The following is a 461,373-nucleotide window of genomic DNA, read 5'->3' on the forward strand; positions in this document are numbered from 1 at the left end:
ACCCCAAGATGCTCGGCCAGGCTCGTGCGGAGTGTCTCCAGCATTTTTGGATAGGCGTGTTCGGCCTTGTTCAGGGCGGCCACCACGGTGACCCCCGGATCGGGCTCTCCCTCAAGGGCCGACGCGAGGTCCGAAAACAGCAGCGCTTCAGGGTCGCTGGCTTTCAACACAATGTCCCTAACCTTACGAACTTTTTCGGCCAGCGTCTGAGTGCGCTGCGCCCAAAGCGGAAGAGCATGAAAGCGCTGATAGAGCGCCGATGCGACCGGAAGGGCCTTCGCTTCAACGGGGCTTGCCCCGGTCGAAAGAAGTGCGGCGAGCTGCTGGACGAACGCGTCATCCCGCTTGGAGCGCGAAATTCGGCGGAACTCGATGGCTGCAGGGTCCTGCAGAATCCGGTCGGCTACGATATCGTCGATGGCGGGCTGGAAAACGCCGTCGACATAGACCGCGACCGCATTTCTGTGCGCCAGCAGATAGGACAATACCAGCACCGGCATAACGCCGCGCTTTATGCCATATGGTCGAGCGGCCCAGGTGTCGAAGAGTTCGGCCAGGTTGACCCGCTTCTCACCCAGCACCGTCCAGGCAGGCCTCAGTGTCTTGCCCGCCCCGCCATCGGCGGGATCGGCGAAGCGCCACACGCCCTTATCGTCCTGCCGATGCAGCCCCAACGGCCGAACAATCGTCAGATAGAGCCCGCGCTCGACCGGGAAGTTCTCGATCCCGAGGTCTGCAACATCCGACTTCGAAACCATGGCATGCATCAAGGTCCTCAGGCCTGCCATTGCAGCAGTCGAGGGCTTATCACGATAGAGCAGTTCCGATTGGATGACGGGTGCGCTGCTGAAAGCAGCCGTTGCCAGGGCCGACGCCAAGACGGTCAGTTCCCTACCATCGAGTTTCTTGCCGGCTGCATCCTTTGCGCTGTCACCGAATGCCCACCAGCGGGCCGAAGTGAAGGCCTTCAGCAAGTCGCTGCGAACGACTTCAGCGATCAACGATTTGCGGGCCGACAATTCTCGGCGGGCAATCCGATCACCCTCGAGCTGCGGATGCGTCTCTTCGATGCGATCCAAGGCATAGAGGTCGCTCGCATGATCCCTTAGCAGATAGACCTGCTCGCTGGCGGCCACGCCGGCCAAGACGCCCAGGTTTTCCAATTCGATGCTGAGCTGTTTGGCAGCGACCTTGACCGGCGCTTCAAAGCTTCGCGCATCGGGCAACAGCATAACAAGAAGACCAGCCGACCGCCGCTTCGTCTTGGCCAACGAGGCGGCGGTCCTTTTAGCCCACGCAGCGGGACTTTGTGGGCTCTCGTCGGCAAACTGAATGACGACATCGAATGTGCGCAATGCACCGGTCGCGAAGTAGTGGCTCTTCGCCGCGATCGGTCCCACGCCGAGCCGTGACGGCAAATCTGCCAGGACATCGGCGTCGAGTTTCAGCGCGACCTTGGAGATGGCCTCGTCGAGATCGAAATCGCTGCCGGCAAAAAGGGCATATCCACCAAGCCGCGGCTGCCGAATGAGGATCGCCCGGTTGACCAGTTCGTCTATGGCCGCCGTTACGTCGGCCTTTGTTGCTTCTGGTGCGCAAAGAGAGAGGATGTCGTCGGCAACAGCCAGTCCAGAGCCGTTCCTGAACAGCTCGATGACTGCTGCAGCCTTGGCAAGCTTGGCAACTAGCGGGCCGTACAGTGCAGCTTTCTCCACGGCCTCCATGGCCAGCGTCATCCGATTGCTTTCAGGACCAACGGAAAGGGCGCTGCCGAAATTGGCGACCAGGTAGTCCCAAAGCTGATCCGGTCCATACCAGGCGTTTCCGTCGACATCGTTCCGCGCCAAGTGGGCCTGAAATCCGTTCGGTTCCGAGGATGACAGAAAACCGAAAACGCTCCGCTCATTTTGTGCGAACCGCTGCCGAGATACCGGCCCCAGCAACAGCGCCGAGACCGGGTGCAATGGCCATGTTTGGGTGAGGATTTCCGTCAACGCCGCGACATCGACCGGCCGACGATGCGAAATCGCTGCCGCGGTGAGGCCAGCGATCGCTTTGGCGCTTGCCGGAGCTTGGTCGCCGCCAATGGCGCGAGCGATGAGCGCCGCGACCTCGTCGGCCTGCGCGACGAAGGGCACGTTCTGGTACCGACCCTGAACTTTTGCCCATTCGTTCCGACCAGTCCGGCTCAGCCGGTTGGCATACTGCTCAAACGACTGATGCAGGATGCCGACAACCACCAGCCGACCGTCAGAGCGTGCTGCTCGCTCGGCGAGATCCTGCAAAATATGCACGTCGCCGGCAGAACTCGTCGCATGCTCGAGGAACTTGCCGAGCTCGTCGATGACGATCAGCAATCCTCCCTTTTGACGAGCACGCACTTCCAATTGGTCGATAAGTGCTCGTTCGTCGCCCGCTGCATCCCGCGTCGCCTGAGCCCATTCAAATTGCTCTGCGGCCGCGTCCGCCAAGGCGCCCGCCAGGCTCGTGCGCCGGCCGGTCAGTGCAAGCACATCCCACGAGCGGCCTCGCCCAGGAAACGCGGAGGAAAACTGCTCCGCCAAATCTTGCCCAACTATCCCTTCGGCGAGAGCGCGCTGCTTCTTGTTGCCGGCGACCAGATTGGCAACAAGCAGCGCCGCACAAGATTTACCGCCGCCGTACGGGCCGGTCCAAGTGAACGCGAACTGCGACCCTTCGGCGATCCCCGCCAGCATGGCCACCAGCGACTTGCGGACGCTCGCCTGCAACACGTACCCGGTGAGCGGCGGCGTTCCGTTGAGATCGGTGTCGATCCGAGCGGACAGCGCGAACCGGCGTTCGACCTTTACGATGTCGGCGAGCTTGGTCATGCCGCTCTCCGCCCACGGTAACCGGCTTTGACGAGGTCGATCTCGTCGATTTCCTCGAGACGGCCAGCCAGAGCGACCTGACGGAGGCCCGCCGTATCGGTCCACACCATTTTCCCGCCGGTGGCGTCCCCGATGCTCATCAGGCGTGCGACCAGGCTATCCTCGTCCAGCTTGAAGACACGCCCGGGGGAGCCGGGGTCATACTGCACCTGCTCCACCGAGAGGGTGGGGGACAGCGAGTGATGACGCTCCCAGAACTGCTTCAGCACGAGCGCAAATATGCTGTCTTCCAGGGAGGGCTTCTGCCCGCGGACGAATTCGAGCTGCCCGGTCGAGCGCTGCTCGCGCAGCAGGCCGAGTTCGACGAGCAGCGGTTCTGCCGCGTCTTCCCCTGCGTCTGAGTGACGGGGCGCGTAGCTGCGCACGAACACTTCCACGTCGCGCTTGAGGGTCTCGGCGGTTGCTCTCGCGGTTGCGCGCGCTTCAACGATGGCCGCCATGGCTTTCACGAGATCGTCTCGGGTAAAGGCAATCTGATTGAGCAGGTTGAAGGCGTAATAGAACGTCGTTGCCGCGTGCGGCTCACTCACGAGGTGGGCATGCATCAACCACAGGGTGGATGGATGCTCGAGATAGGGGTCGAGCCCGGTGCCGTCCGCGAAGATCAGCCGCCCGAGGGGGGTGGCATGAAGATGGGTGGGTCCGTCGGCCAGGATCTTCGTTGCCAACGCCCAATGACGCATCGAGAGCGCCATATTCTTGCCGACGCCGAAGGTAGCGATTGCACTCTGTTCCTGAAATGTTCTACGATCGACTCCGTCCGGGCCGGATGCATGGTCGAACGCCTTCTTCAGCCAGAGAAGCCGGAGCGAGAAGGTCTCGTGGCCCGAAACGCGAATCGCGGTGGCCGGATCGTAAAGGTCGTTCAACATGGGAGCGGATGCTACTGGAGACCTCCGCCAGCAGCAATCCCTAGCGGCTCACTATTTCCGAAAGCACGACTGCCGCGTCCGTGGCTTCCGTTTCCGTATTGTAGCGGGAGAAGTACAGTCGGACAGTTTCCGAAGCCTCCTGATGAGTAAATCCCATCCCAAGAAGGACGTGCGATGCAGTGATCTGCCCGCTCGTGCAAGCTGATCCTTCGGAAATCGAGATACGATCGCCGGCCTTCGCTATCATTGACATTGCTTCATTGCCCGGAAATCTCAGACTCAGGCTCCCGGGTACCCGTTGCAGCGCGGAAACATTTTCGATGAATTGTACCTGCCTCCCGCGCAACTCTTCGAGGAAGAGAGCCGATAGCCGCCCTGAATGGGCGGCGTCCGGTGCGAGCCGCGTCCTGGAGACCTTGGCGGCCGCGCCAAACCCGACCACGAGCGGCGTCGGTACGGTTCCAGGGCGAACGCCAGCCTCCTGACCGCCACCGAACAACACCGGCAACGGCCGGATTGGAGCGGCAGATGATATGAACAGCGCACCGATGCCCATTGGACCGTACATTTTGTGCGACGATAGGCTCGCTAAATCGAACTCCGCAAAGTCCAAAGGCAGCTTGCCGGCCCCCTGTGCAGCATCGACATGCACGAGCGCCCCCGCCGCACGGGCAATACGAACGACATCGGCGAGCGGTTGGATGGATCCCACCTCGTTGTTGACCGCCATCACAGACACCAAGAGCGTCTCGGTGCCGACCAACCGTTCGAGAGCTGAAATATCGACGATGCCGTTCACATCAACCGGCGCTTCGATGATGCGGAAGCCGGCACTCCGCAGCGAACTCGCGGACGACAGCACACTCTTGTGCTCGATGGCCGATACGACAATGTCACGCCGCCCGATGCCACGTTCAAGCGCGGCGAGAGCAATGCCCCTTATCGCGATGTTGTTTGCCTCGGTCGCCCCGGACGTGAAGACGAGTTCCTGTGGATCAGAGCCGATGAGGGACGCGAGTTCCGAGCGCGCAGTCTCAACGGCCTGTGACGCCAACATACCGCTCAGGTGAGGTGAGTGCGGATTTCCGACCTGAGCATGCCACCAAGGTGCCATCGCTTCCATCGCCTCTGGCGCCAATGGTGTTGTCGAGTGACCGTCAAGATATATCGGCATGGGCGCGTGTGACTCTGTCTTCGGATCAAGCTCAACCTTATCCGGGACGGGAAAAACTCGAAATCGGCCCCACGGTCGAGGCCCAGGCAATTTGCTGATAGAGTACTGGCGGAACAGGAGATACGCATCCCCATGCCCGACGGCAACGATGTCAGTGTCAAGGAAATCTACAAAGAGCAATACGCGCACTTCAGAGCGATGAACGACATTCTCTACAAGATTCCCCCGCTGTTCTCGGTGGCGATCGGCGGGTTGTGGTACTTCGCGGCGTCCCAGCTCAAGACCGATCGGCTCATCGCCGTCGCAATCTTCTTGTTCGCGGCCGTCGTGAGTATCGCAAGCGTTTTCATCATGGGTCGCTTCAGCCGGGCCTTCAGCCTCTACATTACCAATTTGAACAAGCTCGACGGCGAGTATGCGGTCTCGCTCAAGAACAAGGACAGGAAATGGCCGCCCTCGACGGTGAAGATCATTCAGTTCCTGTTGTGGGTCGCGGCGGCTATTTCGTGCGCCGGGGTCATTTACGCCCTCGCCCCCCTGTTTTGTCCTCCCGCGCCTCCGGTTTTGCCAGCTCAACCGTCCTGAGCCGCGATCGCCGACACCACGTCTTCTATGTCCTCGTCAGACAGGAACGGCGCCTGTGCGAAGACGGTCGAGGCCTCGCCGCTCAGCCGCGCGGCCAGGTGCCCGAGGCCGAGCAGGTTCTCGGCGCCCTTCGTCCCGAGTGCGATCTCTGAGGTTCCGACACTCGCGACCTTGAGGATCAGCCGATTACCGAGATTGTCACGCAGCTGAACAGGCATCACCCCGGCATCGGGCCGTTGTGCCGCAAAGACCAGATGGATGCCGGCGGCTCGCGCCTTCACCCCGAGTCTGGAAACAATCGAGGTGACGGCACCCTTGTAATCCTCGGTCAGCATCCATTCGGCGAACTCATCGTGTATGAGAAACTTCATCGGCAGCCGTGCTTCTGGCGCGGCCTTGATGTTGAACGATCGGATGTCGCGAGCCCCGCTCTGCCTGAACAGCTCGTACCGCCGGTCCATCTCGATGACGAGACCTTCCATCATTTCGATCGCAGCCGCTTGGTCAATGATGATCCCACCCTTCACATGCGGCAACCGCTCGATTGCGGAGTAGTCGACGCCCATTTTTGGATCGATCAGATGGATGTGGACTAGGGCGCTAGGATTGGTCGCGGCGATGTCGAGGATCAGCGCCTGGATTAGCACCGATTTACCGCTGCCCGTCGCGCCGGCGATGAGCGTATGCGGGTCGTGTTGTGACACGCCAGCGAATGGCAAGTTGAGATAGAGAATTTCGCCGTCCAGCTCGCGCAGACCAAGAAGGAAGCTCGTGTTGAGACCGGCGGCATTGCGGTTCAGGGTGCGGCGCTCCCAGAGATCCCACATCGAGACAATCTGCCGCTTTGCTCTCGCCACGCCGACCACGATCTCGCCGGGCAGCGGTGAGATCGAGATCACTCGCAGGCCATGCGTGGTCAGAAGCGCGGATTGTTTAGCCTCGATGTCTTCGACTCGCAGGCGGTCGCTGCCGACAAATCGCACCAAGGCGGCGTTTGGCGTCAATCGCATCCCCGCGATCTTGGCCTGTAGATTGTAACCCATAAGGGCCGTTCGCAGCCGGCCGGCTGTCGCCTCGAGCCATTGTTCGTCCTCACCAGCCGCCTCCTGCACCTGCCCCGCTCTCCGGGACACCAGGCCGGCAAAGCTCTCGTTGCCCCCTGGGATCGGTCCGGCCGCCTCCTGCTCCTCCCGATCGGGCGCTGTGGAGCGGGCAGTGGCATGAGGCTGAGCCTCGCCGCTATCAGCAACCGCCGCTGTTCCGGTGCTCACGTTGGGCTCGGGCGGAAGGGGCGTGGGTGTCGTTGGCGGAGGGCTCGGCGGAGGTGCGTCCGGCTCGGGGCCGCTGCCACTGGCTAGGCCACTCCTGGTCGTCCACCGAACGCGCGGTGCCGGCGCGCGAAACTCAGATGTCTCCCACGGCCTGCGATCGCCCAGCGCGCTTCTGATCGGCATCAACGGTTCAGAGGCCTCATAGGCCTTGATCAGTTGCCGCAGACCTTCGCGCGTGTAGATCTCCTGCAATCCCCGAACCTCGGTCACTTCGTCCTGATCGCCGGACGAGCCATCCGCGTCTGCGGGTCCCGATACGAAAATATGGGAATAGCCCTTCAGATCGATCTCCACCGTTCCATTGCGGATCCCGTTCCTCACCTCCTCGAGCGAAAAGTTCGCGGTCAGAGCCGACGGTTCATCGAGCAGGATGTCGGCAAGACGCGAAAGCCACAGGTCACGGTCAAGCCGCCCTGGATCGCCGAAAAGCGCGTCCTCGATCCGGCGCATTGTCTGTCGCAACTGCTGGCTGGAATGACGTTTGGCTTCCGCCAGACCACTGGTCTCGACATACTTCGCTTCGGTTACAACAGCGCGAAGCCTTGGGCGCCCATCAGGCCCCGGGTCCACGCTGAGCGCAAGGATGTCGGCAATTCCTTCCTCACGCTGGCCCAGCCATTGCGCGTAGTCGTCGAGGAGGAACCACGATGCCGGACGCTTCAAAAGCTCCTCAGCAACAAGTGCACGACTGAGAACCAGGCCTATCAACTCCCCCGCTGATACGCCGCGCTTGGCCGCACGCAATATGACATCGCCAGAGATGGCCGTCGCATCGGCAATCATTCTCTCGGCGAGCGCCGATAGACGGTCGTCGCTAAGCCCGAGGCTGAGTTGATCTAGGCGTCGACGGACAAGCACCGGCAGGACGCGCAAGTCCGACGTCGAAGACACCACCATGTTTCGGCCGTGTGTGCGTTCGCGCCGATACCGGATGACCTTGATGCCCTGCGCCATGAGCTGCCGCTTGTCGAGGAGGTCGTCATAAGTGGCGACCCACTCCGCCAGGCCGTGAACATCCTTGAACATGGCCTCCAGGCCATGGTCCTGCAGCGAAATCTGACGCGCGGGCAGGTAATGCTCGTTGTCGCGATGGGACTGTTTGCGGATCACAGCCGCCAGAGCGTCAAGATAGGACCAGCCGACCCGAGGTTGGCGGGGCGAAACCAGATAGCTTGTGGCGGTGAGTTGTTCTTCTCCAACCACCCGGCGATACGACCAGCGAGGCGGCACGTGGTCGGCGATCGAGGGGTCCGTGTCGTCGTTGCGGGGGACAGAAAACCAGGCCTCTCTAGCCTGGCGCGATACGACATCATGCAGGAACGCCACGTCTACGCTGCGCTCGTCCGGTGCCCGACGCCCAGTGCTTCCTTCAAGCATCACCCCAATTCTGAGCTTCGACATGAAGTTGAGCGAGGTTTCACTGACGACGATGGCGTCGGGGTCGTTGCCGGACTGATCCAGCAGATCGGTATAGACCTTGTTGAGCTTGGAGCGGTCTCGATGGCGGACGAGGACGTTGCAGTGGACCTCTTCCTCGTGGACTGACCCCAACGCGTTGACCGTGGCCAATGGCAGGCCAGCAGCATCGCAGTTGTAGAGCATGATGCTCAGATTGGCGCGCTCATGCGGCTGCAAGTCGAGATAACGGCCGATCAGCCCGCGGATCTCACGCGCGGCCTCGGCCGGATCCACATCCGTGGACGCTTCCGAGGGATCGCGAACCGGCCGCTCCATGAAGCTGTAGTCGTTGAGCGTGCTTGTCTCCGTCAGCAGAACCGCTTCGCCACCGGTGAAACCCGGGACTGCCTCCGGGTAGTAAGGGTGAGCGAGTTCGGACCGGAGATCGGCAAAAAAGAGCCGCTGGTCGCCGAAATTGACTTCCTCGGCCTTGAGCAGGTGATCAATCAGGCCGCAGAGCGATCGCATCTTGACCGCCGTTGCGGCCATTCGCATCGGGTGCCACGGCGCTACGATCGCAGCCGGCGTCGAACCGGCAATCCGAACCGTGCCGATCCTCAGGATCGGTTCCCACAGGTCCCGCCGGTTTAGGTCACCTGGCGCCGAGCTACGAAGTTGCTCAAGCAGCCTGGCGTACAACTCGGCCTGTTCCAGCTGAAGTGTTCCCCCCATGCCGTTCGTCCGGCAATCTTCGATGGCAGCCGAGTAGCCCGCGACGAAGGCAGTCCATGTCTCTCCAAGGTCCGCGCCGGCAGGCGGCGTCATGCGACCGCCCGCGACGGCTGCCTTGATGGCCCTGGGCAGGGCCTTGCTTAAGTCTTCGACATTGGTTGATCGTGGAACCAACGATCCCGCATCCTGGCGGAACGAGGGTTGCAAAGTGCCTACGTCGGCGAGCGACACCGACTGCATCGCTCCCTTCTTGCTGACCAGCATGCGTGACACTTCGGCAATGCCGAATGGGTTCTTTTCGAGCCGGGCCAAGTCATCGGGCAACGCCAGTCCGATCGCGTTTGGCTCGGCCCGCCAGATCAACTGGACCGTGTTTTTCTCCGCACCTGGGCCGCTTCCCACCGTCAGAGTGAGGTCGAACTTGATCTGAATGTTTGCGCGCGACGTCGCGACGTTCTCGCGGAATTTGCGGCTCCTGCTTGCGGCTTCGAGCAGCGCCTCAAACTCGAAAATGTGCGGCGTTTCCCAGCTAACCGCCGGTGGGAGAACCTGACGCAGGGCCTTGTATTTGAGGCTGAAGGCGCGGGCCACGTCCGCATTCATGTCCAGCCATTGCGTCTTGGTCCGGCGTGAAGATCGGATCTCGATCCGCCGAGGCATCTTGAGCGTGCCGAGCTGGGCAAAGAGACGCTCGATACTGCGGACCAAGCCATCGAGGAAATCCGTGCACTCAATTGGGCGTCCGTAGACGAACTTCTCCCATTTGGCGCGCAACTGCCTGTTGGCCGCCAGATCCTCCCGATGAGCTTCGAAGAACTCGCGGTCGTCCTCTCGGGCTTCCTTGAGGGATCGATCCTTGAGATCGCCGAGATACGCCTTGTCGGGGTCGCTGAGGCGATCGGGACGCTCGTAGTCGAAGAACTGAGCGGTCTCTTCCGGAAGCTTCAGCTTCTTGAGCTTGAGTCCCGAAAAGATGAGAAGAATATTGTCCTGTTCCCACTCGAGCTCGGCGAGCCTTTCCGTCGCCTCGCGCCACCCGGTCGGCGAATCGACGAATGCCTCGATCGTCGGGTGCAGCTCGGCGGCGATCTCGTCTCGAACCGTCTCGAACTGATCCCGCAGCTCGTCGGCTTCGATCGGCTGGCGATTGGGCCGCTGCTTGGAAAGCAGCGGTCTACGGTCAGCGATGAGTTTGTCGTAAAGGCGTCGCCATCGGCTTTGCTGCTGCAGATCCTTTGGCCGCTGCGATCGGAAGTATCCTGTGTCGCGCGGCAATTGCAGTGCCGGCAACGCCCAGCCAAGTGCGTCCGCTACGGGTAGTGACATGGTGTCAATCGCCGCGCGTGTCATGGCAACATAGTTGCTGAGCTGCGCGAGGGGCCAGTCATCGACACTGGACAGAGCCTTGAGGGCTATGTGCCATGCCTCGATGTGCTCTTCCGGAAGCCCAAGTCCATCGGATGCAGGGAGCACCCAATAGGCGGGTCCCTCTTTGAGTTCCTTGGCACCGATCAACGCCACATCGTGCAACGATGCGCCCTGATCATCGTCGGTGTTCGCGATAAGGAGCGCGGGACGGTCGCACTCGGCATGACGCCACGCGACGGTCCTTTCATCGGTGATCACGGAATCGGGCAGACCCTGGCCATCGACCAGTGCGCGGGGAACAGCAATCTTGACTTGCGACTGGATCGAAGCGTCAGAAACCAGCTGCGTGACGATCGCCGCAACCTGCGGTCCGGTGAGGCGATCGAGCATGAAGCGAGCGGTGCCGCTGTCGGCCCCGAGGCCCTGCAGGCGCTCCTGGAGCGCCGCAGCGCCTGCTGTGCCGATTAGATCGAGGGCGTTCATGCTCGCACCTCGCGGCGAAACGGATTTTCCACATAGGCGGCCGAGTCCGAGAGCCGGTTGAGCAGGCCGAGGCTAATCAACCTTTCCTCCAGCCGCCGCGCATTGTCTGAAAAGTCTTCCTGATCGGCTTTCCCGGCGCCGATGATGCTCGCGGCCTGTTGATCTCCGATCACGAGGCCGTAGCGATCGTGGAGGGCGGCAAGGAAGTCCTTGAACTCCATCCGCTCGCTCACGCAGCACACAACAAGTGTCTTGAGTAGGCGGTCGGTCGGTGCGTAGCGCACGCGCCGGCTTGATCGACGCGAGCTCAGTCCGATCTGCCGCGCCCAGGTCGAATGAACCTTGCCCACATGCTGCGCGTGCCTCGTTTTTGCCCTGCCGACCAGCTCGTCAATCAGGTCGCCAGGATTGCTCATCCCGGTCGGGAGGTCGTCAGGGTCGGGCCAGTCAAATTGGCGGCCGAGGACCTCCGCGGCGCTGAGAACGGCATCGTCCGATGCAACGGCGAGCTGCCACTCATGAGAGGTTTCGGCACTGCGGACGTAATGCTCAATGGCAAGACCGGGCAGCGCATTGTTCGCTTGGAAAGAGTCCGCCGCAAGGTCACGGATTACGGTCTTTTTTGGCGACACGATCTCGCAGATCATCGTAATGGGCACCGAGTCGAGCAGCTCACGCGCCCGGTCAAGCTGGTATCGAACAAGATTGAGCCCGGTGATGGTTACGATGTGCGGCAGAGCGTCGAACACCGAAATCGGGCTATCGAGAATGGCGATCCAATCCTCGGCGAGCTGATCGAAGATCGGGTGGGTTGAGCAGGGTAGGTAGGCGCCCGGCCGATCACGCTCGGCAAGTTGTGGCTCGCCTTGCAGCGCAGCGACCAGCCGATCGTAGACGGTCGGTTGGTCGAAGATTTTTCCGACCAGTCGCTCTTTGAGCTCGGTGGCCCGCTTGGACCGGCATAGCATCAAATAGAGAACTTCGCCGGTTCGGGCAAAAAATCGCCTGTCGGTTGAGACACCAGACGCCGTCACCGCAGCATCCTCGTACAGCGCGCTGGGACCGAAGGGGAAAACGAACTTCGAACTCCAGCGTTTGTTGCTGGCGCCTTCGATGGCGGACGACTGCAAGAATCCCACCACAGAGGCAAAATCATCGAAGGAGTCGAAGCGGCCGCGGAGATAACTGAAGTCCCGGCTCTCGAGGCCGCCGGCGTTCTGTTCCATTAACTCCAGCCATTTGGTCCAGGCTGCATCGTCGGAGAGCCTCTCTGCCCCGATGGTCAAAAGGTAGGGATTATTGAAGATGAGATTGCGCAGTCGCAATTGTGTCTGCGGACGATAGGAAAGTGCGTTGAACTCCCCTTCCGCAAAAGCGCGCCCGGCGACTTGTTCGGATCGGAGCACGCCAAGGAATTCGAGAAGTATCAGCCAGGGCGTCTGTTCGTCATGCAGGCGGTGCCCCCAAATCGCTTCGTCGACCCAGAACGCTGGTCCTGTGCGATCCTCATGGGAAATAGGGCGTTTCAGGATCTCCATCATCAGAGCCTCACCGTGACGCTACGCGATGATGCACGGCCGTCAGAATTAAGGTCGATGAACTTGAGGACGATCCCGTCACTACGATCGTCTCCATCAAGGAATCGCCGCCGTTCGACGGCGCTCAGCAGTCGTGCCTTGAACGCTAGAAGGTCCTCGTGGCACTCGAGCGAAAAACTCGTAGGCAGTGCGCCCTCGGCCACACGTCCCAAGAATTCAAAACGGGTCGTGGACAGCTGCAGCGTGACTTCAGGCGGATCGTCACGTGCGAGTCGAACCACCAGTTTCATGCCTCCATCCCCGTCACCGAGCAGCGCCACCTCCTCGCCGGCCCTGCGGGCGACGGACACGAATTCCTCGAGCAGAGGGCTGGTTCTCGACTGCGATTGGCTTCCCGAACTTGCAAGAACCAGTTCGTCCTGGTTCTGGATCAGCATGCCAGTGAACACCCGGTTTAGCCCGCGTATGAGCATGGGCATCACCTGCCGTGGTAACGCTCGTTTCTCGGCCAATGCGCGACTGGTCTCGAGATAGAGCCCAGCGTACCGAAAGACGGTCAGGTCCCAGAGGTCCAACGTGTCTGCCAGCTCGTCTGAGATTGTAAAGAACAACCGCTGACGCTGCCCGCGTAGGAGCCCGAGAAAACGGGAGACGGCGCTCGGATCGTCGCCCTCGAGGTAGGACTGTTGCGCCCGTTTATAGGCTAGCGTTTCGCCGTAGACCTGATCGGTTTGCACGAGGGTCCGGTACGTTTCCACCAGTGCCGGATCGTCGGCGCCGTAGACCAGTATATTGTCGACTTTGTTGCTCGTTTCCGATCCTATGCCGAACAGGTTGAGCTTGCGAAAGGGTTCGGTTCGTTCCGCTCGGCTTGGTTTCAAATTGCCGCCGAACACATTACGGTAGGGACTGGCTCGCTCCGCGGTTCCCGCAGCTGCCAGTTCGGCGACATCAGTGCACGCCATAAGTCCGTCGCGTGCATCGGGATGGCCAAGAATGATGTTCGTGACGAGGGATAAAACCTGCCGGATGGTAAAGTGACCACCATTCTGTTCGCTGGCTTCGACCAGATTGCCGAGCCGTCGCCAAAAGAGACTACTGTCGTGGTTTCCGACCAGCCGTTCGCGGTTCTCACGGATCGGACAGGTTGCTCCATTTAGCGCAGGGCAATCCGCGCACCCGTCCCAACCCGGGTGCAGCGTCACCGCATCGATTACCTGATCGATCATCGCGGCGGCGGCAGACCGGCTGAGGTCTCTCAAATCGAGCTTAATCGCAGCGTTCCCACTCCGGCCAACGACCAGGAGATTCTCAACCGCCTCAACAAGAGCGCTTGTCGTCTTATCGCTTCCGGCAGTCTTCATCTTTTCGAGAAGCTGGCCATGATTGGCCGCCATCAGATAGACCCTGGGGGAATTAGTGTCTGCGACATCCCACGCCATCTGCTCGATCAGCGGTTTACTCTCATCGGAGCGGAGCTCGCTCAGGTCCTTCACGACAATGAGCTGGCGAGACCCCAAGCTGAGGCGCTGGATCTTCTCCCCACCGTTCCAATCTTCGATCGTGCCTCCGAGCTCAAGCCACACGCGTCGGCAGTGATACGTCTTTCCGTCGCCGGCGGTGCCCGTGAGGATGATGGACTGGCACTCGTCTGACCTGAAATTGCCGACCAACCATGCCAGATGTTGAGCCGGCAGCTCGATAGGCTGCATCTTCAAACGAGCCAACGCCCGCTGAATGGTCTCGTCGTACATATTATCGTTGGTCGGAATGGGTCCGTAGTTCCGAAGAAATCGGATCCAGTTATTGGCCGGCATGCGCTATTCCCCCCCGACTGCCGCCTTGCGCTGACGACAGTCCTGGAATTCCAGCGCAGCCCCATGAAAATCAGTCAGTTGCAGACTACTGTAGAACTCGTGAAACGCAACAATACAACACCGAGGGATCGGTGAACGCCATCTCCTCACCCCTTCGCGGCAGGGTTCCAAAGATTGGGGTCCCGTTAAACGCAAGGGATAAGACGTCCTTATTCATCTGTGCGACCATGAAACCGCAAGCGAAGAACGCACCGAGTCTCTCAGACCTAAAAGCTAAAACTTGCGATCAACGGGCAATGGTCTGCGATGCCGAGCAGCGGCTCGGGATTGTCTTTGTTGGGATGACGACTCCCCCCGAGTCTTCCAATCGAGGTATGCGTCGCATCACCTCGAGGGACAAGGCCCCGTCCCAGCAAGATGTGGTCGAGCCCGATGGGATTTCGGCACCCAAGATAGGCGTGAAACCTCAAGACATCGACTTCTGGCGTATCAAGTGCTCGTGTCTCACCCATCCCGCACAGAAGCTTCCCAACCTCATTGAGAGGACACAGCTCCTTGAGCATCGTGAAGGCGCTCGATGCAGGCTTGCCGTCGATGACTTCCTCAAACAGGGAGCTCACGCGCACGCCGGCGGGGAGTGGGGTTGTAGGGTCGCTGCCATCACTTCGCACCGCTCGGGAGTCCTCAAGCTCGTGCCAGAGGTTGCGATTGAAGTCGCCCAGCAGGATGGTCTTGTCGGTGACCGCCGTCTCTCGGTCGATCCAGGTCTCTAGGGGGACGATCTGATCGTGCAGGATCTGGCAAGCGGACGCATCTCCAGCCAGTGGGTTTCCACCGATGGGGGAGACGCAGCTCGATTTCAGATGCACATTGAGGACCTGCAGACGCGTTCCGCCGATATCGATGGCCAAGGACAGCCCTGGCCGGGGCTGATCCTTGGGTGGCCTGACATCTTTGAGCGTCAGAGGGTCTTCGGTCGCGCAAGCTATCTGACTGCCCAGAGACCTCTTCCATGCGATGGCAAGACGTTGGACCTTGAAGGTCGTGAAGGAGCAGACCTCCCAATCGGCAGCGCCGTTTGGCAAAACCTCAAGAACAGCTTCTTTGCCGCTTACTTCCTGAAATGCGATGATATCGGCCGGAACGCTGTTCGCGATGAAATTTTGTATTTGGGTGCGCCGTTGCTCGTACGCGGCGCGTGTGACGCGGACGGTGGCAAATCCGAATCCCTGCTTATTGGCTCCGTAGACATCGCAAACAGGGAAGCGGGCGGCATCCCAACCCTCTATATCGAATGCGTTGATGTCCCATCCGAACTGCGCACCGATCTGTGTCGATGGGCGGTATCTTTTTGTGGCCAGGTCCAACTCGTAAGTTGCGGTGCAGGCTTCAATCCAGTCCGTGACTGCCGCGCGATCCATGTGCCAACCCAGATTCCAGGTGGCAATGCTGATATCACGCGCGGCAGCCGCGCCCGCCAGACTTGAAAACAACAGGCTCAGAAGCACAAATAGGCGACGCATCAATGACCCCCTGAATTGGAATGGGCTAGTACCTACGCACAAGTCGGAACGTCTTGCGGCAAAGCGGCGGCAAGCATAGCTTGCGCAACCACAGTCCGTTGGCTTCAATCTTATGCAGTTTCCCTGACAAATTAACTAGGGGCCACAATGTATCGCGCGCTACCTGGCGGTTGAGCGGCTGATGCTGGCCGATGCCTTTGGTGGCTACGGCAATCTCTATGCGACGGGCCGTCAGCCGGCGCCTATTCTGGAAGCCAGCTGCTGGGCCCACAGTCGGCGCAAAGTGTTCGAGCTGGCCGATATCGAAGCGGCGGCGCGCAAGAAGGCGCGCAGCGAGAAGCCCAACCTGGTCTATCCGCTGGCGGTCGAAGCCGTGAAGCGCATCGATGCCCTGTTCGATATCGAACGCGAGATCAACGGCCTGTCGCCAGCCCAACGCCACGCCGTGCGCCAGGAGCGGAGCGCGCGCTTAGTCACCGAGCTCGAGCGCTGGATGATCGAGACGCGCGACAAGATTTCGCGCGGACACGACCTGAGCAAGGCCTTCAACTACATGCTGCGCCGGTGGTCATCCTTCACCCGGTTCCTCGACGATGGGCGGATCTGCCTATCGAACAATGCAGCCGAGCGAGCCCTGCGCGGCATCGCAATCTCGGGGTCATTCTGCCCATGTTGGGCAGGAGGTCGAAGTCCATTATCGCTGGCATCCGTATTTCGGACGCCGGCTTCGCTGCGAGAACAGCGAAGAACGCGCCAACGGCCGGATCATTCATCTCGTCATCGTGCCGGGCATGTCATTACCGCTCCGGCCTGGATGATAGATCCCGTGGCGTGCGCAGCAATGGATCTGGGCTCCCCGCGCGCGTCGCTTGCTGCACTGCTTGAACTGAACAAGCTCTTGATCCAGCGCCGTTTCCGGCGAGGCTCTCCGGATGGTTTCATCATCGGGGAGACTCAAAATGAGAACCTTGCCGCCACCGACACGATCTCTCGTGATCGTTCGCCAGCTCAGCATGCCGCTCGACTCGCACAAGCTAGTCGGGCTGAGCGCAGCGCAACGAACGATCGTGATCGCCCGGCTCGCCAATGTGCTGATGGCCGCCGCCGGTATCGTGACGGAGGAGAGCCGCGATGACGAGCCGTAATCTGATTCCGGCCACCATCCTCAAGCGCAGGGCCGTTGTCTATGTACGTCAGTCCACGCAGGCGCAAGTGCAGCTCAATCTTGAGAGCCAGCGTCGGCAATATGAGCTGGTCGACGGCGGCGCTGGGGATTCCGCAAGGTTGAGGTGATCGACGAGGACTTGGGACGCACCGCAAGTGGAGCTGTGGAACGTCCCGGTTTCGAACGCCTGGTCGACGATCTGTGCACCGGTCATGTGGGCGCTGTGCTTTGCCTGGAGGCGTCCCGCCTGTCTCGCAACGGACCGGACTGGCATCGGCTGCTCGAGTTGTGCGGCGAAGCCGATGCACGGGTGATCGATCTGGACGGAGTCTACGATCCGGGACTGCCGAACGATCGCCTGCTGCTCGGCATGAAGGGGAGCATAAGCGAGTTCGAACTCGGGGTGCTGCGTGCTCGCATGTACGAAGCTGCCCGCGCCAAGGCACAGCGCGGCGAACAGCGCATCTCTGTGCCCTTCGGCTACGTCTGGCACCGGGATTACGGTCTCGGGTTCGATCCCGATATACGCCTGCAGGAGACCATTCGCCTGATATTCGCGCGTTTCCGCGAACTCGGCAGTGCGCGCCAGGTCCTGATCTCGATGATCGACGATGGCGTGCATTTCCCCAGACCCTCCGACGGCAAGAAGATGGTGTCCTTCGCCTGGGTTCCGGTCCGCTACCGCAACGTGATCTCCGTCCTGAAGAACCCGTTCTACGCCGGCGCTTATGTCTATGGTAAGAGCGAGAAGCGCACCGAGATCGTGGATGGCCGCGTCCGCAAGAGCTATGGTCATTACAAGCCGGCCAGCGATTGGGCGGTGGTGCTCAAGGAGCATCACGAAGGCTATATCGGATGGAGCGAGTACGAACGGAACCAGGAACTTCTCGCCGCCAACGCCTATGGCAAAGCCGGCGGCGTCAAGTCGGGCCGCGGCGGTCGCGCGTTGCTCCCGGGTCTTCTCTCCTGTGGTCGATGCGGGCGAAGACTGGTTGTCACGTATGCCGGACGTGGCCAAGGTTACCCGGTCTATCGTTGCGAGAACACCATGATGGCGCAGGCGCGATGCATGTCGTTCAACGGCTTTCGCACCGATGCGGCGGTGGCCCGCGAAGCCTTGGAGGCGGTTGCGCCGATGGCGATCGAGGCGGCGTTGGAGGCTGAACAGATGCAGCTGGAGAGCGAAGCCAGGCGGCGGCAGATGATCGAGATGGACCTGCAGCAGGCACGCTATGAGGCATCGCTCGCCGAGCGCCGCTACGCCGCCTGCGACCCGGAGAACCGGCTTATAGCGGCCCAGCTCGAGAGGAACTGGGAAGCTACGCTCAGGCGCGTGGAGACCTGCGAGGCCCGGCTCAGTGAAGTCCAGCGTATGGAGCCTGTCGACGCGATCCCTGACTTCACCGGCCTCGCCCAGGATCTCGAAGCCGCCTGGAATGCGCCGGGTGTCGATATGCGCTGCCGTCAGCAACTGCTGCGCGCGCTCATCAAGGACATTGTGGCGGACGTCGATGACGACGCGCGCGATGTGATCCTGACCATCCATTGGCATGGGGGCCAGCATTCCCAGGTAAGGGTTCGCAAGCCCAAATCCGGAGAGCATGGCCAGAGTACGCCTGAGGAGGCTCTGGCGGTCATGCGATCCATGGCAACGCGATGGTCGGATGCCGAAATCGCCGCCACACTCAACCGCATGGGCATGAAGACGGGTCAGGGAAAGACCTGGACGGCGCGACGCGTCCAATCCCTGCGCACGTGCACAAGATCAGCGGCTATCGGTCTTCCGACAAGAACGGCGAGTGGCTTACCATGTCGGACGCGGCCGCGAAGCTTGCGTGTCGCACGTCAAAATCCGCCGGTTCGTCAGGGACGGCATATTGCCAGCCGAGCAGGTCATGCCCCGGCGCGCCCTACCAGATCCGCGCCAGCGACCTTGAAGATGAACGGATCAAGGCCGATTTGGCGCGCAAATCTCCGCGTATCATCAACGACGATAATCAGAAATCGCTGTTTCCCGCCATTTGAAGAGGGGGTGCATAATGAATCAGTCTTCGCTCTCGGCAGAAAGTCCTGGCTGTTCTGCGGTTCCGATCGCGGCGGACAGCGCGCTGCCATTCTCTACAGCCTGATCGTCGGCGCCAAGATGAACGATATCGACCCGCAGGCCTGGCTCGCCGACGCCCTCGCCCGACTGCCCGCCTATCCGGCCGATGATCTGCTGCTGTGGAATTGGAGGTCCGCAAAACTGCGGACCCAACCAGCTGCCGCCTGATCATGCAGCGCAATAAGGTGCATCACGTCTACACCGTCGGCCGTGTCGCCAGCGACCTCGGCGTCAGCGAAGCGCTCATCCACGAACTGACCCTCGGTCTCGAGCCGGAGGACGGCGTCATCTGGGTGTACGGCACCCAACGAGACGACGGGATCTTGGCCTTCACCGATGAAGGCATCGAGGAGCTCAAACTCCTCCTCGAAGAATATTATCGCGTCTCCCCATCAAAAACTTGACGCCAGCACTCCGGTGCTCAGTCCTCATGGCCGCCGGATACGCACGTCTGCGGTCTTCACCGGATGCGTACGCCGCAGGCAGGTGGTCACCAAGTGTTGCGGTTCGTGGAGAGTAAGCTCCGTGAGCTCTGAACTCCGTAACATATCCAGGCGTATCAACGTAGACGGACTGGCCCGCGGGACTTAGGAAGCATGGGTTCACTTCGCTGCGGAAGGCTGGCCGAGCTTTTGGTCGAGGGACTGCCTGAATTCTCGCTTCTGTATATTGGAGCCAGTCGGCCTACGCTTCGCGAGATCCTTGGCTATCTTGGTTACGGAACCATCGAGCACTCGATGCAGCGTTGACAGTAATGTCACTTCGTCGTTATCGAAATCGCCGTGGTGCCTTGCTTTAGAGGCTGGACCCGGAGCTAAATTCCACTGCTTGGTTGTTCCGTCGAATAGCGTCCCCAGCGCATCTTTGGCAAATCTTTCCATGCCGAGGATAGGAACTCCGTCCTTTAGAGCAGGGATGTGAGGTGTTTTTTCAAACGCGTTGCTGACAAGATAAAGCAGCGACTTATGATAGATGCCGGCGCAATCGTCGTCCTGCTCCGTTGGGTCGTCAAGCGTATAAAGATCGAATTTCTCGATCATTCCCTTCTTGAGCGCTGGCAAATAGGTCTCATTGAAGAGCGCGACTGTGCACGCAGGCGCCCAAAGACTGACAGTTTTTAAGGGGACTTTGGCCTTGGCGAATTTTGAAACGACCGGGGCATGAAATATCGATCCTGCGCTATGTCCGACGAGATGGACCTCATCAATCTCACCGTCCTTGTGGAGCTTGATGAGATGGTCGGTTACTAAGTTCGCCGAGCCAAGTTTCTCTTCCGTCGCCATCCGCGCGTTTTCTTTCATCTCGTCCCACAGCGCTTTACCTCCGAGGTTTCGCGCGCCGACCTCCAGAGTGTCGTCTAGCCTGTCGAGCATGAAATCTTTGGCTTTGTCCAGGAGGCCTTCGTCCCGCCGGCGCCCAATTGCGTCCCTCAATATGTTTGATAAAGTCGTCCAAACGTCCGAGCGCCAGATGAATGAGAGAGGATAGACCTGCGATTGAAGCAACGGCGCGAGATTGCTTGAAACCGTTTGCACCGCACCGTCCTGACCGACCAGACCGCCGTGAGCATAGAGCAGCACACGCCTAGTTTGCCATGAAGACATGGCGCGCGGCATCCGCTCAGTTATCAGAGTTTTCAACCCGGCAGGGGTTAAGCCATAGGTGCCCTTGTCGTCCAAGACACCATTGTTCTTCGACGTGATGATGTATGGACGAAGGTCTGCATAAACCTGGCTTTGGTAGCTGCGCGGAGCGTCCGCTCTCATGTTTGCGGTAGCAAGCGACGAGGTCAGGTCGACGGGTGCGCCGAGTGACGCGACCCATACGTCTGTGCCGTTCGCGAGCCAGTCCGTGTAGGACAGGTTTGCCAGCCCTTTTGCGCCCCACTTTTCCCCCCAGCTGTTTTGAACCCAGAAGCCTCGGCGATTGTAACCTACGATCGCAAAGGCGTGCCCGCCAATCTGCCCGGGACGATATTCAATATTCTCCTGTTCCGGCTTGACCGACTGCCATCCGTCGTGAACGCGCGCCGTGGCATACAAAATGCCGGTTTCGTTAATCGCCGCGTGCATGCCGACGAGGTCTTTGTGATTCACGCGAAAATAAGCGCCGAGCGGACGAGCAAGCGCGTCCGCAGACCGCTTTTCCTCAACAGTGGGATCGGGATCGCGTTCTTTCCAGAGCGCATAAGCGCAAAGACCGTGCTTGAACCATCCCTTCATGGCTCCCCTCGCACTGGATCCCTCGTAATTTTGCCCGGGCCACTCATCATAACGCTTGGCCATCGCGTAAAGCATCCAGGCACTTACTTCGTCGGCCGCCGGATTCCTTTCTCGGACCCTCAGGAGATAGTTTGCGACCGTCGCCAAACCGAAGCCGGTGCATGCACCTTCTCGGCCCTGATCCAGGACGGGTATGCCAAGGCCATAATAGGCGCTGATATCACTTTCGGGCGCGACACGGATAAGTGTCGGCGTAAAGATTGCATCTCGGAAGTCAATCGTGTCAGGCAGTGCGTCGAAGGTTCTCTTTGTAGCTGCAGCCCTTGCCATTTCCCCACCCATGATCCCGGAACGTAAGTGTGCGTCAGTCGCCGGTCACGGCTGCGCAATATTCGGTGAATGCATTTTCCATATAGATCTGCGCCCGAGAGCCACTCCCGTTGTAGGGGGTAGAACTTTGGAGGCAGATATCAAAGTCGCACCACTGGCGCTCCCGAAAGAACTGCTCGTCTGTCTTCGCTCCTCGCAAGTCCTACTTAAACCTTCTGTAGCCGTTGTAGACTCTGCGAACGATCCGAATGACGCTGAAGCCTACGCGTTTTATTCGCTATCTTCGATAGGCATCGCAGTGAAATCAGGTCCGAATGCTTAGGTGTTTTTTGGGAAAGCGGTCCGCGGCGCGCCGCAGTAATCGCCGCCTGCTTGAAAAAAACATTAACGTTAGACGATCTCGTGGACCGACATCTCGTCTATCCAGCTAAGCATCTCCTGGCATACGATCGCGCATAAATGCTCGAGCCCCGTAAGCCTTGCGGTCCGCCATAATACTCACGCCAAACGCAAGGTCTGAACGCAGTTTATTCTGCAGAAAACGTATTAGCCCTCGAACATACTAAAGAACGAGTCCCAGTGAAAATCAAGACCCAAGTCATCTATGACAACATGAAGACGGTGGTATGGACGGTCGTCGTCGGCAAGGACCGCAACACAACAGCCGCTTCCGAATCCGAGACGGCCTCCACCCGCCTGAGCGTTTGCAGACACGGCGGCTCCAGCTGTTCTCGCGCTACTCCCGGACGTTTGGAGCTCGCTCTTCATACATGTCGATTTCAGAGAAAACCCTCGATGACGCTTATTCGCAAAATTCATATGGGGTCTTAACTGAATCTAGTGCGCTGATTTGTTCAAGGTGCACCCGCCACACTTCGACATTACGACAAATAGGAGTCGACTCGCCAAGCTTTATTGCTAATATAAGGAAGCGGAAATGAAGGGGTGGGGGCGTCGATGGGTATCAATCTAGATATCCCTGGCATCTGGACGTACCGTAGCTTTCTAAATGTCGCGGGGAATGTTGGCGATTTTGGCAAACTGACAGTTTGGGAAGCCGAACTATCCCTCGAAGTTAGCGAGGACGGGCGCATCTATGGTTTATTGGGGGAGCGCCCAGATCTTTGTGTAGGTAGCGAACCCTACTTACTCGTTGAAGGCACCGTTATACCTGGCAACCCTGCGGTGATTAGCTGGCGTGCTAAGGGCAAGCCTCAATCCGAGTATGAGGGCTGGATCTACGACTACCGGGGCTACCTATCCCCCGAGTGGCCGGACGCGCCGCGCAATCGCCCAACGATCGTAGGAACCGTGACGCGCACCGTGGCCCATAATGGAGCGCCGGCGGGTTCAGTGTTCTCTTTTGTCGCGGTCAAGTCGGATTTCCTTGAACCACGCAAAACGATACCCCTAGCGAAAAGCATCATCGACATGATGAGCTCGGCAGAGCATCGCTACCATCATGCGCTTTGGCACGCCTCGCGCGACACATGGGACAACCTGAGCGACCCCAAGAAGGAGGCTCTGCGCGCAACCGGTTGGCAGCCTGGCCCAAAAACCAAAGAGCGAGCAAGTCTGTCGGCCGATCGACTCGCCAACGGTTCGGGCGAAGATTTTTTCTACATGCACCGGCGCATGGTGAAGGAGGTTCGAGCTATGGATCCCTCTGTCGGGACCTGGCGACGTCTGCCGCAGCAGCAGTTCCCCTCGTCGTTTGCGCCCGAAACGAAGGCGTCGCAGATTGGCAATCTCGATGGATACTCCCTGCCGCCAGCGTGGGTCGTGCCGGGTGACCCTGACACGACGAATTGGCTGTTCGAATTGAGGAAAACCTCAACGCTTTATGGCCGATTCCAGGCATGGGAGGCGCTTTATACCTCCGCGGACTACCTCGCCTCCCTGTCGCTCGGCGAGCTTGGTTCACGGATTGAGTTCACCATCCACAATTGGATGCATATGCGGTGGACCTCGGTGACCCGCGACCCTATCGGTGATGTGGCCAAGCGCGGTTTGCCGCTTCCCAACGGCCGCGACGCACTGGACTTCGATGAAAAATGGCTGGATCCCGAGTACGACTATCTAGGCGAGACTTTTTCGTCGCACATTAATCCGATTTTTTGGCGGCTGCACGGGTGGGTCGATGACCGCATCGACGACTGGTACCGCGCCCACGAAGCCCTGCGACCTGGAGTGGTCAAGCCAATGACCCTTGACGGCGTGGAATGGTTCGCGGTCGACGGGACTTGGGTGAAGAACGACGAGCCATGGGAGGGGGCGCGTGCGTCATCATCCCCAACCCATCACGCTGGGCACAATCATCCTGGTCACTCGGGACGGGTCTTGGATGTGCCGACGATGCAAGCGGCCTTAAGGATTATTTACGGCCCCGAACCGGACGCTGCGCCTTCAGCAATGGAAGACCACGTGCAGGCTTTGCCCGGGACGCGGGCAAGCTGGTTTAAGAATGTCCCAGCTTAAAAAGGGTTTAGCGGGGCGCTGCAAGTCGGGAACCCGGCAGACCAAGATCGCCGAATGCGTTTCATCACGGATGGGGGAGAACTTTCATATGGCACGGACAAAAGAAACGACACTATCGCCCGCGAAGTCCACCAAAGCCAGCGTTTCGCCGGAACTCCGGGACGATAAAGCCGCCGAGCGCAATACCAAGCCCCTTGTCCACGTTATCCGGGAGGGTGTCCGCTGCGACACCGAAGAGCGCGGGCACAAGACCCCAAAGGGCAAATCCCCGTTAGAAATCGTCGTCGACGCCTCAGAAGGCTTTATTCCTTTGTGGGCAAAAGGAACAACGCTGCGCTGGAAGTTCCGTGAGAGCTCCGTGCAATCGTTTGCAGATCCCGCCAAAGTCAAGGCTCAAGTTGAGGATTTGTTCGCGAAGGCCATTCTTGCTTGGGGCGATGCAGTGCCAATCAAGTTCGCGCAGCGAGACGACGCCTGGGATTTCGAGATTGTGGTGAAACACAGCGACGACTGCGACGTCAACGGTTGCGTACTGGCCAGCGCGTTCTTCCCCGACGGCGGTCGGCACGTCGTGACTATCTATCCCAAGATATTCGAACAAGACCCGACAGAGCAGGTTGAGACCTTAGTTCACGAAATCGGTCACATTTTTGGCCTTAGGCATTTTTTCGCGCAGGTCAGTGAGACCGCTTGGCCCTCCATCATTTTTGGGACGCATAAGAAATTCAGCATCATGAACTACGGCGCGGACAGTAAGTTGACCGCAGACGACACTGCCGACCTAAAGAAGCTCTATTCACTGGCTTGGAGCGGCCAATTAACAGAAATCAACGGAACCCCGATCAAATTTATGACGCCGTTCCACACGAGTGGCGAGCCGACAGAAATCATCTCGGCCATGGAACCTGCGCAAACCTTAGCCAGGGTACAGTAGCTTTTGTCGCCCTAAGATTGATACGGCCAACTTCTATCATTTCGAGAACCTGCGGCCTTAGGTGGATAGGAGCAGTAATATGATTTCGCTCGTCGTCTTTGTCGCATCGGGCCAACCGCGACGCTGCCAACAGTTGTGACCAGAATTAGAACAATAACTCCCGGCAACGACAATCGCTGCGGAGCTATATTGCCAATATCACACACTTGAGTGATGATGGCCTAGAAGAGGCTAGGGAGCTTCATAAACTTTTCCGTCATCTAGTGCCGTTCAGGCACAAGGATTTCATTGGAATCGCATTTACCTTCTTTATCTTCGAAGCGGCATTTAGTTTTATCATTAGAAGGCTGCGGCTGAGCATAGGGGGTAAGTCGAGGAGGGAATTATGTCCCTTCCCGAAAAGCTTATACATTTTTAAGTCTGAGCATTGGGGTGGTATCTATGTGCTTCTGGCGCTGCGTGCTGACGTCTGTCTTCTGCCTTGCCCTTGCCGACTGCGGAACGTACGTTCCGAGCACTCGCGAATGGCCCAACGCAAACACGCTTAAAGAAAGCGACATGATCAGCACGATCATCAGAAGCGTTGGCTGCGAGCTTAGTTACACCGTAACGCAAGTGATAGAGAATGACAGAAGAGACGCAACATATCGAAAGACACAACAGACCTATACCGATTTCCTCAACAACTGGGGCGTTGAGGTCGCCATCAACCTCACGGTTGTCGAAAAGACATCGGTGAACCCGACGGTCCTTCTTACCCCACCTTCGGGCCCTTCATCGATATTCACTGCGGCTGCCGGACTAGCAGGTTCCGCTGAAGCGACCCGTCTGCAAAAGACGAACGTCTTTTTCACTGTGGCGGATTTGTACAGGCCCCAGTTATTCTCCGTCGATTCCACTAAAAGAGGGTGCCGCGACCCCCGTGGAAACAAGGAAGGCTCCCTCCTTGTCGACAGTGACTTGAAGCTGTCCTCACTTCTTGAAGGCCGCATCGGCGCCACGATACTCAATGTCGCTGACAGCCCGGGATCCAGCGTGCCGATCACCGGACAGAAAAACGTGCTTTCGCAAACCGTGTCCTTCAAGATCGTCACTTCCGGTTCGATCACGCCGACCTGGAAGCTCGTTCGGGCGAGTGTGAACCCCTCCGGAACATTCTTCAGCACAAATCGCGACCGGACCCACGAACTCGTGTTCACTTTCGGCCCGCTTGATAAATCGGTCAAGGGAAGGCCAACGGGCCTTACGCCTTTGGCCGAGGCTACGCATCTCAATACTCAGCTTCAGACCGGGATCAGAGGCTTGGTCAGTCCCCTCCAGTGAAGGTGTTGTTCGATGGGAAAATCAAGGAAAACAGTTCCCGAAGCGCAGAAAGCTGACAAAGCCAAGCGATCGAGTAAGTCGCGTACCAAAAACGACAAGAAGACAAAGAGTCAGGAACGCCTACATTTTCAAGCGTTGGTCAGTGTCGGTGCAGAGGACATAGGCACCCCTGACCAGATTTCCAGGATCAAGGAGGCTCTGAGTTCCAATCAGCTTGATGATCACATGATAACGGAGCTCATGCTTCATTGCGCTTCGGTGTTGGCTTTCAGGCGCTCTCAGGCAACTGGGTTGAAAGAGAAGACTTCGCCGGTCGACGGCAGCTGCTACAAGGGGGTAGGCGGAAGTGACCAAGTTACCATCTGGTCGAACGGGTTTGCTGTCGAAACCTGTTCCCGACAAGAGGCAAGAGATCGGGGAATCCCCGCCTGCGGATAGTCCTTAGGTGGTGTTCGGACTGGTGTTAGAGAAGATCTGCGGCCCGAATTAAGGGAGCGTCTTTGCAGAAGAATAAGCCTTTCGGCGGGCAAATGACCAATGATGTTTAACCGCAACACTAATTGTGGGAGTGGGGTCCGCCGGCCCGGTCGCTTTCAACTAGGCAAGGACCTGCTCGCCATCATCTTAGGTGTCTTGCGGACCATTCTGGGCTTCTATTACGGCTCCGCGGGATTTGGGACGGCGGCGCCGCAGGCCTTGACGATCTCGGAACTCGCTTGGAATCAGGAATCCCTGCCAAGCGGCAGTAAGGCATCAATTGCTGGAAAGCTGCCCGGTGGAACGCCGCCCTACCGCCTCTTCCATGCGCTTCCTGACGCGCTGGCTGACGGCATAGCCGCCGTGCCGCGTCGTGCGCCCGTTCCCTTGCGCGGTGCTCCCCCCGCCGGTTCCCGCATGCCGGGTCAAGGCGTGACCCACCCCCCTGTGGCCTCCTAATGTTTTGGAAAAGGACCGCAGTATGATAATGTTATGCAGGAATACTCGAAACAATAGGCTTCGACTATGCCCCGCAAATTATCCGCTCTACTGCTTTGCCTCCCCATCGTGGTCTTCTCATCAGTCAGGGCTGACGCCGACTGGTTTACTGATCCTTTCAAGGATCTAAAGGGGATAAAAGAAATAGGTCAGGTATTAACCAATGCGGTGCAAGATGCAGGTAATACACTGTCCAAAGGAGTTAAGGCAAGTCGGATGTTCAGCGGACCGGGAGAATACCCTCCTGAAAATTTCGGGGCATATGGTATTTTAGCATTTCCTGCTAAAGCTTCTGAGTTTGACAAAGATAGACATCTTAAGGTGTGCCAGGCATATCTAAATAGTTTTGTCTCTGCCTTCAACTTAGATCTGCCGCCAGCCGAGCAGATGGTTACAGTTTGGCCGATAAATGATGATAATATGTCCGACAAACTCAACGCGGGATCAAAGAAGGAAGACTGCGAGGTAGTTGTTTCGAATTTTGGTCTGTCCATGTCAACGGTCGCAATCGATTCCGCTAGGCGCGCTGGGTGGTCGCCTGACGGGAAAGGACCATTTTTGATTGCTTGGGCGCCAGGGAAAAGCATACGAGACGAGAAGCCAATAATCTTGTATGAGGACATGTCAAAGTTCGAAGAATACGGTGATTTCGTCGCCGCGATGAACGCCTGGAAGGGCGAGATACAGGGTGACAACGATTTATTTAAACCGGGATGGAACTTGGATAATTTCAAGAAAAAGATACGAGACGTATCAAATAAATACGGCAAAGAGATTGCGTCTGCTTTCGGCACCAAGGGCGGGTAGATGAACTTCTTACAATACGGTTCGGCCGGAGCTATTGGGTTCTTGATCGGCTTGGCTGCTGTCGTTTGGATTGAAGATCTAAACGCTGGGGGAATTTTTTTGATCATTGCTTTTTGCGTTGCTGTAGCCACTATTATTTTTGCTTTGGCCAAGTTACTGTTGGGAACTGGCGGCGCGAAGTAGGACGATGACCAGCAGACTGTTGAAAAAGTGGCTCGTGTTGATCTCGAGACTCGGGTGCGGCGCGATCATCCGTTGCGCCGCATTCAGGCGATTGTGAACGAGGCACTGGCGGCGTTGGAGCGGGACTAGGCGGCGCTGTATTCGCCGATGAGGCGGCCTTCGGTCCCGCCGGAAAATCTGCTGCGAGCGATGCTCTACTCGATCCGCTCGCACGGCTTTTGATGGAACGGCTGGAATACGCAAGGGCAGAGGAAAGGAGGCCAAGCTGTGCTTTATGGGACATGGCTTGATGGAGAACCGCCACGGCCTGCTGGTCGACGTCTGCCTGACACTGGCCGACCGACATGCTGAGCGGGTGGCCGCACTGCACATGATCGAACCTCGACCGGAGCGGCCACAGGCGATCAAGGCCTACAACGCGGAAGACTTCGTCAATGAGCTGCGCTCGATAACGGTGACGCCGCACGTGGCGCAGAATATGGGCGTCCGCAGTTCCGCGATCGACGGGCGCACGACGCGGCATGGCGACTATGCCGACAGCCAGCGCATCAGGAAGCGTTGGATCAAGGTCGTGGCCGACCAGCACCAGACCAGTTCCGCGGTCGCGACCGTGTCGGATGGACCCTCACCTTCGTAGCCGCTGCCTAACAATCTGGTGCGACTGCCAAAGCTCATGGCGGAGACCGGCTGATGGCCAAGGTTCGCAGCTTCGCCAAGGCCTTTGCCGGCCGCTGGTACATCGTCGAGACGGATGTTTGGGATAACGACTTCCTCGATTTCGTCGAGGAAGCGCATCTGACATTCGACGCCGAGCCCGGTACTTAAATCTCCCGTCGGCATTGGATTCGTGGTCCGGAGTGCCCAGCCGACTTCTGCGTCAGGTGCTGATCTCCCTGGCAGTCATTCGTCGAAAAGCCGGCGCGGGTCTGGGTTTACTTCTCCCGCGCCAAGCCTCTGGACCGCAGCTGAATGATCCCTTCTGGCGCGAAGTTCAAGGCGGTGAGAAACCAGACTTCTATGCGTCAATGTTCACGCTTCGTGCCTCAAAAGCCGCATAAATAGGCAGACTGGTATAATGGCCGAAATTATCTGTCGTCAGTTGAGCCTACGAGTCCAGAATTATCTGTCGTCGGCCTGACTGTTAAGTGGCTCATATCCCACCGCTTTTCGCCCGAAGGGGTTCCCGATGCCCTTCGGTCAACAGGTTACCAATGTGCCCGAACGACAATTAATTCCGAACTGGCGCTAAGGAGCTGTCTTCATTAGCTTATTGCGGCCCTGATCGGTAACCTAAGGCCACCCACACGCGGATTGGTAACCCACAGGAATAGGTTTGGTAACCCTTATCGAGTGAGGGCCGCTCGTACCTTTCGGCGGGTTCGTTTCAGTTCTAAGCCCGGGTTAATTCCGGACAACGACAGATAATTCTGGACGGCACAGTGGAACTCAACGCGTTGTAAGGATGGCATAGAGAGGCCCCTTCTCTAGTCTCGCTACGGGAAAAATTCTGGAAAATGGGTCTGCTTGGCTGGACGCAGAACGTTGTGATTATTCAGCCGGCATTTCTGAAGCTTCTCGAACACAAACAGCTTGCCTTCGCGCACGCTATCTTCGAGCGAGTTCGCCTTCGCCAGATGCGCCCCAATCGCGCTGGCCAGCATGCAACCTGTTCCGCGCATCGATATAGCAAGGCGCGGCGTGTCGAAGTGGATGGGTTCATGATCGGAGCGTAACAGAATATCGGTCGATCGAGCCCCCGATGCGTGGCCGCCCTTGATCAGCAAGGCGTGAAACCCGACCGCCAGCAATTCTTGGCCTTGCAGCACCGCGCCGTCCTCATCCATCGCCAATTCTGAGCCAACAAGGAGCGCCAACTCGATGAGATTGGGAGTGACCAGACGGCAAAGCGGCATCAGATTCCGCCTCATGGCGGCGATGGCGCCCGCTTCCAGCAGCGCCCGGCCTGAGGTCGAGGCCAGCACCGGGTCGAGTACTGCCGGCACTTGCGGATTTTCGCGCAGCACGCAGGCAACTGCAGCAACGATCTCTGCCGTCGCGAGCATGCCGATCTTAACGGCAGCCACCTCGTTGGCCTGCAGCGCCGCGCGCATCTGATCGGCCACCAGGCTTGGTGACGAATGTTGGATTTCCATCACAGCATCATGCGTCTGCACCGTTAGCGCCGTGACAGCGAGGCAGGTGCGAACACCAACGGAAGAGATCGTCTCGATGTCGCGCACGATTCCGGCGCCCCCGCTGGAGTCGGATCCGCCGACGACAAGCACATGCGGTTCTCGCCTCAGCGCCATCGATCTGTCTTTTCGATCCATTCTCGCGTGCGCGCTTGGGGATCGGCATTCAATGTGATGTCGGTGACCACCGCCGCGCTGTCCGCACCGGCCGCAAAGACACCGTCGAGCCGGTCAGGGTTGAGGCCACCAATGGCGACCAAAGGAACCGGTGCGACCCGGCGCTTCCACTCGTTAATCCGCCCGAGCCCTTGCGGTGCCCATTTCATCTTCTTCAGGATGGTTGGATAGATGGGGCCAAGCGCGATATAGTCGGGTCCCGCGGCCATAGCCATTTCCAGTTCGATATCGTCATGGGTACTGAGTCCGAGCCTTACACCGGCTGCCTTTATCGCCAAGAGGTCGGCGGTCTGCAAATCCTCTTGGCCGAGATGAACGAAGTCGCAGCCTTCCTCGATCGCCAGCCGCCAATGGTCGTTGACGATGAGCTTGCATTGGTGCTCGGCGCACAAGGCCTTGGCCTTCCGGATTTCGGCGCGCAACCCGGCTTCGTCCATGATCTTGATACGAAGCTGCACCAGCTCGACGCCGAGCGGCACCAGCCGTTCGATCAAGGCAGCGCTGTCGACGATCAGATAAAAGGGATCGAGCTTCATGAAAAAACGGCCCTGCCGACCATCGGTGTCGATGGCACGGCGACGTCGCGCGGTTCGAGCATTCCCGAACTGAACGCCTCACGACCGGCGTCGACCGCCTTACCGAACGCACGCCCCATGCCGACCGGATCTGCCGCCTTGGCGACCGCTGTGTTCAGGAGCACGGCGTCAAAGCCGAGTTCCATGACGGTGGCCGCGTGCGACGGCCGTCCCAGCCCCGCATCCACAATCAGCGGGACGCCAGGGAAATGTCCGCGCATCGAGCGCAGCGCCGTCATGTTGACCGGTCCCAAGGCGGAACCGATCGGTGCGCACCACGGCATCAGGACCTTGCAGCCCGCTTCCAGCAGCCGCTCGGCGACAACGAGATCGTCGGTGGTATAGGGGAATACCGCGAAGCCGTCCTCGCACAGGATGCGGGCGGCTTCAACCAGACCGAACACATCCGGCTGTAGCGTGTCGTGATTGCCGATCACTTCGAGCTTGATCCAGTTGGTGCCGAAGACCTCGCGCGCCATTTTCGCGGTGGTGACGGCCTCCTTGACGGAGAGGCAGCCGGCGGTATTGGGCAGGATTCTGGCGCCCAGCGAGCGGATCAACGACCAGAATTGTTCGCCGGCCCTACCGCCCGCCATCTCACGCCGCAACGAGACGGTCACCACCGACGTGCCCGATGCCTTGACTGCATCGGCAAGGATGGCCGGCGAAGGATACTGAGCCGTGCCGAGAAGCAGGCGCGACGAAAGCTCGGTTCCATAAAGCTCCAACATGCTAGCCGCCCTGCATGGGCGAGAGGATTTCGATCCGGTCGCCGTCGCTCAACTGGAACTCCGCGCGGTTGGCTTTGTGCACGAGGTCGCTGTTGACGGCGGTGGCGAGCCAATCGCCCTCATAATCGAGCGCGGCAAGCAACTCGGCCAGCGTGGTGGCGGCAATCTCACGCGCCTCGCCGTTGACCATCAGTTTCATGAGCATGCTCCTTGGTTCTGTCTTGACTGAAAACCAGGTCGGCAGCCTGGCGCGCCATGGCGGGGGCGAGGAGAAAACCGTGACGATAAAGACCGTTGATCGCGATGATCTCACCGTCTGTTTCGACGCGTGGCAAATTGTCGGGAAATGCCGGACGGACACCCACACCGGTTTCAACGATCTCGGCCTCACCAAAGGCCGAATGGAGGGCATGGGCGGCGCCCAGCAGCTCCATCATGGAACGCGCCGTCACCGGTCCGGCGCTCTGGCTTTCAATCATCGTCGCTCCGATCATGAAACAGTGATCGGTGCGCGGCACGGCATAAAGCGGAAAGCGTGGATGAAGCAAACGGACCGGCCGCGACAGCGAGACATCAGGCGTGCGAAGGATCAGCATTTCGCCGCGAACACCGCGCAGCCTGTCATCGGCCGCTGCCATTCCCATGCAGTCTATCTGACGGGCGAATCCCGAAACAGGCCGGGCGTCGCAGCCGAAGTGGAATTTGACACCCATGGTCGCAAGCTTGTCATGAAGTGCCGCCATCGCCGGGCGTGGGTCGAGGTGAGCCTCGTCGGGGAAGAGCAATCCACGCCGGAAGCGGCCGGCGAGGTCGGGTTCCAGGAGCGCAATTTCGTTTTCATCGACGCGCCGATGCCCTGACGTGCGACTGGCGAACCGGTCAAGCTCACCGGCATCACGCGGCGCGGCCACGACCAATGTCCCGGCCCGTGTCACCTGACCCGACAGCACCGCATCCCACCAGTCGGCAGCATCGCGTCCGAGATCCAGCACCGGCTGCTCCGCGCTTTCGCGCTCGCACCATGGCGCCAGCATGCCGCCGGCGAACCACGACGCGTTGCCACCAAGGCCATGCCGCATCTCGGCGACGGTGACCGTCGCGCCGCGGGCGGCGAGTTCGAAAGCGACGGTGAGGCCGGCAACGCCGGCCCCTTTGACGAGCACCCTCATGATGGTTTGGGAGCCTCTGGCACGACCGGTACGCCAGTCTCGTCCGCCTGCATGTAGAGATCGCCGCCCTCCCGGTATTTTGCCGCCATTGCCGCCATGCCTTCCTTCTGGGCCTCGGCACGGATGTCGTGGGAAATGCGCATGGAGCAGAATTTCGGCCCGCACATCGAACAAAAATGTGCCAGCTTGTGCGCCTCCTTGGGCAAGGTCTGGTCGTGGAAGGACCGTGCGGTTTCGGGGTCGAGCGACAGGTTGAACTGGTCCTCCCAGCGGAACTCGAAGCGCGCGCGCGAAAGGGCATCATCCCTGGTTTTCGCTGCCGGATGGCCCTTCGCCAGATCGGCTGCATGGGCGGCTATCTTGTAGGTGATCACGCCAATCTTGACGTCGTTGCGGTCGGGAAGGCCGAGATGCTCTTTCGGCGTGACGTAGCAAAGCATTGCGGTCCCGAACCAGCCTATCATGGCGGCACCTATCCCTGAGGTGATGTGGTCATAGCCCGGCGCGATGTCGGTCGTCAGCGGCCCCAACGTGTAGAACGGCGCCTCACCGCACACTGCGAGCTGCTTGTCCATGTTCTGCTTGATCTTGTGCATGGGGACATGGCCCGGGCCTTCGATCATCACCTGGCAGTCCTTTGCCCAGGCAATCTTGGTGAGTTCTCCAAGTGTTTCCAGTTCGGCGAATTGCGCCGCGTCGTTCGCATCGGCGATTGAACCGGGACGAAGGCCGTCGCCGAGCGAGAAGGAGACGTCATAGGCTCTGGCGATGTCGCAGATCTCCTCGAAATGCTCGTAGAGGAAGCTCTCCCGGTGATGGTGCAGGCACCATTTGGCCATGATCGAGCCGCCGCGCGAGACGATGCCCGTGACCCGGTCGACGGTCAGCGGGATGTAGTGCAGCCGCACGCCGGCGTGGATGGTGAAATAGTCGACGCCTTGCTCGGCCTGCTCGATCAGCGTGTCGCGGTAGACCTCCCAGTTCAGATCCTCGGCGATGCCGTTGACCTTTTCCAGCGCCTGATAGAGCGGCACCGTACCGATCGGCACCGGCGCATTGCGCACGATCCAGTCGCGGATGTTGTGGATGTTGCGGCCGGTCGACAGGTCCATCACCGTGTCCGCGCCCCAGCGGATCGCCCAGACCATTTTTTCGACCTCTTCGGCCATCGACGATGTGACAGCCGAGTTACCGATGTTGGCGTTGATCTTGACCAGAAAATTGCGACCGATGATCATCGGCTCGCTCTCGGGATGATTGATGTTGGCGGGAATGATTGCGCGTCCGCGCGCCACCTCGTCGCGCACGAATTCGGGTGTGACGAAATCTGGGATCGCCGCGCCGAAGGCTTCGCCGTCGCGTTGCAGCTTGCCGCGCATCACCTCGCGGCCGAGATTCTCGCGGATGGCTACGAACTCCATTTCTGGCGTGATGATGCCGGCGCGCGCATAGGCAAGTTGGGTCACCGCCTTGCCCTGCTTGGCCTTGAGCGGCCGATTGCGTATCGGAAATTCCGGTGTCAGGCGCTCGCCGGTGGCGAATCCATTGTCTTCCGGCCGGACGTGGCGGCCGTCATAGGCTTCGACATCGCCACGCGCCGTGACCCATTCGTGGCGAAGCCGGGCAAGGCCTTTTTCGATGCTGGTTTCGACTGATGGATCGGTGTAGGGGCCGGACGGATCGTAGACGGTGACGGGCGGTTCGCCGGCCGTCGGATGGACGGAAATCTCGCGCATCGGCACCCTGATCTGTGGGTAGAGGACGCCGGGCTTGTGGATTTTCCGCGAGGCGGGCAGTGGTCCCGTCGATACGGCGGGGGTGAGGGCATTCATCGTGAGGCTCCTTTGCTCATGCATTGGAGACCCAGTTCTGTGCCGGAAGGATGAAAAGACGCTTCTGTAGACCTGCTGCAGCAGGACCTCGGGCGTAAACTCCCGCAAAGCGCTTGCACCGTCCCTACGCCAGTATGAACTGGATCAGGTTCAACGGGTCACTGCGCCGCGAAAGCCAGCAGTATCTCAGCCCCTTGCCGGGACTCCCCTGGTGAATGCCTTAGGTTGAACGGGCTGACGCTATCTTGTCAAGCGCATTCGGGCGCCTTCGGCCGGTGGCGACGACCGGCGGCCAGCCGGGCGGAGAGCTCGCGCATGCATCGGGGACAAGTCACGCCCCGTAGACCGGGGCTGAATGGCCAAAGCCTCATTCGCTTCGTGAAGGATGGAGAAACTGTATTGGCCATGTGCGCGTATCGACCAAGTAGCTCAGGCGGTCACGGATGTGGTTATTCTGGTCGAAGGTGACGAACGGCCTTGGGGGTCACCTCCTTTAGGATTCAGAGGTTGGAAGACGGCTTCTCGCGATCACGGCCATCAGGAAATACCTGTCTTCGGCTCAACCTCGACATGGCGTCCGATCGACCGCAGATATACAGCTATCTCGTTCATGAGATGATCGCGTTCGCCGTAGATTTCAGCAATCCTACGCAGCTGTGGCTCGACGGCCCTCCGTTGCGCTGGCGTGAAATCAGCATCGCCAAAGACGTATCCCAAGTTGCCAATCGCGCAAATTTTGCAGCCGGCGTCCACAACTGCTTGTACGAATGCCGGAATGTCTTTTTCTTGCATGGTCTTCATGTCGAACCTCTCGTGAATGGCGTGCTTGCGCCCCAATCTGCCTTTTCAGCGTGTCCTCTGGGCGGCGCAAGCCCTGAGCGTGACTGTGCACGGGCAACCTCGACTATCCCATCTGCCACGCTCTTTAGAATCGGTGGGGTCTGGTGATCGCAGGCTGGGCCACTCAAAAGCCTGCAAGAAGAAAGTCATGGCGACCATTGCTCAAGATCGCAAGGGTGCGTGCAAGACCTTCCGTTGGCAGTCATGCACGCTCGCTCAGAGATAGTCCGGCCGCGGAAATTCTCCCTTATTCGTAAGAAAGCTCATTGAGCAACTGGGCATTGAGCAACTGGGCATTGAGCAACTGGGTCTCACGTCACGGGTCTCGTGTGCTTCACAGCCGAAAAATAGCCGCCGTGGCAATTCTCGAAAAGTGCAGGCTACCTCGTTAAGGACACTGCGGATGATCGTTCGCGCTTGGCAAAAGCGAACGGATTAGTCTATGGCTCTCGGCAGGGGGGCGAGTTATGCGGCGGGTGCGAATCCTTCAAGTAGGCGATATTCACTATCCGGACTGGCATCCTTCCTCTAGCAACATCGATGCCAAGGATAGCAAGTTCGCTCCGAAAATAACGCAGAAGCTACGCGCGTCTTCGCTGCGTGCCGTCTTGACGAAACTTCGGCGGCTGACGACTTCGAAGCCCTTGGATTCGATCGCCTTCATGGGGGATTTCACGAGCCGTGGCGACAAGACCTTCATTGCTTCGGCATTCCAGCATTTCACGTTGCTCTGCCGCGCACAGGGACGCAGTTCAAAGGCGCTTCCGTTGATATTCGTACCGGGAAATCACGATGTGAACCGTGATGACGCGCGCGAACTTGGACCGACTGAGAAATTCAGCGAAATGGCGAGTTTAGCCGCCCGCTTGGGTTGGCAGACCGTTCCCGTGGACCAACCCGTGCACTTCAGACTTCCGACAGGATCCGCAGGCGCAAACTTCATCCTCGTCAACACAGCGATAGGCAGTTGGGAGCTTCAAAACCTTCCCGCGTTCCTTCGTGATCGTCTCGAGGCACTCAGTCCTTCTACAGAGCCTGTAGATCTCGGCTCGCCGGACATCTCGGGACATTCGCCCGCGACACCTCCCAGCGATCCAGACAAGGAGGCGTCCGACGACGAGTATTACGGTCAGATGGACACGCCATACATCTCGCGTGAGATGCTTGCAGGCCTACAGGAATTGCTCCAGCAGCCCGACATGCGTTACGGCATCATGATCGGCCATCACAATCTGCTGCCACAAAAGACTCCGCGCATTACGCCATACGCGGAGATGCTCAACAGCGGATTTGTCAGAACTCAGCTGCTGCAGGGCAACAAGCCTATCGTCTACCTGCATGGACACATACATGCTGATCCGGTCGAGATCGTCAACGATCCAAGGTTTCCGGACGGCAAATTGATCTGCATCTCAGCACCAGAGATACAGTCAGGTTTCAATGAGCTCGTCTTCTTCACGACCGATCAGGGAGAGCTCGTCGGCATCCGACTTATACCCTACCGCACCAATGTCGCCGACGGGACGGTCATGGAAGGCGAACATTGCTTTATTTCCACCATGTCCAACGGCAAGGCCTTTCTGAACAACGACACGTTTGACCTGCTGCGCCGACTGCGCGACCATGCCACCAGGCGCGGGAATGGGTTACTCTTCTGGGACGAGATCACTGAGATTGCTGCCTCCGCCGAGCTCGGGCTAGATCTGGAAGACTCTCTTCTGATGCTCCAAGCGGCGCGCTTCATCGAGATAGACGGCCTCACCAAGGCAAACTCGGCTTGGCGCATTAAGGTAAGGGACGAATAGCGATGGAGAATCCGTTCGGCCCCAACAGGATCGAGTACGAAAGCCGCCCGATACTGTGGTTCAGTCAGAAGTCGGCGTTGATTTCTGCCGCCGCCAAGCCGGTCTTCGTCGCAGGGACGAGAGGCAGCGGCAAGACCAGCATTCTTCGCTCGCTTTCCACAGTCCATATTCTTGAAGACAAAAGTCTCGCGGACCAAGTCGGCAAGCTCGCCTGGTATGGCGTCTTCTTCCAGCTCAATGAGACATTCTCGCCCCTAATCGACAACGCCGTTCTGAACCTCATTCCGGAGCGGATACGCTTCGACACGGCCGCCGTGATCCCGCGGCAATTCGTAATCTTCTCTCACTATCTGGAGCTGAAGATAGTCGAACGCCTGCTCGAGAGCATCGGCCAGCTCAGACGCGACGGCCACTTGAAATACCGGGCCTCCGAAGATAGGGACGTCGCCCTGGCACTGCATCGCGAAGTGCTGCACTTCATACCCCAACCTGCCCGTCTCGACTTCTTCAGCATCGATGAGCTGCGGGGTGGGATAACCCGGTACGTCGACGAATGCTTCAACGCGTTCTTCTTTGCCGCCGATGCCGGAGCGACCGGCTTCAGAGCAACAGACCCTGGCGCGATCATTAACAAGGTCGCGACCGCGATCACTCCACTTTTAAATGGCCCATCTTTCGCCGGTGACAGGGCGCCCTTCTTCAAGATACTGATTGACGACTGTGAAGCACTGACACCGCTCCAACAGCAGTTCCTGAACACCTTGGTGAGAAAGACGCGCGGCAACGTGAAATGGGTCCTCGCCTACATCGGCGGCCTCTACGACACGATCCGGACGATCATACCCGGCCAGTCGCTCTCGAATGCTGACCGGGACGTCGAGAATCTTGATTCAGTCGATCCGAGGGAGTTCGCCACGCTGTGCGAGAACGTGTCGTCGCTTCGGCTGTACTATGCGCTTCCTGACCATCTGCGGAGTGATCTCGAGCGCAACGATGCGCTCAGCGCGTTTTCGCTCAAAAACCGGCTGGGGCGGCTTTCCGTCAATGACATCATCGAGCGGGTTATCATATCGGGTCATTCCGAGGGCAGAGAAGAGCTTGTGGCACTTGCTGATGCAGCACGTGAATTCCTCTCCGTGAATTTGAGGACGGCGGATCAGCAGCAATTCCTTCTTGATCGAAAAGCGCGCCCTTATGCCGAAGGGCTGGCGCTCGCGCTCATGAACCCGGAAATTAAGCGCCGGCCCATGAGCAAGGCGGATGCTTCAAATCTGAAGAGGTCGATCGCCCGGAAACAGGGATGGGCTTTTCTGAAAGCGTGCCAGATGCTGCGTCTGCATGACTACCCGTACGTAGGGCACCAGATCATCACATCATTGAGCGACGTCTGTATACGCGATTTCCTTGATATAATGGGAGAGATCTTCCGCCGCAGTGTTCCGAGTTCCAGTGATCCACGAAAACTGGTGGAATTCATCAACTCGGATTTACAGATTCATCTCGAACAGCAGAGACAGGCTGTGAACGCCGCCTCTCAACGGAAGCTTGATGGACTTCAGGCGCTTTCACATCCGTACGAAGAAGAGAGCGTGCGCATGGTGCGGGCGTTGGGTTACCTGACCGCTCGCCTCCAGACAGAGTTTGCCGAAGAAAATGCTCTAGGAACGACAGAGAGAGGCATTTTCAGGGTCGATCTAAAGGAAATGCGCTCGCTGGTGAACCGACTGGAGCAACCCAGCGGAAAACTGGACGAGGTCCTGCGTCGGGCGGAAAGGGATGGGTTTATCCGGGAGGTCTCCGCCGCCGGCAACTTTGAGGTGGACCGCGCCGACCCCGCATCGAAGGAGATGATGATCAGATTGCATCGGCGATTTGCACCTTACTTCGGGTTCTCCTATCGCGGCCCGTACGAAATCAACACAATCCCTGCGGCGCGGATGGTCGACCTGCTTTTTACCAGGCATCGGCTCCCAGAAGACTGGGCCGACTCGGTGTTTAAGGAGCTCGTCGCGCGGCCCGCACTCAAGACCGAATTCCAGCACTCGCTTTTCGAGAGCGATCTCGAATGACCGCTTCAACTGTCGAGTATCGAGTCTTCGGCCATCTGGCCGTCACCGAGAAGGCGAGAGATGCAGGTACCTGCGAAACGATGAAGGCAGATATCGCGATCGTCGCGCTTGGATGGGAAACGCGTTTCGCCGCGTTCGAAAACCATCTTGACCTGAAGGTCGGCAAGATCGTGGTTCTGGACTTTGCTCTGAAGGAAGCGAACGTCCCAGCCGTCGAAGAAAACCGGCGAAAGCTCATCGCTATGGGTACCCGATGGGGCGTCGAAGTGACTGTGATCACCCTCGAGCCTTCCATCGAGTATCAGAAGAACATCAATCTCCTCGATCACCTGCTCACTCAGATGGCCGCTTCATGTGGCTCATACGAAGGAAGCCTGCGGAAGGTTTTCGTCGAGTGCTCGACGATGCCGCGAATCTACATCCAATGGCTGATTGCGGTGGCATTCAAGAAAATGTCGATTCAGTCTCTCGAATTCGGGTACGCCGAAGGTATCTACGGGAACGCGATCGGCAAAGAGGATTTTTCCAGCGGCTTGGACCGATACGTCACCGTCCCTCATCTTCAAGGCAGCGGAGGAATGGGCGAAGAGAAAGTCCTGCTCGTGGGGATCGGAGGAGATGCAGACGTATTCTACGGATTGATCGATATCGTCAGTCCGGAACGGATCTCGCTCCTCGTCCCAAGAAGCGAGAAGAATGCGCATATCGATGCTTTGCTCGATCAACAGGTGGCCAAGGTACGTGAAACCCACCGGCTCGAAGATGGCGAAGTTCGCGACATCCAGGCTTTCGGGCTGATGGCCCACCTCGATGCTTTCGAGACGTATCTCGACGGGTTCGGCTCGCGTGCGGTGGTGAACGTTTTTGTCAGCGGCCCGAAGGTTCAGGCCATCGCTGCTGCCGTGCTCGCCTGCTCCGACAGCCGCGTCCATCTCAAGGCACGAATTCCCACCTCCTATGCCCATCGTGAAGTCTCAGCGAATGGGCGGTATCATATCTATAGGCTGATTGACCTGACATCCCCTGCCTGCAGCCTTCCCGGGACGTTCTGACACTATCTTGCATTCGAGTAGCATCATGGTCCCAGTAGCCGTTCCGCCAAGCCTTCAGCGCATGTTCGTGTCGCCCGATCCGGTCGATGGGGGACTAATTCCCACTTGGAAGCTGCTCTACATCAGATCAGGGGGAAATGCAGACTGGCAGAATTCCATAATTAGCGACTAGCTAAAACATATACTCAGGCGAGACTGTTCAGCATAGAAATAGTGAGCGCTCTCCAATATGTTAGGCTGCTGTCGCAGTAGCGCAACAAGCTCAGTCCTTGGATGGGTGGTATGAGGATGAGACGACTCAATGTGTACAGGCTCAGTCTTTTTATCGAGGCTCTCGTTTTTGTCGTAAGCGCGTTCGGTGCGACGTGGCTTACCAGCTTTGTGAACGCGCCATGGTGGGCATATGTGATTATAGCGGCCATCGCTATGGGCATGTTCGTAGCCGTGCGTCGGGTCCTTTCTGAGCCGCAACGTATGGGACTCTTGGCACACAACTCGGCAGCGACCTCTGCGTGAACCCAGGCGCCTTGAAAATGTGCCCGATGCGTCCGGATTTTTGGCGGTGATCTTCATCAAATGCGATGAGCTGCAATTTCTGGCGACGGCCACGCTAAGGGCGGGCCTCCAGCACCATGTTGAACGGTGTCTCCGCGGCGCGACGCAATCGCTTGAAGCCGCCGCCGGTCACAACCTTGCGCAGCCTCGCCTCACCGGCCTGGGCTCCAAGCGCGAGCCCGACTTCCTGCGACACGGATGCGGGCGTGCACACAAAAGTGGAAGCGGCATAGTAAACGCGGCCGACGGGATTGAGGTTCGCCGCCAGATGATCATGCGCGAACGGCTCGACGATCATCCACGTGCCGTCCGGCTTGAGCGATCCGTGGACATGGGTGGCGGCGCCCGTCGGGTCGCCCATGTCGTGAAGGCAATCGAAGAATGTGACGAGGTCATAGGTTCCGGGATAGCTCTTGGCGGCCGCCACGTCGAACCGCGTGTTAACGCCGACGCCGGCTACCTCGGCCGCCTTGCGGGCGCGCTCAATCGAAGGGGCATGATAGTCGAAGCCGACGAAGCGCGAATTGGGGAAGGCCTGTGCCATGAGCACGGTCGATGCACCATGACCGCATCCAACATCCGCGACGTCCACGCCGCGTTCGAGCTTCTCGACGACGCCCTCCAAGGCCGGCAGCCAGGAGTCGATCAGATTGGCATTGTAGCCTGGACGGAAGAACCGTTCCGTACCGCGAAACAGACACGCGCTATGATCGTGCCACCCGACGCCCTTGCCGGACTGGAATGCCTGCCTCACCTTTTCTTCATCGAGCCACAGCGCGGACAGGAACTCGAATGCGCCTGCCATGAAGGCCGGGCTGTCTTCATCAGCGAACACCAGCTCTTGCTCGGCGTTGAGATAGAATTTGTCGCTCGCTTCATCGTAGTCGACGTAACCCGCCGCCGCCTGCCCGGAAAGCCATTCCCTTACGAGGCGTTCCTGGGTGCCGGTGCGTGTCGAAAGTTCGGCGGCCGTCATCTTGCCGCCTTCGCGCAATGCCTTGAACAGGCCGAGTCTGTCCCCCAGCAGGACTCCCGCGCCCGTTGCGATCGCACCGAGATCGCCGACCATTTTCCCCAAGAATGCGTCCAACTTTTCCTGATTCGCTTCAGACATCTGAATCTCCCTTTGGGTTCAATCTCTCCAGGCGACGGAGCCGTGCTCGTCACGAGGCGCCTTGAGCATCAGATGCTCGAAGACATGCAGATATCCCCGGCAGCTCATCCGCGCTGCCGATCCTGCACCAGACCATATGGGTGACGACCGGCGCGGTGGTCGGGAATGACAGCCACCTCCATGCCGTTGAAAAGCAGGAAATCCGTCACTTTGCCCTCGTCGGTAACCGGCGGAGCCGGAGTGGTCGTCACCAGGGCAAGCCCTGTTGCAGCAGGTATCCTTGGGCAGCCTGTCAGAACATCGATGACTCCGGTTGTGGTGCCGGGGCGGGCGATCAGGGGCCAAGTGATTGTTCCGCGGCGGCTGTATGTTGTGGTAAGGTGATCATGCGAAATCTTGTTGGTCGGTCACGTGTTTTGCGGATGACCCGCATGTACTGTGCCAAATGAGAAAACCATTCAAACGCAATCCAGTAGATCTGACTGTATCCGACATTGTCGGAATTTGGACATCGCCGAACGCGAAGCGCTCGGGGCTTGTGACGATACTTGAGCGTGCTGCTTCGGAGGAGGGATGCGCCTCGAACCGGCCGCGAGGCCTTTTTCTGGCAACGGATATTCCGGCCGGGTTAGGCCGCGAGGAAAGCGACGGTGAATAAGAGGTAGAGGACCAACCGTTTTGAGCGGGTAGTTGCCGTGTTGCGCCCCCAGGCAAAGGCCAGCACCACGGAGCAGTATTTCTGGTGGCGATACTACATCGCCTTTAAGTGCCGGTTACCCGTTTTTACCCAGTTGGCCTGGTGCATTCAGAGCGAGGTCGTTGGAAACCGCTTATTGTGGCTATGAGCAAACTCGGGATGGAGGAGTGGACCCAAAAATTGGCAAAATGCCCCAGGGAGGATTACATGGGTCGCTCATTCCCCGTACTCGTTACAGGTGCGCGTCGCTACGCAAACAGCTTGCTTTTGACTTGGCGTTTCTTGCCGTTTCGGCATCGCTCACTAATTCGGCCGCTGCCGACACCGTGAACTGGCGTCAATTCGAAGGGACCAGCATAACTTGGGCCTACGACATCCACCCCTATGCGGATGCTCTCGCTGCGCAACTTTCCGGAGTTCGAGAAGCTGACCCGGCATCAAGGTCACGCCGGAACTCTACCCAGACGATTCTTACTGGAACAAGATGACGATCCAACTGACGACGAAGTCGCCAGCATGGGATGTGTTCGGCACTGGCATTCAGCCCGCGTAGGACCTCGCTCCGAGTGGCGCCTGCTGGACAAATACATGAGTGATCCGAAGCTTACCGATGCTGGATACGACTACATTCGGACATGATCAAGAAGTGCGCGGCTCCTTCCTTCGCCAATGATAACTGGAACCAGGTCGTGGACGGCATCTCGTCCGGCCGCACCGCGATGACGATCGACTCAAAAATGTTCGGCTTCTGGAACGATGTTGCGGGGAAGCCGGCATCCGGCAAGATCGCCTTCGCTCCGCCGCTGCACGCACCGAGCGCCACGAGCTTGGATTCTGACATCTGGATCTAGGCTCTCGCCATGAACGCGGCTTCCGAAAAGAAGGGCACGGCCTGGCTGTTCATCCCGTGGGCCACCTCCAAGCAGGTGGCGCTCAAGGGTGCCCTTGCTGGCCAGCTCGTCAATCCGCCGCGCACGTCGACCTGGCAGGACGATACCTAGACTAAGTACGCTTCGCAGCCCGAGTTCAACAACTTCGTTGACAGCTTCAAAAAGATACAGGATCAAGCCGCGCTGGCTTTCACACCGCGTGTCGGCTTCGGCGAAGCCATGAACGCATGGGCCGTGGCGATGCAGAAGATGGCAAACGGCGATGACGTCGAGACGACGTTGAGGGCGCTTGCCGAAGAAATCCGCACTGGCCTCTGATCAAAAGGAACAGGGCAGTACTATTGCACTGCCCTGTTCCCGCCAACGGCGGAGATCACGCCGTGTCACCCCAAGCACTTAAACCCAGCGCTGCTTCGCCCGGCCGCGCCGACGATTTTTCTTGGCCGCCAAGGCGGCAGCCTGCGGCCGGGGCCACAACCGAAACGACCACGGCGATCAGTCCGTAAGCTGCCCGGGGCAGCGGAAGGGCGGAAAGCGCCTTCAGGTGGCCGCACAAGTAGGGTCTCGAGACGGACTCAGCGCGGCAGCACGCTCGATCCCATCAGCGCCTCATCGATGGCGCGCGCCGCCTGGCGGCCCTCGCGGATCGCCCAGACGACCAGCGACTGGCCGCGCCGCACGTCGCCCGCCGCATAGAGCTTTTCGACGCTGGTCCTGTAGTCCCGGTCATTGGCCTCGACATTCTTCGAGCGGCGGCTGTCAATGGCGATCTTCATCTGGCCGGCCAGTTCCGACACCGGCCCGCGAGCGGCTGGCCCGGCAAAGCCGATGGCGATGAACGCGAGATCGGCACGAATGACGAATTCGCTGCCGGCGATCGGCTTGCGCTTTTCGTCGACCTCGCAGCATTTGACCCCGGTCAGCTGGCCGTCTTCGCCGATGAACTCGAGCGTCGCCACCTGAAACTCGCGCTCGGCGCCTTCGGCCTGCGAGGACGAGGTGCGCATCTTGGTCGCCCAGTAGGGCCAGACCGAAAGCTTGTCTTCCTTTTCCGGCGGCTGCGGACGGATGTCGAGCTGGGTGACGCGGACCGCGCCCTGGCGGAAGGCGGTGCCGACGCAGTCGGACGCGGTATCGCCGCCGCCGACGACGACCACATGCTGGCCGCCGGCGAGGATCGGATGCGACGGCCACGCCACCGACTGGATCGGTTCGCCGCCGACACGCCTGTTCTGCTGCACCAGATAGGGCATCGCGTCATGCACGCCGCCGAGATCGTCGCCGGGAATGCCGGCCGCGCGCGGCGTTTCGGAACCGCCGCAATAAAGCACCGCGTCATGTTCGGCGAGCAGCTCGGCAACCGGCTTGTCGACGCCGACATTGACGCCGCAATGGAAGGTGACGCCCTCGCCCTGCATCTGCTCGATGCGCCGGTCGATATAGTGCTTCTCGATCTTGAAGTCGGGAATGCCGTAACGCATCAGCCCGCCGGGCCGGCTCTCGCGCTCATAGACATGGACGTCGTGGCCGGCGCGGCCGAGCTGCTGGGCAGCCGACATGCCGGCCGGGCCGGAGCCGATGACGGCGACGCGCTTGCCGGTCTTCTTCTCCGGCGGATAGGGCCTGATATGGCCGGTCTCGTAAGCCTTGTCGGCGATCGCCTGCTCGACCGTCTTGATGGCGACGGGAATGTCCTCGAGGTTCAGCGTGCAGGCTTCCTCGCAAGGTGCGGGGCAGATGCGGCCGGTGAATTCCGGGAAATTGTTGGTCGAATGCAGGTTGCGGATCGCATTGTCCCAGTCGCCATTGTAGACGAGGTCGTTCCAGTCCGGGATCTGGTTGTGGATGGGACAGCCCGTTGGCCCGTGGCAGAACGGAATGCCGCAATCCATGCAGCGCGCGGCCTGTTTCTCGACCTCCTTGTCCGACATCGGCAGCGTGAATTCACGGAAATGCCGGATGCGGTCGGAGGCCGGCTGGTACTTGTGCACCTGCCGGTCGATTTCGAGAAAGCCTGTTACCTTGCCCATAGTCCAGCTCCTGCTGTCCAGATGGCGCGCCTGGCGACGCCCTGCAGCTGGATCAGATGGGGCATCCCGTCCACACATGGGCCGCACCAAGTTGCCCAAAATTCGACTATGTACACTTGCCGGGCTCAAAGCTCGTGAGGGGCTCGCCATGCAGCCAGTTCTCGACTCTAATCGAAGGAGCCGGGGACTCCATCTGCAATACCACGTTGCGGTCCAAAGCTATTTCCAAAGGTTTCTGCACGAGCTGGTTTCCTCTCAGAGACGGCACACGGGTTCAGGGAGGAGCGCATCGCTCGTCTTGCCCCATTAAGTGCAGTCACAGTCACTCAGTCTCAAAAGCCATGCCAACGCGCTCAGCGCGCAGTTAGCGCCCATTGCTTCGAAAAACCTCGTCAGTGCCCAGATGTTGGTTGTAATGAACCTGACATTTGTCTGACGCTGTCAGCTTTTGGACACGCGATCACGCGCTTCGTGCCGCCAGGCCAGGCCGAGCCCTGTGTTGCCAGCGGTCGCTTCGATGATTGTACCGCCCGGCGCGAGCTGGCCACGCTGTTCGGCATTAACGATCATCGACAACGCAATGCGATCCTTGATCGATCCGCCGGGATTTTGGCTTTCGAGCTTGACGAAGAGAATTCCTGACTCCGACGTTGTACCGCTGACCAGCCGTGTTGGAGCTGAAATCAGAGGAGTTCGCCTTGGTGGAGACCTTTCGGACGCAGCGATAGCAGCCATCAACCAGCTTCTTCTAAAACACAAGGTGATCTTCTTCCGCGGCCAGGAGCATCTCGACGATGCGGAGCAGGAATTGTTCGCGCGGCGTCTGGGTAACCTTGTACCTCATCCCACGCAGGGGCCGGCAGCCGGCACGGCCTCAATCCTCAATCTCGATTCCGGCCGTGGCGGTGGCAGGGCAGACCAGTGGCATACCGATGTGACTTTCGTCGATGCCTATCCGAAATTCTCGGTCCTACGTGGCGTCGTCATTCCGGCGGCGGGGGGCGACACGATCTGGTCCAACACGCACGCCGCGTACGAGAATCTGCCGGCGCCGCTCAAAATATTGGCGGACAATCTGTGGGCTATTCATAGCAATGCCTACGACTACGCAGCCGTGCGCCCGCGCGCCACAGCCGAAGAGAAGAAGCACTTCGAGGAAGTTTTCACATCGACGATCTACGAGACCGAGCATCCGGTCGTGCGCGTCCATCCGGAAACCGGGGAGAAGTCGCTGCTGCTCGGCAATTTCGTGCAGCGCCTCGTCGGCCTTTCCAAGAGCGATTCCGCCAAACTCTACGAGGTGTTCCAGTCCTACGTCACTGCCCCGGAAAATACCGTGCGGTGGCGCTGGCAAGTAGGCGACGTCGCTATCTGGGACAACCGTGCTAACCAGCATTATGCGGTCAACGACTATGGCGACCAGCACCGGGTTGTGCGTCGCGCTACGGTTGACGGTGACGTTCCGATCGGCGTCGACGGTCGCCGCAGTATAACCCATGTCAAGGCAGCCAAGCCGGCGGCGAAGGCAGCCTGACCGTCTGAACAGGGTAAAGATGAAAACTTCGTATCGCCGCGGCCATATCGCGCTGCTTAACCGCCCCACAAAGCCTTATGATTTCCGAGAAGCAAGGCGAGTTGCGGGCTCGAGGCTTGGCCCGAAATCGAGGTCCTGCAGCGTGGCGCATGGCTCGAGTCGCTGCTCGTGGCCCCGCTGCAGCGGTACAGGTCCCCCACCGCCCCACCATCTCGCCCGCCCTGCACCTCGGATAGCGATCATTCACCGTTTGTTCATTATGATAGCGCACGATCATAACTGGACATGCTGGTAGCTCGTACATGCCTGAAGGCCCTGCGCGCCGACCCAGCGCCGGGGCCTTTTTACTTCCGCAAAATCGATTCCAGCAACGCGGGCACTTCGCAGGATGTCGGAATCCCGCGCTTGCGATGATACGCCGTACAGCGAATTGCGCGAGTCAAACGAATTTGGGTTTCTCAAATATAGAATCGTCGATACCGATCCTGATGGATCGAGCCTCGACGACGAAGTCAACCATCTTCAAACGGAATTATTCAACATTGCCGAGAGCTCCCGGTGTGCCGTCGAAGCCGACATTGGGGAGGTCAGCGGTCACCAACGATCATGGTGATCGCCAGCATCTTTCGTATTCACATAACCGTCGGCCTTGTACTTTCCCGAGGCCATGACATGAGTGGGTCTTCCAAGCACCGATTTGGCCCGGTAGGATTTGCAGGGGGCGCGGACAAGCGGATGAACAAACGGAATGATGCCGGAAAACTGCGCGCGCCTGCTGGGATTTAGCCGACCGTCGATAGGAACATAGCCCTGGTCGACGGCTTTCTGAAGGGCAAGAGTTTCGCCGACCTGGCTCAGGAACATGGCTTGTCGACAACGAGGGTGCGCCAAATCATCGAGAAGGCCGATCGGCTCGTGGGCGGCGCATTCAGACCAAGACTGAAACGTCCAACGCCTCGCCTCGGTCCGATTTCATGGTCGACTATCCCTATGTGTGCAAATGGCCGAGAAGCACCGGCTGGGTAGCGTCACGCCGCATCATTCTTTGCGGAGCTGGAGCGCGCGGGATCGCTGGAGCGGCTGGTGAAAGCGGTTGCCGGGGCGCACAACACGTGAGCTGGCGCCTCGTGTGGCAAAAGGAGAGGGCGAGAGCCCATGGCCTGCAATGAAGCGATCAAGCATTGCGATCGTGGAACCAAGCTAGTCGACCATCCGGACCGCGGCCTTCAATGCCAGCTCGCCTTGGAATCGGCCTTCCAGGAATTGGCTGAGCGCGCAGCGGAATCCGGCTGGACCGAGGAGATAGCCACGCGCTCCTCGAACTCGCCGGCGCGCGCCTCAGGAGCGACTCCGCCAATGACAGACTGAGAGGACGATTAATCGTGCCAGGGCAACGAGAGAGCGGCAGGTTCAAGAAGCTTCGCCTGAACCGATAGGAACGTCGCTGCGCCAATAAAATTGGCGGTGAAGGCTGACCGCGGCCGAGTCGGGCAAGCGAGCGAAGTGCTGAAATAAGGGCGTGAGAATCCAAGACATCGTTTGTAGAGAGCATCGAGCTTCGCGAGATTGTGGTACAGGATCGACCGCAGGTGTTCTCGCAGCGCTCGCAGAACCCGGGATTCTTCCGCGGCACCCGCCAAGGCGAAGAACGGTCAGAGTTGCACGATAACGTTTAAAAGCGAGCCTTCCTCCGAAAGTCTGCGCGCGCAGTTCCACGGTCCGATGCGCTTTCATAGCTATTCCAATCGCCGCGCCCATCCTCTCCCGGATCAGGTCCAGCGGGTCTGCAGTGCATGCGCCCCCAAAGTGGACGCCATTGGGCCGGGTGAACCGGGCTCGATTGCGCGCCGAAGGCCCGTTCCAGGCCCGGAAATCCGGGTCCGTCAGGGCGAGCGCGTGCGGGTCGAGGTAGAGAACGGCCTTGCCGAGAAAACGACCGTGCACTGGCATCGCGTGCGTGTGCCACATGCCATGGATGGCGTGCCTCACCTCACGCAGAAGCCCGCGAAAAGGCAACGGAAGATCTAGCATTTATGGGGGAAATGTTTTTTCGGAGTGCTTGACCCGCAGGAAGGGCAGGGCATGACTGCCTATCGCCCGACCCGGCCGGCCGCACTCATGACCGGCTGGGCTCGGTTAATCCTGCATGCCGCGCCCATGAGGTTGCGCTCTGTCGGGAGTGCGTCGAGCACAACGACGAGATGTAGTTCACGATCTTTGAAACGCGTGTCAACCATCCAAAGTGTGGATGCCTTTCATCGAAACAAACGATTTCATCAATGTTCTGGAATCCTGCATGGGCAGAACAGAAACCGCCCGAAAGGAGATTTTTCATGCGCTCTACCGGGCAGTGGAGTGCTGGGAAAGGGAGTTGCAACTGACCGGGTCCGACTTCTTCCGAGTCTATGGACAGACTGGGAGACGCGCACGGTGTAGCGGCTCACATCGTCATACTGCACCTACGCCACACACCGGCCGGACCTGATCCGGCTTTATGAGCATTGGGCTTTGTCAGTTGCCCAAGCGTGATGGCTTTCGCGACGCGGCGCGCCTCAGGAACTGAGCCGCGTCCAGGTCGAAACGCGGGAAAGAAAGACAGGAAACAGAATGGCCGATCAATTCGCAACGGACGTCATTGCCCTGATCAAGAAACGCGCCGAGTCGGAGAGCGGTGAGGGAATGCCTGCGTCATTCGTCGGCGAGATAACAATCGCCACGGAACTGGACGCGCTCGGGTTTGATTCGCTGGGTTTGGCGGACGTCCTCTGGGATGTGGAGCAGGCCTACGGCATCAAGATCGACATGAACACGGCCGATGCCTGGTCCAATCTCAAGAATGTCGGCGACGTCGTGGAAGCCGTCCGCGGCTTGCTTGCGAAGGAGGCTTGAATGGACAGGCGCGTCGTTATCACCGGAGTGGGCGGCCTGTGCGGACTGGGCACCGACGCCGCCTCTATGTGGAAAGAGATGCGCGAAGGCCGCTCCGCCATCGGCCCGATCGCCAATTCCGAGCTTCATGACCTGGAGGGCATGACCGGCGCTGAGATCAAGGCGCTGCCCCAGCACGACATCAACCGGGGGCATCTCATCTCCATGGCCCGCTTCAGCTTGCTCGCCGTGCTTGCAGCGCGCGAAGCCATGCGGCAGGCCGGACTTTCCTGCGACGAGAGGAATGCCCATCGCTTCGGCGCGACAGTGGGCGTCGGCGGCTTGGGCTGGGATGTGATGGAGGAAACTTACCGGGCCCTCCTTTTGGACGGCGCGAGGCGAGTTGGCATCCTCGCTGTACCCAAAACGATGCCAAGCGCCGCCGCCGCCCAGGTGAGCTTGAGCCTCGGCTTGCGCGGGCCGGTCTTCGGGGTGACCTCCGCATGTGCCTCGGCCAACCATGCGATCGCCTCGGCGGTGGACCAGATCAAGCTGGGCCGGGCCGACGTAATGGTTTCCGGAGGCAGCGACGCACCCTTCGCATGGGGCGTGCTGAAAGCATGGGAAGCAATGCGCGTGCTTTCACCCGATACCTGCCGGCCCTTCTCCGCCGATAGGAAGGGCCTGGTGCTGGGCGAGGGTGCGGGCATGGCCGTGCTGGAAAGCTACGAGCATGCCACGAGGCGTGGTGCCACAATTCTTGCCGAGATCGCCGGCGTCGGCCTTTCCGCCGATGCCTTCCACATTGCCGCGCCATCTGTCGAGGGGCCAGCGTCGGCGATGCGCGCCTGCCTTGCCGATGCCGGGCTGAATGCCGAGGACGTCGACTACCTCAACGCGCACGGCACCGGTACCAAAAGCAATGATCAGACTGAAACGGCGGCGATCAAGCGTGTGTTTGGAAACCACGCTTATTCGATGTCCATCTCTTCCACCAAGTCCACGCACGCGCATTGCCTCGGCGCAGCGAGCGCGCTTGAAATGATCGCCTGCGTGATGGCAATCCAAGAGGACGTCGTGCCGCCGACCGCCAACTATCGCGAGCCAGATCCCGCTTGCGACCTCGACATCACACCCAATGTGCCGCGCGAGCGCAAGGTGCGCGTCGCCATGAGCAACGCCTTCGCCATGGGCGGTACGAACGCAGTTCTGGCATTCAGGCAGGTGTAGAAGCCATGCAAGACGCCTCATTTGAGGTCACCTGTCGTATCTAGCTGCTTGAGGGGCGGGGCATTGTGATACAGGGAGAGCTGTGGGGTCCCTCCTTCTCGGCCTCGACGATTTGGAAGGAGCCTGTGCGGCGAAACGGGCTAGACGCCCCCAGGCCCAGAACTTGGGCGAAACCAACTCCCACCAAAGGACAGCCGGTTTAGTAGCCGAACAATGAAACCTCGCTCGACGAGCCGCCGTCTCTACTGTCTCCGGCCTCACGCGGTTGAAGCGAACAGCGCAGCAGCTACTGTTCCGCACAACTCGGATGGCAATTGGGACAAGTCCGCACATGTCGTCACGTACGCTGAACGCCGCAGGTACAGCCAAACTGGGGCGGGGCGTTTCTGCCGTTTTGATAGAATTCTATCAAACTGACAATTTTCCTTGCATAAATGCAAGGAGAGCTCGGTTGACTCCCCTCCTTTCTTGTCAAGGATGAGTTTGCAGGCTGCGGTGCGGCAGAAGCCGGACAGAACAGCGACCGGTCGAGTAAAGGCCTGCGCAAACCGCATATTGCGAGCGCCCGCGCGGAGGAAGACGCTCGTCCTGGTGAAAGGCAACGATGCTCAGGCGCCATTGCCATTTGCCGAGGGCGTCCGCGCGCCGAAAATTTCGAAGCAACAAAGGTGAGATCGAGAATGATGATGACGAAATACAACACAGCTCACCGTCCAGTGCAGTTCTACCGGCGGGTGGCGGAGTGGGATGGGCTGCCAAATGGAACGTAAAAAGATCAGCAAGGAGATGCTTGGCGATAGTCAGGCGCTGCGCAAGCTGCGTGAGCACCTTGTCAAGGTGGCCAAGGCGAAGACTACGGTCCTGTTGCGAGGTGAATCCGGAACCGGTAAGGAGCTGGTTGCCAAAGCCATTCACGAGCTCTCGCCTCGCGCCAAGCAGCCCTTCATCAAGGTCAATTGCGCGGCGCTCACCGAGACGCTTCTGGAATCTGACTTGTTCGGTCATGAGAAGGGTGCCTTCACCGACGCGAGCAGTTTGCGCAAGGGGCGCTTTGAGGCTGCCGACAAAGGCACATTGTTTCTGGACGAGATTGGCGAAATATCAGGTTCGTTCCAGGCTAAGCTGCTGCGTGTCCTGCAGGAGCAGGAGTTTGAGCGCGTCGGCAGCAACCACACCATTAAAGTTGATGTTCGCGTGATTGCCGCAACGAACAGGGACTTGGAAACGGCAGTTCAACGCAAGGAGTTCCGGCAAGACCTCTATTATCGCATCAACGTCGTCACTTTACGCGTGCCGGCATTGCGCGAAAGGCGAGGTGATATTCCGCTCTTGGCCGCTCAGTTTCTCAAGAATTTCAATACTGAGAATGATCACACGCTGACCTTCGCTCCCGAAGCGATTGAGGTGCTAATGAACTGCGAATTTCCAGGCAACATCCGAGAGCTCGAAAACTGCGTTCAACGGACGGCAGTTCTGGCGACGGGTCCATCAATCCTCAGAACTGACTTTGCCTGTTACGCGGATCAGTGCTTGGCCGCGGCGCTGTGGAAGAACGGACCGCCGACGTCAGAGAAGTCGACTACGATCGAGCCTTCCGCCGCCTGTGCCGCCCCGCCCGTCGGCGACGGGCAAGCGCCGATAGGCCCTGCCACGAGTCGTGGTAGGGTGCCCGATGCCGATACGGTCATTGCTGCCATGGAAAAGTGTGGCTGGGTGCAGGCAAAGGCGGCGCGCCTGCTCGGTTTGACCCCGCGCCAGATCGGCTACGTGCTGAGAAAACGCGGTATCGAGATCAAGCGTCTCTGAAACAACCCGCCGAGCAAGAGCTGGAGCAGGTCAAGCATTGGTGCTCTGGCGAGCCCATCGGCCAGGCTTACGAAGTGGGTGTGAACAGCGCTGCCAAGATTCCGGCCGTGTGCTTTCTACCACGTAGTCATACTGGGGCTCTGCGACTGACAAACTAAAAAGGAGTAATCCTATGGCTAGGAACTTCGCTCTACACCGCAAGGGCAAATCAATTCGACGTGCCTGGATCCAGAAATAATCGATGTATTATTGGTGACACGCCAGCATGCGTAGAGGCGACGCGCAGATCTCCGCTGGCGGGACCTGGTCGATACATTAGCTGATGGCTTACCGCTCGATATCACGCAATCTGAGATGGGCATGAAAGTGAGTTCGACCGCTGGACAGTTGCCGACCTCGTCAGGTATTGGCCCCTGCGACCGGTTGATCTGCGATATCCAAATTCGCGGAAGTTGGTCGAGACGAAACTGTCGCCCCGGCTCGTGACCGACCGCGCGCCCGGCAAGACCGAGTTACAAAGTTGCCGAGGCAGTTTGATGTGCGTTCCTGCATCACTGTACGGGACACGACCTGACGGGAGACTATGATGCGTAGCCAAAAAGAAAAGATGCTCGCAGGCGAGTTTTACAATGCGGCGGATCCGGAGATCCAAGCTGACCTGTTGGCCACCGGGGCTTGGCTCAAGCGGTACAATGATACGCTGGGGCAGACCACGGGGCATTGGCATGAGCTTTTGTCCGAGCGGCTGGGAGAGGTTGGGCGCGGAACGGTCATCCGTCCGCCCTTTTTTTGCGACTACGGATTCAATATCCGCATTGGAGCCAATGCCTACATCAACTTCAACTGCGTTATTCTTGACGTGGTAGAGGTCAAAATCGGGCAAGGAACGGCAATTGGGCCTGCTGTGCAGATTTATACCGCCGATCATCCACATGATGCCGAGCAGCGGCAGGCCGGCCTGCAGGTCGGGCGTCCTGTTCACATTGGCAGCCGTGTCTGGATCGGCGGTGGAGCAATCATTCTGCCTGGCGTCACGATTGGTGATAATGCAGTGGTAGGCGCTGGCTGCGTGGTCACACGAGATGTTCCCGCCGGGGCAAAGGTAGTGGGAATTCCTGCTCGCGTGGCCGACCCACATAAACAGGCATAATCAACCTCGTTGACCCTGGAGGTGCATGCGAACTGTCGAAACTGTGCCGAATTTTTGTCGAAGCCATTGAGCGCTGCATATGTTGTCGCGACTCGGGCGCTTCAGTTCTTTTGCCACGGGGGTCACAAGATCATGTGCGTAATGCCGCCGCAACGTGCTCACGTCCCGCAGCAGCGGACCCTTTCACATCGCCCAACGAATTCAGAGCCTACGTTGTGCTGCCACTAGCATTACTACTCACGAATGTATTCCCAACTGAGTTTTCGCCCTTGGAGGCAAGCAGCGACTCACCAGCAATCGCCGGCCATTAATCCTGGCTAGCATCGACCCCGACAAGGCGAGCCGCGGCGTTGCGGATCGGCATGTCGATGACCGTGATTGCGCCTTCGGCAAGGAAACGACGTTCGTTTCTGGTCAGCGTAGCCGAATCGATCACCGCAAAATGTGGGCCAGTGGAGCGCTTCATCAGCTGTCTGGCATATGTGCGCAGCATCTGATCGTTGAAGCGGCAGCCCACGAAGAAAAAACCCCGGTTGACGCGCCGTTGCTTCACCGCGTCCGGGATCGGCGTCTGGATATCAATTTCGGTTAGGACTTCGACGTAATCGGAATCAGCCACGAGGAAGTTTGCCGCCGGCCTGACGCTGCCGTGCGGCGCATAGAGCACCGTCCTAGCCACTTGTTCGGCCTCGAGTTCTGTTCCTGACAAATCGTAAGTTCTCGTCCAGATGTTACCGATTCCGGTCGCGCGCGTCGTTCCTTGTATCTCGACAACGTCTGTTTGGCCGGCCTCTGCAAGGGCTGCTCGCATGGCGCCATCGTACCAGCTGTCGATGATGACAGACAGTTGAAGGGTTGCGAGCCAGGCGTGAAGAACGGTCGGCTCGGCGGGGGCTGCGAATATCTCCGCCATCCACGCTTGGAGAGTCCGACGATGTCGGCGCTGCTCGATAAACTGCGCGACCGACCACATATTGGTGCGAATCCTGGAAGGGGCAGGCGCCCGCTTGTTGAGGGCCGCGGCGACATCTTCAGGGGTGCAAGGTACAGGTGATTCCGGTGGGTTAAGCTGCAGAAGACCAGGACCGAGATAGGGGATCACTCGATCGGCCTTGAGAGCGCCGTTCAGCAGGTCAATCAGTTTTTTGGCAAAACTGCCCCGGACGACGACGAGATGGTCCCAGCTCAGCATCGTGTTCATACGCGTTTCCTCTCCGCCACTGAACCCACCGGCATCAGGCCCCGTCGGAAATCTTCATCGCCTCGACGGTGATCGGCAAACGCGTGTCGCGCGGAAGGTCGGGCAGCATGAGCCGCCAACCGTTCCTGAGCGTCACGGTCCCGCCCCATAAGTCAGCGTTCTCAATCTCGGTGATCGGCTCTTCGAGATCCTTCTTGGGGACATAAGCCGACAAGCCAGTAGCAGTCCTGCGAATCATTACTTTCATCCGGCTGTTCCCCCGTTGGAAATGCCTTCAGCTCCGCAGGGAACCTCGACTTTGTCGAGGCTAATGAGTTCGCGCGCTCGCATGCCGACGACCGTGCCACGATCGATCCATTCGACCGCATAGATGAAGAATTGCTGGAGAAAGGTTCCAATGTCGCGCACGTAGCCTTCGTCGCCCTTCCGCACGAGGTTTTCGCCGATCTCCTTGCCGGGATAGGTGCCGTCGTTTTTTATGTGGCGTATCGCACGGACCCGCTCACCCTGCATGAACCGTGGCGGTCTGCCGATTTCGACCTCCTGTTCGCGTCTGGACCACATGCTGTCCATTCCTTTCTCGAGGCTTTTGTTGTGGTCGCGGGTTGCAGGCGTCGTCGTGCGGCGAACCCGACCGTTTCGGTAGGAATCAAGCGGGAACGCAGGTTTTCGGTACCGGACAGACCGACACGCATTGCTGCGTATCGAAGGCCTCCTTGCATTCGGTGCACTTGTTTGGATCGATCACATAGGCGTCGCCCTTGAACTTGATCGCTTCCGAAGGACATTCGAACTCGCAGGCCCCGCATTGGGTACATTGGGATGCGATGATCTTTAAAGCCATTCTAACTCCTGGTTATCGGACGAGACGGCTCAGGCCGTCGCCGCTAGTGGTCTGATCCCAAACTCTGCCGCGTAAAGTGCGCTGACTGCGGTCTCGATGTAGTCATGGCCATAGGCGTCGGTTACGCGCAGTCCAGCTCGCGAGAGTTGTTCCTTCGGGCGATTTCCGATCTTGGCGCATAGCACTATGTGTATGCCTTCGAGCGCTGCGATGACGCCCTCGAGGATGGCGTCTTCGCCCCCGCCTCCGAGGCAATACCGCTCGACCTTCCGATGCCCGACCAAGCTGATCCCTCTAGGCGAGACTTCATAAACCTGGAATTCCTTCGCGTGGCCGAAGTGTTCGTTGACCCGTCCACCTCCCTTAGTGGCCACCGCAACCAGAAGCGACTTTTCGGAGTCTGTTGCCTTGACCATACCGATGGCCTCGCTCCTCGCCGCCTCATGATCACGGCGCTCGTGTGCGACCACCTGCCGATAGGCCTGACGCTTGCCAGCATCGTAGGCGACATCGTCGGGAATCCCGTCCAGCGTGAATTCCTGGCCACGATCTTCACCGAGCAGGCCGACAGCATCTGCCCGGCACTGCCGGCAGTGGCGCATCAACTTGGCGCCACCTTCAAGTCGATCCTGAAGAGCCATCATCTCCATTGCCGTTGGGCCGCGCTGCCCGATGAGTCCGTAGTGGGTACCGTGCGCCGGGTCCGAAATCAGAGGCATCACGTTGTGCAGAAACGCGCCCCGCTCCCTGACCATTTTGTTCACCTCAAACAGGTGCTGGTCGTTCACTCCAGGAATCATCACCGAGTTGATTTTGGTGAGGATGCCGCGCGCGCTCAGCATCTCCAGGCCCAGCATCTGCCGCGCGTGCAAGATTCGAGCGGCTTCGATGCCGAAGTAGCGGCGATTTTCATAAAAGATCCATGGATAGATCTTCGCGCCGACTTCCGGGTCGACCATGTTGATGGTGACCGTCACGTGATCAACATTCATTTCGGCAAGCTCGGCGACATGGTCCGGCAGCACGAGCCCATTAGTGGAGACGCACAGCTTTATGTCGGGGATTTCCCTGATGACGCGGTCGAGCGTTGCCTTCGTTTTCTCCCAATCGTAACAGGCATCCCCCGGCCCAGCGATGCCAAGAACCGAAAGCTGCGGAACTTTGTTGGCAACGGCGATGACCTTGCGTAGCGCTTGGTCGGGCGTCAACTTCTCAGACACAACACCAGGCCGGCTCTCGTTGGCGCAATCGTATTTGCGATTGCAATAGTTGCACTGGACATTGCAAGCCGGCGCGACCGCCACATGCATACGCGCGAAATAATGATGCGCTTCCTCCGAAAAGCAGGGGTGATCCTTGATCCTTTCCCAAATAGCCGGATCCCCTTCGCCCGGGCTGGTCGGCGACGAGCCGTAGGAGGACGATGCGCAGCCACCGGATTTCGCGGCTGCCAGAAAACCCTCGGATGTCGTGCTAGTCGGCCCCTCAATCGAAACTGTCGGTGAGGACATCAAACGGCTCCGTTGCTGGTAACGTCGCGGTTCAAGGTGCAAGAGCCATACCAACTGAAAAAAGCGGCTTCAGTTCACTATTCGGGTCGATATCGCATTGTGTCAGGCCGGCGCGACACAATTTTGTCCTGCTTGCGACAGTGCAAGTCCAAATCCGTTCAGAAGCACGAAGCACTCCTTGTCGCGCACAGGGCGCGCAAGACCACTGGCCTGACGATTGGCTCATCAGGCTCTTAGAAGTTCCTTCACCTCGATACTATGCCGGCGTATCGCCTAGCCGACTTGTCGCAGCTTGAGGCCGAGAATTCGAGCCGCATTAGCCTGAACCCAGCCGGCCTTCTCCATTGTGTCGATCAGCCGTCACGCTCCGTCCGCCGCGGTCCCAGCCCCCGTCCGGCCGTATCGTTAGAATCGCAAGTGCCCATCTCGTGTTCAGGCGGGCGCCGATGCGCCGAACCGGCATCGTGCTGGCCCGTGAGAGCTCGTCGATGACATTGCCACGTTCCGAAAGATTGGTTCCTTCCAGAGGAGAACGCCAAGCACGCAGTTCTCCGGCTCGGACGTTGCCGGGGAAATAGCATTGCGAGATCAGCTCAACTGCCGACGGCGCAAAGCCATGGTTCTCCATATTTCAAGGGTAAGCGCTGTGTCCTTCCAGGAGGACCCGCGATCTGTGGGCCTGCCGATTCTGAGGTGGATCGGAGATCGGCTTGTGTCTGAACTTGAACTTACGATTGACCCTGAGCGGCAGCCTCGGCGTTTTCGAGGGTGATCAACGGCGCTGTTGGTCGGCGGCATTGGTCGATGGACGACAAGGCACGGAGTCATCTCCGAGACCCTGGAGCCGACGCGGTGATCTCGGAGGTTGCCCGGCGCTACGGGCTGCGGCCGCGGCGGAACGCTCGCAAGCTTGCGACGTCGGCAGGACAGGCCACTCCCGCCTAGTGGTTTCGGTGGCGCCACCGGAACGACCCGTTGGGCCTATCCGTGCACCAGAGCTCAAGGCCACGGCCTGAGAATCGGCCGCCGCTCACCCTACTTGGTTCCTCAGCCGACTGCGCTAAGAAGGAGAGCAACTTCCGTCGGCGCGAGGATCATTGCGTCGTGGCCAGTGGCGAGTTCCTGCCACGCCCAGCCATCCTGCTTCGCGACCCATTCTCGCGCTCCCGCCATCGGCGGGTGGAGTGGATTAGTGCAGACGACATAGGTTCGGGGTCTGCCGTTGCCGAGCGGGTGCTCGAGCTTAAGTCCGCTTTCGTAGGTGCCTGCCGGATGCGGTGTTATCCGGCGCCGCACCCAGTCCGTGAGCGAGTGTCCCTCGGGAATGCCGAATGCTGTTGGCGGCGGAGTCGGCATGAAGATACCCCGTCCTTCCTCCGCAACCAATTTTCGACGGGCGGCGACGATGTCGGGGGGCATGGTGCTGAATACACTTTGACCGCTCTCGACGATGGCGCCGTCGAGATAAACGAGATGGCTGATATGGTCGGGTATCCGGTCGGCGGCGCCGGTGATGCTGATGCCGCCTAGACTGTGACCGACAAGGATCACATCGCTCAGCTCTTCCGTCACAATGTGGTTGACGATGTCGGTCACGAATGTGTCGGGCGTGATGTCCTTGCACAGCAAATGTGCGCGTTCGCCGACACCTGGTCGGCGTGGTCACGTGGCATCCCATCTTGCGAAGATTGGCAGCCACGTCCCGCCAACACCATCCGCCATGCCAGGCACCATGCACTAGCACATACGTCTTTGCCATGGGTTGTGCCGTTCCACTTGCTCACCGGCCGTTGTGGCTGCCATCCGGCACGATGGCCGGGCGTTGTCCCAAAGGGGCTCGACCACGTGACCGGTGATAAGTCCGGCGCACAGGGCAGCGCCGTGGCCTGAGGACACCGCTAACGAGTCAAGGAAATTTGAATTGCGAAAGGCCAATATTCACTAGCTCTTTGCAAGTGGATGGAGAGGCTCATGGTGTGCCGCAGTTGCTCGCTGCCGGCATGCTCTTGGCACCGGCTGATCATCCGAACTTGAACAGGACACCAAAGCCGCCGCGCGGATAGTTCCACTCGATGTCGCCGCCTTTCTCGCACAATATCCGGCAGGTGCCGCATTCCATGCAGCCGTCGGCGGTGATCTCGACTTGACCCTTGTCATTCAACTCATAGCATTTCGCCGGACAGACGTAGGTCAAGGCAAGCAAGTTCGCGCTTGGCTTGTCGTGCGGTCGCACTATGATATGGGGGCGGCCGGAATCGACCAGATAGCGGTTCTGGTAAAGTTTGTCCTCGACACGAACCTTCGTCACTGCGATCGTCATCTTGTACCCTCTTCAGCGCCATGCCAATGCCAGGCGGACCGCGTCGCTGACCAACCCCCAGCGCGAGCGCGCGTTGATGAAGGCGGCCGTGGTGTTCTTTTCCTTCTCGATCTTCGGCGTGCCGTCGACACGCATGAAGTTCTGAGCGGCATGCGACATCAACCGCGGATAGCTGTCAAAAAAGTTGCTGGAATTGGTGTGGAGTAAGGCTGGCATGTCCTTGTATTTCTTAAGATCCTTGATCACAAAGGAGTCATCCAGCATCGTCTTGTAGAGCGCAAGGTTCGCTTTGGTCATAGGACCGTTGCGGCTTTTGACTTTGATGATCGCCTCAGCCGCGACGCGACCCGAGGTCATGGCAAGGTTCGAACCCTCACGGTGAATGGCATTGTTCAGTTGCGCTGCGTCGCCGACGATGACCCAACCGTCGCCGAAGAGCTGCGGAATGGCCCTGTAACCACCTTCGGGGATAAGATGGGCGGCATATTCTTTCACCTCCGAGCCAGCGATCAGCGGCCGGATCGAAGGATGGTTTTTCATCGCATCCAGGAGGGCGGACGGGCTCTCCATCGTCGCGGCGAAATCCGAGACCAGGCAGCCGATGCCGAGTGAAATCGACTCCTTATTGGTGTAAAGGAAGCCGAGCCCGGCCATGCTGCGAGAGATCGTGCCCACGGCCTCGATTACGCAGCCTTCATCGCCCTTGACACCGAACCGCTGGCCAATGACCTCTTCGGGCAAGAAATGCATTTCCTTGACGGCAAGCGCCACGGTCTCCGGCTTCGGCATCTCGCGCAGGCCTGCGCGAGTGCCAAGCAATCCCGACACCCCTTCTGCGAGAACGACCACATTCGCGAAGACCACTCCGCCAGCCCGGTCTGTGCGGACGCCGATCACCTTGCCATTGCCATCACGGACGAGTTCCGTCGCGGTCGTCTCACACAGGACCGTCGCGCCAGCCTCGCGCACCTTGCGGGAAAACCATTTGTCGAACTGGGCGCGGATGATCGTGTAGCGGTTGGGTTTCGCCTCATTGAAGTCGTCCGACCGGTAATGAATTCCGGTGTGAGACGTGTCGTCCATCACCCAAAGTCGCTGTTCGACCAGGTGCCGCTCGAGGGGCGCATCATCGCGGAAGTCCGGGATGATCTTCTCCAGCATGTTCGCGTACATTATGGCACCCTGGACGTTCTTGGAGCCCGGATATTCCCCGCGCTCCAACTGCAGTACCTTCAGCCCCTGGCTTGCCAAAGTGTAAGCAGCTGCGTTTCCAGACATGCCAGCTCCGACCACAATGGCATCGAATTGTTCAATCATGTCCTCTCCCTCAACTCGCAAGCTTGTCTCGACTGTGCGGCGACAGCCGCCGGGTGAAGGCTTCCGTCAGTGCGGGCAGGAAGCGGATTGCATCCGTGACGATCCCGAGGTGGGCGAACTCGAAAATCGGCGCGTTCGGATCGGTGTTGATCGCGACGATGAGATCGGCCCCCTCGACCCCAACTCGGTGCTGGATGGCGCCGGAAATTCCGGCCGCGATGTAAAGCTTCGGTCGAATGGTCTTGCCAGTTTGTCCAATCTGTCGATCAGCCGGCATCCAGCCCTTCTGGACCAAGGGGCGCGAACAGCCATGCTCGGCGCCGATCGCTCGGGCAAGATTCTTCACAAGCTGAAGGTTCTCCGCCGCTCCGAGACCGAGGCCTCCCGCAACCACGACATCCGCATAGGCAAGATTTGCCATTGCCGACTGGTTATCCGGTAGGAAGCCGAGGACTTTGGTGACGATATCGTCCTCAACGAGCGACAGCTTGTGCCGCATGACACGCCCGACCGGCTTATCCACCCGTTGCGGCATAGGCATGACCCTTGGTCGCACCGTCGCCATTTGCGGCCGGTAATTTAGTGTATAGATCGTACACAACAATGAGCCACCAAAAGTCGGACGGGTCGCGGCGAGTGAACCGTCGGAATCTACATCAAGTTCGGTGCAGTCGGCCGTGAGCCCCGTCTGCAGGGTCGTCGCTACCGAGCCTGCAAGATCCCTGCCCAGTGTGGTCGCGCCGAGAAGGAGGATTTCGGGTTTATGGGTATTGACCAGATCCGTGAGCGCCTTGGCGAACGGCTCGTTCCGGTAGTCGGCGAGCGGCGGCGCATCGACGATGTAGACAAGATCCGCCCCGTAAGCGAAGGCCTCGGCAACAGCGTCCTCGACCATCTCGCCCGGCGGTCCCAGCACGACGCCCGCGAGCTGGACTTCAAGCTTGTCGGCTAATTTGCGGCCTTCGCCCAGCAGTTCGAATGATACAGGATGCACATTGCCGCGTTCGAGCTCGAGGAAGACCCACACGTGCCGGTAGTCTTTGAAACGGTCGGGAAGTTCTTTCTTTACACCGGCACGGCCGGGGGCAATGCGAGGGGTAGTTTGGCTTGCGGTCGACATTTTCTGCTCCTGGCCGTCACGTGCCGCTGTTGAAGGCCAGCTCATGTTCCAGCGCCGGCCGGCGGGTTAAGATATCGGCGATGAGTTCATCGGCTATGTCCTGCAAGCCCCTTTCCGCGGTGTCGATCTGCGCCGCCCTTTCTGCCCGTGCGGTGGGGGCGAAAACACGCTTGACGACTGTAGGCGAGCCACGCAGACCGCACCGGGTGAGATCGTCAATGCCGGCGTCGGCTGCAGTCCACTTCACGACTTGGCTGCGCGCCGCGCACAGAGCCTGCTGGAGCGAGCCCCGGCGGATTTCGTTGGTGTCTTCCAGCATTGTAATGAGGCAAGGGAGTCTGCTCTTCAGCAACTGGGTGCCGCCTTCGGCGCGACGCGCGACTTCGATCTCTCGCGTATCGCGGTCGATGGAGGCAATCTTCGCGACATAGGTAAGTTGCGATAAATCTAGGCGCTTGGCTATGCCCGGTCCGACCTGGGCGGTATCGCCGTCAATCGTCTGCTTGCCGGTGAAGACGATGTCCGGCCTGCCGAAAGTCTCCCCAATTTTTGCGATTGCTTGCGAAAGAGCAAAGGAAGTCGCCAGCGTATCGGATCCGGCAAAATAGCGGTCCGTCAAGAGAACTGCTCGGTCAGCACCGTAACCGAGCGCCTTTCGCAGCGAGTCCTCCGCCATGGGCGGACCCATTGTGAGCACAGTAACCTCGCCACCATGAACGTCGCGCAGTTTGAGCGCTTCTTCCAGGGCGAACAGGTCGTAAGGATTGATGATGGTCGGAACACCCTGACGCATGATCGTGTTCGTCACCGGGTGCACGCGGATCTGTGCCGAATCCGGCACCTGCTTGATGCAGACTACGATATGCATTGGCGGTTTCTCTAAGCTCCCAGTCCGGATTCGTGCTTGGCGGTTCACCTCATTGCCTGCATCGTTCATGCCAAGTCGTCTTCCTGCCTCTATTCCAGAAGGTGGCTTCGTTTGCTTCCGAGGAGGCGTCATGAGGACTGGATTTGTCGACTTCTCGACATTGTCGCGTCGCAGCCGTGTCGGGCTCATTACTTTCCGAACCGCTTCAGTGCAGAGTCGAGCGGGACGAAGGCGCGGCCAGGTGCGGGACATATGTTTGGATCGTGGTCCCTTAGCACCTTGAACACACGTTGCGTGAGCGGCGAGGAAGTCGCGAAATCTTCGTAGGCGCGTTCCAGCTTGGCGCGCACCCGCGCGGCGATTACCTGGTTAGGCAGACCGGAGAAATCTTCTTCGGCAAGGTATTGGCCCACGCGCTTCATGATATGGAGCCGCGAGACATTCATCACTTTCGGGTCATAGGAGACGCCAAGGCAGGCGAAGAAGTCCTCCGCGGCCGACAGGCCCTTCAGTCGCGCTAGGATATCGGTGCGATCGATCGGGCGGCTATCAGCGGAGCAGTTCATTGTATTCTCCCGGCGCGTAATTGTGGTGTCGATGCATTGGTGACATTGCTGACGGCGTGCCGACCTCTGGCACGGCGGCTGGGCAAGAGACTTGGCGATCTCAAGCTTTTCTGAAGTGGTGAAGGCGACCCCGAGTTTGACTGCTCTCCATTGCGCAGGGTCGTCACGTTGAGGAAGACCTCACGGCTTGTCGGCTATTGTGCCGCTCGGACCCGGGCCGGAATGAAGCTGTTCTGCACCTCGCCCGCACAGTCCAGCACTGGGAACGGCCCGTAGCTTCTCGGTGATCGCAGGCAGGACCTCAAGCACGCGGTCTACGTCATCTTCGCCGTTGTCACGCGACAAGGAGAAGCGGACTGCCCCACATGCCGCGTTCATAGCGATCAGAACATGGCTCGGTTCCAGTGAGCCAGAGGCACAGGCGGACCCGGCGGAACAGGCGATTCCCAGCCGGCTCAGGACAATTGGAATTGCATCGCCTTCGATACCTTCGAATCCAATGTTTGCAGTGTTTGGCAATCGCTCTTGCGGATCGCCGTTGATGGATGTGTTTGGGATGCGCTGGATGATCCCGTTCTCAAGGCGGTCGCGCAACCATTTTATTCGTTTTGTCTCGTCCATGAATTTCAAGGCGAGTTCGGCCGCCATGCCCAGTCCGACTATGCCGGGTGTGTTTTCAGTGCCTGCACGCCGGTCGCGCTCTTGGTGCCCACCCTTGATCATGGAGGAGAAGCGCACGCCACGTCTTACATAAAGCGCGCCTATCCCCTTTGGACCATGCAGCTTGTGGGCGGAGAGCGACAGCATGTCGATCGCGGTCGATTTCAGCTCAATCGGAAGCCTTCCGACCGCCTGCACTGCATCAGTGTGGAAAAGCGCGCCGACTTCCCTGGCTAGATCGGCAAGCTTAACCACGGGAAAGATCGTACCGGTCTCATTGTTCGCCCACATTATCGAGACGATTGCCACTTGTGGGGTGAGGGCGGTTCTGTAGGCGTCCAGGTCGAGCCGGCCGTAGTGATCGACTGGGATAATGTGCACCTTGACGCCGCGCGTCTTCTCAAGGTGCGCGCACAACTTCAGAACGGCCGGATGTTCAACCGCGGAAGTCACTATTTCCGTTCGGTCGGGCATCACCTCCAGCGCCGAAAGGATGGCTGTACTGTCGCTTTCAGTCCCGCCCGAGGTGAAGATGATCTCGTCCTCGAATCCCGCGCCGATGAGGGCTTGCAACTGTTGCCTCGCCTTTCTCACGGCTTCAGCAACCGATGCGCCATAGGCGTGCATGGACGAATGATTGCCAAATTGCTCCGTAAAGAAAGGCAACATCGCTCCAACGACTGCAGGATCAACCCGCGTCGTTGCGTTGTTGTCGAGATAGACAGGGTTCATGGGAGTGATCCTTCAACTGCTGAAATGATTCAAGGGTAGGCGGGCGGCCATTGAACCTCTGGCGCATATCGTATCTGGTAAGGTGGGCGGCCGGGCGAGCGATGGCTTGCTGACCGGTCGCTGTCGACATTGCCCTTTGGTGGCGGCATCCGCCGGGAATTCAGCTGTTTCGGGCAATTTTGTTTGCTTGCCCACGGCAACGATCGATGATCGCGATTTGGCGCATCACCGAACGCAATTGTTCCGGGCCGACAGTGCGTGTCGGCCGGTTCCAGAGCGCCGGCGGTTACCGGTTCGACGCAGTATTCCTTGGCGTCGCTATTGTCGAACATAGCCTGTTCCCTCGCAATCATTTGCAGGACTTGCCGCAGCCGCACGTCTCACGCGCATTGGGGTTATCGAAAACAAAGCCGGATGTTTCGAGCCCAGTGACGAAGTCCACGGTCATGCCGGCGGCATGGGGTTGGGAGCCTCTATCCATGAACACCTTGAGCCCATCTCGCTCGATGATCGCATCGCCCTCACGTGAGACGCTCTCCAGGCCCATTGAGTATTGGAAGCCGGTGCAGCCGCCGGCATGGACCATGATGCGAAATCCTTCCGCCGGCTCGCTGGCGCGGTAAAGAGCGGCCTTGATGGCGGCAACAGCGTTGTCGGTGAGCGTAATCATGGCTCGATTTCTCCTCGGTCCGGCGTTTTCGCGGATCATCTCGCATGGACCGTGCCAAAGGGAAGACGTGTCAAAAACCGTAGGACATCCCGACGTCTCTTATGCTCGATTGCTGGGGAGACGTCCGACAACCGACACTTACTGTCGGGTTTGTCGCGTCCGCGTCACAGGAAGGGCGCCTGAGTTCGCGATGCACTCACGCGTAAAGCAATGAACAGAGCCAAAGATGTTCAGAGCTTGCCGCGGAGCAACTGGCACGATTTTTGTGAAGCCTTCGTTGCGGCGGCAAAATTGCCGGCCGATTCACCTTTGGGTTGCCCTCGCAATCGAAGAACGAAGGAAAGCAATATGATCCATCAGACCCGCCTTAAGTGGGAAAGCAGCACCGCCGGTGGTACCCGAATGCTCGATCGGCCGATTGGCGCCGACCACCCAACAATCGCTCTCTACCGGCGATTGGCCGCTGACCGCCCGGAGACAGGATTCGACTGGCATGTGCCTGACGATCGATCGCGTCCGCCGTGCACACCCCTGAGGCCCGTTTTTCGATCGATCGTCAAAAGAAGAACGGGGCAGGGGTAAAAACATGGATCAGCGCAAGAAGCGGTCGCCCAACGAAATCCGGCGTGCGTGGGAAGTCTGTCCGAACATTCCCGCGCGTGATTTCGCCGCCCAATTGGCCATTTCGGAAGCGGAACTGGTCGCGGCCCATTGCGGTTTCGGCGCGGCACGCATCGACCCGCGCATGAATCACCTTCTGACGGGCCTCGAATTCGTGGGCGAAGTGACGGCGCTGACCTGCAATCAAGGTGCCGTGCACGAAAAGATTAGCGTCTTCAACAGAGTGATAACCGGCAACAATCACGCCATGGTCCTTGGTGACGAATTCGACCTTCGCGTCTTCCCGCAGGCTTGGAGGTATGGTTTCGCTGTTGAAAGGCGCCATCGCGGCGGAATCCAGCGCAGTTTGCAATTCTTCGACGCCGCCGGCGCAGCAGTGCATAAGGTGCATCTCAGGCCGGTCTCCAACCTTCATGCCTATCGAAAGCTGGTGGCCGAGCTCGTATCCGCCAACCAGGAGCCGACCATGTCGCTTAAGGCGAGAGTAGCCGACCTGGGGGCGAGGACTGCGGACTGGGCCGGCACGGTGGACGACCTACGCGAGTACTGGAGCCGGCTGACTGACGTCAACCTTCTAAAGACGCTCAAGCTCAGCCGCTGCCAGGCTTTGCGCATGGTCGGCCAGGATTACGCTTGGCTGCTCGACAATGCCGCAGTTGGCGCCGTGCTCCAGCGTGCGGCCGAAGACGAATTGCCGATCATGTGCTTCGTCGGCAACCGAGGTTCTATCCAGACCCATTCCGGCTTAATCAAGTCGGTCAAGCAGATCGGGCCGTGCATCCATGTGCTGGACGAAACGTTCCGGCTGCATCTCAGGACCCACCAAATCCGTGAGGTTTGGGCCGTGCGCAAGCCGACCAATGACAGTCACGTCACCTCGCTCGAAGCATATGGGTCCGACGGCAAGATCATCATCCAGTTGTTCGGTGCGCGCAAGGAAGGCGAACGCGAGCGCGACGACTGGCGGGTTCTGGCGGAAAACCTGCCTCGTTTCCCCGACAGCTACATGAGAAAAGACCGATCGTCGTCGGTGGGACGCCGGCGCCCATCTGCCTCCGCAGCCAGTAGCCGGGCATTGAAGCCGAGACCGGGGACACGATGACGCAATAAGCGCGCTGTATTATCGCAACGCGATGAGCAGGAAGCAATTTGGCGCTGCCCCATCGACCGCATGGTTACGACGAAGCCGCGGCCTTTGGGCCGAGCTCAGAGGTGACAATAGCGTGAACGCCGCCGACCGTCACTCCCCACCAGGCGGTCAGGTTTTGCGGTTGGGGCCGAGCAAAAATACTGTCAAGACAGCGAGGAACGTGGCAACCGCGCTGTAGACAAAGACACTGGCAATACCCGTGTGATCCACCAATAGGCCACCGAAAGTTGTGCCGGCTGCGATGGCCACTTGGAAGGTTATGACCATCAGTACACCAGCGCTCTCGGCCTGTTTCGGAGCGGCGCGTAGCACCATCCATGTCTGCAATCCGACCGGGACCGCGCCAAAAGCAAAGCCCCATACGGCAACTGCAATTGCCGAGGTCAAGGCCGATGCTCCCATGGTCAGGAGCGAGACAGCGGCTACGGCAATGAGCAGGGGCGGCAGGGCCGCGACCGCCTTGAGACTGTGTTTGGTGAGGAATGCGCCGGCTAAATTGCCGAAGACGCCGGCCGTGCCAAAAGCAAGGAACACGAGCGGGATTGACTTCTTTTCGAGCGCAGGAACGCTCTCGAGAAAGGCGCGGATGTAGGCGAAGCTGGCAAAATGGCCGGAAGCGACCAATAGCACGACTAGCACCGCAACCTTCATCGCCGGATTCTTCGCGACATCCAGCGGACTGCGGAATCTGCGCACTTCGATCGGAGGCAGTGGCGGAATGGTTACGAGTTGCACGAGCAGCGCAACGGCACTCACGATTGCGGCGACCTTGAACGAGGCTCGCCATCCCCAAATGTCACCGACATAAGCGCCGATTGGAGCCGCGCAGACGGAGGCGACAGAAACGCCGGTGAGGATGATCGACATGGCGCGCGGCATGAGGTGACTTGGAACCAGCCGCATCGCCAACGCTGCCGAAATTGACCAAAAACCACCAAGCGATATGCCAAGGACGACGCGTGCCGCCAGCAAAACCGGCAGCGACCCCGCAACCTCTGCCAGAACGTTCGACAGGATCAGCAGGAGCGTCATCGCCCAGATGACGACCCTGCGGTCCAGACGCTTTGTCACGAAGGCGATTATCGGTGCCGAGATCGCCGCGACGATTGCGGTCGCTGTTAGCGCCTGTCCAGCCGTGCCCGTGGTGATACGGAGATCATGCGCGAGCGGTGTCAGAACGCTGGCGGGCAGAAACTCTGCCGTCACAAGCCCGAAGGTGCCGAAGGAAAGCGAAATGATGGCACCCCATGCAGGGCCAGAACGTTGATAGAGACTTTCTGGGTCAAGCCGATCTCGGTCGAACAAAGCCGCGTCCACTAAATCTGTCGCCGATTCGGTCATGAATGAGTTCTCCGGCTAGTGTTGCAGCAGGGGTGGCTACATCGCCGGGGATCAAAGCCGCGAGACCTTCCGGCGGCGGCCAGTCGGCATCAGTCGAGGCCTCGGCGCCCGACGCATCCGAGGCCTCATCGGAGGGCCGACGGACCCAACCGTCGACAATGCGGGAGAGTTCTCGGCGCGGTCGCATCGATCGCATTCGTGAAGTGCGGTCTGTTCACTGCGAACCAAGCAAGCCGAACGCGGTGTCCTCGATTGAGGCCTTGATGGGGGGATGATCGACGATCTCTATATTGCTTTGAAGCAGGAAGTTCCGTCGCCATATGTGGTTATCCTGGCAGCCAGAATTGAGCGGTTGTCGCAAGCACCAAGGCGGTCGCAATGAGTGCAACGAGGCGGAAGTCTGATGGATGGCTGCGGTTCGATGGCCGCGCGATCGACAAAATTGAGGTGATGAGTTATCCCTTTTGAAGCCGTTGCTCCCAATTCTGGGATAAGGTAATTGCAGGCGGTCCCAGCAACGTCGGGCGGCCTTTTTGGTGATCGAATTCATGGGACGACACTCTCGGTCCGTGACGCATCTGCGAATGACTGCGCAAGTTCCGTGCCATCAACGACAAATCTGGCTCTGCTGAGCGGGTGGTGGAGGCACGAGCGTGGTCTATCCCAAGAGCTTGCCGCAAGGTTGTTCGAAGTTGAGGTGCCGGATAGACCGCAAATATGTCGGGCGGCCTGGGGTTGGCCAACACGAAGATGCGCAAGTTCAAAAGGACGAGCTGAACCCTTGCCGATATCCGTCCGAGGCTGATCTGGAGAAGGTCAAGAACTGCGTCTTGAAGGCTTCCGCCGCACCGGCAAATGCGAAGCCAAGGTGCTGGGCAAGATGGACAGGGCCATCCAACCCGTCGACTGGACGCTCATTAATGGCGTCGGTGTGGCTCTGTAGCTGGCGAGAAAAACGCCCTGCTGAAAGACAAAAGCTCGTGTGACCGGCTCTGAAGGACGGCCAATGAGGCATGCGAGGAGAGGCTATAGTCCATTCGTGTAGACTGATCTTGTCCCACGGAGGCGGCTAACCACCCCGCCAGACATCATCGAGGGGAGCGCCACTAGGCTCACCCCAAGTGTTGGTCGTTTCCACCTGGTGACCTCGGCCAAGTCACCAAGCCGCTTAGCGCAAGCTTTCGAACTGGATGCTCCCCGGGCACATGATCGGCTAGCGATCCCACCAGTTGAGTTGCTCCAAGTCGGTGTCTAGCTTTCTACATTCTGTGTCCGACGCTGGACAAGAATGTTGCAATCCCGACCAGTAAGTCAGCACAGGCGCCACCTGTTGCCCAGCAAAACGGCAAGGATTATCGAAAGACGAATTCGGCACGGAGCTTGCACCAACGATTGCATGCAAACGACAGCATCTCATGAACGGTCTCTCGATTCTGGCGCGGTTAAATCGCGGCCGGTTCCAGATCATGTCCCGCCCGAAATGGTGAGGGACTTCAACCTGTTTACGTCGCCCGGCATGTTGCCGACGGCTAACGGGGATCCGCATGCAGCGGTTGCTTGCGTTCATGCCGGGCCTCCGATCTTTTATTCAACCAGCAACACGCGCGACGGTCGGGGTACCTGGGTCATCACTCGCGCGAGCGACCAGCGCCGGGTGCTGCAGGACACCGAAACGTTTTCCAGCCATCGCAGCATCTTCGCCTCTGTGCTCGGCGAGAGCTGGCCGATGATCCCGCTTGAGCTCGATCCGCCATTCCACGGTGTTTTTCGCTCATTGCTCAATCCGCTGCTTTCGCCAAAGCGGGTAATGGCATTGGAGCCGGCTGTCCGGGAACGAGCGATCAAGCTGATCGACAGGATCGCCGCATCAGGCACGAGCTGCGACATCATGAAGGATTTTGCAGTTCCGTTCGCGGTCAATATCTTCCTTCGCTTTATTGGGCTTTCGGACGACGGACTAGAAACATTTGTCGGCTGGGCTAGAGATCTGCTCCACGGCGATAAGGAGCAACGACCACCCGCAGCCCGGGCGATCGTGGCCTTCATCGACGAACTTGCCACCGAGCGCCGCAAGGAGCCGGTCGATGATTTCATGACCTTCATCGTGAAGGCAAAGGTCGAGGGTCGTCTGCTCAGTGACGAAGAAGTCCGTGGCATCGGCGTGCTTGTGTTCGTCGCGGGACTCGACACGGTCTCAGCAGCCATATGCTTCGACTTGGCCCATCTCGCGCGCAACCCCAAAGATCAGGAATTGCTACGAAGCGAACCTGACCGGATTGCCGTCGCTGCGGAAGAATTGCTGCGCGCCTATTCGACCATTCAGATGATCCGAGTGGCAACGAAGGATGTCGACTTCAAAGGCGCGCCGATCCGCAAGGGAGATTATGTTTCCTGTGCCACGATGATTGCCAATCGTGACCCGGCGGAATTCGAATGCCCGAATGAGATCGATCTGGCGCGCGAGGACAACCGGCACGCTGCCTTTGGCTATGGTCCCCATCGTTGTCTTGGCTCACACCTTGCCCGGCGGGAGATTGTCATTGGCCTGGAGGAGTGGCTGGCGCGCATCCCAGCCTTTCGGATCAAGACAGGGACTGAACCTATCACCTTCGGCGGCCATGTGTTCGGGATCGAGAATCTGATCCTGGACTGGTCCTGAAGTTTCAGCCAACGACATTGGAGTTCGCTATGCGTGTCGTCGTACATAAAGCCAGATGCCAGGGTCATGCGCGCTGCTGGGCGCGGGCGCCGAGAGTCTTCAAGCTTGATGACGCCGGCTACATCTTGCCCGGTGATATTGATGTTGCCGATGGGGAGCAACTGCTTGCCTCAAAAGGGGTACGAGCCTGCCCCGAACAAGCTCTGGAAGTTGACGAGCCCCCCGCTAACTCAGTTGTAGAGAGAGACACACGCAAAGTGCAGACTGGCATCGGGAAGGACAAAACAATCATACAATTCGCGACAGACCCTGTCGACCACGCGAAAATTACCGAACTGCGTGACCGAGAGGCGATCCGCAACTGCCTGTATCGGTACTGCCGCGGGATAGACCGCGCCGATGAGGCGGCGCTGCGTAGCGCATACTGGCCCGAAGCGTATGACAGGCACGGTCCCTATTGCGGACCGGCAGAGGACTTCATCCAATTTGCTCTCGGTCTGCCGGGGCACCGTAACATCCATCAAATCACGAACAGCCTGATCGACTTCATCAGTTCAGCAGAGGCCGCGGTCGAGAGCTATTTCACCGCGCTGCAACGCGGACCGGATACAGACCAAGAAATACGTCAGACGCTGCTTTGCGGCCGTTACTGCGATCTGTTTCAGAAGAGGCAGGACGAGTGGCGAATTGCGGAACGGACAGTCGTCTACGATTGGGTTGAGGAGCAAATCCCGCCAGCGATTCTTGAGGCAGATAGGTTCGGCCGGCGACAGCCGATTGGAGCACCACATCCAGACGATCCCATCTACCAGTTGCTCAAGGGTCACATCCCCACCGACCAAGATGGCGTCGAGGGTCCCCAACTGGGAGCTGCATAAGTGGGTAGAAATGGAGGATGAGCGCCCTACGGGAACGACATCTGTGTGGGGCCGCAACTGGCGGTCACTGGAACGATTTGGCTCGGCCCTTCATTCCGCCCAAGGTTGATGGGCTGAGATCACAAGCGGTCATCGTGGAGAAGCTCTCGTGAAACTGGCAGCACGCACCGTAATCATCACAGGCGCTGCGGGCGGGATCGGCCGTGCCCTGGTCGATATCCTTGCCGCGGACGGAGACACTGTAGTTGCGGTGGACCTTCCGGGCAGTGGTGTGGTTGAACTGGCTCGGGATCTCGGGTCGCCGCACGTCGGTCTGGAGTGCGATGTGTCGCGAGAGAAGGACATGCTCTCACTTTTCGGCCAGGTCGAAGCACGCTTCGCGCAAATCGATGTCCTCATCAACAATGCGGCGGTTGGACCCACGATGGATAGGATCATCGACACCGCTGTCGATACCTTCCGACGCGGCGTGACAGTGAACCTTATTGGGCCATTCGTTATGGCCAGGGAAGCGGCGCGGCGCATGAAGCCGGGCGGTGCGATCGTCAATGTGGCTTCGATGGCGGGCGTGGTCGGCAATCCCAGGCGCAACGCCTACGCAGCCTCGAAAGCTGGCGTGATCTCGTTGACAAAATCCCTTGCATGCGAGTGGGCTATGCGAGGAATCCGCGTCACGGCGGTGGCGCCGGGCTCCGTCCGCACCCCAATGGTCACAGAACTGGCACGCGCTGGCAAAATGGACCTCGCGGCGATACGCCGCCGCGTGCCGATGGGGCGCTTGGCTCGCCCCGACGAGATCGCCAGGGTCGTGCGTTTTCTGAGCAGCACGCAGGCGCGCTACATCACCGGCTCGGTGCTGGCAGTCGACGGAGGCTGGATGTCATTCAACCAGCCGGGGGATGCTCACCCGCCGGTGGATGGTGCGCTTCAAGCCGAGCTCTCCTGTCCGGCCGAATGCACAGATGCGCGAATCGTGCTCGTCACCGGTGGCGCAAAAAGCATTGGCGCGGCCGTCGCTCGCCGCTTTGCCGCGAACGGCGACACCGTCGTGATTGCTGATAAAGATGGCACTGCAGCGGCAGAGCTGGCTACATCGCTCCCCGGCAAGCATCTGGCGAAATCGCTGGACGTGGCCGTCGAGAGCGATGTGGTGTCGATGTTCGAAGAACTGAGGGGACGCTTCGGGTATATCGATGTTCTGGTCAATAGTGCTGATACCGCCGACAGGATTGTGCCTGCGATCGAGCAACTGTCGAAACAGCTCGAACACGTCCTGGATGTCAACCTTACCGGCGCCTTCACCTGCGCGCGCGAAGCGATCAAGGCTATGCGCCCGGGCGGCGTGATCCTCAATCTCGGGTCGATCGACAGCTTTCTGCCGTTCGCGCCGCGCCATGCCTACGGCGCCTCCAAGGCGGGGATGGATATGCTGACCCGTTGCATGGCGGCCGAACTCGGGCCGGTCGGAATTCGGACAGCCACCGTCGCTCCTGGCCACATCCGCACGCCCGCACTTGCTCAGTTGGCCAAAGCCGGCCGCATCGACCTGACAGCAATCGGACGACGCATCCCCATGGGCAGGATGGGACGGCCAGAAGACGTCGCAGATGCATCGTTCTTCCTTGCTTCGTCTGACGCCTCATACATCAACGGCTCGATCCTCTACGTGGACGGCGGCTGGACCTCGTTCGGTGATGCGGGAAACGCCAGCGAGCTCTATGACGAATGTTTTGCGGAGGCCGCAGGTTAATTGCCAGGCCTTCCCAGGGCGACCGGCCGAGCATTATGAAGCCTCGGCTCCACGACGCACCTGAGGTGCTTGAGATCCAAGCATGCGCATGCCGAGCACATTCCCGGTCGGCTGACGTGTCCATAACGAGGAGAAATCATGGAATTTGCCACTTTCATTCTGGCCGCCCAGCGTGGCTATCACCAATCCTCAGAAAGCGTCATCCGCAACTCCATCGAACAGGCCGTCGCTTCGGAGCAGGCTGGGTTCAACACCGCGTGGTTTGCTGAGCACCACTTCAACAATTACAGCCTCATACCATCCCCGCTGATGATGGTGGCGCACTGCGCCGGCTTGACAAGCACGATTCGCCTGGGCACTGCCGTCTGCGTGCTGCCGCTTTACCAACCGCAGCGCCTGCTGTCCGAGATCGGCTTCGCCGACATCGTTGCGAACGGCCGTCTCGAGCTCGGCGTAGGCTTGGGATACCAGCAGTTCGAGTTCGAACGGTTCGGCGTGGACATCGATGAGGCGCCGGCCGTCTTTTCGGAATACCTGGACATCATTCTCAAGGGCCTCAACCAAAACGTCTTCGAACACGACGGCCAATATGAGAAGATCCCCCCAACAGCGATTTCGGTCCGCACAGTCCAGCAGCCGACGCCGCCTATCTGGATCGCTGGCGGAGCCGCACGGATGGCTCGGGCCTACCGCGAGGGGCACAATTTTTTTGTCACAGCCTTCCACGACGGCTTAGAGACTTTGACCACACTGCGTGAATCAGTCGAGAGGGCGGCGGCATCCGAGGAAAAGAACGTCACCGACGTCAAGATATCGCTGCTGCGCTGCTGCTATGCCAGCCACGACGAGTTGGAGATCAACAGCTATCTCGACAATGCCCGCTTCCAGCGCCGGCTTTCTGAAGCCCTGCATCAGCGCCGCCAACAGAGCCACGATGGCTACCTGCTGCAGGAGACACCGACCCAGCAGGATCTGTCCTTCGAGACCATGCGCAAAAATTTGCCGATTGGCAGCGTAAATCGCGTGATTGATCGCCTGCTGGAAGAGATCGATATCTTGAAACCGGACCAGATCGCAGTTCAGACTCAATTGGGCGACTTCGACCAAAAGACGATGCTGCGCCAGATCGAGCTCTGGGGCGACAAGATCATCCCTGCGGTCAACAAGGCGCTTTGTCATGCCGGAAGCTGAAGCCGGCCGTTACGATGATGGCTGCCTATCCAGCGCGCAATGGCGTGGGTCCGAGCTAGGGAGGAGCTTCGATCAGCATGTGCTGCCCTGCGTACATTCACGTTCGCTTGAGGAGGTCCAGGCGGGCGAGGTGTTGGCGACGGAGGGGACAGGCCTTTCGTCTGTCGAATTGCGTGATGTCTTGGCCGCAACTTTCCCGTCTACCTCCAGCAGCGTATTCGCTTTGGAGGAGTTGAGCGAGCCCGAGCCGGAACTGGAAGAGGAACTGCTACGCCGGCTGCTGCTAGCGCATGCTGCGCCGGCCGACCCGGCGAGCGCCCGCTTGGCCAAGATCATCGCCCGGCGTGCGATGCGCATGGACCATCTTTGGCGGGATCTTGGCCTCTCAAATCGCGCTGAGCTCAGCCGCCTGCTTGCCAGACATTTTCCCGCGCTGGCGGCAGGCAACACAGAAAACATGAAATGGAAAAAGTACTTTTACCGCAAGCTGTGTGAGGCCGAAGGCTTTTCGTCATGCACAGCACCCAGTTGCGGGGAATGCCATGACTTCGAAAGCTGCTTCGGCCCGGAGGAAGTTGAGAGTTGCCTCTCGCCGACCACGAATGTCGGTTAGTCACTTCGCTTGATCGCAGCTGCGGACAAACGCTTATCGCGGCGCCGTCGTATGGAGGAAGGGATGTTCATCGCCTCGCGATATTTGGTGACGGTACGGCGAGCGACATCGATGCCGGTCTCCTTGAGTTGAGCAACGATGTCTTCGTCGGAATGTACCTTGTCGAGCGATTCTTCGGCTATGATTGCCTTGATCCGATGGCGGACAGCTTTGGCGGAGTGCGCATCGCCGCCCTCGCAGGATGCGATTGGCGCAGCGAAAAAATACTTCAGCTCGAACACCCCGCGCGGAGTTAACATGTACCTGTTCGAAGCCACCCGGCTTACCGTCGACTGGTGCATGCCGATCTCGTCAGCGACATTTTTGAGACAGAGAGGCCGCAGATGGGCGGCGCCGTGTGTAAAAAAGGCATCCTGCTGGCGCACGATTTCGTTCGCAACCTTAAGGATCGTCTTAGCGCGCTGCTTGAGACTGCTGATCAGCCAGTTCCCTGTTTCCTGGCAATGGTCGAGAAACGCTTTGCCTTCCGGATTTTGCTTGGTCAGCTGCGAGATTTCGGCGACATAGGTGTGGTTGATCAACACTTTGGGCAGCGTGGCCGGATCAAGCTCCACCCGCCATCCACCTTCGGACGAGGGCATTACCCAGACGTCCGGTACGATGGTTTCCGGCGTCCCGGACTGGAACCGGTCTCCAGGCTTGGGATCGAGCGCGCGGATTTCGTTCCTCATGTCGAGGAGATCCTCCTCGTCGACTCCGCAACGCTGCTTCAATCCCTGAAAATCCCCCCGTGCAAGCATCTCGAGATTGGCGACCAAAGCTGCCATAGCCGGGTCGAACCGGTCTTGCTGGCGCAGCTGAATCTCCAGGCATTCGCTGAGAGTTCGCGCAAAAATGCCCGGCGGATCAAATTGCTGCAAGATTCCGATGACCCGTTCCACATCAGCTTGCCGAACGTTTAACCTCCTGGCCAGATCGAAAAGGTTTACCTGAAGATAGCCAGTGTCCTCCAGATGAGCGGCGAGCTGTCCGGCAATCAGCCGCTCCTGGGGGGTGAACGGGGTGAGGGCGACCTGGCGGGCGACATGGTCGTGCAATGTTTCGGTGTGGGCGGTAAACTCCTCGACGGCAGGTCGATCGTTGCCGCTACTGCGTTGCGACTTCCATTGCCCGCGCCCGCCAGACGGCCCGCCAATGGGCGATTCGCCGATTTCGCTTCTGCTTTGACTGCTCCGCTGATCCACCCCTGGCAGCGGCGAATCGTCGTCAAACGGGTCAGGCTTCAAAACGGGGTTCTTCTCGAGTGCCTGCTGCACGAGCTGATGGAGTTCAGTATGCGTCAATCGCAGCAAGCGAATAGCTTCAATGGCTTGAGGCGATAAGACCATACGTTGCTTCTGGCGTTGAAGCAGGCTTGCTGAGAGATGCATGTTGAACCGTGATCTGCCGAGGAGGCTCTAGTGTGTGCTTGGGTTGTGTGAGACTTTCCACTTCTGGGTCATGCCGCCGCCTTCAATTTGTCGAGAACGTTTTGCGGGGATGAAACGCCATAGGGGTCCGTCTCGCAGTTGTCACAGAAGCCTTCCTCCTCGAACCACTGCTCCACCACGCCATCGTCGATCAGAGCGGCGTATCGCCAGGAGCGCATGCCAAAGCCCAGATTGTCCTTCGCGACCAGCATGCCCATTTTGCGCGTGAACTCGCCCGACCCGTCTGGGATCAGCTCGATCTTCTGCAGCCCCAAGGACTTTCCCCACGCATTCATGACGAAAGCATCGTTGACCGAGACGCAGTAGATCGCGTCAATTCGCAGTTCCAGAAATTGATCATAGAGTTTTTCGAAATCGGGCAGTTGGAAGGTCGAGCAGGTCGGGGTGAAGGCGCCAGGCAGCGAGAACAGGATGATGCGCTTGCCCCCGAAATAATCGTCGGAGGTCTTGTTCTCCCACCGATAAGGATTTGGCCCCCCGATCGACTCATCGCGAACACGCGTGCGAAAGGTCACGAGAGGAACGTTCTTTCTATAGGTCATTGATTTGCTTCCAGGCCAAAGTGATACGGTGCATTTTTCGGTTAAACTGAAGCGGCATCGACTTCGGTCGACAGTTCCGGCAGCCTCGCGCCTTGGCGTGGTTGCCTCGGACCGGTCTTGTGCAAGACCGCCCCCGAGCAGGCACGTTTAACGGCGACGAGCTTCCGCGGAGACGGGGAATTTTGCTCGCGTGCTTTATCGAGCTTTGAGAGGTAGGCATGGTCTGCAACCGTGATTTTGACTGCGTTCTATCGACCGAGTCGCAAGCGCCATGCCAATTGACCCGATGCCTTGGGTTCACTTCGGTTTTTGCAGCAACTTTCGTGTTGTGCAGTAATGCCGGTCGATATTATTGCTCAAGCAGCACTGGAAATTGGGTGCGACTCCGTTCGGCAAACCCGGCCTTTGTCCGAAGCCGGACACGAATGTCGCAAATAGCCAAACGCCAGGATCTGGGGCGGGTTAAGAAACGTTGCCGTGGGCACCGGCTTCAGCACAATTGCGCCCCGCGAGCATGGCTCCCAGCGTCAATGCCGTGCAGCAGCGAGACGAAGTCACTGCAGAATATCAACCTCTGCGAAGTCGTTGAAACCCAGCATGTGCGAGCCGTTCGAGGCGAAGATCAAGGCATGCTCGAGGAAGAGCTCGTGCTCTCGGCAGCAAGTGTTGCGACGTCTGACAAGGATCGTCGCGCTTCAAGGAAAAGAACCTGAATGGTGCACGGCTTGTGAAGGCCGGCGCATGGAAATGGCTGGGCTGATCATCCTCCATGAGGGTTGAATGAAGAGCTGGCCCCTATCTCCCTCAGCTGCAACGGGGGGAAATAGGGCATGTCCGTCTATCGCGCTGGGTAACATTCCTCGGTGAGGCAATAAGGGGGAGCAATTTCTCATTTCGGCAGACACGACCCAGCTCTCCTTTCATGCGCTGATTCCCCCAGGGGAAATCGCGACTCCAGGCTTCCTATGCAGCGAATCGCGGTGCTGTCCGATGTCCGACAATGTCGGATGCGGATCGTAGCTGGGCTAGATCCGTCACTTTGCCTCGATGGTTTCCCACTGGCCTTATATCTGCTTCGCCCAAATGCGGCGACATAACCTGTGCGGCATCTGTGAATGGATCGACTTCAATCGAGACCTCGGAGGTCCCGATGCGCGAAGGGAGCTTGCCGATATGACGGCCACCATAGCGAACCACGGTCCGGACGACGAGGGGACTTGGATCGGCGGGCCTGCGGCGCTGGGACACCACCGCCTGGCAATCATCGATATCCAGGGCGGCCGCCAGCCGAGGATGCTCCAGGAGGATGGCCGACCTGACTTGGTGCTCGTCTACACGGGTGAGACTTACAACTACCGCGAGCTGCGTCAACAGCTGGCCGGCCTAGTCCATCGCATGAACACGAACAGTGACACCGAGGTGGTGCTGCACCGCCCCCGCGAGTAGGGCTCTTCGGCGGGTACACTTTTTTCACGAAATCCGTGAATGTTTCTCGCGACATCATCCCGCAATCGGTGGTGCAGCGGGTGAAGAGCCCGTATCCGGCTATCCAGAATGCCGCCTACGACAAAATACTACGTACGCGGTTCACTGTGATGCTGGACGACCTAGTGCCGGCAGTGGCACCGCTGTTGTCCGTCGACAGGTCCCGCGCTTGCTCGGTGCGACCAACAACCTTAAGCGCTAGGGCGTAACCTGACCCTGCAAGATCTCCTCACCGACTATAAGGTGCGCCTCACGATCTGAGACGATGGGACAGGATGGCTAAGGAGGTGCGCCGTCTTGCATGCCCCGCCAGCGAGGCGAACCCTCTTGGCTACGCGCGCCACCAGCGACGCTCCATATCGTCAGGCCTGCGTCTCATGCTCAGATGAGCCGGTATTTGGCTCTCTCATCAGCAAACCGAGAGAGCCCATGCCAAGACGGAAGCAAGCAAGACGAACGAGCGTCAGAGATATCCTGCGCCTGACCCATAAACAGGGCAGTCCGGTGGGCCAGGTGGCAGAGCAACTGAGGTTCGGCAAGACTTCGGCTTCCACCTATCTGCGGGCGCTGGAGACGGGCTGTCGTGCAGGCCCTGCATGCGGCTTTGAGGACGATGCGATGTTGAAACACCGTCTGTTGCGCCGAATCGGCCGTCGGCCAAACGTTGGGTCGTCATCAGGTTCTCGACAGCTTCCCGGTGTCAAATCCAAACCGTGGTCGGCGATCCCCACCAGGGTGGGAAGGCAGCGCTGATATAGCCGAACGTCGATCAAGTCACGATCAACGATTGCCTCATGTCACATGCCCTGCGGGACTGAAAAACGGAGAAGAACATGTGCGATGCAAAACTGAAGACCGTGCTTTCGCTTTTTTCGCCGGTGGCCAGCAAATTAGATGCTCTCTCGTCCAACGGACCAGCGACGGATGCAAATTGCGTTAAGCTAAATACGAACGAGAACCCGTTTCCGTTGCCGAAGAGCGTAATGCAAAGTGCAATTGCTGCGATCGAACACCAGTATCTTTATCCGGAAGACGACAATCTCAGCTTAAGGGCAGCTGCCTCCGATGCTTACGGATTTTCCAAAGATCAGGTGATTGCCGGCAACGGTTCGTCGGAGCTGCTCGGACTCATCTACAGAGCTTTCCTCGCCCCAGGAGATAGAGTGGCAATGCTGTCGCCCGGATTTTCGTTCAACCGTAAACTTGCCATGTTGCAGGGTGCCGAGTTTCTCGAAATCGCATCGAGCGAAGCTCATCCCCTGCCGATAGAAAAACTGCTGTCCGGCCCCGCAAAAGACGCGAAGTTCATTCTGTTGGCTAATCCGAACAATCCGACCGGAACATTCGTGCCGGTGGCCGAAATCGAACGCCTTGTGGAGCAAGCAGATCGCTTGATCGTCTTGGATGAGGCCTACGTTGACTTCGCACCCGACAATGCCCTGCGCCTCGTCAATAGACATCCGAATCTTTTGATCTTGAGGACTTTTTCAAAGAGCTATGCTGCCGCTGGCGTGCGAGTCGGCTTCGGTTTCGGTCACCCAGAAATCATTGGCAGGCTGCGCAACATCCAGAATGTCTTCAACATGAACGTGATCGGGCAGGCGGTCGGGAAAAGCATTCTTGCGCATCGCCACGCCTACGAAGAGAACCACAGGCACATCAAGCATGAACGACAGCGAGTGACCCTGGCGCTGTTGCAACTTGGCTTTTCCGTAACACCCTCCCACGCAAACTTTTTGCTGGCCCGTGTGCCGGCGGGACAGGAGGGCTCATGCTGGCAAGCCGCGTTGAAAGAGCAGGCGATCCTCATCGCCAGCTTTCCTGACGTAGATTTGAAGAACTGTATTCGCGTCAGCATTGGCACCACAGAGCAGATGGACAAATTCCTTGCTGCCGCCGAACGCGTCTGTATGAACTTTAAGAAGAATCGCGGTGTTCACAAGCATGAAGTCGATTCACATTAAGCATCAAGTAATAGGTGTTGATATGTCGTGAGCTATGATTTTATCGAACAAATAATTGGTAATTTGGAGAGCAATTAATTGAAGAAAATTTCCGCTTCGGGCCTGACCTTCGGCATCTTCGATCATCTGGACGAAAACGGCGATGACATCGCACAGCAATATGCAGATCGGCTGAGCCTAGCAGAAGCGTGCGATGGCTTTGGCTTTTATGCGTATCATCTCGCCGAGCACCACTGTACCCCGCATGGCAGAGGTCCATCACCGAATATGTTCTTAGCGAGCGTCGCCCAGCGAACCCGCAGTCTTCGTGTTGGTCCCATGGTAATGCTACTTGCGCTCTATCATCCGCTGCGTGCCTTCGAGGAGATCTGCATGCTTGATCAGTTGAGCGGCGGCAGGCTTGAACTCGGCATAGGGCGCGGCTCTGCTCCCACTGAATTGGGATACTTCGGGGTTGCTGTAGAAGCAGCACCAGAACAGTATGCGGAGGCCAGTGAGATTCTCATCAATGCGATGAAAGGCGGGACGCTTTCTTATCAGGGCCGCCACTTTGAGTTGAAAGATGTTCCGCTGACGTTGAGACCTCACCAATATCCCCATCCGCCGACATGGATCGCCACCAATCGACCCGAGCCGGCTAGCTGGGCCGCTGCGAATGGGGCAAACATCGCCTGCGTCGGACCCTCCACTTCTGTTCGCAGCGTTACCGACGCGTTCCGCGCCGCCCGAATTCACGATGCTGACATTGGCCAGCAAGCGCCATTTCTTGGATTGCTCCGAATGGTGGTGATAGGGCGTTCTGAAACAGATGCGTATTTGCTCGCAGCACCTGCCTATGAACGATGGCTCAATAGCTTCAAATTTCTATACGAACTAAATGCCATTTCCACTCCACCAAACTTGCCTTTGAACTTCGATGCAGCAATTGAAAGTGAATTGTGCGTCGTGGGAACGGCAGATTCTGTCCGAAAAGCTCTCCTTGATCAGCTGGAAGAGGCAGGTGCTAATTATCTTCTGTGTCAACTGGCATTTGGAGATTTGCCGCTGGATGCCTCACTATACACCGCATCGGCCATTCGATCCGAAATCATGGCTCGAGTTGCCGCATCGTGAATCCGTCGTGTGATTGGAGGAGCAGCGGCAGCGCTGCTCCTCATTGCGAAACGGTTGTGGGGGCCGGACTCCTGTGTCAGGTGTAAACCATTGGAGCACGTCCTATCTGATCCAGGTCATATCCTGCGGCTTTGAAGTAGTTGGCACATTCGGCTGGGGTGAAGAGGTCGACGACCGCGCCGAGGCGTCCTGACCTTGCCCCTCTGATCTAATCCGGTTTGAAGTTCGTTCTGGCCCATCCAGAGGACCAGGACATGAAACGCAGCCGCTTCTCTGAAGAGCAGATCATCGGAATTTTGAAGAAACACGAGGCCGGGGTATCGGTTGGCGATCTGTGCCGCAAGCACGGGGTCAGCGACGCCTCGATCTACAATTGGAAGGCCCGCTTCGGCGGGATGGATGTCTCCGAGGCTCGGCGACCTGAAGGCGCTGGAGGACGAGAACACGCGCCTGAAGCGGCTTTTGGCCGACGCCATGCTCGACAATGCCGCGTTGAAGGACCTTGTGGGAAAGAAATGGTGACGCCCGCCGCCAAGCGGAAAGCTGTCGCTCGCCTGAAGGAAGGCTTCGGGATGAGCGAACGGCGGGCGTGTAAAGCCATCGGCTGTTGCCGCATGACGGTTCGCTACCAGACCAGCAGGCCGGACGACCGGGAGGTTCGCGAGCGGATGAAGGCGATCGCGCAGGAGCGTCGCCGGTTCGGCTACCGGCGTCTTCTCGTGATGCTGAGGCGGGAGGGCCTGGTCGTGAACCACAAGAAGCTGTTCCGGCTCTATCGGGAGGAGAAGCTCGCCGTTCGCCGCCGTGGCGGCCGCAAGCGGGCGATCGGGACCAGGGCGCCGATGCTGGTGCCGCTGAGGCCCGACGAGCGCTGGTCGCTCGACTTCGTATCGGACCAGCTCACCGACGGGCGCCGCTTCCGCATCCTGGCCGTCGTCGACGACTGCACGAGACAGTGCCTGGCACTCATCGTTGATACGTCTCTCTCGGGCATGCGGGTTGCCCGCGAATTGGACCGGCTCATCACCAGCGCGGCCGGCCCAGGATGATCGTCAGCGACAATGGCAGCGAGTTCACCTCGAACGCCATCCTCTCCTGGGCGGATCAGAACCGCGTCGAATGGCATTACATTGCGCCCGGCAAGCCGATGCAGAATGGCTTCATCGAGAGCTTCAACGGCCGACTGCGCGATGAACTGCTCAACGAGACGCTGTTCACCTCGCTGGCTCAGGCGCGCGTAGCCATCGCCCTGTGGCACGCCGACTACAACACCGCGCGGCCGCACTCCCCCCTGGCAGACCCCGGCCAAGTTCGCCAGCACCTTCAATCCGCGACGGTCGCTCGCGCTGCGCTATGCCAAGGGCTCCGCGCCAGCGCCCGTCGCTTCACCCGCCCAGCAGGGCACAACCCACGCCGGAAACGAACTCAAAACTGCTGGGGCAACGTCAGTCTCATAGAGCCTTGATGGTTATCTCGGCCTTTGCTCGCAGCAGCGCCTTAGGTTGGGCGAAGGCGTTCTCAATCGGATTGAAGTCGGGACTGTAGGGCGGCAGGTAGAGCAGGCTCGCCTGCGGCCTCAATCGCGCCGCGCAGGGTTCTCCAGGCGGATGTCGCCAATGTCAAATTTGCTGGCATCCATGTCGCCCTCGCCAACCGCACAAGCGAAGGCCAGAAAGCCAACATGTGTTCTGCGGCTTAATTAAGAGCCAGCCGATGTCGGCCGAACATCACCTTGTCTCGAAGTCGACGATCGGACAGCAGGTTGCGAAAGTTGGCGCGATGCGAAACAAACTGCTGAAGCGCTCAACTTTTATTGATCACGCGTGTTGGACGCGACGCACTCCCGTTCCAATCGGGCTGAGCGCAAATTCTCCCGGTTCACAAAACTGAGTCGCTGGAGTAGTGGGGGCGCAGAGAAATCTCCGGTCGCAGCCTTACCCGGTCAAAACAAGGATACCAATGATGAAGACTCTCGCCGTCTGCTCTGGCGGATTGGACTCCGTTTCCCTTGCTCACATGGTGGCAGCGGAGCACGAACTCACCGGCCTTCTATCTTTCGACTATGGCCAACGGCACAGGAAGGAATTGGGCTTCGCCGCTCTTTGCGCGCAGCGACTGAAGGTCCCGCACCAGATCATCGACATCGGCGAAATTGGCCGTGGCCTTTCCGGCTCAGCGCTGACTAGCAGTATCGACGTGCCGGACGGCCACTACGCCGAAGACACGATGAAGATTACGGTGGTGCCGAACCGCAATGCCATCATGTTGGCAATCGCCTTCGGTCTCGCCGCCGCCCACAGCGCCGAAGCGGTGGCGGCGGCCGTGCATGGTGGGGACCATTTCATCTATCCCGATTGCCGTCCGGCCTTCATTGAAGCTTTCCAGACAATGCAAGACCGCGCGCTCGACGGCTATGCGCAGATACGCCTCTATGCACCGTATGTGAATCTCAGAAAAGCTGACATTGTTGCGGATGGCGCAAGATACGGCACCCCGTTTGCTGAGACCTGGTCCTGTTACAAGGGCGGCGTGCGTCACTGCGGACGATGCGGGACCTGCGTCGAGCGGCGCGAAGCGTTCCATCTCGCCGGGCACGCTGATCCCACCGACTACGAGGACGCCGATTTCTGGCTTGAGGCGCTGCGCAGGAGGCGCGCGTAATGTTCCACATCAGCAAGGAATTCCACTTCTCGGCCTCGCATCAGCTCACCTCCTTGCCTCCCAACCATCAATGCGCGCGCCTGCACGGGCATAACTATGTCGTCGTAGTGCAGCTGTCGGCCAAGGAACTGGACGCCCACGGCTTCGTGCGCGACTATCACGATCTGGCGCCGCTCAAACGCTACATTGACGAGAGCTTCGACCATCGGCACCTCAACGACGTGCTGGGACATGAGAAGGTCACGGCGGAATGCCTGGCCAGACATTTCTATGAATGGTGCAAGGCACGTCTGCCGCAGACCGCGGCCGTGCGCGTTAGCGAAACACCGAAAACTTGGGCGGAATACCGTCCGTGACCGACATGCATCCCGCAATCCGTGTGAGCGAGATATTCGGGCCGACTATCCAGGGCGAGGGCGTGCTCATCGGCTTGCCGACGGTGTTCATCAGAACCGGCGGATGTGATTATCGCTGTTCATGGTGCGACAGCCTTCACGCGGTGGACAATCAGTATCGCCATGAATGGCTACCGATGCCGATCGATGCCGTGTGGCAAACCGTCCATGCGCTTTCCGGCGGCAGGCCGGTTATGGTCTCCTTGTCAGGCGGCAACCCGGCCATTCAGCCGTTCGGTCCCCTCATAGAACGCGGCCATCGCGAGGGCTATCGTTTTGCACTGGAAACGCAGGGTTCCGTGGTGAGGGAGTGGTTTGCGGATCTTGACGTGCTGACCCTTAGCCCAAAGCCGCCGTCCAGCGAGATGACGACCCGTTGGGCTGCGTTTGATGCATGCCTCGAAGCGGCGCAAGAGAAGCCGCAAATCGTGCTCAAGCTCGTCGTTTTCGACGAGAGTGACTATGCCTACGCCAAAGAAGTCGCGGCGAGATATCCGCACCTTCCGATCTATCTGCAACCCGGCAATCACACGCCGCCGCGCCCTGGCAGTGAAGACGCCTCTGTCGACTTGGACGGAATAATGATGCGAATGGAATGGCTTGTCGAAAGGGTGACTAGCGACAGGTGGTTCGAAGCCCGCGTGTTGCCGCAGCTGCACGTTCTGCTTTGGGGTAACAAGAGGGCGGTCTAGTCTGCGGCTTGCGTCGCACCGGAAGGCCGGGCTCCAACGGCTTGGCAGGCTCTCTTCGCGTGCCGAGTACAGCCGAGCTTTGTTCGCGTCAGCGGTCTCGCGATTGTGCGGCTGGAAACCGCCCGGACACCCCGCTGCCGGCGTGTGTCACCTTGACTCCGATGAGCTGTCGTCACGCAAAGTTGAAATCCGCAAGAACTGGCCTTCTCGCCCCACCTGCTCCGTCGCAAGCACGTCATCCCCTCATCCTTGTCCAGCTCTTATCGATGTATCTCATTGTCCGGCCTGACGCACGACTGTCAGCATGGGAATGCATCCATTGCGCAAATGCCTTCCATAAAGAAGATCGATTTCCTCACTGGCCCAACGTGAAATATAGCAACGTTTTCGTGGCGTCGTCGGCTGCGTCGGGAGTAGCGATGAAAACGTATTGGGGTCGCCTGCGTCTCCTTGGGCAGCGAGTGTAAAGTATAGCGATGCGGCCTCAGGCGCGCGGCAGCCGCGCAGTGATCACCTTCGCCTGTGCCTTTGCGGCGGGGGTCAAGCGCTGGTCTGCTCAAATTTTTTATCGTTTAGCTGGTTGAAACTGCCCCCGTTGCGGGCTGCAGAAGCCGGCCAGCCGAGAAACGGGAGCCGCACTTATGAAAGCACGCCAAGGCATGCGGGCATCCATCAGTTGCAAAGGACAATAGTGGCCGCGCCGATTGGCCATCACGCGTCCATTAGGGCAGCCACCAACATCAGTTCGCAAGAGGAGCAAAAGCAATATGTATCGTCGTCACCTGATCAAAGGGTTGGTTGCGCTCGGCGCATGCCGGATTTGCGTTCAAGCCGCCCAAGCGACCAGTGCCCATTGGGGGTACACCGGTCCGGTCGGACCGGAGCACTGGGCTGATCTGGATAAGGAAAATTTCGTATGCTCTGCCGGCACGCAGCAATCGCCGATCAATATCAACAGCGCGGTCAAGGCGGATATCCCGCATATCGCCATCGGCTGGCACAAGGGCGGCGGCAATATGGTGAACAACGGCCACACCATTCAAATCAATATGCCACAAGGCAGCACGCTGACCCGCGGCGATCGTGTCTACGAACTGGTACAGTTCCATTTCCATGCGCCAAGCGAACATCACGTGGCGGGCAAGAGCTTCCCGATGGAGGTGCATTTCGTTCACAAGGACACGCAAAGTGGTACTCTGGGCGTGCTGGGCGTCTTTTTAACGCCCGGCGCGACAAATGCCAGCTTTGCTGCCCTTGCTGCGGCCTTTCCCGAACTGCCGAATGGGGAGGTGACGATCGACGAGGTGAATCCCAACTGGCTTCTGCCAGCCTCGCTTGGCTATTGGACTTATGAAGGCTCACTGACGACGCCGCCGTGCACCGAAAACGTCGAGTGGATGGTGGCGATGGAACCGGTTGACGTTGATCCGGCAGACATCCAGCGATTTACCTCACTCTACCCGTCGAACGCGCGCCCTAGTCATTCACCCAATCGACGCTTCATCCTGCGCCAGAGTTGAGCGCCGCCCCAGCGGTTCCGCACGGTCCAACATTCTTGGCACAACTTGGCGCGAAGCCTCCTCTTCCGGTCTGGCGGTCTGACGGCGCTCCCCAAGCTGGCTAGTCTAAATGATAGGGATTCGGTGCCGGCACCACTCGTCCCAAAGACGTCGCGGCGAGGTTTGTCTGCAACCCGGCAATCACACGCCGCCCCGCCGTGGTAATGAAGACGTCTCTGTCGAGTCGGACGGAATATGATGCGCATGGAACCGCTGGTAGAAAAGGTGACCAGCGACAGGTGGTTCGAAGCCCGCGTCTTGCCGCAGCTGCACGTTCTACTCTGGGGTAACAAGAGGGTGGTGTATACCTTCTCCTAGCTTCGCCGCCAACTACTCGGTTTTCCGAATTGCTCTCTATATTCTTGAAGACGATGCGTTCGTTAAAGACATGTGCTGCGCACCTGGTGTAAAAGCTGCTCTCATCATGCAGAGGTCAAGCCAGTCGGGCTCATCCGAGGCTATGGCCGTGAGCACTGTTCAGTTCGGCAGAGAGGGCGCTTTTGTACACACTTTGCGATCGTGGCGGCCCCGTGGGCGCCTTTCGTGCAGCTTCCTCTGAACAAAACCACCGCTCGCCCTTCAATAGGTTGATGCGTGTCTCCCAGTAAGATTCCTGTCCAAGAACGTGATAATCTTCTTGCCAGTGTTGTAGCTGATGTTGCCCTTGATGCCGCAGCCTACCGCGGCGGGACCAAACTCAATGGCAAGCAGGCCGGCTAGGATCGTGCAGCCAGTCGCGAGCCTCGCCCACAACGGGGTCTCACGCGCATGAGGGCGCCGACCATGGGTTCGGCGGTTCATACGCGTATAACACGTATCTTTCTGAAAAAATCAATGCTCTCGGCTAAGCTACTGAATTATTTGGCTTCCATATAGCGCGTCGGCGGAACCAACTTGTAGACGGGCTATGAAAGGGTAAGCGCGGATGTCTATCGGCCGCCGGCGTTCCCGCTCTGTAAGCCTGCCTGAACTACCCGCGCCGCGGTCAAGCCCCAGGCTCCTGCTCATCCAGCGACCGCCCGATCAATGGCAGGCTGGAAAGACAAGAGCCGATGTCTTCCGATGGTCTCGCCATCAGCTTTGGGCTAACTTCCCCATTCTCCCGCTTCGAGCTCGACACACGGCGGTTTGGATGGCGCACGACAATCTGTGTCGGCTTTGTCGTGTCCGTGACAGACGCCTGAAAGGCCCGTTCGCGCGTTTTGCCGCCGTCTAAGCGGCTGGAATTTAATGACAAAGTTTCTTCTGGGATCGGCCGATCACGCTGGTACGCTTTTTGCGATGCTTGGTGTGAGGCGGCACGAGCTGCCTATCGGCACTTGTGTCGCGGGCAGTCGCGATAATTAGAACGAAGGAAGGAAAGCTATTATGTCAGGTCTGCGTCAGATCGCCTTTTACGGAAAAGGCGGCATCGGCAAGTCCACCACGTCCCAAAATACGCTCGCTGCCCTTGTCGACCTCGGGCAGAGAATCCTCATCGTAGGATGCGACCCCAAAGCCGATTCCACACGCTTGATCCTGAATTCGAAAGCTCAGGATACCGTCCTGGATCTCGCCGCACAGGAAGGCTCGGTGGAAGACCTCGAACTCCAGGACGTGCTCAAGGTGGGCTACAGAGGCATCAAGTGCGTGGAGTCCGGCGGCCCCGAGCCGGGTGTCGGTTGCGCCGGCCGCGGCGTCATCACCTCGATCAATTTCCTCGAGGAGAATGGCGCTTATGACGATGTCGATTATGTCTCCTATGACGTCCTCGGCGACGTGGTATGCGGCGGCTTCGCCATGCCGATCCGCGAAGGCAAGGCCCAGGAGATCTATATCGTCATGTCCGGCGAGATGATGGCGCTCTATGCCGCCAACAACATCGCCAAGGGCATCCTCAAATATGCCCATTCGGGCGGTGTGCGGCTGGGCGGGCTGATCTGCAATGAACGTCAAACCGACCGCGAACTCGATCTGGCCGAAGCACTGGCTGGCCGATTGAATTCCAAGCTCATCCACTTCGTGCCCCGCGACAACATCGTCCAACATGCCGAACTCAGGAAGATGTCGGTGATCCAGTACGCGCCGGACTCAAAGCAGGCAGGGGAATACCGCGCTCTGGCCGAGAAGATCCACGCCAATTCGGGCCAGGGTACGATCCCGACGCCGATCACCATGGAGGAGCTGGAGGAGATGCTGCTCGACTTCGGCATCATGAAGACCGACGAGCAGATGCTTGCCGAGCTTCACTCCAAGGAAGCGGCGAAGGCGGCGGCCCAGTAGTGACATTAGCGCTGCCATGAATCGGCGCGCCTTGCAGAGAACGGCGCCTATTCTTTGAGGCGTCACCCAACCTTGAAAGGGGGACTCATGAGCCGGGAATACGAGAATGACGGTGCTCTTCATGCGAAGCTTATCGAAGAGGTGCTGTCGCATTATCCCGACAAGGCGGCGAAGCGCCGCAAGAAGCACCTCAACGTCGCAAAGAGCGGCAACGAGGCTGGCGGGGAAAGCGAGGTCCTTTCCGAATGCGACGTCAAATCGAACATCAAGTCCATTCCCGGGGTGATGACGATTCGCGGCTGTGCATATGCTGGTTCGAAAGGCGTGGTGTGGGGGCCAGTCAAGGATATGGTCCATATCTCGCACGGCCCGGTCGGCTGCGGCCAATATTCTTGGTCGCAGCGCCGCAACTACTACGTCGGTACAACGGGCGTCGACACGTTCGGGACAATGCAGTTCACCTCCGATTTCCAGGAGAAGGACATCGTCTTCGGCGGCGACAAGAAGCTGGAACAGATCATTGACGAGATTGAAGTCTTGTTTCCGCTCAACAACGGCATCACCGTGCAGTCCGAATGCCCTATCGGCCTGATTGGCGATGACACCGAGGCCGTTTCTCGCAAAAAGACCAAGGAGTATGACAAGACGATCGTGCCGGTACGCTGCGAGGGCTTCCGCGGCGTCTCGCAGTCGCTTGGCCACCACATCGCCAATGATGCAATCCGGGATTGGGTCTTCGACAAAAAGGATGTCAAGTTCGAGGCCGGCCCCTACGACGTCAACGTCATCGGCGACTACAATATCGGCGGCGATGCCTGGGCCTCGCGCATACTGCTTGAGGAGATAGGGCTGCGCGTGGTTGGCAACTGGTCGGGTGACGCCACACTCGCAGAGATCGAGCGCGCCCCGAAGGCTAAGCTCAATCTTATCCACTGCTACCGGTCGATGAATTACATCTGTCGGCATATGGAGGAAAAGTATGGCGTCGCCTGGATGGAGTACAATTTCTTCGGTCCCTCCCAGATCGAAGCCTCTCTGCGCAACATAGCCAAGCATTTTGGGCCGGAAATCGAGGAGAAGACCGAAAAGGTCATTGCCAAGTACAGGCCGCTTGTTGATGCGGTCATCGCCAAGTACCTGTCGCGCCTGGAAGGAAATACCGTGATGCTCTATGTCGGCGGCCTGCGCCCCCGCCACGTCGTCACGGCCTACGAGGACCTCGGCATGGTCATCGTGGGCACCGGCTATGAATTCGCCCACAGCGACGACTATCAGCGCACCGGCCACTACGTGAAGAACGGCACGCTGATCTACGATGACGTGACCGGCTATGAGTTGGAGAAATTCATCGAAGGGATTCGCCCAAATCTGGTCGGCTCGGGAATCAAAGAAAAATACCCGGTGCAGAAGATGGGCATACCGTTCCGCCAGATGCATTCCTGGGATTATTCAGGCCCGTATCACGGCTACGATGGCTTTGCCATTTTCGCACGTGATGTGGATCTCGCCATTAACAACCCGGTCTGGGACCTATTCCACGCGCCTTGGAAAAGAAGCCGGGGCGATGAGCGGGCGATGGCTGCCGAATAAACATTTGCTTCAGCCCCAGTCTCCCACTGAGACGGTGAACTCCCGCGGCCTCTGATCCGCCGGAGCCTGGAACGTCTTGACGTCCTGAGCTGCCGTCCCGCGCAGCCAGATGCAAAAGAGGTAATCATCATGCCGCAGTCGGCTGAAAAAATTCTCGATCACGCTCCCCTGTTCCGCGAGCCGGAATACAGAAAGATGCTCGCTGAGAAGAAGCTAAACTTCGAATGTCCGCACCCCGATGAAATCGTTTCCGATCAGCGCGATTTCACCCAGACGTGGGAATACCGCGAAAAGAACCTCGCCCGCAAAGCGCTTGTCGTGAACCCGGCCAAGGCCTGCCAGCCGCTGGGTGCGGTATTCGCTGCCGCCGGCTTCGAGCGAACCATGTCCTTCGTCCACGGCAGCCAAGGTTGCGTCGCCTATTACCGCTCGCACCTGTCGCGCCATTTCAAGGAGCCTGCCGCGGCGGTCTCCTCCTCAATGACCGAGGATGCGGCGGTGTTTGGCGGCCTGAAGAACATGGTCGACGGGCTCGCCAACACCTACCAGCTCTACGACCCCAAGATGATTGCCGTGTCGACGACCTGTATGGCAGAGGTCATTGGCGACGACCTGCACAGCTTCATCCAGAACGCCAAGGACGAAGATTCAGTCCCGCGCGACTTCGACGTGCCCTTTGCCCACACCCCGGCCTTCGTTGGCAGTCATGTCGACGGCTATGACAACATGGTCAAAGGCATTTTGGAGCACTTCTGGAAAGGTCAGGAGCGTACGCAAATCGAAGGAACCATCAACATCATTCCGGGCTTCGACGGCTTCTGCGTCGGCAACAACCGGGAGCTCAAGCGCCTGCTCGATGTAATGGGCGTGTCCTATACATTGATCCAGGATGCCTCTGACCAGTTCGATACGCCTTCGGACGGTGAATACCGCATGTATGACGGGGGCACGAAGATCAACGAGGTGAAGAAGGCCCTCAACGCCGAGGCAACGCTTTCGCTGCAGCATCACAACACCCGAAAGACACTGGGCTATTGCGAGGAGGTCGGGCAGGCGACGGCCTCGTTCCACTATCCGCTCGGCGTTCAGGCGACGGACGAATTCCTGATGGAGGTCGCGGCGATTTCCGGCAAGGAGATTCCCGAGGCAATTCGCCTCGAGCGCGGCCGACTGGTAGACGCCATGGCGGACAGCCAATCCTGGCTGCATGGTAAGAAATACGCCATCTACGGTGATCCCGACTTCGTTCACGCAATGGCCCGCTTTGTCATGGAGACCGGCGGCGAGCCAACCCATTGCCTCGCCACCAATGGCACCTCGGCATGGGAAGCCGATTTGAAGAAGCTGCTAGCATCCTCGCCTTTCGGCAAGGCTGCCCAGGTTTGGGCGGGCAAGGACCTGTGGGCGCTGCGCTCGCTGCTCTTTACCGAGCCGGTGGACCTTTTGATCGGCAATTCCTACGGCAAGTACCTGGAGCGCGACACCGGAACGCCGCTGATCCGGCTGATGTTTCCGATCTTCGATCGGCACCATCATCACCGCTTTGCGCTCTTTGGCTACCAGGGCGCGTTGCGCGTGCTGACGACGATCCTCGACAAGATCTTCGACAAACTCGATCGCGAGACGAGCGAGACGGGTGTGACGGATTATTCCTATGACCTCACGCGCTAAGAGCCGTGGCCGGCTTTTCGCCGAGGCCATTCCTTGCCCAATGGACTGGGGAGGCTGAGCGATGTCCTCCCTCAGCGCCAAAATCAAGGACGCCTTCGATGAGCCCGCCTGCGATAAGAACCGTGGCAAAGATGCCAAGGCGCGCAAGGAGGGCTGCTCGAAGTCGCTGACACCAGGGGCGGCAGCCGGCGGCTGCGCCTTTGACGGAGCCAAGATCGTCCTGCAGCCGATCACCGACGTTGCGCATCTGGTCCATGCGCCGCTCGCCTGCGAGGGCAATTCTTGGGACAACCGTGGTGCGGTTTCGTCAGGGCCGACCTTGTGGCGGACAAGCTTCACGACCGACCTCACCGAACTCGACCTGGTGATGGGGCAGGGCGAGCGGAAACTCTTCAAGGCGATCCGCGAGATCAAGCACACATACGCGCCGCCGGCGATCTTCGTCTACTCAACTTGCGTAACGGCGCTGATCGGTGACGACATCGAGGCCGTGTGCAAACGCGCCACGGAAAAGTTCGGTTTGGCCGTGGTGCCGATCAATGCGCCTGGCCTGGCAGGCTCCAAGAACCTCGGCAACAAGCTCGCCGCCGAGGCGTTGCTCGATCATGTCATCGGCACGGTCGAACCCGACGACCCCGGGCCCTACGACATCAACATCCTTGGCGAATTCAACCTCTCGGGCGAATTCTGGCTTGTAAAGCCGCTCCTCGATCGGCTCGGCATCCGGGTGCGCGCCTGCATTCCCGGCGATGCGCGTTACCGCGACATTGCTTCCGCGCACCGCGCCCGGGCGGCAATGATCGTGTGCTCGACCGCGCTGATCAGTCTTGCCCGCAAGATGGAGGAGCGCTGGGACATCCCGTTCTTCGAGGGCTCCTTCTATGGCATCTCCGACACATCGCAAGCTCTTCGCAACCTTGTCAGGCTGCTGGTGAGGAAGGGCGCCGATCCGGAGATCCTCGAGCGCACGGAGACGCTGATCGCGCAGCAGGAGGCGATCGCGTGGAAGAAACTCGAATCCTACCGGCAAAGGCTCCAAGGCAAGCGCGTGCTGCTCAACACAGGCGGTGTGAAGTCCTGGTCGGTTGTCCGTGCGCTGATGGAGATCGGAATCGAGATCGTCGGCACCTCGGTCAAGAAATCTACGGTGCAGGACAAGGAGCGCATCAAACAAGTTCTCAAGCACGACAAGCATATGTTCGAATACATGGCTGCGCGCGAGCTGTACGCCATGCTCTCTGAACACAGGGCCGATATCATGCTGTCGGGCGGTCGCACGCAATTCATTGCGCTCAAGGCCAAGACGCCCTGGCTCGATATCAACCAGGAGCGCCAGCACCCTTATGCCGGCTATGCCGGCATGGTGGAACTCGTACGCCAGATCGACCTCGCCATTCACAATCCGGTCTGGTCTCAGGTGCGCCAGCCGGCCCCGTGGGATTGCCAGCCTGATCTAAAAGACGAACTGCCATGCACGAAGAAGGAGTCCGGGCACCTGTTCGATGAATTCGCCGGCGCGACGGCACACGAGTTCAGCGAGTGTTGAGGCGACCGATGGCCCGCATCCTTCCCCAGACCAAATCCGCGGCGGTGAACCCGCTGAAGTCGTCGCAGCCGCTGGGTGCCGCCTTTGCCTTTCTTGGGGTCGACGGCGCGATGCCGCTGTTCCACGGCAGCCAGGGATGCACAAGCTTCGCGCTCGTGCTCTTCGTACGGCACTTCAAAGAAACGATTCCATTGCAGACAACAGCGATGGATGAGGTGGCGACCATCCTCGGCGCTGCCGACCATCTTGAAGAAGCCATCCTCAACCTCAAGAACCGCACGAAGCCAAAGCTGATCGGGGTGTGCACGACCGCGCTGGTGGAGACGCGTGGCGAAGATTGCGCGAGTGATATTGCGAACATCAAGCTGAAGCACACGCAAGAGCTTGCGGGTACGGAGGTCGTGCTGGCCAACACGCCGGATTTTGACGGCGCGATCGAAGAGGGCTGGGCCAAGGCAGTCACCGCAATGATCAAAGGGATTACAGGCTCGGGCGAACGTGCGCGGCAGCCGAAGAAGATCGCGATCCTGCCCGGATGCAACCTCACTGTCGCCGACATCGAGCATATGCGTGACATGGTTGAAAGCTTTGGGCTCAAGCCGGTTATTCTGCCCGACATTTCAGGCTCGCTCGACGGTACGGTTCCTGACCGCTGGGTAGCGACCACATACGGCGGCACCAGCGTCGAAGACATTCGCGAGTTGGGCACGGCCATGCAATGCATCGCCATCGGTGAGCACATGCGCCGCCCGGCGAAAGCGCTGCACGGGTTGACCGGCGTGCCTTACGTGTTGTTCCAGTCACTGACTGGGCTGCAGGACACGGACCGCTTCGTGTCGCTGCTGTCTGCGATTTCGGGCGCGGCGGTACCGGCCCGCGTGCGCCGGCGCCGGGCGCAATTGCAGGACGCGATGCTCGACGGACATTTCCATTTCGGCGGCAAGAAAATTGCCATCGCTGCCGAACCAGACCAGCTGTTCCAACTTGCGACCTTCTTTGCTGGCCTCGGCTCCGAGATAGCCGCGGCCGTCACAACGACCGACAGGTCTAAAATTCTCGAGAAAGTCCCGGCGGTTTCGGTTCAGATCGGCGATCTCGGCGATCTGGAAAGTCTTGCCGTCGGTGCTGACCTGCTTGTCACGCATTCGCACGGGCGCCAAGCATCGGAGCGGCTCCGAATTCCGCTCATGCGCATCGGGTTCCCGGTCTTCGATCGACTAGGCAGCCAGCACAAGCTCGCAATTCTCTATCAGGGCACCCGAGACATGATCTTCGAGGTCGCCAGCATCTTCCAGGCCAACCAACACGCGCCCACTCCTGAGGCGCTTGATCCACTCCGTAATCGAGAAATATCACGATGAACGCTGTTCGCCGCCTCTCGCTGGTCAGTAGTGAGGTTTTCGCCCCGATGCCTGAACGACGTAAGGGCGCATTGCGCGTTGCGATCGCCACTCAGGACATGCAGGACCTCAACGCCCATTTCGGGTCGGCCAGGCGCTTTGCTGTCTACGACGTGACGCGCGAGGAATGGAATCTCGTAGAAGCCGTGGCCTTCGATGACGTGTCCGATGAAAGCGGGGAGCATCGGGCCGAGCGCGATGATCGCATCACGCCAAAGGTGGATGCGCTCAAGGGCTGTCAGATCCTGTTTTGTCTGGCAATTGGCGGCCCTTCGGCAGCCAAGCTTGTCGCGGCAAAAATCCACCCGATCAAAGTGGCGGAGTCCCAATCGATCCCACAGGTGCTCTTGCGCACGCAGATGATGCTCAGGACGTGTCCTCCGCCTTGGCTGCGCAAGGTGCTGGCGCGAGCGGGCATTGCCGAAAAGAAACCGTCCTTCGAGGACGAGGACTGAAAAGAGGAGGACGCCAATGCCTGACCCCGCAATCCCCCCAGCTGTCGCCGAAGACGAGGCGGCTCTTTGCACCCCGTTCGTCAAATGCCTCGTGCGGCTGATCCGTTCTCAGGATTCCTATGGCTCGTGGGAACGCAAAGCGGACGCTGAGCTGCTGGGCGACTTCATCATTACCAAGGAACAGCGCCGAGGGATCCCAATCATCGGAGATCCCGATCCCGACGTGCTGTGGAGGCTCGACAAGTACTACGCCGCCATCGGGCTTGCGATCGAGGAGCGCTGCGGCCTTATGGCATCGCCGATGATCCAGGTGAGCCATGAGGGTTTTGGTCGGGTGCTTTTCACGACCGGACGGCTGGTCGTTTTGTCCAAAACGCTGCGCGATGTCCACCGGTTTGGCTTCGAGACGCTCCTGAAGCTCGCCACGGCCGGTACGAAGCTGGTCGACGATGCGATTTCTGTCATCGAAACCTTTCCCCACGTGGCGCTGGCATGATGGGCGCGATTTTCGAGAAAGGCCATCATGACGGACCCGAGAAACTATGTTGGCCAGTCCCCTCGATCCAGGGACTCGAGGCCGACCAGGTTGTTGGGGTATCGCCGATGAAAAAGCCGCTGGTCCTGATCTGCTCGCAAGATGCCGAGTTCTATCTGCTCTACAGCCACATACTGGAGGTTGACGGTTTCAGCAGTGAGACGGCAGACGGCGCGAAGGCTGCGCTGGCCTTGGCCGAACAACGGGAGCTTCAGGCCGTAGTGCTGGATTGCGACCCAGCCAGCATAAACGGGTCCGCAATTTGCGCCCACCTCAAGCGGGAACCGCGCACCACCGACCTGCCCATCATCGCCCTGATCGCGCCTGGCGCCGAGCACCAGCACCTCGATCTCTTGAAGGCAGGCGTTGAGAGCTTTGTGCGGCCGGTGGCTCCGGCCAAGCTGCTCGACTGCCTGCGGTCGAGGCTCGGGCTGACCAAGCGTGGTCCGAACGGGGTTGAAAACGACAGTTGGATTTGTTGTGGAGGCCTGGAGATGAAGCTCGATGCCCATCGGGTTCGCGGTAATGGCCACGACATCCATCTCGGACGGATCGACTTCAACGTGCTGCGGCTTATGATTGAGGCCCCCGGCAAGGTCTTCAGCCGGGACGAGCTTATCGGGGCGGCCTGGCTGCCCAACATTCATGTCGGTGCACGCACCGTCGATGTCCATATCAGCCGAATCAGGAGGGCGCTGAAAACGGCCTTGCCCGGCAGCGTCATTCGCACCGTCAGGTCGGCCGGCTACTCGCTCGAGAAGCCGGACGACTGAAATCGGTGATCGAATGTGGTGCCGCTCTCTCTTCCTCCTGAGAGCGGTGTTGCCGCTTTGAGGCGCTCCTAACGAAGACCAGGAGAAGCAGGCAAATGGAATTTAAAAGCATATTCAGTGTGACGGGTGCTGATCATTCTGATGAGGACCTCACAACAGCTGCCGGACTGTGTGCCGAGGTCGGCGCGCACCTATCGGTACTGATTATACCGCCTCCATTGCTCTTGATGTCCTCTCCGCCCCCCGAATGGAATACAGGACGTGCACAGGCAATTGCAGTACCGAACTATCGATTTCAGCAAATCGAGAAATTTTCACAGGACGTGACCAGAATGGAAAGACGGTCCGCGGATATCCTCAAAAGGCTGAAAGCTATGTCGCTTTCCTGTGACGTTGACACCGACTATTGCGATCCGGCTAGCCTCGGTGAAGTGGCACGACAGCGGGCGCTCTGCGCTGACCTGACGATCGTTGGAGGAGACCTCCTCAACGATGAGACTCTCGGACCTCCTGTTGTCAACGGCTGCTTGTTCGATAGCGGAAAGCCGGTGCTCATCGTGCCGAAGGGCGTTAAGGCGACGCTGTCGCCTCGACGCGTGCTGGTCGGCTGGGATTCGCGTGTAGAGGCCTCGCGTGCGGTTCGGGAAGCTCTTAGTATCCTATCCGCTGCCAGGGAAGTCTGTGTCGCTATGGTCGATCCAAAGGCGCAAAACAACGGGAAAGGCGCGCAGTCTGGAGCTGACATCGCTGCCTATCTTACTCGGCACGGTGCTCGGGTCTCCGTTGACCTGCTTAAGAGCGCCGGCAAATCGGCGGGCACAGTGCTGACCCAGCACGCGAACGACATCTGTGCTGACATGATGGTCATGGGTGCTTATGGCAGCCGTGGGCTGCGTGAGCGGATTTTCGGCGGTCCGCCGAGCTGGAGCTTTGGGAAGACCACATTGCCGCTGTTTTTGGCTCGCTGATCAGCTCCGTAGGAACACCGATCAGGTCGTAGGACCGCCAACCAGTCCGAAGTCGTCGTCGGTTACCGGTCGGATTGCGGAGACATGGCTGGATCCGCGAACATCTTGCGACGCTTGTCAGAGCCAAACCGGACGCCTCGACTGCTTCACGACGCTCTCGTGAACCAACTCGTGCGAGATCGTCCGCAACGGGCAGTAAAGACGAACGGCTGCAGCAGACCGCAGCCAAGCCACAGGGCGGGTGTACCAGGAGACCCCGCCTCGTGCGCGAACCCTGTTGGAAGGCCCCTTATCAGTACCCGGACGCGCGTCAAATCGGCGGCTGTCCCTGTCAGCCTGCGGTGTGCAAGGGCCGCTGCCGCGGAGCTTCCCCTGCCCGATCGTCGGGCGTGCGACAATGTCGGATTCCAGACGAGCTGGAACTGCGCGAACTCGTTGGTTTGACAGGTCTTTATCCGGCACGCCGCATGCATGGGAGTCTCCGAAAGCATTAAGAGCCGTTATCCATGGTTACGCCCCTCGAAAGAAAGAGCCGCTTCCGTCGTGGCAGGGAAACAGCCACTCCTGGGGTGGAGGCCGGCGCTAGAAGCCGCCGTAAGATCCGGAAGAGCCGCGCGACAGCATCACACACTTTCCTTCTGCTCTTGGGTTCGGATCACGCCGCGCCGCTGTCGATGCCGCCGACATTGAGCCCAAGACCTGGAAGGCGGCACACGCTTTTGCTGTCCTCTCAGTCGGGACCGCGGCTCAAGCATGCCTGTGAGGTTCGCATTGCTCAATGCCCGGCGATCGACGTCAACATGCCGCTGAGTTGGAAAACACTCCAGAGGAGTAAGGATAAGTGGACCTCTTTTGTATTGGTGTGGGTGCTGGACCATCTAATTTGAGCCTTGCGTGTCAGATACAGGAAGAGATTGCGCAAGGGGCACTGTTCCTGGACCGGGAGGTCGATTTCCGAGGACATCCAGGCAGCGCTTTCGATTGCGCGGAGCTCCAGGTCGGCCACTTCCAGGATCTGGTTACTCTGGTCAATCCGCGATCAGCCTACACATTCGTAAACTACCTCCACGAGAACGGGCGTCTTTACAATTTCCTCAATGCGCAATTTCACGGGGTGCTTAGAGCCGAGTTCGCCCAATATCTCAACTGGGCGTTCCAGAAGAATCCGCTTGTCCGTGGCGGCGAGGCCGTTCGCGAAATCCGCTTCGACGGCGAGTTTCGCGTGCGGACGGACAACGCGGTCCTTGATGCAAGAAACCTCGTCATCGACATAGGCAAGCAGGCGCAAATTCCGCCTCAGTTTCATGGCTGGACTGGACCCAACCTGTTCCACTCATCTGAGTTGGCCCACATCAATCCTGAGGTGCAAAAAAAGCATGTCTGCGTTGTTGGCGGCGGACAGTCGGGAGCCGAGCTGCTACTGCACCTTGTCGGCCGGCCGAAAGAACGGCGGCCCGCGGCGATCACATGGGTCTTGACGCGCGAGATGCCTTTCGACGACCACGCGTTCACAAACGGGCTGTTCACGCCATGCTTCTCGGATCGTTTTGCTGCGATGAGCGAGGTGCATCGACAGCTGTTCCTGCGGCGTTTCGCGCTTGCCTCCGAGGGCATTTCAGAAAGCAAGTTGCGCGCGGTCTATCAGGCGCTCTACCGCCACGCCTTTCTCGAGCCACACCAATGCGAGATCACATTGCGGCCAAGTTGCAACGTGTCGCGCTGCATCAATGCCGGAGCAGGGCACAGGCTCACGCTGCAACGCGGCTTGGACAACATCGGAGAAGTAACCGCCGATATCGTCATCCTGGCCACCGGGTACGAGAAACCGCTGCCGGGTTTCCTAGAACCGATCGCAGATCGCCTCGAACAGATCGGCAATGAGCTCGCCATCGGTGAGGATTTTTCGGTGTACTGGGACGGACCGCGAGACCGACGCCTTTTCGTTCAGAACGCCTGCCTTGGACAGCGCGGGCTGGCTGATCCGAACTTTGGGCTGCTGGCCTGGCGAGCGCGCCGCATCCTTGACAGCCTTCTGCGGCGCGCGCCATGCGCCAATCCCGAGCATCTAGGGTTCATCAACCGTCCCTTGACGGAGTGCTGGCCCGACCTCGGAGTCGAACAAATGGGCAGCGGGATATGATTCGTCGATATTGATGATCGGCGGTGGCATTCAGGAAAGATTTCCGCCTCTGGCGGCAAAAGCGGGACGAGCAATATTCCTACGGCGTCAGATCGCTCTGCTCGCGCTTGAGCAAGGTAGCGTCGCGCGACTCCTGCTTGGCGTGAAACAGCAAAGGGCATTCAATCACGATGCAGCTTTACGTGCTGTCGGGCTCAACGCCACGTGGATCGAGCCCAACGCCGCCGTTGGCAACCGCGACGCGAATTATGACGCCGGGCCACATGCGGCGGTGGCTGCAAGGGTACCGAGCCTCTCCCGCACTTTCGACCCCATCGCCGAAGTGCGACTACTCCAGGACGCCGAAGCCGGTCTTATCGCCAGCGGGCCAGCCAAACTCTCACCTTCCTAAACGGCAGCCGCTAAGGTGAGCCGTCGAAAGCCGACATTCAGGTTAACGTCAGCTGGCCGTGTTAGGGCTCGCTTATTCAAGGCGGTACCGGCGCTTGCCGAAGCTAAGAAGGGTTGGCATGCCCTTTGCCGTGCTTGATGTGCGGCAACACGGTGAGAGCTCCGCTGAAGCAAGCGAGAGGGAGCAATGCCCTCGAGACCGTGTCCGATTTTGACTGGAAAATATCCGCGACAAAAGAGACGAAAGTGTGGAATGACTTTGGACACCAAGATGGAACTGCGTATGGGGTCCCCGGCTCCTGCGATCAAAGTGGAGAACTGGCTGCGTGGCGAGCCCCTCACGAGCCTTCGGCCCGGCAAGGTCTACCTCGTTGAATTTTGGGCGACTTGGTGCCGACCATGTGTCCACGCCATGCCCCATTTGATCGAACTGCAGGAGAAATATAAAGACAGCGGATTTGAGATTATCGGAGTCGCAGCTTGCGAAAAGGCTGCAACCGCGGACGAAGCGCGGACCAACGTGGATGCCTGGCTGACCGAGAAGTTCCCGAATCTGAATTATCGGACAGCGTTCGATTGCACTGGCGAAATGAAAAAGCTCTGGCTGGAACCCAGCTCTTCATTCGGGATTCCCACCTCGTTCGTGGTCGACCGCGACGGCCACATCGCTTATATCGGCCACCCGGCACCTCTCGATGACGTTTTGCCGAAAGTCCTTAACGGCAGCTGGCGCAGCAGCTATGAAGCGAAAGCCGTCGATGCAAAGCGAATCTCGCGTGTGCGCGAATCGTCGCTGAGTCAGCCGATATACGCCAAACTTGGGCCGGCGATGCAGGACGAGGATTGGGCAGCGGCACTATTGGCCATCGAAGAAGGCCTCGCCGTGATGCCAGACTCTTTTGATTTTCGGCGGGTTCATGCGGATATTCTGCTTCACAAGCTGCGCGACATCAAAACCGGCTTGCCGCTTATGCGCGAATTGGTCGAGGACGCGATCAACAAAAAGTTCGAAGCGATGTCTTGGGTGGTGATGGCGCTGAACCAACTCTTCCATCCCACGATCGACAACTCCCATCTTCCGCATGATGATCGCTTTGCGATGGGCAAGGAGCTCTCCGAACAGATCCTGGAACTTAATCCTCCGCAAGGCGATGGAGACTTTAAATTCGGGTGTTACTTTCCGGCCGCTCAGTATTATTACGAGAGCGGCAACAAGGACCGGGCGATCGAGTTGATCGAGGTGGCAATCAAATCGCTGGACCATTCGGAGCCAGTGCCGGACCAAACCAAACAGCGCTACCTCACCTCGTTGCTCCAAGCCCTGGCCAACTACACGGGTGAGCCTGCCTGTCACGCGGGTCTCTGTGTGGCTCCGCAAAACAAGACTTGCGAAACTCAAAACGCTGTCACTTCCTGAGCAAGGATCGCGAAGGGCATGACAATTGGAATTGAACACCGGCAAATCCGCCCGCCCAGGCGCACTTCGCAGCAATAACGTCGATGCCGCAAAAGTGCGCGGCTTGCGGCAGGTGGAATTTCCATTGCGTTTACCTCGGGTCGAACCGCGGCGCAGGCGTTCGCGCCGCGGTGAAAGGTCTCGCATTGGTGGACGTGCTCAAGGTCGGCCACGGGACACTGTTGCGTGGGATCGGCTCGCCCAAGCCATTCCCCGCCCACGCAAGCGCCCGAACCACACATCGCAGAAAAAGAGATCGTCCTTCAAGAGGAGTACTGAAATTGGGGAAAAGCGAAATTCCTCATGAACCGGTTGGCCCTGCTGTCCACAAGGACGACGAGGCCCTTGCTTCCCCGTTCGTCAAATGCCTCCTGCGGCTCATTCGTACTCAGGATTCCTTCGGCTTATGGGAAGGCCATTCGGATGCCGAGCTGCTGGCCGAGTTCATCATCACCAAGCAACAGCAACGTGCGGTACCCTTTGGCGGCGATCCCGATCCTGACGCGCTGTGGAGGCTCGACATGTTTTACACCGCCGTAGCGCTTGCGATCGAGGAGCGCTCCGGCGTGTCGACGTCGCCGACAATAGAAATGAAACCCGTGGGGGCTTCCGGCGGTTGGGCGTTCTGTCGAGACGTCCACCGGTTCGGCTTCGAGACTTTCCGCAAACTTGCTGAGGCCGGTACGAAACTGGTCGACGATGCGACTGCAGCCATTGAAGCCTAGCCCGAGATGGAGCGCATCAAGAAACCATTGTTCCAGGAAGGATCTATGTCAGACCTAGATAGGATGAGGAAAAAAGTCTGAAAGCTCCAGTTGCGTGCAGCTATTGCCAAGATGGCATTGCAGGACCTCGTCGAGGGTCTGCCGGGCAAGTGGGCCGACATACAGGAAGTCGCCGAGAAAACCCAAGCCGTTTATGCCGAGTTGGATGTTGCCAAGAGAGAACTCGCTTCAATGAAGAATTTAGGATGATGCGCACATTCACCACCCGTGACGGCTCCATTTGGATGCCGTCGTACCTGACCTCCATCGATAGCAAGACCTGCATCGGCTGCTGCCGTTGTTTCAAGGTCTGCTCGCGCGATGTCATGCATCTTCACGGCGTTGATGATGCGGGTGAAATCCTCGGCCCCTGCGATGACGAGGACGACGATTTCGACGGCAAGCTCAATCGCATGATCATGGTTGTCGATGATGCCGGCCGCTGCATCGGCTGCGGAGCCTGCGGCCGCGTCTGCCCCAAGAACTGCCAGACGCATGTTGCGGCCGACGAGCTCGCAACATGATCTGGCGAAAACCAGGGGAGCGGCGTGCACTTCATCTTTTTGTCGGCTCGTGGGGCTGGTCCTGTGCAGCAATGCGTCGATGGTTTACTTCGCTTTGGATTCGCTCCGTGTGGCAGTCGTCACGACGCTGGCCTGTTCGCTGCTGCTTCAGGCCGGCTCCTTCGGCCGCGTGCTCTTTCTGATCTGGCAGTCCTCTAGCCGCGCTCGTGGAACTCGCCACAGGGGCCAGCATGCCGATGGTTACAGGAAAGCTCGGGTACCAGTCGTCTCACTCTGATCAACTGCGGAATGCAATTTTCAGCTGTGTCCCGGCTTGGTCGAATGCCCAGCATGTGCTGCTGCTTTGATGCGCGGATGACAGGATCAGTGCTCAGACCCACACCAATTTTGGTCACCCTCTGATGACTGAGCTGATCGTATAGGGAATCTGTGTTCGGCTAACACGCGACCATACCCCTGGGCTGACCGGTGCGTAGCCGGTTCAGGTACTTTTTTGCTGGAGATAGCATGCTGGAAAAATTCGAACGTTATCCGCTCACCTTTGGACCCACGCCGATCGAGAGGCTCGACCGCCTCGGCAAGCATCTGGGCGACAAGGTGGAAATCTACGTCAAACGCGAGGACTGCAACTCCGGTCTCGCGTTCGGCGGAAACAAGCTGCGCAAGCTCGAATACATTGTGCCCGACGCGATCGCGTCAGATGCCGATACGCTCGTCACAATCGGTGGCGTGCAGTCCAACCATACGCGCATGGTCGCTGCGGTCGCCGCCAAGATCGGCATGAAATGCCTCCTGGTCCAGGAGAGCTGGGTCCCACATGATGATGCTGTCTACGACCGGGTCGGCAATATCCTCTTGAGCCGCATCATGGGGGCAGAGGTGCGCCTGGTTGACGAGGGCTTTGACATCGGCATCCGCCGCAGCTGGGAAAAGGCACTTTATGAAGTCAAGGCAAGGGGCGGCAGGCCATATGCGATACCTGCCGGCGCCTCTGTCCACAAATACGGCGGCCTGGGCTATGTGGGGTTCGCTGAGGAGGTGCGTGCCCAGGAAGAGCAGCTTGGGTTTGCCTTCGACTATATCGTCGTCTGTACGGTGACTGGTTCAACCCACGGCGGCATGCTCGTCGGGTTCGCCAAGGATGGTCGACAGCGCAACGTGATCGGTATCGATGCCTCCGCCATGCCCGCCAAGACCAAGGCGCAGGTGCTTGGCATCGCCCAAAATACAGCGAAGCTCGTCCACCTCGGAGCGGAAATTGTCGAGGCAGACGTGGTGTTGTTCATGGACTACGCGTACCCGGGTTATGGCGTTCCATCGGAAGAAACCAAAGAGGCAATCCGTTTGTGCGCGCGGCTCGAGGGCATGATTACGGACCCCGTTTACGAGGGCAAATCGATGCAAGGGATGATCGACCTCGTCCAGAGGGGCTTCTTTCCACAGGGATCGAGGGTCCTCTACGCACATCTAGGCGGCGCGCCGGCGATCAACGGGTACGGCTACACCTTTCGCAACGGCTGACGTTCGGCAGTCTGCGATTCCGCGGTCGCGCTCGAACGTGGGTAGGTAGCGTCGTTCGAGCGCTTGGCTGGAGAAGTGGAGGCAGCGACGGGCATCCACTAATTGGTACCATTACGTGCTGTCGGGGCTCAACGCCACGCGCATTGAGCGCATGCCGCCGTTGGCAACCGCGAGGCGAATTTTGACTCCGGGGCAAGAATCCACACGCGGCGGTGGCGGCACGAGGACCAAGCCGGCGAGTTCGCGCTTTCGAACTGGCGCCAAACTGCCACTGCTCGAGGACCGAGGCCAGTCTAATCACAGGCGAACCGTCCAAGCTCTCAAGAGTGATAGGGCGAAACCCGACAGCGGCAGAAGACATGTCGGGTTCACGACAATCGGCCGCATTTGGGCTCGTGGAGAATTTCAAAGCATTTCCCGCCGCTTACCGGAGCTGAGGGAATTGGCACCTCCGTTGCAGCTTGATGTGCGGCAACACGGTGAGAGCTTCGCTGAAGCAAGCCAGAGGGAGCGATGCCCTCGAGACCGTGTCCGATTTTGACTGGAAAATATTCCGCGACAAAAGAGACGAAAGGTGTGGAATGACTTTGGACACCAAGATGGAACTGCGTATGGGGTCCCCGGCTCCTGCGATCAAAGTGGAGAACTGGCTGCGTGGCGAGCCCCTCACGAACTTTCGGCCCGGCAAGGTCTACCTCGTTGAGTTTTGGGCGACTTGGTGCGGACCATGTGTCGACGCCATGCCCCATTTGATCGAACTGCAGGAGAAATATGAAGGCAGCGGATTTGAGGCGGTCGGAGTTGCCGCCTGCGAACAGGGTCCTACCGCAGACGAGGCGCGGACCAACGTGGATGCCTGGCTGACCGAGAAGTTCCCGAATCTGAATTATCGTATCGGGTTCGATTACATTGGCGAAATGAACAAGCTCTGGATGGATCCCAGCTCTTCGATTGGGATTCCCACCTCGTTCGTGGTCGACCGCGACGGCCACATCGCTTTTATCGGCCACCCGGCGGAACTCGATGACGTTTTGCCGAAAGTCCTTAACGGCAGCTGGCGCAGCAGCTATCAAGCGAAAGCCGCCGATGCAAAGCGCATCGCGCATAACCAACTTGCAGCGCGCGAAATGTCGCTTACCAGGCCGATATACGCCAAACTTGAGCCGGCGATGCAGGCCGAGGATTGGACGGCGGCGCTCTTGGCCATCGAAGAAGGCCTCGCCTTGATGCCAGACTCTTGTGAGTTCCGGCAGATTCATGCGGATCTTCTGCTTCACAAGCTGCGCGACATCAAGACCGGCATGCCGGTCATGCGAGAATTGGTCGAGGACGCGATAGACAAAACGTCCGACGCCGTGTCGTGGATGGCCTTGGCCCTCAACCAACTCTTCGATCCCACGATGGACAATTCCCATCTTCCGCGCGCGGAGCGCTTTGCGATGGGCAACGAGCTCTCGGAACAGATACTGGCACTCAATCCCCCGAACGGCGATGGCCCGTTTAAATACCGCCGGTACCTCCCGGTAGCTCAGTATTATTACGAGAGCGGCAACAAAGATCGCGCAATCGAGTTGATCGAGGTGGCACTGAAATCGGTGGACCGGCTGGGGCCAATTCCGGACCACACCAAACAGTACTATCTTACCCCATTGCTCCAAGCACTGGCCAACTACACGGGTGAGCCTGCCTGTCACGCGGATCTTTGTGTGGCTCCGCAAAACAAGGCACCCGAAACTAAAAACGCAGTCACTTCCTGAGCAAGAATCGCGAAGGGACTGACAATTGGAATTGAACACTGGCCAATCCGCCCATCGAGGCTCTCTTCGCAGCAAGTATGTCGATGCAGCAGGGCGGCGGCTTGCGGCAGGTTGGATTTCAATTGCGTTGACCACCGGTCGGATCGCGGCGCAGACGATGTGCGCCGCGGTGAAAGGTCTCGCACTGGTGGACGTGCTCGAGGTCGGCCACGGGACACTGTTGCGTGGGATCGGCTCGCCCAAGCCATTCGTCGGCCACGCAAGCCGACCCGGAGTGGGCATCGCAGGAAAAGGAAATCGTACCTCGAAGACGAAGACTGAAATGACGAACAACGAAATTCCTCCGGTTGGCCCTGCTGTCAACAATGACGACGAGGCCCTTGCTTCCCCGTTCGTCAAATGCCTCCTGCGGCTCATTCGTACTCAGGATTCTTTCGGCTTATGGGAAGGCCATTCGGATGCCGAGCTGCTGGCCGAGTTCATCATCACCAAGCAACAGCAACGTGCGGTACCCTTTGGCGGCGATCCCGATCCTGACGCGCTGTGGAGGCTCGACATGTTTTACACCGCCGTAGCGCTTGCGATCGAGGAGCGCTCCGGCGTGTCGACGTCGCCGACAATAGAAATGAAACCCGTGGGGGCTTCCGGCGGTTGGGCGTTCTGTCGAGACGTCCACCGGTTCGGCTTCGAGACTTTCCGCAAACTTGCTGAGGCCGGTACGAAACTGGTCGACGATGCGACTGCAGCCATTGAAGCCTAGCCCGAGATGGAGCGCATCAAGAAACCATTGTTCCAGGAAGGATCTATGTCAGACCTAGATAAGATGAGGAAGAAAGTCCGAAAGCTCCAGTTGCGTGCAGCTATTGCCAAGATGGCATTGCAGGACCTTGTCGAGGGTCTGCCGGGCAAGTGGGCCGACATACAGGAAGTCGCCGAGAAAACCCACGCCGTTTATGCCGAGTTGGATGTTGCCAAGAGAGAACTCGCTTCAATGAAGAATTTAGGATGATGCGCACATTCACCACCCGTGACGGCTCCATTTGGATGCCGTCGTACCTGACCTCCATCGATAGCAAGACCTGCATCGGCTGCTGCCGTTGTTTCAAGGTCTGCTCGCGCGATGTCATGCATCTTCACGGCGTTGATGATGCGGGTGAAATCCTCGGCCCCTGCGATGACGAGGACGACGATTTCGACGGCAAGCTCAATCGCATGATCATGGTTGTCGATGATGCCGGCCGCTGCATCGGCTGCGGAGCCTGCGGCCGCGTCTGCCCCAAGAACTGCCAGACGCATGTTGCGGCCGACGAGCTCGCAACATGATCTGGCGAAAACCAGGAGAACGGCGTTGCACTTCATCTTTTTGTCGGCTCGTGGGGCTGGTCCTGTGCAGCAATGCGTCGATGGTTTACTTCGCTTTGGATTCGCTCCGTGTGGCAGTCGTCACGACGCTGGCCTGTTCGCTGCTGCTTCAGGCCGGCTACTTCGGCTGCGTGCTCTTTTTCGCGGACGTCGATGATCTGTAGAACTGTTCATTCGCTCCGCAGAGGGCCGGCGAATCCAATCTCTTCCTAAGCCCGTTGGCCGTAATCGAAAGACACGGGGCCGGCGAGTTCGTGCTCAGCTGCCACTGTGCTAGCAAGGGAACGGAATCCAATCCCGGAGCAGATGGCCAGAGTTGAGCGAAGACTGCGGTCGGAGCTCCTGCGCTTCCGGGTCTCCAAGGGGACGACTTTGCGAACCGAAGGGACTTTGAACCGTTGACGTGGCCGGCGTGCGGTAGGTTGGGCCAGCGACAGGGATCCCAGCCGGCCGGGAAGCACCGCCCTCTCAATGTGCGTTGACTTCGCTTCCTTTGGCGAAATGTGGGTAACGGCGAAGGCCGCACTCTTCCCGGGCCGTCGACATTCCCGCCCTTTTGGTGCGTGCGCCGTTAGGCGCGACAATTCGGTGCCCGCGTGTAACTGCGCGCATTCGCCGAAGCTTAGACGTGGTGCATTCCCGCTCGCCCGTTTGGCGGACAGTTCCGGCCGTGCTGGTTTTGCCGGCCTAACGCCCGCCGCTCGTCACTGCCACACCCCTCTCCGGCAACGGCTCGGCGCATCGCGCAAGCCGGTTTAGCGATCAGGCCAGGCCCTTCGCGAGTTCCAACGCCTGCCGTTCGAAGAGGCGGCGGTAAATGCCACCATCGAGATTGATCAGGGCGGCATGATCGCCGTCCTCCATGATGCGGCCACGGTCGAAGACGAGCAGCCGATCGAGCGAGCGGACCGTCGACAGCCGGTGTGCGATGACGAGTGTGGTTCGGCCCACCATCAACCGATCCACCGCTTGTTGAATGAGCACCTCGGATTCCGAATCGAGGCTCGATGTGGCCTCGTCCAGAATAAGGATCGGCGCGTTCGCGAGGAAGGCGCGCGCGATCGCCACGCGCTGGCGCTCGCCGCCGGAGAGCTTCAAACCCCTTTCGCCGACCAATGTCCCATAGCCCTTCGGCAGGGGCGCGATGAATTCGTGGGCACTTGCCAGTCGTGCCGCTTGCTCGATCTCGGCCTGGCTCGCGCCAGGCCGGCCATAGGCGATGTTCTCGGCAAGCGACCTGTGAAACAGGATCGGCTCCTGCTGCACGATCGCGATCTGCGAACGAAGGGAATCTTGGGTCACCTCGGAGACGTCCTGACCGTCTATCAGGATCCGGCCGCCGCTCAGGTCGTAGAGTCTCTGGATCAGCTTCACGAATGTTGTCTTGCCGGAACCGGAGGGTCCAACCAACCCAACCCTTTCGCCAGCTTCAATCGACAGCGAACATTCGCTATAGAGCGGCAGGGGATGGTTGGCGTAGCGGAAGTGGACGTTCTCGAAATCGATACGGCCGTTCGTGATCCGGATCGGCTTGGCCTCTGGACGATCGGCAACATCCACCTGCTGATTGTGGATGGCCACCAGTTCTTCCATATCATTAACCGAGTGCTGCACGTTGCGGACATGCATGCCGGCATCACGCAGATAGCCCTGCAGGACGATGAAGGACGTGAGAACATATGCTATCTCGCCCGGCGTTGCCTGTCCATGCGACCACAGAAGCAGGGCATATCCGACCACCGCCACCCTGAGCGCAACCAAAGTTACGCCTTGGGTTGAGCCGATGATCGTTCCGCGCACCCAGCTCCGGCGCGCGCGGTGCCGCCATTTCGTCATGATATTTGCAAGCCGCTCGTCTTCGCGAACCTCTGCGCCGAAGCCCTTGACCACAGCGTTGCAACTGACCGCGTCCGCAAGCGCGCCGCTGAGCCTTGTGTCCCATCGGTTGGCAAGGCTCGCCGCTGGCGCGACATAGCCGAGCGACAGCGAAATCGAAAACGCAAGGTAGACGAGAGAGCCGCAAGCAAAGATCACGCCCATGACCGGCCAGTGCCAGCCGAGCAGCACCGTCGAGCCGATCAAGATGACAAACGACGGGAGCAGCGTGACGAGTATCGTGCTGTTGAGGAGGTCGAGCGCCCACATGCCGCGCGTTATCTTGCGCACTGTCGAGCCGGCGAAGCTGTTTGCATGCCAGTCTGTCGAAAAGCGCTGCACATGATGGAACGCTTCGGTCGCGACGTCGGAAATCATTTTCAACACCAGGTCGCTCAGGCCAATGAAGGCGACGTGGCGCATGGCAATGCCACCGAGTGCCAATGCAATCGGTACAGAGAATGCTGCAACAGCTGAATCCGAAGCTGGTGCTGCCGCATTAGCAGCACGAGAAACAGCGTCGATGAGTCGGCCAGAATAGAGCGGCATCAACACGTCAGCCAGCGTGGAGGCGAGCATCGCGGTCATTATGATCGCGAGCCGGGCCGGCTGCCTGTTCCAGAGGCGAACAGTGAAGGCGAAAACTTCGCGACAAGTGGCGCCGCGCCCATGGACGGGGAAACGTTTCATAGTTTCCAAGCGGGCGCATCAACACGCTCCGTCCCAAAGACGTTAAAAGACAAAACTGGAATCTCGACCTCCCCCATAACAGCATCAATTTTGGCGGGCAGCTCCTGCCGCCTCACGATGGTGAGGTTCAAAAGTCGTGCCAACCGAGCGGGAACAGCCGAAGGGCAAATTCAGCAGGTTACCGAGCCTGGAGAAAGTCAGCCGCGATCCAGTCGAATACTATTGCTTCGGCTGCCCAACTCGGGAGATTGGAAAAGAGGGTCGATGTATCGATTGAATTCTAAATTGTTCCTGCCTCGATCAAATAAGTACAGGCAATGCAGCTCTCTCAGGCCCGAGACTTAGGTGCTGATTTCAAAAGCGCGCCGCGAATACTTTCCTGCCCATATTCCGTCAATCGAATGCTCGACTGTCGGATTGTGCGCTCCCCGACACAGTGCTGTTCGGTTCGCCTCCTGGGTACCTCCCCAGTCGATTGACAACCTGAAGAAGAAGCTTCGCTCGCAAGCTGGCACGACTCTTGAAGGTACTCCAGGTGGCGGAAGGAACTCCGGCTCGGTCCCGTTGACTTCGCATGTTGCGAGGCTGGGCTGGAGCAAACTTTGCACCAATGAGAACGCAATGAAGGAGGCATCATGGAACTCCCGCGGATTGCGGTGGAGTTAGACCTATTCCTCGAGATGACTGATGATATCGCTCAATCCGAACAGTTGTTCGAACGGATGTCTGCGTTTGCGCTGAAGTTCGATTGCCCGTGGATTGCCTATGGCCCGCTCGCATCAAAACAGGGGGTTTTCAAGCCGAACCGAGAGGGTTCTGTGGTGATGTGGAATTATCCTGCTGAATGGCAGGAGCGCTACTCGAGAATGGGCTATGCCAAAATAGACCCACTCATCAAGAAAGGTCGAAAGGAGGCGGGGCCCTTTCGATGGAGCGAGGTGTATACCGATGAAAGCATAACTGAAGATGGACGCCGCGTCTTGGACGAAGCAGCAACATTCGGCTTGAGGTCAGGCGTTACCGTCCCATTACATGGCCCTGGTGACAGCTTTAGGTTTGTGAGTTTTTGCTCAATCCTCGGACTGCGAATTGCAGAATAGAACGATCACCTACCTGCAAATGGCCGCGCTGCGGTTTCATCTGATGGTTACGAGGTTCAACACTACGACTGCGTCGGAACAAATTCATAACCTCTCTCCGAGAGAAATACAGTGCATTGATTGGGTGTCGAAAGGAAAATCGTCATGGGAAATAGGAACTATTTTAGGCAGATCACGAAATACGATAGATTTCCATTTAAAAAATGTAATGCGGAAGTTGGATGCGACCAGCAGAACGGTAGCTGTTGTAAAAGCTTTGAAACTTGGGATTATCGAACCGCCGTAGGTGCGCAGCTAGTTCTCCGCCCGTAGTAGCGCGCGTGATAGCCGAGACGCTCCGGCGTGCGCTCGCTCTTCGAAGCATCCAGCGCCTCGTCCATCTCGGCCTCGAGCACCTCCTGCATCACGGCGCGAATCACCTCGTGCAATCCATCCGGGTTCGAAAGCAAAATGTCGTTGACGCTGCTATGGCGGATTTATCTTCAGGCTTGGTCCTGGTGGCGATGCTGAGTTCGCTTCGCTGAGATTGGGCGGTCATGACAGGGTGGTGTTCAATGTCACCGATTCCTGGAAGAAACTACCATCCGTATTAAGCGACTGACGATGAGTGATGTGTGTCCAAAATCTGACAGCCGTCAGAAAACATGTCGGGTTCAATACAGCGGAGCGTCTTAGCCCTGTCGGGCTTTTCGAAGCCTATCTCGCAGTAACTGCGCGCCAGGCGCACTAGCTCGGCCTTTGCTGGTCGATGTGCGGCAATATAGTGTGAGGGCTGACCCGCATGAGAACACGGAACTCGCTCGATGAAGGATGATCGACGGCATCCAGAAAGCTTCTCTCCGGCGGGTTCGAGGGTGCTGCGCGCGCATCTCGGCGACGGGCCAGCGACCAACGGTTGAGGCTACATCTCCGGAGCGAGTGATGCCTCGAAAGATGCAATGCTGTCTCTGGTCCGACGCGCTGGAAGTTTGTGAAGGGTCGGCCCGGCAAATCGGTGAACCGGGCGGCTTAGGCTGCCAAAAAGGGTAGATGGCTGCGTTGCCTCGGTAGATCAGCAGGCGGTATCAGAAAGCCAAAGGCACACGCACACCATCGTGGCGCTTCGCAGGAAGTAGATGGGAGTAATCACCAGTGATTTTACCGGAACTTCGCTCAGCAAACACAGCCGGCAGGGTTTTGGAGATAACGACGACCACGGGATGCGTCGTAGGATGTTCATATTGTCCCCAGGACAAGTTCGCGGTCCGGCAAAGAAAAGTGTCTCATGCGAGTCATCTGGATCTTGAAGATTTCAAGCGGTGTCTGGCCCGCGTACCGACTTCCGTCGACATTGGTTTTGCGGGATACTCCGAACCTTGGCTCAATCCGGACTGTACCGAAATGGTGGAGCACGCCTTCGCCAAAGGCCATGGCATCAGGATTTTTACGACGCTGGTGGGAATGAACGGGCAGGACCTGCAGCGATTGCAAGCCTTGCGCTTGGGCGTATTCGTGGTCCATGTTTTCGATGACGGCACCTACATGAACAGCCGCCTGGTCGGAGACAAGTATCGCGATCTGGTTCGTCAACTCGTCGACGCGGACATCCCCTTGATCCGATTCGTGGCCTTGGGCGAGCCCCACCCAGATATTGCCGACATTATTCCTACCGAAGCCCTGATAAAAGCGCGGCCGGTGAGCAGTAGGGGTGGAAGCGTCGACGCTAAGATCGTTGCACCACGTCAGCCAGTGGTCGGAGCCCTAACCTGCGTGGACGCACGACAGTATCGGAATGTTCTTCTTCCAAACGGCGACGTTACCCTGTGCTCTATGGATTTTGAACGGCGTCACGTATTGGGCAACCTTCTATATGAGGGTTACTCCGCTCTGTTTGAAAAACCAGTTTTTCGCGAAATCGTCGACCGCATGAATGGAGCGGATGGTTTTCTGCTTTGCAGGATGTGTGAATTCGCCGACCCAAACGACCGGACCTGAGTGGATGCCGGCCGAGAGGGCGTGCCGGCAGTGCGGATGGCCCCACGACACATGCACCTGCCCGCGACGCCATCGCATTTTCGCGTGACGCCAGCATGATTCCGTAGGCGCGGCAGTGGACCCCGAGGCATTTCGGAGACGAGCTCATCGAAAGGTCTTCGCCTTCCAACCGAGCTTGTCGGCCTGCCTGGCTTGGGGTAACGCCGATCACAGGTCAACCTCGGTCGGACGGAAATAGCGTTCGTCGATCCCGATCAGCGCTTGGTTGCTTACTCACGGCCCACCTCGTCAACGCCTTTACCCTCCCAGACTATCTCCTTTTCGACTCGCCTGAAGGCAGCAGCCCCAGCTGCGGCCGGGGATGGTTGCCGTCGCGGTGTCGGGCGAATTGAGAAGCTGACCCCCTGACGAAATGAAGAACTGACCCCCTCGGTTATGAGAGGAGGCATGAATGACGATTGGGATTTCGGCGATTCCTGCATTGTCGAGAACGATGCAGGGAGAGGAGATGCTTCAGCCTGAAGAGGTGGCAGCGATGCTGCGGCTGCATGAGCTTGGCTGGGGAGCGAAGCGGCTGGCGAAGGAATTCGGGTGCGCGCGCAACACGGTGCGTCGGTATCTGCGCGAAGGCGGGACTGTTCCGTTTCGCAAGCCTGTGCGGCGGAGCGCGTTTGACGGGCTAGACGATTGGCTGCGGGAGCGCTTCTTCCGCCATGGTGGCAACGCCGATGTGGTGCGCCAGGAACTGGAGAGCGAACATGGGATCGTCATAGGGCTTCGGTCGGTGGAGCTTCGGGTGCAGGGTTGGCGTCGGGAGTTGAGGGTGCAGAAGCGCGCAACGGTTCGGTTTGAGACGGCGCCGGGACATCAGATGCAGATCGACTTTGGCGACACGCGGGCGTGGATCGGCGGCGAGCGTGTTCGGGTGCACCTGTTTGTGGCAACGCTGGGTTACTCGCGTCGGCTGCATATCCGTCCCTCGCTTCGGGAGCGCCAGGCGGACTGGTTGGAGGGGATGGAAGGAGCCTTCCTTCGCTTCGGCGGGGTTCCAACGGAAGTGCTGTTCGATAATCCGAAGGCGCTGGTCGAACATCACGATGCGGCGACGCGGGAGGTGCGCTTCAATGTGCGGCTGCACGCCTTTGCCCGCTACTGGGGATTTACGCCACGGGCTTGTGCGCCCTACCGGGCGCGTACGAAGGGAAAGGACGAACGCGGGGTCGGCTACGTCAAGCACAATGCGATTGTCGGCCGCCGGTTCGAGAACTGGGCGGCGTTCGAGGCGCATCTGGAACGGTGGACGCGCGAGATTGCCGATCAGCGTGTGCATGGCACGACCGGGGTGGCTCCTGCGGAGCGCTTTGCCGAAGAAGCCATGGCGCTTCGCCCTCTGGGCGGACGGGCGCCGTTCGGGCAACTGCGGGATCTCGTGCGCAAGGTCCAGGCAGACTGCGCAATCGACCTGGACACGAACAGTTACTCGGTTCCCTGGCGGCTGATCGGGGAGAGCGTCCAGGTCGTGGTGCTGGGCGGCCGCGTTATCGTGCGTCATGCGGGCGAGGTGGTGGCGGATCATGCGTTGTGCCGCGGACGTCGCCAACGGATTGTCGAGCGCGCGCATCTTGCCGGCGTGGTCGGCGCTGCTGCGCCGGTGCGATCGGCGCCGGTGGATATCGTTGCGCCTTCCGCTCTGTTGCGGCCGCTGGCGGAATATGAGGCACTGGTGGGAGGCAGCTGGTGATGACGACGGTCGATCACGAGATGCTGGTTGGCTCAGCTCGACCGGCTGAAGCTGACCGCGATCCGGGACCAGCTCGATACGCTGCTGGACGAAGCGGCGCGTTCGCAGATGATCTTGCGCGAGGCTTTGGCCTTCCTGGTGACCCACGAGATCGCGCGGCGCGACGAGCGGCGCATCTCTATGGAAGGCAAGATCGCGCGGTTCCCGTTTGTGCGCGAACTCGATGGCTTCGACTTCGACGCGCAGCCGTCGCTGGATCAGCGCCAAATCCGGGAGCTGGCGACCTGCCGCTGGATTGCCCATGGCGACACGGTCCTGTTCCTTGGACCTCCGGGTACGGGCAAAACACATCTGGCGGTGGCTCTCGGGCGCGAGGCGATCCGGCAGAACCATAGCGTCCAGTTCGTCACGGCGGCCACGCCGTGGCGATGCTGGCCAAGGCCAATGACGACGGTTCACTCGAAAAGCAACTGACGACCCTGTCGCGGCCGAAACTGCTGATCATCGACGAGCTCGGCTATCTCCCGTTCGAAGCCAATGCCGCACATCTGTTCTTCCAGCTGGTGTCGCAGCGTTATGAGCGGGGATCGATCCTGATCACCTCCAACCGCTCGGTGGGCGAATGGGGCAGCGTGTTTGGCGATCCCGTGGTGGCAAGGGCGATCCTTGATCGCCTGCTTCATCATTCGACAGTGATAACGATCCGTGGCGACAGCTACCGGCTTCGCGAAAAGCGTCGTTCCGGCCTATTGCAGAAGGCCGGAACGACGCTCGGTACCAACGAAACCGCAAAACAATGAGGGGGTCAAATCTTCAGTTCGCCCAGGGGGTCAAATCCTCACTTCGCTTGACACGCGGTAGTGGACGTTCTCGAAACCGATGCGGCCCTTCGCCAGCGCGTCTCCCGGTTGCTTCCGCCTGGCTTACGAACGGGCTTTCCGTCAAGGGCGCCCGCGGCGGCCCGCCCTCTTGACCCGGCGGCTCGGGGCCAATCATCTCGCGAAAGAGATCGGAATCCGCAGTCTTCTCCAAGAGAGCGCGGCTTTCGCTGTGTCATCGGTCATCAAATAGTTTCTTGAATCAGGTTGGTGTCCGCAGCCCGAGGTTGAACGGCGAATATTGATGACCGCCGCGAAGCCGCTGGCTCGCTACGGCGCTATTGAGGAGCGCGCTCGCGAGCGGCTTCTCGCTACCGCCGAGCTACACAACCTCTGGCGACGCGACCCCGCTGATCTCCTGGGACTCATCCATTGTCCGGAGGCGCTATGGGTAGCGATGGGTGGGTACGTCAACTACCTGATGCCATAGTATCCATGCTTTCGCGGAAGCTTTAGAAGCCATCTTATTGCAGCACATTCTCCGAAGGCGCCTGAATGGAGGGCAACGCAACCTAATAATAGTCGATGAGGATCCCAGCAACAAATCTGCCTCCGGCATTCCGCTTCAATGTTAAGCGACGAACATCTGCCGCAAACCACTAGCCATTAAACAGCTCTCTTTTTTGAACGTCTATGTGCAGAGGACTTAATATGGACACCGACACTTTCACGGCTCATGAATCTAACGTTCGTCGTTATTGCCGGGCGTTCCCCACCGTCTTTACGAAGGCCCTTGGGGCGACGATCTGGGACGAGACGGGTAAGCCCTTTATCGATTTCCTGGTGGGTTCCGGCGCACTCAACTACGGGCACAACAATCCGGATATTATGGCGCCAGCGATTGAATATCTCGTCGGGGAGAACATTCTTCTGTCGCTTGATATGCATACGGCGGCAAAGCGCGACTTCATTGAAGGGTTCGTCGATTGGATCCTGAAACCCAGAGGCCTTTCGTACAAGATTCAGTTTCCTGGGCCGACCGGCACGAACGCCAACGAAGCGGCGCTCGCGCTGGCGCGAAAATACACGGGCCGCTCGAGCGTCATGGCCTTTACGAATGCGTTCCACGGCATGTCGCTCGGCTCTCTAGCGGTGTCGGGCTCGGCCTCAACCAGGGAACTGGGAGGCGTTGCTCGCCACGATGTGATCCGTGTTCCCTATGACGGTTATCCGAACCAAGCATTCGATTCCGCCAGTTACATCGACAGCGTTTTGAGCGACCCGGGGAGCGGCATAGAAAAGCCTGCCGCAATCATTCTGGAGACCATCCAGGCAGAAGGCGGCATGAACGCCGCATCCGCAGCTTGGCTCACGGAAATTCAGCGCATTTGCCGTACTCACGGCATTGTTTTTATCGTCGACGATATTCAGGCGGGTGCGGGCCGAACTGGCGATTTCTTCTCATTCGAGTCCGCGAAAATCGAACCGGATATTGTGTGTCTTTCCAAGTCACTAAGCGGTTCAGGTAGTCCGCTGTCCATCGTTCTGATTCGACCCGACTTGGACATATGGAAGCCCGGAGAACATAGCGGGACCTTCAGAGGCAACAATTTCGCCTTCGTGACGGCAGGAGCCATGTGCAAGATGTGGTCGGATAGGAAATTTACTGCAGGTGTCGAGCGGACAGCCGTCAGGCTGCAAACGCACCTCGATCGCCTGGTTGCGAAACTTCCAAGATACATCGAACAGAAGCGCGGCCGCGGTCTGATGGCCGGCCTGAAATGCCGTTCACCGGCAGTTGTCGGCCGCGTGCACGATGTCGCATTCGAAAATGGCCTTCTTATCGAATCCTCGGGGCCAAATCGCGACGTTATCAAAGTCCTCCCACCGATAACCATCACCGATGCCGAACTCGATCGTGGCATCACCATACTTGAACACGCACTACAGGAGCAAGACAATGTCTAGTCAGATATCTCAAGTGCCAGCCATCTCGCCGGTTTCGATCAAAGAACGGACCGGATCGATCAACACGTCGGAGATCATCTCGGTCCTGAAAGGTGAGCTCACCGCTCTGCACATCAAGCAAGCTTTCAGCACCGAAGTAGCCGAGGAGATCACTACGAACTTTATTGGAAGCTCCGGTCTCAGAGAGCGTAAAGATGGTGTGCCCGGACAATATGTCGGCGCATCTCACTACAGAAAGGATGCAGCCACCTATTTCGCAGACGCCGAAAACGCGCGGCCGTACGTCGATGCCCTTTTTAAGAATTTGGTTGACCCGGTTCGAGCAGTATTCGGGGCGTTGAAGCGAGAGCTTCACAACCAGGGAATCGAATTGCGGCTAGCCCGTTCCGAACACGGCCAGGCCAATGTTTGTCGCGGCCTCAGTTGGTCGGGCACAGGCACCTTTTCCTTGGATCCCCACGACGACGTCGCTCAAGTCTTACGTGCTGGCGATGATTACGAGCTTTCTGCGGTGGCGCACAATACGGTCGCAGCGCTCAACCTCTATCCCAGCATGCCTGAGCAAGGCGGCAATCTGAAGCTCTGGAGCCACAAGCCGACGGTTGCGGACCGGATATCGCAAGGTGTGGAGACCACTGGATATCCCTATTCGGCAGCCTATCTGGAGGCCGTCCCTTACCGCGAGTTCGAGCTCAAAACTGGGGATATCGCCCTAATCGATGGCGGCTTCGTTCACGGGGTTACCGGTCAATCAGGCGACGGAAAGCGTCGCCTGGTGCTGAATTGCTTTTTCGGATTTGCCCGGCCTGACCTTGTTCTCTGGTGGACCTGAAGTTGGACGTCGCACCGTAGACCTTGATCAGCATGGTCGACGAGGCACATCTCGACGAATTGCGCCAGCTGCGGCTGGTGCGGGCGCTGGCGGTGGGCATCCAAGAGAACCGGCTTGAAGCGATCCGTCTGCGCGAGCTCACGAAGGAGAGCCTGAGGGCATTGGCCGCCTGAGCACCGCCCGTGTGTCCGCCGCTCCGCTAGACGGCGGCTGCGCGGCGGACACTCAACGTCACCACTGAATGCCACGCCATTTTAGCAGAACTTGACGCACACAACTCACCAGGCGACGCCGCATCGCAGACTGCAGGGCGCTCCAGATGGTTGAGCCGGAATCTTCTCGTCCATCACGCGCGCCACCTCCTGTTGACCGGTGCGCGAGGCTGCTCTCAGATTTTGCAGCCGCCGATGGGCCGAGGACTCCACGACATAACGCTCGTCTACGCCAACCTCGCCGAGGTTCCGGCGCACTCTCAGCTTTGCCGCATCAGGAGCGTCTCTTCGGCCAGCGCCTGCCATGGTGGCATCTGCGCGGTCTTCGCATCGTACGGTTTGAGATCGAACTGATATGGTGTGCGCTGGCGCAGCATGAACCCCTCCGATGGCGCGTGGTCGGCCCTGGTGCTGTGCCCCGAACTATTCGGCCGTTCCGTCCTGCAGCAAGTCACCAAGACCCCAAAGTACTGGCGTAGTTGCGCCACGCGATTCAGACCGCGCCCGCAGCGGAAAACCTCCCGGTCAGCCTTCTCGATCACCTCATGAATGTGAACACAACCCCGGCCCGAGGATGCGATGGACGAAAACTCGCGTTCCGCAGGTCCGTGGGCGTTGTGTCATCGTGTTGTTCACACTGCGAGGCCGCATTCGTGGGTCGACTATGAGACCCGGCAGCCATAACGGGATTATTGGCGCAATCCGGGCTCAGCGGCCTTACATTACAGAAAAGACCGAGACTCTAATCGTCGCCTGACGACACTTCGGCGGCGCTCACCGCTTCCTCTAGTTCGATGATCCCGAGGCTTACCGCCTTCATAGCAGCGACCGTTCTGCTGCCCGTGTCCAATTTCCGCATTACGTTTTTTATGTGAAAATTCACAGTGTTTTCGGACCTGTTAAGTATTCGTCCTATCTCCCACGACGATTTCCCTCTGGCTGCCCAGAGTATGCACTCTATTTCCCTAGCGGAAAGGACGGGCACTTCTTCGAGTTGGGGGCGTTCCATAATCCCTTCTCCGCAACCGTTTGCACCGAATATTGCGAGCGGCGCACAAAGCTGCGGCTAAGGCTCGGCGCGCCGTCCTTGGCAGGTCGGCGTTAAAGCTTTAGCACGGAGTTTCCCCTCGGTGAATTATCGGAACGTAAAATTATATTGATCTTTATATTGCACAACTTCAAAATGGTGAAACATCTTATATTCTGGATAGTTGTGAATGGGATTACCGAAAGTCTGTCCGACGCAGTTGACAAGGTGGGCTTGGCTCTGGCCAACCCGACGGGAGGACGAACATCTCCCGGGCAATCCTTTCGACTTGCATTGGAAAATCAACCTCACTTCCGGTCCTCGTCGCTTGAATCGGCGGTCCTCGCGGTCGCGTGTATGTCGCGTCCGAGGCCTTCTTGGAACCTGCCGGATGCCACATGCCAAGGGACAACGCGGTGTCGACCGGCAGCTAACGCAGGGCCAACAGTGTTGCCGGAATGGCGGCAGCTCAAACGGTTAGCGTAGCGAGAGTGTCACATAGTGCCACCGAAACTATCGCCAACCCGAGCCCACTCCAGAGAGTTTGAAACTTGGTCGTTGATAGTCGCTCAAGCGCTGAGGCTCACGCGTGTTAGAGGCTCTCGAATGTGTAGTATTTGAAACCTCCATTCACCTGGCCGATGAGACGTTCATACGGCATCTGATTCCGGCTCAGATCAGTCTGGCGATACGGTCCATGATCGAGAGTCGGCTTTCGCCACAGTATTCTCACCGGGCGCCTGCACTGATGAGGCACGAACCGTCTTCAACAGTTCGTCTCGCGTCAGCCAAACGAGCCAATCGTCGTCATCTATCCCGTGCGCGGGCAAGTGCAGGACTGATCCGTGTGGCTCCTGATGTAGATACCCATACTGATCGACAACGCCCTTTTGGATGTGCCAATCGGCAACCAGCGCATAGATGAAGTCCGGCGACCATTTAGCCCAGGCTAGTCCAAATGCAATGCGACCGATAAAGGTAGAGAGACCGCGGCCTCTGAAGTCCTCGCGCAACCAGATGTCGCCATGATAGGCGACCAGCCCAGTCATGCTGCGGCCAGTGGGCGCATCGCAGCGAGACGAGGAACCAGACCCGGCTATGAAGGTAGGATCCGCGAACCAGGCTCTCAACGACCCAAGGTGCTCAGCAACGTCTGTGTTGGATAGATGATATAGACGCATTGCTTGTACATGCGCTACTCTTCCATACTGATCACGCCCGACGATCCAAAAGGCCTTTCCAGGCGGAAGATAAGAACAGTCGGGACGGAAGCTTGGATACGTCGGTGACTTCCCGGGAAGTCTGCTGGTGATCCCAACGTACTCTTCAAAATCTTCGCCCATGGTAATGTGAAGGCCCATCTTGCGCCCCAACTCGTCTGCCGCACAGATGCACCTCGCAAGCTCTAGGGTCGTGACGTTGCTCTGCATGCCGATGCACCCTTCAGTGCGCTGAACACACGGTGACTTCTAGAGCTTGCGGGAAAGCACTGATACTACGGCATCTAGTAGTTGACGCGTCCGCTTATAGGCGGGAATGACTTTTAGCATGACGAACAGCAAGCGCACGGAACATAGGATATCCTTCGGGATCGTCGCTCGTCCGAGCGCCACGCCGTTAAAGGCGGGCCGCACACGGTCTCGCCAGGGGTGGCGTAACGTGCCGGCGCGAGCTGGAAGAAGATCGGCTAGGTCGCATCGGTGCGATGACTGCAAGATAGCGGCTAAACTTGACGAAATTGCTCACGCGGCCGTCTCGACATTCATTCCGCTTGTCATCCTAGCTGATTCTCGGGCTCTTACCAACTACTAGGGTGTAGTGTGGATTTCCTACGGCACCATGACGTATTTAGCTGCCTGACGAGTGATCCTCTGCTGGGGGGGCCTAATATTGCCCGTTATCCCTCGTCTGAGCATCATGTGAATAGGGGGAGGCTTGTGTGGTTTTCGATTATATCGTGATCGGTGGCGGTTCCTCTGGATCCGTCGTAGCGAGCAGGCTCTCCGCCGATGGACATCGCGTACTGCTCATCGAAGCCGGTCCTGATACGCCCCCGAATGCCGTCCCTGATGACATCTTGGAAGGCAATCCAACACGTGCTTACTTCAATCCTGATTATCAATGGCCTTTACTCGACGCGACCACAGTCCGGGATGGCCGCAAGCCCATTCATTACGAGCAGGCCCGGGTGATGGGCGGCGGCTCCAGCATCAATGCTCAGGTGGCCAACCGCGGTGGTCCCGAAGACTACAATGACTGGGCCTCGAGCGGTGCAGCGGGCTGGAGTTGGGAGGAGGTTCTACCTTACTTCCGTCGCCTCGAATGCGATCTGGATTTCGGCGGCGAATTTCACGGCAAGGCTGGTCCGCTGCCGATAAGACGGGTGCGTCGATCAGACTGGTCCGGCTTTATCCGAGCGGTATCGAGAGCGTATGAAAATGAGGGTATTCATTTCAGGCCGGACTTCAATGGTGGTTTTGGTGACGGCTACTCCGTCGTTCCCTTGACCAACCGAAACGGCCACCGCGTTTCCGCTGCGATGGCCTACTTGTCCGAGAGCGTCCGCTCTCGACGCAATTTGACAATCTTGCCGGCAACGACGGTTGTGCGTCTGGCCTTTTCAGGCCGCACCGTCACGGGGGTCGAGACGGAAAACAACTTCGGCCAGCAGTCGTATCTCGCTTCAAGTGTGATCCTCTGCGCCGGAGCTGTCCACTCCCCCACCATATTGATGCGCTCCGGGGTCGGCCCGGCCGAGCAACTGACAAATCTCGGTATTCCGGTTGTGGCAGATGTAAGAGGTGTGGGCCAGAACCTTCAAGAACATCCAGGGATCGCCGTTTCTGCGTATTTGAAACCAAGCGATCGCATGGCGCCCAATGTGAGCGGCCACATCCAGATGCACGCCCGTTACTCGTCGGGCTACAATGGGTGCCCGTCGACGGACATGGCAATATCGGGAGTTGCGAAGTCGGCCTGGCACCCGCTGGGCAAGCGCCTCGGCTCCCTCTATTTGTGGGTCAACCGAGTTTACTCGACAGGAACGATCGTGCTCAAGGATCGCTCTCATACCGTAGAGCCGCAGGTAGATTTCAACTGGTTGAGCGACAAGCGGGACGCCGATCGACTGAAGCACGGCTTCTGTTTCATGGCCCGCCTACTGAAGCAGGATTCCCTGTCGGCGGTCGCGCTTGACCCTTTTCCCTCAGCTTGGAATGCACGAGCGAAGCAGGTCAGTAAGGTCAATTGCGTTAATTACGGACTCACCTCGGTGCTTGCTTTGCTTATGGACAGTTCTCCACGCTTGCGCCGCGCCCTCATTAGTCATGTCATAACCGATGGTCATAGCATTGCAGATCTTATCAAAAACGAGGAGCATCTCGACCGATTTGTCCGACAGAATGTGACCGGCAATTGGCATCCGACTTCGAGCTGCAAGATAGGGCAAGCCTCCGACCCTGCTGCGGTGACTGATCCGTCGGGCCGGGTTCGGGGCGTTTCGGGTTTGAGGATTGCCGATGCTTCGGTGATGCCGTTCTGCCCCCGGGCCAATACAAACATTCCAACGATCATGGTGGCTGAGAAGATGGCTGACGCAATTTTAAAAGAAAACCGGGAATCATCAGCGAAAAGGTGATCAAAAAACTTCTTGTGGCCGGATTCGTTTTTGGCCAAGCGATCGAGGTTAATGAGCTGCCAAATGCCAGACAAGTCCCGAAGAGGTAGAACTTGCCGTTGCTTTCACCCACACAAGCTTGGCAATTCCGTCCCTATCAACATGCATACTGATGCTTGCTGTTGCGCATTGCCAACGCACTGGAACGTGGCGGTCATTCGCCTGTATCAACATCGCAAGGCGATACGGGCTGGGTGTACGGCGTCCACACCCTGGCCAGCGTGAATTTGGGCAGATCTCGCGCAGATCATCGAACAGGCTTTCGCATTTGCAGGAAAGTGCTCATCGTCCCTTCTTGAACTCGAGGGCGGTCACAAACCTCGCCTGCTACGGATGTTCAGGGACCGTTAAGTCCAATTGTACAGTAATTTCGCATATTCTTAACATATTTTCTGTTGCGCCGGTGGGTAATCTAGAGGATATTCGCTTCGACAGAGAATAGATCTGTGAATGTAAAACAAGCTTTTGGCTTAAGTAGCCCCACAGGGGCACAGCACCGACGGAGGAGCGACTATGACTGCGCTACCGCAAATCTCATTGGCGAAACTGTCATCCGATGCAACGCGACGTGAAGAGCAACAGCGATTATGCACGGCCTGCGAGGAGTACGGATTCTTCTACCTTATCGAGCACGGAATCCCGAAAGAACAGATTACACAAGCGATCGATGCTTCCCGGCGCTTCTTCGCGTTGCCCCTGGCTACGAAGGAACGCTATGGTCACGCCTTTCAAAACGTCCACCCCACCACCGCCCGTGGATACAGTCCGTTGCACGGTGAAATGCTGCATCCCGAGGCCGGACCGGACCCAAAGGAAATGTTCGACCTCGGTATCGAGAATGAAAGCGACCGGCGTCCATTTGCCGGACGCACACGCCTTCCGGACGACGCCTTAGCTCCAGGTTTCGCGCGGAGCCTCCTAGCTTTGCAGGCCACCGTGCTTAATGGCGTCGTCCCGCCGCTCGGGAACGCGCTGGCCGACCTGCTCGATATGGAAAAAGGCTGGTTCCAACGCCATTTCAGCCCCCCGACGGTTCTGCAACGCGTGATCCGATATCCGTCTACCGGTGGCGCGGCCGCTAAGCATACCGACAATGGTTTTTTCACGCTGCTGCTGCAGGAGGAACTCCCCACGCGATCCTTGCAGGTGTGGTTCCACGGGCGTTGGATACCGGCGCCGAGCCTCCCCGATAGTCTCGTTGTCAATCTGGGCGACATGCTTCAGGTGTTGAGCGATAACCGGTTCAAGAGTACGCCGCATCAGGTCGTGCACAGTGGTCCGGCCGAACGAATTTCCCTGCCCTTCTTTATCTATCCCGACATCGATGCTCGCCTGGCTTCGCGGCAAGGCAATCACACCTTTGGTGTCGCGGAGATGATGCTGCGAAACTACGAGTCAATATGGGAAAAGGGGAATGGGGCCGGGCGCGCGCGTGAGTTGCAGTAGGTGTTCGGCTTTATGAAACGGGAGCAAACTGCGGCGACGATGTAGCACACCCTGACGTGAGCCCTAGAAGAACTCTCTGAGTGCCGCCGTCGCGTAACGCGGCGGCCTCTAGGCCCTTGGAATTAGGCACGCTGGGACTGCCAAATTGTTTAGATTGCGCCGAACGAGATCCTAGCGCTGCGCTGAGGCGAGGATTTCTGACGCGGAAACTGAGCGATTAATCTGGATGCAAGGAGATAATTATAACCAAAGGGAGTGTTTGTCTGGGTCGAGCCGTGCCCGCACGAGCACTCGCGAACGCTCCGGTTAATATCTTTGTCAAACCGTCTGAACTCCAGCTTGGCCTCTGGAACTACTTCGCTACCGGAAGGCCTCTTTTCCAAGGGGGTCATCTGTCAGGCATCGCCCGCTCGCCACGGACGGAAGCCATTTTTGTGGTCCTCGTCTTTGCAGCGCTAGTCTCGCCTGACCAGGTCAACTTCAAGGCCGATGAGGCGCATTCGAGATCCTGGCAACCTTCAAGGAAATGAGAAAAGCCAATGTGCGCGAGGCATGATTTCAACAACGCATTAGAAGTAACTCAGAATTGGATCAGCGATCTGATGTGGAGACTTCGCTGGCATGATCGCGAGCGGGTCTACCAAGCTCTGATTGCGACGCTGCACGCTCTGCGCGACTGCCTGGATCGCGACCACGCCGTTTACATGGGCGCACGGTTGCCAGCTTTGCTTCGCGGCTTCTACTACGAGGGTTGGAATCCCGGCCGGCGCGCCAACGCCAGAAACCGGAATTCATTTCTCGAACGGATCCACGTCGGCGTCCAGCGAGACCCGGCGGTCGATCCGGAAGTGGTTGCCCGCTTAGTGCTGGCCCAATTTGTCGACCGTTTGTCCAGAGCAGAGGTCAAGCGTGCCAAGGCTGCCACTCCAAGAGTGCTGCAAAACCTTTGGCCCTGAGACAGGCGTCTGCCCACGAGCGCCCGCTGTCCGCGTGGCACTTGGTTCCGTAACGCTGGCCTTGGTTTGGGCAGGGATTGAGTTTGGCCCGGAGGTGTAGGGGACGGGCCGCAAGGTTGGAACTCGTCGCGGGCATCCCCCGATCCTAGTAATGCCCCGATCGAGCTCCAGAATGCGTTTGAGTGTGATTCAACAAAAATGATCGAATGAGCCGAAGCTGTCGATCGCCCTGGCCGAGTTCGTGCCACAGCAATCAACCAATCGGCTGGCCGTGCGAGTCGTCCACTAATCCGCCGGCGTCTGGTTGCTGACGAGCATGCAGGAAACCCGCCGAGCGGCTCCCGCCACCAAGGTCGACGCGTAGCAGCGGTGCTGAGTGGACAACTGGTTGAGCCCTTTGGAAGGATCAGCCTATGTGACGAAAGGCAAAGCAATGACCACGCCAATCAGCTTGATGACAGGCGAGCACACCGATATCTATGTCGACGGCGAGCTCCGGCCGGCCCATTCGTCGGCTAGGATTCCGGTCGTGAACCCGGCGGATGAGCTGGAATTTGCGACAATCCCCAATGGCGACAAGCACGACGTTTCTGCGGCAGTGGATGCCGCACGTGCGGCGTTCCGGAACTCCGGGTGGCCTCAGCTGCCGCCGTCGCAGCGAGCCCATTATTTGCGCAGACTCGCGCGTGCAATCGAGGATCGCGCCGAGCAGCTGGGCGCCGTTGTCACGGCGCAGATCGGGATGCCCCTGGTAAGCTCCGTGCAATCCAATGGGAGCGGCACATCGAAATTTTACCGCTACTATGCCGAGCTTGCCGATCAACTAGAAGTCGAATCCGAGCGCATAGGACACGAGTTGCGAACTGTCATTCGGAGGGAGCCGGTAGGTGTTGCCGGATTGATCGTACCGTGGAACGGCCCTCAGGGCGCAATCGCATGGAAGCTGGCACCAGCGTTGGCCGCTGGTTGTACGACGGTCGTTAAGCCCGCACCGGAAGCATCACTGGACTCATACCTGCTCGCTGAAGCCTTAGGCGAGGCAGGCATTCCCCCCGGCGTCGTCAATATCGTGTTCGGTGCGCGCGAAACAGGAGCATTGGTTGCGTCGCATCCGGGTGTCGACAAAGTGTCATTTACCGGTTCAACGCACGCTGGTCGCCAGGTTGCACTGGCCTGTGCCAAGCGCTTCGCGCGCGTTACGCTCGAGCTTGGCGGCAAGTCGGCGGCGTTGCTGCTCGAGGATGTCGATCTTGACACGTTTCTCCCCTTAGTCGCGCCGGCGTGCATCCCGTTCAGCGGTCAGATCTGTCACGCCCTGACCCGCGTCCTTGCTCCGCGCGCACGGTACGACGAAGTCGTCGAAGGAATTGCGAACAAGGTGGCTGGGCTAGTCGTGGGCCACCCGCTCAATCCAGCGACGCAGGTCGGGCCACTGGTGGCGAAGCGGCAGCGTGTTCGCGTCGAGGAGTACATTGCATCTGGATGCGTGCAGGGCGCGAAGGTCGTTACCGGCGGTCGGCGTCCGCAGGGACTTGACGTCGGATATTATCTCGAGCCAACGGTCTTCCGTGATGTCGACACATCTATGCGGATCGCGCAGGAGGAGATCTTCGGGCCGGTGGTGTCTGTGATCCCGTACCACAACGAGGAGGAGGCGATCGCGATCTGCAACGGCACTACGTATGGCCTGGGTGGTGCGGTGTTCACGTCCGACCCTGAGCGGGGCATGGCGATTGCGCGCCGAGTGGAGGCTGGTGTTGTCGGCATCAACCGTTACGCGCTTCACATCGACGCGCCATTCGGCGGTGTCAAGGAAAGCGGCCTTGGTCGGGAACTCGGACCTGAGGGGCTGGCAGCATTCCTCGAGATTAAGTCGATCTTTCCGGCCCAACGGTCGAGTGCAGTGTAATGCGTGCCCAACTGCGCGGGACTAGTGAGGTTATAGAAGTGCAGGGATTGGCGTTGGACGCGAGAACCAGAACCTGAGCTCAAAATTTCCAGGCTCGCGTGTTTTTGCTTATTGGCTTCGCCTGTCCGTGTGCCGCTTCGGCCCGCGTGGCCGCCAATGCCGAAGCATCAGCTCGTAGGCACGCTCGGCATTCTCGGCCACGCTTTATCGCTGTTTCGCAAACTCTTCACGTTGTAGGCGTGAGCCGAACCGCGACGACCGAGACCGCGGTCGCCCGGCGCGCCAGCCTTGAGAGCGAGCTGCCTCTGCTTTGCTGCCACCAGCGCCGCGCGAGCCCAGAAGTAGTCCTGCTCTTTCGTCAGCAGATGCCTCATCAACATCGTGAGCTTGCGGGCGACCGCCACGGCTGCGACCTGATGGCCACGCTTGTTGCGGATGCGCAGAAAGAAGGCTCTGAGCAGACCAGGCGCTTCGCCGCAGACCGGGCGCCTCGACCAGCATGGCGCGGGCGTGGGAGCGCCCATGCTTGCTGATCCGCCCATATTGCGCCAAGCCGAGACCGGATTGGCGCGCGCGGATTGAGGCCGAAGTAGCTCACCAGCCTCTGCGGTTGCCGGAACCGCCGATGTCGCCCACGGCGGCGATGATACCGCTCGCGACCATCGCATTGAGCCGGTCGTCGTCTGAAGCCGCCGGCTTGCACATCATCAGCCGCTTCCCAGGCGATGTCGCGATCGAGGTCAGCCAGATCTTCGGCCAGGCGATCGATCTCGCGGATGTGTGACGATCGCGGCCCCGCTCGTTGTCAGGAAGCACCTGCCGCTCGAGCCAGGCGCGAGCGGCACTTTGCACGAGGTGCGCCTGCAGGATGCCTCTCGTTCTTCACGCGCGTCCGATGCCGCACGGCCTGGTTGCACCGCGCGACCAGACCGCGAAGCCGCTCGGCCCGCTCATCGGGAACCCAGACCTCAAGCAGAAAGCCGCTGGCATGGAGCTGCGCCAGAACGCCGGCATCGATCTTGCCGGTCCTGATACTGGCATGGGCGATCGCCTTCACCTGCATCGGGTTGGCCACAATCTCCCGGCCGACATAGGGCGACAGAACCCGCACTACCGCCATGCGTCGCAAACTGCGGCCAACCCCTTTTAGTCCCGAGCGGGTCATGTCGACCCGTCCGTGATGGCGCAGCCGGCCGTCTTCCCAAACTACCACCTTCGCAAAGGTGCGGTGGATATCCATTCCAATCACACATCTGATCGGCTCCCTTTCCTCAAACAGTCGGGAGCCAACGGACGGCACACCTACGGATCCGCGCTCTCGGCGCAACCGGGCAAGTCGCAGGGAACGCGAGTCGCAGCTCATCGAATTGATCGGTCTGCCCGTACGTGCTCCCGGCGCTCCTGTCCCGGATGGTCGCACCATCCCCGAAAATCGCTCATCTCCAGCGGGGATCGGATCGCGCCGTCATGGGTCATACCGGTTACAAACGCCACGAGGCGTTGAACCAAACGCGGTCATGTCCCAATGCCCGCAATGAACCTGCTATAATACTGGTTCTCAACCACGCCGCCGAGGAATGGAAACGCGCCCCGCGCGAGTGGTTCATGGCCAGGACACAATTCGCCGTCGTCTTCGGCGAAGGTTCGTCAGCTATGAAGCCGCCGATTTCGCCTTCGCCGATCACCGCCGTATCCATAAGACCGTCGAGCACGTCACGAGGAGCGCCGCCCAACGCCTCGAAAGCAGCGGCCTGACAGCGTATAAGCAGCAGCAGATCCTGTCGAAGCGGGCCAAATCAAGCGGCTGAAGCCGAGCACCAGAGAGAATAGCTGCGTGTTTCGGTAATTCCCGGACATCCTTTTCGCTAAATCCCGGACAGTGATTTCAGTAATTCGCGGACAGCGATTCCGCTAAATCCCGGACAGTTTTCGGAAGCGGATTTAGCGGTCGGTTCTTGGCTGCGCCGTTCTGGCAGTTTGGCCTCTCACGATGATGTTGAGAGGGGCCATGCCGAGACGGAAGCAAGCGAGACGAACGAGCGTGAGGGACATCCAAGCGATGTTGCGCCTGACCCATGAGCAGGGTCTTTCGGTGCGTGAAGTGTCGGAACGGCTGAAGATCAGCAAGACGACAGTATCGACCTATTTGCTACGGGCGCGGGAGGCCGGGCTGTCATGCTGGCCTTTGCCGCCGCGACGCGACACTTGAGCGGCTGCTGTTTGGCCGTGCCGGTCGTCCGCCGCAAGACCTAAGCGAACCGAACTTTGCGCTGATCGCCAGGGAGTTGAAGCGCAAGGGGGTGACGCTGACGCTGTTGTGGCAGGAGTGTCGCGCCGCCCACCCCGACGGCTACGGCTACACCTGGTTCTGCGAGCACTTCGCCGCTTTCGAGCGCCGGACGAGCGCGACATTCCGCAACCGGCATGCGGCGGGCGCGGTGGTGCAGACGGACTATGCCGGGCAGACGGTGCCGGTGATCGATCCGGCGACCGGCATCATTTACCCGGCGCAGATTTTTGTCGCGGTGCTGGGCGCCTCCAGTCTGACCTTCGCCTTTGCCAGCTCCAGCCAGAAGCTGCCGGACTGGATCGAGGGCCAGGTGCAAGCGCTCGCCTTCTTCGGCGGCGTCACCAGAGCGATAGTGTGCGACAACCTGAAGGCCGGTGTCGTCAAGGCGCTGTGGTTCGAGTCGAGGCTGAACGCGACCTTTGCCGCGATGGGCACTACGACACCACTATCCTGCCGACCCGCAGCCGCAAGCCGCGCGACAAGGCCAAGGTCGAAGGCGCGGTGCTGATGTCGAGCGCTGGATTCTGGCGCGGCTGAGGAACCGATCCTTCTTCTCGATCGCCGAGCTCAACGCCGTGATCGCCGAACTGCTCGAGGAGCTGAACAACCGGCCGATGCGCCATGTCGGCCAAAGCCGCCGCGAACTGTTCGGGGAGATCGAGCGGCTGCCTTGAAGCCGCTGCCGGCGGCACCGTTCGAATACGCCGAGTGGAAGTCGGCGAAGGTCCATCCTGACTACCATGTCGAGGTCGACAAGACCTTCTATTCGGTGCCGCACCGGCTGATCGGGCACACCGTCGAGGTGCGGCTCACGCATCGAGTGGTCGAGATCTTCCACGATCACCAGCGTGTCGCCAGCCATGTCCGTCGCTCGCAGCGTTCCGGCCATGTCACCGTCAACGAACACATGCCCAAGGCGCACCAGCGCTACGCCAACACCACGGCCAGCCTGATCAGCAGGGCGGCCAGGATCGGCCCCAACGCCGCCATCCTGGTCGAGCGCATGATGCGCGAGCGGCCGCATCCGGAACAGGGATACCGCTCGGCCATGGGCATCCTGTCGCTGGCGCCGCGCTATGGGCCGGAGCGTCTCGATGCCGCCTGCGAGCGGGCGCTGCTGATCAACGCGATCGCCTACTCCTCCGTCACCGCCATCCTCAAAGCCGGCCTCGACCGGGCCAGCTCCGCAGAACCGGCAAAGCCGACACCCCAGCACGCCAATATCCGCGGCTCCACCTATTACCAGTGAAGGAAAGGAAGAAAGAATGCTGACGAACCCCACCCTCGACCAGATGCAGGCCCTCGGTCTGGCCGGCATGGCTGCCGCCTGGCGCGAACTGGCCGAACGCAACAACGCCAACGAGCTCAGCCGTGACGAGTGGCTCGGCCTGATGCTCGACCGGGAGGTCGCCATGCGGGCCGACAAGCGCGTCCGGAACCGGCTCGCCTCAGCCAGGCTGCGCTTTCCCGAAGCCTGCATCGAGGACATCGACTTTGCCGCGCCGCGCGGACTCGACCGGCGCAGCACCATGGCGCTCGCCCAGGGCGAATGGCTGAAAGCGCATGAAAACCTGATCGTCACCGGCCAGACCGGAACCGGCAAGTCGTGGCTGGCCTGCGCCTTCGGCCGGCAAGCGGCACGGCTCGATCATTCCGTGCTCTATGTGCGCGTGCCGCGCCTGTTCGAGGATTTGGCGCTCGCTCGTCTCGATGGCCGCTTCCCACGCCTCATCGACAAACTCACCCGCGCGCAACTGCTCATCCTCGATGACTTCGGACCCACAGCCTCACCGACCAACAGCGCTTCCATCTGTTCGAAATCGTCGAGGAACGCTATCGCCGCAAATCCACCCTGATCACCGCCCAGGTCCCGGTGGCAAGATGGCATGACCTGATCGCAGACCCCACCGTCGCCGACGCCATTCTCGACCGGATCGTGCACAACGCCCACCGCATCGTGCTCCAGGGCGACAGCATGCGAAAGCAAAAGGCCGCGCCCCTCTTGACCGGCGCCGAAAACGGCGAAATCAATCATCCGTGAACGCAACAAGGCACCCAAGGACCGACGCCGTCAGACTGTCCCGACATTAGCGAAACCACTGTCCGGAATTAGCGGAACCCCTGTCCGGCTTTTGCGAAATACGCAAATAGCCAGATGATCCTCGGTGTCGTTGGTTCGTCGGTGAAGACGACATGTGAGGCAAAGTCGACCTGCGCCTGCTCGCCGGGCGGGGTCTCGAAGAATCCTATCCGCGCTCCTATGCCTTTTCCCGTTCGTCAACAGTGGGCAATGGCGTTATCGACCAACCAATTGAGGCGACGGCACGCTGGACTATCGCTTCCGTCTGAGCATAGGTGGGTGAAGCGGCGACGACATGCCCGATGCAGTCTCGGTAATCGCCTTTCCTTACGATTGGCGCCTTAGACTTAACATACAATCTTATCTCTGCGACACCTGGTAAAGCAGCTGCCCGGCCAGCGCCATCGGTCCAATCGAGGGTGCCATCGCTATCAGCAACAAGAAATCGCCCAACCGCAGTCCGCGAGTCTCTTTTGCGCAAGTTCGGTTCATCGCCGATGACAAGCTTGATGTGCTCGGTAATGAGATCGACACCGTGAGCAAGCTTAATCAGTAGAGGAGTGGGCGCACCACTAAGACGCGGATTGACTTCAATGACGACTGGGCCACGTTTGGTCAACCGGAGTTCAACACTTTTTGGCCCCCAGTCAAGGCCGAGAGCTGGCAAACAGCTGAGCGAAACATCGGCCATACGCTCATGCTCCTCATCAGTTAGCGGGGCCGGAAAAGTGCACTCTCGATAGACGAAGTGCGGTGGCGGATGGTAGTCAGCGGCGACAATCCCCACGACCTCATGTCCCATCACTGCAGCGACATACGCAGGGCCTTCTGCGAATTCTTCGACCAGCACTCTTGGCGGAGACCGCCATATGTGCTTCCCCTCCAACAGATAGGCCGTATGTTCGGCCAGCTCATCGGGGCTGCGGCACAATCGGACACCCATGCTGCCACTGCCTACGGCTGGCTTAACAATCACGGGAAGGCCGATCTCCGCGGCAGAGCTTTCTACGTCCGTCGCATTCGCTGCCAGGCGATAAGCAGGTATTGCAACGCCGGCCTCTGCGAGGAGCTGACGTTGAACGAATTTGTCGTAGCATTGTTCAATCGACGCGGGATCGGGACCCGGTAGATCAAAACACCGGCAGAGCTTACCAACTGTGGCAGAGACCGACTCGTCGTGGCCCGCAAAGCCGGTGATGCCGGCAATGCCAAATGTGGCATGCAGCCGGGAACATTCCTGGATTAGCGCATCGAGATTGTCTATATCGACACGAATTGTCTGAAGGTTTTCCGCTGCAAGATATTCGTACTGAGTCGGATCAGCCGACAGTGTAATCGGATGTAAACCAAGACGCTGAGCCGCTTGGACATAGAGCTGACCATTACCCCTATGACCTTCGATCAGGATGAGCGCTTTCCTTGCCATTGGCTGTCTCCTACGTTGTGTTCCTGCGACCTGCAGGAGCAAAAAATTGGCATCAGCCCGTTCGGCTTAGCCTGACCTCAGAAGTGAAAGTACCATCGCCGACGATTTGCGGTTGCAAAGATTGTGTATTTTTATGCGAAGGATCTGCAACGGCTGGCCTAGCGGGTAGTGTGCCGAGAGTTCGGCAATACGCTGAGGGAAGCCCCACGAATGTGACACCCGCCTTGGAATTAATCTTTCATTCTCGATTGAAGACAAGTCATGCGAGGCGTGGAGTCAGCTTGGGTCGGCCTATTGCGGGGCGGTGCGGTAGTAGCTTAGTTTCGACGTTGAGGCTTGGGCAAGGTTCAGAGCTGACACGTCTGATCGGGGTGCCAAGTCGTCTCAAGTGAGCGGGCCGAACACGTGGATAATCAGATCGAGCTTCGCGCCCTCAGGCATTTCATCCGAGTATCCGAACTTGGCAGCATCAGCCGAGCTGCGGTTGAGTTGCGCCTAGCACAACCCGCTTTATCTAGGCAAATGCGTCGCCTGGAGGAAACACTCGGGGTGCAATTGTTCATTCGGGATGGTCGAGGGGTGACGTTGACGGAAACTGGCGCCAAGCTCCGCGACGAAGTTGCGAATGTCTTGCTGCGGCTCGAAAATGCTTGCCTTCAAGCTCGAATCGATGAAGGGAGTCCCTCCGGTGTCATTCGCGTGGGAGTTCTGCCCAACCTGGGCCCAACCTTCATGGCGGAGCTTATTTTAGGCTGCCGTGAACAATTCCCCCGTGTTAGGCTAAAATTGCTTGAGGGGTTTACCTACCAAACCGCGAATTGGATACAGAGCAAGCAGATCGATCTAGGCTTCGCTTACGATGTTGATAGTTATCGCCATCTAAACCCCGAATTCCTTTTCCAAGAAGAAGTTTATTTGGTTGGTTCAACAAAAAATTGGCCGTTCGGTGAGAGGGTGTCGTTGTCTGAATTGGAGGGCCTTCCGCTGATTATTCCGGCGCCGCCGAGTTATACGCGACGACGCCTGGAGGCAGCCGCACACGAGCAAAAGGTGGAATTGACATTCAAGTACGAGATCGACTCTATACCTCTCATTAAGCGGATGATTGCGCTGGATGAAGGCTACGGGATTTTCAGTCGTGCATGCTTGTGGGAAGATCTCGAAGGCCCAAACCTGTCTGTCGCTGCGATTGAGCGGTCTTCGCTAAGCTTTGAATTGGCGCTAACAACCGCATATGGAACAATACTGCCGCCAGCCGCACGGCACATCATATCATTCCTTGAGCAGATGGTTCGACGTTATGTCGAGCTCGGGCGCTGGTCGGGCGAGTTTATTACTGGCGGCACGAGTTCATCGACCACCAGTTGAAGTGGCTGGAGCACCGTCGGGCCACTGGCTAACTGACCATTTGTCATCGCCTGCGATGCAGCGACTCGCGAAAGTGCTTGCCGGTCTTCGGAGGGGGCAGCGGCGCTACTGGTGCTTCCATTCTATTCGTCAATTGGCAGAGCCAATGATGCCTTAATTCGATCCATTACGACCATCGTTTTAAAGCCCTTGATATCGGGGTGCTCATGAAAAAAGCGACGAGTAAATGCCTCGTACTCGACCATATCACGCACCGAAATTGCGAGAACAAAATCGGCCTCACCTGTTACGTAATATCCATTCATAATCTCGGGCGTGCGCCGGATAGCTTGTTTGAAACGATCGATGATATCAGCGCGATCGCGCTCTAAAGTGATAGAGGCTAGCATGAGCATGGGCCTCCCGATCGCTTCTGGCGAGATTACAGCAACATCTGCCTGGATCACACGCGCATCTCGAAGTCGCTTCAATCGCCGCTGACATGCGGTTGCCGAAAGGCCTGCAAGTTCGCCCAATTCTTCTGTGGTAAGGCGATTGTTACGCTGTACGGCAATGAGGAGTTTCCGATCAATTCGGTCCAAATCTAGCGGCGGTGCATGCAACATTGGGGCTCCTCGCAGGAAAACTGCACATTCTTGCTAATATTAGCTCAACTTCTGCGATGTCTCGCTCATACCGATTCCATATATCTGTTATGCGCAGGTGATCCGGCAATCTCCGGGTCGGCTGACAGGACGCGGACGTGCAATACGACCCGGGGGCTCGGCTGCTGCCGGTCAGTCCCTCATCGCCCTTGGCGCATCGGAAAATAGGCATCATATCGACTGGCTCCTCCTAGGCTGCTTTGTAAGCCGCGGTTCACAGTTGCCGCCGTATCCTGTAGGCGTGTAGGCGCGGCATTCGATGCGGTGTTGCGATGCTGGAACCCTCAGCGAATTGTCAGAACGCTAGGCCAAAACTGCCAGCACACGGCGGTGCCACAATGCAGTGCCTGCCCTGGCTGTTCCTTTGGTCCTGTCCAGCAGAGGGACAGTGCACGCAGGGCTCCAAAAACGCCGGTTTCCTGCGCGACAAGGGAAACCTTTGCGCAGGACGGTGATATGGGGCTTGCTATAGTTCGGCGCTCGCTGCCAAGGGTGCAGTTTCCCCACGGCACTGGAGAGAGGCCTGCGACTAGTCTCACCCAAGGAAAAAGATGATCTCTGAACGCAGCATTTCAGTCAGTGGTATCGGGACCTCATACTATGAGAGCGGAATAGGCGAGCCTATCGTATTCCTGCACGGTGCCGGCTTCGGTGCAGACGGAAAGAGTTCCTTTGTGCGGCAGCTCAACGAACTATCCGATCAGTTCAGGGTTATCGCGGTAGATCAACTGCAGTGCGGCGGGACCGATTATCCCGCCGATCAAAAATTCGTAAACCGCCTTGGTCGCGTAGACCACGTGATTGGCTTCATCGAAGCGCTGGGTTTGAAGCAGATCACCCTCGTTGGTCATTCAGAAGGGTCATTCGTGGCCGCGCGGGTCGCGATCCTGCGTCCCGATCTTGTCTCGAGGCTTGTATTGCTGACAGCCAGTTCCGTTTCTCCGGCCTATGGGGACGACCGCGACGAAACTTGGTGGCAAGCCTATACGGAAGTTTACGACAATTCCAGCCCGATGCCGAGCGAAGAGGAATACGTCGCCGCCTGGCGAAAGAGCGCCCGCGCCTATGGGCAGGATGTGGAAGAGGCTAAGAGAGAGGCCTATCGGCGGGCCGCGGCGCGCGGGCAATACGAGATTCTCCGGAACCTGCCCGAAGAAGAAACCAATCTCCGTCTGTATGTTGTGTTGCAGCAAACCTATGTGTTCCCGTACCTTGATCGGCTTCGGGCCGAGACATTGATTATCTGGTCCAAGAACGACCCCACGGTGCCGCCTGACCGCGGTTTAAAGCTGGCAAAGCTGATCAAGAATTCGGATTTCCACCTGCTGAACAATGCGGGGCATGACGTCCAGATCGACCAGAGCGAAGCAGTAAACAGACTCATCCGGTACTGGACTGCCAAATCACCAACCAGCGGAAACTAGCAACCGTTCGATCCCTGGGTGTCTAAGAGGCAAATACTGCAACGCTGTGTTGCGCAGCTGCGCCAACTGTTTTCTGAGGAAGAGATATGCAGAACAACCTGCGGATCGGTCAATCAAAGCTGATTGGGCAAGGCATGCGATGGCAATCTCGACCGCAGGCGCAGGGGCGGGGCTGTCCCCACATTTTGCCAGTAGTCTATTAATTGGGGCGGGAGGTTTGGCGATGGATTTGACGGCGCAACTCATTAGGCACGTTATTGACTCGGGCGCAGAGACAATACCTAAGGAGTCGATTGAACGCGCGAAACTCTCCGTTCTCGACACGCTTGCCAGCGCGATCGGGGGATCGGATGACCAGATCGCGCACTTCGCTCGTCGGCTGGGCAGCTTGTCCGGCGGCAAGGCAGAATGCACCGTCTGGGTTTCTGGAGAAAAGCTTCCTGCTTGCTTGGCGGTCCTCGTCAACGCCACCACGGCTAGAGCCATCGACTTTGATGATACCTACGAGCTTTGTATCAACGGCTGCCACGCCAGTGCTTACAATGTGCCGCCGGCGCTGGCGCTCGCGGAACGCGATCCTTCTATTACAGGAAGCGAATTGCTGGTCGCATTAGCGACGGCTATGGATTTGCACATGCGTCTTGCGCGCAGCGTGACGACCCACTCATTGAAAACCGGCCGCGACAATATTGTTGCGGTGTGGGGCACCACTGCGGTTAGCGCAAAATTGCTGCGGCTCGATGAAGAGAAAACCCGAAATGCATTCGGCATCGCCTACGCCCACGCCGCCGGGGAAGTACAGATGTATGAGGAAGGCGCGCACACCGTGTCGCTGCAACAAGGATTGCGGGCGCGTTCGGGGGTGGAATCGGCCCTGTCAGCTATGGTGGGTTTCAACGGTCCTCGGGAGCCCTTCTTTGGTAAGTATGGCTTCTACAGAGCCTTCGAACCCAGCTACGACGTCGATTTGCTTATGGAGAAACTTGGTCAGGACTACGTGAACGCTGAGATCAGCTTCAAAGCTTGGCCGGCTTGCAGGGCTATGCATCCCGGGATCGATGGACTGAAGCAATTGCGCGACAAGTACGGCTTCAAGGGGGAGGATATTGTCTCACTTGAGCTCGGGGTGAACCGTCTCGTCGCTGAGAGTTATGTGGTACAGCCGCGCGACCAAAAGTGGAACCCAAAGGACCCGGTCGTCGCGCGCTTCAGCCTGCCTTACGTCATCTCTGTCGCGGCGCAGCACGGCAGAGTAGGAATCAGCGATTTCCGTCCGGAAGCATTTGAGGATGCGGCTGTGCGCCGGATCATGGCTGTCACGAAGATTGAAGTTGATCCAGAGATCGATCGTACTCACGGTCTGCATCAAAATTCGCCGACAGCAGTTACCGTGAAGCTGAGGGGCGGCGCAGAACATTTCATTCGTATTGACAAGCCATTCGGCCATCCGGACAATCCGGCTTCGCTCGCCGATGGAATGCGTAAACTCAAAGCTTGCGCCGAAACATCCATGTTACCATTCTCCGATACACAGCTCGAGTTGATTGGGGAGTTCGTCGAGGACCTTGATAAGCGGCCCACGTTGGCACCGCTATTCGAGCTGCTTGTTGGCGGTAAGTAGTCACGAACGTGCGAAATCAATGCTGATCTCGACTGCACTGGCTGCCCCCTTGCGATAATGGAGTTGCTCGCCGATGAAGCCAAGCACAACGGCTCGCGTCCTCAGCACGGCGTAGTCTTCGCTGGAAAGCATATCGTATTCAGAAAGCCGCTTAACCGAAGGTCGATCGGACGGACTTGAAGGTGCTGAAGAGATTCAACTCGGCGTATACGGGGCGACGGTTGTGCGTTTGAAGCCGGCCCCGCGGTCGTCTGCTACTCAAGACGTCCACCACGATATTCATGTATCCAAGGCGACGGCTCAAGGAGTCGCCCCGTCGGTCGGCTTGGAACGTTGACGCTTTTCCTGGTTGCCCGATCACGTCGGCTCATGTGGAATGTCCGGCGCTTACGGTCATGATGACTCCGCCGCAATTCTTCGCCGGTCATCTGGGCGATCGTGCGCGGATGATGGCTTAAACGCCGATTTCCTGCGGCGTTAGAAGGACAATTCGTTCAATGCGGCACATTGGTGCTGGTACTGTACTCAAAATAGAGGTCCGCATAGACCGGCCCCAAGGGAACATGTCTGAAACGAGGAGCATCCAAATGTCGCAGGAACTTGACTATCTTAGCATCCGCGTCGCTGCGGGCCGGCTGAGCCGGCGTGAATTTCTCGGCCGTGCGACGGCGCTCGGCGTGAGCGCCGCCTTCGCCAACTCGCTACTTGCTGGCGCTGTGAAGGCGCAGGTGCCGCAAAGGGGCGGCATTCTGAAAGCCGGCCTCCAGGGCGGTGCGGCAACCGACAGCCTCGACCCAGGGGCCTTCTCAGCCTCCGTCGCGATTGCCTTCAGTAAATGTTGGGGCGAGTTGCTGATGGAACTGACCCCAGACGGTGGCGTCGAAAACCGTCTCGCCGAGGAGGTCGGTTCGTCCAAGGACGCCAAGACCTGGACGATGAAGATCCGCAAGGGTGTCGAGTTCCACAACGGCAAGACCGTTACAGCGCAAGATGTGGTGGCAACGCTTGAGCGTCACTCCGACGCAAAATCAAAATCCGGCGCGCTGGGCTTGCTAGGGACCATCGACACGATCAAGGCGAATGGCGACGAGGTCGTGGTGACGCTGAAGGGCGGCAATGCTGACTTCCCTTATATGATGACCGATTATCATCTCGTCATTCAGCCAAACGGGGGCAAGGACGATCCGGCCGCCGGCATCGGCGCCGGCCCCTACAAGGTCACGGTCAACGAGCCGGGCGTACGGCACGGCGGCGAAAGATTCAAGAACTACTGGCAGGGCGACAAGCGTGGCCATGCCGATCAGATCGAGATAACCGTCATCAACGACGCCACGGCGCGCATTTCGGCTCTGCGAAGCAATCAGGTCCACATGATCGACCGCGTAGAGCCGAAGGTCGTTGACCTGGTCAAGCGTATCCCCGGCGTGACCGTCCAGAACGTTTCGGGGCGCGGCTACTATTGCTTCAACATGTTCTGTGACACGCCTCCCTTCGCCAACGACGATCTCCGGATGGCGCTCAAGCTCGCCATCGACCGCGAGCAGATGCTTACCCAGATCCTGCGCGGCTATGGCTCAGTGGCCAACGATTTCCCAATCAACGCTTCGTACCCGCTGTTTTCTGACGACATCGAGCAGCGCACCTTTGATCCGGACAAAGCCAAGTTTCACTATCGGAAGTCGGGCCACAGCGGGCCGGTCCTGCTCAGGACCTCCGACGTTGCCTTCCCCGGCGCCGTCGACGCCGCCCAGCTCTACCAGCAGAGCTGCACCAAGGCCGGCATCACTATCGAGGTCAAGCGCGAGCCGAGCGACGGCTACTGGTCGGAGGTCTGGTTAAAGCAGCCGTTCGCGACTTCCTTCTGGACCGGTCGCGCGACGCAGGACCAGGCGTACTCAGTCGCCTATCTGTCGACGGCGGCGTGGAACGACACGCGCTTCGCTAACGAGAAGTTCGACAAGCTTCTCATCGAGGCGCGCGCGGAACTCGACCAGGACAAGCGCAAGAACCTCTATCGCGAGATGGCCATCATCGTTCGCGACGAGGGCGGCGTGATCGCACCGTTCTTCAACCAGTTCATCGACGCGACAGGGCCGGGCGTGAAGGGTTTCGTGAAGCATCCTGCGCGGGATTTTAGCAATGCCTCCGCATTGGCGGAATGCTGGCTCGAAGCCTGAACGGCGTGACTTACGGCCCGAGGCTGGTTGCCCAGCGCCACGCGCTGGGCAACCGGCATCAGGATGTTCGACATCAGGAGCACATGAAACGTGTCGACGCTCTCTCGACGCTGGCCACGTCGGCTTCATGGATCGGTTGATTGAGGATGTGGGCCTCATCCTTTAGCCACGGGCGGCTTCGAATCCGCTTGAGCTCAGCAGTCCGTCTTCAACCGACCAGCCACTGCGCCGCGCGGTGACGCGGCTCAAGTGGCCGGCACCTCGACACGCGGAGCCGCGTTTCCCGCGAGCCCAGCGGGGTGGGCTATCATCTCTTCATCGCGCGCGCTGCGGACGGCATATGACCACGGGCCTGCTATTCACCCGCAAAACGAGCGCCCTCCCCTTATCTGGCAGGCGAGCAGAATAAGTAAGCTGCCTTTGAAGCGCTACATGACGATGGACTTAATTGGATGTTGGCGAGGTTGAATTTGAACGTGACCAAGAATTGCGGGCGGTCATCTACGAAGGGTCGGATCACGTAGAGCACTGCTGAACACTCCCTATTCTGAGTGGCAAGGTCATGGGAGGGATCCTGCGCGAATGGCGGCCAAAACGCCGATTTCGTGCTCGGACAGATGGGCGATACATGAAAAGCGCCACATCGATGCTGGTACCAATGGTACTCTAAATAGAGGCCGCATCATCCGGCCCCAAGGGAACGCATATTACCGAGGAGCATCCAAATGTCGCAAGAACTCGACTATCTTAGCCTCCGCGTCGCTGCGGGCCGGTTGAGCCGGCGTGAATTTCTTGGCCGCGCAACGGCGCTCGGCGTCTCGGCGACGTTTGCGAATTCGCTCCTTACTAGCGTTGCGCGAGCGGAGGAGCCAGTACGCGGTGGTATCCTTAAGGGCGGCCTTTCTGGAGGTGGTGCGACCGACAGTCTCGATCCGGCGACCTTCTCGACTTTGTCGTCACGTTTCGGCGCTTGCTGGGGCGAGTATCTCGTGGCGATGGTGCCAGACGGCGGACTGGAGAACCGCATCGCTGAAAGCGTTGAGGCCAGCAAGGACGCCAAAACCTGGACGATGAAGATCCGCAAGGGCCTCGAGTTCCACAATGGCAAGGCGGTGACGGCGAAGGATGTGGCGGCGACTCTCGAGCGTCACTCTGACCCGAAATCGAAGTCCGGCGCGCTAGGCGTGCTGAAGAGCATCGACACCATAAAAGCGAATGGTGACGAAGTGGTCGTAACCTTGAAGGATGCCAATGCTGACTTCCCTTACCTTATGACCGACTATCATCTCATTATTCAGCCGAATGGGGGGAAGGACAATCCAGCCGAAGGCATCAGCGCTGGGCCATACAAGGCAAGCGTCAACGAGCCCGGCGTTCGGTACGGCGGCGAGCGTTTCGCCAATTTCTGGCAGCCAGATAAAATGGGTTTTGCCGACCAGATTGAGCTCCTCGCCATCAATGACGCGACGGCTCGTATCTCCGCGCTGCAGGCCGGCCAGGTGCATATAATTGACCAAGTCGAGCCCAAGGTCATCGATCTAGTGAAGCGGGCGCCCAACTTGAAGGTGGAGGCCGTCTCGGGTCCTGGCTACTATTGCTTCAACATGTTTTGTGACGCCCCGCCCTTCGACAACAACGATCTGAGGATGGCATTCAAGCTTGCGATCGACCGTCAGGAGATGCTCGATAAGATCCTACGCGGCTACGGCACGCTCGGCAACGACTTCCCGATCAACAACGCATACCGCCTGTTTCCCGAAGACATTCCCCAGCGCGAGTTCGATGCCGACCAAGCCAAGCATTATTACAAAAAATCCGGTCACAGCGGCCCGATCCTCCTTCGGGTCGCGAACGCCGGCTTCCCTGGAGCGGTCGATGCTGCACAGCTCTACCAGCAGAGCTGTGCCAAGGCCGGCATTGCCCTTGAGATCCAGCGCGTGCCAGACGACGGCTTCTGGTCGGAGGTCTGGAACAAGCAACCCTTCTGCAATACTTACTGGTCAGGCCGAGCGACACAGGACCAGATGTACTCGACCACGTATCTCTCAACGGCGGTATGGAACGACACCCATTTCTCTAACGAGAAGTTCGATAAGCTTCTCATCGAAGCGCGCGCTGAACTCGATCAGGACAAGCGGAAAAATCTCTATCGCGAGATGGCCATCATTGTTCGCGATGAGGGAGGCGTGATCGTGCCAATGTTCAACCAGGCAGTCGACGCTATTTCCGACAAGGTTGGCGGCTATGTCGCTTGGCACGACGCTCTGATGAACAGCTTGGCTTTTGCCAAATGCTGGCTAAAGGCCTAGTTCGTCGACGCCGTTAACCTTCAGCTCGGACGCTACCCGGCCACTCTCTGGTTGGTTAGGCATTGTTCGCATGATCCGACAGGGACAGCTTATCAGATCTTGTTGGTGGCGCGATGTAGGTGACCCCGTTGTTGCGCCCGAGATAAGCGCGCCAACTACCCTCACGCCGAGGGCCGCTGGCCTACGCGTCCTGGGTGCGAATGCAGCGTGACGGGCGCCTACCAGCCTGGCCTGGCCGGTTCGCGCTCATTTGGTTGGCCGCCTTGTCGGCCTTAGTGAACAGTAGTGAGGAACGTCTCATGTCACTTAAACTCGACTATCTCAACCGCCGCAGCTTTGGCGGCGAGTACACCAATCCGATGAATGACCGCGCGCTGGCCAAATGCTGGCTGGCGGCGTAATGCGGTTTTCGGCGATGTCCCCCATTGTAAGACTAATCACCCAGCGCATCGCGCTTGGAATCCTGCTCCTTTTCCTTGTCTCGATCCTAATCTTTGCCGGCACGCAAATCCTGCCAGGCGATGTCTCGCAAGCCATTCTCGGACAGTCCGCAACCCCGGAAGCACTCGCCAATCTGCGCGCCGAGCTGGGCCTTAACGACCCGGCGTATATCCGCTATTTCCGCTGGTTGGGCGGTGTGCTGACTGGCGATCTCGGCACCGCGCTCACTTCGCGACAGGAGATTACCGCGACGTTGCTGCCCCGGCTGTGGAATACACTCTTCCTGGCGTTCTGCGCGGCGACTGTGGCTGTCCCGCTCGCCATCATCCTCGGGCTGCTGGCGGTGCGCTATCGCAACGGCGCTATCGACAAGCTGATCTCCGGCTTCGCGCTTACCTCAACCTCGCTTCCCGAATTCTTCATCGGTTACCTCCTGGTCTATTTCTTTGCCGTGAAGCTGCAGTGGCTTCCAGGTATCTCCACTGTCTACGTTGGCATGCCGTTTCTGGAACGCATGAAGGCCATCGCCCTCCCGGCGACGGTACTAACGCTCGTCGTGCTCGCCCATATGATGCGTATGACGCGCGCTGCGATCCTGAACGTGATGCAGTCGGCCTATATAGAGACGGCCGAGCTCAAGGGGCTGCGGCAGATCGAGATTATCCGCCGCCATGCATTCCCGAACGCCATCGCGCCGGTAATCAATGTGGTGATGCTCAACCTGGCCTTCCTGATCGTCGGCGTTGTCGTCGTCGAGGTGATCTTCGTTTATCCCGGCATGGGGCAGTATCTTGTCGACCATGTCTCAAAGCGCGATGTCCCGGTCGTGCAAGCCGTCGGCCTGATCTTCGCGGCCGTTTATATCGGCCTGAACATCATCGCTGACGTCGCCGCAATCATCGCCAACCCGCGGCTGAGGCATCCCAAATGAGCGTCTCGTCAGCCCCAGTCGCCAAAGGCCGGCGGCGCATACCCATCGGTGCCGCGATCGGCCTGTTCTTCACCGGATTGTTGCTCTTCGCCGCGATTTTCGCGCCACTGATCGCACCGCATCCGCTGGGGGAGATCGTCGGCGACGTTTGGATGCCCATGTCGGGCGAGCACTGGTTCGGCACCGACAATCTCGGTCGGGATCTGCTCTCGCGCATGATTTATGGCGCCCGCACGACGATCTTGATAGCAACGGCCGCTACCGCGCTTTCCTTTACGCTGGGGTCGATACTCGGCTTCACCGCAGCCGTCGTCGGTGGCTGGTTCGACATGACAATGTCGCGGTTCGTGGATCTGTTGATGTCGATCCCGACGCTGATCTTCGGTCTTGTCGTGCTGTCGGTGCTCCCATCCAACGTGGTGACACTGATATTAGTCATGGGTACACTGGACTCTACCCGCGTTTACCGGCTGTCACGCGCCGTCGCCGCCGACATCAATGCGATGGACTTCGTCGAGGCGGCCAAATTGCGAGGCGAAGGCCGTGCCTGGATCATCTTCCGCGAGATTCTGCCCAATGCGCTGTCGCCGCTAGTCTCCGAACTCGGCCTGCGCTTCATCTTCGCCGTGCTCTTCCTGTCTGCCTTGTCCTTCCTTGGCCTCGGTGTTCAGCCGCCACAAGCCGACTGGGGCGGAATGGTGAAAGAGAACAAAGATGGCATTGTTTTCGGTATTGCCGCTGCCCTTATCCCAGCCGGGGCAATCGCAGCACTCGCCATCTCAGTCAATCTCGTCGCGGATTGGATCCTGAATCGGACCACCTCACTCAGGGGAGGGCGCGGCAATGCCTAAGGCGGCAGTGAAACGACCTCATGTCGAAAGCGGTCCGTTGCTCGAAATTAGGAAACTGCGCATCGAAGCAACCTCCTATTCGCCGGGCGGCGATCCGCAGAATACCGTGATCGTCGACGATGTTTCGCTAAAGCTGGAGAAAGGCCGCGTCTTGGGCCTGATCGGCGAGTCCGGCGCCGGCAAATCGACTATCGGTCTGGCCTCGATGGGATATGGGCGAGGTGGCGTGCGCATCACCGGAGGCGAAATCCTTCTCAACGGGCGCAACATTCTGACAGGCGGCGTCCAGGCATTGCGCAAAGTGCGCGGCAACAAAGTCTGTTATGTCGCGCAGTCGGCAGCCGCAGCGTTCAACCCGGCGCTTCGTCTGATGGAGCAAGTCATAGAGTCCGCGTTGCTGCACCGTATCGCCACCCGAGCCGAGGCGGAGAGGCGCGCCATAGCACTGTTCAAAAAGCTCGGCCTCCCCAACCCGGAAACCATCGGCCGTCGTTACCCGCACCAGGTTTCGGGCGGTCAATTGCAGCGCGTCATGACAGCCATGGCGCTATGCTCCGAGCCCGACCTTATCGTCTTTGACGAGCCCACCACGGCGCTCGACGTGACGACACAGATCGATGTGCTCGCTGCAATAAAGGATGCGATCCGTGATACTGGCGTCGCGGCCCTTTATATTACGCATGACCTTTCGGTCGTTGCCCAAGTCTCGGACGAGATCATGGTGCTTCGCCACGGCAAAATGGTCGAGCATGGCGAGACGCGGCAGATCATCGAGGCACCGCGGACGGAGTACACCAAGGCGCTGGTGTCGGTACGTTCGATCGAGCATCAGGAAAAGAGGCCGGCAGCCTGTCCGGTGCTCGAGGTGAGGAATATCACCGCGGCTTACGGCGGTCATGTAAAGGTGCTGCAGGAAGTTTCAATCGAGGTCCATCCCGGTCAGACGCTGGCCGTGGTGGGCGAGTCCGGCTCGGGTAAGTCCACGCTTGCGCGCGCCATCACCGGTCTGCTGCCGCCCACATCCGGCATGATCACCTTTGCCGGCCGCACGCTCACGCCGAGGCTTGCGGAGCGCTCGACGGACGATCTGCGCGAACTGCAACTGATTTACCAAATGGCTGACGTGGCGATGAATCCGCGCCAGACAGTTGGCACCATTATCGGCCGTCCGCTCGAATTCTATTTCGGGATGCGCGGTCGTGAGCGCGATCATCGCGTGGCGGAACTGCTCGACGAGATCGAGATGGGCAAGGGTTTCGTCGATCGCTATCCTGCCGAACTCTCGGGCGGCCAGAAACAGCGCGTCTGTATCGCTCGCGCGCTCGCCGCCAGGCCGAAACTTATCATCTGCGACGAGGTGACCAGCGCTCTCGACCCGCTCGTGGCTGATGGCATCCTCAAGCTGCTGCTGCGTCTGCAGAAGATCGAGGACGTAGCGTATCTGTTCATAACCCACGATCTCGCGACGGTAAAGGCGATCGCCGATTCCATCGCAGTGATGTATCAAGGAAGGGTCGTGCGCTATGGCTTCAAGACCGAAGTGCTCACCCCGCCCTTCGACGCATATACTGACCTTCTGCTCTCTTCAGTTCCCGAGATGGAGCTTGGCTGGCTGGAAAGCGCCATAAAGGGACGCCGCATGGCAAGCGGGGGGAACTGATCTCTGGCCGCACCATATTGGCGTTGAACGCACTCCGGCGTGTTGAGGAGAGGCCAGGTAGGCGGCGGGAATTCTCGACTTGGCAGCGAATTCCAGGCAGGTCACCCGACTGGGGCAGGCAAGAGCGCCTGCCGGCGCACGCTGATCGGGGTGAATCCCCAGCTCGCTACCCAAGCTCCCAAATCGACCAAAGACGTAACGCGACGCTTTTTTCCTCTCTGGCTTTCCCAAATGCAGCCCACTGAGATGGACGATTTAACTTCCGAACGATGGTGAAGCCCGAATGCGAGAACGTCGTCCCGTGTGTCCGTGGCGGAGACGCGCCCGGCCGTAGGAAAACACCGATCTACTGCATCAATAACGTATGGTCGAAGTACGAACGCATAGTAGCAGCAGTCGAGGCGGTCACTCCGCTGCGTAAATGCCAGCTGACGCGAGCAGCTTCTTGTGGAGAGCCAAATATGACTTGTTGCGAGCACCATATGTCGAAACCTTTAGAACCCCGTTATGAAGTGGTTCTACAAACTGGGTTGCGAGTTCCTATGCGCGACGGCGTGGAACTTGCGACGGATGTCTACCGCCCTCTCGGGTACACGGGCAAACTCGCTTCGATTTTGATCCGAACGAAGTACGGCAAGGCCGCATATCGTCTGCCCGAACCCACACGCCCTGTAGCCATGATGTTCGCGGCTCAGGGTTACGCCGTGGTTGTGCAGGAACTTCGTGGGCTCTTTGATTCTGGCGGTCATTTCGCGCTCCTCGAGCATGACGCGAAGGACGGCTACGATACTCTCTCCTGGATCGCCTCCCAGCCATGGTCGGCGGGGCGGGTCGGCACGTACGGATGCTCCGCGCTCGGAATCACCCAGGTGCTTACCGCTCAGCTATGCCATCCCGCTCATCGCTGTGCGATCATAGAGGGGGCGGGCGGCGCGCTATCTGGCGATCGACAGCGACTGGGGGATTTGCGCCTTTGCGGGTCGCGTCTTGGCGGCGCGCTAGAGTTGAGCATGTGGGTACCCCACTTCCATCAGAGCCATGGCAAGGATCGTTCCCGGCCGCAAGCGAAGGCCGACGAAGAGTACCAGCGCGCATTCGCAACGCTGCCGATCATCGACATCCTCAAGATCATCGGGTCACCGCCCACGGATTGGGAGGACTGGGTTTCACGGGACCCTGGGGATCCCTGGTTCGACAGGTTTGGTTTCCTTCGCGAGGACTCGGCAATTGACCTCCCAGCCCTATTTGTGAACTCGTGGTATGACGTCGGTGCCGCCGACGCACTCTACACGCGGCGCCTCTTCAGCGCTCGGGGGACGAGCGCTGCGGCTCGTGATCACCAGCACATCATTCTCTCGCCAGCCACCCACTGCAAGACCGCGACACTTGAGGCCCCGACAGTCATCGGTGAGCGTGAGTTGGGCGATGCACGCTTGGATTGCTGGCAAATCTACCTGGACTGGTTCGACGGTTGGCTGAAGGAAATGCCCAACCGCATCGAGGCGATGCCCCGCGTCCGATACTATGTCATGGGTCGCAACGAGTGGCGTGCGGCTTCAGAATGGCCACCTGCCGGTGTGGAACTACAGCGTTGGTTCTTGCGAAGCGGTGGAAATTCCAACACTCGCCTCGGCGATGGCGCACTTGAACTCAACCCACCTGCCGAGGACGAGCCAGCCGATAGTTTTGTCTATGACCCTGGCAATCCGGTGCCGTTTTTGGGGGTTCATGGCGGAAACTCAAGGGGGACGACGATGGGCCCTCGTGACTATCAGGAAGTAGAACTCCGCCAGGACGTTCTGTGTTTTACGTCTGACCTCCTTGAAGAGGGAGTTGAAGTCAGCGGTTTTGTCAAAGCCGTCCTTTTCGTCTCATCTTCCGCCCCGGATACAGACTTTGTGGCCAGACTACTTGACGTGCATCCGGACGGGCGTGCCGTTGACGTCGTCGACGGGATACTGCGCGTTCGGTTTCGCGAAGGCTTCGACCGGTCAGTTCTGATGGAGCCGGGCAACGTCTACCAAGTACAGGTTGACCTGGATGCCACGAGCAACTGGTTCCCGCCCGGTCATCGAATTCGGCTCGAGATATCCAGCTCCTCGTTTCCTCGCTTCGATCGAAATCTGAATACGGGCGGCAACAATTGGGACGAAACGAAGTGGGAAGTCGCCCACAACAGCGTGCATCACTGCGAAGAGTTCCCCTCGTATGTTCTGCTGCCTATCGCGGCCGCCTGACCCTCGCGCTGTAGGGAATCGAACTCCGCTGAGAGTCTTCTAAGATGAGCGGTCGGACTGGCACTCACGCAACGGCGATTCGAAAGCCGTGCTCCTGGAACGAGGGTCGGTTGCAGTGGTGAACTGACATTCTGCTTTGCTCGCGCCGGGTAGCCGGGACGCGCCGCTCGGCGGCGTGATGGTGCAATGTGAGCCGGCGCAATCAACAGCAGCAGTCTATTCGGCCGAAGCGCATTCGCCGGGAAATCATTGCTTCACGTTAATCAAGCCATGTAGGGCAGATCAGGCGCATAGCTCAGGATCATTGGCGTTGCTTGCGTCCTGCTCCCTACTCGCGAGCCTTCGGCTCGTCAAGGTCAGACATGTGGCCAGCCTTGACCCTTCCGTTTACCGTAGAGTGAGTGTCTCCGAGTCTGACGTGCGGCTGGAAGCTCGCCGCTGTAAGTCCATCTTTGCGGTGCCATTCAAATCCAAGCTCTCAAGCAGCCAGCCATAATCGGCTGCATAGCTCATTAGGGGCATTGGGGCAGAAAATAATTCGCCCTCTTTCGGCTGGCCTGTGCGCTGAGGTCGGATGCGGCGAGGGATGCACGGATGCACCAACAACCACCTACAGCTACATCACAAGGCGACTGCCCCCGCCATCAATCACTATTGTCGTGCCATTCAGGTATCTTGCTCGGTCACCGACGATGAATCCAACTAGCTCCGCGAGTTCGTCGGCAGTTCCGATACGCCCCAAGGGATTGGTATTGGCCACACGTTTGATAGCGGCATCTCGATTGAGACCTTCGTCGACCATCAACGCCTCAATTCTCTTGTGAACTCTGCCTGTGTCAAAATAACCAGGCGCGACAACGTTCACGCGAACGCCACTTCCCGCAAGTGTATCTGCGAGGTGCTTAGCTAATACTGCTATGCCGGCACGCATGACGTTCGACAGCAGTAGGTGACCTGTCGCCTCGTGCACGCCTCCCGAGGTAACATAGACGATATCGCCCCCACGACCAGACGCTTTCATCGCAGCGGCTGCCGCTCGCGACACCCTTACTGCACTCATGAGAAGCGTCTCGTAGGAATGATCCCAATCATCGTCGCTTAGGTCTTCGATAGTTCCGTGCGGCATATGACCGGAATTTACGACGAGGCAATCAATGCTCCCGAGGAGCTCCAAAGTGCGTTGCAACAACATGTCGACATCTGATCGCCGGGATAAGTCTGCAATTATGCCATGAGCGCCAGCGCATCCCTCAATTTTCTGTAGATCACCTACGGCTTGGTCTAATGCAGCCTTGTTACGACCACAGATAACGACTTCCGAGCGATTTTTAGCTAATCGTTTTGCGATGGCCAAGCCAAGACCCTTGCTACTGGCCATCACCAGAACTTTTCGACAATGATCATTCATAGCGATGATCCCTTCCCGATTGAGAGTGGTCGAGCCGGACCACGGCTCTCTCTCACGACGTGCCGCGTAAGCATCCGTGCTATCTCTGCAGTTTCGAATCTAATAACTGAGCATTATTTGTCTATATATCTGAACGCACATTTCAAGCTGATCCAATTCAATGAACTCATTGTTTGTGTGAGCGCGATCAATGCTTCCTGGTCCTAGCACAATGCAGGGAATGCCGGCCAAAGATAGCTGACTAGCATCCGTGCCGTACGGCACTCCAATGTACGTGCCCGTGCCGGCAATATCGGCACACGCCTGCGCTGCCACAGAAGCTATCTTGCTTGACTCGGCACTGTCCGGAGCAGGATCTTCAAGCGCGGGCAGTAATGATCGGACCTTGATGTCTTCGCGATCCCGCAAACCTTGCAGTATGTTCTCCACTTCTGCCAACGCCTGCTCTGGTCGCTCCCCTGGAACGAGGCGCCGATCCACCCAGATGCGGCACGATGGAGGAACCGTCGTCAATTCCAAGCCACCCTCAATCAGACTTATCGTCAAAGTGGGAGGGCTGACCAAAGGTTGGGTGCGCGAAGCGAGATTCTCGCCGTGTTCGTTGAGCGCCAATATCACCTTTGCCATGCCTGAGATTGCATTGACTCCTAGGTGCGGCTTCGAAGTGTGAGCAGGGACACCCTGAACCTCGATTTGCCAGCGGACTGACCCTTTGTGGGCGACTACAAGCTCGAGCTCGGTTGGTTCGCCAACAACGGCGGCATCATACGACTTGCCGGAGAGAGCGATGGCGCGAGCGCCGATCTTGCGGTACTCTTCATCAATGCTAGCGGCAACGACAATTGTGGCATTCGGCTGACGGTCACCTAGGGTACTCAGGGCGATCATCATTGCAGAGAGGGAACCTTTTGTGTCGCAACTCCCCCTGCCGTAGAGTCGATTGTCCTTCAATTCGGGAGAAAATGGATCGGAAGCCCAATTATCAGTGGGCACCGTGTCCATATGGGCCACGAAAAGAAGGCGCCGACCAGGGTCTTTGCCTGAGATCCAGGTCAAGAAGTTCGAGCGCCCGTCGACAACGTGCTGGAGTTCATAAGGCAGGTTTCGGTCCCGGCAAAACCCTTCAAGATATTCGGCGACCCGCTGTTCTCCGCTGCCCCTGGGTGAAAGCGAAGGGTTGACGCTTTCAATTTTGACAAGGTCTTGAAGAAGCGCCACCGTATCCGCGCTTTGCGATGACATAAATTCTCCTATCCGGTTGTAATCTGGCGCAGCTAATTCGACCATTTCTTGACTATATCGATAACTTGGTCGACTTCTTCTTCACTGTTGTAAAGATGAAGCGAGAACCGAAGGAGCCCTCGTCGCGTTGATGCAACGACCTTGTTTTCCGCAAGATAGCTGTGCAGCGACGGTATGTAAGCGGCGACTTCTTGCGTTCCGCCGAGTGCAGCCATGTCGCCAATCGCCACAATACTCCCAGTGTGGTCGCCAGGAGGCCCGCCACAGACAGGCAGTCCGGCTTCTAGCAGCCCTGAAGCCAGTCGAGTTGCCAAAGATGTCACGTGCTTGTCGATTGCTTCGGTTCCGATCTCCAGCAGTTGCCCCAAGGATGCGTGCGCGGCAATCATGCCTGGGAAATTGTAATGCCCGATATCAAAACGAGGCGCTCCAGCCCGCAGCCTGGCGGCGTTGAGAATGGGAGCCGACTCTGGTGCGTTCCCGAGATCGACGCTAAAGCGAGCGAGGTAAGCTGGCTTTAGCTGATCTGCCCACTCCCGGCGGCAGTAGAGAAACCCCGATCCGTAGAGGCCCATCAATCCCTTCACAGTCGAGACGGCCAAACCATCTACTCCCAACCGGTTGACATCAGTATGGAGAATTCCGACCGACTGAGTCCCGTCCGCCAAAAGGAAGGCGCCATGACGCCTGCACGCCTCCGCGACGGGTTGCGTGACTGTCCGAAAACCAGGAACCATTGTTGCGGTCGAAAGCGCCACAACGCGAGTCCTGGAATTAAGGGCATTGACAATCGCATCTACGGGAATGGCACCATTATCCGGCTCCACCAATTTCAGATCAACATCATGTAGAGCTTTCACCTGGAGCCATGGCAGGATGTTGTTAGCATGCTCAAGTTGAGGGCATAAGACAACGCTGTCGCCGGCTCGCCAGTCAATCGCGTTGGCGATTATGTTGATACTCTCTGACGCGTTTTTTGTGATGGCAATTTCATCTTTATCCGCACCAACAAATCTAGCAAATCTGGCGCGTGTCTTCTCGATGGCCGCCAATTGGCTAAGCTCATCGTTTATCCCGTGCAATCTGTTATTCAGATGATCCTCGAACGACATTCTTGTGGTACGAGATATCAATCCTTGGTTGGCAACATCCATGTAAATAAAGTCTTGCGTCGCTGGGAAATCGTCCCTGATGCTGTCTAATGGAAGGAGACTGCCGTTCATAATCATGGAGCTCGTCAATTGCGGTTTACCTTGGTCCAAACGCCGCGGACAGACTCCAGGCGCGAACGCGGCTGGCGGCAGCGGGGAACTAGCTTCGTCTGTGCAGGATTGATCATATCCGTCAGACCATGGGAAATTCCCCCTATTTCTCACCCATGTTGAGGATTTTCTGCATAGATGCGAATTGCGTGCAGACTTTCGAGCCGGGAGGGGGCAGCCAATCGTGCGCGCAGGCACTTTGCATCGGGAGGCCCGCGACGTCAGCGCCTCGGACAGGGGACCCGACGTCAGCGGTGACGGCAGCCGCATTCTTACCCGATCACAAGCCTGCCATCTCAACTGGCAGAACACTCCGACGGCCCGCACGCGCGCCGAGGCTGCCGGAAGTGAAGTGATCTAAGCCGGCGAAGTCCAGGCTCCTGACGCGGGCACAACCTTCGCGCAGATTTCGCCCGACCCGCCGCCATTTTCCAGAGGTTTGGATTGTTGGGATGGCTGTCGATGGAACAGCAATGTAGACGAGGACGGAGGCTTTTGAGCATCAAGGCCAGCTCAACGCAGGTTTCCTGCGCGAACTTGGAAACGACGGCAACGTTATGCGCAGGTCAGGTGCTACGATACACCGTCCAGCGCGTGGCGCGCCTCTTTGTTTCGAAGGGCTCCTATGAAAGTTTCCGGAATAGACACCATAAAGGTAGAAAAAGACCTGGCTTTTACTATCCAGGAATATCAAAGAAGGCTCAAGGCGGTCCGCGAAGGCATTGCAGCCCGCGATCTGGACATCCTCGTGGTGACCATCCCCGAGAACATGCTTTACCTAAGCGGTTACAACACGCTCGGTTATGCCTCCGCCCAGTATCTGCTTATCCCGCTGGAAGGGGAGCCCCTGCATATCACCCGCGGCATTGAAGAAGTGAATGTCCGGGTCTATTCGTGGATAGATAACAGTACCAGCTACATGGACCACGAGGCCCCGCTCGAGCTGCTCGCGGAAACCCTGCGTAACCTGGGGTTTGCCAAGGCGAAGGTAGGGTTTGAGAAAAAGTCCTGGTTCTTCTCGATCGCCGATTATGAAGCGCTCAAGAGTCTTCTCCCCGATGTGCGCTTCGAAGATGGCTCGATAATTGTCGAGACCGTCCGCGTCATTAAATCCGATGCTGAAATACACTATATCCGGCAGGCGGCTCGGATTGCTGAGGCCGGCATCGAAGCAGGTATCAACCAGATAAGGGCCGGCGTGAACGAGAATGAAATCGCCGCCGAAATCCAGCGCGTGGTCACGCTCAAGGGAAGTGAATACCCCGGCTACCCGCCGTTTGTGACTTCAGGCGTGCGCACGAGCTATGCGCACGGCACGTGGTCGGGCCGGCAGATTCAGGCGGGTGATCCTGTCTTCCTGGAACTGTCCGGCACCGTTCGACGCTATAGCGCCGCGATCATGCGGGCTTCCGTGGTCAGTCCATCCAACCGTGAACTCGAGAAAATGGAGGACGTGTCACGAAGGGCGCTGGAAAACATGCTCGACGGCATACGTCCTGATCGCCCTCTCGGTGAGGTGTGGAGTATCTGGTCGGAGACCGTCAACGATGGAGGCTACGAGGGTCGTTTCAAGCGCACAGGGTATTCCATCGGCATCAGCTACCCGCCGGATTGGGGCGAAGGCCACATCCTGTCGTTTAAGCGAGGGGAAACGCGGATCCTCAAGCCGAATATGGTGTTCCATATCCCCTCGATGGTCAAGGCTTTCGGCTTTGCGGACGTCGGCACCAGCGAGACTGTTCGAGTAACCGAAACTGGCTGCGAGATTTTGACGAACTACAAACGTCAGCTTTACGTCCGCTAAAACAGACGCAGGCTTCTGATGATACCGGGCTGGGCCAATCGAGAACAACTTGGGGGTGTTCCGATCGCGGCCCGGTTCGCTGCCAGGCCAGTAGACGCGCAATGTTAACGCACCTGCAAACGCTGTTTCGTCCAACACAGCAGCAGCTGGCGAACATGGGCGTGATCCCAATAGGTGCTTATGTCGATCGGCTCTCCATTGCCCAAGTGAAACCTTTTTCACGAGCGGTGTCGGGTTGATCAAAGTATAGGCCTGATGAGTGCTGAATTTCAGAAAATTGGCCATCTGCCGCCAGTTTGTGATGGCATTGGCCGAAGTCAAGGAGCATTTCGATGTCTCAGGAAGTCGAAGATCTCAACCGCCGCGTTGCCGGCACCTCGCAGTCCGATCCCGAGTTATGGCGGCCCGATCCGACGCTGGGTGCGCCGATCATCCCACCCGACGAGTGGTCCTTTTGGCCTTATAGCAAGTGGACATACTCGCACGTAAGCGAATCTACGCGAACCGCCCGGGTTTGGCGCGGGCCAGGACCGGTCCTGCCGCTTCCAAGTCGGACCAGGGGGGATATCGGTGACATCGAAGTTTCGTCGAGCGACGGCCAGCACGCCACGATCCGCGAATACCTCGAGAGGGACTATACTGACGGGTTTCTGGTTTTGCACCAGGGCGAGATCGTGTTCGAAACATACATGAATGGTATGGAACCGCATTCTCAGCACATCGCCAGATCGGGTTCCAAGTCCATCACCGGGACGGTGTTCGGAATTCTTGTGCACCGTGGGCTTATCGACCCTGAAAGTCTGGTAACACGGTATCTGCCGGAACTACAGGCCACCGCCTACCGCGGCGCCACGGTGCAGCACTTGCTGGACATGACTGCGGGCGCCACTCTCAAGGGATTGTGGTACGTGCCAAACAACGATTACTTTAATTACGTTGTAGCCACAGGATACTTCGGCCACCCGGAGGGACATCCTGCCGCTCCTCCCGATATATGGCAGGCCATTCTGCGGATAACCGAGCAGGAGGCGCCGCACGGCGCGCGGTTCAAGTACTTTGACCCCAACATCGACGTGCTGGGGCTAATCATGCAGCGCGTATCCGGCAAGTTTCTCCCGGAACTGTACAGCAGCGAATTGTGGAGTCCGATGGGGGCGGAGGAAGACGCCTGCCAAATCGTAGACAAGTCTCGTTTTTCAATGTCGTCCGGTGGATTTCAAGCCACACTCCGTGATTTCGCGCGCTTCGCGCTGCTGCATCTGCGCGGCGGCAGGCTCAACGGCAGGCAGATCGTTCCATCTGAATGGATCGAGGCGATAAGACGCCCTAAGTCTCATCTATTCGACTTGTTCGCACCGAACGGTTCTTATGCCGATGCCAGTTCAGACCTGCCCAATGGCGCTTATCACAATACGTTCTGGATTGAAGACCAAGAGAGAGGCGCCTACATCGCGTGGGGGTATGGTGGCCAGGTGATCTATATTGATCCTCAAGCAGACTTCGCGGCGGTGAAGCTCTCACACCAGCCTGGCCAATCACCGGTGAAGCGGGCACAGTGGCCTGACCAAGTTTACCAGGCCCCCAAAGCCCTTCCCTTTGATGCGTTCGGGGCGATTCGCGCCATCCGAGATGCGCTGGAAAGTTAAGAAACCGGTGCGAGATCGTAGCGGTTCGGCGATGCAAGACCGCCGGAGGGGCAGGGTCGGGTTACGCACGAAGGTAAGCTGATTTTTGCGATCGAGATCGAGCGCGGCCTGGATTGGTTGTGATAGCCGATGTTGCTGCCGAACTCCAGACCGGCGCAGTCAACCGGCTGTCACGCGCCGTCCCGCCGACATCAATACGATCGACTTTGTCGAGGCGGCCACAATGCGGGGCGAAGGCCGCGGCTGGATCATCTTCTGCGAGGTTCAGCGGAATGTCTCTCGCCGCTACTCTCGGAACTCGGCCTTCGCTTCATCTTCGCCGTGCTCTTCCTTCTGACCCGTCCTTTCGTATCCTCACGGTGAGGTACAGTGACGGCTGGCTTGCTGAGTTGGCTGAAGGCAGTGCAAAGCACTCGGAGTAGCCCTGTGACGAAGCATCAGGTTGAGCGGCTGGTCGCGGCGACTTTCGAGGGCTGGGGCCAGTGTTTCGGCGATCGCGCGATCGGGCGAGCCTTCAGTGCCAGCTTTTCCGGTCGCAAGGAGCTCTGCCAGATCTCCGTGCCGTCCGTGCCGCAGCTTGTTACCGTGGAGGTCGTTTTGGCGAAGCCAGCGCATATGTTCCGTCCTGGCGATGAAGAGCAGCATGGAAAAATGGAGCCTGGCGGCATCCGTCGGCTGTGGATCGAGAGTATCGACACCTACGCGCTCGGCCGGTTCCTTGATGTGCTGGAGCGGTCTATCCAGTCTCGAACGGCGTGGAGGTGTGGGTGGCCACTGGTTATATAGACATGTGCAAGGCTTCTCCGGCCTCGCATTGATACTGCAGGAGACCTCGAAGCGTGTTTCAGAGGATGTGGCCATCACGGACGAGTTCGTCCATCACCGAGCGCACTGCGCTTTCGGCGATTGCAGCGATCTCTTCGACTTCTGCCTTGGTTGCTATCAACGGCGGAGCAAAGCCCAAAATGTCCCCGTGCGGCATGGCACGAGCGATAAGACCACGGTCACGGGCAGCCTTCGAAATTCTGGCACCAACCTTGAGCGTCGGATCAAAACCTTTGCGTTTGTGCCGATCGGCGACAAATTCGATTGCGCCCATAAGACCGACGCCGCGCACTTCGCCGACGATCGGCAACTGCGCGAATCTTTCCTTCAATTGCGCCTGGAAGAATGCGCCAACGTTGCGAGCATTGCCGGGTAGGTCTTCCTTCTCGACAATGTCGAGAACCGCGTTCGCCGCCGCCGCTCCGATCGGATGACCTGAGTAGGTATAGCCGTGGGAGAATGCACCGACTCTGTCGGCTCCATCTTCCAGAACCTTGTAGACCTTTTCACCGACGATTGCCGCGGAGAGCGGGAAGTAGGCCGACGTCAAACCTTTCGCGATCGTGATCAGATCTGGCTCGATGCCATAGTGCTGGGAGCCGAACATCGAGCCGATCCGGCCGAAACCGGTGATGACTTCATCAGCAATGAGCAGCACATCATGCTTTTTGAGGACCGTCTGTATCGCTTCCCAGTAACCTTCCGGCGGAGGCGTGATGCCGCCCGTGCCGAGCACCGGCTCGCCGATGAAGGCGCCAACATTGTCCGGACCCAGGCGTTCGATCAGCTGATCCAGCTCGGCGGCGCGGCGAACGGAGAATTCGCGCTCGGTCTCGCCCGGGGTCGCACCCCAGTAATGGTGTGGAACACCGGTGTGAACAATCTGCGGGAGCGGCAGATCCATGTGGTCGTGGTAAAAGCTCATGCCGGTCATGGACCCCGACACGACGCTGCAGCCGTGATAACCGCGCTCGCGCGAGATGATCTTTTTCTTGTTCGGCTTGCCCCGAAGATTGTTGTAGTACCAGACCAGTTTGGCCTGCGTCTCGTTGGCGTCCGAGCCGGACATGCCATAAAAAATCTTGCTCATCTTACCTGGCGCCATTTTCACGAGACGGTCAGACAGGATAGCAAGTTCGTCGGTCGTGTGCGCGGCGTAGGAATGGTAATAGGCGAGACGGTGAGCTTGACGGGAGATCGCCTCTGCGACTTCGGTGCGGCCGTAGCCGACGTTAACGCAGTATAGGCCAGCGAAGCCGTCGATAAACTGGTTTCCATGCGCATCCTGGATGCGGATGCCTTTGCCCGTTTCGATGATCGTTGGATCACCAAGCTTGCCGCTAGCGAAATCCCTGAGCTGCGTGAAAGGATGCAGGACAGAGTTCCTGTCCTTCTCGCTTACTTCTTTGATGTTGATAGTCATCAACGCATCCTCTTATGCTGCAAGATTTCCGAAGCAGGTGTATTTGGGTTCTAGATACTCGGTAATGCCATGTTTTGAGCCTTCCCGGCCGAGTCCGGACTGTTTCCATCCGCCAAAGGGGATGGGCGCTCCCGTAAATTTTGGGGTGTTGACCGCCACCATGCCGTATTCGAGCCGGTCGGTGAGCCGCATCGCGCGGTTAAGATCTCGGGTGTAAATATACGCCGCAAGACCCATCTCCGAGTTGTTCGCGCGCGCGAGCACCTCCGCTTCGTTGTCGAAGGGCAGAATTGCAGCCACAGGCCCGAACGTTTCTTCTTTTGCAACCAGCATGTCGTCGGTCACATCGGCGAGCACTGTCGGCATCACGAAGTTCCCACCAAGAGCGGTATGTGCGCCGACTATCATTCGAGCCCCTGCTGAAAGAGCCTCGGAGATCTGCCGCCTGCATTTTTCGGCACCAGATGCCTTGGTCATTGGACCGATGTCGACGTCGATCTCCAATCCGTGTCCGACTTTCAGTTTGCTGGTGGCCTTGCCGAATTCTTCTACGAACCGGTCATAGACTCCCCGCTGAACGTAAATCCTGTTTGCTGCCAAACAGTCCTGGCCGGATGTAGCGAACTTTGCTGCCATGCAGCCTGTCACCGCAGCTTCCATCGGCGCGTCGTCGAAAAGAATGAATGGAGCATTGCCGCCCAGCTCGAGCGAAGCTTTCTTTACAGTCCTTGCGGACTGCTCAAGCAGGGATCGCCCGACCTCGGTCGAGCCCGTAAATGAGAACGCGCGCACATCGGTATGTCCCAACAGCCGCTTTGCAATTGGGGGAGCTTCGCCGGTTATCACCTGAAACACGCCGGCGGGGATTCCTGCGTCTTCGGCAAGACGCGCAAGCGCGAGTGCCGACAAGGGTGTTTCTGGAGCAGGCTTTACAATCATGGTGCAGCCAGCGGCCAACGCCGCTCCGGCCTTTCTTGTGATCATTGCCGATGGAAAGTTCCATGGTGTGATAGCAACGGTCACTCCGATCGGCTGCATCTGCACGGCCAGCCGGCTTCCAATTATATGGCTGGGGATGGTTTCGCCGTATGCTCGCTCGCCCTCCGCTGCAAACCAGTCCAGAAAGCCCGCGGCGTATGAGATTTCGCCGCGAGCCTCCGCGATAGGCTTGCCTTGCTCGGCGGTCATGATGACGGCCAGATCTTCCGCATTTTCGCGCAATCCTGTCGCCCACTTCCGGAGGTATGCGCCCCGTTCTGAAGGAAGCAAGTCGCGCCACCGCAGGAATGCGCTTCGCGCGAAACGAACCGCATTATCTACATCAGACATTTCGCAGGCTGCCACCTGAGCCAGTTCTTCGCTGGTAGCGGGATCGACCACAGCGAGGGTTTCGGGCTTCAAGAGCCAAGCGCCATTCACATACGCGCCTCGTTGCAGCAGGTCCGGGCGTTTGAGGCCCTCCAATGCAGCGGTTGCGGAACCTTTCATCTAAAACTCCGGATGGGCGTTCAATTTCATCAAAATTAGCGCTGTAAAATCGTCGATTGGCAGCGCAGTTGCAGCCTACCAAGCCGTTCTCCTGCGAATAGTGACGTGCAGACGAATTGTTCCGCCTTGCGCGACTGCTGCGTCGCTATTGCTAGAAGAATGGCAGCACAGGTGGTGCGAAAGCGGGCTGAACGGTACTCGCAGGTGTCACCTAATGGAACTTAAAAGCTTTTTCGGGCAGTACTTCCGCATGCCGCCGAACTGAAAGAAGGCGCCCTCCGTCCCTTGCTAGTCTGCGTGCCATTGAATTGCGACGCTCGAATATGCATAGGCCGGCCAGAAGCCCGGCATCGCGAAAGGGGCAAGCGTCCGCCCTGGGACAAACGCGTGCGGTGAACTGCTGAACGACACGATGTTCACCTTGGTCGCACACACCGCTCTTCTCGTCCTATAGGGAGCGCAGACCAGAACAGCGCGCGGGCCTCGCTCGCAGAGCGGATGGCAGCGCCGAAAGAGTTCGGACAAACTTTCAATGCGGTACAGTCGCGCGCTGCTCAACGCGAACCGCTTCGCGCCAGCGAGCATCGCTTCCCCGCCCTTGAGGGCTTCGCGACTACGACTAAGAGCCTCTGCCTTCTCAGCCTGAGAAAACGACGGTCTTGTTCCCATTCAGGATAACGCGGTCCTCAAGGTGTATCCGCATCAGATTGCGTGAGATGTCGTGGCGCTTCGAGAGGGCATGCAGGGTCTCGCCGCCCAGCGGGCACACAGCTCCTCGTCCGACAGATTGAAGGTGTGCTTCAGGATCGCAAGCCCCCCCCATCAGCCACGTCGCCAACGGCGGCATGCCCGGTCCGTCCGAATAAACCGCGCCGAAACGATCATCAGCACCGGCCAGTCGATCGCCTGCGCCAGCCGCACCAGCTCATGCTTCATGTTGATGATCTGATCGAGCCTGGAGCGGAACAGATCCTGCTCTCGCGTCTCGCGCTTCTCGCGTGGCCTGGACACCGCCGTCCCCTCGATTCGCCTCGCCTAAACGAGTGAATCACGCATTGGCGCACAATGGAATCGGCAAATCGAATTGCAAGAAAGCAAGAAAGCAGCGGCCAAACACTGCAACTCCTGCAATGCCTAACTAATCCACAATCTTCCTCAATCAGCGAGCCGCCTTGCCGATAGTTCACGGGCGACGTCGTAAGGAACTGGCCGGGGGGCTCCGCTTATGCGGTTACGCGGTCTGGAACGCTACAACTCGCCGCCGCTGCGCCGGCACCACCGAAATACCGAGGTTTGGGAAGGGCAACCGCTAAATTGTCGTCGGCTTTAAGTCAGACCGCCCGACGGACTGCATTGTATGGCCTGCTGCCGGTTTTTCGGACACGAGGTTAAGCTAGCATAGCTTGTTCCTCGAACTCGACTGGGCTCAGGTAGCCTAGCGTCGAGTGCCTTCGCCGAGGGTTATAGAAGCGCTCGATGTAATCGAACACATCCGCCCTGGCGTCATCCCTCGTTCTGTAGACCTTGCGGGCTATCCGCTCGGTCTTGAGCGACGAGAAGAAGCTCTCCATCGCAGCGTTGTTCCAGACGTTGCCCGACCGGCTCATTAGGCCATCAGTCGCTGGAACTGCTCGCTCGTATATTGCGATCCTTGGTCGGAGTGGTGCAGCAGGCTGTCCGGCTTGCCTCTCCTCCAGATCGCCATGATGAGAGCGTCGGTGACGAGCTGCGCCGTCATCTCGGCCTTCATCGCCCAGCCGACGACACGCCTGGAGAACAGATCAACGACGGCGGCAACGTAGAGCCATCCTTCGGCGGTCCAGATGTAGGTGAAGTCCGCAATCCACTTCTGGTTCGGGGCCGATGCCTCGAAGGCGCGGTCGAGTAGGTTCTCCGACACCGCCGCTCGCTCTCTGGTGTCCTTCGGCAGTCCGCGGCGCCGAGGCCGGACCCGCAGCCGTTCTCCCGCATCAGCCGTTCGATGCGATGCAGTCCGCAGGAAAGTCCCTCTGCCAGAACGTCGTGCCAGACCCGACGCGCGCCGTAAGTGCGGTCGCTGCTCTTGAAGCTTCGGTCGATCCTGGAAACGAGGATCTCGTCATGCCGGGAGCGAACGCTGGGGCTGCGGTTGAGCCAGGCATGGAAGCCCGAGCGGGACACATCCAGCGCACACTGCACAGCCATGCCACCGGCCAGATGCCCCGGTGCCTCGCGATGAAAGCGAACCTCATGTCACTTCCCTCGCGAAGTAGGCTGCGGCCTTTTTTAGGATGTCGCGCTCCGCCTTCAGCTTCGCGACTTCCTTGCGCAGCCGGTCAATCTCCAACTGCTCGGGCTTCATCTGTCCGTGGCCGGGAAAGGCATGCTGCGGATCGGCCGATAGATCGCGCACCCATTTGCGCAGCACATTCTCATGGAGATCGAGGTCGCGGGCCGCCTGGGTCACCACGACGCCCCGATCCTTCACCAGCCTCACTGCCTCAAGCTTGAACTCGCGGCTGAACTTCCTTCTCTGCATTTCCACTCTCCAGTTCCGTTAAACACCTTATCTCGGTGTCCACGAAACCGGCAGCAGGCCAGTACTCTGCACGTTACGTGCGCCCTCAGCGGAGGAACGCCGATTTCCTGCGTTTGCCGAAGGATAATTCGTTCAAAGCGGCCGCTGACGCTGCTAGCTTCATAGCGCGGTTCTTGATTGTCGGAGCCATGTGAGGCCGCCCAAGCTCAGCACTACAGGCCGCCTGTTTCGAAGAATGTCTTCCGGCTTTTGTGCATTGTTCAACGCGATTATGAAAGCAAAGTAAATGGAAATTGAACGGGATTCGCAGATGACACTCAATGCCCCTCTTACTGAAGCTGACGTCGCATGCGACATGGGCTACGTGTCGATGAAGGACGGAACGCGCATTGCCTACATTTCGTATTATCCGAAATCTGGCCGCTATCCGAGCGTCTTCTGGTACTCCCCATACACAGCGGGCTTTGCACCTTTCGAAGTCGCGAAACCGTTTCTAAACGCCGGCTACGCTTTCGTCGGGGCCAACTTCCCAGCGACGGGCTGTTCGGAAGGCATCATCGACTATTGGTTTGACCGAAAGGAAGGGATTTATGGTGCCGAAATAGTCGAATGGATTGCTGAAGAGCCCTGGAGCGACGGCAACATTGGAATGGTCGGCAATTCATCTGCGGGCACGGTTCAATTCTGGGTCGCAGCAGAACGACCGCCTCATTTGAGAGCCATTGTGGCGAGCGGCGTCTTAGACGGCTACGACGATTGGATTTCCTTAGGCGGAATGCTGCAGCTCTCCACATTGCGATGGTCTCTCGACAGTGAGTTCGTTTCCCAGGTTGAGGGAGTGGAGGGGCGAATCAGCGCGGGGGATACCGAATGTGTCCGAATTCGTGGAGGCGACCGACAACTCGTCAAACATTCATTCTTTGATGAGATCAGAAAGCGCCCACTAAAGGATGAATGGTGGGACTCGATCTGTTTGGCTCGCGACGAGGTTGCCGGCAAGGTTGCTGTCCCCACAATGATTATTGGTGCGTGGCAGGACCGCTGTGCAGTCAGGGAAAGCACTCGGCTATTTACTCAGCTGATGCCGAACTTGGAGCACCAGAAACTTGTCCTTATGAACGGCGATCACGGTATCGCCGGTCCGGGACCCCGTGAGTATAGCATTGTAAGCGACGAGCGTATGAAATTTCTGGATCGCTGGGTAAAGAGGGTTGACAATGGTATAGAACACGAATTGCCGGTAACTATCTATTGGGAAGTTTGGGAGCCCGGTGGAGATCCCAAGAAGTCCGTTGCGGGTTGGGTAACACAGCACAACGGTTGGCCAGAATCTTCAGTGGAGCGTCGCCCGTACTTTCTGACGGCCGATGCCAAGATATCGCCTGACAAACCTGATGCTCGTCCCAATCACGGCTCGCGCGCCTACCTCTATCCGTCTGGAGCAGAACTCTATGGAAACAATCAGCAATTCGCCATCCAGCCCAACAAGGAAGGTGTGTTGAACTACCGCACGGCTGTAGCGCTCTCCGAGATGACACTATTGGGGAACCCGGAAGTTACACTCTATCTCAGCATCGACAATGGAGATGATGCAGACTTGGAACTAACTTTGAAGGATGTCGATTCGGAAGGAAACGTGCTCTTCCTTCAATCAGGCCTGCTGCGCGCGTCACTACGCGCAGTCGATGAAAAGCGGAGCTATTCTGACGAAGTCGTTCATATTTTTCGCGAAACCCAGAAACTCACGCCGGGGCAAATTTATGAGATGCGAATGTCGCTGTTGTCGCCAATCGCTCATGTAGTGCGACGAGGCCACAGTCTTGAGCTAACCATCGGCGCTCCCAATCCCATCTCCAAGCCGTCCATCGGCAGCATTCCAGCTGGCGCTGCATCCATTAACAGGGTCTATCACTCGGAGACATATCCTTCGAGAATCCTCCTTCCCATCATGCCGGGGGCGAAAGCGCAAGCGCCCGCACCTGAATGGGGCACCCAGCGAGCTCAGCCTTATCGAAAAGGATCTGTGTTTGTCACCGGCGGATTGCCAATTCGTTGAGCTTCAGCTCAGACATCACCCGCCAAACTCCGACCCGGGCAGGCATAGTTCGCCCAAGGTAGGGTGACCAAATAAGATAGGGTTGTAGAGACCGTCGTCGTAGTGCTGTTTGCCAGGATTGGCACGCCGTTACCTGTGCGCGCGATGCCACCAACTCCGCGTCCGGAATGCCATCTGGCCCGAGGGGGCGCATCAACAAACTGGGGCCAAGCCGGTGCGTCGGTCTTTAGCCCGCGCTGGCGGGGACCCCCAGATGCGCAGCGACATCGCTATGGGGGGCACCCTCTGATGCCGGGCCGTTAAGGCCACAATGCGAAAATAATGGTGTTTGGCGTCGCATGCTCTCCACGCATTGTAGTTTCCCGATCCCCACTCGCAAGCTGGCCGCGTGCTCACCATGGGAGTCGTGGTGCTCCTCCGGACCAAGAACGGCCAAAGTAGTGCGAAAACTTCGCCACGGCATGCACATAGGAGCGCAGCGTGGCCGGCGACAGATTACGGATCGTGATATCCTCGATCATGCGCCGGGCGAAGCGGGCTCAACTCGGCCATCTTATTGCTCCTATTCTCAAGATTGCGCTTTAACCTTAACAGCCGCAATCCTTCAAAACAGAAGCTTCACCCGCAAGCCGAACCGCCAAATGTGATGGAGGTGAACGCTAGTGAAGCCAAGGGTGTTGCCGCGAGGTGGTGTCTGAAGGAAGCGTGGAGCGCGATCTGGCGAACAGAAACCGGATGTGAGGCACCCCGGGCCGGACGAGCGGGCAACATATCGCGAAGTCCATATCATCAAGGGGCAGGGCTGTAGATCCGGCAGGTGCGCGGGAAAGGTGATTGAACTTACCTGGGAGGCCTGCGTCATGTTCCGACTTCGGAACTGAGGGAACCGCTTATGCGATCAAGCTGCGACCAAGCCACAAAAAACTTTAGGCCGTGAACTCATAAATGAGGGATGACCGAGAGACGAATGGATTGGGACTTGCGTTTGTGCCTTTGTGTACGCGGCGCGATCATCTAGGTTCCCAACATGGGCCTCCCTTTCTCCTACGTTCTGACTAGCAACGGCCGGCTCAATATCCGGATCGTCACCTACTGGCCGAGAACTACCTCGCCGCACTGAAACTTGTCGCAATTCGCATCTGGCTACGCGGTTATGAGTCTACGTCCTGGTATACCCGCTCGGCATAAGTTCGGCGGTCGGCATAGGGTAGTGTGCTGAGGGTTCTGCAAATTCGCTGAGAGAGGGCGGTCATGGCAGGCTGGTGATTGTTAACGTCACCGATTCCCGCGAAGGAACGCCACCATGACCAAGATTGAAAGTAAGACCGCCAGCGCTGCCGTCAAAGACATTCTGCTTTCGGACCCGGATGGATTGCACGAAGTGATCCGTGCGGTGATGCAGGAGGTGCTCGAGGCCGAGATGGACGAGGCGCTGGGGGCTTCGAAGAGCGAGCGCACACCTGAGCGGCTCGGCTACCGCTCGGGTTATTACGGCCGCACCCTTGTCACGCGGGTCGGCAAGCTTGAGCTGCGGGTTCCGCAGGACCGGGCCGGCCGCTTCTCGACCGAGCTTTTCGAGCGTTACCAGCGTTCCGAGCGGGCCTTGGTGGCGACGCTTGCGGAGATGTATGTGCAGGGCGTGTCGACCAGGAAGGTCAAGGCGATCACCGAAGAGCTGTGCGGCCATGCGTTCTCGGCCTCGTCGATCTCGGCCATCAACAAGCGGCTGGACGAGAGCCTCGCTGCCTTTGCCAGGCGCCCCCTTCAAGAGCCGTTTCCTTACCTCATCCTCGATGCGCGCTATGAGAAGGTGCGTGAGGCCGGCGTCGTCATGAGCCAGGCGGTGCTGATCGCTGTCGGCATCGATTGGGACGGCCGGCGCCAGATCTTGGCCGTCGAGATGGCTAATCGCGAAAGCCGCTCGGCCTGGAGGGACTTCCTTGTCGCGCTGAAGGCGCGCGGGCTCAGGGGCGTCGAACTGGTCGTGTCCGACGATCATGCCAGCCTGGTGGCGGCGATCGGCGGGGTGATCCCCGAAGCCGCCTGGCAGCGCTGCTACGTGCCTCAGGAACGCGCTCGATCACCTGCCGAGAAATCGTGGCGATGATTGCCTGCAGGAGTTGCGCTGGCTCTATGACCGGCGCGATCTCGCCGAGGCCAAGGCCGATCTCGCCGCATGGCTTGCCAAATGGTCGGGCCGCTATCCGCGACTGACGAGCTGGGTAGAGGAGACCATCGAATGCACGCTGACCTTCTTTTGCCTGCCGCGCCAGCACCACAAGCACCTGAAGTCCACCAACATGCTGGAACGCCTCAACGAGGAAATCCGCCGGCGCACCTATGTCGTGCGCATCTTCCCGAACGCCGAAAGCTGCCTGCGCCTGGTCAGGGCGCTGGCCGTCGAAACCAACGAAAACTGGATGGAGGCCAACCGCTACATCAACATGGATGACCTGCGCGAGCACAAGAAGCTTGCTTTGCGCCAAGCCGCATGACCAGCATCGTGGCCGCCCCCAATTTGCAGAACTTGACGCACACAACCCGGCATAGACCGCCAAGGTTAATCAGGTTGATCCGCACGCCTGACTTTACCAGACATCGAGCGCATCGCCAATGGCTGGCCCAACTGCAACATCGACGCCTCATGGGCCTGAGCTGCCCGCTTTCGATCGATCGCGGATCCTTGTCACTAGAAACGAAACCGGGGAAGCCCATCACCATATCCGGGACGAACTCTCAACCGCAATCACCAAGAGCGAACCGCATCAGCGGCGCGCTCAAAGTCACCCAATCGCACTTATCCAGTTTGACCCATCTCGCTTCTAGATAACAACATTATACAAACTATAATTGACGTAATCCGGCCGGCCGTTGATTATCAACGAAAGCGAGTAGAGTTCGCTTGTCCCGCCATAATAGAATTCATCCCGCCATAATGGAAAAGGAAGCCTCGTCAGAATCGAAAGAAAAGGGAGGGATTGCCGATTCATTCAGTTGCCAGTTCTGCGTGAAACGCACGTGGTCCAGCTTGAGAAGGCACTGGCCGAGCTATCCGGGACACATTGAGGGCGTTCGGTGAAACGAGGGGTAGCTTTAGTGGGTCGGACATCACACAGAATAAACGACGCGCCGGTCTTGCAGGTGTCGGACCTGCGGATTGTTTTTAGGACCCGCGGAACCACGATCCACGCCGTTAACGGCGTCAGCTTTGAACTTAATCCCGGCGAACTGCTTGGCGTCGTCGGTGAAAGCGGCTCTGGCAAGAGCGTTACGATGATGTCGCTCATGAAGCTCCTGCCAACGCCGCCTGCCGAAATCGTGTCTGGAAGGGTGCGTCTCGGGGACCGGGATCTTTTGTCGCTTAACCCGAGCGAAATGCGAAATGTCCGCGGCGGCGAGGTTGGGTTCATCTTCCAGGACCCGATGACATCGCTCAACCCGGTCTTCACGGTAGGCTACCAGTTGATGGAGCCGTTGCGCAAGCATTTCGGTCTCAGCCGTAGCGAGGCGCGCAAGCGTGCGATCGAGCTTCTCTCGCGGGTCGGCATTCCCTCGCCGCAGGACAGGATAGACGACTATCCGCACCAGTTCTCCGGTGGGATGCGCCAGCGGGTGATGATCGCCATTGCGTTAGCCTGTGACCCAAAGGTGCTTATCGCCGATGAGCCGACGACCGCCCTCGACGTGACGATTCAGGCCCAGATCCTGGACCTCATGCAGAAGCTGCGCCAGGAAATCGGCATGAGCATCATCTGGATCACACATGATCTCGGTGTGGTAGCCGGGATCGCCGATCGGGTGATGGTCATGTATGGCGGACTTGTTGTCGAATGCGCCGCTGTCAACGATCTCTACGCAAATCCCAGTCATCCGTATACGCGCGCGCTTCTGGAAACCTTGCCGCGGGCCAATATGTCGGGGCAGGAGCGACTGAAGAGCGTTGGCGGCCAGCCGCCCCATCTCACCGTCTTTCCGACTAGCTGTCCCTTTGCGCCCAGATGTCCGCATGCTTTCGACCGGTGTCTCAGCGAAAGGCCGCCGCTGATGCCTGTTAGCCAAGCTCACGATGCGGCGTGCTGGTGGGACGTAACCAGGGGGAGGCCGCGCGATGATTTCTGAGCCCAGCATCCTCGCCAGAGATGGACAGGCCGGCGACGACGACGTCCTTCTCCGTATCAGTAACCTGACCTTGCATTTCCCGACCTATCGGGGTGTCTTCGGGCGGCAGGCAGGCAGCATCAGAGCGGTGGACGGCGTGAATTTGGAAGTCAGGCGAGGCCGAACGCTGGGCCTGGTTGGCGAGAGCGGCTGCGGCAAGACGACGACGGGGCGCGTTATCCTGCGCCTTTACGACCCCACCGGCGGCCGCATCGAATTTGATGGACAAGACATCACGCACATCGGGGGCAACAAGCTGCGCCGCATGCGCGCGCGCATGCAGATGATCTTCCAGGATCCGCAGGCCTGCCTCAATCCGCGCATGACCGTCGGCTCGATCATCGCTGAACCGCTCAATGAGCACGCTGTGCTAAAAGGCACGGAAAAGGAGAGGCGAATCCGCGAGTTGCTCGATTCAGTGGGCCTCAACCCGAAATTCGCCAACCGCTACCCGCATGAATTCTCCGGCGGCCAGCGCCAACGCATTGGCATCGCCCGGGCGCTCGCACTCAATCCGGACTTCATTGTCTGCGACGAGCCGATCTCCGCCTTGGATGTCTCCATCCAAGCTCAGGTGGTCAATCTCCTCAAAGACATCCAGGAGCAGTTCTCGCTGACATACCTCTTTATCAGTCACGACCTTTCAATGGTTCGTCACCTCTGTGACGATGTCGCGGTGATGTATCTGGGCAAGGTGATGGAACTCGCACCGCGCGACCTCATCTACAAAGACCCAATGCATCCCTACACGAAAGCATTGCTCTCTGCGGTCCCGGTGCCGGATCCAAGGGTAGAGCGAGCTCGGCAGCGCATCGTCCTCAAGGGCGATGTACCGAGCCCGGCCAATCCGCCTTCGGGGTGTCGATTTCGCACCCGCTGCCCGGTCGCGTTCGACAGGTGCGCGGTAGAGCAACCGGCTTGGCGAAAGCTGGCCGGAGAGCGCTGGGTCGCTTGCCACAGGGCCGAGTGAAGCAGTGGAAGCGAGGTCCCTCGCAGAAAGGTTTCACTAACGCGTCCGTGATTCACCACGAGGACGGATTTAGGCGTGGGGCAAAAGGCCAGAATAAGCCAGGCCGAGGTTAAAAAAAGAGGAGAACAACAGAATGTTAAGATTAAAATCACTTCTAGCAGGGGGGATGGTAGCGACCCTAGCCGCATCGTCTGCATTTGCCGGACGCGGCACAGACGGCGCCGTCAAGATCCTGAATTGGCAGGCGCCGTCGATGATGAACTCTTACCTCGCGCAAGGCGACAAGGAGACCATTCCTGCCTCGCTAGTGCTTGAGCCGCTAGCCGGTTATGACGAGAATGGTGAGCTTTTCCCGCGGCTTGCCGCGGAGATCCCGACCGTCGAAAACGGCGGCGTCGCCAAGGACCTCAAGTCGATCACCTGGAAGCTGAGGCCAGGCCTCAAATGGTCCGACGGTTCGCCGGTCACCTCGAAGGACGTGGTTTTCACCGCCAACTACTGTATGGACCCAAAGGTTGGCTGCTCAACAGCTAGATTCCAGGGTGTCGACAAGGTCGAGGCGCTGGATGATCTGACCGTTAAAGTGACGTTCAAGGAGCCGACGGGAGTCCCCTATACCCTCTTTGTCGGGAAGGCGTCTCCGATTATCCAGGCCAACCAGTTCGCCGACTGCCTCGGCGCAAAGGCCCAGACCTGCACCGAAGCCAATTTCTATCCGGTCGGCACCGGGCCGTTTGTCGTCACCAGTTTCAAGCCGAATGACGCGATCCAGCTAAAGGCCAACCCGAACTACCGCGATCCGAACAAGCCCGCTTTCGCCGAGGTCGACATCAAGGGCGGCGGCGATGCGCTCGGGGCGGCCCGTGCCGTGCTGCAGACGGGCGAATATGACTACGCCATAAACTTGCAGCTCGCTCCGGACGTGCTAAGCGAGATGGAGAAAGGGGACAAGGGCAAGGTGGCGGTGGCCTTCGGGGCGCAAGTCGAATTCCTCTTCATGAACCTAACCGATCCCTCGCCCAGCCTCCCGCCGGAGGAGCGTTCGACAGCCAAACATCCACACCCGATTCTCAGCGACGTTCGCGTGCGCAAGGCTCTGTCGATGGCGCTAGACCGCGTGAGGTTGAGCGAGATCGGCTACGGCTCCATGGGCAAGCCCACCTGCGACTTCGTTCCGGCGCCGCCGACCTTCGCCGCCGGCAGTACGGGCTGCCTGGAGCAGGACATCCCGGACGCCAAAAGGCTTCTTGACGAGGCGGGCTGGAAGCAGGGGCCCGATGGCATCCGGGAGAAGGACGGCGAAAAGCTGAACCTCACTTTCGTGACCACGACCAACGCCGTGCGCAACCAGTTCCAGGCGATCATCAAGCAGTGGTGGCACGAGATAGGCGTTGAGGTAGAGCTCAAGAGCGTCGACGCTTCGGTCTTCTTCGGCAGCGATCCGAGCAATCCGGAAACGTACACGAACTTCTACGCCGACGCCCAGATGTGGGCCGACTACTTTGACGGTACCGATCCCGGCGCATATGTCGAAGCCTACACCTGTAGCCGGGTTCCGCAGCCGGGCTCTCCAGGCACGAACACCCCGCGCTACTGCGACACGAACTACGACGCGCTCGTGACAGAACTCGGCAAGACCGCTGATATCCAGAAGCGCGGCGAGATAGTCAAAAAACTCGATACCATTCTAACGGACAGTTACGCGATCATGCCACTGGTCTGGCGCGGAGTCGTCTCGGCGATTTCCAATACGCTGGGCGGCACTATCCCGAACGCTTGGGATTCCGAGTTGGGGAACGCTCAGGACTGGTATCGCAAAAAATGAGAGCCTGCGTGTTCTTGTAAGGGTGCTCGGCTTCCATTTCCACACCGGCCGCGGGCACTATTTCCGCGGCCGGCAGCAATAGGTACGGCGCATGCTCAACTATGCCATCCGACGACTGCTTATCGCGATCCCGACCCTGTTATTAATAAGCCTCGTGATCTTCTCGCTGCTCAAAATGGCGCCTGGCGATCCGTTATCGCAGTTGCCCCCTTCCCTTCCGCCTGAAGTGCGCACAAAGATGCGCGCCGCTCTTGGCATCGACGGGCCGCTGTTCGTCCAGTATCTTCTTTGGCTGAAGCAGTTCTTCGTAATCGAGCCGTTGCATGGCTTCGACGTTCTTTTCGGAACGCACTTTTCGGACGGTGTACAGCGCATCATCTCCTGGCAATCGCGCGGCCCGGTCTTCAGCATTATCGCCGAACGCCTTCCTCAAACCTTGGTAGTCGTCGGCCTCGCCTATATCGTCGGTGTGCTGATTGCTCTGCCGATCGGCATCGTCTCGGCCTACAAGCAATATTCTGTGTTCGATCAGATCGGCACTTTCTTTTCGATGTTCGGCCTTGCCGTACCGTCTTTCTTCTCGGGCGTTCTGGCGATTCTGATCTTCGCCGTGTATCTCGACTGGCTTCCGACGATCTACAACACCAATCTCGTCGTGGACAACTGGGGCAGTTTTCTCGAGCAACTCCGGCAAATGGCCATGCCGGTGATGGTGCTAGCTGTTCAGACCACGGCTTACATCAGCCGCTATCTGCGGTCGTCAATGCTCGACAATCTCGGCCAGGACTACGTCCGCACGGCTCGTGCCAAGGGAATGGGAGAGCATGTGGTCGTTTTCATCCATGTGTTGCGCAATTCGATGATCCCGGTGGTCACTATCATCGCGCTCGGGCTGCCAAGCATCTTCGGCGGCGCCATCGTCACCGAGCAGATATTCAAGGTCAACGGAATCGGCGAGCTCCTGATTACCGCCATCTCCGCCAACGACGTGCCGATGGTGCAGACATTGGCCTTCATCTTCGCTGTGCTGATCGTCGTCTTCAACCTGATTGCCGATCTGCTCTACGGCGTACTCGATCCCAGGATTCGCTATGACTAATCTGCTTAGCTACCACGAGCCGAAAGAAGTTGCCGAGGCGTTTGTTTTGCAAACGCCAACTACCGATCCCGTCGCCGACGTGGACCCTGTGTTGATCGAGGCACCGTCGCGCAATCAGCGGTGGGACGTCTGGGACCAGTTCAAGACCCACAAGGGCGCGCTCGCCGGGGCGGCCGTCTTCTTCCTGATTGTCGTAGGTGTCCTCTTCGTCCCCTTCGTTTGGCGCGTAAGCCCTACCTATATCGACTTCACGACTATGAACGCGGGACCAAGCTGGGGCCATCCGTTGGGCACTGACCAGCTTGGGCGCGATTTACTGGCGCGGATGATGACAGGCGGTCGCATATCGATCGCCGTCGGCCTGACGGCGATGGTCATCTCTATTTGTATCGGCACGCTTGTCGGTGTCCTTACCGGTTACTTCAAATCCCTTGATGGGCCGCTGATGCGGCTCACCGAACTCTGTTTGTCATTGCCGGTGCTCCCATTGCTATTAGTCGCAGTGATGCTGTTCCGCGATGCGGTGGCAAGCGTTCTCGGACCCGATCTGGGGAGTTTCATCCTAATCGTGTCGATCATCGGCGTGATGAGCTGGATGGGCACGGCGCGCATCGTGCGGGGCGAGGTGTTGGCCGTAAAGCAGCGCGAATTCGTATTGGCTTCGCGCAGCATCGGCACCCCGCCGCATCGGATCATCTTTCGGCATGTGCTGCCCAACGTCATGTCGCCGATCATTGTCTCGGCCACTCTCGGCATCGCCGACGCCATTATCACGGAAAGCGTGCTGTCGTTTCTCGGTTTAGGCTTTCCGCCAGATTTCCCGACCTGGGGGCGGCTGCTCTATGACGGGATGGGACAGATGCAGGTTTACCCGCAACTAGTGCTGTGGCCGGGGATTGCGATTTCGCTCACAGTCCTCAGCGTCGCTTATATCGGCGACGGCCTCAGAGATGCGCTCGATCCACGACTGCGGCGATGAAGCACGTTCGTGAGTCCTTCGGTATGTCAGACGGCTTGATTGGTCCATTCTTCACACCGGCGAAACTGGAATTCAGGACTCAGCATCGTCTCCGAGAGACCTTTGACGGCGGCAAGTGCCTCCATCTGCATTGGCGAACTCGTTGGCAAGTGACGTATTGTTGGCCAGGCGGCTAACGCATTTGGAACAACCCGAGCGAAACGAAATGCAGATCGAAGATGTCTTGTTAGCGCCTGGCAAGGGCGCATTTTTCTATGACAATCAGGCTGCTATCTGCGTCGGGCTTGTCCTGGCCGATGGCTTCGCTGTCTGGGGTGACATTATAAGCATCCAGTATTCTGGTCCGGCGGACGCGTTCCTCTGTTCGACACCAACCAATTCTCAGACTTAACCTCACGCGTAAAACTCTGGGCATCGGCGCCCAGTGCCTTGGTGGCCTTGATGACAGTGGTTGGCGTCAAGGTTGCGACCTATCGTACGCATACGACGAAGGCCGCATGATTAGCACGCGCGCGTGGCCGCGGCGGGCTCTATGATGGACTTGCGTGAAGGTCAGGCGGCCTGCTGATCGGCGGGCTTGTCGGCTTCGCGCAGGCGGTTCCATTGTCAGGGCAGTAGTTCGTGCAGACGCGAGGCGGGAAGATCGGCAATGCGGCCACGACGTCGGCGAGCCAGGCTTTCGGGTCGACGTCGTTGAGGCGTGCCGTGGTGATGAGGGTAAGCATAACGGCGGCGGCGCCACGCTGGGAACCGGCGAAGGTCCAGTTGCACCTTCCCAGAGCAATGCCACGTAGCGCTCTTTCCGCCGCGTTATTGCTGAGGCAGATTCTGCCGTCGTCGATGAAGCTGGCGAAGTCGCCCCAGCGCATGAGCATGTAGTTGATTGGCTTCAGGACCGCGGAAGCGCGAGAGGGTGTCGCGCTCGCGGAGCAACCAGGCGTGCATGTCGTCGAGAAGTGGTTTGCTCTTCTCCTGCCGCGAGCCACCTACTCCTTTCGAATGTAATGCGCGCCGGAATAGCCGTTTTAGCAAAGCACCTTGATGACACGCTTTCGGGAGGTGGCGCTCGCGTGAATGTTGTCGCGCCTGGGTATTTTGATACCGGGAGAGTCCACAAGAGGATTGAGGCGTTGATAGTGATGAAGGCCTGAATCGAGATGCGGCCATTCACCGTGTCGCCAGTGCCAATCCCTTCGGTCGTATTGGAACCGCTGATGAGCTAGCGGAGTTGGTTGGAATCATCGTGGGCGACCGCGCAAGATATCTCAATGGTACGACGATCGTGATAGATGGGGGCAGCAGCAGCCTCGTAATTTAGCTGTAATTTAGGTATAGATGCGGACAAGCGCCGCCGAGTTCTTTTGGACCGCAACTCATGGTCATGCCTGGTGCGCCACATCGCTGATGAATCCCCATTCGGGAGCCATACGCGATGGCACGCAAACGCGTGGCCCACCCCAAAAGGCTGGAAGCAGACGCAGCCTGTCCGACCGCCCGCGCAATCAGGTTCCGCTCACAACTGGCATCCTTCGGCGGCGCGCAATCTCACAAGCCCTCTCACCTTGGCCGGCCGCTTCGTCGCGCCGGCGGAGCTTCCCAACGCCGCCCCTGCAGAATTTCAGCAATGACCGAGACATCCCCTCTGCTGACGGGCCCATGTAGGCGCGGGCCATCTGAAAACGGGATGGTAGCGTCCGCGACATTATATTGGCGAATCGAAGGTAGCTTGGATTAAAAGTTGGAAATACGCAAAACCCCAGCTTCAATTCGCTGAATAATCACAATAGGCTAAAAAATGAGCGAGGCGCCACATCTTACGTTTGATCTCGACAAACCCGGCATGAGCAAAGGGCATCTCGTTGTCCCGGCAGGTGCCGACTGCGGAGAGCTCTCGCTCCCGGTCTTCAGTATCAATAAGGGCGTTGGACCGCGTCTTCTTGTCACCGGCGGATGCCATGGCAATGAACTGGAAGGGCCTCTTGTCGCGCGACGGCTTATCGAGTGGCTGCCCGAAGCGCAAACCTGTGGACAGGTCATCATCGTCCCCGTACTAAATCTGCCGGCGGTGCAGGCATTTAGCCGCAATACGCCGATTGACGGATTGAACCTCAACCGAGTGTTTCCGGGCAATGCCAATGGTTCGGTAACGGAACGAATCGCGGATGCCGTTTCGCGCGTTTTGCTGCCGATGGCCGATACCGTGTTTGATCTGCACAGCTTCGGACCGGCGTGGGAATATCCACCATCGACCACGACGCATCCCATCGCAGATCCCGATCTCATGGTCAGGACGGTGAGAATGGCGGAGGCGTTCAAATTGCCGTTGACTTTAGTGTGGGATCACCCAAGTACGGCTGGAATGTTCGATACCCTTGTCCAAAACCAGGGGAAGGTATTTGTTTGCGCTGAATTCGGAGGGGGCAATGTCAGCTCTGAATCTCTCGCAATCTACGAAGCTGGAGTTCGTAACGCATTCGTTTCGCTCGGACTTATCGAGGGAAGAATCGAGTATCCGACCTTCCGTCAACGGAAGCTCAGTCAGACACTTCAAACACAGTGCCCCTCCGATGAAATGAGATCGCTTGGACCGGGCATCTTCGAACCTTGCTGCTCGATGATGGATGAAGTGAAGCAGGGAGATCTCATCGGCATTCTGCATCCGGTGGATTCTCCGACAGCCGTTTCCGCTGATATTCGGTCTCCCAGTACTTCCATCGTCTGCGGCATTCGATCCGGCGGCTACGTCGTGGCTGAAGAATGGCTAGCGCTCCTTGCGCGACCGCTCAGATCTTGAGAGTCAGTGACCTGCCTGGATGTTTGAGCGGGCGGCTAGATGTTTGATCCCAGATTTTGATGGGGCATCCTTGTCCTCCGAATCAAGGGATGCGCTATGGGCCAGGTTCTTCATGGGACCGCACGACGACAGAGGCGGTCCGTCGAGCGATACAGCATAGTCAAGAGAGCCTGAGGGCGCTGGCGAAGCGCTACGGGATCAACCAAAAGACTGTTGCCAAATGGCGGGAACGGACCTCGGTGGCAGATTTGCCGACCGGTCCGAGAGAGCCTAGATCGACAGTGCTCTTGCCCGAGGAGGAGGCCGTCATAGTCGCCTTCCGGCGCTACACTCTGTTGCCACTCGATGACTGCCTCTATGCCTTACAACCGACGATCCCACACCTGACGCGCTCATCACTGCATCGCTGCCTGCAGCGCCACGGCATCAGCCGCCTGCCGGACGTAGAAGGCGACAAGCCGGCGAAGAAGAAGTTCAAGAGCTATCCGATCGGCTACTTCCACATCGACGTCGCCGAGGTGCGCACAGAACAGGGCAAGCTGCACATGTTCGTCGCTATCGACCGCACCTCGAAATTCGCCTTCGTCGAACTGCATGAGAAGGCCACCACCGCCATATCGAGAGACTTCCTACTGCGCCTGATCGCGGCCGTGCCCTACAAGATCCACACTGTCCTCACCGACAACGGTATCCAGTTCACGACGCCCGGCGCCGGCGGTTCGGCCGTGCCATTGATCAAGGAGGCCATCGCAAACGGCGAACGCTTCTGGGCCCATGCCTTCGAATACGCTTGCGCCACGAACGACATCGAGCACCGAACGACCAAGGCAAGGCATCCGTGGACCAACGGCCAGGTCGAGAGGATGAACCGGACTATCAAGGATGCAACCGTCAGGCGTTTCTATTACGAGAGCCACGACCAACTCCGCCAGCACCTTGCCGACTTCATCTCGGCCTACAACTTCGGTCGCAGGCTCAAGACCCTCAAAGGCCTTACGCCCTACGAGTTCATCTGCAAGGCGCGGGCGTCACAACCGGAACGCTTCAAACTCGATCCGCTCCAGCAAATGCCGGGACTAAACAAGCCGCACAACGACCGACCATGCGGTTCGTAACGGCAAAGAGCGAAGAGCAGCAGGCGGCGGCCATGGTGTTCCGCATTCGCGATCTTGTGGTTCGCCAGCGTACGCAGACGATCAACGCGATGCGGGGCCATCTTGCCGAATTCGGGCTGGTGGCCGCGCAGGGGCTTTTCTACGTGGCCAAGCTCGTCGCGGCGATTGAGGATAAGGATTCCGCCATCCCCGAAGCCGTCCGGCCGGTTCTATGCCTGCTCGTTGAGCAGCTCCGCACGCTGGATGAGAGAGCGGCCATTCTCAACCGCGAGATCGCCCGGCGCGCCAAGGAAGATGCGGAAGCCCGGCGATTGATGACCATTCCCGGTATAGGGCCAATTGCCGCAACTGCCGTTGCCGCGTTGGCTCCTTCGGCCCGGACGTTCCGGAGAGGCCGGGACTTCGCGGCATGGCTCGGCCTCACGCCGCTGCAACGTTCCTCGGGCGGCAAGCAAAAGCTCGGCGAGACGTCCCGAATGGGCGAGCGGACTTTGCGCCGGCTGCTGATCGTCGGGGCCAGCGCGACCGTGCGCTGGGCGATGCGCAAAGGCGCGGCAGCAGATCCTTGGCTCTCTGGGATGCTGAGCCGCAAGCCGCCCATGCTGGTGATCGTCGCCCTGGCCAACAGGACGGCACGCGTCGTGTGGGCGTTGATGGCCAAGGGCGGGACCTACAGGGCACCGGCTCTGGCAGGGTAGTCCGCTCCCCGGGCGGTCCGCCAAAGTGTGAGAAGGTCGAACGGAGATAATGGCGCTACGGTCAATGAGACGGGATCGGGAAAACCAGATCATGGATACGCGCCTCGAGCGCGCCAGATTGTTTTGGACCCGCTCCGCGAACTCCCATACGGGCCCGCGGCATATGACAGCCGCAACAGAGGCCGGACACATGTCAGCACCCGACCACGCTCCGCGCTCTTCGAAAAGATTCTTCTTGCACCAACGGGGGCGTCCACACATGATGACGATGTCACCGGGCTTGAGGGTTGGGGCGAGAACCTTGTCGACATAGAGCTGGAAACGCTCGCCGTTGATCGGTCCGTCGATCAGCCATGGTGCATCGACACGGTCGTGGCGCAGTGCCGCCAAGAAGGTCATGGTCTTCCAATGACCGTGCGGCACCTTGGCCTTGATCCTCTCGCAGCGCGGCGCCCATCCTCTGAGCGGCGCCATATTGGTCTTGGTCCAGGTCTCGTCGATGAACACCAGGCGGGAAGGATCGATGCGGTCCTGATGCTTTGCCCACTGGACCCGCCGGCGCGCCACATCGGGGCGATCCTGCTCACTGGCGATCAGCGTCTTTTTTTGTGACTGAGCTTCTCGGCGTGAACGAACTCCCATACCGAGCGGTAATCGACCTTCAGGCCGTGATCGCCAAGCTCGGCCACAAGACCGCGCAGCGTGAACTCCGCCGCCCGGCAGCGTACCAACAGCCACTCCCGATGCTCTCCGGCAATCTTCTTCGGTCTGTGCCCACCCATCTTGCCGGGTGTCAGCTTGTTCGTCTCGCGCAAGCGGCGCACCCATCGGATGACCGTGCTGATTCCAACCCCGTAGCGCTCTGCGGCCTGACGTCGCGACAGGCCCTCCTGCTCAACCGACGCTACCACCCGCGTGCGAAGATCCATCGAGTAAGGCTTGCCCATCCATGCCGGCCTCCTGACCCAGCCAGCAGGTTGAATCAGATTTGCTCGCCTTCGGGAATCCCCTTTCGATTCAGACTCAATTCATCCCGCTCTAGTGCCGCCTGGCAGGTTGGCGCCGCTCCCCATGTCGATTTTACTGCGCTACGCGGCTTGGCGGCGCTGCTGCAGGATTTAACACCCGCTTCGGGCACCCCATCGCAAATGCGAGATTCGAGCGCAGCATTGGACTCTCACGACGCGCTCCAGATGGTGCGGCCTGATCTTCTCAGACATCATGACACGCCTCCTGTCGCTCCGTAGTAAGCGCGTAGCTGATGCCGTCTAGCGCTGGTAGTTCCAAGGCATGAGCGCCTCGACGTCGCTGTTTGGCCAGCCATTGGCGATGCGCTCGAGGGTCTGGGTGAGCCAGGCGTGCGGATCGACCTGGTTCATCTTGGCGGTGGCCAGCAGCGTGGCGATGGTGGCCCATGTCCGCCCGCTGCTAGCTGAAGCGCGGATCGAGCACCGGCACGTAACGTGAGAACGTGTCGACGACCGTCAGCACACGGATCTTCTTGCCGGGGGCGAGCTGATCGTGGACGAAGTCCCTCGCCCAGACGTCGTTCGAGCCAATGGCCTCCTGGCGATCTTCCCGCAGCTTCGACTTTACGCGCCGCTTGGGCGTCTTGTTCCTCAGTTGGAGGCCCAAATTCCTGTAAATGCGATAGGTTCGCTTACATTGAAGGGACAAAGTCAGTTGCCCAAACTGCTCGCAGGTCCAGGCTCCAGGATGGGATTGAGGTCATCAATAATAAGCCGCAAGCTCCACTTAATCAACCTCTTAACCCAAATTGTGTCGGTAGCACACGATATGTCCGGTTTAGGTAGCACACGATCTGTCCAGTAGGTCTCGACCTTTTGCGGGGTCTGGATGCGCCGGTCGGAAGCCAATCAAGGTGTGCGAATGATCAAGTTTCGAGACGTTTTGAGCCGGTATGAGGCTCTGGAGTTCAACCAGATGGAGGCGGCGCAGTTGCTGGGTTTGAGCGAGCGGACCCTTCGGCGCTGGTGCTGCAGGTATGAAGAGGCTGGGGAGGCCGGCTTATTGGACCGCCGTCTCGGCAAGGCGTCGGGCAAGCGGGTTCCGCTGGACCGGGAGTTTGAGGTCGAGACGCTCTACCGGACGCGTTACGGCGGGTTCACGGCCAAGCATTTTCACGAACTTCTGGTGCGCGATCATCAATTCAACTGGAGTTACACCTGGACGAAGGCGTTCCTGCACTCGAAAGGCCTGTTGACCAAGGCATCCAGGCGTGGGGCGCACCGGCGCAAGCGGCCGCGCCGGCCCTTGCCAGGGATGATGCTGCATCAAGATGGCTCGCGCCACGTCTGGCTCGCTGGCCAACCGCGCTCGACCTCATCGTCACGATGGACGATGCGACGAACACGATCTATTCGGGCTTTCTGACCGAGGAAGAAGGGACGGCTTCGACGTTTCGGGCTTTGGAGGAGGTGTTTGGCGGCCATGGCCTGGCGTTGAGCCTCTATACCGATCGAGGCAGTCATTATTTCCATACGACGCAGGCTGGCGGAAAGATCGACCGGACAAACCTGACACAGTCGGTCGCGCGTTGGCTCACCTTGGCGTGGAGCATATCGCGGCTTATTCGCCGCAGGCACGGGGTCGTTCGGAGCGGGTTTTCCATACCTTGCAAGACCGGTTGACGAAAGAGTTGGCGTTGGCCGGGATCACCGCCATGGAGGAGGCCAACGCCTTTCTGCGCGACGTTTATATTCCGGCCCACAACAAGCGCTTCGCCGTCAAGCCCGAACAGGAAGGATCAGCCTTTGTCGCCATCCCCGGCGTCGATCTGGGTGAGATCCTGTGCATTCAGGAGGGCGCCTGGTCGGCAATGACAATTGCGTCTCATTCAATCGGCTGAAGCTGCAAATCCCCGAGAGCCCGTTGCGCCCGCATTTCGTCAAGGCGACAGTCAAGGTGCGCCGCTATCATGACGGCGCCTATGCCATCTTTCACGGGCCACGTTGTCTGGGTCGCTACGATCACAATGGAATAGAAGTGGACAGACAAAAAGCCGCTTGAATCCGCTCGGCGGTCGCGAGAACAAAAGCAGAAGCAGCGGACAACTCGTGTGCTACCTAAACCGGACAACTTAATTCGCTATCGACACCTCTTCACCCAAATTCGTTATAGCTCAAGCGCGGCATTGCGGTCGATCACACGACCGTCCGCCATTGGGTCGTCCGCTTTCTTGCCCCTGCCGGTGAAGCGCTTCAACCTGCGCGAGCGGAGTTTTGCTGGCAGCGTCAGCGTTCGCAACTCGTCACGCTTTGGTTCATCGAGCAGCGGGACCTGCCAGCCGCCAATCGCTTCTTCAGAAAGCCCTCGACTATCATAGGCCGGCTGGTCCGAGTCACCACCGATGGCAGCAGACCGACCGTGAGGCAGACGTTTCCTGTGACGCCACAAATCGCTTGCAGGATTGTTCCCGGGTTTTGGCTATCGATGATCCACCAGAGCCCGTACCTCATCAAGACGCTCGAGGAGGAGCATCGGGGTCGCTAGCGCCGCGTGCGGCACATGCACGGCTACAGATCATTCCCCAGTCTCGCCGCCCGACCAGCAGCTAACCAATCCTCCGGCATCTTAGCACAGCTATTGCAACGAAACCTTCAACTAAATTTGCAGAATCTTTGCGACCGCAAATCGCTGAAAATGGTAAGTGCACTGCCAGGTCTGAGGATCGGCACGCCTAAAAAGCTGATGCTCGGACCGCCGCACAGCATCAGCTAAGAGGTTAACGAGTCAATGGCAAGAAGAGCTCTCATTCTGCTTGAAGGCGGAACTAATAGTCGCCTATACGTCCAAGCGGCCCAGCGTCTTGGTCTTCATCCAATTACCCTGTCCGCCGATCCCGCTCGTTACGACTATCTTGCGGTGGAAGGAGTTGAGGCAATCCGTGTCGATACAGACAATCTCGACGTGCTGATCCGCGAATGTTCCCAGCTGCGTGCGACCTATGACATTGCTGGCATTACTGGCTTTACAGGCGCCGACGAGTCGGTCCACGTGACAGCCGGCAAGCTCTGCCGGTATTTCGATCTACCAGGACCGAACCCCGCATCGATTGAACGATGCTGCGACAAATTCACTCAACGTCAGCTCCTCGCGGAGGCCGGCGTTGCAGTACCTGCTTATCGCTTGGCAGCGAATGCGACGGACGTAGAAAGCTCTGCTGCGGCGATCGGCCTGCCGGTGATTCTTAAGCCAGCCGTAGGCTGCGGCAGCCGCGGTGTCCGATTGTGCCGCAATGTCGATGAGTTAGCCGAACATACCGCCTATCTGTTGGGCGGGAAGCACATATGGCGGTCTTCGCCGAGGATACTGGTCGAAGAATTCGCACAAGGTCCCCATTATACCGCTCAGATAATGGGAAATGAAGTCATTGGAATTACCACCTCTGACTTCGGCCCCCCACCGCATTTTGTCTATCGTCAGTTCACCTTTCCGGCCGAGCTGATTGATGACGAGCATGAGCGTATCGCCGATGTTTCGCTGAAGTCTTTGCGAGCTCTCGGCCTTGGCTGGGGGCCAACGAACATTGAATTCCGGTGGACGAAGCTTGGCCCAGTGGTCATTGAAGTCAATCCGCGCCTTGCGGGCGCGCTCGATTCTCAACTGGTTCAGCTGGCTTACGGTGTCGATCTCGTCACCGAGCACATCAAGCTCTTCATCGGCGGCGAATCGAATTTGCGCTCAAGGCACTCGTACACTGCGGCCACGCGGATACTGGATACTGATCGCGATGGCATCCTCGATTGGATTGATGGCGTCAGTCGGGCGGCTGCCATATCAGGCGTCGTCGAGGTCAAACTGTATGTTGAACCGAAGACGCCGATCGTCAGGAAAGGCGATTACCGAGACGGTATCGGACATGTCATCGCCGTTTCCCCCAGCCTTGCTGAGACCGAGGTCGCACTTCAGCGGGCCGTCGAATTGATCAGTTGGTCAATCACACCATTTCCGAGCCGTGGCGATTAGAGACAATCTTCGGCCCTTACCTCCGCACGCCGGCGCAGGTGGCGCCAGGTAAGATGACCTTCACCCAACATTGGTGCAAATGCCGTCACGCTCCGTGTGATAGAGTTGCTCACCATTAATATTACCGTGTTGATCGATTCGTGTGGCGCGCCAATTCTGATGAGAAGCCGCGCTCGCAGCTTCATTGTCGCGCCGCAGATCGAGCGTCATCAGGATGCGCAGAATGGTTGTCTTACCCGAACTTGATGGGCCGATCAGCGCCAGTTCCTCGCCCGGCATCGCTGCCGTCGTTGACAATGGGATCGGGTCGACCATGGCGGACGCGACGGTCGCCGACACTGTGTAATGGCGCGATAGAGATGCATCCACTGGCCACGGACTTTATGTACGTCTCATCCGCATGCCACTTGCCGGTCACGGCGCGCTTGCGCCGATTGAAGTGCGTCAGCAGCAATGGCGAGAAGTGAACGACCCAGAGATGGAGATGGTCAATGCTTACGCCGCACTCGGCCATCATATCCTTCAGGTCGGGCAGGCTCAAGCCATAGGCCAGATACCTGGTCGAAATGGCGGCCCTTGATCATTTGAAACCCTCCGGCAGATAACCGGAAAGCCATGCCGTAATCCCCGTAACTGAAAAGTTTGCAACAGAACCGCCGGCACTGGCTCAAGAGCCGGATCGATGCCCAGAATGAGATCGGCCAGCTCTTCTACGCTGGCATTGTCGGCACAGGCGTCCAGGATCCGCCGGTAAATGGTGAAATGCTCCCTGTCGTAGCTCGTGAGGCTTTCCGACCAGGGGACTTCGTCCTTGATGTTGGCTTCATTTTCGGTCTTGCCAATTTGATGTGAGTAGATGGTGGCGGCCGGCCGGTTGCGGCCTGGCTGAGCTTCTTCACCGACGACCAAACTGTAAAGAAGGAACGATCCTTCCTAGAACGATAATTCCTTTTCAGCGCCTATCTCGCTGTGGATCTCAAAGAGGTCATGGCGATCAACATGCATCGCTTGCGCCATGAACAGGATCTGACGCAGGAAGAGTTGGCTGCACGCGCGGATCTTAGCATGCGCTATGTGGGCTCGATCGAGCGTGCCCGCGTCTCCGCAAGCGTCAGCGTGCTCGGACGACTTGCGGAGGCGTTCAGCATTGACCCCTGCGAGCTAATAAAACCATCGCGCAAGGTATAGCATTCGCGATCGCCCTCGGCGGAAGCGGAAAATCCAGCCAGCTTTTGACGGCGCTCGCACGCCTGACGACGCGCTCCTGTCGTGAACTGAGCCGGCTTTTCTTCGGCAAGCAGGCAGTCTCGGCCATATGGTTGCAGCGGCAGCCACAAAGAGCCCAACAGCACGACCCGTGGCGATTAAATGCTCTGATTGCTCTGATCCCTGAAAACTGAATCGTTCGAAAGCGGAGTTTTCCGCGGTAACATCCCCTGGCTGGGAGGAACGGAAGACGAATGAAGGCATCGAAGTTCTCAGATGCGCAGAAGGCGTTCATTCTGAAGCAGGGATCGGACGGAATCTCCGTCGCGGAGATCTGTCGTCGGGCGGGGATCAGCCAGGCGACGTACTTCAACTGGAAGAAGAAATACGACGGACTGCTGCCGACCGAGATGAAGCGGCTTGAGGACGAGAATGGCAAGCTCAGGAAGCTGGTGGCCGATCTCTCCTTGGACAAGGAGATGCTGCAGGACGTCATTCGCCGAAAACTATGAGGCCTGGTCGCAAACGTGAGCTGGTAGCGGAGACGTGTGATGAGTGGAACGTGTCGATCCGGCGGGCATGCCGGCTTCTGGAGTTCGGCACGTCGACCTATCACTACAACTCCCGCCGCCGTGATCAGGCCGGCATCGAAGCTCGGATCGGCGCGCTAAGCCGCGCGAGGAGCAGGAGTGATGTTCGACGCAAGGAAACGCCTTCCTAAGCGGTGTCCGCAGGCTTGCCTCCGCAGCAAGAGCGGCGGTTGTCGCCAAGGACCGGGCAACACAAGCCTCACTTCCTGCGATGGAGCCGACCGGGCGCGTTTCCCCGGAGACGGAGGTTGGCCATCTAAAAACGCGATGGTTCAGCCCCTGACTATGTATTGGCGAACAGGGCGGTAGCTGAGGCATAGTTGGGACTGCAATGGATCGAAAAGGCCTGGTGCTGACAGTAGAACGAATCGAGCCGAATATGCAGATTACAGACATCCTGATCGCGCCCGGGAACGGCGCTTTTTTCTATGATGACCAGACTGCCATTCGCGGTGGCGCGATCCAGGACGGGTTTAGGTATGCCGGCGAACCCGCTACTTCCGGATTCCGGTCCATTCGCGTTCCGGCATCTTCGCTCAGCATTGGGCTGGTTCTGTCCGACGACGTCATTGTTTGGGGCGACATGATGGGCGTCCAATACTCTGGTGCTGGTGGACGCGATCCTTTCTTCGATGTCGATCAGATTGCGGATTTGACCTTGCGTGCTGTAGCGCCTCGGCTTCTCGGTCTCGATGCGTTTTGTTTTCTAGACGCTTGCGCAAGGGCCTTTGAGCCCTTTCGCGGGATGCGGCTACCCTTGGCGCTCGAATATGGCGTTAGCCAAGCTCTTCTTGCCGCGGCCGCCCATCTCCGGCGCAAGACCATGGCCGAAGTCATATGTTCCGAGTTTGAATTGCCGCTGCCCACGCGCAGGGTTCCCATTTATTGTCAGAGCGGCGATGCTCGCGAAATCAACGTGGACAAAATGATCCTGAAGGGGGTGGATGTGCTTCCCCATGGCCTGATCAACTCACGGCAGAAATTCGGCGTCGGCGGCCAGACCTTCATGGAGTTCGTGACGTGGGTTGCAACGCGTACGCGGCAAATCGGCCGCCCGGGTTATCATCCGGTGCTGCATTTTGATGTGTATGGCTGGATCGGCCAGGAAATCGGCTTGGAGCTGCAAAGCATCGCCGACTTTATCTGCAGGGTTGCAGATACCGTCCCGGATTTCGTGCTCAACATTGAGTCTCCGGCGGACTTTGGTTCGACGCAAGCCCAAATTGACAACTACGCCCGGATTGTATCGATTTTGGACGACCGAGGTTCTAGTGCTCGTATTGTCGTGGACGAAAGGTGCAACACGCTTGAGGATATCCGCCTCTTTGCAGGAGCGAAGGCCGCGCATCTCATTCAAATCAAGACGCCCGATGTCGGCTCATTGGCTGACACGGCACGTGCCGTGCTCCTGTGCAAGGAGAACAAGATAGGCGCGTACGTTGGAGGAAGCTGTACCGAGACAGATCTCTCTGCCCAGGCTTCTGTCCACGTATCGGTGGCGACCCAGGCAGACATGATGCTTGCGAAGCCTGGAATGGGCGTCGACGAGGCATTCTCGATCGTGGGCAATGAACAGAACCGGTTGCTGGCGATGCTGAATCGTCGCCGGGCTTAAGACAAAATGTTGGATGAATAGAGCGGTGTTGCATGCAGAACTCTCTTGAGGGGATCACTGTCGTAGCTGTGGAGCAGGCCGTTGCTGCACCGTATGCATCGTCTCGCCTTGCCGATGCAGGCGCTCGCGTGATCAAGGTTGAGAGGCCTGAGGGAGACTTTGCCCGGAATTACGATAAGTTGGTGCGGGGGCAAAGCGCTTACTTCGTTTGGCTCAACCGGGGTAAGGAGTCAGTCTGCCTGGATTTGAGGTTGGAGGCGGACCGTGCCGTGCTGGACACGCTTGTTGCTGCTGCCGACGTCTTTATCCAGAATCTGAAGCCAGGCAGCATCGAAAAACTCGGCTTCGGATCTGCGGATCTGCGTCGCCGTTTTCCGCGGCTAATCACCTGCGACATTTCGGGATTTGGGGAGGGGGGGCCATTTTCTCACCTCAAGGCGTATGATCTCATTGTTCAGGCCGAAACAGGTCTGTGCGCAATCACGGGTACGCAGCAGGGGCCGGCACGGGTAGGGGTGTCGGTGTGCGACATCTCGGCAGGCATGACGGCACATAGCGCCATACTTCAGGCGCTGTATCATCGCGAGGTCACTGGCGAAGGGGCTAGCATTCAGGTGTCCCTGTTCGATGCCGTCGCCGATTGGATGAACGTGCCGGTCCTGCAACACGACTACAGCAGCTACCACACGGTACGCGCGGGCGTGAAACACCCCTCGCTGGCGCCTTATGGCGCCTATCGCTGCGCCGATGGCAAGGACGTCATCTTTTCCGTGCAGAATGACCGGGAATGGGTGAATTTCTGCGAGAAATTCCTGAAGCGGCCTGAGCTCACGCGTGCACTTGGTTTCGCCGACAACATGGAGCGCCTCGGCCACCGTCCTCAACTTGATGAGATAATTGAGCTGCGGTTTTCCGAGCTGTCCTGCCACGAAGCGATGCAGGAGCTTGAGGCGGCCGGTTTGGCATATGGGCGACTGAACGAAGTGGCGGACATTTCAAGGCATCCACATGTTCGCCGGGTGGAGATTGGCACCCCTGAAGGACCCGTAGAGGCGATAGCCCCGGCGGCGATCTTCAACTCTGATCGGCCCTCACTGCGACCAGTTCCGGCTCTTGGAGCCCATACGGAGGCTGTCCGCGCGGAAGTTCGAGCAGGTTTGCGCGCAACAGCCGCTTCAGAATGAGCGTGCCTGTTGTCGAAGGGCGCGATCGCGATCTACAGAGTACGTGCCAACTACTGGTCGCTCCCAGTGCCTCGGCACGCCCAGCAAGCACACCGACACCGCCGCGCTAAAATGGACCGCAGAGGCGACTTCATGAAGGACACCGTGCCGGCCCTTGAAAGCCCAAATTCTGTTCCCCGCTGGAGATCTCTGCTCTTCGTTCCCTCTCATGTTCCGCGCTTTGTGGAGGCGGCTCATGAGCGCGGGGCAGATGGCGTCATACTCGACCTCGAGGACTCCGTTCCCGAGGATCAAAAAGGTGAGTCACGGCGTCAGCTTTCTGCATCCGTGGCAAAGGTGGGCCGCAGGGGCGCTTATGTTTTAGTTCGCGTGAATCGCGGTTTGCGTGCCTTGGCGGACGATCTCGATGCAGCCGTGATTGCGGGTGTTGATGCACTTGTCCTTCCGAAGACGGATTCGGCAGCGTGGGTAACAGAGATCGCGAATGCGGTATCGGAACTTGAACGAGAAAGAAATCTTGCGGTGGGTCGAATCCGGTTCCTTGCCTTGATCGAGACCCCGGCAGCATTACAAAGTCTCTCAGCCATTGCGTCGGCCCATCCCAGGATGGTTGCAATGGCGCTGGGTCCTGAAGACTTCAGTGCCTCCGTTGGCGGTGCCCCGGAACTCGACCTTCTTTTGACACCGAACCTTTCTGTTCTGTTTGCCGCTCGCGCCGCAGGCTTGCTACCGCTTGGCTTCGTAGGAAGTATCGGCGAGTTCTCAGACAATGATAGACTTCGTGAAGCCGCGGCGCATGCGCGGCGGCTTGGCTTTTCCGGTGCTTTGGCGATTCATCCAAACCAGGTTGCCATATTCAATGAGGCTTTTTCGCCAAGCCCACAGGAACTCGAATGGGCCCTTCGTGTCCTCGCGGCGGAAAAAGATGCGACGGCGCAGGGCAGAGGCGCGTTCGCGTTAGACGGAAAGATGATCGATCCGCCCGTTATTCGAAGGGCTCGAGAAATTATCGCCACGGATCCGGGCGCCGAGTTGGCCGTTTGAGTCCTCAGCGGGTTGATCAACAAGACTGGGACGACGACAGCAAGCGTCAGCAACTCGGCACAATTATTGCTGTCGCGCCATCACATTTCAAGATAGATTACGTCAATTGCAGTCCGCCCTCGGAAGGGTACCCGTGGAAATCAGGCAGTTAAGATACTTCGTTGGCGTGGTCGAAGCAGGCAGTTTCACGAAGGCCGCTGGCTTTCTGAATGTCGCCCAGAGTGCGCTGAGTCTGCATGTGCGCCAATTGGAGGAAGGCTTCGGCACTCAGCTGCTGATACGCGACAGGACCGGCGTGAGCGTGACGGCGTCAGGAGCCAAACTCCTGGAGCGGGCGCGGGCGATTCTCAAAGAAATTCGACTTACCGAGGTGGAATTGACCAACACAGCCGCTTCCCCTGCCGGGGAGGTGACTATTGGCATTCCGTCTGGAGCTGCTCGCGTCCTGAGCGGTCCGCTGCTTGAGGCGGTGAGAAACGAACTGCCCAAGGTTTCCCTCAAGATGGTCGAGGGCATGACGGGACCGTTGGAGGAGTGGATGGCCGCTGGACGCTTCAATCTGGCGGTTCTGTACCGCACCGCAGACAGTGTGGGGCGAATGACGGTGCTAGCGCGCGAAGACCTCTGTCTGGTGGTTCCGTCCGGCGAGCCACCGTTTGAAGATGCGATATCTCTGGTCGACCTGCATGCATTCCCCCTGGCGGTTCCCATGCGCAACAACAATGTCAGGCGTTCGGTGGCTGATGTCGTCGCACAACACGGTTGCGCGCTGGACGTCAAGTTTGAAGTGGACTCCCTCTCAACGATCATCAACATGGTCGTAGAGGGAAAAGCGCATTCTATTCTCGCCCCGTCTGCGGTTCAGAAAGAAGCCTCCCAAGGGCTGGTCCGGACTGTCAAGATCGTCGATCCGGTGATTACCCGCTCCGTGGTGCTTGCTGTAAATCCCAAAGATGAGCGTTCTGCGGCCGTTTCTGCGGTCCGCAAGCTCATTCCGAAGGTCGCCAGAGCATTGATTGAAACCCGGGACTGGGCAGCGGTGGCGCCTGAGGCGACCTGACAACCTAACCTATAAAGCTGGGCATAATCTTTTGCGGCCATCAGGATCAGCCGGATCTGGATTCCAGATGGATTTCGGCAATATTCGATATTTGACCCGCCGCGACCATCGCGATGAAACTGGCTCAAGCGAGTTCAGCAGTTTCGATATTGAAACTGCGCTCGTATGGCAAGAATTCAGTCAAGTGGAGCCCGCGATGTCCGACGCCAAGAGTTACGAGCTCTTCATTAACGGCAAATGGCGAGCCGGTGGTAGCCGAGCCACTTTGCCGGTGATCAACCCGGCGACGGAGAAGGTATTTGCCTCAGTGGCCTCGGCTACGGTTTCAGACTTGGATGAAGCTCTTGCTTCGGCAGAACGCAGCCGCAAGGCATGGTCCTCACGACCCGCCAAGGAGCGTGGCGAGATCCTCGTCTCTGCCGCCAGCATTCTGGCAGAGAAAGCTGGCGCCGCAGCCAGGGACCTATCGTGCGAACAGGGAAAGACGATTGCCGAAGCGACAGGAGAATACGCGCGCGCAGTCGAAACGCTGGAATGGAATGGCCGGCATGCCGATGAGTTGTCGGCCCCGATTCCATTGGGCTCGAACAGGATGATAGCCCCGGAGCCGCTCGGTGTCGTCGCTGCATTTACGCCATGGAACTATCCGGCCGTTCTTATCGCCCGCAAGCTCGCCCCCGCGCTGGCGGCAGGCTGCCCGGTGATCCTCAAAGGGGCCGAGGAGACGCCAAGCGTGGCTGTCCATATCGTGGAATCTTTGCGTCAAGCAGGGATACCGGAAGGCGTGGTCAACCTGGTCTTCGGTGTTCCTGTGCATATATCGCGACATCTGCTCAGTTCGCCAGTTGTGAAAGTCTTGACGTTCACGGGGTCGACCGCTGTTGGAAAACAGCTGGCCACGCTCGCCGCGAAGAATTTGCAGCGCTGCATTTTTGAACTCGGGGGACATTCCCCGGTCATTGTGTGCGAAGATGCAGATCTGGCAAAGGCGATACCGGCTATTTCGGAATACAAATTCGAGTGCGCGGGCCAGAGTTGTAATGCGCCCAGCAGGATTTTTGTCGCCCGATCCCGCTATGAGGAATTCCTGTTCCGGATGACGGAGGCGGTCCGAAAAATCAGGATCGGTCCACCGGATGACCCTGCGACGCAAATGGGGCCAATGGCAAACGCGCGGCGAATAGAGGCCATGCAGCGCCTGACCAAGGATGCGGTAGAAGGCGGCGCCCGCATCGAGACCGGTGGCGTCCCCCTTGACCGACCGGGGTTTTACTGGCCGCCAACCATCCTGACGGGCGTACCGAAGGAAGCGAGAGTGCTTCATGAAGAGCCGTTCGGACCGATCCTCACTGTGGCTCCTTTCGATACGATCGAAGAGGCGATCGATGAAGCCAACGCCACGGAGTACGGTCTGGCCGCCTACTTGTTTACTGGCGCGGCCGATACGCAACAGAGGCTTGTGAGCGGTCTTTCTGCGGGCGCAGTTAGTGTGAATTACCTGAAAGGGGTTTCCGCTGATGCCCCTTATGGAGGAGTCAAGCAAAGCGGCTATGGATATGAAGGCGGCGAGCAGGGGGTGCGAAGCTTCCAGATTCTGAAAATGGTCAATGGCCTCGGTTCATTTGGATAAAATCCGGTGGGAAACAGATCACGGACCATCGCCGGTAGCGACATCACAAGGAGCGTCGCCGACGCCCTTCAGTACATCTCGTACTATCATCCTCCAGATTATATCCGGTCTCTTTCTCACGCATACACGCGAGAACAGAGCCCGTCGGCGAAGAATGCCATAGGTCAGATTCTGCTGAACTCCCGCATGGCGGCCTTTGGGCGGCGCCCGATTTGTCAGGACACCGGACTTGTGGTTGTCTTCGCAAAGGTCGGCATGGATGCCCGCATTAAGTCAACGGCCAGTTTCGCTGATCTTGTGAATGAGGGCGTACGTCAAGCCTATCTCGATCCGGACAATCCCCTTCGGGCATCGATCGTTGCGGATCCCCTCGCTAGACGGGTCAACACCCGCGACAACACGCCGGCAGTTGTCCATGTCGACTTGGTGCAAGGTAACCAGATTGAGATCACCATCGCCGCGAAAGGCGGCGGGTCGGAGAACAAGGCACGTTTTACCACCCTCAATCCCAGCGCCTCCGTTTCCGACTGGGTGGTCAATACCGTTTCGACTCTTGGCAGCGGGTGGTGTCCACCTGGACTGATCTCTGTCGGCATCGGTGGTAGCGCTGAAAAGGCGATGCTGCTGGCCAAGGAGGCCATGAACGAGCCCATCGATATGGCGGAACTGATCGCAAGGGGGGCGTCAAGCGCAGAGGAGGGGCTGCGGATTGAGCTTTATGAGCGGATCAACGCGCTTGGTATCGGCGCCCAAGGCCTTGGTGGTCTGACGACAGTCGTTGACATCAAGGTTGCGACCTATCCTACTCATGCAGCGTCCAAGCCTGTGGCGCTCATCCCGCAATGCGCCGCCAACCGGCACCTGAAGTTCACTTTGGACGGCTCTGGACCCATCAGCCTCCAGCCGCCCGATTTGCGCGAATGGCCCGACATCGGAACCGACGAATTGAACCCAGCCGGCGTCCGGCGGGTCAATTTAGATACGCTGACGAAGGAAGAGACGGCATCGTGGCGCTGCGGTGAAACGCTCCTGCTGTCTGGAAAGTTGCTGACGGGCCGTGACGCTGCCCACAAACGAATGGTCGAACTGATCGATGCCGGCAAGCCGCTTCCAGTCGATCTGCGGGGACGGGTGATCTACTACGTCGGCCCCGTCCGGGCAGTGAGGAATGAGGTCGTTGGACCCGCTGGTCCAACAACCTCCAGCCGCTTGGACGATTTTACGGACAAGGTGCTCGCCGAAACCGGCCTTTTCGCGATGGTGGGCAAAGCGGAGAGGGGACCGGCGGCCATAGCGTCGATTGTAAGACACAAAACGCCATACCTTGCTGCAGTGGGTGGCGCTGCTTACCTGATTTCAAAATCGATTAAGGCGGCGTGGATCGTTGCCTTTGAAGACCTGGGCATGGAAGCCATCTATGAATTCGAGGTGCAGGACATGCCTGTTATCATGGCCGTCGATGTTGAGGGAAACTCCATTCACAATTCCGGGCCTCTTGAGTGGCGTAAGCGTATGGCGGCCGACAGCATCGCACGCAACATCGGTGTTTGAGTCTTTCCGTTGGGCGATTTCGGCCAGACTCCCGCGCCAAATTGTCGGGCAAGCCGTAAGACGAGCGGCATTTGCGGTGCCATGCGCCTTGGCGGGCCGGACGAGCAAGGCCTTCAATTCACTCCAATAGCTGAATGTGCCAGTGAATACTGCATTGAATATGCCGTACACGCGATCGAGGCTCGAATGCCGTCGCGGCGTCTATCAAGTACGGCAGCGGAGTTCAGTAAATGGGTTATCTATTTATCAGGAGGTCTCCGCCGCGGCCGGCTATCCTCTCCAGCTGCATCATTGCCCCGTTAGGCGTCGCGGCGATAGCCAAACTACTTCTGCAGCTTTTCTCAGCTGATCGCTCTCCCTCAGCTGATTTTGGTACCCATTCTGGCACATCTCGGGCCTGGAACGGATGCCTTCCACTGCTACATTCGCTCGTTTCAATTGATGATAGAATTGATCGGCACACAACGCGATGTCGATCGCTGCTTGAGAGCAACAGGTTATGAAGTCGAAACCCGACCCCGTGCAACTCGACAGTTGGGACGTCCGGATTCTCTCCGAGATTCAGGCAGACGGTCGGATTTCAAAAAGTGAGCTTGCAAAACGAGTTCATCTTTCGGCGTCGGCCTGTTCGGAGCGGCTCCGAGCACTCAAGGCCGCAGGGATTATTGAGGGATTCTATGCGCGACTGAGTCCTGCCCTCATTGGCGGCATGATCTTTGTGATGGTAGAAGTCGTGCTGGATCGCCATCGTCTTGAGGACCAACGACACTTCGAAACTGCAATCCAAGAGATCCCGGAAATCCTGGACTGCTGGGCAATTGGGGGGCGCGTCGATTATCTGATGCGGGTCGCATCTCCTTCTATGGCCGCCTATCAGGATTTCATGGAGGGACTGCTGCAGGCAGGCTTGGGGATTGATCAATACTATAGCCTTGTCGTCACGAAACCAGTGAAGTCCAATTCACCGATACCTTTGTCCGCACTGAGGCAACGGTGAAACCGAAAGTTTAAGTTTCAACGGCGTTTGGCACGGATCCCGTAGATTCGTCGGCAAAAGGCGCCCATTCCGACGAAACTCAAGGGACATGTGCGGTATACTAATTGCTGGAAAAAAGTGGCCGAGCGCTATCCGCCGGTTGATGGCAAGGAAGGACGATGCGCTTGAGCAATCTGGAACCGATCATTCCAGGAGACGAATCGAAGCAGCCATCGGAAACGCACTTGCCCAGCACGGTTACGGCGAGAAGCCAAACCGGATCGTGCCTGGTTGAGGAGGCGTCCATATCTAAGATGCGAAGTGCCGAAAAATGCCTCTACCGCTACTTCAAGGGGGGAACTTTCGCCCTGGATTGGCGATCAGTGGCGATTGAGCTTAGTCGCGGTCAGCGCATCCGTGTAGGGGGCGAAATCTACAGCGAGGGTTTGGCAAGCCGACGGATAGCGGGAGTGCAAGCTGGCCCGCTTGGCCTTGGCGACCAACCCGGCCCTCAACGCCTGCGGACATTCGGAGATCGCTCCATCGCGTTTTTACGTCCTAAGTTCGTTGCTGATCGAGATTAGGAGATCGTCTGTCCTGTTTGACATTGCTGGTCTCCGCAGCCTTCTAAGCGAGGAGCATGGCTGTGCCGGGGTCGCGTAGGTGGGTGACAAGGCCGGTCACTCCTGCCAGCCGACGTGGTCTTTGAGAAGGTGGAGGTTGCGCTACCCGGCTGGAGAGCATGGTGCCAGTTTTCACAAGACAAGGGTCGCTTAATCGAATGGGCGTCAAGTTCATAAATTGCGAACAGATCATGGGGGGATTTGAATAGTGCTACTGACCGAGGCAGAGCTGAAAAGAGTTGCGAATGCCAGTCGAGGACATAGAGCCGCATCGATCGTTCTAAAGGAAGAGACGGCCGCAGCTACAGCCAGATCGTCATTCGACGTTTTTCTGTCACATTCTTTCAAGGACGCAGAGATCATTCTCGGTGTGAAGCGAATTTTCGAGGAGCTTGGGTTCACTGCTTACGTAGATTGGGTCGAAGATTCACAACTGGACCGCACAAAGGTCTCCTCGGCCACCGCCGAGTTGCTGCGGACCCGTATGAGGCAGTCAAAGACGCTAATCTATGTGCATTCAAACAATTCTCCAGGATCCAGATGGATGCCTTGGGAGCTTGGCTTTTTCGATGGGTTTCGGACCGCGGTAGCGGTTCTGCCCGTGGCAAAAAATTCTTCGGAAACATTCTCCGGGCAAGAATTTTTGGGCCTATACCCTTACATTGATGGGACAGGACCTGCATTCCTGTTTATGAACAGAGGGATCGCGCCTCGCTCAAGAATAGGCTCTGTAAGCTCGACTGCTAACCTCACGTTTGCCAAATCCTGGCTTAAAGAATTTACCGCCACAAAATAGACTGGTGTGCTTCAAAAATGAAATATCCTGGACTCTATAATAGCGCCGACGTGGCATCCAACGAGCAGCAGGCGACGTTTCTCCGCCTGATCCGGGCAGAGTACGTTCTTCTTTTTTTAGCGTCGGTGCTCTCTTTGGACTTGTCGTCATCAAAAGCCTATTTCGGTGTCTATGCTGCGGTATTTCTTTGCTCAATGGGAGTCCTCATTTTCCGGTCGGTCACAAAGCCCGAGCAGGTCTGGTATCAGGCTCGAGCTCTGGCAGAGTCGGTGAAGACATTGACTTGGCGCTTCGCGATGCGAGCACAGCCGTTCGATGACGCGCGCGCGGCTGACGCCAGAGCTGATTTTCGAAAGCTTATGGAAGATATCCTTGATAGCAATCGTCACCTTGGTAGCGCGTTGAGCGGCACCGATTCAGCATCGCCCCAAACAACGGACGAGATGATGTCGATAAGGGACTCCCCGCGAAAAGAACGAAAAGACCTATATCTGCAGAGACGAATCTGCGACCAACGGAAGTGGTACGAGAAGAAGGCGCGCTCGAACAAGAGGTCCGCGAAAGTCTGGATGGGCCTTGGTATTTTTGCATACGCTCTGGGATTCTCGTTCATCGTAGTACGCATCGCTGACCCCGCGATGCCAGGCTGGCCGACCGAGCCGCTAATTGTCATCGCCGCCTCCCTTATCGGGTGGACCCAGATCAAGAAATTTAACGAATTGGCATCGGCTTACACGTTGACAGCTCACGAGATCGGCTTGACTGCCGACCTTATTACGGACGCCAACTCGGATGAGGCATTCTCCGCCGCGGTGAACGAAGCCGAACTGGCTTTCTCACGGGAGCACACCCAGTGGGTTGCTCGTCAAAACAACTAAGAGACAACAATGGCATACAGCGATCCGACCTATGTAATATTTGACGGCGATGAAGACGCTTGGGCATACCGCTTTATGAAAGGGTGGAACGCCAGCGAGAATGTGAGTTTTGAATTCGCGAACGCTCACGATCTGGACAATATGACGAGCCGAGCACAGGACGAAGATTATGTTAAACGCAATCTTCGCAACAGAATGAATGGATCGAGCCAGGTACTTGTCCTGATCGGTGAGAAGACGAAAAACCTTTTTCGCTTCGTGCGCTGGGAAATGGAATTGGCTCTTGATCTAGGTCTGCCGATAATCGCAGCAAACCTTAACGGCTCGCGGCAACAAGATGTGAGCTGTCCGCCTATCATCAGGGACAAATGTGTTGTGCACGTGCCGTTCAAGATGAAGGCCATCAAGCACGCGCTAGCCAATTGGCCGAGCGAATTTCATCGGCTTTCAAACGCTCAGCGTGGCGATGGCGCCAGGAGCTATGGCGAAAGCACCTATCGCGATCTCGGCTTATAATCGCCCACCTAAAAGCACTTAGCCGCCCAAACATCCTCGCCATCCGCTGGCGGCGACTAGCCTTAGCAACGTCCGCCAGCGTGTTCCGAGCTTGCCGAGCGATGATAAGAAGAGACGTCCGATTTGCTGAGTTTGGCTGAAAGCTGCAGGTCATGTGCAACCTATTAGAGGAGCCCCGCTCGAAGCGTCGGATCGTCAGACAAGATCACGTCGCGCGAGGGCGCTGGTTTCGAGAGGAAAAGGAGCGGCTGTTCGACGTTTGAGGCTTGATCCAGCGTTTCGAGACTGCACGAGCGGCCAGCATTGATGGAGGCATGCTGCCGCCTCCTGCGAGCCGCAGCTCGGCTCGCCCTGCGCAGCAACCACGAATTTGCGATCGCAAGAAAGGCAACACGCCGACGATAGAACTTGGCGGCGCTGGTCGGCTGCGAATCAAGATGTCGATGGCAAGGAGCTCTCGCCGAGCGTCTTTGCCGGGCCGAACCTTCTGGCTATGCTCCTTCGAGAAGTCTGCCGAGCACCAGCCGCCGCACCGCCAAAGCGATCAATATGCGCGAGGGCACGACCTCAGCCTCTCAGCGCTGGCCAACCAGGTTGGAGCCTGTGCCGCGGCACGGAACCCGCTGCCTGCTGATCGAGGCGAATGTGCTTTGCCCCTGATCACCTGCATTACCACCCTTGGGAAAGGGCAAGACCGATCCGGACCGTCAGAATGTAAGGGATGACCGGCAGTTCGGCGGAACATGGCCGCCGGCGCTCTATCGTGCCTCGCGCGGCCGGCGGGAACAGCGTCCCGAGCGCTATTCATCCGTCAATATCGCCCGCTAATCGGGCACTATGCTGGGCGCATGCGCGTCGTAAGCTGTTCGTGTTTGCAGGACGCGCCCCCGACCCTCGGCCAAGGCGAAGGTGACGCCTTAGTTTTCACGGCAATTCGGGCCGATCCCGCGAATTCCACGGCGAATAACCTGCATTCCCGAGAAACTCAAGGGACGTTTCCGGTATGCTATTTGCTAAACAGGTGGCTGGCCGAGTGCCCTCCGCCAATTTATCGCGAGGAGAGGAAAATGCGCTTGAGCAATCTGGGAACCGAGCAACTCCGGGAGAAGGATAGAAGCTTCGTCTTCCATCCTTCTACGCATTTGGCCAAGCACAGCCGAGGCGAAACGCCAAATAGGATTATGGCCGGTGCGGAAGGCGTCTATATCTGGGACACCGAAGGCCGAAGGAGCCTCGACGGTTTCGGAGGACTCTACTGCGTCAACATGGGATATGGATGCACGGAGATCGCCGAGGCCATTGCCAGGCAAGCACACGAATTGCCGTTCGCGCACGTCTATGCCAGCCAAGGTACGGAGCCGGTCGCCCTGTTGGCAGAGGCCGTGGTCGAGTATTTCGGTCAGAACATGCGAAGGGTCTATTTCGGCCTCTCCGGTTCCGATGCCAACGAAACCAACATCAAGCTGGTCTGGTACTATAATAACATTCTTGGCCGGCCCGAAAAGAAAAAGATCATCTCGCGAAATCGCGGCTATCACGGGTCTGGATTGGTCACGGGTAGCCTAACTGGCCTTCCCTTCTTTCACAATTTCTTCGACCTGCCTCTGGATTTGGTGCGCCATACAACCACGCCGCACTATTACCGCCAGGCGCGTGTCGAGGAGAGCGAGGAAGCGTTCTCCCGGCGCTGTGCCGATGAGCTTGAAGCCTTGATCCTGGCCGAAGGACCGGAAACGGTTGCAGCTTTTATCGGAGAGCCGGTACTTGGGACAGGAGGTATTGTGCCGCCCCCCAAAGGGTACTGGACGTCCATTCAAGCGGTGCTCGACAAATACGATATCCTTCTAATCGCGGATGAAGTGGTCTGCGGCTTCGCGCGAACCGGCGAGAAGTTCGGTTCCCACCTGTATAACATGCGTCCGGATTTCGTGACCATCGCAAAGGGTTTGAGTTCCGCCTACCTCCCCATCTCCGGGTCAATCATTGGCGACCGTGTCTGGTCGGTTTTGGAACAAGGAACTGAGAAGCACGGCGCACTCGGCCACGGCTGGACATATTCGGGGCACACGCTTTGTGCCGCAGCCGCGCTCGCCAATATTCGACTGCTTAAAGAAAAAAATATTTTGGAGCATGTCCGCGATGTTGGACCGTATTGGCAAGACCGGATGAAGGCCGAGCTGGCGGGACATCCCATCGTTGGTGAAGTTCGCGGAGTGGGTATCCTGTCGGCCGTAGAGATGATGCGGGACCCAAAACAAAGGATCCCATTCGAACCCGACCTTCAGGTCGGGGTGCGCACTGCAGCTGCTCTGTTTGAGAATGGTGTCATCGGACGGGCCATGCCGCATGGCGACATCCTCGGTTATGCACCCCCCCTGATCATTACCCGAAAAGAGATCGACATCATTGTCGACGCGACGGTAAAGTCGGTCGATACCACCTATCGCGCGCTGAAGGCCGAGGGTGCCGTATGATTTTGCGATCGCGAAGGAGCGAGTCCGGAGGCAGGCATGTCCCTGCGCGCTACTGCGCCGAGCAGACCCAAAACTGTTGAATTCCAGATATCTGATCTTGAGCATGCTCCGGGCTATTTCAGTCACGATTTGTAACCGAATCAGTTCTGCCGCCGCTGTCCTGTTGCCCAACGACCAGGACCTCTGTGCGGCGCGCCCTGCGGGTGTACCTCCCCGCCGGCAGGGCGCCCTTTTTGACCCACGTAATCAGTATCATTATGGCCCGTGCGGAATCGAGGGTCTGGTAAAGGTCATCTGCACGTTCCGATGCACATTGAGCTTAGACGTGCCCTTTACATCATTGCAGCGGGCCACGGTCGCCGGTTCCAAAGTGCGGCAATGCCGAAGGTTATCTTCCTTCACATCACAAAGAGCAGAATAATAATTGCGGTGAATTTTATCACGTCAGGTATATAAAAGGACGATACTCACACGCCACCCCGTTCACAAGGAAAGGCATTTTAATATTGTTGAGACGATTCGCCTATCAAAGGAAAGAAAGCATCGCAACACTTCTTTGCGGATCACGGCGCCCCGGGTGTGGGATGAGCGGCTATCCGAATTGTTATGCTAATGCCGACCCAAATTCCTGCAAAAGCTGGGGTCAATGATGCCTTTTGGTCAGCGCAGGATGATTTCTCCTGGTTTGGTCGGTGCAGGGGCGGTCATGATTTAATGCATGGAGATTCTCTGATTGAGCTGTTGAGATCATGAGGCGTCTGCCAGACGCCCATCGGGTGAGCCCAGCATGATTGGGATGACCGACGAAGATCGAAAGTGTGGCAGCATTCTGGAGCCCGGTCAGCCCAGCGACGCCCGCGAATTCAATCGCGTTGTCGGGCCATACACGACGCAGCCGGAGGGCGTGCAGAAAGAGGAAGAATCGAGCGCGACGATGACGAGGGACATGCCACTTGTTTTCGAGACATTCCTTGAAAGACTGTCACAGAGTATCGATGAGGCAGATTTCCGGGATGCCATGGCTGAGGCGGCCGGACGACTTGACCTAATCTTCTTTGCCTACCTCTCCTTGCCAGTACGGCCTTCCGGCAAACCGAGGTTAATCTCGAACTATCCACCCCGCTGGACCAGACAGTATCTGGAAAATCAGTATGAGAAACTCGATCCTGTGGTCTTGCGTGCTCGAAATGGCGGCTGCCCGTTTCACTGGGGATCGAATTTGGGAGGCGATAAAATGTCGCCGGCTCAACAGCAGCTATTCGATGAGGCGGCTCAATTCAGCATCTGCTGCGGTTTGACGATCCCAATTGTCGATCTCCGCGGCCGCATCGCTGCGGTTACTTTTGCCGCCGATGAGCCTCGTCCAGTATTTCTTCGGGTCGCTGAGCGGTACGAACAAGCTCTTCAACTGATGGCGGCCTGCTTTCATCGTTGCGTTCGCCGCAAATTGCCGAGCGATCGAACAGTGGATGGGATTTCGCTGACATCCCGCGAATATGAGTGCCTGAGGTGGGCAGCGCGGGGTAATTCAGCCTGGGTGACCGGCCGCATCTTGGGTATCAAGCCACGCACGATCGCTTTTCATTTGGACAATGCCAAGAAGAAGCTAGGCGTGCGAACCCAAAATCAGGCTATAGCCCTTTTGGGGTCCGAAGGGTCCTCAATTCTCTGAGAAGCTTTTTGATCCCCTTGTGCTCGGGCCATTCGATCGCGCGCTTTGTATCGAGCGTTGACTGGATGCCGAGATCTTCTGTTCCGCCGGCTCGGGCGATGCAGCCGTATTCTTCCAGTCCGCGCCGGTGATCATAGTCTATGGGTGCTCGAGCGGGTGTTTCGTCGCTGACGAGCTAGTCGTGCGGTTATATAGTTTCCGAGGATGGCCCGCTTGCATACCTGCCTGCCGGTAATCTCTAACCCTTGACTTAGGGCGATGGCTATCGGTTATGCGGCTTGAAAGCGAAGAGGTGGACCCTTCGTCGAGCGCCGGTACGATATGGAGTGCTGCTCCGGGCTAATACCCATCCAGACAGAGCGGAACCTTCTATCACGTCAGACGCTCGGACAATTGCCAAAACCCGATTTCCTGGGAACTGAATTGTGCTCGCCACCGGGTCCATTTTGCCGGCGCGTCTGTGGTGCAGGCCCCGATCAGCCTGACCAATGGCACAGGAACTGCCTGCTTCTATGACCGAGCACTGCGAATTTGTCAGCTGGCGAACAATTCCTTGTAGCCGCTCGTCACCATCCAGTTCGCACGGTCGAGATGACTACGAAGCGCCTTCCTGGCGCGCTCCGGTTCAAGTGCCGGATCAATGCCGAGGATCAGTTGGGCCATTTCCTCTTCGGGCGCCTCATCGTCTGAGGCGTCCAGGAGCCTCATATAGATGGTAAAGTGCGCCCTGTCATAGGCGGTAAGACGGTCAGACCAAGGGACTTCGTCGAGCAGTGTTGAGCTTTGAGTCCTATCTGTTCCCGTTGATCGATTCATGTCTGCCGCGAACCTCGCATGTTGATCGCTGGATCCAAGGCAGAATATCCCAAAATGGGATAATCCGAAACGGGGATTAGTCGCTGAGCCGGTCTCTACCTGACCGGTTCACCTAAATGCCCAAATCTCTTCGATCTCCCCGCCACCAGCGGTTTCTGGCCCAGTTGATCTCACTGCGCAATGTCAAAGGGCTGACGCAGGCGCAGGTGGCTGAGAAGCTTGGTCGTCCGCAATCTTTCGTGGCGAAATATGAGGGTGGCGAGCGGCGTCTCGATATCATTGAGTTTCTCGACGTAACTGCGGCCCTCGGTGCTGATCCGTGTGAGATTCTGTTGAGCCTGCGCACGTAGTGGGCGCCCGCGCCCATCACCGCGCGTGCCGTGTGCCGGTGGGTCGAGCCCCGCTTTTCTTGGCTCTGGCGTCTCGACCATTCCGCTGCGCCTCCTAGCGCGTCGTTAGACTCTCGCAATTCGCTCTATTTGTGCCTTTCCCAGCAGGTGGCGCCGCATCCTTCTAGGCCCGCCGCGGCGTCCCGCAACCCTTAGCCAGCTGTGAGCTTTCAGTAGGTCGTCCATCCGGTCCTCCGGATGCGGTGCGGCTCAGACGGCGGACCCGTTCCTGTCATGATTCGCCGACGCACCCATTCCTGGGAAGCAGCCATTGGCGAGCGGAGGACAAAATGATGAGACAGCGAAGCGCTGGGCCATCCGCGCTGTGGTGATACGTCGATGCATGGTGTTACGCGACTTCGTTGCTTGAAGCGAAGCGACCGCACCGCCCATTTCGTCAACTGGCGAACAAATCCTTGTAGCCGCTCGTCACCACCCAGTTTGCACGGTCGAGATGACTGCGAAGAACGTTGCGTGCGCGCTCAGGTTCGCGTGCCGGATCAATGCCGAGGATCACTTTGGCCATTTCCTCTTCAGTGGCGTTGTCTGCCGAGGCGTCCAGGAGCCTCATATAGGTTGTAAAGTGGTCCTTGTCGTAGGCTGTAATGCGGTCCGACCAGGGGACCTCGTCGGCGAACGGCGTGTTCGATCTGGGCTGCAACATCGCTAATTCTATCTCCGGCCAATGGACCCGCGAAGCCCTGTGCCTGCTAAATGTGGATTACATATTATAGTTGATAAACTCAAGCCGCCTGATCCGCTGGCTTGCGTGCATGGATATGCGCAAGTTGGTCGGACGGAATGTGCAGAGGATCAGGCAAAGGAAGCGCCTGACGCAGGAGCAGCTTGCGGAGATTTCCGGGTTCAGTCAGCAGTACATCAGCGGCTTGGAGAAAGGCCGAAGAAATCCGACAATTATCACGATCTATGAACTGGCATTGGCCCTCGGCGTCAGCCACATGGATCTGGTTCGGCCCGACAAACAGGCCTGATGCCCCCGCCCTCCAAGTAGCTGGCGGACTGATGGCGCGCGCCGGGTGCTTGTGAGCCCACGCTTTTCTTAGGTCCCCCGGCAGCCCCTGCCATTTAGCTCGCCCTCGCGCGGGCGCACCCTATTGGACAGTCGGCCGCTGCGTTTTTGTCAGCTTTTCCTGGGACGTGGGGTGGTCGGCATTCCCTTTTAGGCCCGCCGCGGCCTGCCGCAACCTTCGCTCTCGCTTCAGGTCCTTCTCTTGGTTACGGTCCTTCGGATGCGGTCTGCCTCTTTCAGCGGGCCTAATCGCTTTCTGTCGCCCGCCCCCACGGGGACAGGCACGCGAGACTAGTATGGAGCGTTGCGGTTAGCGCGCGAACAGCAAAGGAACCGAAAAAACAGGCAACTGTCGCAGCATGGCTGAACCAGCCATCGTGTCGGCATCTAGGAGCCGCGTGTTCGCCTTGCGCTGACACGAAGCTCAGACATGACGTCCAGGAGACGATGCTGGCAAATAGTCTGGCTGAAGCATTCCACCCACAATACCAAAGCCCGTCCCGATTCAAAGCGCTTCTGAGCACTCCATCTCAGGCGCGGGGCCAGCTGGCCAGTTCACCTTCTTGGTCCGCCGGAAGAGAGCCCCGCCCTCTCGACAATCGGCTTCATGAGGTCTCGCCCTGCAGTGTCGACCGTAAAAAAGGGCGCGCGAGGCGCCCTTCATTTAAACCGGCAGTCGGGAAGCAGACTTCACTCTGATATTCAAAAGCGGTAGGTGACACCTGCGCCTATCAGCCAGGGATCGAGCTCCGCCTTCCCCGTCAGCTTCGCGCCGGCCACCGTGACGTCGAAGTCCGGCTTCAGGAAAAGCTTCTTCACGTCGAAGTTGAGGCCCCAGTGCTGGTCCACCATGTAGTCGAATCCGACCTGCAGCGCCGTGCCGAACGTGTTCTTCACCTTGAGAGCATCAGCGCTGCCAGTGTCCTGGTTGTAGAAGATCGTGTAGTTCACGCCGGCGCCGACATAAGGCTTGAACGCGCCGAGATCGGTAAAATGGTACTGCAACGTGAGCGTCGGCGGCAGCAGCCAAACTTTGCCGATGTTGCCCAACCCTCCGATCGTCCCTTGGCCCGCGATGTTGGCATAAGTGGTACCGAGTATGAGTTCGGCGGCGATGTTGTCGGTGAAGAAATACGAGATATCGAGTTCCGGCGTCACCGTGTCCGAATACGAAAGACCGGAGCCGGGAAGCGTATCAACGTAGCCCAGATCTTTCGTAACGACGCCCAACGCCCGCAGGCGGACCTGCCAAGGGATTGGCGCTTCGGTGACCGAGGCTCCCGTCTCCGCCAGGACGGTCTCTGCTTGCGCAGGCTCCGCGGCGACGGCCTGCTGTCCCACCATGATCAGGGCCACCGCCGCTGCTGTTGCCCGCGCTACGCCCATTCGCGTTCTCGCCATGAGATTCACTCCTTGATGTTCAGAAAGGATGCACTGCACTATTTCGTCTCCTGCTCGAATGAATTGTTGATGGACCTCAAATGCCCCTCTTGCGTTGCAACGCGTTCCGCCGTCTCCGGAAGGTGATCGTTGAAGCCGATTGCGCTGCGGAGAAAATTGGTGCCTAGACTGATGAATGCGGCTTGCTCCCGATTGTCCTCGCCGCAGCCGTGCCCGCCTGCGCTGGCCTCGTAGAAGTAAGCGGGATAGCCAAGAGCCTGCAGTTTTGCGGCCATCTTGCGCGCATGGCCCGGATGGACGCGGTCGTCGCGTTTCGTGGTGGCGATCAGGATAGGCGGATAGGGCTGTCCCGGCGCTGCGGCGTGATAGGCGGAGATTTCCTTCAGGAAAGCCCAATCGTGAACCTTGTCCGGATCGCCATATTCGTCGATCCAGCTCGCGCCCGCCAAGAGCTTGGTGTAGCGACGCATGTCGATAAGCGGTGCTGTGCAGAACAGAGCCCCGAAATGCTCAGGATAGCGGGTCAGCATGTTTGCGATCAGCAGGCCGCCATTTGAGCCACCCTCGGCGGCAATCCGCCTCGGCAGGGTGATGCCCCTTCGCACGAGGTCGGCGGCAACGGCGGCGAAATCGTCATGGGCGAGACGCTTGCCCTCCCTGCGCCCGGCTTCGTGCCAGCGGGTGCCGAACTCGCCGCCGCCGCGGATGTTCGCCTCGACACACGTGCCGCCGCGCTCGAGCCACAGCTTGCCCAGCGGGGAGTTGTAGTAGGGCAGGAGTGATACGCCGAACCCGCCATAAGCGGAAAGGTGAATCGGAGCATCTCCGTTCCCGTTCGCCGGACCAACCTGCGTATAGGGGATCAGCTCATGATCGATAGAGACTGCCTCGTGGCGCGTGACCACCAGTCCGGATGCATCGAAATTCTCCGGGCTGCGCTTCAGGATTGCTGAAGCGCTGAGAGACGGCGCGGCATTCAGATCGAACAGCAAGAGCTGCGGCGGCGTGATCGGATCCTGAGCACAGATCAGGACCTCTCCATTGGTCTCGTGAACTGCCGCATCGAATGACCAGACGTCGACAGTACCTTCGTCGGGCAGGGTGTGGAGGACTCGGCGCGTCCATTCCTGGCGGCCGGGAGTGAACATCTCGAAACGCGATACGAGATTGACGAGGTAAGAGATAATGAGCTTCCCGTCATTCCAGAAGAATGACTGCAGGGAGCGCCTTTCCCCTGGTTGAAACAGGGTCTCAAAACGGCGTCCGCCGGCGAGGAAAGAGGAAAGCGAGATGACGATCAGCGCGTCGGCGGGATGGGTGGTGCCTCCCACCGTCCAGGGCTTGCGCGGCCTTACCGCCAGCCAGTCGCCGAAGACCCGCCACGACGCGTCGCGAGGAAGATCGATCTGCCTCCTCGGCCCGCTCCTATCGCCGATCCAGCTGATCTTCTCGAAGAAGGCCGGCTGCTCAATGAACCAAAGGCGCTCGCTGCGGGCGGTGCGGTCCGAATGACCAGACACTTGGAAGCTTTCGAACCCGGCCTCGAAGATTGCCGGCGTGGTGAGGGGATCCGCGTCACGCTTCCACAGTCGAACGGTGCGCGCATAGCCGGAGCGGGTGGCCATGCCATTACCAAGCGCACTGGAAAGCAGAAGCGTGTCAGGGTCCAGCCAATTAACGTAGCCTTTGGCCTCGGGGAGGTTGAAGCCGTCGGCGACAAAGCTCAGAGAGATCAGGTCGAATTCGCGATGCACGACCGCGTCGCTGCCGCCGCGCGACAGGCGCAGAACGGCTCTTTCCCGTCTCTCCGGCTCGATGGACGCGCCGTCCCAGATCCAGTCCTCTCCGTCGCTAGCCGCGAGAGCATCCAGATCGAGCAGTAGCTCCCATTGGGGATCCGCCTTCATGTAGGCGGCAAGGGTGGTCCGGCGCCACAGTCCGCGTGGATTACCGTCATCTCGCCAGTAATTGTAGAGGTACTGACTACGGCGCGCGATCAGGGGAAGATTGTCGCGATTGTCGAAAATGGCTGTCAGAGCCGCGCGGTCGCGCTCGAATTGCGCTCCACCGAAGTGCTTCAGGGTCTTTGCCGATTGGCCGGCGGCCCAGGCAAGTGCCCGCTCGCCCTCTACATCTTCAAGCCAGACATAGGGATCGTCGTCGGGAGCATCCAGCGTTGGACGGACATCAAATGCGTTCATGTCCGGACAGCCTTCAGAAAGAAGGGATAGAGGCTTCCGTCGGCTCGGGAACGCTCAGTGCTGGTAGCGGCGCCCACATGTTCGAAAAGCGTGATCATTGATGAGTTCTTCCAGTCGGTGCGGCATCGCAGTGCTTTTGCGCATAGGGACCGCAACCGTCGTGCCAACTGGGAAAATCGTTTCGGAACAACGCGATCGCTCTGGAAGCGTTGTGTCACATGTCCGACATCGTCGAGAATCCGACAACGAGTGCTCCTCCTAATCACCGGATCAACCTCCGGCGCCAGGCGGTGACACCGTGCAGAACTCGAGCAGTGAAGCTCATTGGTGAACCTGGTTGACGCCCAACATCTTCGCTCTGGAGCGCTTCACGCACACGGATTCATGGCAGACACCATGATGCGATCGATGCGGTTAGAGACCAAGCTGGCTGCGCCTGTGAGTTTCATCCGCCAGCTGGAAGCAGCTGAGTTCTGAGGAGAAGGGTGGGGCACCCCTTGGGCGACCTGATGGTTGCCCAAGCCCTGCCGCAATCTTGGCCTGCACCGTCCCCTGGATTGCTGTCGATCAAGCCAGGAAGCTGCATTCGGGCGAACGCATGGGGCTGGTCCCCATGGCAACTTGGGCTGATGTGGGGCCGTCCGATATGCGATACGAGGGTCTAGGATAGGGGAGCTCGGGCTCGGTAGTATCTCAGCGAGACGGCTAATGGTCGACGAAGTCTTTCTGACGCCACGCATTGGTATGCCGCAGCAACAGGGGCAGTGCGGGCGCAAGTCTGGTTGTGAAATCGGCTGCTACAGGGGCATGCCGCGCTTCATCTCCATACCGTCAGCGAAGAAAGCGCGGCGCGAGCATCACCAAAGAGAAGCGGCGCGCCTTTCGTTTTGCGGTCCACTGACCAGTCGGCTTCACCTGTACAACTACGGGCTGGCATAGCGTGAAACTTGGCCCCCAATGGCGGAAATTTCCCCCAGGAGACCTAGATGACTAAGCTTATTGCACCCGGGCTACGACAACCTGCCCACCACCAGCGTCGAAGCCACCGCCACGCCACCAAGTCTTCAGGGAACGTCCTGAACGGAACCCAGCCGGGTACTCCTATCAAAGCGACTCCCTTCGCATGCTCAGGCCGCGCTTGCCGCCAATCCTTGGGGTAGGCGTCGCGCGTGTTCTCCGAGGTGGCGTTGTAGCCCCTCGCGGTCTCGACCAGTTCCTGGACATGCGCCGGGACTCTTTGAGCCGGGTCTCCATCTCCTTGTAGAGCTTGTCAAGCTCGCCATCGACTGGCTTCAGGTCGTCGATTGAACATTGCGTCATCATAGGCTTTGTGCCTTGTTGTAGCAGGCATCGTCCGTTCGCGCGGCGGACACAGACATCACCGTCGCTGAGCCGAGAACGACGGTAAAAGAAAATGCACTCACTGACTTCATAACCAATCTCTTTTGCGGGTGATTTAGAAACGGACGCCGAGCTTGGCGCTGAACCCGTGTGTCTGGGCATCCGAGGCGATCTGTCCCTGATAGGCGATGCCGAACGTCGCGTTCTCGGTGATGTTTACGTCCAGCCCAGCTTCGAGCAGAGCTGCGTTCTTTGCGATCGGCACGCCCTTGATGGCGAAGGAGGAACCGCCAGCAAAGGCAAGAGCGGTATCCGGCCTGACGTCGCCGAAGGCGTGGCGCCAGCCAAGACCGCCGCGCGCGGTAGCAGTCACGGTGCCGAGGGTCAGTACCGTCGACGCACGCAGACCTAGCGTGGTAAACGCCGTGTCGCTCGAGCGATCCCGCTCGACAAGGCGGCTGCGCCGCCATTCTCGGTGAAGCCATCGGCGTCAAAATTCACATAAGCGAGATTAGCGTAGGGCTCGAAGGAAGCCGAAGCCGTATTGATACGGTAGCCGAGCTCGCCAAAGGCCTGGAACGTGCCGGCGTCGTAATCGGCCGAAAGGCTGTCGGCGAAGCCTGGAAAGACCACGGACCTGCCGGTCTCGATGCTGTGCCAGGTATAGGCAAGGCCGGAACGAAAACCGAGATTGCCGTTCTGCGTGCCGGCAAAAAGACCGAGATGGTAATTCTCGCTCGAGCCCGACGACGCGCGATTGTCCGCCTCCAAGGAGGTATGGCTGTAGCCGCTGATGAGGCCGAGCCGCCAGCTTTCGCCGACAGCCGCGTCACCGCCAGCCAGAAAGCCGCCTGTCGAGTGATCGAGACCGGCGGCATTGCCGTCGCTGTCGAGATGACCCCAGGCGCCGAAGCCACGGCCCCATACGGCGAAATTCTCACTCGTTGCCGGGGCCAGTTCCAGACCACCCAGCCCATAAGTCATCACCGGAACGCTGGAGGCACCGACGCCGTCGAACGCCGCACGGATCCGTTCGCTCGCGGCATCGCGTACAGAATGACTGTCCTCGATGAGGCCGCTATGAATGGAAGCATGAACCTCGCCTGATAGCATATCGAAAGCGTTGCGGGCTTCCGGCGCCGTCAGGAACAGGATGTTGTCCTGGATCGGATTACCGCTTCCAAGCGCCTGAGCCGCTGCGGCGACCGAGCGTTGATTGAAGGTGCTGGCTACATCGGCAAACGCCGTCGATGTGCGGCTGATATCGAGATAGACATTGTTGGCATCGTAGACGAGCTGGAAATCGACGAAGGGCGTCGCGTCTGTCGCCAGAGCCCCCGTCAGCCCGCCATAGGTGCCGCTTACGCCGCCTGCTGCGGAGAGCAGAGTATATCGGGCATCGACCGATAGCGTTCCCTGCCGCAGCAGCTCGATCTGCGCGCCGCTGTCGATCGCCGCTACTCCGCCAACATCGATGAGATCGGACGACCTTGCGAGGTCGACCTGATAGATCGATCCGGACTGCTGCGCGAAATCGCCCGTGACAGTCAGTGTGGTGACGATCCTGCTCGGATCGGTCGCACTGCCAGGAGCGACCGTGCCGCCCTCGGAAATGGTGACCGCACCGTAGGTGCCGCCGCCTGCGACGACACCGCCGCTGTTTGCGATAGCCGTGCCCCCGATCTGCCCGTCATTCCCGAGAAAGCCGGACGTGGTCGCATCATGGGAAAGCACACCTGTATCGGCAAGCAGCAATCCCGCGCCGGAACCGACCGTCGTCATGCCGGAAAAATTGTTCTTTCCGCTCAGCGTTTGCACGCCACCGGCAACGAATACCTTGCCGCCCATATTATTGTTATCAACGTCGAGGTCGTTGATGCTGCCGGCGAACGTGTCGTTCGAATCCGTTAGCACCAGGGTACGCTTGCCCAGCTCGACCGTTCCGCTGCCACTCAGGCTACGAATACGGGCATCGTTGTAGGCGTCGGAGATTCCCCAATAGTCGCTGCCATTTCCATGTTCGGAGATATCGAACGTGCCGTCTGCAACGACTTTCGCTGACCGTTGGATGTTGCCGAGCCCCGCAAGCGAGAGATAGGCATCCTGAGCAATATTCGTCTCGCCGGTGTAGGTGTTGACATTCGTCATCCGGACCACCGTCTTTGTATCAAGCGTCAGCGATCCGGAGCCGGAGACGACACCCGCTATGCCGAACCCGCCCTCATTCCCCATGCTCGTCGTTATCCTGCTCAGACCGGTCCCTTCGGGTGCGGATGAATCGGTAGAGAAGTTGCTGGCAGTGACGAAATGTGACGTATAAGCGGTATACTTCTTCTCCAGATCGAAAATGACCGATCTGTTTTTGAAGAAGTCAAGACCGGCAACAAAACTGGTCTGGTCATTGGGTTGTTCCGTCGTGCCGCTGGTGTAGGTGAAGTCGATATTGTCCAGCCTTACCGGATCGCCATCCGTTCCTGCGATTGTAACGCTCGGGATATTGCCCGATGCGCTTACGATCTCGCGTTGCTCATTTCTCCGAACATTTTTAAGTTTGACGCCCGCATCCTGAAATTGCTTCAGCATCGCATCACTGATCTCCAGACTGCCACCGCCCGGTGTGCCGGTGTCGAGCAATACCGCGGTCTTGTTGGGGTCGGTGATTGGTGGGGCTCCATCCTTAACCGTGTACTGCAGATTGTAGCTGCCTTCGTATTCGGTCGAGGCATTGGCGCCAGAGCCAGGAAAATTCTGATAAGAATCCTGATCTTTTTCCTCGGGTTCTCCCCATGGCATGGCATTAGTATATTGGGCCCGGAGGCTTGGATTGAGGTTGACAATCGTGCAGGGGGAACAGCCAGGCGTTTGGTCGCTCTCGGAATCCGGATTCACATTGGCGGAGACCACGTAGCCAGACCTGGTGACACTGCCCATCATGCCCCAGACACTTGTCTTGCCAAGAAAATCGCCGGCCCCGAATGTACCTGCGAAATCGCCGCCTTCGTCTGCCATCTTGCCAGCGGTCATTTTCGCCCGCTGCTCCTTATCGGCGTGATAAGGTTCTTGGAGATCCTGACCATACATATCTTTAAGTCCATCCGTCACGGATCCCGGCGTGCACTTAAGATTGTTGTCCTTGCAATACGCATGGGTATAGACAAAATCGAGAATGCGAGCAGCCCGGTATTTCTTATCGCTTACAGACGGCCCGTCGATTGTTATCTTTTGATCTGGATCGACATATGTAAATTTATCAATTTCCACGTTCTGAAGCTTATTACCATACGTTCCGTCCCCGTACGTATATACGTAAGGCGTGTCGGCAATCGGGCGGACCCCGGTCACCTCTGACCCGATCTGCGTGTTGAGCTGGTCCGAGCCCGTGTCGAATACGTATCGCTGCGCGTTGCCATTGTTGATCTTGGCCCAGATGCCCAGGCGGTCATGGCCTTCCCCGACATACTCCAGCGGGATCGAAATCGGGTCGTCGGCCAACGCTTCTCCAGTTGGAAATGCTACCAGACCCACCCCGAGAGACACAGCCGGCAGGAATACCGTCGTCATCGCGGTGGTTGCCGCCAGAAAGTTCTTTGTCCCGAAACAAGCCTGCATACCTGGTCCTCGAAAAAGTCTCGCAAACTGATTGATCATTGGAACGGCCTCCTGAATTGTTTAACGAGACCCTTTATGGCGGCCCTGGCTGACAACAGCCTGAAAGCTGCAAGCGGCATGCGAAAATGGGGCGATCCTGAATGACGACAGATGCTGTCAACACTGGAAGAGTGCTCGGCCTGAAAGCTGAGCACGCTTTATGCTCAGGCTGCTGACAAGGCCAAAGCAGCGTAAGTGCGGAGTGAAATCCAAGGTCCACATGGGTCGTCGCGCTTCCCGTGCGCCTGGGAAGGCGCCGGCCCGGCCAAGCTTTCCCAGATCGTCCGGATGGCGCACAAGATACCGGTTCAGGTCGATCGAGATGGAGGCCGAGGCGTATGCCAAGGCGGTCGACTGCCTGACGAAAGATCAGAATGCGTCGCTGGCGCTCTACGATTTCCGCCGGCAGCGAGCTCAGCTCCTGCCGGGCATCCGTGTTTACTGGCGACGAGACACAAGATGTGCCCAAATTGCCACCAGACCGTCACCTGCGATGAGTTTCGGCAACTGATTTTGTCCTTTCAATCGTCGCCACTTCCTGGCCGCGGCCAACATGGGCCACTCGAAGGCAGCAGACTGGCGGCTATATGGACGGGCTGTGAGCCCGCACCGGAGACATTGGCGAAATCTACGATCTCTATAGCAACGTCAAGGAGAAGCGCGAGGTGTTGCAGATGTGGTCAAATCACATCGAATGGCTGATCAAGCAGGCTGCGGATGACGCTCTGGCGGCGTAGCTGCTGGCATGGGCGGAAGATGCGGCGCAACAATCGTCAGAGCCTCATCGAATTGGAGATCATGCTTGACCAGCAAATGCGCGGCCAATGCTTCGATGGCCGACCAGTGATCGAGTACTAGCCGGGCCGTGCGATCTTCGATCCGCCCCCAATCGGGGCGGCGCGGCATCAGGAACCGCAACTCACCATAGATTCGCTTGGCATCCGCGTAGTCGCTGCTCCCCTCATTCCCATCGGACGCATTCATCGCCATATCGCGCGGGTCCAGATAGCCTTCGAATGCGGATTCTGCAAAAGGACCTGCCAGACACGCAACTATCTCCCGGATCGCTTCATCGCGTTGGAAATGTCGATCCATATCGTTCTCGAAAATCGGCTTTCGCTCCGAGGTGAATCCTTGCGCTGAATAGAAAACCGTGCCTTCGACAAAACCACCGCACTCTCCGTCACCGGCGTCGGGGTAAATACTAACACTTGAGAAAGCAGGGAGTTCACGGTCGTCGTCGAACATCTGACGGTGCAAAACGATGGCGGCCACCGCGGGCCCGGCTTCGTGATGCGCCACAAGCGGCAGATATTGGGAGGCTACATTCATGCGGTGCGGCTCTCAGGTCTAGTTTCCATCCAAGCCCTGATATCGGATTCAAGCCATGCGACTCGGCCGGGGGAGATGCGACGCCGCTTAGGGAACAGGCCTGCCTTCAGAGTCGCGCGGTCGCGCTCGAACTGCGTTCCACTGAAGTGCTTCAGGGTCTTTGCCGACTGGCCGGCGGCCCAGGCAAGTGCCCGCTCGCCTTCCACATCTTCAAGCCAAAGATAGAGATCGTCGTCGGGAGCATCCAGCGTTGGACGGACATCAAATGCGTTCATGTCCGGACAGCCTTCAGAAAGAAGGGATAGAGGCTTCCGTTTGATCGGGAACGCTTAGTGTTGGTAGCGGCGCCCACATGTTCGAAAAGCGTGATCATTGATGAGTTCTTCCAGTCGGTGCGGCATCGCAGTGCTTTTGCGCATAGGACCGCAATTGTCGTGCCAACTGGGAAAATCGTTTCGGAACAACGCGATCGCTCTGGCAGCGTTGTGTCAGATGTCCGACATCGTCAAGAATCCGACAACGAGTGCTCCTCCTAATCACCGGATCAACCTCCGGCGCCAGTCGGTGACACCGCATTCCTCTGTCTTTCCAGGAGACGGCGTGGACATCAATGCCGTTCCTCACCGAACCCGCCTCCTAGCCCTTCGCCCATACGTCACGGCCGCCCCCCGGTTTGGCTTCAACCTGAAGGATTACGGCGTCCTCTTCGCAGAGAAGATCGGGTTGTTCGTGGCGCGCGCAGCGGAGCCAAGGAGCTTTTCTGGGTTGCGGATACTGGCATGTCGATATTGCGACCGTGTGTCCTTCGACAAGCTTGGTGGCTTCTTCAACCAGAATCTCGCCGCGGAAATCGAATCGTTATCTGCGCCGCAAAGTGCGGCCGGTGAGCGGCGTGGCCCTGCGTTCCAGTTGGCCACGGTCCTCGCTGGGACGAGCAAGTAAATGGCTTGCGCAGCAACGGTGCGATCACACCTGGAGCACGGCGTCATCAGGAAAGCGCCATCCTTGTGCGCCCACGACACCCTGGTCGCCATCGGCCGCATCGCGGGGGGGGGGGGCACTGTGGGCGATAACCATTCATTGATCTGGGCGATTGAGGGTTCTGCCGGGGCGCTATTGCTGCTCGGTAGGGCTGCGGGCTGGCGAGTCTACCAAGGCGAGCAACGACAGGCGAGACGGCAGACATTACGTGACGGAACTTGATATTGCAGTGCAGCAAGCGTAGAGCACCGCGCGCTTATCGGAGTGTCGTCCATGGCCCTTACCAATGCTGGTAACGAGGCAGAACCTGTCGAACAATCGAGCCATTCTGAGGTCGAGCAGCACAGCACCAAGGCGCTGATGTTGGGCGCACTAGGTGTCGTTTATGGCGATATAGGCACCAGCCCGATCTATGCATTTCGCGAGGCGTTGCATGCATCAGCGGGTGGCAACGTCGCCAGCCGTGGCGACATCCTCGGCGTACTCTCGCTGATCATCTGGTCCCTGACGATCACCGTGACGATCAAATACATCATGTTCGTGCTCCGCGCCGACAATCGAGGCGAGGGCGGAGTGCTGTCGCTTATGGCGCTGGCGCGCAACAGTTTCCCGACCTGCTCTGCGGTGATCCTCGGCATCGGCATCGGCATCGGCATCGTCGGCGCGGCGCTTTTTTTTGGCGACGCCGTCATTACGCCGGCAATCTCGGTACTGTCGGCGGTCGAAGGTATGAATGTCGTCACGCCGACGTTCCAGCCCTATGTGGTGCCGCTGACACTGGCCATCCTGGCGATCGTGTTTGCGGTACAGCGGTTTGGCACCGGCGGCGTAGGATTGGTGTTCGGACCCGTTACCGCGCTGTGGTTCCTGGCCATCGGCCTTTCCGGGCTCAACCACATCATGGACGACCCGGAAATCCTGCTGGCAATCAGCCCGCATTACATCGTGTCGTTCCTGGTCAACTCGCCTGACGTCGCCTTCGTTACGGTTGGTGCAGTCTTCCTCGCCGTCACCGGAGCCGAGGCGCTCTACGCCGACCTCGGCCATTTCGGCCGCAAGCCGATCGTGCTCGCCTGGCTGGCGATCGTGTTCCCTTGTCTGTTGCTCAATTATGTCGGGCAAGGCGCCTTCGTGCTGGCAAATGGCGGCGTTGTCGGTCATCCGTTCTTCGAGATGAACCAGGGCTGGACGCTTATTCCGATGGTCGTGCTTGCCACGGCGGCGACCGTGATCGCCTGCCAGGCGGTGATCTCCGGCGCCTTTTCGCTGACCAGGCAAGCGGTACAGCTCAACATGCTGCCGCGTTTCGTCATCCAGCACACGTCGGAAAAACAGTCGGGCCAGATCTATCTGCCGCGCATCAACCTGATGCTGGCGCTGGTGGTGATGCTGCTGGTGGTCGGCTTCGGCGAATCCAGCCGGCTGGCCTCGGCCTACGGTATTTCGGTGACCGGCAATATGCTGGTGACGAACATACTGCTTTTTGTTGTGATGACGCGCATCTGGAAATGGCCGCTCGGCGTCGCGATAGCCTTAATGGCGGTGTTCGTCTTCATCGATACCGGCTTCTTTGCAGCTAACGTCGTCAAGGTATTCGAAGGCGGCTGGGCCTCGCTTGCCATTGCCGCAGTGATCGTGATGACCATGTGGACTTGGATAAGAGGCAGCAGGTATCTATTTGACAAGACGCGCAGGAACGAGATTCCGCTCGATTTCCTTGCGGGCAATCTGTTGAAGAAGAAACCGCAGCTGGTGTCCGGTACGGCCGTGTTCCTGACCAGCGATCCCGCCAGTGCGCCGACCGCATTGATGCACAGCCTGAAGCACTACAAGGCGCTGCACGAACAGAACGTCATCCTCTCTGTGGTGACGGCGCAGCAGCCCGTGGTGCCCGACAGCGAGCGGATCAAGATGGAAACGATCAATGAGCTGTTCATGCGGGTGACACTGACCTTCGGCTACATGGAACAGCCTAACATCCCGCGTGCGCTGGCGATCTGCCGCAAACAGGGTTGGAAGTTCGACATCATGACGACGTCCTTCTTCCTGTCGCGTCGCTCGCTCAAGGCGTCACCCAACTCCGGCATGCCGGTGTGGCAGGACAAGCTGTTCATCGGCTTGGCGCGCACGGCCGCCGACGCGACGGAGTATTTCCAGATCCCGACCGGACGTGTGGTCGAGATCGGAACGCAAGTGGCCGTTTAGGTATGCCCGGTTAAGCAGAATCAATCGGCATTTCGCGAGCCGGTGAATGCCTGACCGGACGGAGGCCACGATGCTTGCGCAAAACTGGGGTCCGGTTCCAGGTCCGAAGCTTCCGGCCCCGAAAGCCGTCCTTTACGCCTGCGATCATTTCCGTTCCGCATTGTCTTGCCGACCCACCAGTCGAGATGCGCTGAAACGACCTCGCCGGCCAGCAACTTATCATTTGAACGTAATCGATGTGCCGCAAGTCCGACCTTCATTCTTCAGTTCACAGGCTAGCGTTGCCAAAATCGGCGTGCCGCCTAACCGGCGCCGCACCGTGACTTGTCAGGATGCTATGCAGGCGCGAGGCAGAAGCTGGCTCGAGGCCGCCGGCCTGGTGCTGGTCCGGCAGCGGCCGGGCTCGGCCAAAGGCTTCATGTTCCTCTGGAGGATGAGACGGGGTGCGGCAAACGTCGTCGTCTGGGTCAAGATCTCTCGAGAAATTCCGGCGCGTGCTTCTTGCTTCGGCCATGCTCGGCGTCCGCGGACGCGTCCGGGGGAAGAGGAGGTGGTGCACCTCTTCACCCACGAGCTGACCGATCTGTCGGCCGGGCTGGCCAGCGTGGGAAACCGCAAGACGCCGTTTCCGTTGCCGCACGGCCGAGGGACGAGGCTCATCACGGCGGATCGGGCATCGATCCGCGCGGCATGCCGAAGGGCGCGACATCGTCGATGCAGTATGACCATATCGACCCTATCAAGTTCAAGACGCGTAACTTCCGGTAGCGCTTCCGGAGGCCACTTCAGCAGCATGTTGTGCACACTTTTGTCGGACCCTGTTAACTGCCGATTGGCAGCAGGTCACCCCGTGCCGGATCCCAAATGTCGTCGCTCTCAAGCGCAACGACTGCCCGCACCTTTTTAAGTCAGCGAGCACCTCCACCGCCGGACGCCGCCACGTTTCCTGAGCCGCGGCGTAACGGGTGTATTTGTGACTGTCCGGCTCAAACCACTTCAACGATTCCAAAGTAGCCATGGCGTCGCCCTTGCGGCTGCGCGTGATGCGAATGATCGTGATCCCATCCTCAGCGCTCGCGTCGAATGGAGACACGCTGCCAACGCTTCATCTGCTCTACCCCATCTTTGTTCCAAGGCGGTCGGATCATCTCAATGAGCCCTGCCTCGGGGTGGCCAAAGCATGCATATTTATCGTTCGGCCCCGCATCGAATTATCATCTGCGATGTGGGACTCGATCTTGGGTTGGCGACGGCTTCGCTCCGGGAGTAGACGTCGGACCACTGATAAGTGCCGGACCTTCTTCACAAATTTCTCGGCGGACTCATCGTGAACGCTCGATTGGACGTAAATGCGGTTCGCGGAAACGCAGGTCTGGCCGGCATTGCGGAACTTCGCCTGGACCGCACCGTCAACAGCACCGTCAATGTCGGCATCATCGAAGATGATGAAAGGTGCATTGCCGCCGGGTTCAAGGCTGACCTTCTTGATCTGGTCAGAGCACTGACGCATCAGCAGCCGTCCGACCTCGTTCGAACCGGTAAAGCTGATCTTTCGAATCTTGGAATTGGTGCAGAGTTCACGGCCCACGCGATCACCTTCGGACGCATAGATCAGGTTGACCACGCCATCGGGAAAGCAGGCCTGATGGGCGAGAGCAAACATTGCACCTAACCACGCCACGATAAGATCGAGCGCGGCTTCGTTGCGTGCGGGTCTGTGGTCAGTGGAGGGCGGAGGAAAAGCGCTCGGCGTGCTCGCCCTCGCGATACCACTGGTTCGCGCCGGCAAGCGCCAGTTTCTGAGGCAAATCGCCGAACAGCTGGTAGAGCCTTACTCTCAGGGCTTGGCATCTATGTCGCCTACGACCGCCACATGCAGCCCGTCGCTTGCGAAAGCGGCTTTGTGGAAGGCGCTTAGATCGGAGGGCGTTACGCTAGTCAGGCTCCCTTGGGCGGTCTCGAATACGGATGCGTGCCGTAGATTCCGCGCCGCCAGGCCAGCTCGGCGATCGCATGAGGTTCGCGCTCATTGGCAATGATTTCGGAGAGAAGCTGGGCGCGTATGCGGTCGAAAAGTGCTGGTGTAGCCGGCTGCGGGTCCCGCCACCGAGAATGTCGGCCAGCAGTCGAGCGCCGCGGCCTCGCACCAGGGACCGCCCATGAATGACTCATGCGAGGCGTCTCAAGGCTGTCCGCGATCCAGCGCCAGATCTCCGCCTCGCCCGAGACGCGCAGAGCTGGCCGGTTGTGCAGGAGCCGTAGGCAATATCCGCCTTCCTCGTTCGGATGGGTAACGCTTGCGATACGGAGTCTTGACTTTGGGAGTCGCTCTGTGACATTACCTATATAAAGGTCGAAAGAAGGCGATATGGATCATGCATAGGTCACAGAGACCCGAATGAAGGCAACGTATAAACGCACCTATTCGCGCTACGCGATGGAAGCGCTTGGCCTTTTCGGTAAGACCATCCGGCTTGGCCGGATGCAGCACCGGTTAACCGCACAGGAGTTAGCCGAGAGAATCGGTGTTTCACGCAGCACCCTGCAGCGCATCGAGAAGGGCGATCCCAAAGTCGAAATCGGACTGATGTTCGAAGCTGCTGCCATTGTCGGTGTGAAGCTGTTCGATGCCGACGGCAATGGCATCACAGCCCTCACAGGCCGCATGGACGATCGCATCGCGCTGCTGCCGAAGCACGTCTACAAGGCCGGCAAGCAGATCGTCGATGAGTTCTAAGGTCCCCAAGTACGACGAAGCCTATGTCTGGGTCTGGCTGCCGGGCGAGACCGCGCCGGTTGTCGCCGGGCGGCTATATGCCCATGACGGACTCGTCAGCTTCAACTATGGCAGGAGCTTTCGTGAACTGGGCAGCGCGATCCCGCTTTATCTCCCGGAACTGCCCCTGAAGGCAGGCGAATTGCCTTTGCTTCCTGGCCTAACCATGCCGGGATGCATCCGCGATGCTGCCCCTGATGCCTGGGGACGACGGGTTATCCTAAACCGCAAATTCGGTGTGAAGGGCGATGAAATCGCGCGGCTCGATATTTCAGAACTGACGTTCTTGCTGGAATCAGGCTCGGACCGCATCGGCGCGCTCGATTTTCAGTTTTCGCCCACGCATTACGAGCCGCGCGCACTGGCCAATGCCACTCTCGAAGAGCTTGTCCAATCGGCGGAGCGGGTAGAGAAAGGTATTCCGCTCACCCCCGAATTAGATCAGGCGCTGCATCACGGCAGCTCGATCGGCGGCGCAAGGCCAAAGGCGCTGATCGAGGATGACGCCGTCAAGCATGTCGCGAAATTTTCCTCGTCTGCCGACCTTTACAGCGTCGTCAAAGGAGAATTCATAGCCATGCGGCTTGCCGCCTTGTGCGGCATCAGAGCGGCATCCGTCTCGCTCGTTCGCGCCGCAGGCAACGACGTGTTGCTCGTCGAGCGATTCGACCGGATCAAGGTCACGGGCGGCTGGCAACGCAAATCCATGGTCTCAGCGCTGACGATGCTCGCGCTCGATGAGATGATGGCGCGTTACGCCAGCTACCAGGATTTGGCGGAGATCATTCGCCACCGATTCACCGCGCCGTCGGAAACTCTGCGCGAGTTGTTCAGCCGCATTGTCTTCAACATACTTTGCGGCAACACCGACGATCATGCCCGCAACCATGCGGCATTCTGGGACGGCGCTAAGCTCACCCTCACGCCTGCGTACGATATTTGTCCGCAGGCCCGCAGTGGCCAGGAGGCCAGCCAGGCCATGCTCATCAGCGGCAATAACCGCATGAGCCGGATAGCGTCCTGCCTTGAAGCGGCGCATCACTTCCTGCTCAGCGCGCCGGAAGCTCTTGCGATTGTTGAAGGCCAGCTCCGATGCATTGCGGAGAATTGGCCGCGTGTCAGCGAGGAAGCTACGCTATCCGGCACAGATCGCAATCTGTTCTGGGGCCGACAGTTCCTCAATCCCTACGCTTTTACGGCGCTGGAAGGAAGCGCCGACGTTCTCCGCGCTCTGGCTGACGAACTACGCAACAGTGTTCACGCCTGATCCGGCGCTGGATTTCGGACAAGCTCGGCAAGCGCAAGACGCCCACAATATCGACAACCCTTGCCGGCAGGACGAAGATTGAACAAACGGCTCTTCAACAGTGACAACGTGCACTGCGGAGAGATGTGGAGCTGACACCGCAAAAGCCCAAGACGCGCGACTTCCCGCGATACAACTCCACATAACTGAGCGTCTACAAGCGGTGCAGCCAGCCAAACATCCAGCCATCAAAGCGATGATCGTCTGATCTTTTGCCGATGACATCACGTCGGGGAAGACTTGTTCGAGCGCTTGCCGCTTCATATCGATACCGGCCTGGGCGTAGCGCATCGTTAGTTCAGCCCGAGTGGCCTGGCCATCGACTGATGGTGGCGATGTCAACACCCGCCTTGACGAGGTGGATGCCGTCGTGTCCCGCAAAGGGCGATGATGGATGCTTTTTTCCGCCAGGGTGGTTCCTTCGCCCGCAGCCATGTGTGCGCAGCAAGTATCGAACACCGAACCGGGTGAGCAGTGTGGGGCGGTCGTTGCTTTGCTCGGCGGGACAGGGCGATACCAGACGAAGGTCACAATCGAAGATTCAGGATCCCTGAACTCGGGCATCCGTATTGAACATCAGCGAAAACAGAGCGTAATCCCGCTGTCCAGAAGGCGTGCGGCGGTCGATACGCGCCAGGACGCTCTTGATTTCCGGGCTCATCGAGATATTCGACAGGTGCCACCCACGCGCCCTCTTGAAGGGAAGTGTCACCACCAGTTGCAGCGTATCCATATATTCGGGGTGCTCCGAAATCAGGAACCGCGCAAAGGCATGCATCGCCGCCAGCCTTGCATTGCGGGTCGCAACTGCCACGCTCGACCTCAAGTGATGTGAGAAAGCTGCCCATCCTCTCGGTATTGATGTCGGAGACCGCTTCTTTCAAGGATATCTTCCCGCTCTCCCGCGGCATGAGCCCGTGGCATGCTTCGGCCCAATGCTGTGGATTGATGTTTCTTCATGCAACAACCTCGCTGACGAGACCGCCGAAAGCCCCTTCAAAGCGGTCGGTGGCGATCTCTCGCAGCTTTGGAAGGTAGTGCATTGATTTTTCGTGGAATGGGGACCCTGTTTAAAGGGCGATTTTCGTCCAAACGGGACCCCTTAACGATGGGGTCATCAAGATGCCTCCGGCTTGATCGGAGGCATTTGTGTTTTGGATGTTGGTTTTAGAGACGATTGCAAAGATACGTCGGCTGTCGCTGGTCCAGGGGAAGTCGATCAAAGCGATCTGCCGTGAGCTGAAGATGTCGCGCAAGGTGGTGCGCAAGGTCCTGCGTTCTGAGGAGACGCAGTTCCGCTACGAGCGCAAGCACCAGCCCTATCCCCGCATGGGAGCTCGGCGTGAGACGCGGGACCGGCTGCTGTCGGCGAATGCGGCCAAGCCGCAGCGGGAGCGGCTGCCGGTCGCTTCGACGGCTTCCATTGCATTCCCCCGTCGCTGTCGAAGACCTGCACGGTGCGCTTCGACAACAACAAATACTCGGTGCTGTCGAGTGCCGTCGGTCGGCCCATCGAGATCCATGCTTATGTCGATCGGATCGCATCCGCCAGAGGATGGCGTGGTCGTGGGAGAACACGTTCGCTCCTTTGGCCGCAACGAGGTCGTCTACGATCCCTGGCACACGGCGCGCGCCGTTCCTTGGCTGGGTCGTGCGGTCGGCAATGGAGAAGGTGCGGCGCAGCTCAAGGCGGTTGATGACGCCGACCGGCAGATGGTGTTGATCCTCACCTGGGTGCTGACCGACGGATTGAGCGCGGTCGAGGCCGCCTGTCAGGAAGCCATCGAGCACGGTGCATCGTCGGCGCCGGTGATCCTCAACATCCTGGCCCGCAGCCGCGATCCGGCGCCGGGCACGATCCTTTCCATTCCCCAAGCGCTGAAGCTAGCTCACGAGCGGTCGCCGACTGCACCCGCTATGACAGTCTCAGGAGGACAAACAGCCATGGAACGCACCGAGGTACTGGAACTGATGGGAGCGCTGAAGCTCTACGGAATGCGCAGAGCCTATGACGAGATCATGGGCGCGTCGCCATCAAGCGACGGCACGAGCCGCCCAGGATTGTCGGTGATCTCTTGCAGGCCGAGATATCGGAGAAGCAGGCCCGCTCCATCAAATACCAGTTCGCTGTCGCCAAGTTGCCGCTGGCCAAGGACATCGACGACTTCCACTTCGCCGACACGCCGGTCACCCCCTGATGCGCGATCTCGCCCGGCCGCGCCTTCGTCGCCGATCAGCGCAACATCGTCCTGGTCGGCCGCCTTCACGGGTCACCCAACTCGCGCGGAAGGTCGACCGCATTGCGACGGGCGCGTGTCGACTTCCCAACAATGTCAGACAGGAGACGCAACGCTATCGGAGCGATCGCATTGCCCGAAACGATTTTCCCAGTTGGCACGACAATTGCGGTCCTATGCGCAAAAGCAAACTAGACCTGAGAGCCGCACCGCATGAATGTAGCCTCCCAATATCTGCCGCTTGTGGTGCATCACGAAGCCGGGCACGCGGTGGCCGCCATCGTTTTGCACCGTCAGACGTTCGACGACGACCGTGAACTCCCTGCTTTCTCAAGTGTTAGTATTTACCCCGACGTCGGTGACGGAGAGTGCGGTGGTGTTGTCGAAGGCGCGGGTTTTTATTCAGCGCAAGGATTCACCTCGAAGCGAAAGCCGATTTTCGAGGACGATATGGATCGATGTTTGGAACGCGATGATGCGATCCGGGAGATAGTTGCGTGTCTGGCAGGTCCTTTTGCAGAATCCGCATTCGAAGGCTATCTGGACCCGCGCGATATGGCGATGAATGCGTCCGATGGGAATGAGGGGAGCAGCGACTACGCGGATGCCAAGCGAATCTATGGTGAGTTGCGGTTCCTGATGCCGCGCCGCCCCGATTGGGGGCGGATCGAAGATTGCACGGCCCGGCTAGTACTCGATCACTGGTCGGCCATCGAAGCATTGGCCGCGCATTTGCTGGTCAAGCATGATCTCCAATTCGATGAGGCTCTGACGATTGTTGCGCCGCATCTTCCGCCCATGCCAGCAGCTACGCCGCCAGAGCGTCATCCGCAGCCTGCTTGATCAGCCATTCGATGTGATTTGACCACATCTGCAACACCTCGCGCTTCTCCTTGACGTTGCTATAGAGATTGTAGATTTCGCCAATGTCTGTCAAGGACGCCGCCTTGTGATTCAGTATGTGCTCGATGACGTGTGGCAATACCTGCCGCCTGCCGAGATTTGTCGCGAGCGTCCTGCGCAGATCGTGAAGGGTCCAGTTCTCCAAAGCCACCCCGTCAGTATTGACCTTGCCGTCTAGAGCCTTCTTGCCCTTCGCGTAGCCTGAGAAGTGGCTTCTTTCGTTGCCCCTCGCAGGGAAAAAAACGTGTCATTGGTCTTCGGTACCGTCTGGGGGACCGACACCGCCAGTGTGGACAGCGGAATAAGCGTAGGCTCTTCGTTCTTCGTGCGGTCACCCGATAGTTCCATGTTCCGGCTTCAAGGTTGAGGACCAACGCATCGCGGCAACTTCCGTACGCCTCTGTCCGGTCAGAATGAGCAGCTTGACGATGGAGCCGAACGAATAGCCGATATCGCCCGGTTCGGGCTCACAGCCCGTTCATATAGCCGCCAGTTCGGCATCGTTCACCACTCGCTTGCGCTTGACGATCGGGGCCGGATCCGGATTTTCCAATCCCTCGCGGGGAAACCGCGGATGAGCCGTTGCGGCGGTTTGCGACACCAGTTGAAAAATGCCCGCATACACCAGAAGGCCGTGTTAGCCGCTTGCGGGTGACCCCCGGCGACGATCTTCTTGGTGATGTTAGCAATGTCGGTGTCGATCACATGGTGGATAGAGCGACTCCCGAGGGCAGGCACAAGATACCGGTTCAGGCTGGCCTCGACCAGTGCGGTGTTTTGAGGGTCGTTACTCGGCGGCCTGGAGGTGACCGCCATCGCCGTCCTCGGTATCGTCAGCGCTGATATGCGCCTGATCGGCAAGGAAGGCTGGCAGTTCCGATGGAGCTATGCTGGAATTTGGGTGACGAGGCTGATCAAGCGGCGCTCTGCGGCTTCGTTTCGATGACCTGGATTCCGTCCAGGAACCGGCACCTGCGATGAGTTTCGGCAACTGATTTTGTCCTTTCAATCGTCGCCACTTCCTGGCCGCGGCCAACAGCTTGAAGACCATCAGCTGGGCGGTTTTCGAGGATAGCGAGCCCTTGGTACGCACCGTGCGATAGCGAACGGTTGCAAAGACGCTTTCGATGGGATTGGACGTTCGCAGATGATCCCAGTGTTGGGCGGGGAAATCGTAGAGCGCCAGCGACGCAATATGATCTTTCGTCAGGCAGTCGACCGCCTTGGCATACGCCTCGGCCTCCATCTCGATCGCATGTGCAAGCAATTTGCGCGCGCCGCTGCGAAGTACATCCGTCAGGGTATCATCGATTTCGTCGGGCTGACGAAGGCGAACAATGTGTTGATAGTCTCGTTCATGGCGTATCACTCTCCTTGAGAGGTACTGGCAGGCTTCATCACCCGCCTCGATACGCCGCTCTCCTCAAGCCGCCATCATCCAGTTTCCGCCATGGCTCCCCCTGATTGATCCGCTTCACCTGTGCAACTGCACAGGCTGCCCTAGCGGGGAGATTGGCCTCCAATGGCGAAAACTTGCCGCAGGAGACCCTCCGATGACCGTGCCTATGGCGCCGCCGCTACGACAACTTGCCGACAAGCAGCGTGCGATCCACTGCCGCGCTACTGCGCCTTCAAGGGACGTCTGGATCGCGACGCAGGAGCCGATGACCGTTACGGGATCAATTCCAGGTCGCGCTGGCCGTCGCTGTGCCAGTTCGACGGTCTGGTGGCAATTTGGGCACATCTTCTGTCGCCGACAGTGGCGATGGCTGACGCTTCAACGAAACGGGGTCTTCGACGTCTGCTGCCTTCGCCGATGCTTTGCGAAGTGGCATAATGTTTCGACTCACGCAGGCGCGGGCAGGGGATGTCAGTCATGAATCTCCTGACTGGCGCGGATCAGGCCGATTGGCGGGATGAAAGATCATACGACTACACCGCTGGCCTGACGCTGCGGGAGTGGGCTTGGGAGTTCTTACGCCGCAATCCAGCGTTCCAGCGCGATCTGACCGCTGCGCGCCAGCATTGCAAGACTTGGTCTCTCCAATCCTTTCTCGATATGGTCGCGTCGGCCGGCGACCTGTCACGCTGGGGTGTTCTGTTTCGCGGAGTCTTGTGGCCGCGCTTCGGTCGTATTCTGGTGTCCGCTCTGGTGCGTCCATGTGCTGCCGGTCATTGCGGAACGGTTGCCTGCCTCGTCGCCGACACCGCCGTTCGAACTCTCGGCATTGCCCTGTCGTGCAATCGTCCTGCTGGCGCCCGACAAGAGCCAGCATGTTCTTCTTCGCAATGCGGACCACGCGCTGCAGCTCGCCGTCTCGGGCGCGAATATCCTCCACCGTGTTTGCCTGCATACGCAAGCCATCTGGCCCGCGGTGCTTTTAAAGCATCGACTGAGGGGACTGGAGTGCCTCAATGCTCTCAGTCTAGGGCAACAGTTGCCCCCCCGCTTGTTTGCGCCGGAAAAGCGCGGCGTTCGTTTGTCCTTCGTTCTTCGTGCGCTCGACGGTTCGCTCGCCGGAGCACCTCATCGCGAGCTCGCCGAAGTTCTCATCGGTCAACGGCGCGTCCATGCCGACTGGGCGGATCCTCGCGATCATCTGCGCGACCGCATCCGTCGGGCCGTCTCGCGTGGCCGCGCGCTCATGAATGGTGGCTACAGAGATTTCCTAATTTGAAAAGCGACAGTCCGCGCTGTGCGTCGGTGGATGAACGTTCGCTCGCAGCTGTACCCGTCACCAACAGTTCGCCCGCCGACAGGACTGCATGGCGCCTTGCAAGTGCGCTCTGGTCTAGCTTGTCGATGCCGAAATGAGATGGGCGAGGGTGCCAAGGCGGTGGTTCATTAGGGCCGGCCTCGACCTGGACGCACATCATTGGTCGGAAAGCGGCGTGCACCGCAATGTCGCCATAGCAGCCAAGATCCTTTGAGTCCGGACCTGCAGTCCTGTTGGACCGGCGGGTGCAACAATATGGAGGGATTTGAGGCCTCACACCGTTCCCTGGTCGACAGCTCGGTCAGACATAGCACCCACCGCTTGATTATGGAAATGGTGTGCCTGGAGTGCAGCGAGTAGCGGCTTGCTGCGCACTGTCCTAAGAATAGCAGTCATGACCCGTCTGGGGGTCTGCAACACGACGATTCAACCGCTTGGGCATTGTCGCATATCCCACAATGTAGAATGCGCAACAGGGCAAAAGCTGATCCATCGGCGGTTTATCAATGCTTTTTGGCTTGGCACGGCACATGCAACGCAATCGGCAAAAGGCGCACGAACTGAGTGGCCCATCGGCCCTAGGAGCGCTGACTTATGCCCTCCCAAGGCATGTCCGGCCCGGCAGCGAGCTCAGTCTCCTGCCGGGCATCCGTGTTTCAGGTCAACGGCGTTTGGAACTTCCAATTAGGTGGCGGCATTGACCGCAGGCCGCCCCCCGGTGGGGCGGAGAGACAGTGCAGCAGGTTTCAAATCCCGCCCATGCAAAGATATTTCATTTCCAGATAGTCCTCGAGGCCATGACGGGAACCCTCCCGCCCGATGCCGGATTGTTTGATCCCGCCAAACGGTGCCGCCTCCGAGGACATGCGTCCCGTGTTGATGCCAACCATGCCATATTCCAGAGCCTCTGCCACACGCCAGACCCGCTTCAGGTTTGAGGCATAGAAGTATGCGGCGAGGCCGTAGATCGTGTCATTGGCCTCGCGCACGACCTGATCCGCATCGTTGAAGCGAATGATCGGCGCGAGCGGCCCGAATGTCTCCTCTTGCGCGACTGCCATGACGCTGGAAATCTCGGTGAGGACCGTGGGTTCGAAAAACGTGCCATTCTTGCCGATACGCTGGCCCCCGCATCGTATTGTGCCGCCTTTCGCAATGGCATCTGCGATGTGAGACTCGATCTTGGCCAGAGCATGCTTGTCGATGAGCGGTCCGATGTCCACTCCGGCATCGAATCCGTCGCCAACCGACAAGTGCCGGATTCTTTCCACGAATTTCTTGACGAACTCATCGTGAACGCTCGATTGGACGTAAATGCGGTTCGCGGAAACGCAGGTCTGGCCGGCATTGCGGAACTTCGCCTGGACCGCACCGTCAACAGCACCGTCAATGTCGGCATCATCGAAGATGATGAAAGGTGCATTGCCGCCGAGTTCAAGGCTGACCTTCTTGATCTGGTCAGAGCACTGACGCATCAGCAGCCGTCCGACCTCGGTCGAACCGGTGAAGCTGATCTTTCGAATCTTGGAATTGGTGCAGAGTTCACGGCCCACGCGATCACCTTCGGACGCATAGATCAGGTTGACCACGCCATCGGGAAAGCCGGCCTGATGGGCGAGGGCGAACATTGCGCCAGCCACAAGCGGCGTCTGTTCAGCGGGCTTGAGCACGATTGTGCAGCCCGCAGCCAAGGCCGGCGAGATTTTGCGCGCCACCATGGAGGCCGGGAAATTCCATGGCGTGATCGTGCCAACAACGCCGATGGGCTGCTTGATCACTAGCATTCGGCGGTCTGTCGAGGGTGCCGAGATCGTCTCCCCATAGACGCGATTGGCCTCCTCGGCATACCATTGCAGATACGCCGCCGCATGCGATACCTCTGAAATGGCTTCGGCAAGCGGCTTGCCCATTTCCGCAGTCAGAATCGCGGCGAGATCGCCTGCATGGTCGATGATCAGCTGATGCCATCGCCAAAGAACGTCGCTACGTTCTCGGGCCGTCAACGCGGCCCATCCCGACTGCGCAACATAGGCCTTGTCTACCGCAGCACGTGTCTCCTCCACGCCCATATCGGGAAGCTCTGCCAAAACTTCGCCGGTCGACGGATTGACGACCTCGAACGTCTTATTGCCAACTGGTCTGCCGAGTGCCGGCAGGCGGTCGATGGCTCCAAACAGGTGCGGGGATTTCAGACGGCGGATCATCGGCAGGCACAGGGGCAATACCGGATTCCTCCTCAACGCAGCGAACATCCAGGTCGACAGGCCGTCAGTGTGTATTCTGCACCAGTGGGTTCGTCGTAGGGCCTCGGCAAAGCAGCTGGTAGACCACGCTAGCCCGATGAAAAGACAGCAGTTTCGTTAGTTTGAGTGCCCGCGGTTCATCAATTGATGGATTAAGCAGTCGGATGTTTGCTTCATCCACCATGCCTGCTGGTGGCATGCGACTGAATTCTGCAAAAAGGCGGCATACATGCTGAGGAGCGCCATTTCGGCGAGAGGCCGCCGGACCGCCAATGCCGCGCAAGGTCGGCGAAAACGACTCCGCGCGTCTGCATGATCTGCTTGGCCCACGGGCCTCCAACGCTCTTCCCACGAGAAGCCCCGATGAAGAAGGAAGGTGAGATGAGTTTCTTTACTCATCCTTGCCGCCCAGCGGCGGGCCGACCACCAAAATGGCGGGCTCGGCCGAAAGCAGCTTTTTGGCCGCCGCCTTGACCTGTTTGAGCGTCACCCGACCGATGCTGCGGGCGCGACGCTGGTTGTAGTCGACGTCGGCCTTGTGAATCTGCAAATCCAGGAGCCGGTCTGCAATCGAGCGGGTCGAGCCCAGTTGGTCGATGGCATAGGCGCCGATCAGGTGCTTCTTCGCCGCCTTGAGCTCGGCCCCGGTCGGTCCTTGCTGCGCCATCTGCTTTACCACATCTCGCACGATGCTCAGTGTTTGGGCAGCGCAGTCCGAGCGTGTCTCTGTCGTAACCAGAAGCGAGTCAAGGGTTAGTTCAGAGCTGACGTGATAGGCAAGGCCGCGTTTTTGACGTACCTCCTCGTAAAGGCGGGAAGTCAAGTATGAGCCGCCAAGGATGTCGTTCAGCAGCACGGCCGCGTAGAAATCCGGCGCGCTAGGCTTCACGCCAGGCCAGGCCAACGTCAGCGAAGTCTGCGGCAGGTCGTAGTTCTCCTCCACCAGTTGACCGAGTTTCGGCGCGACATCGTAGACGGGGACGAGGGTTTGTTGCTCAGGCAAATCACCAAACAGCTGGTCAAGCCTTTCCCTCAACGTGTTCGCGTCAATGTCACCCACCACGGCAATATGGAGCCCGTCGCGAGCGAAAATGGCCTGGTGGAAGGCGCGGAGGTCGGACGGCGTGATGCCGGGGAGGCTCTCTTTTGTGCCTTCTCCCGGCCTTGAACAAGGATGCGCGCCATAGATCGCGCGCAGCCATTTGCGCTGAGCGGTGGCGTTAGGGTCTCGCTCGCTGCCGACGATGCGGGAGACAATCTCGGCGCGGACGCGATCGATCGGCCCCTGGTCGAAGCGCGGCGCGTTCAGCGCGAGCCGAAGCAGGCCGAACGCCGCGTCCTGCTTTTTGGAAAGCATGCACACCGATCCGTAGATGTCGTCGCTTTGCGCGTCCAAACTCATTTCGGCGCCGGCATGGTCGAGCTTCACCTGGAAGGCATCGCTGTCGTAATGGCCAGCGCCTTCGATGAACAGGCCGGCCATCAGTTTGGCCATCCCCTCCTTCCCGACCGGGTCCTGCTTGGTGCCGCCCTTGAAGGCAAAGCCGATGTTGACGATTTCCACTGTGTGGTCCTCCACCAGCCAGGCGATGATGCCCTTTTCGGACTTCACCTCCTGGATGTTCATCGCAGCATGGGGCCGAGCGCCGAGCGTCATCTCTTGATTCTGCGTCTTGGGCAAGAGATAGCCCGTGGTCGAACGGTCGAACGCGAGATAGCGGGCGGCAACTGCTTTGATTTGCTCGGGGGTAACCTTGCGGATGCGATTCGGCCGTTCCTCGACATCCTTCACGGTACCGCCGGTGGCCAGCGTCGAGCCGTAGATGCTGGCGAGCCAGTCCAGGTTGTCTTCCGCAAAGATCATATTGCGCAAATAGTGGTCCTTGGCCTTGCCTAGTTCCTCGTTGCTGACACCATCCTCGGCAATGCGGGCGACTTCGGCAGCGGCCGCCGCTTCGAGATCAGCCAGCTTGGCATCGCCGCGCGGTGCGCCATAGATGGCGAACTTGGTGTCGTCGAGCATAGTGCCCTGGAAATAGACGCGGGCGCTGGAAGCGATACCTTGCTGGACAGCGAGCGCCTGGTAGAGCCGGCCGCGGTTACCGCCGCCGAGAATTTCGGCCAGCAGGTCGAGCGCTTCGGCCTCGCCCGGCTTGGCGGTGTGGTAGGACGGCACCACCCACTGCGTCGAAAAACTGGGCACGCTGACGCGGGCGTCTGAGAGCGTGACGGTGCGCCTGGTGTTCTGCTCGGGCTCAACCGGCCGGATGCGCGGCGGCAGGTCAGGTCCACGCGCCACCTTGCCATAGGTCTTTTCGGCCAGCGCCCGCACCGTGTCCGGTTCGACATCGCCGGCCACGATCAGCACGGAGTTGTTGGGCCAATAGTACTTTTCATAGAAGGCGGTGGCGTCGACGCGGTTCAGCTGCTCGATCTCCTGCATCCAGCCGATGATCGGGATGCGATAGGGCTGGTTCTGCCACAGCGTCGCGTCGATCTCCTCATGGAGCACGTCCTGCGGGTTGGTGTCGGTGCTTGAGCGGCGCTCCTCGATGACCACGTCGCGCTCGGTCTTGACGACATCGTCGGTCAGGATGAGGTTTCGCATTCGGTCGGCCTCGAAGCTCATCATCAGCTCGAGCGCCGACGGCGCCACTGTCTGATAGAAGGCGGTGTAGTCGGAGGAGGTGAAGGCATTTTGCGAGCCGCCGATCTCGAACACTGCGCGGTCGAATTCGCCGCCCGCATGGTTGGTCGTCGCCTTGAACATCAGATGCTCGAAAAAATGGGCAATGCCGGATTTTCCCGGCGGCTCGTCGGCGCTGCCGATCTTGTACCACACCATGTGGGTGACGATCGGCGCCCGGTGGTTGGGAATGACGACCACCTCCATGCCGTTGTCGAGCACGAAATCCCTCGCCTTGCCGTCCTCCCGTGCGACGGGGATCGGAGCCGTCCCCGCGCCGACCAACTCGGACGCAACGGACGTCCTGCGAAGCCCATGAGTGCGGGGCTTGCTTGGTAGTTCTGATAGGGAGAGTGGGGTTATGGGCTGCGTTCCTGGCAAAGTGATCTGTTCCTCATTTTGAAGGATCTATGTCTCCTGAACGCCTATTGGGAGAAAGTGGATCGGCACGCGACGCCGAGCCACATGAGCCGTCAGCGTGTTGCTGGGCCTGACGCGAGCCTCATCTTTGGATGCGTCCGGGAAACTTTCGGCATGGTGAGGCCATGGGAAGTCTGCTCGTTATCCATTGGGTGTTTGCGGATACCTGAGCATGCCCCGTGCCAAGTAAGAAAGCCCCGATTCGCAAGGTTTGATCCAACCTTGATACTTGCGATATCCGACATTGTCGGGCATCCGACAGAAAGCGCCTTTCGCCGGCGCGCCGGCTATGACGCTCGCCTCCTCCGGCGTGACGACGATCCTTTGGCGGGCGCCGCGCACACCGATCTGCCCGCCTATCAGCACCGCGACATCGAAGGACAGCGCGATCGTGACTGGATGGGTCTTACGCAAACATGCAGCAGTGCCACCGCGATCAGGACTTCATCCGCCCCACAAAGACCCGAGCGCGAGGGACGACGTGTAAGGCAACATGTCATCCTCGATAATGATGCCGCGCATAAAGAGGTAAGGTCCCTCGTCGTACCGGCGAGCCCCTTCGCTGGGTCTCGCGAGGGTCTGGTTTGCGAACGTCGACCGACAGCATCACGGCATGGGCGGCCCCATCGGTAGGCAAGCATTGACCGTGCCATCAGCGTTGAGGCAGCGCAGAGCCCAATTTCCCGGTGCCAGCCGGTACGTTGGAGCTTCAACTGTGGCCAGCCAAGCGGGCCGAGGCCGTGAAACTCCTGATACCCTGGACCGTCCGGATTGCAACGCACGACGCCTTGGTCTCGCGCCAACGTCCATTGACGCTCAGCGAAGCATCATGCGGACGATCTGGGAAAGCTTGGCCGGGCCGGCGCCTTCCCAGGCGCACGGGACGCGCGACGACCCATGTGGACCTTGGATTTCACTACGCACTTACGCTGCTTTGGCCTTGTCAGCAGCCTGAGCATAAAGCGTGCTCAGCTTTCAGGGCGAGCCTCTTTCATGTTGATAGCATCTGTCGTCATTCAGGATCGCCCCATTTTCGCATGCCGCTTGCAGCTTTCAGACTGTTGTCAGCCAGGGCCGCCATAAAGGGTCTCGTTTAACGCATTCGGGAGGCTTCATCACTCGACCACATTAATTTCGGGCGGTTCGCCGGCGCTCCGAATGGCACTTAACACCAGATCCTCTCCAAACCCGTGATGATCCAAGAGGAAAACGAAAAATCCCTAAATCATAAAAAAGCACCGATACGGTCGGCTCCAGGCTGATGAAATTGCGGTCTCACTGGCCACGCACGATACTTGCGATGGCGATGGCCATTGCAAAGGCCGGTCAAGCACCCAAGACGCTGACAAGCACGCCTCCGACCAAAGCTCGATCGTTGGCAGCCTTTCTAGCCGTATACTTGGGGCATTTTGGGACGGCGATCCGGACGCCGATTAAAACCTGCCGGTCGTCTAAATGGAATGGTTGGTCCGGGTCCTTACTGGACCTGCGCCAACCCGATCGGGCCGGCGCACAGGGGCACCCAGACAATTGGACACGTCGCCTTTGCGCGGCGGCTTGCACTTTCTCGGATGGCCTTTTTTCTCCCCGGGCGAAATCGAGCGAGCGGTGAGGCGGAGCCTTCGATTTTGCCGATCATGTCGTGTCGCTTCGATCGAACTGCTCAGACGATGATAGCGGCATTGATTGCCGCGGCCGAAATGCGTTGTGTGAAGTACGATTTCTACGCCGTATACATACTGCCGTACAGTTCGCCCTGTCAGCAGCCTTGCCAGCAATCCGCCCTGTGTCCAACTGTCGTCGAATTCACCGGTGTCATTGAGGAATTCGTATGATCGCCTCGAAACCATCATTGCGACCGCGGGCGGGCGACGCAAGCTCTAGACTGCCACCGATCCGCTGGATAACCATGTTAGCGATATGTAGACCAAGGCCTGAGCCCGCAGCAGGAGTAGCACCACGACTAAATCGCTTTGTAAGCCCTTCGAGGTCGGGGAGGGGCACCACCGGTCCGGCGTTTGCAATAGCGATGGTTCCATCAGTTTGGACGGAAACTGTTGTCGGAACAGTGGGCAGTCCATGTATCAGCGCATTCTCGATCAGGTTACGAAGGAGGATCCCAAACGCATCGACATCCACTTTGCGCATCAAAGTGGGGCAGCCGTCGACGTTAAGATGCAGGCGTCCGGCATATTGCGGCTTTTTCCTCAGGTCGTCGATTTCCAGCCGAACCGATCGGACAAGATCGATCGCGTGATCCGCCATGCCAACCCCCGATTCGGCTTGAGCGAGCTGAAGCACTTTTTCGACAAGGCGGCCAAGGCTCGACAGCGCTTGCTCGATTCCGCGCGCACGCATTTTGGCCGACCCATTGGGAAGCTCGGCCACTAATCTCTGCATCTGAGCGATTGAACCTGCGATCGGCGTGCGCAGTTCATGCGCACTGTTTGCGGCGAACTCGCGTTCGGCCTCGAGAGCCGCCCGCAGACGATCGAGAAGCCGATTGACGGATGCCGCGATTGGAGCCAACTCTGCCGGGAAATCGCCCAAGTCCATTGGTGACAGATTGCCGCCGTCGCGCGATCCGATCTGCTGTCGCAGTACCTCGATTGGCCGCAGCGAGCGCCGGATCACGATCCACCAAACAGCTAAGCTAAAGGGCAGGAGCACGAGTGTCGGAAGGAAGACAAAAAGTGCGCCCTTCGCGATTGTGGTACGGCGGCCATGAAGCGGTTCGGCCAACTGATGATACACGCCGTCTTGGATCTCCTCTGTGTAGACGCGGTAATCAGCGTTTCCCCAAAAGCCGTTACTCAGGGGAGCATCAGGGAAGGGCTGCTGACCCTCTTCCGGTTCAGAAATAAGCACTATCCCGTACTTATTAATAACCTGCTCACGATAGGTAAAGTACTTTTCGTAAGTGGGAAAGTTGTTATTGTATTGATCAACGTGTTTTCCATTCAAGACCTTGATCAGCTCTGGTTGTCTGTACTTTGCGCTCCCCTGGAGCAAGTCATCCGAACTTTCGTTTACATTATTGCAAAAAATGAACGCAGCCATGGTTGGGGCGGCGATCCAAACCAGGAGCGTTGCCCCGCCTAACCACGATAGCAGCTTTCTCGTCATGCTGTTCGAGTTCGTCATGTGACCACGAGCCTGTATCCGGAGCCACGCACGGTTGCTATTCTATCCCCGCCGATCTTCTTGCGGAGCCGGCTGACATAAACCTCCACTGTGTTGCTCTCGAACTCCGAATTGAATGAATAAAGCGCGTGCTCGATCCTCCCCTTTGAAACGACCGAACCGGGCCGGCGTAGAAGGCAGTCGAGCACCGCCCATTCGCGTCCAGACAGGTGGACCTCCTGCCCGTCGCGGAAGAGGCGTCGCTCGGCTGCCTGTATGGAAAGCGTCCCAACCGAAAATTGCGGCTCCGGAAAATGCCCTTGGCGACGTGCCACTGCACGGATGCGTGCCGAGAGTTCCCCCAGATCGAACGGCTTGACCAAATAGTCGTCGGCGCCAGCGTTGAGCCCCTCGATGCGATGCGAAATCCGATCGCGGGCTGTCAGAATGATGACCGGCGTTGTATCAAGCCCCTTGATCAGCTCCCGCAGATAGTCGATGCCATTGCCGTCCGGCAGGTGAACGTCGAGCAAAATAACGTCGTAGCCGGCCACAGCTGCATGACCGCGCGCTCCGGACAGGCCCTCGGCCCAGTCGACCGCGTGGCCACCAGCCACCAAATGATCGTGCACAGCACTTCTAAGGTCGTCGTCGTCTTCAATGAGCAGTATTCGCATCAGGCTGCCGAGCTCCGGTATGAGGGCAAGGCTCCTGCCTTATTGATCGAAGCTGACAGTAGGCTGAACCGGCGCCAGCGAATATCTGGGGGCTTTCAGGCTGCTGTCAGCTACAATTGCAAGAAAGGGGTCGTTAACAAAGCCAAACGAAGAGCCCCTATGAAACCCCTCCTGATCTCGGCACTTTTGCTCAATGTGACCACCGGCGGCTGTACACTGGTTGGCGGGCAATTCGACGTGGCGGTCAACGAATGGCAGCCGCGCCACGCGTCAATGTCCAGGCTTGAAACTGACAGGTGTCTTAAATACGAGGGCACCGTAGCGGGTGCCTCCAGTTATCGAACAGTGCCTAGCAGGTCAGAAGTGCACTTTGACCATAGGGGTCGTCCGTATTTTCGGCGCTCGCGAACAGAGTCGACGGTCAATCGATGCGCCACTGCCAGAGTCTGGAACGGTCAAGTGTTTGTTATCCCCCGTCCGGGCCATATTCTCTGCCGAGGACCAAGAAGGCCCTATTTTCGGTGCCCACGAACAGAGCCAACGGTCAATCGATGCGCCACTGCCAGGGTCTGGAACGGTCAAGTGTTTGTGATCCCCTGTCCCGGCCGTGTTCTCTGCCGAACTCGCCCTTGTAGTCGGCACACCAAAGATCGTTAGGGCGACAGCCGTTTGAAAGTGGTGTCCCCGTCGCCCTGTTGCGCCTGCGCTTGCGGCGCTCGACCATGCCGTGGCGGTCGAGCACGGCATGCACGGTCGAGATCGCGGGCCGGTGCACATCCGGATACAGCCGGGCCAGCCGCTCGCGTATCTTCGGCGCACCCCATGTCGGCTTGTCTTGCTTGAGGCGCACAATCAGCTTCTCGATTTGAAACGGAAGCTGATTGGCGTGGCGATAGGGCCGCCGCGATCGGTCCGTCAGCCCCTCCAGGCCGCTGTCGTTGTAGCGCGTGAGGATCTTGTAGCCGGTCTTGCGCGAGATATCGAACTCCCGGCAAAGCACCGCCATCTTCTCGCCGTCCAGCAGCCGGGCGACGAACTTCAGCCGCTCTTCCATGACGTTACACTCCTTCCAAGGCACCTTGCTCTCCTTGCAAAGGGCCGAAAGTGTAACCCATCTATCCGGAATGAACTGTCACCCATCTCTCGGGAAGGGCAGTCATGGCCAAGGCAACTGGAAGCCGAATTTTCTTTTAGAGTATGAATCAGCGCCGTCTGCCGAAAAGCGCGTCCACGATCTTCCCTTTTGAAACGACCGTGCAGGGCTGGGGCAGACGGTAGTCGAGCACCGCCCATCCGCGTCAAGTCAGGTAGACCTCCTGCCCGTCGCGGAAGAGGCGTCGCTCGGCTGCCTGTATGGAAAGCGTCCCAACCGAAAATTGCGGCTCCGGAAAATGCCCATGGCGACGTGCCACTGCATGGATACGCGCTGAGAGTTCCCCCAGATCGAACGGCTTGACCAAATAGTCGTCGGCTCCAGCGTTGAAGCCCTCGATGCGATGCGAAATCCGATCGCAGGCTGTCAGAATGATGACCGGTGCCGATTCAAGTTCCTTGATCAGCTCCCGCAGATAGTCGATCCCATTGCCGTCCGGCAGGTGAACGTCGAGCAAAATAAGGTCGTAGCCGACCACAGCTGCATAATCGCGCGCTTCGGACAGGTTCTTGGCCCAGTCGACCGCGTGGCCACCAGCCACCAAATGATCGTGCATAGCACTTCCAAGGTCCTTATCGTCTTCAGTGAGCAGTATTCGCATCATGCTGCCGAGCTCCGGTATGAGGGCAAGGCTCCCATCTTATTGGTCGAAGCTGACAATAGGCTGAACCGGCGGCAGCGAATTATTTGGGGAGCTTTCAGGCTGCTGTCAGCTACAACTTGCAAGAAAGGGGTCGTTAACAAAGCCAAACGAAGAGCCCCTATGAAACCCGTCCTGACCTCGGCACTTTTGCTCAATGTGACCCCCGGCGGCTGCATCAGCAAATTGATTTGGGAAACAGGCGCGCCGGTTCTAATGACCGACGCAGGCCGAGGTCTGGAACAGCTGGACCAGCGAACGGCGTCTTCGGTTTTTCAGGCAACAGCCACATGGAAGAATATGATTGGCTCGACCATGCGCCGAGCTTTGTCGAACGGATTGGTCGCGGGCGCACTACCACAGATTATGGCAGGTTTACGCCCTGGCCTTGACACCCGGGGTGATCGTCACCGGCGGAGCCGCGGCGTACTGATCGGATATCCAACGTCGCTGAGTCTCTCGTCGGTGCAGTGGATCTCTCGGCTTAGCCATCATGCAAAAAAACGACGGTTCCGCGACACCACTTTTCAGGTCCGTGACACAGGCTTTGTGAGCCGATCTGTTGTTCTTACCCCAGGCTAATGGCTGAACAGCTCTGTCGCCAGCTCGATGCGCCAGATGGCGCGATGTTTTGAACCCTTTCACGAGGCGACGGCAGCAGCCGACCGGCTCTCCTATCGCGGCTCCCGCGGTCCACACACCCAACAAGGGAATCTACCATGGTAATGAAGGCACCGGTTGCCGACGCTAGGAATGGGTCGGTAGTAGATCGGCTGGTCGGCATCGACCTCGCTCGGGGCCTGGCTGTCTTCGGGATGTATGCCGCCCATCTGGTCCCGACCCCGGCGAAGGAGGACTAGTCGGGTTTCTGATGGAACTAACCCATGGGCGGCCGTCGGCCCTGTTTGCCGTATTGGCCGGTTTTTCAATCCTCCTGATTACAGGTCGCAAGGCGCCGAAGTCGGGGATAGCCGGTAGACAGGCCATCGCCAGAGTCGCAATTCGTGCCCTTGTTTTGCTCGCGCTTGGCTCAATCCTGGGCTGCCTCGGTACCCAGGTCGAAGTCATCCTAGAATACTACGGAATTTGCTTCTTGTTGGTATTGCCGCTCCATCGGCTCAGCGCATATCAGCTGGGCTTGATCGCTGCCGCTACGGCATTAGTTCTCCCGCAAGTCCGTTCCTCCCTTCTGTCGGTTGCCCCCAACCTCCTCGACCCGGTCTTCAACCTCATGGTCAACGGCTACTATCCCGCGGTGACCTGGGTTCCTTTCCTCATCGCTGGCATGGCCATCGCGCGCCTTAATCTTAATACGCTAGCAGCGCATTGGCGCCTTGGTCTGGCGGGGGTCGCGCTGGCCGTGTTGGGCCATGGGGGATCCTTGCTCGCGCTGAGTTCCCGCGCTTTGACTGAAACCTCCTTGTGGTGGTCTGACGTTGACGGCGCTTTTGAGCCTTCCAAGTCGTCATTTATAGTCAAGTCGTCATGGATAGCCGCACCTCATAGCGAAACGACGCTTTCGATCGTGGGCAGCACCGGTTGCGCAATGATCATCTTGGCGGCTTGCATGCTCGCTGTGGATGCGCTCCCGCGTCTGCGAAAGCTGGTCTGGCCAATAATCGCAGTCGGCTCGATGTCTTTGACGGCCTATGTGCTGCACATTGCGGGAATAGCCTATCTTATGAAGATAAACATTTTCAAAGACGAGAGCCTGTCCACGCTCTTTGGCTTCATCGTGGTTATCAGCACTTTTGCGGTGCTTTGGCTGCGCGTCTTCCAGCGAGGACCGATGGAAGTGCTGATGGGTAGGGTCGCAGATCTCGCGCGTCACATCCGCTGAGCACCGCCGCGCCCCGGCCTCCCGATCACATTACGGACAAGGTGGGGCTTTGTCCAAAGCTTGTTCGCGGCAGGGGAGGGTACTTCCTCCCACCCTGCCGCCTTGTTGATGGAAGCTAAAACGGTCGCGCAGGCGCTAGAGTTGCATCGGCATAATCAGCTTAAACTCGCGAAGTTAAACCCGCGGTTGGTCTATCTCGGCCCGCCTCACCTGAAAGGCTAAGGTATCCGTTTCGGTCAAGGGTTTTAGGGGCCATTTTCGCTGCGCCTTGAGGAGAGCGTTTGCTAGGATCAGGAGCTTTCGCAAAAAGATGATGACCTTTGCGGGTTTGCCTGCCGCCTTTAGCGCCTGGTATTTTGCCTTGAGGTCGGGGTTGAAGCGCAGGGCGAAGGGCCGGGCATGTAGAGGGCCTGGCGAACATTGGCCCGGCCGCCCCGGAGAAGGCGCGGCCGCTCCATTTTGCCGAGGCCGGCGAGGCTTGCGGCCTTTGGTTCCGAGTTCCGGCATGTCGATGGTGAGTGTGCAGGCGGTGGCATCCGATGCGCCATATGCTGGTCAGGATTTCGCGGCGCTGGACAGCGTCGGGATCGGCTTTCATGAGGGTAAGCATCGTCTGATCGATATCGCTGAATTCACGTGGATCTGCTTCCAGCCACTCGTTGTTGTGGCGCCTGAGCAAGGCAAGCGGTCAAGGTCTGGCTCTGGTGCTGGCTGCGGTGCGATCCCCGCACGGGCCAGGTGCCGATCGTGTCGACGATCCACCTCGCCGCGACCAGAGAGCTGCTACTCTCTTCCGCTGTTCATTCTGGCCTCTTCGCAATGAATGTCATAAAATCACCTGTCGCAATTAATGGTTTTTGATTTGGCTCCAACAGCTGGCAGATATCGCCGAGAGTTCCGCAGAGAGCGTCGAAAGTTTTGGCCGCCTTCTTCCGCAGCCGCGCCTTGAGTTTTGAGCAGACCTGTCTTGATCGGGTTGAGATCGGGCGAGCATGGCGGCAGGATCAGGAGCCAGTGCCCCTTTGGCCAACCAGTGGGCGGTGCGTACCTTGCCGACAATCTGGGGTTCCGAACCCGACAGTTGGTTTTCAACCCGACAGTGGCCCGCCTCAGAGCAGGCTACCGCCCTTCGGAGCAGGCAGAAGCTAATCGAGGTTCGCGGGTTCCGGTTTGAATGTGCAGGTCGCTGCGCGCCTGATCTTTCGGTCTGGCGGCACATGACAAAAACCCTCATTTTGGCCGACGATACCCGGTCAGGAGCGGGTATCGCAGTCGAGAAGCGACCCGAGCACGTCCACAAGATGTGCCGAGTTTGCAAGGTGTGTCATTGTTTCTGTCAACGTTCGAGCGACAGCGCACGACGAAACGTCTGGCATACGCCTCGTCTGGCACGCGCCTCGCATATGTTGCAGTTGCTGCTGGAGATCAGGCGATCGAGTGGGCCTTGCAATTTTCCGATTTTGATGCGCCTAAAGTCTCGTGTACAAATCAGGCTGGCGTGAATGGCCTGCCTAAGTTGCGACTTATTACAAAGGAATGGATATGGCGACTGGAACGGTGAAGTGGTTCAACAGCACGAAGGGTTTTGGTTTTATTCAGCCTGACAACGGCGGTCAGGATGTCTTTGTCCACATTTCCGCTGTTGAACGAGCGGGCCTGTCGACCCTTAATGAGGGCCAGAAGATCAACTACGAGGTGGAACAGGATCGCCGCACGGGAAAGTCCTCTGCAGGCAGCCTCAGCAAGGCTGGCTAACGGTCCGGGAAAGCCTTGGCAAGGTTCGTCATCGCCGGAACGCATTGACGGCTCGAAACCCGGGACGGAGCATGCAAGTTAATGCCGCGGCAGGGATTGCTGGAGCCATCATGAATTACTCTGGAAATGAGGCTCTTGGACGGGAAAGGCGGGGCTCATCCCCGCCCTTTGATTCCGCGCAGATTGGGCCAACGGCTGCTGCGCGTCCGAACGACTGTTGATACGGATTTAGGCTGCGACCTTCTTGCGGGTCCGTTTCGCCGGCGCCGTGGCTGGGGCTTCCGGCTCTTTCGGTTTGCGGCCGAGTCCCATGGTCTTGGCCAAGGCGGAGCGCGCAGCGGCGTAATTCGGCGCCACCATGGGATAATCCGACGGCAGACCCCATTTGGCGCGATATTCGTCTGGGGTCAGACCATAGTGCGTCGCCAGATGGCGCTTTAGCGATTTGAATTTCTTGCCGTCTTCAAGGCTAATGATGTAGTCCGGTTCGATCGACTTTTTGATCGGGACAGCAGGTTTTTTTACAGGCACAGGCTCTTCTGCCGGTATGAGTCCAGCCGTGCCGTTTAGAGCCCCGTGCACTTGGGCGATCAGGGCAGGAAGCTCCCCCGCCGGGACGGGGTTGTTGGAGACGTAGGCTGATACAACATCGGCAGTGAGCTCGATGAGGATGTCGGTCTTGTGGGGTTCTTCTGTCATAAACTTCTCCGGGCAGCTTGAAACACAGTTGGGCGAAGTGTCGCTTCATAGTGGCGGTTGCCGCTGAAAGCAAATGGATCGACGGGTGCGCTGCTCCTCCACCATTGAAGTCTCGGCGACGCATCCCGTCATCGTCCATCGCTAAAGGCAGCGTATTGAATTATGGGAGCGTTCGCGCCCGCCCCACCATAGCGATACAGCAAGACAATCAAAAAAGCCGGTCTTTGCTTGGCCCCAAATCTTTTCTCCTTTCGTGAACGCTGAGCTGCCAAGCTGCTACAGTTCACGTCGCGGGGCAACCGTGCACAACACAGGAGTCGCCCGAGCGATACATTCTTCACTTGCCGCTTATCAGCGCTGGTGATTGCACTTTGCAGCCTGCCTCCGGACCCGCAGCGCTCACGCTGTTGGTTTTGCGCCTGCAGGCGTCGGAAGTCGGATCGCCGCAGCTAATTTCCTCAGGCGGACGAATTCAACAAATCGATTGTTTGGATCGAAGGCATCCACACCATCGATGCCTCTAGAATATGATCCAGCTACAATCACCGTGCTGTAATGGCAGGGACGGCCAGCACAAGCGCGACACGATCCGGCGGGTCCATCGCTGCGTTACGTCTTCATGGCTACTGCATCGGGCGCTCCGTCGACCGCCTTAAGCCAGGTCGCCGCATTGCGAGACGGTGACCGGCGAGGGAGAGGGCGCTCTGGCAACGAAGCGAGGCGGGTGGCCTTGCGGGTGGCCGCGTGATGTCATCCGGCTCTCCTGCCGATCTCTGCCGGCCAGATCTGGAGCAACTGTTTTGCATAGATATGGCTCTCTTCAGGGGGCCATCTATGATGGGAGCCGAGCGCGTGTTCGAGCCGGGGAACAGGCTGCGCATGCACTGTGCCCACCTATTGCGATCGTGCTAACCTTGGTTGTTCGGACTTGCCGTTAAAGGCAAGCGACAGATTGAAGTTATGCTGCACCATCTGATTGCCTGGCTCGTTTTCGAGAGCTCGCCGATACAGGGCCTGTGCCGCGTCATGCCGCCCCTCAATGTCCAAAATCACGCCCTTCGCATTCAATGCACGTACGTTTCCTGGGGCTGCGACCAAGACGCTGTCGAGCACCTCAACCGCTTCGTGCGGGCGCTTCTGGCCCACCAAGGCATTTGTAAGTCGTATCGCCGCATCAACATTGTCCGGGTGCTGCTTCACCTCATCCCGCAAAGCCCGCTCTTGAACATCCTGACCAACTTCGCGCAAAATGCGTTCGCGCATAGCCGGATCGATTTGATCGGCGCTGAGCAACTCGGGGGAAGATGTCTCCTGCACGGAAAGAGCCGGCTTTTGCCAGCTGGCGCAACCGCCCAAAGGCAGAATGGCGAGTACGGCAAAAAGAAGTGAGTTCCGGCGCAGAAACATAGGCGATGGAGAAACTGTATTACTATTCATGTTATCTCTCAGTTATCGGGGAGGCGCGTGGCGTTCAGTTAGGAAAGGTGGGACTACTCTAACAATCCGCTGTTCGATCCGTGCGGGAGTGTGACGGATCCTGCGGGGCGAATTGTAAAGTCGGAGGCGAGGTCTTGATAAGACAGCACGGCGAGATCAACCCCGTTTCGCGTCAGAAAGCCGCGGACGAAACGTCGGACATCCATCGACGTCAACAGAATAGGGCGGGTTTGACCCGGTTCTGCGTTCGAAAGGACCTGACGTATCTGTGATAGCATCGCTTCGCTTTGCCGATCCTCCAGTGCGAGATAGGGGCCTGCATCCGAATCTCGAACCGCGCCACGCATCACATCCTCGCTCTCGCGCTCGACGACCAGGGCGGACACGATGCCCTCCGTGTTGGCATGGCGGTGGCAGATCTGTCGCTTCAAACCAGAACGGACATATTCCGTCAGCAGGGCAACGTTTTGCTCACGCTCGCTCCATTCGGCCAATGCCTCCAACACGAGACGGGTGTGGCGGATTGGGATACCTTCCTCCAGGAGGCGGCGCAGAACATCGGCAATCCGAGGAATCGGCGTCGTGCGTAGCACCTCTTTCACAAGCTCAGAATATTCCTGCTCCATTCGGCCCAGGAAATGTCGGGTCTCTTGGATGCCCACCAATCGCGGTGCGTAGCGGGTCAACGCTGCATGGACGCGCAAGGCGAGGAGTTCGCCGGGAGCCCTATGCTCCGTGCCGGCGCCCGTAAGGGCCTTTGCAGGGGTATGTTCAACCGGGAGTCTGTCCGTTTTCGGCTCACGTCTAAGGGGGACACCGCTCGAGTCGACGTGCGCTACATCGGCTCGGAGCGCCATCTGGTTTGGATCTAAGGCGTCCTGTTCGACTGGCACGCCCTCGACATCAATTCGGAATTGCGATTCAGGCAGCTGCTCGTCAACCAAGACAGGGATGCGAGGAACGATAATGCCCAGATCGGCTGTGACCAGGAGCGAAACGCGCCCAATATGTTTTTGCAATTCGGCTTGATCGACCGCCTGCATAAGATCTGGCGCTAGAAAAAATGCGATCGGGAATTCCTTCGCAGGCGCGGCTTGCTTAGGCTCCGCTGCAGTTCCACCTTTCGCATCGGCAGTGCCGGCGCCCAGCACATCAGCCTTGACAATGCTTACCGCAGCGAACACTGCGGCCAGCATCAGAAAGACGGGGAGGGGAAACCCAGGAACGAACCCCATTACAACCAGGACGCCGGCCGCCAGTCGCAAGGCTCGAGTGCTGGCCGTGAGCTGACTGACCATTTCTGTACCGAGGTTGATCCTCGCCGTCCCAGTCACACGGGTGACGATGGTCGCCGCAGTAATGGAGAGCAGAAGGGCCGGAATCTGCGATATCAATGCATCGCCTATCGTCAGCAGAGTGTAGTGATGCAGTACCTCGCCGAAGGACATGCCCTTGGAGAGCAGGCCGATCGAAATTCCACCCAGCATGTTGATGCAGATAACCACCAGCCCGGCGATGGAATCGCCCTTCACAAATTTCATCGCGCCGTCCATCGCGCCATAGAGTTGGCTTTCCTTCTCCAATTCGGCGCGCCGCCGGCGGGATTCGTTGGCATCGATGTGGCCGTTGCGTAGCTCTGCGTCGACCGCCATTTGCTTGCCCGGCAGAGCATCCAGCGTGAAACGCGCCGCCACTTCTGCCACCCGTTCGGCACCCTTCGCGAGGACCATGAATTGCACCATGGTGACGACCAGAAATATGACGAAACCCACCACGATATTGCCTGAAATGACGAAATCGCCAAAAGTATGAATAATGCTGCCGGCCTCCCCCTCGGCCAGAATCAGTCGCGTCGTTGCGACCGTGAGCGCGAGACGGAATACAGTGGAAATCAAAATAACGCCGGGCAAAGAGGAAAAATCAAGTGGAGTACTGACATACAGGGCAACCATCATCAGCAGTATGGCCAACCCCATATTGAATCCTATCAGGGCGTCGACCACCACGACCGGGATAGGCATGACCATCATCGCGACAGCCAGAAGCAGCATCAACGCAACCATTAAATCCGGGCTGGCCGGCGCACGCTTGATGAAGTCACGCAGGACGTTGGCCATCGAGACACCTTTGCAATCGGTTGAGACTTACTCTGCTGTTACGCCATGAAACGTGGCTTTCGAACTCCGAAGGCGCCTCAGCCTTGGCCAGCGCGTGACCCTGCATGAGAGCCACAAGCAGGCGCGAAATGGCTGGGCAGCAAATGTTTCCAACGCAGCCAGCTTGTCAGCACCGAGCGCGGCAGGATGTTTGGCTGGCCATAGAGTGCTGCTTGATGGGGCCTGCGAGCTTTCAATATTGGAGAGCAGCAATGCGGCCATTCCTGCTCAGCAGCACACGGCTGTCCTCAATACGTTCGACCACCCATCCATCAGCCAAAATGGCGCCGACAAAATACTTCTCGCTGTCGATGACAATATATGGTTGGACCCCATGCCACACAGCTTCGACCGCGATTGCGGATGGCGCCTTCTCCTCTTTGATGAGCACTCCGTTCACCAGTGTTAGAGTACCCTTGGTGCGACGATCGAACGATTGCTGAAGCTTCTGCCAGCTGATGACCGATTCAGACGTGACGGTGCCTTCGGCGGTCACAACACCCTTTGCCGACCCAATCTTGACGTCGAGAAGACCCGCTCGATCGACTTCCTCCTGCAGCTCTTGGGCCGCTGCCTCCGTAAGTTCATTGTCAGCGCGGTGACTGATCGTTCTGGACGCGACTTCAGCCCGAAGTGAATTGGGGCTCGATCCACTTGCATTGCCAAGATAGGAGATCGTGCCTGAAAGCGCGCCGATCCCGAGTGAGCTGATTATGACCATGGCGAGCACACCGATCGGTAGGCGCGGTATGCCGGTCGAACCAGGCGGCTCTGCATCCTGCACGGACAAAGCAATGGACATCTCGCCTACGAGCAGGACGACAGGAAGGGGCACAACAACGGACTGGCCTGCGGCGATATTCCGGTTGCCCTCGATACTGATTCCGGGTGCAAGCGCCTCCAGTTCGATCGACTTGCCAAGAAGAGTTACACGAAGGTGATGCGGTGCCAGTCCCTGCTCGACAAAGACCAAATCGGCATCGAAGCCGCTGCCGATTAAACACTTTTGAAGATCCGTCTTGCCGGTCAGACCGCAATAGTGCCCCGAACGCACTTCGAAACGGAGGGAAACGGCGTCATCCACAGAGCATCTCTCAAACAGGATAGAAGCCGCATGGCAATTGCCATGCGGCTCATTTCGGGACTACGTCGCGTCAATAAGGAGACGCGCTAGGGGGCAGTCTAAAACCCGCTTCCGACATTACGAAACGCGTTCGTCGGCGGCCTTCTTGATGGTCTGGAGATTGGTCGTTAGAGTGCGCAACTGGACACTCCTTTTCGTCGCCTCCAAGCTAACATTGGTTAGTTCCTGCACTTGCGCCTGAAAAGCAGTAGCATCAGCTCCGCTTGTATTGCCGGGAGTGCCACTGTTAGTTTTATCGGTATTGCCGGCGCTACTGGTATTGGTATTGCCTGATTTTTTATTATTATCAACTGCAGCCATGATCATTCCTTTTTCTGTTGGAGTTGTGCCGTCAATAACGGCCTGTATGACCTCACGCCGGATTTTCCCGCGTCAGGCATCTTCTGTGTCATCCAAAGCTTCATCGGCCTCAGCCATCGCATCGTTCGCGAATTGGAACGCGAACGATCGCAGGATACTTTGGAAGGCTTCACTTTGTGCTGCAGACTGTGAGTTGTCTTGAAGTTGATCATTTGAAACGGTCCGGTTATCCGCCCGATCGTTCCCGCCAGCTGCCTTGCCATCATTCCCACCAGCTGGCTTGCCATCATTGCCATCAGCCGGCTTGCCATCACCAGAATGCTCGGATTTCGAATCCCCATGGCCCTTTCGGATCAAGGAAGTCCCGAGGTTGCCAACTCCACTCCCAATTGCTGCTATCATCAGGTACTCCGGCATTTGCCATTGGCGGCGACGTGTTAAAGGTTAACCTCGATCAAGCTAAGGGCGGGAGCTTTCGAGAACCTGACGGCTTTTGACAAAAACCGGCCAGCGCAAAAACCGTATGCTCTGCAGGATGTTGCTCTCGCATCGAACAGTCGACCACGATCTCGGCTGTTCGGCCAATCCCGCCGTCCACGCATGCCGCGACCGAATGGCAGCCGCAGCAGCTCGTTTGCATCTCGATGCTGTGGTGTCGAACAGGAGACACGGTCCACGTGCTGCATGACCGCAATGACCGTATTCTTGCTGGCTCCACGGGCGCACGCAACGAGCAGGAACTCGGTCTTTGCATCACCATTCTCTCGCCTGCACATCACGGCCCGGCGCGGTGAGCTCATTGGCCTCGAGAAGGTCGGCGACCGTACGAACATGGGATGGTCTGCCGGCTTTGGGAGGCCGGTGCGGATCCTCTTCTCACCATATCGAAAGCTTGAAGCGGTCGGATTTTCTTGCCCTGTTCGTGAGAACTCCCATCGTCAGCTAATCGTCAGCCAAGCGGTCTATCTAGGCCGGCCGTGCCTGACCTTCGGATCCAAAGGTCCCGTCTCGACACTTTTTGTAACTATAGATCGAAATGGTTTCCCGCGCGATACGCAACGCACACGCTTCTCTGAAGCAAATGTGTGACTTTGTCGGTGGCGAACGAGAGGAGTGACGCATCAATAAAATCGTCAGGCACGTGTCTAGGAAGGGGAGCTGGCCGAGTTGGTCTGATTTCATTCGCTGTTCCTGGAAATCGGCGGACTGAAGCGCTGATAATCTCAGGACATCGATGGCAACGTTGCGAAAGTCCTGTGAGCTCGGGCCAATCTTGGCCTGCTACTGAGAAGCACTTTGGCGGGAACATTACGCCGTCGCGGGTCTGGCTGACCGTGACGTTAACCGAAAGATGCCGCTGGTCTCGTCAGCCGCCAGCACAATAGCAGCACATTCTCGCCTACTACGGAGACGCAATATGAAGGGCATTGGCCGACCACGGAAATCGCAGGCTGAAACTGGAGCCAGCCGCGCGGGGCGGGCGAGCAGTTCCCTTTCGCAATCAAGTCTTGCTGCGGGAGAAGGTGGACAGTCATTCGATTCCGTTGTGGAGCAGATGCGCTCTGGGGACGCCGATAGGAGGCCCTCCTCCCTTCCAGTTGCGCGCGGTCCAGGCGATGCCCGCGAAAGTCTGCCAGGCGCCTCGATTGGCGAAGATCAAATCCTGAACACACCGCCACGTGGAGCCGCTGCGCCACCACGCGGAACCGTAGCGCCACGTGGCGCAGCCGCAAGGCGGCGCGGTTCTCCCTCCATGTCTGAGGGCGAAGCCATGGCGCCGGTCGGTAGCCAACTATCAACCGCGCAGGTGGAAGGCACCAGCTCATCGTCAAATGAAGATATCAGTCCGACACAGCTCAGAATGAACAGTCTTGTTCAACAACTGACTGATTGCGAGGCTGCCGCCAGGAAAACCGACGTTCCCGAGGAGGCGGTGGAGCTGATCAGTCGGGTCGTCGGTGCAGCCTCAGCAATTCTGGAGTACCGCGCTAGCCTGCCTGCGGCTGAGGCGCAGACAATTATGCCAGACGACAAGGTGCGTAGATGTTGCCAGATCGTGTGCGACGCCGCGAATGAAGTAGACCAACTTGGCCTGTCGACGATCACGAAATTGGACCAAAAGACCAAGATAGCGGCAGGTATGGTCGATAGACTCTACTCCTACTCCCAGGCGGACCGGCAGGAGCTGTTGATTTTAAATGTGGAGAACCACCATACGGCGGCAATTAAGTGGTGGGAAAAAAAGGCATGGCGCTCCGAACGACAGCGATCCGCCTGCGCTGCCACCGCTAGCCTATCCAGTGGAACGCCCGTGATGCGGGAAGCCGAGCGGTGCGCACTGCGGCTGCGTGCCGGCTCGGTACTGAGTGTCAGGATCTGGCTGGTCCGTGAGCGGATCGGTCTTGCGCGGGCCAAGATTGAACTGCGGGCGAGCAGGTTCGAGCCAGATTTGAAGGAACTCCTCGTCGGTCGAAATGGAGTGGTGCAGCTGATGGCAAGCGCCGCTCAAGAAGCTCTTCGCGCCCTCTCTTTGGCGAAGGGCATAATGGATGGCAAAACACTCAACGCTCATGATTGCGCGGTTGTAGAAAAAATCATGGAGCGGCTTTCGGATTTTGGATTGGCGTTGCACGAGGTGCATACCAAGCTAAGCCATACCTACCCAGATGCCGGCCTCCCATTGAAACTGTTCGAACGGATCGTGGACGATGCATGGATCACTGCGCACGATGCCATGCACTTGTTGAACCTGCAGTCTCCGCCGTCAGCCATCATGGCGCCACAGGCCCAGGCGGGCGCTGCGATGCCGGCCAGGGCAGGCGCTGCGATACCGGCTGACACTGCTGGTACGGCTGCAGTGTCAGAAGGCACTACAGCGCGAAGGAAAGGGAAGTCAAAGCATAAGTCGGCAGCTCGCGCCGGGACTTCTGCCGCCGGGCAGCCATCAACACCAGTCACTGCGAACGCCGGCACAGTGCCAGCAGCCAAGGTTCTCGCGCGCTCGGATCAAGTTGCGAGTACACAGGTGAGAGCGCAAGAGGTGGCTGCGAGTTCGTCGGGGGCAGGCTCGACAATCGGGGGCGCCGCGTTGTCAATGGAGGTATTGACGGAGCGGCTCAAACGATTGGACGAACTTTTGCAGTTCGATCTGGCCGGTCAGCAAAGCGTCGTCTCCCAAGTGCGCCAGATGAAGCCTGAGGAGGCCGGTAAGGTCGTGGACGATGTGGCCCAGTACCTGCGAGCCCAGGCCATTGAGATGCAAACCTGTCTCGCCGGGTTGCAGGGGCGTAATGTACGCCTGCTACTCACCTCCACCCAGCTACCCAAAGTGCACGAACGCACAGACCAGCTCAAAGGGTTGCTGAACATGGTGCTGGGACAGGCCAACGCATTGAATGAAGGAAAAGCCGGCATTACGACTGATTGCATGAAGACCTACGCATTTCCGGCGCAAAAATACCTGGAACATTTGTGCAATGCCGACGAATTGATGCCGCCGGAGGCACCGGTCGCGCTGCGTGGCGAGCCAGGAAAGCTGTTTGAGATGAAGCTGCAGCCCAAGATGCTGGTCAATGGTGCGATGCCGAGCCCGATGTGGGTGCACATCCACACGAGTCGCCCCGTCTTGGCCAGAAACTTAGAAGGGCTGGCTGATTCCGAATTCACCGCTTGCCACGTTAAATCCAACGAACAGCGCGGCTACAATCGAGAGCGAGAGGAAGCCGATGCTAGGTCCGGTCGCGAGAAGGTCATAATTCATCGCGGCAAACTCACCCCCGCTTTCTGTAAGTCTTTGTTGACCTCGGGGCTTGGCCGCCAACCACGCAATTCGCGTGCCGAGCTCCCGTCGGCGCAGGCTGCATGACAGGGCACGTACTTTGGGGTCTAGGGCAGAATGCGGCCGGCCACGCTGTGAGTCAGCGAGCATTTCTCCTGGCCAAACCGCGAATGCCGCTGCGCGAGTTGCGGTCCGGCGATTGGAGTCGATCGGCTACCGTCAGGGCCGATTTGCGATGTCGCGTTACCTGCTGTTGACGTGGCGGCGTATCTTGCCTCCCATCCAACTTATCGCCGAGATCGCGCCGCCAAGATCGAGGCGGAAGGTCTTCCTGCGAGCGCGGAGCAGGCATAGCCGATCCGATCGGGATCGGCGCATCGCAACGACCCAACGGTGTGGTGGAGAAAATTGGATTCGGGAGAGCTCGTATCCAAGAGGCGGAGTTCCGGCCCGAATACAATCCGCTCGCAAGCACCCACGATGCGCATCCGCAGTTTATTGTCTGGGAGATGGGCTGGATTGCTCGGCGGCGCTGGCGCTAAGGCGGGGCTGTCGCCGGACAATTAGCATTCACTGCCAACAGCCTTGCAACCGTCACCAGTTGCAAGGCTCGGCGGCGGGTCGACAAATCACATGAAATCGTCGTCGGACCCGCTATCGCTGCTGTCGCTGTCCTCGGTTTTGTGGAGATAGAGTGGAGGTTTGCCTGCACGCTGCCACTCACCGGCACTGTTCTTCGTCCATTTGTCGGGATGCTGCGTAGGGTCAAGCACCAGGTCGCCATGATCCACTTCAACAAACCCCATCGTCTGCGCGCGCGCTTGTGCTTCCGGATTAGCCGCACGCCAATTCAGCAACGGTCGGTCGCCGTCTATCCGAAGTTGATGCTCCAGCAGAATATCGCCCGCATTTTCGACGAGCGGATGGGCGACTTGAAGATCCACTATGGAGGTGACCTCAGTTCGACCAGGAAATTGTTCCCGCCAACTTTCCGATTCGAACTCGTTCATGCTGAATCCGCCTTCCATTCTCAGCAGTCCGGCACTCCGGTCTCCCAATTGGTAACTGAAATATCGCGCGTGCTCCGTATCTCGACGGATGCCATATTGCTGAGCAACGTCCGCGGTGCGCCTGGCTCGTGACGATACGAACTCTGAATACTCTTGAGGATTGTCGGCGATGTGCGTGATTTCATCACCATGAAATTGCCTCACCTGTCTCCTGAAGGAAGTCCTGTTGATCTCCACCACAGGAGGTCGGGAATTGAGGGAGTATGCTTGGGGAGCCGCCGATGATGAGGCGCCGCTACCTTCCGATCCGGATAAGTGCATTCGGGCAAATGTGTCCGCGAACCCTTCGCTTCCTGCATCCGATTGCTCGCCGGCATTATGCGCGCGGTAACTATCGGATGAGCCACCAATTCGACCATACATGACGATTCGTACTCCTATGTTTCGCAACCGAGCTCAAGTTAGCACGGCTGTTCAACATAGGGCGCTTAGTTGACGACTAGCTGACGAGGGCATTCCAACGGCTGCACCAATCAAATCCGTACTGCCGGCCTCAAAACCTCGGACTGCGCCACGCACCGGCCAGCAGAGGCTGCAAGGTCATGCCCGGAGGACTTGCCGTAGTTGCTGGGTGGCAGATCCGAGGGGAGTGATTGCCCCAGGCCCGCGGTTGCGCGGTTGGCCTGACAGGGACACTGGGGCACGGATGGCCAGCCGACATTTGCCACTAGCATGGAGCCAGGTCAGTTTTGAACTGGCAGTCGTGGACTTCTAATGACTAGGCCAAGCCTGCGGCAAAGAATGCTTTCGCGACAGGCTGGAAATATTGCATAGGAACCGCGTGGCCGAGTTTTGTAGTGCCTATCAGCTGACGCGCTAAGACATGGTCATGGACGATCGTCAGGCGTAGTGCCCGCGCCTCGCTCAACACATGTGAAACGCGCTCACCTTCGGCACGGCAAACTAAGAACGGCACCCCGGTTTCACCGCGAACGTAACGCAGACCGATCAGGACCGCCCTTCCTGTTAAGACCAGCGTGGCGCGATGCACGCCAAGCGCAGGCTCGTCGGCCGCCTCCTCGCGGATGCGACGCTGTTCACCTTTCAACTCTGGCGCTCCTTGCTGATCCTTCGACTCGCGCGTCACTTCGGTATTGGTCATGCGCATTTCGCGCAGATACAACGCGCGCTGGAGCAGGAGATCGATCAGTCCGCCGACCAGCAGTGCGCCGGCGCCAATTCCCATCAGCAATTTTGTCTCCATAAAGATGAGGCCAACACAGCCCATGCCGCAGATCGGCAGAGGGACCATTGTCTTCCACATCCCGAGAAGGACAATGGAAAAGGTTGCGCTGAGAACCAATACCTTGAACATGGTCTTGCAGACTTCGACCATGGAACGAGCAGACCCCAAGCGCTTCAGCCCTTCAAAGGGGTCAATTTTCTTAAAGCTGAGCTTCATCGGCTCCAGAGAGAAGACAAATCCACCATTGGCTAGCAGGCTGGCCAAAATCACCGCGGCGACGAGGGTTCCAAGCAGCGGGCCAACAGCCGCGACGGTGAGTTGGACGAGCACAACCAATGCCTGCGGCACCGCGGTATCGAAAGGTAGGCTCTGCAACTTGGTGGCTAATAGGAGCGCTTCCCGGCATTTGTCCTCGATCACGCTGCCTCTTAGCCAAAGGTAGCCGAGCCCAGCGCAAGTCCCGACCGCGCGGACGAAATCGGAGCTACGTGGCAGCTGTCCTTTTTTGCGCGCTTCACTTAACTTCTTCGGGCTGGCGGCGTGTGTCTTCTCTTCACTTGTGTCGCTCATGGCAGCAATTTGTCGAACCACTCCAGCACGCCGTTGGCACGTGTGACCTCCAGTTTCATGCTCTCCACCAGATAGGCAGCGTAGGTGACCATGAGAACTGGAAAGACAATGTTCTTGATTGCCGGAGACAGTTGGCTCGCCTTAAATTGCGGGGCAAAGCGACGCAGCAGCATCATCGATACATCAATCAGTATCAGGAAGAACACGACAGGCCCCGATACCAATAATGCCGTGCGCATTATGCTGTCGAGAAGCCCCAACAACTCCATTGCTCCTGGCCCGCTCAGTGTCGGGTGAAACTGATACACCGGCCAGATCAAGTAGCTGCGGTACAGGACACTGATCAAAGTTTCCAGGCCTCCTGATCCGACGAATATGGCAATCGCAGTGATCCCCAGAAAAACGCCCATCGCGGAAGCCTGACTGTTCGTCGCGGGATCGGCCGAAGCGGTCGGGCTGCTGATGCCGCGTTGGTTGTCGATAAGCTCCCCGGCAGCCTGAAGGCCCCAAAGCGGAATGCCAAGAAAAGTGCCAAGGAGTACACCGACAAAAACTTCCTTGAATCCGAGCAGGGTTAGCTGGATCAGGCGTGTATCAGGATCCAGCGCCGGCAATCCGCCACTGACATGTGCCAGGCATGGTAGTGCGAAGCCAACAGCCAAACAGCCCCGGATCAGCCCACTGATCTGCGAGCGTGTGAATACGGGAAAGATCAGCATGATGCCCATCGCGCGGGCTGCCCCAAGACCTGCCGCAACGACGAGTTCGAGAGCCGTCTGGATCAGAATTTGAATATCGGCCGATGGCGCGTCCATGGGGCGGACTAGTAGCTAAGTGTCATTGCGGGAAACTCGGTGAAGATCTGATCGGCTAGCTCTATGAGCGGGGCGCTTAGCACAGGAGCAAACAGCCCAATCACCGCGACAACGACCAGAAGCTTCACGGTGAGCGGCAAGCTTTCATCCTGGATCTGCGTCGCCGCCTGGAGGATGCCGATGACGAGGCCGACAACCACTGATGCAATGAGCGGCGGTAGAATCCAGATCATGAAAACCACCAGTGATTGGCTCATAAGAGTAATGATGCTGGATTCAGTGATGATCAGCCTCCCGGTAACGTATAACTCAGCACAAGCCCATGCATCAATTTTGACCAACCATCAATGGCAACAAACAAGAAGATCTTGAACGGGACAGATATAACAGTTGGTGAGACCATCGACATGCCCATCGCCATCAAGATAGTTGTCACTATCAGATCTATAACAATAAAAGGCAGATAAAGTAGAAATCCTATCTCAAATCCACGCTTCAATTCCGATAGCAAGAAAGATGGTACAAGTATTGCAAAGTCATCAGGCGTGGCTGCAGCGTGCATTTCCTCTGGCCAGACCTTTTCTGTCGAAGATAGGAAAAATCGCCGCTGCTCTTCATTTGTGAATTTCTTGAGATGCTCGCGCAAGGGCTCACTTCCGGCTTTAGCGGCGCTTACCCAGTCGTCGAATGTCTGATAGTGGAGCTTGGGATCCGACATGCGGTCATAGGTCTGCTCAGCAACGGGCGCACTAACGAACATAGTGAGGATCATCGCCGCGGCGTACAGCACCACATTGGGTGGTATGGTCTGGGTCCCGAGCGCATTGCGGACGAGGAAAAGAACAATTGATACCTTTACAAAGGCCGTTGTCGTGGCAACTGCTAAAACCAGCAGACCGAGTCCGGCGGTAACCGCAAGAAGCGCCAGGATTGTCGGCTGAGCTTCACTCATTGCATGCAAACCCGCCACGCAGCCTGATGCCCAGCTCTTCTCCGATGCGGACAATGTCGCCACGCCCGATACGCTGACCATTGGCCACTATGTCGACCGGGCCGTCGATCGGCCATCCAAGTTCAAAAATATGCCCTTCGCCGGCACTTCTTAATTCCCCAAGAGAAATAGGCCAGCGGCCGCATTCAAAGACAAGCACGATCTCGACATCGTCGAGATCCTTAGTAAGCTCCAGTTGCGATCCGGGTTGTGTCATATGCGCACTCTCCAAAGGACACGGTCGCGGGCGGAAAGGCCCCCGCAAGATTAATTCATCGCCGTCAAGATCCGCCTCGGCGCACAACTGGCCGACAGCTAGGGTGATCTGGCCGCGGCCGAACGGCGCAATATCGGGCAACAATGCATCACCGACACATGCGCTTCGAAGAAGCGCCGCAGGAAGGCGAAGCGTGCCGACCTCTCCTGCAACAATGAGCGGGAGCTCTGGAGGCAGCCCGCCCAGCTGCCGCGGCAACTGGGCAAGCAGTTCGCCTAGCGCGCGAAACGCAGGCGGTACTAAGCCGTCAAGTGGCGTGAACAGGAATAGACGGCCCTTGCCCTTGACCGCGCCGAAAATGATGTCGAGTTCAAGATGAGGAGCCAGCATCGTGGCTTCGCATACCCGCACGAGTTGCACGTTCAGACGCGTCGTCTCCTCCAGTCGAGTGACAAGCGGCTCCAGAGCGAGTTCGAGAATTAGCGAAGCAGTTGGCTCGGAAGGGAAGGCCAAGCCGTTCTGCACTGTCGTGATGAACTCCTCTACGAGCGGGCGCGACAGTGACAAGATGACCGTTTCGGCTCCCACTCTCCAGACGCAGTCAAGCATCGGAATGGCAGCAGGTTCCTGCTGCCAGACAAGCCCTGCCGTTCGCACCGATAGCGGCACCTCGTTGATCCGGCTTTGAAACGGCGTGCGCGGCGCTGCTGTATCATTGAGCCACGAGACAACCGTGTGGGACAGTTTCAGAACTGGTTCGAACATGGCGGGTGTGACCGCAGCGCCTATCAAAGACTGCACGGTCGTGTCATTCGGACGACCTCTTGCGACCGTCGGATCCGGTTGCGCGGCATTTAGGCAAGCGACCCCCTCGCATATTTCAGCAGTATCTCATCGTCGGCCTCGATCTCGGCTGCGGCCTCCGAATGAGTCTCGACGGCGCGCCGCACGTCGTCCTCGATTTGTTGCCATTTGTCCCTTGCCGCCGAACATATGACCCATAGCTCCCTCGTCCTGGACGCCGCCATCTCAGCCTCCTCTTGAGCGATTTGGGTATCATCAAGCATCTGCCGTCTGGAATTGATCTCAGCGGCAAGCTGTTCAGTGTGAAGGCGGTGACGGTCGAGCGCTGCGCTAGACAAGTTGTCGAGTGACATCAGATGCTGATAGAGCGCTGCTTCTTTTCTTGAACAATGTTGCTGTATCATTGCAAGCTCCCTAGAGGCATTTTGTACGGCTGAGGCGGCCACATCGCGCTGGGCTTCCTTCTTGGACAGCTCGCCAAGGGCACGACGCTCTTGCATTTCCTTCAGAAGCCGTAACCTCGAAGACTGAATCCAGTTTACGCGGTCAGACGCGACATCCATGCGACCGTCTCCTCGAAATCTGACGCGTCATCTTCGCTCTGGCGCAGAAACTCCCTCAGTTCGTCGATTGACGCGACAGCCCGGTCAGTCAGGGGATCTCCACCTGGCTTGTATTCGCCAACATTGATCAAGAACTCGGTCTCGGCATAGCGCGACAGGAGCTCGCGGAAAATGGATGCTGCCTTGCGATGTGTCCCCGAAACGACTGCATCCATGACGCGGCTGCGACTCTGCAGCACATCAATAGCGGGGAAATGCGATCGCGCCGCAATAGCGCGTGAGAGGATGACATGGCCATCGAGAATACCACGCGATTCCTCGGCGATTGGATCACCCGTGCCATCACCCTCTACAAGCACCGTATAGAAGGCCGTGATTGAGCCCCGCTCACCCATGCCGGCGCGCTCGAGCAGGCCTGGCAGCATGCCAAAAACGGAAGGAGGAAAGCCCCGTCGCGTCGGCGGCTCACCCGCAGCAAGGCCTATTTCGCGCATAGCGCGGCAGAAGCGCGTCAGCGAATCCAGCATGAGAGCAACGCGTAGGCCTTGATCGCGGAAATATTCCGCGAGCGCAGTCGCCATTGGAGCGCATTGCGCACGCTCTACCGCCGAGCGGTCGGATGTTTCAACCACGACGACTGTACGGAGAAGGCCCTCTTCACCAAGATTCCTTTCGATGAATTCACGAACTTCCCGTCCACGTTCGCCTATGAGCGCCACTATGACGACGTCAGCGGCGGCACCCTTTACGATCTGTGACAACAGCGTCGACTTGCCACCACCTGGCTCGCCATAAATCCCGATCCGCTGGCCCTCGCCGCACGTCAGCAGACCATCGAGGACACGGACCCCAAGCGGGAATGGCCGCTCAATCATGCGCCTCGTCATCGGATTGGGGGCTCTGCCATGCAGGGGCCGAGTTTCGACGGTCTTGATTTCGCCTTTGCCGTCCAATGGGCGGCAACGACTGTCGATCACGCGACCGAGCAAATCGCCGCCGACGGGCACCTCACGCATTCGGCCAGTGGCCACGACCTCTGCGCGGCTGGATAGGCCCACCAAGTCCCCGATCGGTGTCAGCAATACACCATCACCCGACAGGCCGATCACCTCGGCCTCGAGCGACAGCCCGGTTCGCGGGTCCTCTAGGAGGCAAAGTTCCCCAATACGAGTGTCTGGCAAGACGGCATGAACCAGTGTGCCGATAGCCCGCGTGATCCGACCGCGCACCGCACGCGTATCAATTCGCTTGGCCGCAGCCCTCAAAGACGAGATTGCTGGAACGAGAGCTCGAGTGTCGGCGTCAGCGTTATGTTCTGGGACGGGCTTTCTCATAGCTCGCCTTTCTCACAGAGCGTCCCGAAACCAAGGCGCAGCGCGCGCATCTGGGCGTCAAGTCCAAGGTCAACATTGCCGTACTCGCTCCACAGCACGCAGCGTTGCGGCGACAATGTCGGGTCGGGCTCGATCCGCACCCTTGGTCGACCATCCTGGCCGTCGCATCGAGCAAACTCTCGTGCAAGCATGTCGACTTGCATGGGAGAAACATGAAGGCAAACGTCGGCGCCGCTGTATTGACACTCTATGGCGTGACGAACAGCCCTCACCAATAGCTCGCCCGGATCGAAAGCGCCGATAAGATCGCTCAATATTTCCATCACGAGCTGCGGCAATTCCTGCTCCAGAGCCGCCTTTCGTCGCGCGATTTCGGAGATTGTCTCCGCAATCAACCCTGCCATCTCCTCGGTGCCTGCATTCGAGCCCTCCATGTGGCCGCGCGCCCACGCCCGCTGGTAAACCGCGCGTGCCCAGTTTCGAACGCGCTGCCGATGCCGTTCTGCCGCGGCAAGGGCTTGCGCGGCGCTGTGCCAGGTTTCGAGCTCGCTCGCGGGTATCAGTGGTCCGACTGGACGCATCTGCGGCGCTATTGGCCCCTCGGAAAGTTCGACTGTCATTTCACCGGGGTCTCTGTCTCAAAATGAGCTACTACAAGTGAAAGCAATTGGCCGGCGGCGGTCCAATGCTCAGGTGCTGGAGTCTCCGCGGCAGTCCCCTCGGGCAATCGAAGAAGCACGCGGTTACGCTCGGTAGCTGAACTGTCCTGGAGCCAAGCCCCAAGACATGCGTGTCCATCGTATTCGATTTGCTGAGCGAGTTTTTCTGGGTCCGAGATCAGTCTTTTGTCAACAGCATGCAGCAGGTGTCGGATTCCGAATGCGTGTGCCTCCACGCCGATGCGTTTAACAAGGATGGCAAGCTCAGGCTGAGAGACAAACGCGACCAGCGAACGGGCATGCCAGATACTACCAGCAAGAAGGGCCGCTCGATATGGATCATGCCCGCGTAGAAGGTCCGGCCTGCAGCCGATGTGGTTCAGATCCACGTCATCGTTGCCCAGCAATTCTGCCAGCCTTGGATGCAGTCTGGAACACTTCTGCAACTTCACTAACGTTTCGGCCGATAACGCTGGATCAAGACGCGCCGCAAGACGGGTTGGATGGGCCGAAGCCGCAAGCTCGCTCGCGCCCGGAAAGTGCGGACCATCAGGTCGGGCGGTCTGTATAGGCATTGGCAATGAGATGTCACCCACGTCCAATTGCAGGCATTCTTTTGCGAATGGCCTCGACAGCAGAAGCATCCCGGCGCCCCTCGACCTTGGAAACGCCGGTTGATTGCTTGCGCCGACGCGTAACAACGCCGATCAAGAGATAACAGGCCACGCCGAATACGGCTGCGGCAAAACCTGTTACGGTCGCCAGAAGTGGCGCAGGAAGAGGTAGTGATGCTTGTGGCAAAACAGCAGTCGGATCGGGCCGTTGCTCGTGTGCGGACCGTTCTACCGGCACCAAAACCACTTCCACCTTATCGTAGGACAGGCCTTCGATGCTGTCGGCTACAAGCATCTTTATCTTTGGCAGCAGAGCCGCGACATTTGTTTTTGCGTCGTGCCTGATAAACACCGAGGCCGAGGATGGCGTGGCACCGGCTCGCACAAGGTCGTTATGCGGCAGCACGACGTGAACACGTACAGAAAAAACGCCATCGATATCGCTGATCGTCCGCGACAACTCTTCGCTCAGGGCATACACGTAACGGGCACGCTCTTCGGTCGGCGAGGCAATCAGGCCTGATCCTTGGAATATCTCACCGAGGTTCTTGAAGGATTGGCGCGGCAGCCCCTTGGCGTTCAGAAGGTTGATTGAGAAGGCGAGCAGCTTTTCGTCAACCTGGATCGTGCTGGTTCCATCCTTGGCGACCACCCGGATCGCGGCGACCCCGTTGTCTTCAAGAAGTGCGAGCATTTCATTTGCCTCACGCTCTTGCAATTGCGTGTAGAGGTCGGCTTTGCAAGCAGTGAGGGCGACGAGAACTGGCAGCATGACAAGTCTAACCGACCGCCACCCTGACAGGCCACGCATGATTTCGCCCTCGGCCAAGCCAATCATGCGCGCGGTTCAGCCTTCCTTCAAAAGTTTATTCACGGATGATGTGACGCCGCTGACGCCTTTGGAGATAAGCGCCACCTGGGTGACGCCGTTGTAAACATCCCGAAGACCAGCCATCATCGTTTCGAAGTCTTGCCCTTGTTGGGGAATGCCCGAGATTCCGGTTCCCGCCTCACCTGGAACGGGAAGCTTCTGCGCCGGTCCCGGTAGAGCGCCCTTCGAAAGGGCTATGTCATGGTCGAGCGCGGGGAAGGAAAGAGTGTTGTGTGGATATAGGGAGGAAATCGTCTGCAACACGCGATCGCCCATGCCGCTCGTCGGCGCAGCCGCGCGCTGAACATCCATCGCCGAAGCAACTGGCGCCGCACTCGCTGGCCCCGCGGCGGCATCGTTTTTCAGCGAGTCGGCTGCATGCCCTAAGGCGCGCTCAAACTGGGCCTGCTCGACAATCGACGGTGATCCGACCCTGGGGAGGCCAGCCGTTAGAGTGGCAGAGATCGACGTGACAGGCATCATCATGTAAGGACTCGGTTGCTCTCTCTGACCGGGCGAGCCCCGCCCATTCATCACCCGGTGTCGGCGCAACACTCCTAGGGGGGCAAGCTGACAACAAGCTGACTAGCGGCGGCGTCATTTCGACAATCTAAAATCTCTTCGGCAATTTAGTCACTTGTGATGATTTCAGCGTTTGGTTTATCAGTGCGACATGCCGAGAACGCTTATCCAACCCGTCACCCTGCATGTTTTGAGACTTCTTTGTGCCGGGTTTTTTCTGTCCACCGGGATTCACCCGGCGCATGCAGTCCCGCTGTCCCTTCCGGCGACACCCTATAGATACACGGTTCTGGATCAGGAGCTCGCTGCAGCGTTGCAGGAATTCGGCAACAACCTGAATATCAGGGTCAACATCAGTCCTGCGGTGAAGGGGCGAATTCGCGGACGTATGCCTGATTTGCCACCGCGCGCGTTCCTCGACCGCTTGACGAACCTTTACGGTCTACAATGGTACTATGACGGCCTTGTGCTCTATGTGTCTGCTGCACAAGAATCGCAAACTCGAATGCTTTTGATGACGTCGATTCGCTTCGATGCGTTCAAGGGGGCTCTCGACAAGCTTGATATCTCCGACGAGCGCTATGTGGTCAAACCCGTGCCAGGCAATGGCCTCGTCTTCGTTTCCGGTCCACCGCGCTTCGTCGCACTCGTGGAGCAGACCTTTAACGGCTTGGTGGCGCAGGCGCAGGCGCAGACTCACATAGCGGCAACGCCAAAGGAATCAGTGCTGATCTTGTTTCGCGGCTCCTCCACTACGGTCGTTCGCGACGGACGACCGGATGCTTCTTATTCTTCTGACATCCCACAACAGGATAGCGTTGGCGGGAAGCCTGAGCTGGGCAAGAAATGAACATTGAGGATTTCCCGCAGCTCTGAAGAACATGACTGCGGCTACCCCTTTGTGAACTCTTCGCAAACTCGTCAGTTTCTCGAAAGCTAATCCGCTCATGATGAGTCCCGGCAGCTCTCGCGGTGACTCCGGCCATTGTGTTGGACCGAACCTTGGAGCCGGCCCGGAACACAGCAATTGAAGGCAGGGCAGGCGCATTCGTGACCTGCCGACGCTTGGAATTGTCGAATTTTGTGAAACGCAAGGGATCTTCTGTCGGGGTCTCTTGTGGGGATTTCAACGTCACGTCTGAGGATGCATAATGTCGGCCAGTAATCTTTCAACTTTCTACCGCTCAAATTCGCTACAGTCCGCAAGGGGTTGGCCGGGCCTGAAAGTTTCCCATTTTGCGACCCAGCATCAGCAAAGTGCATCGTGCTTCGAAGCGATGCTGTCCACTTGTGTGCTGGCAGACAAGCCCGGCTCTTTCGCGCAAGGGGATCTGCCAGCGTCGAATCTTGATTCGACAATGGATAAATTGCGGCAGGACCCTTTGGGCCATATGGCACCGGATGTCTTGACATTGAATGGCTTGGAGCAACACCCACTGGATCTGCTGCCGCCAAATATGAGGGCGGCTCTCAAGGAGGACCAATCGCAACGCTCCAAGGCGACTGAAGCCCAACATCTGCTCGGCGTCACTCCGAAGATCGAGCCGGCTCCCAGGGCGAGCCCCGGAATCACGTGGAACGGTGGGTCGCTGACCACGGCTGAGTTGCAGATTGTTGCGGTACTCAACCGTCACAAGGACCAATGCCCGCTTACTTGGAAGTCGTTGACCGACAAAGCCAATGATCCCTCTACGCCACCGGATCTGAAAGCGGCGATCCAGGGACTGCAGCAGGATTCGGGACTTTTTTATGCGATTGGCTCGCAGGGCGACGGCCGCTGTGGAGGCAAGATCAACGCCAAGGACTTGGCCGGATTTTCAAACCACCACCCACAAGTTGCTGCATTTCAGGAAGCCCAAGCGCGAAGCTACGAGCAGAACTACATACCATCCGACGGCAGCGGAGGTTTGCAGCCTTCGGTCATGACCTTGAGCGATGCCTTGCGGGAGTTTTACCGGTACTCCGAAAATCTGTCCAAGGACCTGAGTCTGGATGAGTTCAAGAAAATGGTCGGCGGCGAATCGAAAAACGGCAAATTTCCGCCCCAGGTCATTGCGGCGGCGCAATATTTCCTCGATCACCCCGATGCTTGGAACCAGTTGTGCGGTGGCTCGAAAGGGAAGATGCACAAAGCGGATTTCCTGCAAGTCGCCTCATCGTCGATGAGCCTCACGCAAACTGAGCTGAATACGGTCGAGATGATCAAGGACCATCAGGACACGTTCTTTGGAAGCGGTGTTCTGACTCGCGACAAACTGGCGAAAATGAAAGACGACAAGAGCCTTGATCCGAAAGTGCGGGAAGCAGCCTCTCAGCTCCTTTCAGATCCTCTTTTGTTTGGCCTCCTGAACAATTCGATCACGGGCTATAAGACCCATCATAAATTCTTCGACTTTGGCGGCGGGCATACGGTTGATTCCGGCAATATCAGCAAAAAAGACTTTGCCCATTTTTGCACAAACATGTCGTCTGCGAACCGCAACGTTCAGCAGCCAATCACCCACGGCGCCCAAACCGCAGAAGAGCAGAATGCCGTCGCGGACATGAAGATGGGCCTGATGGACCAGCCTGACATTAAGTCAGCCAAAAAGAACGGCGGGGCCGTCATGCACGTCGTCGACTCCGTGCTCAAAATCGAGACGAAAGTGCTCGACTTGGCGGCAACGGCGGTGGGACTGCTCAGCTTCATTCCGGGCCTCGGACAAGTAGCCGATCTTGCCTCGATGGTTCTCGAGGCTGAGTCGCAAGCAGCCAATCTCCTGCGTACGGCCATTAACGGAGGCGATATGAAGCGAGCGCTGGAGGAAGCTGGCCTCAATATGGCCGCGCAGGCGATCGGCCTTATCGCAGGCCCCGAGGTCAAGCTGGCCATTCGAAATGGGCTCGTAAAGCACCTGATGGAAGAGGCCTTGGCGGCAGGCATTGATCTTTCGGTCTCGACGGCGCAGGACTACGCAGAAGGCTATGTGAATAACCTCAAAGCGCGCCTTGCAGGCGGCCCTGAGCAAAGCCTAGGCCTTCCGAGCATGCCATCATTCCAGAGTGTGGCAAGCAATGTGCCCTTCGTCGGCATTGCCTTATCCTAGCCGTCGCCTTGCGCGGAAGCTTTGGCTCGCGCGCTGACATAAGGGTCATTGTGGCACAAGCAGGGGTTCATCCGCATCAACGCAAGCGGTGTTCCTGACGCCATCTGGATCGGACTGTGAGGGGGATGTCCGAAGTCTGTGAAGGCTTCGGTATATGACGACTTCAGAGTTACGCTGAGCCCAGCCATCTCGAGCCGGTGCGCCGGGTCGAGGTTTTCACGGGCGCCGGCCGGTAGCGGGAATGGTCTCCGGAAGGCACGGCGCGGATGGTGGCGGAGCGGCGCAGCCGAAGGAACGGCTGTCGCGCGCCCAGGGCGGCCTCCCGAACAGCAGACGATGATCTCCTGCCTTGGGCCTATATCCTTGTGCCCACGCTCAAGGCAGTCGGCTGAAAACAGCGCTGATTTAAAACAGCATTATCCTGCACTGCACCCTCGATCCTTGCGCTCACCGATCGCTCGTCGACACGCACGCGGTCAAGTCGTTATCGGCGCTATGCCGATGGGCTTCGAGAGCAAGGTGGACGCTGAGCGGTGCGTCAGCCTCAGGGCGCGGCTGGCCAGCTTTGGGTCTCACGCTCTATGACGGCAACACCCGGCTGATCCACTTGGCCTGTTCGCGGGCTCCCGGCAGCGGCGCGGAAGCCACGGTCCGCCTTCCTCGGCTTCAGGCCAAAGATACCGCAGCATGCTCCAGAGCTATGTCTGCCGCCTTCGCCCCATCGTCGCTGGTCATGTGGAAAGGACAAGCAGGCTACGCACCCTATAATCCCGTCGGGCAGGATTCGACAGTCGACGGCGAGACATTCGCCAAACCTCCCCCTTGATCTCAGCAACGTTAAAAAAAATTCACATAATGTTCGTGAGTGTAGTCTCCTGTCAGGTGGTACATTAGCCCCAATATCTGGCGTCTTAGTCGTAAAGGACTGTGATCTATCTTCCATTAGCATCCATACCAGCGGATTTACAGCAAATGACGAGAGAGGTCTCATGCGGATTGATGGGGATAGAAGGGCTAGCGGCTTGCTGCATCCCGTCCGGGTTGATGCCAACCAATGTTGACACTGGTAAATCGCCTAAGGACGGCAGCGCATCTTGATCGCCTTCGAATCCTGGGCCTTTGCGCGCATGCGGATCTAACCGTCGGCGAGCTGGCCGATATTACCAGTCTGCCTCGCGAGCAGGTTCGACGCCACGTTCGGCGGCTGGTCAGAGCCAACTTTCTTTGCTGCAACGAACAACGTCCGCAGTCTTCGTACCATATGCAAGCAGGAGGCAAGGATGGCGGGCTGGCTCAATTGGTGGTCGATCTCCTGCCCCACGATGATGGCCATCATAAAAGAGACCTACAACGCCTGGAAGCAATACAAGACGCGCGGTTGAAGGGACCGCCTGCTTGATCGTGAAATAGATCAGTCCAAATGGAGCGCGACTACCATGGATAACTCCGCCGGCGGCGCCATCGCGCAGCCCGACACTTACGGGCGGCCTCACTTAGCCGCCGTCGACTCCCGCGTTCACGAACTGCTTCTAAGACAGGAGCGTCAGGAGCGGACAACTCTCAAACTGATCGCCTCCGAGAACTTTGCCTCCTCGGCGGTGTTGGAAGCGACCGGGTCGATTTTCACCAACAAGTATGCCGAGGGATACCCCGGTGCGCGCTACTACGCCGGAAACGAGATCGTCGATGAGCTTGAGACCCTCGCGATCGAGCGCCTGAAAGCGCTATTTGGCAGTGAACACGCCAACGTCCAGCCTTATTCAGGCTCGCCAGCCAACCAGGCTGTCTATCGCGCGCTTTTGAGCCCCCGTGACAAAGTCATGGGCTTGCCTTTACCCGAAGGCGGCCATCTGACTCACGGTTGGTCCGTCAATTTTTCCGGCAGCGATTATCAGCGCGTCCCGTACAGGCTGCACGAAAAGACACAGCAAATTGACTATGACCACTTGCGCGAGACCGCCAAGCGGGAACGCCCGAAGCTAATTTGGGTCGGCGGAACTGCTTATCCGCGTATTTTTGACTACGCGGCAATGGCCGAAATTGCTTCGGAGGTGAACTCGTATCTGGTGGCTGACATCGCCCACATCTGCGGCCTGGTTGTCGCAGGAGTGCATCCGAACCCCGTGTCCCATTGCGATGTGGTCACCAGCACCTCTCACAAGTCGATCCGCGGTCCCCGGGGTGGCTTCATTTTATCAAGGAATGAAGACCGTTATCAGCCCCTCCATCATCCGAAGAGCAAACACAATCTGGCCAAACGTATAGACCGCGCCGTGTTCCCTCTTCTGCAAGGCGGACCGCATATGAATACTATCGCCGCGCTTGCCGTCGCTTTGCAGGAAGCAGCGAACTCGTCCTTTCGTGTCTACGGTCAGCAGATCGTCCACAACGCCAAGGCTCTGGCCCAGGCACTTCTGGAGCGAGGTTATGAACTCGTCACCGGGGGCACTGACAATCACATGCTGATCCTTGATCTTCGGGACCGGTCGCTGTCAGGCAAAGCCTATGCGGAGCGCTTATCGCGTGCAGGCATCATTGCGAATTTCAATATGGTCCCGGGCGACCGGCGGCATCCGGCGCTGACAAGCGGCATCCGCTTAGGGACACCAGCGGTGACGTCCATGGGCATGCGCGAAACGGAGATGGTGCAGATCGCCGCTTTCATCGACTCGGTCTGCCGCCAGCCCGATGACCAGGAAGTTCATGCGAGCGTACGAAGAGACGTTGCCGACTTCTGCACTGCGTTCGATGTTCCCGGCATCCCCGACCGATAAGCCACCCCAATCCAGAAACTCCTCACTAACTCCAGCACTTGAAGCGAGGGCATTTTTATGACCAGGCAGTTCGTGTTCTCTTCCGAATCCGTCGGCGCGGGACACCCCGATAAGATGGCAGACAACATCTCCGATGCCATTCTCGATGCGGTCCTGCGCACCGATCCGAAGGCGCGCGTCGCCTGTGAAGTGTTGGTGAAGACGGGGATGGTCGTTGTGGCTGGCGAGATCACCAGCCATGCCCACATCGATTACAGCCAAGTCGCCCGCGATACGATACTCGATATTGGCTACGACGATGATGCGATTGGCTTAGATGGTCGACGTTGCGCCGTCGTTCTGGCCCTCACCGAGCAGTCGCCCGACATAAGCCAGGGCGTTGATGAAGGACGAGGGCAGGATCTCGGGCAAGGGGCAGGGGATCAGGGCATCATGTTTGGATTCGCATGCAACGAGACGGATACATTGATGCCCCTGCCGATCCAACTCGCTCACCATTTGACGAAAAGACAGGCCGAGGTCCGGAAAGCGGGACAGCTTGGCTGGCTGCGTCCGGACGTGAAATCTCAAGTGTCGGTACGCTACGAAGGGCTCCGCCCGGTGGCGCTGGATACCATAGTCCTGTCAACGCAGCATGACGAAGCGGTTTCACAAGCCACGGTCCGCGAAGGCGTCATTGAGGAGATCATAAAACCGGTCCTGCCGGCCCACCTGGATACTTCGGGGATCAGATTTCTGGTCAACCCAACAGGGCGGTTCGTGGTCGGTGGGCCTGCCGGCGACTGCGGCCTCACAGGACGGAAGATCATCGTCGATTCCTACGGTGGGACCGGGCGTCACGGCGGCGGTGCCTTTTCGGGCAAGGACCCATCCAAGGTTGACCGCTCGGCGGCCTATGCCGCCCGGTATGTCGCGAAGAACATCGTTGCCAGCGGCCTTGCGGAGGTCTGCGAGGTTCAGCTTGCCTACGCGATCGGCGTGGCCAGTCCGGTTTCTGTCATGGTCAATACCTTCGGAACCGCAAGGATCGAGGAAAAAAGGATCGAGCGCCTTGTTCTCGAGGTTTTCAATCTCCGACCGAAAGGCATCATCAAGATGCTTGATCTCTTACGGCCGATATACCGCAAGACGGCGACATACGGACACTTCGGGCGTGAAGAGCCTGAGTTCACTTGGGAGAAGACGGACAAAGCTGACGATTTGCTGCGTGAAGCCGGACCGGCAGCTGCGTGAGGGCGGCTGGATCAAGCGCATGCGGCAACCCATTTCAACTCGCGAGACCACGCCCGGCCGGCGTGGCAAGAAGCCGGCTCGGGTTTTGGCGGAGATTTTGATGCCGGATTATGACGTGCTTTGCATCGGCAATGCCATTGTCGACATCATCGCCCAGTGCGACGAGGAATTCCTCGAGACCAACGGCATCATCAAGGGCGCGATGAACCTCATCGACACACAACGCGCCGAACTGCTCTACAGCCGCATGGGCCCGGCGATCGAGGCCTCCGGCGGCAGCGCCGGCAACACGGCGGCCGGCGTCGCCAGCTTTGGCGGCCGCGCCGCCTTCTTCGGCAAGGTCTCCAACGATGCGCTGGGCGAAATCTACGCCCACGACATCCATGCGCAGGGCGTCGCCTTCGACACCACGCCGCTCAAGGGTGAGCCGCCGACGGCGCGCTCGATGATCTTCGTCACGCCCGACGGCGAGCGCTCGATGAACACCTATCTCGGCGCCTGCGTCGAGCTTGGCCCTGAGGATGTCGAAGCCGACAAGGCGTCTGGCGCCAAGGTCACCTATTTCGAAGGCTATCTGTGGGACCCGCCGCGCGCCAAGGAGGCAATCCGCCAGACGGCGAAGCTGGCGCACGCGGCAGGCCGAGAAGTGTCGATGACACTGTCGGATTCGTTCTGCGTCGACCGCTACCGCGACGAATTCCTCGACCTGATGCGCTCGGGCACGGTCGACATCGTCTTTGCCAACAGCCACGAGATCAGGTCGCTCTACCAGACATCGTCGTTCGACGAGGCGCTGGCGCAGATCCGCAAGGATTGCCGGATCGCCGCCGTCACCCGCTCGGAAAAAGGCTCGGTGATCGTGCGCGGCGACGAGACCGTGGTGATCAAGGCGACCGCCATCAAGGAACTGGTCGACACGACGGGCGCCGGTGATCTCTATGCTGCCGGCTTCCTGCATGGCTACACGCAAGGCCGCGACCTGCAGACTTGCGGCGACCTTGGCTCACTGGCAGCCGGATTGGTGATCCAGCAGATCGGCCCCAGGCCCCGTCAGAATTTGCGCCGCGAGGCCGAGCAGGCGGGGCTGACCATTCCGGACGTTCAAACGAGTTAGTGGCCTACCTTCCCGTTGTGCAGGCTATCTCGCCAGAAGCGCAATCACGGAATAGGGAAATCCTGATGTCGAACATGATGAAGGCGCTTGTGAAGGCCAAGGCCGAACCGGGCATCTGGATGGAAGAGGTGCCGGTGCCGGAAATCGGCCCCAACGACGTGCTGATCAAGATCAAGAAGACGGCGATCTGCGGCACCGACGTGCACATCTACAATTGGGACCAGTGGGCGCAGAAGACGGTGCCGGTGCCGATGGTGACGGGCCATGAATTCGTCGGCACCGTTGCCGATTTCGGCGCAGCGGTCACCGAATACAAGGTCGGCCAGCGTGTATCGGGCGAAGGCCACATCGTCTGCGGCCATTGCCGCAACTGTCGCGCCGGGCGAGGGCATCTGTGCCGCAACACGCTCGGCGTCGGCGTCAACCGTCCAGGCGCCTTCGGCGAGTATCTGGCGATCCCGCAGCACAATGTCGTGCCGATCCCCGACGATGTGCCCGATGAGATTGCCGCGATCTTCGATCCCTTGGGCAATGCCGTCCACACCGCATTGTCCTTCGATCTGGTCGGCGAGGACGTGCTGGTGACTGGCGCCGGGCCGATCGGCATCATGGGCGCGCTCGTCGCCCAATGCGTCGGCGCGCGCAAAGTGGTCATCACTGACATCAACCCGGTGCGGCTGGCGCTAGCCAAGAAACTCGGCGTCCAGCATGTCGTTGACGCCTCGAAGGAAAAGCTGCGCGACGTCATGCCGGTGCTCGGCATGACCGAGGGGTTCGACGTCGGGCTCGAAATGTCGGGCGCCGCCCCCGCTTTCCGCGACATGATCGACACCATGAACAATGGCGGCAAGATCGCCATTCTGGGCATCGCGCCGACCGGCTTCGAGATCGACTGGAACAAGGTCATCTTCAAGATGCTGCATCTCAAAGGCATCTACGGCCGCGAGATGTTCGAAACCTGGTACAAGATGATCGCGCTTGTGCAGGGTCCGCTGGATGTCTCCGGCCTGATCACCCACCGCATCGGCATCGACGATTTTCAGATCGGTTTCGATGCGATGAAGAGCGGCAGTTCCGGCAAGGTGGTGATGGACTGGTAGGGATTGCCTTGGCCGCTATTCAGGAAAAGCTGACGACAGCACCTCTGGTCCGCCGGACATTTTCCAACTAGGGGAACATGGCTGGGTGGAGAGCTATGGCTACGCTACGTGCGCTCGCTAATCATACACGGCGACGTATCGCGGCCCACCCGGTGACGGTCGATGGGGCAATTCGCTTCAGTCGATGACGGAAACCCGGTGAACCGATGCTGAGGCCCCGACGCGATCGTCTATTTCCTATGATCTGCGATTGAGGTCGAGGTGTTGCCGCTTTCAGCGGGTAAGATGCGATAGACGACTTCCGGTACCCTTCCGGTCAGCGAAAAGGAAGGCAACGAGCCGCATTGCCTCAAGCAAAATGTTACCAATAGTGTCCTGTTCCAAAGGGGATGGACAGGTCGTGCCATTCCGGTTCGGGGGAAGGATGGCGCGGCTCAGCATGGCGACACGGTGAAGCGGCGATCGTGGAGCTTTATTGCGGCGTTGACAAGCGGCGCATTCTGGATGAGTTCGAGGCGGTAACCGGCTATTATTCGCAAGCGCGCGATCCGTCTTATGAACCGTCGTGAGCAGAGGCCGTCTGCGGGCAAGAGCCGCAGCCGCTGTTACGGCAGCGATGTCCGCGACGCGCTCATCGTGTTGTGGGAGGATTCGGAGCGGCTGGGTCCGCATCGACGCTCGCGGCGGCCAGCGCCGCCGGGCAGGAATGAGTTCGCAGTTCGCCGCTCGGTGCCAGCCCGCACCTTCGGCGATTGGAAAGATCCGCCGCCCGGCTTTGTTGAGCGCATTCGGGCACGTCTTCGTCAGGGAGCTTCGTGCAGACGATGGTGCTGACCGGATTGCCGCCGGCTGGACCGATTGCATTCCGCTCCGCACGCGCGACAGCGGCAATGTGATCATGGCGATCAAGCAGGCCCGCTCCCGGTTTCGCTGACCCTGTGCTGCTGTTTGCCGGCATCCGCCCGCACAGGAAGAGCTTGTAAAAGCGGTCGGTGCGGAAATCGAGGAGCCGTTGGTCGTCGATCTTCAGCCTGAACGCGGTCGTTTGCTGGTGCCGCAAATCGGCTGTTGCATGTACATCCCTGTCAGACGTCAGTTTTCCTCGCCTATTTTGGTGTCGAGCGCGAAGTGCTCCAACCAGATTGCAAGGCTTTTTGGAAATGAGAGCGGCTTTGCGCAGGGCGCTCCGTTGTTGAGCATTCAAGCTACCAAGCCAATGACGCGCAGGTTCCACCAGGCTCGCCAGCCTTGAAGGACAGCGAAAAAAGCAGAGCACGACAGACACAACAGTGCATCAGGACGCCGCAGTCGTTGAAGATGGTGCGCTGCATCCATACCGTGGATGCATTCGATCCAAATAATCGATTTGTTCAATCAGTTTCTCGAAAGCTAACCCTACCCTCTGTGGGAATCGGGCTCTGAGCCGCGACGCTGCCTTGCGAGCGCAGGGGCTGCACGTAGGAGAGATGATGCAACGAGAAATCGCACGCGGGTTGCTGGCCTCGTGGGTTCGCCGACCGGCGTATTTGAGCCCGTCAGTTGGTCCTCACCCGCGCCTATTGCCACCGAGCGACTTGCATGTCCCTCCGACTCGGACCAGTTCCGAGAGCTGCGACGAGTTGCGCGCCGTGTGCTCCGATCAGATGGCCGCCGGTGACGCGTTCGATGGGCCGTCCCTCTTCGAGAGGAGATGAAATGCGAACGCTGCTCGTGGATCATCATGCGGATCTTGCGCGCGCCATGCGACTTGCGCTCGGGGATGGCGGCTTCGTCGTCGATGTCGTTGGTACTCTGGAACTGGCTTCGAGTGCATTTTCTTGCGCCAGCTATGAAATTCTCCTGCTGGAATTGGCTCTGCCAGATGGCGATGGCTTGGGTTGGCTGAGGCAGTTGAGGACCCACGGGCATTCAGTTCCTGCCGTCATTATGAGCAGCCTTAACGATCTCGATAAGCGAATTGCGATCTTCAACGGTGGTGCGGACGACTTTCTGCTCAAACCCATCTCTACCGATGAGCTTATTGCCAGAATGAGAGCCATTCTGCGCCGGGCGACACAGATGACCGACCTGAGGCTCGTATTTGGCAATCTCGACTTTGATCCGGTCGCCCGCCAGGTTTTCGTTGATGGACACCCAATGATGATCGCACGTCGCGAACTCTGTATTCTAGAGCACCTGCTTAACCGGGCAGGCCGCATCGTGCCCCGTGCGCAATTGGAAGATCACCTCTATTCATTCAACGACGACGTGTCTGCCAACGCGCTTGAAGTCGGAATTTATCGTTTACGGGGACATCTGACCAGATCAGGTGCAACGCCACGGATCAAGACCATCCGAGGCATTGGTTACATCCTAGAATTGACTGACGCCTCGTCCGCATAGTTTGTCGAATCGAAAGAAGATCTATTTTGCTGATCCTTCAACATCCTTGCCCTGCGCTCAATTGGCGGGCGATCGCCAACAAGGTTACAAGACCTGCAGTGCCCCGTTACCTGGGCCATCTCCTCTGCGCGCTTATTGTGACTTTCCCACTTAGTGTCGCGGCGCAAAACAAGCAGGACAAAGGCCCGCCGCATGCGGCTTCGAATAGCATCAACGCCACGCTGACCCTTTCCTCTTCGCTCGGGGAGACCGTTCATCTGCCCGCGCCAGCCACGACCATCTTTGTTGCTGACCCCACGATCGCGGATTTTCAGGCGCCATCGAGCAAAACAATCTTCGTCTTTGGCAAGAAATCGGGGCGGACCAGCCTATTCGCCTTGGATGGCAATGGCGAGCCTCTCGCCGAATTGCGTATCGTTGTCACGCAACCGATCGGGGATTTACGCGCCATGCTGCGGGAGCAGGTCGGCGACTATCCCATCCGCGTCAACTATACGCCGCGCGGCGCAATCCTTAGCGGGACGGCGCCCGACGCAGAGGTCGCCGACACCGCAAAAAGAGTCACTGAGCAATATCTGGGCGACGGAGCGCAAGTCGTCAACAACATCAAGGTCGCTGGATCCCTGCAAGTTAACCTCAGCGTGCGCGTAGCCGAAGTCTCACGCAGCGCCATGAAGTCACTCGGCGTCAACTTGTCCGCCTTCGGTCAAATCGGCAATTTCAAAGTGGGCGTTCTAAGCGGAAGCGCTGCAAGCGCTGGGTCTGGTTCAACCCAGGGTGGCGGTACAGCAGAAATCGGATTCGACAACGGTGCCGTCAACGTCAGCGCGGTTCTCGACGCGCTCGCCAAGGAGCATATAGCTTCCGTCCTGGCTGAGCCGAACCTCACCGCTATGTCGGGTGAAAAGGCCAGCTTTCTCGCGGGCGGCGAATTTCCCATTCCTGTCCTGCAGGAAAACAGGCAGGTATCGGTTGAATTCCGTCACTTCGGCGTCAGTCTGGAATTTGTGCCGACAGTTCTCAGCAACAATCAAATCAACATTCACGTAACGCCCGAAGTCAGTGAACTGTCGACGCAAGGTGCCGTGCAAATCAACGGAATTTCCGTGCCGGCAGTTTCCACCCGCCGAGCCGATACGGTCGTCGAACTCGCCAGCGGCCAGAGCTTCGCAATCGGCGGTCTAATCAGGCGGAACGTCAACAATGATGTCAGGGCCTTTCCCTGGCTCGGAGAACTGCCGATCCTGGGACCGCTTTTTCGCTCGACCTCGTTTCAAAAAGAGGAGTCAGAACTGGTCATTCTAGTTACGCCTTACATTGTAAGACCAGGCTCCAACCCAAACCAGATGAGCGCACCGACCGAGCGGGCGGCACCGGCTTTGAACGGAGGGGGCGCTCCGACGAATTCCGTGACAAGTCCCCCGCGAGACCGCGCTGCTATCCGTGCGGGCGCGCCAAGCGCCCAGGGCGGTCTCGGCTTCATCATCGAATAGTGTCATCCAAAGATGTTGCGTTTTATAATCCTCTTTGTCGCTCTGGCACCAAGCGTAAGTGGCTGCACAAGCACTACGCCAGTTGATGTCGAACCATCGGCACCAATGCTTGTCCGAGAGGAGACCACCGTCCTGACGTTGCAAAGCCTGCGCGCTTCCGAACGGCAGCGTTTGCGTGTTTTCCTAGACAAGGCCAGTCGCGGCCGGTTCGATGCCATCCACCTCCTCATCAGCGGTTCGCCCCAGCTCAGCGCAGGGGTAGCCCATCAGGCCAGGCAGTTGGCAATCGAAGAAGACAACATTCAATTGCGCGATCAACACGACGCCGGCTCAGTGCGAATTGAGGCGATTGTCTATCACGCCCGTCCGCCGGTCTGTCCCTCATATGGTGCCTTACCCAATGAAGAATCCTTCAAACAGCCGCTTGGTTGTTCGACAGGATATAACCTGGCCGTGATGGTCAACGATCCGCGCGATCTGCTCGACAATCAGGCCGTCAAGGCCGGCGATGGCGATCGTGCTTCTGTACCAGTTGCAACTTACAGAACATTCGGGACGGATAAAGGTGGCTGATACCGCCCTTATCTCGGCAGCACTCCTACCGGAGATTGAAAGCTTCCAATCGCGTCCTGATCTAAAATAAAAGGAACCGCTGGATGCAATATAGGCGCTATATCGAGGGCCTTAGGGCCGTTGCTGTACTTCCGGTCGTACTCTCTCATTTCGGAATTTCGGCGATCCCGGGTGGCTTTAGCGGGGTCGATATCTTCTTCGTCATCTCCGGCTACCTAACCAGCGGAAGCCTCCTGGATGACCTTGAACGCGGCCAATTTTCCATCGTCAACTTCTACTGGCGCCGTGCCCGGCGCATTCTGCCGGCGCTCGTCTTTGTGATGCTTCTCACCTGCATTGCGGCATTGTTCATTCTTCTGCCACCGGATCTGCGCGGATTCAGTCTTAGCATCATAGCTACCTCGACCTTCTGGTCGAACGTTTTCTTCTGGAAAACGTCAAGTTACTTCTCTATCGATGCCGCGCTTCTACCACTGTTGCACACCTGGCCGCTTTCCGTAGCGGAGCAGTACTACATCTTCGCACCAATCCTGATGTTCCTAATCTATCGCTACATCGGGAAGCGCTGGCTGACGACACTTCTTCCGATAATTCTCTGCAGCTTCGTAGTGGCGGTGATGGCGACATCGCTGGCACCCACCGCCGGATTCTATCTGCTGCCGACCCGAATCTGGGAACTCATGTTGGGCGCCCTGCTCATGCTCAAATGCCCCTCGCCGCTGGGCAACCGATTCCTGATGGAGTCGGTGGGGGTGGCCGGATTTGGCCTTCTCGCCATCGGGTTCTTCGCGATTTCGGCGAGTGATCCGTTCCCAGGCTACAACGCCTTGTATCCATGCATCGGAACGGCCCTTCTGATCTATGTTGGCCAAAATACCCCCTCGACGGTCGCAACCCGCATGCTCGAAGTCCGGCCGCTGGTCTGGATTGGGCTCATCTCGTATTCGTTGTATCTTGTTCACTGGCCTCTCGATGCGTTCGCGCACTATCTTTCGTTCCAAAAACTCGATCCGTTGATGACCGGTGCGATGTTGGTGGCAAGCCTCGCATTGGCTGCATTCTCCTGGAAGTTTGTAGAGCAGCCGTTTCGACAGAAGAGGGCCTTCACCTCCCCGGGGCCTATCTTCGCCTTTTCAGCGCTCGCGATCGTTGTCCTTTGTGCCGGCGGAGCGGCGGGGGCGCTCGGCAACGGCTTTCCGCAACGGTTTCCGGACTATGTCCAGCGGCGCATTTCCGTCGGGGACTGGAGGAATGGCATCTGTTTCAACGAGGGCACCAGCCGGATCGAAAGCTGGAATATGGAGGATTGCACGCGCACCAGCGGTTTTCCAACAACGGTTTTTTTGTGGGGCGACTCCTTCGCCGCGCACTATGTTTCCGGCTTGGGTGCTAACATAAATCGATTGCAGGCGAACATCGTTGAATATACGTACGCCAGCTGCGCGCCGATACTCTATTACTACCCTTACGATCGTCTTGATTGTGTCCGGTTCAATCGCAAGGCCTTGGACGTCATCTTGGAAGCGGACATCAAGACGGTTATCCTCAGCGGTAGATGGAGTGACTATGAGGTCAGAGGTTTCGACGGTCTTCAGCAAACAATCGCTACGCTTCGTGCCCTGGGCGTGCGCGTGTTTGTCATCGGCCAGTCTCCGCAGTTCCCAACTGACGTCCGGAAAATTGCGTTCTTCGCCAAGCGCCAAAATCTGGACGATACGTCCTGGCCGATCGCGATGGACCCCGACATCAACGAACGTGTGCGCTCATTTACCAAAGGCGCCACATTCATCGATCCGCTGAAATTCCTGTGCAGCGCAGGACGCTGCGCCTATTCCGATAGAGGAGAGTTTATATATTTCGACTATGGTCATTTCTCTTCAGCCGGCGCCACACTGGCAATCTCGAAATACTGGCCGGCTTTTGGCAAGGACAATGCTCTTCCTAAGACGAAGTAGCGGCTCAGCGGCTGACAAGCACCAGTGCGGGTCCCTGTGATAGCTCCTGCTTCCGCAGCAGCCGCGACGATGGAGCTGTTCAGGTTTAAGGCCACCCGATAGTGACCTAGGATGGGTGCTGCCACGCGGCTCGGACTCAGCGTGCATTATCACGTAAATGTTGAGAGAATGAATGGCGCCGCGAAGGGCAATTCCAGCCGTCCAAAGCGACAGGCGTGTCGCGGCCTCGACATTGCAGTGGCGCTTACCTAACACGGCCTCACACTGCCCTCTAAACGGCCCCGAATTTGAACTGACGGCCCCTGGCCGGTTCATCGGGCAGGTCAAGGGCTAGGCTGTAGTACACAGGGCTCATCCCTTTCAGTTTCAAGTTGGTACGATGGGCCGTGGACGGTTGATGCAGACTTCAAGATGGCGAAAGAAGCTCTCCATGCGTGCGTTGTCGAGGCAAGTGCCTTTGCCATGCTCGCGACTGGAGAGATTTCAAAATGAGCCTTGTAAGCGGAGAATGCCGCCGACGCTGTTCGGCTTGCTCGTGCCCTTGACGGCGGTAGGCTCGGCAGGGCCGAGGCCAGAGTTGCCGTAGTGGTCGTAATCGACCTCGGCTGTGACCGTGAAGCCCGCAACGACCATGTAGGCGACGTTTGCAGCCACACCAGAATCCTTGAGCTGATCACCCGAGACCTGAAGGTTGAACGAAGTTTTCTCGTCAAACTCGTAGGTGGCGCCCGCCCAGAAAGCCCACTGGCCGTTCCAGATTTTGTACGAGCCGCGCCCATGATTGGCAATTGCGCCGTTTGAGTCCTCGTTGAGACTGGCATTGGAACCGTAGCCGAAGAGTCCAAACAGCGACAGCTGGTTTGTGACAGCGACGTCGACGCGGATCTTGCCGGCAAAAGCTTCGTAATTGCTGTCATAAGCCGCGACGCCGGTGATCGAGCCCCAGCCTTGCGTGTATTTCAAGCCGGCGACAACGTGCGGAATATAGCTGTCGATAGTGCCGGCTGAGCCCGATCCTTGTTCGAGCGAAATCACAGTCGAAATGCCGTTGCCGGCGTCGAAGTGGTACTGAGCCACGTTGGTGTCGAAGCCGGCCGACGGAACGAGCATACTATCGAGAACGTCGCCAGCGTAGCTTGCAAACGTATCGAAGGCCGACCCCTCCTTGCCAACTCGCAGGCCTCCCAGCTCGACCCAGGCAGAAGCCAGTGCGAGGCCGCTGTTGAAATCATAGTTCTGAGGACTGTCATGCGAGTTAGCGCTGTTGCCAAAATTCACCTGGGTTTCGGTATAGGTCGTCAACGCGCCGAGCTCGGTCTGCTGGCCGGTCCAAGTTTTGAACGTGAAGCGTGTGCTGTTTCGCCAAGTGCCTTGGTCCTCGCCAGTTCTCACGTCCGAGGTTCTTGCGCTGTCATACGATCGGACGTCACCCAGGCCGATATCGTAACGGACATAGCCGCCGATGCGCAGGCAGGTCTCGGTGTTGGGAATATAGGAATATCCCGAGCCGAGGACGTCGCAGATCTTGATGTACTCGGCCGGTTCCCGCTCGGCGCCAGCTGCTCGACCGACGGAAACGGTCATCAGAGCAGTTAAGCCCAGAAGAGGACTCTTGATGTACATGTCTAGATCTCCATGAAGGAATAAAAAGGATAGAGGCGAAAGAGCAAGCTTTTCCTCTAAATTTTGTGCGTGTTGTCTCCAATATGTGGACGCCAAAGCGCTTGACACGAGAGGTGAGCCAGCGTAAAAGCCACATGTACTTATAATAGTGTTTTTTGCTAGGAGATTCATTATCGTTTACATGTGAAACACTCCGGTCGGACCGCTGCAGCTCTCCGAAATAGAGCAGCAAGCGACATGCCAACCTGAAGCGTAGATGCGGCCGACACCAAAATCGGGCCGACGCGCCTTCGTCTCGCTGGAATCACTTTTTTTGAGGGTCACTGCGAAAAGCAATGTGCGACACGGTTCGCCATGTTCGATATGTGACAGTCTCGTTAACAGCGACGGCTTCCCGTCTGACCGCAACGCAGGCCGCGCCATGCGCTACCGAGAAGGATCACTGCGCGTACGCTCCGCAAGGGCTGCGCCAGGAACAGAGGGCGTGCACGTCCGAGGCGTCGCATGGTGGCCGCAGCACCTTTTCGCCGCTGTAAGTTCGCCGTGCAGGTACATTTCGCGGCCGGAAGCGAGAGGGAGCGCACCCTGAAACGGCTGCCTACGGCTCGCCTCGAGTAATTGGCGATGAACAGCATTCTCGAGAACTTAGTCTCGACGGAAAGAGCAACGAAAGGAAGCCGCTTGGACGAGCACGATCCGAAGGAAGAACCGATCGAGACCATTTTCCGCAACGGCACAATCACTGCCGTGGGTATCCTGCTTGCCTTTTCGCTCGGCTTCCTCACTCATTGGGCCGCGAACCCCTTGCCATGGCAACTCTACGATCTGTTCGCCGTAGTGCCGATCCTGCTCGGCATCGCACTGCAGATGAGAGCGCTGTCCATGCTGCTCGACATGAGTTCCTTGCGGCGCCCCATCTACGAACGCGCCAATCGCATTTTCATGGTCGGCCTCATCCAGACCGCGTGTGGCGTCGGCATGGCCATCTTGGTCGATCTTTTCGGGATATCGGTAGGGGGCACGCTGCCCGGCGCTTGACGACAAGCCACACCGCCGCTCTTCGCTCGAAGCGACGTCAAGCCGGGGAACCTTGTGCACCCCCTAGCGGCGTCCTCCTTTCATCAAATGAGCCGACGTCAGCTTTAGAGCGTCTCGGTGGCTAAAGCCGGTATGGTTTTTCGGCCGGCAGGGAAGGCCGCTGGCTGGACCTGGATGGCGTCTGAACGAGGCTTGACAGGTCCGTTGCGTCGGACATGAATTTCGCATTGCAAAGTTCTTCCGCAGACGCCTCAAGCACACTGCACTGGCGTCACGTACTCAGACGTTGAATGCGGCACCGCACCATCACCTCAGGCGCAACCATGGCACGCGCGCTCCCCGGCGTGGTTGACCCCATCCTGTCCAAACGAGACTGCGACATAAGCGGGACGCACTGACTTAGGTCAGAGACCAGGACGAGCGCGCAACGAAAGAATGATGGATCAGCGACGTGGGATGACAGCTCCTTGCACACCTCAATCCTGACAAAGTACCGGGACCCCCGGCCGCCTTGGTATACCATCTATCCGACTGTGCCAGACTTCTCTGCGGCAGTTGGTGCTGACGATTATGAGGAATGGCTGGGGGGCCTCCCGGCCCACGAATCGGTGTCGCTCTATTTCCACATTCCGTTTTGCCGATCCATGTGCTGGTATTGCGGCTTCCCTACCGCGGTCATCCGTCGCAACGGCCCGATCCTTAATTATTTAGCGGTGCTGCGTCAGGAGATCAGTTTGGTGTCGGAGCAAGTGCGGCAAGGCTGCCGGTGAGCGATGTGCATTTCGGCGCGGAACGCCTCACCTTATCGGGCCAGCCGAGCACTTGGCGCTGATGGAATTTCTACGCCGCCACTTCGCTTTCAGCAAAACTGCTGCGATCGCCGTGGAGATCGATCCCCGAACGTTCACACCGGAAATGGCCGAAGCCCTGGCAGCTAACGGTGTCAACCGCGCGAGCATCGGCGTGCAGAGCTTTGATCCCGATGTGCAAAGGCGATCAATCGGATCCAGAGTAAGGTGCAGACGGCCGCTGCAGTCGAAAATCTCCGCCGGCATGGCGTTGGCCATATCAACTCCGACCTCATCTTCGGTCTATCGAAACAGACTGTGCAGTCCTGCATCCAGACCGCGATGGCTGCGGTCGCCATGCGCCCCAACCGGCTTGCGGTGTTCGGATACGCGCATATTCCTTCCGTGATAAAGGATCAGCGCCTAATCGAGCAGGCAGGTCTACCGGACGGTGATCTTCGCGCCGAACAGGCTGCAGCTGTCGCCGAGACACTGGTTGGCGCTGGCTACCGGGAGATCGGGCTCGATCATTTCGCTCCGCCGGACGACGAACTTGCGCTAGCGCAGAAGACCGGGCGCCTACGGCGTAATTCGCTGGGATACTCGGCCGATACTTGCAAAACCGTGATCGGCTTCGGCGCGTCGGCTATTGGCCGAGTCCGCGAGGGGTATGTTCAGAACGAAGTAACACGGGATTCTTACGCCCGGCACATCGCAAGTGGACGTCTGGCGACATCAAAGGGCCACCGTCTGACCGACGATGACCGGGTGCGCGCAGCGATCATCGAGCGACTGATGTGCGATTTGGAGGCCGACGTGCCGACCATCTGTGCCGCCCACGAAATCGAACCAGCTCGTTTTCTCGATTCAGTTGAGAGTTTGGTGACGCTGGCTGAGGAGGGGATCCTGGACGTCGAAAACGGCTTCATCCGCGTGCGGCCGGAGCACCGCTTTGTTGTTCGCGCCGTTGCTGCTGCATTCGATGCTTTTCTCGCGAATCGATGAGTTGAGGCCACGACGCCGAAAGGCATCAGACCTTGTTTGGCGCTCGTCGGCATGGGCTCTCGCAGAAGACTCCGCAAGCGTATGCAGGGGACTTCCACTTGACGCCGCGTTCACCATCATCTCGCCTGGGTGCGCGCGAAAGCGCACAACCCGGAGCACGCTGCTCTCGGTGTGAGGCTGTGCTCTGCAAAGCACCGGTGATCCACCCTGTCCCTGGACAGCAGCTTGATGGCGTCATCTTGGAGGACGAGAAAAGATTGTCGAGGTACGGGTACGAATTGCCTCGGTCGTCCGTTCAATCGAAAGCACTGTCTGCGGAGGCACCTCTCCTTCATGCAGTGACAGGAGATGCTGGGCGACTTCCTTATCTGCTGCGGTGAGTCGATGATTTAGGCGGAGAAAGTCCATCCAGGTGGGGGTGCGGAATGTCTCCGTCCAAAGTGACGGTGTTTGCAGATTTCGCTGGAGCGTCCAGTTTCGTGCACCGGCACGGCTCTGGACGTGTCGCCGCGTGCGCATGGAGCCCAGAAAGGCCTCGATATTTTCCTCCGATATCAAATACTCGACCTTGGCCACGATAGGGCCACTTCTGGGTTTCAGATCGAGAGCCACGTCCGGCGGATGAAAAACTGAACTTTCTTGGTCGGTTTCTTCCCAGGGACGGACCGGCAACACGATCCCCGCTGCTGCAACCAGCAACAGAGCGCCTGCGGCGCCCTCCAATGCTGAGGTCAAGGAATAATTTTGCGCGACAGAACCCCAGATCCAGCTGCCAGCAGCCATACCGCCTGCGCTCAAGGCGTAGTAAATGGAGAGCGTGCGGCCTACAACCCACCTTGGGCTTGCCAACTGCACCGACACGTCAATGCCCGTCCAGGTGATAAGCCAACCCGCTCCGCCGAGCGCCAGCGAAATGGCCGCCACAGGAACCGACGATGTAAGGGCAAGGGAGAGGCAACAGACTGCACAAGCCACAGAGGCGAAGGCCACCAGCCTGTTTTGAGACGTGACCTTCCTCAAGAAGCCGTTGCCCATGCCCGCGATGAAAGCACCCATGCCGAAGCCGGCCAATAAGATACCGTAGACAATTGGCCCACTCTTCAACTGATCCCGGACCACGAGGGGGAGCAACGCCAGAATGGAGATGCTTGCCAATCCGAAAAGAGCGGCTCGGGCGGTCGCTGCCCTGATCTCCAAAGACATCGCCGTAAAGCGCACTCCGTCATGAATTGCCGTCGTCATTCTCTCACGAGGGAGAGGCGAAGAGCGGACCTCCCATTTGGTGCGCCATATCGCGCTTATGGGCGCCAGATCACTCACCGCAGCCAAGGCGAAAGCGGCCAGCGGCCCAAAGACGGCCAGGATCACGCCCCCCAAGGCCGGACCAACGCTGCGCACAATGTTGTATCCGACGGACATAAGCGTCACTGCGGCCGGAATGTCGCGTTTGTGAAGGATATCGCCGACCGAAGCGTGCCAAGCCGGATCATTCAAGGCAAAGCCGCAGCCGGCCAGGAAACCTAACCCGAGAATCAGCCAAGGACTGACAAATCCCAGACCCACAGAAATCATCAGCGTCGTCGACGCCGATGCTATCAGGCAGTGTCCCGCAAACATCACCCACCGGCGGCTGAAGTTGTCGGCAATGGCTCCGGCGAAAACTGAGAGGAAGAACACCGGCAATGTGGATGCGGCCTGGACGAGTGCCACCATGAGGTCGGACGCTGAAATCGTTGCCATAAGCCAACTGATGGCGACCGTTTGCACTAGCCAACCGAGGCTCGAAATCTGGGTGGCCGCCCAAATTGAGCGAAACACCTTGTTTCGAAATGGGGCGAGCGTCTTTGAAACGGGCGGTTGAGGATTTTCGCTCTGCATGAGGTATTGCTGGCCTTCGATGAGCGCTGCGATTTGAGCAAGCGGGTCGATACTTAGACATCGCGGAGCACCGCACGGAACCCAGCTCTATGGAGCTTGCCGGCGACTATTTACGTATTGAGCCATTCTCATAGTCTCATTCATGAGCAGTCCTGTGCGCAAGCATTGCTTTGCTAAATTCCCACCACAAGCGCGCCGCCGCTGAGACCCGCACCCGCTGCCGCCAAGAGGACTTTCTCGCCAGGCCGAAACGGCTGCGCCCGATGGGCCAGCGACAATGAGAGCGGGATCGTCGCGGCGGAAGAGTTGCCATATTCGGCGATCGTCTTGACGATCGAGTGATCAGCGATGCCGAGGTTCCTGCCGACCGCGTCGAAAATGCGCGCATTGGCCTGATGCGGCACGAAACGATTGAGGTCTTGCGGCCTCAGTCGGGCAGCAGTGAGCGCATCTCTCGAGCAGGCGGTCATCATCTCCACGGCCTTGCTGAATACTTCACGGCCGTCAGTGATCGTCATCCGTGTCTGCGCGAGGTCGAGGTCGGCATGGAACGGAGTGTTGCTTCCCCCGGCGGGAATCTGGATTAGCCCGTAGCGCGAGCCGTCGGAATCCACCGAAGCGCCGAGAATGCCTCGATCCGGGTCATCGCAAGGACTGATCACCATGGCGCCGGCGGCATCGGCAAACAGCACGGCGCTGGCGCGCTCGGCCAAATTGATGCGGTGGCTGAGGATGTTGGCGGCGATGACAAGGCTCGCTTTGCCGTGCAGGCGGGTGAACCCGTCGGCGAACATCAGCGCATAGATGAAGCCGGCGCAGGCGCCGGTCAGGTCGATCGCTCCGGCGCGGCCTAGCCCCAGCCGATGTGCGACCAGCGGCGCGCTTGGCGGCAGAAGGTGATCGGGCGTCGACGTGGCGAGCAAGAGTAGACCGACGTCGCCGCGGTCGATACCGGCATTGGTCAGCGCCATGTCGCCGGCAGAGGCGGCAAGGCCCGACAGCGTGTCTTCGTCTGTTGCCCAGAAGCGCGAGCGAATTCCGGTGCGCCGCTCGATCCAGCCGGGCTCAAGCCCGAGCCGGTCTTCGATTTCCGGGTTCTCGACCTTGCGCGCCGGCGCATGATGGCCGAAGCCGAGAACGCGCGACGATAGGTTCATGGCCGCGAGCCGAAGCGTTCGCCGGCCTCCTCTATCGCGTCATAGAGCCCGCCCAATTCGTCGCTGGTGATGCAATAGGGCGGCAGAAGATAGAGGACATTGCCGAGCGGGCGCACCAACAGGCCGCGCTCAAGGAAAAAAGCGCGCAGTTTTGGCCCGATCTCGGCCAGATAACCGGCTGAGCCGGTGCGTAGGTCGAGTGCCGCGATGGTGCCGGTTGTCCGGCAGTCGGTGAAATATGGATTGCCCCGGAAGCGTTGCAGCCCGGCGGCCTGCCTCGCGCTCAAGACCGCGATCCGCTCGGCCACCGGCTCGTCACGCCAGATCTCGACATTGGCAAGTGCTGCCGCGCAGGCGATCGGATTGGCGGTGTAGGAGCTCGAATGGAAAAACGTCTTCTTGCGATCCTCCGAAAAGTGAGCGTGGAAGATGGCATCGGTGGCGAGCGTGGCCGCCAGCGGGATGGTACCACCGGTCAGACCTTTCGACGTGCACAAGATGTCCGGCGAGACGGACGCCTGTTCGCAGGCAAACATGGTTCCGGTGCGCCCCCAGCCGGTCATCACTTCATCGGCGATCAGCAGCGTGCCGGAGGCTTCGGCGATCCTCTTCAATTCGGCAAGAACCCAGGCCGGATACATCAGCATGCCGCCGGCGCCAAGCACCAGCGGCTCGACGATCAGCGCGGCTGCGCGCCGGTCGCGGCTAACGGCCTCGAACCGATCCAGCGTTTCCTGCTCGCGCCCGGCGGCCGGGAAGGGGATGGCGTCGACCTCGAACAGCAAAGGATCATAGGCGGCGTTGAAGACGCCGCGGGCGCCGACGCTCATCGCCCCGATCGTGTCGCCATGATAGCTGTGCTCCATGACGGCGATGCGCGAACGCGGCGCGCCGATGTTGCGGAAATAGCCGAGCGCCATCTTCAGCGCGACTTCGACTGAGGTCGAGCCACTGTCGGAATAGAACACCCGGTCGAGGCCGGCGGGTGCGATGCCGACAAGCGCCTCGGCCAGCCGTTCGGCCGGCTCGTGGGTGAAGCCCGCGAAGATGATCTGGTCGAGGCTCGACGCGGTCGTCTCGATGGCCTTCATGATGCGGGGGTGGCGATGGCCATGGGTGACGACCCACCAGGAAGAAATCGCATCGAGGATGCGGAAGCCGTCGGCCTTGTGGAGATAGGCGCCTTCAGTCAGCACGATTTCAGGGACCGAGGGCTCTAGCGCGTGCTGCGTGAACGGATGCCAGACTCGAGACTCCGCCATCAGTCGCCTCCGGCAATCATGGCCAGGTCGAAGCCGGAAATCATTGCATCTCTCAACGTTTCACCCGTCAGCGGACCGAGGTGCGGCAGCCTGCCCAGCTGCGGCACGCAGCCGAATTCCACGATTGTCCTTTGTGTATCGGCCACCTCTTCGCCAATGAAGGCAATGCCGATGAGCGGGATGGAGCGGGCTCTCAGGGCCTCGATCGACAACAGCGTATGATTGATGGTGCCAAGCGCGGTGCGGGCGCACAGTATGACCGGCAGCCGCCATTGTTCGAATATGTCAATGAACCTTGTCTGTCGATTGAGCGGCACCATCAGCCCGCCGGCGCCTTCGATGACGAGCGGTGTCGGCAGGACCGGAAATGAAAGATCGTCGGCCTCGATCGCGACGCCGTCGATTTCGGCTGATCGATGCGGCGACAGCGGCATCGTCAGTCGATAGACTTCGGGCAGCACGCGTCCGTCGGGCAAGCCGGAAAGCCGGGCGACGACCTCGCTGTCGGTCTCCTCGTTGAGGCCCGATTGCACCGGCTTCCAGTAGAAGCCGTCGAGCAGCCCGGCAAGTCCGGCCGAAAACACTGTCTTGCCAATTCCAGTGTCTGTTCCGGTGACGACGATGCGTTTGGTCATGCTGTGGCCAACACTCCGACGAGAGCCTCGACCATGGCGGAAATGTCGGCTTCGTCGACGTTGAGAGTCAGCGAAATGCGCAGGCGCGACGTACCCTCAGGCACTGTCGGCGGGCGAATGCCGCGTATGTCGAAGCCGCGTGCCTGCAGTCCTGCCGCCACCGCCATGGTGCGGCTGTTATCGCCGATCACAAGCGGCTGGATCTGCGAGCCGCTGGGCATCACGCCGCAGCGTTCGGCCAATTGCCGGCTCGCGAAAGCGACACGCTCGTGCAACTGAGCACGACGCATAGGCTCGTCAGACAGAATAGTCAGCGCCTCACGTGCCGCGACTGCCATCAGCGGCGATGGTGCGGTCGCATAGATGAATGGCCGGCACCGGTTGATAAGATAGTCGCACAGTGTTCGCGGTCCGGTAACGAGCGCGCCGGATGCGCCAAGCGCCTTGCCGCATGTGTGGAGCGTGACGATGTTGTCGCGGCCTTCATACGCGGCGGCCAGTCCCCGGCCGTCCGGTCCCCAGACGCCGGTGGCATGCGCTTCATCGACGACGATGAATGCCTGGTACCGATCAGCCAGCGCGACCAGGCTCTCCATCGGCGCACGGTCGCCATCCATGCTGTAAAGGCTTTCGAAGGCGATCCACACCCGCCCCATGCCGCCTTCGGCGCGCCAGCGGGTGATTGCGTCCTCGACAGCGTCGACGTCGTTGTGCGCGGCCAGCTTGAACTCAGCGCGCCCGGCCTGGGCACCCTCATGCATGCTGGCATGAGCGAGCTCGTCGAGGACCAGCAGGTCGCCTTTCTGCGGCAGGGCCGTCAGCAGAGCGAAGTTGGCGATATAGCCGCTGCCGAAGAACAGTGCACGCTCGGCTCCGAAAAATGCCGCTGCGTCCGCCTCCAGTTGCTCATGTTCCGGTGCATTGCCGCGCAACAGCCGCGATCCGGTGGCGCCCACTGGCGTGCCCCGCGCAATCGCCGTCGAAACCGCATCGCCGAGTCTTTTGGAGGCGGCAAGTCCGATATAGTCGTTCGACGAGAAGTCGAGCCCGGCGCGCGGTGCGAGCGTCCGTAACCGGTCCTTGCGCCCCAGTCCCCGCAAGGTTGCGTCATAGCGGGCAAGAATTGCCTCCTTCATTGCGTGGCGAGTTCCATAGGCTCAATGCCGAGGCGCCGGAACAGAAGGGTATCCTTGTCCTCGCCGGGATTTCCCGCCGTCAGCAGCGTGTCGCCGACAAAGATCGAATTGGCGCCGGCAAAGAAGCACAGCGCCTGCGTTTCGTCGCTCATCGCCGTCCTGCCGGCGGACAGCCTTACATAGGATTTCGGCATCATCACCCGCGCGAGCGCAACGATGCGGACGAAATCGATCGGATCGATGGCGTCGGCCGCGGCAAGCGGCGTGCCTTCGATGGGAATAAGCATGTTGATCGGCACGCTTTCCGGCGGCTCGGGCAGGTTCGCGAGCGTGACCAGCATGTCGATGCGATCGGTCTTTTCTTCTCCCATCCCGACAATGCCGCCGCAGCAGACTTTCATCCCAACCGCGCGCACGTGCCCAAGCGTTTCCAGCCGGTCGGCAAAAGTCCTGGTTGAAATAACCTCGCCATAGTAGCGCTCAGAGGTATCGATGTTGTGGTTATAGTAGTCGAGACCGGCCTGCTTCAGGCGAGCAGCTTGCTCAAGATCAAGCATGCCGAGCGTCATGCAGGTCTCCATGCCGAGGGCCTTGACGCCCTCAATCATGGCGACCACAACGTCCATGTCGCGCTCCTTGGGACTTCGCCACGCCGCGCCCATGCAATAGCGCGTTGCGCCGCCATCACGCGCCATGGCCGCTTCGTCGATGACATGCTTGACGTCCACCAGCTTCGACGCCTTCACACCGGTTTCGTAATGCGCAGACTGGCTGCAATAGCCGCAATCTTCGGGGCACCCGCCGGTCTTGATGCTAAGGAGCCGCGACAGCTGCACTCGGTTTCGATCGAAGTTCTGGCGGTGGATCGTCTGAGCTAGGAACAGCAGATCGTTGAATGGCATGCCGTAGATGGCCTCGGCCTCTTTGCGGTTCCATCGCGGAGGCGTTCCATCGACCAATTGCATGGTCTGGTTCACGTCGAACTCCGAGTTCATTCCAATCGTCATCGTCAAACCTTTGTTTGCTAGTCCGGTACGCCTTCTTGGCTTTGGGGCGCACTCGCTAAAGGCGAGCTGCGGCACGTCTTTCCAGCACCTCCTACGCCTGCCGAGCTGATGTTGCTCCTCACGCCGTAATCCTCAGTTCAAGTGCTTGCAGATGTTCTGGTGGTCCGGCATGTCCAGGCCGATGTCGAGGATCGGGGCGCTGTGCGTCAGCCAACCCATGGAGATGAGATCGACACCGGTCGCCGCAATCGCCGCCGCCGTTTTCGGCATCACCCGACCGGACGCCTCGGTGATCGTACGGCCATCCACTATAGAAACCGCGCGGGCAAGATCCTCGACCGACATATTGTCGAGCAGCACCGCGTCAACACCAATCGCGAGCGCTGCATCGAGCTGCTTCAGCGTGTCGACCTCGACCTCGACCTTCACCATATGCCCTGCTGCGGCGCGCGCCCGCTCTATTGCTGTGCGGATATCGCCGGCGATCGCGATGTGGTTGTCCTTTATGAGCACGCCGTCATCGAGGCCGAACCGGTGATTGGCACCGCCGCCGACGCGCACGGCGTATTTCTCCAATGCCCGCAGCCCGGGCGTCGTCTTTCGCGTCGATACAATCCTCGCCTTGTGACCGCGCACGGCCTCAACCATGGCCGCTGTGGCAGTGGCAATGCCGCTCAGCCGGCATAAGAAATTGAGGGCCGTGCGTTCGGCCGTGAGCAGGCCTCGTGCGGGTCCGGACAATCTTGCAATGGTTTCCCCGGCCCCAACCTCGCTGCCATCAGGGCGCCAGATCTGGATGTTGATCGCCGGTTCCACGAGAAGGAAGGCATACGAGACCAGATCGAGCCCGGCAACGACGCCCGCCTGCCTCGCTTTGAGCACCAACGTGGCAGTGCAATCATACGGGATAACCGCATCGGTGGTCAGGTCGCCGGATCTGCCCAGGTCTTCGAGGAGCGCAACGCGCACAATCGGTTCGATCAGGGTCGCGGGGAGGGGGGAGAATGAAGTCATATCAAGTGCTCCGTATGGTAGCCCGGCAATCGAGTGCGGCCGCGGCCCGCATTGCGCTGTGCAGTGTCAGCCGTGATGGGCGCACGTTGGCATCGTGGAGCGGGAAATCGGACCGACAGTGCGCGCCTCGACTCTCTTCCCGCCTCAGGGCCGCCGCGGCGATCATCAGTGAGACCAAAGCCGGACCAGAGGCAGCGACACTATTGGCTGCGATCGGCAGCAGGGTCGCCACCGCTTCGCGCATTGCCTCGCCGTCGCGGATGATACCCAGGGCGGCGGAGACAATCGGGCGGACCACGGAAGCGTCTGGTCGTGGAGGGACGAATGTGGAGCATCTGCGCGGTCGCCGGGTATACGACGTGCCGGCAACGCTTTCGGCAACCCAGCTCGCGGTGACCGCCGCTTCGGTGAGCGAGTTGCTGGCCAGGCGGTTGGCGCCGTGCAGGCCGGTACAGGCCACCTCACCGCAGGCCCACAATCCCTCGATGGAGCTGCGGCCGGCGCTGTCTACGGCGACGCCGCCCATGTGATAATGTGCCGCCGGGCGCACCGGGATCAGGTCGGTCGCGGGGTCGATTCCTGCGCTCCGGCACAATTCGGCGATGCCTGGAAAACGCTTGCCAAATCTCGGGCCGAGACTTTGCCGTGCGTCCAGGAATACGCGGCGTCCAACGGCAAGCTGGTGCCAAATGGCGCGCGCTACGACGTCGCGAGGCGCAAGTTCACCGCCAGGTGTGTCGGCGAGGAAGCGCTCTCCTCGCTCATCGATGAGCACCGCGCCTTCGCCACGCACGGCTTCGCTCACCAGCGGCATCGGCCGGCGCGGACCGTCGAGCGCAGTTGGATGGAACTGTATGAATTCCAAGTCGGCGAGTTCCGCCCCCGCCCATGCGGCGAGCGCCAGCCCGTGACCCCATGAGCCAGCGGGGTTTGTCGTGTCGCAAAACAGCCCGCCGACGCCGCCGGTCGCCAGCACCGCTCGACGCGTGGGCAGAGCGAGCGCGCCGGCTCGTCCTGCTGCGACCACGGCGATGACCGACCCGTCCTGCACGACCAGCCGGCGGACCTCCACATTTTCGATAATGGTGATCGAGGCTGTACGCCGAACCGCGGCGACGAGCGCGCGCACCAACTCGCGACCGGTGGCGTCGCCGGCTGCATGCACAATCCGCCGTCGCGAGTGTGCCGCCTCGAGCCCAAGTCGCAACGCGCGGTCAGGGTGCTGGTCGAAGTCGACGCCGAACCTTTGGATCGTCCTAATCGCTTCGGGTGCAGCTCGTACCACTCGCCGCACCGTGGCCTCATCGCAGAGTCCGTCGCCGGCAGCTATCGTGTCGCAAAGGTGAAAATCTGGGCCGTCGTCGCCCCCGAGACTTGCCGCAAGACCGCCCTGGGCAAGTTCACTGCAGGCTCCGGTTCCAAGCGGCGCGTTGGTCAAAAGCACGACCGGTTCCGGCGCCAGATGAAGCGCCGTCATCAGGCCGGCAATGCCGCCGCCGATGACGACCGGCGCCCCGGCGATGTCGCGAACCTCCAGACTCATAGGGAAAGCATGCGCTCGACCGCGCGGCGGGCGGGGCCGGCAATTTCGGGATCAATCCGGACCTCATGCCGGTTCTGCTCGAGTGCGGCGCGAATGTTGGCCAGGTTGATGCGTTTCATGTGCGGGCACAGATTGCATGGGCGAACGAACTCGACGTCGGGATGCGCGACCGCGACGTTGTCGCTCATCGAACATTCGGTCAGAAGGACGACACGCGTCGGTTTCTCACGCTCGACATAATCCGACATCGCCGCGGTCGAGCCGGAGAACTCCGCCTCCGCGACAACGTCTGGTGGGCATTCTGGATGGGCCAGCACGATGACGCCTGGATGGGCATCGCGCAGTTCCCGGATGTCTGCTGCGGTGAAGCGCTCATGCACCTCGCAATGGCCTTTCCAGGCGATGATCTCGACGTCTGTATCGGCTGCCACGTTCCTCGCCAGATATTCGTCCGGGAGCATCAGCACACGCGCCACGCCAAGCGATTCCACCACCGCCTTGGCGTTGCCGGACGTGCAGCAGATGTCGGACTCCGCTTTTACGGCGGCGGAAGTGTTGACGTAAGTAACAACGGGGACCCCCGGATACCGCAGCCGCATTAGCCGCACGTCGTTTGCCGTGATCGATTCGGCCAGCGAGCAGCCGGCGCGGAGATCCGGGATGAGCACGGTCTTGTTCGGATTGAGCAGTTTTGCCGTCTCGGCCATGAAATGAACGCCGGCAACCACGATGATGTCGGCGTCGACCGTCACCGCCTTGTGGGCCAACGCCAGGCTGTCGCCGACGATGTCTGCCACGCAATGAAAAATTTCGGGCGTCTGGTAATTGTGCGCCAGCACCACCGCATTGCGCTCACGCTTCAGCGCTAAGATGGCTTCAATATCGCCGGCGAACGTGGGCCATTCAACGGGTGGGATCACCCGCCGGACACGCTCATACAGGGACGCAGCCATGGGTAACGCCCCAGTCATTGGCGCCTCGATTATATTCGGTTTGACAATAAGGGAATATATCTACCTTGACTATAAGTATGTCAAGCCCGCGCCAGCGGTAATTTTGTCCCGGCGATAGCCCTGTCGTCGAGGACGGCATGCCGGAAGCGATAAAGCTTCGCCGGTCGTCCGCCTGTGTCGAGGGAGGTCTCCCCGGTCTCCTCAACAAGTTCCTGCTGCTCGACCAATCTCCGGAAGTTCGGCTTGTTGATCAGCCTGCCAGCCAAAGCTTCCACGGTTCGCTGCAGTTGCAGCAGCGTGAAGGAAGGCCGCATAAGCTCGAACACGACCGGCCGGTATTTGATCTTCGAACGCAGCCGCGCGATCCCGGTTGCCAGAATACGACGGTGGTCAGCGACCATTGGTTTGCCAGCCGCGGCCGCAATCGCGTCCCTGCCGCCACCGGCCTCCTCAATCAGAGCAGCTTCATAGAGCAACTCGTAGCGTTGGAGCGTGAGTTCCTCGTTCCAATGGCGGTCGTCGAAGCCGAAGGCTATCGCAGCGCGCTGCCGGCGCTCGCGTTGAGTGGTCGGCTCGCTGGCGCCGCCGGCCCACTCAATCAGGCGGGGCCGCAATCTATCGAGCAGCACAGGCGGCGTGCCGAAGCGGTGGTCCTCCCAGGGAAAATATTCGTACCAACTTTGCCAGCCGCACGCGGCCGAGTTCGTTGCCTGTTCCTTCCTGGTCAATGCGAGATAGCTGATTGAGATGACGCGCTGGTGGCGCTCAGTGCCGATGCGATCGCGATCGGCGAAGGTGTAGAGTTGCTCGATGTATCCAAGTGCATGGCCGGTCTGCTGCTCCACCCACCCCCTCAAACCCGACTGCAGTGATCGATGCTCAAGGGCAAAAGGTCCAGAAGGGAGGGTGTCCGCATGACCGACTGTGAGGACACAGGGCTCACTGTCGTTTACGGCGACCACGACGGCAGTCAGGTCCACTTTGGCTTCGTCAGCTTTGACGGCGGCTTTGCCTTTCTTGGTTCTTCTTGTCTGAGGATCCATGTTTGCGAAAGCGGGTTGGCCCAACGGAGCGCCTTAATCGATTGAATGTAACCTTGGCAGCCAGCACGTCAACACCGGAGTACTCAAGCGCTGCTTTTAGCTCTTCGCAGTCGCACAAAAATATGCCAAACGCGACACCCGCTGTTGGTAACGTAAGGGAAGGGGCCTCGGTTGAGCGCGGCTGGTGAGATAAAAGGGATGACTCCTCCAGATATTCGATCGCGAAAAGGCCAGACGCCACTTGTATGCTTGACGGCCTACACCACGCCGGTCGCGAGGCTGCTCGATCGCCACTGCGACATCGTTCTTGTCGGCGACAGCGTCGGCATGGTGCTGCACGGCCTGTCGTCGACGCTGGGGGTCACGCTCGACATGATGATCATGCACGGACAGGCCGTTCGGCGCGGCCTTGAACACGCGCTGATGGTCGTCGACCTGCCCTTCGGTTCCTATGAGGAAAGCCCAGAGCACGCTTTCGGCAACGCTGCGCGCGTGATGGGTGAGACCGGTTGTTCAGCGGTAAAGATCGAGGGCGGCGAGACCATCTCGGAAACCATCCGCTTCCTTACCGCGCGCGGCGTACCTGTCATGGCCCATGTGGGCCTGACGCCGCAGGCGGTAAACACGTTTGGAGGCTATCGTGTGCAGGGCCGGGGAGCCGATGCAGAGCGGATCAGGCGCGACGCCAGGGCGGTAACCGAAGCGGGCGCCTTCTCCTTGGTGCTGGAAAAGATACCGGAGCAGCTTGCACGGCAGATAACCGCCGATATCGACATACCCACAATCGGCATCGGTGCCTCGCCAGCTTGCGACGGCCAGATTCTGGTGAGCCACGATATGCTCGGGCTCTTCACCTCATTTCGGCCGAAGTTCGTCAAACGCTATGCCGAGCTCGGTGAGCAGGCTGAGGCGGCAATCGCCGCTTACGCCACCGATGTGCGGAACCGGCACTTTCCGGCGGTCGAACATCTCTATGTCAACGCCTTTAAGGCCGGTGACTTCACATGAGCGTGCCGATCGCTCGAACCGTGAGCGAGCTGCGCGGCGTCGTTGCGCAATGGCGTCGCTCGGGTGCCACGATCGGTATTGTGCCGACCATGGGAGCCTTGCACGACGGGCATCTGAGCCTCGTGCGGAAGGCGCTCGAAAGGGCCGAGCGGGTGATCGTAACGCTGTTCGTAAACCCCAAGCAGTTCAACAGCCCCGCCGACCTGATTGCCTACCCTCGGACGGAAAGCGACGATGCTGCCAAGCTCGCTCTGCTGGGCACGCATCTGCTCTATGTGCCGGACACAGAGGAAATGTACCAGGTGGGCTTCGCCACGGCCGTTTCAGTGTCCGGCATCAGCGAATGCCTTTGCGGCGCATTCCGGCCCGGCCATTTCAATGGCGTGGCGACGGTCGTGGCCAAGCTCTTCCTGCAGGCCGGCGCTGACTTCGCCTTTTTTGGCGAAAAGGATTTTCAGCAACTTCAGCTTGTCAGGCGCTTGGTCCGGGATCTCGACATTCCGATCACTATTGTGCCCTGTCCGACAGTCCGCGAAGCCGATGGTCTTGCGCTATCGTCGCGTAACGTGCGGCTCTCCCCAGCCCAACGCGCCATTGCCCCAAAACTAGCATCGGTCCTGCTCGATACGGCCGAGCGGCTTGCACGCGGCTCCCCCATCCTGCCTACGCTTGATGAAGCGCGTGCAGCAATTCTGGCTGCCGGCTATCGCGAGCTCGAATACCTGGAGCTTCGCGGAGAAACAGACCTGCAATCGTTAGCAAGCCTTGACCGACCGGCACGCTTGCTTGCTGCGGCTTGGCTTGGCGACACGCGGCTCATCGATAACGTCGCAATATCACCCATTGGTAGTTGGTCAGGTGGGCGGAGCTCTCTCCAATCGGAAGCAGCACAGCAATTGCGGTGATGACGGCGGCGCGTCGTATGCCCTGCAGGGACAGGCCATCATTTAGAACCACGTCTCCGTCGGCTTCCAGCAACCTCCGCGAGGTACGCTAAGCGCAGATGCATCGCGTATTTGAAACCTTGGTCGAGCAACTCTCTGCAAGCGTCGATGCCGTCGATCTCCATGAGGCAATGGCGTCCGCCGCAGCCGGGTTCGACTTTCCGCTCTTCGCTTATTTCACCTACCCATCCGCTTCCGGCGACAGGCCACGATTTATCTCGAATTATCCATCATCATGGACATCACATTACCTGCAACAGCGCTACCACAGCGTGGATCCCGTGATCCTGCGGGGACTGCGGGGCTGGGATACCTTCGACTGGGGTGTGGACCGCGATCACCGTTATTTGCCGACCTCTCAGCAGGAAGTCCTGGAAAAAGCAGCTGAGTTCGGCATTCGCGGCGGACTGACCATGTCGATGCATGATCATCGCGGCCGGTTCGCCGCACTGACCTTCGCCTCCAACGAGGCGCATCCGCCATTTCTGAGGTCGCTGACGCGCTACGAAAAAGCAATGCAACTGGTTGCGATCAACGTTCATATCCATGCCCGGCGCAGGCTCGCCGAAGATTGCGTGGTAGATGGCATAACGCTCACCCGGCGGGAGTTCGAGTGCCTGAAATGGGCGGCGTGCGGCAAGTCGGCCTGGGATATCAGCCAGATTCTCGGTGTCTCGAAACGCACCGTGACCTTCCATCAGGAAAACGCCAAGGCGAAGCTTGGCGTGCGAACCATCAACCAGGCCGTAGTGCGGATGGCTGCTCGGGCGAGATCCTGATCCTCTCCAAGTCTAGCTGTAAAGGTCTACAGGCTGCATTCATGACGGCTTTGCCCTTCGATTGCGTGGACACATCCCGCACGGAGACGACAATGATGCAGCTGATAACACCCGACTGCTACGCCGAGTTTGCGAGCGAACTCAAGGAAATGCACGGACTTAGGTATCGGGTTTTCAAGAAGCGGCTCGATTGGGAAGTGCAGACCGAAGGCGAAATGGAAACGGACCCGTTTGACAGCCTGAACCCCGTCTACCTGCTTCTCAAGGGGTCCGATTGGCGAACTTGCGGCTGCGTCCGCCTTTTGCCGACCACCGGACCGACAATGTTGCGCGATACGTTTCCGACGCTGCTGGATGAGATGGTGGTCCCTGCGAGTGCCGATGTCTGGGAGAGTAGTCGTTTCGCGCTCGATCTCCCTGCGACAGCGCCGAAGGCAGCTGGCGGCCTGGCCCAAGCAACCTACGAGCTCTTCGCGGGGATCATCGAATTCGGCTTGGCCAACAATCTCTCCGGGATCGTAACGGTGACAGATACGCGCATCGAAAGGATCCTTCGTCTCGCGACCTGGCCGTTGTCACGTATCGGACAGCCCAAGCAGGTCGGCAACACCGAGGCAGTCGCCGGCTTCCTCGATATTTCCTACGCCAGTCTCTTGCGCATCCGCTGGAGGGGACGCCTCAACGGGCCGGTGTTGTGGCAACCAGTTCTCATCCAATCGGCATAGCGCCTGCGGATGCTCAGCCGTGACTTGAGTTAAGTCTGCTCACGGCCGCCACCGCCGCCGTGAGGGTGAGCGGACCCGCCCCCACGAGCTTTCGACTGTTCCGGTCGATTGGCTCGCGCGGCCGGACTTTGGATTTCCGTAGGCGCAACCCGGAGTCCAGCGTGAGCACGCCAAAATGGCGCCCCTCCGCTTCGTCCAAAGAAGCCAACGTGGCTTCTGAGGTCGTCTTAGAATATTGGACCGGCCGCCGTGAGCGATCGCAACCTCAAACCTTTGCCGGTATGCCGGTTTGGCCGGACCGTCGGCCAGTCGGAGCAGTCCCCTGATAAGGACCCGAGCTGACGCGCGGTCCAACAGCGCCCGAGCCTATGCTTTGTGCATTACCGTTCGGTTGGCCATGTCGTCCAAGACCGCATGAAGAAGGCTTCCAACCTCCTGCGCAGCGAGCTCTGGCGCAATTCCTACATCGGACAATTGAATGAGCATTTTCTTGGCAGAACAGCGCCAGAACGCACTCGCCGCCTCGCCGTTCTTGGTCTCGAGGGCCTGGGCGATACTTTCGACCAATATACGTCGCCGATGCAGCGGAAATACGCAAATGTTTGATTCATGCATCAATCACCTCACAGATTCAGTTCCACAAAGAAAAACACCGGCGTCTTCAAAAGAGCCCCGCTAGCGCGGTGACGGTTCGCGGCGACATGACGAGTTCCACTTCCCCATCGACAAGCCATTGGGAGATGAGCCGCCGGACCGCATATCCGGGACCGCACATAAGGTGAACCACCATTGCTCATCCGGCTGCATTTTCCTGGGCCGTTCGACGAGGCGTTCCAGCCGAATTGACGTCCAATGACTTGATCTCTGAAAGGGCAGGGCGGTACGAATCACCCGATTGTTCCGCTGCTTACATTCCTGCGAGCTTGTGTATGAACGATTAAAGCGTGCCCGAGCCGTTCTTGGTGGCCGCCGAAGAAGGGAATCATGTCATCCGCTGCCTATCGTAGGCGGCGCGACTTCTAGCATGACTGCACTGCCCCGACAGGGCTTTGCAATCGCGCGTTTCGAAGCCTATGCTTTGGCATCGGCCGGCATTTACTTCGGTGCAGCCGACAGTAAGACGTACGCGCTCTTGCCCCGTTGGAAGAGAGCCTTGCCCGATCCCTCTTTCGCGACCAGGTGCTGAAGCCCTCACCCCGCAGGACTTCGCGCTTTTGCGACCATCGCTGCATCACGTCGAACCGGGCATCAAGGACAAGTTGGAGGTCGCGCATCAGCCGATCAAGAACGTATATTTTCCCGAGAGGGGCATCGCGTCGGTGGTCGCCACCATGACCGGCGGGCGGCAAGGTGAAGTCGGCATTGTCGGCGATGACGGGATGAAAGGAATTGCCGTCATTCTCGGAAAGGAAAGCAATACCTGGCGCCTGCCGGTTGAAAACCTTCGCCCTGCGATTAGCCCGTCGCTTCGCACCTCAGTGCTGGACTATGCCCACGCGTTCCTCATCCAATCATGCCGGACGGCACTGGTCAATGGCCACTCCAAGATCGAAGAACGGCTGGCCCGCTGGCAGCTGATGGTCCACGACCGTGCGGAAGGAGATAAGATCCTCCCGACGCATGAATTTCTGGCGACCATGCTCGCGCCCACCGCCCGGGGTCACCACGGCCCTGCAAATGCTTGAGTATCGAGGACTGGTGCACGCCAAGCGCGGCGAGATCACGATCGTGCCGGATTGATAAAGCTCACACATGGCGCTTATGACAAGGAGGAGCAGCGTTATTTCGGCCTGGCCGCTGCCTGAAGCATGTCGGGTTGAAACGGGTTCAGCCGACGTCTCCTTGCCCTTCACCAGGTCGCCCAAAAGCATCAGCGGTTTTGAACGAATCGCAGCGATTGTCCGCAATCGGACATAGGCTTGAAGGCGGTCGAATTCGTGCCATAAGTCGGGTTGGTCAGGGTTCAGGGAGGAATTCGTCATGACCAATTCGTTTCACACCGTCACCGTCGAAAAAGCCGCCGAAGCCTATGTCCTTTCCAGGGGAAGGGTCCGCTTTCTCTCCATGGCGCAGGCGATCCGCACCATCCGAACACTAATGTCGGCATGCAAGGCCACCGAACGCGAGTTGGAGGAACTGTTGGCGGCCGCTTCCTTCGTTCATGCGTGCCCCTTCGACACAAAAACAGCCGATGGTGTAGAACCACGGCTGCATTCCTAAGAGGGCATGCCGCGCCATGCAGACTGTCAGAGGGCATTCGTCAGATGGTAGTCCGCTAACTTAACTGCAGAGTCTAAAGGACGTGTTCCAGCATTGCGAACTCACCGATCGCTTTGTTGCCAAAGCTGCCAGCAAGCGATCGCCTCGTCCATCCGTTTGCACCATCTCATCACAGACATCATCGGCGATGCTACCTGTCCAGCATATGTCCAGCATTTCGCAAGGCGGCCAGAAGGAGCCTCGCATAGCCTGTGACATCGATCTGGGCCTGCATCGAAAGGGGCATGCTGGTCCAGTTCTCCAACGGTGCAATGAAAGGTGAGAAGGTGCCATTGACAAGGCAACAACAGCTAACAAGGCCCTCTCGGTCCAATGCCACCACACCGATCTTGTCGCCTGGATATCCAATGGCTGCGACTCGCTGGACCTCCAGGTCACCGTCCACCCGCACGTCAAAAAGAAGGCTACCACGGCTCCTCGTGGCTATCTCAGCCGCCTTCTCATCAAAGCTTGAAGAGAGCAAGCGGACGCTTTCCACCGCCATCTGGAAAATCACCAAATCCAGTTCATTCACGGCCATATGGGCATTTCCGCGCAATGGGTGGTGATTGCAATGACACATACTGCTTGTTCACAGATGTCGGTCACGAACGATCATTCGTCGGGTTCCGGTTCCGACCAACGGTGTCGCCACCTGATCGTGCTGCGGTTCGAACCTTCCTAAGGCGAGCCGAGCGCGCTATGAGGTTGGAGTCTAGGTCTCGGACCTTGCCTCGCGGCTTGCTCATCTTTGGCAGACCCGCTGCAACGCCGCGCGATGGCGCAAACGCCAGATGACGCTGATCCATCGCTTGATCGTGAACTGAGCTTCTGAACACCATTGGGACAGCAGGGTGGAAGGGCTTGACCAACGCCGCCCCCGTTTTCCAAGAGGACCCGTCCTCGATTGAATCTTTCGAGCCCCGTGCGGCGCGCAGCCAAATGATGACCATCTGGACCCTGCTCGCAGACCGCAAGGCAAAGAGGGAACCTTCCAGGCAGCCAAGCTGCGCCGACGCAAAGAGCGACCTTTGGAATTCCCAAGAATTTAGCCTTCCATAGTTGCGACAGGCAACCACTGCACGAGTGTGGGAGAGCGAATCGCAAACATTGCGTGAGGTCCTGCGCGTTTTCCCCTCTTTGCTATTTGGCACATCGTTTGCGCCGAAGTGGGCGCAGCGTTCGACCGGAGCACTGCATGGGAGAGGGAGGAGCCCCACCCCGATCCGGTCAAGGAGAGAGACGGTGTTGGTTCCAAGAGTTCCCCGCGCGATCGCAGCGCCCCGCAAGCGCCATTTTGCCCGGACCTACGTGCAGGTACTTGCCGCCATAATCCTGGGTGCCGCAATCGGCTATTTCCATTTGGAGACCGGCCACAGCCTGAAGCCGCTCGGCGATGCCTTCGTCGAGGTCGTCAAGATAATCACCGTACCTGTCATCTTCCTGACAATAGCGACCGGCATTGCCGGCATGAGCGATCTGCAGAAGGTCGGCCGAGTTGCCGCCAAGGCGATGGTCTATTTTCTCACCTTCTCGACGCTCGCTTTTGTTGTCGGGCTGATTGTCACGAATATCGTTCAGCCTGGCGCCGGCCTCAACATCGATCCGGCCTCGCTCGATGTCGAAGCCGTTAAGGGCTATGTGGCCACGGCTCACGAGCAGTCCGTGACCAGCTTCCTGATGAACATCATCCCGTCAACGATTGCCAGTGCCTTCGCGGAAGGCGACATCCTGCAAGTCTTGTTCCTCTCGGTCCTGTTCCTCTCGGTCCTGTTCGGCGCGGTCTGCCGCTACAACGGCCGCTCGCTCTTCTCTCTCGTCCGATACATCAAGGACGAGCTGCTGCTCGCAATGTCCTCCTCAGAGGCCGCGCTGGCCTCGCTCATGGAGAAGATGGAAAAGGCCGGCGCCACGCATTCGGTCGTGGGTCTCATTCCATTCAATCTGGACGGCACGAATATGATGCTCGCCGCCCTTTTCATCGCCCAAGCGACGAAAACTGATCTCCCGATCGGCTGCCGGATCCTCATGCTGTTTGTCGCATTGTTCCCTTCGAACGGAACAACCCGCATTACCGGTGCAGGCCTCGTCACAATGGCTGCAACGCTCTTTCTTGTTCCGGCCGCACCGGTCACCTCCGTGGGGCTTATTCTTGGCGTTGATCAGCTTATGTCCGAATGCCACGCGCTGACGGTTTTTCTCCGCAGCGTAGCGGCAACGCTGGCTGTCACCCGGTCCGGGGCGAGCGGGATAAACGACGATTCGGGGAGCGCCTCACTAGCGGACCGTTCAGCGCTCTGGCGGTGGACGGTCAAGTCGCCCGGCGTGGTGAACACAATTCCCCGTGCGAACGACGCTCAGCTATTGGGGTGGACCCGATGGCGCAAAGCCGTATTTGAGAAACCGCCAGATCGCACCGGCACCTGTGCGCCTGTAGCAACTGCGGGGCACGATCAAAACCGACCCATTTTACACCAAAAAGGCGGGCCGTTGCTGCCACGCCGTCCATGGATTGGAGACTCATGTCTAAGCCGACTGCCATCACTGTCGCAGCTCTTCTTTTACTCCTCGCCTTGCTGGCGAGCCAATATAGCGCGAACCTGCACCGGCAGGCGTGGTCGACCGCAGGCAAAAGTGGAGCGGCGCATTCGACAACGATCTTCTTCGCCAATCGCCGGCAACCCGCAAGGCGATGCCGTTCTGGTCATATTCAATGACTACCACAACTGTCCGCATTGCAGACTGGCTGATATCAACTACCAAAAAGCCTCAAGCATGAACCCAATCTGAAGCTTGTGATCAAACAGTTCCCGGTCCTGGGACCGGATTCCCAATTCCCAGCCTTTGCCGCACTCGCCTCGAGAAAACAGGGAAAGTTCGACGAATTCCACCGCGCCCTTATGATTTCCCCCAGTTGAAGGGTCACTCTCAAGATCGCAGCGCGTGTAGGCCTTGACGTTGAGCAGCTCAAGCGGGAATGCAAGATCCGGCCATCGCAGATGAAATGCGCGCGTCCGCGCACTCGCGAAAGGTCTGCACTTAGACGGTACGCCCGCGTTGGTGGTCGGCGATATAGTGGTCGCCGACCTTGTGGACATGGCCAGCTTGCAACGCTTGCATCGCCGATGCGCGCTCAAAGCGTGCTGGCTCTCGTGCGGGGCAGCATCTGTAGACCGGCCACGCTGTTGTTGCCGGAGCGTGCCGTTTGTGGCAGCTGGCTTTGCTGTCGCTCCTCGTAATCTTGTTGCGGTCATCCAGCTGCCGTGGGCGCCAACAACAATCCTGAGCGCCCGCGCCTGAAGTCGCTGGCCGGGTGCTCGTGAACCGAGCCCGCTTTTCTTCGGCAAGCTCAGGCGGTCTTGGCCCTGCGGCATCGCCCCCTGGCGCGGGGCAGCCTTCGGCTGCTGACGGTCGCCGGCCTGTCGGCCGGCGTCTTTCTATTGTGGCCTTCCCCCTGGCGCAGGGTGGGCAGCACTCCCTTCTAGGCCCGCCGCGGCGTCCCGCAACCCTTCGCTTGTCGCTTTCGGGTCCTCCACTCCGTTCCGGTCCTGCTGATGCAGTCCGCCTCCGACGGCGGGCCTTTCCGGTCGCTTTTGCCGCCCACCCCGCTTCCGGGGAGGGCGCGCGATTGTAGAGCGGAGGACATCACGATGCGTGCAAACAACAAACGTTGCGGCAGCCGACAGGCTGGCGCAGACAGTGGCGGGCGCACCGGCGCCAGCCTTTATCAGGAAATCACCGACCGCATCATTGCCGAACTGGAGCGCGGCACCGTGCCATGGGTCAAGCCGTGGGGCAGGGCAAGGACAGGCCTCGGCCTGCCGCGGAATGCGGCCACCCAGCGCCGATATTCCGGCATCAATATCCTGATCCTGTGGGGCGCGGTCATCGAGCGCGGTTTCCCCAGCCAGAACTGGCTCACCTTCCGGCAGGCGCTTTCGCTTGGCGGCAATGTCAGAAAGGGCGAGCACGGCACCACCATCGTTCACGCTGACCGCTTTGTTCCCAAGAACGAAAAGCAACGCGCCGACACCGATGGCGACGAACCGCAGGCGGTGCCCTTCCTGAAGCGCTTCACCGTCTTCAATGTCGCGCAGTGCGATAATCTGCCCGAACATCTTTACGACGCCGGCGAGCCTCTGCCTGAGCGCGAGATGGTCCCGCACGCCGAGGCGCTCATTCATGCAACCGGCGCTGATTTTCGCATCGGCGGCGAGCGCGCCTTCTACATGCCCGGCAGCGACACCATACAGGTGCCGCCGCAGCGGGCTTTCTTCCACCAGATCGACTATTACCGGACCTGCTTTCACGAGCTTGGCCACTGGACCGGCCACCCGAGGCGACTCGCGCGCGACCTACCGGCTCCTTCGGGTCCAACACCTATGCGCGCGAGGAACTCGTCGCCGAAATCGCATCAGCCTTCATCTGCAGCAGTCTCGGCATCGAGCCGACCGTGCGCCATGCGGACTACATCGGCTCATGGCTGACGGTTTTGCGCGAGGACAACCGCGCCATCTTCCGCGCCGCAAGCCATGCCTCGAAAGCCGCCGATTTCCTGCTTGGCCGCAATGTCGATGTCGAAGGTGAGGCACATGCCGAAACCGCCTATGGGACCGCGCAATCCTCACACGCGACCGCCTTGCGCCTCTGATGACGCAAAGCCGCGCGCAACCAACTCGACAGTTCTTTTGAGGTTGCCCTAACGCCGATGGCCGGCGTTGGCGTCGATCGTTCATCGGACCGAGGTTCGCAAAAAAAGAGGGCGGCATTGATGCCGCCCTCTCGTTGCGAAAGCTGCCAGAGCTGGATTAGAAATCCATACCGCCCATGCCGCCCATGCCGCCGCCACCCATGCCGCCAGGCATGCCGCCGCCGCCAGCCGACTCCTTCTTCGGAGCCTCCGCGATCATGGCTTCAGTGGTGACCAGCAGGCCGGCGACCGAGGCCGCGTCCTGGAGAGCCGTACGGACAACCTTGACCGGATCGACGATACCCATGGCGATCATGTCGCCATATTCGCCGGTCTGGGCGTTGTAGCCGAAGGTCGCGCCCTTGTTCTCAAGGATCTTGCCGGCAACGATCGATGCTTCCGCACCGGCGTTGGCCGCGATCTGGCGGGCCGGAGCCTGCAGCGCACGACGCACGATGTTGATGCCGGCGGCCTGGTCGGCATTGACGCCGGTGGCCTTGATGTTGGCCGAAGCGCGCAGCAGCGCAACGCCACCACCAGCAACGATGCCTTCTTCGACGGCCGCGCGGGTCGCGTTGAGGGCGTCATCGACGCGGTCCTTCTTTTCCTTGACTTCGATCTCGGTCGCACCGCCGACGCGGATGACGGCAACGCCGCCCGCCAGCTTGGCGAGACGTTCCTGCAGCTTCTCCTTGTCGTAGTCCGAGGTGGTCTCCTCGATCTGCTGCTTGATCTGGGCGACGCGGCCCTGGATCTCGGCCTTCTTGCCGGCACCGTCGACGATGGTGGTGTTCTCCTTGGAGATCGACACCTTCTTAGCGCGGCCGAGCATGTTGAGGCCAACATTCTCGAGCTTGATGCCGAGGTCTTCGGAAATGACCTGGCCACCGGTGAGGATGGCGATGTCTTCCAGCATGGCCTTGCGGCGATCACCGAAGCCCGGCGCCTTGACGGCGGCGATCTTCAGGCCGCCACGTAGCTTGTTGACGACTAGCGTGGCCAGAGCCTCGCCTTCGACGTCTTCCGAGATGATGACCAGCGGCTTCGAGGTCTGCACGACAGCCTCGAGGATCGGCAGCATGGCCTGCAGGTTGGAGAGCTTCTTCTCGTGGAGAAGGATGTAAGCGTCTTCCAGATCCGCAACCATCTTGTCGGCGTTGGTGACGAAGTAGGGCGAGAGATAGCCGCGGTCGAACTGCATGCCTTCGACGACTTCGAGTTCGGTCTCAGCAGTCTTGGCTTCCTCGACCGTGATGACGCCCTCATTGCCGACCTTCTGCATCGCTTCGGCGATCATCGAGCCGACCGAAGCATCGCCGTTGCCGGCGATGGTGCCGACCTGGGCAACCTCTTCCGAGGTCTTGATCTTCTTGGCGTTCTTGATCAGCGTCGCAACGACGTCGGTTACCGCGAGGTCGATGCCGCGCTTCAGGTCCATCGGGTTCATGCCGGCGGCAACCGCCTTGTGGCCTTCCTGGACGATCGACTGCGCCAGAACGGTCGCGGTCGTGGTGCCGTCGCCGGCGATGTCGTTGGTCTTCGAAGCAACTTCGCGGACCATCTGTGCGCCCATGTTCTCGAACTTGTCTTCAAGCTCGATTTCCTTGGCGACGGTGACGCCGTCCTTGGTGATGCGCGGGGCGCCGAACGACTTGTCGATGACCACGTTGCGGCCCTTGGGGCCGAGCGTGACCTTCACCGCGTCAGCGAGGATGTTGACGCCGCGCAGCATGCGCTCGCGGGCATCGCGGGAGAATTTTACGTCTTTGGCAGCCATTTTTAGCTCCTGGCAGGGGCTTCAATCGAGCCCGGGAATTCAGTTGACGAAAGGGCCTGATATGAGCCGATGATGCCCATGATGTCGGATTCCTTCATGATCAGAAGGTCTTCGCCATTGAGCTTGACTTCGGTGCCCGACCACTTGCCGAACAGGATGCGGTCGCCGGCCTTGACGTCCAGCGGGACCAGCTTGCCAGCTTCGTCACGAGCGCCGGAGCCGACGGCGATGATCTCGCCTTCCTGCGGCTTTTCCTTTGCCGTGTCGGGGATGATGATCCCGCCAGCGGTCTTGGATTCGGATTCGACCCGGCGAACGACCACGCGGTCATGCAGCGGGCGGAACTTCGACTTTGCCATTTTCGGATTTTTCCCTGGTGCGGATGTTGAGGGGTTTTTGTTAGCACTCGCGATGGACGAGTGCTAACGCGATAGTGAGGTAGGCTGTAATCGGGCACTCGTCAAGACGGACGAGGGCAGGCGAGGAGCTCTGGCCCCCTCCCCGTGGAACCCAACGCATACGCGGCATCCGTGTTGATGGCTGCGAGCCCCACATTTCCATTGAATTCGGCGTCATGACGCCAACTTGCGCGCGCCGCTTCCAAGTCGTCAATCGTGCTGCCGTCAGCACGAACATAGGGCTGCGCTTCACTTCCCGTCGAAGCCGCGGCAAGCAGCGTCGCCGTCAGCACGCTCCTTTGCAGATGCTTGCCAAAGGTGGACAGTGAGCGCACCTGCGCCGGGCTGTTGGTGCGAACGTAAGACGTCATTGACAACTCCTTTTTGCAAGTCGAGCCCCTTCTCCACCTTCGGCCGCCGTCGACGCGAAGAAGTCCGCATCGCGTTGAAGACGAGCTGCGAAAAAGAGAAAGATGTGTTTGATGGCTGCGGCCCCAACGGTGCCTTCAGATTTGAGATCACTTCCGCCGCGAGCGGCTGAAGCTCCTCGCAACGTCAAATCGAATCTGCTGCCAAGCCTCCAGGAAAGGAGAGCATTGCTCATCTCGCGCTTGTGCATGCAGTCAACCTTCGATCCGTGTTGCCACATCTCAAGAGCAAATGCCGTGCCAAAGCTCACTGGGAAGTGAACGCATGGCTCTCCCTGAAAACCTCACAAATCCAGCATGGTCAATTGTGCGGAACCCGACATGCGTCTTCTGCCACTGTCAGCTTTCGGACAGGCATGACGCGTTTCGTGCCGACCACCGGTCGATCGGTTTTGGGGCCGGTCTGTTCGCCTCATAAGAGCGCGTTACATTGCGTAGCGGTTTCCCGAGCGCCGCCACATGACACTGGACCTGCAGGTAGCACCGGCTTCTCATCCAGCCTTACTTTGGCCCCTTCGCGTATTAAATTCCCGCTGGCGAGCCCTGCTTTCATAGATCGCACCATGCCGGATGTCTGCTCTGGCGCCCGACCCGCTGGCACGATCTCGATCCGGCATAAGGGCGCAGCATCTTTGCAGGCCGTTTCATCCCGGCGTCCTGCTTGGCTGACAGACCGCACTTGGCGAGCGGTCTCCATGCTCTCTCCAAGGACCATCCCTGCGGCTGGCTTGTCGACCTATGGGCGGGTCCGGCCGCCCGAAACCCTCGCGCCGTCAGCTTTTTTCCCCGCCGCCTGCGGCGGCTTCCTCGCGCCGCTTCGCTCACAAAAAAGCTGCCCGCTCGGGTCCTTCACTGTCGCTGCGGCCCTGTCGGATTCAGGCGGTCCTGACGCGCCCATTACGGTGCGCCATCGCAGGGGATGGTCCCCGGCGAAACCACAAAAGGAGACTTCGAAATGACCGCGATCGGTTACGTCAACAAGCAGGAAAACGGCGCCTACAAGGGCCAGCTCAAGACGCTCAGCGTCCGCGCCGACATCGATATCGTCCCCAACCAGGCCAAGAGCGCCGATAACCATCCCGACTTCCGGGTGCTTACGCAAGGGGTCGAAGTCGGCGCCGGCTGGATCCGCACCGGCGAGACTTCCGGCAAGGATTATGTGAGCCTGTCGATTGCAGCGCCGGAGTTCGGACCGCGCAAGCTCTACGCCAATCTCGGCCGCGCCGCCGGCCAGGACGATCACGACACCTACGCCATCATCTGGAAGCCGGCCGACTGACCGGCCGAGATAAGAGCCTCGCGCCGCAGCCCCGGCGCGGGGCTCATTCCCAGGAGTTCCACCCAAACCCCGTCCGCCCTAAAGGGCGGCGAAAACTCTCCCCCGACTCTTCGCCCGTCCCCGAGACGATCTCCCTCGCCCATCCTCGCCCTCGCTTGTCCGAAGCGAAACGAGGATCATCATGGAAGACGAAAACGAACGCGCGGCCCGCGCGAAAAAGGGCAGCCCGTTTCTCAGCACAGCCCAAGCCGCCTTCTATATAGGGCTTTCCCAGCGCACGCTCGAAAAGATGCGGCTCAAGGGCGGCGGCCCGAAATTCCGCAAGCACGGCCGCTATGTCCGCTATCACATCGACGAACTCGACCATTGGTCGAAAGGAAACCCGCAGCACTCCATCGCCGGCGATGGCAAGGCCGGTTCCGGCCAGGGCGGCACGGGAGGCCGTTCATGAGGCGGCGCCCTTCCATCCATCTGATCGGCAGCCGCCTGAGGCGTGTTCGAGCCCGTAAGACGGTCGCCTTGGCCGCGGCCGGTCTCGGTCTTTTGGGCTTCACGGCGCTGGGAAAGCCCACCCCTTGGCTGGTCTGGAACGCCTCGGCCAGCGCGCCGATCGGCCTTTACCGCATCGCTGCGGGAGCGCTGGCGCGTGGCGATCTCGTGCTCGTGCGCCCGCCTGAATACGCGGCGTATCTCGCCGCCGAGCGCAGCTATCTGCCTCGCAATGTGCCGCTGGCAAAACGTCTTGCAGCGCTGCCGGACGATAATGTCTGCGCCTTCAATGACGCCATCATCATCGGCGGCGACATCGTCGCGCGCCGGCTCAAAATCGACGCCGAAGGCCGACCTTTGCCATGGTGGAACGGCTGCCGAGCGCTCGGCGATAACGAGGTTTTCCTGCTCGGCAGCGACAAAAACCGCTCCTTCGACAGCCGCTATTTCGGGCCTGTTCCCACTCAAAATGTCATCGGGAGGCTCGTACCACTATGGACCGAGTGACCCTCCTCTTGTTGGGCATGATCGCCATTGCGCCATGCGCCTGTTCCGCCTCGACCGGCGCTGAGCCGGTCGCCATCTCCCAAAGTCCGCAGCTGCGAAAGTGGCAGACGTTGGTATCGGAAGCAAGCCGGCGCTTCCATATTCCCCAAGCCTGGATCTATGCCGTCATGGCTGCCGAAAGCGGCGGCAAGACAATGCGCGGCGGCCGCCCCATCACCTCCCCCGCTGGCGCCATGGGCCTCATGCAGGTGATGCCCGGCACCTATGAAGAGATGCGGGTCGAACACGGCCTTGGGCCTAACCCCCACGATCCGCGCGACAATATCCTGGCCGGTACGGCCTATCTCAGTGCCATGTATGACCGCTTCGGATTTCCTGGCCTGCTTGGCGCCTACAATGCCGGTCCCGAGCGCTACGCCGGGCATTTGAAGCGTGGCAAACCGCTGCCAGAAGAGACCGTCGAGTACCTCGACCAACTCAAGGCGGCCGGAGTTTCGGCGGCCGACATCGAGGCGTTCGAAAGCCAATCTGTCGCTCCAAAGGCGCAAATCGCTCCTCTCGGACGGTCGCTGTTCTTCATTCATGACGGTGTTCACTCAGGCGTGCGAAACGGCGATCTCTTCGTGCCGCTCGGCAAGGACGGCGCGCAGCCGAAGGAGCCGGTGCGTTAGCCATGGCGGACGGGGGCGCGTCTGGCGGGGCTGGGCGCGTACGGCAAGATAAAGGTACCGCCTCCAGGAGGCGGTTAAATCTTTGTCTGCACATCGTTTTTCCGGGAGGCTGCCGCCGGTGCCAAGAGGGTTGGACGTGTAAGTGTCTGATTTTGCTTGATATGTCTGGGAGGCTCGCATTAAGGATGACGAGTTCAGGCCGAAGCTCGGCAAAATCGGGTCGCGCGGCTCGAAGGCCGGCAAACGCTATGCCGGCCAGGTTCGTGCGGCGATCAACCGGGCTGGCGGCCGGCCGCAACGCGGTGGTCGCTTCACCGGAAGCCGGACAGGGCGCGGCGGGGCGGCCGCCGCACTGCTGAAATCGCGCGACCGGTATGCCGCCTTCCGCCAGCGCCGGGTGATCGTCAAGGCGCGGGTCGTCAAGCTCGCCGGCAAGGGCGCGGACGGGGCGCGTGCCCATCTACGCTATCTTCAGCGCGACGGGGTCACCCGCGAAGGTGAACCTGGCGAGCTCTACGGCGCCGACAGCGGCCGCGTCGACGGCAAGGCGTTCATCGATCGCGCGGACGGCGACCGCCATCAGTTCCGCTTCATCGTCGCTGCCGAAGACGGCATCGAGTACGACGACCTCAAGGCGCTGACGCGGCGGCTCATGGCGCAGATGCAGGAAGACCTCGGCACGAAGCTCGACTGGGTCGCGGTCGATCATTTCAACACCGGCCACCCGCACAGCCACATCATCGTCCGTGGCAGGGACGACCGTGGCGAGAACCTGGTCATCGCGCGCGAATATATCTCATCTGGCATCCGCGAGCGGGCGGCCGAGCTGGTCAGCCTCGATCTCGGTCCGCGAACCGACCGCGAGATTGAGCTTCGCCTGCGCCGGGAAATGGAGCAGGAACGCTTCACCAGCATCGACCGTCGGCTGCTCAGCATGCGTGATGATGACGGCCTGGTCTCGCCGGGCGGTCCCGACGCCATTCGCCAGACGCTGCACCAGGGACGGCTGCGCAAGCTCGAGCGGATGGGTCTGGCCGCGGAGGTCGGCGCTGGCTCCTGGCGCCTCGACGATGAGCTCGAAGCCACGCTGCGCCGCACCGGCGAACGCGGCGACATCATCAAGACCATGCACCGCGAACTGACCGGCAAGGGGCTTGCCCGCAGTACCGCCGACTGGGTGATCCACGATCGAGCCGACGAGCCCGTCCAGTCTCTCGTCGGTCGCGTTGTCGCGCGTGGACTGGCCGACGAGATCAATGACCGCCATTACATGATCGTCGACGCCGTCGACGGTAAGAGCCATTGGATCAACATCGGTAGAGGCGAGGCGATGGAAACGATGCCTAATGGCTGCATCGTGCGTGTCGCGCCAAGGAACACCGAGCCGAGGCAGGTCGATCGTACCATCGCCGAAATCGCCGCCGCGCATGGCGGCCGTTACGACGTCGATATGCACCTGAAGCATGACCCATCCGCCACCGAGAGCTTTGCGCGAACGCATGTGCGGCGGCTGGAGGCGATCCGCCGCGCGACCGGCGGCGTCGAGCGAGAGCCGAACGGCACCTGGCTCATCGCGCCGGACCATCTCGATCGCGTCGCGAATTATGAGGGCCAGCGGGCCAGGGCCGAGCCTGTCGTTGCCGACAAGCTCTCCTCAATGGCGCTGGAGCGACAGGTCAGCTTCAACGGCGCCACCTGGCTCGACCGGGAGCTGGTTGCCGATAGACCCGAGCCTTTGCACGGATCCGGCTTCGGCCGCGACGTGAGAGAGGCGCAAGCTCGCCGGCGGCAGTGGCTGATCGCGCAAGGCCTCGCGCATAAAGAACAGGATGGGATCGTCTATCGAGCCAACATGCTTTCGATCCTGCGCCAGCGAGAACTGAACCGTGTTGCTGGCCAACTGTCGGAGGAACTTGGCCTGCCCTATGCCGAAGCGCGATCCGGAGGACGAGTAGAGGGTACGCTCCGCCGCTCCGTCGAGCTTGCCAGCGGAAAATATGCGGTCGTTGAAAAGTCGCGCGAGTTCACGCTGGTGCCATGGCGGCCGGTGCTTGAGCGCCATGTGGGCAAGGAGGTCTCCGGTGTCGTGAGTGGGGAGGGGATTTCATGGACCGTCGGCCGGCAAAGGAGCGGACCTGGTGTTTCGTGAGATGGTGTACAGCTTTTTAGCCAGCGGCGCGGGCAGCCATGCGAGCCCGCGTAGACCTTATGGCCGCACGCCCGCAATCGGTCGCATGGACCTGCCAGGCGGGGCGGCTTTGGAGCGTTCGGACCCGACACGCTGCGTGAGTGGCCAGACTTCGAGCGCTCGAAGATGCGGACTGTTGTCTGCTGGCCGGCGTTATTCCGGCTGGCCTATGACCGCGGCGCAACAGTTCACCGCTGAAGTTGCCACGGGCGAACATCGACAAGAGAAAAAACACCATTGCGCGATACAAATCGCCGTTGAAAGCGTTTAGGTTGCATGCGCTTCGCCAAGTAAACGGATACCCCAGAAGAGAGCCATGACCACGGCCCGCCATATCGTGACGCTGCTTAAAAGCCACATTGCCGGCGACGAGGATCGTTTCCTCTCTATCGCGATGCAGCTTGCTGCGCATGAGGCACGTCAAGGCCATGGCAAGCTTGCTCAGGAGCTCAAGGATCTGGTCGACGCAGCCAAGAGCAGGGACGCCCGGATTGCCAAGAGCAGTCGGCCGGTTCCCCTTTTTCAGCCAAAGGGCGAACTCGCAGGCCTCCTGCATGTGCGCTATCCGGACCTGCGACTGACCGACATGATTTTGCCGGACAGTCTGCGCTCGCGCCTGCACCGCGTGCTGGGAGAGCAGCGCCAACAAGCAAGCTTGCGCGAGCACGGGCTTGTTCCCCGTCGCAAACTGCTTCTGGTCGGCCCGCCAGGATCAGGCAAGACGATGACCGCATCGGCATTGGCCGGGGAGCTTCATCTGCCCCTTTTCATGATCGTTCTCGATGGTTTGATCACCAAGTTCATGGGAGAGACTGCCGGAAAGCTGCGGCTTGTTTTTGATGCAATGCAGGCGACGCGGGGCGTCTACTTCTTTGACGAATTCGATGCCATCGGCGCGCGTCGAGGCGAACGCCAGGATGTTGGCGAGATTCGGCGCGTGCTGAATTCGTTTCTGCAGTTTCTCGAGCAAGACGACAGCCACAGCCTGATTATTGCGGCAACAAATCATCCCGAGCTGCTCGACAGAGCTTTGTTCCGCCGTTTCGACGATGTCATCGAATACGCCGTGCCCGATCGGCCGATTATCGAGGCGCTGCTTCGGGCTCGACTCGACCGCTTCGACACCAGAGGGCTTGCCTGGAACGAGGCGATCTCTCAGGCAGAGAGACTGTCGCAGGCCGAGATCACCCGCGCGGCCGACGACGCTGCAAAAACCATCATATTGCGGGGGGGGAAGCGGATCACCTCGGAAGCGCTCATCGACGCTCTGAAGGAACGCCGGCAGGCTTCGCTGTCTGAGTAGCGACAGCACAGATCATAATGGCAGACGATTTTCCGCGCGACCGCGCCCATATCCACCTTCGCAACAACGGCATTCGGGAAGCCTATCGGCGGCCCAACCAACTTATACATGCACCGCCGCTGCCGGCGCGTGATCGGGCGTCGCATGCTGCGGCCTTGACGCAATCCATCGAACAAGCGGTCGAAAGTGCACGCCAGCAGATTGCGGCGCGTGACCCCCAGCTGTCGGTCGGCACGCCTGGCTTTTACCTCGAGATCGATCTGCCCATGTCCGGACGGGCGGCCCTCGACCAGTTGGCCGATCGTCGCCAGCACATGGAGCTGGTCGCCGTCCATGAGCCAACTCAACCCGGTGCTCCCATCACAGCGTCGGTGTTCCTGCCGCAAAGCGCGCAAGCCTATTATTTGCGGAAAGTCGAGGCGTATCGAGACGTTGACACTGACCGCGGCAGACCGCGCAACGAGCCGCTCGTCTCCCGCATGGAGACAGTCAGGCTGGCGACTGCACGATCGTTGTTTACCGACCACGACGACCTCTTCCCCCAGGCCGCTGACGAGCAGGTGTGGTGGGAAGTCTGGCTGCGCGACGGTCGCCGCGAGAACTTCGAGCACATTGCCGAAGCCCTGAACATCACTTTGCGCACGCATGCGGTCAGGTTTCCGGAGCGGGTGGTCATGCTGGCACTCGCCAGCACGGCAATGCTCGACCGCATGATTGCGCACAGCGATGTCGTCGCCGAGCTGCGGCGCGCGAAGGATACGCCGTCCTTCTTCATGGGCCTTGGTGGCGCGGAGCAAAGGGACTGGAGCGACGAGCTTCTCGGGCGCGTCAGACCGCCTCAATCCGATATTGCGGTCTGCATTCTCGACAGCGGCGTACGTCGCACCCACCCGTTGATCGAACCCGCACTTGCCGTTGAAGACTGGCACACCGTCAAACCGGCATGGGGCAGCGACGACACACCTGCGTGGAGCGGCCACGGGACGCGAATGGCAGGTGTCGGCCTGTACGGTGATCTGGTCCCGCTCCTGGTCGGAGGCGATCCAGTTCCATTGCCCTTTCGGCTGGAGAGTGTCCGTATCCTTCCGCCAGAAGACGAGGCAAACGATCCAGAACTCTATGGCGCGATCACCGCGGAAGCGATCGCCCGCGCCGAGGTGCAGGCGCCGGAGCGCCGCCGCGCGATCGCAATGGCTGTGACAAGCGCCAGTCCGGCGCGTGGAAGGCCCACATCGTGGTCTGCCGCTATCGACCAACTCTGTTTCGAAGAGGAGCAGCGACGCTTGATCGTTCTCTCTGCCGGCAACATCGGCGATGACCTCATGCCGGCCGAGCATTTGACGCGCAACGATCTGGAAGCAGTCGATGATCCTTCTCAGGCCTGGAATGCGCTGACGGTCGGCGCTTTCACAGAAAAGGTCGATATCATTGACACCGACTTTGCGGGCTACGCTCCGATCGCGCCGGTCGGCGAGCTCTCGCCGCGCAGTCGCACTTCGGTCGTTTGGGACAGGCAGTGGCCGGTGAAGCCCGAGGTCGTCTTCGAAGGCGGCAATCTCGCCCATGACGGTGTGTTGCCTGGCGAGCCGATCGACGATCTGCAGATATTGACCACTTTCTATCGACCCGAACTGCGCCACTTCACCACCCTCGGAGATACGAGCGCGGCAACGGCCCATGCCGCACGGATGGCGGGACTGATTCTATCAGCGCGCCCCGAGCTGTGGCCTGAAACGGTTCGCGCCCTGATCGTCCACTCGGCCGAATGGACTCCGGCGATGCGCGCACGCATCGATGCGTGCAACGGAGCGAAGGGCGAGATCCAGGCGCTCGTGCGGCTTTACGGCGTGCCAGATCTTGGGCGCGCGCTTCTGTCAACGGTGAACGACCTCACGCTTATCGTTGAAGATGAGCTTCAGCCTTTCCAGCGCGAGGGCGGCGCGGCTGCCAAAACGCGTGACATGAAGCTGCATCGCCTGCCTTGGCCGAAGGAGCAGCTCGCGGCGCTCGGCGCTGCCCAGGTCGAGCTCCGCGTCACGCTGTCCTATTTCATCGAACCCAACCCCGGTGAACGCGGATGGACCCGCCGGCATCGTTACGCGTCCCATGGTCTTCGGTTCAGAGTAAAGTCAGCGACCGAGACAGTCGACGAATTCCGAGCCCGCATCAATCAGGCCGCTCGGGACGAGGAGGAAGGGGCGCCTGCTGGAGGCGGAGAAGAGTGGCTGCTCGGCACCTTCCGCGATCGCGGCTCGTTGCACGCCGATTTCTGGTCGGGCAGCGCCGCCGATCTCGCCGAGCGTGACGCGATCGGCGTGTTCCCGGTCGGGGGCTGGTGGAAGGAGAAGCCTTACCTGGAACGCGTCGACGCTCTGGCTCGGTACGCCCTGATTGTGACGATTCGGGCGCCTGGGGTCGATGTTGACATCTTCACACCCGTCGAAGCAGCCCTGACTGTCGAGACGTCGGTCGAGACCTGATGCAGCACTGTCCAAACCGGCCAACAACGGAGGTTTGACCAGCCTCTGGTGCCATGGCGGCTGGTGCTGGATCATCACGTCGGCAACAGGGATCATGCGCGGAGGACGATAGGCCGCCAAAGGAGCGGGCCAAGCGTGTCATAATGGCGCCCATGGTCACGCCCACAAGCCGCGCCCCCTGCGTCTACAGAGAGGTGCGCGTCTGCTTAGGCGGCCGAGACATCGCTTACCTGATCAACGCGCTCGCCGTATTTGCGCCTGTAAGCGGCAATGAAATCGTCGTCGCTACAGATGCAGCGGCCGCTGGAGTCCTTGGCCTTCGGATCGTGCAAGTGAGAGCCAAGGGGGCGCAGAAGATTCACCCGAGTGCTCGTCGTCGGGCTCATGGGAAACCCCGCACTATGTTTGACCAAATCCGCGGCAAGCATAATCCCGGCAAGCACCGACTGAAAGGCCATCGGAACCACAGTTCGAACGCGGCGACTTCCTTCGCTAAGCTGGAACACCAGACCGCCGCAGATAGCCTGCTGATAAAAGGAGCGCAGGGGCTGGCCAACAAACGGGGCTAGCGGTTCAAACGGCACAGCCATCGCTGTAGCCACGCGAACTACAAAGTCGTTGGGAACTCCGGCATTGGTCTGCAGGAGCGTTTTCACCTGCTCGTGTGCTTCCGGTATTCCGAGTTCCTCGGCAATCAGCTGGTGCTCGTCCTTGGATTTTCCGGATGGCAGGTACATGCAACAAAGGCAAGCCTGGCCGTCATCGAAACCATGCCGGGAGATACCGAGATCGTGCTCCTGCGTCCAAGCGTTTGCGATCCATCGCGGCAGTGCACCTTGGACAGCCAGACGGTCGGCGGCGGTGTCAAGCGCCACACCCACTTGGTCGAAGACCCAATTGCCCCGGCGCGCAACATATTCTGCCCACGTCAGAGGGTGCGCCTCGACCTCAAGGGCAGTCGATCTAAGGGCGGTGGCTGCAAGAACCGCTTTGGACATACCAATCTCGGCCTGGCCAGCCAATGCGTAGCGCTGCAGGTTTGAGAGTTCGATCGCTTCGTGATCGATTACATGCAGACGACCCTTGAGATCGGGTTGTCTCGCTAGCGCCCAAAGCGAGCCATGGCCTACCGCACCGAGCCCAACGAGGTGGGTTTCGCCAAGGTCGACTGGGAAGTCGATCGGGCCAGGCTCCCCGGCTTTGGTCTTGTCGTAGCTGCATAGCGAGAGGTCGATGGTTTCGTCCAACTCGGCGCCGGTCAACTGGGCAGCGAAGATAGTTCGAAAGACGTTGGCGGCGCCGAAGCAACTGGCGGCGCCAGCTCCATAAGGCAGCAGACTTGGGCCAGAGCCCACCGGGTCCGTACGCGACAGCTTTGCCGCCCAACCGTCCGATCCCACGAAAAAGATCGGGCACCGGAGTGATGGGCGCGTTACCCCTGCAACGACGCAGACGGTGGCAGACTTGCCGGAACGCCGGATGCCGACTTTTGGATTGATCGACTTTGCCAAGCGCTCCAGCGCTTGGGCTTGAGAGCTCGCCGCGCTGTCCAGCGGGATTATCGCCAGAACCGGGTAGAGCCTAGCGAGCAATCTCACCGCAAGATCTAGTGTCGCCTGGCCTTCGGCGCAGGAAGCGGCCTGATGGTCGAAGGCGACTGCCACGACCTGCTTTTCAAGAGCTGCTTTGAAGTCTCCCAGATGAAAATCGGCCAGGACCTGAGATGCCGCCGTGGCGGCGCGATCGATGAAGTTAGCGAATGCCATTGTTCAACTCGATATCATGATCATTCGCGACAGTGCCGCGGGAGGGAGCGCATTCCATTTGGCCTTTTCGTCAAGCCGATAGGCGGCGACCCGAGCAAAATCGAAAGGCTCGCGGGCGAAATTCGGCACGACCAGCGACAGACACCCAACCGTGGTAGCAACCGCATAAGCGTCGTCCGTCGTCGAATGGTAGGCGCGGCCCGGATGGCTGTGAATCTGGGCCAAGAGTTTCAGGCCGCTTTTGTAGAGCCAGACATTGAGCCGGTGCAGTTCTTCGGCCGCAACGATCACGCAAACGCCATCGTTTGTCCGAATGTGACGCTGCGCCGGGATAACCGTCTCTGTTACGGCAAAGTGCCGGTCTTGCTGAACGCCGACCCAGAGCGCCATCCCCTCATTGCCTTCGCGACCAACTGAGCGCAGATGCCCATGCGTGGTCGAGATGCAGCCGCGCGGGAGAGTCACGATCGTTACATCTCTCAAACCAGTCATTCTTGTATCGCCTGAGGGGATACCACCATTCCTACGATTGTCGGTTGGAGTTGAATCTGCAACTGCTCTATAGGAACGATTCCGTACTTGATGATCTTGTCCAGGATGAAGGCCAAACAGCCTTCGCCAGAACCCCGATGAAGCAGCCATGGATCACCTGAATGGGCTGGATTGTCGTGGTATTCCCGGACGCCCGCCATGCACAGGAATGGTTCGTCCTCGGGACTGTTGGCCTGGATGAAGTCCGTCAGCGGCACGGCGTTCTGCTGGATGAGAGCTCCTATCATCTCCGGCGGCGTTCCGGGCAGCGGCGGACGTCTAAGCATTTTCAGGTATAGATCTTTCCGGGCAATCGGATGACGCGTAAACGGATCGACGAAGACCACGGACGGTGGTCTTAAGTCGTAGTCGGTGAAGTCGACCTCGCTCGCTGCGCTGATCACCCGTGGTTTTAACTTGAGGCTTGCGAAAATGAAGAAAGCGCGCGGAAAGGTCGCCTCGATCAAGAAGCAGCCCTGAGCCCGATAGACATCAGCATATCGCCGGAACCGGCCGATCTCCCGATCAAACTTCGCTCGGGAGACCTCCGGATCCACACTTTGGGGTTTAGGCACCTGCGACGCCCGCCTTCAGGCTGAGGAACAGGGTCACAGTATTCGGGAAACCGAAGTCGCCAAGCTTCTTGTCGACATCGAGCAAGTTGCCGGCCTCATCCTTGAATTCCCAATTCTCGGCTGGTTGGGCGACATTCTGCGTGTTCTCAAGGGCTTTGGTACGAATGACGTGAAGCGGCTGGTTGGGATTGGCTTCGACCTGCGTGGGCTGGCCGTTCACCACCACCGTGATCTCGATCTTGCCCGGTCCGCCGCCGTGATTATCGACCTTACCCGAATCCTTCGACATTGTCCTACTCCTGTGGCTTGCCAACCGCCCCACGCCCTGGCGCCCACCTGCGAGTGAGACCGGCGGTCTTCAATCGTTCACCCGGCGCCACGGCCGCGAGTACGCGAAAGACAGGGGATAAACTACCGAATCGGTGCTTGCCTTCTTTTATGGGTGACTTGAGCCGCAAGTAAATGGTCTCAAATTGCTCCTCACAACTATAATCGATTAGAGCAATTCGAAAATATTGGCGACACGCCTATTCATCTGCTCTCTCACTCGCCTGCTCCGTGCTTGGCAAGGGGAGCTTTGACTGCGTCACGCGTCCCCCAAGCAGCCGATTGCGCCGGCAGCGCCGTAGGAACCGTCGTTCAGAGTCTTCACCACTCAAGCAGCCGCATGGATGCAGCCGACGCTCGTCTCCACAAACAGCGCAAGTGGTGCCTTGTTGGATAAGGCCGCCTCGTCCCTGGTGCAGCATCTGTCGGAACGGGTCCGCTGCGAGACCATGCCTCATCATCGCGCATGCGCAGCAGCCGGCGGTCGATGCTCGTAAGGCGTTCTGCTCATTTCGTGGCGAAGGCGCTGCTCGACTCGCGGACATATGCGGGCACCGAGGCGGAGGCTGACCAGTCGGCGCCGCGTTCGCGGATGTCGCTTGCAATGTGCTCGCGTGCGTTTGCCGCCGGCGACCTTGCCGTCCTCGCCTGCTATGGCGAGCCGGCGCAAGCGGATTGCTCGATACTGCCGGCGAGGCTGCGGGCCGGCTCCAAACGGCCGCTCACAAGAGCTTGCATCAGCAACTGGCAATCTGATCGATAACTTCGCGATCGCCGTTATGGCGCGGAGATGCGGTCTCGCCGGGTTGTGGCTGGCGCTTCGTTGGGGGCGGCGCGTCGTAGCCGAGGGAGCAGGGGCGGCGCCATGATCCAGACCGAACGCGCGCTGCAGCAGGTGCTTGAGTGGGGGCGTACCCTGACCGGTTTCGAGGATGAGCATGCTGAGGAAGCGGTAAGGGGCGGCCAGTATATCCTGCAACGCATTCACCCGAGCCTGCGCGACACCAGCGCCCGCACCGGCCGCGATACGCAGGACGAAACGCTGATCGTGGCGTTCTATCGCGAACTGGCGCTGCTGTTCTGGCTAGACGATTGCAACGACGTTGGCCTGATCGCGCCGGAGCAGCTCGCCGCCGTGGAGCAGGCGCTGGGGCACGGCGTACTGTGCGTGCTCTCCGGATTCGAGGGCTGCGCTCAGCTGCGCGCTTCGCTGGCTGCGCTCGCTTACGATCGTCACGACGATGCTCGGCTTCTCGACTATACCCGGTGCTACTGCGCGGCGCTGCGCGCCGGACACGCGCAGGCGGCAGGGGCGCGACGCTGGTCTTACGCCGAGTACCTGCACAACGGCATCGATTCGATCGCTTACGGGAACGTGTTCTGTTGCCTGTCGCTGCTGTGGGGGCTGGACATGGCGACCTTGCGCGCGCGTCCAGCGTTTCGCCAGGTCCTGCGGCTCATCTCAGTGATAGGGCGCCTGCAGAACGATCTGCATGGACGCGACAAGGACAGGTCGGCCGGCGATAACGCGGCGATCCTGCTTCTGCAGCGCTATCCGGCTATGCCTGTGGTTGAGTTCCTCAACGACGAGTTGGCCGCCCATACGCGCATGCTGCACCGGGTGATGGCGGAAGAATGCTTTCCCGCGCCGTGGGGACCGTTGATCGAGGCGATGGCGGCGATCCGCGCAGTACTACCAGACTTCGACCAGCCGCTACCGCAGCGACGCTGCAGGGGGAGGCCAGCGTGCGTCGGCCTGGACGCGCCGGAGGCGGCGGCTGGGCGCGCTGCCGTCGGTTCGATCCGACGCAACGCCGTCGCCCGCTGCTACGGATGGAGCGAGCATGAGCGACACCGCCCTGAGCCGGCGAAAGGACGAACATCTGGACATCGTGCTGGATCGGCGAAGGGCGCCCGCCACGGTGGCCGCTGGCTGGGAGTACATCCATTTCGAACACTGCGCACTGCCCGAGTTGGACCTGACGCAGATCGACCTGCGCGCCTCGCTGCTGGGCAAGGCTATGCGCGCGCCGCTGCTGATCAGCTCTATGGCCGGCGGCATGCCACGGGCCGAGGCCATCAACCGGCATTTGAGCGAGGCAGCGCAAGCCTTGGAGATCGCCATGTGCGGTTCGCAGCGTGTGAGCCTGCAATCCCGCAACTCCCAGGGGCTAACGCGCGCGCTGCGCCGCCTGGCGCCAGACATTCCCTTGCTGGCCAACATCGGCGCCGCGCAACTGCGGGAGGCCGACGGCCTGGACCTGGCGCGTCGCGCGGTGGACGCGCTGGAGGCCGATGGGCTCATCGTCCATCTCAATCCGCTGCAGGAAGCGGTACAGCCGGAGGGCGACCGCGACTGGCGCGGCGTCCTGGCGCTGATCGCTGGCGTCGCGCGCATCGTGGGCGTGCCGATCGTGGCCAAGGAAGTGGGGGCGGGCCTTTCCGCCTCGATGGCCTGTGCGCTCGTCGAGGCGGGCGTGGCGGTAATCGATGTCGCCGGCGCCGGCGGCACCAGTTGGGCCGCAGTGGAGGGCGAGCGCGCCCGCAATGCCGCCGACCGTGCAGTGGCGATGTCATTCGCCGATTGGGGGATTCCCACCCTGACCAGCGTGCAGGCGGTGCGTCGGGCGCTGCCAACGGTGAAGCTGATCGCGTCGGGCGGGATCCGCGATGGCGTCGACGTGGCCAAGGCCATCCGCCTTGGCGCGGACATCGCCGGGCAGGCGGCCAGCGTGCTGGGCGCGGCGACAGTGTCCACCGAGGCCGTTGTCGCGCATTTCGAGATCGTCATCCGCCAGTTGGCCGTCGCCTGCTTCTGCACCGGCTCGGCTGATCTGGCGGCGTTGCGTCAGTGCGCTTGTTGCCCTCGTCGCATTTGTCCGCCGGTTGATGTCGGCGTCGTCCGCACGCTAACAGCAGGCTGCTGAAATACCTACGCCAAAGAGAGACTATTGATCCCCCTGGCGAGACGGCTCGATTAACGGGAGCGATGTGTTCATGGAGCAGCTGTTCACGATGAAGCGGTTGGAAGATTTCGTTCCAGCCGGTCATCCTGGACCCGCACCGGCTGATGATCAATGGAGCGCTGGTGCGGCTAGACGGCATCCTTTCCGGCATGTACGCCTGCAGTGCCAAAGGCGGTCGCCCCAGCGTTGCGCCGGAGAAATTGCTGCGGGCCGTGTGTTGCAGGTGTTCTACAGCGTCCGTCGGAATTGATGCAGCAGGTGCTGCTGTGGCAAGGCCAAGACCCGGGAATGCCGTCAGCTTTGATCAGGCGCTTCGGGCCGTGGAAACGCGCGAAGAGTCCGGCTTTCGAAAAAGGCCGAACGCCTCAGATAAAGCCAGAACTCCTTGGGTCACCATCAAACCAATTTGACGCCCCGGGACAATTTCGTCCGGCATTGTCCGGTGTGCGACGATGTTGGGGATGCGACATAGGCGGATTGCCGTGTATTTAAACCGCTTTTCCTTTGGCACGCATATTGCGCCCTATCGGTAAACCTCGTCATGGGCCGGCGGCAATCGCTCGGAGATTGTCGAAATAGCACAATGATTTCTGCCGGGGTGACATCCGGTCCGACTAGAGCAGGACCTTTCAGATGATGCAGAAAAGCAAGCGGCCATACTCGCGGGGAAATAGTCGCGTCAGGGCTGCATGGACGCTCTTTCCTGGTTGTTTCGGCGGCGGACGCCAACTCTTCAATCGGCACCCGAACCAGTGCCTGGATGTCCAAGGAGCGCCCCTGTTGCGCGTGCCTGGCTGCACCCGCGTGCTGGCTCTCCTCCAAGGCGACGCTCGGCGCTGCTGCAGACCAGCGACGAGATCCCAACTTCAAAATTCCCGAAAACCGAAAGAAGTGAACAGGTATGTCCAGGATCGGCGCTTTGACGCGCGCGGCATGGCGATCGGCAACTCAGACGCTGGCCAAGGGTTCGAAAAGTTTACACCCGACGCTAGCGCCGGCCGATTTCAAGCGCGCACTTACGATCAACGATCGATATGGCGGGCTCACTGTCAATGTCCCCAAAATGCCTTTCTGGCTGACCGGGGGTGAAGCCTTCGTCTACCGCCGGACTAGCCACGGCGAGCAGCAGTTCATGCAGGTCGATGCTGCCACGGGTTTCAAGCGGCCCGCTTTCGATCAGGCGCGTCTGGCGGCAGCGCTAAACAAGGTGAGCCATGAGAGCTATCAAGCCGGCAATCTTCCGTTCGACCGTTTCGAACTGAGTGAGGATGGTCGCAGGCTCGACTTCCAGATTGAAGACACCCGGTGGAGCTGCGACCTTGCAAGCTATGACTGTACCAGCACCACATTCGATGCAAGGAAAGGGGACCGTAGGGAGCTCAGCCACCGCTACACGCCGCCAGCGGAGAACAACCCCGACAAGAGCAACGCGTCGCCCGACGGCAAATGGATCGCCTATATCAAGAACTGCAACGTTTTCCTGCGCAGCGAGGACGGATTGCAGGATGTTCCTCTGAGCCGGGACGGAGCCGAAGGCAATTGCTACGTCTTTTCGACGCTGAGCTGGTCGCCGGACTCGCGCCACCTCGCCGCTTACCTTGTTCGCCCCGGCTATAGGCGAGAGGTCCGCTACCTCAATTCTTCGACGGACCAGTTGGAGCGGGGATATTCAACAAAATTCTATCCCAGGCCGGGCGATGTCCTTCCGCTGCCCCAGCCAGTCCTGTTCGACATTGCCGGCCGGCGCCAGATCGTGATTGACGGTGCCCTCTTCTCGAACGTCTTCGAACTTTCCCCTATCCGGTGGTGGGCGGACAGCCGCGGCTTCACTTTCGAATATAACCAGCGCGGGCATCAGCTCTATCGCCTGGTCGAGGTAGACGCCGCCTCGGGCCGCGGGCGCTCCCTGATCGATGAGACCAGCGAGACATTCGTTGATTATTTGCCGCTGGGGCATGGCCAGGAGGATGCCGGAAAAATCTTCCGTTACGATGTCGATGACGGGAAGGAGATCATCTGGGCATCAGAGCGCGACGGGTATGAGCATTTGTATCTTTTCAACGGCCGGACAGGCGCGCTCGAAAACCAGATCACCCGAGGTGAGTGGGTCGTCCGGAGGGTCAACCATGTCGATCCGGTCAAGCGTCAGATCTGGTTCGAGGCGAGCGGGATGAACTCGCAGGAGGACCCCTATTGGGTCCATGCTTACCGCATCGGCTTTGACGGCAAGGGACTGACTGCACTGACGCCCGAACCGGCCAACCACCATATCGAGTTCTCGCCTGACAGGCGCTATTATGTCGATCTCTGGTCACGCATCGATCTGCCCCCGCGCATGGCACTCTACCGCGCCAGCGACAATGCCAAGCTCCAGCAGATCGAGACGGCCGACATTTCCGAGCTCGTCGCCGCAGGCTGGCAGCCGCCGCTCAGTTTCCATTCCAAGGGGCGCGACGGCAAAACTGACATCTGGGGCGTGCTCCACCTGCCAGCCAACTTCGACCCGACGAAGAAATACCCGGTTGTGGAGAATATCTATGCTGGACCCCACGGCTCCTTCGTCCCAAAATCCTTCTCGCGGTGGACAGAGCCGCTCACGCAGCTGGGCTTCGTCGTTGCTCAGATCGACGGCATGGGCACCAACAACCGCTCCCGCGCCTTCCATGATGTTGCTTGGAAGAATCTGAAGGACGCAGGATTTCCCGATCGCATTCTGTGGCACAAGGCGGCGGCCGCGCAATATCCATGGTACGACATATCCAACGTCGGCATTTTTGGCGCATCCGCCGGCGGCCAGAGTGCAGTCAGCGCGCTGCTCTTTCACCCCGATTTCTACAAGGTCGCCGTCGCCAAAAACGGCTGCTTCGACAACAGGATAGACAAGACCTGGTGGAACGAACTGTGGATGGGGTGGCCGGTCGGCATTGAATATTCGCAATCCTCCGCCGTTGACAATGCTCACAGGCTGCAGGGCAAGCTGATGATCGCGGTCGGCGAAATGGATGATAATGTCGATCCGTTTTGCTCGTTCCAGCTTGCCGATCGACTCATCAAGGCAGGAAAAGATTTTGACATGGTCTACGTTCCTGGTGCCAATCACCATACTCTAGGCACCTACACCGAGCGCAAACTCCTAGACTTCTTCGTTCGCAACATTCTCGGTCAGACCCCGCCCGACTGGAACACCAAACCGATCGAGCTGGAATAGCTTGTGGCTCTTGCAATTGTTAGCTCGCCTTATCGGCTGTAATCAGGGCGAGGCGCGAGCAAATCTGCACCGAAGGACGATCGTGGAGTCTAGGACTTGCGCTGCGTATTGAGGATCGGCTCGCCGCGACGTTGGTCTGAGCAAACTGCTTGATAGGCACGCCTGCAGACCGCGTGTGTGCGATTGCAAGATCCCCTATCAGCCTGGTGTGAAGCGTTCAGGGGAAAAGCCGCACCCAACGCCGCTTCCGCTCGCCGTAACGCTACGGCGGTGCGGCCCACCCGATCCGCTCGACGAGCATTGGAACACATAGGTCCCCGAACGGACGATTGCCTTGGCAATAGAAGACCCTCGTCGGTCATCGCCGCTGTGGGTGGCAGCCCGTCGGTCTGGAGCTGCCATGACCTTGCCCCTCTGATCTAATCCGGTTTGAAGTTCGTTCGGGCCCATCGAGAGGACCAGGACATGAAACGCAGCTTCTCTGAAGAGCAGATCATCGGAATTTTGAAGGAACATGAGGCCGGGGTATCGGTTGCCGATCTGTGCCGCAAGCACGGGGTCAGCGACGCCTCGATCTACAACTGGAAGGCCCGCTTCGGCGATATGGTTGAATTCTGCCCTCAGGACAAGAGTGAGTAGAGCAGCCCCGCTACGAAAATCCTATCCTGGTCCGTTTGACGCATCGACTATTCAGATTGATTGGCGTGATACCCGGCGCGGCCGCAACACGCTAGGCCGTCAACCGCTGAGCAGAAAACCAGCCTTCGCCTTCCGCGGCGGCGGACCTCGTCAGCCTTTCGAAAGCTTGCCTGAGTAGGTTGCTCATGTGATCTGTGGAAGTGAGGATAGCGTGCACCCGTACAAACTGGACATTCATCGTAGCAGCTTGGCTGCAGGTGCAGCACGCCGTACCGCACGAGCAAGCGGACAGGCCGGCCAAGCCGGTTTTGAGCAGCACTTGGGCGAATTGCAGGCGGCGGATGAGTTGATGAGTGCACCAGGCGAGGATGTCCTCGTCAATGGCTCGCATGGCAAAGGTGAGTTGAGACCAACGAAGAGGCAGAGGATCCAAAGCAATCTGCAGCATGCTGTCACTGAGCGGCAACCATGTCAGGTTGGTGACTCAGGCGCTCGCGTGATGATGCAACTCCCTGCCCATCAGGTGGGTACATCGGAACGGGAGGCGCAGCTCGCGATGCAGGGGGATGAGCACGAAAACACCCCAGCGCCGCATCTCGATGGGTCGATGCCCTCGACAGTGCAGCCGGATCGTCCAATTGTGGCCCCCGACGGTGCCGACAAGCGTCCTGTTTATTCCAACGATGCCACCGCCATCGAAGGGCTGAAGTCTGCACTCCTTGCGGGTAAAGCCAGGCCGGACACGGTCACTCGCAGCGCAAATTCTCTTTTCGGCTTTAGTCGTTGGCTCTTTCAAAATAAAAAGCCAGGGTTTGCTGCTCGGCTTTACCATCCGTCGCTGAGCCAGGATCTCGAGGAGTACGAGAGTAGGGGTGGTTCCTCCACCGTGGCTGGCGCACTGCGTCAACTGATGAAGTCGATAGGCGGAGCCGCCCCGATTGTGGGTCGCGCTGTCCTGAACCCCCATCCTGACGACGCCGCGCTCACTAGACATTTCAGATCCGCGAGCGGCTACGCAACTGCTCTTAACCATTTCAGTCATTACCTACGTCAAAATGACAAGCTCGGGATTGCGGGCCGGATTTACGATGAATCGCTGGATAAAGATGTTGAGAGCTACAAGGCCGCCTCCTCTAATCGTGGAGCTCCGATCGAATCTGCACTGGTTTATCTCCGCAAGCACCCGCCGCGCGTTATACTCGGGAGTCATCTGGAAAACGCGGTCAGCATGGAGGCTCGTCCCCGTGGCGACGCTGCTCAGCATACCGCACCACAGCAGGGATTCGATTGGCCAGAGGAGCTCCTGCCGGTAGGTTATAAGGAAGGCACCGATCTACCATTGTCTCTCGCCCCAACCGCGCACCAACACCAAGCACCCGACTTTGGAGAGGCCGTCCCTCACTTGAACTGGCGCCACGGCGACCAGGTCGCCCCGGAGGGGCTGGTAGCTGCACGGGACAGGAGCAGCCCGCTGCCAAGCGAGGCGGTGCCACATAAATCTGGACGGGGAATCGCTACGCAGCCCAGATTGTGGGCGGAGAAATCCGCCTCGCCAGAGCTCTTTCGACGGCGGGCGGAGCAGGCTCTGCCGGCGTCCGCCAGAGGTGTGGAGACATCCTCCGCGGTTGATGAAGCCGCCGCTCGCCAAGCTTTGGCTTGGTTGCAGCAGGAGATGGAGGGGATCGAACCGATGCAGGATCCTCATAAGGTGGCTACACCGGAATGTGAGGCGCAGCTCGTCAGGCAGAGGGATGAGCACGAATCCACCCCAGCACCGCATCCCGGAGGTGGTGGGTCGATGCCCTCGACAGTGCAGCCGGATCGTCCAATTGTAGTCCCCAACGGTTCCGACAAGCGTCCTGTCTATTCCAACGATGCGACCGCTGTCGAAGGGCTGAGGGCAGCATTCCACGCGGGTAAGGCCAGCGCGAACACGGTCACTTACAATGTAAATTCTCTTTTCGGCTTTAGTCGGTGGCTCCTTCAAAACAACAAGCCAGGGTTTGCTGCTCGGCTTTACCATTCGTCGCTGGATCAGGATCTCAAGGAGTACGAGAGTACGGGTGGTTCCTCCACCGTGGCTGGCGCACTGCGTTACCTCAAGAAGTCGACAGGCGGAGCCCCGATTATGGGTCGCCCTGTCGTGATCCCCTATCCTGACGATGCCGAGCTCATTAGAGATTACAGAGCCGCTTCGACCAAGGAGTACCTGGCAGCGCCTGCGACCGGACGAAATCCAGATACCGTGGGCGGCTATACAACTTTTCTTAGACATTTTAGCCAGTACCTGCGTCAAAATAACAAGCCTGGGATTGCGGCTCGGATTCACGACAAATCGCTGGATAAAGATGTTGAGAGCTTCAAGGCTGTCTCCTATGGTAATAGGCTAAGGATCGGTTCTGCATTGGCTCACCTCCGGGATATCCTGCCGCGCATTGTGCTCGGGCGCGAAACTGTCCTTGGTGCTCATCCGGCAGACGCAGTCACCAGGCGCGTTGGGGCCGCTGCTGAAGCTGGGCCAGCGGCACCGGCAAGAGCTCCCCAACCCGCCTCGCCAGCAACCGCTAAGCTGCCAGGCACCTACCGCGGCCTTCCACTGGTTGATGTGACCACACTGACGACCAGTTCCTCTGGGGCTCAGATCGGGGCGCTCGATCCGACAGCCCCGTCCAACGTTGCAACGGGGCGGGTGCTCGGCGCCGCCGAATGGCTGAGCGACGCCCATATCCAGAGAGATTACAATTTGCTGGAGGGGCAACTGCAGGGGATCAATCCGGCGCTCGCTGCCCGGACTCGGCTGGTGGATCCTTCCGTATCCCATCTACTGCGACACACGTCGCCGCAAGACGCTCGAGGCATATTGCAGTCCATCTATAATCAAAACAACGCCACAGCCGACTTCCTGTTCTTGCCAGTGAATAATGGCACGGCTACTAGCCCCGGCACCCATTGGTCGCTGCTGCTCGTTGATCGCCGCGACCCCGAAAGGCGGTTCGCCTATCACTACGACTCCCTCCAGCGAGAGGGATATAACGACGTGCCTGCAAAACAGCTCGCAGGACTGCTGAATGCTACCTTGGCGCCAGCCCCCATGGCCAGACAGACGAACCATTATGATTGCGGCGTATTTGTCCTGGAGGGCACGTGGGCGCTGGTTGAACGATTGGTGAAAGGGCAGCGGCCAGACCACGAGCCGCTGCCCCTCGACAACCTCGTTGCCGATCGGCAGGCGCTGCAAGACAGGCTAAGGAGGCGCTTGCCGCACGAGGAAGAGCCGCGGCAGCTGCTGGAGGATGAACCCGCCTCCCCACCGATGATGGCATTCGAGCCAGGGGAACTGCGGCAACTGTTGGAAGACGAGCCTGCCTCCCCACCAATGATGGCGTTCGAGCCAGGGGAACTGCGGCAACTGTTGGAGGACGAGCCTGCCTCCCCACCAATGATGGCGTTCGAGCCAGGGGAACTGCGGCAGCTGTTGGAGGATGAACCCGCTTCCCCAACGATGATGGCGTTCGAGCCAGGGGAACTGCGGCAGCTGTTGGAGGATGAACCCGCTTCCCCATCGATGATGGCGTTCGAGCCAGGGGAACTGCGGCAGCTGTTGGAGGATGAACCCGCTTCCCCATCGATGATGGCGTTCGAGCCAGAGGAACTGCGGCAACTGTTGGAGGATGAACCCGCTTCCCCACCGATGATGGCGTTCGAGCCAGGGGAACTGCGGCAACTGTTAAATGAGCCTGCCTCCACTTGGGCACAAATCAATTCGACCCCACATGCGCGAGCGGACGGTGTTCATCAGCCAGCCCAGGCGCCCCTGGCTCCCTGAACGCAGAAGATAACTTTGCGGAGGAGCGATCACGCAACTGTCGTCGGCGCCGGGCCTCAGGGTGAATGGAGAGGATGGTGTCGCGTGAAGGCGCAACACGCGTGCTGACCGACCTGCATACGTAGGAAGTCGTTCATTGCTCCCAAATCGTATGTGAGGAACATTCCTGTCCCGGCTGCGCCGCGCGATGCTAGGTCGCGTTGTTCAGCGGGTCAAGCCGATGACACCTACGAAGCTACTGATCGGGCAGATCGCCGTTGTGTGCGCAATTGTCATTATCGGCGTATGGACGGCAACCCAATGGTGCGCTCAAATGCTGACCTACCAGACGCCTCTCGGCGCACCATGGTTTCTCTTCGCCGGCTGGCCAATCTACAAGCCGTGGAAGCTGTTTGAATGGTGGTTCCACTTCGATGCTTATGCGCCGGAGGTCTTCGACAAAGCCGGTACGCTTGCAGGCGCCAGCGGATTCCTGGGCTGTGCCGCCGCAATCGCAGGCTCGCTTTTGCGCGCGCGACAGCGCGGGTCGGTTACGACCTATGGGTCTTCACGGTGGGCCACGACTCATGAGGTCGAGACGGCAGGGTTGTTACGGCCGGCGGGCGTTTTCCTCGGTAGGCTGAACGATCGCTATCTGCGCCATGACGGCCCGGAGCACGTCATGGCATTTGCGCCGACGCGTTCGGGCAAGGGCGTGGGGCTGGTTGTTCCAACGCTACTTTCCTGGACCGGGTCTGCCATCATTCATGATATAAAAGGCGAAAATTGGCAGTTGACCTCCGGCTGGCGGTCGAAATTCTCGTACTGCCTTCTGTTCAATCCGACCGACCCGAGATCGGCACGCTACAACCCGCTGCTGGAGGTGCGCAAAGGCCCAGATGAGATCCGGGACGTTCAAAACATCGCCGACATCCTCGTCGATCCCGAGGGCGCGCTGGAGCGACGGAACCACTGGGAGAAGACCAGCCATTCACTTCTAGTTGGCGCCATTTTGCACGTGCTCTACGCTGAAGAGGACAAGACGCTTGCCCGCGTCGCCACCTTCCTGTCGGACCCGCAACGCTCGTTTGCCGCAACGCTACGGCGGATGATGACGACAAACCATCTCGGGACGGGGCATAACCCTCAGGTCCATCCCGTAGTGGCCTCGGCGGCCCGCGAACTCCTGAACAAGTCGGAAAACGAGCGCTCAGGCGTCCTCTCGACCGCCATGTCCTTTCTCGGGCTTTATCGTGATCCAACGGTCGCGGCGGCCACTTCGTCCTGCGACTGGCGCATCGCTGACCTAGTGGATGGAGAGCGACCGCTGTCGCTCTATCTGGTCGTGCCGCCTTCGGATATCTCGCGCACCAAGCCTTTGGTGCGACTGATCTTGAACCAGATCGGCAGGCGGTTGACGGAGCGTCTGGAGGGGGACCCGAAGAAGAGCCGTAAGCATCAGCTGCTCATGATGCTGGACGAGTTTCCGGCGCTCGGTCGCCTCGACTTCTTCGAAACGGCGCTCGCCTTCATGGCAGGTTATGGCATTCGCTCCTATCTGATCGCACAATCTTTGAACCAGGTTTCAAAGGCCTATGGCGAGAACAATGCTATTCTCGACAATTGCCACGTGCGAATTGCCTTTTCCTCCAATGACGAACGCACGGCCAAGCGCATCTCGGATGCCCTCGGCACCGCAACCGAACTTAGGTCGATGCGCAACTATGCGGGCCATCGGCTTGCGCCCTGGCTTTCACATGTCATGGTGAGCCGCCAGGAAACCGCGCGCCCGCTCCTGACGCCAGGCGAGGTGATGCAATTGCCGCCGTCAGACGAATTGGTCCTGGTTTCTGGGTTGCCGCCGATCCGCGCCAAGAAGCTGCGCTATTATCAGGATCAGAATTTCACAGATCGGGTGCTGCCTGCGCCGGTGCTGCACGACGGACCCTATGCGGACTGCCCTGCATCACGCCCGGACGGCTGGACTGGACAAGTGTGCAGCGTCGATAGCCGACTTGCTGCGGACGAGGAAAGCGCCGACGCGCCAGTTGAAGACGAGGGAGGCGTTCAGCAGCAACGCCATCCAAGCCTGCCCGAAGAAGACGTTGTTGTCTCTCAAGAGCCCGATCAGGCCGATCTGTACAAGCCCGCAGACGATGACAGCGAAGCGCTCGCGGACAAGCGTGTCATGGATCGGATTTCCACTGCGGCCCGCGCCTACGGTATCAACGAGGGCAGGGGCGACGATGTCATTCCCGGCTTCTGAAGTCCGCTGAGTTGCAGAGCGCACCTCAGCGTAGATAACGGCCATAAGCAATTTTGAGCGTCTGGCCGATGCTTCTCCCGTCGCCGGCGCAACGCCGGGCCGTCGGAACGAGCCGCATGAAGCCGCACCGCATTCGCCATCAGTTTCTGCTTGAGCCGGAGCTCAGCGAGAAACTGGACAACCTCAGTCGCGATCCGTCAACGACCAAATCAGCGATCGTGGCGAAGGCGATCGAGGCGTTCATCGAGCGGCGTGGCGAGAGCGAGTTCGATCGGCGCTACGGCGTAAGGCTTGACCGGCTCTCCCGCGATCTTGCCCACGTCAGGCGCGATTCCGAGGTGATCCTGGAGAGCCTGGCGCTCTTCATCCGCTTTTCGATCACCCTTCACGCCCACACGCCGGTCCCGGATCGATCAACGCAGGCTATTGCCCAAGAGCGTTTCGAGAAATTCGTTGAGAAGGTCGGCCGCCAGATCGCTTCCGGCAAAAAGTCGCTTAGCAAAGACAATGGTGGGGGAGGGGAAGGATGAGCTCTCATCCCGAGGCCGACCACCGGCGGCGTGTCATGCTGCGCACCGCCATGGGTCCGGCAATCACCGAAGCCCTGGCCGATCCGTCCGTCATCGAGGTGATGGTCAATCCCGACGGCGCGCTGCGACTCGACCGGTTAGGCGAAGGTCGGGTCGATACCGACGTTCACATGCACCCGTCCGAGGCAGAACGTATCATCCGCCTGGTTGCTTCGCACGTGCGCGCCGAGGCGCACGCCGACAACCCGATCGTCAGTGCCGAATTGCCGTCTGGCGAACGCTTCGAAGGCCTGCTGCCACCTGTGGTGTTGGCGCCATGTTTTGCCATCCGCAAGCCCGCCGCGAAAGTCTACACCCTGGCCGACTATGTTGCCGAACGCATCATGCTGCCGCTGCAGGCCGATGCGCTGAAAAAGGCCGTCCGCGAGCGGCGCAACATGCTGATCGCCGGCGGCACTTCCTCGGGGAAGACAACACTCGCCAACGCTCTGCTGGCTGAAGTCGCCGAATGCGACGATCGGGTGATCCTGATCGAGGACACACGCGAACTGCAGTGCGCGGCCAGGGACTGCGTTGCCCTGAGAACAAGGCGGGGCTCGGTCACCCTTGCCGATCTCGTGCGCTCGACGCTGAGGCTCAGGCCGGACCGCATCATCGTGGGCGAGGTGAGGGGCGCGGAAGCGCTCGACATGCTGAAGGCATGGAACACCGGGCACCCAGGCGGCATCGCTACCGTACACGCCAATTCCGCGCGCTCGGCTCTCTATCGCATTGAGCAACTCGCCCAGGAAGCCGTGGTCACCGTTCCCCGCCGGCTCATCGCTGAGGCGATAGATCTGATCGTCTTCATAGCGGGACGCGGCTCGTCGCGCCACATCGACGCAATCGCCGAGGTCACCGGTCTCGACGGCAGCGGCGATTACGCCGTTGCCCCGCTCACGCTTTCGCAACTCCAGCAGCTTTGAAAGGCCTTCCTCATGCGCAAGAAGCTTCGCTTTCTTTCGTCCACAGCGCTCGCGTTTCTTATCACGGCCCCGGTTTATGCCGCCGGCTCAGGCATGCCGTGGGAGCAGCCGCTGCAGCAGATCCTGGAGTCCGTCCAGGGACCGGTCGCCAAGATCGTTGCGGTCATCATCATTATCACCACCGGCCTGACGCTTGCCTTCGGCGACACCGCCGGTGGTTTTCGGCGCCTGATTCAGATCGTCTTCGGTCTGTCGATCGCCTTCGCGGCATCGAGCTTCTTCCTCTCCTTCTTCTCCTTCGGTGGTGGGGCGCTCGTCTGATGGCCGCCGGGGAGCAGCATATCGAGGGCTTCGCAGTACCGGTCCACCGGGCGCTGACCGAGCCGATCCTGCTCGGCGGGGCTCCGCGCGCGGTGGCGATCCTCAACGGTACAGTGGCCGCGGCCATTGGCTTCGGCTTGCAGCAATGGATTGCTGGTCTGGTGCTTTGGATCGCAGGCCACTCGTTAGCGGTGTTTGCCGCAAGACGCGATCCGGACTTCGCCAGCGTGCTTGTGCGCCACCTACGTCTGAAGGGGTGGCTTGCATGCTGAACCTTTCGGAATATCGAAGCAAAGCCGACCGGCTTGCCGACCATCTACCCTGGGCTGCCTTGGTTGCGCCCGGCATCGTGCTCAACAAGGACGGCAGCTTTCAGCGGACGTTGCGGTTCCGCGGCCCGGATCTCGAAAGTGCGACGGAGGCTGAACTCGTCGGCATTTGCGCCCGGGCGAACAATGCTCTCAGACGCCTTGGCTCTGGCTGGGCATTGTTCTTTGAGGCCGAGCGCACAGAAGCGCTGGGCTATCCGAACTCGCATTTTCCTGACGCCGCGTCGTGGCTGGTCGACGAAGAACGCCGCGCTGCTTTCGAGGGGAAGGTAGCGCACTACGAGAGCCGCTATCATCTGACCTTGGTGTTTATGCCACCGCCGGACGCCCAGGCGCGCGCAGAAAGCACGCTCGTCGACTCTCATTATTCCCGAGGAGAAAGAGACTGGCGCCAGGATCTGGCGAGGTTCCGTGACGAGACCAACCGCGTGCTCGATCTCTTCTCGGGTTTCATGTCCGAAGTACGCGTCCTCGATGATGCTCAGACGTTGACCTACCTCCACGGCACGATTTCGCCTCGTCGCCATCCTATCATGGCCCCGGAAACGCCGATATATCTGGATGCAATCCTGGTCGATGCGCCGCTTACCGGTGGCCTGGAGCCGATGCTTGGTGAGCAGCATCTTCGCACACTGACCATCCTCGGCTTTCCGAACCTCACCCGGCCCGGAATCCTCGATACCCTCAATCATCAGGATTTCGCCTATCGCTGGATGACGCGCTTCATTCCGCTCGAGAAAACGGAAGCCACGAAGACGCTGACGCGATTGCGCCGGCAGTGGTTTGCCAAGCGCAAGTCGATCGTGGCAATCCTACGCGAGGTCATTACCAACGAGCCGGTCCCGCTTGTCGATAGCGATGCCGACAACAAGGCGCTCGATGCCGACGAAGCCCTTCAGGCATTGGGCGGTGATCATGTGAGTTTCGGCTATCTCACCACCACCGTGACGGTGTGGGGCGAGGATCGCCAAGCCGCTGCAGAGAAGCTTCGCGCGGTCGAGCGCATCATCAATGGGCTCGGCTTCACCACGATCCGAGAAGGCGTCAATGCGGTCGAGGCTTGGCTCGGCTCATTGCCTGGCCATGTCTACGCTAACGTTCGCCAACCGCTCGTTCATACATTGAATCTTGCCCATCTCATGCCGCTGTCGTCGGTTTGGGCCGGTCCTGCGACAAACGAGCATCTCGCGAAAGTCACCCAAACCGAAGCGCCACCGCTTTTCGTTGCCGAGACCAGTGGGTCGACACCGTTTCGGCTTTCCACCCACGTCGAAGATGTCGGCCACATGCTGGTTGTTGGTCCGACCGGCGCCGGCAAGTCGGTTCTGCTTGCTCTGATTGCTCTGCAGTTCAGGCGCTACGCCGGCGCCCAGGTTTATGTCTTCGACAAAGGCAATTCGGCCCGTGCTGCAACACTTGCCATGGGTGGAGAACACCACGCGCTAGGAGCGGACGGTTCCCTTGCCTTTCAGCCACTGCGCAGCATCAACGACCAGGCTAGCCGAAGCTGGGCGGCCGAATGGATCGCCAGCCTTGTTGCCCACGAGAACGTCACCGTCACGCCGGAGGTGAAGGAGGCTATTTGGTCAGCGCTGGCCAGCCTTGCCACCGCGCCGGCGCAGGAACGCACACTGACCGGTCTTTCGGTCCTGCTTCAATCCAATGCGCTGAAGACCGCATTGATGCCCTACACGCTCGATGGTCCCTTCGGCCGCCTGCTCGATGCCGATCATGATGGGCTGGCCTTGTCGGATGTGCAGTGTTTCGAGACCGAGGAGTTAATGCACAGCCAAGGCGCTTTGCTGCCAGTGCTTACCTATCTGTTCCAGCGACTTGAGGAACGGTTCGACGGACGGCCCACGCTGATCATGCTCGACGAGGCGTGGGTCTATCTCGACAATCCGCTGTTCGCCGCCCGCATCCGCGAATGGCTGAAGGTGCTGCGAAAGAAGAACGTGTCGGTTGTCTTCGCTACGCAGTCGCTGGCTGATATCGCGGGCTCTGGCATAGCGCCGGCAATCATCGAAAGCTGCCCGCAGCGCATTTTCCTTCCCAATGATCGTGCCGTGGAACCCCAGGCGCGCACAGCCTACGAGCGCTTCGGTTTAAGCGAGCGGCAGATCGAATTGATCGCCCGCGCCACGCCGAAGCGTCAGTATTATCTGCAATCGCGCCGCGGCAACCGTCTGTTCGAGCTCGAGCTTGGCCCCATCGCTCTTGCGCTTTGCGGTGCTTCCGATCCGGCCACGCAGACTCTGATCGACAGGATCATGTCCGAAGACGGGCAAGGCAGCTTTGCCTCGCAGTTCCTGATCGCGCGCGGCCTCGATTGGGCCGGCGAACTTCTCAAGCAATTCCCTCAACCAGACAAGGAGCAATTCTCATGATGCGGCGACGCCTTCTCTCCGGCCTGATCACCGTTTCCCTGATCGCCAAGCCTATGGCCGACTATGTGCAGCCCGCCTACGCCCTTATCGTGTTCGATCCGTCCAATTATGCGCAGAACGTGCTGACGGCCGCGCGCGCATTGGAGCAGATCAACAACCAGATCCAGTCGCTGCAGAATCAGGCGACCATGCTGCAGAACATGGCGCGCAATCTTCAGCGTCTGGATTTCTCTTCCGTTGGCCAACTCACCGGTTCGCTCCATCGCATCGACGGCTTGATGGACCAGGCGAGTGGCCTCAGCTTTGATCTGGGCAAGCTTCAAGACCAGTGGCGCAGCCAATATCCGGAAAGCTACGACGCCACGATCAAAGTCAGCGATGTGGCGAGTGCTGCGCGGGAGCGTTGGCAAACCGCCATGCAGGCGTTCCGCCAGACCATGGGTGTCCAGTCGCAAATCGTCGAGAACGTCCGCGCCGACGGCGATCTGCTCGCCGATCTCGTCAACCGCAGCCAAGGGGCGGCCGGTGCGCTTCAGGCAAGCCAGGCCACCAACCAGCTGATGGCGCTTTCGACAAAACAGCAGATGCAGATCCAGACGCTGCTCGCAACGCAGTTTCGAGCTGAGGCCGAGGATGCCGCCCGCAAGGCCCAGTCAGACGAAGCCGCCCGCGAGATGACGAAGCGATTCTTGGGTACCGGCTCGGCTTATCCCGGCAATTAATCACGAGTTCATCACGACGAGAAAGGCAGCGGCATGAACGACCTTGGCGTCATCGATCGCTTCATGGAGACCTTCATCCGCTACATCGACAGCGGGTTCGGTCTGCTATCGGGCGACCTCGCCTTCCTCACTACCATTCTGATCGGCATTGACATCACACTTGCCGGCCTGGCGTGGGCGCTCGGCGACGAAACCAGCGTTCTCGGCCGGCTTGTCCGCAAGGTGCTCTATGTTGGCGTCTTCGCCTTCATTCTGAACAATTTCAAGAACCTCGCCGATATCGTTTATCGTTCTTTTGCCGGTCTCGGGATTAAGGCGTCGGCCGGCAATCTGTCGGCAGACAATCTCTTGCGCCCGGGCCGCATTGCCGCGACCGGTTTCGAAGGTGCTTGGCCAATGCTTGACCAAGCCAGTCAGCTCCTGGGCTTCCCGGAAATCTTCGGCAACGCACTGACCATCTTCGTGCTGCTGATGGCCTGGTTCCTGGTCATCATCGCCTTCTTCATCCTTTCCATCCAGCTTTTCATCACCATCCTAGAGTTCAAGCTCACCACGCTGGCAGGTTTTGTTTTGGTTCCATTCGCACTTTGGAACCGTTCAGCGTTCCTGGCCGAACGCGTGCTCGGCCATGTTATCTCGTCAGGCATCAAGGTGATGGTGCTCGCCGTCATTGTCGGTATCGGCTCCACGCTCTTCGGGGAGTTCGCTTCCGCATTGCAAGGCAAGGAGCCGGATCTTGCCGGTGCCATGTCCCAGGTACTGGGCGCACTGGCACTGCTTGGCCTTGGCATTTTTGGGCCGGGGATCGCGTCGGGTCTTGTCTCAGGCGCACCGCAGCTTGGGGCGGGCGCCGCCCTCGGCACGACCGCGGCGGCAGCGGGTGTATCACTCGTTGCTGGAGGCACAGCATTTGCTGGCGCGCGTATGGCAACCAGCGGCGGTCTCGCCGCCATCCGAGCCGGCACAACAATGGGATCGGCTGCTTCCACGTCATGGCAGATCGGGCGCGCAACCTCGCCCGACGCTGGCCTCTCCGGTGTGGCTGCTGGAATGCATGGTGTAACCAGTGCAGCTGGCGGCGCCGCTATACGCATAGCGCGATCCGCCACTGCAAGTGTTGGGCGCAACGCCGATGCCGGGCGCGATGCCGCGTGGACCGCGACCGGCGGCGCGCCGACAGCGTCAATGACCGAACGCTCTGCCGGTTCGGCCACTGTTTCGGCGCCGACGTGGGCAAGGCGCCTACGTTCTGAACAGACCGCCCGGGCAAATCGCCACGCTGCCATGCAAGCTGTCCGAGACGGAGACCGGCCGGGAGGCAGCGCCAACCCCTCTCTCAACGACAAGGATGACTAGATGCTCTTCAAGCGACCCGTGCACCGTTACGGCAAAACACCCGAACCGGTCACGCCGTATCAAAAAGCCGCCCAGCTGTGGGACGAGCGCATCGGCTCATCTCGACTGCAGGCCAGGAACTGGCGGATCATGGCCCTTGGCTGCCTGGCCTTGGCGACCGGGCTTTCCGGCGGACTCGTATGGCAGTCGATGCAAAGCCGTGTCGTGCCTTATGTCGTCGAGGTCGATGGCTTCGGCGAGACGCACGCCGTCGCGCCGGCGATCCGGAATTATGAGCCCTCGGATGCTCAGATCGCCTGGCATCTCGGCCGCTTCATCCAGAATGTCCGTTCCGTTTCCACCGATCCGGTTTTGGTACGGCAGAACTGGTTGGCAGCGTACGACTTTGCTAGCGATCGCGCAGCGCTCTTCCTCAACGAATACGCCAAGGCGAACGACCCCTTCGGTCAGATCGGAACGCGCAGTGTTTCGGTACAGGTCACCAGCGTGGTCAGAGCCTCCGAAAGTTCATTCCAGGTCAAATGGACCGAGCAGGTGTTTGAGCGCGGAAGCCTTGCCAGCACGATGCGCTGGACTGCGATCCTCACGATCGTGATCCGCTCGCCAAGCAATACGGATCAGCTGCGCAAGAATCCGCTCGGCGTCTTCATCAATGCCATTGACTGGTCACGCGAGCTCGACAGCGCCGTCCCAGCCCCCCTTTCTCCGACGGAGTCCACCAATGAAAGGTAAAATGTCACCGATTCGTGCCGTGCTGATCCTATCGGTGTCGGCAGCGGTCGTTTCCGCTTGTGCATCGAAGAAGGTGCCGCCGCCTGAGATTTCCTATGACGCTGCCGACTTCAAACCGGCCGCGATCGAAAAAGCGCCGGAGAGGCCGATTAGAATTGTCGAGGTGCCAAAACCACTGCCGCTGCCTGGCCAAATGCAGCCCGAGCCCGGCAAGGCCGAGGACAAGCGCCCTCCTGAAGAACGCGTCGCTGATGCCAACAAAGCCGCGACCCAGCAACCCACCAAGTACGGGTATGTTAATGCAGTGCAAGTCTACCCCTTCACCGATGGCGCGCTTTATCAACTCTATGCCGCGCCGGAGCGCGTGACCGACATCGCTCTGCAGCCGGGCGAGAAACTAACCGCCGTGTCGGCTGGCGACACCGTGCGCTGGGTCATTGGCGATACCGCAAGCGGCACCGGTGACAATCAGCGCACCCATGTTCTGGTAAAACCCTTCGCGCCGGGTCTTGCCACCAATGTCGTCATTACGACGGACCGGCGGACCTATCATTTGCAGCTTCAAAGCACCGAGAAGACCGCAATGGCGGCAATCTCCTGGACCTACAGCCAAGACCAGATCATCGCGCTTCGCCAGCGCAATGCTCAAGCCGAGGCAGTTACACCGGTCGCGTCGAATATCGCGCTCGAAAACCTTCGCTTTCGCTACTCAATCAGTGGCGACACACCGCCCTGGAGACCGACGCGAGCCTTCGACGACGGCAGCAAGGTCTATATTGAGTTCCCTCGTCGCATAGATCAGGGCGAGGCGCCACCACTCTTCATCGTCGGCGCAGATGGGAGCAGCGAGCTCGTCAACTATCGCGTGCGCGGCAACTATTACATCGTCGATCGGCTCTTCGCCGCGGCCGAACTTCGCCTCGGCACCAAGCGGCAGCAGGTGATCCGCATCAGCAGGATTGACGGCAGGCAACCGCAACGGCGGATCTCGCTCTTTCGCGGCAGCCGGCGAGGTGAGGGCTCATGATCGAAAATTCCCGCTCTGGCATCCCGCCGAAACTGGATCCCGAGGAACTGCAGCTTCGGGCCTCTCCCCGCCGCGTGGTGCGGTTCAGGCGCGGTGTGATCATCGCGATCGCAGCGCTCGGATCCGGCGCTGTCTTCGGCGTTACCATGATCGCCCTCCAGGGGCCGGCCCTTCGCATCAGGGATCAGGCGGAAGATCTCTACAACACTCAGCGCAAACCAACCGCCGAGGGACTCGATACGCTTCCCCATGACTATTCCGGCATGAAGCCGAAGCCTCCCGTCCTTGGGCTACCTTTGCCGGGCGACCTCGGCCGCCCCATCCTCGAGCGGCAGCGCCAGCTCGGCATCGTGCCGGGCCAAGACATCTCGGCCGAGGAGCAGCGTCTAGCGCAGCAGGCGATCGAAGCGCGTGAATCGCGGGTGCTTTTCCGCGTCGAAAATCGAGCTCAACAGACAGATGTCGGAGAGAGCGTGCAAACTGCTCAGCATCCATTTGAGGCGCTTCCCCAATCCGAAGCAGGACGCGCGTCAGCCTCGGTGGCGGCGGCGGAAGGCGACCAGAACAATCAGCAGCGAAAGCTTGATTTTCTCAGCCAGCGGAGCACTGGCGGGATCTACAATCCGCATGCGCTTCAGACGCCGATCTCGCCATATCAACTGATGGCTGGCAGCGTGATTGCCGCCAGCCTGATCACCGGCATCAATTCCGATTTGCCGGGCCTTGTGGTCGCGCAAGTCACCGAAAATGTGCACGACACGGTCACGGGCAACATATTGCTGATTCCGCAGGGCTCACGTCTTATCGGCGTCTACGACAGCGTCGTCGCGTTCGGGCAAAAGCGAGCGCTGCTGGTCTGGCAGCGCATTCTGCTGCCCGACGGCTCGTCGGCCGAAATCGACAATCTGCCCGCGAGCGACACCGCCGGCTACGCAGGGCTGGAAGACAAAGTCGATTTCCACACTTGGCAGATGATCAAGGGAGTGGCGCTTGCCACATTGCTCGGTGTCGGCACAGAATTCAGCCTCGGCGAAAACGAGAGCGATCTGGTCAAGGCGATCCGGGAATCAGCCCAGCAGAACGCCAGTCGAGCCGGCCAGCGCATCACCGAAAAAAACCTCAATATCCAGCCCACCATCGTCGTCCGCCCAGGTTGGCCACTGCGCGTCATCGTGCACAAGGACATCGTGCTGCGGCCATACGCCAGTTGAGCAGGAGTTATCATGGCTGACCTGAAACTTGGAAAACTTCCGGACCGAACAGCTTCGAAGATCACCATTACCGTCAGCGCGGAGCTGAGCCAAACACTCAAGGAGTATGCTGCACTTTACCGTCAGACCTATGGTCAGTCTGAAACCGTGGCAGAACTCATCCCTTTCATGCTGGCGGCGTTTCTGGAAGGCGACCGAGCCTTTGCCAAGGCCAGAAAAGAACGTCTGCCGACGGAGCTTGCCGGAAAATCGTGACTCCTCCGCTAGGGCAGCTGGAACATTGCCTAGCTGTCGCGACCTACCTGCGAAGCATAGGATCAAACACCTTGAAATGCAGGTATGCGCAAGAGTGGATGTGGAAGGAGATACCGCGCAACAGCCTAAGTTTGCATTTTCGATTTTGATGCGGTAGTCGGCTATGAGCGGTCAAAACGAACGCAGCTGGTTCGCCGATCGACCAAACGGCGAGCGCACTGTGCTTTGCTCAGACCGCCACCGAGTGCCTCGCCGTTCCCCCTTTGAAATATGTATCGAACTTGGCCGCGATGGTTCGAATGAAGGGGCGACTTTCAGTCCGTACGAGGAAACTGTCACCATCGAATTCAAGCGCTCGGGCAGGATCGTGGAGTGCGATGGACCTCGAGCGATGAAGGAGCTGCTCGCCGGCTTTGCCGAACCGCTCCACCAGGTCGACTGCCGAGAAGGCAAAATCACACATCAGCCGCTCGATGATCCAGCCACGGACGCGATCGTCGTCGGAAAGGGCAACGCCGCGCACGGCAGCCAACCCGCCATCCGCAACCATGCGCCCGTACCCGGAAGTCGAAGCCATGTTCTGCACGTAGCCTTGGCGAAAACGACCGATGGACGAAGGGCCAAGTCCGATGAGTGTCGGGCAGCGATCCTCAGTGTAGCCCTGAAAATTGCGATGCAAAACCCCTGCGCGGGCCGCTATGGCCAGCGCATCGTCGGGCTTCGCGAAATGATCGAGTCCTATTGCCTCATATCCCTTGGCGACAATTGCCCGCGCCGCGAGTTGAGATTGGGCGAAACGCTCAGTGGGACTCGGCAGCCATGCCTCGTCGATCATCGTCTGATGCTTCTTGAACCAGGGCACATGTGCGTAGCCGAACAGGGCCATCCGGTCTGGCTCCAAGGTCAGTGCCTGCGCCACCGTGGAACAGATCGTCTCGCGTGTCTGATTCGGGAGCCCGTAGAGCAGGTCCAGATTGACCGATTCGACGCCCCGCGAACGAACCCCGTCGACGACTGCCTTGGTCTGCAAAAAACTCTGCTCACGATTAATTGCTTTTTGCACTTGCGGATCGAAATCCTGCACGCCGAGGCTCGCCCGCGTTACGCCGATTTGAGCAAGTGCATCAAGGCGCGCCTTGTCCATGTCGTTGGTTTCGATTTCGATGCTGACCGTAGCATCCGGGAGAAGGTCGAAGCTGTCCCGCAAGGCCGCTCCAAGAGCAACCATATCATCGGGCCTCAGAATAGTTGGCGAACCGCCACCGAAGTGGATTGCACGGACATGTGCCTTGCCGCTCACCAGACCGGCAATCGTGACGATTTCGGCATTCAGCGAGCGCAGATAAGCGGCCACCGGCTCATATTGGTGCGTCTGCTTGGTGTGGCAGGCGCAGAACCAGCAGAGCTTGTCGCAGTAAGGAATGTGCAGGTACAGCGAGATTTCGTCGCCGCTTTCCAGCGTCTCCAACCAGCCACGGTAAATGGCAGCATCGATCCCCGAATGGAAATGCGGCGCCGTCGGATAGCTGGTGTAGCGTGGGACGTTCTCGCTGAGTTTGACAGCTATTTCCGATTGCATCTCGCGTTCACCGTGTTGCCCGCCGGAACACTGCACGCATCGCTGAAGCAGACCCTGATCTCGATCAGCCGCGCTCATGGACAAACCGCCGCAGGATTTCTCTACCCTGGATGGGTATCCTGCCGGCAGTTAGGATCGGGTAAGGCGAACGCATGACCTTTCGGCAAGACATTCATAGTTCCGGCATTCCTGTTCTTTGCTTCCCTTGCGAGGCACGGCGTCGCGGTGTCTGCGGTGCGCTCGATCCAGACAATTTGGTTGGGCTCGCCAAGACTTGCTCGCGTCGCCGGATCGAGTCAGGAATGGAGTTGACCGGCGAGGCACAGAACGTCGACAGCTACTCCAACGTGCTTTCAGGCGTGGTAAAGCTATCAAAGAGCCTGTCGGATGGGCGCCAGCAGATCGTCGGTCTCCAGTTTGCACCGGATTTTCTGGGACGTCCTTTCAAGGAGGAAAGCTCGATCAATGCGGAAGCGGCAACAGCAGTCACGCTGTGTTCGTTTCCGCGAGCGGCCGTCGAACGGATGATGAAGGCGTCACGGGAATTCGAGCATCGCCTGCTCAAACAGACGCTGAATGAACTCGATGAGGCGCGCGAGTGGATGGTGACGCTGGGGCGCAAGACAGCTCCGGAAAAGGTGGCGACTTTTCTCCTCATGATGGCCCGGAATATCGATTCCAGTCTCGATGCGGCTTCCGGGTCGGCCTCCTTCGATCTGCCGCTGACGCGTGCCGAAATGTCTGATTTCCTTGGAATCACCAGCGAGACCGTGAGCCGCCAACTGACGCGATTGCGGGCTGACGGGGTGATTCGGATTGAGAACGCACGCCATGTGACGGTGGACAGCATAAGCCGTCTGGAGAAGCGCTGTGGCGGCGGACGCGAGCGGCCCTAAGCGGCGAGGCCATGTCGCATGACTCCGGGGCGGGCCGTGTTTGCCTTTTAATGCGATGTCGCCGCGCCTTCGACGAAGCGGCGTCACGGTCGAGACAAACAGCTTTCGGCCTTTGATAGGAACGTGACCAATCGCCAGGTGTGTTTCGGCACATACCGGCGAAGCATGGTCCTTAATCTGCCACGGCTCGGCGGAACGATCGCGTTCGTTTCCAATGGGATCCGAACAACGTTTGGCAGGGCATCGGCAATAGCATCCAACGCGCGCAGAGCCTCAGCTTTCGCCTCAGCGATCGCGTCTGCGCCCGCCCAACCCAGGGAACGCCTTCCATGAGGGGGTGAGCCCGCGCTGCGTTCCTCGTTCATTCGCCACCTGCTGATTGCGCCGCACAAAATCGTGCGGCCTGACATAGATCAGGGCGAGGGGGCGGCGGCTGCGCGATTAGTGCGCTGCGGATTTGGCATCCACCAGATTCGAGATCGGGATCTGCAATGAAATTCGGCACAGAGATCGTCCTTCTAAGCGTGTTCGCTTTTGCGGCCCTGGTGGCCGCCGGCTTCGGCGTGGATGAACCTTTCCGCCGACACATGTGGGTGTTGTTCTTCGCAGTGGCTGGTTTCACTGCGATCCTGTTGCGCAACACGGAGTTCAGGCCAGCAGCTCCGATTGACCCATCCGCTTACATGGATGGTCCGATCCGCTACGGCGCGATCGCCACCGTGTTCTGGGGTGTCGTCGGCATGCTGGTCGGCGTGGTGATCGCGCTGCAGCTCGCCTACCCCGATCTCAACATCCAGCCCTGGTTCAATTTCGGTCGTTTGCGGCCGTTGCACACATCCGGTGTCGTTTTCGCCTTCGGCGGCAACGCGCTGCTTTGCACGTCTCTGTATGTCGTGCAGCGCACCTGCCGCGCGCGCCTCTTCGGCCGTGATCTCGCCTGGTTCGTCTTCTGGGGCTACCAGCTTTTCATCGTCATGGCCGCGACCGGCTACCTGCTCGGCATCACCGAGGGCCGCGAGTACGCCGAACCCGAATGGTATGTGGATGTCTGGCTGACCATCGTCTGGGTCGCCTACCTCATTCTGTTCCTTGGCACGATCCTGAAGCGCAAGGAACCGCATATCTACGTGGCCAACTGGTTCTACCTGTCGTTCATCGTGACCATCGCGATGCTGCATGTGGTCAACAACCTGTCCATACCAGTCTCGTTCCTGGGCTCCAAGAGCTACTCCGCCTTTTCAGGGGTCCAGGACGCCTTGACGCAATGGTGGTACGGCCACAACGCGGTCGGCTTCTTTCTCACCGCCGGCTTCCTCGGCATGATGTATTATTTCGTGCCCAAGCAGGCGAACCGGCCAGTCTATTCGTACCGGCTGTCGATCGTCCATTTCTGGGCTATCATCTTTCTCTACATCTGGGCCGGGCCGCATCACCTGCACTACACCGCCTTGCCCGATTGGGCGCAGACGCTCGGCATGGTGTTCTCGATCATGCTGTGGATGCCGTCCTGGGGCGGCATGATCAACGGCCTGATGACGCTGTCCGGCGCCTGGGACAAGCTGCGCACCGATCCGATCATACGCATGATGGTGATGGCCGTCGCCTTCTATGGCATGTCGACCTTCGAAGGCCCCATCATGGCGATCCGGGCGGTCAATTCGCTGTCGCATTATACCGACTGGACCATCGGGCACGTCCATTCGGGTGCGCTCGGCTGGGTCGGCATGATCTCGTTCGGCGCGATCTACTACATGGTCCCGAAGCTCTGGAACCGTCAACGGCTCTACTCGCTGAGGCTCGTCACCTGGCACTTCTGGCTGGCGACACTCGGGATCGTCGTCTACGCCGCGGTGATGTGGGTGTCCGGCATCATGCAGGGCCTGATGTGGCGCGAATATGGCGAGCAGGGCTTCCTCGTCTACTCCTTCGCCGAAACCGTCGCCGCCATGCACCCCTACTATGTCATGCGCGCCATCGGCGGCGCCATGTACCTCTCCGGCGCCCTGATCATGGCCTGGAACATCACCAGGACCATCCTCGGCCACCAGCGCGAGGAGGAGCCGATGCCGAGCCCCGTCGCCATCCGACCTGCGCGATCAGGAGCCAGGTAATGGGCTTGATGGACAAACACGCAATCATCGAGAAGAACGCCACGCTTCTTCTCGTTGGCTCGCTGCTCGTGGTGACGGTCGGCGGCATCGTCGAGATCGCGCCTCTCTTCTATCTCGACAATACGATCGAGAAGGTGGAAGGCATGCGCCCCTATTCGCCGCTCGAACTTGTCGGGCGCAACATCTATATGCGCGAGGGCTGCTACCTCTGTCATAGCCAGATGATCAGGCCGTTCCGCGACGAAGTTGAGCGCTATGGCCACTACAGCCTGGCTGCCGAGTCCATGTACGATCACCCCTTCCAGTGGGGATCGAAGCGCACCGGGCCGGATCTCGCCAGAGTTGGCGACCGCTACTCGAATGCATGGCATGTCGCGCATCTTACCGACCCGCGCTCGGTGGTGCCGGAATCGATCATGCCGAGCTATGGGTTCCTGAAAGACACGCCGATCGACGTGAAGGATTTCTCGACGCATCTGGTCGCCAACAGGCTTGTAGCCGTCCCTTACACGGATGACATGATCGCCCACGCCAATGCGGATCTGGGGGCGCAGGCCGATCCCAATGCCGACACATCAGGCCTTGAGGCGCGTTACCCAAAAGCCAAGATCGGCGACTTCGACGGCAACCCGCAACAGGTCACCGAAATGGATGCCCTGCTCGCCTACCTGCAGATGCTTGGCACACTGGTCGACTTCAAAAATTACGACGAAGCCGCCGGCTACCGCTGAGGAGAACGCTGATGACCTACAATTTGATGCGGGCGTTTGCCGACAGCTGGGGCCTGGTTGCGATGGCGCTGTTCTTCGTGGGGTGCATCGCCTTTGCCCTACGCCCCGGCAGCCGAAGGCTGGCCGACGAAGCGGCCCGCATTCCGCTCGAGGACGAGTGATCATGAGCGACGAGCATATCGATGAAATCTCTGGCGTCTCGACCACCGGCCACGAATGGGATGGTATCCGGGAGCTGAACAACCCGCTTCCCAGATGGTGGGTCATCACTTTTTACGTCACCATTGTCTGGGCGATAGGCTACACCATTGCCTATCCAGCATGGCCTCTGTTGCACTCGGCGACAACGGGTGTGCTCGGCTATTCCAGCCGCAACGAGGTCAGGAACGAGCTGACCGCGGCTGAGGCCGCCAAGGGCAAATATATCTCGGCGGTGGAGTCCAAGAGCGTCTCGGAAATCGCCGCGGACGACGGCCTGCGCGAATTCGCAATCGCCGCCGGTGGCGCCGCTTTCAAGGTCAATTGCGTACAATGTCACGGCTCCGGCGCCCAGGGTTCCAAGGGCTTTCCCAATCTCAACGACGACGACTGGCTATGGGGCGGCAAGGCCGAGCAGATCCAGCAGACGATTACGCACGGCATCCGCTTTGCGACTGATGCGGAAACGCGGCTGTCGGAAATGCCGGCCTTCGGCGACATCATTACCGCCGACCAGATCGCACAAGTCAGCGCCTACGTGGCCAGCCTTTCCGGCAAGGTCCGCGATGCAAGTCTGATCCAACCCGGCGCCAAGGTCTTTGCCGAGAATTGCGTGGCCTGTCACGGCGACAATGCAAAAGGCAACAGGGAATTCGGCGCCCCCGACCTGACCGATGCGATCTGGCTCTATGGATCCGGTGAGACAGCCATCGCCGCACAGGTCCGTGCGCCAAAACAGGGCGTCATGCCGGCCTGGGTTGGCCGTCTCGGCGAGATCAAGGTCAAGGAACTTGCAGTTTATGTCCATTCGCTTGGCGGCGGAGAATAGGAATGGAAGCCCTATTCTTCGGTCCCCCCTGCCAAGCGGACGAGGCCTGGCGTGAGCCGGGCCTCGACACCATCCCTAATGCGATCTGCACAACCCGGCAAGGCTATCCTACGGCGAGGCTTTACGACAGGTGCCCCTGACATCGGCTGGGAAAGTGGAGTTGCACATGCGTGACAAGACGCAGTTGACAGGGCTCGAAACAGAAACTGTCAATTCCGCCAAAACCCGCAAGCCGCTTTATGCCGCGCGTCAAAAGATCTTTCCGAAGCGCGCCTCGGGCAACTTTCGTCGCTTCAAATGGCTGGTGATGACGATCACACTTGGCATCTATTACCTGGCTGCGTGGCTGCCTTGGGCTCGCGGTCCATTTGCCCCGGACCAGGCAGTCCTGCTCGATCTCGCGAACCGGCGCTTCTACTTCTTCTTCATCGAGATATGGCCCCAGGAATTCTTCTATGTGGCCGGCCTCCTGGTCATGGCGGGCGTCGGTCTTTTCCTGATCACCTCGACTGTCGGCCGTGCCTGGTGCGGCTATGCATGCCCTCAGACGGTGTGGGTCGATCTGTTCCTCGTCGTCGAACGTGCGATCGAGGGGGACCGTAACGCCCGCATGAAGCTCGATGCAGGTCCCTGGACCGCGCGCAAGCTCATGCTGCGCGTGTTCAAGCACACCATCTGGCTCGTCATAGGCGCGGCGACTGGCGGCGCCTGGATCTTCTATTTTGCCGATGCGCCGACGCTGGTCGGCGAACTCTTCACCGGCACCGCGGCGCCCGTCGCCTACATCACCGTCGCCGTCCTGACGGCGACCACCTACACGTTCGGCGGGCTGATGCGAGAACAGGTCTGCACCTATATGTGCCCATGGCCGCGCATCCAGGCGGCCATGCTCGACGAAAGTTCGCTCACCGTCACCTACAATGACTGGCGCGGCGAACCGCGTTCTCGCCATGCGAAGAAGGTGCAAGCTGCAGGGCAGTCCGTCGGCGACTGCGTCGACTGCAATGCCTGCGTCGCGGTCTGCCCGATGGGGATCGACATTCGCGATGGCCAGCAGCTCGAATGCATCACCTGCGCGCTCTGCATCGACGCCTGTGACGGCGTCATGGACAAGCTCGGCAAGGAGCGCGGGCTGATCTCCTACGCGACGCTCTCCGACTACAACACCAATATGATGCTGGCAACCGCGGGCGGCTCCAGTTCAGTCAACCCGTCGCTGGTCAGGACCGCTGATGGCCTGTTCTCCGACAAGGTAGCGCATTTCCACATCCGCAAGATCTTTCGGCCGCGCACCTACGTCTACATGGGCTTGTGGTCGCTGATCGGCCTCGGCCTGCTCTATTCCCTGCTGACGCGCGACCGGCTCGAACTAAACGTGTTGCATGATCGCAATCCTCAGTTCGTCACGCTGTCCGACGGCTCCATCCGCAATGGCTATACCGTCAAGCTGCTCAACATGATCCCGGAGCCGCGGACGCTCGTCGTCACGATCCAAGGCCTGGATGGAGCTGACATGAGCGTGGTCGGCGAAGATATCCCGGCAGGCCGCTCATTCGCCATTCCGGTCGAACCCGACCGCCTGAAAATGCTGAAAGTCTTCGTGCGCCAGCCCGCGGGCCAGATCCGCGCGCCGGCGCAGACTTTCAAGTTCCGCGTCGAGGACAGAGCCAGCTTCGAATCGAACGAGTACACCGCCACCTTCAACGCGCCGGAGGCCCCCAGATGACTGCCAATGTACAAAAGCCTCGTGAATTTACCGGCAGGCACATGCTGGCCATCATCCTCGCCTTTTTCGGCGTGATCATCGCGGTCAATTTGACCATGGCGACGCTCGCCAGCACAAGCTGGACTGGCCTCGTCGTCGAAAACACCTATGTGGCGAGCCAGCAATTCAACAAGAAGGCCACGGAAGGACGGGCACAGGCAGCCCTTGGCTGGACCGGCAAGCTGACCATCGCATGGGGTGAAGTCCGCTACAGCCTCACCGATGCCGCTGGCAAGCCGGTTCCCCTGCACGGCGTCAAGGTGCTGTTTCGCCATCCCGCGTACGAGAAGGAGGACAAGTCGGTCACCCTCGCACCCGCCTCGGGCCAGGAATTCGCAGCCCAGCACATGCCGAAGGACGGCGTCTGGATTGTCGAAGTCGACGCCGACGCCGGTCTGGATAAACCGTATCGCGACGTCCGCAGGATCATGATTTCCCATGGAGCGCTGCAATGAGTTGTTGTGCACCGGGCGCCGAAATGGCGCTTGATCTGGGCAGCACCACGTCGGTCCTGCCGTCTAGTCAGGAGATCAGGCTGGCGAGCCGATCGCTTGGCGATGATCTCCGCCAAACCGATCTTTCGGTGCCGAGCGTTCATTGCGCAGCTTGTATCCAGACGATCGAGACGGCGTTGGGAACGCTCGATCGCGTCGAGAGCGCCCGCGTCAACCTGTCGACGAAACGGGTCTCGGTCCGCTGGCGTGGCGACGAGGTTCCACCGTTCGTCGCCGCGCTTGGACGGCTCGGCTACCAGGCGCATCTCTTCGCCCCCGAGATTGATGAAAAGGACAGGACGCTTTCGGAGTTGATCCGCGCCGTCGCGGTTGCCGGGTTCGCGGCGGGCAATATCATGCTGCTTTCGGTCTCTGTCTGGTCCGGTGCCGAAGGCGCTACCCGCGACCTGTTCCACTGGGTCTCTGCGCTTATCGCCATCCCTGCACTCGCCTTCGCCGGCGGCATCTTCTTCCGCTCGGCCTGGAATGCGTTGCGCCACGGCCGCATGAACATGGACGTGCCGATCGCGGTCGGGGTGTCGCTTGCCTACGCCATGAGCCTCTATGAGACGATCAACCATGGCGACCATGCTTATTTCGATGCATCGGTGTCGCTGCTGTTCTTCCTGTTGATCGGCCGCACGTTGGATCACGTGATGCGCGAACGTGCCCGGATCGCCGTGAAAGGCCTGTCCCAGTTGGCCGCACGTGGCGCCATGGTGCTGCGCGGCGACGGCGCACGCGACTATCTGCCGGTTGGCGAGATCGAACCAGGGATGCAGCTGCTGATTGCTGCCGGCGAAAGGATACCCGTCGACGGCAAAATCATTCAAGGGGCATCGGATCTGGACTGTTCGCTTGTCTCGGGCGAGAGCACGCCTCGAAGCGTTGCAGCAGGCGAAGCCGTGCAGGCTGGTGTCCTCAACCTAACCGGCCCGCTGACGATTGAGGCGACAGCCGCCGCGAAAGATTCGTTTCTGGCGGAAATGGTTCGGCTCATGGAAGCCGCAGAGGGCGGCCGCGCGCATTATCGCCGGATCGCCGATCGCGTTTCAGCGCTCTATGCCCCGGTGGTTCATCTCACAGCCTTCGCGACGTTCCTTGGCTGGATGGCGGTGACCGGCGACTGGCATAGGGCGATAACCATCGCCATTGCCGTTCTGATCATCACCTGCCCGTGCGCGCTCGGCCTCGCCGTACCGATCGTTCAGGTGGTCGCCGCGCGGCGTCTGTTCGAGAACGGCATCATGGTCAAGGACGGTTCGGCCATGGAGCGCCTGGCGACGATTGATAACGCAGTGTTCGACAAGACCGGAACGCTCACGCTCGGACAACCCCGGCTCCTCAATGCATCGTCGATCGATCCGGCCATGCTGGCAATCGCGGCAGACATGGCCGCGCACTCGCGTCACCCGTTTTCAAAGGCCATAACCGGCTTTGCCGCTCCTGGCGGGCAACACAAATTCGATGCCGTCACAGAGCATCCGGGGTTCGGGATCGAAGCCACTGTCGCCGGAAGCATCTGGCGGCTGGGTCGACGCGGATGGGCTGGATGGAAGGCCCGGACCGGTGGTGAAGGCAACCATGGCTATGGCGGAACGGTGCTGACAAAAGACGGGTTCATTGTCGCGACCTTCGATTTCGAGGATGCGCTGCGCGCCGACGCGGCGGCGGCGATCAAGCGATTGAACGATACTGGGGTGTCGATGCAAATGCTGTCGGGCGATACCGCAGGTGCCTGCGGCGAAGTTGCAAGAATGCTGGGTGTCGACGACTTCGTTCCGTGCCTGCTGCCGTCGGGCAAGGTCGAGCGCATCGAGACCCTGGCGAAAGACGGACACAAGGTTCTGATGGTTGGCGACGGCCTCAACGACACGCCGGCGCTGAGCGCGGCGCATGTCTCGATCGCTCCGGCCACCGCCGCCGACATTGGCCGCAATGCCGCCGACTTCGTATTCCTGCGCGAAAGCCTTCTGGCAGTGCCTCTCGCGCTGGACGTCTCGCGCAAGGCGGGACACCTGATCCGCCAGAACATCGCGATTGCGATCGTCTACAATGCCGTCGCCGTGCCGATCGCCATCCTGGGCCACGCCACGCCTTTGTTAGCGGCGATTGCCATGTCTGCCTCATCGGTGCTTGTTATTGGAAACGCATTGCGCTTGCACGGCTTCGGGGCGAATGCGACGCTGCAAGTTATTCAAAAAGTCGGACGCTCCGCAGTCAGCTATTCGGCATAATCCTCGTGACGACGTTGCTCTATCTCATACCAGTGGCCCTTTTTCTGGGTGCACTGGGTGTGTCCGGCTTCGTCTGGGCATTGCGAAGCGGTCAATACGAAGATCTCGACGGAGCCGCCGAGCGGATACTAATTGATCGGGACGACAAACCGGAACGCTGATTTCAATCCGCTGTGCATAAGATGCGCGGATCGCGCTCGTCAGTCGAGCCGGCTCGGTCGGGAACAAGCTGTCCATGCTCCATGCTCCATGCTCCATGACCATCTTGACCTAAGCTGCACACTACATTTGTGAAAAGCCTCTGTCGTGCGAAGGACTGCCTACCATTGCACCCAGTATGAGGCGGCTGATGCCACGAGAGTACCTCGCGTGGCCGGACGAGAGCTTGGCAATGTGCGCACGGGTTCCAAAGTGGAACGTCACGGTCGATCACCTGACCGTGAACCGCCAGTGCCGATTGGTCATGTCTGGCTGATCCAGATCAGGGTCATACTCATCGGTGTGGTCTATTGACCAGTCTTCGACGGAGAAATGCATGACTTACGGAAAGATTGGTCGTCATTATCAGCACCTTCACGGTTCTGGGTTTTCTGTCGTGTGGTCGGCCATGCCTTGTGCTTACGGCGCAGCCATTAGCTGACCGGCGTCGTGTGTATCTCGCTTGCTGGCTGACCATCCGCGTGGCTGCGCGGACAGGGGGGCCGATCAACAGCTTTCGCCTTTGATGGGTTGTGTGCGTCGTTGCCGATCCATCCCGATTCCCGGCCCGCGCCTTGAGGCTATGCGACGGTACCGGAACCCAGCGCACGTCACGCGGTTCCGCGCGCGTGGTGTCCGCTCGTCACGACGATGAACGAACAAGCGGCTGGAGTACCATGAACACCGTACACATCATCGACTGCCACAATGCAAATGACTACTTCGCCGACAGGCAAGAGGGACCGATCGTGCAGCACTTGTTAAAGGCTGTCAACATCCGCGCGGAGCTCCACATGGCGTTGAACCGAACGAAATTTGGTGAGGCTGTAGTACGAGCGATGGAGGCGGAGTGCGACGTGCTTCACATCGCCGGGCACGGCAATGGTGACGGGATCGCTTCGTCCAGTGGGCGAAGTGGCCTTCTTTGGGCTGACTTCGTAAAAATGTTCCAGGGCTCGCATCCAGCGCCGAAGATCCTCGTGATGTCAACGTGCTGCGGAGCATCATCGGGGTTGGGACGTGCGTTTTCGAGATCGATCAACCGTCCGAAGTTGATCATTGGTTCGAGTGACGCGCGCTATTTCGACGACTATGTCGCCGCGTGGGCTTTGCTCTATCGGCGACTGAATTGCAAGGACATCGACATCGAAGCCATGCAGCAGGTTCTTGATGAGATATGCGCGGTCGTGGATAAAAGTTTCCGCTACCTTGGCTGGGATGACGAGAGAGAGCGCTACGTTCGATACCCTCACCCTCGCAAGAGAGCCCGCTTCGACGTCGTGGAGCGTGAGTAGTATGCGCAAGGGTTCCAGGTGGAATGTGGCGATCGATGCGGCGCGGCCGTCGCTGACCAGCGTCGCGAGTGTCTCGCTTGCTGGCGGCGATCTGCGCGGCTGCGCGGCGAAAGGGCGGGATCGGTTAGCCGCATCCACCTCTGAGCGCTTTGAGTGCTTCGTTGCCGATCGATGCGAATCTCCCGGCCCAGCGCCTTTAGGCAATGCGGCGGGCACGGAGCTCATGTCACTCGGCTCAGTTTCACCGTTACACGAGGATAGGCGACCGGATGGCGGCACGCTGATGGGCTCTGACGATAATTTTGACATCGTTGTCGTTGGAGCCGGCCCGGTCGGCCTTTCGTTCGCTGCGTCGCTTGCCCAAAGCGAACTCAAGGTGGCAGTTGTTGAACAGAACACATTCGATAGTCTGGCGAATCCGGCTTTCGATGGTCGCGAAATCGCGCTGACCAACGCTTCGATCAGAACCCTTCGCGAGCTCGGCGCCTGGGATGTCATTCCGGCTTCGGACAAATCAGCACTTCAAGGCGCGCGCGTGCTCAACGGCTCGAGCGCATTCGCTCTTCGTTTCGATCCTCCCAGCAACTCTGGAGAACCGCTGGGGGTTTTGGTTCCAAATTGCCGGATCCGCGAGGCGCTGTTCAAAATCGTCCGCTTGCAGGATCGCGCCCGGCTGTTGTGCGGCCACTCGGTCGTCGATGCAACAAACAGCCAAGAAGGAGCAGTCGTAACGCTCTCTAATGGCGCGCGTTTAACTGCTCGGCTGGTTGTTGCCGCGGATTCGCGTTTGTCCGCCACGCGTGATCTGCTAGGCATCGGCGCCGATATCAACCGGCTTGGCCACTCGATGCTGATTTGCCGAGTGAGGCACGAGCGCGCCCACCACCAGATCGCCATCGAATGGTTCGATCACCATCAGACGATAGCGATATTGCCCCTAGCGGAGGGCATGTCGTCGCTGCTGCTCACATTGCGCTCAAACGAGGCCTATAGACTGCTTGCCTTCGATGATGATTTGTTCCTGTCGGAGTTGACGAAACGGTGTCGAGGGCGCCTTGGAAAAATGACCTTGGCAAGCAAGCGCCACACCTATCCGCTGGTCACGACCTGGGCGCACAAATTCCGGGCGCCGAGCGCCGCACTCATCGGCGACGCTGCCATCGGCATGCACCCGGTGACCGCTCACGGGTTCAACATCGGTCTCAGCAGCCAGAAGCAACTCGCCCGTGGAATCATGACTGCGTGCCGCGACGGCCGCAATGTTGGCGACCCCGACATGCTGCATATATACGAAAGGCGGCTGCGCCTGTCGGCGGCGCCGCTCTACCATGCAACGAACATATTGGTTGGACTCTACTCCAGAGACCACCTGGCGGCACGGCTTGCAAGGCATCTGGGGCTTCGCTTTGCCCAACATGTTCCCCTTGTCCGGCATGGGATTTCGGCGGAGCTCCAGCGGTGATACTGCACCAGCAGTCGCATTTTTGCGCGTGCTGGGCGAGCGATGGGAGAGAGTGCATGATGCACCGGAGTAATCCTGCTCCCCGACGCTGATCTCCGATTGAAGAATTAACCCGTCCTTCAGGGGGGCTGCATAGGCTGCGGACAAGCAGGAGTAAGCAAGCTGACCCGTCCAGCCTTGGAAAAAGAAGATCCGCTGGAGGCGAGAATCCTTCAGGACCAGCTCGCTGATCTGAGGGCAGGCCTTTTCGTCTCAATGCCGATAAGCATTGTGCTGTCCGGGCTGATTTTGACCGTGCAGGCCCTTTCCGGGAACGGTCTTGCTGGCGCGGCCTGGTTTTCGGTCGTTAATGCGATAAATGCCGCCCGCCTTGCACTCGCCCGTCATCAGCTGAAGGAACCCGGAGTCCAGGATGATCTGACACGGGTTTGGCTGCGGCTTCGCTGGTTTGGCAGGCTTGCTCTTCTGGCGGGATTCACCTGGTCATTCCTTGCCGTCCTAACGGCTGGATACACGACGTCTCAAGCATCGCTGCATCTAATAATTCTGGCGGGCATTTCAGCTGGCGCGGTCACGTACGGCAGCTCATATGCTGCGGCAGCGATATGCTTCATCACACCGCCACTCCTCATTGCCGCCGCATGTTTGCTGACGAAGGGAGCCCCGGAAAACTACATTCTGGCTTTTGCCGTCCTGCTTTTCGAGGGCGGCCTGGTTCGATCCTCGTTCGTTGGACAAGCGCGCTTCCGTGACGCGAGCCGCCTGAGACATCAAGCCGAGCGGCTTGCCGCGGAAATGGAGCGCAATTCCAGGGAGGACCATCTTACCGCGCTCCTCAACAGGCGGGGCCTCGAACATGCAATCGATCAGTTTGAGAACACCGATGGACCCTTTGTGGCCATGCTGATTGATCTGGACGGGTTCAAATCTGTCAACGATACCTACGGTCACAGAACGGGTGACGAGCTGCTTGCCAGGATCGCCCGCCGAATAGAGGAAGAAGCACCGGAGGGCTCAACGCTCGCCCGCATCGGTGGGGATGAATTCGTGCTGGTTTTTTCTTCGCGAAAGAATTCTCCTTCTCCCACCAATCTCGCGTCCAATCTCATAGCCAAGCTTGCTCGCCCCTATCCTGGGATCGCATCAGTCCGCATTGGAGCGTCTATAGGAATCTACTTGGCTGAAAACCCCGGACTAACGGAAATGTTGTTGCGGGCCGACATCGCCCTTTACACAGCTAAGCGCCGCGGCAGGAATGAATTTTGTCTGTTCGATGCCGAGCTAGCCCGGGAGTTGCAACGCCGCCAGTCAATCGAACGCGATCTTCATTCGGCGATAACGATGAGAAGCTTGGTCGCTTGGTTTCAGCCAATCGTAAGACTCGAAACTGAAGCCGTCGTCAGTTTTGAAGCCTTGCTAAGATGGTCTCACCCGCTTCACGGTCCCATTTCTCCGCCCGAGATCATGACAGCGGCACGCGAAACTGGAATGCTTCAGCTGCTAACTCAAACGGTATTCGCCGACTGTTGCGCTCTTATCGAGGGCTTGGTCAAAGCTGACCGTCGTGATGTTCGTGTGGCGATGAATGTTTCACCGTGCGAGTTGGAAGCTGGCGATATTGACGAGATGATTCTTAATGGTCTGGCGGCAAAAGACCTCCCTGCAACGATGTTCGACATCGAGATTACCGAAGAAGCCCCAGTGGATCCGGACAGAGTGGATGAAAAGCTCGCCCGGCTTTCACATGCTGGCATTTCTATCGCGCTCGATGACTTCGGCACCGGTTTTTCGACGTTGGCATCGCTCAAGGACAGTCGGATCAGGAAGGTGAAAATAGATCAGGGCTTCGTTCGCGGCTTAGCCAAGTCCCGGGAGAATCGGCTGCTTGTCAAAGCGGTGATTGATCTTGGTAGGACGCTCGGGATCGAGGTCATGGCCGAGGGCGTTGAAACAGAGGCAGATCGGCAAACTCTGTACCAGCTTGGCTGCAGAACCGCGCAGGGCTTCCTGTTCTCTAAGGCAGTGCCTCTCCATTTGGCACTTGATTCGGTAGTAAAAGAGCACGCGAAGGAGTTGTGACCGGCCTCTCCGTCCGTGCTGCTCGCGGAACTTTCATGTGGGGTGGACCTGACGCGCGAAAGCCGTTTCGGACGGTAGAGTTATTACGGGGCGAAACTGAGCACGTGGTTTGGATAGCAGCAATCCGGTCCACCGGCGCACATGCAGCGGCTTCATACAAGCGTTCAAGTTGCGAGATGAGCTTGAGTGAACGACGTCGGAGAATTGCGTCCTTTGGACGCTGGTTTCGCGGTTCCCGTAGGATTCGATTACGGGAAGCGTTCTTGGCTGCTTCTCGGCTCAGCGCTCATCGGGATGAACAACGTACCCGCGGTCAAGGTCTTCGCGACCTCAACCCAGTCACCATCCCGCAACAGCAGCGGTCGGGTCCTGATCAAGCGCTCAGCCTCAGCACAGGTGCTGGAGCAACGGTAGAGCGCGGAAAACGTGTATCGGAATGCGCTGGCTCACCATAGGAAGCTGCCACGGCATGTCGAATGTCCCCAGGGGGCGGACCGTTCCCTTGCATTTGTCTCGATGACGGGCTCTCAAAGCTAAAGCCAAGAGAGCTTTATAAAAATCGCACCCGATCGGCTGCGCAACGACGACCAGCTGAGGCCCGATCGGGTGCTAAGGTCGTGCCAAAAAAGGCGCGTCACTGTCGCATTTCTAGCCGGCTTGCGATCGGACGTCATCTCTTGGCGATCGCTGCCCCTTCTCTCAAATGCGTTTAGCGGCGCCGATGGCGAATAGCGCAAGCTTTTCCACCCGTTTCTACTCCACTACCGAGACTCGTCACCAACCTCCTTTTATTCGCTTCCATATGGCCCATCCTGTCTCCAATCGAGGAGGAGCGCGAACATGGGCCAAGCCGTAGAACGTCTCAGTCTCGGGAATTCTTCTGCTCGCCAAACTGCCGTTGTCGCCGGCACCATATTTGGCAGGGTGACAGTGCACGACAAGATATCAGGCGTTCTTGTCTGGGCTGAACTATGCTTGCAAGCCATAACCCAAAAATCGCCGATCCCTTTGAATTCGAGCCGGATGAATGGGTGTTTCAAAATTTTTGGCGGTTTTAGGCAGAACCCTCCGATGGCCCGCGTACCGGTCAAGCTTCGTGAGCACTTTAGGTTCGTCGATCAGGCATAGGTTTCTTTCCCATGCCACATGCTGGCCGTTTGCCTAGTTCGGAAGCCCTCGAGAGGCGTTGCTCGTCTTGGTATGGCGTCGCCCCTTTTTCCGATCCATCGGCCACGGAGCTAGAATGGTGTCTAGCTGTTGCCGCCTACTTGGTCATCCGGCATGGAGATGCCTATATACCGACCTTCGAAAGGCTGGAATACGAGGTCGAACAAATGCGGCGGAAGCTCGGAAATCGCGAGCGAGCGCAGCGCGTGCTGGCCACGCTCAACCTAAATGGCTCGGACAGCTGGAGCCGTGAGGTTGGTTCTCAAGGCCTGGATGGCGCCGCAATCACATTCGCCCGGGCGGGGTAAAAGCGATTTTTTGGAGCCACTCGCGCTTTTGCGCTAACGAAGGTCCCGCGCCGTATTTGGGCCGGATCCATTTGTGGCCCATCAGAGAAGCAATTACCTTCTCCGGCGCCTCAACTGCCGTCAGCCGGTCCTCGAAAGTGTGTCGCAGGCTATAAAGACTATGCTCGGAAGTCGGCAGAAGTTCCTTGCTGGCGAGCACCTTGTTGACGAGCGCTGAAAGTGACGCGGCCTTGTCGCGATAACGAGGAAAGCCGTCCGGATGGAGCTTGATGGCTGCAAGTGCGCCGCCAACCAAGGGAATGTCACGGGCTGAATGACCGGTCTTCAAGCGACGGCCATTGGGGCGCACCCGCACATGCGGGATTTCTCGATCGAGGTGGATTGTTTCGGTGGTGAGGTTTGCCGCTTCAGAAAGCCTGAGTCCGGTATCGGCAATCACATAGATTAGATGGCGGGCTTCGTCATTGAGTCCGTCGAGCGCGCCTTCAGCGAGTATCTTCTCCTGAATGAACTCCGCTGTGAACGCAGCGCGTTGCCCGGGGACGGCGCCGGAAAGACGCAGGTTTCGAAAAACCGGCTCCAGCTTGAGCTGGTGAGTCAGATCGACGACGCGCAGCATTTTCGAAACATGGCCGATGTCCTTGTTGGCCGTACCGATATCAAGTCCATCCTCAACGATCCGCTTTTGCCACCACTCGCGGAACGCGATTGCGTCGTCCCGAGTGAGGCTTGCGATCTCCTTGTCGCCAATGACTCCAACCAGATTGGCAACTGCGCGCTTTTTGGGGTTACGCCATTTCTTGATTTGGTTGGGCGACATGGCCAGCAAGTTCTGTTGCTCGATCGTCTCGAATTCCTTGATAAGACCGCTCAGGCGGACCGCTGGCCGCTTCTCCCCACCCATGACGGCCGAGACGTCCTGCGCGTCCTCGATCGATTTTTTGTCGAGGAGCAGCTTGATACGGGCCATGAGTTCGTCGAGCGGCCCCGCTGCTAGTTCCTCGTTAGTGCGATAGGCCAATCCAAATGACCGCGCGCGCTTCCTCGCGGCTTCGAAACGCAGCCCCGCCTCGGCGGATTGGCCTTCCCGCAGTCTACGCCAATACGCCTCCAGCCCCGCGCCGAGGCTTTGCACTGCATCTCGCGCCCGTACACCGCGGGGATCGTCAGCCACGGCGACGCCCGTGGAAATGCGTACTAGGCAGCGGCGATCAAACGCCGCGAATTCCTTCGGCACCCTGCGGACGAGATACCAGATGCCTTCACGTTTATGCGGCTTTGGCGCTGCGGAACGTCGCATTATCTTTCTCTAATGTTACACAGTTTGTTACACAGTCTAAGATATGTTTCGCTTCGTGCTGGTCAAGTGCAACAAGGAAGCTTTTGAAAGGAAAGGATTTTTATGGAAGCTATATGGCGGAGAGGGAGGGATTCGAACCCCCGATGGGCTTGCACCCATGCCGCATTTCGAGTGCGGTGCATTCGACCACTCTGCCACCTCTCCGCGGTCATGGTCCGCCGTTGCCGACGCGGCGCACTAGATAACGGCTGGACAGGCAGGTTACAAGGGCCAATCTGCCCCGGCGTCGCAGGTTCCCGTTCGTGCTTCCTTCGAGGCTCCGGTAGCCGCTGTTCGATATTTGCCGGACTGGGCTCAACTCATTCGCCGCTTGCCCGCGGCGCTTGCCTTGACTCAAGCCGAACCTTCGGTTAGGGACAGCGCGCAATCGGCGTGGAGGGATCTTCCGCGCCGCTTGTTTTTTGAACCCGCAGACTGACAAAAAGACGGCCGAACCGCGTGAAGCGGTTCATCAAGGCCGACCGAACAGCGAAAGGCAAAAAATGTTCGCAGTCATCAAAACGGGCGGCAAGCAGTATCGCGTTGCCGCCAACGATCTCCTGAAGATCGAAAAACTCGAAGCCAATGTCGGCGATATCGTCGAAATCGGCAATGTGCTCGCGCATGGCGAGGGCGAGAACGTCACGTTCGGCGCGCCGTTCGTCGATGGTGCGATGGTCACCGCCGAAGTCGTCGAGCAGGGGAAGAACCGCACCGTCATCGCCTTCAAGAAGCGCCGCCGGCAGAATTCGCGCCGCAAGATCGGCCATCGCCAGCTTTTGACCACCGTCAGGATCGCCGAGATCCTGCTGGGTGGCGCCAAGCCGGCGAAGAAGGCCGCCGCCAAGACCGAAGCGAAGGCCGAGGTTGCGGCCAAGACCGAGGCGAAGGCTGAAGCCGCGCCGAAGGCCGCAGCGAAGGCAGAGGCTGCGCCGAAGAAGGAAGCCAAGGCCGAGACGACCGAGGACAGGACTGCCGAAGCCGCCGCACCGTTGTTCAAGGCGCCGAAGGGCGAGCCGGACGATCTGACGGTGATCAAGGGCATCGGCCCGGTTGCCGCCGGACAGCTCAACGAACAGGGCATCACCACCTTCGCCCAGATCGCCAAGCTGTCCGACAAGGATGTCGCCAAGATCGACGAGCACATGCCGTTCAGCGCCGACCAGATCAAGGACTGGCGCGAGCAGGCCAAGGAATTGGCGAAGAAGTAGAACGAACCGGCGCAATCGTCGCCGGATCGGACTTGAAACGGAACGCGAACGCGTTCATAAGATCGTTTAGGCGCCTCGCGGCGCATCGGAGTAGTTAGATGGCACACAAGAAAGCTGGCGGATCGTCGCGCAATGGTCGCGACTCCCATTCCAAGCGGCTCGGCGTGAAGAAGTTCGGCGGCGAAGCCGTGATTCCGGGCAACATCATCATTCGTCAGCGTGGCACGACGTGGCATCCCGGCACCAATGTCGGCATTGGCACGGACCACACGCTGTTTGCGCTGGAAGCTGGCGCAGTCACCTTCAACAAAAAAGCCAATGGCCGAACCTACGTATCGGTGAACCCGATGACGAAGGCAGCGGAGTAGCCGGTTCCGCACGAGAACACCGGCACCCATCTCGGGACCGGTGTCTGGCCAAGCCAGGAAAAGGATCAGGGGAGATGGGTTTCCATCTCCCTTTTTTCTTGCCTGGAGGACTTTGACATGGTTGCCGAAGCGGAAGACTCAGACGACGAAAGTTACACGATAGATTGCCCGGTGCTCGCGACCGAGCGGCTGGTCATGCGTGCCCCGCGTGAAAGCGACATCGAGCAATTGGTGGCGCTCGCCGACAACCGCCATGTCGCGGAAATGCTGGCCCGCATGCCGCATCCCTATGGCGAGGCCGAGGCACGCGCTTTCCTGGCCATGACGGCATCGCGCCGGGCCGGAATCGCCTATGCGTTGACGCTGGCCGGCACCGAGACCTTCGTCGGCTGTGCCGGGCTCAACACCACGGATCGCGGGCTGGAGCTCGGCTACTGGATCGGCGAGCCGTACTGGAAACGCGGCTACGCGACGGAGGCAGCGCACGCACTGGTCGACCTTGCCTTCCAGAGAACCACGATCCAGGTGCTGCACGCCTCGACGCGGGTGATCAATCCGGCCTCGCGCCGGGTCATCCACAAATGTGGCTTCCAGTATGCCGGCCAGGGCATGCTGAATTCGATCGTTGCCGGCCAGGTGCCGGTCGAGCGCTACCGCCTCGATCGCAAGACCTGGACCAGCCTGCGGAACTGGGTGCATTTTTGATGGATGCGGCTCACGCCATCTCGAGCCAGACCGGCAGGTGGTCCGAACCGGCCGCTTGCCGGTCGACCCACAGGCGCTTCAGCGATTTGGCAAGCAAAGCACTGGTGAAGATGTAGTCGATGCGCTTGTGGCGGCTGGCGTCCTCAGGCCGCTTGGGATCGACCCAGGTGACGAGATCGGCGCCGGCAGCGCCGAGGCGCGCGGCGGCATCGACGGCGAGGTCGGCGGTCACCGGCATGCCGAATTCATGGTCAGGCTGGCCGGCGAGTTCGACGTGTTCCGGCGATCCGGCGAGCATGTTGAAGTCGCCCATGACGACGAAGGCTTCGGGACAAGGCAGGTCCGGTAAGCCGATCTCGGCGACGCCGGAGAGCCCGCCGCCCTCGAGCGGGTAGTTCAACAGGCGCTGGCGCAGAAAGCGGATCTGGCTCAGGCGTTCAACCGGACTGCGGTGGTCGAGATGGGTGGAATAGAAGCGGATCGGACCAAGCGGCGTTTCGATCAGCGCCTCCAGCGCGCCGCGCTGGAAGTTCATCGCCTCGAAGCTGCGGCTGCGCGGCAAAAGGAGATTGCGCGACAGATGAATCGGCGTCCTCGACAGCACCATGTTGCCGAGCTGGAAGGTGGTCGTGATGGCACGGCCGTTCTCCAGGCGCGAGCCGGCGTCGGCCTCGAAATTGCTGCCGTAGACGGCAAAATAGTCGGGCAGCGCCTCGCCGAGCTCGGCCACCATGTCGCGGCCGCCATTCTTCGGGTTGGCGCGGGTGACCTCCTGCAGCGCGATCACGTCGGCGCCGCGCACGGCATCGGCGATACGGCCGACATCGTAGCGGCTGTCGAGTCCGACGCCGTAGTGGATATTGTAAGTTACCAGCTTCATTCCGACATCTCGCGCTTGAAAAGCCGAGGATCTATTTTCGGCAATGATCAACCAAATGCTACGCGTCCAGAGATACACGCGACGTTACAGTAGCAAAAACGGCCCTCGCCCTTCGACCCGCCTTGGTTTAGAGCAATCCCGCAAAGCCAATAACAGAAACCATACAATCCGATGAAATTTCTCGATCAAGCCAAGGTCTACATCCGCTCCGGCGACGGCGGCGCCGGTTCGGTGTCGTTCCGGCGCGAAAAGTTCATCGAGTTCGGCGGCCCGGACGGCGGCGATGGCGGCCGCGGCGGCGATGTCTGGGTCGAGGCGGTCGATGGGCTGAACACGCTGATCGACTATCGCTACCAGCAGCATTTCAAGGCCAAGACCGGGACGCACGGCATGGGTCGCAACATGACCGGCGCCAAGGGTGCCGACGTGACGCTGAAAGTGCCGGCCGGAACACAGGTCTTTGCCGAGGATAATGAGACGCTGATCTGCGATCTGACGGTCGTCGGCCAGCGCTTTCTTTTGGCCAAGGGCGGCAATGGCGGCTTCGGCAACCAGCATTTCAAGACCTCGACCAACCAGGCGCCGCGCCGCGCCAATCCCGGACTGCCGGGCGAAGAGCTCAATATCTGGCTCAGGCTGAAGCTGATCGCCGATGCCGGCCTTGTCGGGCTGCCCAACGCCGGCAAGTCGACCTTCCTGGCGGCGGTCACCGCGGCCAAGCCGAAGATCGCCGACTATCCCTTCACCACGCTGCATCCGGGCCTTGGCGTGGCCCGCATCGACGGGCGCGAATTTGTCATCGCCGATATTCCGGGCCTGATCGAGGGCGCGCATGAAGGTGTCGGCATCGGCGACCGCTTCCTTGGCCATGTCGAACGCACGCGTGTCCTTCTGCATCTTGTCTCGGCGCAGGAAGAAAATCCCGCCAAGGCCTACAAGACCGTGCGCGCCGAACTCGACGCCTACGGCAACGGGCTGACCGATAAAGTCGAGATCGTCGCGCTTTCCCAAGTCGACATACTCGATGCCGCCGCGCGCAAGACGAAAGCCGCCTCGCTGAAACGCGCCGCCGGCCGCGCGCCGATGCTGCTTTCGGCGGTCACCGGCGAAGGCGTCGAGGCGGTACTACGTGAGCTGATGGCTGTGGTGGCCGATGCGCGCGAAGCTGTCGCTGCGCCGGTCGAGACGCGCTGGAACACATAGCCATGGCCGCGCAATCGCTGAAGAATTATCGGCGCATTGCCGTCAAGATCGGCTCGGCGCTGCTTGTCGACCGCGCGACGGGCCTGAAGCGCGACTGGCTGGCCTCGCTTGCCGACGACATCGCCGTGCTGGCCAATGGCGGCGCCGAAATTCTCGTCGTGTCTTCCGGGGCGATTGCACTGGGCCGCACCATCCTCGGCCTCGGCAGGCGAGCGCTGAAGCTCGAGGAGAGCCAGGCCGCTGCTGCCGTCGGGCAGATCGCTTTGGCCGGCGCCTGGTCGGATGCGCTCGGCAAGAATGGCTTGAAATCGGGCCAGATCCTGCTGACGCTCGGCGACACCGAAGAGCGCCGCCGTTATCTCAACGCGCGGGCGACGATCTCGACGCTGCTCAAGATGAAGGCGGTGCCGGTCATCAACGAGAACGACACGGTGGCCACTTCCGAAATCCGTTATGGCGATAACGACCGGCTGGCGGCGCGCGTCGCCACCATGATGGGCGCCGATCTTTTGGTGCTGCTTTCCGACATTGACGGGCTCTACACGGCACCGCCGGCGCGCGATCTGCAAGCCCGGTTCATTCCGGTCGTCGACCGCATTACCCCCGACATCGAGGCGATGGCGGGCGCCGCCGCTTCGGAATTGTCGCGCGGCGGCATGCGCACCAAGCTCGACGCCGGCAAGATCGCCACCGCAGCCGGCACTGCCATGATCATTACATCGGGCACGCGGCTGTCGCCGCTGCTGGCAATCGAGCGCGGCGAGCGCGCCACCTTCTTCCGGCCGAGCGCCAATCCGGTCAAGGGCTATAAGACCTGGATCGCCGGGCAGCTCGAACCGGCGGGGCGGCTGACGGTCGATGCCGGCGCCATCGGCGCGCTGCTCTCGGGCAAGTCGCTGCTGCCGGCCGGCGTCAAACTGGTCAGCGGCAATTTTGCGCGTGGCGACACGGTGGCGATCCTGTCGCCCGAGGGCCGCGAGATAGCGCGAGGGCTGGTTGCCTATGATGCCGCCGATGCCGTAAGAATCGCTGGCCTGAAGACGACCGAGATCGAAACCGTGCTCGGCTACGAGGCGCGTTCGGCGATGATCCACCGCGATGACCTGGTGGTGAGCGGCGCGGCCGACGGAGATGCAGCCCGCCATTGACGGCGCGCTACTGGTCAGGCTCATGCGGCCATTTGGGTGGGTTGCGATATCGATCCTGAAAGTCCTGGTATATCTTCAGAAGTTCGCTGCAACCTCCCAACTCCGCTTCGATGCCAGCCTTAGCACGTCGATCCACTTCGGCTTGTGGAACATCCTTGTCGTCTTCCACGACGAGATCGCGGATGAGCGCGTCAGTCGTCATTGCTTCTGCCCCTTTTTCCTCTTCCATCCTTTTTTTGAATTCCGCCTCAAGCCGAGCGCGCGGCCCACATCCATGCAACTCTTCAACAACGACGTCGATCTGGGAAAGCGGTGTCGGTGGCGCGCCGCAATAGCGCTCAGCGAGTGCGAGGGACATCATCGAGCTTACCATAAGCATGGCCTTGCCGTCGGGGCTCTCTCCGGGTTCAAACTTGTCGTCGCAGTAGTCGGCGGCACGGAGGCCTGTCGGTATGAGCATCGCGCCGAGAGCAACGAGGATCATAACTCTCTTCATTCTGCTTCCTCAAATTTGCGGCCATTGCCGCGAAGGCTGACCGCGTGTAAATCCACCAGCTTCACTGGATCGGTCAAATGCTGAACAAACACCAAGGCGATGATGTAGCCAGTTTGATGGCACGGATAGGCCGCAAGGCGCGCGCTGCCGCCCGACCGCTGGCCATTGCGAACACTGCTGCCAAGCATGCCGCGCTCCTCGCCATGGCCGACGCCATCATCGCCCGTGAGCAGGACATTCTCGATGCTAACGCCATCGATGTTTCGAATGGACACGAATCCGGGCTTTCCGCTTCCTTCATGGATCGGCTGAAGCTCGATCCCGCCCGCATCCGCGCCATGGCAGACGGTATCAGCGAGATCGCCGGGTTACGCGATCCGGTCGGCGATGTCATTGCCGCATGGGATCGGCCGAACGGGTTGCACATCGAACGGGTGCGCACGCCGCTCGGCGTCGTCGGCGTCATCTATGAGAGCCGGCCGAACGTGACCGCCGATGCCGGTGCGCTCTGCCTCAAGGCGGGCAATCCGGTGATCCTGCGCGGCGGCTCGGATTCGGCGAATTCTTCCGCCGCGATCCATGCCTGCCTGGTCGAGGGGCTCAAGGCAGCCGGGCTGCCGGAGGATGCCATACAATTGGTGCCGACCACCGATCGCGGCGCCGTCGGCGAAATGCTGAAAGGGCTTTCCGGCAATCTCGAGGTCATCATTCCGCGCGGCGGCCGCAGCCTGGTCGAGCGTGTGCAAAACGAGGCACGGGTGCCGGTCTTCGCGCATCTCGAGGGCATCTGCCATCTCTATATCGACCGATCGGCCGATCTCGACATGGCGGTTAAGATCGCGGTCAATGCCAAGATGCGGCGCACCGGGGTGTGCGGTGCTGCCGAGACGCTGCTGGTCGACCGTGCCGTCGCCGGCACGCACCTGGTGCCGATCCTCGAGGCCCTACAGGCGGCAGGCTGCGAGATCCACGCCGATGCCGAGGCGCTGAAGCTTTATGCCGATGCCCAGCCCGCGACCGATGCAGACTGGGTGACCGAATATCTCGACGCCATCATTGCGGTGAAGCTGGTCGACGGCATTGGCGGCGCGATCGAGCATATCGAGACGTTCTCCTCGCATCACACCGAGGCGATCATCGCCGAGGATGCAAAGGCCGTCGAACGGTTCTTCAACGAGATCGATTCGGCGATCCTTCTGCACAACGCCTCGACCCAGTTTGCCGATGGCGGCGAGTTCGGCATGGGCGCCGAGATCGGCATCGCCACCGGCAAGATGCATGCGCGCGGGCCGGTCGGCGTCGAGCAACTGACCTCGTTCAAATACCGCGTGCGCGGGTCGGGACAGGTGAGGCCTTGAAACTGTTCGCAGTCAGAGCCTGAGAGGCGTGCGCCCAGCCACCCCCCTCTGTCCTGCCGGACATCTCCCCCTCAAGGGGGGAGATCGGATGTCGCATATAACTTCGCCAATTTTCGATATCGCACTAAGGGCGCCAGGGATGAAGCTGACAATCTCCCCCCTTGAGGGGGAGATGCCCGGCAGGGCAGAGGGGGGTGCCTGACGCATGCTTGCCTTGTCCGAACATGCCATATCCTCCCGCTACCTCAAGATGCCGCATGCCGGGAAAGGCGTGGCGGTCGGGCTGTTCGGCGGTTCGTTCAACCCGCCGCACGCCGGCCATGCGCTGGTCGCCGAGATCGCGCTCAGACGCCTTGCGCTCGATCAGCTGTGGTGGATGGTGACACCCGGCAATCCGCTCAAGAATGCCGGAGACCTGGCGCCGCTGGCCGAGCGGCTGCAGCTATCCGAAAAGATCGCAAAGAATCCGAAGATCAAGGTCACCGCATTCGAGGCGGCCCACCGCGTCCGCTTCACCGCCGACACGCTGGCGCTGGTCAAGGCGCGTAACCCGGGCGTCGATTTCGTCTGGATCATGGGGGCCGACTCGCTTCGCGACTTCCACCGCTGGCAGCGCTGGCGCCGCATCGTCATGACGTTCCCAATCGCGGTGGTCGATCGGCCAGGCGCGACGCTGTCGTTCCTGTCGTCGGTGGTCGCCAAGACGTTCGACTATGCCCGCGTCGACGAGGGCGACGCACCGCGGCTCGCCCGCATGGACGCGCCGGCGTGGACCTTCATCCACGGCCCGCGTTCGTCGCTGTCGTCGAGCGCGATCCGCAAGGTGGCAAAGGGCTGAGCCAACACGGAAGGCAAGACCGCTGATGTCGCTTTTGCCGCTGCCTCGACCCGCTTGATGGGCAATCCTCGGTCATGACGATTCTCGAGCGCGACCAGGACAAGAACGGTCTAGGGCAGCCGGCGCCGGCGATCGCCATTGCCAGCATCCTCTTGTCGATGGCGCTGATCGCCGTCGGCAACGGGCTGATGTTCGCCTATATTCCAGTCCGGCTCGGCGCCGAGGGCTTCGATCCGACATGGGCGGGGCTGATCGTCACCGGCCTTTCGGCTGGCGGCCTCGCCGGCTGTATCCTGACCGGGCCGCTAGTGCGGCGTGTCGGTCATGCCCGCGTGTTCATGGTGCTGTCGGCACTGATCGTGCTGTCCAACGCCGCGGTCGGCGCCGGGCCGCACCCATTGCCATGGATCGCGGCACGGGCGCTCTACGGCTTTGCCATATGCGGCCTGTTCATCGTCGCGCAAAGCTGGCTGAACGATGTCGTCGCCAACGCCATCCGCGGCCGGGTCATGGCTATCTTCTACGTTGCCTATGTCGCCGGGCTCGGCGTCGGCTATTCGACACTGGCGTTGATCGATATCCGCGCGGCCGACGCGCCGCTGATCGGCATTGCCTTCACCGCGCTGTCGATCCTTCCCGTCGGGCTGACGCGGCTCGCGCAACCGCCGGCGCCGCAAGCGGCCTCCGTGGCGCTCGGCAGGGCCTGGCGGATCTCGCCGGTCGGCGTTGCCGGCATGCTTGCCGTCGGTGGCCTGTCGATGACCATTTCGGGTTTTGCGCCGATCCATGCCACCGCCAAGGGCTACAGCCAGGCCGACGTCGCCTTGCTGCTTTCGGCAATGCCGGTCGGCACGCTGATCCTGCAGATCCCGCTCGGCTGGATTTCCGACCGCACCGACCGGCGCTTTGTGCTGATCGCGGCGTCGGCGCTTGCCACCGCGGCGGGCCTGTTTGCCCTCGGTTTCGACGGTGGCGCGCTGGTGGCGCTGCTCGTCATCTACGTGGTCTGGGACGGCGCCTCGGAATCGATCTACTCTCTGGCCAGCGCCCATGCCGGCGACCGCGCCGGCAAGGACGACATGGTGGCGCTGTCCAGCTCGCTCTTGTTCGCCTGGTCGCTATCCGGCTTCGTGGTGCCCGGCATCGTGACCGGGCTTTCCGCCATCTACGGCACGCAGGCCTTCATCTATGTGGCAATCGTCATTGCCGCCGCCTACTGCCTGTTCGTTCTCTGGCGCGTCGTCATGGTGCGGCCGGTGCCCGCCACCGAGACCGGCAGTTTCGCGCCGATGACGGCGCAGGCGCCGTTGCCCGTCGATCTCGCCTTCGCGCCCGAAGGTCAGCGCCGGCGCGAAGAACTTTGAACACCCTCCAACTGGGTTCAAATGCTCTATTGCCGTGTGGCTGAGGCATCCGGCTGCGGCGCTTTCGGCGCCGGCGCCGGGACCGAAAGGCCCTCGGCATCGAACGCCTGCTTGACACTCTTGGTGAGGTCGATCTGGGCGGCGAAGAAGTCGGCGGCTGCCGTCCAGTAGCGCAAGGTGATGGTGACGGTGCTATCGCCGACAGTCGCGACAAAGGCGATCGGCGCCGGCTGCCGCCTGACACGCCGGTCGGCGGCGGCAACGCCAAGCATGGTCTTTTGCGCGAAATCGATGTCGTTCCACGAGCCGATGCTGAGCGTGATGTCGCCGCGGCGCACGCCGTTGCGGGTGAAATTGCGGACCGGCTGGTTCCACAGGGTCGAGTTGGGTGCAAGCACGTAGACGCCCTCGACCGTTCTCAGCGTTGTGGCAAACAGCCCGATCTCCTCGACGGTACCGGATATGGCGCCGACTTCGACATATTCGCCGATGCGGAACGGCCGCAGCGCCAGGAGCATGATGCCGGCGGCAATGTTCTGCAGCGTGCCTTGCAGCGCCAGGCCGATGGCCAGGCCAGCGGCACCGATAGCGGCAATGATCGAAGCCGTCTGCACGCCGAACTGGCCGAGAACCATGATCACGACCAGTCCCAGGATTGCGTAGCGGACGACTTGCGAGAAGAAATGGCGGAGCGTTTCGTCGAAACCGTGAACGTGGCCGAGGCCGGCGTAGATCGAACGCTCGGCGAGGCCGGCGACGATGTAGCCGATGACCAGCAGGATGACGGCGCCGACCGCCGAAAGCGAGTAGGAGACGATCAGCGTGCTGAGTTGCGCAAGGCCGGATTGCACAGTGAGGAGAGCGTTCTGGGGATCGATCGGCATGTCGGGATTCCGGTTCGTGGATGAGCCGATAACCGCTGCGAGGCGAGGCGGTTCCGAATTTCTGGGCCTAAAAGCCGCATATTCGGCCGCTGCCGGGCGCCTGCTTGCGAGCGGTGTCTTGAAACTGCAACCTAACTCTGCCTATCTAAGCAGTGTCACCCGATTTCGTAGGTGATTTGGTTGTTCTTGCTGCGAAAGGAAATACACTGAGAACAGCACTTCGGAAGAAGGCCGACATCGTGCCTTCGCCGGCCGGGATCAGCGTAAACGACGCCGTGTCCCGCGCCATCAAGACAGTCCTTGCCAGTCTGGAAGACTCCAAGGCCGAAAACATCGTCTCAATCGACATTCAGGGGAAATCGAGCCTCGGCGACTACATGGTCGTCGCATCGGGTCGATCGCACCGTCATGTCTCGGCTGTTGCCGATCATCTCCTCAAGGCGCTGAAGGATGCCGGGCTCGGCACGGCGCGCGTCGAGGGGCTGGCTGGCGCCGACTGGGTCCTGATCGATTCGGGCGACATCATCGTCCATGTCTTCCGTCCCGAGGTCCGCGACTTCTACAATCTCGAAAAGATGTGGCAGGCGCCTGATCTCGAGGAGGAGACCCTCCACTGAGCCGTACTCGTCTTGATGCATGTCGTTGTCCGACATGCATCAGCGGCTCTTCGAGGCAAGGATGAAGATTACCGTTCATGCCGTGGGCCGAATGAAAGCCGGCCCCGAGAAGCAGTTGGCCGATCGCTATTTCGAGCGTTTTGCCAAGAGCGGTCCTGCCATAGGCCTCGAATTCGCCGGGATCGTCGAGATTGCCGAAGGCCGCGCGCAGACGGCCAATGAGCGCCGGCGCGAGGAAGGCCAGAAGCTGCAGACGCACTTGCAGCCGGGCACGGCGCTGGTGCTGCTGGATGAGCGCGGCAAGAACCTTTCCTCCGAGGATTTCGCCGGCCGCATAGGTTCGCTGCGCGATGGCGGGCGCAAGGCGCTGGTGATCGCCATTGGCGGCGCCGACGGCCATGACCAGTCGCTGCGCGACCTGGCTGATCTGACGCTGTCGCTCGGCGCGCTGACCTGGCCGCATCAGCTGGTCCGCGTGATGCTGGGCGAGCAGCTTTACAGGGCGGCCACGATCCTTTCCGGCCACCCCTACCATCGTTAATGAAGTCGGCTTGGTCGGCGAATTGATGCCAGCCGCCCGGATTTTTGCCCCAATGCTCATCGACAGTTTGGGCGCATGGGGTTTGCGAATGGCGGCCGGGGCTCGAACATGGTTGATGGTTCGTTAACGAAGCCGCGCATAGAGTTAGGCTTCAATGTCTGAAGACTGGAAATCACGAACGGGCTCCTGGCGCGTACGCTGCGGCATCGCCGTGGCGACGATCGCGCTTTCGCTCGGCGTCGCGCGGGCCGAGAACACGCTCGACCTGGCGCCCGACCCGGACCAGAGCCGCGCCGAATACGAACAAGTATCGAAAGAGATCACGCTGTCGTCCGAGCGGCTGGCCAAGCTCGCCGCCGACATAGCGGCGGTCAAGAAGGACCACGCCTCGATCACCGCGGCGTTGATCCAGTCGGCGATGACCGAGCAGAAGCTCGGCCAGGACATCGAGGACATCGGCGGCAAGCTCGAGGGGCTGAAGTCGCAGGAGCGGAAGATCCGAGCCTCACTCGCCGCCAGACGCGACGTTCTGGCCGAAGTGCTCGGCGCGCTGCAGCGCATGGGGCTCAATCCGCCGCCGGCGATCCTTGTCAAGCCGGAGGACGCGTTGTCGTCGGTGCGCAGTGCCATCCTGCTCGGCGCCGTGGTGCCGGAACTGCGCCAGCAGACCGACATGTTGCTGGCCGATCTCAAGGAGCAGTCGCGGGTGACGGCCTCGATCGAAGCCGAGCGGGCGCGGCTGACGGCAGCGGTCGGCGAGCAGGCGGCGGAAAAAAAGCGGCTCGGCATGCTGCTCGAAGCCAAGCAGAAGCTCGCCGCCGATACGCAAACCGCGCTGGCCGCCGAAAAGCAGCGATCCGCGACGCTGGCGGCCAAGGCCGGCAGCCTGAAAGAGCTGATCGCATCGCTCGAGGCCGACAGGGCCCGCAAGGCGGCGGATGCGGCCAAGGCGGCCGAGCAAAAGACCGCGGACGCCGACAAGGGCCCGGCATCGGCTGCGGCGCCTACGGAATTGGGCTCGCTGCCGGTGCCGGAGAGCAACAGACTCACCGCTGCCGCGCCGTTTTCCGCGCTTCAAGGGCAGATCGCGCTGCCGGTCACCGGCAGGGTCAAGCGGCGCTTCGGGGCCAACGACGGTAACGGCGCGGTGATGCTCGGTGACATGGTTGCGACACAATCGGGAGCCATCGTCACAGCGCCGGCGGATGGAAATGTGCTTTATGCGGGGCCTTTCCGCTCTTACGGTCAACTCTTGATCCTGAATGCGGGTGACGGCTATCATGTCGTCCTGGCGGGGATGAGCAGAATCAGCGTCGCGTCTGGCCAGTCGGTGCTCGCAGGTGAGCCGGTCGGCGCGATGGGAGAGGCCCGGGTGGCGAGCACCTCGGCATCGAAGAATGGAAATGCCACGCCGGAGCTCTATGTCGAGTTCCGCAAGGATGGAAAACCCGTCGATCCGGCCCCATGGTGGGCGGACCGTTTTTCTGGAAGGACGTGAATGATGCGGAAACTGTCGCTTCTGTTTGCCGGTGCGCTGATGGGTGCATCGGCGATGAGCCTGGTCTATGGCGCGCCCGGCTCGACGGCGAAGGCTGCGGGCTCCGAGACCTATAAGCAACTGGCGATCTTCGGCGACATCTTCGAACGGGTGCGGGCGAATTATGTGACGCCGCCCGACGACAAGTCGCTGGTTGAAAATGCCATCAACGGCATGCTGTCCTCGCTCGACCCGCACTCCTCCTACATGAACGCCGAAGAAGCGCAGGACATGCGCGTGCAGACCAAGGGCGAGTTCGGCGGCCTCGGCATCGAGGTCACCATGGAGAACGACCTGGTCAAGGTGATCACGCCGATCGACGATACGCCGGCCGCCAAGGCAGGCGTGCTCGCCGGCGACTATATCGCCAAGATCGACGGCGAGGAGGTCCGCGGCCTGACGCTCAACGACGCCGTCGAGAAGATGCGCGGGCTGGTCAATACGCCGATCAAGCTCACCATCCTGCGCCAGGGCGCCGACAAGCCGATCGAACTAACGGTGGTGCGCGACATCATCAAGGTCAAGGCGGTGAAGTTCCGGGTCGAAAACGACATCGGCTACATGAAGATCACTTCCTTTACCGAAAAGACCTATGACGACCTCGAGAATGCCATCGACACCATCAAGAAGCAGGTGCCGAACGACAAGCTCAAGGGCTATGTGCTCGACCTGCGCCTCAATCCGGGCGGTTTGCTCGACCAGGCGGTGAGCGTGTCGGATGCCTTCCTCGACCGTGGCGAGATCGTCTCGACGCGCGGCCGCGATCCGAAGGACGTCACCCGCTTCGACGCGCGGGCCGGCGATGACATCGGCGGCAAGCCGCTGATCGTGCTCGTCAATGGCGGCTCGGCCAGTGCATCGGAAATCGTTGCCGGCGCGCTGCAGGATCTGCGCCGCGCCACGGTGGTCGGCACGCAATCCTTCGGCAAGGGTTCAGTGCAGACCATCATCCCACTTGGTGAGAACGGGGCGCTGCGGTTGACGACGGCGCTCTATTACACGCCGTCCGGCAAGTCGATCCAGGGCAAGGGTATCACGCCCGACATCAAGGTCGACCAACCGCTGCCGGCGGAACTGCAGGGCAGGGACCTGACGCGCGGCGAATCCGACCTCAAGGGCCACATCAAGGGCGCCGACGAAGGCACGACCGGTTCGGGTTCGGCAGCCTATGTGCCGCCGGAACCGAAGGACGATTTGCAGCTCATCTATGCCGAGCAGCTGCTGCGCGGCCAGAAGACGGATCCGGCGTTCCCGCCGAATCCGCAAAAGGCCGTGTTGAACCAGTAAGACGGCAAGCCGGGCCAAACAGGTCTGGCTGCCTGAGCGAAGCGATGCGATGCTGCCGGGGCCGCGAGGCTCCGGCAGTTTGATTCGGGGCTGCGGCCGGCATGCTGCGCGTCAGTGAAGCAAGGGGACGCGCCGACATTTTGGATTTTGCGCCTCCGGAGAAGGTTTACTTCGGGGATGCACGCCGGGGGTGCGGGCTTGGCTGATATCGGCAAGGACATAGAACGACCTCTCGGACAGGCGATCCGGCCGCCGCGCTCAGGCAGCGGGATCAGCGCCGGTGCGGTCGCGGCCGCGCTTGTCGTGCTGTCCGTGGTCGGCGTTTCCAGCGCGATCGCTTTGCGCGACAAGCCATTCCGCAAGCCGCAAGAAGTCGCCGTTTCGACGCCGAAGATGCCGGCAGCGGCCGAAACCTCCGCGGCGCCGGCCAAGGCGACGCCCGCAACGGAAGCGCCAAGCGACGCAAGCGAACAAACGACAAGCGGGAAGACGGGCGGTCCGCAGATCATCCATGTCCAGACCGAAGAGGGCGACGGTCCGCTCAAGGCGGCCATCGTCATCCGCGACCCTTCGACGATCGGCCAGAACCTCAGGATCGCGCACATTCCCGACAAGGCGCTGATCGAGGCCAGCGAAACCGGTTTGTTGCCGATCCGCGCCGCCGACGGCCGGCGCCCGTTCGATGTCTATGCGCGGCCGTGGTCGGGCGCACGCGGTGCACGCGTGGCGCTCGTCATCGGCGGTCTTGCCGTGTCGCAGACCGGCACGCAGGCAGCCATCGCCAAGCTGCCGGCGGAGGTGACGCTGGCCTTCGCGCCGCAAGGCAACAGCATCGGTCGCTGGATGCAGGTGGCGCGGCAGAGCGGCCATGAGGTCATCATGCAGGTGCCGCTCGAGCCGTTCGACTATCCGAACGTCAATCCCGGCCGCAACACGCTGACCGTGGCTGCGACGCCGGACGAGAATTTGAAGAATTTACGCTGGGCGCTGTCACGAACGACCAACTACACCGGCGTCATGAACTATATGGGCGCCCGCTTTTCAGCGGACGCGACGGCGATGGGGCCATTGATGGCCGAGCTTGGCAAGCGCGGCCTCGCCTATGTCGATGACGGTTCCTCGGCGCGCAGCCTGGCACCCGAACTGGCACTGAAGGACGGCGTGCCGTTCGTCGGCGGCGATACGGCGATCGACGCGGTGCAGGACCGCGGCGCCATATTGAAGAAACTGGATGGGCTGGAAGCGACGGCGCGAGCGAAAGGCTTTGCCGTCGGCATCGGCTCGGCCTTTGACCTGACGGTGGATACCGTGTCTTCCTGGGTGACCGAGGCCAAGAAGCGCGGCATCGAGATCGTGCCGATTTCGGCGGTGGCGATAGATCCGGAAAAAGGCTGAGATGGCAAAGAACAAGCTCGTTGACCCCGAGACGCTGCCCTACCGGCCCTGCGTAGGGGTGATGGTCCTCAATGGCGACGGCCTGGTCTGGGTTGGTCATCGCATTGCCGAGCCGGACAGCGAGTTCGCGGGAACGACGCAGCTCTGGCAGATGCCGCAGGGCGGCATCGACGATGGCGAGGAGCCGCTGCTGGCGGCGGCGCGTGAGCTCTACGAAGAGACCGGCATGCGCTCGGTGTCGCTGCTAGCTGAGGCGCCGCACTGGATCAACTACGATCTGCCGGCGCATCTGGTCGGCGTCGCCTTCAAGGGACGATATCGCGGCCAGACGCAGAAATGGTTTGCCTTCCGTTTCCACGGCGACGAAAGCGAGATCGCGATCAATCCGCCACCCGGTGGCCACAAGGCCGAGTTCGACCGGTGGGCGTGGCGGCCGATGCTGGAATTGCCGGACCTGATCGTGCCGTTCAAGCGCAAGGTCTACGAAGACGTGGTGACAGCGTTCCGGCACCTGGTGGCGTAGCCGCCGGCCTTCCGTTAAAACAGGTCGGCATGAACGACATCTCCTCCAGGAAATCCAGCAAATCTCTTCCGCAGACCGTCGCTCTACCGCAGGCCGGCGCCCCGAGCGAGCCGATCAGCGAATCGGCGGCGGGGGCGATCCTGACTATCGATCTCTGTGCCGTCCGTGAGAATTACCGGCGGCTGAAGGCGCGGCTGGGCGGCGTCGGCTGCGCTGGAGTGGTCAAGGCCGACGGTTACGGGATTGGCGCGGCGCTGGTGGCCGCGGCGCTGATGGCTGAGGGCTGTAACATTTTCTTTGTTGCGCATTTGGCCGGCGGCATCTTGCTGCGCAAGGCGCTCGGCTCAGACCCGGCCATTTATGTGCTGAACGGCATTCCGCCGGGTGCGGAAACGGAAGCGGTTGCGGCAGGGCTTTGCACCGTACTCAACAGCGCCAGCCAACTCGCGGCATGGCGCGAGATGGCCGGGCGGGTGGGCCATAAGTTGCCGGCCGCCCTCCAGGTCGACAGCGGCATGTCGCGGCTCGGCATGACGCCGGCGGAGGTGAAAGCCATCGCGCACGATCCACAGGGCTTCGACGGTGTCGAACTGACCTTCGTGATGAGCCATCTCGCCTGCGCCGACGAACCCGAGCAACCGGCCAACGAGCGGCAGCGGCTGGAATTCGAACGGCTGCGCCGGATGCTGCCGGAGGCGCCGGCTTCGCTTGCCAATTCATCGGGTATTTTTCTCGGGCAGCGCTATCACTACGACCTCGTCCGTCCGGGTGCCGCTCTCTATGGCATTAATCCGACGCCGGCGAAGGACAATCCGATGCTGCCGGTGGTGCGATTGCAAGCCAAGGTCATCCAGATGCGGATATTGGAGGCCGGCGCCGGTGTCGGCTACGGCCACACTTTCCATGCCAAGGCCCCGCTTGCGGCGGCGACGATTTCGCTCGGCTATGGCGATGGCTGGCATCGACGCGCCGCTTCCGCCGCCTGGTTCGAAAATATACGGCTGCCCTTCATCGGCCGGGTTTCGATGGATTCGATCATCCTCGACATTTCCGCATTGCCGCCCGGCAGGCTGAAGGCCGGCGACCTCGTCGAACTGATCGGGCCGTCGTCGCAGACGGTGGACCAGGTAGCCGGCCAGGCCGGCACCATCGGCTACGAGGTCTTGACCAGCCTCGGCCACCGTTTCCACCGGCGCTATGTGAATGGCTAGGACGCAAGCTTGTCGTCCTCACGCATGTCTTTTCCCTAAGCATCGGGCCTTGGCTGACGCCACAGAATCCGGCAGACAGAAGGCGGCGATGATCCCGGTCTCGAATCCCGACGAGATGCCGCTGCGGAGAACCAAACGATGAAGATCTTCGTGCTGGGCGGCGGCGTGATCGGGGTCACCACCGCCTATTTTCTTGCCGAGGCCGGCCATCAGGTGACCGTGATCGATCGCCAGAAAGGCCCGGCGCTGGAAACCAGCTTTGCCAATGCCGGCGAGATCTCGCCCGGCTATGCGTCGCCTTGGGCCGGGCCCGGCGTTCCGCTGAAGGCTATCAAATGGCTTTTGATGAAGCACGGTCCACTGGTGGTGCGACCGGCCCTCGATCCGCATATGTGGATATGGCTGGTCAAGATGCTGCGCAATTGCACGGCTGAACGCTACGCGCTGAACAAGGCGCGCATGGTGCCGCTGGCCGAGTACAGCCGCGACACGCTGAAGGCGCTGCGCGCGGCGACCAGCATCGCCTATGACGAGCGCGCCAAGGGCACGCTGCAGCTTTTCCGAACGCACAAGCAGCTCGACGGCGTCGGCGGCGATGTCGAGGTGCTGAAGGCCTATGGCGTCCCCTACGAGGTCCTCGACCCCGACGGCTGCATTGCGGCCGAGCCTGGGCTGGCCGGCGTGCGCGAAAAAATCGTCGGTGGCCTGCGGTTGCCCGGCGACGAAACCGGCGACTGCAAGATGTTCACCGACAGGCTTGCCGAGCTTTGCGCGGCACGCGGCGTCACCTTCGAATACGACACGGAGATACGGCGCGTCGTCAAGAAGCGTGATCGCATCACCAACATCAGCACCAGCAAGGGCTGGATGGTCGCTGATGCCTATGTGATGGCGATGGGCAGCTATTCGGCGCGGTTCATGCGCATGCTGAAGCGGCCCATCCCGGTCTACCCGGTCAAGGGCTATTCGATCACCCTGCCGATCAAGGACGCCGCCGCCGCACCGGTCTCGACCGTGATGGACGAGAGCTACAAGGTAGCGATCACCCGGCTCGGCGACCGTATCCGGGTCGGCGGCACGGCGGAGATTTCCGGCTTCGACCTGCGGCTGCACGAATCGCGGCGCCGCACGCTCGAACATTCGGTCGGCGACCTGTTTCCGGGCAGCGGCGACATGCGATCGGCGACCTTCTGGTGCGGGCTGCGGCCAATGACACCGGACGGGCCGCCGCTGATCGGCCGCACCGATTTCTCCAATCTCTATCTCAACACCGGCCATGGCACACTCGGCTGGACCATGGCCTGCGGCTCGGCCAAGGTTCTAGCCGACATCATCTCCAGCCGGGTGCCAGACATCGACGTCGGCGATCTCGGGCCGGGACGATACGCCAAGTAAGACCCCCAGCAGCTTAAGACAGCCAACGGCCGATACGCTTCACGCGAACAAACCCCTGTCCCGTTCGACGGCCTTGGTGATGAAGCTTGAGACGATCTGGACGCGGCGCAGCGGTCTGACCGATTCATGATAGACCAGCCAGTAGGCGCGGCGGATGGGTGCGACGATATCGAGAGGCACTAACTCCGGCATCGAGCGGGCAACGAAGGTATGCAGTATGCCGATGCCGGCGCCGGAACGCACCGCTTCGGCCTGGCCGAGCGCTGAGGAAATGGCGAAGCTGGTGCGCCAGTCGGCGCTGAATTCGGCCGCGTAGTCGAGCGAAGGACTGACGATCAGGTCCGGCACGTAGCCGATCAGCGTGTGCTGCCCTAGCTCGGCGGCGTTTCCGGGCAGGCCATGCGTGTCGGCGTAGGCCCGCGACGCGAACAGGCCGAGCGTGTAGTCGACCAGCTTTCCCGCCACCAGGCGGCCTTCCGTCGGCCGTTCGACGGTGATGGCAATGTCGGCCTCGCGCCGGGATAACGAGAAGGAGCGCGGTACCGGCACCAGCTGGATGGTGAGTTCACGGTGCAGAGCGGTCAGCGCGCCGAGGCGCCTGGCCAGGAAGGCGACGCCAAAACCGTCCGGCGCGCCGATTCGCACGGTGCCCGAGACGTCGTCGCCTTCGCCTGAAACAGTCGAGCGCGCGGCGATCATGTCGCCCTCCATGCGTTCGGCGATCTCGAGGAAACGCTCGCCCGCCGGCGTCAGCTCGCTGCCGGTGGTAAGCCGGCGAAACAGTTTTGTCCTGAGCGCATCCTCAAGGGCGGCAATGCGGCGCGAGACGGTGGCGTGATTGAGCTCCAGCCGCCTGGCGGCGCCGAGGATCTGGCCGGCCCGCGCCACGGCAAGGAAGATGCGAGCGTCATCCCAGTTCATGGGGATGGTCCGTTTCGATAGGGAGCGCCGCGTTCCCGCCCACCCCCCTCTGGCCTGCCCTCTTTGCCACCACTTGCCATCTCCCCCGCAAGGGGGGAGATCGGATGTCGGGTCGGCTTTCGCCAATCTCCAACGTCGCAAAAAGGGCGGTAAGGCCGAAGCCGCCAATCTCCCCCCTTGCGGGGGCGATGTCCGGCAGGACAGAGGGGGGTGTGAAGAAACTCAACTCAGCAATCCAAGCGATAGGAGTACACTCCCTACCATTTGCGCGATTTAATGCACAGGCACCTCTCGCTGTCTATTCTCCGCACAACGGTTGCGTTTTCACTCGCGTTGCCATCGCTCCCGCAAAGGCGGACAATGCCTCATCACGAACCAGGGAGAGAGACCATGATCGAATACGGTCATTTCATCGGCGGCAAGCGTGTCGCAGGAACCAGCGGCCGCAAGCAGGACGTCATGCAGCCGATGGACGGCACGGTGCGCGGCACGGTGGCGTTGGCTTCGCAGGCGGAATTGCGCGCGGCGGTCGAAAACGCCAAGGCGGCACAACCCGGCTGGGCGGCGACCAACCCGCAGCGGCGCGTGCGCGTCTTGATGCGATTCCTCGAGCTGGTCGCCAAGGAGTATGACGCGCTGGCCGAGATATTGGCGCGCGAACACGGCAAGACCATCGCCGACGCCAAGGGCGACATCCAGCGTGGCCTCGAAGTGGTCGAGGTCTGCATCGGTGCGCCGCATATGATGAAGGGCGAGTTCACCGATGGCGCCGGCCCCGGCATCGACGTCTATTCGATGCGCCAGCCGCTCGGCGTTGTCGCCGGCATCACGCCGTTTAACTTTCCGGCGATGATCCCCCTGTGGAAGATCGCGCCGGCCATCGCCTGCGGCAATGCCTACATCCTCAAGCCGTCGGAGCGCGATCCGGGCGTGCCGATGCGCATTGCCGAACTGTTCATCGAGGCCGGCCTGCCGGCGGGCATCCTCAATGTTGTCAACGGTGACAAGGAAGTGGTCGACGCTATCCTCGACGATCCCGATATCAAGGCCATCGGTTTCGTCGGCTCGACACCGATCGCCCAGTACATCTATTCGCGCGGTTGCGCGGCCGGCAAGCGCGTGCAGTGCTTCGGCGGCGCCAAGAACCACATGATCATCATGCCCGATGCCGACATGGACCAGACCGTCGACGCGCTGATCGGCGCCGGCTACGGCTCGGCCGGCGAGCGCTGCATGGCGATCTCGGTGGCCGTCCCGGTCGGCAACGACACCGCCAACCGGCTGATGGAAAGACTGGTGCCGCGCGTCGAGAGCCTAAAGGTCGGTCCGTCGACGGATTCTTCCGCCGATTTCGGCCCGTTGGTCACGGCGCAGGCGCTGGAGCGGGTCAAGTCCTATGTCGACACCGGCGTCAAGGAAGGCGCCAAGCTGGTCGTCGACGGCCGCGGCTTTTCCATGCAGGGCTACGAGAACGGCTACTATATGGGCGGCTGCCTGTTCGACAATGTGACCGCCGACATGCGCATCTACAAGGAAGAGATCTTCGGGCCGGTGCTGTCGGTGGTGCGCGCACCGACCTACGAGAACGCGATCAAGCTCGCCAACGAGCATGAGATGGGCAATGGCGTCGCCATCTTCACCCGCGACGGCGATGCGGCGCGCGACTTCGCCTCGCGGGTCCAGGTCGGCATGGTCGGCATCAACGTGCCGATCCCGGTGCCAATCGCCTACTATACGTTTGGCGGCTGGAAGGCTTCCTCCTTCGGCGACCTCAACCAGCACGGGCCGGACGCGTTCCGCTTCTACACCAAGACCAAGACGGTGACGTCGCGCTGGCCGTCCGGCGTGAAGGATGGCGCCGAGTTCGTCATTCCGACGATGAATTAGCCGGACGGTTTTCTGTCTGCGCGTCCTCGCCTTCGGCGGCGCGCGCGCGGGCCGGCGTGAAGGATGGCGCCGAGTTCGTCATCCCGACGATGAACTGATCCAGATCGCGGAAAGCAAAAGAAGGCCTGGGCTCGACCCGGGTCTTTTTTGTCGCGGTCTTCATCGGCATGAACACTAATGTGATGGAACCAAGAAGGCAGCAATCTTCTTAGGTTGCAGTCCTGCCGCGAAGGAGACGCTGGCAGATCAACCAACGGCGCTGGTGACGGCTCCGGGGGATGTCGTCCGGCGCAAAGGAGATGTCAGATGACACGTCTCATGGCGACTATAGCTTGCGCTGCGATGGCCCTTTCCGCCGTCCCGGCAATGGCTGCCGAGCAATGCGCGGCACGCGCCGATATGGTCAAGGCGCTCGGCGAGAAGTTTCATGAAAACCCGAGGGCGGTCGGCGTCGTCAATCCGAATGTGGTGCTTGAAGTCTTCGTTTCCGACAAGGGCACCTGGACCATCCTCGCCAGCGATACAAAAGGTCAAAGCTGCGTGATTTCAGTCGGCGAAGGCTGGGAGAGCGCGATGACGGTAGCGGCGCTGCCCGGTATCTGAAGTAGGCCTTTCCTATTCACCTGGCCGCAGCCTCGGCACGGCAGCCGGGCTGCTGCCTTATTCTCGGCGACCTTGAAACGGATCTCCCCGCGCCCGCTTGAGGCGCGCACGGCTTGCTATTTTTCGTTAGCGATCCCATATATGGAACATAGCGAGAACATCCAGAATCGTTCCCGCTGACGGCAGACCGGAACACGGAAAGGAGCGACGCGATGATGACGTCGGAACCGGCCTGGATCGCTCCGGCAAAATGAGGCCGTCAATCACCTCCCTTTGCCGGATCGTGATGGCAAAGGAGGTGCCCTATGGCACGCAAATGGCTGTTAGGATGGGCGAAGACCGTAGCTTTTGCTGGCTTATTCGCGGTGGGTACGAATGCCGCAAGCGCCCAATATCAATTTTGCGTTGAACATGGCGCCCTCGTCGCCCACCTGACTGAGAATTTCCAGGAAAAACAGTTTGCTCTCGGACTGATCGGTCAGGAGGCGGTCATGGAAGTTTTTGTCGCCGATAGCGGAAGCTGGACGGTCATCGTGACCGACGTCGCCGGCAGAAGCTGCATTGTCGCAGCCGGCGAAAATTGGGAAAGCGTGGAGGCCCTGCCCGGCCAAAACACATGAGGGAGCGGGCGGCGTCAGCGCGTAGCAGCTGCCTCAGCGTGGCCGCGCAGCAACGCCATCAGCCGCTTGGCGTCCTTGGCCGCGGCCTCTTCGTCGCCGGCGAGGATTGAGCGGATCAGCGCGACATGGTGCTCGGCGGATTCGGCCAAGCCGGTATCGGCCTTGTAGCGGAACCAGAAGCGGCGGCTGTGGGTTTGCAAGGGCGCCGCCAGGCGCGCCGCGAACGGGTTGTCTGCAGCCAGCGCCAGCGCCTCATCAAGCGCCTTGTCGGCTTGGATGAAGTAAAGCACATTTTCCGAAATCACGGCCTTTTGCATGGCAAGGGCAGCGTCATGAAACAGGTCGGCGGCCTCGCGGGTGACGAAGCGGGCGGCCGAGCGGGCAAGCACGACCTCGACGCCGCGGCGGGCGTCGAGGACGCGCAGCCAGTCGCCAGGGTGGAGCGGGGCAATGGCAATGCCGGCACGCGGCCGGACCTCGAGCAGCCCCTCCCAGGCCAGCCGCTGGATCGCTTCGCGCACCGGGGTGCGGCCGAGGCCGAGCCTGTCGATCAGCGCCCCCTCGGTGATGAAGCTCGCGGGCGCCAGTTCGAGCGTTACGATCATATGCTCGAGCCTGCGGTAGGCCTTCGCAGTCGCCGGCTCGGAGCCTAGGTTGTCATATACCAATGCGGCATCTCCTGATATATTGTTGATATATCATAGCAGATTCAACGTTGACAGGCGGCTTCTTAAGAAATATACGACTGATATATCAGATGGAGCGATCGACATGTGGGCCGGAGTCTTCCCCGCCGTTACGACCAAGTTCACCGAGGACGACGGCCTCGACCATGCCGAGATGGAGCGCTGCTTTGCGCTGCAGATGGAGGCCGGCTGTGACGGCATCATCGTCTGCGGTTCGCTTGGCGAAGGCCCGATGCTGTCGCATGACGAGAAGATCGACGTGCTGAAGACCGCGCAGAAGATCGCCGGCAAGAAACCGGTGCTGTTGACGGTCAACGAGGCCGGTACACGCGAGGCGGCGGCGATCGCGCGCCGCGCCGCCAAGGAAGGCGCCAATGGTTTGATGGTGGTGCCGAGCCCGATCTACCATACCAATGCCGAGGAGACGGTCGCGGCACTCAGCGCTGTCGCCGCGGCCGGCGACCTGCCGGTGATGATCTATTCCAACCGGCTTGCTTATCGCGTCGACGTCACTGTCGACCAGATGGAGGAGTTGGCGAAGGACCAGCGCTTCGTCGCCATCAAGGAATCTTCCGACGACATCCGCCGCTCGACCGAGATCATCAACCGCCTCGGCGACCGCTACGACCTGTTCACCGGCGTCGATAATCTTGCCTTCGAGGCGCTGTCGGTCGGCGCCATTGGCTGGGTGGCGGGCCTGGTCACCGCGTTCCCGCGCGAAACCGTCGCCATCTACCAGCTGATGAGACAGGGCCGCCGCGAGGAGGCGTTGAAAATCTACCGCTGGTTCCGGCCGCTGCTCGACCTCGACGTCTCGACCTATCTGGTGCAGAACATCAAGCTCGCCGAAGTCTTGGCGATCGACACCAACGACCGCGTGCGCATGCCGCGTCAGCCGTTGGCGGGCGAGCGGCGCAAGGCTGTCGAAAAGATCGTCAGGGATGCGCTGGCGGTGCGGCCAGAGCTGCCGGCATTCTGATCCAGTCGCTTTGAAGGCATTTGCAGATGTGCAGCGCGGCGCATGGCAATGAATGATGACGCTACGCTCGATGTTGCCATCGTCGGTGGGGGCATCATCGGCATCTGCGCCGCCGCCTTTCTGGCCGAGGCGGGGCGAAACGTCACGATCTTCGATCGGACGGGGATCTGCGAGGAAACCAGCTCCGGCAATGCCGCTGCCTTTGCCTTCTCCGATGTGCTGCCGCTGGCTCACAAGGGCATGATCAGGCAGTTGCCGAAATGGCTCGCCGACCCGCTCGGCCCGCTCAGCATTCCGCCCGCCTATTTGCCGAAGCTGCTGCCCTGGCTGGTCCGCTTCTGGCGCGCCGGCCGAAGCGACCGCTATGAAGCCGGCCTTGCCGCGCAGGCCGGCATGATGAAGCTCGCCGAGGCGGAATGGATGGGCTTGCTCGACCGTTCCGGCACACGGCCGATGCTGCACGAGGACGGCTCGCTCGAACTCTATGACAGCGAGGCCGAGTTCAAGGCGTCGCTGCCCGGCTGGGCGGCAAGACAGCGCTTCGGCATCGGCTTCAGCCATGTCGAGGGCAGCGCTCTCGCCGCCTTGCAGCCCGGTCTGTCGCCGCGCTTCGTCAAGGGAACGTTCGTGCCGGGGTGGAAAACCGTCGCCGATCCCAAGCTGCTTGGAAAGGCCTTGTGGGCCTATGCCGAGGGGTTGGGCGCGGGGTTCGAAAAGGAGCGGATCGAGCGTGTCGAGGCGGGACAGGACGGCGCGATCCTGACCACGGCCGACGGCACGCGGCGAGGGGCGAAGCATCTCGTCATCGCTGCCGGGGCCTGGTCGCATCTGCTGGCGAGACATCTCGGCGACGGCATCCCGCTGGAGACCGAGCGTGGCTACAACACGACGTTGCCGAAGACTGCCTTCGACGTAAAGCGACAATTGATCTTCTCCGGGCATGGCTTCGTCATCACGCCGCTCGATAGGGGCCTGCGGGTCGGTGGTGCGGTCGAACTCGGCGGCCTTGAGAGGCCGCCCAATTATGCGCGCTCGAAAGCGCTGCTCGAAAAGGCGCAGAAATTCCTGCCGGGACTGGATCCGGCCAATGGCCGCGAATGGATGGGGTTCCGGCCGTCGCTGCCGGATTCGCTGCCGGTGATCGGACGTTCGCAACAAACGCCGTCGGTGGTGTACGGTTTCGGCCATGGTCACCTCGGGCTGACCCAGGCTGCGGCGACCGGGCGCTTGATCCGCGAGCTCGTTCTCGGGCAGAATCCATCGCTCGATCTCGGCCCGTTCAGACCGCAACGGTTTTGAGTTCGACGACATTCAGTTGGGAGCCGGCATGGCCAAGAATTCCTTCTTCTGCATAGACGGCCACACCTGCGGCAATCCGGTGCGGCTGGTCGCCGGCGGTGGGCCTTTACTCAAGGGCTCGACGATGATGGAGCGGCGAGCGCATTTCCTGGCCGAATATGACTGGATCCGCACCGGCCTGATGTTCGAGCCGCGCGGCCATGACGTGATGTCCGGCTCGATCCTCTATCCGCCGACGCGTGAAGATTGCGACATCGCCATCCTGTTCATCGAAACCTCGGGCTGCTTGCCGATGTGCGGCCACGGCACAATCGGCACTGTGACCTTTGCCGTCGAGCATGGATTGATCAAGCCGAAGACGCCGGGCGTGCTCAGGCTGGATACGCCGGCCGGCGTGGTCGTCGCCGAGTACAGCCAAGTCGGCGACTATGTCGAGGAGGTGCGCATCACCAATGTGCCTTCCTTCCTCTATGCCGAGGCACTGAAGGTCGAATGCCCCGGGCTCGGCGAGATCAGCGTCGATGTCGCCTATGGCGGCAATTTCTACGCCATCGTCGAACCGCAAAAGAGCTATCGCGACATGGCCGATCATTCGGCCGGCGACCTGATCGCCTGGAGCCCGGTGGTGCGGCAGCGGCTCAACGAGAAATATTCCTTCGTCCACCCGGAGAATCCCGGCATCGACAAGCTGTCGCACATATTGTGGACCGGTGCGCCGACCAACCCGCAAGCCGATGCCCGCAACGCCGTATTCTACGGCGACAAGGCAATCGACCGCTCGCCCTGCGGCACCGGCACCTCGGCGCGGATGGCGCAGCTTCACGCCAAGGGCAAGCTTGGGGTAGGCGACGACTTCGTCCATGAATCGATCATCGGTTCGCTGTTCAAGGGCAGGGTGGAGAAAGAGGTCACCGTCGCTGGCAAGCCGGCAATCATTCCGTCGATCGGCGGCTGGGCACGAATGACCGGATTGAACACGATCTTCATCGACGACCGCGACCCGTTCGCGCACGGCTTCGTTGTCAAATAAGGAAAATCGCTGACGCAAGGGAAAGAAAGAGAGCGCAAGCGGATTGACGTCAACGGCGCAACGATCCCGCTCATCAACTTATTTTGACGGCGATTTCTTCGAAATGGAGCCCATGCTGCGATTGAATCGTCAAAGACATTGCGTTAGGCCAATGGTAGGGTCCGCGATAGTCCAGGGGTCGGACGGGAACAAAACGGGCAATCGGACGGCATACGGCGAAAACACGCATAACCATCGAAAAATCACGTTGCAATCCGGGCTCGAAACTTTACGACTAGGGGAAATACGAAAAGGAATGCGTCTGCATGGGCGACATTCCAGGGGAGCCACGACAGCATGCAGTATTTTGTCCAGCAGCTTATCAATGGGCTGACGCTGGGATCGATCTATGGGCTGATCGCGATCGGCTATACGATGGTCTACGGCATCATCGGCATGATCAATTTCGCCCATGGCGACATTTTCATGATCGGCGCTTTCACCGCGCTCATCGTTTTCCTTATCCTCGGTGCGTTGTTCTATTCGTTGCCGATCGTCGTTGCGCTGCTGATCATGATGATCGTCGCGATGCTGCTGACCAGCCTGTATAATTGGACGATCGAGAAGGTCGCCTACCGGCCTTTGCGCGGTTCATTCCGGCTGGCGCCGCTGATCACCGCGATTGGCATGTCGATTGCGCTGTCCAATTTCGTCCAGGTGACGCAAGGGCCGCGCAACAAGCCGGTCCCGCCAATGGTGTCCAAGGTCTACAACATCGAGGGCATCAGCGTCTCGCTGAAGCAGATCATCATCGTCCTGGTCACCATAGTCCTGCTGGCGCTGTTCTGGTACCTGGTCAACAAGACCTCGCTCGGCCGGGCGCAGCGCGCCTGCGAGCAGGACCGCAAGATGGCGGCGCTGCTTGGCATCGACGTCGACCGCACCATCTCGATCACCTTCATCATGGGCGCCGCCCTTGCCGCCGTCGCCGGCACGTTGTTCCTGATGTACTACGGTGTGGTGGTGTTTTCCGACGGCTTTACGCCCGGTGTGAAGGCATTTACTGCCGCGGTGCTCGGCGGCATCGGCTCACTGCCCGGCGCCGTGCTCGGCGGGCTGATGATTGGCTTCATCGAAAGCATGTGGTCGGCTTATTTCTCGATCGATTACAAGGACGTCGCCGCCTTCTCCATCCTGGCGATCGTGCTGATCTTCCTGCCTTCCGGCATTCTCGGCCGGCCAGAAGTCGAAAAGGTCTGAGTTCATGGCGGTCACCGTATCTCCGGAAAACACCGTCGTCGCCACCCCGGTCCAGCGCGCTTTTCGCGAAGCGCTCTATGCCGGCGCCATCTCGCTTGGCCTGTTCGTGCTGTTCATCGGCCTGAAGACCGACCAGAACATCTCCAACGAACTGATCCTGTTGCAGCGCTGGGGCTTGCTCGCCGGCGTCGTGATCGCCACTATGGCCGGACGCTTCCTTTACGTCGCCTATGGCCAACCTTTCCTGGCGAACCAGAAGATCGTCGACGTCGCCACCGGCCTGCTGCCGGTCAGCCTGGCTTCGCGATTCTTCCGCCTTCCCGCGTTCATCGCGGCGCTCGCCGTCGCCGTTATTCTGCTGGCGCTCAGCGGCTTCCTGACCGAGGCCTTAGGGCCGGAACTTTCCGATTTTGTGCGATTCCTGCGGGCGCTTGCAATCATCTATGCGCTGGCCTGGCTGATTTATCGTTTCCGGGCCTTCATTCATGCTCATTTCTCGGCATTGGGCATAACCGCACTGGCGCTCTACCCGATCGTCGTGGTGTTGGTGCTGGCGCTATATGCCGGGTCCATGGCGGTCGGTTTCCAGGGTTCGCTGAAGTATGTCGACAATTTCGGCATCCAGATCCTGATCTACGTGATGCTGGCCTGGGGGTTGAATATCGTTATTGGCTTGGCCGGCCTGCTCGACCTCGGCTATGTCGCCTTCTACGCCGTCGGCGCCTATGCCTATGCGCTGCTCGGCACGCATTTCGGCCTTTCCTTCTGGATCCTGCTGCCCGCCGCCGGCCTGATGGCTGCATTCTGGGGCGTGATGCTGGGCTTCCCGGTGCTGCGCCTGCGCGGTGACTATCTGGCGATCGTGACGCTCGCTTTCGGCGAGATCATAAGGCTAGTGATCATCAACTGGCGCGAAGTGACCAACGGCTCGGCCGGGATTTCCGGCATCCCGAAGGTCTCGTTCTTCGGCCTGATGTCGTTCAACGTCTCCGACCCGAACTACATCTCCAAGGTGCTCGGCATCGCGCAGTCCGGCGCCTACTACAAGATCTTCCTCTACTACCTGATCCTTGGACTCTGCCTGCTGACCGCCTTCGTCACGGTGAGGCTCAGGCGCCTGCCGGTCGGCCGCGCCTGGGAAGCGTTGCGCGAGGACGAGATCGCCTGCCGCTCGCTCGGCATCAACACCACCACCACCAAGCTCACGGCCTTTGCCACGGGCGCGATGTTCGGCGGCTTCGCCGGCTCGTTCTTCGCCGCGCGGCAAGGCTTCGTCAGCCCGGAATCCTTCGTGTTCCTGGAATCGGCGATCATCCTTGCCATCGTCGTGCTTGGCGGCATGGGCTCGCTGGTCGGCATTGCCGTCGCCGCCATGGTGATGATCGGCGGCACCGAAATCCTGCGCGAACTGGATTTCCTCAAGACCGGCCTGAGTTGGGGCAACATCAAGGTCATACCCGGGTTCGGCCCCGACTTCACGCCGGAGCTTTATCGCATGCTGTTGTTCGGCATGGCCATGGTCATCGTCATGCTGTGGAAGCCGCGCGGCTTCGTCGGCAGCCGCGAGCCGACGGCCTTCCTCAAGGTGCGCAGGGCGGTGTCCGGGTCCTTCACCAAGGAGGGACACGGCTGATGAACGCGAGCCCCTCCGTGAACAATGCCATCCTGCAGGTCGAGCATCTGTCGATGAAGTTCGGCGGTCTCATCGCCATCGGCGATTTGTCATTCCAGGCCAAACGTGGCGAGATCACCGCGCTGATCGGTCCCAACGGCGCCGGCAAGACCACCGTGTTCAATTGCATCACCGGTTTCTACAAGCCGTCGGAAGGCATGATCACGCTCAACCGGCGCGACGGCTCGACCTTCCTGCTTGAACGCTTGCCGAACCATGAAATCCCGGCGCGTGCCAAGGTGGCGCGCACCTTCCAGAATATCCGCCTGTTCTCGGGCATGACGCTGCTGGAGAACCTTCTGGTCGCCCAGCACAACAAGCTGATGAAGGCGTCCGGGTATACTATTCTCGGCCTGTTCGGCTATAGCGGATACAGACAGGCTTCGGCGGAGTCGGTTGAACTGGCCGAGCACTGGCTGGAGAAGGCCGATCTCGTCGACCGCGCCGACGATCCTGCCGGCGATCTGCCATATGGCGCGCAGCGACGGCTCGAAATTGCTCGCGCCATGTGCACCGGCCCTGAGCTTCTGTGCCTCGACGAGCCGGCTGCCGGCCTTAATCCGAAGGAATCGGCGGCGCTCAATGCGCTGCTGATGGACATCAAGGACAACACCGGTACGTCGATCCTTTTGATCGAGCACGACATGGCGGTGGTTATGCAGATTTCAGACCATGTGGTCGTGCTCGAATACGGGCGCAAGATCTCCGACGGCAACCCGCAATCGGTACGCACCGACCCGCGCGTCATCGCCGCCTATCTCGGCGTTGAAGACGAGGACGTCGAGACGGTACTGACCGAAGTCGGCGACGAGGACGTCATCGAGCAATTGGATACGGGTCCGGATGCCGCGCATGGACCGGGCACATCGTCTTCCTATCTTGCCGGACCGGTGGCCGATACGGTCGGCCATAGCGAGGGCGAACGCGTCACAGTGTCAAAGGGCGCTTCGAAGGCCGGGCAGATCGATGCAAGGTCGAGCGCTGCTGCAAAATCCGGATCGCCGGCCAAAGCCAAATCGGCCGCGAAATCTTCCACGGCAAAGCCGGGCAAGGCTCCGGCGAAGTCGAAAACCCCCGGCACCTCTAATCGGCGTGGGGGGCGGAAATAATGGCCGGCACAACGCTGCTCGATATCAAGGGCGTCCAGACCTACTACGGCAACATCAGGGCGCTGAACGGCGTCGACGTCACCGTCAAACAGGGCGAGATCGTGGCGCTGATCGGCGCCAACGGCGCCGGCAAGTCGACACTGATGATGACCATCTTCGGTGCTCCGCGCGCTCGTGCCGGCACTATCACTTTCGCTGGCACCGATATCACCCAGATGCCGACGCATGAGATCGCGCGCATGCGTATCGCGCAGTCGCCGGAGGGCCGGCGCATCTTTCCGCGCATGACGGTGATGGAAAACCTGCAGATGGGCGCCAGCCTCGACGGTCTCAAGCATTACGACGAGGACGTCGAAAGGGTCTTCACGCTGTTCCCGCGGCTCAAGGAACGCGTCGGCCAACGTGGCGGCACGCTTTCGGGCGGCGAGCAGCAGATGCTGTCGATCGGCCGCGCGCTGATGGCAAGGCCGAAGCTGCTCTTGCTGGATGAGCCGTCGCTAGGCCTGGCGCCGCTGATCGTCAAGCAGATCTTCGACGCCATTCGCGAGCTAAACCGCACGCAGGGACTGACCGTGTTCCTGGTCGAGCAGAACGCCTTCGGTGCACTGAAGCTCGCCACGCGCGGCTATGTCATGGTCAACGGCAATGTGACGATGAGCGGCACCGGCAAGGAACTGCTCGCCAATCCGGAAGTGCGCGCCGCCTATCTCGAGGGCGGCCATCACTGAGTTTCAGGAGACATCAATCATGCAGGGCATTCTTTATGAGGAACCCTCGATTTGGCAGTTCTTTTTCGTCACCTGCCTGCTCGGTGGCTGGGCGGCCTGGATGACGGGCAAGGCGTGTGCCCAAACATGGCGCAGCTTCGCCCAGCTATTCGCCTTTATGCTGGGGCTCGGCATCGGCGTAAGATTCATCCATCATGCGCTGTTCGGCGGAACGATGTTTTCGCTGCATTACTACGTGGTCGATACCATCGTGCTGATGATATTGGGCTTCATTGGCTACCAATACACGCGCACCAACCAGATGGTAACGCAGTATAATTGGCTTTACGAAAGAGCCTCTCTTTTGAGCTGGAAACCAAAAGGTTGACATTTATCATTAACGGCGTTTCAGGGATGAATCGGCGTGACAAGTGCCTGAAAATCGGCAAAGTACTCTTTCTGCGAGCAAGAGTGGGCATCGCATGAAAGCAACATCCACGCCCACTCGGTAAATGGGAGCGTTTCAATGAAAAAGTCACTTTTGTCCGCCGTCGCCCTGACCGCGCTTGTCGCGTTCAGCGGCAACGCGTGGGCTGACATCCTGATCGGCGTTGCCGGTCCGATCACCGGTCCGAACGCAGCGTTCGGTGCCCAGCTTCAGAAGGGTGCCGAACAGGCAGTCGCCGATATCAATGCGGCGGGCGGCGTTCTTGGCCAGCAGCTCAAGCTTGAAGTCGGCGACGACGTCTCCGATCCCAAGCAAGGCATCTCGGTCGCCAACAAGTTCGTCGCCGATGGCGTCAAGTACGTCGATGGCCACTTCAACTCCGGCGTCTCGATCCCGGCGTCGGAAGTCTACGCCGAGAACGGCATGCTTGAGATCACGCCGGCCGCGACCAATCCGAAGTTCACCGAACGTGGCATGTGGAACACCTTCCGCACCTGCGGACGCGACGATCAGCAGGGCAAGGTCGCTGGCGACTATCTCGCCGCGAACTTCAAGGATGCCAAGATCGCTGTTATCCATGACAAGACGCCTTATGGCCAGGGCCTCGCCGACGAAACCAAGAAGGCGCTCGCAGCCAACGGCGTGACTGAGGCCATGTATGAAGGCATCAATGTCGGCGACAAGGATTTCTCGGCCCTCATCGCCAAGATGAAGGACGCGGGCGTCTCGGTCGTCTACTATGGCGGCCTGCACACCGAAGCCGGCCTGATCATACGCCAGCTCGCTGACCAGGGCCTCAAGGCAACCTTCATGTCCGGCGACGGCATCGTATCGAACGAATTGGCCTCCATCGCCGGCGACGCCGTCGAGGGCACGCTGATGACGTTCGCTCCGGATCCGCGCAAGAATCCGAACGCCAAGGAGCTCGTCGAGAAGTTCCGTGCGGCCGGCTTCGAGCCTGAAGCCTATACCCTCTACTCCTACGCAGCGATGGAAATCATCGCGGCCGCCATCACCAAGGCCGGTTCAGCCGATGACGCTCAGAAGGTAGCCGAGACCATCAAGTCGGCCGGCCCCTGGAAGACCGCGATCGGCGAGATCGGCTACGACGCAAAGGGCGATATCACCCGTCCGGACTACGTCATGTACACCTGGAAGAAGGGTGACGACGGCAAGTACACCTATGTTGAGAACGCACCCGGCAAATAACCGGACGTTGCTACATGAAAATGCCCGGCGCCTCGCGCCGGGCATTTTTTCATGGGGGTTTCCCGAACGCCTGGATCGGAACTGCCCAGGCGTTCTCCGGATCGACACGCAATGCGTCGACGCGATAGATCAAACTAAATCGATTTAATCCTCTTTTCGATTTTGTTTGCACTGCAGCATTTTCGCGTTAATCATGTCGTCAGTTTCCTTACCCTCCGCGTCCGGAGCCTTGTCCTTGGCAATCTCGAAAATCCTTGTCGCCAACCGCTCCGAAATTGCCATCCGCGTCTTCCGCGCGGCCAATGAACTCGGCCTCAAAACCGTGGCGATCTGGGCGGAGGAAGACAAATACTCGCTGCATCGCTTCAAGGCCGACGAAAGCTACCAGGTCGGCCGTGGGCCGCACCTGACCAGGGATATGGGGCCGATCGAAAGCTATCTGTCGATCGAGGAGGTCATCCGCGTCGCCAGGCTTTCGGGCGCCGATGCCATCCATCCGGGTTACGGGCTGCTGTCGGAGAGCCCGGAATTCGCCGAGGCCTGTGCCAAGGCCGGCATCATCTTCATCGGACCAAAGCCCGATACGATGCGCCGGCTGGGCAACAAGGTCGCCGCGCGCAATCTGGCGATCGAAGTCGGCGTGCCTGTAATTCCCGCTACCGATCCCTTGCCGGACGACATGGCGGCGGTAAAGGAACTCGCCAAGACGATCGGCTACCCGGTGATGCTCAAGGCGTCGTGGGGCGGCGGCGGCCGCGGCATGCGCGCCATCCGCTCCGAGGCGGATCTCGCCCGCGAGGTGATGGAAGGCAAGCGTGAGGCGAAGGCGGCTTTCGGCAAGGACGAGGTCTATCTCGAAAAGCTGATCGAGCGCGCCCGCCATGTCGAGGTGCAGGTGCTGGGCGACCGCCAAGGCAACGCCGTGCACCTGTTCGAACGCGATTGTTCGATCCAGCGCCGCAACCAGAAAGTGGTCGAGCGGGCGCCGGCGCCGTATCTTGAAATGCCACAGCGCGAGGAGCTTTGCGGCTACGCGCTGAGGATCGCGCGCGAAACCAGCTATATCGGCGCCGGCACGGTCGAGTTCTTGCAGGATGCCGATACCGGAAAATTCTATTTCATCGAGGTCAATCCGCGTATCCAGGTCGAGCACACCGTCACCGAACAGGTGACCGGCATCGACATCGTCAAGGCGCAGATCCATATCCTCGACGGCTTTGCCATCGGCACGGCGGAATCGGGCGTTCCGGCGCAGAAGGACATCAGGCTCAACGGTCACGCACTGCAGTGCCGCATCACCACTGAAGACCCCGAGCATAATTTCATCCCCGATTATGGCCGCATCACCGCCTATCGCGGCGCCACCGGCTTCGGCATCCGCCTTGATGGCGGCACCGCCTATTCGGGCGCGGTCATCACCCGCTTCTACGATCCGCTGTTGGAAAAAGTGACGGCGTGGGCGCCGACGCCGGCCGAGACCATCGCCCGCATGAACCGGGCGCTGCGCGAATTCCGCATCCGCGGCGTGGCGACCAATCTCACCTTCCTCGAGGCGATCATCAATCACCCGAGCTTCGCCGACAATTCCTACACCACCAAGTTCATCGACACGACGCCGGAACTGTTCGCCAGTGTGAAGCGGCAGGACCGCGCGACCAAGCTGCTCAACTATCTTGCCGACGTTTCGGTCAATGGTCATCCCGAGACGCGCGGCCGGCCGCAGCCAAAGGCCGATGCGGCGCCACCAGTGGTGCCATATCTCAACGGCAATGTGCCTCAAGGCAGCAAGCAGAAGTTCGACGTGCTCGGGCCCGAGAAATTCGCCGCGTGGATGCGCGAGCAAAAAGAGGTGCTGGTCACCGACACGACAATGCGCGACGGGCATCAATCCTTGCTCGCGACGCGTGTGCGCACCTATGACATCGCCGGAATTGCCGGCACCTATGCGCGTGCTCTGCCGCAGCTTTTGTCGCTCGAATGCTGGGGCGGCGCCACATTCGACGTCGCCATGCGCTTTCTCACCGAAGACCCATGGGAGCGGCTGTTGCTGGTGCGCGAGGCAGCACCCAACCTTCTGCTGCAGATGCTCCTGCGCGGTGCCAATGGCGTTGGCTATACCAACTATCCCGACAACGTCGTCCAGCATTTCGTCCGCCAGGCCGCTGCCGGCGGCATCGACATGTTCCGGGTCTTCGACTGCCTGAACTGGGTCGAGAACATGCGCGTCGCCATGGATGCGGTCGGCGCCGAGGGCAGACTGATCGAAGCGGCGATCTGTTATACCGGCGACATACTCGATCCGGCGCGGGCGAAATACGATCTGAAATACTATGTCGGCCTGGCCAGGGAATTGCAGGCGGCAGGCGCCCATATCATCGCCGTCAAGGATATGGCCGGGCTTTTGAAACCGGCGGCGGCCCGCGTGCTGTTCAAGGCGCTGCGCGAGGCGACGGACCTGCCGATCCACTTCCACACCCACGACACATCCGGCCTGTCGGCGGCAACCGTGCTGGCGGCGGTGGAGAGCGGCGTCGACGCCATCGACGCGGCGATGGATTCGCTATCTGGCAACACCTCGCAGCCGTGCCTGGGTTCGATCGTGGAGGCGCTGAAGGGCACCGAGCGCGACCCGGGCCTCGACCCGCAATGGATCAGAAACATCTCGTTCTACTGGGAGGCGGTGCGCAATCAATACGCCGCCTTTGAAAGCGACCTGAAGGGGCCGGCATCGGAGGTCTATCTGCACGAAATGCCGGGCGGGCAATTCACCAACCTCAAGGAACAGGCGCGCTCGCTCGGGCTGGAGACACGCTGGCACGAAGTGGCGCAGACCTATCACGACGTCAATCTGATGTTCGGCGATATCGTCAAGGTGACGCCGTCGTCCAAGGTCGTCGGCGACATGGCGCTGATGATGGTCAGCCAGGACCTGACCGTCGCCGACGTCGAGAATCCGGCGAGGGACATCGCCTTCCCGGATTCGGTGGTGTCGATGTTGCGGGGCGATCTCGGCCAGTCGCCGGGCGGCTGGCCAAAGCCATTGCAGAAGAAGGTGCTGAAGGGCGAAAAGCCGATCACGGTGCGGCCGGGTTCGCTGCTCAAACCGGCGGACCTCAAGGCCAGTCGCACGGAAGTCGAGGAAAAGCTCGAGCGCAAGCTCAGTGAGTTCGAGTTCGCGTCGTGGCTGATGTATCCGAAGGTGTTTTCCGATTTTGCCGCCGCGCAGGAGACCTACGGGCCGGTCAGCGTGCTGCCGACGCCGACCTATTTCTACGGCATGAAGCCGGAAGACGAGATTTTCGTCGACATCGAAAAAGGCAAGACGCTGGTGGTGCGCTGCCTTGCCCTGGGCGATGTCGACGAAAAGGGCATGGTCACCGTGTTCTTCGAGCTCAACGGCCAGCCGCGCCGCGTGAAGGTGCCGGACCGGGCGCATGGCGTGTCCGCCGCCAAAGCGCGGCGCAAGGCGGAGCCGGGCAATGAGGCGCATGTCGGCGCGCCGATGCCTGGCGTCGTCTCGGCGCTTGCGGTCGCTGCCGGCCAGGCGGTGAAGGCTGGCGACGTGCTGCTGTCGATCGAAGCGATGAAAATGGAAACGGCGTTGCATGCCGAACGGGACGGCACCATAGCCGAGGTGCTGGTCAAGGCCGGCGACCAGATCGATGCCAAGGATCTGCTGATCGCGTTCGTGTGAAATAGGGCATCAGACAGCCTTTGTCGGCGCCTGGCAGCAGCCCTTCATGCCGCATCGATAGCACCTTGACCCGCCGCGCCCGGTCGGGCATCGAACCGCTGCAATTCGCCGCTCGGTCCCCCCGAGTCGCGGCGAGAAACGACGCGGAGAGAAGAATATGGCCGACGACATTACCGAGACCAGCCAGACTGTTGCCGCCGGCCAGTTGCGCGCCTTCATCGAACGCATCGAGCGGCTCGAGGAAGAGAAGAAGACGATTGCCGACGACATCAAGGAAGTGTTCGCAGAGGCCAAGGGCACCGGCTTCGACACCAAGGCGATGCGATCGATCATCCGGCTGCGCAAGAAGGACCAGGCCGAGCGGCAGGAAGAGGAATCCATTCTCGATCTGTACAAGGCCGCGCTCGGCATGGTGTAGGCCGGTAAACGCCTTAGGCGCCGGTTTGCGGCGCCCCTTGACGGTTCGAACCATGAGCGAATTCGATTTTGGCGCCCGCCGCGCCTCTGAATTCCGCCAACGCAGCTTCTGGACGCTGTTCGCGGAACGGCATCCGGATGAAAGGGCTCTGCTGGCGAGGCGCGGACCGTGGTTCTGGCAGCGTGGGCTGCCCGACTTCGCATTGGTCCTTTCCATGTATGTCGCGCCTGCGCACAATCATGTCGGCGTCTTCTTCGGCCGCAACGAGAAGTTCGGTGCCACGCAAGCCTGGTCGCGGTTGAAGCCGTTCCAGCCGGCCATCGAAGACAGGCTGAAGCTCAGGCCAGAACAAAGTTGCGACGGCCTCGGGGTCAATTCGATGTGGCGGGTGAATTGTTTTGCCGAGGACAATTGGCCGGCGATGACCGATTGGCTGGTGACGGAAGCCTCGCGTTTCGAGCGCGCGATTGCCGAAGTTCTGGGTCAGGAATAAAGCAGGGTTTCCAGACGCAATCCTTGTGGAAGGATTGCTCTGGTGAGCAGCGAGGGAGCCGGTGGATCGATGACGATCATGTCGCGCGTTGCCGCCTTCTTCCGCTCACGCTGGCTGGGCGGCGTGCCGCTCGATCGGCTGTTCTGGCGCGACCTGGTCGTTGTCGGCACAGCGATCAACATCGCGTCGTCGGTGGCGGCGCTCATTCTGCTCGGGCTGAAGCTGCCGCTTGCACTCGTCCTGGCGGTGCATTTCGCGCCGGTGCCCTACAATATCTTCCTGACCTTTGCCGTTTGGCGAACTGCCGGAAAATCAACTGGCGCCAAGGCCGCGCTGATGACGCTTGGCGCCACGTTGTGGCTGATCCTGGTGGTCGTGGCCTGACGATCAGGCGGCCGGCTCGAATTTGAGCGCCACGCCGTTGATGCAGTAGCGCACGCCGGTCGGCGGCGGGCCGTCGTCGAAGACATGGCCGAGATGGCTGCCGCAGCGGGCGCAATGGCACTCGGTGCGGACCATGCCGTAGCTGCGGTCGACGGTGGTCTCGACCGAGCCCGGCACGGGATCGTTGAAGCTCGGCCAGCCGGTGCCGCTCTCGAATTTCAGCTTGGATTCAAACAAGGGCTGGTCGCAGCCGACGCAGGAGAAGGTGCCGGCGCGCTTCTCGTGCAGTAGCGCGCAGCTTCCCGGTCGCTCGGTGCCGTGGTTGCGCATCACCGCATATTGCTCGGGCGTCAGCCGGGCGCGCCATTCGGCATCGGTGCGGGTAACGGGGTAGGTGTGGCTGTCCATTTTTTCCTCTTAGCTTATGTCGCTATTTGGGTTGCCTTCCCAACTTCGCCTGAAATAGGCATTTGTTACGGCGTTTGCCCATATTTCCAAGTCCTGCTGCGAAGAATTCCTCAGGCGATGGCTGCGAGATAGCGCGCAACCGATGCTGAAAATGCCGCCTTTGCATCTCCGATGACGTTCTGGTTCCACCATGCGCCGTAGATATGGTCGAATGCGAAAGGCTCCAGCGCAGCCTTGATGCCGAGCACTTTCGTCGCGTTGAGCGGGATATAGTTCGGATAGCTGTACATGAAGCTGACATGACGGCGCGTCGGCGTCACCTGCAGGATGTCGCCGGCCAGGATGGCATTGCCGCCGTCGCGCTTCCAGTGCAGCACCTGGCCACCGGCAAAGTGGCCGCCGCAGCGGATGAGCGTCAGCGACGGGTTTATGGCGCGCATCTCGCCTTCCCAGCTGATGATCGCCGGATGCGGCCGCATGATCCACTGACGATCATCTGCGTGCAGATAAATCGGCACGCCGCCAAACGCCTCGCTCCACTCGACCATTGCCGAATAATAATGGCAGTGCGAAATGGCGATGGCGGCCAGGCCGCCCCGGCGGTTGATCTCGGCCACCGCCTCGTCGCTGACCATCGAGATGCAGTCCCACAGCACATTGCCGTGCGGCGTTTGCGCCAGTAATGCCCGCTGGCCGATGGCGAAGCGCGGCTCGATGCCGAAGGCGAGCACGCCGGCATCATCCTTGATCACGACCCGATACTCGGCGGCGAGCTCTTCCGGCGTGGTCCAGGCCTGGCCCTCCCAGCGCACATATTGCCGCTCGTCCTCGCAGATCGGGCAATGTCGCGGCGGCGCCGCTGTCGCCGCGAACTGGACACCGCATTGGAGGCAAAGGAAACAGGTCGATCGTCCTGTTTTGCGTGGATCCATTCAGTGCTTCCTTGAAAGTTGCTTCGTCGCGGCTTCGAGGCCGGCGAGCGTCAGCGGAAACATGCGGCCGCCAAAGATATCGCGAATCATGGCAATCGAATGTGTATACCCCCAGTTCTTCGCGTCTTCCGGATTGAGCCAAATGGCGTGCGGCCATTGCTGCAGCAACCGGCCGAGCCAGACGGCGCCGGCCTCCTTGTTCCAGTGCTCGACCGAGCCGCCGGGTTGGGCGATCTCATAGGGGCTCATCGAGGCGTCGCCGACGACGATCACCTTGTAGTCGAGGCCATATTTATGCAGGAGATCGGACGTCGGAACCACCTCGGCATGGCGGCGGCGATTGTCCCTCCACACACCTTCGTAGAGGCAGTTGTGGAAGTAGAAATATTCGAGCTGGCGGAATTCGGCGCGGGCTGCCGAGAATAGCTCCTCGACACTCCTGATATGGTCGTCCATCGAGCCGCCGACATCGAAGAACATCAGCAGCTTCACGGCATTGCGACGTTCGGGTTGTGTCTTGACGTCAAGATAACCGTGCTCGGCGGTGGCGTGGATGGTGCCGGGCAGGTCGAATTCCTCTTCGGCGCCTTCGCGCACCCAGCGGCGAAGGCGCTTCAGCGCGACCTTGATGTTGCGGGTACCGAGTTCGACGGCGTCATCGAAATTCCTGAACTCGCGTTTGTCCCAGACTTTTACCGCGCAGCGGTTGCGGCTTTCGTGCTGGCCGATGCGCACGCCTTCGGGATTGTAGCCATAGGCACCGAAGGGCGAGGTGCCGCCGGTGCCGATCCATTTCGAACCGCCCTGATGCCTGCCCTTTTGCTCTTCCAACCGCTTCTTCAGCGTCTCCATCAGCTTTTCGAAGCCGCCCAGCGCCTCGACCAGTTTTTTCTCCTCGTCGGACAGGTGCTTTTCAGCGAGCCTCCGCAGCCATTCCTCCGGGATGTTTGCGACATCGACCGCGTTTTCGCCAGCCAGCGCCTCGACACCCCTAAAGATGTGCGAAAAGACCTGGTCGAAGCGGTCGATGTGTCGCTCGTCCTTCACCAGAGCGGCGCGGGCGAGATAGTAAAAGCCCTCGACATCATAGTCGACCAGCCCGGCCTCCAGCCCATCCAGCAGCGACAGATATTCGCGGAGCGAGACCGGAACCCGCGCTGCCTTCAGTTCGAGGAAGAAGGGGATGAACATCTCACCGTCTACAGCAGATCATATTCGATGAAGCCGGTCCTGCGCGCCACGTGGTCGTAGAGCTTGCGTGCGGTGGTGTTGGTCTCGTGGGTCATCCAGTAGACGTTCTTGACGCCGATCTTGCCGGCTTCCTGCTTGACTGCTTCGATCAGGGCGGCGCCGACGCCCTTGCCGCGCACATCGGGGTCGGCGAACAGGTCCTGCAGATAGCAATTGTTTATCTGCGACCAGCAGGAGCGATGGTAGAGATAGTGCGTCAGGCCGACGGCCTTGCCGTCGAGGGTGGCGATGAAACCCTTTGGCTCGAACTCGCCCGCCGTGAACAGCCGCTTCCAGGTGACGGCGTAAACCGCTTCCGGCAGCTTGGTTTCGTAGAAGGTGAGATAGGCGGTCCACAGACGTCGCCAGTCGGTATGGTCGGATTGCGTCAATGGGCGGACGGTGATCTCGGTCATTTCGTTTCCCTCTGAACTCGGCAACCCGAAGCTGCCTCCGTGCCTGGCCAAGGGCAACGGTCCAGCGACGGGAAAGCGCTGTCCGGGGGCTTTCGTCGGCTTCCGACTGACCGGCCCTTCACCCTTGCCGTCTCGCCATGAAGGCTAGGCGCTCGAACAGATGCACGTCCTGTTCGTTCTTCAGCAACGCGCCATGCAGTTTCGGCAGCGCGTTTTTCGGGTCGCCGCGCAGGTCCTCGGGCGCGATGTCGTCAGCGACCAGCAGGCGGATCCAGTCGAGTGCCTCGGAGGTCGACGGCTTCTTCTTCAGGCCCGACACGTCGCGGATCTCGTAGAACTGGGTCAGTGCTGCTCGCACGAGGTTCCGCTTGATGCCGGGATAGTGCACGTCGACAATTTTGTGCAGCGTCTCGACATCGGGAAAGCGGATGTAGTGGAAGAAGCAGCGGCGCAGGAAGGCGTCCGGCAATTCCTTCTCGTTGTTGGAGGTGATGATGACGATGGGCCGGACCGTAGCGCGGATGGTCTCGCCGGTCTCGTAGACGAAGAACTCCATCCTATCCAATTCCTGCAACAGATCGTTGGGGAATTCGATATCGGCCTTGTCGATCTCGTCGATCAGAAGCACCACTTTCTTGCCGGCCGCGAAGGCGTCCCACAGCTTGCCGCGCTTGATGTAATTGCGGATGTCGTTGAAGCGCTCGTCGCCGAGCTGGCTGTCGCGCAGCCGCGAGACGGCATCATATTCATAAAGGCCTTGCTGGGCTCTTGTCGTCGATTTGACGTGCCATTCGATCAGGTCCAGGTCGAGCGCCGCCGCCACCTGGCGGGCAAGTTCGGTCTTGCCGGTGCCGGGCTCGCCCTTGACCAGCAACGGCCGCTCCAGCGCGATCGCCGCGTTGACCGCCACCATCAGATCCTTGTCGGCAACATAGGCTACCGTACCTTCGAAACGCATTTTTGCTCCCGGGTTCATCGCGCGACCCTAAGGACGCGGCCTTCGCTGTGCAAGGCGCCGCCAGCGAAACGGGGATCTTGCCGGCGCTGACCTCGTTGAGGGGGTCTGCGTCGATTTAAGCGTCGAAACATGTCGTCTCTCTGGCGCTTGGTCTGCCGTCTGCCTATATTGGCGGGGACGGTCTGCGCTTCCCGGCAGGAGAACATTTTCCCCGGGGCCTTAATGATCCCTAGGGAGCTGTCCCTGGGAAGACCCGTGGGTTTTCTCATACGGCGCCCACCTACTTTGTAGGTTCCCGGGATCGCTCTCTCCACCGGTTGCGTGGATCGTCACCTATCGAAAAGGCCATATCTGGCGGATCTTGTCGTCGCGCCGCTTTGTGCGGTGCTCTCACGAACGAAAAGTTTGCTCCGCTCCTCCAAAACGTCGCTCGTAAAACTCCATCCAAATCTGACCTTTTCTACCGTCGGCGCATGACATCCCCAAAAGACCTGAAAAAAAATCTCCGCAACCAAGCCCTCGGGCGGCGCGACGCGCTCGATCCTTTCTGGCGGGTGGAGGCAGCACTCGAAATGGCCGAGACGGCGCGCGACCGGATAACGGTCGAGCCGGGCCAGATCGTCTCCGGTTTCTGGCCGATGCGCTCGGAAGTCGACGTCCGGCCGCTGATGTTTGCCTTGCGCGAGAAGGGGGCAAGGCTCTGCCTGCCGGCCATTCTCGACAAGACCACCATCGTTTTTCGCGAACTGGTGCGCGGCGCGCCGATGATCGACATGGGCTTCGGCACCGTCGGGCCGCATGAGGAAGCCGAGGTGCTCGATCCGCAGGTTATGCTGGTGCCGCTTGCCGCCTTTGATGCGCGCGGCCACCGCATCGGGTACGGCGCAGGCTATTACGACCGGGCGATCGCGCGGCTGGCCGACAAGGGACAGCAGCCGCGGCTGATCGGCATTGCCTTCGACTGCCAGGAGGTGGCCCTGGTGCCGGACGAGCCGCATGACATGATCATTCCGGAAATACTCACCGAGAGCGGGTTGCGCCGGTTCGGGCCGAAATTGTAGATAAGTTCCTGGACGCATGGTCTTTTCCGAAAGTCATGCCGCTTTTTGCTTCGCTGACCTTCGGTTCGGGATCACGATTATATGAGACTTCTCTTCCTCGGCGACATGGTCGGCAAGACAGGACGTACGGCGGTGTGGGAACAACTGCCCGGCCTGATCTCGGATTTCAAACTCGACTTCGTCATCGTCAATGGCGAGAACGCCGCCGGCGGCTTCGGCATCACCGAGGAGATTTTTCGCGAGACGATCTCGGCCGGCGCCGATGTCGTCACCACTGGCAACCATGTCTGGGACCAGCGCGATGCGCTGATTTTCGCGCCGCGCGAAGAGCGCTTCCTGCGTCCGTCCAATTTCCCCAAGGGTACGCCGGGGCGCGGCTCAGGCGTCTATATCGCCAGGAACGGCGCGCGTGTGCTGGTTGCCAACATCATGGGCCGGGTGTTCATGCATCCCGAGCTCGACGATCCGTTCCAGGCCGGCGAGCGCGAACTTGCCGCTTGTCCGCTCGGTGAGCAGGCCGATGCGATCGTCATCGATTTCCATGCCGAGGCGACCTCGGAAAAAATGTGCTTCGCTCATTTCGTCGACGGCCGTGCCAGCCTTGTTGTCGGTACCCATACGCATCAGCCGACCGGCGATCACCAAATCCTCAATGGCGGCACCGGTTATATTTCCGATGCCGGCATGTGCGGCGATTACGATTCCTCGCTCGGCATGGACAAGGAGGAGCCGCTCAACCGGTTTTTGTCCAAGGTGCCGAAAGGCCGCTTCGAGGCGTCGACCGGACCGGCGACATTGTGCGGCGTCGGCGTCGACATTTCCGACCGTAGCGGCCTGACCGAACGGATCGCGCCGTTTCGCCGCGGCCCGCGGCTGGAGGAAACGGCTCCATCCTTCTGGTCATGACATTGATATAGACGCTTGCAATACCCAATTGCCGGCGAAACTGCTCTAGATCGTAGAGGGGACGACCTCCATGCAGCTAGTCGAATTCCTGGCGCCGCATTTCGCCTTTGTCTCCGATCCGACGGCATGGGTCGCGCTGCTGACGCTGATCGTGCTGGAGGTCGTGCTCGGCATCGACAATCTGATCTTCATCTCGATTTTGACCAACAAATTGCCGGTAGCGCAGCGGGCCCGCGCCCGGCGGCTCGGCATCTCCGCCGCGCTGGTGATGCGGCTGATCCTGCTGGCCACCATCTCGATCATCGTCCAACTGACGACGCCGATATTCACCGCCTTCGGCCATGGCTTTTCCTGGCGCGACCTGATCCTGATTACCGGCGGCCTGTTCCTCGTCTGGAAGGCGACCAAGGAGATCCACCACACGGTCGATCTCGATGATCACCAAGACACGATGATGGGCGAGACGCTGCAGCTTTCGCTGGCCGGCGCCATTTTCCAGATATTGCTGCTCGACCTCGTCTTCTCGATCGACTCGATCATCACCGCCGTCGGCATGACCGACGAAATCGCGATCATGTACATCGCGGTGATCGTGGCGGTGAGCGTGATGATGCTGGCGGCCGGGCCGCTGGCCGATTTTATCGCCAGGAACCCCAGCATCGTCATGCTGGCGCTCGGCTTCCTGCTGATGATCGGCATGACGCTGATCGCCGACGGCATGGGTTACCATGTTCCGAAAGGCTACATCTACGCCGCCATGGGCTTTTCGGCACTGGTCGAGGGGCTCAACATGCTGGCGCGGCGGCGGAGGAAGGCAAAGGGCGGTGGGCACTGAGGATGGCCCACCACGGCTGACCTAATGCCCCGGCACGCCTTTCGGATGGCGGTCGCCGATCAGGCCAAGCGTCAGGCCTTGCTCCAGCCACGCCTTGGCGCCGGCGAGCACCAGCGCAAAACCGCCGGTCGAGTCGATCGCCTGCTTGACCTGCTCATCGGGGCTGCCGGCAAAGCCGAAATTGCGGACCTCGACAAAGGTCGTGCCGCCCGGCATCTCGGTAAAGGTCCACACTACCGTGGTCGGCGGATCGCTCCATTGCATGACGATCTTCTTGTTTTGGACGATCTCACTGACATTGACCGTCGTCGAGTCGCCGTACATCCGCCATTCCCAACTGATTTCCCTGCCGCTGTCCAACCTGTCGCTGCCATGGGTGAACCAGAATTTTGTCGTGATCGCCGGATCGACGAAGGCTTCGAATACGTCGGCGACCGGCCGCCTTATCAGCATGCCGGCTTCGGCGGTCGGTGTTTCGCGGATTTCCATATCGTCCTCCTTTCCACGGCGCCGCCTCCTGTTCACCAGGCATCGGGCTCGCGCACGAGGTGAATGATGTTGGCCGGATTGGTGATCCAGCCGCCGCGAAAGCCTTCACCCAGTGCCTCGATGGCGTCGCAGCGCACGACACCGGCCTTGGCGAGATGCTCCGCAGCGGCCGGAAAATCATCGGTGAACAGTTCCAGCCAGATCTCGGCCTGGCTAAGCATCGGTGCTTCGTCGATCCACAGGCGATTGGGGCCGAGTTCAAAGCCAATAGCGGGCGGCTTGGCCGTGAATGGCTTCAGGCCAACGACGTCGCGATAGAAGGCGATCGTCGCCTGGTATTGATGTGGCGGCACCTTCAAGGCGATGTTGATGCCGCCGGCGATCTTCGGGGTCATTTGCTGGCTCCATTGCCGTGTTCAGGTTCGATTGGCCGGTTCGGTCCAGAACCCGCTATGCCAAATTGATTTGCCAGGAGACTCCGAACCTGTCGTTGAGCCATGCAAACCGGCGGCTGAAACCATAATTGTCCAGCGGCATCAGAAATTTGCCGTCCTTGGCCAGGGCCTCGACAATGCCGTTCAGCTCTGCCTCCGTCGAGCAATCCACATACAGCGAGACCGACGGCGTGAACGTGAAGGCATGGTGCACGGGGCTGTTGTAGACCATCACTTCCAGACCGCTTATGGACACGCGCGCCAGCTTGACCGTTCCTTCCGGGCCGTCTTCGCCGGAGCCGTAACGTGTGACGTCAAGAACGCTGCTGTCGGGGATCGACTCGCAATAGAAGGTCATTGCCTCTTCGGCCTTGCCCTCAAACATCAGAAATGGCGTCACTTGCTTCATCGCAGGCCTCCGTCATCTTGGTGGTTTTTCAGATGTTGTTCTCGTTGGCCGGCTCGCCCTTCATCTCGCTGCGGTAATAGCCGTCGCGCAGATTGATGCCGTATTCGACATAGGCCTTCATGCAGGCCAGCATCTGCGACCAGCCCTCGCAATTGAGGTAGGATTTCTTCAGGCCGACCGCGTCCTCGTGCCAGCCGGTCTCGGCGATGGTGACGAAGGTGCCGCCATCGTCGAGCGGTTCGAAATTTATCTCGATGCGGGTCTTGTAGGCTGGCTTGCCGTCGGCGTCGGTGGCATCCCAGCGCAGCACGATGCGGCTGTCTTTCTCCACCTTGTCGACCTCCACGGGAACCTTGCCCCACCAGATGACGGTGGCGCCCGCCACCAGCGGTGCGCTGGCGCCGCCGATCGTGGTGAAGTAACCGCTAAGTTTCTTCGGATTGACGACCGCATCGAAGACTTCGGCGACAGGTTTGCCGATGCGGCCAGAAACCCTGAATCCAAGAGACATATCCACAGCTCCTTCCTTGAATGGCTCAAGGATATGTTATAGAAACATAACATGTCAAGCCAATCGCGAGACGACAATGTTTTCAAGGCGCTGGCGCATCCGCGCCGGCGTGCGTTGCTGGACCGGCTGAAGGATGCGCCGCAGACCACCGGCATGTTGTGCGATGCCTTCCCCGACATGGACCGCTGCACGGTCATGCTGCACCTGAAGGTGCTGGAGGAGGCCGACCTGGTGGTGGCGCGGCGCGAGGGCCGCGAACGCTGGAACCATCTCAACGCGCTGCCGATCAAGCACATCCACGACCGCTGGATCAGCCAATATGCCACGCACGCGATCAGCATCCTCGACCGGCTGAAATCCGATCTTGAGGGATGAAAGGTTGCCGAGGCCTGCCGATTTTCGGGTCTTGAAACCCTTGCGTGCCGGCAGCAATGGCGCGGCTGGACGAATTGAGCCGATTTATCTATAAGCCGGCCATTCCGACAGAGAGCGCCGTACGTCCGTCCGGACGCAGCAAGGACGTTCTGAAATTTTGAATTCGAGCATTTTGCAAGATGCCGGGTGGTTCACCAGGCGGCAGATGCTCTAGCCGAGAAGACGACAGGGGTGCCATGGCTGGCCATTCACAGTTCAAGAACATCATGCACCGCAAGGGCCGCCAGGATGCGGTGCGATCGAAAATGTTTTCCAAGCTGGCGCGCGAAATCACCGTCGCCGCCAAGAGCGGTACGCCCGATCCATCGATGAATCCGCGCCTGCGCCTCGCGGTGCAGAACGCCAAGGCGGTGTCGATGCCGAAGGACAATATCCAGCGCGCCATCAACAAGGCGTCGATGGGCGATGCCGAGACCTACGAAGCCGTTCGCTACGAGGGTTACGGGCCAGGCGGCGTCGCGCTGATCGTCGAGGCGCTGACCGACAACCGCAACCGCTCTGCGTCGAATGTGCGCGCTGCCTTCACCAAGGCCGGCGGGGCGATGGGCGAGACCGGCTCGGTTTCGTTCATGTGGGACCGCGTCGGCGAGATCTACTATCCGGCATCGGCCGGCAGCGCCGAGAAGGTGATGGACGCGGCGATCGAGGCTGGCGCCGACGACGTGCAGTCGGACGAGGAAGGCCACACGATCTACTGCGCCTTCGAGAATCTCGGCGAAGTGTCGAAGGCGCTGGAAGGCGCACTCGGCGAGGCTGAATCGGTGAAGCCGATCTGGAAGCCGCAGACCAATATCGCGGTCGACGAGGAGCGGGCACAATCGCTGATGAAGCTGGTCGCGACGCTCGAGGACGACGACGACGTGCAGAGCGTCTACGCCAATTTCGAGGTCGACGAGGAGACCTTGGCGAAGCTCAGCGCGGCATGACCCAACACGCGCTGCCCACAGTCCGCATCACCTATTGCACCCAGTGCCTGTGGCTGCTCAGGGCCGGCTGGATGGCGCAGGAGCTGTTGTCCACCTTCGGCACCGATCTCGGCGAAGTGACGCTGGTGCCCGGCACCGGCGGCATCTTCACCATTTCCTGCAATGACACGCTGGTCTGGGACCGCAAGCGTGACGGCGGTTTTCCCGACGCCGCAAAACTCAAGCAACTGGTTCGCGACGTCATCGATCCGGATCGCGATCTCGGCCATGCCGACCGCAAGGGCCATAAGTCAAAAGACCCTGCCTGAAGGCATTTACACTTCCGTCCTGCATTTACCGCCATGCGAAGATGAAGCAGCCTAGCGCCACGATGGCGGTGATGGTGCGGACATGGTTCCATATCACCCAGTCCCTGAGATAAGTGGCCCATACCGCGGCACCGTTGGCGCTTGCCGGATCAACGGCAGCCAGGGCGTCGTTGAGCGGCACGTTGAACATCATCGTCACGATCGGGTTGCCGACGAGGTAGATCAGGGCGCCGGCGAGGAGCCAGAATGCACCCGGTTGGCTCCAGCCGATAAGAGCGCCGGCGGCAAGGACAAGACAGACCAGCCCGGTGCCGAAAAGCGCGGTCATGAATGCCGGCGTAATCACGGTTATGTTGATCGAATTCATGGCGGCGATGCCGCCTCCGGCAGGCAAGCGGGCGAGCGCCGGCATGATAAAGTTGGAGAAGGCGAAGAAAACGCCGCCGACAACGCCTGAGCCAATGGCAGCGACGAAGGTGAGGGTGGGAAGCAGTTTCATGATCATGTCAGTTCCTCCAGATGCCCGTGGCGGCGGTTTCGGTTGCGTAGGCGGAAAAGTCTTTTGGGGCGCGGCCGAGCACGCGCTGGACGCCGTCGGTCAGCGATTCGTTGCGGCCGTCGAGCACTTCTGTGAACAGCTCGTTAAGCAGCCAGGCGAACTGGGCAGGCAACTCGTGCTCGGCGATGGCGGCGGTGAACTCGGCATGTGAAATCTGCTTGAAGGGAATGTCGCGGCCGGCCGCCCTGCCGATCTCGGCGACCGCGTCGGCGAAGCTCAGCAGCCGCGGCCCGGTCAGTTCGTAAAGTTGGCCGGTATGGCCTTGGCGGGTAAGCACCGTAGCCGCGGCATCGGCGATGTCGTCGGCATCGACGAATGGCTCACCGACATTGCCCACCGGCAATGCCACCTCACCCTCGCGCAGGGAATCCACGAGAAAGCCTTCGCTGAAGTTCTGGGAAAACCACGCGCAGCGCAGGATCGTCCACTCGGCGCCTGAACCTTTGAGCATCTCTTCAGCGCGCTGTGCTTCCGTTTCGCCGCGCCCCGACAGCAGTACCAGCCGGCGTACACCACACTCCACGGCAAGACGAGAGAAGGCGCCGACCGTGTCGGCCGCGCCGGGCACCGCAAGATCAGGATAGTAGCTGATGTAGACGGCGCCGACACCATCAAGCGCGGGTTCCCAGCTCGTGCTATTTTCCCAGTCGAAGGGCGGCGTACCCGAGCGCGAGCCGATCTGCACCGGCAGGCCCCGCGCCGTCAGCCGCTCGGCGAGACGGCGGCCGGTCTTGCCGGTGCCGCCGAGGATCAAAGTTGGTTTCGTTACAGTAGGGTTCATGTCGATTTTCCTCAGTTTGAAAATGTGAGTAATCCTCACATTTGCAAAACGTGATAAACCCTCGTATTTTGCGAGTCAAGCCAATTTGTTGATTGTTCGTCTGGAGACAGTGATGGAAGGCTCTGCCGTATCGGATTCACAGGACGGCCAGATCGCATCGCCGCGCCGGGCGCCGAGCCAGCAGCGCAGCCGCGAGCGGGTCGAGCGCATGTTGGCCGCCGCCTCGTCGCTGATCGCCGAGCAAGGCAGCGATGCGATGCGCATGGGCGAGGTGGCCGAGAGGGCCGGCGTGTCGATCGGCTCGCTCTACCAGTTCTTTCCGGACAAGCGGGCGATCATCTGGGCGCTGGCCGAACGCTACACCGCCGAAAGCCAGGCCTGCATTGCGGCGGCACTGGCCGAGGTCAATGACGCCGAAGGCCTGCGCCGGGCATTTTCGGAACTGGTGGATATCTACTACGGAATGTTCCTGGCGGAGCCGGTGATGCGCGACATCTGGTCGGGCACGCAGGCCGACAAGGCGTTGCGCGAACTTGAGCTCGCCGACAGCCGGGCCAATGCTGAATTCCTCACTGCGGTGCTGAAGCGGTTGCGGCCCGCCGCAGATCCGGAAGCGCTGGAAACGACGGCATTTCTCATCTGGCAGATGGGCGAGGCCGCAATGCGGCTGGCGATTTCGGTCGACCGGCAGGAAGGTGACAGGCTGGTTGCGGCCTACAAGCGGATGGCCCTGCGGGAGTTGCTCGATCGGTAGGACCGCACCTAGGCAACAAAAAACCCGCCACGAGGGGCGGGTTTTCGATGTACGAAAGGTCGTTGGCTTAGAGGCCGAAACCTTCGAAGCGCTTCTTGAACTTCGACAGGCGGCCACCGCGGTCGAGCAGGGTCTGCTGGCCGCCGGTCCAGGCCGGATGGGTGGTCGGGTCGATATCGAGGTTCATCGTATCGCCTTCCTTGCCCCAGGTCGAACGGGTCATGTATTCGGTGCCGTCGGTCATGACGACCTTGATGGTGTGATAGTCGGGATGGATGTCGGTCTTCATGGTTCTGTTCCTGGCTTGCCGGGTGCTGCCGACGGGCTGAAGCCTGCGTCGATGCGCCCCTTTTTAAAACTCGAAGCCGCAGCTATTGAGGAGCCACGGCTTCTAAAACGGTCGGCGAGCCTATACATCAGCCGGAATTGAATCACAAGGCCGCGGCGAGCGCATATTGATGGCGCAAACCTCAAAGGGCCAAAGGAAACGGTCATGGCGAACATCAGCGGCGATGCAGACGAGCGCAGGCGCTCGCTGAGGCCGCTGCAGCGCCTGTTTCCCTACATCATGCATTACCGCAAAATGGTCATCGGCGCGATCGTCTCGCTGGCCGTCGCGGCGGCGACGACGCTGGCACTGCCGCTGGCCGTGCGGCGGATGATCGACCACGGCTTTTCCGCTTCCGATTCCAGCTTCATTGCCGAATATTTCGCCATGCTGGTGGTGATGGCCGCTGTTCTGGCGGCGGCGTCGGCCAGCCGCTACTATTTTGTCATCACGCTCGGCGAGCGCGTCGTCGCCGATATCCGCCGCGATGTCTTCGCCCACGTCACCACGCTGTCGCCCTCCTTCTTCGACACGGCCCAGTCGGGCGAGATCGTCTCGCGGCTCGCCGCCGACACGACACAGGTCAAATCGGCCGTCGGTGCTACCGCCTCGGTGGCTTTGCGCAACGTCATCCTCGGCCTTGGCGCCGTGGCGATGATGGTCTTCACCAGCCCAAAACTGTCCGGCCTGGTCATCGCGGCCATTCCGCTAATCGTGCTGCCGCTGGTCGCCTTCGGCCGCTCGGTGCGGCGCAAGTCACGGCTGGCGCAGGATACTCTGGCCAATGCCACCGCCTACGCCAGCGAGCAGATCGGCGCGGTGCGCACCCTGCAGGCCTTCACCAACGAGAAGCTTGTAACCGGGCATTTTTCATCCGCCGTGGAAGCAGCGTTCGAAGCGGCGCGGGCCTCGATCTTTGCCCGCTCCTTTCTCACTTTCTTCGCCATCTTCATGATCTTTTCCTCAGTCGTGGCGGTGCTGTGGTTCGGCTCGCGGGACGTGCTCGACGGCACGCTGTCGCCGGGCACGCTTGGCCAATTCCTGCTCTATTCGGTGTTCGCTGCCGGCGCGCTCGGCGCCCTGTCGGAAGTCTGGGGCGAACTGTCCCAGGCAGCGGGCGCTGCCGAACGGCTGACCGAGATCCTGGCCGAGAAACCCGCGATCCAGGCGCCCGTCGATCCGAAGCCGCTGCCGGCAAAGGCGAGAGGCGCGATCAGCTTCGACGATGTTTCCTTCTCCTATCCGGCCCGGCCCGACCGCGCCGCCGTCCATGGCCTGAGCTTTCAGGTCAAACCCGGCGAGACGGTGGCGATCGTCGGGCCTTCCGGCGCCGGCAAGAGTACCGTGTTTTCGCTGCTTCTGCGCTTCTACGATCCGGAGGCCGGCAGGATCGTCATCGACGGGGTCGATCTGCGCGAGGCCGATCCGGCGGCGGTCCGCGCGCGCATTGCCATCGTGCCGCAGGACGTCACCATCTTTGCCGCGAGCGCGCGCGACAATATCGGCTTTGGCCGGCCCGGCGCCAGCCAGGCCGAGATCGAGGCGGCGGCGAAGGACGCGCTTGCCGACGAGTTCATCCTGAAACTCGAAAAGGGCTATGACAGCCAGGTCGGCGAGCGCGGCGTGACGCTGTCGGGCGGCCAGCGCCAGCGCATGGCGATCGCCCGCGCCATTTTGCGCGATGCGCCGATCCTGCTGCTCGACGAGGCGACCTCGGCACTCGATGCCGAAAGCGAGACGCTGGTGCAGACGGCGCTGGACCGGCTAATGCAGGGCCGCACCACGATCGTCATCGCCCATCGGTTGGCAACCGTGCTGAAGGCCGATCGCATCCTGGTCATGGATGGCGGCCGCATCGTCGAGGAAGGCACGCATCAGAGCCTGGTCGCCAAGGGCGGCATCTATGCGCGGCTGGCCAAGCTGCAGTTCGAAACCGGGGCGAATGCTTTCAGGGGCGCGGCGGAGTAGCATCGGCCACCGAGTCAGAGCCTGGTCCATCCCGATGACATCGGGGTCGGGCTCTATCTTCTTGTTTCACCATGATCTTTTCCGAAAACCGGCATCCGCTTTTCGGCATCATGGTCCGCCCGCGGCCGCCGGGATTCTTCAGCTACCGAAAGCTCGGCGTTTGCCGCGTCGATAGGCGATGAACAGGGGAACGCCGACAAGCAACGACAACAAAAGCATGCTGGCGACGGTCTGTCGCTGCTCCTTTGCCGGATCGCTGAGCTGCACATCGGCAGGCGGCTCTTCATAGGTAAAATCGTACTGCCACCGAATTTCGTCTGCGACGTCATCGACGGTTTTCAGATAATCGGCAATCGCCTTGGCCGGCACTTCAGTTGCCAGCGTCTGAAAGTTCCATTCAACTTGAAATTCGGTGGGCGTGTTGGACCAGGACGCCTTGAGAGACAGATAGGGCGTCACGACGTTTTTCATCGACTCGCCGGAAAACCTCGCCTTGAGGTTGCGCACGGTCACCTTGTGGCGGCGGTAGACCTGGGGGCCGAGGGAGACGGGCCCGGTTCGGTCGACGATTGTCGGGGTTGGAAGTGAGTTGTTGCCGAGGTCGGCCGCGCGGATCGGGAAATTCTTTGCCAGATCGTTGGCCGCCAGCGCCTCCGCCGGCAAGCGATAACTTTCCTTCACGCTCACTATGTTGCCGTCGCGGCGATCCACGATTTCCGGCTTTGCGACGGTTTGGATGCCCGGATATTGCTTGTTGTAATATTTCAGGTAAGCGTCCGACACCTCGCTCAGCGACCGGCTGGCCAAGTTGCCGCGCATCCAATCGGCATCGGCGTCCTCATATGTCGAGAAGACCGTCAGCACGAGGGGATCGCCCGGTTTCCGCGGAAAGTCGAATTCCTCGGCGATCTGGATCGGTGGGCTGGTGAGCGTAGGGCTCGGCATCTTCTCCAACCCGCCGGTGCTGGAAAGCGGCAGCGCGAAGCCGTAGTCCGGCTGTGCGAGATTGTGCGCCTTGCCGCCCTGAAGATAGTTCGTGGCGTCCAGCCAATATGTCTTTGCTCCGATCCTTGCCTTGACGATGGCGTGGTCGAAATCGCGAACCGCCGGCAGATGCTGGTCCAGGGCCCGCCCCTCGTCGAGATCGGCCAAGGCAACCTCGGCAGCAATGCCAAGCCGCACTAGCGACGAAACCAGCAGCAGTGCCTTGTCTTTGCAGTCACCAAACCCGCTCAGGATGACCGTCGCGGGATCACGCGGAACGTAGGAGCCGGCACCCATCGACAGGCTTACATAGCGGATCTGGTCCTGCACCAACCGCATTGCCTCGACCATCCGGTCTTCGGGCACCGGATGCCGCAGAGCGATGTCGTCGAGCTTTGCGGCAAAAGCCGAGGGAAAAACGGTCGCTGGCTTGTAATAGGGCGCAACGGCATCGACCACACTTTGCCAATTCGCGGTAGACGCGACATCGATGGAGCCCCAGCCTGGATAGGTCACGGGCAGGTTGTCTTCGACATTGACCGGTTTCGGGTTTGGAATTTCCCACAGATAGGTGGTGTCCGGCCCAGTCGGGGAGATTGAAGGCCTGAGTCGGGTTCCCCTGGTCTTGATCTCGAGCGGCTGGCCCGAAGGCCAAACGATGCTTGTGCGGATAAGCGCTACCGGCTCTTCCCATTCGGTGGAGAAATTCTTGAAGAAAAGGTCCTTGCCGACCAGCGGTGTTACTTCGTAGGTCGACCCGTAGTCGACGATGTCGCCGGTGCGCACATCATCGATGTTGACATGTGCTGTCAGCCAGCCGTCGAAGACGCCTTTCTCGGCATCTCTTTCCCTGCGGAAGATGTCGAATTCGGCGCCTTCCAGCCGGTCCAAAACGGCGCCATCGCGGATGATGTGAAGATGGTTGAGCGTGACCTTGTGCCGGGACGGATCGAACTGCAGATCGATGCTCGCGCCACGATCCAGGCCGGGACGGTCGACGATTTTATAGACGGTGCGCGAGTACTCGACATAGCCGCCGGCGCGATGCTTGATCTGGTCGTCCGAGAGCAGCCATGAAACGCCATTCTTGATTTGATCCGATCGGGTGGGGTCGGCAGGCGGAATATCAAGCCGCTTTACCCAGCTTTCTGCCGGACCCTTGAGAACCATGTCGTCGGACATGGCCGGAGAACTCAGACCGACCAATAAGATGAAAAATACCAAGCGGGGCCAGAAAGACTTCACCCTATGAAAACTGTAACAGGCAGACATCTACGCTCGCCCAACTTGGAAGAACTCCTTTTTCAGAGGCTTTCCCACCAAAGTAAAGGCCAGTTTCGCGGATTTCTGCGGTCACCGCGGCAAGAACCGGAAATAGATGAAGCGCCTCAGTTCCCGTACCGCTTCTTCAGGTGCTCGGTGAAATGCACGGCATTGAGCTTTTCGCCGGTGGCGCGTTCGAGCAGTTCCGGCGTCGACCAGCGCGACCCTTGCGACCAGATCCTTTTGCGGCGCCAGTCGTTGATCGCGGCGAAATCGCCCTTGGCGAGGTCTTCGTCGGCTGAAGGATGATCCCTGGTCAGCGCCGCCCATTGCTGCGCCGCCATCATGGCGCCGAGCGTGTAGGAGGGGAAATAGCCGAAGGCGGCGCCCGGCCAGTGGACGTCCTGCATCGGACCATCAGCCGGATTGTCTGATGTCGACAGGCCGAGATAATCGCGCATCTTGGAATCCCAGGCTTCGGGCAGGTCGGCTGCTTCCAGCCGTCCCGAGACAAGCTCCTGCTCCAGCTCGTAGCGCAGGATGACGTGCAGCGGATAGGTGACCTCGTCGGCATCGACGCGGATCAGGCCGCGCTCGACCCGGTGCACGTGCGGCAGGATGTCGTCGATCGTCCAGCTCTCACCAAGGTGTCTTTCGACCACCGGCAGCGCCCAGCGCCAGAATTCTGGATTGCGGCCGATCTGCTTTTCGACGAACAGGCTCTGGCTTTCATGCACCGCCATGCCGCGTGCTCTGCCGAGCGGCCAGTGCGCCCACGCCTTCGGCAGGTTCTGCTCGTACAGCGCATGGCCGGTCTCGTGCAGCACGCCCATCAGCGCCGACAGGAAATCCGAGGTCTTGTAGCGGGTGGTGATGCGCACGTCGCTCGGCACGCCGCCGCAGAAGGGATGGTGCGAAACCGACAGCGAGCCGTGGGTGAGGTCGAAGCCGACTGCCGCCATCATGGCGAGGCCAAGCTCGCGCTGCTTGTCCAAGGGGTAGCTGCCGGAAAGCGGCTTCAGCGGATGTTTCGCCAGCCGCTCTTCCTGCACGGCCAGTGCCTCCGGCACGAAGCCTTTCAGGAAGGTCTTCAACTCGGCAAATACAGGCGTGATGTCGGCGGTGCGATTGCCCGGGTCATATTGCTCCATCAGTGCGTCGTAAGGCTCGAGCCCGAGCACCTCGGCGCGTAGTGCCGCCTCCTCGCGGACCAGCGCCACGACGCCTTCCAGCGCCGGCAGGAAGCCGGCCCAGTCGTTCTTGGCGCGCAGGTCGCGCCAGAGCTGCTCGGAGCGCATGCGCGCGGTCGTCTGGCGCTCGACGAACTCGACCGGCAGGCATGTCAGGTTGGTGTATTGCCGGCGGAATTCCCTGACCGCGGCCTGCTGCTCTTCGTTCAGCGCTTCCTGCTCGGCCGCCGCGATCCAGTCGGCAATCTCCGGTGCAGTCGCCCGGGCATGGTGCATGCCGGCAAGCGCCGACATTGCCTCCGCGCGCTTCTCGCCGCCGCCGACCGCCATATGGGTCGCCTCGTCGGCGCCGAGGATGGCGAGGGCATGTTCCAGCGCTTCGAGCTTGTGGCCGAGGTCGTCGAGTTTTTGAAAGGACATTGTGGGTTCCGCTGATTTGACGGCGGGAAAAGATACCAATGCAAAACTGTTGGCAACCCCGAAAGCCGTCCGCGAACGATGCATTGCCGCCAGCGCTGGCGCTGATTGCGCTGGCGTTGGGCTAGCGCATGATCCCTGAACCGAGCTGGAAAAGGATCATGCGCAAAATCAATAGCCACAGCGCCGGGCACGGCGGCCGATTTCAGCCGCCCGGATAAGTTGGGCCATAGCCGTTCGGATAGTATCCGCCATCGGCGCCGTTGCCGATGAGGAAGGCACTGCCGGTATCGGCGCGCAGCTTTTGGCTGACTTCGTCGAGCTGCGCCAGCAACTGCTGATATTGCGTGCTCGGCATCGTTCCATCACGCGCGGCCCTCTGGGCGGCCCGATCGAGTTGAGCGACCTGCGTGCGCAGGTCACGTGCCTCACCCGGCTCGAGCTTGTTCGCCCGGATGGCGCCCTGGATACCCGTCTCCACGCTCTGGATCTGATTGATCAAGGCCGTCTCACGCGGGCCGGCGTAAGCGCCAGCAAACGGAACGGCGAGGAGAAGTGTGGCGAGCGTAGCAGTCCTGAGATTCCTGGGAGCGAAGAAGCGCATGGTTGCGTCTCCTTTACTGGGGAAGGCGGTGGTTGGGGTGGTCCTGCCTTCCGGCCGCGGGCCGTCAGGTTTCGTCGCGTCGCGATGAACGGTTCCACCGCCGGCAGTTCTCGGCCCATGACCGAGGCTAAAAGGCGATGGCGGCAAAGGGTAATTAAAAAAAGGTAATTTTTTCAGCTCTTGCCGCTGCCGCACCAGTGCCCTACCCGCCGCCGACTTGGGCCGGGTCGACCTGGCGCATGATACAAGCCAAAGGCTTGCGGATCACCGCTCGGTCAGCTTCAGCTCGATGCGGCGGTTCTTGTTGCGCGCCTCTTCGGTATCGGCGGGGTCGAGTGGCTGGAATTCGCCGAAGCCGGCCGCGACCAGCCGGTTGGCCGGCACGCCGTTCTCGATCAGGAACTTGACCACCGATGTCGAGCGCGCCGTCGACAATTCCCAATTGTCGCGGTAGCGGCCGGTGCCGGAGAGCGGCTTGTTGTCGGTGTGGCCGTCGACGCGCAGCACCCAGTTGATCTCCGGCGGGATTTCCTTTTGCAATTCGATGATGGCATCGGCGAGCTTCTTCATCTCGATCTTGCCGGCATCGTTGATCACTTCGGAGCCGGTCGGGAAAAGCACTTCCGACTGGAAGACGAAGCGGTCGCCGACGATGCGGATGTTCTCGCGGTCGGCGAGAATTTCGCGCAAGCGGCCGAAGAAATCGGAGCGGTAGCGGTTCAGCTCCTGCACGCGTTGCGCCAGTGCGACGTTGAGGCGGCGGCCGAGATCGGCGATCTTGGTGTTGGATTCGCGGTCGCGCGTTTCGGACACGTCGAGCGCTTGTTCGAGCGCTGCGATCTGCTTGCGCAGCGCCGAAATCTGCTGGTTGAGGATCTCGACCTGGCTCAGCGCCTGCTGGCTGATCTGGCGCTGGCTGTCGAGTTCGCCGGAAAGGGCCGTTGCGCGCTGGTTGGCGGCGTCGCCGGCACCGGCGCCTTGCGCCAGCAATTGCTCGAGCCGGCTCTTTTCCGCCTCCGAGGCGGACAGCGATGCCTGCAAATTGGCAAGGGTGTCTTCCTTGTCCTGCGTCGTCGAGCGCTCCAGCGCCAGAAGCTGGGTCAACTCGTTGATCTGCGAGTTGAGGCGGTTGAGCACCGTGTCCTTGCCGGAGATCTCGCGGCCGAGCAGGAACTGCGCCAGCACGAAAACCGTGAGCAGGAACATGATCGCCAACAGCAGCGTCGACAGCGCATCGACGAAGCCCGGCCAGTAATCGATGCGGCGGTCGGAGCGCCGGCCTCGTGCCAACGCCACGTCAATGGACTCCAGTCTTCTTCAAGGCGTCGGCGATCTTCTCCAGGGTGTTGCGCATCGCCTTCTGCTCGTCGGACTGGGCCTCGACCCAGTCGCGCATGATCTGCTGTTCCGAGCGCATGTTCTTGACGAGGCCGGAAATGCCGTCGGCGAGATTGGCCATGGCGGTGGCGACGCGCGGATTGGAGCCGCCGCCGTTCTCCTGCAGGGTGCGCAGCTTTTCCGACAATAGCCGGATTTCCTCGGAGGGTTCGGTCTTGGCTACGTCGGCAACGACGATGTCGGAGGACAGGTCGGTGACCGAGGACAGCCAGTTTTCGAGTTCGGTATAGAAGCGCGTCTGGGCGCGGCCGGCCTGCAGGTCGAGGAAGCCGAGCACCAGCGAGCCGGAGAGGCCGAACAGCGAGGACGAGAAGGCGGTGCCCATGCCGGCCAACGGAGCGGAAAGCCCCTGCTTCAGGGATTCGAGCACGGCCGCGGCATCGCCGGTGCCGGGATCGAGCGACTCGATGGTTTCGCGGATCGAGCCGATCGTGTTGAGCAGGCCCCAGAAGGTGCCGAGCAGGCCGAGGAACACCAGCAGTCCGACAAGGTAGCGCGACGTGTCGCGGCTTTCGTCGAGGCGGGTGGCGATCGAATCCAGCATGGTGCGCATCGAACTGGTCGAGAAGGCAATCGTCGAGGAGCGGCCGATCATCGCCTTCATCGGCGCCAGCAACACCGGTTCGGTGGTTTCGGAACCGGCGCGGAACGAGTTGACCCAGCGCACCTCGCGGAACAACCGGCCGACCTGGACGAAGGCCAGCAGGATGCCGACCGCCAGCACGCCGATGATCAGGCCGTTGAGGCCGGGATTGGTGACGAAGGCGGTCGAGATCTGGCGGGTCAGGATGGCGGCGATAAAGGCCACGATGAACAGAAAGATCACCATGGTCAGCAGAAACACCTGCGGGCTCGACAATTTGTGCGGATCGTACATCAGAACGTCGGAGCGCCTGCCCATGCCGAAGGATCTGAGAAGAGTCATCCGTGCCCCGTTTCCGATGCCGTCGCCGCCGATCAATTTGTGTTTGCGACTCTAAACGGAATTGTGACGAAATTGAATGGCGCTTGGCAATATTGCCACTGTCCGCGACCGGAGGTCAAAGCCGGTTGATGACCAGGCAGTCGACCATGGCGGCCAGATGCAGGCCGGCGCCGGTGACGACAAAGCCATGCCACAGCGCATTGTGGAAGCGCAGGCCCTTCCAGGCGAAGAAGATCACGCCGCAGGAATAGACGATGCCGCCGGCAACGATGAGCGCGATCGATGTCGCCGGCAGCGTCCGCACGAGCGGCTCCACCAGAACGATGCCGCTCCAGCCGATAGCTAGATAGAAGACGATCGCCAGCCGGTCGAAACGGCCGGGGAGAAAGACCTTGATGGCGATGCCGACCGCCGCGGCGATCCAGACCAGGACGATCATCGAAACGGCCAGCGGCGAGCCGCCGAGCTGGGCCAGGAAAGGCGTGTAGGTCGCCGCGATCAGCAGGTAGATCGCTGCATGGTCGAAGCGCCGCAATATCCATTTTGCCGGCGACGAGACCGGCCAGAGATTATAGGCCAGCGAAATCGACAGCACGGTGAGCAGCGAGACTACATAGAAGGCGGCGGCGACATATTCGCCGGGGCCGGTTCGATAGGCGGCCAGTGCCAGCAACGTCGAGCCGGCAGCGATCGCCAGCACGATGCCCACGGCGTGGACGATACCGTCAGCGATGATCTCGGCGCGCGAGTAATGCCAGCGCCCCATGAAGGGGATGTCGAGCTGGGAGAATTCGCTCTGGGGTTGGGGCCGGCTGTTCGTCATCGATGATCCTGCGTCGCCTTATCTGGGCGGCCGCGGGACAGTATTTCAAGCTTTGGTTGCGGTTTTGCGACTGCGGCGCTTCAGCGCGGCGTGCCTCTATCAGCTGGCTGAGAGTGGCCTTTTTATAGTCTTCAACAGCGCGCGCTGGATGAGTTCGTTGCCGGCAACCAGTGAACCGGCGTTCAGCACATCCTGTCCCCCGGCGAAGTCGGAGACGAAACCGCCCGCCTCGCGGATCAGCAAAATGCCGGCGGCGACATCCCAGGCCGACAGGCCGGTTTCCCAGAACGCGTCCATGCGGCCGGCGGCGACGTAGGCGAGATCGAGCGAGGCGGAGCCGAGACGGCGGACGCCAGAGACCTCGGCCATGACATTGCGCAACTCGATGAGGAAATTGCCGTGCTGGCCACGCCCGAGATGCGGCATGCCGCAGCCGATCACCGCATCGACCAGCTTGGTGCGGCCGGCGACGCGCAGCCGGCGGTCGTTCATGAAAGCGCCGCCGCCGCGCTCGGCGGTATAGAGCTCATCCATCGCCGGATTGTAGACGACGCCGGCGACGATCTGGCCCTGGCGCTCAAGCGCGATCGAAACGGCAAAGAGTGGAATGCCGTGCAGGAAATTGGTGGTGCCGTCGAGCGGGTCGACAATCCAGCGGTGCTGGCCGTCGTCGCCCTCGATCACGCCGCGTTCCTCCATCAGGAAGGCGTAGCCGGGCCGCGCCTTGGACAGTTCGGCAAAGACGATGTCTTCGGCCTTGCGGTCGGCCTGGCTGACATAGTCGCCCGGCCCCTTCATCGAGACCTGCAGGTTCTGCACTTCGCCGAAGTCACGCGACAGCGAGCGGCCGGCCTTCATTGCGGCCTGGACCATGACATTGAGGATCGCGGAACGCGCCATAGCTGTTCTTCCTGTCGCTGCGCCTATTTGCCCTGACGCATGATCTTATCCAAAAAGTCTGCAACTCTTCGGGATCACGCCTTAGTCGGCGCGGCGCACGTAAGTGATTTCGTTGGTATCGACGATGATGCGCTCGCCCGAGCCGATGAACGGCGGCACCAGCACGCGGATGCCGTTTTCGAGTATCGCCGGCTTGTAGGACGAGGCTGCCGTCTGGCCCCTTACCACCGGGTCGGCCTCGGTGATGGTCAGCGTGACCTGGTCCGGCAGCGAAATGCCGATCGGCCTTTCGTCATAGAGCTGGACCGTCACCATCATGCCGTCCTGCAGGAAGGCGGCGCGATCGCCGACGAACTCCTTTTGCAGTTCGAGCTGCTCGTAGCTTTCGGTGTCCATGAACACCAGCGCGTCGCCCTGCTCGTAGAGGAAGGAAAAATCCTTCAGATCGAGCCGGATCTGTTCGACCGTCTCGGCCGAACGGAAGCGCTCGTTGAGCTTGGTGCCGTTGATCAGGTTCTTGAGTTCGACCTGGTTGTAGGCGCCGCCCTTGCCGGGCTTGACGGTGTTGGTCCTGACCGCCACCCAAAGGCCGCCATCATGCTCGATGACGTTGCCGGGACGGATTTCGTTGCCATTGATCTTGGCCATGATGAGGTGATCCGGAAATGAGATGATCGCCGCAAAGGGCAATTTGGCGCCTCCAAGACCACAAATCGCCAGCAGAGGCAAGGAGCGCCTTCCGATGAAGCGGCAACGAAGCTGGCCCGGCAGCGCGGCGTGGCAGCCTCAGTCCGTCCTGACAGTCGCGGTGACGGCCTCGGTCACTGCGTCGGCCGCCTCCGTCAAAAGATGCAGGTGCGGCGAACGCAGGACGACAATTCGCAGCGACAGCTCGAGGCCGGGAGCGTCGACCAGGGCAATACCCTGCGGCAGCTTTTCCCGCAGCAGCCGCGTGGGCAGCAGGCCAAGGCCTTGGCCTCGACGAACCCAGTCGATCTGCAGCGCGCTGTCCTGAATCTCGGCGCCGACCATCAACCTGTGGCCGCCCTCGGCAAGGGCAGCCGCCAGCCGCCGGCGCGCGTCGCAAGGCTCAGGGCTGAGGACCCAGGGCATGGTCTTGACGTCGGCCTGCCGGCCGGTGTTTTCGGCAGCGATGATGCCGAGGGGCTCGGTTCCGACAACGCCGTCGCCAGTTTTGGAATTGCTGCCGTCCAGGATGAAGGCGAGGTCGAGCTGTCCGCGCTTGTGCTGGTCGGCCAGCTCGAGGCTCCAGCCGCTCTTCAGACGAAGCGAGACCTTCGGAAACCGCGCCACGGCATCAGCAATGGCGGCGGCCACGGCTTTATCGCAAAGTCCATGCGCGAGGCCGAGCCGCAGCAGGCCCTCCGGCTCGTCGCCCTTGGCGAATGATCTCAGCGCGTCGACGGCGGCGAGAATGTCCTTGCCGCGTGCCAGCACCTCTACGCCGGCCGGGGTCAGTCGCGACGGCTTTAGCCGGCGGTCGAGCAATTCCGTGCCGAGCATCTCCTCCAGCCGCTGGATCTGGCGGGTGACGGCCGGCTGCGTCAATGGCAGGCGTCGAGCCACCTTCTGAATCGAACCCTCCTCGGCAAAGAGGGCCAGTGTTTTCAGTTCTTCAAGCACGACACACCCGAACATGTCATAGAAGCATAATTATCCTGAACATTATGAATTTGAAATCCGATGGATGGCAAGCGATTTTCCTCCGACAGGACCCAGCCGGAAAGGAACGACGATGAAAGCGATCGAATTGCAGAGCCCGGGCGGCCTCGAGAACCTCAGAATGGTCGAGCGGCCGATGCCTGAGCCAGGGCGCCACGAGATGATTGTGAAGGTCAAAGCGACGGCGCTTAACTACCGCGATGCCGAGATCGTCCGCGGCAGCTATCACACGAAGTTTGCATTGCCGCTGGTGCCGCTGTCGGACGGCGTCGGCGAAGTCATTGCCATCGGCGGCGAGGTCAGCCGGTTCAAGATCGGCGACCGGGTCTGCGGCACGTTCTGGCAGCGCTGGGTCGGCGGCAGTTTCGCGATGGCCGAGCCCTCCTATCAACGCGGCGGCCCGATCGACGGGCTGCTCAGCGAATTTGCCCGGCTCGACGAACAGGCGGCGGTGCTGGCGCCGGCCAATCTGAGCGACCTCGAGGCGGCGACCCTGCCCTGCGCCGGCGTGACGGCATGGCACGCGCTGTTTACTGAGGGCAGCGTCAAACCCGGCGACTCCGTGCTTTGCCTCGGCACCGGCGGCGTTTCGCTATTTGCGGTGCAGTTCGCCGCCGCTGCCGGGGCGCGCGTCATCGTGACGTCGAGCAGCGACGAGAAGCTTGCGCGGGCAAAGCAACTTGGCGCGCAGGATGGAGTGAACTATCGCAGCGTCCCCGATTGGGCATCGGCCGTGCTGGGATTGACCGAGGGCCGCGGCGCCGACCATATCATCGAGGTTGGCGGACCGCAGAGTTTTGCACAATCGCTGAGGGCAGCGGCGCGGGGCGCCCAGATCAACGTCATCGGCTATCTCGGCGGCAGTGACGGCGCCATCAACCCGCTCGACATCTTCCGCCGGCAGGTCCGGGCGCGAGGCATACCGGTGGGCTCACGAGAATCTTTCGAGGCGATGAACCGGGCCATTGTCGTCAACCGGTTGAGACCGGTGATCGACCGGGTCGTGCCGTGGAGCCAGGCCGCCGAAGCCTTTCGATACCTTGAACACGGCTCGCCCTTCGGCAAGGTCGTCCTCGATCACATGCAATAAGCCCGCGCTTGCGAGTCCGGGTGCAATGAATCGCGAGATCGCGATCAGGGCAGGCGGTTGGCCCGTTGCAGCGCCTGCTGCGTCTGCTCGTCGGTCAGGCCCTGCAGGAAATCGTCCATCTCTTGGTCGATGAGCCCGGCGCGGCGGGCGACAACATACCAGGCGCCGGCGAGGATCAGATCCGGATCGGTGCCGATGCCGTTCATGTAGAGCTTGGCGAGACGGTTCTGGGCGGCGACATTGCCGCCTTCTGCGGCCTGTTTCATCCAGTTGAAGCCGGATTTCAGGTCGCGGACGCCGCCGCGCCCCTCGATCATCCAGGTGGCGAGATCGATCTGTGCCGTGTCGTAGTTCTGCCGCGCGGCCTGTGCCAGCAGGCCGCGGGCGCGGACATCGTCGCGCGGCTTGCCGCCGGCGCCATTGGCGTAGACCTGTGCCATCGCATATTGTGCGTCGGCAAGCCCGGTCGCGGCAGCGCGCTCGTAATAGGATACGGCTTTGGCAATACCGGCATCGCCGGGCTCCTGTTCGACCATCAGCTGCGCAAAATTGAACTGCGCCAGGCGGTTGCCGGCCTCGGCTGCGGCCTGCATCAGCGCATAGGCTTCCTTCTCGTCCTTTTTGACGTAGCGGCCGTCGAGCAGCATCAGCGCATACTGGAATTGCGATTCCGGGACGCCCTGCTCGGCGGCAAGCGCATACCACTTCGCCGCCCCTGCCGCGTCGACCGGCACGCCGAGGCCGCGCGACAAGATCTCGGCCACCAGCGTCTGTGCCGCCGGATCGCCGTTTTGAGCGCGGGAAAGCGCAAGGTTGTAGGCCGTCTTGTAGAGCCCGCGCTGAAAGGCGCCGTAGGCAGCGTCGGACGGCTTTGCGCCGAAGCGGTCGGGGTTGATGGTGTCGGCCGACGGCAACGGGGTGGTGGTGGCGGGCTGCGGCAATTGTGCGGCAATCGGCTTGTCGGCAGGTTCGCTGGAATCCGGCCTGGGCTGCGGCAGCGGAACGGGTTCCGCCGCTATCGCCTGCGTCACGGCCGTTGCAAGAAAGGCGCTGAAGAGGATTGTCCGCGAGCGCACGTCAGTCCTCGAAGCGCGGCGCGGTTTCGTCGAGCAGCGCGTTGGCGGCGGCGACCGCCATCTTCGGATCGACGCCGTCGGCGAAGACGGCGCTGGACAGCGCCACGAATTCGGCGCCGGTTGCGGCGACCGCTTCCACCGAGGCAAGATCGGATCCGGCCATGACGATGCAAGGGATCTGGATGACGTCCGCCCACCATTGCCCGAGCGACAGGTTGCGGGGGTGCGGCTCAGGCTTGTTGTCGTAGCCGAAGCGGCCGAAGAAAATGTAATCAGGCCTGACCTCGCCGAGTTCCAGCGCATCGTCGCGGGTCTTGGCGCCGCCGGTGCCGACCATCATCCTGGCCTGGAAGTGTTCGATCGTTTCGGCGAGCTCGTCCTTGCCGACCTCGACATGGATGCCGTCGGCCTGGACGCGGCCGGCGATGCGGGTGTCGCCGGCAATGATGACGGCAATGCCGGCCGCTTGCGCCACCGGCACGATCTGCACGGCAAAGGCTTGGAAGGCGGCCTCGTCCATACCGTTTTCCGGCAGGATGAGCGAGGCGACGTCACCGCCGTCGAAGGCCGCGGCGATGCGCTCGGCCGGCACGTTCGGCGGCGCGATCAGCACGATACGGCAGCGGTTGGGCGGCGTTGCGTCATTCATTGAATTCGATCCCGGTTATCGCCTATGCCGGGCGAAGATGGTTGCATTGCGGCATAGAGCAAAGTGCGGGGATTGAACAGGCGGCAGGGGGATCACGATTGCCGTCAACGATTCTATGGGGCTCGGCGCATGACGGCCGTTGGCCGAAATTCTCCTCGCCTGGCCGCTTGCGGGCTCTACGCAGGCACCTTCGATTTCCACAGCGACCAGCCGAGATTCATGCCGGCGGCGCCGACCAGGATCGCGGCGGCGCCAACGATCTGCGCCGGCTGCAGTCGATGGCCGAAGGCGACCACGTCGACGAGGATGGCGACGACGGGGTAGATGAAGGACAGCGATCCCTGCAGATACGTCGGCAGCTTCTGGATGGCGCCGTACATGAGGATGTACATCAGGCCGGTATGGACGATGCCGAGCGTCGCCAGCATGACCCAGCTCCGCGCATCGACGGGAAGGTGGGTGAGATTGGCGAAGGGTGCCAGCATGACGACGCCGACGCAGACCTGGATCAGGGCGATCAGGTGCGGCGGCGTGCCTTTGAGTTTCTTGGTGACGATAGCCGCAACGGCCCAGAAGAAAGCCGCGGCCAGCGCCATCGCAACGCCGGTAAAGTAGTCGGTACCATGATCGCCTGCATCGGGCGCGGCCTGCACGATCAGCAGCATGCCGGCGAAGGCAATGCCGAGCCAGGTCAGCTTGGTCATCGTCAGCCGTTCAGAGAAGAAGAGCGCGCCAAACCCGACCAGCATGAAGGGCTGCGTGTTGTAGACAGCCGTGGCGATCGAGATCGAGGCACGCGAAAACGCGCTGAACAGCAGCAGCCAGTTGATAACGATGGCAGCACCGCCGAGAGCCGCGATCGCGACGATGCGAAGCGACAGCCTGCCGCGCAGCAGTCCCAGCGCCGCGCAGATGATCAGCAGCGTTACCGCACCGAAGGCGCAGCGCCAGAACACCACGTCCATGATAGGTTGGCCAGAAAGGACGACGAACCAGCCGATCGTGCCGAGGATCGCCATCGCCGCCGTCATTTCGATCGTGCCGCGTACCGTGTTGTCCATGGATGCTCCTGAAATCCGTTGAGATTTCATAATCCCATGGCGGATCGGGCCTTTCCATGACTTGTAACTGGTGATATGCAGAACGAACCTAATTTAATTAGGTAAACATCGGCTTTTTCTTGGAATTGTAAAATGCTGGACGAGCTCGACAGAAAGCTCCTCGATATCCTGGTCAAGGATTCACGGACTTCGCTGAAGGAACTGGCGCTGCAGGTCGGGTTGTCGTCGCCAAGCGTTTCGGAGCGGCTTCGGCGGCTTGAGGATCGCGGCATCATTCGCGCGTTCACCATCGACATCGATCCGCAGGCGCTCGGATATGCCTTGCAGGCGATCGTTCGCATCCGGCCATTGCCGGGCAAGCTGCACATCGTCCAGAAGCTGATCGAGGAAATACCGGAATTCGGCGAATGCGACAAGGTGACGGGCGATGACTGCTTCGTTGCCCGGCTGTTCGTCCGCTCGATCGGCGAGCTCGACGGGATTCTCGACCGCATCGCCGACAAGGCCGAAACCAGCACCGCCATCATCAAGGCGCAGCCGATCCGGAGACGCCCGCCGCCGCTCGACATGCCAAACATGTGACGGGTTTCGGTGGCTTGGCCCACATATTTGCGGTCGCGGTCTGGCCATTTCTGGTCTATTCCAGAGTTCAACTTCCCTCCAGCGTCCCTTCCCCATGTCAGGCCTGCTCGTCGATCCCTGGTTCTATGCCGCGGCCATTCCGGCCGTCATCCTCGTCGGCCTGTCGAAAGGCGGCTTCAGCGGCGCCGTCGGCTTTGTCGGCGTGCCATTGATGGCGCTGACCATGCCGCCGGTTCAGGCTGCCGCAATTCTTCTGCCAATTCTGTGCCTGATGGACATTGTCTCGGTGTGGACATGGTGGGGCATCTTCGACCGCAAGATGCTGGCCGACATGATGCCCGGCGCCGTGATCGGCATCGCCCTTGGCTGGCTGACGGCGGCCTTGGTCACCGAAGAGATGGTGCGGCTGATCGTCGGCGCGGTTGCCCTGATCTTCGTGCTGCGCTGGCTCTATTTGCAACTCCGCCACGGTGCCGGCCACGCGGCGGAGCCCAACCGCGTCGCGGCCGGCTTCTGGGGTACTGTTGCCGGGTTCACCAGCTTCGTCGCCCATGTCGGCGGCCCGCCTTTTCAGGTCTACGCCTTGCCGATCAGGCTCGATCCGAAGGTGCTGTCGGGCACCGCGGCGATCTTTTTCGCCGTTACCAATGCGCTGAAGCTCATCCCTTATTTCGCGCTCGGCCAGTTCGACACCACCAATTTGACCGCGTCGGCGGTGCTGATGCCACTGGCGCCGCTGTCGACAATCGCCGGCGCCTGGCTGGTGCGGCGGATGCGGCCGGAACTGTTCTATCCCTTTACCTATGCGACCGTGGCGGTCGTCGCGGTCAAGCTTCTGTGGGACGGCATAGCCGGCCTTCTGTAAGACGGCGGCCCCTGTCGGCCGCCGCCGGATTCCTTAAACCTCAGGCGGCACTCGGCACCAGCGGCCGCGTCCTGCCAAGCGCGAGCGCGGCGCCGGTTGCCAGCACGAACGCCATGCAGCCAAGAATGGTGATGTCGTGCAGCGTCGGCTTCAGCACCATGTCTGCGATGATCACCAGCATCACCGAATAGTCGAAGCGCGCGGCATTGAGGACGCGCTGGCCCTGGGCAAGCACTGCCGGCGTCACGCCATCCTTGGCGATCATGCCCGCCATGCGGTCGGCCGTCGGCTTGAAGACGAACATGCCGATGCAGAAGGTCGTCGCATAACCGGCAAGGCCGATCAGCACCCACAGATCGGAAAAGCCGACCCAGAAGCCGCACATGATGAGGCCGAAGAGCAATGTCAGCATCGACATCGGCGCGAAGAACCGGTTACCGAGCTCGCCGGTGGCGCGCATCGCCTGCAGCATGCCTTCGACGTTTCCAGCGCGGTCGGCGCGTACCGCGAGCAGCATCAGCGTGAAGCCGCCGCCGACCCAGAGGATCGCCGAGACGATGTGCAGAAATTTAACGGCCGAGTACCAGTCCATTGTTCGCTCCTTGAGAGATTTTGATGATTGCCGGAGCGCAAGGTTTTGCTCCGCCTCGTTGCGAGGAACGGGCGTTTAGCGCGGCGCCTGTTTCGGAACGATGTCGCGCGCAGGGCCGTTTTGTTTCGGTATCTCGGTCACGATCTGGGGGGAACCATTGCGCAAGCGCGTCGCTCCCACTTTCCAGCCAGTGGTGTGAACGGCGCCCTGGCCGGTCAGCTGTGCTGTTACGGCACAGATGCTGGGCGCTTGATCGAAAAATATGCCCCGCGTTAAGGCTTCGTTAAGCTTTACAGGCGTTTACTATGTCCATCCAGTGATCTGGATTCTTACCGAGTGGTTGGAGCCACTTTGTTTGACGCCTCCCTGTTAAACTCCTGAGAGCCGCCTTATCCGCGGCTCTTTTTTTGTGCGCCGGCATGGGCGTCCTCCCGGCTAAATGCGGCCGTTAACCGTTTGTTAAACATGTGCTTGCCTTCGCTGGCAGCGAAGCGCATTTTCAAGCTTCAGTCGTTTAGGCTGCCGGATATGGCGGCCAAGAGCCGAATCGGCCGGCTGTCAGGCAAGTGCAGGGGCGTAGCGATGAACGAGCCTTCGAAGGCGAGCGCGAAAACCATCAAGCTGGCGGAGCGCCGGGTTTTCTCCCAATCCTTCAAGCCGCTCTATCAGGAAGGCATGGGCCTGGTCGAGCAGGCGGCCGAATATCTCGACGGCAAGGGCCGCGCCGAGGCCAAGAAGCTGTCGAGGCTGGCGGCGACGCTTTATGCGGCCGAATCGATGCGGCTGACCACCAGGCTGATGCAAGTCGCCTCGTGGCTGCTTTTGCAGCGGGCGGCGAATTCCGGCGAGATGACCCGCGATCAGGTGGCTTCCGAAAAATCCAAGGTGCGTCTCGACACCGCCTCCGCGCATGAGGAGGCGCCCGGCTGGGCCGATCTGCCGACGGATTTCGTCGACCTCGTCAACCGCTCGCTGCGGCTGCAGGCGCTGGTGCGCCGCATGGACGAGGAGATCTATGGCGGCCTCGCCGAGGTGCCGCCGTCGAGCCGTCGCGTCAATCCGGTGTCAGACCAGATCACGCTGCTGAACACGGCTTTCGCCCGCGGCTGACAGGCCGCTCGATAATTTTACTCTGACGCGGTTTTCTGCGCTACCTGCAGCGCCGCGCGTCCTTTGGACGCGCAAAGGACGCTGCAGCACTTTGATTACGCATGATCTTTTCCGAAAATCGAACCCGATTTTCGGAATCATGCGTGCTCACGGACCAAACGTCCGCTCCGCTTCGGTTCTCGAAAACCACGCCATCTGTTCTCGTCAGAGCGAACTCTCAAGCAGCCTGTGGGACGTAGCCAGACCTCGTTGCTGGTTTGTTCACATTTCGCTGGCATCGCTCCCCTAGCCAAGGGTAAACTTGGCGGATGGGGGAAGCGATTCGTATCATCGGCATCGATCCGGGGCTTAGGCGCACCGGCTGGGGTATCGTCGAAAGCCTCGGCAATTCGCTGCGCTTCGTCGCCTCCGGCACGGTACGGTCCGATGACAAGGCCGCGCTGGCGGTGCGTCTTTGCCAATTGCATGACGGGCTCGCCGAGATCCTGCATGCCGCGATGCCGCACGAGGCGGCGGTCGAGCAAACGTTCGTCAACAAGGATGCCGCGGCGACGCTCAAACTCGGCCAGGCACGCGGCATCGCCATGCTGGTGCCGGCGCGCGCCGGTCTCGTCGTTGCCGAATATGCGCCAAACGCCGTCAAAAAGGCGGTGATCGGCGTCGGCCATGGCGACAAGAAGCAGATCCACATGATGGTCAAGGTGCTGATGCCGAAGGCGACTTTCGACAGCGACGACGCCGCCGACGCGCTGGCCATCGCCATCTGTCACGCGCATCACCGGCAGAGCATCGCCTACAGGATGGCGGCGCTGGCATGAGGGATCGCAAATGATCGGCAAGCTAAAAGGCACGCTGGACGAGGTCGACGAGGATTTCTGCATCGTCGATGTGCATGGCGTCGGCTACGTCGCCTATTGCTCGGCGCGCACGCTTGCCGCGTTGCCGCCGCCCGGCGAGGCGGTGGTGCTGTTCATCGAGACCTATGTGCGCGAGGACATGCTGCGGCTCTATGGGTTCCAGTCGGTGCTGGAGCGCGAATGGTTCCGGCTGTTGATGAACAATGTGCAGGGCGTCGGCGCCAAGGTGGCGCTGGCCATCCTGTCGACGCTGGCGGCGGCCGATCTCGCCAATGCGATTGCGCTGCGCGACATCGCCATGGTCAGCCGTGCGCCCGGCGTCGGCAAGAAGGTCGCCGAGCGCATCGTCACCGAATTGAAGAACAAGGCGCCGGCCTATGCGGGCACTGCCTCCGGCACCATCGGCCTGAAGCAGGAGCTCGGCGAAGGCGTTGCCTCGGCGCCGATCACCGACGCCGTCTCGGCGCTGGTCAATCTCGGCTATTCGCGCGACACCGCCGCAAATGCGGTGGCGGCAGCGCTGAAGACGGCAGGCGAGGAGGCGGACGCTTCGAAGCTGATCCGCTTCGGCCTGAAGGAGCTGGCACGGTGAGACGTTGCTTGTCCGGTCCCTTGCCATATGCAAGGAAGGCGGCATGAGCCTTTCGCCACGCCTCATTGCTCCCGACAGACGCGGCGAGGATGCCGAGCAGACGTTGCGGCCGCAGACACTTGGCGACTTCGTCGGCCAGGCGGCGGTGCGGGCCAATCTCAAAGTCTTCATCGAGGCCGCCAAGGGGCGCAGCGAAGCGCTCGACCATGTGCTGTTCGTCGGCCCGCCCGGCCTCGGAAAGACGACGCTGGCGCAGATCATGGCGCGCGAGCTCGGCGTCAATTTCCGCTCGACCTCGGGTCCGGTCATCGCCAAGGCCGGCGATCTGGCGGCGTTGCTCACCAACCTCGAAGACCGCGACGTGCTGTTCATCGACGAGATCCACCGGCTCAACCCGGCGGTCGAGGAAATCCTCTATCCGGCGATGGAGGATTTCCAGCTCGACCTGATCATCGGCGAGGGGCCGGCGGCGCGCTCGGTCAAGATCGACCTTGCCCGCTTCACGCTAGTCGCCGCCACCACCCGGCTCGGCCTGTTGACCAACCCGCTGCGCGACCGCTTCGGCATTCCGGTGCGGCTCAATTTCTATTCGGTCGAGGAACTCGAGCAGATCGTGCGGCGCGGCGCCCGCATCCTTGCCATGCCGCTCGGCGACGACGGTGCTTTGGAGATCGCCCGGCGGGCGCGTGGCACGCCGCGCATCGCCGGCCGGCTGTTGCGCCGGGTGCGCGACTTCGCCAGCGTTGCCGGCGACGGCCATGTCGACCGCAAGATCGCCGACGAGGCGCTGACGCGGCTGGAGGTCGACGGGCTCGGCCTCGACGCGCTCGACCGCCGGTATTTGTCGATGATCGCCCGGAATTTCGGCGGCGGGCCGGTCGGCATCGAAACCATCGCGGCCGGGCTTTCCGAGCCACGCGACGCCATCGAGGACATCATCGAGCCCTTTCTGATCCAGCAAGGCTTCATCATGCGTACCCCGCGCGGCCGCGTGCTGGCGGCCAATGCCTGGCGGCATCTCGGCCTCGACGCGCCGAAGGACCTGGCGCAGCAGCAGATCAGCCTGTTCCAGGAAGAGCCCTAGCTTGCGGCTTCGTTGCCGATAGTCCCGGAAACAGCAACACTGCCAGCGAGAACAGCTCCGCCCTCCAGGTCTTGATCATCGCCTGTCTATGCGCAAAACAGGTGGTGCCAAAACAGATGCTCGTCGGGACCAAAAGGACAGCGCAATGGACGATCATGGTGAATCGGCATTGTCCGCCGGACTTTCCGGCGCGCTGACGGAATTCGGCCATCGATTGATGGCGCGGGTCTATTATGCCGATACCGATTTTTCCGGCGTCGTCTACCACGCGCGCTATCTCGAGTTCTTCGAGCGCGGCCGTTCCGATTATCTGCGGCTCACCGGCGTCCACCACACCGAGCTTGCCGACGGCAAGCATGGCGAGAAAATAGTCTGGGTGGTGCGGCGCATGGAGATCGACTTCCGCGGTTCGGCCCGCATGGACGACATCCTGACCATCGATACGCGCACCGACGAGATTTCCGGCGCCCGCATCGTCATGGCGCAACAGTTGAAGCGCGGCAGCGAAGTGCTGGTCGAGGCGCGGGTCGAAGCGGCGATCGTCGGCGAGAACGGCCGGCCGCGGCGCTTTCCCAAGGATTGGGTGGCAGCCTTCATGCCCAGAACGCGCAAATAAGGGCAGAGGCGGCAACTCGGAGCTCCCGGTCGGGGCCAGGATCGCCGGGCGGCTCGTCGGGGCGCGGCAATGCGCCGCGCTGTACGTCCTAACCCATCCTTAACCATAACGGTCCATGAAGGGATTGGTTAAGATTGGGAGAATCCAAGCGCCTTCCTTTCACCAATATTTGCCCCGAAAAGGCCGCCAACGGTGCATTTGGGGTTATTCCGCAAGCCTAACGCGAACGGACCACAAGGGATGCCCATGGGCCAGCCGCCAGCCACGCCCGGAAAATCTTTAAGGACGTAACATGGAAAACATCGCTCTCGCCGAACCGGGCGCGCATTTATCGATTTGGGCCTTGTTCATGCAGGCCGGTTGGGTGGTCAAGCTGGTCATGATCGGGTTGCTCTGCGCCTCGATCTGGACCTGGGCGATCATCGTCGACAAGCTCGTCGCCTATGCCCGCATGCGGCTGGCGCTCAACCGCTTCGAACAGGTGTTCTGGTCGGGACAGTCGCTGGAAGAACTTTACCGCACGCTCGCCGACCGCAAGACGACCGGCATGAGCGCGATCTTCGTCGCCGCCATGCGCGAATGGAAGAAAAGCTTCGAGAAGGGCGCGAAATCGCCGCTCGGCCTGCAGACCCGCATCGACAAGGCGATGGATCTGGCGTTGACCCGCGAGATGGAAAAGCTTGAAGGGCGGCTGGGCTTCCTCGCCACCACCGGTTCGGCGGCACCCTTCATCGGCCTGTTCGGCACGGTCATCGGCATCATGACCTCGTTCCAGGCGATCGCCGCCTCGAAGAACACCAGCCTTTCGGTGGTCGCGCCCGGCATCGCCGAAGCGCTGCTGGCGACGGCCATCGGCCTGCTCGCCGCCATCCCGGCCGTTATCGCCTATAACAAGCTGTCGTCGGACGCGAGCAAGATCGCGGTGCGCATGGAAGGCTTCGCGGATGAGTTCTCCGCCATACTCTCGCGCCAAATCGATGAAAAAGTCGCGCAGAAGGCCTGAGGAACGATCATGGGAATGTCCGTAAGCGCAGGTGGTGGAGGACGCGGCGGGCGCGGCCACAGGCGGCGCGGCCGCCATCACGCCTTGATATCGGAGATCAACGTCACGCCGATGGTCGACGTGATGCTGGTGCTTTTGATCATCTTCATGGTCGCGGCGCCGTTGCTGACGGTCGGCGTGCCGATCGACCTGCCGGATACCCAGGCCAAAGCGATGAACGCCGATACGCAGCCTATAACCGTGTCCATCAACCCGGCCGGTCAGATCTACCTCCAGGAAACCGAGATCCCGATCGAGGAGCTGGTGGCAAAGCTGCAGGCGATCTCGAAGACCGGCTATGACGAGCGCATTTTCATCAGGGGTGACAAGGCGACGGATTACGGCACGGCCATGAAGGTGATGGCCCGCATCTCGGCTGCCGGCTACAAGAATATCGGCCTGGTTTCACTGCAGGAACAGGATCAATAGACGCAAGATGAGGACCGGCCTCACCACATCGGTGATCCTGCATACGGTGGCGATTGCCTTCGGGCTGTTCACGTTGTCCTCGCCGCCCGCGATGCCTGCGTCCGATGCGGAATCGGTGTCGGTCGAGATTGTGCCGATGGAAGCGACGGCGCAGGTCCTGCAAGGCGACAAGAAGGCTGTGATGCACGACAAGCCGGCGCCGGTGCCGACGCAGCGTCCCGACATCGTTCCCGATGCCCAGAAAGTCGGCGAGAACAGCGTCGACACCGACAAGCCCCCGACACCTGAGCCCAAGCCCCAGCCAGTCGACACGACGGCGGCTCCGCCACCCGCGCCGACGCCGGTCGAAAAGCCCAAGCCCGAGGACGTGCCGAAGCCGAAGGAAGAGCCGAAGCCTATTCCCGCTACGGAGGTAGCGCCGGTGCCGCAGCCGAAGGAAGAGGTCAAGCCCGAACCTGTCAAGCAGACCGAGCCCAAGCCGACGCCGGCCAAGGAGCCGACGCCCACGCCGCCGCAGGACAAGACTGCCGCGATCGATCCACAGCCCGAGGTCAAGCCGGATGCCGTCGCCGAGGCGATTGCCAAGCAACCGCCAACCGAGGAGGCGCAGCTTCCCGACTCGGCGCCGGCGCCTGAGGCTCGGCCGAAGCCGCAGCCGGTCCAGGCCGAAAGCGCCAAGGCGCCGGAGCGCAAGGACGCCGACAAGCCGGTCAAGGAAGCCTCGTCCAGGCCGAAATCGGACGACAAGCAATTCAACGCTGACGAGATTTCGGCTCTGCTCGACAAGCGGAAGCCGGCCGGTGGCGGCGCCAAGCGCTCGACTCAACAGGCATCGCTCGGCGGCGAGAAGGATCAGGGCCAGAAGCTTTCGAAATCGGAGCAGGGGGCATTGGAGGCCCAGCTTGGTGGTTGCTGGACGCTTCCGGCAGGGCTCGAGGGTTCGGAGAATTTCGTCGTCGTGGTCCGGTTTAATCTCGACGCCTCCGGCAAGTTGGATGGCCGGCCGAGTATTGAAAAGTCGAGCGGAAACCGCCCGTTTGACGAAAGTGCAGTGCGCGCGGTTCAGAAATGCGATGTGGCCGGCTTGCAAGTTCCCGCGGGCAAGCAAGACATCTGGTCCGACGTTCGGGTCACTTTCGACCCCAGGGAGATGCTCGGCCTTTAGGCCCTGCGCCCACAGAGTCAGCGAAGAGAAGCGAGAAGACATGAAATCCATCCTCAAGCCGCTCCTGATGATCGTAGCGATGGCGCTGGGCATGACTGCCGCCGCCACCTTGCCGGCGCGGGCGCTCGTTGAGCTCAACGTCAACAAGGGCAATGTCGAGCCGTTGCCGATCGCCATCACGGACTTCCAGGGCGGCGATGCGCTCGGCGCCGAGATTTCCGGCATCGTCAGCGCCGACCTGAAACGCTCCGGCTTGTTCGCGCCGATCGACAAAAGCGCTTTCATCGAAAAGATCTCGAACCCGGATGCCACGCCGCGCTTCGAAGACTGGAAGGTGATCAATGCGCAAGCGCTGGTCACCGGCAGTGTCGGCAAGGAGGCTGACGGCCGTGTCCGCGCCCAGTACCGGCTGTGGGACACGTTTGCCGGCCAGCAGATGTCGGGGGAACAGTTCTTCGCCAACGACGCCAATACGAGGCGCGTCGCCCATATCATCGCCGACGCCATCTATGAGCGGCTGACCGGCGAGAAGGGCTATTTCGACACGCGCGTCGTCTTCATCGACGAGTCCGGCGCCAAGAATGCGCGCAAGAAACGGCTTGCCATCATGGACCAGGACGGCGCCAACGTTCGCTATCTGTCGAACGGCAAATCGATCGTGCTGACGCCGCGCTTCTCGCCGAACCGGCAGGAAATCACCTACATGTCCTATGAAAGCGGTCAGCCGCGGGTGTACCTTTTGCAGATCGAGACGGGGCAGCGCGAACTGGTCGGCAATTTCCCCGGCATGACGTTTGCGCCGCGCTTTTCGCCGGACGGCCAGAAGGTGATCATGAGTCTTCTGCGCGACGACGGCAATTCCAACATCTTCGCCATGGATCTGAGGAGCCGCTCGACGACCAGGCTCACTAATTCGGCCGCCATCGATACCTCACCGTCCTACTCGCCTGACGGCAGCAAGGTGGTGTTCACCTCGGATCGCGGCGGCCGCGCCCAGATCTATGTGATGGGTGCCGACGGCTCGGGCCAGACCCGCATCTCGTTCGGCGACGGCGTCTATTCGACGCCGGTGTGGTCGCCGCGGGGCGACCTCATCGCCTTCACCAAGCAGACCGGCGGCGAATTCCAGATCGGCGTCATGCGCACCGACGGTTCGGGTGAGCGCATCCTGTCCACCGGCTTTCAGCAGGAAGGGCCGACCTGGGCGCCCAACGGCCGGGTGCTGATGTTCTTCCGCGATTCCAATGGTGGACCAAAACTTGTTTCGGTCGATCTCACCGGCCGCAACGAACAATCTATCCCGACGGCGAACTTCGCCTCGGATCCGGCCTGGTCGCCGTTGCTGGAATAGTTCCGGGCAAGGATGTTCAATTCGAGCATCCTTTGCTCCCAGTTGCACGTCGGCAACGGTGGCCGAAAAGCGCCGTTTCCGGCCTTGTTTTCACCCGATGGTCGCGTTTTGGCCGCATTTCCGCCTACGGTCCGCGCTCATTGTGTAGCCTTGGATGACCCTCGGGGCGCCCCCTGCAACGAAGGCTGCGGACGGCAGCCGAAACCAAATTTTAACCGTGTTTCTTGAGCGTCGGTTAACCCAAACGTGGTTACTGGACGATCAATGAAATCACTCGAATTGCGAAGGAGAGGCGGCATGGGCCGTATCGCAGCACTTACCACAAACCCGGTCATGATCGCGCTGGTCGCGATGCTCGCGATTACCGGTTGCGCCTCGAAGAAGACGCCGAACAGCGCCGCCGATCTCGGCCTCAACGGCGCCGGTGCGGCAACGCCCGGGTCAGCCCAGGACTTCACCGTCAACATCGGCGACCGCATCTTCTTCGACACCGATTCATCCTCGATCCGCGCCGATGCGCAGACGACGCTGTCGCGCCAGGCGCAGTGGCTGAACCAGTACAAGCAGTACGCCATCGTCATCGAAGGCCATGCCGACGAGCGCGGCACGCGCGAATACAATCTGGCGCTCGGCGCCCGCCGTGCTGCCGCCACCCGCGACTTCCTGGTCGCCAAGGGCGTTTCGGCGCAGCGCCTGAAGACCATTTCCTACGGCAAGGAGCGTCCGGTCGCGGTTTGCGACGACATCTCCTGCTGGTCGCAGAACCGCCGTGCCGTTACCACGCTGGGCGGCGCCGGTTCTTGATCGGCATAAATGCAACACTTGGTGCGAAAGGCGGCCAAAGGGCCGCCTTTTTCATATCTGCTCGCTCCAAACAAAATTTGGCCGAAGTCTCACGTCCTGTTAAGAGCCGAGAGCGTCTGGCTAGTCCCAGTTGGCTGGTCTACTTCGAGTGAGAGGCGCGCAACAATGGTTTCACGGCGAGAGGCACATGCATTTCAGATCGGTCTTGAGCGGCACGCTTGCGCTGCTGCTCGTATCAAGTATCGCGGCAGTTGCTGACGGGGCAAACGGCACCGGGCAGTCATCGGAAAGCGGTTTTTCCTTCCATCTGCCGACGATCAAACTGCCCGGCATTTTCGGCGAAAAGAAAAAGCCGGATCAGGTTCAATTCGCGCAACAGGATGGCACCGGCACTCCGGCGCTGGAGGAACAGCTCCGGCAGATGAACGGCAAGATCGAGGAACTCAATTTCCAGGTCCTGCAGATGCAGGAGCAGATCCGCAAGCAGCAGGAAGACAACGAATTCCGCTTCCAGCAGCTGGAAGGCGGTCAAGGCGCGCAGCAGCCGGCCGAGCAGAAGAAGTCCGAGGCCGCGCCCAACAGCGAAACCCCCGACAGCGACAGTAATATGGCGGAGGCGCCGGCAACGCCGGCTCCGGCCGATGCGGGCAAGGCAGCAGACGGCGGCAAAAGCGTCGAGGACGTCATCGTCGAATCGCCCAACGGTGATCCCGGCAAGCTGATCCCCGGCGCGCCGCCCAAGACATTCGGCACCATCACCGTCGACAAAAACGGCAATGTCGTCGAAGCCGATGGCAATGCGCAGGCGAACGCTCCGGAGCAGAATACGGCCCCAGCCAACGGCGCCAGTGCAGCCGGCAACAAGGCTGGTAAATCCGACGATACGGTGGTCGCGGCACTCCCCTCGACCAACGACCCGGAGGAGCTTTACCGCAACTCCTACCAGTTTATCCTGTCGGGCGACTACAGCACCGCCGAACAGGGTTTCCGCGACCATATCGCTCGTTTTCCCCGGGACGCCAAAGCGGCGGACGCGCACTACTGGCTCGGTGAATCGCTGCTCGGCCAGCAGAAATACCGCGATGCGGCCGAGATTTTCCTTGCTGCCAGCAAGGACTATCCCAAGGCGAAGAAAGCGCCCGACATGCTGCTGAAACTCGGCGTTTCACTGGTCGGGCTGAAGCAGCGCGACGTGGCCTGTGCCACCTTCAGCGAGATCGGCAAGCGCTACCCCGATATTTCCGGCGCGCTCAAGGAGCGGGTCAAGCAGGAAAGGGCACTCGCGGCGTGCTAGTTTTTCCGCTGCGTGTCGTTGCCCCAAAAACGGGCCTGCTTTTAGGCGACACGCATGACGCTCGACACCGAGCCTGACCTTTCGGATTTTTCGCGGATCGACTTTTCCAACGGCGCTGTTGCGGCCGTGTCCGGCGGCAGCGACTCGACCGCCCTTCTCCTCCTCCTCAAAGCCCATCTCGACCGTAACGCGCCGGCAACCAAATTGCTGGCGGTAACGATCGATCACCAATTGCGGCCGCAAGCGGCAGCGGAAGCCCAAGCCGTGGCCAGGCTGTGCGCGGCGCGCGGCATTGCCCATCGCGTCCTCGCCTGGTCGGGGCACAAACCATCGACCGGCCTGCCCGCCGCCGCGCGCGAGGCGCGCTACCGGCTGCTCGCCGAGGCCGCCGATGCGGCAGGCATCGGCCTGATCCTGACCGGCCACACCGCCGACGACCAGGCCGAGACCGTGCTGATGCGGCAAGCGCGTGGCGCGTGGGCACGTGACGAGCGGGCAAGTGATGGAGGGCCAAGTGATGAAGGGCAAAACGACGACGGGCCGCGCGACGAAGGGCGGGGCCTTGCCGGCATGGCGCCGGCAACCCTCTACGAGTGGCGGCACTGGATCGTGCGGCCGCTGCTCGGCGTAAGGCGTGCTGAGCTGCGCGAATTCCTGCGGCGTGAAGAGGTTGCCTGGATCGAAGATCCGACCAATGCCGACACCGGTTTCGAGCGGCCGCGCGTCCGCGCAGCACTTGCCGAGGGCGATGGTGCGCCTCGCGTGGCTGAAGCGATAGCGCTGGCCAGAAAGGCGGCGGCCGAGCGTGAGCAGTTAGGACATCGCGCGGCCATGCTGATCCGCAGCTTGGCCTCCAGGCCGGCCGCCGGCCTCGTCCGCCTCGATCGGGATTTTGCGACGGCCGGCGACAGCCGGGCGGCCATCTATGCGCTGCGCATCCTGCTGGCGGCGACCGGCGGCACCGCCTTCCTTGCCGACCAGGCCCGCAGCGAAGCCCTTTTCGGCCGGCTCCGCACCGGGCCGCTTTGTGCCACATTGTCGCGGACCGTGATCGATTCCCGGCGTACCGGTATCTTTCTGCATCGCGAATTGCGCGATCTGCCGCCCGCTGTCGAGGCTTCCGACAATGCCCTCTGGGACGGCCGCAGACGGATCACATTGGGCGACAGTCCAGGTGCATTGTTGATCGCGCCGCTGTTGGTAGCACCGCTCGGGACGGCTCTTGCCGCAAAGCGCGCAATTGCCGGGCGTGGCACGCCGGCAAGCCTTGCGCGTGCCGCCTTGGCCGCCGAGCCGGCGCTGTGGCGGGATGGCGAATGCCTTGGTTTGCTCGGGGAAGGTCCGGGTTTGCTCGAGGAAGGCCCGATGCCGGCGGCTGTCGCCGCATATCCGGTAGTCGCGCCGTTCGCCCGTTTCCTGCCGTCTTTCGATCTCGTGCCGGCCGATGCCGTCGCCGCCTTGCTCGGCGCGGCGCCGGTTCCAGCCTCGCCATTCGGCGGCCACAGTGCCGGCCTACCACGGGCGAAAGCTTAACCGAGACCTGCTGTTATGCTTGGCAAGGGGGAACGCTCTCCCTATGTTAGGGCCAAGTTTCCTCTCACGACGCGTGTCCGCCCAGCGGCGCCAACGGGACAATTGATGAATCCGAATTATCGCAACCTCGCGCTCTGGGCGATCATAGCGGTCCTGCTCATCGCTCTCTTCAATCTTTTCCAGACGCCGCAGACGCGTGGAGCCTCGAGCGATGTCCCCTATTCGCAGTTCCTGCAGGAGGTTGCGGCGGGACGGATCAAGTCGGTGACCATTGCCGGCGCCCGTATCTCCGGCAACTACACGGACAGTTCCAACGGCTTCCAGACCTATTCGCCTGGGGACCCGTCGCTGGTTTCGCGGCTGCAAGACAAGAACGTCACCATCAATGCGCGTCCTGAATCCGACGGCTCCAATTCGCTGTTCGGCACCCTGATCTCCTGGCTGCCGATGATCCTCATCCTCGGCGTCTGGATATTCTTCATGCGCCAGATGCAGTCCGGTTCCGGCCGCGCCATGGGCTTCGGCAAGTCGAAGGCCAAGCTTTTGACCGAAGCGCACGGCCGCGTCACCTTCCAGGACGTCGCCGGCGTCGACGAAGCCAAGGAAGATCTGGAAGAAATCGTCGAGTTCCTGCGCGACCCGCAGAAATTCCAACGGCTCGGCGGCAAGATCCCGCGCGGCGTGCTGCTCGTTGGTCCTCCCGGAACCGGCAAGACGCTGCTCGCCCGCTCGGTCGCCGGTGAAGCCAACGTGCCGTTCTTCACCATTTCGGGCTCGGACTTTGTCGAGATGTTCGTCGGCGTCGGCGCAAGCCGCGTTCGCGACATGTTCGACCAGGCCAAGAAGAACGCGCCTTGCATCATCTTCATCGACGAAATCGACGCGGTCGGCCGCCATCGCGGTGCCGGCCTCGGCGGCGGCAATGACGAGCGCGAGCAGACGCTGAACCAGCTGCTGGTCGAGATGGATGGCTTCGAATCCAACGAAAGCATCATCCTGATCGCCGCTACCAACCGGCCCGACGTGCTCGATCCGGCGCTGCTGAGGCCGGGCCGCTTCGACCGCCAGGTGGTGGTGCCGAACCCAGACATCGTCGGCCGCGAGAAGATCCTGAAAGTGCATGTACGCAACGTGCCGCTGGCGCCCAATGTCGACCTCAAGGTGATCGCGCGCGGCACGCCGGGCTTTTCTGGCGCCGACCTGATGAACCTGGTCAACGAATCCGCCCTGATGGCAGCGCGGCGCAACAAGCGCCTCGTCACCATGGCCGAATTCGAGGACGCCAAGGACAAGATCATGATGGGCGCCGAGCGCCGCTCGTCGGCGATGACGCAGGCCGAGAAGGAGCTGACCGCCTATCACGAGGCCGGTCACGCCATCCTGGCGCTCAACGTGCCGTCGGCCGATCCGCTGCACAAGGCGACCATCATCCCGCGCGGCCGGGCACTCGGCATGGTCATGCAGCTGCCGGAAGGCGACCGCTATTCGATGAGCTACAAATACATGATCTCGCGCCTCGCCATCATGATGGGCGGCCGTGTCGCCGAGGAGTTCAAATTCGGCAAGGAGAACATCACCTCCGGCGCCTCCTCCGATATCGAGCAGGCAACCAAGCTGGCGCGCGCCATGGTGACGCGCTGGGGCTTCTCCGACAAGCTCGGCCATGTCGCCTATGGCGATAACCAGGAGGAGGTGTTCCTCGGCCATTCGGTGGCGCGCACGCAGAACATCTCGGAAGAGACGGCGCAGATCATCGACGCTGAAGTGCGCCGGCTGATCGACGAGGCCTATTCGACGGCAAGGTCCGTCCTGACCAAGAAAAAGAAGGAATGGATCGCGCTGGCGCAGGGCCTGCTCGAATACGAGACGCTGTCCGGCGAGGAGATCAAGCAGCTGATCGCCGGCAATAAGCCCGCGCGCGACCTTGGCGACGACACACCGCCGAGCCGCGGCTCGGCCGTGCCGAAGTCCGGCCGCCGCAAGAAGGGCCCCGAGCCCGAAGGCGGCATGGAACCCCAGCCGTCAAGCTAGGCTCCGGCCCAGGAGAGATCGACTTCGAAACGCTGCGGCTCTAACCGCGGCGTTTTCTTTTTGGGGAATGCGACACGACAATCGCATTTGGATTCTTGCGAAGATGGATCCTCACCCTAACCCTCCCCACAGGGGGGAGGGAACGCTGCCGCGCGCCTTTCCTTCCTCTTTGGCGCCGAAAGGCAGGCAATCTGCCCGAGGTTAGCGCCAACGGAAGTCTCCCTCCCCCTTGTGGGGAGGGGTTAGGGGTGGGGGTCCATCGTAGAGCGAAAGCCTCGGCTTTCCACCTGCGATGGCCGGCCCCTCGTGGGGGAGATGCCAAGTGGTCGCAAAGAGGGCAGGACAGAGAGGGGCGCGAAGGAACGGGGCCTTCTATCGTCCTCGTTGACGATTTCGGGAAGATCGACAAAGCGCGCTGGAGAATGAAGTTCGTATTTTTGCCGACGGCGCCACATTTTGTTCTTGCTTTGTGCCGGCAGCTATGCTATTAATTTGGGTGTGGTGCCAATTGGCGCTGACGACCCGCCCGCCGAGGCGGGTTTTTTGTTTCAGGCTCCTTCGACCAAACGTGACGCGTGCTGCCGACCATCGATGTCGGCGGGACAGCGCCCCTCTCTGTCCTGCCGGACATCTCCCCCACGAGGGGGAGATTGCTAGAGCGGCGGCCGACTGCGCGCGGATGCCGCCTCTTCTTAACGCGCGGCAGCATGCAACAAAAAGCCCGCGAACCTTGCGGCTCGCGGACTCCTATCGTCGGATGATGGCGCCGGTCAGCTCTTCAGCTTGGCGTTGCAGAGGCTGTAGAAGCCGCCGCCCTTCTGGATCCACCTGAGGCCGCCCAGCGTGTTGGCGTCCTTGTTGGCGTAATAGAGGTCGAGGCAGGTGTGCATGCGGCCCTTGGCCGGGGTCTCGGCTGCGTATTTCTTGGAGATCGCCGTCGGGAATTTCACGCCCTGGGGGGCGGTGATGGTCGGCGGTTGCGGATCGCCGGTGTACTTGGCATCGGGAGCCGGCAGGGTGTCGTCGTCGGCTGCGCCGGCGCCGCATTGGCTCCTGCGGAAGTCGTTCCACTTCATGCCGTTCAGGGTGTTGCCGGCCTTGGCAGCCTGATATTTGGCGCTGCAATCCGCCATGCTGAGGCCTTTGCCGGTATCGGTCGCGGCGGCTGTCGTCGCCTTGGCAGGTGCCGCGGCAGGTTGTGCGGCTGCAGTTGCACCGGCGGCGCATTCACTCTTGCGGAAATCGTTCCATTTCATGCCGTTGAGCGTGCCGGCAGCCTTGGCGGCCTGGTATTTGGTGCTGCATTCCTTGGCCGTCAGCCCAGGCGCAGCGTCGTCGGCGGCGGCTGCCGCAGCCTTGGTCGTGGCGGCAGGTTGTGCGGCTGCAGTGGCGCCGGCGGCGCATTCGGTCTTGCGGAAATCGTTCCACTTCATGCCGTTCAGCGTGCCGGCGGCTTTTGCCGCCTGATATTTGGTGCTGCACTCCTTCGCCGTCAGGCCCGGCGCCGCATCGTCGGCGGCGGCTGCCTTGGTGGTGTCGGCGGCCTTGGCCGTGGCTTTGGCTGGGGCGGTATCGGTCGTAGTTGCGGTGGCATCGGTGCCGCATTGGGCCTTGCGGAACTGGTTCCAGTTCTGCCCGCCAAGCGTTCCCGCATCCTTGGCCGCGTTATACTTGGTGCTGCACTCGGCCATGGTCAGCGCGTTGGCAGGCGCCGCCAGGAATAAGGTCGCGACGGCAAGACCCGTCAAAGTGGCAAGTCGGTGGATGAGCATGCGTTTCTCCCTATGGCGGTTCATGATATGTCCCAGTGCAGCAATAGCGCTCAACGGCTGGTTGCGCCAGATGCTAAGTAGCGTAGAGACAATTTAGAGGTGCATTCTTTTCTTTAAGGTGATGAATTCGTTGCCGGGACTGTCTCCCAGCCAAGTTCGTCCGGGTGCATTGCACGGAGAGCGCGCATATGGCTGGTTCCCAGCGAGGACACTGCGTCGCATGACGGCCAGTCAAATCGGCGGGTGCGACGGACCTGAGCCTACCTCTGTCTGGAGCAGCACGATGCGGATTCGGGTTCAAGGCCACACTGCCACTAACCAAAGGATCCAGATGAGGTTTGAGGTTGACGTTTCTGATGCTGCTGCCGCAACAAGGGCTCGAAACTTGAAAATCAACACACTAGCGTGACGCAAAACACACAAGACAACAATTTTCTAAGGATTGGTCGTCGATAATCATACAATGTGATGACAGAGCTCGGCCGATTTTATGGCATGAGATGCTCGGAAAGAACCATCGGGAAGCTGGCGAACATGGCAGGACATTATTTCGGTACGGACGGCATTCGTGGGCGCGCCAACAAGTTTCCAATGACGGCGGAGGTCGCCATGCGGGTCGGCATGGCCGCCGGCCTCTCGTTCCAGCGCGGCAGCCACCGCCACCGCGTCGTGCTCGGCAAGGATACCAGGCTTTCCGGCTACATGATCGAGAACGCGATGGTATCCGGCCTGTGCGCCGCCGGCATGGATGTCTTCCTGCTCGGCCCGATCCCGACGCCCGCTGTTGCCATGCTGGTGCGCTCGCTCCGCGCCGATATCGGCGTGATGATCTCTGCCTCGCACAACCCCTATTACGACAATGGCATCAAGCTGTTCGGCCCCGATGGCTACAAGCTGTCCGATGAGATCGAGGAGCGTATCGAGGGGATGCTCGACAAGGATATCGAACTGGCGCTCGCCGATTCCGATGGGCTCGGCCGCGCCAAACGCGTCGACGGCGTGCATGACCGCTATATCGAATTCGCCAAGCGCACGCTGCCGCGCTCGATGTCGCTGTCGGGCCTGCGCATCGTCGTCGATTGCGCCAATGGTGCTGCCTACAAGGTGGCGCCTGACGCGTTGTGGGAACTCGGCGCCGAGGTCGTTGCCATCAATGTCGAGCCCAACGGCTTCAACATCAACAAGGAATGCGGCTCGACTCATCCGGCCGGCCTGCAAAAGAAGGTGCACGAGGTGCGCGCCGATATCGGCATTGCGCTCGACGGCGATGCCGACCGCGTCGTCATCGTCGACGAGAACGGCGCGATCGTCGATGGCGACCAGATCATGGCGCTGATCGCCGAGTCGTGGCACCAGAGCGGACGGCTGGCCGGCGGCGGCGTCGTCTCGACGGTGATGTCCAATCTCGGCCTCGAACGCTTCCTCGGCGACATGAACCTGCAGTTGCATCGCACCAAGGTCGGCGACCGCTATGTCGTCGAGCACATGCGTGCCCATGGGCTCAATGTCGGCGGCGAACAGTCGGGCCACATCGTGCTGTCCGATTTCTCGACGACCGGCGACGGCCTCGTCTCGGCGCTCCAGGTGCTCGCCTGCATCAAGCGGCAGAACCGGCCGGTCAGCGAACTGTCGAAGAAATTCGAGCCGGTGCCGCAGCTTTTGAAGAATGTGCATATTGCCGGCGGCAAGCCGCTGGAGGAGGCGCCGGTCAAGGCAGCGATCGAAGATGCGCGCAATCGCCTCGGCAAGGCCGGGCGCCTGGTCATCCGGCCATCCGGCACGGAGCCGCTCATCCGCGTCATGGCGGAGGGCGATGACCCGCAGCTTGTCGCGTCTGTCGTCAACAACATCGTCGAGGTCATTTCGGAAACGCGCAGCGCCGCCTGATCTTCCTCCAACGTCAGTTCAAAAGCCCGCCTTGCCGGCGGGCTTTTTGTTGGATCCCTGTCAGTCCTGCTACAGCAACGGTCGCCAGATTCCTCGAATTTTAAAGATTCGTGGTTAACCGATACGGTTAAACGCGTTTTAACCTTTCCGATTCATTATCCACAACTGAGGTCAATCACATTTCGGGCGCGTTCGCCGTTCGAGGGTTCTCAGGGGTGATAAGCATGTTCAACACAGCAAGAATGGCTCTCCTGGCCGCGCTGTTTGCCGGCGCCGGACCGGCATTCGCCGCCGATTTCGTCGAGCCGCCCGTGGTCGAGGAGGCACCGCCACCGGTCGTCTACGAGCCGCCGGCCGAGTATGGCGGCTGGTATATCCGCGGCGACATCGACTATCACTGGTCGAAGTTTCGCGGCGCCGACTACATCACCTACGGACCGCCTCCCGGGACAGGTACTTTTGACAGCGGCAAGCTGAAGAGTGCCTTCTCGGCCGGTGCCGGCGTCGGCTATCAAATCGACCAGCACTTCCGCACCGACTTGACCGCGGACTGGATGAGCAAATCCACTTTCCGCGGCTCGACCAGCGGCATCTGTCTCGATGGAGATCCCTGTACTTCGGTCGACACCTCGTCCTATACGGCGCTGCTGCTGCTCGCCAACGCCTATGTCGATATCGGCACATGGCACGGTATCACGCCCTATGTCGGTGCCGGCATCGGCGGTGCCTGGGTTAAGTGGGATACGCTCCACAACAGTGATGAAGACGGTGAATTCTTCCACCACGGCGGCAAGGGCTGGCGTTTTGCCTATGCTGCCATGGTTGGTGCATCCTACTGTTTGACCGATCGCGTCAAGCTCGACGTCGGCTACCGCTACAGCCATATAAACGGTGGGAAGATGTTCGATTTCGGCAGCGGCGTCGGCCCCGGCTATGACGACGGCATCAATGTTCATGAGGTGCGCGGCGGCCTGCGCTATCAGTTCGGCAGATCGGACTGCGTCGAACCGGAACCCTATGTTCCGGAACCGGAGCCGGTCTACACCAAGTAAGCGCTTCGAAATCGAGGAATTTGTCGACCGCCCGGCTGATGCCGGGCGGTTTCGTTTGGCTGCCTGAAGATGCTGCGACGCTCTGTGACACCGTCCAGCTCGAGGAGCGCAAACGGATCAAATCAATTGCTAACGCCTTGTTATCCTTAACCCGCACTTAACCACTATGGTTAACAATGCTCCCTGAAACGGCGCGCGCGATCGCGAATGCGCCAAGTTCGGGAGCCGAGGACCATGACATTCAAATCGCCTGTAGCACTGGCGCTTGCAGCAGTCGTCCTGATGCCGCTGACGCCGGCGCTTGGCGCCGATTACGATCCGCCGGTCTATGTCGACCAGGCGCCGGATTATGTGCCGGTCGAGGTTGGCTCGGGATGGTATCTGCGCGGCGATGTCTCCTATCTGGTGCAGAAGAGCTTCAAGGATGAGGATTTCGCCTTCACGCCCGCGAGCTTCGACGAAAAGGAAGATCCCATCTTCGCCAGCATTGGCTTCGGCTACCATTTCAACGACTATCTGCGCGCCGATCTCAATGTCGGCTATCTGCCCGGCAACAAGATCGACATCGGCTACGACGATACAGGGATTGTGGTGCTACCGGCAACGGCGACGGTGGCATCAGCATCCCTGAAGAACTATGCCTTCTCGGGCATACTCAATGGCTACGTCGATCTTGGCACGTATGTCGGAATCACGCCCTATCTCGGCGCTGGTATCGGTATCCTGCAGAGCAAGCGTCGCCTCTCGGCGAGCTACTTCACCGACAATGCCGACCCCACCGACGATTTCGTCCGGCATGACAACAAGACCCAATACTCCTTCGCCTACACGCTGAATGCCGGCCTTGCCTACCAAGTGTCCAAGAACGTCTCAGTCGATCTGGGCTATCAGTATTTTTCCGCCCCAGACGCCGAATATGTCACTGCCGAGAGCCTGACTTCTTTTCCGATCCGCAAAGGGATCAACAACCATCAAGTCAAAGTCGGACTACGCTACGATCTCTGGTAGGCTCGATCGAAGCCGAGGCGTTAACAATGGCGGGTCGTAGGCCCGCCGTTTGCATTTCGCCGCCGGCAATATCCCGACAGCGACAAAAACTTTCCCCTTGACGCCGAAAGCCTGAACGCATATCGCCGTCCGTGGGCCACCCCTCCCCAACGAGGGGCCACTATCTGGAAGGATAGACCACGATGACGACGCATACGAAGCCCGGATTCCGTCCGGCAAATCCCAATTTTTCCTCAGGTCCCTGTGCAAAACGCCCCGGCTGGTCGGTCGAGGCGCTCAAAAATGCCGCGCTCGGGCGCTCGCACCGTGCCAAGATCGGCAAGACCAAGCTCGAAGAAGCGATCGAGCTGACGCGGGAAATCCTCCAGGTTCCGGCGGATTACCGCATCGGCATCGTGCCGGCCTCGGATACCGGTGCGGTCGAAATGGCGCTGTGGTCGCTGCTCGGCGAACGCGGCGTCGACATGGTCGCCTGGGAGAGCTTCGGCTCCGGCTGGGTCACCGATGTGGTCAAGCAGCTGAGGCTCGCCGATGTGCGCAGGTTAGAGGCCGACTACGGTGCACTGCCTGACCTGACCAAAATCGACTTCGACCGCGACGTGGTCTTCACCTGGAACGGCACGACGTCGGGCGTGCGCGTGCCGAACGGCGATTTCATCCCGGCCGCCCGCAAGGGCCTGACCATCTGCGACGCCACTTCGGCGGCTTTTGCGCAAAAGCTCGATTTTCGGAAACTCGACGTTGTCACCTTCTCCTGGCAGAAGGTCTTGGGCGGTGAGGGCGCGCACGGCATGCTGATCCTCAGCCCGCGCGCCGTCGAGCGCCTGGAAAGCTACAAGCCGGCCTGGCCACTGCCGAAGATCTTCCGCCTCACCTCGGGCGGCAAGCTGATCGAAGGCATCTTCAAGGGCGAGACCATCAACACGCCGTCAATGCTGTGCGTCGAGGACTATCTCGACGCGCTGCGTTGGGCGAAGTCGATCGGCGGCCTCGACGCGCTGGTCACCAGAGCGCATGCCAATGCCGCTGTTCTCGATCGCTTTGTCCGGAAATCTTCCTGGCTCGGCCATCTTGCCGTCGACCCGGCGACGCGTTCGAACACATCGGTCTGCCTTTCCTTCACCGATCCGGATGTCGCTGCACTCGATGCCGACGGACAGGCTGCGTTCGCCAAGGCAATTGTCTCGGCGCTCGACAAGGAAGGCGTCGCCTACGACATCGGCGCCTACCGCGATGCACCGCCCGGCCTGCGCATCTGGTGTGGGGCGACAGTCGAGGCTTCCGATCTCGAAGCGCTGCTGCCCTGGCTCGACTGGGCCTTTGCCGCGCAAAAGGCGTCGCTGAAGGCGGCGGCCTGACTCCCTCCCCCTCGAGGGGAGGGTGGCCCGAAGGGCCGGGTGAGGTCGCCTCCACCCAGCTCAACGATCAACCATCCAGAAAGATTCGGCCGGTCCGGCCGCACCGATCCCACCCCGGCGCTTCGCGCCGACCCTCCCCTAAGGCGGGAGGGGCGCCAATCGCAAAGGAACAAGCCAATGCCCCGCGTTCTCGTCTCAGACAAACTTTCCACCACCGCCGTGCAGATCTTCAGGGATCGCGGCATCGAGGTCGACTATTTGCCGGATCTCGGCAAGGACAAGGAAAAACTGCTCGAAGTGATCGGCCAGTATGATGGGCTGGCCATCCGCTCGGCGACAAAGGTCACGGAGAAGTTGATCAACGCCGCGACCAGGCTGAAGGTCGTGGGCCGCGCCGGCATCGGCGTCGACAATGTCGACATCCCGGCGGCGAGCCGCAAGGGCATCATCGTGATGAACACGCCCTTCGGCAATTCGATCACCACCGCCGAGCATGCGATCGCCATGATCTTCGCGCTGGCCCGCCAGATACCGGAGGCCAACGCCTCGACCCATGCCGGCAAATGGGAAAAGAACCGCTTCATGGGTGTCGAGATCACCGGCAAGACGCTCGGCATCATCGGCTGCGGCAATATCGGCTCGATCGTGGCGGCGCGCGGCGTCGGCCTGAAGATGCATGTCATCGCCTTCGATCCGTTCCTGTCGGACAGCCGCGCCGAGGAGCTCGGCGTCGAAAAGGTCGAGCTCGACGAGCTGTTCGCCCGCGCCGACTTCATCACGCTGCACACACCGCTTACCGACAAGACACGCAACATCATCGACGCCGCGGCGATCGCCAAAATGAAGACCGGTGTGCGCATCATCAATTGCGCGCGTGGCGGGCTGGTCGTCGAGGCCGACCTGATCGCGGCACTGAAAAGCGGCAAGGTGTCAGGCGCCGGCATCGACGTCTTCGAGGTCGAACCGGCGGAGTATAATGAACTGTTCGGCATGGAGAATGTCGTGGCGACGCCGCATCTCGGCGCGTCGACCACCGAGGCGCAGGAGAATGTCGCCCTGCATGTCGCCGAGCAGATGTCCGACTATCTGATAAAGGGCGCCGTTTCCAACGCCATCAACATGCCGTCGATCACCGCCGAAGAGGCGCCGCGGCTGAAACCTTTCGTCAAGCTTGCCGAAGTGCTCGGCGCCTTTGTCGGACAGGTCACCGAGGATCCGATCAAGGAGGTCGAGATACTGTTCGACGGCTCGACCGCGACGATGAACACGCGCGCGCTGATCAGCGCCACCCTTGCCGGGCTGATCCGGCCGCAGGTCTCCGACGTCAACATGGTGTCGGCGCCGATCATGGTGAAGGAGCGCGGCATCATCGTCGCCGAGGTCAAGCGCGACAAATCCGGCGTGTTCGACGGCTATATCAAGCTGACGGTCAAGACCGAGCACAGGACGCGCTCGATCGCCGGCACCTGCTTCTCGGATGGCAAACCGCGCTTCATCCAGATCAAGGGCATCAATCTCGACGCCGAGGTCGGCCAGCACATGCTCTACACGACCAATGCCGACGCGCCCGGCATCATCGGCCTGCTCGGCACGGTGTGCGGCGAGAACGGCGTCAACATCGCCAATTTCCAGCTCGGCCGCAACCGGCCGGGCGGCGATGCCATCGCGCTGCTCTATCTCGATGCGCCATTCCCGGAAAACGTGTTGGCGCAGGTGCGCTCGCACAAGTCGATCGACTCGGCCAAGCGGCTGCATTTCGACGTCGGCGCGGCCTGAAATTCGGTCGCCCCGTGTGCAGCAGCACGCGGGGCGCTTCCGCGGTCGCTGATGGATTCGCAGGGAAACATCGCGGCAAACGACTTCATTCAGCAGCGGATGCCGCCATCATCCGTCCGCTGTATTCGGCGAGGCTGATGCCACCGAGCACCAGCGCGAGAGCCAGCGCCTGATAGAGCTGGAATGTCTCACCGACAATCACCACCGACAGCAGCGTACCGAAGATCGGCACCAGATTGATAAACAGGCCGGCCCGGTTGGCGCCGATCAGCTCGTTGCCTCTGATATAGAAGATCTGCGAGATGACCGAAGCACCGATGGCGGTATAGAACGCGAGAGCCCAGCCGCGGGCGTCGGGGACGATGACCTTGCCGGCGGCAATCTCCCACAGGAAGAAAGGCAGCGATGTGATGAGTGCGGCAACCGACAGCGCCAGCATCAGGCTCTGCCAGCGGATGACCGGCTTCAGCCGCAACCCCACCGAATAGAAGGAGTAGCAAAGCACGGCGACCAGCATGATCGCGTCGCCGAAGTTGAGATCCAGCTTGAGAAGCTGGCGCAGGTCGCCATGGCTCGCCGTCACCGCGACGCCGATGATGGTCAGCACGACGCCAGCGATCTGCACCCGGTTAACCCGCAGGCGAAACAGCACGAAATTGGCGATGATGATCACGATCGGTATCGCCGCCTGCTCGATCGAGACGTTGATCGCCGTCGTGTAGTTGAGCGCCGTGTAGAAGATCGCATTGAAAAAGGCGAAGCCGCAAGCGCCGAGCCCGCCAAGCAGCAACCAGTGCCTACGCACCACTGGCCAGTCCTCACGCAGCGTTCGCCAGCCGATCGGCAGCAGGATCAGAACGGCCAGAATCCAGCGCAGGAAGACCAGCGTCATCGGCGAAATGTGGTCGACCGCCAGCTTGCCCGCCACGGAGTTGCCGCCCCACAGCAAGGTGGTGAACAGCAGGAATAGGTAGGCGGCTCGATGCATCGTGACATTCCGGCCAGGCAGAGGGAATTGACGGTCGGTGTGGGCCTATTGCGACCGCCAGCCCAAGTAAATGATGTCAAAGGCGAAAATTGTTGTGCCTCGGAGCGTTTTCGGCGGCAAAGAGTGGTCGCGCTCGCCGGGTCTTGACGCTATAGAGCGACGTGCGTGCAATTGGACGCTACAAAGTGCGCGTCGGAAGGCTTTAATCCTCGCGTCGTGCTTTTCCGAAAATCGATTCCGATTTTGGGGGCGGATGCGATACGGGCCTATCGTTTCGAACTGTTTCAAGCTGCTCGTGCGGCGTCTCAAGGGAAAAGAAATATGGCCAATGTGGTGGTCGTCGGCTCGCAATGGGGCGATGAGGGCAAAGGCAAGATCGTAGACTGGCTGTCGGAGCGCGCCGATGTTGTCGTGCGCTTCCAGGGCGGCCACAATGCCGGCCACACGCTGGTCGTCGACGGCAAGGTCTACAAGCTGTCGCTGCTGCCGTCCGGCGTGGTGCGGCAAGGCAAGCTGTCCATCATCGGCAATGGCGTCGTCTTCGATCCGCACGCTTTCGTCGCGGAGGTTGCGAAATTGAAAGCGCAGGGCGTCGAGGTGACGCCGGACCGCCTGAAAATAGCCGAAAACACCGCGCTTATCCTGTCCTTGCACCGGGAGCTGGACGGATTTCGCGAGGACGCCGCTTCCAATTCCGGAACGAAGATCGGCACGACCCGTCGCGGCATCGGTCCCGCCTACGAAGACAAGGTGGGCCGGCGCGCGGTCAGGGTGATGGATTTGGCGGATTTGGAAACGCTGCCCTTGAAGGTCGACAGGCTGCTGACGCACCACAATGCGCTGCGGCGCGGGCTCGGCCATGCCGAGGTCACGCATGAGGCGATCATGAGCGAGCTGATTTCGGTCGCCGACGAGATCCTGCCCTATATGGACCGCGTCTGGAAAATCCTCGACGACAAGCGCCGCGCCGGCGAGCGCATCCTGTTCGAGGGCGCGCAAGGCACGCTGCTCGATATCGACCACGGCACCTACCCATTCGTCACCTCGTCCAATACGGTTGCCGGTCAGGCCGCCGCCGGGTCGGGTGTCGGCCCGGGCGCTATCGGCTATGTGCTCGGCATCACCAAGGCCTATACGACGCGCGTCGGCGAAGGCCCGTTTCCGACCGAGCAGAAGAACGAGATCGGCGAGTTCCTGGGCACGCGCGGCCATGAATTCGGCGTCGTCACCGGCCGTAAGCGCCGCTGCGGCTGGTTCGACGCCGTGCTGGTCCGCCAGGCCGTCGCCGTCAACGGCATCAAGGGCATTGCGCTGACCAAGCTCGATGTGCTCGATGGGCTGGACGAAATCAAGGTCTGTACCGGCTACCGCCTCGACGGCGAGGCGATCGATTACCTGCCGGCCAGCCAAGGCGCGCAGGCGCGCGTCGAACCGGTTTACGAGACGCTGGAAGGGTGGAAAGGCACCACCGCCGGCGCGCGCAGCTGGAACGACCTGCCGGCCCAGGCGGTAAAGTACGTCCGCTACATCGAAGAGCTGATCGGCGCGCCGGTCGCACTCCTTTCCACCAGCCCTGAACGGGACGACACGATACTTGTGACCGATCCGTTTCAAGGCTAGTTTCTCAGCCTTTCCGGGCATTGCGGCTGATTTGCGGGGGCCGGCCCAGAAACAAATGCAGGTCGACTGACGTATGATAGATTTTGTTCCTATTCTGAAAAAGGCGCTCGACAAACTCGGTGAGCCGTCGGCGGAAGTGCGCGCCAGGGTCTATGACAGGGCCCGTTCGTCAATCGCGAAACAACTCGCAGAGAAGGCCACGATGACGCCTTCCGATGTCGACCGGCAGATGCGTGCGCTGGAAGACGCCATCGCCAAAGTCGAGCGGGACTACGCCAAGCCTGCGCCGCCACCCGACCCGCTGGCGGAACTGGAGGACATCTTCTCCTCCATCGACCGCAACAAGAACCAGTCCAGCCATGTCCGGCAGCCGGCAAAGACCGAGCCGCCATGGCAGCCGGCAAGGACTGAGCCGGCAAAGACGGAGCCAGCAAAGACCGGGCCGGCCTGGCAGCCTACGCCCGCTAAGGCGGCACCGAACTGGCAAAAGCCGCAGCCCGTCGCTCTTTCTCAGGAGCGCGCTGGTCCGCCGCCGCCCAATACGGATATTCCGACGGCCGAGGGCCAAGACAGCGCTTTTCAAGGCGATGACTTTTCCAACGACGGCAGCCCCGCGGAGGACAGGTTCCAGCGGCTCCATCCCGCCGAGCGCAGGCGCAGCTATGGCGGCGTGATCGCCGCCGCCATTGCCTTGCTGGTCATTGCCGGTGGCGGCTATGGCATCTGGCTGAACAAGGATGCGTTCGGCAGCATGCTCGGCCTCGACGAGACCAAAGCCGTCGCCACCGAACCGCTGGTAAAACCAGCCCCGGCCAAGCCGGTGGCCGATGCGGCCGTACCGGCCGCCGCGCCTCCGACGGAGGCCGGCGAAGGCGCGAAGTTCACGCAGCGCCTGACGCCCGAGGGCCACGAAGTCGATCCTGGCCCCGCGGCCGGGCAGGCGGGCATCGGCGAAGGCGAATCCGTCGCCGCACTGACCACGCCACCATCGGCCGCACAAGCGCCGACCACCTCGGCACCCGCCGGGCCGGCACCAGCCGCACCTGCCGATGCGCAAGCCACGGCCAATGCTCCAGCGGTCGATGGGTCCGCTGCACCAACTCCCGCAACGCCGCCCGCCAACGGGGCGGCAGCGTCGGCCGATGCCGCAGCAGCACCTGCAGCGGCCGCCCCGCCGCCCGCGCCGGCAGCGGCACCGACGGTAGTTCCACCGCAAGCCGCATTGGCCGTCGGCCAGAAGGCGATCTTCTACGAGGAGCGCACCAGTACCGCTCAAGGCTCGGCCGAGCCCGGCAACATCGTCTGGTCGCTGGTGCAGGAATCGCCCGGCGGCGACCTTCCACCCGAGCCGGCGATCCGCGCCGAGGCGACTATTCCTGGCAAGGATATCCAGTTGCGCATGACGATCCGTCGCAACACCGACCAGACGCTGCCGGCCAGCCACATTATCGAGATGATCTTCCTGACGCCTGACGGCTTCGAGGGCGGCGGCGTCGACAACATCCTGCGTGTCGCCATGAAGGGCTCCGAGCAGGATGCCGGCAGCCCGCTGATCGGCATCCCGGCCAAGATCGCCGACGGTTTCTTCCTGGTTGCGCTCAACGATACCAAGGCGGATGAAGACGCCAATCTGACCTTGCTCAGAGGCCAGGACTGGATCGACGTGCCGGTCGTCTACAAGACCGGGCGGCGGGCGCTGCTCACCATGGAAAAGGGCATTCCCGGCGAGAAGGTGTTCGATGAGGCGCTGAAGGCCTGGCAGACAAAGACAGCGGGCTGAGGCCGGCTCACCAGCCCAACGCTTCTCTGGCTCAGAAGCCTTGGAACAGCATGTCGAGTGCGCTCACGATGTCTTCGTGATGCTTTGACAGGTTCATCCGGCTTTCGCCTAGTTCGTCCGTCGGAACCGTTGCGATCAGATGGGTGGCCATAACCATTTTTCGCCCGCTGATCTCAAGGAGAGGGTGGAGTTTGCGCATCGGCGGCGGCGTTGTTGCCATCGGGAGAAGCGGAACGACGACCCTCGTCTTGAAGTGATCAAGCATGTCGGACTGGACGTCGAGTAGATAGCTGCCTTCGATACTGCCGGCGAAGACATCGTAGAGCGCCATCAGAATTGCCGATGTTCTTTCAGCGGAATACCGTGTTTCTCGGCATAGTCGTTCCACGCTTCCATGGTGGCGCGGTTCTCGAGCTTCCATAGCCGGGTCTTTTCCGCAGCGACAGCCTCCGCAATGCCGGCTTCCGCCGCGCGTGAGACATTCACGTCCAGCCCTTTGGCTTCTTTCATGAGTTTGGAATCTATCGACAGGTTTGCCGGTTGGCGAATTGCATTCAATGCCAATTTGCGCACGGCAGCCTCCGCAATATGCGCATAATCTATGCGCATTTCCGAGCTGCAGCAACGAGGAAGTGGACTACCCCTCCATTTCTTCCCGCAGCATCTCGAGTTCCAGCCATTCCTCCTCGAGCGCTGCCAGTGTGACGCGCTCCTTGTCGAGCGCGGCAATCGTCTTCTGGAACGAGGCCGGGTCGCGCTCGTAATAGGCCGGATCGGCGATGTTGTTCTCCAGCCGCGAGATCGAGGCCGACACCGCCTCGATCTTCTTCGGCAGCGATTCCAGCGCGAATTTCTGCTTGAACGACAGTTTCTTTGCCGGGCCCTTGGGAGCGGCCGCGTTGGTCCTGCTTGCAGCCATCGCCTCGCTGGTCTCTACCTTCGGCCGCGCCTTGCGGTCATCCAGCCTGGTGCCGCCGCGCTGCGCCAGCATGTCGGAATAGCCGCCGGCATATTCGATCCAGCGGCCGTCGCCATCCGGCGCGATGATGCTGGTCACGGTGCGGTCGAGGAAATCGCGATCGTGGCTGACCAGGATCACCGTGCCGGCAAAGCCGGCGACCAGTTCCTGCAGCAATTCCAGCGTCTCCATGTCGAGGTCGTTGGTCGGCTCGTCGAGCACAAGCAGGTTTGCCGGCCGCGCCAAGACGCGTGCGAGAATCAGCCGTGCCCGCTCGCCGCCCGAAAGCTCGCGCACCGGCGTCCGCGCCTGTTCCGGCTTGAACAGGAAGTCCTTCATGTAAGAGACGACGTGGCGCTGCTCGCCATTGATGACGAGGTTCTCGCCGCGACCGTCGGTAAGATACTGCGCCAATGTCTCCTGCGGGTCGACGGCTTCGCGCTTCTGGTCGAGCGTGGCGATCTCCAGATTGGTGCCGAGTCGCACCATGCCCGCGTCCGGCTTCAATTCGCCGGTCAGCATCTTCAACAGCGTCGTCTTGCCGGCGCCGTTTGGCCCGACCAGGCCGACGCGATCGCCGCGCTGGATGCGGGTCGAAAATCCCTTGACCACCGTCAGATCGCCAAAGCTCTTCTCAATGTTCTTGGCTTCGATCACCAGCTTGCCGGATTCGGCGGCGTCGCTGGCTGTCATTGTCGCCGCACCCTCGGCGCCGCGATGGCCGCGAAAGCGCTGTCGCATGGTCTGCAACTCACCGAGCCGGCGCATGTTGCGCTTGCGCCTTGCCGTCACGCCATAGCGCAGCCAGTGCTCCTCGCGCACGATCTGGCGGCCGAGCTTGTGCTGCTCGCGCTCTTCCTCCTCCAGCACCGTGTCGCGCCATTCCTCGAAATAAGCAAAGCCCTTGTCGAGGCGGCGGGTCTGGCCGCGGTCGAGCCAGATTGTGGCGCGCGACACGCGTTCGAGAAAACGGCGGTCATGCGAGATGACGACCAGCGCCGAGGAGGTGCGGGCAAGCTCCTCCTCCAGCCATTCGATGACCGAAAGGTCAAGATGATTGGTCGGCTCATCGAGGAGGAGAATGTCGGGCTCCGGCGCCATGACACGGGCGAGGGCCGCGCGCCGCGCCTCGCCGCCGGAGAGGTCGTTCGGCCGTTCCTCGCCGGACAGGCCGAGATGCTCCATCAGATAGGTGGCGCGGTAGGGATCGTCGGCGGGCCCGAGCCCTGCCTCGACATAGGTGCGGACGGTCGTAAAACCTTCCATGTCGGGAATTTGCGGCAAGTAGCGCACGGTCGCCGAAGGCTGGCGGAAGACTTCGCCGTCCTGCGGTTCGATCAGCCCGGCGGCAATCTTGAGGAGCGTCGACTTGCCCGAGCCGTTGCGGCCAACCAGGGCGATCTTGTCGCCAGCTGAGGCCGTCAGGGCGGCACCGTCGAGCAGCGGCGTGCCGCCGAAGGTCAGCTTTATCCCGTCGAGATTGAGAAGCGGCGGCGCCATGTCAGCTTTCAGGTAGGGGAAAAGGATGCGCGAGCAGCAGCGCCCGGCCGCTGGCCAGCGCGATTTCCAGCCGGCCCCTGACCTCGTTGGAAATGGTCAGCGACGAGCCGAACGCAACCTCGACATGGTCGAGCGGCCATTTGGCACCGGCGACGCTCAGGCCGGCGAGATCGGAGAAGCCGAGCACCGAAAACAGTGTGCCGTCGGCATAGTCGAAGCCAACCTTTCCGGGCAGCAAGGGAATGCCTTCCTGTGCGCCGCTGGTCAAAAGCACTTCCGTTCCGCCTTCCGCCAGCCGGACGCTCAGCGCCAGATGCAGGAAGATGTGGTCGGTGCGTTTGCCGCCGAAGGCGCCTGCGAGCACAAGGCTGGTAGCACCGCGTTCGAGCGCGGCGGCGATAGCGAGTTCACCGTCGGTCTTGTCCTTTTCGGCGGGAAACACCTGCCGTGGCACGGCGGCCAGATCCTCCGGCAAATCGGCAGGCACCGAATCGAAATCGCCGACCCAGAGTTCCGGCCTCAGGCCCAGCATGCGGGCATGGCCGATGCCGGCATCGGCGGCGATAACGCGGGAGCCTTCGACCTGGCGGTCGAGCAGCGGCGTGCGGATGAGATCGCCGCCAAGCAGGATGGTGAATGTGCTCATATCTCGTGGCCCTTACCAGCCCTGCCCCGGAAACGGAAGATGAAACGGCAGACGAAACGGAAGGCTGGGCTTTGGATGCTCGGCAAACTTCCGCTTGCGCAGCACTTCGGCCGGGCCTATGTGTCGCAACGCTCTAACGGGGTGCCGGACGCGATCTTCGCGGACCGGCTGAGAGGCAAGACTGCCAACCCGCTGAACCTGATCCGGTTTGTACCGGCGGAGGGATTAGACGTTTCGGACAGCCCGACGCCTCAATTCCTTTCAACGCGAACGAAGGAGGCGCCGATGCGCAGTTTTTTCCACTCTCTTGTCTCGATTATCCTGCTTGCAGCATCCGCGCTGGCCCTGCCAGGGCAGGCATCGGCACAGGATAAGCTGACCGTCTATACCTATGAAAGCTTTACCGCCGAGTGGGGTCCGGGACCGGCGGTGAAGAAGGCCTTCGAGGCCGAATGCAACTGCGTCGTCGAATTCGTCTCGGCCGCCGACGGCGTCGCGCTGCTCAACCGTGTGAAGCTGGAAGGCGCCGCGACCAAGGCCGATATCGTGCTTGGCCTCGATACCAATTTGACTGCGGACGCCAAGGCAACCGGCCTGTTTTCGCCGCACGGCGCTGTGTCGGGCGTCAGCGTGCCGGGCGGCTGGAGCGACGATATCTTCGTGCCGTTCGACTATGGCTATTTTGCCGTCGTCTACGATACCGAAAAACTGAAGAGCCCGCCGAAGAGCCTCAGGGAATTGGTC

At 60.0% G+C, this 461,373-nt stretch carries 369 protein-coding genes, 1 tRNA gene, 1 other RNA gene, 49 pseudogenes and 2 riboswitches (2 of these 422 running past the window's edge); of the genes and pseudogenes, 258 read left to right on the forward strand and 162 right to left on the reverse strand.

Annotated features, from left to right (window positions below; genetic code table 11):
* The 3 genes in view from RQ479_RS23905 to RQ479_RS23915 are tightly spaced (at most 40 nt apart) and all read right to left on the reverse strand, a layout consistent with a single transcriptional unit that may run on beyond the window.
* Positions 1-2,957: the 5' portion of a hypothetical protein gene (locus tag RQ479_RS23905; protein ID WP_376702825.1), read on the reverse strand. 490 nt of this gene lie to the left of the window's left edge; the window shows 2,957 of its 3,447 coding nt (coding positions 1-2,957); the start codon lies at positions 2,955-2,957; its stop codon lies off the left edge, out of view.
* A complete protein-coding gene (locus RQ479_RS23910) occupies positions 2,849-3,784 on the reverse strand; it encodes a DUF4007 family protein (RefSeq protein ID WP_128287772.1) in 936 nt (311 codons plus the stop codon). Before RQ479_RS23910 ends, RQ479_RS23905 begins: the two co-directional genes overlap by 109 nt.
* 40 nt (positions 3,785-3,824) lie before the next feature.
* Positions 3,825-4,907 carry a cysteine desulfurase family protein gene (locus tag RQ479_RS23915; RefSeq protein ID WP_245486528.1) on the reverse strand — a complete coding sequence of 361 codons (1,083 nt, stop codon included), beginning with the start codon at positions 4,905-4,907 and terminating at the stop codon, positions 3,825-3,827.
* Positions 4,908-5,090: 183 nt separating this feature from the next.
* On the opposite strand from RQ479_RS23915, the gene RQ479_RS23920 reads away from it, so the two are divergent.
* The gene (locus RQ479_RS23920) at positions 5,091-5,543 is read left to right on the forward strand and encodes a hypothetical protein (protein ID WP_128287774.1); all 453 of its coding nucleotides are present in this window, start codon (positions 5,091-5,093) and stop codon (positions 5,541-5,543) included.
* Here the strand turns inward: RQ479_RS23920 and RQ479_RS23925 are convergent.
* The 4 genes from RQ479_RS23925 to RQ479_RS23940 form a co-directional block, all read right to left on the reverse strand.
* Entirely contained in the window at positions 5,531-10,855 is a 5,325-nt protein-coding gene (locus RQ479_RS23925) for an FtsK/SpoIIIE domain-containing protein (protein ID WP_128287775.1), read from the reverse strand. The genes RQ479_RS23920 and RQ479_RS23925 overlap by 13 nt on opposite strands.
* Positions 10,852-12,396 (reverse strand): hypothetical protein, encoded by a 1,545-nt coding sequence (locus tag RQ479_RS23930; protein WP_206622029.1) that lies wholly within the window; start codon positions 12,394-12,396, stop codon positions 10,852-10,854. The genes RQ479_RS23925 and RQ479_RS23930 overlap by 4 nt, the downstream gene beginning before the upstream one ends.
* A complete protein-coding gene (locus RQ479_RS23935; protein ID WP_206622030.1) occupies positions 12,396-14,210 on the reverse strand; it encodes a hypothetical protein in 1,815 nt (604 codons plus the stop codon). The genes RQ479_RS23930 and RQ479_RS23935 overlap by 1 nt, the downstream gene beginning before the upstream one ends.
* Positions 14,211-14,476: 266 nt before the next feature.
* Entirely contained in the window at positions 14,477-15,733 is a 1,257-nt protein-coding gene (locus RQ479_RS23940) for an endonuclease/exonuclease/phosphatase family protein (protein WP_128287776.1), read from the reverse strand.
* Positions 15,734-15,911: 178 nt separating this feature from the next.
* On the opposite strand from RQ479_RS23940, the pseudogene RQ479_RS23945 reads away from it, so the two are divergent.
* The 4 genes and pseudogenes from RQ479_RS23945 to RQ479_RS23960 form a co-directional block, all read left to right on the forward strand.
* Positions 15,912-16,445 (forward strand): annotated as a pseudogene (locus tag RQ479_RS23945) (transposase); the annotation flags it as partial.
* A gap of 419 nt (positions 16,446-16,864) precedes the next feature.
* Positions 16,865-18,923: pseudogene (locus RQ479_RS23950) on the forward strand (recombinase family protein).
* Between the two features lie 28 nt (positions 18,924-18,951).
* Positions 18,952-19,170: pseudogene (locus RQ479_RS23955) on the forward strand (transposase domain-containing protein); the annotation flags it as partial.
* A 2-nt stretch (positions 19,171-19,172) separates the two neighbouring features.
* Positions 19,173-19,406 carry a hypothetical protein gene (locus tag RQ479_RS23960; protein WP_128287778.1) on the forward strand — a complete coding sequence of 78 codons (234 nt, stop codon included), beginning with the start codon at positions 19,173-19,175 and terminating at the stop codon, positions 19,404-19,406.
* A 198-nt stretch (positions 19,407-19,604) separates the two neighbouring features.
* Here the strand turns inward: RQ479_RS23960 and RQ479_RS23965 are convergent, their stop codons facing one another.
* Positions 19,605-21,554, reverse strand: coding sequence for a C1 family peptidase (locus RQ479_RS23965; protein ID WP_128287779.1), 1,950 nt, complete (start codon positions 21,552-21,554; stop codon positions 19,605-19,607).
* A gap of 957 nt (positions 21,555-22,511) precedes the next feature.
* On the opposite strand from RQ479_RS23965, the gene RQ479_RS23970 reads away from it, so the two are divergent.
* The 7 genes and pseudogenes from RQ479_RS23970 (at position 22,512) to RQ479_RS24000 (ending at position 29,079) form a co-directional block, all read left to right on the forward strand.
* Positions 22,512-24,032: a hypothetical protein gene (locus tag RQ479_RS23970; RefSeq protein WP_128287780.1), complete on the forward strand. Its 1,521-nt coding sequence runs from the start codon at positions 22,512-22,514 to the stop codon at positions 24,030-24,032.
* An 88-nt stretch (positions 24,033-24,120) separates the two neighbouring features.
* A complete protein-coding gene (locus RQ479_RS23975) occupies positions 24,121-24,966 on the forward strand; it encodes a matrixin family metalloprotease (protein ID WP_128287792.1) in 846 nt (281 codons plus the stop codon).
* Between the two features lie 558 nt (positions 24,967-25,524).
* The gene (locus RQ479_RS23980; RefSeq protein ID WP_245486530.1) at positions 25,525-26,289 is read left to right on the forward strand and encodes a hypothetical protein; all 765 of its coding nucleotides are present in this window, start codon (positions 25,525-25,527) and stop codon (positions 26,287-26,289) included.
* Between the two features lie 1,002 nt (positions 26,290-27,291).
* Positions 27,292-28,071 carry a hypothetical protein gene (locus RQ479_RS23985; protein WP_128287782.1) on the forward strand — a complete coding sequence of 260 codons (780 nt, stop codon included), beginning with the start codon at positions 27,292-27,294 and terminating at the stop codon, positions 28,069-28,071.
* On the forward strand, positions 28,072-28,254 hold the full coding sequence (locus RQ479_RS23990; protein ID WP_128287783.1) for a hypothetical protein: 183 nt from the start codon (positions 28,072-28,074) through the stop codon (positions 28,252-28,254).
* A gap of 27 nt (positions 28,255-28,281) precedes the next feature.
* Positions 28,282-28,945: pseudogene (locus tag RQ479_RS23995) on the forward strand (hypothetical protein).
* Entirely contained in the window at positions 28,945-29,079 is a 135-nt protein-coding gene (locus tag RQ479_RS24000; protein ID WP_281061708.1) for a hypothetical protein, read from the forward strand. Before RQ479_RS23995 ends, RQ479_RS24000 begins: the two are co-directional and overlap by 1 nt.
* A 668-nt stretch (positions 29,080-29,747) precedes the next feature.
* Here RQ479_RS24000 and RQ479_RS24005 read toward each other — a convergent pair.
* The 7 genes from RQ479_RS24005 to RQ479_RS24035 all read right to left on the reverse strand — a co-directional run bounded on the left by RQ479_RS24005 (position 29,748) and on the right by RQ479_RS24035 (position 35,731).
* A complete protein-coding gene (locus RQ479_RS24005; protein WP_128287784.1) occupies positions 29,748-30,563 on the reverse strand; it encodes a hydroxymethylpyrimidine/phosphomethylpyrimidine kinase in 816 nt (271 codons plus the stop codon).
* Positions 30,554-31,159 (reverse strand): thiamine phosphate synthase, encoded by a 606-nt coding sequence (locus RQ479_RS24010; RefSeq protein WP_128287785.1) that lies wholly within the window; start codon positions 31,157-31,159, stop codon positions 30,554-30,556. The genes RQ479_RS24005 and RQ479_RS24010 overlap by 10 nt, the downstream gene beginning before the upstream one ends.
* Positions 31,156-31,929: a thiazole synthase gene (locus RQ479_RS24015; RefSeq protein ID WP_128287786.1), complete on the reverse strand. Its 774-nt coding sequence runs from the start codon at positions 31,927-31,929 to the stop codon at positions 31,156-31,158. Before RQ479_RS24015 ends, RQ479_RS24010 begins: the two co-directional genes overlap by 4 nt.
* Before the next feature lies 1 nt (position 31,930).
* Positions 31,931-32,128 carry a sulfur carrier protein ThiS gene (thiS, locus tag RQ479_RS24020; RefSeq protein WP_024504260.1) on the reverse strand — a complete coding sequence of 66 codons (198 nt, stop codon included), beginning with the start codon at positions 32,126-32,128 and terminating at the stop codon, positions 31,931-31,933.
* Positions 32,097-33,098, reverse strand: a complete 1,002-nt coding sequence (gene thiO, locus RQ479_RS24025) for a glycine oxidase ThiO (protein ID WP_128287787.1) — start codon at positions 33,096-33,098, stop codon at positions 32,097-32,099. Before thiO ends, thiS begins: the two co-directional genes overlap by 32 nt.
* Positions 33,095-34,930 (reverse strand): phosphomethylpyrimidine synthase ThiC, encoded by a 1,836-nt coding sequence (thiC, locus tag RQ479_RS24030; protein WP_063169414.1) that lies wholly within the window; start codon positions 34,928-34,930, stop codon positions 33,095-33,097. Before thiC ends, thiO begins: the two co-directional genes overlap by 4 nt.
* A 103-nt stretch (positions 34,931-35,033) precedes the next feature.
* Positions 35,034-35,150: riboswitch (TPP riboswitch) on the reverse strand.
* Positions 35,151-35,467: 317 nt separating this feature from the next.
* Positions 35,468-35,731, reverse strand: a complete 264-nt coding sequence (locus RQ479_RS24035; protein ID WP_082826710.1) for a hypothetical protein — start codon at positions 35,729-35,731, stop codon at positions 35,468-35,470.
* A gap of 506 nt (positions 35,732-36,237) precedes the next feature.
* On the opposite strand from RQ479_RS24035, the gene RQ479_RS24040 reads away from it, so the two are divergent.
* The 3 genes from RQ479_RS24040 to RQ479_RS24050 are packed head-to-tail and all read left to right on the forward strand — an operon-like array spanning position 36,238 to position 40,696.
* The gene (locus RQ479_RS24040) at positions 36,238-37,575 is read left to right on the forward strand and encodes a metallophosphoesterase (RefSeq protein ID WP_128287788.1); all 1,338 of its coding nucleotides are present in this window, start codon (positions 36,238-36,240) and stop codon (positions 37,573-37,575) included.
* Between the two features lie 2 nt (positions 37,576-37,577).
* The gene (locus RQ479_RS24045) at positions 37,578-39,644 is read left to right on the forward strand and encodes a hypothetical protein (RefSeq protein WP_127873393.1); all 2,067 of its coding nucleotides are present in this window, start codon (positions 37,578-37,580) and stop codon (positions 39,642-39,644) included.
* Positions 39,641-40,696 (forward strand): hypothetical protein, encoded by a 1,056-nt coding sequence (locus RQ479_RS24050; RefSeq protein WP_024504266.1) that lies wholly within the window; start codon positions 39,641-39,643, stop codon positions 40,694-40,696. Before RQ479_RS24045 ends, RQ479_RS24050 begins: the two co-directional genes overlap by 4 nt.
* Before the next feature lie 610 nt (positions 40,697-41,306).
* On the opposite strand, the gene RQ479_RS24055 is transcribed toward RQ479_RS24050, so the two are convergent.
* A complete protein-coding gene (locus RQ479_RS24055; RefSeq protein ID WP_024504268.1) occupies positions 41,307-42,365 on the reverse strand; it encodes a class I SAM-dependent methyltransferase in 1,059 nt (352 codons plus the stop codon).
* A gap of 57 nt (positions 42,366-42,422) precedes the next feature.
* A pseudogene (locus RQ479_RS24060) lies at positions 42,423-42,643 on the reverse strand (insulinase family protein); the annotation flags it as partial.
* A 1,108-nt stretch (positions 42,644-43,751) separates the two neighbouring features.
* Between RQ479_RS24060 and RQ479_RS24065 the strand changes: the two are divergent.
* Together RQ479_RS24065 and RQ479_RS24070 are read left to right on the forward strand one after the other, a co-directional pair.
* Positions 43,752-43,913 (forward strand): hypothetical protein, encoded by a 162-nt coding sequence (locus RQ479_RS24065; protein ID WP_245265355.1) that lies wholly within the window; start codon positions 43,752-43,754, stop codon positions 43,911-43,913.
* A 9-nt stretch (positions 43,914-43,922) separates the two neighbouring features.
* Complete coding sequence (locus RQ479_RS24070) at positions 43,923-44,063, forward strand: hypothetical protein (protein ID WP_245265356.1); 141 nt, start codon at positions 43,923-43,925, stop codon at positions 44,061-44,063.
* A gap of 464 nt (positions 44,064-44,527) precedes the next feature.
* Here the strand turns inward: RQ479_RS24070 and RQ479_RS24075 are convergent, their stop codons facing one another.
* From RQ479_RS24075 to RQ479_RS24085, 3 genes and pseudogenes are all read right to left on the reverse strand, one after another.
* Positions 44,528-45,982: a glutamate synthase subunit beta gene (locus tag RQ479_RS24075; protein ID WP_024504270.1), complete on the reverse strand. Its 1,455-nt coding sequence runs from the start codon at positions 45,980-45,982 to the stop codon at positions 44,528-44,530.
* Between the two features lie 41 nt (positions 45,983-46,023).
* A pseudogene (locus RQ479_RS24080) lies at positions 46,024-46,187 on the reverse strand (TlpA family protein disulfide reductase); the annotation flags it as partial.
* A 275-nt stretch (positions 46,188-46,462) separates the two neighbouring features.
* Positions 46,463-46,648 (reverse strand): annotated as a pseudogene (locus RQ479_RS24085) (pyridoxal-phosphate dependent enzyme); the annotation flags it as partial.
* On the opposite strand from RQ479_RS24085, the gene RQ479_RS24090 reads away from it, so the two are divergent.
* The gene (locus RQ479_RS24090) at positions 46,563-47,516 is read left to right on the forward strand and encodes a TauD/TfdA family dioxygenase (RefSeq protein WP_024504271.1); all 954 of its coding nucleotides are present in this window, start codon (positions 46,563-46,565) and stop codon (positions 47,514-47,516) included. The pseudogene RQ479_RS24085 and the gene RQ479_RS24090 overlap by 86 nt on opposite strands.
* A 594-nt stretch (positions 47,517-48,110) precedes the next feature.
* Here RQ479_RS24090 and RQ479_RS24095 read toward each other — a convergent pair.
* Positions 48,111-48,380 carry a hypothetical protein gene (locus RQ479_RS24095; protein WP_024504272.1) on the reverse strand — a complete coding sequence of 90 codons (270 nt, stop codon included), beginning with the start codon at positions 48,378-48,380 and terminating at the stop codon, positions 48,111-48,113.
* A gap of 858 nt (positions 48,381-49,238) precedes the next feature.
* On the opposite strand from RQ479_RS24095, the gene RQ479_RS24100 reads away from it, so the two are divergent.
* From RQ479_RS24100 to RQ479_RS24120, 5 genes and pseudogenes are all read left to right on the forward strand, one after another.
* Positions 49,239-49,544, forward strand: a complete 306-nt coding sequence (locus tag RQ479_RS24100) for a multicopper oxidase domain-containing protein (RefSeq protein WP_370451711.1) — start codon at positions 49,239-49,241, stop codon at positions 49,542-49,544.
* A 579-nt stretch (positions 49,545-50,123) separates the two neighbouring features.
* Positions 50,124-50,405, forward strand: a complete 282-nt coding sequence (locus RQ479_RS24105; protein ID WP_029356603.1) for an acyl carrier protein — start codon at positions 50,124-50,126, stop codon at positions 50,403-50,405.
* The gene (locus tag RQ479_RS24110; protein ID WP_376702826.1) at positions 50,406-51,614 is read left to right on the forward strand and encodes a beta-ketoacyl-[acyl-carrier-protein] synthase family protein; all 1,209 of its coding nucleotides are present in this window, start codon (positions 50,406-50,408) and stop codon (positions 51,612-51,614) included.
* Positions 51,615-52,376: 762 nt separating this feature from the next.
* A pseudogene (nifA, locus tag RQ479_RS24115) lies at positions 52,377-53,420 on the forward strand (nif-specific transcriptional activator NifA); the annotation flags it as partial.
* A gap of 583 nt (positions 53,421-54,003) precedes the next feature.
* The gene (locus RQ479_RS24120; RefSeq protein ID WP_024505228.1) at positions 54,004-54,570 is read left to right on the forward strand and encodes a sugar O-acetyltransferase; all 567 of its coding nucleotides are present in this window, start codon (positions 54,004-54,006) and stop codon (positions 54,568-54,570) included.
* A 307-nt stretch (positions 54,571-54,877) separates the two neighbouring features.
* Here the strand turns inward: RQ479_RS24120 and RQ479_RS24125 are convergent, their stop codons facing one another.
* The 14 genes from RQ479_RS24125 to RQ479_RS24190 all read right to left on the reverse strand — a co-directional run bounded on the left by RQ479_RS24125 (position 54,878) and on the right by RQ479_RS24190 (position 66,379).
* Positions 54,878-55,771: an SIR2 family protein gene (locus RQ479_RS24125; protein ID WP_024505229.1), complete on the reverse strand. Its 894-nt coding sequence runs from the start codon at positions 55,769-55,771 to the stop codon at positions 54,878-54,880.
* 34 nt (positions 55,772-55,805) lie between these two features.
* A complete protein-coding gene (gene nifT, locus RQ479_RS24130; protein WP_024505230.1) occupies positions 55,806-56,018 on the reverse strand; it encodes a putative nitrogen fixation protein NifT in 213 nt (70 codons plus the stop codon).
* On the reverse strand, positions 56,015-56,335 hold the full coding sequence (locus tag RQ479_RS24135) for a nitrogen fixation protein NifZ (protein ID WP_024505231.1): 321 nt from the start codon (positions 56,333-56,335) through the stop codon (positions 56,015-56,017). Before RQ479_RS24135 ends, nifT begins: the two co-directional genes overlap by 4 nt.
* A gap of 85 nt (positions 56,336-56,420) precedes the next feature.
* Positions 56,421-56,615 carry a 4Fe-4S binding protein gene (locus RQ479_RS24140; protein WP_024505232.1) on the reverse strand — a complete coding sequence of 65 codons (195 nt, stop codon included), beginning with the start codon at positions 56,613-56,615 and terminating at the stop codon, positions 56,421-56,423.
* Positions 56,616-56,644: 29 nt separating this feature from the next.
* Positions 56,645-58,126, reverse strand: a complete 1,482-nt coding sequence (gene nifB / locus RQ479_RS24145) for a nitrogenase cofactor biosynthesis protein NifB (protein WP_024505233.1) — start codon at positions 58,124-58,126, stop codon at positions 56,645-56,647.
* 273 nt (positions 58,127-58,399) lie between these two features.
* The gene (locus RQ479_RS24150; protein ID WP_245467364.1) at positions 58,400-58,471 is read right to left on the reverse strand and encodes a helix-turn-helix domain-containing protein; all 72 of its coding nucleotides are present in this window, start codon (positions 58,469-58,471) and stop codon (positions 58,400-58,402) included.
* A 702-nt stretch (positions 58,472-59,173) separates the two neighbouring features.
* Positions 59,174-59,755: an alpha/beta fold hydrolase gene (locus tag RQ479_RS24155; RefSeq protein WP_338101325.1), complete on the reverse strand. Its 582-nt coding sequence runs from the start codon at positions 59,753-59,755 to the stop codon at positions 59,174-59,176.
* A 391-nt stretch (positions 59,756-60,146) separates the two neighbouring features.
* Positions 60,147-60,446 (reverse strand): ferredoxin family protein, encoded by a 300-nt coding sequence (locus RQ479_RS24160; protein ID WP_024505235.1) that lies wholly within the window; start codon positions 60,444-60,446, stop codon positions 60,147-60,149.
* A 12-nt stretch (positions 60,447-60,458) separates the two neighbouring features.
* Positions 60,459-61,763 carry an FAD-binding protein gene (locus tag RQ479_RS24165; RefSeq protein ID WP_024505236.1) on the reverse strand — a complete coding sequence of 435 codons (1,305 nt, stop codon included), beginning with the start codon at positions 61,761-61,763 and terminating at the stop codon, positions 60,459-60,461.
* 10 nt (positions 61,764-61,773) lie between these two features.
* Positions 61,774-62,883: an electron transfer flavoprotein subunit alpha/FixB family protein gene (locus RQ479_RS24170; protein ID WP_024505237.1), complete on the reverse strand. Its 1,110-nt coding sequence runs from the start codon at positions 62,881-62,883 to the stop codon at positions 61,774-61,776.
* Positions 62,884-62,899: 16 nt separating this feature from the next.
* Positions 62,900-63,751, reverse strand: a complete 852-nt coding sequence (locus RQ479_RS24175; protein ID WP_024505238.1) for an electron transfer flavoprotein subunit beta/FixA family protein — start codon at positions 63,749-63,751, stop codon at positions 62,900-62,902.
* A 188-nt stretch (positions 63,752-63,939) separates the two neighbouring features.
* Complete coding sequence (gene nifW / locus RQ479_RS24180; RefSeq protein ID WP_024505239.1) at positions 63,940-64,317, reverse strand: nitrogenase stabilizing/protective protein NifW; 378 nt, start codon at positions 64,315-64,317, stop codon at positions 63,940-63,942.
* A 180-nt stretch (positions 64,318-64,497) separates the two neighbouring features.
* Complete coding sequence (nifS, locus tag RQ479_RS24185) at positions 64,498-65,709, reverse strand: cysteine desulfurase NifS (protein WP_024505240.1); 1,212 nt, start codon at positions 65,707-65,709, stop codon at positions 64,498-64,500.
* Between the two features lie 349 nt (positions 65,710-66,058).
* Positions 66,059-66,379: an iron-sulfur cluster assembly accessory protein gene (locus RQ479_RS24190; RefSeq protein WP_024505241.1), complete on the reverse strand. Its 321-nt coding sequence runs from the start codon at positions 66,377-66,379 to the stop codon at positions 66,059-66,061.
* A gap of 586 nt (positions 66,380-66,965) precedes the next feature.
* Here RQ479_RS24190 and RQ479_RS24195 point away from each other — a divergent pair.
* Positions 66,966-67,997, forward strand: a pseudogene (locus tag RQ479_RS24195) (hemin-degrading factor); the annotation flags it as partial.
* Between the two features lie 261 nt (positions 67,998-68,258).
* Here the strand turns inward: RQ479_RS24195 and RQ479_RS24200 are convergent.
* A complete protein-coding gene (locus tag RQ479_RS24200; protein ID WP_024505243.1) occupies positions 68,259-69,491 on the reverse strand; it encodes an MFS transporter in 1,233 nt (410 codons plus the stop codon).
* Positions 69,492-70,971: 1,480 nt separating this feature from the next.
* Here RQ479_RS24200 and RQ479_RS24205 point away from each other — a divergent pair.
* From RQ479_RS24205 to RQ479_RS24230, 6 genes and pseudogenes are all read left to right on the forward strand, one after another.
* On the forward strand, positions 70,972-72,150 hold the full coding sequence (locus RQ479_RS24205) for a cytochrome P450 (protein WP_024505246.1): 1,179 nt from the start codon (positions 70,972-70,974) through the stop codon (positions 72,148-72,150).
* A 29-nt stretch (positions 72,151-72,179) separates the two neighbouring features.
* Positions 72,180-72,302: pseudogene (locus tag RQ479_RS24210) on the forward strand (ferredoxin); the annotation flags it as partial.
* 138 nt (positions 72,303-72,440) lie between these two features.
* Entirely contained in the window at positions 72,441-73,028 is a 588-nt protein-coding gene (locus tag RQ479_RS24215; protein WP_050580531.1) for a nuclear transport factor 2 family protein, read from the forward strand.
* A gap of 148 nt (positions 73,029-73,176) precedes the next feature.
* A complete protein-coding gene (locus RQ479_RS24220; RefSeq protein WP_063169384.1) occupies positions 73,177-74,778 on the forward strand; it encodes an SDR family oxidoreductase in 1,602 nt (533 codons plus the stop codon).
* A gap of 138 nt (positions 74,779-74,916) precedes the next feature.
* Positions 74,917-75,969 (forward strand): LLM class flavin-dependent oxidoreductase, encoded by a 1,053-nt coding sequence (locus RQ479_RS24225; RefSeq protein WP_024505249.1) that lies wholly within the window; start codon positions 74,917-74,919, stop codon positions 75,967-75,969.
* Positions 75,956-76,582, forward strand: a complete 627-nt coding sequence (locus RQ479_RS24230; protein ID WP_024505250.1) for a nitrogen fixation protein NifQ — start codon at positions 75,956-75,958, stop codon at positions 76,580-76,582. The genes RQ479_RS24225 and RQ479_RS24230 overlap by 14 nt, the downstream gene beginning before the upstream one ends.
* Here RQ479_RS24230 and rpoN read toward each other — a convergent pair.
* Both rpoN and RQ479_RS24240 read right to left on the reverse strand, forming a co-directional pair.
* Positions 76,579-78,012, reverse strand: coding sequence for an RNA polymerase factor sigma-54 (gene rpoN / locus RQ479_RS24235; protein WP_024505251.1), 1,434 nt, complete (start codon positions 78,010-78,012; stop codon positions 76,579-76,581). The genes RQ479_RS24230 and rpoN overlap by 4 nt on opposite strands.
* A gap of 68 nt (positions 78,013-78,080) precedes the next feature.
* Positions 78,081-78,614, reverse strand: a complete 534-nt coding sequence (locus tag RQ479_RS24240) for a peroxiredoxin (RefSeq protein ID WP_024505252.1) — start codon at positions 78,612-78,614, stop codon at positions 78,081-78,083.
* A gap of 1,173 nt (positions 78,615-79,787) precedes the next feature.
* Here RQ479_RS24240 and RQ479_RS24245 point away from each other — a divergent pair.
* The 4 genes and pseudogenes from RQ479_RS24245 to RQ479_RS24260 all read left to right on the forward strand — a co-directional run bounded on the left by RQ479_RS24245 (position 79,788) and on the right by RQ479_RS24260 (position 84,633).
* Positions 79,788-80,060, forward strand: coding sequence for a hypothetical protein (locus tag RQ479_RS24245; RefSeq protein ID WP_196815419.1), 273 nt, complete (start codon positions 79,788-79,790; stop codon positions 80,058-80,060).
* A gap of 872 nt (positions 80,061-80,932) precedes the next feature.
* Positions 80,933-82,063: a histidinol-phosphate transaminase gene (gene hisC / locus RQ479_RS24250; protein WP_127218593.1), complete on the forward strand. Its 1,131-nt coding sequence runs from the start codon at positions 80,933-80,935 to the stop codon at positions 82,061-82,063.
* Positions 82,064-82,141: 78 nt separating this feature from the next.
* A complete protein-coding gene (locus tag RQ479_RS24255; protein ID WP_081714418.1) occupies positions 82,142-83,176 on the forward strand; it encodes an LLM class flavin-dependent oxidoreductase in 1,035 nt (344 codons plus the stop codon).
* A 254-nt stretch (positions 83,177-83,430) separates the two neighbouring features.
* Positions 83,431-84,633, forward strand: a pseudogene (locus RQ479_RS24260) (IS3 family transposase).
* On the opposite strand, the pseudogene RQ479_RS24265 reads toward RQ479_RS24260, so the two are convergent.
* A pseudogene (locus tag RQ479_RS24265) lies at positions 84,631-84,744 on the reverse strand (transposase); the annotation flags it as partial. The pseudogenes RQ479_RS24260 and RQ479_RS24265 sit on opposite strands and share 3 nt — an antisense overlap.
* Positions 84,745-85,138: 394 nt before the next feature.
* Here RQ479_RS24265 and queC point away from each other — a divergent pair.
* From queC to RQ479_RS24400, 27 genes and pseudogenes are all read left to right on the forward strand, one after another.
* Positions 85,139-85,837 carry a 7-cyano-7-deazaguanine synthase QueC gene (gene queC, locus RQ479_RS24270; RefSeq protein ID WP_024505257.1) on the forward strand — a complete coding sequence of 233 codons (699 nt, stop codon included), beginning with the start codon at positions 85,139-85,141 and terminating at the stop codon, positions 85,835-85,837.
* Positions 85,837-86,193, forward strand: a complete 357-nt coding sequence (gene queD / locus RQ479_RS24275; RefSeq protein WP_024505258.1) for a 6-carboxytetrahydropterin synthase QueD — start codon at positions 85,837-85,839, stop codon at positions 86,191-86,193. The genes queC and queD overlap by 1 nt, the downstream gene beginning before the upstream one ends.
* Before the next feature lie 5 nt (positions 86,194-86,198).
* A complete protein-coding gene (gene queE, locus RQ479_RS24280; protein WP_164752747.1) occupies positions 86,199-86,924 on the forward strand; it encodes a 7-carboxy-7-deazaguanine synthase QueE in 726 nt (241 codons plus the stop codon).
* A 767-nt stretch (positions 86,925-87,691) separates the two neighbouring features.
* The gene (locus RQ479_RS24285; RefSeq protein ID WP_024505260.1) at positions 87,692-88,444 is read left to right on the forward strand and encodes a carbonic anhydrase; all 753 of its coding nucleotides are present in this window, start codon (positions 87,692-87,694) and stop codon (positions 88,442-88,444) included.
* A gap of 160 nt (positions 88,445-88,604) precedes the next feature.
* Positions 88,605-88,801: pseudogene (locus tag RQ479_RS24290) on the forward strand (7-carboxy-7-deazaguanine synthase QueE); the annotation flags it as partial.
* Positions 88,802-89,851: 1,050 nt separating this feature from the next.
* Positions 89,852-90,745, forward strand: coding sequence for a nitrogenase iron protein (nifH, locus tag RQ479_RS24295; protein WP_024505261.1), 894 nt, complete (start codon positions 89,852-89,854; stop codon positions 90,743-90,745).
* Positions 90,746-90,832: 87 nt separating this feature from the next.
* A complete protein-coding gene (gene nifD, locus RQ479_RS24300; RefSeq protein WP_024505262.1) occupies positions 90,833-92,335 on the forward strand; it encodes a nitrogenase molybdenum-iron protein alpha chain in 1,503 nt (500 codons plus the stop codon).
* A gap of 129 nt (positions 92,336-92,464) precedes the next feature.
* Positions 92,465-94,006 carry a nitrogenase molybdenum-iron protein subunit beta gene (gene nifK, locus RQ479_RS24305; protein ID WP_024505263.1) on the forward strand — a complete coding sequence of 514 codons (1,542 nt, stop codon included), beginning with the start codon at positions 92,465-92,467 and terminating at the stop codon, positions 94,004-94,006.
* Positions 94,007-94,067: 61 nt separating this feature from the next.
* Positions 94,068-95,552, forward strand: a complete 1,485-nt coding sequence (gene nifE, locus RQ479_RS24310) for a nitrogenase iron-molybdenum cofactor biosynthesis protein NifE (RefSeq protein WP_024505264.1) — start codon at positions 94,068-94,070, stop codon at positions 95,550-95,552.
* An 8-nt stretch (positions 95,553-95,560) separates the two neighbouring features.
* Entirely contained in the window at positions 95,561-96,913 is a 1,353-nt protein-coding gene (nifN, locus tag RQ479_RS24315; RefSeq protein ID WP_024505265.1) for a nitrogenase iron-molybdenum cofactor biosynthesis protein NifN, read from the forward strand.
* The gene (gene nifX / locus RQ479_RS24320) at positions 96,910-97,407 is read left to right on the forward strand and encodes a nitrogen fixation protein NifX (RefSeq protein WP_024505266.1); all 498 of its coding nucleotides are present in this window, start codon (positions 96,910-96,912) and stop codon (positions 97,405-97,407) included. The genes nifN and nifX overlap by 4 nt, the downstream gene beginning before the upstream one ends.
* Positions 97,408-97,423: 16 nt before the next feature.
* Positions 97,424-97,903 carry a NifX-associated nitrogen fixation protein gene (locus RQ479_RS24325; protein WP_024505267.1) on the forward strand — a complete coding sequence of 160 codons (480 nt, stop codon included), beginning with the start codon at positions 97,424-97,426 and terminating at the stop codon, positions 97,901-97,903.
* 107 nt (positions 97,904-98,010) lie between these two features.
* Positions 98,011-98,715, forward strand: a complete 705-nt coding sequence (locus RQ479_RS24330; protein ID WP_024505268.1) for a response regulator transcription factor — start codon at positions 98,011-98,013, stop codon at positions 98,713-98,715.
* Positions 98,716-98,810: 95 nt separating this feature from the next.
* Positions 98,811-99,683, forward strand: a complete 873-nt coding sequence (locus RQ479_RS24335) for a universal stress protein (protein ID WP_127230841.1) — start codon at positions 98,811-98,813, stop codon at positions 99,681-99,683.
* Between the two features lie 841 nt (positions 99,684-100,524).
* Positions 100,525-101,823 (forward strand): lysine N(6)-hydroxylase/L-ornithine N(5)-oxygenase family protein, encoded by a 1,299-nt coding sequence (locus tag RQ479_RS24340; protein ID WP_024505269.1) that lies wholly within the window; start codon positions 100,525-100,527, stop codon positions 101,821-101,823.
* 10 nt (positions 101,824-101,833) lie between these two features.
* The gene (locus tag RQ479_RS24345; RefSeq protein WP_126080606.1) at positions 101,834-102,214 is read left to right on the forward strand and encodes a hypothetical protein; all 381 of its coding nucleotides are present in this window, start codon (positions 101,834-101,836) and stop codon (positions 102,212-102,214) included.
* 252 nt (positions 102,215-102,466) lie between these two features.
* Positions 102,467-103,630 (forward strand): TlpA disulfide reductase family protein, encoded by a 1,164-nt coding sequence (locus RQ479_RS24350; RefSeq protein WP_245265444.1) that lies wholly within the window; start codon positions 102,467-102,469, stop codon positions 103,628-103,630.
* A 335-nt stretch (positions 103,631-103,965) separates the two neighbouring features.
* A complete protein-coding gene (locus RQ479_RS24355; protein WP_127322068.1) occupies positions 103,966-104,394 on the forward strand; it encodes a DUF269 domain-containing protein in 429 nt (142 codons plus the stop codon).
* Between the two features lie 90 nt (positions 104,395-104,484).
* A complete protein-coding gene (locus tag RQ479_RS24360) occupies positions 104,485-104,643 on the forward strand; it encodes a CCE_0567 family metalloprotein (RefSeq protein WP_224571204.1) in 159 nt (52 codons plus the stop codon).
* Positions 104,640-104,957 carry a ferredoxin III, nif-specific gene (fdxB, locus tag RQ479_RS24365; protein WP_174800308.1) on the forward strand — a complete coding sequence of 106 codons (318 nt, stop codon included), beginning with the start codon at positions 104,640-104,642 and terminating at the stop codon, positions 104,955-104,957. Before RQ479_RS24360 ends, fdxB (RQ479_RS24365) begins: the two co-directional genes overlap by 4 nt.
* 79 nt (positions 104,958-105,036) lie before the next feature.
* Positions 105,037-105,234 (forward strand): exopolysaccharide production repressor protein, encoded by a 198-nt coding sequence (locus RQ479_RS24370; protein WP_081714487.1) that lies wholly within the window; start codon positions 105,037-105,039, stop codon positions 105,232-105,234.
* Positions 105,235-105,464: 230 nt separating this feature from the next.
* Entirely contained in the window at positions 105,465-106,478 is a 1,014-nt protein-coding gene (locus RQ479_RS24375) for a 1-aminocyclopropane-1-carboxylate deaminase (protein ID WP_024505903.1), read from the forward strand.
* 599 nt (positions 106,479-107,077) lie between these two features.
* The gene (locus RQ479_RS24380; RefSeq protein WP_128290255.1) at positions 107,078-108,235 is read left to right on the forward strand and encodes a TlpA disulfide reductase family protein; all 1,158 of its coding nucleotides are present in this window, start codon (positions 107,078-107,080) and stop codon (positions 108,233-108,235) included.
* A 322-nt stretch (positions 108,236-108,557) separates the two neighbouring features.
* Positions 108,558-108,995, forward strand: a complete 438-nt coding sequence (locus RQ479_RS24385) for a DUF269 domain-containing protein (RefSeq protein ID WP_127218772.1) — start codon at positions 108,558-108,560, stop codon at positions 108,993-108,995.
* 45 nt (positions 108,996-109,040) lie between these two features.
* Positions 109,041-109,244, forward strand: coding sequence for a CCE_0567 family metalloprotein (locus RQ479_RS24390; RefSeq protein ID WP_029356497.1), 204 nt, complete (start codon positions 109,041-109,043; stop codon positions 109,242-109,244).
* Positions 109,241-109,558, forward strand: coding sequence for a ferredoxin III, nif-specific (fdxB, locus tag RQ479_RS24395; protein WP_174800308.1), 318 nt, complete (start codon positions 109,241-109,243; stop codon positions 109,556-109,558). Before RQ479_RS24390 ends, fdxB (RQ479_RS24395) begins: the two co-directional genes overlap by 4 nt.
* Positions 109,555-109,761 carry an exopolysaccharide production repressor protein gene (locus RQ479_RS24400; RefSeq protein WP_095489408.1) on the forward strand — a complete coding sequence of 69 codons (207 nt, stop codon included), beginning with the start codon at positions 109,555-109,557 and terminating at the stop codon, positions 109,759-109,761. The genes fdxB (RQ479_RS24395) and RQ479_RS24400 overlap by 4 nt, the downstream gene beginning before the upstream one ends.
* Before the next feature lie 598 nt (positions 109,762-110,359).
* Here RQ479_RS24400 and RQ479_RS24405 read toward each other — a convergent pair.
* Positions 110,360-112,162, reverse strand: coding sequence for an ABC transporter ATP-binding protein (locus RQ479_RS24405; RefSeq protein WP_128288335.1), 1,803 nt, complete (start codon positions 112,160-112,162; stop codon positions 110,360-110,362).
* A gap of 635 nt (positions 112,163-112,797) precedes the next feature.
* Between RQ479_RS24405 and RQ479_RS24410 the strand changes: the two genes are divergently transcribed.
* Both RQ479_RS24410 and RQ479_RS24415 read left to right on the forward strand, forming a co-directional pair.
* On the forward strand, positions 112,798-113,262 hold the full coding sequence (locus tag RQ479_RS24410) for an autoinducer binding domain-containing protein (protein ID WP_245330126.1): 465 nt from the start codon (positions 112,798-112,800) through the stop codon (positions 113,260-113,262).
* A 43-nt stretch (positions 113,263-113,305) separates the two neighbouring features.
* A complete protein-coding gene (locus RQ479_RS24415; protein WP_245486590.1) occupies positions 113,306-113,548 on the forward strand; it encodes a helix-turn-helix transcriptional regulator in 243 nt (80 codons plus the stop codon).
* A 16-nt stretch (positions 113,549-113,564) separates the two neighbouring features.
* On the opposite strand, the pseudogene RQ479_RS24420 reads toward RQ479_RS24415, so the two are convergent.
* Positions 113,565-113,800 (reverse strand): annotated as a pseudogene (locus tag RQ479_RS24420) (transposase); the annotation flags it as partial.
* 719 nt (positions 113,801-114,519) lie between these two features.
* Between RQ479_RS24420 and RQ479_RS24425 the strand changes: the two are divergent.
* From RQ479_RS24425 to RQ479_RS24450, 6 genes and pseudogenes are all read left to right on the forward strand, one after another.
* Positions 114,520-115,236, forward strand: coding sequence for a radical SAM/SPASM domain-containing protein (locus tag RQ479_RS24425; protein WP_245486588.1), 717 nt, complete (start codon positions 114,520-114,522; stop codon positions 115,234-115,236).
* 451 nt (positions 115,237-115,687) lie between these two features.
* Entirely contained in the window at positions 115,688-116,977 is a 1,290-nt protein-coding gene (gene istA / locus RQ479_RS24430; protein WP_128314336.1) for an IS21 family transposase, read from the forward strand.
* A pseudogene (gene istB, locus RQ479_RS24435) lies at positions 116,977-117,777 on the forward strand (IS21-like element helper ATPase IstB). Before istA (RQ479_RS24430) ends, istB (RQ479_RS24435) begins: the two are co-directional and overlap by 1 nt.
* Before the next feature lie 729 nt (positions 117,778-118,506).
* A complete protein-coding gene (ectB, locus tag RQ479_RS24440) occupies positions 118,507-119,763 on the forward strand; it encodes a diaminobutyrate--2-oxoglutarate transaminase (RefSeq protein ID WP_095489412.1) in 1,257 nt (418 codons plus the stop codon).
* Positions 119,756-120,595, forward strand: coding sequence for a hypothetical protein (locus tag RQ479_RS24445; RefSeq protein WP_095489413.1), 840 nt, complete (start codon positions 119,756-119,758; stop codon positions 120,593-120,595). The genes ectB and RQ479_RS24445 overlap by 8 nt, the downstream gene beginning before the upstream one ends.
* 32 nt (positions 120,596-120,627) lie before the next feature.
* A complete protein-coding gene (locus RQ479_RS24450) occupies positions 120,628-120,768 on the forward strand; it encodes a hypothetical protein (RefSeq protein WP_189341863.1) in 141 nt (46 codons plus the stop codon).
* A 781-nt stretch (positions 120,769-121,549) separates the two neighbouring features.
* On the opposite strand, the pseudogene RQ479_RS24455 reads toward RQ479_RS24450, so the two are convergent.
* Positions 121,550-121,795 (reverse strand): annotated as a pseudogene (locus tag RQ479_RS24455) (helix-turn-helix transcriptional regulator); the annotation flags it as partial.
* 1,978 nt (positions 121,796-123,773) lie between these two features.
* Here RQ479_RS24455 and RQ479_RS24460 point away from each other — a divergent pair.
* The 4 genes from RQ479_RS24460 to RQ479_RS24475 all read left to right on the forward strand — a co-directional run bounded on the left by RQ479_RS24460 (position 123,774) and on the right by RQ479_RS24475 (position 129,821).
* Complete coding sequence (locus RQ479_RS24460) at positions 123,774-125,471, forward strand: GMC family oxidoreductase (RefSeq protein ID WP_128288333.1); 1,698 nt, start codon at positions 123,774-123,776, stop codon at positions 125,469-125,471.
* A 552-nt stretch (positions 125,472-126,023) separates the two neighbouring features.
* Entirely contained in the window at positions 126,024-126,956 is a 933-nt protein-coding gene (locus RQ479_RS24465; RefSeq protein WP_128288332.1) for an isopenicillin N synthase family oxygenase, read from the forward strand.
* A 539-nt stretch (positions 126,957-127,495) separates the two neighbouring features.
* Complete coding sequence (locus tag RQ479_RS24470) at positions 127,496-127,912, forward strand: DUF2267 domain-containing protein (protein ID WP_095489418.1); 417 nt, start codon at positions 127,496-127,498, stop codon at positions 127,910-127,912.
* A 388-nt stretch (positions 127,913-128,300) separates the two neighbouring features.
* Positions 128,301-129,821 (forward strand): aldehyde dehydrogenase, encoded by a 1,521-nt coding sequence (locus RQ479_RS24475; RefSeq protein ID WP_245330128.1) that lies wholly within the window; start codon positions 128,301-128,303, stop codon positions 129,819-129,821.
* Between the two features lie 167 nt (positions 129,822-129,988).
* On the opposite strand, the gene RQ479_RS24480 is transcribed toward RQ479_RS24475, so the two are convergent.
* Entirely contained in the window at positions 129,989-130,345 is a 357-nt protein-coding gene (locus RQ479_RS24480) for a hypothetical protein (protein ID WP_245486587.1), read from the reverse strand.
* A 101-nt stretch (positions 130,346-130,446) separates the two neighbouring features.
* Here RQ479_RS24480 and RQ479_RS24485 point away from each other — a divergent pair, with 101 nt between their 5' ends.
* A complete protein-coding gene (locus RQ479_RS24485) occupies positions 130,447-130,605 on the forward strand; it encodes a hypothetical protein (protein ID WP_245486586.1) in 159 nt (52 codons plus the stop codon).
* Positions 130,606-130,626: 21 nt separating this feature from the next.
* Here RQ479_RS24485 and RQ479_RS24490 read toward each other — a convergent pair whose 3' ends face one another.
* A complete protein-coding gene (locus RQ479_RS24490; protein WP_245486585.1) occupies positions 130,627-131,061 on the reverse strand; it encodes a hypothetical protein in 435 nt (144 codons plus the stop codon).
* Positions 131,062-131,331: 270 nt separating this feature from the next.
* On the opposite strand from RQ479_RS24490, the pseudogene RQ479_RS24495 reads away from it, so the two are divergent.
* The 3 pseudogenes from RQ479_RS24495 to istB (RQ479_RS24505) form a co-directional block, all read left to right on the forward strand.
* Positions 131,332-131,462 (forward strand): annotated as a pseudogene (locus RQ479_RS24495) (IS256 family transposase); the annotation flags it as partial.
* 367 nt (positions 131,463-131,829) lie between these two features.
* Positions 131,830-133,360, forward strand: a pseudogene (gene istA, locus RQ479_RS24500) (IS21 family transposase).
* Positions 133,361-133,376: 16 nt separating this feature from the next.
* Positions 133,377-134,152: pseudogene (istB, locus tag RQ479_RS24505) on the forward strand (IS21-like element helper ATPase IstB).
* Between the two features lie 217 nt (positions 134,153-134,369).
* On the opposite strand, the gene RQ479_RS24510 reads toward istB (RQ479_RS24505), so the two are convergent.
* On the reverse strand, positions 134,370-135,617 hold the full coding sequence (locus RQ479_RS24510) for an acetyl-CoA carboxylase biotin carboxylase subunit family protein (protein ID WP_128288331.1): 1,248 nt from the start codon (positions 135,615-135,617) through the stop codon (positions 134,370-134,372).
* A gap of 405 nt (positions 135,618-136,022) precedes the next feature.
* Between RQ479_RS24510 and RQ479_RS24515 the strand changes: the two genes are divergently transcribed.
* Complete coding sequence (locus RQ479_RS24515; RefSeq protein ID WP_128288330.1) at positions 136,023-136,985, forward strand: LysR family transcriptional regulator; 963 nt, start codon at positions 136,023-136,025, stop codon at positions 136,983-136,985.
* A 122-nt stretch (positions 136,986-137,107) separates the two neighbouring features.
* Here the strand turns inward: RQ479_RS24515 and RQ479_RS24520 are convergent, their stop codons facing one another.
* Positions 137,108-137,590, reverse strand: coding sequence for an Lrp/AsnC family transcriptional regulator (locus tag RQ479_RS24520; protein WP_128288329.1), 483 nt, complete (start codon positions 137,588-137,590; stop codon positions 137,108-137,110).
* Between the two features lie 590 nt (positions 137,591-138,180).
* Here RQ479_RS24520 and RQ479_RS24525 point away from each other — a divergent pair.
* On the forward strand, positions 138,181-139,053 hold the full coding sequence (locus RQ479_RS24525; protein WP_128288328.1) for an alpha/beta fold hydrolase: 873 nt from the start codon (positions 138,181-138,183) through the stop codon (positions 139,051-139,053).
* Between the two features lie 223 nt (positions 139,054-139,276).
* Positions 139,277-140,674, forward strand: a complete 1,398-nt coding sequence (locus RQ479_RS24530; protein WP_128288327.1) for an MmgE/PrpD family protein — start codon at positions 139,277-139,279, stop codon at positions 140,672-140,674.
* Here RQ479_RS24530 and RQ479_RS24535 read toward each other — a convergent pair whose 3' ends face one another.
* On the reverse strand, positions 140,675-140,806 hold the full coding sequence (locus RQ479_RS24535) for a hypothetical protein (RefSeq protein WP_281061718.1): 132 nt from the start codon (positions 140,804-140,806) through the stop codon (positions 140,675-140,677).
* Positions 140,807-141,261: 455 nt separating this feature from the next.
* On the opposite strand from RQ479_RS24535, the gene RQ479_RS24540 reads away from it, so the two are divergent.
* The 7 genes from RQ479_RS24540 to RQ479_RS24570 all read left to right on the forward strand — a co-directional run bounded on the left by RQ479_RS24540 (position 141,262) and on the right by RQ479_RS24570 (position 151,280).
* Positions 141,262-142,851 (forward strand): ABC transporter substrate-binding protein, encoded by a 1,590-nt coding sequence (locus tag RQ479_RS24540; RefSeq protein WP_128288326.1) that lies wholly within the window; start codon positions 141,262-141,264, stop codon positions 142,849-142,851.
* A 725-nt stretch (positions 142,852-143,576) separates the two neighbouring features.
* Positions 143,577-145,160: an ABC transporter substrate-binding protein gene (locus RQ479_RS24545; protein WP_128288325.1), complete on the forward strand. Its 1,584-nt coding sequence runs from the start codon at positions 143,577-143,579 to the stop codon at positions 145,158-145,160.
* 299 nt (positions 145,161-145,459) lie between these two features.
* Positions 145,460-145,561 carry a DUF1302 domain-containing protein gene (locus RQ479_RS24550; protein WP_164895624.1) on the forward strand — a complete coding sequence of 34 codons (102 nt, stop codon included), beginning with the start codon at positions 145,460-145,462 and terminating at the stop codon, positions 145,559-145,561.
* A gap of 14 nt (positions 145,562-145,575) precedes the next feature.
* Entirely contained in the window at positions 145,576-146,532 is a 957-nt protein-coding gene (locus RQ479_RS24555) for an ABC transporter permease (protein ID WP_128288324.1), read from the forward strand.
* Positions 146,529-147,383: an ABC transporter permease gene (locus tag RQ479_RS24560; RefSeq protein WP_128288323.1), complete on the forward strand. Its 855-nt coding sequence runs from the start codon at positions 146,529-146,531 to the stop codon at positions 147,381-147,383. Before RQ479_RS24555 ends, RQ479_RS24560 begins: the two co-directional genes overlap by 4 nt.
* A complete protein-coding gene (locus tag RQ479_RS24565; RefSeq protein ID WP_128288322.1) occupies positions 147,376-149,043 on the forward strand; it encodes an ABC transporter ATP-binding protein in 1,668 nt (555 codons plus the stop codon). Before RQ479_RS24560 ends, RQ479_RS24565 begins: the two co-directional genes overlap by 8 nt.
* 542 nt (positions 149,044-149,585) lie before the next feature.
* Positions 149,586-151,280 carry a CocE/NonD family hydrolase gene (locus tag RQ479_RS24570; protein ID WP_164895623.1) on the forward strand — a complete coding sequence of 565 codons (1,695 nt, stop codon included), beginning with the start codon at positions 149,586-149,588 and terminating at the stop codon, positions 151,278-151,280.
* 616 nt (positions 151,281-151,896) lie between these two features.
* Here RQ479_RS24570 and RQ479_RS24575 read toward each other — a convergent pair.
* The 3 genes from RQ479_RS24575 to RQ479_RS24585 form a co-directional block, all read right to left on the reverse strand.
* The gene (locus RQ479_RS24575; protein ID WP_128288320.1) at positions 151,897-152,688 is read right to left on the reverse strand and encodes an SDR family oxidoreductase; all 792 of its coding nucleotides are present in this window, start codon (positions 152,686-152,688) and stop codon (positions 151,897-151,899) included.
* A gap of 99 nt (positions 152,689-152,787) precedes the next feature.
* Entirely contained in the window at positions 152,788-153,930 is a 1,143-nt protein-coding gene (locus RQ479_RS24580; protein ID WP_095489429.1) for a M20 family metallopeptidase, read from the reverse strand.
* A 32-nt stretch (positions 153,931-153,962) separates the two neighbouring features.
* Complete coding sequence (locus tag RQ479_RS24585; protein ID WP_245486584.1) at positions 153,963-155,153, reverse strand: aminotransferase class V-fold PLP-dependent enzyme; 1,191 nt, start codon at positions 155,151-155,153, stop codon at positions 153,963-153,965.
* A gap of 664 nt (positions 155,154-155,817) precedes the next feature.
* Here RQ479_RS24585 and RQ479_RS24590 point away from each other — a divergent pair.
* The 3 genes from RQ479_RS24590 (at position 155,818) to RQ479_RS24600 (ending at position 159,428) form a co-directional block, all read left to right on the forward strand.
* A complete protein-coding gene (locus RQ479_RS24590; protein WP_128288318.1) occupies positions 155,818-156,996 on the forward strand; it encodes a Xaa-Pro peptidase family protein in 1,179 nt (392 codons plus the stop codon).
* Between the two features lie 332 nt (positions 156,997-157,328).
* The gene (locus tag RQ479_RS24595) at positions 157,329-158,642 is read left to right on the forward strand and encodes a serine hydrolase (protein WP_128288317.1); all 1,314 of its coding nucleotides are present in this window, start codon (positions 157,329-157,331) and stop codon (positions 158,640-158,642) included.
* A 426-nt stretch (positions 158,643-159,068) separates the two neighbouring features.
* Complete coding sequence (locus RQ479_RS24600) at positions 159,069-159,428, forward strand: hypothetical protein (RefSeq protein WP_128288316.1); 360 nt, start codon at positions 159,069-159,071, stop codon at positions 159,426-159,428.
* 58 nt (positions 159,429-159,486) lie between these two features.
* On the opposite strand, the gene RQ479_RS24605 is transcribed toward RQ479_RS24600, so the two are convergent.
* The 4 genes and pseudogenes from RQ479_RS24605 to RQ479_RS24620 form a co-directional block, all read right to left on the reverse strand.
* The gene (locus RQ479_RS24605) at positions 159,487-160,890 is read right to left on the reverse strand and encodes an aspartate aminotransferase family protein (RefSeq protein ID WP_128288315.1); all 1,404 of its coding nucleotides are present in this window, start codon (positions 160,888-160,890) and stop codon (positions 159,487-159,489) included.
* A 12-nt stretch (positions 160,891-160,902) separates the two neighbouring features.
* Positions 160,903-162,378, reverse strand: coding sequence for an NAD-dependent succinate-semialdehyde dehydrogenase (locus RQ479_RS24610; RefSeq protein WP_128288314.1), 1,476 nt, complete (start codon positions 162,376-162,378; stop codon positions 160,903-160,905).
* 744 nt (positions 162,379-163,122) lie between these two features.
* A pseudogene (locus RQ479_RS24615) lies at positions 163,123-163,389 on the reverse strand (IS5/IS1182 family transposase); the annotation flags it as partial.
* A gap of 377 nt (positions 163,390-163,766) precedes the next feature.
* Positions 163,767-164,896, reverse strand: a pseudogene (locus RQ479_RS24620) (IS3 family transposase).
* Between the two features lie 310 nt (positions 164,897-165,206).
* Between RQ479_RS24620 and RQ479_RS24625 the strand changes: the two are divergent.
* Positions 165,207-166,952: a CocE/NonD family hydrolase gene (locus RQ479_RS24625; RefSeq protein ID WP_128288313.1), complete on the forward strand. Its 1,746-nt coding sequence runs from the start codon at positions 165,207-165,209 to the stop codon at positions 166,950-166,952.
* A gap of 425 nt (positions 166,953-167,377) precedes the next feature.
* On the opposite strand, the pseudogene RQ479_RS24630 reads toward RQ479_RS24625, so the two are convergent.
* A pseudogene (locus tag RQ479_RS24630) lies at positions 167,378-167,504 on the reverse strand (integrase); the annotation flags it as partial.
* A gap of 751 nt (positions 167,505-168,255) precedes the next feature.
* On the opposite strand from RQ479_RS24630, the pseudogene RQ479_RS24635 reads away from it, so the two are divergent.
* The 6 genes and pseudogenes from RQ479_RS24635 (at position 168,256) to RQ479_RS24660 (ending at position 175,983) form a co-directional block, all read left to right on the forward strand.
* Positions 168,256-169,447: pseudogene (locus RQ479_RS24635) on the forward strand (IS256 family transposase).
* Between the two features lie 646 nt (positions 169,448-170,093).
* Complete coding sequence (locus tag RQ479_RS24640; RefSeq protein WP_245486589.1) at positions 170,094-171,071, forward strand: ABC transporter ATP-binding protein; 978 nt, start codon at positions 170,094-170,096, stop codon at positions 171,069-171,071.
* Positions 171,061-172,080: an ABC transporter ATP-binding protein gene (locus RQ479_RS24645; protein WP_128288312.1), complete on the forward strand. Its 1,020-nt coding sequence runs from the start codon at positions 171,061-171,063 to the stop codon at positions 172,078-172,080. Before RQ479_RS24640 ends, RQ479_RS24645 begins: the two co-directional genes overlap by 11 nt.
* 133 nt (positions 172,081-172,213) lie before the next feature.
* A complete protein-coding gene (locus tag RQ479_RS24650) occupies positions 172,214-173,905 on the forward strand; it encodes a peptide ABC transporter substrate-binding protein (RefSeq protein WP_128288311.1) in 1,692 nt (563 codons plus the stop codon).
* Between the two features lie 91 nt (positions 173,906-173,996).
* Positions 173,997-175,004, forward strand: coding sequence for an ABC transporter permease (locus RQ479_RS24655; protein ID WP_128288310.1), 1,008 nt, complete (start codon positions 173,997-173,999; stop codon positions 175,002-175,004).
* A complete protein-coding gene (locus RQ479_RS24660) occupies positions 174,997-175,983 on the forward strand; it encodes an ABC transporter permease (RefSeq protein ID WP_128288309.1) in 987 nt (328 codons plus the stop codon). The genes RQ479_RS24655 and RQ479_RS24660 overlap by 8 nt, the downstream gene beginning before the upstream one ends.
* 606 nt (positions 175,984-176,589) lie before the next feature.
* On the opposite strand, the pseudogene RQ479_RS24665 reads toward RQ479_RS24660, so the two are convergent.
* Positions 176,590-176,961: pseudogene (locus tag RQ479_RS24665) on the reverse strand (transposase); the annotation flags it as partial.
* Positions 176,962-177,184: 223 nt separating this feature from the next.
* Between RQ479_RS24665 and RQ479_RS24670 the strand changes: the two are divergent.
* The 4 genes and pseudogenes from RQ479_RS24670 to RQ479_RS24685 form a co-directional block, all read left to right on the forward strand.
* The gene (locus tag RQ479_RS24670) at positions 177,185-177,301 is read left to right on the forward strand and encodes a hypothetical protein (protein WP_376706011.1); all 117 of its coding nucleotides are present in this window, start codon (positions 177,185-177,187) and stop codon (positions 177,299-177,301) included.
* Between the two features lie 477 nt (positions 177,302-177,778).
* Positions 177,779-178,777, forward strand: coding sequence for a succinylglutamate desuccinylase/aspartoacylase family protein (locus RQ479_RS24675; protein WP_127396987.1), 999 nt, complete (start codon positions 177,779-177,781; stop codon positions 178,775-178,777).
* Between the two features lie 96 nt (positions 178,778-178,873).
* A pseudogene (locus RQ479_RS24680) lies at positions 178,874-179,892 on the forward strand (IS481 family transposase).
* Positions 179,859-180,590: pseudogene (locus tag RQ479_RS24685) on the forward strand (IS110 family transposase); the annotation flags it as partial. The pseudogenes RQ479_RS24680 and RQ479_RS24685, both read left to right, overlap by 34 nt.
* A 258-nt stretch (positions 180,591-180,848) precedes the next feature.
* On the opposite strand, the pseudogene RQ479_RS24690 reads toward RQ479_RS24685, so the two are convergent.
* The 3 pseudogenes from RQ479_RS24690 to RQ479_RS24700 form a co-directional block, all read right to left on the reverse strand.
* Positions 180,849-181,537: pseudogene (locus RQ479_RS24690) on the reverse strand (IS630 family transposase); the annotation flags it as partial.
* A gap of 321 nt (positions 181,538-181,858) precedes the next feature.
* Positions 181,859-182,026, reverse strand: a pseudogene (locus RQ479_RS24695) (transposase domain-containing protein); the annotation flags it as partial.
* Positions 182,022-182,252: pseudogene (locus tag RQ479_RS24700) on the reverse strand (IS3 family transposase); the annotation flags it as partial. The pseudogenes RQ479_RS24700 and RQ479_RS24695, both read right to left, overlap by 5 nt.
* Before the next feature lie 228 nt (positions 182,253-182,480).
* Between RQ479_RS24700 and RQ479_RS24705 the strand changes: the two are divergent.
* The 3 genes from RQ479_RS24705 (at position 182,481) to RQ479_RS24715 (ending at position 185,579) form a co-directional block, all read left to right on the forward strand.
* The gene (locus RQ479_RS24705) at positions 182,481-182,984 is read left to right on the forward strand and encodes a helix-turn-helix domain-containing protein (protein ID WP_164895722.1); all 504 of its coding nucleotides are present in this window, start codon (positions 182,481-182,483) and stop codon (positions 182,982-182,984) included.
* Positions 182,985-183,162: 178 nt separating this feature from the next.
* Positions 183,163-183,459, forward strand: a complete 297-nt coding sequence (locus tag RQ479_RS24710; protein ID WP_206622065.1) for a hypothetical protein — start codon at positions 183,163-183,165, stop codon at positions 183,457-183,459.
* Positions 183,460-184,346: 887 nt separating this feature from the next.
* The gene (locus RQ479_RS24715) at positions 184,347-185,579 is read left to right on the forward strand and encodes an acetyl-CoA carboxylase biotin carboxylase subunit family protein (RefSeq protein ID WP_128289273.1); all 1,233 of its coding nucleotides are present in this window, start codon (positions 184,347-184,349) and stop codon (positions 185,577-185,579) included.
* A gap of 60 nt (positions 185,580-185,639) precedes the next feature.
* Here RQ479_RS24715 and RQ479_RS24720 read toward each other — a convergent pair whose 3' ends face one another.
* A complete protein-coding gene (locus tag RQ479_RS24720) occupies positions 185,640-185,894 on the reverse strand; it encodes a hypothetical protein (protein WP_245486708.1) in 255 nt (84 codons plus the stop codon).
* A pseudogene (locus RQ479_RS24725) lies at positions 185,848-186,163 on the reverse strand (DDE-type integrase/transposase/recombinase); the annotation flags it as partial. The gene RQ479_RS24720 and the pseudogene RQ479_RS24725, both read right to left, overlap by 47 nt.
* A gap of 385 nt (positions 186,164-186,548) precedes the next feature.
* On the opposite strand from RQ479_RS24725, the gene RQ479_RS24730 reads away from it, so the two are divergent.
* The 14 genes and pseudogenes from RQ479_RS24730 (at position 186,549) to RQ479_RS24795 (ending at position 203,394) form a co-directional block, all read left to right on the forward strand.
* Positions 186,549-186,767 carry a helix-turn-helix domain-containing protein gene (locus RQ479_RS24730; protein WP_128289274.1) on the forward strand — a complete coding sequence of 73 codons (219 nt, stop codon included), beginning with the start codon at positions 186,549-186,551 and terminating at the stop codon, positions 186,765-186,767.
* A gap of 272 nt (positions 186,768-187,039) precedes the next feature.
* Positions 187,040-187,488: pseudogene (locus RQ479_RS24735) on the forward strand (transposase); the annotation flags it as partial.
* 266 nt (positions 187,489-187,754) lie between these two features.
* A complete protein-coding gene (locus RQ479_RS24740; RefSeq protein WP_127395343.1) occupies positions 187,755-188,990 on the forward strand; it encodes a methylaspartate ammonia-lyase in 1,236 nt (411 codons plus the stop codon).
* Positions 188,991-189,022: 32 nt separating this feature from the next.
* Positions 189,023-190,174, forward strand: a complete 1,152-nt coding sequence (locus tag RQ479_RS24745; protein ID WP_376702827.1) for a CaiB/BaiF CoA transferase family protein — start codon at positions 189,023-189,025, stop codon at positions 190,172-190,174.
* 132 nt (positions 190,175-190,306) lie between these two features.
* Entirely contained in the window at positions 190,307-191,218 is a 912-nt protein-coding gene (locus RQ479_RS24750) for a CoA ester lyase (RefSeq protein ID WP_128289275.1), read from the forward strand.
* A 133-nt stretch (positions 191,219-191,351) separates the two neighbouring features.
* Complete coding sequence (locus RQ479_RS24755) at positions 191,352-192,278, forward strand: LysR family transcriptional regulator (protein WP_128289276.1); 927 nt, start codon at positions 191,352-191,354, stop codon at positions 192,276-192,278.
* Positions 192,279-192,474: 196 nt separating this feature from the next.
* Positions 192,475-193,908 (forward strand): NAD-dependent succinate-semialdehyde dehydrogenase, encoded by a 1,434-nt coding sequence (locus RQ479_RS24760; protein WP_128289282.1) that lies wholly within the window; start codon positions 192,475-192,477, stop codon positions 193,906-193,908.
* 6 nt (positions 193,909-193,914) lie between these two features.
* Complete coding sequence (locus RQ479_RS24765) at positions 193,915-195,459, forward strand: fumarate hydratase (protein WP_128289277.1); 1,545 nt, start codon at positions 193,915-193,917, stop codon at positions 195,457-195,459.
* Positions 195,460-195,958: 499 nt separating this feature from the next.
* A complete protein-coding gene (locus RQ479_RS24770; RefSeq protein ID WP_095488146.1) occupies positions 195,959-196,456 on the forward strand; it encodes an Lrp/AsnC family transcriptional regulator in 498 nt (165 codons plus the stop codon).
* Positions 196,457-197,871: 1,415 nt separating this feature from the next.
* Positions 197,872-198,732 carry a DUF4231 domain-containing protein gene (locus tag RQ479_RS24775; protein ID WP_095488148.1) on the forward strand — a complete coding sequence of 287 codons (861 nt, stop codon included), beginning with the start codon at positions 197,872-197,874 and terminating at the stop codon, positions 198,730-198,732.
* A gap of 9 nt (positions 198,733-198,741) precedes the next feature.
* On the forward strand, positions 198,742-199,248 hold the full coding sequence (locus tag RQ479_RS24780) for a TIR domain-containing protein (protein WP_063169304.1): 507 nt from the start codon (positions 198,742-198,744) through the stop codon (positions 199,246-199,248).
* A gap of 454 nt (positions 199,249-199,702) precedes the next feature.
* Positions 199,703-200,125 (forward strand): annotated as a pseudogene (locus RQ479_RS24785) (transposase); the annotation flags it as partial.
* 190 nt (positions 200,126-200,315) lie between these two features.
* Complete coding sequence (locus RQ479_RS24790; protein WP_063169303.1) at positions 200,316-201,722, forward strand: aminotransferase; 1,407 nt, start codon at positions 200,316-200,318, stop codon at positions 201,720-201,722.
* Between the two features lie 934 nt (positions 201,723-202,656).
* A complete protein-coding gene (locus RQ479_RS24795) occupies positions 202,657-203,394 on the forward strand; it encodes a LuxR family transcriptional regulator (protein WP_095488176.1) in 738 nt (245 codons plus the stop codon).
* Between the two features lie 534 nt (positions 203,395-203,928).
* Here RQ479_RS24795 and RQ479_RS24800 read toward each other — a convergent pair.
* Positions 203,929-204,210 (reverse strand): DNA -binding domain-containing protein, encoded by a 282-nt coding sequence (locus tag RQ479_RS24800; RefSeq protein ID WP_095488150.1) that lies wholly within the window; start codon positions 204,208-204,210, stop codon positions 203,929-203,931.
* A 116-nt stretch (positions 204,211-204,326) separates the two neighbouring features.
* On the opposite strand from RQ479_RS24800, the gene RQ479_RS24805 reads away from it, so the two are divergent.
* Entirely contained in the window at positions 204,327-204,560 is a 234-nt protein-coding gene (locus RQ479_RS24805) for a helix-turn-helix domain-containing protein (RefSeq protein WP_095488152.1), read from the forward strand.
* 436 nt (positions 204,561-204,996) lie between these two features.
* Here the strand turns inward: RQ479_RS24805 and RQ479_RS24810 are convergent, their stop codons facing one another.
* Positions 204,997-205,263, reverse strand: coding sequence for a DNA -binding domain-containing protein (locus tag RQ479_RS24810; RefSeq protein WP_063169299.1), 267 nt, complete (start codon positions 205,261-205,263; stop codon positions 204,997-204,999).
* A 109-nt stretch (positions 205,264-205,372) separates the two neighbouring features.
* On the opposite strand from RQ479_RS24810, the gene RQ479_RS24815 reads away from it, so the two are divergent.
* The gene (locus RQ479_RS24815) at positions 205,373-205,591 is read left to right on the forward strand and encodes a helix-turn-helix transcriptional regulator (protein ID WP_029354714.1); all 219 of its coding nucleotides are present in this window, start codon (positions 205,373-205,375) and stop codon (positions 205,589-205,591) included.
* A gap of 740 nt (positions 205,592-206,331) precedes the next feature.
* Here RQ479_RS24815 and RQ479_RS24820 read toward each other — a convergent pair.
* Together RQ479_RS24820 and RQ479_RS24825 are read right to left on the reverse strand one after the other, a co-directional pair.
* Positions 206,332-207,030: an OmpW family protein gene (locus tag RQ479_RS24820; protein ID WP_024505687.1), complete on the reverse strand. Its 699-nt coding sequence runs from the start codon at positions 207,028-207,030 to the stop codon at positions 206,332-206,334.
* A 38-nt stretch (positions 207,031-207,068) separates the two neighbouring features.
* Positions 207,069-209,231: a prolyl oligopeptidase family protein gene (locus tag RQ479_RS24825; protein WP_128289278.1), complete on the reverse strand. Its 2,163-nt coding sequence runs from the start codon at positions 209,229-209,231 to the stop codon at positions 207,069-207,071.
* Between the two features lie 708 nt (positions 209,232-209,939).
* Between RQ479_RS24825 and RQ479_RS24830 the strand changes: the two genes are divergently transcribed.
* Entirely contained in the window at positions 209,940-210,170 is a 231-nt protein-coding gene (locus RQ479_RS24830) for a hypothetical protein (protein WP_127295339.1), read from the forward strand.
* 517 nt (positions 210,171-210,687) lie between these two features.
* Here RQ479_RS24830 and RQ479_RS24835 read toward each other — a convergent pair.
* From RQ479_RS24835 to RQ479_RS24855, 5 genes and pseudogenes are all read right to left on the reverse strand, one after another.
* Positions 210,688-210,978 (reverse strand): autotransporter domain-containing protein, encoded by a 291-nt coding sequence (locus tag RQ479_RS24835; protein WP_348639530.1) that lies wholly within the window; start codon positions 210,976-210,978, stop codon positions 210,688-210,690.
* A 2-nt stretch (positions 210,979-210,980) separates the two neighbouring features.
* The gene (locus tag RQ479_RS24840; RefSeq protein WP_128289280.1) at positions 210,981-214,220 is read right to left on the reverse strand and encodes an autotransporter domain-containing protein; all 3,240 of its coding nucleotides are present in this window, start codon (positions 214,218-214,220) and stop codon (positions 210,981-210,983) included.
* Between the two features lie 702 nt (positions 214,221-214,922).
* The gene (locus tag RQ479_RS24845; RefSeq protein WP_376702828.1) at positions 214,923-215,552 is read right to left on the reverse strand and encodes a hypothetical protein; all 630 of its coding nucleotides are present in this window, start codon (positions 215,550-215,552) and stop codon (positions 214,923-214,925) included.
* A complete protein-coding gene (locus RQ479_RS24850; protein WP_376706012.1) occupies positions 215,549-215,650 on the reverse strand; it encodes a helix-turn-helix transcriptional regulator in 102 nt (33 codons plus the stop codon). Before RQ479_RS24850 ends, RQ479_RS24845 begins: the two co-directional genes overlap by 4 nt.
* Positions 215,627-215,827 (reverse strand): annotated as a pseudogene (locus RQ479_RS24855) (hypothetical protein); the annotation flags it as partial. The gene RQ479_RS24850 and the pseudogene RQ479_RS24855, both read right to left, overlap by 24 nt.
* 325 nt (positions 215,828-216,152) lie before the next feature.
* On the opposite strand from RQ479_RS24855, the gene RQ479_RS24860 reads away from it, so the two are divergent.
* On the forward strand, positions 216,153-216,494 hold the full coding sequence (locus RQ479_RS24860) for a hypothetical protein (protein WP_376702829.1): 342 nt from the start codon (positions 216,153-216,155) through the stop codon (positions 216,492-216,494).
* Between the two features lie 312 nt (positions 216,495-216,806).
* On the forward strand, positions 216,807-218,738 hold the full coding sequence (locus RQ479_RS24865) for a potassium transporter Kup (protein WP_128290238.1): 1,932 nt from the start codon (positions 216,807-216,809) through the stop codon (positions 218,736-218,738).
* Positions 218,739-220,023: 1,285 nt separating this feature from the next.
* Here the strand turns inward: RQ479_RS24865 and RQ479_RS24870 are convergent.
* Positions 220,024-220,410, reverse strand: a pseudogene (locus tag RQ479_RS24870) (aldehyde dehydrogenase family protein); the annotation flags it as partial.
* A 726-nt stretch (positions 220,411-221,136) separates the two neighbouring features.
* On the opposite strand from RQ479_RS24870, the gene RQ479_RS24875 reads away from it, so the two are divergent.
* The gene (locus tag RQ479_RS24875) at positions 221,137-221,475 is read left to right on the forward strand and encodes a helix-turn-helix transcriptional regulator (RefSeq protein ID WP_063169282.1); all 339 of its coding nucleotides are present in this window, start codon (positions 221,137-221,139) and stop codon (positions 221,473-221,475) included.
* Positions 221,465-222,781 (forward strand): type II toxin-antitoxin system HipA family toxin, encoded by a 1,317-nt coding sequence (locus RQ479_RS24880; RefSeq protein ID WP_128290220.1) that lies wholly within the window; start codon positions 221,465-221,467, stop codon positions 222,779-222,781. The genes RQ479_RS24875 and RQ479_RS24880 overlap by 11 nt, the downstream gene beginning before the upstream one ends.
* A 580-nt stretch (positions 222,782-223,361) precedes the next feature.
* Here the strand turns inward: RQ479_RS24880 and RQ479_RS24885 are convergent.
* Entirely contained in the window at positions 223,362-223,634 is a 273-nt protein-coding gene (locus tag RQ479_RS24885; RefSeq protein WP_095486041.1) for a hypothetical protein, read from the reverse strand.
* Between the two features lie 586 nt (positions 223,635-224,220).
* Between RQ479_RS24885 and RQ479_RS24890 the strand changes: the two are divergent.
* From RQ479_RS24890 to RQ479_RS24900, 3 genes and pseudogenes are all read left to right on the forward strand, one after another.
* Positions 224,221-224,757: pseudogene (locus RQ479_RS24890) on the forward strand (IS21 family transposase); the annotation flags it as partial.
* 7 nt (positions 224,758-224,764) lie between these two features.
* A pseudogene (locus tag RQ479_RS24895) lies at positions 224,765-225,078 on the forward strand (ATP-binding protein); the annotation flags it as partial.
* 192 nt (positions 225,079-225,270) lie between these two features.
* Positions 225,271-225,900: a hypothetical protein gene (locus RQ479_RS24900; RefSeq protein WP_376702830.1), complete on the forward strand. Its 630-nt coding sequence runs from the start codon at positions 225,271-225,273 to the stop codon at positions 225,898-225,900.
* On the opposite strand, the gene RQ479_RS24905 is transcribed toward RQ479_RS24900, so the two are convergent.
* From RQ479_RS24905 to RQ479_RS24915, 3 genes and pseudogenes are all read right to left on the reverse strand, one after another.
* Positions 225,866-225,994: a hypothetical protein gene (locus RQ479_RS24905; RefSeq protein ID WP_135907184.1), complete on the reverse strand. Its 129-nt coding sequence runs from the start codon at positions 225,992-225,994 to the stop codon at positions 225,866-225,868. The two genes, RQ479_RS24900 and RQ479_RS24905, sit on opposite strands and share 35 nt — an antisense overlap.
* Before the next feature lie 51 nt (positions 225,995-226,045).
* Positions 226,046-226,111, reverse strand: a pseudogene (locus RQ479_RS24910) (hypothetical protein); the annotation flags it as partial.
* Between the two features lie 763 nt (positions 226,112-226,874).
* Positions 226,875-227,194: pseudogene (locus RQ479_RS24915) on the reverse strand (IS256 family transposase); the annotation flags it as partial.
* A 642-nt stretch (positions 227,195-227,836) separates the two neighbouring features.
* Here RQ479_RS24915 and RQ479_RS24920 point away from each other — a divergent pair.
* Positions 227,837-228,007, forward strand: a pseudogene (locus RQ479_RS24920) (transcriptional regulator domain-containing protein); the annotation flags it as partial.
* A gap of 115 nt (positions 228,008-228,122) precedes the next feature.
* A complete protein-coding gene (locus RQ479_RS24925) occupies positions 228,123-228,638 on the forward strand; it encodes a DUF2285 domain-containing protein (RefSeq protein WP_245486876.1) in 516 nt (171 codons plus the stop codon).
* Positions 228,639-229,423: 785 nt separating this feature from the next.
* Here the strand turns inward: RQ479_RS24925 and RQ479_RS24930 are convergent.
* The 7 genes and pseudogenes from RQ479_RS24930 to RQ479_RS24960 form a co-directional block, all read right to left on the reverse strand.
* The gene (locus RQ479_RS24930; protein WP_376702831.1) at positions 229,424-230,881 is read right to left on the reverse strand and encodes an NAD-dependent succinate-semialdehyde dehydrogenase; all 1,458 of its coding nucleotides are present in this window, start codon (positions 230,879-230,881) and stop codon (positions 229,424-229,426) included.
* Between the two features lie 430 nt (positions 230,882-231,311).
* Positions 231,312-232,577 (reverse strand): pitrilysin family protein, encoded by a 1,266-nt coding sequence (locus RQ479_RS24935; protein WP_245486685.1) that lies wholly within the window; start codon positions 232,575-232,577, stop codon positions 231,312-231,314.
* A 6-nt stretch (positions 232,578-232,583) separates the two neighbouring features.
* Positions 232,584-233,891 (reverse strand): annotated as a pseudogene (locus tag RQ479_RS24940) (M16 family metallopeptidase); the annotation flags it as partial.
* A 1,950-nt stretch (positions 233,892-235,841) separates the two neighbouring features.
* Complete coding sequence (locus RQ479_RS24945) at positions 235,842-237,086, reverse strand: HAMP domain-containing sensor histidine kinase (protein WP_050580534.1); 1,245 nt, start codon at positions 237,084-237,086, stop codon at positions 235,842-235,844.
* An 80-nt stretch (positions 237,087-237,166) separates the two neighbouring features.
* Positions 237,167-237,826 (reverse strand): response regulator transcription factor, encoded by a 660-nt coding sequence (locus tag RQ479_RS24950; RefSeq protein ID WP_024505389.1) that lies wholly within the window; start codon positions 237,824-237,826, stop codon positions 237,167-237,169.
* 601 nt (positions 237,827-238,427) lie between these two features.
* Positions 238,428-238,904: pseudogene (locus RQ479_RS24955) on the reverse strand (helix-turn-helix domain-containing protein); the annotation flags it as partial.
* Positions 238,905-239,124: 220 nt separating this feature from the next.
* The gene (locus RQ479_RS24960) at positions 239,125-239,583 is read right to left on the reverse strand and encodes a response regulator transcription factor (protein ID WP_224570033.1); all 459 of its coding nucleotides are present in this window, start codon (positions 239,581-239,583) and stop codon (positions 239,125-239,127) included.
* A gap of 159 nt (positions 239,584-239,742) precedes the next feature.
* On the opposite strand from RQ479_RS24960, the gene RQ479_RS24965 reads away from it, so the two are divergent.
* From RQ479_RS24965 to RQ479_RS24980, 4 genes are all read left to right on the forward strand, one after another.
* The gene (locus RQ479_RS24965; protein WP_128289091.1) at positions 239,743-240,201 is read left to right on the forward strand and encodes a hypothetical protein; all 459 of its coding nucleotides are present in this window, start codon (positions 239,743-239,745) and stop codon (positions 240,199-240,201) included.
* A 137-nt stretch (positions 240,202-240,338) separates the two neighbouring features.
* Positions 240,339-240,479 carry a hypothetical protein gene (locus tag RQ479_RS24970; protein WP_245486683.1) on the forward strand — a complete coding sequence of 47 codons (141 nt, stop codon included), beginning with the start codon at positions 240,339-240,341 and terminating at the stop codon, positions 240,477-240,479.
* A gap of 11 nt (positions 240,480-240,490) precedes the next feature.
* Positions 240,491-241,459, forward strand: a complete 969-nt coding sequence (locus RQ479_RS24975; protein WP_245486682.1) for a DUF418 domain-containing protein — start codon at positions 240,491-240,493, stop codon at positions 241,457-241,459.
* Positions 241,460-243,001: 1,542 nt separating this feature from the next.
* Positions 243,002-243,214: a cold-shock protein gene (locus RQ479_RS24980; RefSeq protein ID WP_008874821.1), complete on the forward strand. Its 213-nt coding sequence runs from the start codon at positions 243,002-243,004 to the stop codon at positions 243,212-243,214.
* Between the two features lie 228 nt (positions 243,215-243,442).
* Here RQ479_RS24980 and RQ479_RS24985 read toward each other — a convergent pair whose 3' ends face one another.
* The 6 genes from RQ479_RS24985 to RQ479_RS25010 all read right to left on the reverse strand — a co-directional run bounded on the left by RQ479_RS24985 (position 243,443) and on the right by RQ479_RS25010 (position 249,352).
* Positions 243,443-243,913 carry a MucR family transcriptional regulator gene (locus RQ479_RS24985; RefSeq protein ID WP_024505385.1) on the reverse strand — a complete coding sequence of 157 codons (471 nt, stop codon included), beginning with the start codon at positions 243,911-243,913 and terminating at the stop codon, positions 243,443-243,445.
* Between the two features lie 894 nt (positions 243,914-244,807).
* Positions 244,808-245,350: a tetratricopeptide repeat protein gene (locus RQ479_RS24990; RefSeq protein ID WP_082826568.1), complete on the reverse strand. Its 543-nt coding sequence runs from the start codon at positions 245,348-245,350 to the stop codon at positions 244,808-244,810.
* 53 nt (positions 245,351-245,403) lie between these two features.
* Positions 245,404-247,467: a type III secretion system export apparatus subunit SctV gene (sctV, locus tag RQ479_RS24995; protein ID WP_063169272.1), complete on the reverse strand. Its 2,064-nt coding sequence runs from the start codon at positions 247,465-247,467 to the stop codon at positions 245,404-245,406.
* 232 nt (positions 247,468-247,699) lie between these two features.
* Positions 247,700-248,590 (reverse strand): hypothetical protein, encoded by an 891-nt coding sequence (locus RQ479_RS25000; RefSeq protein ID WP_127248571.1) that lies wholly within the window; start codon positions 248,588-248,590, stop codon positions 247,700-247,702.
* 117 nt (positions 248,591-248,707) lie between these two features.
* On the reverse strand, positions 248,708-248,950 hold the full coding sequence (locus RQ479_RS25005; RefSeq protein ID WP_224570034.1) for a nodulation protein NopA: 243 nt from the start codon (positions 248,948-248,950) through the stop codon (positions 248,708-248,710).
* Between the two features lie 72 nt (positions 248,951-249,022).
* Positions 249,023-249,352 (reverse strand): hypothetical protein, encoded by a 330-nt coding sequence (locus RQ479_RS25010; protein WP_081714433.1) that lies wholly within the window; start codon positions 249,350-249,352, stop codon positions 249,023-249,025.
* A gap of 1,351 nt (positions 249,353-250,703) precedes the next feature.
* Between RQ479_RS25010 and RQ479_RS25015 the strand changes: the two genes are divergently transcribed.
* Positions 250,704-252,815: a hypothetical protein gene (locus RQ479_RS25015; RefSeq protein WP_245486681.1), complete on the forward strand. Its 2,112-nt coding sequence runs from the start codon at positions 250,704-250,706 to the stop codon at positions 252,813-252,815.
* A 542-nt stretch (positions 252,816-253,357) separates the two neighbouring features.
* On the opposite strand, the gene RQ479_RS25020 is transcribed toward RQ479_RS25015, so the two are convergent.
* From RQ479_RS25020 to RQ479_RS25075, 12 genes are all read right to left on the reverse strand, one after another.
* Positions 253,358-254,161: a hypothetical protein gene (locus RQ479_RS25020; protein ID WP_024505378.1), complete on the reverse strand. Its 804-nt coding sequence runs from the start codon at positions 254,159-254,161 to the stop codon at positions 253,358-253,360.
* Between the two features lie 355 nt (positions 254,162-254,516).
* Positions 254,517-255,554, reverse strand: a complete 1,038-nt coding sequence (locus RQ479_RS25025; protein WP_024505377.1) for an EscU/YscU/HrcU family type III secretion system export apparatus switch protein — start codon at positions 255,552-255,554, stop codon at positions 254,517-254,519.
* Positions 255,551-256,369 carry a type III secretion system export apparatus subunit SctT gene (gene sctT / locus RQ479_RS25030; RefSeq protein ID WP_128289090.1) on the reverse strand — a complete coding sequence of 273 codons (819 nt, stop codon included), beginning with the start codon at positions 256,367-256,369 and terminating at the stop codon, positions 255,551-255,553. The genes RQ479_RS25025 and sctT overlap by 4 nt, the downstream gene beginning before the upstream one ends.
* Positions 256,370-256,377: 8 nt before the next feature.
* Positions 256,378-256,626, reverse strand: a complete 249-nt coding sequence (locus RQ479_RS25035) for an EscS/YscS/HrcS family type III secretion system export apparatus protein (RefSeq protein WP_081714428.1) — start codon at positions 256,624-256,626, stop codon at positions 256,378-256,380.
* 29 nt (positions 256,627-256,655) lie between these two features.
* Positions 256,656-257,321 (reverse strand): type III secretion system export apparatus subunit SctR, encoded by a 666-nt coding sequence (gene sctR / locus RQ479_RS25040; RefSeq protein ID WP_029354851.1) that lies wholly within the window; start codon positions 257,319-257,321, stop codon positions 256,656-256,658.
* Positions 257,314-258,342, reverse strand: coding sequence for a type III secretion system cytoplasmic ring protein SctQ (gene sctQ, locus RQ479_RS25045; RefSeq protein WP_095769044.1), 1,029 nt, complete (start codon positions 258,340-258,342; stop codon positions 257,314-257,316). Before sctQ ends, sctR begins: the two co-directional genes overlap by 8 nt.
* 89 nt (positions 258,343-258,431) lie before the next feature.
* Positions 258,432-258,944, reverse strand: a complete 513-nt coding sequence (locus RQ479_RS25050; protein WP_032899688.1) for a hypothetical protein — start codon at positions 258,942-258,944, stop codon at positions 258,432-258,434.
* Complete coding sequence (gene sctN, locus RQ479_RS25055; RefSeq protein WP_024505372.1) at positions 258,920-260,278, reverse strand: type III secretion system ATPase SctN; 1,359 nt, start codon at positions 260,276-260,278, stop codon at positions 258,920-258,922. Before sctN ends, RQ479_RS25050 begins: the two co-directional genes overlap by 25 nt.
* On the reverse strand, positions 260,275-260,898 hold the full coding sequence (gene sctL, locus RQ479_RS25060; RefSeq protein WP_024505371.1) for a type III secretion system stator protein SctL: 624 nt from the start codon (positions 260,896-260,898) through the stop codon (positions 260,275-260,277). The genes sctN and sctL overlap by 4 nt, the downstream gene beginning before the upstream one ends.
* Positions 260,895-261,533 carry a nodulation protein NolU gene (locus RQ479_RS25065; RefSeq protein WP_335930789.1) on the reverse strand — a complete coding sequence of 213 codons (639 nt, stop codon included), beginning with the start codon at positions 261,531-261,533 and terminating at the stop codon, positions 260,895-260,897. The genes sctL and RQ479_RS25065 overlap by 4 nt, the downstream gene beginning before the upstream one ends.
* Positions 261,526-262,389 carry a type III secretion system inner membrane ring lipoprotein SctJ gene (gene sctJ, locus RQ479_RS25070; RefSeq protein WP_127248569.1) on the reverse strand — a complete coding sequence of 288 codons (864 nt, stop codon included), beginning with the start codon at positions 262,387-262,389 and terminating at the stop codon, positions 261,526-261,528. The genes RQ479_RS25065 and sctJ overlap by 8 nt, the downstream gene beginning before the upstream one ends.
* A 9-nt stretch (positions 262,390-262,398) precedes the next feature.
* Positions 262,399-262,908 carry a nodulation protein NolB gene (locus tag RQ479_RS25075; RefSeq protein WP_376702832.1) on the reverse strand — a complete coding sequence of 170 codons (510 nt, stop codon included), beginning with the start codon at positions 262,906-262,908 and terminating at the stop codon, positions 262,399-262,401.
* A gap of 187 nt (positions 262,909-263,095) precedes the next feature.
* Here RQ479_RS25075 and RQ479_RS25080 point away from each other — a divergent pair, with 187 nt between their 5' ends.
* From RQ479_RS25080 to tdh, 7 genes are all read left to right on the forward strand, one after another.
* Positions 263,096-263,794 carry a secretin N-terminal domain-containing protein gene (locus tag RQ479_RS25080; RefSeq protein WP_024505367.1) on the forward strand — a complete coding sequence of 233 codons (699 nt, stop codon included), beginning with the start codon at positions 263,096-263,098 and terminating at the stop codon, positions 263,792-263,794.
* A gap of 301 nt (positions 263,795-264,095) precedes the next feature.
* The gene (locus tag RQ479_RS25085; RefSeq protein WP_128289089.1) at positions 264,096-266,030 is read left to right on the forward strand and encodes an HrpF/NolX family T3SS translocon protein; all 1,935 of its coding nucleotides are present in this window, start codon (positions 264,096-264,098) and stop codon (positions 266,028-266,030) included.
* Positions 266,031-267,084: 1,054 nt separating this feature from the next.
* Entirely contained in the window at positions 267,085-267,429 is a 345-nt protein-coding gene (locus RQ479_RS25090) for a helix-turn-helix domain-containing protein (RefSeq protein WP_084831489.1), read from the forward strand.
* A 37-nt stretch (positions 267,430-267,466) separates the two neighbouring features.
* Entirely contained in the window at positions 267,467-268,804 is a 1,338-nt protein-coding gene (gene glyA / locus RQ479_RS25095; protein WP_063169266.1) for a serine hydroxymethyltransferase, read from the forward strand.
* A gap of 57 nt (positions 268,805-268,861) precedes the next feature.
* Positions 268,862-270,037, forward strand: coding sequence for a methionine adenosyltransferase (metK, locus tag RQ479_RS25100; protein WP_127317697.1), 1,176 nt, complete (start codon positions 268,862-268,864; stop codon positions 270,035-270,037).
* A 100-nt stretch (positions 270,038-270,137) separates the two neighbouring features.
* Positions 270,138-271,151: an adenosine kinase gene (locus RQ479_RS25105; protein ID WP_376702833.1), complete on the forward strand. Its 1,014-nt coding sequence runs from the start codon at positions 270,138-270,140 to the stop codon at positions 271,149-271,151.
* Between the two features lie 65 nt (positions 271,152-271,216).
* Complete coding sequence (gene tdh, locus RQ479_RS25110) at positions 271,217-272,251, forward strand: L-threonine 3-dehydrogenase (protein WP_063169264.1); 1,035 nt, start codon at positions 271,217-271,219, stop codon at positions 272,249-272,251.
* Positions 272,252-272,882: 631 nt separating this feature from the next.
* On the opposite strand, the gene RQ479_RS25115 is transcribed toward tdh, so the two are convergent.
* Positions 272,883-273,485 (reverse strand): hypothetical protein, encoded by a 603-nt coding sequence (locus tag RQ479_RS25115; protein ID WP_168247416.1) that lies wholly within the window; start codon positions 273,483-273,485, stop codon positions 272,883-272,885.
* Between the two features lie 461 nt (positions 273,486-273,946).
* On the opposite strand from RQ479_RS25115, the gene RQ479_RS25120 reads away from it, so the two are divergent.
* The 4 genes from RQ479_RS25120 (at position 273,947) to RQ479_RS25135 (ending at position 278,654) form a co-directional block, all read left to right on the forward strand.
* Complete coding sequence (locus tag RQ479_RS25120) at positions 273,947-274,633, forward strand: response regulator transcription factor (RefSeq protein ID WP_024505585.1); 687 nt, start codon at positions 273,947-273,949, stop codon at positions 274,631-274,633.
* A gap of 26 nt (positions 274,634-274,659) precedes the next feature.
* Positions 274,660-276,126: a type II and III secretion system protein family protein gene (locus RQ479_RS25125; protein WP_376702834.1), complete on the forward strand. Its 1,467-nt coding sequence runs from the start codon at positions 274,660-274,662 to the stop codon at positions 276,124-276,126.
* Between the two features lie 12 nt (positions 276,127-276,138).
* Entirely contained in the window at positions 276,139-276,699 is a 561-nt protein-coding gene (locus RQ479_RS25130) for a CpaD family pilus assembly lipoprotein (protein WP_128288684.1), read from the forward strand.
* 83 nt (positions 276,700-276,782) lie between these two features.
* Positions 276,783-278,654 carry an acyltransferase family protein gene (locus RQ479_RS25135; protein WP_128288685.1) on the forward strand — a complete coding sequence of 624 codons (1,872 nt, stop codon included), beginning with the start codon at positions 276,783-276,785 and terminating at the stop codon, positions 278,652-278,654.
* 483 nt (positions 278,655-279,137) lie between these two features.
* On the opposite strand, the gene RQ479_RS25140 is transcribed toward RQ479_RS25135, so the two are convergent.
* On the reverse strand, positions 279,138-280,277 hold the full coding sequence (locus RQ479_RS25140; RefSeq protein WP_128288686.1) for a porin: 1,140 nt from the start codon (positions 280,275-280,277) through the stop codon (positions 279,138-279,140).
* Between the two features lie 681 nt (positions 280,278-280,958).
* Between RQ479_RS25140 and RQ479_RS25145 the strand changes: the two genes are divergently transcribed.
* Together RQ479_RS25145 and hemN (RQ479_RS25150) are read left to right on the forward strand one after the other, a co-directional pair.
* Positions 280,959-281,315 carry a hypothetical protein gene (locus RQ479_RS25145; protein WP_024505577.1) on the forward strand — a complete coding sequence of 119 codons (357 nt, stop codon included), beginning with the start codon at positions 280,959-280,961 and terminating at the stop codon, positions 281,313-281,315.
* Between the two features lie 467 nt (positions 281,316-281,782).
* Positions 281,783-283,108 (forward strand): annotated as a pseudogene (hemN, locus tag RQ479_RS25150) (oxygen-independent coproporphyrinogen III oxidase).
* Between the two features lie 234 nt (positions 283,109-283,342).
* Here the strand turns inward: hemN (RQ479_RS25150) and RQ479_RS25155 are convergent.
* From RQ479_RS25155 to RQ479_RS25200, 10 genes are all read right to left on the reverse strand, one after another.
* Positions 283,343-284,986 (reverse strand): MFS transporter, encoded by a 1,644-nt coding sequence (locus RQ479_RS25155; RefSeq protein WP_024505576.1) that lies wholly within the window; start codon positions 284,984-284,986, stop codon positions 283,343-283,345.
* 173 nt (positions 284,987-285,159) lie between these two features.
* Positions 285,160-286,143, reverse strand: a complete 984-nt coding sequence (locus tag RQ479_RS25160) for a beta-ketoacyl-ACP synthase III (protein ID WP_024505575.1) — start codon at positions 286,141-286,143, stop codon at positions 285,160-285,162.
* Complete coding sequence (locus RQ479_RS25165) at positions 286,140-287,405, reverse strand: adenosylmethionine--8-amino-7-oxononanoate transaminase (RefSeq protein ID WP_376702835.1); 1,266 nt, start codon at positions 287,403-287,405, stop codon at positions 286,140-286,142. The genes RQ479_RS25160 and RQ479_RS25165 overlap by 4 nt, the downstream gene beginning before the upstream one ends.
* Positions 287,405-288,040: a dethiobiotin synthase gene (gene bioD / locus RQ479_RS25170; RefSeq protein WP_024505573.1), complete on the reverse strand. Its 636-nt coding sequence runs from the start codon at positions 288,038-288,040 to the stop codon at positions 287,405-287,407. The genes RQ479_RS25165 and bioD overlap by 1 nt, the downstream gene beginning before the upstream one ends.
* The gene (locus RQ479_RS25175; RefSeq protein ID WP_024505572.1) at positions 288,037-289,176 is read right to left on the reverse strand and encodes an 8-amino-7-oxononanoate synthase; all 1,140 of its coding nucleotides are present in this window, start codon (positions 289,174-289,176) and stop codon (positions 288,037-288,039) included. The genes bioD and RQ479_RS25175 overlap by 4 nt, the downstream gene beginning before the upstream one ends.
* Positions 289,173-290,141, reverse strand: coding sequence for a biotin synthase BioB (gene bioB / locus RQ479_RS25180; protein ID WP_245265416.1), 969 nt, complete (start codon positions 290,139-290,141; stop codon positions 289,173-289,175). The genes RQ479_RS25175 and bioB overlap by 4 nt, the downstream gene beginning before the upstream one ends.
* Positions 290,142-290,315: 174 nt before the next feature.
* Entirely contained in the window at positions 290,316-291,197 is an 882-nt protein-coding gene (gene nadC / locus RQ479_RS25185; protein WP_024505570.1) for a carboxylating nicotinate-nucleotide diphosphorylase, read from the reverse strand.
* Between the two features lies 1 nt (position 291,198).
* Positions 291,199-292,740: an L-aspartate oxidase gene (locus RQ479_RS25190; RefSeq protein ID WP_024505569.1), complete on the reverse strand. Its 1,542-nt coding sequence runs from the start codon at positions 292,738-292,740 to the stop codon at positions 291,199-291,201.
* Positions 292,737-293,711, reverse strand: coding sequence for a quinolinate synthase NadA (nadA, locus tag RQ479_RS25195; RefSeq protein ID WP_024505568.1), 975 nt, complete (start codon positions 293,709-293,711; stop codon positions 292,737-292,739). The genes RQ479_RS25190 and nadA overlap by 4 nt, the downstream gene beginning before the upstream one ends.
* 62 nt (positions 293,712-293,773) lie before the next feature.
* Positions 293,774-294,736: a membrane protein gene (locus RQ479_RS25200; RefSeq protein WP_024505567.1), complete on the reverse strand. Its 963-nt coding sequence runs from the start codon at positions 294,734-294,736 to the stop codon at positions 293,774-293,776.
* Between the two features lie 171 nt (positions 294,737-294,907).
* Here RQ479_RS25200 and panB point away from each other — a divergent pair, with 171 nt between their 5' ends.
* The 4 genes from panB (at position 294,908) to RQ479_RS25220 (ending at position 298,192) form a co-directional block, all read left to right on the forward strand.
* Positions 294,908-295,744 (forward strand): 3-methyl-2-oxobutanoate hydroxymethyltransferase, encoded by an 837-nt coding sequence (gene panB, locus RQ479_RS25205; RefSeq protein WP_024505566.1) that lies wholly within the window; start codon positions 294,908-294,910, stop codon positions 295,742-295,744.
* Positions 295,741-296,649, forward strand: a complete 909-nt coding sequence (panC, locus tag RQ479_RS25210) for a pantoate--beta-alanine ligase (protein WP_024505565.1) — start codon at positions 295,741-295,743, stop codon at positions 296,647-296,649. The genes panB and panC overlap by 4 nt, the downstream gene beginning before the upstream one ends.
* Before the next feature lie 98 nt (positions 296,650-296,747).
* Complete coding sequence (locus tag RQ479_RS25215) at positions 296,748-297,467, forward strand: LuxR family transcriptional regulator (RefSeq protein ID WP_024505564.1); 720 nt, start codon at positions 296,748-296,750, stop codon at positions 297,465-297,467.
* A gap of 92 nt (positions 297,468-297,559) precedes the next feature.
* Positions 297,560-298,192 (forward strand): acyl-homoserine-lactone synthase, encoded by a 633-nt coding sequence (locus tag RQ479_RS25220; protein WP_024505563.1) that lies wholly within the window; start codon positions 297,560-297,562, stop codon positions 298,190-298,192.
* A gap of 366 nt (positions 298,193-298,558) precedes the next feature.
* Here RQ479_RS25220 and RQ479_RS25225 read toward each other — a convergent pair whose 3' ends face one another.
* Entirely contained in the window at positions 298,559-298,807 is a 249-nt protein-coding gene (locus RQ479_RS25225; protein ID WP_032899751.1) for a DUF6074 family protein, read from the reverse strand.
* Positions 298,808-299,406: 599 nt separating this feature from the next.
* Here RQ479_RS25225 and RQ479_RS25230 point away from each other — a divergent pair.
* Together RQ479_RS25230 and RQ479_RS25235 are read left to right on the forward strand one after the other, a co-directional pair.
* Positions 299,407-299,877, forward strand: coding sequence for a Crp/Fnr family transcriptional regulator (locus RQ479_RS25230; protein ID WP_245265413.1), 471 nt, complete (start codon positions 299,407-299,409; stop codon positions 299,875-299,877).
* A 295-nt stretch (positions 299,878-300,172) separates the two neighbouring features.
* Positions 300,173-300,412: a hypothetical protein gene (locus RQ479_RS25235; protein WP_024505561.1), complete on the forward strand. Its 240-nt coding sequence runs from the start codon at positions 300,173-300,175 to the stop codon at positions 300,410-300,412.
* 190 nt (positions 300,413-300,602) lie between these two features.
* On the opposite strand, the gene RQ479_RS25240 is transcribed toward RQ479_RS25235, so the two are convergent.
* Complete coding sequence (locus RQ479_RS25240) at positions 300,603-300,992, reverse strand: hypothetical protein (RefSeq protein ID WP_024505560.1); 390 nt, start codon at positions 300,990-300,992, stop codon at positions 300,603-300,605.
* 704 nt (positions 300,993-301,696) lie between these two features.
* On the opposite strand from RQ479_RS25240, the pseudogene RQ479_RS25245 reads away from it, so the two are divergent.
* Both RQ479_RS25245 and RQ479_RS25250 read left to right on the forward strand, forming a co-directional pair.
* Positions 301,697-302,850: pseudogene (locus RQ479_RS25245) on the forward strand (cation:dicarboxylate symporter family transporter).
* A 1,251-nt stretch (positions 302,851-304,101) separates the two neighbouring features.
* Positions 304,102-305,102, forward strand: a pseudogene (locus RQ479_RS25250) (ArdC family protein).
* Positions 305,103-305,259: 157 nt separating this feature from the next.
* Here RQ479_RS25250 and groL read toward each other — a convergent pair.
* The 3 genes and pseudogenes from groL to RQ479_RS25265 form a co-directional block, all read right to left on the reverse strand.
* Positions 305,260-306,918, reverse strand: a complete 1,659-nt coding sequence (groL, locus tag RQ479_RS25255; protein ID WP_127267034.1) for a chaperonin GroEL — start codon at positions 306,916-306,918, stop codon at positions 305,260-305,262.
* 65 nt (positions 306,919-306,983) lie between these two features.
* A pseudogene (gene groES, locus RQ479_RS25260) lies at positions 306,984-307,277 on the reverse strand (co-chaperone GroES); the annotation flags it as partial.
* Between the two features lie 101 nt (positions 307,278-307,378).
* Complete coding sequence (locus tag RQ479_RS25265; protein ID WP_024505643.1) at positions 307,379-307,687, reverse strand: hypothetical protein; 309 nt, start codon at positions 307,685-307,687, stop codon at positions 307,379-307,381.
* A 1,012-nt stretch (positions 307,688-308,699) separates the two neighbouring features.
* Here RQ479_RS25265 and RQ479_RS25270 point away from each other — a divergent pair.
* From RQ479_RS25270 to RQ479_RS25300, 7 genes are all read left to right on the forward strand, one after another.
* The gene (locus tag RQ479_RS25270) at positions 308,700-309,023 is read left to right on the forward strand and encodes a DUF736 domain-containing protein (protein ID WP_128288082.1); all 324 of its coding nucleotides are present in this window, start codon (positions 308,700-308,702) and stop codon (positions 309,021-309,023) included.
* Positions 309,024-309,204: 181 nt separating this feature from the next.
* Positions 309,205-309,474, forward strand: a complete 270-nt coding sequence (locus tag RQ479_RS25275) for an AlpA family transcriptional regulator (protein ID WP_127808966.1) — start codon at positions 309,205-309,207, stop codon at positions 309,472-309,474.
* On the forward strand, positions 309,471-310,019 hold the full coding sequence (locus tag RQ479_RS25280; protein ID WP_029354919.1) for a S26 family signal peptidase: 549 nt from the start codon (positions 309,471-309,473) through the stop codon (positions 310,017-310,019). Before RQ479_RS25275 ends, RQ479_RS25280 begins: the two co-directional genes overlap by 4 nt.
* Complete coding sequence (locus RQ479_RS25285) at positions 310,007-310,690, forward strand: lytic transglycosylase domain-containing protein (RefSeq protein ID WP_128288081.1); 684 nt, start codon at positions 310,007-310,009, stop codon at positions 310,688-310,690. The genes RQ479_RS25280 and RQ479_RS25285 overlap by 13 nt, the downstream gene beginning before the upstream one ends.
* A gap of 178 nt (positions 310,691-310,868) precedes the next feature.
* Positions 310,869-312,839, forward strand: a complete 1,971-nt coding sequence (rlxS, locus tag RQ479_RS25290) for a relaxase/mobilization nuclease RlxS (protein WP_128288080.1) — start codon at positions 310,869-310,871, stop codon at positions 312,837-312,839.
* A gap of 355 nt (positions 312,840-313,194) precedes the next feature.
* Positions 313,195-314,181, forward strand: a complete 987-nt coding sequence (locus RQ479_RS25295) for an AAA family ATPase (protein WP_024505649.1) — start codon at positions 313,195-313,197, stop codon at positions 314,179-314,181.
* Positions 314,182-314,198: 17 nt separating this feature from the next.
* A complete protein-coding gene (locus RQ479_RS25300; protein ID WP_376702836.1) occupies positions 314,199-316,661 on the forward strand; it encodes a S8 family peptidase in 2,463 nt (820 codons plus the stop codon).
* A gap of 206 nt (positions 316,662-316,867) precedes the next feature.
* Here RQ479_RS25300 and RQ479_RS25305 read toward each other — a convergent pair whose 3' ends face one another.
* The 4 genes from RQ479_RS25305 to RQ479_RS25320 are packed head-to-tail and all read right to left on the reverse strand — an operon-like array spanning position 316,868 to position 319,822.
* Entirely contained in the window at positions 316,868-318,427 is a 1,560-nt protein-coding gene (locus RQ479_RS25305) for an E2 ligase fold family C protein (protein WP_128288078.1), read from the reverse strand.
* A 3-nt stretch (positions 318,428-318,430) separates the two neighbouring features.
* On the reverse strand, positions 318,431-318,919 hold the full coding sequence (locus RQ479_RS25310; protein ID WP_126057777.1) for a Mov34/MPN/PAD-1 family protein: 489 nt from the start codon (positions 318,917-318,919) through the stop codon (positions 318,431-318,433).
* On the reverse strand, positions 318,916-319,533 hold the full coding sequence (locus tag RQ479_RS25315; protein WP_128288077.1) for a putative metal-binding protein: 618 nt from the start codon (positions 319,531-319,533) through the stop codon (positions 318,916-318,918). Before RQ479_RS25315 ends, RQ479_RS25310 begins: the two co-directional genes overlap by 4 nt.
* A complete protein-coding gene (locus RQ479_RS25320; protein WP_128288076.1) occupies positions 319,526-319,822 on the reverse strand; it encodes a DUF2604 domain-containing protein in 297 nt (98 codons plus the stop codon). The genes RQ479_RS25315 and RQ479_RS25320 overlap by 8 nt, the downstream gene beginning before the upstream one ends.
* A 903-nt stretch (positions 319,823-320,725) precedes the next feature.
* Here RQ479_RS25320 and RQ479_RS25325 point away from each other — a divergent pair.
* From RQ479_RS25325 to RQ479_RS25410, 18 genes and pseudogenes are all read left to right on the forward strand, one after another.
* A pseudogene (locus RQ479_RS25325) lies at positions 320,726-321,617 on the forward strand (hypothetical protein); the annotation flags it as partial.
* Positions 321,618-321,704: 87 nt separating this feature from the next.
* Positions 321,705-322,750, forward strand: a pseudogene (fni, locus tag RQ479_RS25330) (type 2 isopentenyl-diphosphate Delta-isomerase).
* 86 nt (positions 322,751-322,836) lie between these two features.
* Positions 322,837-323,067 (forward strand): annotated as a pseudogene (locus RQ479_RS25335) (IS5/IS1182 family transposase); the annotation flags it as partial.
* 660 nt (positions 323,068-323,727) lie between these two features.
* A complete protein-coding gene (locus RQ479_RS25340; protein WP_128288075.1) occupies positions 323,728-326,034 on the forward strand; it encodes a S9 family peptidase in 2,307 nt (768 codons plus the stop codon).
* Positions 326,035-326,499: 465 nt separating this feature from the next.
* Positions 326,500-326,640 (forward strand): annotated as a pseudogene (locus RQ479_RS25345) (transposase); the annotation flags it as partial.
* A gap of 352 nt (positions 326,641-326,992) precedes the next feature.
* Positions 326,993-330,499, forward strand: a complete 3,507-nt coding sequence (locus RQ479_RS25350) for a Ulp1 family isopeptidase (protein ID WP_376702837.1) — start codon at positions 326,993-326,995, stop codon at positions 330,497-330,499.
* Between the two features lie 220 nt (positions 330,500-330,719).
* Positions 330,720-332,744, forward strand: coding sequence for a conjugal transfer protein TraG (locus RQ479_RS25355; protein WP_024502848.1), 2,025 nt, complete (start codon positions 330,720-330,722; stop codon positions 332,742-332,744).
* 116 nt (positions 332,745-332,860) lie between these two features.
* Entirely contained in the window at positions 332,861-333,274 is a 414-nt protein-coding gene (locus RQ479_RS25360; RefSeq protein ID WP_024502849.1) for a CopG family transcriptional regulator, read from the forward strand.
* Positions 333,271-334,239: a P-type conjugative transfer ATPase TrbB gene (gene trbB / locus RQ479_RS25365; RefSeq protein ID WP_024502850.1), complete on the forward strand. Its 969-nt coding sequence runs from the start codon at positions 333,271-333,273 to the stop codon at positions 334,237-334,239. Before RQ479_RS25360 ends, trbB begins: the two co-directional genes overlap by 4 nt.
* A 12-nt stretch (positions 334,240-334,251) precedes the next feature.
* A complete protein-coding gene (locus RQ479_RS25370) occupies positions 334,252-334,560 on the forward strand; it encodes a TrbC/VirB2 family protein (RefSeq protein ID WP_024502851.1) in 309 nt (102 codons plus the stop codon).
* On the forward strand, positions 334,560-334,832 hold the full coding sequence (locus RQ479_RS25375; RefSeq protein ID WP_024502852.1) for a VirB3 family type IV secretion system protein: 273 nt from the start codon (positions 334,560-334,562) through the stop codon (positions 334,830-334,832). The genes RQ479_RS25370 and RQ479_RS25375 overlap by 1 nt, the downstream gene beginning before the upstream one ends.
* Positions 334,826-337,276 (forward strand): conjugal transfer protein TrbE, encoded by a 2,451-nt coding sequence (gene trbE, locus RQ479_RS25380; RefSeq protein ID WP_128288074.1) that lies wholly within the window; start codon positions 334,826-334,828, stop codon positions 337,274-337,276. Before RQ479_RS25375 ends, trbE begins: the two co-directional genes overlap by 7 nt.
* Positions 337,273-337,998 (forward strand): P-type conjugative transfer protein TrbJ, encoded by a 726-nt coding sequence (trbJ, locus tag RQ479_RS25385; RefSeq protein WP_024502854.1) that lies wholly within the window; start codon positions 337,273-337,275, stop codon positions 337,996-337,998. The genes trbE and trbJ overlap by 4 nt, the downstream gene beginning before the upstream one ends.
* A gap of 33 nt (positions 337,999-338,031) precedes the next feature.
* Positions 338,032-339,354: a P-type conjugative transfer protein TrbL gene (gene trbL / locus RQ479_RS25390; protein ID WP_126057783.1), complete on the forward strand. Its 1,323-nt coding sequence runs from the start codon at positions 338,032-338,034 to the stop codon at positions 339,352-339,354.
* The gene (trbF, locus tag RQ479_RS25395) at positions 339,355-340,086 is read left to right on the forward strand and encodes a conjugal transfer protein TrbF (RefSeq protein ID WP_024502856.1); all 732 of its coding nucleotides are present in this window, start codon (positions 339,355-339,357) and stop codon (positions 340,084-340,086) included. It begins immediately after the preceding gene.
* Complete coding sequence (trbG, locus tag RQ479_RS25400) at positions 340,076-341,113, forward strand: P-type conjugative transfer protein TrbG (RefSeq protein WP_024502857.1); 1,038 nt, start codon at positions 340,076-340,078, stop codon at positions 341,111-341,113. The genes trbF and trbG overlap by 11 nt, the downstream gene beginning before the upstream one ends.
* Before the next feature lie 296 nt (positions 341,114-341,409).
* Positions 341,410-342,324 carry a TrbI/VirB10 family protein gene (locus tag RQ479_RS25405; protein WP_245462057.1) on the forward strand — a complete coding sequence of 305 codons (915 nt, stop codon included), beginning with the start codon at positions 341,410-341,412 and terminating at the stop codon, positions 342,322-342,324.
* Positions 342,325-342,336: 12 nt separating this feature from the next.
* Positions 342,337-342,579, forward strand: coding sequence for a DUF2274 domain-containing protein (locus RQ479_RS25410; RefSeq protein WP_024502859.1), 243 nt, complete (start codon positions 342,337-342,339; stop codon positions 342,577-342,579).
* Between the two features lie 229 nt (positions 342,580-342,808).
* On the opposite strand, the gene hemN (RQ479_RS25415) is transcribed toward RQ479_RS25410, so the two are convergent.
* A complete protein-coding gene (gene hemN / locus RQ479_RS25415; RefSeq protein WP_024502860.1) occupies positions 342,809-344,158 on the reverse strand; it encodes an oxygen-independent coproporphyrinogen III oxidase in 1,350 nt (449 codons plus the stop codon).
* Positions 344,159-344,310: 152 nt separating this feature from the next.
* Between hemN (RQ479_RS25415) and RQ479_RS25420 the strand changes: the two genes are divergently transcribed.
* The 12 genes from RQ479_RS25420 (at position 344,311) to RQ479_RS25475 (ending at position 358,453) form a co-directional block, all read left to right on the forward strand.
* Positions 344,311-345,054 (forward strand): Crp/Fnr family transcriptional regulator, encoded by a 744-nt coding sequence (locus RQ479_RS25420; protein ID WP_024502861.1) that lies wholly within the window; start codon positions 344,311-344,313, stop codon positions 345,052-345,054.
* A 491-nt stretch (positions 345,055-345,545) separates the two neighbouring features.
* On the forward strand, positions 345,546-347,165 hold the full coding sequence (gene ccoN / locus RQ479_RS25425) for a cytochrome-c oxidase, cbb3-type subunit I (RefSeq protein ID WP_024502862.1): 1,620 nt from the start codon (positions 345,546-345,548) through the stop codon (positions 347,163-347,165).
* Complete coding sequence (ccoO, locus tag RQ479_RS25430; RefSeq protein WP_024502863.1) at positions 347,165-347,896, forward strand: cytochrome-c oxidase, cbb3-type subunit II; 732 nt, start codon at positions 347,165-347,167, stop codon at positions 347,894-347,896. The genes ccoN and ccoO overlap by 1 nt, the downstream gene beginning before the upstream one ends.
* Positions 347,897-347,907: 11 nt before the next feature.
* Positions 347,908-348,057, forward strand: coding sequence for a cbb3-type cytochrome c oxidase subunit 3 (locus tag RQ479_RS25435; protein ID WP_024502864.1), 150 nt, complete (start codon positions 347,908-347,910; stop codon positions 348,055-348,057).
* 2 nt (positions 348,058-348,059) lie between these two features.
* A complete protein-coding gene (gene ccoP, locus RQ479_RS25440; RefSeq protein WP_024502865.1) occupies positions 348,060-348,923 on the forward strand; it encodes a cytochrome-c oxidase, cbb3-type subunit III in 864 nt (287 codons plus the stop codon).
* A gap of 166 nt (positions 348,924-349,089) precedes the next feature.
* Complete coding sequence (gene ccoG / locus RQ479_RS25445) at positions 349,090-350,649, forward strand: cytochrome c oxidase accessory protein CcoG (protein ID WP_024502866.1); 1,560 nt, start codon at positions 349,090-349,092, stop codon at positions 350,647-350,649.
* Positions 350,646-351,143, forward strand: coding sequence for a FixH family protein (locus RQ479_RS25450; RefSeq protein ID WP_024502867.1), 498 nt, complete (start codon positions 350,646-350,648; stop codon positions 351,141-351,143). Before ccoG ends, RQ479_RS25450 begins: the two co-directional genes overlap by 4 nt.
* The gene (locus RQ479_RS25455; RefSeq protein WP_024502868.1) at positions 351,140-353,419 is read left to right on the forward strand and encodes a cation-translocating P-type ATPase; all 2,280 of its coding nucleotides are present in this window, start codon (positions 351,140-351,142) and stop codon (positions 353,417-353,419) included. The genes RQ479_RS25450 and RQ479_RS25455 overlap by 4 nt, the downstream gene beginning before the upstream one ends.
* Before the next feature lie 5 nt (positions 353,420-353,424).
* The gene (gene ccoS / locus RQ479_RS25460; protein ID WP_081714250.1) at positions 353,425-353,580 is read left to right on the forward strand and encodes a cbb3-type cytochrome oxidase assembly protein CcoS; all 156 of its coding nucleotides are present in this window, start codon (positions 353,425-353,427) and stop codon (positions 353,578-353,580) included.
* A gap of 714 nt (positions 353,581-354,294) precedes the next feature.
* A complete protein-coding gene (locus tag RQ479_RS25465) occupies positions 354,295-354,912 on the forward strand; it encodes a hypothetical protein (RefSeq protein WP_024502869.1) in 618 nt (205 codons plus the stop codon).
* Between the two features lie 283 nt (positions 354,913-355,195).
* Positions 355,196-356,374, forward strand: coding sequence for a 5-demethoxyubiquinol-8 5-hydroxylase UbiM (gene ubiM, locus RQ479_RS25470; protein ID WP_032899078.1), 1,179 nt, complete (start codon positions 355,196-355,198; stop codon positions 356,372-356,374).
* A 177-nt stretch (positions 356,375-356,551) separates the two neighbouring features.
* The gene (locus tag RQ479_RS25475) at positions 356,552-358,453 is read left to right on the forward strand and encodes a bifunctional diguanylate cyclase/phosphodiesterase (protein WP_024502871.1); all 1,902 of its coding nucleotides are present in this window, start codon (positions 356,552-356,554) and stop codon (positions 358,451-358,453) included.
* A gap of 1,452 nt (positions 358,454-359,905) precedes the next feature.
* Here RQ479_RS25475 and RQ479_RS25480 read toward each other — a convergent pair.
* Entirely contained in the window at positions 359,906-361,228 is a 1,323-nt protein-coding gene (locus tag RQ479_RS25480; protein ID WP_024502873.1) for a tyrosine-type recombinase/integrase, read from the reverse strand.
* 114 nt (positions 361,229-361,342) lie between these two features.
* Positions 361,343-361,432, reverse strand: a tRNA-Ser gene (locus tag RQ479_RS25485).
* A gap of 338 nt (positions 361,433-361,770) precedes the next feature.
* Between RQ479_RS25485 and RQ479_RS25490 the strand changes: the two genes are divergently transcribed.
* The 3 genes from RQ479_RS25490 to RQ479_RS25500 all read left to right on the forward strand — a co-directional run bounded on the left by RQ479_RS25490 (position 361,771) and on the right by RQ479_RS25500 (position 363,551).
* On the forward strand, positions 361,771-362,478 hold the full coding sequence (locus RQ479_RS25490; RefSeq protein WP_376702838.1) for a 50S ribosomal protein L21: 708 nt from the start codon (positions 361,771-361,773) through the stop codon (positions 362,476-362,478).
* A 98-nt stretch (positions 362,479-362,576) separates the two neighbouring features.
* Positions 362,577-362,846 carry a 50S ribosomal protein L27 gene (rpmA, locus tag RQ479_RS25495; protein ID WP_023678077.1) on the forward strand — a complete coding sequence of 90 codons (270 nt, stop codon included), beginning with the start codon at positions 362,577-362,579 and terminating at the stop codon, positions 362,844-362,846.
* Positions 362,847-362,963: 117 nt separating this feature from the next.
* Positions 362,964-363,551, forward strand: coding sequence for a GNAT family N-acetyltransferase (locus RQ479_RS25500; RefSeq protein ID WP_254820471.1), 588 nt, complete (start codon positions 362,964-362,966; stop codon positions 363,549-363,551).
* 10 nt (positions 363,552-363,561) lie between these two features.
* On the opposite strand, the gene RQ479_RS25505 is transcribed toward RQ479_RS25500, so the two are convergent.
* Complete coding sequence (locus RQ479_RS25505; protein ID WP_376702839.1) at positions 363,562-364,431, reverse strand: endonuclease/exonuclease/phosphatase family protein; 870 nt, start codon at positions 364,429-364,431, stop codon at positions 363,562-363,564.
* Positions 364,432-364,602: 171 nt separating this feature from the next.
* Here RQ479_RS25505 and obgE point away from each other — a divergent pair, with 171 nt between their 5' ends.
* On the forward strand, positions 364,603-365,634 hold the full coding sequence (gene obgE / locus RQ479_RS25510) for a GTPase ObgE (RefSeq protein ID WP_376702840.1): 1,032 nt from the start codon (positions 364,603-364,605) through the stop codon (positions 365,632-365,634).
* Positions 365,635-365,636: 2 nt separating this feature from the next.
* Positions 365,637-366,782, forward strand: a complete 1,146-nt coding sequence (gene proB, locus RQ479_RS25515) for a glutamate 5-kinase (RefSeq protein WP_376702841.1) — start codon at positions 365,637-365,639, stop codon at positions 366,780-366,782.
* Positions 366,783-366,789: 7 nt separating this feature from the next.
* On the opposite strand, the gene RQ479_RS25520 is transcribed toward proB, so the two are convergent.
* Complete coding sequence (locus RQ479_RS25520; protein ID WP_376702842.1) at positions 366,790-367,266, reverse strand: hypothetical protein; 477 nt, start codon at positions 367,264-367,266, stop codon at positions 366,790-366,792.
* A gap of 8 nt (positions 367,267-367,274) precedes the next feature.
* Positions 367,275-367,466 (reverse strand): hypothetical protein, encoded by a 192-nt coding sequence (locus RQ479_RS25525; RefSeq protein WP_376706080.1) that lies wholly within the window; start codon positions 367,464-367,466, stop codon positions 367,275-367,277.
* Here RQ479_RS25525 and RQ479_RS25530 point away from each other — a divergent pair.
* The 3 genes from RQ479_RS25530 (at position 367,395) to RQ479_RS25540 (ending at position 370,838) form a co-directional block, all read left to right on the forward strand.
* Entirely contained in the window at positions 367,395-368,636 is a 1,242-nt protein-coding gene (locus RQ479_RS25530) for a glutamate-5-semialdehyde dehydrogenase (RefSeq protein WP_376706013.1), read from the forward strand. The genes RQ479_RS25525 and RQ479_RS25530 overlap by 72 nt on opposite strands.
* 250 nt (positions 368,637-368,886) lie before the next feature.
* A complete protein-coding gene (locus RQ479_RS25535; protein ID WP_292664887.1) occupies positions 368,887-369,474 on the forward strand; it encodes a nicotinate-nucleotide adenylyltransferase in 588 nt (195 codons plus the stop codon).
* Between the two features lie 74 nt (positions 369,475-369,548).
* Complete coding sequence (locus tag RQ479_RS25540) at positions 369,549-370,838, forward strand: MFS transporter (protein WP_376702843.1); 1,290 nt, start codon at positions 369,549-369,551, stop codon at positions 370,836-370,838.
* Between the two features lie 26 nt (positions 370,839-370,864).
* Here the strand turns inward: RQ479_RS25540 and RQ479_RS25545 are convergent, their stop codons facing one another.
* Entirely contained in the window at positions 370,865-371,722 is an 858-nt protein-coding gene (locus RQ479_RS25545; RefSeq protein WP_352489207.1) for a mechanosensitive ion channel family protein, read from the reverse strand.
* A gap of 239 nt (positions 371,723-371,961) precedes the next feature.
* Between RQ479_RS25545 and rsfS the strand changes: the two genes are divergently transcribed.
* The 8 genes from rsfS to RQ479_RS25585 all read left to right on the forward strand — a co-directional run bounded on the left by rsfS (position 371,962) and on the right by RQ479_RS25585 (position 380,228).
* Positions 371,962-372,339: a ribosome silencing factor gene (gene rsfS / locus RQ479_RS25550; protein ID WP_023678068.1), complete on the forward strand. Its 378-nt coding sequence runs from the start codon at positions 371,962-371,964 to the stop codon at positions 372,337-372,339.
* A gap of 61 nt (positions 372,340-372,400) precedes the next feature.
* The gene (gene rlmH / locus RQ479_RS25555; RefSeq protein ID WP_376702844.1) at positions 372,401-372,880 is read left to right on the forward strand and encodes a 23S rRNA (pseudouridine(1915)-N(3))-methyltransferase RlmH; all 480 of its coding nucleotides are present in this window, start codon (positions 372,401-372,403) and stop codon (positions 372,878-372,880) included.
* Between the two features lie 154 nt (positions 372,881-373,034).
* Positions 373,035-374,378: a murein hydrolase activator EnvC family protein gene (locus RQ479_RS25560; protein ID WP_376702845.1), complete on the forward strand. Its 1,344-nt coding sequence runs from the start codon at positions 373,035-373,037 to the stop codon at positions 374,376-374,378.
* Positions 374,379-375,704 carry a S41 family peptidase gene (locus tag RQ479_RS25565; RefSeq protein ID WP_023719673.1) on the forward strand — a complete coding sequence of 442 codons (1,326 nt, stop codon included), beginning with the start codon at positions 374,379-374,381 and terminating at the stop codon, positions 375,702-375,704.
* A gap of 198 nt (positions 375,705-375,902) precedes the next feature.
* Positions 375,903-377,099 (forward strand): divergent polysaccharide deacetylase family protein, encoded by a 1,197-nt coding sequence (locus RQ479_RS25570; protein WP_376702846.1) that lies wholly within the window; start codon positions 375,903-375,905, stop codon positions 377,097-377,099.
* Between the two features lies 1 nt (position 377,100).
* Positions 377,101-377,622 (forward strand): RNA pyrophosphohydrolase, encoded by a 522-nt coding sequence (locus RQ479_RS25575; RefSeq protein ID WP_376702847.1) that lies wholly within the window; start codon positions 377,101-377,103, stop codon positions 377,620-377,622.
* Between the two features lie 29 nt (positions 377,623-377,651).
* Entirely contained in the window at positions 377,652-378,833 is a 1,182-nt protein-coding gene (gene alr / locus RQ479_RS25580) for an alanine racemase (RefSeq protein ID WP_376702848.1), read from the forward strand.
* 138 nt (positions 378,834-378,971) lie between these two features.
* Entirely contained in the window at positions 378,972-380,228 is a 1,257-nt protein-coding gene (locus RQ479_RS25585; RefSeq protein ID WP_376702849.1) for a D-amino acid dehydrogenase, read from the forward strand.
* 39 nt (positions 380,229-380,267) lie between these two features.
* Here the strand turns inward: RQ479_RS25585 and RQ479_RS25590 are convergent, their stop codons facing one another.
* Entirely contained in the window at positions 380,268-381,149 is an 882-nt protein-coding gene (locus tag RQ479_RS25590) for a LysR family transcriptional regulator (protein ID WP_352465656.1), read from the reverse strand.
* 390 nt (positions 381,150-381,539) lie between these two features.
* Here RQ479_RS25590 and RQ479_RS25595 point away from each other — a divergent pair, with 390 nt between their 5' ends.
* Positions 381,540-383,036, forward strand: a complete 1,497-nt coding sequence (locus RQ479_RS25595) for a CoA-acylating methylmalonate-semialdehyde dehydrogenase (protein ID WP_023678059.1) — start codon at positions 381,540-381,542, stop codon at positions 383,034-383,036.
* Here RQ479_RS25595 and RQ479_RS25600 read toward each other — a convergent pair.
* The gene (locus RQ479_RS25600; protein WP_376702850.1) at positions 383,017-383,205 is read right to left on the reverse strand and encodes a hypothetical protein; all 189 of its coding nucleotides are present in this window, start codon (positions 383,203-383,205) and stop codon (positions 383,017-383,019) included. The genes RQ479_RS25595 and RQ479_RS25600 overlap by 20 nt on opposite strands.
* Before the next feature lie 137 nt (positions 383,206-383,342).
* Between RQ479_RS25600 and RQ479_RS25605 the strand changes: the two genes are divergently transcribed.
* Complete coding sequence (locus RQ479_RS25605; RefSeq protein WP_376702851.1) at positions 383,343-383,639, forward strand: hypothetical protein; 297 nt, start codon at positions 383,343-383,345, stop codon at positions 383,637-383,639.
* A 305-nt stretch (positions 383,640-383,944) separates the two neighbouring features.
* Positions 383,945-384,259, forward strand: coding sequence for a hypothetical protein (locus tag RQ479_RS25610; protein WP_376702852.1), 315 nt, complete (start codon positions 383,945-383,947; stop codon positions 384,257-384,259).
* Positions 384,260-384,273: 14 nt separating this feature from the next.
* Here RQ479_RS25610 and RQ479_RS25615 read toward each other — a convergent pair whose 3' ends face one another.
* On the reverse strand, positions 384,274-384,927 hold the full coding sequence (locus tag RQ479_RS25615) for a GntR family transcriptional regulator (protein WP_376702853.1): 654 nt from the start codon (positions 384,925-384,927) through the stop codon (positions 384,274-384,276).
* Between the two features lie 103 nt (positions 384,928-385,030).
* On the opposite strand from RQ479_RS25615, the gene RQ479_RS25620 reads away from it, so the two are divergent.
* From RQ479_RS25620 to RQ479_RS25680, 13 genes are all read left to right on the forward strand, one after another.
* On the forward strand, positions 385,031-385,924 hold the full coding sequence (locus tag RQ479_RS25620) for a dihydrodipicolinate synthase family protein (protein ID WP_376702854.1): 894 nt from the start codon (positions 385,031-385,033) through the stop codon (positions 385,922-385,924).
* Between the two features lie 48 nt (positions 385,925-385,972).
* Positions 385,973-387,223: an NAD(P)/FAD-dependent oxidoreductase gene (locus RQ479_RS25625; RefSeq protein ID WP_376702855.1), complete on the forward strand. Its 1,251-nt coding sequence runs from the start codon at positions 385,973-385,975 to the stop codon at positions 387,221-387,223.
* A gap of 28 nt (positions 387,224-387,251) precedes the next feature.
* Positions 387,252-388,253, forward strand: coding sequence for a 4-hydroxyproline epimerase (locus tag RQ479_RS25630; protein ID WP_376702856.1), 1,002 nt, complete (start codon positions 387,252-387,254; stop codon positions 388,251-388,253).
* Between the two features lie 336 nt (positions 388,254-388,589).
* Positions 388,590-389,492, forward strand: a complete 903-nt coding sequence (locus RQ479_RS25635) for a branched-chain amino acid ABC transporter permease (protein ID WP_023678052.1) — start codon at positions 388,590-388,592, stop codon at positions 389,490-389,492.
* A gap of 4 nt (positions 389,493-389,496) precedes the next feature.
* Entirely contained in the window at positions 389,497-391,125 is a 1,629-nt protein-coding gene (livM, locus tag RQ479_RS25640) for a high-affinity branched-chain amino acid ABC transporter permease LivM (RefSeq protein WP_376702857.1), read from the forward strand.
* Positions 391,125-392,273, forward strand: coding sequence for an ABC transporter ATP-binding protein (locus RQ479_RS25645; RefSeq protein ID WP_376702858.1), 1,149 nt, complete (start codon positions 391,125-391,127; stop codon positions 392,271-392,273). The genes livM and RQ479_RS25645 overlap by 1 nt, the downstream gene beginning before the upstream one ends.
* Entirely contained in the window at positions 392,273-393,001 is a 729-nt protein-coding gene (locus RQ479_RS25650) for an ABC transporter ATP-binding protein (RefSeq protein ID WP_254816420.1), read from the forward strand. The genes RQ479_RS25645 and RQ479_RS25650 overlap by 1 nt, the downstream gene beginning before the upstream one ends.
* 19 nt (positions 393,002-393,020) lie before the next feature.
* The gene (locus tag RQ479_RS25655) at positions 393,021-393,368 is read left to right on the forward strand and encodes a DUF6867 family protein (RefSeq protein WP_376702859.1); all 348 of its coding nucleotides are present in this window, start codon (positions 393,021-393,023) and stop codon (positions 393,366-393,368) included.
* Positions 393,369-393,506: 138 nt separating this feature from the next.
* On the forward strand, positions 393,507-394,637 hold the full coding sequence (locus tag RQ479_RS25660; protein WP_292658538.1) for a branched-chain amino acid ABC transporter substrate-binding protein: 1,131 nt from the start codon (positions 393,507-393,509) through the stop codon (positions 394,635-394,637).
* Positions 394,638-394,872: 235 nt separating this feature from the next.
* Positions 394,873-398,331, forward strand: a complete 3,459-nt coding sequence (pyc, locus tag RQ479_RS25665; RefSeq protein WP_376702860.1) for a pyruvate carboxylase — start codon at positions 394,873-394,875, stop codon at positions 398,329-398,331.
* 157 nt (positions 398,332-398,488) lie between these two features.
* Positions 398,489-398,749, forward strand: coding sequence for a DUF2312 domain-containing protein (locus RQ479_RS25670; protein WP_023719653.1), 261 nt, complete (start codon positions 398,489-398,491; stop codon positions 398,747-398,749).
* Positions 398,750-398,801: 52 nt separating this feature from the next.
* A complete protein-coding gene (locus tag RQ479_RS25675) occupies positions 398,802-399,242 on the forward strand; it encodes a hypothetical protein (protein WP_376702861.1) in 441 nt (146 codons plus the stop codon).
* A 69-nt stretch (positions 399,243-399,311) separates the two neighbouring features.
* A complete protein-coding gene (locus tag RQ479_RS25680) occupies positions 399,312-399,626 on the forward strand; it encodes a hypothetical protein (protein WP_376706014.1) in 315 nt (104 codons plus the stop codon).
* Between the two features lie 3 nt (positions 399,627-399,629).
* On the opposite strand, the gene msrB is transcribed toward RQ479_RS25680, so the two are convergent.
* From msrB to RQ479_RS25705, 5 genes are all read right to left on the reverse strand, one after another.
* Positions 399,630-400,034, reverse strand: coding sequence for a peptide-methionine (R)-S-oxide reductase MsrB (msrB, locus tag RQ479_RS25685; RefSeq protein ID WP_352465668.1), 405 nt, complete (start codon positions 400,032-400,034; stop codon positions 399,630-399,632).
* Between the two features lie 110 nt (positions 400,035-400,144).
* Entirely contained in the window at positions 400,145-400,966 is an 822-nt protein-coding gene (locus tag RQ479_RS25690) for an MBL fold metallo-hydrolase (RefSeq protein WP_376702862.1), read from the reverse strand.
* A complete protein-coding gene (locus RQ479_RS25695; protein WP_376702863.1) occupies positions 400,967-402,157 on the reverse strand; it encodes a VWA domain-containing protein in 1,191 nt (396 codons plus the stop codon).
* A gap of 8 nt (positions 402,158-402,165) precedes the next feature.
* The gene (locus RQ479_RS25700) at positions 402,166-402,612 is read right to left on the reverse strand and encodes a GNAT family N-acetyltransferase (RefSeq protein ID WP_376702864.1); all 447 of its coding nucleotides are present in this window, start codon (positions 402,610-402,612) and stop codon (positions 402,166-402,168) included.
* Positions 402,613-402,730: 118 nt separating this feature from the next.
* A complete protein-coding gene (locus tag RQ479_RS25705; protein ID WP_376702865.1) occupies positions 402,731-403,570 on the reverse strand; it encodes an AAA family ATPase in 840 nt (279 codons plus the stop codon).
* Between the two features lie 176 nt (positions 403,571-403,746).
* Between RQ479_RS25705 and ssrS the strand changes: the two genes are divergently transcribed.
* The 4 genes from ssrS (at position 403,747) to RQ479_RS25725 (ending at position 406,372) form a co-directional block, all read left to right on the forward strand.
* Positions 403,747-403,902: non-coding RNA, 6S RNA (gene ssrS / locus RQ479_RS25710), on the forward strand.
* Between the two features lie 141 nt (positions 403,903-404,043).
* A complete protein-coding gene (locus RQ479_RS25715; RefSeq protein WP_376702866.1) occupies positions 404,044-404,631 on the forward strand; it encodes a 5-formyltetrahydrofolate cyclo-ligase in 588 nt (195 codons plus the stop codon).
* A gap of 81 nt (positions 404,632-404,712) precedes the next feature.
* Positions 404,713-405,537 carry a YmdB family metallophosphoesterase gene (locus RQ479_RS25720; protein WP_023678036.1) on the forward strand — a complete coding sequence of 275 codons (825 nt, stop codon included), beginning with the start codon at positions 404,713-404,715 and terminating at the stop codon, positions 405,535-405,537.
* Positions 405,538-405,607: 70 nt separating this feature from the next.
* The gene (locus RQ479_RS25725) at positions 405,608-406,372 is read left to right on the forward strand and encodes a TerC family protein (protein WP_376702867.1); all 765 of its coding nucleotides are present in this window, start codon (positions 405,608-405,610) and stop codon (positions 406,370-406,372) included.
* 21 nt (positions 406,373-406,393) lie between these two features.
* Here RQ479_RS25725 and RQ479_RS25730 read toward each other — a convergent pair whose 3' ends face one another.
* Genes RQ479_RS25730 through RQ479_RS25745 form a run of 4 tightly spaced genes read right to left on the reverse strand, consistent with a single transcriptional unit; the run spans position 406,394 to position 408,215 of the window.
* Positions 406,394-406,861, reverse strand: coding sequence for an SRPBCC family protein (locus tag RQ479_RS25730; RefSeq protein ID WP_376702868.1), 468 nt, complete (start codon positions 406,859-406,861; stop codon positions 406,394-406,396).
* A 32-nt stretch (positions 406,862-406,893) separates the two neighbouring features.
* Complete coding sequence (locus RQ479_RS25735) at positions 406,894-407,256, reverse strand: VOC family protein (protein WP_376702869.1); 363 nt, start codon at positions 407,254-407,256, stop codon at positions 406,894-406,896.
* 55 nt (positions 407,257-407,311) lie between these two features.
* Positions 407,312-407,704, reverse strand: a complete 393-nt coding sequence (locus RQ479_RS25740) for a VOC family protein (RefSeq protein WP_376702870.1) — start codon at positions 407,702-407,704, stop codon at positions 407,312-407,314.
* Positions 407,705-407,732: 28 nt separating this feature from the next.
* On the reverse strand, positions 407,733-408,215 hold the full coding sequence (locus tag RQ479_RS25745) for an SRPBCC domain-containing protein (protein ID WP_376702871.1): 483 nt from the start codon (positions 408,213-408,215) through the stop codon (positions 407,733-407,735).
* A 51-nt stretch (positions 408,216-408,266) separates the two neighbouring features.
* On the opposite strand from RQ479_RS25745, the gene RQ479_RS25750 reads away from it, so the two are divergent.
* The 3 genes from RQ479_RS25750 to RQ479_RS25760 all read left to right on the forward strand — a co-directional run bounded on the left by RQ479_RS25750 (position 408,267) and on the right by RQ479_RS25760 (position 409,884).
* Positions 408,267-408,590, forward strand: a complete 324-nt coding sequence (locus RQ479_RS25750) for a helix-turn-helix transcriptional regulator (RefSeq protein ID WP_023678030.1) — start codon at positions 408,267-408,269, stop codon at positions 408,588-408,590.
* 236 nt (positions 408,591-408,826) lie between these two features.
* Positions 408,827-409,576, forward strand: a complete 750-nt coding sequence (locus tag RQ479_RS25755; protein ID WP_023678028.1) for a YebC/PmpR family DNA-binding transcriptional regulator — start codon at positions 408,827-408,829, stop codon at positions 409,574-409,576.
* Entirely contained in the window at positions 409,573-409,884 is a 312-nt protein-coding gene (locus tag RQ479_RS25760; protein WP_023719638.1) for a SelT/SelW/SelH family protein, read from the forward strand. Before RQ479_RS25755 ends, RQ479_RS25760 begins: the two co-directional genes overlap by 4 nt.
* Before the next feature lie 25 nt (positions 409,885-409,909).
* Here the strand turns inward: RQ479_RS25760 and RQ479_RS25765 are convergent, their stop codons facing one another.
* Both RQ479_RS25765 and RQ479_RS25770 read right to left on the reverse strand, forming a co-directional pair.
* Positions 409,910-410,389: a DUF1772 domain-containing protein gene (locus tag RQ479_RS25765; protein ID WP_376702872.1), complete on the reverse strand. Its 480-nt coding sequence runs from the start codon at positions 410,387-410,389 to the stop codon at positions 409,910-409,912.
* Between the two features lies 1 nt (position 410,390).
* Positions 410,391-411,224 carry an NmrA family transcriptional regulator gene (locus RQ479_RS25770; RefSeq protein ID WP_376702873.1) on the reverse strand — a complete coding sequence of 278 codons (834 nt, stop codon included), beginning with the start codon at positions 411,222-411,224 and terminating at the stop codon, positions 410,391-410,393.
* A gap of 112 nt (positions 411,225-411,336) precedes the next feature.
* On the opposite strand from RQ479_RS25770, the gene RQ479_RS25775 reads away from it, so the two are divergent.
* On the forward strand, positions 411,337-411,978 hold the full coding sequence (locus RQ479_RS25775; protein ID WP_376702874.1) for a TetR/AcrR family transcriptional regulator: 642 nt from the start codon (positions 411,337-411,339) through the stop codon (positions 411,976-411,978).
* A gap of 67 nt (positions 411,979-412,045) precedes the next feature.
* Here RQ479_RS25775 and rpmE read toward each other — a convergent pair whose 3' ends face one another.
* Positions 412,046-412,267, reverse strand: coding sequence for a 50S ribosomal protein L31 (rpmE, locus tag RQ479_RS25780; RefSeq protein ID WP_006327661.1), 222 nt, complete (start codon positions 412,265-412,267; stop codon positions 412,046-412,048).
* 204 nt (positions 412,268-412,471) lie between these two features.
* Here rpmE and RQ479_RS25785 point away from each other — a divergent pair, with 204 nt between their 5' ends.
* Complete coding sequence (locus RQ479_RS25785) at positions 412,472-414,274, forward strand: ABC transporter transmembrane domain-containing protein (RefSeq protein ID WP_376702875.1); 1,803 nt, start codon at positions 412,472-412,474, stop codon at positions 414,272-414,274.
* 138 nt (positions 414,275-414,412) lie between these two features.
* Here the strand turns inward: RQ479_RS25785 and RQ479_RS25790 are convergent, their stop codons facing one another.
* From RQ479_RS25790 to RQ479_RS25830, 9 genes are all read right to left on the reverse strand, one after another.
* Positions 414,413-416,440, reverse strand: coding sequence for a DUF3857 domain-containing protein (locus RQ479_RS25790; protein ID WP_376702876.1), 2,028 nt, complete (start codon positions 416,438-416,440; stop codon positions 414,413-414,415).
* 206 nt (positions 416,441-416,646) lie between these two features.
* Positions 416,647-418,131, reverse strand: coding sequence for a carboxypeptidase M32 (locus RQ479_RS25795; protein ID WP_376702877.1), 1,485 nt, complete (start codon positions 418,129-418,131; stop codon positions 416,647-416,649).
* Positions 418,132-418,333: 202 nt separating this feature from the next.
* Entirely contained in the window at positions 418,334-418,732 is a 399-nt protein-coding gene (locus tag RQ479_RS25800) for a hypothetical protein (RefSeq protein ID WP_376702878.1), read from the reverse strand.
* 264 nt (positions 418,733-418,996) lie between these two features.
* Positions 418,997-420,028, reverse strand: coding sequence for a peptidoglycan -binding protein (locus tag RQ479_RS25805; RefSeq protein ID WP_376702879.1), 1,032 nt, complete (start codon positions 420,026-420,028; stop codon positions 418,997-418,999).
* 1 nt (position 420,029) lies between these two features.
* On the reverse strand, positions 420,030-421,055 hold the full coding sequence (locus RQ479_RS25810; protein ID WP_376702880.1) for a MotA/TolQ/ExbB proton channel family protein: 1,026 nt from the start codon (positions 421,053-421,055) through the stop codon (positions 420,030-420,032).
* 115 nt (positions 421,056-421,170) lie between these two features.
* Positions 421,171-421,878, reverse strand: coding sequence for a hemolysin III family protein (locus RQ479_RS25815; RefSeq protein ID WP_376702881.1), 708 nt, complete (start codon positions 421,876-421,878; stop codon positions 421,171-421,173).
* Positions 421,879-421,977: 99 nt separating this feature from the next.
* Positions 421,978-422,778 carry an inositol monophosphatase family protein gene (locus RQ479_RS25820; protein ID WP_376702882.1) on the reverse strand — a complete coding sequence of 267 codons (801 nt, stop codon included), beginning with the start codon at positions 422,776-422,778 and terminating at the stop codon, positions 421,978-421,980.
* Positions 422,779-422,859: 81 nt separating this feature from the next.
* Entirely contained in the window at positions 422,860-423,426 is a 567-nt protein-coding gene (efp, locus tag RQ479_RS25825; protein ID WP_023678016.1) for an elongation factor P, read from the reverse strand.
* Positions 423,427-423,564: 138 nt separating this feature from the next.
* Positions 423,565-424,422 (reverse strand): LysR family transcriptional regulator, encoded by an 858-nt coding sequence (locus tag RQ479_RS25830; protein ID WP_376702883.1) that lies wholly within the window; start codon positions 424,420-424,422, stop codon positions 423,565-423,567.
* Between the two features lie 112 nt (positions 424,423-424,534).
* Between RQ479_RS25830 and RQ479_RS25835 the strand changes: the two genes are divergently transcribed.
* Complete coding sequence (locus RQ479_RS25835; RefSeq protein WP_376702884.1) at positions 424,535-425,551, forward strand: NAD(P)-dependent alcohol dehydrogenase; 1,017 nt, start codon at positions 424,535-424,537, stop codon at positions 425,549-425,551.
* A gap of 44 nt (positions 425,552-425,595) precedes the next feature.
* Here the strand turns inward: RQ479_RS25835 and RQ479_RS25840 are convergent, their stop codons facing one another.
* From RQ479_RS25840 to RQ479_RS25850, 3 genes are all read right to left on the reverse strand, one after another.
* On the reverse strand, positions 425,596-426,627 hold the full coding sequence (locus RQ479_RS25840) for a tetratricopeptide repeat protein (protein WP_292664044.1): 1,032 nt from the start codon (positions 426,625-426,627) through the stop codon (positions 425,596-425,598).
* A 1-nt stretch (position 426,628) separates the two neighbouring features.
* Positions 426,629-427,276 carry a thiamine phosphate synthase gene (locus RQ479_RS25845; RefSeq protein WP_376702885.1) on the reverse strand — a complete coding sequence of 216 codons (648 nt, stop codon included), beginning with the start codon at positions 427,274-427,276 and terminating at the stop codon, positions 426,629-426,631.
* Positions 427,277-427,452: 176 nt separating this feature from the next.
* The gene (locus RQ479_RS25850) at positions 427,453-428,337 is read right to left on the reverse strand and encodes a DMT family transporter (protein WP_376702886.1); all 885 of its coding nucleotides are present in this window, start codon (positions 428,335-428,337) and stop codon (positions 427,453-427,455) included.
* 132 nt (positions 428,338-428,469) lie between these two features.
* On the opposite strand from RQ479_RS25850, the gene RQ479_RS25855 reads away from it, so the two are divergent.
* Together RQ479_RS25855 and RQ479_RS25860 are read left to right on the forward strand one after the other, a co-directional pair.
* Positions 428,470-428,919 carry an Lrp/AsnC family transcriptional regulator gene (locus tag RQ479_RS25855; protein WP_376702887.1) on the forward strand — a complete coding sequence of 150 codons (450 nt, stop codon included), beginning with the start codon at positions 428,470-428,472 and terminating at the stop codon, positions 428,917-428,919.
* Between the two features lie 94 nt (positions 428,920-429,013).
* Entirely contained in the window at positions 429,014-429,784 is a 771-nt protein-coding gene (locus tag RQ479_RS25860) for a sulfite exporter TauE/SafE family protein (protein ID WP_376702888.1), read from the forward strand.
* 40 nt (positions 429,785-429,824) lie between these two features.
* Here the strand turns inward: RQ479_RS25860 and RQ479_RS25865 are convergent, their stop codons facing one another.
* Positions 429,825-430,376: a DUF2269 family protein gene (locus RQ479_RS25865; protein ID WP_376702889.1), complete on the reverse strand. Its 552-nt coding sequence runs from the start codon at positions 430,374-430,376 to the stop codon at positions 429,825-429,827.
* Between the two features lie 582 nt (positions 430,377-430,958).
* Here RQ479_RS25865 and RQ479_RS25870 point away from each other — a divergent pair.
* The 13 genes from RQ479_RS25870 to ftsH all read left to right on the forward strand — a co-directional run bounded on the left by RQ479_RS25870 (position 430,959) and on the right by ftsH (position 444,284).
* Complete coding sequence (locus tag RQ479_RS25870) at positions 430,959-431,486, forward strand: DUF1465 family protein (protein WP_376702890.1); 528 nt, start codon at positions 430,959-430,961, stop codon at positions 431,484-431,486.
* Between the two features lie 308 nt (positions 431,487-431,794).
* Positions 431,795-432,304: a crossover junction endodeoxyribonuclease RuvC gene (ruvC, locus tag RQ479_RS25875; protein WP_376702891.1), complete on the forward strand. Its 510-nt coding sequence runs from the start codon at positions 431,795-431,797 to the stop codon at positions 432,302-432,304.
* Between the two features lie 10 nt (positions 432,305-432,314).
* A complete protein-coding gene (gene ruvA / locus RQ479_RS25880; RefSeq protein WP_376702892.1) occupies positions 432,315-432,935 on the forward strand; it encodes a Holliday junction branch migration protein RuvA in 621 nt (206 codons plus the stop codon).
* A 43-nt stretch (positions 432,936-432,978) separates the two neighbouring features.
* Positions 432,979-434,019 (forward strand): Holliday junction branch migration DNA helicase RuvB, encoded by a 1,041-nt coding sequence (ruvB, locus tag RQ479_RS25885; RefSeq protein ID WP_352454896.1) that lies wholly within the window; start codon positions 432,979-432,981, stop codon positions 434,017-434,019.
* 145 nt (positions 434,020-434,164) lie between these two features.
* Positions 434,165-434,635, forward strand: coding sequence for a tol-pal system-associated acyl-CoA thioesterase (gene ybgC / locus RQ479_RS25890; protein ID WP_376702893.1), 471 nt, complete (start codon positions 434,165-434,167; stop codon positions 434,633-434,635).
* 292 nt (positions 434,636-434,927) lie between these two features.
* Positions 434,928-435,638: a protein TolQ gene (tolQ, locus tag RQ479_RS25895; protein WP_254816465.1), complete on the forward strand. Its 711-nt coding sequence runs from the start codon at positions 434,928-434,930 to the stop codon at positions 435,636-435,638.
* 9 nt (positions 435,639-435,647) lie between these two features.
* A complete protein-coding gene (gene tolR, locus RQ479_RS25900) occupies positions 435,648-436,106 on the forward strand; it encodes a protein TolR (RefSeq protein ID WP_254816466.1) in 459 nt (152 codons plus the stop codon).
* A 7-nt stretch (positions 436,107-436,113) separates the two neighbouring features.
* Positions 436,114-437,271, forward strand: coding sequence for a TonB family protein (locus RQ479_RS25905; RefSeq protein ID WP_376702894.1), 1,158 nt, complete (start codon positions 436,114-436,116; stop codon positions 437,269-437,271).
* A 40-nt stretch (positions 437,272-437,311) separates the two neighbouring features.
* Complete coding sequence (tolB, locus tag RQ479_RS25910) at positions 437,312-438,622, forward strand: Tol-Pal system beta propeller repeat protein TolB (RefSeq protein ID WP_292664892.1); 1,311 nt, start codon at positions 437,312-437,314, stop codon at positions 438,620-438,622.
* Positions 438,623-438,919: 297 nt separating this feature from the next.
* On the forward strand, positions 438,920-439,426 hold the full coding sequence (gene pal / locus RQ479_RS25915; RefSeq protein WP_023677992.1) for a peptidoglycan-associated lipoprotein Pal: 507 nt from the start codon (positions 438,920-438,922) through the stop codon (positions 439,424-439,426).
* Positions 439,427-439,613: 187 nt separating this feature from the next.
* Positions 439,614-440,720, forward strand: a complete 1,107-nt coding sequence (gene ybgF, locus RQ479_RS25920; protein ID WP_376702895.1) for a tol-pal system protein YbgF — start codon at positions 439,614-439,616, stop codon at positions 440,718-440,720.
* Positions 440,721-440,774: 54 nt separating this feature from the next.
* Positions 440,775-442,253, forward strand: a complete 1,479-nt coding sequence (gene tilS / locus RQ479_RS25925) for a tRNA lysidine(34) synthetase TilS (protein WP_376702896.1) — start codon at positions 440,775-440,777, stop codon at positions 442,251-442,253.
* 105 nt (positions 442,254-442,358) lie between these two features.
* Positions 442,359-444,284, forward strand: coding sequence for an ATP-dependent zinc metalloprotease FtsH (gene ftsH / locus RQ479_RS25930; protein WP_352517047.1), 1,926 nt, complete (start codon positions 442,359-442,361; stop codon positions 444,282-444,284).
* Between the two features lie 770 nt (positions 444,285-445,054).
* On the opposite strand, the gene RQ479_RS25935 is transcribed toward ftsH, so the two are convergent.
* Positions 445,055-445,717: a hypothetical protein gene (locus RQ479_RS25935; RefSeq protein WP_376706015.1), complete on the reverse strand. Its 663-nt coding sequence runs from the start codon at positions 445,715-445,717 to the stop codon at positions 445,055-445,057.
* Positions 445,718-446,590: 873 nt separating this feature from the next.
* Between RQ479_RS25935 and glmM the strand changes: the two genes are divergently transcribed.
* From glmM to serA, 5 genes are all read left to right on the forward strand, one after another.
* Complete coding sequence (gene glmM, locus RQ479_RS25940; protein ID WP_352517597.1) at positions 446,591-447,943, forward strand: phosphoglucosamine mutase; 1,353 nt, start codon at positions 446,591-446,593, stop codon at positions 447,941-447,943.
* Positions 447,944-448,167: 224 nt separating this feature from the next.
* Complete coding sequence (locus tag RQ479_RS25945) at positions 448,168-448,995, forward strand: outer membrane protein (RefSeq protein WP_352517596.1); 828 nt, start codon at positions 448,168-448,170, stop codon at positions 448,993-448,995.
* A gap of 234 nt (positions 448,996-449,229) precedes the next feature.
* On the forward strand, positions 449,230-450,003 hold the full coding sequence (locus RQ479_RS25950) for an outer membrane protein (protein ID WP_376702897.1): 774 nt from the start codon (positions 449,230-449,232) through the stop codon (positions 450,001-450,003).
* Positions 450,004-450,185: 182 nt separating this feature from the next.
* Positions 450,186-451,361, forward strand: a complete 1,176-nt coding sequence (locus tag RQ479_RS25955; RefSeq protein WP_376702898.1) for a phosphoserine transaminase — start codon at positions 450,186-450,188, stop codon at positions 451,359-451,361.
* 177 nt (positions 451,362-451,538) lie between these two features.
* Positions 451,539-453,137, forward strand: a complete 1,599-nt coding sequence (gene serA, locus RQ479_RS25960) for a phosphoglycerate dehydrogenase (RefSeq protein ID WP_352517593.1) — start codon at positions 451,539-451,541, stop codon at positions 453,135-453,137.
* An 85-nt stretch (positions 453,138-453,222) separates the two neighbouring features.
* Here serA and RQ479_RS25965 read toward each other — a convergent pair whose 3' ends face one another.
* Positions 453,223-454,125, reverse strand: a complete 903-nt coding sequence (locus RQ479_RS25965; RefSeq protein WP_376702899.1) for a DMT family transporter — start codon at positions 454,123-454,125, stop codon at positions 453,223-453,225.
* A gap of 321 nt (positions 454,126-454,446) precedes the next feature.
* Here RQ479_RS25965 and RQ479_RS25970 point away from each other — a divergent pair, with 321 nt between their 5' ends.
* A complete protein-coding gene (locus RQ479_RS25970) occupies positions 454,447-455,745 on the forward strand; it encodes an adenylosuccinate synthase (protein WP_376702900.1) in 1,299 nt (432 codons plus the stop codon).
* Positions 455,746-455,818: 73 nt separating this feature from the next.
* Entirely contained in the window at positions 455,819-457,525 is a 1,707-nt protein-coding gene (locus RQ479_RS25975) for a hypothetical protein (RefSeq protein WP_376702901.1), read from the forward strand.
* Positions 457,526-457,556: 31 nt separating this feature from the next.
* Here RQ479_RS25975 and RQ479_RS25980 read toward each other — a convergent pair whose 3' ends face one another.
* The 4 genes from RQ479_RS25980 to RQ479_RS25995 form a co-directional block, all read right to left on the reverse strand.
* On the reverse strand, positions 457,557-457,856 hold the full coding sequence (locus tag RQ479_RS25980; RefSeq protein ID WP_376702902.1) for a CcdB family protein: 300 nt from the start codon (positions 457,854-457,856) through the stop codon (positions 457,557-457,559).
* Positions 457,856-458,098, reverse strand: coding sequence for a type II toxin-antitoxin system CcdA family antitoxin (locus RQ479_RS25985; protein WP_352714411.1), 243 nt, complete (start codon positions 458,096-458,098; stop codon positions 457,856-457,858). The genes RQ479_RS25980 and RQ479_RS25985 overlap by 1 nt, the downstream gene beginning before the upstream one ends.
* Before the next feature lie 64 nt (positions 458,099-458,162).
* Entirely contained in the window at positions 458,163-459,983 is a 1,821-nt protein-coding gene (locus RQ479_RS25990) for an ABC-F family ATP-binding cassette domain-containing protein (protein WP_376702903.1), read from the reverse strand.
* A gap of 1 nt (position 459,984) precedes the next feature.
* On the reverse strand, positions 459,985-460,629 hold the full coding sequence (locus tag RQ479_RS25995; RefSeq protein WP_376702904.1) for a thiamine diphosphokinase: 645 nt from the start codon (positions 460,627-460,629) through the stop codon (positions 459,985-459,987).
* 127 nt (positions 460,630-460,756) lie between these two features.
* A riboswitch (TPP riboswitch) is annotated at positions 460,757-460,871 on the forward strand.
* Positions 460,872-460,914: 43 nt separating this feature from the next.
* Here RQ479_RS25995 and thiB point away from each other — a divergent pair.
* Positions 460,915-461,373, forward strand: partial view of a thiamine ABC transporter substrate binding subunit gene (thiB, locus tag RQ479_RS26000; protein WP_376702905.1) — the beginning only. Its footprint extends 555 nt past the window's final position; 459 of the gene's 1,014 nt are visible here — the first part of the coding sequence; the start codon lies at positions 460,915-460,917; its stop codon lies off the right edge, out of view.

The sequence above is a fragment of the Mesorhizobium sp. ISC25 genome (genome assembly GCF_042295465.1).
In the GTDB taxonomy this organism is placed as follows: domain Bacteria; phylum Pseudomonadota; class Alphaproteobacteria; order Rhizobiales; family Rhizobiaceae; genus Mesorhizobium.

Coding starts and splice junctions, on each gene's coding strand:
- RQ479_RS25085 (WP_128289089.1), top strand. CDS start 264,096: ATGTCGGCCAGTAATCTTTCAACTTTCTACCGCTCAAATTCGCTACAG.
- RQ479_RS24120 (WP_024505228.1), top strand. CDS start 54,004: ATGATGCGTAGCCAAAAAGAAAAGATGCTCGCAGGCGAGTTTTACAAT.
- RQ479_RS25740 (WP_376702870.1), bottom strand. CDS start 407,704: ATGAAGCAAGTGACGCCATTTCTGATGTTTGAGGGCAAGGCCGAAGAG.
- RQ479_RS25545 (WP_352489207.1), bottom strand. CDS start 371,722: ATGCCGATCGATCCCCAGAACGCTCTCCTCACTGTGCAATCCGGCCTT.
- RQ479_RS24415 (WP_245486590.1), top strand. CDS start 113,306: ATGGTTACGAGGTTCAACACTACGACTGCGTCGGAACAAATTCATAAC.
- RQ479_RS25720 (WP_023678036.1), top strand. CDS start 404,713: ATGAGACTTCTCTTCCTCGGCGACATGGTCGGCAAGACAGGACGTACG.
- RQ479_RS24930 (WP_376702831.1), bottom strand. CDS start 230,881: ATGATCCGCCGTCTGAAATCCCCGCACCTGTTTGGAGCCATCGACCGC.
- RQ479_RS25955 (WP_376702898.1), top strand. CDS start 450,186: ATGACGACGCATACGAAGCCCGGATTCCGTCCGGCAAATCCCAATTTT.
- RQ479_RS24480 (WP_245486587.1), bottom strand. CDS start 130,345: ATGGGCGCTCCCACGCCCGCGCCATGCTGGTCGAGGCGCCCGGTCTGC.
- RQ479_RS24965 (WP_128289091.1), top strand. CDS start 239,743: ATGAAACCCGTCCTGACCTCGGCACTTTTGCTCAATGTGACCCCCGGC.
- nifN (WP_024505265.1), top strand. CDS start 95,561: ATGGCCCGCATCCTTCCCCAGACCAAATCCGCGGCGGTGAACCCGCTG.
- RQ479_RS24095 (WP_024504272.1), bottom strand. CDS start 48,380: ATGTTCCTGAGCCAGGTCGGCGAAACTCTTGCCCTTCAGAAAGCCGTC.
- RQ479_RS24840 (WP_128289280.1), bottom strand. CDS start 214,220: ATGATCAATCAGTTTGCGAGACTTTTTCGAGGACCAGGTATGCAGGCT.
- hemN (WP_024502860.1), bottom strand. CDS start 344,158: ATGCAATCGGAAATAGCTGTCAAACTCAGCGAGAACGTCCCACGCTAC.
- RQ479_RS24625 (WP_128288313.1), top strand. CDS start 165,207: ATGACACTCAATGCCCCTCTTACTGAAGCTGACGTCGCATGCGACATG.
- RQ479_RS25810 (WP_376702880.1), bottom strand. CDS start 421,055: ATGACTCTTCTCAGATCCTTCGGCATGGGCAGGCGCTCCGACGTTCTG.
- RQ479_RS25600 (WP_376702850.1), bottom strand. CDS start 383,205: ATGCCGATGAAGACCGCGACAAAAAAGACCCGGGTCGAGCCCAGGCCT.
- RQ479_RS25650 (WP_254816420.1), top strand. CDS start 392,273: ATGGCCGGCACAACGCTGCTCGATATCAAGGGCGTCCAGACCTACTAC.
- RQ479_RS24015 (WP_128287786.1), bottom strand. CDS start 31,929: ATGTTGGAGCTTTATGGAACCGAGCTTTCGTCGCGCCTGCTTCTCGGC.
- RQ479_RS24510 (WP_128288331.1), bottom strand. CDS start 135,617: ATGGCAAGGAAAGCGCTCATCCTGATCGAAGGTCATAGGGGTAATGGT.
- RQ479_RS25670 (WP_023719653.1), top strand. CDS start 398,489: ATGGCCGACGACATTACCGAGACCAGCCAGACTGTTGCCGCCGGCCAG.
- RQ479_RS24790 (WP_063169303.1), top strand. CDS start 200,316: ATGCGCTTGAGCAATCTGGGAACCGAGCAACTCCGGGAGAAGGATAGA.
- RQ479_RS24675 (WP_127396987.1), top strand. CDS start 177,779: ATGAGCGAGGCGCCACATCTTACGTTTGATCTCGACAAACCCGGCATG.
- RQ479_RS25625 (WP_376702855.1), top strand. CDS start 385,973: ATGAATGATGACGCTACGCTCGATGTTGCCATCGTCGGTGGGGGCATC.
- RQ479_RS25280 (WP_029354919.1), top strand. CDS start 309,471: ATGAGGCGGCGCCCTTCCATCCATCTGATCGGCAGCCGCCTGAGGCGT.
- RQ479_RS24570 (WP_164895623.1), top strand. CDS start 149,586: ATGCGCGACGGCGTGGAACTTGCGACGGATGTCTACCGCCCTCTCGGG.
- RQ479_RS24950 (WP_024505389.1), bottom strand. CDS start 237,826: ATGCGAATACTGCTCATTGAAGACGACGACGACCTTAGAAGTGCTGTG.
- nifH (WP_024505261.1), top strand. CDS start 89,852: ATGTCAGGTCTGCGTCAGATCGCCTTTTACGGAAAAGGCGGCATCGGC.
- RQ479_RS24485 (WP_245486586.1), top strand. CDS start 130,447: ATGTCGCCCACGGCGGCGATGATACCGCTCGCGACCATCGCATTGAGC.
- RQ479_RS24960 (WP_224570033.1), bottom strand. CDS start 239,583: ATGATGCGAATACTGCTCACTGAAGACGATAAGGACCTTGGAAGTGCT.
- RQ479_RS24375 (WP_024505903.1), top strand. CDS start 105,465: ATGCTGGAAAAATTCGAACGTTATCCGCTCACCTTTGGACCCACGCCG.
- ftsH (WP_352517047.1), top strand. CDS start 442,359: ATGAATCCGAATTATCGCAACCTCGCGCTCTGGGCGATCATAGCGGTC.
- RQ479_RS23940 (WP_128287776.1), bottom strand. CDS start 15,733: ATGCGTCGCCTATTTGTGCTTCTGAGCCTGTTGTTTTCAAGTCTGGCG.
- nifT (WP_024505230.1), bottom strand. CDS start 56,018: ATGAAAGTAATGATTCGCAGGACTGCTACTGGCTTGTCGGCTTATGTC.
- RQ479_RS25585 (WP_376702849.1), top strand. CDS start 378,972: ATGAAGATCTTCGTGCTGGGCGGCGGCGTGATCGGGGTCACCACCGCC.
- RQ479_RS24005 (WP_128287784.1), bottom strand. CDS start 30,563: ATGGCGCTGAGGCGAGAACCGCATGTGCTTGTCGTCGGCGGATCCGAC.
- RQ479_RS25025 (WP_024505377.1), bottom strand. CDS start 255,554: ATGAGCGACACAAGTGAAGAGAAGACACACGCCGCCAGCCCGAAGAAG.
- RQ479_RS25465 (WP_024502869.1), top strand. CDS start 354,295: ATGAACACCGTACACATCATCGACTGCCACAATGCAAATGACTACTTC.
- RQ479_RS24070 (WP_245265356.1), top strand. CDS start 43,923: ATGAACGCGGCTTCCGAAAAGAAGGGCACGGCCTGGCTGTTCATCCCG.
- RQ479_RS24795 (WP_095488176.1), top strand. CDS start 202,657: ATGACGAGGGACATGCCACTTGTTTTCGAGACATTCCTTGAAAGACTG.
- RQ479_RS24645 (WP_128288312.1), top strand. CDS start 171,061: ATGATTTCTGAGCCCAGCATCCTCGCCAGAGATGGACAGGCCGGCGAC.
- RQ479_RS24945 (WP_050580534.1), bottom strand. CDS start 237,086: ATGGCTGCGTTCATTTTTTGCAATAATGTAAACGAAAGTTCGGATGAC.
- RQ479_RS25080 (WP_024505367.1), top strand. CDS start 263,096: ATGCCGAGAACGCTTATCCAACCCGTCACCCTGCATGTTTTGAGACTT.
- RQ479_RS24900 (WP_376702830.1), top strand. CDS start 225,271: ATGAATGTAGCCTCCCAATATCTGCCGCTTGTGGTGCATCACGAAGCC.
- RQ479_RS24110 (WP_376702826.1), top strand. CDS start 50,406: ATGGACAGGCGCGTCGTTATCACCGGAGTGGGCGGCCTGTGCGGACTG.
- RQ479_RS24820 (WP_024505687.1), bottom strand. CDS start 207,030: ATGGCGAGAACGCGAATGGGCGTAGCGCGGGCAACAGCAGCGGCGGTG.
- fdxB (WP_174800308.1), top strand. CDS start 104,640: ATGATGCGCACATTCACCACCCGTGACGGCTCCATTTGGATGCCGTCG.
- RQ479_RS24590 (WP_128288318.1), top strand. CDS start 155,818: ATGAAAGTTTCCGGAATAGACACCATAAAGGTAGAAAAAGACCTGGCT.
- RQ479_RS25285 (WP_128288081.1), top strand. CDS start 310,007: ATGGACCGAGTGACCCTCCTCTTGTTGGGCATGATCGCCATTGCGCCA.
- nifK (WP_024505263.1), top strand. CDS start 92,465: ATGCCGCAGTCGGCTGAAAAAATTCTCGATCACGCTCCCCTGTTCCGC.
- RQ479_RS23915 (WP_245486528.1), bottom strand. CDS start 4,907: ATGGAAGCGATGGCACCTTGGTGGCATGCTCAGGTCGGAAATCCGCAC.
- sctQ (WP_095769044.1), bottom strand. CDS start 258,342: ATGTTCGAACCAGTTCTGAAACTGTCCCACACGGTTGTCTCGTGGCTC.
- RQ479_RS25965 (WP_376702899.1), bottom strand. CDS start 454,125: ATGCATCGAGCCGCCTACCTATTCCTGCTGTTCACCACCTTGCTGTGG.
- ectB (WP_095489412.1), top strand. CDS start 118,507: ATGGACACCGACACTTTCACGGCTCATGAATCTAACGTTCGTCGTTAT.
- RQ479_RS24745 (WP_376702827.1), top strand. CDS start 189,023: ATGCAGAACTCTCTTGAGGGGATCACTGTCGTAGCTGTGGAGCAGGCC.
- RQ479_RS25635 (WP_023678052.1), top strand. CDS start 388,590: ATGCAGTATTTTGTCCAGCAGCTTATCAATGGGCTGACGCTGGGATCG.
- nifB (WP_024505233.1), bottom strand. CDS start 58,126: ATGTCCTCACCGACAGTTTCGATTGAGGGGCCGACTAGCACGACATCC.
- RQ479_RS24555 (WP_128288324.1), top strand. CDS start 145,576: ATGTCCCCCATTGTAAGACTAATCACCCAGCGCATCGCGCTTGGAATC.
- RQ479_RS24720 (WP_245486708.1), bottom strand. CDS start 185,894: ATGGTCGACCCGATCCCATTGTCAACGACGGCAGCGATGCCGGGCGAG.
- RQ479_RS25760 (WP_023719638.1), top strand. CDS start 409,573: ATGACCCAACACGCGCTGCCCACAGTCCGCATCACCTATTGCACCCAG.
- RQ479_RS24200 (WP_024505243.1), bottom strand. CDS start 69,491: ATGACCGAATCGGCGACAGATTTAGTGGACGCGGCTTTGTTCGACCGA.
- metK (WP_127317697.1), top strand. CDS start 268,862: ATGACCAGGCAGTTCGTGTTCTCTTCCGAATCCGTCGGCGCGGGACAC.
- trbB (WP_024502850.1), top strand. CDS start 333,271: ATGAGCTCTCATCCCGAGGCCGACCACCGGCGGCGTGTCATGCTGCGC.
- RQ479_RS24575 (WP_128288320.1), bottom strand. CDS start 152,688: ATGAATGATCATTGTCGAAAAGTTCTGGTGATGGCCAGTAGCAAGGGT.
- RQ479_RS24165 (WP_024505236.1), bottom strand. CDS start 61,763: ATGATTGAACAATTCGATGCCATTGTGGTCGGAGCTGGCATGTCTGGA.
- RQ479_RS24160 (WP_024505235.1), bottom strand. CDS start 60,446: ATGACGATCGCAGTGACGAAGGTTCGTGTCGAGGACAAACTTTACCAG.
- nifS (WP_024505240.1), bottom strand. CDS start 65,709: ATGAACCCTGTCTATCTCGACAACAACGCAACGACGCGGGTTGATCCT.
- RQ479_RS25420 (WP_024502861.1), top strand. CDS start 344,311: ATGACCTTTCGGCAAGACATTCATAGTTCCGGCATTCCTGTTCTTTGC.
- RQ479_RS24140 (WP_024505232.1), bottom strand. CDS start 56,615: ATGGCTTTAAAGATCATCGCATCCCAATGTACCCAATGCGGGGCCTGC.
- RQ479_RS24565 (WP_128288322.1), top strand. CDS start 147,376: ATGCCTAAGGCGGCAGTGAAACGACCTCATGTCGAAAGCGGTCCGTTG.
- RQ479_RS24055 (WP_024504268.1), bottom strand. CDS start 42,365: ATGTCTGAAGCGAATCAGGAAAAGTTGGACGCATTCTTGGGGAAAATG.
- trbJ (WP_024502854.1), top strand. CDS start 337,273: ATGATGCGGCGACGCCTTCTCTCCGGCCTGATCACCGTTTCCCTGATC.
- ruvB (WP_352454896.1), top strand. CDS start 432,979: ATGAGCCTTTCGCCACGCCTCATTGCTCCCGACAGACGCGGCGAGGAT.
- glmM (WP_352517597.1), top strand. CDS start 446,591: ATGGCAGGACATTATTTCGGTACGGACGGCATTCGTGGGCGCGCCAAC.
- RQ479_RS25845 (WP_376702885.1), bottom strand. CDS start 427,276: ATGAATGACGCAACGCCGCCCAACCGCTGCCGTATCGTGCTGATCGCG.
- RQ479_RS24405 (WP_128288335.1), bottom strand. CDS start 112,162: ATGAAACGTTTCCCCGTCCATGGGCGCGGCGCCACTTGTCGCGAAGTT.
- RQ479_RS24535 (WP_281061718.1), bottom strand. CDS start 140,806: ATGCTTTCCAGCGAAGACTACGCCGTGCTGAGGACGCGAGCCGTTGTG.
- RQ479_RS25455 (WP_024502868.1), top strand. CDS start 351,140: ATGAGTTGTTGTGCACCGGGCGCCGAAATGGCGCTTGATCTGGGCAGC.
- RQ479_RS24490 (WP_245486585.1), bottom strand. CDS start 131,061: ATGGATATCCACCGCACCTTTGCGAAGGTGGTAGTTTGGGAAGACGGC.
- RQ479_RS25950 (WP_376702897.1), top strand. CDS start 449,230: ATGACATTCAAATCGCCTGTAGCACTGGCGCTTGCAGCAGTCGTCCTG.
- nifD (WP_024505262.1), top strand. CDS start 90,833: ATGAGCCGGGAATACGAGAATGACGGTGCTCTTCATGCGAAGCTTATC.
- tdh (WP_063169264.1), top strand. CDS start 271,217: ATGTCGAACATGATGAAGGCGCTTGTGAAGGCCAAGGCCGAACCGGGC.
- RQ479_RS24385 (WP_127218772.1), top strand. CDS start 108,558: ATGACGAACAACGAAATTCCTCCGGTTGGCCCTGCTGTCAACAATGAC.
- RQ479_RS25970 (WP_376702900.1), top strand. CDS start 454,447: ATGGCCAATGTGGTGGTCGTCGGCTCGCAATGGGGCGATGAGGGCAAA.
- livM (WP_376702857.1), top strand. CDS start 389,497: ATGGCGGTCACCGTATCTCCGGAAAACACCGTCGTCGCCACCCCGGTC.
- RQ479_RS25265 (WP_024505643.1), bottom strand. CDS start 307,687: ATGACGTCTTACGTTCGCACCAACAGCCCGGCGCAGGTGCGCTCACTG.
- RQ479_RS25605 (WP_376702851.1), top strand. CDS start 383,343: ATGACACGTCTCATGGCGACTATAGCTTGCGCTGCGATGGCCCTTTCC.
- nifE (WP_024505264.1), top strand. CDS start 94,068: ATGTCCTCCCTCAGCGCCAAAATCAAGGACGCCTTCGATGAGCCCGCC.
- sctT (WP_128289090.1), bottom strand. CDS start 256,369: ATGGACGCGCCATCGGCCGATATTCAAATTCTGATCCAGACGGCTCTC.
- queC (WP_024505257.1), top strand. CDS start 85,139: ATGAAGACTCTCGCCGTCTGCTCTGGCGGATTGGACTCCGTTTCCCTT.
- RQ479_RS24380 (WP_128290255.1), top strand. CDS start 107,078: ATGGAACTGCGTATGGGGTCCCCGGCTCCTGCGATCAAAGTGGAGAAC.
- RQ479_RS25450 (WP_024502867.1), top strand. CDS start 350,646: ATGACTGCCAATGTACAAAAGCCTCGTGAATTTACCGGCAGGCACATG.
- RQ479_RS25215 (WP_024505564.1), top strand. CDS start 296,748: ATGCATCGCGTATTTGAAACCTTGGTCGAGCAACTCTCTGCAAGCGTC.
- RQ479_RS24225 (WP_024505249.1), top strand. CDS start 74,917: ATGGAATTTGCCACTTTCATTCTGGCCGCCCAGCGTGGCTATCACCAA.
- RQ479_RS25480 (WP_024502873.1), bottom strand. CDS start 361,228: ATGCGACGTTCCGCAGCGCCAAAGCCGCATAAACGTGAAGGCATCTGG.
- RQ479_RS24805 (WP_095488152.1), top strand. CDS start 204,327: ATGCCCAAATCTCTTCGATCTCCCCGCCACCAGCGGTTTCTGGCCCAG.
- RQ479_RS23930 (WP_206622029.1), bottom strand. CDS start 12,396: ATGATGGAGATCCTGAAACGCCCTATTTCCCATGAGGATCGCACAGGA.
- RQ479_RS23990 (WP_128287783.1), top strand. CDS start 28,072: ATGAACTTCTTACAATACGGTTCGGCCGGAGCTATTGGGTTCTTGATC.
- RQ479_RS24530 (WP_128288327.1), top strand. CDS start 139,277: ATGGATTTGACGGCGCAACTCATTAGGCACGTTATTGACTCGGGCGCA.
- RQ479_RS25355 (WP_024502848.1), top strand. CDS start 330,720: ATGACACCTACGAAGCTACTGATCGGGCAGATCGCCGTTGTGTGCGCA.
- RQ479_RS25140 (WP_128288686.1), bottom strand. CDS start 280,277: ATGTACATCAAGAGTCCTCTTCTGGGCTTAACTGCTCTGATGACCGTT.
- RQ479_RS25785 (WP_376702875.1), top strand. CDS start 412,472: ATGGCGAACATCAGCGGCGATGCAGACGAGCGCAGGCGCTCGCTGAGG.
- RQ479_RS25305 (WP_128288078.1), bottom strand. CDS start 318,427: ATGGCATTCGCTAACTTCATCGATCGCGCCGCCACGGCGGCATCTCAG.
- RQ479_RS25360 (WP_024502849.1), top strand. CDS start 332,861: ATGAAGCCGCACCGCATTCGCCATCAGTTTCTGCTTGAGCCGGAGCTC.
- RQ479_RS25190 (WP_024505569.1), bottom strand. CDS start 292,740: ATGAGTCTGGAGGTTCGCGACATCGCCGGGGCGCCGGTCGTCATCGGC.
- RQ479_RS25075 (WP_376702832.1), bottom strand. CDS start 262,908: ATGATGATGCCTGTCACGTCGATCTCTGCCACTCTAACGGCTGGCCTC.
- proB (WP_376702841.1), top strand. CDS start 365,637: ATGGCCGCGCAATCGCTGAAGAATTATCGGCGCATTGCCGTCAAGATC.
- msrB (WP_352465668.1), bottom strand. CDS start 400,034: ATGGACAGCCACACCTACCCCGTTACCCGCACCGATGCCGAATGGCGC.
- RQ479_RS25370 (WP_024502851.1), top strand. CDS start 334,252: ATGCGCAAGAAGCTTCGCTTTCTTTCGTCCACAGCGCTCGCGTTTCTT.
- obgE (WP_376702840.1), top strand. CDS start 364,603: ATGAAATTTCTCGATCAAGCCAAGGTCTACATCCGCTCCGGCGACGGC.
- RQ479_RS25565 (WP_023719673.1), top strand. CDS start 374,379: ATGATGCGGAAACTGTCGCTTCTGTTTGCCGGTGCGCTGATGGGTGCA.
- RQ479_RS24595 (WP_128288317.1), top strand. CDS start 157,329: ATGTCTCAGGAAGTCGAAGATCTCAACCGCCGCGTTGCCGGCACCTCG.
- serA (WP_352517593.1), top strand. CDS start 451,539: ATGCCCCGCGTTCTCGTCTCAGACAAACTTTCCACCACCGCCGTGCAG.
- RQ479_RS24350 (WP_245265444.1), top strand. CDS start 102,467: ATGACTTTGGACACCAAGATGGAACTGCGTATGGGGTCCCCGGCTCCT.
- rpmA (WP_023678077.1), top strand. CDS start 362,577: ATGGCACACAAGAAAGCTGGCGGATCGTCGCGCAATGGTCGCGACTCC.
- RQ479_RS24370 (WP_081714487.1), top strand. CDS start 105,037: ATGGTTTACTTCGCTTTGGATTCGCTCCGTGTGGCAGTCGTCACGACG.
- RQ479_RS24715 (WP_128289273.1), top strand. CDS start 184,347: ATGGCAAGAAGAGCTCTCATTCTGCTTGAAGGCGGAACTAATAGTCGC.
- thiC (WP_063169414.1), bottom strand. CDS start 34,930: ATGAATGCCCTCACCCCCGCCGTATCGACGGGACCACTGCCCGCCTCG.
- RQ479_RS24000 (WP_281061708.1), top strand. CDS start 28,945: ATGGCCAAGGTTCGCAGCTTCGCCAAGGCCTTTGCCGGCCGCTGGTAC.
- RQ479_RS24810 (WP_063169299.1), bottom strand. CDS start 205,263: ATGTTGCAGCCCAGATCGAACACGCCGTTCGCCGACGAGGTCCCCTGG.
- RQ479_RS25795 (WP_376702877.1), bottom strand. CDS start 418,131: ATGTCCTTTCAAAAACTCGACGACCTCGGCCACAAGCTCGAAGCGCTG.
- RQ479_RS25975 (WP_376702901.1), top strand. CDS start 455,819: ATGATAGATTTTGTTCCTATTCTGAAAAAGGCGCTCGACAAACTCGGT.
- RQ479_RS25320 (WP_128288076.1), bottom strand. CDS start 319,822: ATGTCGAAGGATTCGGGTAAGGTCGATAATCACGGCGGCGGACCGGGC.
- groL (WP_127267034.1), bottom strand. CDS start 306,918: ATGGCTGCCAAAGACGTAAAATTCTCCCGCGATGCCCGCGAGCGCATG.
- bioD (WP_024505573.1), bottom strand. CDS start 288,040: ATGACCAAACGCATCGTCGTCACCGGAACAGACACTGGAATTGGCAAG.
- RQ479_RS24985 (WP_024505385.1), bottom strand. CDS start 243,913: ATGACAGAAGAACCCCACAAGACCGACATCCTCATCGAGCTCACTGCC.
- RQ479_RS25725 (WP_376702867.1), top strand. CDS start 405,608: ATGCAGCTAGTCGAATTCCTGGCGCCGCATTTCGCCTTTGTCTCCGAT.
- RQ479_RS24605 (WP_128288315.1), bottom strand. CDS start 160,890: ATGACTATCAACATCAAAGAAGTAAGCGAGAAGGACAGGAACTCTGTC.
- RQ479_RS25620 (WP_376702854.1), top strand. CDS start 385,031: ATGTGGGCCGGAGTCTTCCCCGCCGTTACGACCAAGTTCACCGAGGAC.
- thiS (WP_024504260.1), bottom strand. CDS start 32,128: ATGAAACTGATGGTCAACGGCGAGGCGCGTGAGATTGCCGCCACCACG.
- RQ479_RS23970 (WP_128287780.1), top strand. CDS start 22,512: ATGGGTATCAATCTAGATATCCCTGGCATCTGGACGTACCGTAGCTTT.
- RQ479_RS25705 (WP_376702865.1), bottom strand. CDS start 403,570: ATGCGTTTCGAAGGTACGGTAGCCTATGTTGCCGACAAGGATCTGATG.
- RQ479_RS24410 (WP_245330126.1), top strand. CDS start 112,798: ATGGAACTCCCGCGGATTGCGGTGGAGTTAGACCTATTCCTCGAGATG.
- queD (WP_024505258.1), top strand. CDS start 85,837: ATGTTCCACATCAGCAAGGAATTCCACTTCTCGGCCTCGCATCAGCTC.
- RQ479_RS24660 (WP_128288309.1), top strand. CDS start 174,997: ATGACTAATCTGCTTAGCTACCACGAGCCGAAAGAAGTTGCCGAGGCG.
- RQ479_RS24075 (WP_024504270.1), bottom strand. CDS start 45,982: ATGGGCAAGGTAACAGGCTTTCTCGAAATCGACCGGCAGGTGCACAAG.
- panC (WP_024505565.1), top strand. CDS start 295,741: ATGAGCGTGCCGATCGCTCGAACCGTGAGCGAGCTGCGCGGCGTCGTT.
- nifX (WP_024505266.1), top strand. CDS start 96,910: ATGAACGCTGTTCGCCGCCTCTCGCTGGTCAGTAGTGAGGTTTTCGCC.
- sctN (WP_024505372.1), bottom strand. CDS start 260,278: ATGAGAAAGCCCGTCCCAGAACATAACGCTGACGCCGACACTCGAGCT.
- tolB (WP_292664892.1), top strand. CDS start 437,312: ATGAAATCCATCCTCAAGCCGCTCCTGATGATCGTAGCGATGGCGCTG.
- RQ479_RS25790 (WP_376702876.1), bottom strand. CDS start 416,440: ATGTCCGACGACATGGTTCTCAAGGGTCCGGCAGAAAGCTGGGTAAAG.
- RQ479_RS23985 (WP_128287782.1), top strand. CDS start 27,292: ATGCCCCGCAAATTATCCGCTCTACTGCTTTGCCTCCCCATCGTGGTC.
- RQ479_RS25765 (WP_376702872.1), bottom strand. CDS start 410,389: ATGATCATGAAACTGCTTCCCACCCTCACCTTCGTCGCTGCCATTGGC.
- trbL (WP_126057783.1), top strand. CDS start 338,032: ATGAACGACCTTGGCGTCATCGATCGCTTCATGGAGACCTTCATCCGC.
- RQ479_RS24880 (WP_128290220.1), top strand. CDS start 221,465: ATGAGTTCTAAGGTCCCCAAGTACGACGAAGCCTATGTCTGGGTCTGG.
- RQ479_RS24450 (WP_189341863.1), top strand. CDS start 120,628: ATGGTCGACGAGGCACATCTCGACGAATTGCGCCAGCTGCGGCTGGTG.
- RQ479_RS24610 (WP_128288314.1), bottom strand. CDS start 162,378: ATGAAAGGTTCCGCAACCGCTGCATTGGAGGGCCTCAAACGCCCGGAC.
- RQ479_RS24465 (WP_128288332.1), top strand. CDS start 126,024: ATGACTGCGCTACCGCAAATCTCATTGGCGAAACTGTCATCCGATGCA.
- RQ479_RS25105 (WP_376702833.1), top strand. CDS start 270,138: ATGCCGGATTATGACGTGCTTTGCATCGGCAATGCCATTGTCGACATC.
- RQ479_RS24330 (WP_024505268.1), top strand. CDS start 98,011: ATGAAAAAGCCGCTGGTCCTGATCTGCTCGCAAGATGCCGAGTTCTAT.
- RQ479_RS23980 (WP_245486530.1), top strand. CDS start 25,525: ATGATCAGCACGATCATCAGAAGCGTTGGCTGCGAGCTTAGTTACACC.
- queE (WP_164752747.1), top strand. CDS start 86,199: ATGCATCCCGCAATCCGTGTGAGCGAGATATTCGGGCCGACTATCCAG.
- RQ479_RS25860 (WP_376702888.1), top strand. CDS start 429,014: ATGTCAGGCCTGCTCGTCGATCCCTGGTTCTATGCCGCGGCCATTCCG.
- RQ479_RS25935 (WP_376706015.1), bottom strand. CDS start 445,717: ATGAAGTGGAACGATTTCCGCAAGACCGAATGCGCCGCCGGCGCCACT.
- RQ479_RS25220 (WP_024505563.1), top strand. CDS start 297,560: ATGATGCAGCTGATAACACCCGACTGCTACGCCGAGTTTGCGAGCGAA.
- RQ479_RS25590 (WP_352465656.1), bottom strand. CDS start 381,149: ATGAACTGGGATGACGCTCGCATCTTCCTTGCCGTGGCGCGGGCCGGC.
- RQ479_RS24285 (WP_024505260.1), top strand. CDS start 87,692: ATGTATCGTCGTCACCTGATCAAAGGGTTGGTTGCGCTCGGCGCATGC.
- RQ479_RS25300 (WP_376702836.1), top strand. CDS start 314,199: ATGGCAGACGATTTTCCGCGCGACCGCGCCCATATCCACCTTCGCAAC.
- RQ479_RS23920 (WP_128287774.1), top strand. CDS start 5,091: ATGCCCGACGGCAACGATGTCAGTGTCAAGGAAATCTACAAAGAGCAA.
- RQ479_RS24655 (WP_128288310.1), top strand. CDS start 173,997: ATGCTCAACTATGCCATCCGACGACTGCTTATCGCGATCCCGACCCTG.
- RQ479_RS24770 (WP_095488146.1), top strand. CDS start 195,959: ATGAAGTCGAAACCCGACCCCGTGCAACTCGACAGTTGGGACGTCCGG.
- RQ479_RS24525 (WP_128288328.1), top strand. CDS start 138,181: ATGATCTCTGAACGCAGCATTTCAGTCAGTGGTATCGGGACCTCATAC.
- fdxB (WP_174800308.1), top strand. CDS start 109,241: ATGATGCGCACATTCACCACCCGTGACGGCTCCATTTGGATGCCGTCG.
- RQ479_RS25505 (WP_376702839.1), bottom strand. CDS start 364,431: ATGAAGCTGGTAACTTACAATATCCACTACGGCGTCGGACTCGACAGC.
- istA (WP_128314336.1), top strand. CDS start 115,688: ATGACGATTGGGATTTCGGCGATTCCTGCATTGTCGAGAACGATGCAG.
- RQ479_RS24090 (WP_024504271.1), top strand. CDS start 46,563: ATGCGATCCTTGATCGATCCGCCGGGATTTTGGCTTTCGAGCTTGACG.
- RQ479_RS24135 (WP_024505231.1), bottom strand. CDS start 56,335: ATGTGGTCCAGACGCGAACAGGAGGTCGAAATCGGCAGACCGCCACGG.
- RQ479_RS25730 (WP_376702868.1), bottom strand. CDS start 406,861: ATGGAAATCCGCGAAACACCGACCGCCGAAGCCGGCATGCTGATAAGG.
- RQ479_RS24445 (WP_095489413.1), top strand. CDS start 119,756: ATGTCTAGTCAGATATCTCAAGTGCCAGCCATCTCGCCGGTTTCGATC.
- RQ479_RS25755 (WP_023678028.1), top strand. CDS start 408,827: ATGGCTGGCCATTCACAGTTCAAGAACATCATGCACCGCAAGGGCCGC.
- RQ479_RS24190 (WP_024505241.1), bottom strand. CDS start 66,379: ATGATTACGCTCACCGACAACGCTGTTGCCGCCATCAAGGCCGCTCTT.
- tolR (WP_254816466.1), top strand. CDS start 435,648: ATGGGAATGTCCGTAAGCGCAGGTGGTGGAGGACGCGGCGGGCGCGGC.
- glyA (WP_063169266.1), top strand. CDS start 267,467: ATGGATAACTCCGCCGGCGGCGCCATCGCGCAGCCCGACACTTACGGG.
- RQ479_RS24125 (WP_024505229.1), bottom strand. CDS start 55,771: ATGAACACGATGCTGAGCTGGGACCATCTCGTCGTCGTCCGGGGCAGT.
- tolQ (WP_254816465.1), top strand. CDS start 434,928: ATGGAAAACATCGCTCTCGCCGAACCGGGCGCGCATTTATCGATTTGG.
- RQ479_RS25270 (WP_128288082.1), top strand. CDS start 308,700: ATGACCGCGATCGGTTACGTCAACAAGCAGGAAAACGGCGCCTACAAG.
- RQ479_RS25980 (WP_376702902.1), bottom strand. CDS start 457,856: ATGGCGCTCTACGATGTCTTCGCCGGCAGTATCGAAGGCAGCTATCTA.
- RQ479_RS24100 (WP_370451711.1), top strand. CDS start 49,239: ATGCGCTTTCATAGCTATTCCAATCGCCGCGCCCATCCTCTCCCGGAT.
- RQ479_RS24980 (WP_008874821.1), top strand. CDS start 243,002: ATGGCGACTGGAACGGTGAAGTGGTTCAACAGCACGAAGGGTTTTGGT.
- RQ479_RS25340 (WP_128288075.1), top strand. CDS start 323,728: ATGTCCAGGATCGGCGCTTTGACGCGCGCGGCATGGCGATCGGCAACT.
- ccoO (WP_024502863.1), top strand. CDS start 347,165: ATGGGCTTGATGGACAAACACGCAATCATCGAGAAGAACGCCACGCTT.
- RQ479_RS25815 (WP_376702881.1), bottom strand. CDS start 421,878: ATGACGAACAGCCGGCCCCAACCCCAGAGCGAATTCTCCCAGCTCGAC.
- RQ479_RS25690 (WP_376702862.1), bottom strand. CDS start 400,966: ATGGATCCACGCAAAACAGGACGATCGACCTGTTTCCTTTGCCTCCAA.
- bioB (WP_245265416.1), bottom strand. CDS start 290,141: ATGCAATTGGTCGATGGAACGCCTCCGCGATGGAACCGCAAAGAGGCC.
- nadC (WP_024505570.1), bottom strand. CDS start 291,197: ATGACTTCATTCTCCCCCCTCCCCGCGACCCTGATCGAACCGATTGTG.
- RQ479_RS25750 (WP_023678030.1), top strand. CDS start 408,267: ATGTCAAGCCAATCGCGAGACGACAATGTTTTCAAGGCGCTGGCGCAT.
- RQ479_RS24170 (WP_024505237.1), bottom strand. CDS start 62,883: ATGTCGACCGCAAGCCAAACTACCCCTCGCATTGCCCCCGGCCGTGCC.
- trbE (WP_128288074.1), top strand. CDS start 334,826: ATGCTGAACCTTTCGGAATATCGAAGCAAAGCCGACCGGCTTGCCGAC.
- RQ479_RS25630 (WP_376702856.1), top strand. CDS start 387,252: ATGGCCAAGAATTCCTTCTTCTGCATAGACGGCCACACCTGCGGCAAT.
- RQ479_RS25160 (WP_024505575.1), bottom strand. CDS start 286,143: ATGAACCTATCGTCGCGCGTTCTCGGCTTCGGCCATCATGCGCCGGCG.
- RQ479_RS25090 (WP_084831489.1), top strand. CDS start 267,085: ATGTTGACACTGGTAAATCGCCTAAGGACGGCAGCGCATCTTGATCGC.
- RQ479_RS24240 (WP_024505252.1), bottom strand. CDS start 78,614: ATGACCTATAGAAAGAACGTTCCTCTCGTGACCTTTCGCACGCGTGTT.
- RQ479_RS24970 (WP_245486683.1), top strand. CDS start 240,339: ATGGTAATGAAGGCACCGGTTGCCGACGCTAGGAATGGGTCGGTAGTA.
- RQ479_RS25560 (WP_376702845.1), top strand. CDS start 373,035: ATGTCTGAAGACTGGAAATCACGAACGGGCTCCTGGCGCGTACGCTGC.
- RQ479_RS24040 (WP_128287788.1), top strand. CDS start 36,238: ATGCGGCGGGTGCGAATCCTTCAAGTAGGCGATATTCACTATCCGGAC.
- RQ479_RS25015 (WP_245486681.1), top strand. CDS start 250,704: ATGTCTGAGGGCGAAGCCATGGCGCCGGTCGGTAGCCAACTATCAACC.
- RQ479_RS24540 (WP_128288326.1), top strand. CDS start 141,262: ATGTCGCAGGAACTTGACTATCTTAGCATCCGCGTCGCTGCGGGCCGG.
- RQ479_RS24585 (WP_245486584.1), bottom strand. CDS start 155,153: ATGAACGGCAGTCTCCTTCCATTAGACAGCATCAGGGACGATTTCCCA.
- ccoN (WP_024502862.1), top strand. CDS start 345,546: ATGAAATTCGGCACAGAGATCGTCCTTCTAAGCGTGTTCGCTTTTGCG.
- RQ479_RS25225 (WP_032899751.1), bottom strand. CDS start 298,807: ATGCATGAATCAAACATTTGCGTATTTCCGCTGCATCGGCGACGTATA.
- RQ479_RS24205 (WP_024505246.1), top strand. CDS start 70,972: ATGGTGAGGGACTTCAACCTGTTTACGTCGCCCGGCATGTTGCCGACG.
- RQ479_RS25850 (WP_376702886.1), bottom strand. CDS start 428,337: ATGGACAACACGGTACGCGGCACGATCGAAATGACGGCGGCGATGGCG.
- RQ479_RS24800 (WP_095488150.1), bottom strand. CDS start 204,210: ATGAATCGATCAACGGGAACAGATAGGACTCAAAGCTCAACACTGCTC.
- RQ479_RS24560 (WP_128288323.1), top strand. CDS start 146,529: ATGAGCGTCTCGTCAGCCCCAGTCGCCAAAGGCCGGCGGCGCATACCC.
- ruvC (WP_376702891.1), top strand. CDS start 431,795: ATGGGGGAAGCGATTCGTATCATCGGCATCGATCCGGGGCTTAGGCGC.
- RQ479_RS25020 (WP_024505378.1), bottom strand. CDS start 254,161: ATGTATGGTCGAATTGGTGGCTCATCCGATAGTTACCGCGCGCATAAT.
- RQ479_RS24760 (WP_128289282.1), top strand. CDS start 192,475: ATGTCCGACGCCAAGAGTTACGAGCTCTTCATTAACGGCAAATGGCGA.
- RQ479_RS24775 (WP_095488148.1), top strand. CDS start 197,872: ATGAAATATCCTGGACTCTATAATAGCGCCGACGTGGCATCCAACGAG.
- alr (WP_376702848.1), top strand. CDS start 377,652: ATGAACGACATCTCCTCCAGGAAATCCAGCAAATCTCTTCCGCAGACC.
- RQ479_RS25745 (WP_376702871.1), bottom strand. CDS start 408,215: ATGTCTCTTGGATTCAGGGTTTCTGGCCGCATCGGCAAACCTGTCGCC.
- RQ479_RS25800 (WP_376702878.1), bottom strand. CDS start 418,732: ATGCGCTTCTTCGCTCCCAGGAATCTCAGGACTGCTACGCTCGCCACA.
- RQ479_RS25680 (WP_376706014.1), top strand. CDS start 399,312: ATGACGATCATGTCGCGCGTTGCCGCCTTCTTCCGCTCACGCTGGCTG.
- RQ479_RS24825 (WP_128289278.1), bottom strand. CDS start 209,231: ATGAACGCATTTGATGTCCGTCCAACGCTGGATGCTCCCGACGACGAT.
- RQ479_RS25700 (WP_376702864.1), bottom strand. CDS start 402,612: ATGACCGAGATCACCGTCCGCCCATTGACGCAATCCGACCATACCGAC.
- ybgF (WP_376702895.1), top strand. CDS start 439,614: ATGCATTTCAGATCGGTCTTGAGCGGCACGCTTGCGCTGCTGCTCGTA.
- RQ479_RS25945 (WP_352517596.1), top strand. CDS start 448,168: ATGTTCAACACAGCAAGAATGGCTCTCCTGGCCGCGCTGTTTGCCGGC.
- RQ479_RS24400 (WP_095489408.1), top strand. CDS start 109,555: ATGATCTGGCGAAAACCAGGAGAACGGCGTTGCACTTCATCTTTTTGT.
- RQ479_RS24045 (WP_127873393.1), top strand. CDS start 37,578: ATGGAGAATCCGTTCGGCCCCAACAGGATCGAGTACGAAAGCCGCCCG.
- RQ479_RS24830 (WP_127295339.1), top strand. CDS start 209,940: ATGGTCGACGAAGTCTTTCTGACGCCACGCATTGGTATGCCGCAGCAA.
- rpmE (WP_006327661.1), bottom strand. CDS start 412,267: ATGAAGACCGACATCCATCCCGACTATCACACCATCAAGGTCGTCATG.
- RQ479_RS25995 (WP_376702904.1), bottom strand. CDS start 460,629: ATGAGCACATTCACCATCCTGCTTGGCGGCGATCTCATCCGCACGCCG.
- rpoN (WP_024505251.1), bottom strand. CDS start 78,012: ATGCATCTCTCAGCAAGCCTGCTTCAACGCCAGAAGCAACGTATGGTC.
- RQ479_RS24545 (WP_128288325.1), top strand. CDS start 143,577: ATGTCGCAAGAACTCGACTATCTTAGCCTCCGCGTCGCTGCGGGCCGG.
- RQ479_RS25855 (WP_376702887.1), top strand. CDS start 428,470: ATGCTGGACGAGCTCGACAGAAAGCTCCTCGATATCCTGGTCAAGGAT.
- RQ479_RS25120 (WP_024505585.1), top strand. CDS start 273,947: ATGCGAACGCTGCTCGTGGATCATCATGCGGATCTTGCGCGCGCCATG.
- RQ479_RS25035 (WP_081714428.1), bottom strand. CDS start 256,626: ATGAGCCAATCACTGGTGGTTTTCATGATCTGGATTCTACCGCCGCTC.
- RQ479_RS25540 (WP_376702843.1), top strand. CDS start 369,549: ATGACGATTCTCGAGCGCGACCAGGACAAGAACGGTCTAGGGCAGCCG.
- thiO (WP_128287787.1), bottom strand. CDS start 33,098: ATGAGGGTGCTCGTCAAAGGGGCCGGCGTTGCCGGCCTCACCGTCGCT.
- RQ479_RS24035 (WP_082826710.1), bottom strand. CDS start 35,731: ATGAAGACCATGCAAGAAAAAGACATTCCGGCATTCGTACAAGCAGTT.
- RQ479_RS25675 (WP_376702861.1), top strand. CDS start 398,802: ATGAGCGAATTCGATTTTGGCGCCCGCCGCGCCTCTGAATTCCGCCAA.
- RQ479_RS23935 (WP_206622030.1), bottom strand. CDS start 14,210: ATGCCGGCCAATAACTGGATCCGATTTCTTCGGAACTACGGACCCATT.
- RQ479_RS25155 (WP_024505576.1), bottom strand. CDS start 284,986: ATGCAGAGCGAAAATCCTCAACCGCCCGTTTCAAAGACGCTCGCCCCA.
- RQ479_RS25165 (WP_376702835.1), bottom strand. CDS start 287,405: ATGGCGGAGTCTCGAGTCTGGCATCCGTTCACGCAGCACGCGCTAGAG.
- sctV (WP_063169272.1), bottom strand. CDS start 247,467: ATGGCCAACGTCCTGCGTGACTTCATCAAGCGTGCGCCGGCCAGCCCG.
- RQ479_RS23975 (WP_128287792.1), top strand. CDS start 24,121: ATGGCACGGACAAAAGAAACGACACTATCGCCCGCGAAGTCCACCAAA.
- RQ479_RS25715 (WP_376702866.1), top strand. CDS start 404,044: ATGACATCCCCAAAAGACCTGAAAAAAAATCTCCGCAACCAAGCCCTC.
- RQ479_RS25500 (WP_254820471.1), top strand. CDS start 362,964: ATGGTTGCCGAAGCGGAAGACTCAGACGACGAAAGTTACACGATAGAT.
- RQ479_RS24335 (WP_127230841.1), top strand. CDS start 98,811: ATGGAATTTAAAAGCATATTCAGTGTGACGGGTGCTGATCATTCTGAT.
- RQ479_RS25835 (WP_376702884.1), top strand. CDS start 424,535: ATGAAAGCGATCGAATTGCAGAGCCCGGGCGGCCTCGAGAACCTCAGA.
- RQ479_RS24750 (WP_128289275.1), top strand. CDS start 190,307: ATGAAGGACACCGTGCCGGCCCTTGAAAGCCCAAATTCTGTTCCCCGC.
- RQ479_RS25130 (WP_128288684.1), top strand. CDS start 276,139: ATGTTGCGTTTTATAATCCTCTTTGTCGCTCTGGCACCAAGCGTAAGT.
- RQ479_RS25240 (WP_024505560.1), bottom strand. CDS start 300,992: ATGGCCGTGAATGAACTGGATTTGGTGATTTTCCAGATGGCGGTGGAA.
- RQ479_RS25435 (WP_024502864.1), top strand. CDS start 347,908: ATGACCTACAATTTGATGCGGGCGTTTGCCGACAGCTGGGGCCTGGTT.
- RQ479_RS25520 (WP_376702842.1), bottom strand. CDS start 367,266: ATGATCCTCGTTGCTCTCGGCGCGATGCTCATACCGACAGGCCTCCGT.
- sctR (WP_029354851.1), bottom strand. CDS start 257,321: ATGAGTGAAGCTCAGCCGACAATCCTGGCGCTTCTTGCGGTTACCGCC.
- efp (WP_023678016.1), bottom strand. CDS start 423,426: ATGGCCAAGATCAATGGCAACGAAATCCGTCCCGGCAACGTCATCGAG.
- RQ479_RS23965 (WP_128287779.1), bottom strand. CDS start 21,554: ATGGCAAGGGCTGCAGCTACAAAGAGAACCTTCGACGCACTGCCTGAC.
- RQ479_RS24780 (WP_063169304.1), top strand. CDS start 198,742: ATGGCATACAGCGATCCGACCTATGTAATATTTGACGGCGATGAAGAC.
- RQ479_RS24740 (WP_127395343.1), top strand. CDS start 187,755: ATGCAGATTACAGACATCCTGATCGCGCCCGGGAACGGCGCTTTTTTC.
- RQ479_RS24650 (WP_128288311.1), top strand. CDS start 172,214: ATGTTAAGATTAAAATCACTTCTAGCAGGGGGGATGGTAGCGACCCTA.
- RQ479_RS25655 (WP_376702859.1), top strand. CDS start 393,021: ATGCAGGGCATTCTTTATGAGGAACCCTCGATTTGGCAGTTCTTTTTC.
- sctL (WP_024505371.1), bottom strand. CDS start 260,898: ATGACAGTCGAACTTTCCGAGGGGCCAATAGCGCCGCAGATGCGTCCA.
- trbF (WP_024502856.1), top strand. CDS start 339,355: ATGCTCTTCAAGCGACCCGTGCACCGTTACGGCAAAACACCCGAACCG.
- RQ479_RS24520 (WP_128288329.1), bottom strand. CDS start 137,590: ATGTTGCATGCACCGCCGCTAGATTTGGACCGAATTGATCGGAAACTC.
- RQ479_RS24550 (WP_164895624.1), top strand. CDS start 145,460: ATGTCACTTAAACTCGACTATCTCAACCGCCGCAGCTTTGGCGGCGAG.
- rlmH (WP_376702844.1), top strand. CDS start 372,401: ATGAAGATTACCGTTCATGCCGTGGGCCGAATGAAAGCCGGCCCCGAG.
- RQ479_RS25535 (WP_292664887.1), top strand. CDS start 368,887: ATGCCGCATGCCGGGAAAGGCGTGGCGGTCGGGCTGTTCGGCGGTTCG.
- RQ479_RS25735 (WP_376702869.1), bottom strand. CDS start 407,256: ATGACCCCGAAGATCGCCGGCGGCATCAACATCGCCTTGAAGGTGCCG.
- RQ479_RS25870 (WP_376702890.1), top strand. CDS start 430,959: ATGAACGAGCCTTCGAAGGCGAGCGCGAAAACCATCAAGCTGGCGGAG.
- RQ479_RS23910 (WP_128287772.1), bottom strand. CDS start 3,784: ATGTTGAACGACCTTTACGATCCGGCCACCGCGATTCGCGTTTCGGGC.
- RQ479_RS25525 (WP_376706080.1), bottom strand. CDS start 367,466: ATGCTTGGCAGCAGTGTTCGCAATGGCCAGCGGTCGGGCGGCAGCGCG.
- ybgC (WP_376702893.1), top strand. CDS start 434,165: ATGGACGATCATGGTGAATCGGCATTGTCCGCCGGACTTTCCGGCGCG.
- RQ479_RS25135 (WP_128288685.1), top strand. CDS start 276,783: ATGCAATATAGGCGCTATATCGAGGGCCTTAGGGCCGTTGCTGTACTT.
- ubiM (WP_032899078.1), top strand. CDS start 355,196: ATGGGCTCTGACGATAATTTTGACATCGTTGTCGTTGGAGCCGGCCCG.
- RQ479_RS25410 (WP_024502859.1), top strand. CDS start 342,337: ATGGCTGACCTGAAACTTGGAAAACTTCCGGACCGAACAGCTTCGAAG.
- RQ479_RS24705 (WP_164895722.1), top strand. CDS start 182,481: ATGATCAAGTTTCGAGACGTTTTGAGCCGGTATGAGGCTCTGGAGTTC.
- RQ479_RS24815 (WP_029354714.1), top strand. CDS start 205,373: ATGGATATGCGCAAGTTGGTCGGACGGAATGTGCAGAGGATCAGGCAA.
- RQ479_RS25820 (WP_376702882.1), bottom strand. CDS start 422,778: ATGGCGCGTTCCGCGATCCTCAATGTCATGGTCCAGGCCGCAATGAAG.
- RQ479_RS24990 (WP_082826568.1), bottom strand. CDS start 245,350: ATGAATAGTAATACAGTTTCTCCATCGCCTATGTTTCTGCGCCGGAAC.
- RQ479_RS25595 (WP_023678059.1), top strand. CDS start 381,540: ATGATCGAATACGGTCATTTCATCGGCGGCAAGCGTGTCGCAGGAACC.
- RQ479_RS25010 (WP_081714433.1), bottom strand. CDS start 249,352: ATGATAGCAGCAATTGGGAGTGGAGTTGGCAACCTCGGGACTTCCTTG.
- RQ479_RS24935 (WP_245486685.1), bottom strand. CDS start 232,577: ATGACGCTCGGCGCTCGGCCCCATGCTGCGATGAACATCCAGGAGGTG.
- RQ479_RS24865 (WP_128290238.1), top strand. CDS start 216,807: ATGGCCCTTACCAATGCTGGTAACGAGGCAGAACCTGTCGAACAATCG.
- RQ479_RS25610 (WP_376702852.1), top strand. CDS start 383,945: ATGGCACGCAAATGGCTGTTAGGATGGGCGAAGACCGTAGCTTTTGCT.
- RQ479_RS25775 (WP_376702874.1), top strand. CDS start 411,337: ATGGAAGGCTCTGCCGTATCGGATTCACAGGACGGCCAGATCGCATCG.
- trbG (WP_024502857.1), top strand. CDS start 340,076: ATGAAAGGTAAAATGTCACCGATTCGTGCCGTGCTGATCCTATCGGTG.
- RQ479_RS24105 (WP_029356603.1), top strand. CDS start 50,124: ATGGCCGATCAATTCGCAACGGACGTCATTGCCCTGATCAAGAAACGC.
- RQ479_RS25235 (WP_024505561.1), top strand. CDS start 300,173: ATGACCAATTCGTTTCACACCGTCACCGTCGAAAAAGCCGCCGAAGCC.
- RQ479_RS25770 (WP_376702873.1), bottom strand. CDS start 411,224: ATGAACCCTACTGTAACGAAACCAACTTTGATCCTCGGCGGCACCGGC.
- RQ479_RS25175 (WP_024505572.1), bottom strand. CDS start 289,176: ATGAAGGAGGCAATTCTTGCCCGCTATGACGCAACCTTGCGGGGACTG.
- RQ479_RS25310 (WP_126057777.1), bottom strand. CDS start 318,919: ATGACTGGTTTGAGAGATGTAACGATCGTGACTCTCCCGCGCGGCTGC.
- RQ479_RS24325 (WP_024505267.1), top strand. CDS start 97,424: ATGCCTGACCCCGCAATCCCCCCAGCTGTCGCCGAAGACGAGGCGGCT.
- RQ479_RS23960 (WP_128287778.1), top strand. CDS start 19,173: ATGCAGCGCAATAAGGTGCATCACGTCTACACCGTCGGCCGTGTCGCC.
- RQ479_RS24580 (WP_095489429.1), bottom strand. CDS start 153,930: ATGTCATCGCAAAGCGCGGATACGGTGGCGCTTCTTCAAGACCTTGTC.
- RQ479_RS25660 (WP_292658538.1), top strand. CDS start 393,507: ATGAAAAAGTCACTTTTGTCCGCCGTCGCCCTGACCGCGCTTGTCGCG.
- RQ479_RS24050 (WP_024504266.1), top strand. CDS start 39,641: ATGACCGCTTCAACTGTCGAGTATCGAGTCTTCGGCCATCTGGCCGTC.
- RQ479_RS24975 (WP_245486682.1), top strand. CDS start 240,491: ATGGAACTAACCCATGGGCGGCCGTCGGCCCTGTTTGCCGTATTGGCC.
- RQ479_RS25865 (WP_376702889.1), bottom strand. CDS start 430,376: ATGGACTGGTACTCGGCCGTTAAATTTCTGCACATCGTCTCGGCGATC.
- RQ479_RS25200 (WP_024505567.1), bottom strand. CDS start 294,736: ATGGATCCTCAGACAAGAAGAACCAAGAAAGGCAAAGCCGCCGTCAAA.
- pal (WP_023677992.1), top strand. CDS start 438,920: ATGGGCCGTATCGCAGCACTTACCACAAACCCGGTCATGATCGCGCTG.
- nifW (WP_024505239.1), bottom strand. CDS start 64,317: ATGAACTGCTCCGCTGATAGCCGCCCGATCGATCGCACCGATATCCTA.
- tilS (WP_376702896.1), top strand. CDS start 440,775: ATGACGCTCGACACCGAGCCTGACCTTTCGGATTTTTCGCGGATCGAC.
- ccoG (WP_024502866.1), top strand. CDS start 349,090: ATGCGTGACAAGACGCAGTTGACAGGGCTCGAAACAGAAACTGTCAAT.
- RQ479_RS25695 (WP_376702863.1), bottom strand. CDS start 402,157: ATGTTCATCCCCTTCTTCCTCGAACTGAAGGCAGCGCGGGTTCCGGTC.
- RQ479_RS25905 (WP_376702894.1), top strand. CDS start 436,114: ATGAGGACCGGCCTCACCACATCGGTGATCCTGCATACGGTGGCGATT.
- nadA (WP_024505568.1), bottom strand. CDS start 293,711: ATGACTGGGGCGTTACCCATGGCTGCGTCCCTGTATGAGCGTGTCCGG.
- RQ479_RS24175 (WP_024505238.1), bottom strand. CDS start 63,751: ATGCATATCGTAGTCTGCATCAAGCAGGTGCCGGATTCGGCACAGATC.
- RQ479_RS24010 (WP_128287785.1), bottom strand. CDS start 31,159: ATGAAGCTCGATCCCTTTTATCTGATCGTCGACAGCGCTGCCTTGATC.
- RQ479_RS25990 (WP_376702903.1), bottom strand. CDS start 459,983: ATGGCGCCGCCGCTTCTCAATCTCGACGGGATAAAGCTGACCTTCGGC.
- RQ479_RS25575 (WP_376702847.1), top strand. CDS start 377,101: ATGGCAAAGAACAAGCTCGTTGACCCCGAGACGCTGCCCTACCGGCCC.
- RQ479_RS25375 (WP_024502852.1), top strand. CDS start 334,560: ATGGCCGCCGGGGAGCAGCATATCGAGGGCTTCGCAGTACCGGTCCAC.
- RQ479_RS24245 (WP_196815419.1), top strand. CDS start 79,788: ATGACGGCCACCATAGCGAACCACGGTCCGGACGACGAGGGGACTTGG.
- ruvA (WP_376702892.1), top strand. CDS start 432,315: ATGATCGGCAAGCTAAAAGGCACGCTGGACGAGGTCGACGAGGATTTC.
- RQ479_RS24875 (WP_063169282.1), top strand. CDS start 221,137: ATGAAGGCAACGTATAAACGCACCTATTCGCGCTACGCGATGGAAGCG.
- RQ479_RS24470 (WP_095489418.1), top strand. CDS start 127,496: ATGTGCGCGAGGCATGATTTCAACAACGCATTAGAAGTAACTCAGAAT.
- RQ479_RS24845 (WP_376702828.1), bottom strand. CDS start 215,552: ATGAATGTAGCCTCCCAATATCTGCCGCTTGTGGCGCATCACGAAGCC.
- RQ479_RS25005 (WP_224570034.1), bottom strand. CDS start 248,950: ATGGCTGCAGTTGATAATAATAAAAAATCAGGCAATACCAATACCAGT.
- RQ479_RS25295 (WP_024505649.1), top strand. CDS start 313,195: ATGACCACGGCCCGCCATATCGTGACGCTGCTTAAAAGCCACATTGCC.
- RQ479_RS24390 (WP_029356497.1), top strand. CDS start 109,041: ATGTCAGACCTAGATAAGATGAGGAAGAAAGTCCGAAAGCTCCAGTTG.
- RQ479_RS25490 (WP_376702838.1), top strand. CDS start 361,771: ATGTTCGCAGTCATCAAAACGGGCGGCAAGCAGTATCGCGTTGCCGCC.
- RQ479_RS24230 (WP_024505250.1), top strand. CDS start 75,956: ATGCCGGAAGCTGAAGCCGGCCGTTACGATGATGGCTGCCTATCCAGC.
- RQ479_RS25530 (WP_376706013.1), top strand. CDS start 367,395: ATGGCACGGATAGGCCGCAAGGCGCGCGCTGCCGCCCGACCGCTGGCC.
- hisC (WP_127218593.1), top strand. CDS start 80,933: ATGTGCGATGCAAAACTGAAGACCGTGCTTTCGCTTTTTTCGCCGGTG.
- ccoP (WP_024502865.1), top strand. CDS start 348,060: ATGAGCGACGAGCATATCGATGAAATCTCTGGCGTCTCGACCACCGGC.
- RQ479_RS25050 (WP_032899688.1), bottom strand. CDS start 258,944: ATGGATGTCGCGTCTGACCGCGTAAACTGGATTCAGTCTTCGAGGTTA.
- RQ479_RS25645 (WP_376702858.1), top strand. CDS start 391,125: ATGAACGCGAGCCCCTCCGTGAACAATGCCATCCTGCAGGTCGAGCAT.
- RQ479_RS25275 (WP_127808966.1), top strand. CDS start 309,205: ATGGAAGACGAAAACGAACGCGCGGCCCGCGCGAAAAAGGGCAGCCCG.
- RQ479_RS23925 (WP_128287775.1), bottom strand. CDS start 10,855: ATGAACGCCCTCGATCTAATCGGCACAGCAGGCGCTGCGGCGCTCCAG.
- sctJ (WP_127248569.1), bottom strand. CDS start 262,389: ATGATTGGCTTGGCCGAGGGCGAAATCATGCGTGGCCTGTCAGGGTGG.